Source organism: Dactylosporangium sp. McL0621, assembly GCF_049995355.1.
GTDB lineage: Bacteria > Actinomycetota > Actinomycetes > Mycobacteriales > Micromonosporaceae > Dactylosporangium.
Genome location: NZ_CP188259.1, coordinates 7,574,597 through 8,026,445, shown reverse-complemented (window position 1 = coordinate 8,026,445; position 451,849 = coordinate 7,574,597). Strand labels below are relative to the sequence as shown.

The following is a 451,849-nucleotide window of genomic DNA, read 5'->3' as shown; positions in this document are numbered from 1 at the left end:
ACCCCCTCAGTCGAGACAGAACTCGTTGCCCTCCACGTCCTGCATCGCGAGGCAGGACTCGTTGTACTCGTCGGCCGTCAGCAGGTACATGCGCACCGCGCCGAGCTGCACCAGCCGCGCGCATTCGGCCTCGAGCGCGGCCACCCGCTCCGCGCCGACGAGCCCGGTGCCGGCGCGCACGTCGAGGTGGACCCGGTTCTTGACGACCTTGCCCTCGGGAACCCGCTGGAAGAACAGCCGCGGGCCGGCTCCGGTGGGGTCCATGCACGCGAACGCCGCACCCTGGCGCTCGGGCGGCAGCGAGCGGTCGTAGTCGCCCCAGGAGCCGAACCCCTCCGGCGGCGGCGGTACGACGTAGCCGAGCACCTCGCACCAGAAACGGGCGACCCGCTCGGGATCCGCGCAGTCGAACGTGACCTGGACCTGCTTGACCGACGCCATCGGTCCACCATACGTGCAGCCGGCCCGGCGCAGGGGGCGGCCGCTATCCCGGCTCGCGTACCAGGTACACGTCGATCGGGTCCTCGGTCTCGAGCGTGAACCCGTGCCGCTCGTACAGCCGCCGGGCCGGGCTGCCCCGCAGCACGTTCAGGCGCACCCGGGTGCCGTCGCGGTCGCAGCGCCGCAGGAGGTCGCGCAGCACGGACGTGCCGATGCCGCGGCCCTGGACGTGCGGGGCCAGGTAGAAGTGCTCCAGCCAGACGGCGTCGCCGGACGGGCGCAGCGACACGCAGCCGGCGAACGCGCCCTCCACCTCGATGATCCAGGTGTGCGCCGGCGTGAAGGCGTCCCGCAGGCGCCGGCGGACGCGCTGCTCGTCGTACCGTCCCAGGCGTTCCAGGTCCGTGCGCAGCACCACGGCCCGCAGTTCGGCGACCGCCTCCACGTCCGGCGGGACGGCCGGTCGCAGCGCCACCCGCGGGCCGGCGGCCGCGGTGACGAGGTTGTGGTCGGAGAGGCCGCCGGCGTCCTCGACGGCCGCGGTGCTCACCTCGATGCCGAAGGCGATCACGTGGTCGATGTGCGGCGTGCGCGCGCCCGGCCGGGTCGGCCGCGCGTCGCCGGGCAGGGCTGCGATGACGAACTCGGGGCCGAGCGCGGCCGCGACGGTGGCGCGGCCGGCGTTGAAGTCGCCGAGGAGCAGTGCGGGGCCGCCCGTACCGCGGGCCACCTCCGCGAGCCGCGCCAGCTGGGCGGTGCTCGCCGCGCCGAAGCCGACGTGCGTGGAGACGACCAGGGCGGCGTCCGTCCGCACGGCGAGGTACCCCTTGCCGGGGTCGCCGTCGAACGCCTGCCCGGCCACCGTCCGGCCGCGTGCGAGCACCACGAGATGCTCGGTGACGTCGCGGAGTCCGGGCTCGCCGCGGCGGATGGCCGGGACGCGCGGGTACCGCAGGGCGTGGACCGTGCCGTCGGGCAGCGCCGCCCGCAGGCTCGCCAGCTGGTCGCCGCTCACCTCCTGCAGGGCGATCACGTCCTCGGCGCGCGCGGCCAGCTTCGCGGTGACGGCGGCGATGCGCCGCGACTCGTGGGGCCAGCGCGCGGCGACCTCCTCGGCGTAGTTCTCGGCGTGCACGCGGTGCAGCACGTTCCAGCTCGCCACGGTGATCATGAGGGCTCCAGCAGGCGGATCAGCGTGCGGCGCAGGTGTTCGAGGTCGTCGCGGCCGACGACGGCGGCCCACTCCTGCTCGACCGTGCGGCCCGCGGTGAGCGACGCCGGCCCCAGGGCGCGGCCCTTGTCGGTGAGGAAGACCAGGCTCGCGCGGCCGTCGGCCGGGTCGGGGCGGCGCGTCACGTAGCCGGACGCGGTCAGCAGGTCGACCGAGTGCGCCATGGTCTGCTTGCGCACCTTGGCGAGCCGCGCCAGCTCGCCGATCTGGATGCCCTCGGCCGGCACGAACGGGATGACGTTGGCGTGGGCCGGGGTGATCCCGCCGACGCCCCGGGCCTGAAGGGCGCCATCCATATCGGTACCCCACTGCTGCGCGGCGAGGCGCAGCAGCAGCCCGACGAGGGGCGGCTCGCCGTTCGACAGCATTGACAGTCTCCTGTCTTCTTTTTATGGTGGACAGGCGCCTGTCTAATATAGGAGGACGATCATGACGTCATCAACCCGGCTCCCGTTCGGTACCGCCCTCGCGCTCGCCCAGCGCACCCTCGCCGCCCCGCTCACGGCGGTGCTGCAGGCCGAGCGGGTCAGCCCACCGGAGTGGTTCGCGCTCAACGCGCTCGGCCTGCGCGGCCCGAGCCCCGTCGCGGCCCTGGCCGCCCTGCTCGCGACCAACGGCCTCGATGCCGCGGCCGTCGACGGGCTCCTCGCCGGCCTGGCCCGGTCCGGCACCGTCGAGCTCCACGACGGCGCGGCTGGCCTGACCCCGGCGGGCGCCGCCCGTTACGCCGAGCTGCGCGACCGCATCGGCGCGGTCACGACGCGCATCTTCGCGCAGTTCGACCCCGATCGCGTGGAGACGGCCCGGGGCCTGCTCGAGGAGATCGCCGCCCTGGACCCGGACGAGCTCACCCGGCGGACCGTGGCGCGGTGAGGCGCTTCTCGAACCAGTGGTGGGCGTACGGCTCGGCGTTGAAGGGGGCCACCTCCTCGAAGCCCGCGCTGCGGTACAACGCGATCGCCTCGGTCAAGGAGGCGTTCGTCTCCAGGCGCAGCGCCCGCGCGCCGGCCGCGGCCGCCGTCGTCTCCAGCTCGCTCAGCAGGCGGCGGCCCAGGCCCAGGCCGCGCGCGGCGGGTGAGACCCACATGCGTTTCACCTCCGCGGGCGCGTCGCCGTGGAACTTGAGGGCGCCGCAGCCGACCGGCTCGTGGTGCAGGGTCGCCACGAGCAGGACGCCCGCGGGCGGGGTCAGCTCCTCGTCGGCCGCGGAGATGCTCAGCGCCGGGTCGAAGCCGGCGTCGAAGCGGCGGCCGAGCTCCTCGTAGTACGCGGCGATGCAGTGCCGGGCGTGCGGGTGGCGCGGGTCGAGCGCGGCGACCTCGATCGCCGAGGCGGACAGGAGGCGCTCGACCTCGGCCATCGCCGCGACGAGGCGGTCGCGCTGGCCGTCGGCGAGCGGGCGCAGGATCGCGGTGGCCTGCTCGTCGGAGAGCCGGTCGAGCTCGGCGCGCTCCGCCCGCCCGGCCTCGGTCAGCCGTACCGTGCGTACGCGCCCGTCGGCCGGGTTCGCCTCCACGGTGACGAGCCCGTCGGCCTCCAGCGCCCGCAGCAGCCGGCTCAGGTAGCCCGAGTCGAGGTCGAGCCGGGCGCGCAGCGAGCGCAGGTCGCAGCCGTCGGGGCCGGCCTCCCACAGCAGCCGCGCCTGGCCGAGCGGGCGGGCGCGGGCCAGGAAGGCGTCGTCGAGCGCGCCGATGCGCTGGGTGACGGTGCGGTTGAAGCGGCGTACCCGCCTGACCAGGCTCGCGTCCATTCCCTGACTTTAGTCAGAGAACCCGCCAGGGGGAAAGGCCGTCGGGTAGGCGATCGAGGCGTACCGAAAACGAAGGGGGCCGTTGCCGCGCCGCGAGCCGCCGCCGGATAATTCGGCGCCATGCGTGTGCTGTTCACCGCAGTGCCGATCCACGGGCACCTCCTGCCGCTGATCCCGCTCGCCGAGGCCGTCACGGCCGCCGGGGACGAGGCCGCGTTCGCCGTGCCGGAGGCGCTGGGGGCGCTGGTCGGCCGGGTGCCGGTGCTGCCCGCCGGGCCCGGCATCGAGGACCTGCTCGCCGAGAACGACCGGCGCACCGGCGGCGCGGACATGGCCGACGGCGTCGAGCCGGTCGCCGAGCTGTTCGCGGGCACGCTTGTCGACCTGTCGTTCGACGCGGCCCTGCGGCGCGGGCGCGAGTTCGGCGCCGAGGTGGTGGTCGCCGACGAGTACGACCCGATCGGGCCGATGGTCGCGGCCACGCTCGGGCTTCCGCTGATCCGGCACACCGTCGGCCTGCCCGTGTCGCCGCCGCCGCTCGGCCCGGCGATGGAGGCGCGCCTGGCCCCGCGGTACGCCGCGCGCGGGCTCCCGCGGCCGGCCCGGCTGGCGCTCGTGGACCTCTGGCCGCCGGTACTGCAGGCCCCGCACTGGACGCCGCCGGCCGACCGGCTGCCGATCCGGCCGCGCCTCTACGCCGGCACCGGGCCGGTGCCACCGCTGCCGCCGCCGGGGCCCGGGCCCCGGGTCGTCGTCACGCTGGGCACGGTGCTGCTGGACGCCGAGCCGCTCGACGCCTTCGTCGACGCGGTGGCCGCACTGGACACAGTGGACGTTCTGGCGACGGTCCCCGACGGGCTCCCGCGCCCGCTCACCGATCCGCGGGTGAATGTGTGGTTCGTCGGCTTCGTACCGATGGCGCAGCTGCTCGGCGCGGGCGTCGCCGTGGTCCTCGCCGCCGGCGGGGCCGGGACGGTGCTCGCCGCGCTGACCCGGGGCATCCCGCTGGTGCTGTGGCCGAAGGGCGCGGAGAAGCCGCAGAACGCCGAGCGGGTGGCCGCGGCCGGGGCGGGCATCGTCATCGACGACCCGGCCCGGGCGGCCGAGGCGGTGGCCAAGGTGCTGAGCGATCCGTCGTACCGCGCCGGCGCCGAACGCGTCGCCGAGCAGATCCGCCGCGCCCCGGACGCGGACGCGGTCTGGGCCACGCTGAGCGCCCGAATCCGCGCGCGGTGAGCAGATCCGCCGCGCCCCGGACGCGGATGTGGTCTGGGCGACGCTGAGCGCCCGAATCCGCGCGCGGTGAGCAGATCCGCCGCGCCCCGGACGCGGATGTGGTCTGGGCGACGCTGAGCGCCCGAATCCGCGCGCGGTGAGCAGATCCGCCGCGCCCCGGACGCGGACGCGGTCTGGGCGACGCTGGGCGCCCGAATCCGCGCGCGGTGAGCAGATCCGCCGTGCCCCGGACGCGGATGCGGTCTGGGTCACGCTGGGCGCCCGAATCCGCGCGCGGTAAGGGGCCCATTGCGCGGCCGAACGGACGGGCCGCACAATCATCGCGTGCACGCCTACGCGGAACTGGTCGCCGCGTTCACCGACAGCCGTCTGCCCCTGCCCCCGGTACCCGAGCCGCTGCGCCCCCGGCTGCGCACCGTGCGCGACTGGTGCTGGTCGACCCGCGAGATCGACGGCTTCGCCATGTACATGTTCGAGCCCGGCTTCCCCGCCGACGTCCTCGCCGCCCGGGTGCCCGACTACGTGGCCGTGAGCCACGCCGGGCACGGCGTGAACTCGTACGCGATCAACTATCACCTGGTGTGCGGCCCGCTCGCGGTGCTGCTCCAGGTCGGCTGGGGCGGCATCTACACCGACAACGCCGCGGCCGCCCGGCGCCTGGACGGGCTGTTCCGCCGCTGCGAGGACCTGCACGCCGCGGGCGCCACCGCGACCGGCGGCCGCGTCCTGTGCGTGTTCAGCCAGCTTCGCGGCGTCTCGGCGTGCGGCCGGGTGCCGCAGCCGCCGGACGGCGACGTCCATGCGTTCGTGACGGCGAACCGCACCGCCGGCGAGGAGGCCTTCGACGTGGCCGAACGCCTCCTCGGCGCGGGTTAGCGAGCCACCGGCGGCGGACTGACGAGCCGCGGGCAGCGGACCGGCGAGCCGCGAGCCGCGCGGACTAGCGAGCCGCGGGCAGGACCGGCGAGCCGCGAGCAGCGGACCGGCGAGCCGCGGACCGGCAAGCCGCGAGCCGCGCGGACTAGCGAGCCGCGGGCAGCGCGGGTCAGCGAGTCGCGGGCAGCGCGGGTCAGCGAGTCGCGGGCAGCGCGGGTCAGCGAGTCGCGGGCAGCGCGGGTCAGCGAGCCGCCGGCGGTGGGCTCGTGAGGTTGCGGGCGGCCTCGCTGAGCTGGCTCAGGGTCGGGTTCTCGCGCACCTGGCGGGCGTTGTCCACGATCTGCTCGTACTTCGCGCGGCCGGCACGGGTGCCGAGCACGTAGCCGACGGCCAGGCCCGCGGCGATGGGCAGCAGCTTCATCAGGGTCTCCTCAAGGGTTCGGGACGAAGTCAGCGGCGGCGGCCGCGCAGGGCGAGGACGGCGACCGCGCCCACGACCATGGTGACGCCGGCGGCCAGGACGAGGCGGGTGCGACGCGCCGGGAGCAGAGCGTCGGCCATCGCGCCGAGCGCCGCGCGGGTGCGGGCGGTCATGGCGTCGGCCGTCACCCCGATCGCCGCGCGCGTGCGGGCCTTCACGTCGGCCTTCGCCGCGAGGGCCTCGACCGTTTCGCCGAGCGCCGCGCGCGTGCGCACGATCTCGGCCCGCAGCGCCTCCGGGTCGTTGACCCGCCCGTCCGCCGTCACCCGGCTCAGCCCCTTCCGATCGCCGCAGCCCGCGTTCCCCCGCCTGACAATCCCAAAACCTATCCGAGTTGTACCGCGAGTGCTGCCGCAAAACACGTGAAGGCCGCGATCGCGGCGGAGGAGCGCCACACGTCGATGCGCTGCCAGCGGGTGACTGTCGCGCGCCAGTCGGCGGGCGGGGCGTCGGCGCTCCAGGTGACGACCCGCATGTTGATCGGTACCGTGCCCAGGAACGAGAAGCCCAGGAACGCGGCGAGGGCCGCGACCCCCGCCCATCGCCACGCCGTCCCGGGCCCGTCGGTGAGCGCGAGTACCGCGACGCCCGCGGCGACGGCCGGCAGCATGACCGCCGGCACCACGATCCGCAGGCGGCGCACGAGCGCCACCCGGGCCTGGATGTGCGCGCGGTCGTCGAGGCGGCGCAGGGCGGGCTGCACCCCGTACCGCACGATGAACTCCTCGCCGGCGAGCAACCCCGCCAGGATCAGGCCGAGCGCCTGCAACATCGCCATGGGGCACACCTTCCTTCAGTCGCTGCAAGATTACGGTAACAGGATTTTTGCGGCAGCTGAAGTACCATGGCCGGATGAGCGAGACGGCGGTCACCTGGCGGCCCGACGGGGCCGCGGGGGATGAGCCCGGCGGCCTGCGGGAACGCAAGAAGCGGCAGATGCGGGCCCGGCTGTCGGCCACGGCCACCCGGATGTTCCTGGAGCGCGGCTTCGACGACGTGCGGGTCACCGAGATCGCGGAGGCGTGCGGGGTGTCGGAGCGCACGGTCTTCAACTACTTCCCGACCAAGGAGTCGCTGCTCCTGGACCGGTTCGACGACACGCTCAGCGCCCTGCGCACGGCCCTGGCCGACCCGGCGTCCGGCCCGCTGCCGGCCGCGCTCGGCGTCCTCGACACCGAGACCCGGGGCCTGCAGGCCTGGCTGGCGCAGCAGCCGGACCCGGCGGCCGCGAGCGCCACGCTGCGCCGCTTCCGGGAGCTCAGCATCAGCACCGCGGAGCTGCGCGCACACCAGCACGACATGACCGACCGGCTGACCACCACTGTCGCGCGGCTGCTGGCCGACCGCGCCGGGGTCACGGCGCCCGAGGCGCACATCGCGGCCGTGGCGCTGGTGGGGCTCTGGCGGGTGCAGGGTGCGAGCCTCCAGCGGCATCTCGGCGAGCACCATCCGCCGGAGCGGCTCGGCGTGCTGGTCTCCGCGGACGTGCGCCTCGCGGCCGCCCTCATCGAGCCGATGTTCCGCCGTTTCGGGTAGAAATGGACCATGACGACTGCCGCCGCGATGCGTGACGAGGCCACCCGGCTGCTGCGGGCCGCGCCCGGGGAGGTGCGCGTGCCGTTCGCCGATGCGGCGAAGCGGCGCTGGATCGAGTACCGCCCGCAGCCCCGCCCCGGCATCTCCCTCGGCGAGCTCGGCCCGGACGGGCGCAAGGCCGCGCACCGGCTGCTCGCCACCGCGCTGCGCCCGCACGCGTTCGCCCAGGCGATGGGGATCGTCGCGCTGGAGGAGGTGCTCGACCGCAAGGAGGGCTACGGCCGCGGCCGGCACAGCGACGACTACCGCGTCATCGTCTTCGGCGACCCGGCCCCGGCCGGCCGCTGGGGCTGGCGCTTCGAGGGCCATCACCTCTCGGTCACCATGACCCTCGACGGCGACACGATCTCGCCGACGCCGGTGTTCCTCGGGGCCAACCCGCACGCCACGTCGTACCGCGGCCGCCCGGTGCTGCGGCCCCTGGGCCCCGAGCAGGACCTCGCGTTCGAGCTGCTCGACGAGCTGCCGGAGGCGCTGCTGCCGCACGTGCTGCGCCGGGCCGAGGCGCCCGCCGACATCTACAGCGGCCCGCACGCCGACGTGGTGGCGCCCCCGCCGGGCGTGCCCGCGGCCGAGCTGCCCCCGGCCGCGCGGGCGCGGCTGGACGACCTCGTCACCCTGTACCTGGACCGCCTCGAGGTCCCCCTGCCCGTCGACCGCGACGCGCTCACCTTCACGTGGGAGGGGCCGCCCGAGCGCGGCGGGCGCCACTACTACCGGGTGCAGGGGCCCGACCTGCTGATCGAGTACGACAACACGACCGCCGACGGCAACCACGCCCACACGGTGCTGCGCCGCCCCGACTCCGACTTCGGCGGCGACATCCTGCGCGAGCACCGGGCCGCGCACCCGCACCCGTCCGGGCGATGACTTTGTTCGCTCGGCGCCAACCGGGGTAAGCGCCCGGCATGGACGAGGTCGAAAAGCTGCTCGACACCGTGTACACCGGCAACGAGCGGGTCACCCGCGAGGAGATCCGCCGCCACGCGGTCGCCGCCGAGGCCCCGGCGAACGTCGTCGACGCCGTCGATGCGCTGCCCGAGGGGGAGTACGCGTACGACGAGGCGGGCGAGGCCCTCGCCCAGCTGCGTTCGGGCGCCGGCGGGGGCACCTCCCTCACCGGCGGGGTGCCGCCCGAGGACCTCGACGACTCCGACCTGTCGCGGGAGCTGCGCCACCTGCACGAGACCCGCGACGAAACGTTCCGCCACGGCCCCCCGCAGGCCCTGGCCAACCACGACGCGCGCTCCGCGGAGCTGGAGGCCGAGTACCTGCGCCGCTTCCCCGACCGCGCCGTCGACCCGCACCGGTTGCGCCCCGGAGGATCGCCGGGCTGAGCGAAGCCGCCGCGGCGGATCGCCGGGTTGGCGCGCCCGGGGTGGGGTATCGGGTGATCGACCGGCCGTTCGGGCCGGAACCCCGCCGACACACGAGGAGCCTTGCGATGGCGCTCAGCGACGACGACATCACCACCACGCCCCCGGGCCCCGGGCCCGAAGGCCCGGCCGACGGTGGGGCCGTGCCGAGCGCCCACGACGGCGGGGCCGACGGCGGCGCCGTGATGGACGAGGGCGCCGCGGACGGCGGCGCGAACATCGAGGCCGAGGACGGCGGGGCCGACGGCGGCGCCGAGGGTCCGGCCGACGGCGGGGCCGACGCCGCCACGCACGACGGCGGGGCCGACGACGGCGCCGGCGCGCAGCGCTAGGAGGCGATGACGTTGCGAGTGGTCGTGGTCGGGGCATCGGGCAACGCCGGCACCGCACTGCTGCGCCGCCTGCGCGCCGACGGCGGCCACCGCATCGTCGGGGTGGCGCGGCGGATTCCGGGCGGCGCGGAGTACACCGGCATGGATTGGCGCTCCTGCGACATCGGCGCGCCGGACGCCGTCGGCACGCTGACGGACATCTTCCGCGGCGCGGACGCCGTCGTGCACCTGGGCTGGCAGATCCAGCCCAGCCACGACCGGGCGGTGCTGCGGCGCACCAATGTGGACGGCAGCCGGGCCGTGGTCGACGCCGCCGTCCGGGCCGGGGTGGGCGCGCTGGTCGCGGCCTCGTCGGTCGGCGTGTACGCGCCCGGCCCGAAGGACCGCCGCGTCGGCGAGGACTGGCCGCGGACCGGGGTGGCGGCCTCGTCGTACAGCCGCGACAAGGTGTCCCTGGAGAACCTTCTCGACACCGCCGAGGGGCACCTGCGCGTGGTCCGGCTGCGCCCCGGGCTGATCTTCCAGCGCGACGCCGGCGCCGAGATCACCCGCTACTTCCTCGGCCCGCTCGCCCCGGTGCGGCTGCTGCGCTTCGGGCGCGTCCCGGTCGTCCCGGACCACCCGCGGCTGCGGCTGCAGGCGGTGCACGCCGACGACGTCGCCGACGCCTACGTGCGCGCGATCACCTCCGACGCCCGCGGCGCCTTCAACATCGCCGCCGACCCGGTCCTCACCCCGCGGGTCGCGGCCGGGCTCTTCCACGGGCGCACGGTTCCGGTCCCCGCGGTGGTACTGCGCGCCGCGGCCGCCGCCACCTGGCGCGCCCGCCTGCAGCCGGTCGACGCCGGATGGGTACAGCTGGCCCTCTCGGCCCCGCTGCTGGACACCACCCGCGCCGCGACCGAGCTGGGCTGGTCTCCCGCGACCGACGCGACCGAGGCCCTGCGCGAGCTCGCCGGCGGCATGGCGGTCCACGCCCACGCCGGCAGCGCGCCGCTGTCCGGGGACCGGGCCGGCCCGGGCCGCTTCGGCGGGCTGCTGCGGGGCCGGCTCCCCGGAACGGGCAACCCTTACTGAGTTAAGCCCTTCGGGGGACCGCGCACATCGAGTGTCTGACATTTCGCGGCCTCGAAGCTGTACAGCCGTCCCGTCCTCGCGGCCTACCGTGACGGACGGTGATGTGTATGAACTCCGAGACCATGGAAGTCACGACCGTCGTGCGCCGCGAGTCGCCGCGCATCGTGCGCATGGCGGTGCGCGGTGACCTCGACGCCGGCAGCGCCGAGCTGTTGCGGCGCGTTCGCGGCCGCGATGACCGACGGGCGGACCCGCCTGGAGGCCGACCTGAGCGGCGTCACGTTCTGTTCGCTGGCCGGGCTGACCGTCCTGCTCGGCACGCGGCAGTCGCTGGGGGACCGGTTCGTGGTGCTGGCCGCCCCGCCGGGCGTGCGCCGGCTGCTCGCGGTACTGCGGATGCCCGATGATGCGCTCGGCCCGCCCGCCCGGAGCCGGCCCTGACGGCCTCAGGAGCCCAGCGTCAGTACCACCTTGATGTCGTCGGGCCGCGACTCGAGCGCCTCGGCGAAGCGCTCCAGCGGCACGCGCCGGGTGATCAGGCTCGCCAGCCACGCCGGGTCGGCGGCCGCCAGGGCCTGCGCGGCCGCGGCGTAGTGGCGCGGGTTGGCGTTGACCGAGCCGACCACGACGTCGTTCTCCAGCACCATGCTGCGGTTGGCCTGGCCGAGGTCGGCGGAGATCGTCCGCCCGGCCGAGGAGACGCCGGTCAGGCACGTCACGCCGTAGGCCCCGGTGCCGGCGATGGCGTCGAAGACGACCGACGGCGCGCCGGTGGCCTCGATGATCACGTCGGGCCGCAGCCGCTCGGCGGTCTCGGCGACGCCGGCGCTGTGGTACGTCGCGCCGAGCGCTTCGGCCGCCCGCGCCTTCGGACCCTTCCCGGTGTGGTCCAGCACGTGTACGTCGAGCCCGCGCTGCACCCCGAGCAGCGCCGCGAGCAGCCCGATCGGCCCGGCCCCGGTGACCAGCACCCGTTCCGGCGCGAAGTACGACCGCGCGCCGACCCGATCCACCTGGTCCCAGGCCTTGGCCACGACCGACGTGGGCTCGAGCAGCACCCCGGTCTCGGCCAGCCCCGCATCCAGCTTGATCGCAAAGTCCGGCTCGACGCCCCAGATTTCGCTGCCGTACCCGTCCAGCTGCTTGATGCCCCGCTCCGTGTACTCCCCGTTGCGGCACATGTCGAACTCCCCGTGCGCGCAGGCGGCGCACGGGCGCGGGTCGGGCCGGCGCACGATGCCGACGACGAGGTCCCCGGCCGCGAAGCCGGAGCCGGCCGGCGCCGAGCGGACCCGCCCGAGGGACTCGTGCCCGAGCACCAGGCGCTCGGCGCCGGGCGGGGCCCAGCCGTACTCGCCGGCGGCGATCTCCCGGTCGGTCCCGCACACGCCGAGCGCCAGGCCGTCGACGAGCAGCCGGCCGTCGCCGGCGTCCGGCTCGGGCACGTCGCGGACCTCGGCCGAGCCGGACTGCAGCGGAACGACGGTCAATGCACGCATGCGGCCCTCGTACCCATGCGGCCCGGCGGCCAAGCGCGGGTTCGCGGCCCCCGGGCGAGCGCACCGGTCGGGCGCGGCGTTCGCGGGCCCCGGGCGAGCGCACCGGTCGGGCGCGGCGTTCGCGGCCCCCGGGCGGGCGCACCGGTCAGGCGGCCGCGCGCAGGCGGGGCGGCAGGCACCACGCGAGGGCGCACCCGGCGGCGACGATGACCAGGCCGAGCGGTGCCCCGCACACCGGCCCCGGGAACATGCCGGCGCCGGGCATCCGCGCGGCGAGCGCGGCCCCGTAGCCGGCGGCGGCCGCGAGGATCAGGACGGTACCGACGCCGAAAACCGAACGCGGGCGCCGCAGGAGGCCGGTGACCAGCACGGCCACCCCGGCGAGCGCGGCCGCGGGCCAGACCGGGTCGAACGGCGCCGGCTCGGTGCTCAGGCGCGGCACCGGCTGGTAGAAGCAGCACCCCTCGCCCGAGTCCGGCGCGCCGAGCCGATGCCAGGCGTCGGCGGCGTCGCGGTACAGCAGACCGTCCCGCCCGTCGGCGACGAACACCACGTGCCCGCCCGCGACCGCGTGCACGACGATCGAGCGGCTCGCGAGGTGCTCGGCCGGGTCGCCGAGCCCGGGATAGGCGGCGGCGAGCGCGTCGTACGCGGCGCCACGGACCTCCCACACGGTCGCGTACTCCCCGCTGCCGCCGTCGTCGCTGCGCTGCACCCGCAGCTCGCCGCGCCAGACCCGGTAACAGGCCCGGGCCGCGCAGCCCTGCTCCACCGGTCCACTGTGGACCTGGCGGGCGTCGGCCGTGTCGGTGGCCACGCCGGTGTCGTCGACGACCCACCACGCGGCGTCGTACCCGGCCCGCTCGGTGCGCACGAGCACGGTGCCGGGCCGGGCACCCTCGACGACCTCGGTGACCTCACCGATCGCGCGCAGATTCTGCCGCCGCAGCTGGGCGACGAACCCGGTCAGCCCCGCACATGCCAGCACCACGGCGGCCAGGACGGCCGCGACGATCCCCCGAGCGCGCATGGCACCACGATCGCAGATGCGCGCCAGAAAAGGTTCGGGGCGGCGGACCGGGCAGGTCCGCCGCACCCGTCTTCGATCCCACCCGCGGTTCGCAGTCGATAAGGCAGTACGAATGCGGGGGTTTCACCCGGCGCTTCGTCGCGCCGGCCTGCAACGTGCATTCCCATCCGTCAGTGAAGCGAAACCCGCCCCGCGAAGAATAGGTTCGGACGCATGGATGTCACCGAGTTGCTGCCCGCGCGGCTGTACGTGCTGGGCTTCCCCGTCGGCCAGGTCTACCTCTGGCGCGGCGACGACGGGCTCACGCTCGTCGACACCGGACTGCCCGGCTCCGCGCCCGCCATCGCCGCGGCGCTGCGCGGTCTCGGGCACCGGCCCGGCGACGTGCGGCGGGTCCTGCTCACGCACCACCACGTCGACCACGCCGGGTCGGCGGCCGAGATCGCCGGCTGGGGCGAGGTCACCGTGCACGCGCACGCCGCCGATGCGCCCGTCGTGCGGGGCGCGGCGAGCGGGGCGCCGATCCGGTTCGCGGGCGACTGGGAGCGGGCGCTGTACGAGCAGGTGCACGCCGACCTGCCCGACGTGCCCGCGCCGCCCGTCGAGGTCGTGCGGGAGCTCGGCGACGGGGACGTGATCGACCTCGGCGGGGAGGAGGCCGTCGCGCTCGCGGCGCCCGGGCACACCGCCGGCAGTGTCGCGTTCCATCTGCCCGGCGCGCGCGTGCTGTTCACCGGGGACGCGATCGCGCGGGCGCCCGGCGGTGAGGTGATGCTCGGGGTGTTCAACGCCGACCCGGCGGCCGCCGCCGTTGCGATGCGTCGCCAGCTGGAGCTGGACGTGCGGGTCACCTGCTTCGGGCACGGGGCGCCGCTCGTCACCTGATGCCCGTCCGGGCCGTATCGGCGCGAGCGTCGGGCTGGCCACCGCGGCCGGGCCGGGCGACGGCGAGCGGCTGCTGCGCGAGGCCGACGAGGCGATGTACCGGGTGAAGCAGTCCACCAAGGGTGGCTTCGCGGTGTCCGGCGTCATGACCGCCCGGTAACGTTCGCGCACCCGGCGCACAGCGGGCTCTCAGCTTTCCGACGCACCCTTGCAGCACGCACCCGTTCGGCTACGGAGGTCAACAGTGGGTTTCGTCCTCGGCATCGTGAGCGTGGCGCTGCTGGTGTTCCAGCTGCTGCTCATCGCCCGCGCCGTGCTCGACTGGAGCGTCGTGCTGGCCGGCCCGGCGGCGCCCGGCGGCGTCCGGTCGAAGCTCATCGGCGGCGTGTGGCGCGTCACCGAGCCCGTCCTCGCCCCGGTCCGCCGGGCCCTGCCCCCGCTGCGCCTCGGCGGCGTGGGCATCGACCTGGCGTTCATCGTGGTCTTCCTGGGCATCATCCTGCTGCGCGCGATCCTCGGCTGGCTCTACTAGGCCCTGTCCTGCCGATCATGCCGGCCTGCGCCGGGTCCAGATTCCGCCTGCGCGCACCCCGCGGAGGCCGGGTTACAACACCGGTAGCCAGGCCTCCGCGGGGCACACGCAGGCGAAATCTGGACCTCGTCTCGGCTCGACATGATCGGCAGGACAGAGCCTAGGCCGGTTCGGGCACGCCGCTGTCCGGCGGGGGATCGTTGTCGCCCGGCATCGGTTCGGCCGGGGCCGGGGGCAGCGTTTCGGGGGTGTCCGGCAGCAGCTCGCCCGGGTCGTCGGGGACCGGCTCGCGCGGGTCGATCGGCGGGTACTGCTCGGGGTCGAGCTGCGGTTCGGTCATGATCCTGAGTATGCCGCCCCGGGCCCCAGCCCGCCCGTTGTGACACGACGGCCCGGGACCGTGCGGTCCCGGGCCGTCGGTTCAGGACGCCGGCATCAGCAGGCGCCGTTGTCCGTCCACACGTTCTGGCTGTTGTTGCCGGGGATGTCGCCCTGGGTCCACCACTTCGCGGTCCACTTGTGCCCGCCGTAGCTCACCGACTGCCCGCCCGTGTAGGCGGTGCCGGAGTTCCACGCCGAGAGGCCCGCGCAGGTGCCGGTGCCGCCCGTGGGCGTCGGGGTGGTACCGCCGCACGCGCCGTTGTCCGTCCACACGCCCTGGCCGTTGTTGCCGGGGATGTCGCCCTGGGTCCACCACTTCGCGGTCCAGGTGTGGCCGTTGTACGACACGACCGCGCCGCCGTTGTAGGCGGTCGCCGCATTCCAGGCGGCCGCGGAGCAGCCGGTGCCGCCGGTCGGGGTCGGCGACGGGCTCTTCGACGGCGAGACCGACGGGCTGGCCGACGGGCTCTTCGACACCGAGGCGGAGGCCGTCGGCGACGACGTCGAGCAGCCCGCGGTGGCGCCGTTCGTCGAGTTGACGACCGAGTTGAACAGGGTCGCCGCCGGGTCGAGGGCCTCCAGCGAGTACATCATCGCGCCGGCGAGGCCGTTGCAGTGCTGGTAGTCGGCGCGCAGCTGGATCGACGCCGGCGAGTCACCGCCCCAGAACGTGGTGCCGTCGTAGAAGTACGCCGCCTTCGTGGTGGGGTCGAGATAGGTGTACGACGGGTTGTCCACGAAGCCCGTGAGCTCCTTGTAGAACGACACGCCGGGCACGTTGCCCGACATCGCGTGCCCGGTGGCCGGGCCGGAGGCGGTCTGGTACAGCCCGTGGTTGGCGCCGGCCGGGACGCCGGTCCAGCCGCGGTAGTAGAACGGATAGCCCAGCGTCAGCTTGCTGGCCGGGAAACCGCCCGGGATGCCGTACGCCGAGTCGCCCGTCGTGTACGCCTTGACGGCGGCGTCGATCGAGTACTTTCCGTTGCCCGGCGGCACCGGGGCGCTCGGGTCGCTGGGCGAGGCGTAGAGCGGGTCCTGCAGGTTAGTCGGGCCGGTCGCCTCCCAGCCGCCGTGCATGTCGTACGTCATGGCGTTGGCGTAGTCGAGGTACTGCCCGACCTTGTTCGTCTCGAGCATCGCGATCTTGTCCTGGCCGGCCGGCACCGCGGCGGTCAGCCACTTCTTGCCGCCGCCGAGCGCGTCGAGCTGGGCCCGGAACTCGGCCATGAGCAGCGTGTAGTTCTGTTTGTCGGCGGCCTTGTAGTGGTTGCCGGTGTGGCCGGCCGCGCCCGGGTACTCCCAGTCGATGTCGATCCCGTCGAAGACGCCCGCGCCGGAGCCGGCGCCGCCGAAGCCGTTGCGGACCGGCAGGTTGCCCTTGATGAACATGTCGATGCACGAGCTCACGAGCTGCTTGCGCGAGGCATCGGTGGAGGCGGCGTCGGAGAAGTACTTCGAGTAGGTCCAGCCGCCGATCGAGACCAGGATCTTCAGGTTCGGGTACTTGGCCTTGAGCTTCTTGAGCTGGTTGAAGTTGCCGACGAGGGGCTGGTTCCAGGTGTCGGCGACCCCGTCGACGCTGATGTCGGCGCCGTAGGACTTGCCGTAGTCGGCGAACGAGTCGCCCGCGTTGTCGCCGGCGTTGGGGTTGTTCTCGTCCTGCGAGGCCGCGGAGTCGTTCTCGAAGCAGCTCAGCGTGGTGGGGTTGATGTTCTCGAACGCGTACACGAGGTAGTCGAGCTTGCCGGCCATGCCGCTGGTGTCGAGGTTCTTGGGGTAGAAGCCGTTGGCGTAGATCCCCCACTGCGTGAAGTAGGCGAACTTGACGCCCCCGCTGGTCGTCGCCGCCTGGGCCGAAACCGTGTTCAGCGTGGCGGTGCTCCACGCGGCGGCGGCCGCGAGCACGGTGGCTGCGATGCCGACGATGAGCCTTCTCGGTCTGCGCATCTCTCGCTCCTCCTGTACCTCCCGTGTAAACAGTTAAGGTTGTTAACTGTTTCACGGGAGTTTATAGCGGTCGATGCTCGCGGACAAGAGCCGGATTGAACGGGTCCGATCCGGGGCATGCCCATCAGGAACGGATCATGTGACTGAGGAGGAGCGATGGCCGAGAACACCAAGCAGACCAGCGAGCAGGCGGCCCACGCGGCGAGCGAGGTCCTGCGCGACCCGGACGCGACGAACGCGGACAAGAAGGCCGCGGGCAGCGCGCTGTCGCAGAAGCCGTCGAAGCCCAAGTCCGACCGCTGACCCGGTGGCCGCCGCGGCTCAGTGCTCCGCGCTGTCCCCGGCGGCCGCCACGAACGCCCGCACCCGGGCGCCGGCGTTGCCGGACCGCGACGGCATTCCCCAGCGCGGCGGCGGCGCGTCGCTGATCGTAGGCGACGCCGGGTCGCGGATAGAACCGCAGCACGTGGGCGCCGGCCGGGAACACGCCCCGGCCGGCGCCCACTCGCCGCGGCGCTGCCGGTCAGCGGGCGCAAGCCGCTCATCTTCCTCAGCCCGGGCGAGACCGCGGCGGACGCCTTCGGGCCCGGGGCGCTTGCCCGCCGCGCGGCATCAAGGCGCGCCGCGACCCGGGCGGCGTCTTCCGCGGCAACTTCCCGGTGGGTCAGGCGAGGTCCTGCACCGAGCGGGACAGGATGCAGAACTCGTTGCCCTCGGGGTCGGCGAGGACGACCCACGACACGTCCGGGCCCTGGCCGACGTCGGCGTGCCGCGCGCCGAGGGCGAGGACCCGCTCGACCTCCTCCTGCTGGGTGCCGCCGTCGGCGCGCAGGTCGAGGTGCAGGCGGTTCTTCAGGGTCTTGTGCTCGGGCACCCGGACCACGTCGATGCCGGGCAGGGCGCCGGCCGCGGGCGCCAGGCTGAGTACGTCCGGCTCCTCCTCGACGATCTGCCAGCCGAGCACCGCGGCCCAGAACTCGGCGACGGGGCGGGGCTCGATGGCGTCGATGGCGATGGCGGCGAGGCGACTGGTCATGCTCACACGATAGGCACGGCGCCGGCCCGGCCCGGGTCCGTCAGCCGGGTGACGGTCGCGCGCACCTGCAGCGGCAGGGCCGCCGGGTCGTCCAGGGCGCCGCCGACCACGATGCCGTCGCGGATCGCCATGAGGATCGTCGCGGTGCCGTCCGGGTCGGGGTGGGCGGACGCGGCCAGCAGGTCGCGGAACAGGCCGCGGTTCCAGCTGCGGTAGTCGGCGATGGTCCGGCGCACCGGGTGGTCCGGGTCCGGGTACTCGGCGGCGGCGTTGGTGAACGGGCAGCCCCGGAAGCGCGGGTGGGCGGCGTTGTCGACGAGCAGCTCGAAGATGCCCAGCAGGGCCTCGCGCGGGCCGGCCGCGGCGCGGTGCACGGCCTCCAGGGCATTGCGCTGGCGTTGGTACTCCTCCACGAGATACCCGCGGACGAGCTCGTCCTTGCTCGCGAAGTGGTGGTAGAAGGTCGCCTTGGCCACGCCCGCCCCGGCGATGATGCGGTCGATGCCCACGGCGTGGATGCCCTCGGCGTAGAACAGTGCCGTCGCCACCGCCATGAGGCGGTCGCGGGCTGGTGGCTGGGTCACCTCTTGACGGTACCAGACAGGTCTGTCTACTCTGCCCTCGTCACTAGACAGACCTGTCTACCCAGTAGAGCGGAGCGGATCATGGGATCGGTAGTGCGTGAGATCGCCGTCGGGGCCCCGGCGGATGCGGTGTGGGCGATCGTCGGCGACTTCGAGGGCGGGCCGGTGCGCATGACCGGCGGCGCCGTGCGCGACAGCAGCCTGGTGGAGCCCGACGTACGGGCGCTGACCTTCGCCGACGGCACGGTCGTGCGCGAGCGCCTGGTCGGCCGCGACGAGCCGGCCCGGCGCATCGCGTACGCGTGGGTCGGCGACGAGGTCGCCCACGACAACACCTCGATGCAGGTGTTCCCGGAGCCCGACGGCACCAGTCGCCTGGTCTGGGTGCACGACACCCTGCCCGACGACCTCACCGGCTGGCTGTCCACGACCATGGACCGCCTCGCGCCCGTGCTGGGCCGGGAGCTCGGTCGCTAGGTCCTGTCCTGTCGGTCATGTCGAGCCGAGACGGAGGCCTGGCTACCAGTGTTCTAACCCGGCCTTCGCGGGATGCGCGCAGGCCGAATCTGGGCCCGGCGCAGGCCGGCATGACCGGCAGGACAGGACCTAAGTCAGGATCACGGGGTGGATCTGCAGGCCGGCGCAGCTTTCGGTGGTCCACGGCAGCCGGGTGGAGGCGGTGTCGTCGGGCGGCGTGACGAGCAGGGCGGCGTACCCGGCCGTGCACTCGTCGCCGTTCGGGCCCATCACGTCCGCCTCCACCATGGCGGCCGCGGAGTGCCCGACCGGGATGACGATCGTGGTGACCGCGCCCGGGCCGCCGAGGTACCCGGACAGCGTGCGCTTCGCCTGGACGACCGGGGCGCCGGCCGCGTTGAGGGCGTCCACGCCGGGGTAGCCGCGCATCCGGCACGGTGACGTGCCGGCGTTGACGAACATCAGCATCAGGCTGTGGTGCCCCGACGTGGCGCCGTCGGTGCCGGCGGTGGTGCGCAGGCCTGTGGCGGTACGGCAGGCGACCACCCCGGGGCCGGTCCCGGTCCCGGAGTCGGCCGCGCCCGGCGTGGACGGCGGGCTGCTGACCGTGGACGGCGGGCCGGCCGCCGATGCCGACGGGGTCGCGTCCGGCGTCGGGCCGGCGCTGGCGGCGGGCGGCGGCGGGGCCGGGTGCGGCGACGGGCGCGTGGCGAGCGCGACGCCCGCCCCGGCGGCGGCGACGACCAGTGCCGTGGCGACCAGGCCGGTCGCGGCGCTGCGCCGGCGGGCCCGGCCGCGGATCGCGGCCACGGGCGGCGGGGCGCTCGCGCGCTCCGCGCGCCCGGCCAGGCCCGCGAGGCGTTCGTCCAGGGAATCGGGCATCACACAACACCGCCGGTCAACGCGTCTCCGAGGATCTCCGCCAGGCCCTGCCGGCCGCGCGACAGCCGGGACTTCACGGTGCCGACGGCCACCCCCGTCTCGCGGGCGATGTCGTCGATCGCCAGGCCCACGAGGTGGTGCAGCACGACCGCGCGGCGCTGGTCGGCGGGCAGCCGGCGCAGGGCGTCGACGAGCGCCACGTGGTCCGGGGTCAGCTCCGCCACGTCGTCGGGCGCGCCGTGGCGGCGATGGGCGGTGAGCCGGTTCACGGCCCGCCGCCAGCTGCTCACCGCGAGGCGGTAGGCGACGGTACGGACCCAGGCCTCCGGGTCGAGGTACCCGGACAGGGTCGTCCACCGCTGCCACGCCCGCACATAGGCGTCCTGCACGGCGTCCTCGGCCGCGCCGAGGTCGCCGGTCATCGCGTACAGCTGCCCCACGATCCGGCGGTAGCTGCCGGCGTAGAAGTCGTCGAACTCACGGGCCGCCGACACCGTCAGCCGGTGCCCGCCGTCACCGGGTGCACCTGGAAGTCGGCGCACGTGTCGGTGGCCAGGTCCAGCCGCGTCGAGGCGGTGTCGTCGGGCGCGGTGACCAGCAGCCCCGCGAACCCGGTGCACCCGGCACCGGTCTGCGGGTCGGCGCCGGTGCCCTCGACCACGGCCTCGGCGGTTCCGCCGGGCGCGAGCGCGACGGTGCCCACCTGGCCCGGCCCGCCCGCGTACCCGCTGAGCGTCCGCCGCGCCTGCGCGACCTGCTTGCCGCCGGCGTCCAGCCCCGCGACCCCCGGATAGCCGGTGAGCCGGCACGCCGCGGCCCCGCCGTTGGTGAACACCAGCACCATCCGCCGGTGGCCGCCGGCGGCGCCGCCCACGCCGAGCGTGGTGCGCAGGCCCAGCGCCTTCGTGCACCCGCCCACCGCCGGGCTGCCCACCATCGGGCTGCCCGTCGCCGGACTGTTCGGCGCCGGGCTGCTCGCCGCCCCGCTCGCCGGGCCGCTCGCCGGGCCCGGCGCCGGCCCGGCCCCGGTGCTGGTGCCGGTGCCGGCGCATCCCGCGGTCACGCCGGCCGCGAGCAGCACGGTGACCAGGGCCGGTCTCATGGTCCCCATTGTGTCGTCCCCCTGTCGATTCACAGGGATCACGCCCGGCGGGCCGGTCAGGTTCCCTCGGGGCCGGCTGTTTTTCCGCGGGGAGCGGGTCAGCCCTGCTTGAGGCGCCAGGTCTTGCTGTCGAAGACGACGCAGATGCCGGGTGACATGACGATCACGCGCAGGGTGCCGTCGGACTCCTGGTAGTCGACGCCCTCGACCTCGAACGCGCCCGAGCAGGCGCTGGCGAGGGGGGCCTGGCGCAGGGCGGTCACGCCGCCGGTCACGTCCGTGCCGTCCGGGGTGCGCGCGAGGTCGATCCGCAGCAGCGGCTTGGTGATGCCGAACAGCGTGCCGTCGGGGTCGTCGGACGAGCACAGCAGGGCCGTCGCGGAGAGGAAGTCGCAGCCCTGCACGTCGCGCACCGGGCGGTCGAGGCGCACGGTGAAGGCGAGCGGCAGGTTCGCGCCGGGCACCGCGGCGGGGTTGAGGCCGGGGGTGGCGAAGCCGAGGAGGCGGTCCATCGTGCCCCACTCGCCGGCCAGCATCCACGCGCCGCCCGGCGTGATCGCGTCCCACGAGTTGTTGTACTGCTCGCCGGCCGCGAGGGCGTGGCGGTACTCGGTCCAGGCCCCGCCCGGCGACTGGGCGCGGAACATCTTGCCGTTCTGGTCGCCGCGCTGGTACGGCTCCACGTACCAGCCGGCCACCGAGTCCGGGTCGCCGACGTGGTCGAACCCGCGCGCGGCCACGTCGGGCGGGATGGTGCCGACGCCGGTGTAGCGGTACTCGACGCCGGTACCGCGGCGGATGACGGTCAGGCCCTGGCTCTCGTCGAGCGCGCGGGCGCGGTCGGAGCCGACGGTGACCCAGCCCGTCGCGGCGTGCGCGGGCGCGGCGGAGGCCAGGACGGCGGCGAGGACGACGGCGGCGGCGACACCGCGGCGCAGAAGGGAGGATCGCATGCCGCGGAGCCTGCCAGGCATAGATGGCCGTCGCTAGTATACGGCGTTGAGGCACGATGGAGCGGTGACGGACAATGTGCTGGACGAGCAGGTGGGGTACTACCGCAGCCGGGCGGGCGAGTACGACGTGACCGCCTACGGCGACGTCGAGGCGGCCCGGCGGCGCATCGCGCGGCTCGTCGCGGCCATGGCGCCGCGCGGGCGGGTGCTCGAGCTCGCCTGCGGCACCGGGATGTGGACCGAGGCGCTCGCCCGCGAGGCCGGGTCGGTGCTCGCCGTCGACGCCGCGCCCGAGGCGATCGAGATCGCCCGGGCGCGGGTGCGGGACGGGGACATCGCGTTCGAGGTCGCCGACGTGTTCGCGTTCCGGCCGGAGGAGCGCTTCGACGTCGTGTTCTTCGCGGCCTGGCTCTCCCACGTGCCGGAGGACCGGTTCGACGAGTTCTGGGCGCTGGTCCGGTCGCTGCTCGCCGACGAAGGCCGGGTGCTCTTCGTCGACGAGCACGTGGACGAGCAGGGCAAGGAGGCGTTCGTCGGCGACGAGGTGGTCGAGCGGCGGCTCAACGACGGGCGCGCGTTCCGGATCGTGAAGCGCTTCGTCGACCCGCGGGCGCTGCGCGACCGGCTCGCCGGTCTGGGGTGGCAGTGCCGGGTCGAGCGGGACGGCGCCGACTGGATCCTGGCGACCGCGACCGTCAGCGGCAGCCGCGGATGAGCAAAGACCGGGCGACCGTCGGCGGGAGCCGCGGCTGAGCCACGCCCGGGCGACCGTCGGCGGGAGCCGCGGCTGAGCCACGCCCGGGCGACCGTCGGCGGGAGCCGCGGCTGAGCCACGCCCGGGCGACCGTCGGCGCGAGCCGCGGCTGAGCCACGCCCGGGCGACCGTCGGCGCGAACCGCGGCTGAGCAACGCCCGGGCGACCGTCAGCGGGAGCCGCGGCTGAGCCACGCCCGGGCGACCGTCAGCGGGAGCCGCGGCTGAGCCACGCCCGGGCGACCTTCAGCGGGAGCCGCGGATGAGGAACGACCGCGCCGCCCACAGCGCGCCCAGGACGACCGCGCCGATCACCGCGAAGGTGCCGAGCGCGTCGGAGTCGGTCACGGCCACGATCGCCACCGCGGCGCCGTAGCAGACCGGAGGTCGTCGCGCTGCGGGCCGGGCAGGAGGCGCTCGCGAACGTGGCACGCGGGGGCGTCGCGGGTGGAGGTCTGCAGCCGCGAGGAGCTGACCGCGGCCGTGCGCACCGCGGCCCGGGGCGGCATCGCGCTCGCCGCCCCGGCCGCCGACCGGCTCGTGCGGCACCGGCGCGGCGACCTGCCGCAGCTGACCAACCGCGAGCTCGACGTGCTGCGCTGCCTCGCCCGCGGCCTGTCCAACCCGGAGACCGGCCGCGAGCTGTTCGTCAGCGAGGCGACCGTGAAGAGCCACGTCATGCGGATCTTCGACAAGCTCGGCGTGAAGGACCGCACCGCCGCCGTGACCAGCGCCATCGCCCGGGGCCTGCTACCGCCGTTGTGATCAGCCGACGCCGATGCGGTCGCGCAGGTCGTCGGCCCAGAGATCGGCGGTGTACACGGTCGTGCCCGGCTGGTGCTTGCGCCCGCCGTCGGCCAGCCCGCCCGCGTCGACCGGCTCGAAGCCGAGCTGCTCCACCAGGTCGAAGACCCGCCACTTGGCGTCCTGGTCGTCGGACGACACCGGGATGCCGTAGCGCCGGTTCGCCCCCGCCGAGTGCCCGTAGGAGCGCAGGTGGTCCCAGCGCATCGCGTTGAAGGCCTTGACCACGTGGGCGCCCGGCAGCTCCCGCTGCACCAGCTCGCTGCTGGTCACCCGGCCGTCCTCGAGCTCGGCGAAGCGGCCGTCGCGCGGCCGGGAGTAGTTGCACGCGTCGACCACGGTCTTGCCGGCCAGCTCCGCGGCGGGCAGGTCCCGGTACTGCTCGAACGGCACCGCGAGCACCACGATGTCGCCGAAGCGGGCCGCCTCGTCGGGCGTCGCCGCGTGCACCTTCGGCCCCAGCTCCACCTCCAGGTCACGCAGAGTGTCCGGCCCGCGACGGTTGGCGATGAGGACCTCGTCGCCCGCCTCGGAGCATAAGTACGCCAGCGTCGAGCCGACGTGGCCCGCGCCGATGAGTCCGATTCGCATGCGCCCCGGCTACCCGGTCGCCGGGCGGTTCACGCAAAACTTGCCGGAGGCTACGCTTCTGGTGTGCGCACCGAGGCCGCGGACCAGCACATCTGCTGGACGTACGACGATCGGCGGGAGCTGAGCGCCTATGCCCGGTCGTACCTGGCGGCCGGCATCGCGGCGGGGGAGCGGGTCTGGTTCGCCGGCCCCGGCGACCCCGGATGGCTGCCCGCGGGCGCGGAGTTCGTCTCCCTCGAGTCCACGTACGCCGCCGGCGCCGCCGTGGACCCGAACGCCCAGGTCGCCGCGTACGCCGCCGCCACCGAGGCCGCGCTCGCCGCCGGGCACACCGGCCTGCGCGTCTTCGCCGACTGCACCGCGCTCGTGCGCACCGGGGCCGGGCTCGACGCCTTCGCGCGGTACGAGGCGCTGGTCGACCGCTACATAGCCGTCGCGCCGATGCGGGCCGTGTGCGCGCTGTACCGCCCGGAGGCCGGCGACCGGGCCGTCGGCGAGCTGGCCTGCCTGCACCCGGCGACCAACGCCGGCGACGTGCGCTTCGCCCTGCGCGGCGACCCCGGCTCGCCCGGGACCGCCCTGCTCAGCGGCGAGCTCGACGGCGACGCCGAACGGCTGTTTCCGGCGGCGCTGGGCCGGCTGCAGCGCCACGCCCCGGCCGCCGACGTGGCGGACGTGGCGCCCGGCGAGGCCCGCCGCATCGTCCGCGCGGTCGGCCAGGGCTGCGTCGGCCCGGCGAAGCTGGACGACCTCACGCTCGCGGTGAGCGAGATCGTGGCGAACGCGCACCGGTACGGCCGCCCGCCGGTGCGGGTCCGGGTCTGGGCCGCCGACGGGCGCGTCGTGGTGACCGTCGACGACGCCGGCCCCGGCCCGAAGGACCCGTTCGCGGGCCTCCTGGCGGCGCCCAGCGAGCGCTCGGCCGGCTTCGGGCTGTGGATCACCCACCAGGTCTGCGACCACGTGAGCCTGCAGCGCACGCCCGACGGCTTCGCGCTGCGGATGACCGTCGGCGGTCAGGCCGGCTGGGGCGCCGGCTGCAGCCGCGCCGCGAGGTCCTCCGCGGCCAGCGGGCGGGCGTAGAGGTAGCCCTGGCCCAGCTCGTACCCCTGCCGGCGCAGCACCTGCGCCTGCGCCTCGGTCTCGATGCCCTCCGCGACCGCCGCGAGGTCGAGCGTCTTGGCGATGTGGATGACCGCCTGTGCCACCGCCGCCGGCCGGCCCGCGGTCGTGATCTCCTCCACGAAGCTGCGGTCGCAGCAGGACCGCGAACTCGTCCCCGCCGAGGCGGGCCACCACGTCGCCGCCGCGCACCGCGGCGCGCAGCCGCTCGGCGACCGCCACGAGCACCGAGTCGCCGACGTCGTGCCCGAGCGTGTCGTTGACCTCCTTGAAGTCGTCGAGGTCGATGAGCAGCACGGCGGCGTGCCCGGGTGCCCGCAGCGCCTCGTCGACCAGCGCGCCGAAGCCGGCCCGGTTGGCCAGGCCGGTCAGCGTGTCGTGGGTCGCCTGGTGCTGCAGCTGCTGCTCGTGCCGGCTGACCGAGTCGAGCAGGTGCGCGTTGTCGCGCAGCGCGAACAGCTGCCGCGCCACGACGATCCCGGTGATGAGGATGGCCCCGAGCGCCACCGGGGCGATGCCGGCCACGCCCTGCTCCCTGCCGGCGCGGAAGCTCTGCACCGCGAGCAGCAGCGAGGTGGCCCCGACGGTGACGTACGGCAGGGTCGAGAACCGCCGCCGGCGCCGCGCATCGCCCCCGGCCGCCGCGGGCTCGTCGGCGGTGCGGCGCTGCACGTGCGCCGCCCAGCACACCACGAGCATGTTCACGATGACGCTGATCGGCTGCAGCCCGACCCAGCGGGGCTGGTTGGTGATCGGCGCCGCCGCGGAGGCGAACACCCCGATGATGATGGTGAGCGCGAGCAGCCGCAGCGACGCCGTGGTCACCGGCCCGCTGCCGACCATGACGACCTTCATCACCGCGACGAGCGCGAGCAGGCACATCAGCGAGATGAGCAGCATGCCGAGGAACTTGGGCACGTCGGTGTGGCTGCGCACGAGCGGGCGCAGCACGAGGTGCCACAGGAACAGCGCGGCGCCGGCCGTGACGGTCGCCCCGTCGAGCGTGAGCCGCACCCACTCGCCGCGGTCGCGCCGGCCCACGGGGAGCCACAGCAGCGCCCACATGACCAGGAGCAGCGCGACGGAGAGCAGCGGGACGGCGGTACCGACGAACAGCAGGGGCCGGTCGGACCACTGCCCGAACGTGGCCACGGTCATCAGGCTGGCCCCGGCGGGCACCAGGAACTCGACCACGGTGAGGTGCAGCCAGAACCGCCGCGCGGCCGGGTGCAGCCCGGGCGCCCGGGCCACGCGCAGCGTGGTGAGCATCGCGACGAGGCTGGTCCCGGGCACGGTGGCCCACATGAGCACGCGGGGCGCGGGCAGCCCGGCGGCGAAGAACACGGTCCACACACAGCCGAGCCCGAAGATGCCCAGACACAGCAGCAACAGCGGCCGCGTGTCGGCGCGCTCGGCCCGCAGGTCCGTCCCGCTCATTTCGAGCCGTGCCTCCTCCCCGGTCTGCCGGACCGGCTTACGGCAATATCGGTCGTGACAGCGCAAAGTGAAGGGATTCCATGTAATCCCGTCCGCCCAGTCGAGTACCACCCGTAACAATCCGGCCACCGGCGGATGTGCTTTCATGGACCGATCGCCATCGACCCTCGACGCCCGATCGACCGGATCTACGCCGACGCCGCGGTGGTCGGCGATCACAACACGCTGCATTACCATGTTTCGGCGGCCGACGAGCCCGCCGCCAGGTCGGCGTATCCGCACCAGGTGAGCCGGATCGCCCCGGTGCGGCTGCGGGACCGGGACGCCGAGCTCGAGGCGCTGGCTTCATTCTGTACGGCACCGGGAACGGATTCGTACATCTGGTGGAGAGCCGGCGCGTGGGCCGGGAAATCGGCGCTGCTTTCCTGGTTCGTCCTGCACCCACCGCCGGGGACCCGGGTGGTGTCATTCTTCATCACGGCGCGGTTCGCGGGTCAGAACGATCGCAGTGCATTCGCGACAGTCATTCTCGAACAGCTGGCCGAGCTGCTGCACCAGCCCGTTCCGACGCCGATCGGCGAGGCGAACCGGGACGCACTGGTCCTGGGCCTGCTCGCCGAGGCGGCGGCCGCGTGCGAGCGGGAGGGCGACCGGCTGGTCCTGGTCGTCGACGGGCTGGACGAGGATAACGGCACGATCATCGGCGCCGACGCCTACAGCATCGCCGCGATGCTGCCGGCGCGGCCGTCCAGCGGCCTGAAAATCATCGTGGCCGGGAGGCCGAACCCTCCGATCCCCGACGACGTGCCGCTGGACCACCCGCTGCGAGAACCGGCGATCGTGCGCGAGCTGGCGGCCTCGCCCCACGCTCGGGAGATCCGGACCGAGGCCGAGCGTGAGCTGGACCGCCTGCTCGCGGGGCCGGAGCTCGAACAGAACGTGCTCGGCCTCCTCGCCGCCGCCGGAGGCGGCCTGAGCGTGCCGGACCTGGCCGGGCTCGCCGGGGCCGAGGTCCGGGCGGTCGAACGGCTCCTGCGCCGGGTGGGCGGGCGGACGTTCCTGCCGCGCGTGAGCACATGGCGCCCGGACACGGCGGCCGACGTCTACGTCCTCGGCCACGAGGAGCTGCAGCGGACCGCGCTCGATGTCCTGGGCGACGAGCGCCTGGAGCGGTGCCGGCGGGCGATTCACGTCTGGGCCGAAGGATTCCGCGCGGCCGGTTGGCCGGAGAGCACACCGGAGTACCTGGTGCGCGGCTACACCAGTCTGCTGGAGTCGACCGGCGATCTGGACCGGTTGGTCGCGTGTGCCGCCGACCGGGTCCGCCACGACCGGATGCTGGAGATCACCGGCGGCGACACCGCCGCGTTGGCCGAGATCACCGCCGCGCAGGACCGGATCCTCGGCCGGCCCGCCGAACTGGACCTGGTGCTCATGGCCCGGCTTGCCCGGCGCCGCGACGAGCTCGCCGAACGCAACGCGAAAACCCCGATCGAGGCACCTGCGGTCTGGGCACTCATCGGCCACGTCGGGCGGGCCGAGGCCATGGCCCAGTCCATCCCGGACCCGTTCCGGCAGGCCGGTGCGCTGGCCGAGCTGATCGACGCCGTGAGCACGATCGGCGATGGCGAACGGGTCGTGATCCTGGCCGACTGGGCCGCCGACGCGGTGCGGTCCATCGCGGACCACCATCAGCAGACACTCGCCCTCGTGGCGCTGATCACGGCGGTCACCGCCCACGCTGTGCGGGGCGGCGCTCTGGTCGCGCACACCCCGCGGATTCGCTCGCTCGCCGACCAGGCCGCGGCCCTGGCCGCGACCATCCCGGACCGCGCCCACCAGGAGGAGGCTCGGACGAGCCTGGCCGAGAGCCTGGCCGAGGCGGGTGAGCCGGACCGGGTCAAGGAGATCAGCGCCGCGACATACGACCGGTACCTTCGCGCTCGCTCCCGGATTGCGCTGGCGAAGGCGTACGTGGTCATGGGCCTGTCCGACAAGGCCAGGGGCGAGCTGCGGATCGCCATCGAACTGGGCCGGAAGCTCCCGGCCCCGGCCGACCGGGCCCGCGCTCTGGCCTACGCGGCCGCCGTCACGGCGGCCGCGGGCCTGCCGATGCTCGCGGGCACGCTGCTCGACGAGGCGTTGTCGCAGGCGGAGCGGCTGCTGGAAACGCGCGAGAGGTCGCCGGCGTTGAACGCCCTCATACGGGGCGCGGTGGCCGTCGGCGACGACGCCCGGGCCGAGGAGCTGGTCTATGCGATCCCGCACCCGGAACGCGGTCCGGCGCTGCTGGCCCGCGTCCGGAGCCGGGTGCTCGCGGCCGGCCCGGACGAGCAGACCCGCGCGCTGGCGGGGGCGGCCGGGGGCGTCGAGGGCGCCCTGGCCCGGGCGCTCGTGGCGCGCGCCCTGCGGACGGCCGGGGACCTGGACGGGGCCAAGCCGTTGGCGTACGACGCGGAGGCGCTCATCCGGGCGGCGGAGCTCGCGGCGCGGGCGGTTCCGGACCCGTACCGTGACACCGATGTACTCATCCGGCTCGCGAAGGCGTTGCTGACGGCCGGTTCCCGGTCGGCGGCGGCGACCGTGTGCGCGCGGGCCGCGGGCCTGCTCGACGCCATCGGCGAGGCGGCCGAGTACCGCCTGGCGCTGGCCCGGACCGTCGTGGCCCTCGGCGATCATGCCGAGGCCGAGCGGCTGACCGGGCCACTCAGCAATGCGGTAGACCGCAACCGGGTCCGGCTGGACATCGTCGCGGCGAGCGCAGCGGCCGGCGATCTCGATCGGGCGGAGGCGATGGCACGCACGCTGACCGGCACGGACCGGGTCGCGGCCTGCGCCGAGGTGAGCCGGGCCGCGGCGGCGACCGGCGAGTTCGGCCGGGCGCGTGCGATCGCGGCGCTGTTCCCGGGCTCACTCGGGCGAGACCGGGTGCTGGCCGAGCTGGTCGGGCCGCTCGCGGCGGCGGGGCGCTACCGCGAGGCGGCCGACCTCGCCGACTCCATCCGGACGCCGGCGGAGCACGAGGCGGCGGTCGATGCTCTGCGCACGGCGACTCTGCAGAGCATCGCCGGGATCGCCGCGCAGGGCGACGTCGTCGCGGCCGATGAGCTGATCCGGGCCATCGAGCGGCCGGACCTGCGGGCCGAGGCCCGGGTCGCGGTCCTCGCGGCCCAGCCGGCCGGCGAGGACGCCGCAACGGTGGCCGCCCTCCTCGACTCCATCGACATCGGGGAGCCGCGCGCTCGCGCCGCCGTCCGCTTCGTCGAGGTCCTCGCCGGCTCCGGCGATACCGCCGGGGCCCGGGCGCTCGCCGCCCGGGCCGAGCGCGAGATCGCCGAGATGCCCAACCGTCCGCGCCGTGCGCCGGTGTACGCCGCGCTCGCCAAGGCGATCGACGCAACCGGTGATCACTCCACCGCCGTGGACGTCGCCTCGGCGATCGTCAACCTCCAGGAGCGGACGGATGCCCTCCTTGCCATTGCGCGCTCGGCCGTCGAGGCCGGCGACCTGCCCCGCGCCACCGAAACGTTGCAGCTGGCCGAGCGGACGACCCGGGGGATGCAGTCGCCCGGCCAGCGGGACGCGGCGTTGACGGGCATCGTGACCTTGCTGGCGGCCGCGGCGGCGATCGCCCTCACGCCCACCGAGGCCGAGCACCTGGCGGACCGGGCGGAGTCGCTGGCGCGGCGGGTCGCCGACGGCACGCTGCGGGCCGAGGCGCTGGCCCGGGCGGCCGCCGCGGTCGTCGAGGCCGCCGCCGCCGACTCGCAGCGTTCGATCGGCATGCAGGAGCGCGCGGCCGCCCTGTCCCGATCGAGCGCAGCTCCGGACTACGTCGCCGCCGTCCTGACGGAGGCCGCCCGTGAGGCGGCCGCCGCCGGGCGCCCCGAGCGGGCCCTGGCCCTGGCCCGGACCATTCCCGGGTCCGACCGTCAGGCGGCTGCCCTGTGCCGCCTCGCGATGCGCACCGGACCCGAGCTGGGGTCGCTGTTCGTCGCGTGGGCGTACCGCCTGGGGCATTGGACGATCCCGCTCGAAGCGCTCGCCCGGGTCCGTCCGTCCGGACTTGACGAGTTCGCGGACCTGATCGGCGCGTAGCCGGCCCCGGATCGGCCACTCCAGGGGTCGGCGCAACGGCCACATCGGGCGGCGGGGGACCCGTTCCGGTTCGGTGGCCGCGCGGGAGCGGACCGGTTGCCGGGATCATGGGCGGCGGCGGGGGTGCCGATGGGGGACATGAAGCTTCGCATGGCGGCAGGGTTCACGGCGGCGGCGATCGGGGTACCGGGTCTGGCGGTCACCGACATCGTGGTGTCGCAGGGGCGGCCCGTCGCCGCGTCGGCGGGGAGCGCGGCGCGGGCCGTCGACGGGAAGAGCTCGACGCAGTGGGTGACGAGCGGGCGCGGCCGGCAGTGGCTGCGCGTCGACCTCGGGGCCGTGGGCACGGTCAGCCGCGTCCGGCTCTCCTGGGGTTCCGCCTTCTCCGGGGTGTACCGGCTGGAGACCTCGGCCGACGGGAGCGCCTGGACGCCGTTGTACGCCACCGGCTCCGGCGACGGCCGCACCGACGACCTCGGCGGGCTCAAGGGCAGCGGGCGCTACGTGCGGCTGACGGCGACCCCGCGCGGCGCGAAGGGCCTGGCGCTCGCCGAGCTGGAGGTCTTTGGGCACCGGACCGAGGCGGCGCCGGTGACCGGCGCGGACCTGAGCACCGACGTCGCCATGCGCATCGTGTCGTCGGCCGAGAACTCGTCGCTGGACTGGCGCGCCCAGTACGCGTACATCGAGGATATCGGCGACGGCCGCGGGTACACCGGCGGCATCATCGGCTTCTGCTCCGGCACCGGCGACATGCTCGAGGTCGTCGAGGCCTACACGGCGGCCGTGCCCGGCAACGCCCTGGCGAAGTACGTGCCGGCGCTGCGCCGGGTCGACGGTACCGCCGCGCACAAGCCGCGTCGACACCGCCCAGCGGGCGTTCCTGACCGCGGGCAACCTGGACCTGCGGACGCCCCTGTCCTGGAAGGTGTACGGCGACCCGTACACGATCACCGCCTGAACGGCCGGCGGGGCTACAGGGCGTCGAGGTCGCGTACGGCGTACCGGTGGTGCTCCCACTCCTCGCCCAGGATCACGTGCAGGGCCGACAGGACGGTCACGGACTTCTGCGGCGCGTGCGGGTTGCGGCGCGGCTCGGCCAGGATCTCGGGCGTGGCCTCGGCCAGGAAGTCGCGCACCATGGCGACGCGGCCGGACCGGATCTCCAGGATCTCGGCATAGGACAGCGCGGTCGGCTGCACCGGGCTGTCGTACCGCAGGCCGGCGGGGTGGAACGGATCCTCGAGCTCCAGGATCGCCCGGCCGAGCCAGATGTCCGTGGCGTGCACCAGGTGCCGCAGCGTCTGCGCGAACGACCACTCGCCCTGCACCGACGCGTCGACGGTGCCGGCCGGCATGGCCGCCGCGCGGGCGAGCGTGGCCGTCCACGTTTGCTCCACCGCTGTCCAGGCCGCGCGCAGGCCGTCCGGGTCGGCGGCGCGGCGCTCGGCGCGGCCGGGGAAGCGGCGGTTCAGCTCGGCGTCGACGTACGGCAGCACGTCGACGCCGTTGACGATCAAGGTGTTGCCCGCCTCGAAGAGCCACGGCGACTCGATCTCCGCGCCCTGCAGGTCGACACCGCGCAGGACCGCGCCGGACAGGTCGGCGCCGATGAACCGGGCGCCGCGCAGGTCGTCGGACTCGCTGAAGGTAACCACGGGGTCTCCGTTTCAGTGCGGGAACTGCCGCGGCGTGCGCGGATCGACGGTGATGCGGAAGTTGTTGATCCGCGAGGCGACCTGGAGCATACCGACCGTGGGCTCGATCAGGTCCAGGTAGAGGCAGCGGGCGGCGAGTTTCGGCAGGTCGACGGTGAAGTACACCGCCATGAGCGGGTTGACGAAGAGCCGGCTGCCGCTGGTGCGGGTCGTGAACCGCACGTCGCCGAAGGCGCCCTCGAGCGCGGCGGCGATCTGCCCGTTCACGATGCTCGGGCGCAGCGGCGTGGCGGCCTGGGCGTCGGCGACGGCGGCGCGGTACAGCTCGGCCTCGCGGCTGCCGCCCGGGATCGACAGCGCGCCGAGGTAGCCGCCCTCGCGGTCCAGGGCGGCGAGGTTCTCCAGCACCTGGGTGTGCACCACGCCGTGGTACGCGTCGATGCCGAAGCCGAGGCAGGTGACCAGCCGCACCGGGATCCCGTCGAGGCCCGCGACCGCGGCCAGGCTCGTGATGTCCTCGACCGGCGTGCCGAGCCCGGCCTCGTCGCCGCGCATGAGGATGTCGGTGCCGCCGTCGACCAGGACGATCGCGTCGAGGCGGAGGCGTTCGGCGAGGTGCCGGTACGCCCGCCGCAGCCGCTGCACGCCGACCTTCGGGAACGCGAAGACCGTCGCGGGAAGCCCCTGCCCGGCGAGCCAGCGCGCGAGGGTGCGCTCCGGGAAGTACTCCGCCGGCCCGACCGTGTCCGCAACGACCTCGGCGACGTCCGGCGCGGCCCAGGCGTCGACCTCGAGCAGTTCGAGCGGCGTGAATGAGAGGTTCGCGAGGTGTACCTCAACCCCGGCATCCCACAACGAAACGGCGAGCGGCAGCCCGGCGTAGACGTCGAACCCCCCACCGGCCCCGGCGACGAGCACGCGCCGCGCCCCCTGGAGCGCGGCGAACAACGGCGGCACCGAAAGCGACGGGGTCACGGCCCAATGATGCGCGCTTTCCGGGGCGCGGTGTGACCCGCTACGGTACAGACGATGCCGCGGGGCGGAGGGAGACGGCGCTGTGCGTGTTCGTCCGCACGCCTGGCTCGTCGTGACGGCGCTCGTCGTGCTCGTCGCGGTGCTCGTTGTCGTGATCGTGCTCGGGCCGCTGTGGCTCTATCCGCCGCTGTCGTCCGCGAGCCTCGCGGGCGTCGCCGATCCCAAGGCGCGCATCGAGCTGCAGCAGGCGCAGTCGCAGCTGCAGAACAACACGCGCGGGCTGTTGCTGCAGACGATCGGCGGGATCGTCGTGCTCGCCGGGCTGGCCGCGACCTGGCGGCAGGTCATGATCGCCCGCGACGGGCAGATCACCGATCGGATCGGGCGGGCCGTCGAGCAGCTTGGCAGCGACAAGGTCGACGTGCGGGTCGGCGGGGTGTACGCGCTCGGGCGCGTCGCGAACAACTCCGGGCCCGACCGGCCGACTGTGCAGTACATGCTCGGCGCCTTCGTCCGGGGGCACGCCCCGTGGGACGGCCGGGCGCCCGGCGGGGACGTCGACCGCGACCTGCCCTGGATGTACGTGCGCGCCCCCGACGTGCAGGCGGCCATGAACGTGCTCGGCCGCCGCCCGCGGGCCCGTGGGGCCTGGCGGCTGTACCTGTCGCGGGTCGACCTGCGCAGCACCGCCCTCGACGGGGTACGGCTGACCGAGGTCATCATGCGGCGGGCGACCCTCGCGCGGGCCGAGCTGAGCGGGGCCCGGCTCGACGGCGGGGACCTCAAGGGGACCGACCTGCGGCAGGCGTCCCTGGTCGGGGCGTCGCTGGCCGGCGCGGTGCTGGTCGAGGCGTGCCTGCGCGACGCCGACCTGCACCGGGCCGACCTGCGCGGGGCCGATCTGCGCGGGGCGGACCTGCGGGCCCGGCGGCTCGAGTCGGCGCTGCTCACGGGCGCGCGCGCCGATGACTCCACAGTCTGGCCCGCGGGCTTCGACGCCGGGCGGTTGCGCGATCTCGGCGTCGATGTCAACAGTTCCGGCGGTACCGGTAGTCAGTAGGAAGTGACGTTGCTCTCGTCGCACGGCAGGCGCGGGAGTCATGACAAGCTGAGGTGGACCGGTCCGCCGCCCGGGTCGGCCCCGCGCACCAGCGAGTACGGCACCCGGAAGACGCGACCGGGCGCCGCCGGCCACGGCGGCCGCACCGATCCGATCCGCCGGCCGTCCTGCACCGCCGTCACCCGCGGGAGGCGGCGGTGCTCGGCCGTCCACAGCAGCAGCCGGCCCCGGGCGGGCGGCGGGCCCCCGGGCCGGATCAGCTGCGGCGCCGCCCACAACAGGGGCGGCTCGACGACCAGCGCAAGCCCCGCGGCAACGTCCGGGGAACCGTCCAGCCACGACAGCACGGCCGCGGCGACGTGGTGGCCGTCGAGGGCGGCGACGTCGGCGGTGTCGACCGGATGCAGCAGGTTGCCGGCGGCGAACACGCCGGGGCGGCTGGTGCGCAGCGCCGTGTCGACGCGGGGGCCGCGGGTCGCCGGGTCGAGCTCCAGCCCGGCCAGGCGGGCCAGCTCGTGGTCGGGGATCCAGTCGCCGGTGAGGACCACGGTGTCGCACTCGACGACCTCGCGGCGGCCCGTGCGCAGGTCCTGCAGCTCCACTGTGGACACCCGGCCGTGCCCGTGGATGGCGGCCACGCGCGTGCGGGTGCGCACCGGGCGCAGCGGCAGGCGCAGCTCGGGCCGGAGGTGCTCGGTGGTCAGCAGCACCGTACGGCAGCCGGCCTCCCGCAGGGTGTGCACCGCCGACCAGCTCACCAGCTCGGCGCCGACGACGACCGCGCGGTGGCCGACCGGCCGGTGGTGGAGGTGGACGAGCTGCTGGAGCTGGCCCGTGGTGTACACGCCGGCCGGGCGGTCGCCGGGCACCATCCGCGCGGGGCGGGGCCGTTCGCGGGCGCCGGTGGCGAGCACGACGGCGTCGGCGGTCACGGTGCGCCGGCCCCGCGGCGAGGTCACCTCGAGCGCCCGGTCGCCGGCCCAGCCGGTCACCATCGCCTCGGTCTCCACCACGGCCCCGGCGGCCACGGCGCGGGCGGCGAGACGCTCCGCATAGGACGGTCCACTGAGGATCCGGTGCAGATCCCGGATGCCGTACCCGCTGTGCGCACTGTGCCGCGGCACGCCCCCGGGCGCGGACTCCCGCTCCAGCACGAGCACCGGTCCGCCGACGCGCCCGGCGAGCGCCGCGGCCGCACCCAGCCCGGCCGGCCCGCCCCCGACAATGGCAACGCGAACATGCCCGCTCACCGCGCGCCCCCGGCCTCGTGCAGCGCGGCCACCTCGGCGCCGCAGTAGAAGCCCTGGCACCGGCCGTTCATCGCGCGCGTCCGGCGCCGCAGACCGTCCACAGTGGCCGGCGGGATCGTCGAGGCGTAGGCGTCGCGGATCTCGCCCCGGGTCACCCGCTCGCAGAAGCACACGATCCGGCCGTACTCCGGGTCGCCGGCGATCGCCGCGCCGTCCCGGTAGGGCCGGACACCGGCCTCGCCCAGGTTCGGCATCCGCGGCGGGGGAGGCAGCCCGGGGCGCTCGCGAACGTCCAGCGCGCCGTCCAGAAGGGACACCACGTGCTCGGCGATGGCCAGGCACGCGGTGAGGCCGGTCGAGCGGATGCCGCCGACGAGCGCGTACCGCCGCGGCTCGTCCACGTCGATGAGGTAGTCGTCGGCGTCGACCGCCGCGCGCAGGCCCGCGTAGGCGGCGGTGACCTCCTCGTCCAGCAGCGACGGCAGGATCGCCGCCCCCTTGGCGCGCAGGAACGCGAACCCGGCCTCGGAGGTGCCGGTGGCCGTGCGGTCATCGAGGTCCTCGGCGGTCGGGCCGAGCATCACGTTGCCGTAGATCGTGGGGCTGATGAGCACGCCCTTGCCCACCTTGGACGGCACCGGCAGGACGATCCTCGGGGCCTTGGGCCGGGCGAGCTTGTCGAACACGAGCAGCTCGCCGCGGCGGGGCGTGACGGTGAACCGTTCGTGGCCGAAGAGCCGGTCGAGGCCGTCGGCGCCGAGCCCGGCGGCGTTGACGACCCAGCGGGCGCCGATCTCCCCGGAGTCGGTGCCGAGCCAGGTGTGGGTGCCGTCGTCGCGGACCGCGGTGACACGGTGGCCGCGCCGCAGGGTGACGCCGCGGCGCACCGCGTCGGTCGCCAGGGCCAGGTTCGTCGTCCACGTGCAGGTGATCGACTCGCCCGGGACGGTGAGGCCGCCGAGGGCGCCGGGGGCCAGGGCGGGCACCTCCCGGTACACCCGACCGGAATCGACGATCGAACACCCGGTGTAGCCGTTGCGGGTGGCCTTGTCCCGCAGGCCGGGCAGGGCCGCCAGCTGCTCGTCGTCCCACGCGACGAGCAGCGCGCCGGTGCGCTCGACGGGGATGCCGGTCGCCGCGGCGTACTCGCCGAGCAGGTGGTAGCCGCGGGCGACGAGGCGCGACTCGAGGGTGCCCGGCTTGGCGTCGAAGCCGGTGTGCAGGATCGCCGTGTTGGCCTTGCTGGTGCCGTCGCCGACGTCGGCGCGGGCCTCGATGAGCACAGTGGACAGTGCGGTGCCGCCGAGGCGCCGGGCGATCGCGGCGCCGACGAGCCCGGCGCCGATCACGGCCACGTCGAACGCCGGGGTGCTCATGCGGAGGCCAGGGCGTGCCAGCGGGCCAGGTGCTCGGCGGCGCGCTCCGCCGGCCACGCGGGCTCGAACGTGGCCGCGGGCCGCCAGTCGCCGACGGCGTCCACGATGGACAGTGCCGGGTCGAGGGCGAGGCGGGCGCAGGCGGCGGCGCCGAGGGCGGTCGCGTGCGGGGACGGGTACACCTCGATCGGGCGCTGCGCGAGGTCGGCCTGGGCCTGCATCAGCACGCGGGAGCGGGTGAGGCCGCCGTCGGCGCGCAGCCGGGTCAGCGGGGTGCCGAGGTCGTCGCCGGTGAGCGCGGCGAGCGCGGCGACCTGCGCGGCGATGCCCTCGAGCACGGCCCGCACCACGTGGCCGCGGCCGGTGCTCAGGGTCAGGCCGGTGAGCGAGGCCGTCGCGGCCGGGTTCCACCACGGCGCGGCGAGCCCGGCGAGGGCGGGCACGCAGAGCACGCCGCCGCTGTCGGGCGCGGCGACCGCGTCGAGCTCGCCGGCGCCGCCGATGAGGCCGAGGTCGGCGAGCCAGCGCACGGCGGAGGCGGCGGTGTAGACCTGGCCGTCGGCGCAGTACGCGGTGGCGTCGCGCAGCCGCCAGGCGACCGACGTGGCCAGCCCCTGCCGCGACCGGGCCGCGCCCGCGCCCAGCTGGGCGAGCAGGAAGGCGCCGGTGCCGTACGTGCACTTGGCGGTGCCGGGCTCGAGGCACGCCTCGGCGAGCAGCGCGGCCTGCTGGTCGACGATGAGGCCGGTGACCGGGACGTCGCCGCCGAACGCCGCGGTGGTGCCGACGATCCGGTCGCTCGGCACGATCTCGGGCAGCTCCTCGCCGGCGAGGCCGAAGAGGTCGAGCAGCTCGCCGCTCCACTCGACCCGGTCGAGGTCGAGCAGCAGCGACCGGCTCGCCGTGGACGCGTCGGTGACGAAGGCGCCGCACAGCCGGTGCACGAGCCAGGTGTCGGTCGTGGTGACGACGCCGCCGGGGCCGCGCTGCTCGCGCAGCCAGCGCATCTTGGGGGCGGAGAAGTACGGGTCGAGCACGAGCCCGGTCAGCTCGGCGACCCGGGGGGCGGACGCGGCGCGGGCGGCGCAGACGGTCTCGGCCCGCCGGTCCTGCCAGACGATCGCCGGGCCGCGCGGCGCGCCGGTCGTGCGGTCCCAGGCGAGCACCGTCTCGCCCTGGTTGGCCAGCGCCACGGCCCCGACCGGCACCCCGGCCGCGGCGACGGCCCGCCGCCCGGCCCGCAGCACGGAGCCGAGCAGCGCGTGCGGATCGACCTCGACCCCGCCTCCGTCGAGGTACACCGGCCGCAGCTCCTCCTCGGCGGTCGCGAGCACCCGCCCGCCGGGGTCGGTGACCACCGCCTTGGTCCCGGAGGTGCCCTGGTCGATCGCGAGGACGTGGCTCAACGGGCGGCCGCCGCGAAGAGCTGGACCAGGTCGAGGGCGGCCTCGCCGGTCCAGAGCAGCGAGGAGAGGCCGACGAGGACCGGCACGACGGCCAGGACGCGCGGCAGCACCGCCGGGTGCGGGCGCAGCAGGAGGCTGACCCGGCGGGGCACGATGCCCCCGACGCTCGCCGCGTGCAGGCCCGCCGGGTGCGGGGCGGGGCCGGCGAGGGCGGCCGCGCCGATGGCGGTGGCGACGGTACGGCGGTCACCCAGCGCGGCCGCGGCCCGCTCGTCGGCGGCCCGCTCGACGAGGTAGTCGACGTGCCGGCCGACCCACCACAGCGCCGGGTGCGCGGCCACGGCCAGCTCGGTCATGCGCACCAGGCGGTGGTGGCGCTCGGCGAGGTGGGCGCGCTCGTGCGCGAGGAGGGCCTCGAACTGCCGGTCGCTGAGCAGGTCGCGCAGGCCGGTCGTGACCACGACGTGGCCCGGGCGGCCGGGGACGGCGAACGCGCCCGCGGCCGCGTCGGGCACGATGACCAGGGGCTCCGGGCCGCCGGACGGCAGCAGCCGGAGCAGCCGGTGCTGGCGGATCCAGCGGTACGACACCGAGATGACGGCGGCCGCCAGCAGCCCGATGCTGAGCCACGGCACCCAGGGCTCGGCCGCCGTGTCGCGCGCGACGATCCCGGTCGACCAGCCCAGCGCCCGGCCGGCCGGCGGCACCTCGGCGGCCGCGTGGGCCGCGAACAGCGCCAGGTTGACCGTGCTGCCGAACGCGGCCGCGGCGGCGGACCAGGCCACGGCCCGGGCCGCGGCGCCCGGCGCGAGCCGGTCGGCCAGCAGCCGCACGGCGATCACGAGCAGCGGCGGGACCGCGAGCACGGACCAGGCGAAATGATCGAACACGATGCGGCGAACCCTTCCCCGCTACTCCCGCTACAGTCTGCCCCGTGACCCCAGACGAGGCGCGGCCGAGGCGGCGGCCCGGCCAGCTCGAGGCCGAGATCCTGACGGTACTCGGCGCGGCGGGCGCCCCGCTCTCCCCGGGGGAGGTCCGGGAGCGCGTCGACCCCGCGGGCCGCCTGTCCTACAGCGCCGTCGTGACCACGCTGACCCGGCTGCACGAGCGCGGCGCGGTGACCCGGCGGCGGGACGGGCGGGCGTACCGGTACGGCGCCCTCAGCGACGCCGCCGGCCTGGTCGCGGACCGGATCAGCCGGCTGCTCACGGCCCAGTCCGACCGCGCCTCCGTGCTGCGCCGCTTCGTCAGCCGCCTGTCCGAGCAGGACGAGCGCCTGCTGCGCGACCTGCTGAACGAGGACCCGGACTGCTAACTTCTACACGGCTGTAGAAGTTGAAGTCGGAGGTCCTCGATGACGGTGGCGCTGGACGATGTCGTCCTGGTGCTGCTGGCCGAGGGTCCGAGCAGCGCGTACGAGCTGTGGCAGCGGCACACCGCCGTCTTCGGCGAGGCCCGCAAGGTCGACCTGAGCCGCGTCATGATCAGCGTCAACCGGCTGGAGCGCGCCGGCCTGATCCGCATCGAGGCGCCGGCGACGGTCCGGCACGGCAGCGCCAACCGCCTCGCGTGCCGGCCCACGGCCGAGGGCCGCCGGCGCCAGGCCTCCTGGCTGTGCGCGGTCGGCCCCGACACCGCGGTCGACGACCTGTACGTGCGGGGCATGCTGGCCGTGGACGCCGCCAACCCGGCGACCTTCGACACCTTCCTCGCCAGCGGCCTGGCCGCGACCCGCCTGCGCATCAGCCGCCTCGCCGCCGCCGACGACCGCGACCCGGCACTGCGGGCGCGGGCCGCCTTCGACCAGGAGGTGGCGCGGGCCCTGGCCCTGTGGCTCAACCAGCTCCCCGAGCACCGCCGCCCCGGCCAGGAGGCTGGTACGGTGCCCGGATGATCACGCTGGGCGCGTACGTTCCCGGGACCAGCCTCGCCGCCGGGTACACGGTCGACGCCCGGGCCGCGAGCCTGCTGACCCACGTGTTCTACGCCTTCGCGACGATCGAGCAGGGCCGCCTGACGCTGCCGCCCGACGCGCCGGCCCACCTCGAGGCGCTCGCCGCGCTCGGCCTCAAGACGGTGCTGTCGGTCGGCGGCTGGGGCGCGGGCGGCTTCTCCGACGCGGCGCTCACCGCGCGGTCCCGGGCCGCGTTCGCCGACGAGTGCCTCGCCCTCGCGGCCGGCTTCGACGGCGTGGACCTGGACTGGGAGTTCCCCGTCGCGGGCGGCCCGGCCGAGGTGACCCACCGCCCCGAGGACCGGCGCAACTGCACGCTGCTGGCGCGGGAGCTGCGCGACCGCCTCGGCCCCGACCGGCTGCTGACCGCGGCGCTGCCGGCGGGCCGGCTGCAGTCGGCGGGCCCGTACGACCCGGCGGAGAGCTACGAGCTCGCCGAGCTCGCCGGGCGGCTGGACTTCGTCAACCTCATGACGTACGACTTCGGCACCGGCTTTTCCTCGGTCGCCACGTTCAACGCCCCGCTGACCGAGGTGCCCGGCGACCCCCTCGACCCGCGGCTGCGCCGGTGGAACAACGTCACCGGCGCCGTCGAGTACTACGAGCGCCTCGGCGTGCCGCGGGACAAGCTCGTGCTGGGCGTGCCGTTCTACGGCCGCGGCTTCCGCGCCGCCCCGCCCGGGCTGTTCCAGCCCCAGACCGGCGCCGTCTACGCCGGCGACTACCGCGACATCGCGCGCGACCTGCTGAGCGACCCGGCCTGGGAGCGGCACCGCGACCCGGTGGCGCGCTCGCCCTGGCTGTACCACCCCGGGACGCAGACGTTCGTGAGCTACGAGGACGCGGAGTCGATCGCCGAGCGCGCGACCTTCGCGGCGCGCCACGGCCTGAGGGGCGCGTTCACGTGGCACCTCGCGGGCGACGACGACGAGCACACCCTGCTGAAGGCGATGGCCGGGCCGTTCCGGTAAACGGCGTTGCCCGGGCGGGCGGGCGGGCGGGGGCACGATACGGGGGCACCCCCGGTGCGCAGGTTACCGCTACTTCCCCAAAGGTGGTTACGCGGGTTCGAATCCCGCCGCCGTCCCCGGACGGTGTCGACCAGCGGCCCAGGTCACCAGGCGCGGTAACCGACTCCGATCTCGGGGGTGCTCGCTGCGAGTATCGCCGGTCGCCGCCGCGGTCGAGCCGGTGCCGGTCGGTGCGTCCGGAGCCTGCTGGGATAGGTACGACGCTGCGGGCGTCGTCGACGGTGAACGCTGCGCAGGCGGCGACCAGCCGGGCACGGACAGCCCGGCGAGTTCTGCGTGCAAACGGGTGGGGTGCGGCAGTGCGGGCCTTGACCGCGCCCCAGCGTGAGACCCGCAACAAAGCCGGCATGCATCCGCCATGACCGGCGGACAAAAGGCAGTGACGAGGCCTCTTGCGCAGGCTCCTATCGGGTCACAGCCCAACCGGTGACGCGGCAGCGGGGCGCCGGAACGTTCGTGGAACGGGATGGAACGCGTGCTGGGCGTGACCCAGGTACTGCTCGAGCTTCTCGCAAAACCGGGCAAAGCACGCACCGCCCGGCTCACCATCACCGACGAGGGTGTCGACGTCAACGGGGACGGGTTTCGCTGGGGTGAGATCACGCGCATCCAGTACCGCGCGATCGACCAGCACGTCAACGGCGCCTACATGCACACCAGCTTCACGCTCGGCGTCGGCGACGCCCGGCACGCGGCGACGTTCATGATGTTCTCCGGCACGACGGGTGCGCTCAAGACGAAGGTCGACCACGCCACCCGTACCGCGTTCCACGAGCGGTGGGCCCGGGCCGCCGACCTGCTCGAGCACCGCGCCGGGGTCCGGCTCGCGGCCGACGCCGTCGCCGCGGTGCACGGCGGCGACGCGGCGGAGATGGCGGGCCTGCGCCTCGACGGCGCGGGCGTCCACAAGGGCGGGCTGTTCCGCCGCAGCATCGCCTGGGCGGAGTACGCCGGCGTGCGGCGCGAGCCGATGTACCTGCACCTGCTGGCCCGGCGCGGCGACAAGGCGAAGTCGCGCATCCAGGTGCACAACGGCGCCTGGAACGTCACGGTGCTTCCCCGCGTCCTCGCCGCGCTCACCCCGGGAGGCGGCAAGTAGGGTGAGCGACCATGACCCGGCGGACTACGGCCACGGCGCTGCGCAAGGCCAAGGGCACACACGAGTTGCTGCGCGTCGGGCGGGTCTGGTCGGAGGAGACCTTCGAGGGCTACGCCGGTGCGGTCGCGGACACCTGGGCCGCGCTGCACGTGCTCAACCACAACATCTACCTCGACGGCTTCGCGGCCGTCCGGCTCGACGACGTCACGTCGATCGAGCCGCGCGGCGGGCCCGAGACGTTCGCGGCCCGGTCGCTGGCCCTGGACGACCAGTGGCCGCCGCCCCCGCTGCCCGAGGACGTGGACCTCACGTCGGTGCGGCGCATCCTGACCACGGCGGCCCAGCGGTACCGCGTGGTGAGCATTTACATCGAGCGCGACGACCCCGAGGTCGTGTTCATCGGCCGGGTGGTGGGATTCACCCCGAAGACGCTCAACCTGCTGGAGCTCGACACGAAGGCGGAGTGGCTCAAGGAGCCCAGCGCCTGGCGCCTGGACGAGATCACGCGGGTCGACTTCGGCGGGGAGTACCAGCGCAAGCTCCTGCGAGTCGCCGGCGGGTGAGAACGGCGACCGCTCGCAGAGCGGGTGAGGGCCGCTGTCCGGCGCCCGTCGTACTGTTGAGCGGGTGAGCGTGGTCCGGCGCGAGGCGCGACGACGGTGGCTGGTCGTCGCGTCGGTGATCGGTGCGCTCCTCGCCGTGCCGCTCGTGGTCGCCTTCGCGCCCGTCAGCGCTCAGAAGATCGCGCCCGCGACGCTGCGTGACCGGATCCTCGCCGCGGCCGACGGGCCCTACCAGGGGTACGCCGAGAGCCGCGGCTCCGTCGTCCTGCCCGACCTGCCGCAGCTCGGCGACGCGACCGGCCTGTTCGGTGGCACCACCAGCATGCGTGTCTGGCACGCCGGGCCCGACTCGTGGCGGGTCGCGGTGCTCGACCCGGTCGGCGAGAAGGATTACTTCCGCACCTCGTCTGCCGCGTTCACCTGGGACTACGGCCGCAACCTGTGGACCGCGACGGCCGGGGAGCCCGCGGCCCGCCCGCCGCAGGCCGCCGACCTGGTGCCGCCCGAGCTCGCGCACCGCCTGCTCCGCGACGCCGGGCCCGACGCGCGGCTGGAGACGTTGCCGGCCCGCCGCATCGCCGGGACCGCCGCGGCCGGGCTGCGGGTCGTGCCCGCGGACCCCGACACCACCATCGGCGCCATCGACATGTGGGCCGACCCGCAGACCGGGCTGACCCTGGAGGTCGACGTGGCCGGCGCGCTCACGACGCGGTTCCTCGACGCCGGTACCGCACCGCCCGCCGCCGACGTCGTCGAGCCCCGCGCCGCCGGGTCGTCCGGGTTCGCCTCCACCACCCAGTCGGAGATCACCTCGTCGCTGAACTCGGTCGCCCGGGCGAACCTGCCGGGCTCGCTCGCCGGCCGGGCGCGGGTGCCGGGGCCGTTGAGCGCGCTCGCGGTGTACGGCGGCGGGCTTTCGCGGTTCGTCGTTGTCGCGGTGCCGGGCCGGCTCGGCGAGCGGACGCTGAACGCCCTGCGCGACGCGGGCGGGCAGCCGCTGGCCAACGGGTACCTGCTGCGGTCCTCGGTGCTGAACCTGGCCGTCACCCGGTCGGGGCGGCGCACGTACCTGGTCGCCGGGTTCGTCACCCCCGAGCTGATCACCCGAGCGGCCGGAGAACTGCGGTGATCGAGACCGTCGCGCTGACCAAGACCTACGGCCGGGTCCGCGCCGTCGACGCCGTCGACCTCACGGTGCCGGAGGGGTCGCGGTTCGGGCTGCTCGGCCCGAACGGCTCGGGCAAGACCACACTGATCCGGATGCTGCTCGGCCTCGTCTTCGCCACGAGCGGGCAGATCTCGATCCTGGGCCGGCCGGTGCCGCGGCGCCTGGCCGAGGTGCTGCCCGACGTGGGCGCGCTCGTCGAGGGCCCGGCCGCGTACGGGCACCTGTCGGGCCGCGCCAACCTGCGCCTGATCGACGCGGCCGGCCGCTCGGTGCGCGCCACCCGCCGCCGGCGCATCGAGGAGGCGCTGGAGCGGGTCGGGCTCGGCGGCGTCGACGGGCGCCCGGTGCGCACATACTCCCTCGGCATGCGCCAGCGCCTCGGCCTCGCCGCGGCCCTGCTGCGCGCCCCGCGCCTGCTGATCCTCGACGAGCCGACAAACGGCCTCGACCCGCAGGGCATCCACGAGATCCGGGAGCTGCTGCTGCAGATCAGCGCCGCCGGTACCACCCTGCTGCTGTCCAGCCATCTGCTCACCGAGATCGAGCAGCTGTGCACGTGGGTCGGGATCATGGACCGGGGCCGCCTCGTCGGGCAGGACGAGCTGGCCGCGCTGCGGGTGCCGACCGGGCGCGTCATGCTGCGCAGCCCCGACGCCGACCGGGTCGTCGCGCTGCTCGACGGCCACGTCACCCACCGCGACGGCGACCGGCTCGCGGTCACCCACCCGGACGCGGCCGCGCTCAACGCGCAGCTCGTCGCGGCCGGGCTGCGGATCGCGGAGATCGGCGCCGAGCGGCGCACCCTGGAGCAGGTCGTCCTGGAGGCCACCGGGGCCGGCACGGATCGGATGGAGCGCCGATGATCCTCGTCGAGCTGCGCAAGCTGTACCGCCGGCCGCGGACCCTGGTCAGCCTCGGCCTGCTGTGCGGGCTGCCGCTGACGGTCGCCGTCCTCCTGGCCACCACCCGCATCGGCACCGCCGCCGCGCAGGGGCCGGCGTTTCTCTCGGCGGTACTGAACAACGGCTCGCTGTTCCCCGCGGCCGCCCTGGCGATCGTGCTGCCGCTGTTCCTGCCGGTCGCGGTGGCGATCGTGGGCGGCGACGCGGTCGCGGGCGAGGCGGCCGCCGGCATGCTGCGCTACCTCGTCGCCCGCCCGGTGGGCCGCACCCGCCTGCTGCTGGCCAAGCTCGTCTCGATCCTGGTGTACGTGCTGGGCGCGGTCGTGCTCGTCGTGCTCAGCGGGTACATCATCGGCATTTCGCTTTTCCCGGCCCAGCCCGGCGCGGAGGTCGTCACGTCGGTGTCCGGCCCGGCCCTGAGCCCCCAGCAGGTGACCCTGCGCATCGCGGCGGCGACGGTGTACGTGGCGCTGTCGATGCTCGGCGTCGGCGCGATCGCCCTGTTCCTGTCCACCGTGAGCGACTCGTCACTGGGCGCGACCCTGGGCGCCCTGGCCGCGCTGGTGGCGAGCCAGCTGTTCACGGCCCTGGACGCGGCCGTCGCCATCCGCCCCTATCTGCCCACGCGCTACTGGCTGGCCTGGATCGACTTCTTCCGCGAGCCGATACTCTGGCGCGACATCGAGCGGGGCCTGGGGATCCAGGCGGTGTACGTGGTCATCTTCCTCGGCCTGGCCTGGGCGAACTTCGCCACGAAGGACATCACCAGCTAACTACGGTTCTCAGCAGGGCGGTGCGGGTCCGATGGGCGCCGTCCCGATCGCGTCGAGCACGAGGCCGGTCACGTAGTCGTCGGTCGGCAGGTCCCCGTGCGCGACCTCGCGCCCCGGGCACGCCTGCTGGATGTCGACGTCGACGGCCCCGGCGAGCCGCGCCGAGTCGGGCGGCACCACGGTCTGGTCCTGCTCGGTCCAGACGCTGAGCCACTGCGGCGGGTTCGGCACGGGGCTCTTGAGCTGCGCCAGGAGCGTGCTGCCGGGCGCGAGCTGCTGACACGCGGCCGGGCAGGCCCCGGGCAGCCCGGCGGCCCCGGCCGCGGCGAGCCGCGCCCCTTGGTGGGGCGAGCCGAGCGTGACGATCCGCCGCGCCTTGTGCACCCCGTCGTGCCGCTGCGCCCAGAGCCGCGCGACGACACCCCCGGCCGAGTACCCGATCACGTCGACGGACGGCGCCCGCCGCAACGCCTGTCCGACGGCGTCGTCGAGCACGTCGGCCTGCACCGCGAGATCCCCGGTCCCGCCGTCGGGCATCTCGACGACGGTGGCCGCCCGCCCCCGGGCCCGAATGGCCGCGGCGAGCCGGTCAACGCCCTCGGTGCCGCCCCCGTACCCGGGCACGAGGAGCACCGCCCCGAGCACACCCTGGTCGGGGATGCGCACCGGCTCCCGCCGCAGCAGCCCGCGCAGCGCGAAACCCCCGACGGCGAGCACGACGATCGCCGCGAGCACCGCGAACATGGCCCGCCGCCGAGGACTCATTCGTCATGTGTACCTCGCGCGGCCCGCACAATCGGATACCGGGCCGCATCCGCCCCGACCCGATCGCGGTGTGATCGAGGCCGTCGACGCGCTCCAGATGTCGCCCGGCGCGGGTGAAGCCGAGCGGTCCGGGCATGCCCCGATGCAGGCGACCGGCGATACTCGCAGCAACGCACCCCCGAGACCGGAGTCGGTTACCGTCGGCTCACAGCATGCGGGTCGCGCGGAAGCCGAGCAGGTGTTCGATCGCGCGGGTGTCGATCGGGGTTGCGGTGCCGGGGATCGAGGCGCGGATCTCCGTCTGCGGGTGGTACTGCGCGATCAGGTCCATCGTCGGCCGCTCGGACAGCGTGCGCGGGGCGGCCAGGAGCACCGGGTGGAAGCCGGTCACCGGGCGGGTCAGGGCCAGCCACACCGCCTCGGCGGCGTCGTCCACGTGCAGGTACGACCACGAGTCCGCGGCCATGACCGACGGGTCGCCTGCGCAGCGCGCGGCCACGGTGCGCAGGCGGTCCCAGGCACCGGTGAACGGGAAGCGCAGGGCCACGATGTCCAGGCCGTAGCGGCGGTGCATCATGGCGGCCGTGGCCTCGTCGGTCTGTTTCGACAGGGAGTACGGGTCCTCGATCTGCAGCGGGGTGGCCTCGTCGAGGGGGTAGTACGCCGGGTGCAGCTCGCGCCCGGCGAAGCGCAGGCCCAGGATCGAGTAGCTGGACGCGATCACGGCTCGGCGCACGCCCGCCCTCGCGCACTCCTCCAGGACGTTGAACGTGGCGCGGGTGTTGCCGGCGAAGACGTCGATCGCGGGGTGGTCCAGCGGGCTCGGGATGGCGGCCAGGTGCACCACCGCGTCCACGCCGCCCGCCAGGGCCGCCCGGACGGTGGCGGGGTCGCCGGCGTCGCCTGTGACCGAGTGCTCGGCGGTGGCCGGGGGCGGCCCGTCGAGTACCAAGGCATGGGTTGTCGCGTTCCCGGCGGCGAGCCGGGCGCACACGGCGGCGCCGATGTTGCCGGCCGCGCCGGTCACGAGCACCCTCACGGCGCCTCCAGGGCCCCGTCCGGGCGGCGCACGACGGCGGCCCAGCGGTCGAAGAGGAACTTCGTCGGCGGGTACTGTGCCGCCTTCTCCTCGTCCAGGTCGACGCCCCAGCCGGGCTTGTCCGAGGGGTACATGTACCCGCCGGTGACGTCCGGGCAGCCGGGGAAGACCTCGTGGGTGGCCTCGTTGTACTCGTGCGACTCCTGGAACCCGAACGCGGGACTGGACACGTCGACGGCGAGGTTGGCCGCGACGCCGACCGGCGAGACGTCGGCGGGGGAGTGGAACGCGGTGCGTACCCCGCACAGCTCGGCGAGGGCCGCGAGCTTGCGCGTCGGGGTCAGGCCGCCGATCGCCGACGTGTGCAGGCGGATCAGGTCGACGCCGCCGTCGCGGATCAGGCGGGCCGCGTCCGGCACCGAGCCGACCTGCTCGCCGACGGCCAGGGGCACCGGCGAGGCGGCGCGCACCTCCGGCAGCCGGTCGTAGTGCTCGGGCGGGATGACGTCCTCGAGGAAGGACAGGCCGAAGGGCTCCAGCGCGCGGGCCAGCACGATCGCCTGCTTCGGGGTGAGCCGGCTGTGCACGTCGTGCATGAGGTTGATCTGGAAGCCGAGGCGCTCCCGGGCCGCGGCGAACAGCGACGGGGTGCCGCGCAGGTACCGCTCCGGGTCCCAGCCGTCGGGGTTCGGCGAGCCGGGGTAGTGCCCGCCGGTCCCGGGCGCGCCGTAGCTGCCCAGGCCGGGCTCGGCGCGCTGGATCCGGATGTTGCGGTAGCCCTGGGCGATGAGCGCCTCGGCCCGGTCCAGGACCTCCTGCGTGGTGTCGCCGGAGGCGTGGGTGTACACCTCCACGCCGCCCCGCACCCGCCCGCCGAGCAGCTCGTACACGGGCAGCCCGGCGCGCTTGCCGGCGATGTCCCACAGCGCCTGGTCCAGTCCGGAGAGGGCGTTGTTCAGGACCGGGCCGTTGCGCCAGTACGACGAGAAGTGCACCGTCCGCGTGATGTCCTCGATGTCGGCCGGGTGCCGCCCGACCGCGAGCGGCCCGACGTGCTCGGCGACGGCGGCGGCGACGGCGGCGTAACGCTGGGTGAAGGTGGCGCAGCCCAGGCCGTACAGCCCGGGCTCGCTCGTCTCGACCTTGACCACCACGAGCGGCAGCCCCTCGGGCGCCGTGACGATCGGCCGGACGGCGGTGATGCGCAGCGCGTCGCGGGCCGGCCACGGGGGGCGGGCCTCGGGCAGCCCACCGTGTTCGTCGAGCAGCGCGTTGGGATCATGGGTCACGGTCAGGAGTCTACGAGCAGGTACCGCTCGTCGGTGACGGGCTTGCCCCAGAGCGCCGCGTCGGTCAGCGGCCGCACCTGCGCCGAGCGGCCCAGGCGGCGCAGCAGCGCGGTGCACTCCGCGGCCGTCAGCCCCGCGCCGGTGGACCAGCGGCCCTCGATCAGCACCAGGCGGCGGCCCAGCTCGAACCAGCGGGCCAGGGTCGCGGCCGGGTCGGGGACCGCCCACAGCACGTGGCGTACGAGGACCACGTCGAAGGAGCCGGGCGCGAACGGGGGCCGGCTCACGTCGCCGCGGACCAGGGGCAGGTCCGGTTGCTTGCCGCGGGCCCGCCGCAGCATGGCCGCGGACCCGTCGAGGCCGACCACGCGGTGCCCCTGCCCGGCGGCCAGGACGGACAGGCTGCCGGTACCGCAGCCGAGGTCCACAATGGACGCGGGGGCCGGTGGGAGTACCGACGCGAGCAGCCGCGACCAGGCGCGCCGGACGGAGGGGTCGCGCAGGCCGTGGTCGGGCTCGTCGTCGAACGTCGCCGCGTGCTCGTCCCAGACGCTGTTCGCGACGGTCCGCCGGTAGCGGAGCTCCTCTATCGGTACCCCGGCGAAGTCCTCGATCCGCGAACCGCCGTCGGCGTGCCAGCCGGCCGCCTCGTAGAAGCGCCGCGCGCGCTCGTTCGAGGCCAGGACCCACAGCACCGCCTCGGCGTGACCGTCGGCACGCAGGCGGTCCAGGGCCGCGGCCATCAGGTCGCGGCCGGCGCCCCGCCCCCAGTGCTCGGGGCGCACGTAGATCGCCATGACCTCGCCGTCGGCCCCCGGGTCGCGGCCCGGGCCGGTGACGACGAAGCCGACCGGGGCGCCGGCGTCGTCCTCGGCCACGTAGACGGCCGGGGCCGGGCGCCGCCGGAGCGAGGCGAGCCACTGCTGCCGGCGCTCCTGCACGTCGAGGGCGTCGAGGTGGGCCTGCGGCAGCTGCCCGCGGTAGGCCGCCTGCCAGGTGCCGACGTGGATGGCGGCCAGGGCCGCGGCGTCGTGCTCGGTCGCCCGTCGAACGGTCACGACCGATAGCCTGGACGGTATGAGCATGATCGGCAACCATCTCCGCATCACGCCGCTCGAGCTGGACCGCGCGCGCAAGGACCCGGACTGGGTCCAGGAGTACGCCGACGATCTCGAGGACGCCGAGCTCGACGAGCCCGGCAGCCCCGACGGGCAGCTCGCCGCCGACCGCCTGCACCGCACCGAGAAGTCCTGGGACGCCCTGCGGCACCTGCTGCAGCGCGCCGGCTGCCCGGTGAACGTGATCCGGGGCGAGGAGGCGTTCACCGAGGCCGACTGGGGCTACGGCCCGGCGCTGCTGCTCCCGCCGGACCGGGTCGCGGCGGCCGCGGCGTTCCTGTCCGCGCTGCCGTACGACCGCCTGATCGAGGGCGTGACGGGCGCCGAGCTCGAGGCGGCCGGCCTGTACCCGCAGGGCTGGGACGAGCCGGACGCCCTCGACTTCCTGCGGGGGTACTACGAGGAGCTGGTCGGGTACTTCGCGGCCGCCGCGCGCGAGGGCGACGCCATGGTGGCGTGGCTGAGCTGAGCGGCAGTACGTTTCAGTTCGCCGAGGTGCTGCGCCGCGAACGGTGACGCCCGGGATACGCGGGCCCGGCTTGGATTCGGCACATGGGAATTCACAGAAGGCTCGTGCTCGGCGCGGCCGTCGCCGGCGGGGTGGCCTGGGCTGCGCCCGCGTATGCCGTCGGGGCCGGCCCCGAACTCGCCTATGCCGCCGGGGCCGGCCCCGATGAGCTGTTCCGCGCGGGCCGGTTCGACGACGCCGACCGCGGCTACGCGCGCGTGCTGCGCGCGAAACCGGGCGACCCGCACGCGCTCGGGCAGCGCCATCCACTTCGATACAGCCCCTAGGGCCGCGGCGGCCGGCGGGCGATCAGGCGGTGCCGCCGATCCAGGGGGCGCCCGGGCCCGTGCGGCGGGCGGAGTCGCCGGGCGGCAGGCCCAGCACGTCGAGCAGGGTCGGGTCCTCGTCCACCACGTGGTGCAGGTGGGCGACGCGCGCGGTCGCCGGGTCCACGCCGGTCGCGCCGATGAGCTGCCACAGGCCGTCGTCCGCGTCGTGGCTGACGTACAGCACCGGCTCGCGGCCCTCGAACACCTCGCCGGCCTGGATGGCGGACGTGCCCAGCAGCCAGTGCCACATCCAGCGGGCGCGGCGGTCGCGCTCCATCACCTGGTCGGCGACCCACCACACGAACTGGAGGTCCTCGTGGGCGCGGGCCTGGCCGGCGGTCAGGTCCGGGCCGCCCTGCGGTACCCGCTCGAACGGCTCGTCGCTGAGCGCGAACGCGCTGTCGCCCTCGTGCGCGAGCACTGTCGCGTGGAACGTGCCGCCGCCCGGGTTGCCCGCGCCGATGCCGATCGTCAGGCGGCCCACATGCGGGTCGGCGCCGGTGGTCCAGCCGAACGCGTACGAGGCGAGCTCGCCCCGCGGCCCGACGAACTCGCCGAACGCCCGCCGCTCCACGCCCGTCGCGTCGCGCGTCGGCGCCTCGGTGAGCCGGCCCTCCAGCACCTCGACGTCCGGGCGCCCGACCCGGTCGACGGCCGCGTCGACCACGGACGCGCGGCCGGGGTCGACCGGGTTGATGCCGGCGGACTCGAAGCGCCGCTCGAGCGCCTCCAGGCCGCGGGCGTGCCGGAACGTCTTCTCGGCCTCGGTGACGGGCAGCAGCCACAGCAGCCGGGCGCGGCCGCCGGGGACCGGGCACTCCTCCAGCGCCGGGCCCCACGGGTACGGCAGGCTGACCAGCAGGTGGTCGCACTCGGACGCGCCGGCCCAGGGGCGCCCGATCGGCACGGTGTGGCCGTGGTCGAGCGCGCCGCCCCCGCCGCCCGCGTGGTAGTACGCGACCATGCTCAGCGTCTCGGCGTGCTGCTCGTCGGCGGGCTCGGGGGCGTACAACAGGAACTCGAGGCCCTCACCGTCGTGCTGGGTGGCGTCCCAGACGCCGCTGGTGACGTAGAGCCGGCCGCCGTCCTCCGGGTCCAGGCGCAGGATGTGCAGGCCCGGCACCCGGTCGCGGATCGGGCCGGGCGCGGGCGGGAGCACGGCGACCTTCCGCCCCGGGAAGCGGGCGCGGAGGTGCTCCAGCAGGGCCCGGGCGGCCGGGGTCAGCTCGTGATCCACTGCGGCAGTGTCTCACGGAAGGCGCTCGACGAACGTCCAGTGCCGGCCCACCGGGCAGTACTGGAACCGGGTCGGGCCCAGGCGGACGGCCTTGAACGAGACGCCGGGCACCCAGTCGGTGGTGAAGACGTGGCCGTCGCGGCACCGCACCGGGACCTCGGCGCCGTAGGGCCCGGTCCGCACCGCGCCCGCGATCCGGTACACCACCACGCCCGCCACCGCGAGCAGCACGACGAGGGCGACCAGCGTGATCAACTGCTGTGTCACGGATCCATTGTCGCGCGGTTACAGCCGTTTCACCCATCGGCGCCAGGCCGGTTGCCGCTCGTAGCCCGCCGCCGCCCACGCCGGGTGGGCGAGCGCGTTGTCCTCCAGTACCATCGCGTCGGCCCGGCGGCCGCCGAGGGCCCGGAAGCGCCGCTCGGCCGCGTCGAGCAGCCGCCGGCCGATGCCCTCGCGGCGCCGCCCGGGGTGGACCGCGAAGCGGTACAGGTGGCAGCGCCAGCCGTCGAAGCCCGCCACGACCGAGCCGACGATCAGCTCCCCGTCGACCGCGAGGATCAGCGCCCCGGGGGTCCCGGCCGAGCAGCGCGGCCACCGCACCGGCGTCGTCGCCGGCCCGGTTGGTGTCCTCGGCCGCGAGCTTCCAGAACGCGAGCACGGCGGGAATGTCGGCCTCGGCGGCGGCCCGCAGCGCCGGCGCCGGGCTCATGACCGCGCCGCCGGTACCGGCCAGACGGCGACGGGGTCCAGCCCGCACGCGAGCCGCGTTGGCGTCGCGGTGCACGGCGGGGACGTCCAGTGCCCGGCCCGGGCGAACACCCGCACCGCGCCCGTCCCGGCGTCGAGCCGGCCGATGAGCGTGGTGCCGTCCGCGGCGGTGGTGGCGGCCAGGATGCCGTCGCCGCCGAGGGCGCCGATGACGTACCAGTCCGGGATGCGGCGCAGGACCCGGCCGGTCGCCGGGTCCAGCACGAGCAGGCCCGGCCCGGGGCCGGCGGCGTCCTGCGGGTACGGGGTGGCCAGCATGAACCGGGCGTCGGGGGAGCCGATGTTCGTGAGCCCGTCGAGGTGCCAGCGCTCGCGGCCCGTGCCGGGGTCGAGCACCGTGACCGCGCCCGCGTTGCCGGCGCACACCAGCGGGGCGCACCACCACAGCGGTTCGCCGTCCGGGCCGTTGTCGCGGCGCCACAGCCTCCGGCCCGTCGTCAGGTCGTAGACGGCGCCGTCGAGCGTGAGGCCGCGGTCGTTGGTGCGGATGGCGAGCAGCCGGTCGCCGCTGATGTCGAACCAGTTGAACGGGTCGGGGTGGTCCAGCGCGGCCGTCCGTACCACCGCGGCCGAATCGGCACGGCGCACCCGCAGCGCGCCGCCGGCGGTGAGCTCCGCGATCGCCACGCGTTCGCCCTCGCGCACGAGCGTCCGCGTGACGTCCCCCGGCGGGCCGAGCGACCAGCGCACGGCGCCGGTGCGGATGTCGATCCCGGCGTCGGTCACCGTCGCCGACTCGTCGGTCGTGGCGACCACGACGCCCGATGCGCCGGCGGTACCGTAGACGGACGGCACGAAACCGTTTGCCCGCCACCGCTCGTCGCCCGTGGCGGCGTCGAACCCGGTCAGGAAGTCCGGGTCGTCGTGGGCCAGCACCACCCGCCCGGCCTCGACGCTCACCAGCCGCGAGCCGGGCGTGACCGGGGCCGTCCAGCGCCGCCGGCCGTCCGACGCCCGGTACGCCGCCAGCGACTCGCGCGACACCAGGTAGACGGTGCCGCCGTCGACGCGGAGGTCGGTGACGCCGTCGCCGGGCAGCCGCACCGCCGGGTCGAGCGGCGCCGGCGGCCCCGTGCCGGAGAGCAGGGCGACGGCCGCCCCGGCGAGGAGGAGCAACGGCCGGCGGGAGCGCCGACGCCGGCCGGGCCCGGGCTGCGGCGGGCCGCCGTAAGTGTCGAGGTCGATCAATGCCGGGCCGCTCCTCCGCAGATGTTGGAGCGCCGAGGCGCCGATTGTACTGAGCGTGTTCGTCGATGTACAGATGGTGTGATGACCTTGGTGCGGGCGTAGCATCCGACCATGAACAACACCGCCGAGATTACGCAGATCGAGGACGCGGAGGGGTACATCGCGTCGATCTGCTTCAAGACGGGGCCGCCGCTGACCGTCGGCGTGGAAATTGAGCAACTCGTGCACGTCGCCGACCATCCGCATCGGCCGCTCGGGACCGCGCGCCTCACCGCCGTGCTCCGCGGGCACGAGCCGCAGGACGGCGGGCGGATCGCGCTCGGCCCCGGCGGGCAGGTCACCCTCGCGGCGTGGCCGCAGGCCGGGCTGGAGCGCCTGCACGAGACCGTCCACGCCGAGCTCGACCGGCTCGACCTGCTCGTCACGCGGGGCGGCCTGCGCCTCGCCGGGCTCGGCATCGATCCGCACCGGGCGCCCCGGCGGGTCGTCGACTCCCGGCGGCAGCGCGCGATGGCCGGCGCTCTCGCCCGGCGCGGCGGCGACGGGCGCGTCCTGATGTACAGCACCGCCGGGCTCCGCCCGCTGCTCCCGGCCGGCCCGCCCGAGGACCTCGAGGCGCGCTGGGCCGCCGTCCACGAGCTCGGCCCGCCGCTGCTGGCGCTGTTCGCGAACTCGCCGGTGCACGCCGGCCGCGACACCGGCTGGGCCTCGACGCGCATGCGCGCCTGGTACGCCCTCGACCCCTCCCGCGCCGGCGCGCCGCCCACGACGCCCGACCCGGCCGCGGCCTGGGCCCGCCACGCGCTGCACGCGCCCCTGCTCTACGCCCGCGGCCCCGCGGCGAACTGGAGCGTCCCCGACGGCGTCACGTTCGCCGACTGGATCGGCGGCGCGCTGCCCCGGCGGCCGACCTTCGCCGACCTCGACGAGCATCTGGGCACGCTGTACCCGCCGGTGCGCCCGGGCGGCCACCTGGAGGTGCGCTACCTCGACGCGCAGCCGGGCGGAGACTGGTTCGCGCCCGTCGCGGTGCTCGCCGCGCTGCTGGGCGACGGGGCCACGATCGCCGCGGCCCGCGAGCTGGCGGCGCCGGCCGCCGGGCGCTGGGTCGAGGCCGCCCGCTACGGGCTGACCGACGCCGTCATTGCCGCCGCCGCGCCGCCGCTGGTGGAGCTGGCGCTGCGGACGCTGGAGCGCGACGGCCTGCCCGGGCCGCTGCTCGAGGAGGTCTCGGGCGCGGTCGAGAGCCGCTTTCGCCGTGCCCATATGCTATAAAATCGATAGGAGACGGCGACTGAATGTGGGGTCGTGATGGCGGTCGCGGCCCTGCTCTTCACCGGCGCGCTGGTGGCGCTGGCCGTGCGCGCCGAGGGCGTCTTCTGGGTGCTCGCCGCCCTGGCCGTCGGGTGGCAGCTGGTGCTGGTGGAGCGCGACCTCAGCCGGTCACGGAGCCGTTGTAGCGGAGATCCGCCTCCGCCTGATGCGTGATCCGGTGCAGGGCGCGGTCCGGCGAGAGCTCGGCCCACACGGTCGCCTCGGGCGGGGTGTCCACGCCGAAGCCGACGAGCTGATGGGCGATCCGGACGATCCGGTTCACCACGAGCGTCATGGTCCGCTGCCTCATGCCCCAAAGCATATCGCTCCGATAGGATTAAGCAAAGGCTACGCTGGATCGGTGAGAGTCGGCTGGGTGGCGGTCCTGTGTGCGGTGCTGGTGACCGGGTGTAGCGGCGGGCCGGAGCAGGCCCCGGTGCCGGCGCCACCGGCGAGCTCCGGCACGGGTGCGAGCGCCGGCCCGAGCGCGGGTCCGGGCCGGGCCGCGCCCGACCTCGGCGCGCCGCAGGAGATCGCGACCGGGCTCGACGTGCCCTGGGGCGTGACGTTCCTGCCCGGCGGCGACGCGCTCGTCGCCGAGCGCGGCACCGGCCGCGTGCTGCAGGTGCCGGCCCGGGGCGGCGCGCCGACGCCGGTGTACCAGGTGCCGGGCGTGTCCGCCCAGGGCGAGGGCGGCCTGCTCGGGCTGGCCGTGTCGCCGGGGTACGCGCAGGACGGTTACGTGTACGCCTACTTCACCAGCGGCTCCGACAACCGCATCGTCCGCTTCAAGCTCGGCCCCGCCGCGCCCGAGGTCATCTTCAGCGGGCTCGCCAAGGCCGGCATCCACAACGGCGGGCGGATCGCGTTCGGCCCCGACGGGCTGCTCTACGTCGGCGCCGGCGACGCGGGCCAGCGCGGCCTCGCCCAGGACCCGAAGAGCCCCAATGGCAAGATCCTCCGGCTCGCCCCGGACGGCCGGCCGGCGCCCGGGAACCCGACGGCGGGCTCGCCGGTCTACAGTCTCGGGCACCGCAACGTCCAGGGCCTCGCGTGGGACTCGGCGGGGCGGCTGTGGGCGGTCGAGTTCGGCCAGGACACCTACGACGAGGTCAACCTGATCAAGCCGGGCGCCAACTACGGCTGGCCGGTCGTCGAGGGCCAGGGCGACACCCAGGGCGGCAGGTTCACCAACCCGCTGGTCGTGTGGCGCACCGGCGACGCGTCCCCGTCCGGCGCGGCGATCATCGGCGACACGCTGTACGTCGCGGCGCTGCGGGGCGAGCGGCTGTGGACGGTGCCGCTCGACGGCGAGAAGACCGGCACGCCGAAGGCGGAGCTGCGGGGGCGGTACGGCCGGCTGCGCACCGCCGCCGCCGCGCCCGACGGCTCGCTGTGGCTGACCACCTCGAACCGGGACGGGCGCGGCGACCCGAAGAGCGGCGACGACCGCATCCTGCGCTTCGCCGGGTAGGACCCGGACTCAGCCGCCCTTCTGCATACCGACGCCGGGCTTGATCCGGGCGGAGCCGATCGCCTTGCCCTTGGCGCTGTAGATGGTGACCAGGGGGTACTGCTCCGCGGGCCCCGGGCTCGTCATGCCACGGTCCGGGAAGAAGCTCGCGCCGGGCGCCGGCTTGCCCTGCCGCCGCAGCCAGAAGACGGTGATGACGTCCTTGTTCCAGCGGGCGAACTTGGCCTCGGTGGTCTTGCCGTCGGCCTGGCTGGTGACGCGCGAGGCCTCGCCCCGGAAGGCGCCGAACTCGATGATGCTGCCGTCCGTCGCGACGCACTGGGCCAGGTCGAGGAACGGCGGCTGCGACTCGGAGCCGGTGCCGCCCGTGCACATGCCGATGTCCTGGCTGACGGCGCCGGTGGCGGTGTCGCGGACGGCCTGGGCGAAGACCGGCCGCTCGGAGGCCATCCAGAAGAAGAGCACCAGCTCCTTGCCGTCCACGACGATGCCGGTCGGCATCGTGTTGCCGGCGACCTGGGCGCTGGGGCCGATGTCGATGGGGATGGACGAGGGGGTGACCGGTCCGCCGGGCCCGGAGCCGCCGGACGACTCGGCGCAGGCGGACACGGCGAACGGTACGGCGAGGGCGAGCAGGAGCGGGACGAGCAGCAACTGGCGGCGGCGCATCGAACCTCCCGGAGGCTTGTGCCTGTTACAACGCCACGGGACGGTCAGATGGTTGGCGGGGCGGTGCTGCCGCGCACGACGAGCTCGGTGGCCAGCTCGACCCGGGCCGGCTCGACGACCTCGCCCTGGGCGAGCTGCAGCACCATCCGGGCCGCGGTGGCGCCCATCTCGGCGAACGGCTGGCGCACCGTGGTCATCGGCGGCCCGCACCAGCGCGTGACCTCGATGTCGTCGAAGCCCACGACGCTGAGGTCGGCGGGGATGCGCAGCCCGAGGCGGCGGGCGGCCTCGTAGACGCCGAGGGCCTGCAGGTCGTCGCCGCACACGACCGCGGTCGGGCGGTCGGCCCGGGACAGCAGCTCGTGGCCCAGGTCGATGCCGTCCTCGAAGGTGAACCGGCCGTGGCGGACCAGGTCGGCCTCCAGCGGGTGCCCGGCGGTCTCCAGGGCGCCGCGGGACGCCTCGAGGCGGGCCCGCGCGCACAGGTACTCCATCGGCCCGGTGATCACCCCGATCCGGCGGTGGCCGAGGTCGAGCAGGTGCCGGGTCGCGGCGACCCCGCCGCTCCAGTTCGTCGCGCCCACGGACGGGATGGTGTGGGTGGGCTCGCCGGTCGGGTCGAGCACCACCATCGGCACGCCGCTGGCGATCAGCTGCTCGTACTGGCGGACCCGGAACGCGGAGTTCACGGCGATGACGCCGGTGGGGCGGCGGGCCAGGAGCCGGTCGGCGGGGCGGCGGCCGCCCGGGACCGGCCCCTGCAGGTCGGTGAAGCCGACGGCCAGGTCGCGCTCGCGGACGGTCTGCTCGACGCCGCGCAGGATCTCCATCGCGAGGTGGCTCTCCAGCCCGAAGAACGCCACCTCGATGTTCGGGGTCGTGGTGACGGCGTCGGCGCGGCGGTACCCGTGCTCGCGCAGCAGCGCCTCCACCCGGTCGCGGGTCTCGGCGGCGATCCCGGCCCGGCCGTTGAGCACCTTGGAGACCGTCGGCACCGACACCCCGGCGAGCTGCGCGATGGTGGCGACGGTGACCTCGCCCCGGCGGCGCCGGCCCCCGTTCCCCGGCGTCGTCATGCGATGGGGGCGGTGCTGTTGCGGACGACGAGCGGCGTGGCCAGCTCCAGCCGGGACGCGTCGAGCCGCTCCCCGGCCACGAGCGTGAGCAGCATCCGCGTGGCCAGGGCGGCCATCTCGGTGAGCGGCTGGTGGACGGTGGTCAGCGGCGGGATCGACCAGCGGGCCTGCTCGAGGTCGTCGAAGCCGACGACGGACAGGTCGTCGGGGACGCGCCGGCCGCGCTCGTAGAGGGCCTCGTACGCGCCCCGGGCCATCTCGTCCGAGCACGCGAAGATGGCCGTCGGCGGGTCCGGCAGGTCGAGCAGGGCGAGGGTCTCGCGGTGCCCGGTCGGGCTGGTGAAGTCGCCGACGCGGATGTACCCGGGCGGCACCTGCAGCCCCGCCGCGTGCATGGCGGCGCGGTAGCCGTCGACGCGGGCCTGGGAGCACAGCACGTCCTCGGGGCCGCCGATGACGGCGATGCGGCGGTGGCCGAGGCCGAGGAGGTGCTCGGTCGCGGTCAGCGCACCGGTCCAGTTCGTGGCGCCGACCGACGGTACCGCCGGATCCGGCTGGCCCACCGGGTCGATCACGACGACCGGGATGCCGAGCCCGGACAGCTGCCCGAGCTGCTCCGCGGACAGCTCCGACAGGACCAGCAACACCCCGTCGGAGCGGCGCGCGGCGAGGCCCTCCAGCCAGCGGCGGTCCGGCGCGGTGCGCACCCGCCCGTGCACGGCGGACACGACGACGCCGGTGCCGGCCCGGTGCGCGGTCTCCTCGACGCCGGCGAGGATCTGCATGGCCCACGAGTTGCCGAGGTCGACGAAGACCACGTCGATGAGCCCGGCCGCGGTGGGCGGCTGGGCGCGCCGCGGCTTGTAGCTGTGCCGCCGCAGCAGGTCCTCGACCCGGTTCCGGGTGGCCGGCGCGACGTCGCGCCGCCCGTTGAGAACCTTCGAGACCGTGGGCACGGAGACGCCCGCCTCGGCGGCGATCTCCGCCATGGTGGCCCGTTGGTGCTGCGTCATCCGGTTTCCCTTTCGCATGTTCGGCCCGGAGAGTCTATGTCGAAACTTTCGCGAGCCAAGCCACCTGTCGCAGAGTGTGCAGTGCCTCTCCGCCCTCGTGGCCGTTGAACTCGTAGACGTGCACGGTTTTGTCCGTTCCGCCGTACCGGTTGTAGGCGGCGAAGGCGGTGCTCGGCGGGCACACGGTGTCGCGCAGTCCCACGCCGAAGTGGGCCGGGGCGGTGGCCCGGCGGGCGAAGCTCACACCGTCCAGGTAGGACAGAGTGCGGCGCACCCGGGCGTGCGCGGTGCGGTGCACGGCCAGGAACTGGGCGATCTCGCCGTACGGGGACGCGTCGGTGAGCGCCAGCGCGCGCTCGACGTGGCACAGGAACGGCGCCGAGGCGAGCAGCGCGTGCAGGTCCGGCACGAGCCCGGCGACGGCCAGGGCGAGCCCGCCGCCCTGGCTGTTGCCGGCCGCGGCGACCCGGGCGGGGTCGACGCCGGGCAGGGCGCGCACGGCGTCCACCGCGCGCACGGCGTCGGTGACGAGCCGCCGGTAGTAGTACTCCCGCGGGTCGAGGATGCCCTGCGTGGTGGGCCGGTGCCCGCCGGCCGCGCCGCGGTGCGGGTCGGGGGTGTCGCCGCCGTTGCCGTACTGGTCGCCCTGCCCCCGCACGTCCATGAGCAGGTGCGCGTAGCCGGCCGCGGGCCAGACGAGCCGCTCGCCGGGCAGGCCCCGGCCGCGGCCGTAGCCGGCGAACTCGACGACCGCGGGCAGCTCGGCGGCGGTGCCGGCCGGGCGGGTGTACCAGGCCCGGATCGGCGCGCCGCCGAAGCCCGCGAACGTGACGTCCCAGGTGTCCACCAGCGCCAGCCCGGTCGGCTCCGGCCGGACCTGCAGCACCGGCGGGGCGGTGCGGGCCTCGGCGAGAGTCTCGGTCCAGAACCCGTCGAAGTCGTCCGGCTCGGCCACCTCGGGGGCGTACCGCTCCAGCTCCGGCAGCGGCAGGTCGAACGCGGGCATCCGGCATCCTCCGAAACTTTCCGATCGCCGGTCGGTCGGCGCCGGGCGCCATGGTAGCGCTACCAGGCCCTCTGCAACAGATCGGCCATTGCAAGTGTTTGCAGCTCACAGCGTCACCAGCGGATCCCTTGACACCTTTCAGTGAAAAACCTAAATTACGCCTTGCCCAACGACAGATTTCCGAAACTTTCGGGAAGGGATGCGGAGAATGGTGGTGCAAGCTCGGCGCCGGACCTGGCGCGCGGCCCTACGGCGGGACTGGCAGCTGTACTCCCTCGCCGCGGTCCCGCTCGCGTTCTTCGTGATCTTCCGGTACCTGCCCATGGCCGGGAACGTGATCGCCTTCCGCCGCTACCGGCCCGGCGGCGACCTCTTCGGCGAGCGGTGGGTCGGCCTGCACTACTTCGAGATGTTCTGGGACGACCCCACGTTCTGGCACGTCTTCACGAACACGCTCATCATCGGCGGGCTGACCCTCGCGTTCGCGTTCCCGCTGCCGATCGTGCTGGCCCTGCTGCTCAACGAGGTCCGCACCCGCTGGCTCAAGCGGCTCGTGCAGACCATCTCCTACCTGCCGCACTTCATGTCCATCGTGGTCGTGGCCGGCCTGGTCTTCCAACTGCTCGCGCTCAACGGCGCGGTAAACGCCGGCATCAAGGCGCTCGGCGGCGACCCGATCTCGTTCCTGCAGCAGCCGGAGTGGTTCCGCACCATCTACGTCTCCTCGGAGCTCTGGCAGACCGTCGGCTGGGGCACGATCCTGTACCTCGCCGCGCTCACCACCGTCGACCAGGAGCTGTACGAGGCCGCCCGCATCGACGGGGCCGGCCGGTGGCGCCAGACCTGGCACGTGACGCTGCCCGGCATCCGGCCGACGATGATGACGCTGCTCATCCTCAACGTCGGCACGTTCATGGCGGTCGGGTTCGAGAAGGTCCTGCTGCTGTACAACCCGCTGACGTACCCGACCGCCGACGTCATCTCCACGTACCTGTACCGGGTCGGCGTCGTGTCGGGCAGCTTCAGCTACGCCGCCGCGATCGGGCTCTTCGAGTCGGTCATCGGCCTGACGCTGGTGCTGACGACCAACTTCATCTCGCGCCGCACGGTTGGAGCGAGCCTGTGGTGAGCCGGGCCTTCCAGGTCGTCAACGGGATCGTGCTCACCGTGGTCGTGGTGCTGACCCTGTACCCGTTCGTCAACGTCATCGCCCGCTCCTTCAGCGACGAGCACTCCATCCAGGCCGGCCAGGTCAACCTGTGGCCGCGCGGGTTCAACACGACCACCTACCAGCGGGTCCTGGGCGACCCGGTGTTCTGGACCAACTACGGCAACACCGTGCTCTACACCGTCGTGGCCACCGCGATCTCGATGGTGCTGACCACCTGCTTCGCGTACGTGCTGTCCAAGAAGCACCTCAAGGGCCGCACCGCGCTCGTCGCCGTCGCGGTCTTCACGATGTTCTTCAACGGCGGGCTCATCCCGAACTACGTGCTCGTCAGCTCGCTCGGCCTGCGCAACTCCATCTGGGCGATCGTGCTGCCCAACGCGATCAGCGTGTTCAACCTGCTGGTGATGAAGGCGTTCTTCGAGAGCATGCCGGTCGAGCTGGAGGAGGCCGGCGCCGTCGACGGCCTCAGCACCTACGGCAACCTGCTGCGGATCGTGCTGCCGCTGTCGAAGGCGGTGGTCGCCACGATGACGCTGTTCTACGCGGTGTCGTTCTGGAACTCGTGGTTCTCGGCGTTCCTGTACCTCGACGACGCCGACATGTTCCCCGTCACGATCTACCTGCGCAACCTCATCGCCGGGGCGACCGGCGGCACGGACATCACCGCGCCCAGCGAGATGACGCTGCAGGTCGCGGCCAACATCCAGGCCGTGACGATCGTCCTCACCGCACTGCCGATCGTCATGGTCTACCCGTTCATCCAGCGCTACTTCGTTTCCGGGGTCACCCTCGGCGCGGTCAAGGGCTGACGCGCCGCCCCGCCTGAAGGACCGAGGAGTCCACCATGAAGTTCACCAGACGGGCCGTGCTCGGCGCCGCCGGTGCCGCCGCGTTCGCCACCCTCGCCGGCTGCTCGGGCGACGACGAGGACGACACCGGCGGCGGCAAGGCCGAGGACTACAGCGCCAACCGCGACGGGGCGATGGACGACTACGGCCTCGGCAAGCAGTTCACCGCGAAGGCGCCGCTGACGTTCCCCATCATGATGTACAGCAACGCCGCCTACCCGTACAAGGCGGACTGGCTCTTCTTCAAGGAGCTGACCAAGCGCACCGGGGTGACGCTGCAGTCGACGGTGGTGCCGGGCAGCGACTACAACCAGAAGCGCAGCGTCGTCGTCGCCTCCGGGGACGCGCCGACGATCATCCCGAAGACGTACCACCCCGACGAGGAGGCGTACATCGCCAGCGGGGCGATCCTGCCGATCAGCGACCACCTCGACCTGCTGCCGAACTTCAAGGAGCAGGTCGCCAAGTGGAAGCTGGAGCCGGACCTCGACGGCTTCCGGCAGCAGGACGGGAAGTTCTACCTGCTGCCCGGCCTGCACGAGGCCGCCTGGCAGGACTACTCGCTGGCCATCCGCACCGACATCCTGCAGCAGCTCAACCTGCAGATCCCCAAGACGTGGGACGACCTGCACAACGTGCTCAAGGCCATGAAGCAGGCCTACCCGGACTCGTACCCGCTGTCCGACCGGTGGAGCACCCCGCCCCAGCCCGGCGGCAACAACCTGCTCAACCTCGTCGGCTCGTCCTACGGCGCCCTGGCCGGCTGGGGCTTCCAGCACACGGTCTGGGACGACGGGGCGAAGAAGTTCTTGTACGCCGGCGCCACCGACCAGTACAAGCAGATGCTGCAGTTCCTCAACACGCTAGTGGCCGAGAAGCTCGTCGACCCGGAGAGCTTCACCCAGCCCGACGACCAGGCCAAGCAGAAGTTCGCCAACGGCAAGTCGTTCGTCATGAGCTGCAACGCGCAGACGCTCGTCAACGAGATCCGGCCCAGCATCAAGAACATCCCCGGTGCGACGGTGCTGAAGATCCCGCCGCCGACCGGCCCGATGGGCGAGACCATCTACGTCTCCCGCCTCGAGTCCGGCCTGATGATCTCGGCGAAGGCCCGTCAGAGCAAGAACTTCGTCGCCCTCATGCAGTTCATCGACTGGCTGTACTACTCGCCGCAGGGCAAGATGTTCGCCAAGTGGGGCATCGAGGGCACCACCTACACCGGCAGCGTCGAGGACGGCACATTCAAGCTCGCCAGCGACGTCAACTGGGGCGGGCTCAACCCGTCGGGCACGAAGAACCTCCAGGTCGAGTACGGCTTCGTGAACGGCGTCTTCGTCTACGGCGGCTCCACGAAGCTGCTCAACTCCCAGTTCCCCAAGGAGGAGCTGGCCTTCCAGGAGGTCATGAACAAGCGCACCAACCGGCCCCAGCCGCCGCCGCGGCCCCTCAACGCCGAGGAGCGCGAGCAGGCCACGCTGTGGGAGACCGCGCTGAAGGACCACGTCTTCCAGAACACGCTCAAGTTCATCCTCGGCCAGCGCCCACTGAGCGACTGGAACGCCTACGTGAGCGAGCTCAAGGGCAAGAACATGGACAAGTACGTCGAGACGGTCAACGGCGCCTACGACCGGTACAAGAAGGCGCACGGCTGAGTGAGCGCCCCGATGCTCGTCCCGGACCGGCCCTCGGGCCGCCTCACCGACGCCTGGCGCCGCTGTGTCGGCGCCGGGCGGTTCGAACTGGCGCTGCGCCGCGACTACCAGGACTCCCTCGCCCTCGTGCAGCGGGAGATCGGGTTCCGGCACATCCGCCAGCACGGTCTGCTCAGCGACGGCGTCGGGGTCCACCGGCCCTACGACTTCGCCGGCGAGCGCCGGGCCGCGCACGTGTTCACCTACGTCGACCAGATCGTCGACGCCTACCTGGCGCTGGGGGTGCGGCCGTTCGTCGAGCTCGGCTTCACCCCTGCCGCGCTGGCCTCCGGCGCGCAGACGGTCTTCTGGTGGCAGGGCAACGTGACACCGCCGGAGTCGCCGAAGGAGTGGACGGCGCTGGTGCGCTCCACGGTGGCGCACCTCGTCGACCGCTACGGCCTCGACGAGGTGCGTGGCTGGCCGATCGAGGTGTGGAACGAGCCGGACCTGACCGTGTTCTGGAAGGACGCCGACCAGGACGCGTACCACCGGCTCTACGAGATGACCGCGCACGCGGTCAAGGAGGTCGACGCGTCGCTGCAGGTCGGCGGGCCGGCCATCTCGCCCGGCGCCGACGACGACTGGCTGGCCCGCTTCGCCGGCTTCGTCACCGACCGTTCGGTGCCGATCGACTTCGTCAGCCGGCACGCGTACACCTCCGGCCCCGCGCAGACGGTGCCGTTCGGCTCCTACCAGACCCTCCGGCCGGCCGCGACGCTGCTGGAGCAGTTCGCGGCCCCGCGCCGCCGGCTGGCCGGCACGGCGCTGGCCGGGCTGCCCGTCCACATCACCGAGTTCAGCTCCTCCTACCGCCCGGACAACCCGATCCACGACACCGCGTTCCACGCCGCCTACCTCGCCCCCGTGGTGGCCGCGGCCGGCGATCTCGTCGACTCGTTCTCGTACTGGACGTTCTGCGACATGTTCGAGGAGGCCGGCGTGCCGGCGACCATGTTCCACGGCGGCTTCGGGCTGCTGACCCACCGCCAGATCAAGAAGCCGACCTTCCATCTGTACGCGTTCCTCGCCCGCATGGGCCCCGACGTGCTCGCCCGCGGCGAGGACCACCTCGTCACCCGCGACGCCGCCGGGCACGTCACCGTGCTCGCCTGGGCGCCCACCGACCACACCGGACAGTCCACCGTGGATAGTCACCGGATCCGGCTGTCCGTGCCCGTCGGACGGTCCGAGACGGCGTTCGTCGCCCGGTCCAGCGCCGGCGAGGACGCCGGCAACGCCCGGGCGGCGTGGGCGGCGATGGGCCGGCCCGCCTCACCCACGTCCCGCCAGCTCGACGCGCTGCGCGAGGCCGCGGAGCCGGTCCGCACCCACCGCAGCGTGCCGGTCGTCGCGGGCCGGGCCGAGCTCGACCTGACCCTCGGGCGCCACGAGGTGACCCTGGTCGAGGTGAGCCCCGTGACCGACGAGACGCCGCCGTGGTTCGACGACGCCCGGCTCTTCGGCGGTGGTACCGCATGAGCACGCTCTTCCGCGCCTCCGCCCTGATCTACACGCTCCTGGTCGTCGAGTTCCTGTTCCTGCTGGTGGCCGCGCCCGGCTTCGTCGTGCTGCTGCTCCTGGCCCGGGACAGCAGCAACGTGCCGCTGTTCGCGCTGTGCGCGATCCCGTTCGGGCCGGCCGCGTCCGCCGCCGTCTACGCCCTGCACCGCCGCCGCTCGGACCTCGCCGACCTCCATCCGGCCGCCGCGTTCTGGCGCGGGTACCGGCTCAACGCCCTGGGTGTCCTGCGGATCTGGCTCCCCGCCCTCGCGGTGCTCGCCGTGCTGGCCGTCTCCCTCGTGCACCGGGCGGCCGCGGGCGTCCCGGCCTGGTGGTCCGTGCTCCTGCTGGTCCTGGCCGCGGTCGTGGTCCTGTGGAGCGCCAACGCCCTGGTGATCTCCTCGCTGTTCGTGTTCCGCACCGCCGACATCGCCCGGCTCGCCGCCTACTTCCTGGCCCACCGGCCCGGGGTCGCCCTCGGCACGGCCGGGGTGCTGCTCACCGCGGGCGCGATCACCGTGTTCGCCTCCGAGGCCGTCGCCCTGCTGCCGGCCTCCCTGCTGATCGGCGGCCTGCTGCTCGTCGCGCGCCCCATGTGCGCCGAGATCGAGAAGCGGTTCGTGGCGTGAACGCGCGCATGGACGGGTTACGCCGCCGGCTCGGCGGCTTCGCGTTCGGCGGCGACTACAACCCGGAGCAGTGGGACCGTCCGGTGTGGAAGGAGGACGTCGAGCTCATGCGCCGGGCCGGCGTCAACCTGGTCACCGTCGGCGTCTTCGCCTGGGCGTCGCTGGAGCCGGAGCCTGGCCGGTACACCTTCGGCTGGCTCGACGAGGTGATGGACCTGCTGCACGGCGGCGGCATCAGCGTCGACCTCGCCACCCCGACGATGGCGCCGCCCGTCTGGCTCTCCCACGGCCACCCCGAGGTGCTGCCGGTCATGGCCGACGGCGAGACCTTCGGCTTCGGCAACCGGCTGCACTACGACCCGACCTCGCCGCGGTACCGCGAGCACGCCGTGGGCATCGCCGGCAAGCTCGCCGAGCGCTACTCGCACCACCCCGCGCTCGCCATGTGGCACATCAGCAACGAATACGGCCCCACGGCGTACGGGCCATGCGCCGCCGAGGCGTTCCGGACCTGGCTGCGGCGCCGCTACGGCGACCTCGAGGCGCTCAACGAGGCCTGGTACACCCGGTTCTGGGGGCAGCGCTACACCGACTGGGCCCAGGTCGCCCCGCCCGAGGTGCCCCGCACCTGGTCGAACCCGGCCCGCCGCCTCGACTTCAAGCGCTTCACCTCCGACGCGCTGCTGGAGTGCTTCGTGGCCGAGCGCGACGCCGTCCGCCGGTACCGCGACGACCTGCCGATCCTCACGAACTTCATGCGCTTCTACCGCCACGCCGACTACTGGCGCTGGGCGCGCGAGGAGGACGCGGCCGCCCTCGACATCTACCCCGACCCCGGCCGGGCCGACGCGCACGTCGCCGCCGCCCTCAACTTCGACCTCATGCGCTCCCTGCGCGGCGAGCCCTGGCTGCTCATGGAGCAGGCCGCGTCCGGGGTGTCGCAGTGGCGGGTCAACAACGTCAAGCGCCCCGGGCGGATGCGGCTGGGTTCGTACCAGGCCATCGCCCACGGCGCCGACAGCGTCCTGTACTTCCAGTGGCGCGCCTCGCGCGGCGGCCACGAGCGTTTCCACTCCGCGATGCTGCCGCACTCCGGAACCGGGGCCCGCAGCTGGCAGGAGGTCGAGGCGCTCGGCAACGAGCTGCCCCGCATCGCGGCGGCCGCCGGCGCCCCGTCCACGGCCGAGGTCGCGCTGCTGTTCGACTGGGACGCCTGGTGGGGCCTGGAGGACACGTACGGCCTGCCCCGCAACGACTTCGACTACGCCCGGATCGCCACCGACCACTACCGGCCGCTGCTGGAGGCGCACTACGCCGTCGACCTGGTCTCGTTCGCCGGCGACCTGAGCCGGTACCGCGTTCTTGTCATACCCAACGCGTACCTTGTCCATGACGGGTTCGCCACCGCCGTCGAGGCGTTCGCGGCGGCCGGCGGGACCGTCGTGATCTCTCTGTTCTCCGGTGTCGTCGATCGGGACAACCAGGTGCGGCAGCCCGCCTACCCGGGTGCGTTCCGGCGGCTCATCGGGGCCTACATAGACGAGTACTGGCCGGCCCGGGAGGAGGAGACGTTCGAGGTCGAGTTCGCCGACGGGACCACCGCGACCGCCGACTGGTGGCAGGAGAGCCTGCACCCGGAGACGGCCCGGGTGCTGGGGGAGTACACGGGGGGTGACCTGGCCGGGCGGCCGGCGCTGATCCGCAACGACTTCGGCTCCGGCTGTGTCGTGTACATCGGCACCCGGCTGTCGCCCGAGGCCCTGCGGGACACGGTGCTGAGCGCGGTCCGGGCGGCGGGGGTGGCGCCGGTCGTCGAGGGGGCGCCGCCCTACGTGGAGGCGACCCGGCGCGACCGCTATCTGTTCCTGCTCAACCACTCCGACACCCGCACGGCCTCCGTGGCGGTGCCGGGGCCGGGGGTCGAGCTGCTCGGCGGGTCCACTGTGGACGGCACCGTGACGCTGGCGCCGCTCGCGGTGGCCGTGGTGGAGCTGTCATGAACGCGGTGCACCCGGCCTGGTTGCGGCGGGTCAACGACGAGGGGGTCGTGCTCACCCGGGACCCGGGCTGCGGGCTGGGGCCGGAGGCGTACACGATCGCGCGGGCCGGCGGCGTGACCACGGTGGTCGCGGCGGACGAGGCCGGGCTGCTGTACGGCTCGTTCCACGCCCTGCGCCTGGACGCGGACCAGCCGGCGTCGACGCACCGGCCGGCCGCGGCCCGGCGGATGATGCAGCACTGGGACAACGTGTTCGTGCACCCGGTCATGGGCCAGGTCGAGCGCGGGTACTCCGGCGGGTCGCTGTTCTGGGAGGACGGGGCGCTCACCGGCGACCTGGACCGCGTCTCGGACTACGCGCGGCTGCTGGCCTCGACCGGGATCAACGCGGTGTCGGTCAACAACGTCAACGTCCACGCGGGCGAGGCGCGGCTGCTCACCGACCGGCTCGGGGAGGTGGCGCTGCTGGCGTCGCGCTTCCGGCAGTACCACATCCGGGTCTTTCTCTCCGTCTCCTTCGCCGCGCCGATGACCCTGGGCGGGCTGGACACCGCCGACCCGTGCGACGCGCGGGTGCGGGCCTGGTGGGCGACGGCGACGCGCCGGGTGTACGACGTGATCCCGGACTTCGGCGGCTACGTCGTCAAGGCCGACTCGGAGGGGCAGCCGGGGCCGTTCGCCTACGGGCGCACGCACGCCGACGGGGCCAACCTGCTCGCCGCCGTGCTGGCGCCGTTCGGGGGCGAGGTGTACTGGCGGGCCTTCGTCTACAACCACCGGCAGGACTGGCGGGACCGGACCACCGACCGGGCCCGGGCCGCCCACGACCACTTCGTGCCGCTCGACGGGCAGTTCGCGGCCAACGTGATCCTGCAGGTCAAGCACGGGCCGATCGACTTCCAGACCCGGGAGCCGGTGTCGCCGGTGCTGCTGGCGATGCCCGCGACCCGGCTCGCCGTCGAGCTGCAGGCGACGCAGGAGTACACGGGGCAGCAGCGGCACGTGTGCTACCTGCCGCCGATGTGGAGCTCGGTGCTGTCCACCGTGGCCGCCCGGGTCGAGGCGGTCGTCACCGTGTCGAACGCCGGCGAGGACCCGTACTGGACCGGGCACCCGCTGGCCCAGGCCAACCTGTACGCGGCCGGGCGCCTCGCCTGGGACCCCGCGCTGGACCCGCTCGAGCTGCTCGACGAGTGGATCCGGCTGACGTTCCCCGCGGCCGCGGCGCCGGTCCTGCACGCGCTGATGGACTCGTCGTGGTCGGTGTACGAGCAGTACACGGCGCCGCTGGGGATCGGGTTCATGGTCAAGCCCGGCGATCACTACGGGCCGGACGTCGACGGGTACGAGTACAGCCCCTGGGGCACCTACCACTTCGCCGACCGTGACGGCGTCGGCGTCGACCGCACCGTCGCGACCGGGACCGGGTTCACCGGGCAGTACCCGGAGCCGTGGCGCTCGCGGTACGAGTCGCTCGGCACGTGCCCGGACGAGCTGCTGCTGTTCTTCCACCACGTGCCCTACACGCACGTGCTGCACTCCGGCCGCACGGTCATCCAGCACATCTACGACACCCACTTCGCCGGCGCGGAGGCCGTGGCCGCGATGGTCCGGCGGTGGGCGGCGCTGTCGCCGGCGGTGGTGGGCGCGGACCTGCACGACCGGGTCGGCCGGCGGCTGGCCGAGCAGGAGCGGTCCAGCGTCGAGTGGCGGGATCAGATCAACACGTACTTCTTCCGGAAGTCGGGTATCGCCGACGCGCACGGCCGTCGCATCCACTGACGCCGCCGCCCCGGTTCTTTTGCGGAACCGGGGCGGCGCACCGGCTACACGTCGATGGTGAGCATCTCGGCCGGGATGCCCGGGGCGTGCATCTCCCGCCAGATGGTGCGCCACTGCGGAATCTCGTGGAAGCGCCGCAGCTCGGCGACGCCGCCGAGCCAGCCGGCCCAGCCCGGGTACGGCGGGTTGTCGACGTCGAACCCGCTCTGCACGAACGTGAGCCGGGTCTTGCCGTCCGAGCCGTCCAGCTCCCAGCTGGAGGTGAGGGCGTCGGCGAAGTTCAGCGTCGCCTTGCGGCCCGGCTCGAACTCGACGAACTTGACCCCGCCGGGGTCGACGTCGAAGCCGCCCATCGCGAACCGGCCGCCCACGAAGGGCTCGATGTCGACCTTGGCCCCGAACCACCGCTGGAAGGTGTCAGCCTGGGTGAGCGAGTCGAACACCGCTTCCGGGGTCGCGTCGATGACGACCGAGGCGCGCATCTCGGTGGAGGTGTAGTCGCACTTGGGCGTCAGGTCGCGGCCGGCGACGTAGTCGGCGAGGTTCGCGATCGCGAGGGACCAGAACGTCTGCAGCGCGCCGCGGGGTCCGGCCTGGTCGGACAGGACCTCGGCGAAGGTGGGCAGGTCGCTCTGGGTGAGGGTGAGCAGGGTCCCGTCGTCGCCGTCGGCCAGGGTGATCTCGACCGTGGTCTCGACGCCGTCGACGGTCCAGGCCAGGCGCAGGGTGTGGTCGTCGGCGTGCAGGACGCGCTGGTGCGGTTCGGCGCCGTCGGGGGTGTAGCGGCCCCAGAACTCGTACCGGCCGGGCAGGTCCACCTCGGCGTACTCGGCCAGCCACACCCGTAGTGCGGCCGGGTCGGTCAGTGCCGCGTGGACGTCCTTGGGGGTGGCGGGCAGGGCCGCGCGCAGCAGCAGGAGGTCATTGGGGTCGGTCATGAGCTTCTCCTTCGGTGTTCGGGTCTTCGGTCGGGCGGCTCGGGTCTTCGGTGGGGCGGCTCGGGTCTTCGGGAGGGCGGCTCGGGTAGCAGGCCAGGGCCAGGCGGAACGGGTCGCCGTCGGGGCCGCCGTAGCGGGTGAACAGGTCCTGCAGCAGCTGCTGCAGCTCGCCCAGGAACGCCGCCCGCTGGTCGGGCCGGACCCGGATGTCACCGGACACGCCGATCGAGGGCAGGTCGGGCCGGGCCAGGTCGAGGGCGGCGACGTCGGCCTGGACGTCTTCCATCAGGTCGAGCAGGTGGCCGAGGCTGAGCCGGTCCCGGGTCTGCCGCAGCCCGATGCGGCCCACAAGACGCGGCGACAGCCAGTACGAGCGGCCGGTCGCCTGGTAGATGCCCTCGTGGATGCCCCGCACCCGCCGCTCCGCGACCTGACTCACCAGCCCCGCGTCGACGAGGCGTTTGACGTGGTAGTAGACCCGCTGCGGGGTCTGATCCAGCTCCGCCGCCACCTCGGTACACGACCGGGGCTCGGCCAGGCGCCGCAGCACTTCGATCCGCTGCGGCTTGAGCAGGGCCTCGGCCTGCTCGATCTGCTCGAGGTACACGACATCTCTCATGGCAAAATCAGTCTTTACGTAAAAGAAGATTTTGTCAATCACCCGGGCCCTGGAGAAGGTCGGCGATCGCCGCGATGCCGGCCCCGATCGCGCGCTGCGAGGTGTTGCCGAAGCCCAGGACGAGGCGCGGGCGGGCCGGTCGGGGGCCGCGCCACAGGCCCGCGTGGCTGTACAGGCCGACGCCGCGCTCCCGGGCCCGCTCGATCAGCGCCGTCTCGTCGGCGCCGGCGGGCAGCGTGACGACCGCGTGGAAGCCGGCGGCCAGGCCGGTGACCGGCAGGTGCGGGGCGTGCTCCGCGAGGGCGCGGATGAGCACGGCGCGGCGGGCGGCGTACTCGGCGCGGACTCGGCGCAGGTGGCGGTCGTAGCGGCCCGACTCCATGAGCGCGGCCAGGGCCAGCTGGTCGATGGCCGGGCTGCCGCGGTCGGTGAGCCGCTTGGCGTGGGCCAGGCCGGGGCGCAGGCGCTCGGGGGCGACGATCCAGCCCAGGCGCAGGGCGGGCGCGAGGGACTTGCTGACGGTACCGAGGGAGATGACACGGTCCGGGGCCAGGCCCTGCAGGGAGCCGACCGGGTCGCGGTCGTAGCGGAACTCGGCGTCGTAGTCGTCCTCGAGGATGAACCCGTCGCGGTCGCGGGCCCACGCGATGAGCTCCTGCCGCCGCGGGCCGGACAGCACGACGCCGGTCGGCCACTGGTGGGCCGGGGTGACGAGGACCGCGCGGGCGTCGCGCAGGCCGCCGGGGTCGAGGCCGTCCGCGTCGACCGGGACGGGTACGACCCGCATCCCGGAGGCGTCCGCCTGCTCGGCCGTCGACGCGCCTGGGCCCGGGTTCTCCACGGCCAGGGCCTCGATGCCGGCCCGCCGCAGCACGGGCAGGATCAGCGACAGGGCCTGGGCCATGCCGGCGCAGACGACCAGGTCGTCCGGGGCCGCGGCGACCGCCCGGACGCGCGTCAGGTACGCGGCCAGGACCTCGCGCAGGCGCGGCTGGCCGGTCGCGTCGCCGTAGTCGAAGGCGGCGTTGGGCATGGTGCGGCAGGCCTCGCGGACCGCCCAGGCCCAGTCGTCGCGGGGGACGAGCCCGAGATCGGGCACGCCGGTGCGGAAGTCGGCGACCGCCGGCGGCGGGGCCGGCGGATCGGCCCGGTGCGCCGGCGGCGGCGTTCCGTGCGCGGTGGCGCCGGTCGCGACGCGGGTGGCCGAGCCGGGGCGGCTGGTGAGGTACCCCTCGGCCTGCAGCTGCGCGTAGCAGTCCTGGACCAGGCCGCGGGAGAGCCGCAGCGCCCGGGCCAGCTCGCGCGACGACGGCAGCTTCTCCTCGCCGGCGAGGCGTCCGGTGCGGATCGCCTCGCGCAGCGCGTCCTCCAGCTGCGTGCGCAGCCCGGCGGCGCCGCCCCGATCGATCGTCACCAACAGCTCCGGCCCGAAACCGGCCCACTCGACAGGCATGAAACTGGACCTTATCAGTGAGCCGGTTACTCCCTAACGTTCTGGTCATGGCCCTCGACACCGCTCCCCGCACCCGCCTCCTCACCCGTCCGCTGCTGCTGCGCCTGGCCTCGATCGCCGGCTCCGCGATCGGCTTCTACCTGCCCCTGTCCGTGGTGCCGATGCTGGCGCACTCCTCGCGCGGCGCGGGCCTGGCCACCGTCGCCCTGCTCGTGGCGACCGTGGCCGTCGAGCTGGTGACGCCGCAGCTGGTGGCCCGCCTCGGGTACCGCTGGTCGCTGGCCCTGGGCCTGTTCCTGCTCGGCGCCCCGACGGTGGTGCTCGCCTTCGACGCCTCGCCGTGGTCGATCATCGCCGTGAGCCTGGTCCGCGGAGCCGGGTTCGCCGTGTGTACCGTGGCCGGCGGCGCCCTGACCGCGACGCTGATCCCGGCCGGGCGGCGCGGCGAGGGCCTGGCCCTGATCGGCCTGGTGAGCGGCGTGACGAGCCTGCTCGCCCTCCCGCTGGGCGTCTGGGCGGCGGGCCGGTGGGGCTTCGGCCCGGTGTTCGTGGCGACCGCCGCGTGCACGCTGCTGGCGCTGCTGTCGGTGCCGGGCCTGCCGCGCGGCGGCTCGAGCCCGGGCGGCCACCACGGCATGCTGGCCGGCCTGCGCAGCCCCGCCCTGACCCGCCCGGCCCTGATCTTCGCGGCGTCGACGACGGCGGTGGGCGTGATCGTGACGTACCTCCCGCTGGCCGCGGCCGACCTGCCCGCGTGGGTGGCCCCGGCGGCCCTGCTCCTGCAGCCCGCCGCCGCGACGGCCGCCCGCTGGTTCGCGGGCCGGGTGGGCGACCGCCGCGGCCCGGGCGGCCTGCTGCTGCCGGGCCTGCTGCTGGCCGCGACCGGCACCGCGGCGCTCGCCCTGACCGCCAGCCCGGCCGCGCTGCTCACGGGCTCCCTGCTGCTGGGCGCCGGCTTCGGGGTGCTGCAGAACGCGACCCTGACCCTGATGTTCAACCGCGTCCCGGCCGGCGGCGAGAACACGGTGAGCGCCATCTGGAACACCGCGTACGACCTCGGCATGGCCGCGGGCGCGCTGGCCGCGGGCCTGATCGTGGGCACCGCCGGCTACCCGGCGACGTTCCTGCTGACCGCCGCCCTGATGCTGCCGGCCCTGCCGCTCATCCGCCGCGACCGTCGCGCCGCCTGACTACGCTGACGCCCATGGCCGAGACCATGATCGCGATGGATGACCGGGTGCGGCTGCGCACGTGGACCTCCGGTGCCGGGAAGCCCGCCGTGGTCATGCTCCACGGCGGGCCCGGGCTCCCCGACTACCTCGCCCCCGTCGCCGGCCTCATCGACGACCTGTGCGCGGTCCACCGGTACGACCAGCGCGGCACCGGCGGGTCGCCGTGGGCGGGCGAGCACACGATCGCCCGGCACATGCGCGACCTGGCCCGGCTGCTCGACGCCTGGGGGCACGAGCGCGTCGTGCTGGTGGGGCACTCGTTCGGCACCGACCTGGCCGGCCACTTCCTGCTCGCCCACCCCGGGCGCGTGGCCGGGCTGGTCCAGCTCGCCGGCCCCTTCACGGAGCCGTGGCGGGACGCCGACCGGGCGGCGCAGCGGGCGCGGCGCAGCGGGCGGCAGCAGGCCCGCCTCGAGGAGCTCGACGCGATCGAGGTGCGCGGCGAGGCCGAGGAGATCGAGTACCTGGCGCTGTCGTGGTGCACCGACCACGCCGACCGCGCCCGCGCCTGGGAGTGGGCGCTCGCCGCCGCCCGCGCCCTGCGGCCCGTCAACTACGCCATGAACCGCCAGCTCAACGCCGCGAAGCGGGCCGACCCGCTCGAGGGCCGCCTCGACGAGCTGCGCGAGCTGCTGCCGCCGGGCGCGACGATCATCGGCGGCGCCGGGGACAGCCGTCCGGCCGGGGCGCTGCGGCGCCTGGCGAACCGGCTCGGCTGTACCGTCGACATCATCCCGGACGCCGGGCACCACCCGTGGCTGGAGGCGCCCGGACGGTTCCGGGCGGCCCTGCGCGCCGCGGTGGCGCGCGGACCAGGGGCATCGCGACCACCGGTTCAGCCGGCCGCCGGCCGGTAGGACACGCCGTGCGAGTCGGCGCAGTGCGGGTCCGGCCCGTCCAGGCTGATCTCGTACCCGGTCGACGCCGTGGGGTCCGTGTCGGCGTGGTCGACCTGCAGCGTGCTGTGCGTGATGCGGTACTCCCGCCGCACCAGCTGCTCGATGGCGTGCCGCACCGCGTGGCAGTCGCGGCCCTCGGCGACGAGCACGTGCGCCGACAGCGCCGGCTGCCCGGACGTGATCTCCCAGACGTGCAGGTCGTGTACCTCGACCACGTCGGGCAGGCCGGCGAGCCGGGCGCCGAGCGCGGCCGGCTCGATCCCGGCCGGGGCCGCCTCCAGGAAGATCCGCCCGGACGCGTGGACCAGCGCCAGCCCCGCCTTGAGCATGAGCGCGACGACGATCAGCGTGGCGATCGGGTCGGCCCGGGTGAACCCCGTCGTCACGATCACGGCCCCGGCCACGGCGGTGGCGACGAAGCCGTACAGGTCGTTGAGCACGTGCTGGAAGGCGCCCTCGACGTTGAGGCTGGAGCGGTTCGCCCGCGACATCGCCCAGGCCGCGGCCAGGTTCACCGCGATCCCGGCCAGCGCGGTCACCAGGACCAGCCCGCCGGTCACCGCCGGCGGGTGGATCAGCCGCCGGACCGCCTCGACGCCCAGCACCACCCCCAGGATCAGCATGGTCAGCCCGTTGGCCTGCGCCGACAGGATCTCGGCGCGCTTGAGCCCGAAGGTGTAGCCGCCCTTCGGCGGGCGGGCCGCCAGCCGCATCGCGACCAGGGCCAGCACGATCGCGCCGGCGTCGGTGAGCATGTGCGCGGCGTCCGACAGCAGGGCCAGCGACCGCGCGACGAGCCCGATCACGACCTCGCCGGCCATGAACACCCCGATGAGCCCGAGCGCCAGGCTCAGCCAGCGGCGGTCGGCGTCGGCCGAGACCCCGTGGCTGTGTCCGGCCTGACCGTGCCCGGCGTGCTCGTGCCCGGCGTGGTCATGGCCGTGATCGTGGTCGTCCTCGTGGTCGTGGTCATGCTCGTGGTCGTGACTCATCGTCGGCTCCTCGTCGGCTCCTCGTCGGCCCGATTCATGCGCAACCCCGCATATGTTGGCAGCGTACCTCCTGGCACGGTAGGGCGGGCCGGCAAGGCGGCCGGCGTGGGCGAGGATGCCGATCGCGGCGAGTGCGCAGGCGCCGCCGACGGCCGCGAGCGCGGCCCCGTATCCGGCGCGGGCGGCGAGCGTGGCGGCGGCCGGCGGGGCGGCGGCCTGGCCAGGGTGACCGGGGTGTTGAGGAGGCCGGCGAGCGCGGCGACGATCCGCCACCCGGTGCCCATGTCGCGGCGGTCAGCCGCAGCAGGCGTCGCCGGCCCCGATGGTCAGGAGGACGTTGCTGCTGCACACGCCGGTCTGGGGCAGCTCGAGCCGCACGTCGCGGGCGGCGGCCCAGTCGCCGGCGAGCGCGGCGACCACGGAGCGGGCCTGCTCGTAGCCGGTGGCCAGCAGGAAGGTCGGCGCCCGGCCGTAGGACTTCGCGCCCACCGCGTAGTACCCGGGCTCGGGGTGGGTGAGCTCGTCGACGCCGTGCGGCGGGACCGTGCCGCAGGAGTGCACGTCCGGGTCGATGAGCGGGGCCAGGGCCCGGGTGGCGCCGAGGACCGGGTCCAGGTCGAGGCGCAGCTCGCTGGCGATGGTGTGGTCGGGCCGGAAGCCGGTCGCGGCCACGATCCGGTCGGCGACGATCTCCCGGCTCCCGTCCGTCGCCGCGACCCGGCCGCCGGCGGCCGGGGTCAGGGCCCGGACGGCGAAGCCGGTGACCAGTTCGACGGTGCCCGCCTCGACGTGCTCGCGCAGGCGGGTGCCGATCGCGCCGCGGGCCGGCAGGGCGTCGGAGCTCTCGCCGCCGTAGGTCCGTGCGGCGCTCGCCGAGCGGACCGCCCACACCACCGACGTGCCGGGCGCCCCGGCGGCGAGCTCGGCCAGGAAGAGGAGCGTGTTCGCGGCCGAGTGCCCGGCCCCGACGACGAGCGTGCGCCGGCCGGCGAACCGCTCCCGGTCGGCGCCGAGCACGTCCGGCAGCGCCGGCTCGACGAACGCGGCGGCGGCGTGCTCGCCGTCGGCCGGGAGGCCGGCCGCGCCCAGGTGTGCGGCGGCGGCCAGGCCGACGGGCCCGGCGCCGATGACGACGACCGGCAGGTGCATGGACATATGGGTGGCCAATCTCGGGAGATGTCAGGTGATGTGCGGACTGCGGCGCTCGATGAACACCACGTCGCGCCACCGGCCGCCCTGGGACATGTGGCGGCCGACGCGTTCGCGGACGCCGACGGTACGGAAGCCGGCGGCGTGGTGCAGGGCGAGGCTGGCGGCGTTCTCCGGGAACACCCGGACTGGATCGTCCAGACGCCGGCCGCCTCGGTGGAGGCGATGAGCGCGTCGAGCAGTGCCCGCCCCACGCCGTGGCCCTGCGCGGCCGGGGCGACGTAGACGGAGTGCTCGACCACGCCCGCGTACACCGCGCGGGCCGAGATGCGGGACACGGCGACCCAGCCGAGCACGGCCCCGGAGCCGCCGGTCGCGACGAGGCGGTGCGCGGGCAGCTTGGCGCGGTCGAAGGCGGCCCAGCCCGGGGCGGTGTCCTCGAAGCTGGCGTTGCCGCCGTCGATCCCGGCCTGGCAGATCGCCAGGACCGGACCGGCGTCGGCCGGCGCCATCGGGCGGATCGTCGCGGTGCTCATGCGCAGCCTCCGGTCGGGGTGGGTGCGGGCCGGCCCATCACGACGTCGGCGGCGGACGGGAAGCAGGCGATGCAGCGTTCGTTGATGCGGTAGTGCCGGGCGTTGCCGACCGCCTCGGCGAGGACGAACCGGACCTCGGCGAGGATCTTCAGGTGCTGCGACACCGTCGACTGGGCGAGCCCGGCCGCGGCCACGAGCTCGCCGACGCTCATCGGCCGCCCCTGCCGGGCCAGGTACTCCACGATCTGCACCCGCGACGGGTCCGCCAGCGCGCGGAACCACGACGCGTACTCCTCCGCCGTAGCCCGGGCGAGCATCTCGGTCACCGTTCACCACCGCCATCATCGTTCATCGCCGATCTACGATGAAGACTAACCGAGCAGCATCACCGTCGCCACCACCAGCCGGGCGATCGCGGCCAGGGTCGCCGGCTCGACGCGGTCCGGGGTGTCGGCCGGGCTGTGGTACCCGGCCATCCCGGCGCCGATGCCGACCGCGGCGAGCCCCGCGGCGGCGTACCGGCGGTTGTCCGAGGCGACCGGCCCGGCCACCAGGGGCAGCCCGGTGTGCCGCCCGGCCTGGTCGAGCGCGGCGAGCAGCGCGTGCGCCGGGCCGCCGGCCTCGACCGCGGCCGCCTCGTGCAGGTGACCGGCGCCGTCGACGTTGATGACGAGCGGGCGCTCCCCGGCGGCGCGCAGCGCGGCGGCGTGGTGGGCCGAGCCGAGCGCCCCGGCCTCCTCCCCGTCGAGCAGCGCCACCGCCAGCCCGGCCGTCTCCGGCAGCGCCTCGGCGAGGACGGCCGCGGCCTCGAGCACGACGGCGACGCCGCTGCCGTTGTCCGCCGCGCCCGGCTGGCGCATCCCGGGATGGTCGCCGACGCCGTCGAAGTGGGCCGTCAGCAGCACGTCGGGGCCGCCCGCCGCGGGGCGCCACCGGCCGTGGAGGTTCCCGGCGGGCACGTCGATCCGCCGGATCGGCGCGTTGCCGGCGAAGACGCCGGTGCCGGCGCTCGCGGCGCGCAGGACGGCGGCGTGCGTGGCGGGGTCGAGGGTGAGCACGGGCAGCGGACCGGGGCCCGGCCCGGCGAGCATCGTGTACTGCCAGCCGTCCGCGTCGACGCCCCGCCCCGGCAGCAGGCCGAGCGCGCCCCGGGCGTGGCCGTGGGCCTCGGCCAGGGTCATCCCGCCCGGCACGACGAGCCAGCGCCCGGACGGATCGCCCGCCCCGGCGACCGCGACCGGGCCGCGCCGGGTCGACGGTTCGTCGGCCGACGCCAGGTGTACCCCCACCTGCCGGCCGAACGCCAGAGCTCCCCGGACCACTGCGCGGCGGGCGTCGCGTAGACGTCGGGCAGGTGCGGTACCACGAACGGCTCCACCGTCACCTCGGCGCCCGCCTCGGCGAGCCGCTCGGCCAGCCAGGCGCGCGCCGCGGCGCCACCCGCGCTGCCGACGCGCCGGCCCGTGAACGCCGCACCGGCCAGGGCCGCGACCGTCGCGGCCATCCGCTCGCCCGACACCCGTTCCTGGGTCTTCATGCGCAGCAGCCCTGGCCGGCGGCGACCGTGTCGGCCTTCGCCGCGCTGCCGCAGCAGGAGTTCTCGGCGTCGGCTTCGGCGGCGGTACCGCAGCAGGGCGCACCGGCCGCGGCGGGTGCGATGGCCGTGGCGGGTGCGGTGGCCGTGGCGGGTGCGGTGGCCGCGGCGGGTGCGGTGGCCGCGGCGGGTGCGGTGGCCGCGGCGGGCGCGGCCACCGGCGCGGCGGCCGCCGGTGTGGGTGCGGCGGGTGCGGTGGCCACGGGCGGGTTGCCGCAGCAGCCGCCCGTCGCGGCGATGGCGGGCGCGAGGGGTGCGGTGGCGGCGGGCGGGTTGCCGCAGCAGCCGCCCGTCGCGGCGACGGCGAGCGCGGCGGCGGGGTCACCGGCGAAGCCGCCGGGGGCGTGGGTCTCACTCATGGTCTCGTCGCTTTCGTGAGGTTGTCTCGACATCGGTCTAATCAACAGTTGCACCCTGTTTCGACATCTGTCAACCTAGAGAAATGTCGAAACAGCTCGCGCCCTTGGCGGAGCGGCGGCTGCCGGCGGACACGGCGGCGGCGCTCGCACCGGCCTTCAAGGCGCTCGGCGACCCGGTCCGGCTGCGACTCCTGTCGATGATCGCGTCGGCCGGGAGCGGCGAGATCTGCGTGTGCGACTTGACGCCGGCGTTCGACGTGTCCGGCCCGACCGTCTCGCACCACTTACGTACCCTGCGCGAGGCGGGCCTGGTCACCGCCGCCCGGCGCGGAACCTGGGTGTACTACCGCGCCGACGCCGGCCTGCTGCACCGGCTCGGTGCGCTGTTGAGCGTGGAGACGCCCGGCGCGGGGCTTGCGCTGCTTGCGTGTCAGTCGCCAGTAGTGCTCAGTAGTCGACTATAGTTGTCGGTGTGAACTTGAAGGAATGGGCAGCGGCCACGGGTATCTCGTACGCGACAGCACGTCGGCGTTACGAGTCCGGAACGCTGCCCGTTCCCGCGTACCGTCTTGGCAGGCTGATCATGGTGGGCGAGCCGCTGACCGGCGCGACCACCGGTATCGGACAGACCGTGGTGTATGCCCGAGTGTCCTCGGCAGACCAGAAGCCGGACCTGGACCGGCAGGTCGCCCGGGTGACCGTCTGGGTCACCGGCCAGAAACTCGCCGTGGATCGGGTGGTGACCGAGGTCGGGTCAGCGCTCAACGGGCACCGCAAGAAGTTCCTCGCCCTGCTGCGCGACCCGGCGGTGTCGACCATCGTGGTCGAGCACCGTGACCGGTTCGCCCGCTTCGGCGCTGAGTACGTCGAAGCCGCCTTGGCGGCGCAGGGCCGTCGCCTGCTCGTGGTCGATCCGGCCGAGGTCGATGACGACCTGGTCCGCGACGTGACCGAGATCCTGACGTCGTTGTGCGCCCGGCTCTACGGCCGCCGGGCCGCAGCCAGCCGGGCACGCCGGGCCGTCGAAGCGTCAGCCGAGGACCCGACGTGAAGACGATCCAGGCGTACCGATTCGCGCTCGACCTCACCCCGAGCCAGGAACGCGACTTGCTGGCGCATACCGGAGCTGCCCGGGTTGCCCACAACTGGGCACTCGCGAAGGTCAAGGCGGTGATGGAGCAGCGCACGGCCGAACGCTCGTACGGTGTGCCGGACGAACTGTTGACACCGTCGCTGTCGTGGTCGCTTGCCGGGCTGCGTAAGGCGTGGAACGCCGCGAAGTCCGATGCTGCGCCGTGGTGGACCGAGGTGTCCAAAGAAGCGTTCAACACCGGCCTGGACGCCCTCGCGCGCGGCTTGAAGAACTGGGCCGACTCCCGCAGCGGCAAGCGCGCCGGACGGCCGGTCGGTTTTCCCCGGTTCAAGTCCCGTCGGCGCACCACACCCAGCGTGCGGTTCACGACCGGCGCGATCCGGGTCGAGCCGGACCGGACGCATGTGGTCCTGCCCCGGCTGGGTCGGCTGAAGCTGCACGAGTCCGCCCGCAAACTCGCCCGTCGCCTCGACAATGGCACCGCCCGGATCATGTCCGCCACGGCGCGGCGTGACGGCGGACGCTGGCACGTGTCGTTCACCGTCGAGGTCGAACACGCCGAACGCCGCCCGGCCCCGCAGGATTCCGTGGTCGGCGTGGACGTCGGAATCAAACACCTTGCGGTGTTGTCGACGGGCGAACTCGTCGACAATCCCCGACACCTCGTGACCGCGCAGCAGCAGATGCGGGCACTCGGCCGGGCGCTGTCCCGCAAGACCGGGCCGGACCGACGCATCGGGCGGCGGCCGTCGAAACGGTGGGAACGCGCAGCGGCCCGGCTCGGCCGCGCCCATGCCCGGGTGGCGAACCTGCGCCGCGACGGCCTGCACAAGCTCACCACCCGGCTGGCACGCGAGCACGGCACGGTCGTGGTCGAAGACCTCAACGTCACAGGCATGCTCGCCAACCGCAAGCTGGCTCGGCACATCACCGACGCCGGCTTCGCCGAGATCCGCCGCCAACTGGCGTACAAAACCGACTGGAACGGTGGGCGTCTTCTGATCGCCGACCGTTGGTACCCGTCGTCGAAAACCTGCTCTGGTTGCGGCACAGTGAAATCCAAGCTGTCCCTGGCGGAGCGTGAATTTTGCTGTGAGGCGTGCGGTCTGGTCATCGACCGGGACCGCAACGCCGCCCTGAACCTAGCCGCGCTCGCGGCTGAATTCGACACCGCCGGGAGTGGCCCGGCGGCTGGACGTGGAGCCGACCAGAAGACCCGCGTACGCGGGCAGGTGGCTGCGAAACGTCAACCCGGCACGGCATCAGCCGGTCAGACCGGGACCGTCCCGCCGCAAGGCAGGACTACTGATCGTGTGCTTGCTAAAGCACACTGAAAGGTAACGGTCGTAACATCGACAGACATGGGCCAGTCCGCGCCGGACCGCATCGCCGCCTACCTCGACGAGGTGACGGGCGCGCTGCCGGCCGGGCGACGGACGCGAGCGGCGATCCGGGCCGAGCTGGCCGACGGCCTGGCCTGCGCGGTCGAGGCGCGCCTCACCCGCAGCACCGCACCGGCCGCACCGACCGCGGTGGCCGAGGCGACCACGGCGGCGCTGGCTGAGTTCGGCCCACCGGCCGTCGTCGCCCGTGCCTTCGCCGGCGAGCTGCTCATCGAGTCGGCCCAGCGGACCGGGCTCGGCCTGCTCTGCGGCGGGCCGCTCGCCGGGCTGCTGTGGGTCCTCGCCGCGCCCGTCACCGGGTCGTCGTGGCCGGACCGCGTCTACGCCGCCCTCACCGCCGTCCCCGCCTACCCGGTGGTGCTGGCCCTGGTCGTACCGGCGGCGGCGGTGTCGGTGGCCGCCGGCCGGCGGTTCGGGCACCGCCTGCACCGCCTCGGCGCGGTCACCGCTCAGTTCGCCGTCGCCGGCTGCGTCGCCGGAGATGTGTTGCTGCTGGCCGCAGTGGCGGGCACCGGGCCGGCCGGCTGGGCAACCTCCGCGGCGGCCACCGCGAGCGGGCTGCGGCTCGTCGCGGCGGCACTGGCCTGGCGGCGGTTGGCCCGGCTGCGGGCGGCCGCGGCCTGAGCGGTGGCGGTCGGGAGCGGCCGTGGCTCATCGCGGCGGTGGGCAAGGTCGGGAGCGGCGGCGGTCGGGAGCGGCCGTGGGCAAGGTCGGGAGCGGCCGTGGGCAAGGTCGGGAGCGGCGGCGGTCGGGAGCGGCGGCGGTCGGGAGCGGCCGTGGGCAAGGTCGGGAGCGGTGGCGGTCGGGAGCGGCGGTGGGCAAGGTCGGGAGCGGTGGCGGTCGGGAGCGGCGGTGGGCAAGGTCGGGAGCGGCGGCACGGCCGGCAGTGGTTGGCGTGACCGGTGGGCAACGCCGCCGGCGGCCGTCCCGAGCGGCACGGCTCATTGCGGCGGTGCCGGCCTGGCGGCGGGTGGCGCGGCTGCGGGCGGGCGCGGGCCCGCACCGGCGGTGAAGCGGTGCAACGCCCGCCGGATCAGCACGGCGGCCACGACCGGCGGCAGCAGCCAGTACGTCGCGTGCGGCAGCCGGTCCCACACCGGCAGCCGCGGGCCGTTGTCGACGTAGAACCCGGTCAGGAGCGCGGCGAACGAACCGCCGAGCCCGATCGCGTGCCGCGCCGCCCAGCCCGGCCGGTGCCGGCGCCGCGCCCGCCAGCCGAAGCCGGCCAGCCCGGCCGCGACCACCGCGATCGCCGCCAGGTGGACGTCGGCCGGCCACCGCAGCGCCGTCATGGCGATCGCGCTGCCGGTGACGACCGCGAGCGCCCCCAGGTACACCCGGCCCCACCCCGGGTGCGCGCCAGCCCGTTTCCGGGCCAGGCTCGCCCCGGTGGCCGACACGACACAGGTGAGCCCCGCGAGCACGTGCACCGCCAGCACCCAGACGAACATCGCCGCCTCCGTAGACAAGTAGCGCAGCTACATATAGCCAGGCTACGGCATTTGACCCGGGCGGGATAGCTCAGCTAATTTTGAGTCAATGGATGACGACCTGATTCAGCGTGCCCGGGTGTACGCCGCGCTCGGGGAGCCGGCCCGCCTCGCCATCGTCGACTCGCTGGTGCTGGGTGATGCCTCGCCGGGCGAGGTCGGTCTGGCGCTGGGGCTGCCGACCAACCTCGTGGCGCACCACGTCAAGGTGCTCCAGGACGCCGGCCTGGTGACCCGGGCCCGGTCGGAGGGCGACCGGCGCCGCACCTACCTGCGGCTCGTCCCCGAGGTCCTCGCCGCCCTCGCCCCGCCGGGCCTCGACCGGGCGGATCGGGTGGTGTTCGTGTGCACGCACAACTCCGCCCGCTCGCAGCTGGCCGCGGCGCTGTGGCGGGACCGGGTCGGCGGGCCGGTCGCGTCGGCCGGCACCCATCCGGCGCCGCGGGTACATCCGCGGGCCGTGCAGGTCGCCCATCGGCACGGCCTCACGCTCGACCCGGCCGGGCCCGCGCACGTCGCCGACGTCGTGCACGACGGCGACCTGGTGGTCGCGGTCTGCGACAACGCCCACGAGGATCTCGCCGGGCCGGGTGCGCCCGTGCGCCCGCGGCTGCACTGGTCGGTGCCGGACCCGGCGCGGGCCGACACCGACGCCGCGTTCGAGGCCGCCTACGCCGATCTCGCCGGCCGTATCGCCCGCCTCGCGCCCGCGGTCACCGCGTGAACCCGGTCCTGTGGCGGCGCCTGCTCGCCGAGTTCGTCGGCACCGGGCTGCTCGTCACCGCCGTCGTCGGCTCCGGCATCATGGCCGCCACGCTCAGCCCCGGCGACGCCGGCCTGCGGCTGCTGGAGAACTCGGTCGCCACCGCATTGGCGCTCGGCGCGCTCATCCTCACCTTCGGCCCCGTCTCCGGCGCCCACTTCAACCCCGTTGTGTCGGCCGCGGACTGGTTCCTCGGGCGGCGCGCGGGCACCGGACTGGCCGCCCGGGACCTGGGCGGGTACGTCCTCGCGCAGACCCTCGGCGCCATCGGCGGCGCGATCCTGGCGGACCTGATGTTCGGGCGGCCCGCGGTCGCCTTCTCCGCCCGGGACCGCACCGGCGGCCCCCTGTGGCTCGGCGAGGTCGTCGCCACGGCCGGGCTGCTGCTGCTCGTCTTCGCCCTGGCCCGCTCGGGCCGGGCCGCGGTGGCCCCGGCCGCCGTGGGCGCGTACATCGGCGCCGCCTACTGGTTCACCAGCAGCACCAGCTTCGCCAACCCGGCCGTCACGATCGGCCGCGCCTTCACCGACACCTTCGCCGGCATCGCCCCCGGGTCGGTGCCCGGGTTCGTCGCCGCCCAGCTCGCCGGCCTCGCCGTCGGCGTCGGGCTGCTCCGGGCGCTGTACCCGTCCGCCGCCGTCGTCGTAGCCGCCCACGAGTTCGGAGGAATCCCTCGATGACCACCCGGCCCAGCGTCCTGTTCGTGTGCGTGCACAACGCCGGCCGCTCCCAGATGGCCGCCGGCTGGCTGCGTCACCTCGCGGGCGACGCCGTCGAGGTCCGCTCGGCCGGCAGTGAACCGGCGGACCGGATCAACCCGGTCGCGGTCGCGGCGATGCGCGAGACCGGCATCGACATCACCGCGAACACCCCCCGCAAACTGGACCGGGACACCGCCGAGTCCTCCGACGTGCTCATCACCATGGGGTGCGGCGACGTGTGTCCGGTCTTCCCCGGCAAGCGCTACGAGGACTGGCGGCTGGACGACCCCGCGGGGCAGGACATCGAGGCCGTCCGGGCGATCCGCGACGAGATCCGCGCCCGGGTCGAGAAGCTGCTGACAAGCCTGCTCTGAGGCGCTGCGAAGATCCGTACATGTGTGCGAAACTGCTGCTCATGCTCTCGGACGAACTGCGTGTCGAACGCCTGCACCGCGACGAGCGGCTCGCCGTCGCCCTGATCACCGGGGTCGCCGAGAACTGCACGCTGCGCGGCGGGCACAGCCTCGCCGAGGGCCGCGACGCCATCGCCGCCGAGCTGGAGCCGCACCACCCCGGGCGGCGGCGGCTCATCCTCGCGCACAGCGCGGCCGCGTTCGTCGGCGGGGAGTACCGCTACCAGCAGGCCTGCGCCGAGCTCCTCCTCGGGCTCGGCGCCGACCTCGACCTGGCCGTGCGCATCGCCATCCGGCGCACCGGGCTGCCGGTCACCAACCTCGGCAACGCGGAACGCCGCCGGCGCCTCATGGCGATCGAGCCGCTACCCGCCCCAGACCCGGGTGATGCCACCGGAGATGCGCGCGGGGCCGGCTGAAGGGCGGGCGGGGTCGACCACGACCGGGCGCGGCGGCCCGGCCACCACCCCGTTCACGGTGCCGTACCCGATCTCCGTGCTCACCAGCGACGGCAGCCCCCGCTCGGCGATGAGCCCGAGCGTCGTGCGCACCTGCGCGTCGGCGAACTCCGCGCCGAGACAGCGCCGCGGGCCCATGCCGAAGGGCAGGAAGGTGTACGGCCGCAGCGGTGCGTCCGTCCAGCGGCTCGGCCGGTAGCGGCGCGGCTCGGGGTACACCTCGGGATCGCGGTGCTCCAGCAGCGGTGAGGCGAACACGAGCGCACCGGCGGGGAGCTCCGTGCCGTCGACGGCCACCGGGCGCGTGGTGTGCCGGGGGAGGGTGACCGGTACCACCGGCATGACCCGCTGCGCCTCCCGCACCGCCGCGTCCAGCCCGTCCGGCCCGCTCGGGTCGGCGCGCTCCGCGCGGTCCGGATCGGGGCTCGCGATCAGGCCGAGCAGCACGACAGTCATCGTCATCGCGGTCGTCTCGAAGCCCGCGGCGAAGAACCCGTGCAGCTCGCCCACGATCTCCTCGGTGCTGAGCCGGTCGCCGGACTCGTCGCGGGTGTGGCACAGGATCGACAGGGCGTCGGCGCGGGGCTCCTCGCCGCGGCGCTGCTCGATCAGCGTGGCGAGCCGCTCGTACGCCCACGCGACCCGCCGCAGCCAGCGCGCGTACGGGGTGCCGGGCACCTCGCGGCGCAGGGCGAGCACGCCGAGGCTGAGCGCGTCGCCGCCCAGCCGCACGATGACGCCGGCCTGCGCGGCGAGCTCGGGGGTCGGCTCCAGGCCGAGCAGGCAGCGCAGCAGGTTCGCCTGCGAGATGCGCAGAAACTCGGCCTTCGCGTCGAATCTCCCGGTTTCCGCGGTCGCGAACCGGGACTGTGCGAACGTCCGGGTGAAGATTTCGGTGTACCGCTGCACGGCGGTGCGGTGCACGGCCGGCATCACGAGCCGGCGCCGGCGCGTGTGCTCGGCGCCGTTGGCGGTGATGACCGCGTCGAACATGCCCGACCAGGGCCGGCCCGGCGGCACCGCGAAGGCGCCCGGCGGCCGCTGGAACGTCTCGTTGTCGGTGAGCAGCTGGCGGGTCGCCTCCCGCCCGCGCAGCACGAGCACGGAGCCGTTGCGGTCGGTGACCGGCACCACGCTCCGGCCCGTGTGGCGCTCGATGCGGCTCAGCAGGTACCGCGGCGTCCGGGCGAGGAACTGCAGGTTGTTGGCGACCGCGACCCCGCGCGGCCCGGGCGCGTCCACGCGCAGCGACATGTCGAACAGCCCGCCCGTCACACGGACCACTGTGGCCCAGCGTGACACTCCGGCGCCATCGGGTAACCGGCCGGATCGCGCGCAACCGCCCTGCACTGTCGCGCGAACTGCGGTGCGCCGCGCCTGTCCGACGGTTGGTGGAGCCGATCACCAGCCGTCCGACAGGAGTCGCCCATGTTCCCCGGAATCCGGCGTACGCTCGCCACCGCCCTCGCGGCGACGCTCGTCTCGCTGGCCGTGGGGGCCGGTCTCGCCACGGCCGCGCAGGCCGACGTCCCGCTGTTCTCGTGCCGCTCGCACGGCCCCGACTGCCGTCAGGCGGGCGCGCCGCCCGTGATCCTGCCCGAGCCGAACGGCACCATGGGCCAGGACGAGTTCATCGCGGCCGCGGTGCCGGGCGCCCAGCAGAGCCGCCGCGAGCACGGCGTGCCGGTGTCGGTGACGCTGGCCCAGGCGATCCTCGAGTCCGGCTGGGGCAAGAGCGCCCTGTCCACTGTGGACAAGAACTTCTTCGGCATGAAGTGCAACGGGCAGGGTAAGTACGCGCTCGGCTGTCGCAGCCACGCCACGAGCGAGTGCACCGCGGCCGGGGCGTGCTTCTCCGCCACGGCGTCGTTCCGGATGTACGGCGGCGCCGCGGACTCGTTCCGCGACCACGGGTACACGCTGGCCTCGCTGGCCCGCTACAGCGTCGCCTTCCAGTACGGGAACGACCCGAACCGCTTCGTGGCCGAGATGCACAAGGCGGGCTACGCCACCGACCCGCAGTACACGGTCAAGCTGACCGGCGTGATGGTCAAGTACAACCTGTACCAGTACGACCTGCCGGCCTAGCTCCTACGGGTGACGTCCCGGGAGGTCGCCGTCGTCGGACCAGTCGGCGGTGTCCTCCACCGGCCGCGCGACCGAGTGCGGCTCGCCGCGCAGCTCGTGCTGCAGCGCCGCGAAGTCGGTCGGCGGGCTGAGGTATTTCAGATCCCGCGCGATCTTCGCCTGCTTGGCCTTGGCCCGTCCGCGTCCCATGAGTCGCCCCCCATGCGCACAAGTGTTGGAAGTCCATTCGTGCCCGATACGATAGCGCGCCGCCGCGACGCGGGCGAGCCGGTTCGTTGTGATCTCGGCACACGTATACCCCGCCCCGAAATGTACGGCCGGTCATGCACCGAACGTGGCCGGATGATCACCGCCGCCCGACCCGGATCACGGGCGCGGCGGCCGCACCGGTCGCGGCCAGGTGGACCGGTGACACCCTCGCCCACGGCCGTGCCGCGGCGTGCCGGCCGAGCGCCACAGCCGGGTCCGGGCGTGCCGGCCGAGCGCCACAGCCGGGTCCGGGCGTGCCGGCCGCGCACCACGGCCGGCGCTGGGTACGGTGCGCTGACCGGTGACCCGGCGCGGGTGGTGTCCGTCGCCGGCCTCACCCCGTCCGAGCCTGGGGCCCGGGCCACGTCCGGATCACCATGCCGTTGGCCGCGCGACCCACGACCCGCCGTTCGCGGCCCCGGCCGTGCCGTGCGCGCGGCGCCGGCAGAGCGCGCCGAACGCCTCGGCGTCGCCGGGCAGGTCGTCGTAGTCGATGTCGTAGTACCGCGCGTAGAGGCCGCCGACCATAAACCGGCCCGGCCCGCGGCCCGATCGAGTTTCCGGTGTGTGCGATTGACGGTATATACCGTGCGGAGTATGTTCGAGGGGTGCTGTCGGTCTTCGAGGTGCTCGCGCTGCCCGCGCGGCGGGACGTCATTCACGCGCTGCGCGGCGGGCCCAGGTCCGTCGGGGAGCTCGCCGAGGGGCTCGGGGTCAGTCAGCCGATCATGTCGAAGCACCTGCGCGTGCTGCGCGACGCCGGGTTCGTGAGCGTGCGTGCCGATGCGCAGCGCCGGTGGTACGAGCTGCGCGCGGAGCCGCTCGCCGAGGTGGCGCAGTGGCTGGAGCCGTACCGCTGGATGTGGGAGAGCCGCCTCGACCGGCTCGGGGCGCGGCTGGACTCGATGCGCGACGAGGAAGAGGGAGAACCGAGGCCATGACCGATCCGGAGCTCGTCGAAACCGGGCCGCGGCCCGCGGTACACCTGGAGCGCACCTATGACCATCCGATCGAGCGCGTCTGGCGGGCGGTGACCACGCCGGAGCACCTGGCGCAGTGGTTCCCCACCGGGGCGACAATGGACCTCCGGCCGGGCGGCCGGATCCGCTTCGGCGACCTCGGCGACGGCGGCTCCGAGGGTGAGGTCGTCGCCGTCGAGCCGCCGCACCGCCTCGACTTCCTCTGGGGCGACCAGCGCTTCGAGTTCCGCCTGGAGCCCGCGGGCGCCGGCACCCGCTTCACGCTCGTGCACCACTTCGACGACCGGGCCGGCGCCGCCAGCTTCGCGTCCGGGTGGGAGACCTGCATGCGGGCGCTTTCGGCGGTACTCGCGGGAGCCCAGCCGCCCCCGCCCGGCCGGGCGGTCGCCCGGCACGAGGAGCTCGTGAGCCGCTTCGGGCTCGACCGGCCCGAGGTGACCCGCGACGCGGCCGGCTGGCACGTGCGCTTCGAGCGGCAGCTCACCTGCCCGGCCGAGCGCGCCTGGAGCATCTTCTTCGGCGGCGGCGACGCGCCCGGCGCTGGCGAGGCGTTCCACCCGTTCGCCGCGCCCGGCGAGGTCCTCGGTACCGTCGTCGCCGCCGACACCGCGAAGACCTTCGTGTTCGACACCGCCGCGGGCGAGCCCGGCACGCAGGTGCGGCTGCACCTCGGCCCCGGCACCGGCCACGGCGCCCGGCTCGTGCTCGAGGTCGACGGCACCGACGAGTCCGAGATCGGCCCGGCGATCGACCAGTGGGGCGGCGGCGCGATCGCCCACGTCGCCCGCGAGGCGGCCGCGAGCAACGGTTAGCGGCCGCCCGTCACGTCGATCGTCGTGCCCGTGACGAAGGCGGCGTCGGGGGACAGCAGCCACGCCACGGCGCCGGCGACGTCCTCGACGGTGCCCGCCCGGCCCATCGGCTGCTGCGGCCCGACCCGGCGGGCCCGGTCCGGGTCGCCGCCGTCGGCATGGATCTCGGTGTCGATGATGCCGGGGCGCACGCTGGTGACGCGGATGCCGTACCGGGCCACCTCCAGCGCCAGCCCCCGGGTCAGCGTGTCGACGGCGGCCTTGCTCGCGGCGTAGTCGACGTACTCGCCCGCCGCGCCGAGCTCCGCCTGCTTCGACGAGAGGTTGACGATCGCCCGGTCCGGCCGGTCGCCGCCCCGCATCCGCAGCACCGCCTCGCGGCAGCACATGGCCAGCCCGACGACGTTCACCGCGAGGACGCGCGCCCAGCGCTCGGCCGTGATCTCCTCGAACGGGCCCTGCCGCTCCAGGATGCCGGCGCTGTTGACCAGGCCGTTGAGGGGGCCCATCGCGTCCGCGGCGGCGAACAGCGCACCGACCTGGGCCGGGTCGGCGACGTCGCAGGGCCGGGCCCGGACCGGGGCGTCGGGCCGGTCCAGCTCGGCCACCAGCTTTTCGGCACGTTCGTGGTTGCCGCGGTAGCCCAGCAGCAGTCCCCGGCCGGGCACCCCCGCAAGCCGGCGGGCCACCCCCGCGCCGATCCCGCGCGTGCCCCCGGTGATGACGTAGACGGCTTCGAGTCGCATGGGGCTGGACCGTACGGGCCGAGGTCCCGCCGGGGGAGAGGCAGAATCACTGAGTGAGTCAGACGATGATCGGCCGGGTCCTGGCGCTGCTCGACGCCGTCGCCGACGCGGGCGCCATCAGCCGCCGCGACCTGGCCCGCACGACCGGGCTGCCCCCGGCGACGGCCAACCGGATCGTCGCGAGCCTGCTCGGGCAGCGCCTGCTCGCCGAGTCGCCCGCCGGGTTGCGCCTGGGCCTGCGGCTGTTCGAGCTCGGTACCCTGGCCGGCGACTCCGGGGTCAGCCTGCTCGACGTGGCCCGCCCGTACCTCGTCGACCTGCACGGCGCCTTCGGCTGGACGTCCCAGCTCGCGGTCCTCGACGGCGACGCGGTGATCTACCTGCTCAAGGTCGACTCCCACCGCCGGCCCCGCCTCGACACCCGCGTCGCGGGCCGTTTCCCGCCGCACTGCACCGGCGCGGGCAAGGCCCTGCTCGCGTTCGGCCCGCCCGAGGCCGCCGACGACCTCCTCGGCCGCGCGCCGCTGACCGCCCGCACCCCCGCCACGATCACCGACCGCTCCCGGCTGGCGGCGGACCTGCGCGCGACCCGGCGCCGCGGGTACGCCGTCGACCGCGGCGAGTTCCAGCCCGGCATGATCGGCGTCGCCGCACCCGTCCGCGCGGCCGTCGGCCCTGTCGCAACGCCCGCTCGCGCGGCCGGCCACCCTGTTGCCGCGGTCACCCTGGCCGGCCCCGCGGAGTCGTTCGACGTCCCGCGCGCCGCGCACGCCCTGCGCATCGTCGCCCAGATCATCGAGTCCCGCCTGCGGTGACGTTCGACGGAAGCCGCTCAGGACCGGACGCACCGCCGCGGCCGCCGATCGGGCGCCGGCCGGTCATCCGCGCGGCCGTTCCCGCATTCCGCCGATTGGGTCTGGCCGAAGTGCCTCACGTCCGGCTAATGTGGCTAGTGAGACCGGCATCTTCCCCCGTGGATGCCGGTCTCCATTATTTCCGGTGTACCGGCTGAGGCTCGGCCCGCTCGATCAGCGCCGCGATGCGCGCTTCGAGCCGCGGCGGGCACGAATGCGCACCGGCCGGGTCGGCGGCGATGGCGTTGCCCGGTTCGAGCAGTTCGATGCGCTGGTGGGCCACGCGCAGGCGGCCGTAGTCCCGGTCCCGGAACGCCGCCTCGACCTGCTCGCTGAGGCCGTCGAGCAGCAGCCACCCGTCGGCCGGCAGCCGCCAGGTGAGCGCCGCGCGCAGCGCCTCGGCGATGTCGTGCGTCGGGGCCTCGGTGCTGCGCGGGTACGGCAGGTACTGATAACCGACCCCGCGCACGGTGACCAGATGGTGCGGTCGCGCCGGCTCGGGCTCGATCTTGGCGCGCAGCCGCTGGATGTGCACGGTCAGCGTGTTGCTGTCGCCCGGTACGCCGTCCCAGATGGCGCCGAGGAGATGCTCCCGCGCGAGCGTGCGGCCGGGGTTGCGCACGAACGCCTCCAGGAGCTGAAATTCCTTCAGGGGCAGCTCCAGCGGCCGGCCGGTGACGGTGGCGGTGCGCGCGGCCGGGTCGAGCTCGACCGGGCCGGCGGCGATGACGCGCGCCGGGGTCCGGCCCGCGACCTCGGGTCGCCGGCGCAGGACGGCCCGGATGCGCGCGACGAGCTCGCGGGTGCCGAAGGGCCGGCCGAGGTAGTCGTCGGCACCGTGGTCCAGGGCCCGGACGATGTCCTCCTCGCCGCCGCGGGCCCCGACGACGATGATCCCGACGTCGGGCCGGGCGCGCAGCTCCCGGCACAGCGCCAGGCCCGGCTCCTCCACGCGGGCGAGCTCGAGCAGGACGACGTCGGCGCCGTGCGCGTCGACCTCGAGCACGGCATCGGCGAGGCCGGCGACCCGCGTCTCGTAGCCCTCGCCGCGCAGCAGTGCGGTCAACGCGGCGGTCGGCGACGGGTCGTCCTGGACGAGCAGCAGGCGGGTCACAGCCACAAACATATGTCAAAGTGCCCGGGCGGCGAGGCCCGGAGCCACCTTGCAGAATGCTCACGTGACGCCGGACGCCGCCTCATCGTGGCGCAGAATGCTCGCGTGACGCCGGACCGCCGCATCATCGTTGCCCTGGACTGCGACCACCGCGAGGCGGCCGACGCGATCGTCGAGCGGCTGGGCGAGGACTGCGGGTCGTACAAGGTGGGCCTGGAACTGCTCACCGCGGCCGGCCCGGCCCTCGTCCGCGACCTTGTCGAACGTGGCAAGGCGGTCTTCCTCGACCTCAAGCTGTTCGAGATCCCGAACTCCGTGGCCGGCGCGGTACGCGCGGCCGCGGCCCTGGGCGTGTCGATGGTGACCGTGCACGGCCTGGGCGGTACGGGCATCATGCGAGCCGCGGTCGAGGCCGCCCGCGACTTCCCGCAGCTGCGCGTCCTGGCCCTGACCGTCGTCACCAGCCTGACCGACGCCGACCTGGCCGACGTGGGCGTGCACGCCACGACCGGCGAGCAGGTGCTGCGCCTAGCCCGCCTGGCGGACCGGGCCGGCTGCCACGGGGTGATCGCCGCCCCGGCCGAGGTCGCGGCGCTGCGCGGCGTGCTGGGCGCCGGCCCGCTCATCGTCACGCCGGGCGTCGCCTTGCCGGGCGACGGCCCGACCGGCCACGCCCGCCCCGGCACCCCGGGAGCGGCCGTCGCCGCCGGCGCCAGCCACGTGGTCGTGGGAAGGACCGTGACCCGCGCACCGGACCCGCTGGCCGCACTGCACCGGGTCCGCGCGAACATCACCCCGTAGCGGGCCGCTCACCAGCCGAACAGCGCCAGGGTCTCGCCCCGCGCGATGGCCGCCAGCGCCACGCCGACGTAGTCCACGATGTCGGGCGGCGGGTTCCGTACGTCGGCCCAGCACAGCTCGCCGCACTTGTCCGGCTCGGCGATGCGCGGCTCGCCCGTCCAGGCCTCCACCGCGAAGAACAGATGCAGGTACTCGTGGTCCTGCGCGTCCTCGGCCGCGGTGTGCAACACCAGCGCGAGGCGGCAGCGGGCCGGGCCCGCCTCGACGCCGACCTCCTCGCGCAGTTCGCGGACCAGCCCGCTGACCGCGTCCTCGCCGCCGTCGAGGTGCCCGGCCGGCAGCCCCAGGCACCCGTCGCGGTGCCCGGTCCCGGCGCGGCGCATCAGCAGCAACCGGTCACCGTCGCGGAGCATGCCGTGCACGGCGACGGCGGCGCGGAAGGGGTCGAACGCCACCGACCGACCCTACCGCGCCGAGCACGGCGGCCCCGAAGGCACTACTGTGTCGGGCAGCCCGAAGGCGCGTCGTTGTACTCGTTGGTGTAGATGCGCACGAGCATCCGGCGATTGCTCGTCACCGCCTGCGGCACCCAGGCGTCGGAGGTCTCGTCGGCGCCGGCGAAGCACCACGCGGCCGGGGTGTACTGGGCGTCGGCGGCCGAGATCGCCGCCTTCGCGGCCGAGCACCGGCTCGCCGACTTGTCGTGCATCTACTGGTTCGTGTGGCTGTAGACCTGGGCCAGGCCGGGGCCGCCGTCGGAGGACAGCGACCCGCCGGCGACGGCGGCGTCGACGGGCGCCAGGTCCGAGGCGCTCCACGCCAGCTGCTGCAGCCCCGACGTGCTCTTGCCGGAGTCCACCACGGGCTTGACGTTGTCCCAGGCGACCGCCCCAGGCCGTCGCCGAGCCGGCCAGCACCACGGCGACCGCCGCGGTCAGGACGAGGCCGGGTCGTCCGATACTTATGTGCATCGATGCAACCTGGTGCGGGCCGGCCATCGCCACCGCCCCGTCAGGTGCAGGACTCGAGGTCGACGAGGATCTCCGAGGCGGAGGCGGCGTCGAGGGCCGAGAACGGTACCGTCCGCTCCGGCGACCACTGCGAGGCCGCGTCCGGGGCGATCCAGACGTCGCTGAGCCGCTGCTCCGGTTGCTCGTTGGGCAGCCCGAGCATGATGCCGGGGTCGAGCCCGGCGATGAGCAGCCGCCCGCCGGGCAGGTCGCGCTCCATCCGGCCCTGGTACCCGCCGTCGACCCCCGCCCGCCGCCAGCCCCGCCGCTCCAGGCCGAGCAGCTTCACCGTCATCGCCCTGCGCTCGTCGAAGCGGGCCAGGCGCACCGCGGCGGCCTCGTCGGGCCGCAGGTGCCGGACCCTGCGGCCGAGCTGCTTGAACGGCTGCAGCAGGCCGTAGTCGCCGAACACCGCGGACCACGCCGCCACGTCGAGGTCGACCGGGTGGGCGACGCCGAGCAGGGTGTCGCCGGGCAGCTCGACCCGTTCGTCGGCGACGTCGGCGAAGGTGCGGTCCTCGGCGATCCGCAGCGCCGGGCCGGGCCGCCCGGGCGCGCCGGTGATCCAGACCAGCCGCCGGGCCAGCGGCCACAGCAGCGGATGGTCGAGGAGCACGGTCCGCAGCTCGTCGGCGCGCCACCGCCGCCCGAAGCCCATTGCGCGCTCCAGCCGCCGCACCTGCTCGGTGGCGACCTTCCGGGCGCCCTTCTTCGCCGCCGTCCACCGCTCCTGCGCCGCGCCCGCCCGGGCCGCGTCGTCGCGGGCCGCGGGCGCCGGCAGGTCGGCCCGCCGGGTGCCGTCCTCGTTGTCCACGAAGGGCTTGAGGTGCTCGTCGAAGCCGCCGACGAACCGCCGCGGGCCGTAGTCGAGCACCATCGTCGCGTCGGCGTCGAGGCCGAGGCGCGGCACCAGGCGGTCGGCGAGCTGTTCGGTGGTGAGCCCGAGCGCGAGCGCGACCTCGGCCAGGTTGGCGTCGGCGCGGGCCCGCACCGCCTTCGCCTTCGCCTTGGTCGAGATGTCGCGCAGCTCGCGCAGCGCCGCCTCGGTGCCGAGCCGCGCGAGGGTGTCGAGGCCGGCGGCGGCCCGCTTGTGGGCTCCCTCGTAGGGCCACCGCTGCACCGCCCCGGCGAGGGCCGCCGCGGTGTCGTCGTCGCCGAGCAGCGCCTGCGCCTCCAGCGCCCAGCCGTCGGCGGGCGGGGCGTCGACCGCCTCCCAGCGGCGCAGCAGGTCGAGCCCGAAGCGGGCCAGGTCGCCCTCGTCGCACGCCTCGCGCACGACCGCGATCCCGGCGTACGGCGAGCCCGGCTTGGAGATCATGAGCATGGTCAGCAGGTGCCCGACCGCGGCCGGCGGCAGCGTTGCGGCGCCGCCGCGCAGCCGGACCGGGGGCAGCGCGGCCACGTCGGTCCACTCCGGCGGCGCCGGGATCCGGGCCGGCAGCTCCAGCAGCGGGTCGGCGTCGACCAGGGCGGTGACCGCCGCCGTGGCCGGGGGGCCGTAGCCGGCCGCGGCCGCGAGGATCTCGTCGCGGTGCCCGGCCGCGGCCAGGGCGGTCAGTGCCCGGCCGGCCGCCCGCCGCGGCTGCGCCTCCCGGCCGAGCGCGGCGGGGATCAGGGCCCGGGCGGCCGCCGCGGGGTGCGCCCGCAGCCAGGCCAGCGCGCTCTTGCGGGCGGACTTGAGCCGGTCGAGCCAGTCGGCCACGAGCAGCGCGATCTCGGGGCTGCTGAAGGCCATCGGCACCCCGGCGTCGCCCGGGTTGAGCTCCGCGATCCGCAGCACCAGCGGGTAGGCGTCGACCCCGAACCGCGCCGCGGCCGCCGTCACCCACCAGATCTCGGACCGCTTGTGCGGCCGGTAGGTGCCCAGCAGCGGCCGCGCCAGCTCGTCGGGGCCCTCGAGGAAGAGCAGGGCGGCGTTGTACCCGTACACGTCCCCGACCTGGATGTCGTGCGCGATCCTGGCGTAGTTCAGGCCCGGGCGGCTCTTCGGCAGCCCGGCCACCAGCCGCTCCCGCTCGCCCGGCGGCCACGCCGCGGCCGGCCCGTCGGTGCAGGTCAGGTCGAGCACGACGCGCTTGGCCGCCGGGCGCTTCTTCGTCCACGGCGGCGCGACGAGCACGGCGGGCAGCGCGTCCGCGGGGGCCGCGCCGGGCGGTGGTCCGCCGGGCCGCAGGTCGCCGGGCGCGAGCCCGGGGTGGCGGGCGGCGTGCCGGCGCAGCAGCTCGGGGATGCGCGGCTTGTCGCGGGCGGCGTCAAGCAGCCGCATCGCGCGGTCCGGATACCGCTCGGCCGCCTGCTCGATCGAGGCCTGGACGCCCCGGCGGTCGGCCTTGTCGACGAGTGCCTGGAACGCCCGGTCGGTCGGGACGGCCGCCAGCGCGTCGGCCATGTCGCGCAGGAACTGAGTGACGCGGAAGGTGCTCGACCGCATCAGCGGCCCGTTCCAGTCGGCGGCGTACACGTCGAGGATCCCGTCGCCCAGCGCCACGGTGAGCGTGTGCAGCAGGGCCGGCGTGCGCAGCTGCTCGTCGGCCCGCCACTCCTGGCGGCGCTTGATCGACCGGGCCTGCGCGGCGTCGGCGACCGAGGCCATGAGCAGCGGCGCGAGCGAGTGCCGCTCGGTCAGGGCGGCGACGTCCTGCTCCACCCAGTCGCGCTCGGTCGGGACGAGGAAGCACGCGGCGATCCGGTGGAACGTCGAGGCGGGCCGGGCCGCCCGCAGGGCCTCGACCGCCGCGGCGTAGACGTCGTCGGGCGCGCCGGCGAGGGCGGCCCGCACGGGGCCGAGCGCGGCCAGGGTCAGCCGCGCGGTGCTGCCCGCGCCGGCGCCCCACAGCCGCATGAGGTACTGCGGCCCGTGCTCGGGCGAGTACGCCTGCTCGACGGTGACCCCGAGGGCGGCGAACTCGGCGCCGATGCGGGCGGCGAGGACCGGGCCGTGCCGGGCGACCCAGTGCTCGCCCACCGCCGGCGCCAGCTCCGGGCCGCGCACGGACGAGCCGAGGTGCGCCATCCACACGGCGGCCACACCGAGCGGCTCCGGGTCGGCGGCCCCGCCGGGCGACGCCGGCCCGGCGGCGGCCCCGTCGAGCGGCGCCGGATCAGCGGCCCCGTCGAGCGCCGCAAGCCCGGCCGCGCGCACGTCGTCGGGCGTGCCCGGGTGTTCGAGCACCCGGGCGGCGCCGGAGGGCTCGGGCGGCGGCTCACCGCTCGGCTCACCGGCGACGACCGGGCCGCCACGGTACGGATAAATGCTGCGCCGCCACGACGCCGGGATGACGAAGCTCACGGGGGCACACTAACGACGGCCTATGACATTTTTCGGAGGCCGCGGAGGAACACGTCGACGAGGCGGCGTCCGTAGTCCGCCGTCTCGCCCGGCACCGGCCGGCTCAGCAGCGCCACCGCGTGCAGGATGTCCACGGCGCCCACGTCGGAGCGCACCTCGCCGGCCGCGGCCTGCAGCAGCGCCTCGAGCACCGGGGTCATGCGCCGGTAGAAGTACGCGCTCAGCTCCTGGTGCGCGGCGTCGCCCGCGTGCAGCGCCGAGGCGAGCCCGACCTTGGTCGCGACGAGCTCCGTGTACCGCTGCACCCATTTCGCCAGCGCCACGCCGGGCGGATGGGCCGCCGCGAGCGTCGGGCCGGCCTCGGCGCAGGCGTCGATCTCGTGTTCCAGCACGGCGATGACCAGGTCCGAGCGCTGCGGGAAGTGCCGGTACAGCGTGCCCACGCCGACGCCGGCCCGGTCGGTGATCTCCTTGGCGGGGGCGTCGACGCCGGCGGTGGCGAGCACGTGCTTCGCCGCCTCGAGCAGGGCCTCGAGGTTGCGCCGCGCATCGGCTCGACGGGGTGGCGGGGCCGGGGTTGGCAAAACGGAAATCCTTTCCGTATCGTAGCGGAAGAGCTTTCCGTTTCCACGATACGGCAGGAGACCGGCATGCAGTACCGCACCCTCGGCCGGACGGGCATCAAGGTCAGCCCGTACGCGCTCGGCACGCTGATGTACGCGACCTCCGTCGGCAACGCCGACCCGGGCGACTCGATCCGCATCCTGCACAAGGCGCTCGACGCGGGGATCAACTTCGTCGACACCGCCGACGCCTACGGCGACTCGGAGGAGGTCGTCGGCAAGGCGCTGCAGGGCCGGCGCGACCGCGTCGTGCTCGCGACCAAGTTTGCCCGCCCGACGGGCGAGGACCCCAACCAGCAGGGCGCGTCGCGGCGCTGGATCATGCGCGCGGTCGAGGACTCGCTGCGCCGGCTGCAGACCGACTACATCGACCTGTACCAGGTGCACCGGCCCGACCCGGCGACCGACGTCGAGGAGACGCTCAGCGCCCTCTCCGACCTCATCCACAGCGGCAAGGTCCGGGCGATCGGCACGTCCGGGCTGCCGCCGTCGGACATCGTCGAGGCCCAGTGGGTCGCCGAGCGCCGGGGACTGGAGCGGTTCCGGACCGAGCAGCCGGTGTACTCCCTGCTCAACCGCGGCATCGAGCGCGAGGTGCTGCCGGTGGCGCAGCGGTACGGCCTCGGCACCCTCGTCTGGGGCCCGCTCGGCCAGGGCCTGCTCACCGGCCGCGTGCGCAAGGGCGGGGCGAACGACCTGAGCCGCGCCCGCTACTTCAAGCACCTCAACGACGAACGCCGCCTCGACGTCGTCGAGCGGCTCGTCCCGCTCGCCCGGGAGGCGGGCCTGCCGATGACCCACCTCGCGATGGCCTTCACCATCGCGCACCCCGGCGTGACCAGCGCGCTGCTCGGCGCCCGCACCGAGGAGCAGCTCGACGACCTGCTCGCCGGGCTCGACGTCGCCCTCAGCGACGACGTCCTCGACCGCATCGACGAGATCGTCCCGCCCGGCACCGACGTCGGGGCGGTCGACCAGGCCTACCTCCCGCCGGCCCTGCTGGTGCCGGCCCTGCGGCGGCGGCCGGCCGCGGAGCGCTCCGCGACCTGAGCCGCGATGCCGGCCGCCCGCCTCAGGACGCCAGCCGGGGGCGGGCGCCGCGCTCGGGCTCGAGCTCGTTGATCTCGGCCCACACCGTGTCGAGGGAGAGGCCGAGCACCTCGGCGATCGCCGCGATGGTCGAGAAGGCCGGGGTGGCGACGCGCCCGGACTCGATCTTCCGGAGGGTCTCCGGGGAGACGCCGGCGTCCAGCGCGGTGCCGAGCATCGAGCGCTGCCCCCGGGCGCGGCGCAGCAGGGCGCCGAGGCGCTGCCCGCGCTCGACCTCTTCGGGAGTGAGCGGCAACCTGACCATGGCCCAATTCTAATACCGGGATACTATGGCCGGGATAGTTATTGGTCGTGCGAGGAAGGCGCCACATGATCGAACTCCTGGACCCCGCCGACCTGCCGCGCGCGCGGGAGACGGGCGCGGTGGTCGCCGGCATCCTGCAGACGCTGAAGGGCCGCAGCGTGGCCGGCACCAACCTGCTGGACATCGACCGGTGGACCCAGGCCATGATCGCCGAGGCGGGCGCGCAGTCCTGCTACGTCGACTACGCGCCGTCCTTCGGGCGCGGGCCGTTCGGCCACTACATCTGCACGTCGGTCAACGACGCCGTGCTGCACGGCCTGCCGTACGACTACGAGCTGGCCGACGGCGACCTGCTGTCGCTCGACCTCGCCGTCTCCAAGGGCGGCGTCGTCGCCGACTCGGCCGTCAGCTTCGTCGTGGGCGGCGCGCCGGCCCCCGGGGACGTCGCGATGATCGGCGCGACCGAGCGGGCGCTGCGGGCGGGGATCGCCGCGGCCGGCCCGGGCGCCCGCATCGGCGACATCTCCCACGCCATCGGCTCGGTCCTGGGCGCGGCGGGGTACCGGATCAACACCGAGTTCGGCGGCCACGGCGTGGGTTCGACGATGCACCAGGACCCGCACGTGTCGAACACGGGCCGGCCCGGCCGCGGGTACAAGCTGCGCCCCGGGCTGCTGCTGGCCCTCGAGCCGTGGGTCATGGCCGACACCGCCGAGCTCGTCACCGACGCCGACGGCTGGACCCTGCGCAGCGCGACCGGCTGCCGGACGGCCCACAGCGAGCACACGATCGCCATCACCGACGGCGGGGCCGAGATCCTGACCCTGCCGAGGTAGCCGCGCTCACCGCGTTTCCAGGCGCTGCGCCGCGGCCTGCGTATCCCGCTGGTCCCACGTGATGGACCCGTCGCCGAGCCCGGCCAGGACGGCGTCGATCCAGCGGATCTCCGCCTCGGTGATCGCATGCAGGTACTCGGTCTCCAGCATGGTGACCCGGGGCATCTCGAAGCCACCCTCGCCGATCAGCGCGTCCCGGTCGGCGAGCCGCTGGACCAGCAGGTCCCGGCGCGTGGCCAGGAGCTCGCGAGTGGTCCGCGGGGAGATCATCGGCAGGAACGACAGGGCCGCGGGGAACTCGGGGAACTCGTTGCGCGGCGTGGACAGGATCTCGGCGATCCACTGCCGGGACGCGGCGCGCCCGGCGTCGGTCAGCTGATAGGTCGTGCGCTCCGGGTACAGGTGGTCACGGGTGGTCTCGTGGACCTCGATCAGCCCGGCCTCGGTGAGCCTGGCGATGGTCTTGTAGAGCGTGGCCCGCTGCCCCACGTTGACGACCTGGTCCTTGCCCCACTGCTTGATCAGCTGCTGCATGCGGTACGGGTGGAGCGGGCGATCCTCGAGCAGCCCGAGGATCGTCAACGCCAAGGGGGAACGCCGGAAGTCGGTAGCCACGATTGGAATCTACGCTAGTGCGCGGCTATCTAGTTGCAAAGAAACTAGTCTCCATGACACTATCGAGGCATGACGATCCACCGCACCCCGATCGACGTGCCGGCACCCGCCGTCGCGGCCCGCCCGGACGTGCCCCGGGTGCTTGCGCTCGGTACCGTCGCCGGCCCTGGTCTGTTCACCCTCGCCTGGCTGATCCTGGGCTTCATCAGCTCCGGCTACACGGTCGGCGGCACCCGCATCGAGCCCTACTCGCACATCAGCCAGCCCATCAGCGGCCTGGGCATGGGCGCCACGGCCCCCTTCATGAACACCGCCTTCATCCTCAGCGGGCTCCTGCTCCTGGCCGGGGTGATCGGCGTGTTCCTGAGCATCGGCGCGGCCGGCCGCCCCGTGGCTCGATGGACGAGCGCCGTCCTGCTCGCGCTGACGCCGGCCGGCCTCGTGGTGGTCGGGCTGTTCGATCTCGACGCCCCGGTGCTGCACCTGACCGGCGCCGCCCTCGTGTACATGCTCCCGGTGCTCAGCTTTCCCCTGACCGGACTGTTCCTGCGCCGCGTACCGGGCGGGCGGCGCTTCGGCCACCTGCTCCTGCTCGCCGGCGCGCTGACGTTCGTCCTCACGATCGTCTTCTCGATGACGTTCGACCAGGACACGACCGCCGCCGGGCAGGGCGTGGCCGGCCTCACCCAGCGGGTGCTGTTCACCGAGGTGCTCGCCTGGTTCGCCGCCCTGGGCTGGTGGGCCCGCCGCGCGCCGGCCCGCCGGCCGGCGGGGTGACGACCGTGGCGCAGGCTCGTACCGCACTGGTGATCGGCGGCGGCATCGGCGGCCCGATCGCGGCGATGGCGCTGCAGAAGGCCGGCATCGAGTCCACCGTGTACGAGGCGTACGACGGCGCCGCCGACGGTGTGGGCGGTGGCCTGACCGTCGCGTCGAACGGGCAGTTCGCCCTCGACGCGATCGACGCCGCGGACGTCGTCCGGGACATCGGTACCCCGCTCGCGGGGATCGAGCTGCGCACGTGGAACGGGCGGACGCTCGGCGAGTTCGGTACCCTGCCCGGCCTGCCGGCGAGCCGGTTCGTCTGGCGGTCCGACCTCTACCGCGCGCTGTACGACGAGGCCGCCCGCCGCGGCATCCGCATCCGGCACGGCAAGCGGCTGGTCGACGCCACGGAGACCGGCGACGCCGTGACCGTCGTCTTCGCCGACGGCACGAGCGCCGGCGCCGACGTGCTGATCGGCGCCGACGGCATCCGCTCGACGGTGCGCTCGCTCATCGACCCGCAGGCCCCGGGGCCGAGCTACACCGGCCTGATCAGTTTCGGCGCGCGGGTGACCGGCGCCGGGCTGCCGCCCACCGGCGGGCGGATGCTCATGACGTTCGGCAAGCGCGCCTTCTTCGGCCACGTGGTCTTCGACGACGGGACCACGGCGTGGTTCGCCAACCTGCCCCGGCGGGAGCCCATGACCCTGGCCGAGGCGCGAGCCGTACCGGCCGAGGCCTGGCGGACGACCCTGCGGGACGCGTTCGCCGGCGACCGGTGCCCCGCGGTGGAACTGCTCGACCGTACCGACCCGGCCGACCTGATCATCACCGGGCCGTCGGAGAACATGCCGGTCGTGCCGGTGTGGAGCCGCGGCCGCATGGTCCTGACCGGCGACAGCGCCCATGCCGCGTCGTCCAGTTCGGGCCAGGGCGCGTCGCTGGCCGCGGAGAGCGCCGTGCAGCTTGCCCGGTGCCTGCGGGACCGGCCGTACGCGGAGGCGTTCGCGGCGTACGAGCGGCTGCGCCGGGAGCGGGTCGAGAAGATCATCGCGGAGGCCGGCCGGACCAACGCCGGCAAGGCCCCCGGCCCCGTCGGCCGCGTCGTGCGCGACCTGCTGCTGCCGGTGGTGTTCAAGCTGTCCAAGCCGGAGAGGACGGCCTGGCAGTACGACCACCGCATCGACTGGGCGAGCCCGGTCTGACCCGGCCGCGGTGGCCGGAATCGTACCGCCGGCGCGGCATGATGCGGCGCCGGCGGGGCAGGGCCGCCCCATGTCGCAGCTCCTGGTCACGTCCTACGGCGATCCGCGCGAGTCCGTAACGCTGGAACCGGCGCCCCAACCGGTGCTGGGGACCGACGACATCCTGGTCGAGATGGAGGCCGCGCCGGTCAACCCGTCCGACCTCCTGCTCGTCCGGGGTGACTACGGCGTGCGGCCGCCGCTGCCGAGCCCGCTCGGCGGCGAGGGCGTCGGGCGGGTGGTCGACGCCGGCGCGGGCGCGGGGAGGCCGCTGGTCGGGCGGCGGGTGGTCATCCTGCCGAACTACGAGCAGGGCACCTGGGCGGATCGGGTGGCGACGTCGTACCGCAACGTCGTACCGGTCCGCGCGGACGGCGACCCGCTGCAGCTCGCCATGCTGCCGATCAATCCGGCGACCGCGTACCTGTTGCTGCACAGGTTCACGACCCTGGCCCCCGGCGACTGGGTCGGCCTGAACGCCGCCAACTCCGCCGTCGGCCTGGACGTCATCGCCCTCGCCCGGCGGGAGGGCCTCAAGACCCTCGGCGTCGTGCGGCGCGACGCCGCGGCCCAGGCGGTGCGTGACGCCGGCGCCGACCGCGTGATCGTCGCCGGGGACGACCTGCCCGCGCGGATCGCCGCGGCGCTGGACGGCGCCGAGCTCGGCCTGGTGCTGGATGCCACCGCCGGCCCGGTCGTCGCCGACCTCGCCGCGGCGCTGCGGTTCCGGGGCGCGGTGGTCAGCTACGGCTACGTGACCGACGAGCCGCCGGCCGTACGCGCCCACGACGTCATCTTCAAGGAGGTGACGCACACCGGGTTCTGGCTGCTGAACTGGGTGCGAAACGCGCCCCGCACCGAGATCGAGCAGACGTACCGCGCGCTCGGCGACCTCGTCGCCGGCGGTGAGCTGGCCGTGCCGGTCGACGCGACCTACCGCCTGGACGACTACCGCACGGCGATCGAACACGCGATGGCCCCGGGACGCAGCGGCAAGGTCCTGTTCACCTTCGGGTCTTCCGGGTAATGGCAGTACCTCTCAGCGGCCTCGCGGCGGACGTAGCGTCGAGGGCATGGACGGCCGAGCCGAGATCCGCGACTTCCTCACCACCCGCCGCGCGCGCATCACGCCGGAGGGGACCGGGCTGCCGACGTACGGCGGCCACCGGCGGGTCGCGGGGCTGCGCCGGGAGGAGGTGGCGCTGCTGGCCGGGGTGAGCGTCGACTACTACATCCGCCTCGAGCGCGGGAACCTCACCGGGGTGTCCGACAGCGTCCTGGAGGCCGTGGCCCGTGCCCTGCGGCTGGACGAGGCGGAGCGGGCGCACCTGTTCGACCTGGCACGGGCCGCGAACCTCGGCCCGGCGGCCCGGGCGCGCCGCCCGCGGGCCCCGCGGCTGCGGCCGCAGACCCAGCGGCTGCGGCCGCAGACCCAGCGGCTGCTGGACGTGATGGTCCTGGCCCCGGCGTACGTGCGCAACAGCCGGCTCGACATCCTCGGCGCCAACGCGCTGGGCCGGGCCGTGTTCGCGCCGCTGTTCGACACCACCGCGGCGACGCCGAACATCGCCCGCTTCATCTTCCTCGACGCGGCCGCGCAGGCCTTCTACCGCGACTGGGACGAGCTGGCCGGCGACGTGGTCGCGATGCTGCGCGCCGAGGCCGGCCGCGACCCGCACGCGCGAGCGGGGGGTCAGCCGGCCGACCGCAGCAGCCGGTCGATGACCGACGCGTCGCCCACCACGGCGACGCGGCCGTCGGTGCAGGCCTCGGTGAGCCCGTCCGGGTCGGCCAGCAGCGCGCCCAGCGTGCGGGCGTCCGCGCGGAGCGAGGCGTCGGCCGTCGCGGGCTCGCCGGGCTCCACCTCGATGCCGCCCGGCGCCAGGCGGACCGTCCACACGCGACCGTCGAGCTCGAGGCGGCAGCTCGCCGGCGGGGCCGCGGGGTCGGGGCGGGCGGCGCCCTGCAGGTAGATCAGGACCGAGGTGGCGCTGAGGGCGGCCGGCGGCGGGGGTTGGGGTGCGTCGATGCCCCAGTCGCCCAGGGCGCGCACGATCGGCTCCAGGCCCCGGCCCCACTCGGTCAGCTCGTAGACCGGGCCCTCGCCGCGGCGGAGCACGCCGTGGGCCTCGAGCTCCCGGAGCCGGTCGGCCAGCAGGTTCGAGCTGACGTGGGGCAGGGCCAGCCGCAGCTCCGAGAACCGCTGGGGCGTCAGGAGCAGCTCGCGCACGACCAGCAGCGCCCAGCGTTCCCCGACGACGTCGAGGGCCCGGGCGATCCCGCATGAGTCCCGGTAACTCCGGCTGGTCGGCACGCCTCATAAAGTACCACGGCAGCAGGTTGTTTTTAACAACTGACTATGGTTAGTGTTTGCGACCATGAGCGAATTGCTGCTGCAGGACAAGACCGCCGTGATCTATGGGGGTGGGGGCGCCATCGGTGGTGCCGTCGCTCGGGTGTTCGCCCGGGAGGGCGCTCGGGTGTTCATCGCGGGGCGGACGCGGGCGCGGCTCGACGCCGTCGCGCGGGACATCGACGCCGCGGGCGGGGTGGTCGAGGCGGCGACGGTCGACGTGCTCGACCAGGCGGCGGTCGAGGAGCACGCCGGGGCGGTCGCGGGCCGGGCCGGCGGTATCGACATCGCCCTCAACGCCGTGAGTGTCGGGCACGACCAGGGGACGCCGCTCGCGGAGCTCTCGCTGGAGGAGTTCATGCGGCCGATCGACGGCTTCCTGCGGGCGCTGTTCATCACCAGCAAGGCCGTGGCCCGCCACATGGGCCACCGGCGCCCCGGCGTGATCCTGACGCTGTCCGAGCCCGGGGCCAAGCTCGCCGTCGGCGGCATCCTGGGCCACGCCGCGAGCGCGGCCGGCAAGGAGGCCTTCGCGCGGGTGCTGGCGGCGGAGCTGGCCCCGCGCAACATCCGGGTCGTCGGCATCCGCCCGCACGCCGTCGCCGACGCGCCGGCCGCGGGCTCCTACACCGCGGAGCTCTTCCGGCCGGCCGCGGCCGCGGCGGGGCAGTCGGTGGCGGAGTTCCTGGAGGGCGGCCTGGCCCAGGGAACGCTGCTGAAGCGGCTGCCGACGCTCGCCGAGACGGCGGAGACGGCGGCGTTCCTGGCCTCGGACCGCGCCGGCGTCATGACCGGCGTGATCGTCAACCTGTCGGGCGGCGCCTTGGTCGACTGAGCTGCCGCGGGGAAGCCGGTCGAGCCGGCGTCACGCACTTCGACACCGCCGGGATGTACGGGTGGGGCGGTGGCCCATCCACCGCCACAACCGGTCGCGCGTATGACGTACTGTGCGCCCGTGTCCACGCCCCGGATCATCGCGACCACCATCGGCATCGGCGCATCAGCTGTGGCCGGCTACGGCATGTACCGCCTGATGCTCATCGGCTCGTGCACCGGCGACGGCTGCGACTCGGGTATCTGGGTCTTCGTCGTCGCGCTGCTCCTCGCGGTCCTCGCCGCGATGGTCGGCGACACCCTGCTCCTCGTCGCGACGCTGCTCGCCGGCCTCGGCATCGGCGCGGGGCTCGGCGCGGTCGCCGACCCGAACGGCCAATGGGCCGGCTACGTCATCGGCGCGGCGCTGGTGCTCAGCAGCGTCACCACGGTGCTGGTCGGCCGCGCGACCCGTAAGGCCATGGCCGGCATGCGGGCCGCGATCCGGGACAGCCTGCCGACCGTCACGCCCGACACCCTGCAGACGACCGGGCGGGCCGCCGTCGCCGAGGTGCTGGCGGTGCGGGAGACCGGCACGACCGTCAACGACAACCCGATCGTCGGCCTGCGGGTCCGGCTGACCCCGACCGACGGTGGCGACCCGGTGGAGGGCGAGAAGAACGCACTGGTGTCCCGGCTGAACATCCCGCGCGTCGGCGAGCGGTACGCGGCCGGTTTCGACCCCGGATCGCCGGACTCGTTCGTCCTGATCCTCACGGTCACCGACCACACCCCCGCACATCTGCGCGAGCTGTACGAGCGGATGCGCACCGAGGCCACGCCCGGGTTCGACCCCCTCGAACGGCTCGGCAAGCTCAACGAGCTGCGGCTGGCCGGCGCGCTGACCGAGGCGGAGTTCGAGCGGCAGAAGGCGAAGCTGCTCGGCCCCTCCGGCTGACGGCGGGCGAAGGCCTACCTCCCGCGGCCCGGCCGGGTGTCGCCTCCGCCGGGCCGACGCGGTGGTCAGTTGCAGGCGCCCGTGCACGGTACGAACGGGGCGGTCGTGCCCGTGACGGAGGCGGTGGCGCGGGGCAGGCCGGACGCCGTCGCGGTGACCGTGATCGGGCCGGCGCCGGTGGCCCGGACGAGCACGTAGGCGACGCCCTGGTAGGCCCGGCGGACGGGGCCGCGGAACGTCTCGTGCACGGGGCTGCCGCTGTCGACGGCCACGACGGTGCCCGGCCCGCTGACCGCGAACGTGATCGGCGCCGAGGAGCCGGTGACGACCCGGCCCGCGGAGTCGGCCACGGTCGCCTTCACGTAGACGACGTCGTCCTGGTCGGTCGACACCGTGGCGTGGTCGGGCGCGAGCAGCACCTGGCTCGCCGTGGTGCCGGTGGGCGGGGGCGTGGTGGCCGGCGCGCCCCAGGTGCGCTGCCAGGAGTAGCCGATCGGGCGTACCGTGCCGACGCCGTCGATGAGGCCGAAGGCGCTTTCGGCGTTGGGCCACAGGCCGTCGGCCTCGCCGAGGTACGCGGCGCCGGTCCAGACGAACAGCCCGGTGAGGCCGGGGTTGCCGCGCACCGTGGCCCAGGCCGAGGTGTCGGTGCCCATCTCGGTGAGCAGGCCGGGCCGGGCCGGCGCCAGGGCCATGGCCTGGATGACCTCGGCGGGCCGGTAGTTGCCGCCGAAGACGTCGACGGTGGTGCGGGTGGCCCCGGTCACGTCACCGCTGTCGGCCGGGCGGAACAGGGCCTGCGTGACCGGGCGGCCCGGGTCCAGGCTGTGGGCGATCGAGACCATCCGGGTCAGCAGCGGCGTCCGGGTCGCGAGCGGGTCGCGGATCTCGTTGCCGGTGCTCCACATCGCGACGCTGGGGTGGTTGCGGTCGCGCATGACGATGCCTGCCGCGTCGACCTGGTACCACGGCACCGTACCGGTCGCCCCGGGCACCGCCGGCGAGCCGGTGGGGGCGGGCGCGGCACGGTTGAAGTACGTGGCGTAGTCGCCGGCGTCGCTGTACTTGTGCTGGGTCCAGACGTCGAAGAACTCGTCGAGGACCAACAGGCCCATCCGGTCGGTCAGCTCGAGGAAGGCCGGACTCGGCGGGTCGTGGGCGGTGCGGACGGCGTTCACGCCGAGCGCCTTGAGCTCGGCCAGGCGGCGCTGCATCGCGCGCTGCGGGGCGGCCAGCCCGAGGCCGTGGTAGTCCTGGTGCAGCGCGACGCCCTGGAGCTTCAGTGCCTTGCCGTTGAGGCTCATACCGGTCGCGGCGTCGAACGTGAGCGTGCGGATGCCGACGGGGGTGACGTCGTCGTCGACCGCGTTGCCGCCGGCGACGACGGTGGTGCTCAGGGAGTACAGGTTCGGGCTCTCCAGGCTCCACAGCCTCGGGCCGCTCACCGCGATGTCGTAGGCGAACGTGGCCGAGGCGCCGGCCGCGACGGTCCGGGCCGCCGTGGTGACCGGGGCCAGCACGGCGCCGCCGGGGTCGGTCAGCGTGCCCCGCACGGCGATGCTCGCGGCCGCGGTGCCGCCGTTGACGACCGTGGTCTGGGCGTGGACGGTGGCGGCGGTACCGGTCGCGCCCGGTGTGGTCACGGCGGTGGCCCACTGGTCGACGTGCACGGGGTCGGTGGCGATGAGCCGTACGTCGCGGTAGATCCCGGCGCCGGTGTAGAAGCGCTCGGCCGGCTGCTGGGTGGTGTCGGTCCTCACGGCTATGACGTTGTCGGCGCCGCCGAAGCGGGCGACGGCGGTGATGTCGTACCGGAAGCCGGTGTAGCCGTACGGGTGGGTCCCGATCAGGGTGCCGTTGACGTAGACGCTCGCGTTGGCCATCACGCCGTCGAACTCGATGAACACCTTGCGGGTGCTCGGCACCGCGGCGAGGGAGAAGTGCTTGCGGTACCAGCCGATGCCCGAGGGCAGGTAGCCGCCGCGGCCGGTGCTCGGGGCGGCCTGGGCGAACGGGTCGGCCGGCGGGTTCGGGCCCTCGATGCTCCAGTCGTGGGGCACGCTGAGGCCGCGCCAGCCGCCGTCGGCGTAGGACGCCGCTCCGGCGCCGGCGGCGTCGCCGTAGTGGAACAGCCAGCCGGGGTCGAAGTCGACGACGGTGCGGAGCCGATCGGGCGCGGCGGCGGCCGCGGGGACGGTGACCAGCAGTGGCGCGACGAGCAGCAGCAGTGCGAGTGCGGTCCGCGATCGGAACATCGTCGCTCCTCAGGACTCGAAGGCGCCGAGGTCCGGGGCCGGGCCGGTGTAGGGCAGGCCGACGTTGACGCCCTTGTCGATCAGGGTGCTGTTCGCGGCGAGGTGCAGGCTCGACAGGACCGGCAGGCCGCCGCCGGACTGACGCGCCGCGTCCCAGCCGGTGGTGGCGACGCTGCGGAACTGGGCGTCGGACATCGACACCGACAGGTTCCACGAGTTGTTCGCAGCGCTCGTGCCCGTCATGTTCGAGGTCAGGCTGCCGGCGTAGGCGATGTTGTTGCGCAGGTTGCCCAGCCCGACGGCCGCGCCGCTGGAGTTGACGCCCAGCATGTTGTAGTCGGGGTGGTTGTTGTAGCTCGTGTTGTTGAAGTAGTCGTTCGCGAGGGTGTGGTGGTTGGCGTAGAAGCCCGCCGACCTGTTGCTGAACGCGACCGAGGTACGAACGGTGTGCTTGACGCCGTTGCTGACGTAGCCGCCGCCGTAGCCGCCGGCCTTGAAGCCGTTGCCGTTGCCGGCCGACGTGTTCGTGCCGGGCACGTAGCCGTTGTGCCACGCCCACGAGCTCTCGATGGTCACCGACGAGAAGGCGTTGATGAGGTCGAAGCCGTCGTCGGAGTTGTTCCAGGCGCGGCAGCCGCGGAACACGTTGCCCGGGTGGCCGGCCGAGATGTGCGCGCCGAAGCCGTCGGCGCTCTCGCCGGCGCCGTTGGAGGTCATCGAGTCGTAGTTGTCGTGCGCGTCGGAGTTGAGCACGAGGTTGCCCCCGCCGTCCTGGATGAACAGGCCGGGGCCCATGTTGTGGTGGGCGTTGATCAGCTCGAAGGTGTTGTTGCTGCCCGAGACCCACACGCCCCACGACTCGTGGTTGAGGTTGTTGTTCTGCCGCACGCCGGTGACCTCGAGGCCCTTGAGGTGGATCCAGGCGCCGGTGACGTCGAAGCCCTTGATCCGGCAGTTGTCGGTCATCCGGGAGAAGTCGAAGACCGGGCGCTCGCCGGCGTACGCCCAGTAGCGGATCGGGCTGCCGGAGGCGCCGCTCTTGTTCAGCGTGATGGCGTCGACGCGGGCGGTCTGGCTGGAGCACGCGCTGTTCGCCCGGGTGTAGGCGTAGGTGCCGCCGCGGAAGTACACCGTGTCACCGGCCGCGGCGACCGACTGGGCGTGCGCGATCGAGGCCCACGGGGCGGCCAGGGTCCCGGCGGCGCCGTCGTTGCCCGACGGCGCGACGTAGAAGGTCCGCGCGGCGGCCGCGTGGCTCGAGGGCGCCGCGGCGACCCAGGGGACCAGCACGGCCGCGGTGGCCAGCAGAACGACGGTCGAGCGTTGCATCGGGCGCCTCGCATGTTGAAGAACATCGATGTGAGCGCCCACACATCTATGCCCGACCACCTGGTCCTGTCAAGGTTTGCCCGCGTAACTTTCACGGCGGTGCCGCCGGGTCCGGCGCGCGACCTTGACGGTGACGAATTCGCGCCGCCTTCGCCCTGAACGGCGTCGCCTGCACGGGTGCCACCACCACCACCACGAGCCCGACGCCGTCGAGATCCGCAACCCCGGCACCGTCGGCCTCGACGTCCTACCCGCCGCCGCCGGCCGGCCGTACGTCTACTGAGCGAGGCGGACCGCGGTCCAGGAGACCGGGGGCAGCGTGACCGTCGCGGTGTTGCCGTCGGCGGTCACCTCCCCGGCCGGGCGCAGCGTGACGCGGTCCGGGCGGTCGCGGGTGTTCGTGGCGCGCACGTCGTCGTCGCACAGCGTCCACGAGCCGGCCGGCCGCCGCGGCGGGCCGAAGGCGCGCAGGTCGACGGTCAGCTCCACGGGCCGGGTCAGGTCGCGGTTGACCGCGAACAGCGCCACGTCCCCGGACGCGGCGTCGTGGGTGGCGACGGCGTCGACGAGCGCGGCCTCGCCGTAGCGCGCGGTCTCGTACACCGGCGCGTCGACCGCCGTCCGCAGCACGTCGCCGCGGGCCAGGGCGGCGGTGCGGGCGAAGGGGTGGAAGATGGTCTGCCGCCACGCCGGGCCGCCGGGCTCGGTGCGGATCGGGGCGATCACGTTGACGAGCTGGGCCTGGCAGGCGGCGGTGACGCGGTCGCTGTGGCGCAGCAGGGAGATGAGCAGGCTGCCCACGACGACGGCGTCGGCGACGTTGTACTCGTCCTCGATCACCGGCGGGGCGACGTCCCAGCGCGTCGCCGGTGGCTGGTTCTGGAAGCGGGACAGGTACCACACGTTCCACTCGTCGAAGGAGAGCTGGATCTTCTTGCGGCTGCGCAGGCGGGCGCCCACGCTGTCGGCCGTGGCCACGACGCTGTCGACGAAGTGGTCCATGTCGGTGGCGCTGGCCAGGAACGAGCCCAGGTCGCCGTCGTGCTCCTCGTAGTAGGCGTGGCAGGAGACCGAGTCGACCAGGTCGTAGGTGTGCTCGAGGACGGTCGCCTCCCAGGCGCCGAACGTCGGCATCGACGAGCCGGAGCTGCCGCAGGCCACCAGGTGCAGGCCCGGCTCGGCCGCGCGCAGGGCCCGGGCGGTGGCCGCGGCGAGGCGCCCGTACTCCTGCGCGGTCTTGTGCCCGAGCTGCCAGGGGCCGTCGAGCTCGTTGCCGAGGCACCACATCCGGATGCCGTACGGCTTCTCGGCGCCGTGCCGCGCGCGCAGGTCGGCCAGGTGCGTGCCGGTGGGCTGGTTGAGGTACTCGTGGACGTCGAGGGCCTCCTGGACGCCGCGGGTGCCGAGGTTCACCGCGTACATGATCTCGACGTCCGCCTTCGCCGCCCAGCGGGCGAACTCGTCGATGCCGACCTCGTTCGTCTCGATGCTGTGCCAGGCCAGGTCGCGCCGGCGGGGGCGGCGCTCGCGCGGGCCGACGCCGTCCTCCCAGCGGTACCCGGACACGAAGTTCCCGCCCGGGTAGCGGACCGTGGTGACGCCGAGCTCCCGGGTCAGGGCCAGCACGTCGGTGCGGAAGCCGTCCTCGTCCGCGAGCGGGTGGCCGGGCTCGTAGATGCCGGTGTGGACGCAGCGCCCCATGTGCTCGACGAAGGAGCCGAACGTGCGGCGGCTGACGGGGGCGACGACGGCGGCGGGGTCGAGGGTGACGCGCGCTTTCAGCATCGAGTTCCTTTCATTTGAGCGCGCCGATGGTAAGGCCGCCGCGCCAGTACCGCAGCAGCGTACCGACGATCGTGAAGACGGTGCACAGCGCAGCGCGATCTGTACCGCGCCGGCGCCGTCGATTCGCCCTGCAGCGCGGCGTACAGGACGATAATGTGGACTTGCCGGCGCCGTTGGGGCCGATGCGCGCGACCACCGCGCCGGGAGCCACGGTGCCGCCGACCCCGGCGAGCACCGGCTCGGCGCCGTAGGACTGCGTCGCGTCCTCGACGCGGACGGCCGGCTCAGGCACCGAGGGCCCGCACGATGACGTCGGTGTTGTGGGTCTCCATCTTGAGGTACGTGTCGCCGGCGGAGCCTTCCGGGCCGAGGGTGTCGCCGTAGAGGGAGTCCTCGCCGGCCACGACCTTCACGCGGCCGCCGCACGCGGCGAGCGCGGCGGCGAGGGCGAGAACCATGAGGAGGCGCATGGGCTGGACGCTAATAGTTTTCATTATCATTAACCAGCTGTCCCATGCGCACGTGCTAAATGGTTTGCGGGGCATTTCGGGGGCGTCTACATTGGGCGGTGCGCTTCCCGGTGCGAAGGTGACGGTTCCTTCTTCTTCGAAACCAAGTGCCCGTCGCCACACTGGTCTCGGGGAGCGCGTGCAACGGATCCGGCGGATCCACGGGTGGAGGTTCGACCCCTCCGACATGTTCGTAGCCGAGATGCGTTGTATCCCCCGGGGGAATCCTGTGGCCAAGTTCAACCTCAAGCTGCGCGAGCACCGGCACGAGCGGCCCGACTACGGGTCCGAGTTCGACATCCGGGTCGCTGCCTTCGCCGTCGAGCGCCCCGTCGTCACCGAAGAGGGCGCGCCCGGTTTCGTGCGGGAGCCCCGGCTCGAGCTCTTCCTGCTCGCAGTGTCCAACATGGTCGGTGAGGACACGTTCTACGAGGCCGCCGCCGACCGCGACGCCCGCTTCCGGGAGCTCGTCGCCGGCGTGGCGGTCGCCGACCCCGAGTGGTTCGCGCGGTTCGTGCCCTGGCTGCGCACCGGGGCCATGCTGCGCTCGGCCTCCGTCGTGGCCGCCCTCGAAGGCGCCCGCGCCCAGGTCGCCGCGGGCATCCCCGGCTCCCGGGCGGTGGTCGACTCGGCCCTGCAACGGGCCGACGAGCCGGGGGAGGCGCTCGCATACTGGCTCGGCCGCTACGGCCGCAGCCTGCCGAAGCCCGTCAAGCGCGGCATCGCCGACGCCGCGGTCCGGCTGTACCACGAGCGGAGCCTCCTCAAGTACGACACCGACGGCCGCGCGGTGCGCTTCGGCGACGTCATCGAGCTCACGCACCCGGTCGCCCGCGACGAGCGGCAGGGCCGGCTGTTCCGGCACGCCCTCGACCGGCGCCACCGCGCCGGCGCCGCCGCCCCGGCCGCGCTGCCGACCCTCGCCGCCCGCGCCGAGCTGATGGCGGTGCCCGTCCACCGGCGGGCCGCGATCGACGACCCGGCGGTGCTGCGCGCGGCCGGCATGACGTGGGAGGCCCTGGCCGGCTGGCGCCAGTCCACAATGGACGCCACGGCCTGGGAGTCGGCGATCCCGTCCATGGGCTACTTCGCGCTGCTGCGCAACCTGCGCAACTTCGACGAGGCCGGCGTGAGCGACACGGCCGCCGCGGCGGTGGCGGCCCGGCTGTCCGACCCGGCCGAGGTCGCCGCGTCGCGCGTGCTGCCGATGCGCTTCCTGTCCGCGTACAACGCGGTGCCGGACTCACGCTGGTCCGGCGTCCTCGAGCGCGCGCTGCAGCACGCCCTGCCCAACGTGCCCGCCCTCGCCGGCCGGCTCCTCGTGCTCATCGACACGTCGTCGTCGATGGACAGCCCGTTCAGCCGGGACGGCTCGCTGCGCTGCTGGGACGCGGCCGCGGTGTTCGGCATCGCCCTGGCCGCCCGCGCGCAGGAGGCGACAATCGTGTCGTTCTCCACGGAGTCCCGGTGGTTCCCGGAGGTCGCGGGGGAGCCGGTCCTGGCCGCCGTGCGCCGCTTCAAGCGGGACGGCTACTTCTTCGCCGGCGGCACCTGCACCGCCCAGGCGGTGCGCGAGCACTACCGCGGGCACGACCGGGTCGTCATCCTCACCGACGAGCAGGCCCACGTGCACGGGGCGTGGAGCGTGGTGGCCACGGTGCCGCAGCGGGTGCCGGTGTACACGTGGAACCTGGCCGGGTACCGCGTGGGGCACGCCCCCGCCGGCCCGTTCCGGCACACCTTCGGCGGCCTGTCGGACGGCGCCTTCGCGATGATCCCGCTCGTGGAGGCGGGCGAGGGCGGCGGCTGGCCCTTCTGAGCCGAGATCCCCATACTGGCCGGCGTGGACATCCAACGCCTGGCGGACATCGCCGCCGAGGGTCGCCGTCTGGAACTCGAGGCGCAGACGCGGGGCCGCCCGGCCGGGGTCGGCGTCGGATTCGGCCCGGGGCTGCTCGGGGGGCTTCGGCGGCTGAAGGTATCTCGCTGAGCACTGCCCGGGTCAGGCGGCCTTGGCCACGGCGCGCTCCAGCTCGGTGCGGGTCATCGTCGAGCGGCCCTTGATGCCGAGCTTGGCGGCGCGCTTGGCGAGCTCGGCCTTGCTCAGCTTCTTGGGCGGCGTCAGCTTCTTGGCCGCCGTTCCCTTCTTCGCCGCCGCCGCCGCCGCCGTCGTCGTCGGCTGCTTCTTCGCCGCCGCCGCCGGCTGTTTCTTCGCCGCCGTGGCCTTCTTCCGGGGTTTGGCCGGCGGCTTGGCGCCGCGGCGCTCGCGGGCGGCCTCCACACTGCGGCGCAGGACCTCCATGAGGTCGCCGACCGCGGTCGCGGCCGGGGGCTCCTCGGCCGGGGTGAGCTCGTTGCCCGCGATCTTGGCGTCGATAAGGTCGCGGACGCGCTCGGTGTAGGTGTCGCGGAAGTCCGCCGGCCGCCACGGGCCCGCCATCGACTCGAGCAGCCGCGCCGCCATGCGCAGCTCCTGGCGGCTCAAGGCCACCTTCCCCGGGTACCGGTCGAGCTCCTTCCGCGGATCGCGGATCTCGTCGGCGAAGTACATCGTCTCGAGCACGAGCAGGTCGCCCTCGGGGCGGATGGCGGCGAGGTACTCCTTGCCCCGCATCACCAGGGTCGCGATCGCGGCGCGGTTCGCCTCGGCCATGGCCGTGCGCAGCAGCACGTACGTCTTCTTCGTCTCGTCGCTCGCCGGCTCGAGGTAGTAGGTCTTCACGTAGTGGACGGGGTCGATCGCGCCGAGGTCCACGAACCGGTGGATCTCGAGGCTGCGGGAGCGGCCCGGCGCGATCTCGTCGAGCTCGTCCGGTTCGAGCATCACGTACTGCCCGCCGCCGACGTCGGCGCCCTTGACGATATCGTCGAGCTCGACCTCCTTGCCGGTGCGCTCGTTCACGCGGTGGTACCGGATGCGGTCGCTGGTGCCCTTCTCGAACTGATGGAATGACACCTCGTGCTCATGGGTCGCCGTGTACATCGACACCGGCACCGACACCAGCCCGAACGAGATCACTCCGGTCCAGATCGACCGCGCCATCGCGCCACCTCCGTCTCCAGCGGGGTGATACCCGCGGCCGGGGGCGCCAATCGCGCCGGGGGTGTAACGCCGGGGCGGGTCCGTCCGCCCCTTGCCCCGTGGAACCTGTGTTCATGGATCGCGGCGGGCGCCGCCGCCGGCTCTTCACCGCCCTCGGCGCCGCGCTCGGCCTGCTGCTCAGCGTCGGCGGGGCGCTGCTCATCGCCGGTCTGCTCGGCTCGTCGCCGATACCGCTGCCGGGGCTTCCGGGCGGCCGGCAGGGCCTGATCGAGCGGGGCGGCGCCGGAGAGGTCGGCGTCGCGCCGGTGGCCTCGAACGGTCACCGGTCCGCACCGCCGACCGTGGCGACCCGCACCACGCCGGGCCCGTCGGCGGCCACGACGACCGAACGACCCGGGAACCGGCCCACCACGAAGCCGGGCAATGCCAAGCCGAGCCGGACGAAGTAGCATGAGCCGGCACAAGGCCCGCCGCGAGCCGCGGGCGCACTGGCTGTTGTTCCTGCTCGGCGTGCTCCTGCTGCTGACCGAGCTGGGTTTGCAGGGGTACGCCGGCGGGGTCGGCGCCGAGGGGCCCCACGGGGAGGCCGTGCGGGCCGCGGCCACCGGCGACGGGCCGGTGCTGCGCTACACCGCCGGCGGGGTGGAGGCGGCCCGGCTGCCGGCCGGGGCCCTCGCGCTCACCTTCGACGACGGGCCCGACCCGCGCTGGACCCCGCAGGTGCTGGACCTGCTGCGGCAGTACCACGCCCACGCCACCTTCTTCGTCATCGGATCGCAGGTCAACCGCTATCCGGACCTGGTGCGCCGGATGGTCGACGAGGGCCACGAGGTCGGCGTGCACACGTTCACGCACCCGGACCTCGCCGCGCTCCCGCCGTGGCGGCAGCGGTTCGAGCTCGCCCTCACCGCCAACGCGATCGCGGCCGCGACCGGGCGGCGGCCGCTGCTCATGCGCCCCCCGTACCTGTCGATGCCGGACGCGGTCGACGGGTACCTGACGGTGCTGGCCGACCGTGACCCGCGGGACTGGGAGCGGCCCGGCGCCGACGCCATCGTGCGCGAGGCGCTGCACGGGCCGGCCGGGGCCGGCGCGGTGATCATGCTGCACGACGGCGGCGGGGACCGGTCGCAGACGGTCGAGGCGACCCGGCGGATCCTGGCCCAGGCCGGCGGCCGGTTCGTCACGGTGTCCGAGGGGCTCGGCCTGCCGCCGGCGCCGGCCGCCTCGACGGGCATGGTCGTGCGGGGTACCGCGCTGCGGTGGAGCCAGACCGCCGGACGCCTCCTGGCCGCCGCCATCGGGTGGATCGTGGTCGCCGGCACGGTGCTGGCCCTGATGCGGCTCGCGGTGCAGGTCGGGGCGGCCCGCCGGCACGCCCGCCGGTCGCGGGGCCGGTGGGGACCGCGCCGGTACCTGGGCGGCGTGTCGATCATCGTCCCGGCGTACAACGAGGCGGCCAACATCGCCGGCACCATCCGGTCCCTGAGCGGGAGCGACTACCCGGGCTGCGAGATCGTCGTGGTCGACGACGGCTCGACGGACGCCACCGCCGCCATCGTGCGCCGGATGGCCCGGGAACTGCCCGCGGTACACCTGCTGCGGCAGGCCAATGCGGGCAAGCCGGCCGCCCTCAACGCCGGGATCGCCGCCGCCCGGGGCGACCTGCTCGTGCTCGTCGACGGTGACACCGTCTTCGAGCCGGACGCCGTCGGGCGCCTCGTGCAGCCCTTCGCCGACCCGGCCGTCGGCGCGGTGAGCGGCAACACGAAGGTGGCCAACCGCGGCGGGCTGCTCGGGCGGTGGCAGCACCTGGAGTACGTGGTGGGGTTCAACCTCGACCGGCGCCTGTTCGACCTCGGCGAGTGCATGCCGACCATTCCCGGGGCGATCGGGGCGTTCCGGCGGGAGGCCCTGCGCGACGTCGGCGGGGTCCCCGGCGACACGCTGGCCGAGGACACCGACCTGACCATGGCGGTCCTGCGGGCCGGGTGGCGGGCCGTCTACGCCGACGACGCGGTGGCGTGGACGGAGGCGCCGGGCACGCTGCGGCAGTTGTGGCGGCAGCGGTACCGCTGGTGCTACGGCACGATGCAGGCGGCCTGGAAGCACCGGGGAGCGGTCCGGGAACGCGGCGGCGCCGGGCGCCTCGGCCGGCGGGGGCTGCTCTACCTGATGCTGTTCCAGGTGCTGCTGCCGCTGGCCGCCCCGCTGGTCGACGTCTACGCGATCTACGGCGCGCTGTTCCTGCCCTGGGCGCAGGTCGCCGCGGTGTGGTGCGGGTTCACCGCCCTGCAGCTGGCGACCACCGCCTACGCGCTGCGCCTGGACCGGGAGCCGCTCACCCCGCTGTGGACCGTACCGCTGCAGCACGTGGTCTACCGGCAGCTGCTCTACCTGGTGGTCCTGCAGGGCACGGTGGCGGCCCTGCTGGGCGGCCGGCAGCGGTGGCAGGCGATGGCGCGGACGGGCCTGGCCGCGGCGGCCGCGCCGGCCGGGCGCGGCCGGTCGGAGTAACGCACAGCACGGCCGCGCCGCCCTTTGCTGCATGCATCGACATGTTGCCTTCGTGGCGGTCGTGGTCGTGGCCGCACTCCTGCCGGCCCCAGCGGCCCGGGCCGCCGTGACCACGGCCCCGGGCACGGTGTTCTACCCCAACCCGGTCCAGGCGCTCGGCCGGCAGGATCTCACCGACGCCAAGGACGCCGATCTGCCCGCCTTCGCGCCGGCCTACCGCCGGGTCACGCTCAGCGAGCTCGACGGCTCCGGCCGGCTGGCGGGCCGCTACGTCCTGGTCAAGAGCTCCACCGGCAAGGCCGCCGTCCTGGTCGACGGGGCCTTCCCGGCCTGGCACCGCGACAGCGACCAGTTCGAGCAGGTGATGGGGTACTACTGGGTGACCACGGCTCAGCAGTACCTGCAGCACCTGGGCTTCGGCTCGGCGCTGCGCCCGGTCAACCAGCGCCAGATCGAGCTGCGCATCGACCAGTACGGCGGCGACAACTCCTTCTTCCGCGACGACAAGGCGAACATCAGCCTCGGCAAGGGCGGCGTCGACGACGCCGAGGACGCCGAGGTGATCGTCCACGAGTACGGCCACTCGGTCCAGGACGGTCAGGTTCCCGGCTTCGGTACGACCCTGGAGTCCGGCGCCATCGGGGAGGCGTTCGGCGACTATCTCGCCGTCGCCGTCACCAGCTGGGCCACCGGCGTGCCCACGCTCACCCCCGAGGCCTGCGTCGCGGACTGGGACTCCGTGTCCTACACCAGCACCGCCCCGCACTGCCTGCGCCGCCTCGACGGCGACAAGCACTACCCGGCCGACGTGGTCGGCGAGGTCCACGCCGACGGCGAGATCTGGTCCCGCGCGCTGTGGGACGTCCGCTCCGCGCTCGGCGACACCCGGGCCACGACGCTGATCGTGGAGGCGCAGTTCGCCTTCACCCCGGACATCACGTTCCGCGCCGCGGCTCAGGCCACGGTGGACGCCGCCCAGCGGCTCTACGGCTCCGCGGCCGCTCAGGCCACGCGCACCGCCTTCTCCGCGCGCGGCCTGCTGTAGGGCGCGGCAGATCTGTCCCCGGCCGGCCCTCTCTGCCCAGCGGGCCGCGCCGGGAACAGGTCGCTACCGTCCGGGCCCGGCCCCCCGCCCGCCGGGCCGGGCCCGGACGGGTCGCACCGATCGGGCCGAGGCCCGCCGTGTCACCGTTTCGTAACCGGGGCTTCCTACCCTGTTCCGATGGATCAACTGCCGGAGCCGGCCTTCGCACCGCAGGCCCGCCTGCGCCTGGCCGAGCTCGCCGAGCGGCTCCAGGCCGCCGTCGCGGCCCAGGTCGCCGCGCCCACGTGGCTCGCCGCCGCCGTCGACCAGCACGCCGCCGAGGTCCGCGACGCGCTCACCGACCGGCACGGCCGGGTGCGGGTCGTGGCGCTGGCCGCGTACGCCGACGGGGTGCTGGACACCGCCGGGCGGCGCGGCTGGACCATCGAGACCTCCACCAGGCCGTCGTGGCCCCTGCTGCGGCTGTTCGCCGTCTCCGCACTGACACCGTCGGCGGTCTGAACGGCACGGCACGATGCCGCCCCGGTCGCCCGGGACGGCATCGCGAGGGTGGTGCGGGGCGCGGTCAGGCCAGCGGGCGGCGGCCCTCGTCGCCCGGGACCTCGGGGTCCAGCTGCATCTCGTGCTCCGACTCGGTGACGTCCGCGCCGGACGTGGCCGAGCCGTACCGGCGCAGCCGCGCCGTGTCCGTGTGCTTCTCGGAGCGGGGCATCGCGTCGCCGTCGGTGTCCAGGTAGCCGTCGCGCGTGTGCTCGGCGCCGGCGGTGTAGCCGTCCGCGTAGTCCGCCGTGCTGTCGGTGTCCCACTGCAGCTGGTAGTGCCGGTACAGCTCCTGCACCTGGTCGCTGGTCAGCGGCTCGTCGACCTCGTGGTCCACGTTCGGCGCGTCCTTGACGGTCGCCTTCTCGAACGGCACCTGCAGGCCGTCGCCGTGGCTCGTGGCCCCGGACAGCGGCACCAGCGACTGGCGCAGGCCGAAGAAGCCGGTGTTCACGCTCGCCCAGGTCGGCTGCCCGGCGTGGTCGGCGTAGACCTGGCCGACGCTACCGATCTTGTCACCGTCGCGGTCGTAGACGTCCCGGCCCAGCATCGTGGTGACATCAGTGTGGTTGGAAGTCACGGGGGAATTCCTTCCTTCCTTGCTCGCTTCCTTGCTTCCTGCTCTGTCCGGGTACCCGTCGAACCGCGATCCATGCATGCCGATTGTGATCCACAGTGGACGGATTGCATCGCCGTCGATCGGGTATAGCTCTATGGACAGGAGGTGCATTCGCATGAAGTTCGTGGTGAAGAAGACCAGCAACGGCCAGTACCGCTTCAACATGGTGGCGAGCAACGGCCAGGTGGTGGCGACGAGCGAGACGTACACGCGCAAGTCCTCGGCGCTGAACACCATCGCGTCGATCCAGCAGCGGGCGAACGCCGCCGCGGTCGACGACCAGACCGCCGCCTGACCGACGCCGCGGGCAGCGGGCCGGTACCGTCCGGCCCGCTCGCCTATGCTTGGTGATCGTGAGCTCCTGGCCCGATCACGTGATGTGGTGGCAGCTGTACCCGCTCGGCTTCACCGGCGCCCCGGTGCGCCCCGGCGGTACCGGCGCCGCCGAAGGGGTCGTGCACCGGCTCGGGCGCATCGAGGGCTGGCTCGACCACGTGGTGAGCCTCGGGCTCAACGGCATCGCGCTCGGCCCGATCTTCGCGTCCCAGACCCACGGCTACGACACCGTCGACCACTTCCGGATCGACCCGCGCCTCGGCGACGACGCCGACTTCGACCGGCTCGTCGCCGCGGCCCACGCGCGCGGGGTCCGGGTGCTGCTCGACGGCGTGTTCAACCACGTCGGGCGCGCGCACCCGCCGCTCGGGCCGGACATGCTGCGCGACGCGGTGTTCGAGGGCCACGACTCCCTCGTCGTGCTCAACCACGACGAGCCCGCCGTCGCCGACCTCGTGGTCCGGGTCATGCGGCACTGGCTGGACCGGGGCGCGGACGGCTGGCGGCTCGACGCGGCGTACGCGGTGCCGCCGCGGTTCTGGGCCGCCGTCCTGCCCCGCGTGCGCGAGCGCCACCCGGAGGCCTGGTTCGCCGGCGAGGTCATCCACGGCGACTACGCCGGGATCGCGCGCGAGTCCACAATGGACTCGGTGACGCAGTACGAGCTCTGGCAGGGCATCTGGCACGGCATCGCCGACCGGAACCTCTTCGAGCTCGCGCACGCGCTCAAGCGCCACAACGACCTGCTCGCCGGGTTCGTGCCGGCCACGTTCGTCGGCAACCACGACGTGACCCGCATCGCCTCGGCGGTCGGCGCCGACTTCGTGCCGCACGCGCTCGCGGTCCTGTTCACCGTGGCGGGCGTGCCGAGCGTGTACGCGGGCGACGAGTACGGCTGGACGGGCGTGAAGGAGCAGCGGCTCGGCGGCGACGACGCGGTACGACCGGAGTTTCCGGAGCATCCGCCGGCGGAGAACGAAACGCTGCGCCGGCATCGGGAGCTGATCGCCGTGCGCCGCCGGCACCCGTGGGTCGTTCGGGCCCACACCGACGTCGTGCACCTCGACAACCGCCAGGCCGTCCTGCGCACGGCGACGGGAGCGGGCGCTCTGATCGCCGCGCTCAACCTGGCCGATGACCCGGCGGCGGTCCCGGCGGCCGGCGCCGACGCCCTCGCCGCGGGCACGGGCACCCTGGACGGCGCGCAGGTCCGGCTGCCGGCGCGGGGCTGGGCCGTGCTGAGCTCCCGGCCGAGCGGTGGTCCCGATGCCGGCTGAGGGCGGGGCGACCAGGCTTGTCGCCTGGAGCAACGAGCTGCGCCGCGTGCACGCGCGGCTGCGCGAGGCGCTGGCCGTGACCCGCGAGACGCTGGCCGCCGGCGCGCCCGGGCCGGCCGCGCTGCGCGACCAGCTGCTGTACTGCCACGGCTTCTGCACCGCGCTGGCGGCGCACCACGAGGGCGAGGACCGCGACCTGTTCCCGGCGATCGCGGAGCAGTACCCGCACCTGGCCCCGACGCTGCACGCGCTGCGGCAGGACCACTCGATGATCTCGCACCTGCTGGCCGGGCTGCAGGCCGCCGCCGACGCGACCGCCCCGCCCGCGCAGCTGCTGCGGCACCTGGAGGGCGTGGCGGCCATCATGGAGTCGCACTTCCGCTACGAGGAGCGGCAGCTGCTCACCGTGCTCGAGACGCTCGCCCTGGACGCCGACCCCGACGCGGTGCTGGGGCCGCTGTAAGGCCGGTCAGAGCGAGGAGATCTCGTCGTCGGGCTCGCCGTCGGACAGGGCCAGCCCGAAGCCGGCCAGCGCCTCGACCGCGAGCAGCGCCCCGATGTCCCAGCCGAACCAGTAGGAGACGGCGACGCCGGCCCCGCCCACGGTCAGCGTCAGGAACGCGGGCCCGGGCGACTCCGGCGCGCGTGGTGCACGGTCATCGGCCGTCCGCATCGGTCAATCGTTGCATCAAAGCAAGTACACCGCCAGCTCTCAGGCCTCGGGCTCGTCCTCGGCGGACGGGAAGCCGAGCCACCACTCGCTCTCCGGCACCTCGCCGGAGGCGGCCGCGAAGGCGCGCAGGGCCGGCGCCACCGCCGGGTGCCAGACGTCCGCGGTCGCGGCCACGACGGCGGTCAGCAGCGCGCGGCGGCTCTCCATGACCTCGTGCACGAGCCGCCGGCCGGCCGTGGTCAGGGTGAGCCGCACGACCCGCCGGTCGAAGGCGGTCCGGGACCGGCGGAGCAGGCCCTTGCGCACCAGCCGGTCGCACATGCGGGTGCCGGTCGACGGGGCCACCGCGAGCTCGGCCGAGATGTCGGCGACCCGCTGGGGCCCGCGGGCGGCGAGGACGACCAGGGCGCGGTACTGCGGCAGCGTCACGTCCGGGTCGACGTCGGCCAGGGACCGCGCGGCGATGCCCACCAGCGCCCGGCTGGCGGCCAGCAACGCGTCGACCGCCTCGGAGGCCGCGATGCCGGTGGCCGGCGGCCGTGCGTCCTTGGGCATGCGCACACCTTAAGACGTACCCCGGACAAAACGTGCGCGGGTCGCCGTGTCCGCGGGTATGACGGTGGGCGTGCAGACGTTCCTGCCCTACGCCGACTTCGCGGCCAGCGCCCGGGTGCTGGACCGGCGCCGGCTCGGCAAGCAGCGGGTCGAGGCGCTGCAGGTGCTGCGCGGGCTCGTCGTGCCCGGGTACGGCTGGCGGCACCACCCGGCGGTCAAGATGTGGGCCGGGTGCGAGGAGGCGCTGGTCCGCTACGGCCTGGAGATGTGCGCCGCGTGGACCGCGCTCGGCCACGCCGACACCGTCGCGGCGACGCTGCTCGACACGTGCGGGCCGGCCCGCACCCAGGAGGAGCTGGCCGCGGCCGGGGCGCTGCCGGCCTGGCTCGGGCGGGAGGACGTGCACCGCAGCCACCGCGCCGCCCTGGTGCGCAAGGACCCGGACTTCTACGGCCCGCTCTTCCCGGGCGAGGACCCGGAGGAGCCCTACGTCTGGCCGGGGCCGGGCGCCTGACGGTGTACCCGCCGCAGCGCCACGAGCCCGCCGACGACCGGGATCGCGGCCGGCAGCGTCGCCCGCGCCGACCGGGTCAGGTGCCCGGTGACGCCGATGACGAGCAGGTAGGCGCAGCCGTGGATCGGCCCCACGAGTGAGGCGACGGCGGGGACGTGCACCGTGGCCAGGTTGGCCAGGAGCACGGCGAGGCTGGCGAGCTCGACCACCGCGGCCGCGCGCAGCAGGGTGAACGGCGACATCTCACGCGCCCGTCGTGGAGCCGGGCCGCACGATCATCAGCACCACGACGACCGCCCACAGCAGGTTGAACACGCCCGTCAGCATCCCGAGGCGCGCCGTTGTTCCGGCGGCTTCGGCGGTACCGTTGACCAGCCGCCGCTGCCGGGGAAGCACGACGAGCCCGAGCAGCGCGGCCGCGGCGACCGTGAGGGCGATCGAGGCCAGCAGCCACGCGTCGCCGAGCACGCCGAGGCTGCTGGCGGTGGCCAGCCCGAACACGGGCACGGCCACGCCGATGACGGCGTACACCGTGCAGATCCGGTGCAGCAGGCGCAGCGCGCCGGCGTCACCCCGGCGCGCGGCGGCGGGAAACATGCTGGCCGCGACGGTGACGGGCCCGACGGCGACGATGGCGGCGAGCACGTGGATGCTGAGCAGCACTTTGGTCACGGCCACCGACCGTAGATCCACTCGCGCCGGCGCGGCAGTGGCAGGACTGCCACAGGCCGACGGAATCCGGCCACGGCCCGGGTGTCGCGTGATTCGCCGGTCCGTCGCCGCCCGCGGGGGCGGTCCCGGGCCGCGGCCGGATCGGCGCGGGCCGCCGGTCCGTCAGCCGGGCAGGTCCCCGCCGGCCAGGACGATGAGCAGCCCGGCGGCGGCCGCGCTCAGCAGGGTCAGGACCGGGCCGCGGCGCAGGGCGAGCAGGAGCACGGCCGCGCCGGCCAGCACGCAGAACTGCCACGGCTCGGCCAGGGCGCGCGCCAGCGGGACGGCGGAGCCCAGGATCGCGCCGATCGCGGCCGGCCCCGCGCCGTCGAGGAACGCGCGCACCCCCCGGTTGCCCCGCAGCCGGTCGAAGCGGTCCGCGCCGAGCAGGATGAACGCGAAGGACGGGCTGAAGGCGACGGCGGAGGCGAGCACGCCGCCGCCGAGACCGGCCGCGGCGTAGCCGACCACGGCGACCGTCTGCACGACCGGGCCCGGCGTGATCTGGCCCAGCGCGACGGCGTTGAGGAACTGGGCGCCGGTCATCCAGTGGTAGTGGTCGACGGCGTCGGCGCGCATGAGCGGGATGATGACGAACCCGCCGCCGTACGACAGGGCGCCGACCTTGATGGCCACCCAGGCGACGGAGAGCAGCACGCCGCCGCCCAGGCCCGCCGCGGCCAGCGCGGGCAGGCCGGGCACCGGGCGGCGGCGGGGCCGGACCGGAACCCGCTGGGCCAGGATCTCCACGAAGCCGCCGGCGATGAGCAGCAGCACCAGCCACGGGCCGATGGTGGCCGCGGCGACCGCGCCCACCAGGAGGTACGCCACCCACCGCGCCCGGCTGCTGTGCTGGGGCGCGCGCCGCCAGCCGGCCGGGACGAGGCTGACCCCGGCCTGCACCGCGACCGCGGCCACCGCCGCCCCGGCCCCGGCCCCGGCGGCCTTGACCCACGTCGGCGGGTCGCCGCGCAGGAACAGCACGGCAAGGGCGAGGATGACGACGAGCCCGGGGACGATGAACGCGGCGCCGCCGACGAGCGCGCCCGCGCGGCCGCGGACCCGCCAGGCGCAGAAGATCGCGAGCTGGGTGGAGGCGGGGCCGGGCAGCAGGTTGCAGGCCGCGATCGCGTCCTCGAACTCCTGCGCGTCGAGCCAGCCGCGGTCCTCGACGCACAGCTTGCGCAGCAGCGCGATGTGCGCCGGCGGGCCGCCGAAGCCCAGGCAGCCGATCCGCCCCCACTCCTTGAGCACCGTGCCGAGGCCCACCCCCGTCGCGGTCACGCCGCGGCCAGGGTGTGCAGCAGGAACGCGATCCGCTCGGCGAGCTCGTCGGCGGCCCGGTCGAACGCCGGGCGTCCGTCCGGCTCGGCCGACGGGTCGGGCATGCTCCAGTGGGCCGCCGCGGGGTGCCCGGGAAACTCGGGGCAGACCTCCCGGACCCGGTCGCACAGCGTGATCACGTGCGTGAAGCGCCGCCCGGCGAGCTCATCGAAGTGCTTGGGCCGGGCGGCGCTCAGGTCGAGGCCGCGGGCGGCCATCGCGGCGACCGCGTCCGGGTGGATCGGCTTGGGCCGGCTGCCCGCGCTGAACGCCGCCACCGCGCCGCCGGACCGGTCGCGCAGCAGCGCCTCGGCCATCTGGGAGCGGGCGCTGTTGCCGGTGCACAGGAACAGCACCCGCGCCGGGCCGGGCGCCGGGGCCGGGGCCGGCCGGGGGCGCAGTCCCGGGTGCAGGGCGCCGCCGGCCGCCTCCAGCAGGGTGGCGCACCGGGCGAGGTCGAGGCGGTAGTAGACGTCGCGGGCGTCGGCGGCGCTGCGGCGCGACCGCACGAGCTCGGCCTCACGGAGCAGGCCCAGATGGTACGAGACGAGGCTCTGCCGCTCGCCCAGCAGCTCGGTCAGCTCGCCCACCTGGCGGTCGCCCCGGGCGAGCTCGCCGAGCAGCCGCCACCGCAGCGGATGGGCCGAGGCCCGCAGGAACGTCGGTACTGCCACGGCTCAGACAGTACAACAAATTAGTTTGATGCAATTGCCCGGCGCCGGGCCAGGGCGCCCAGGACGACCGCGGCCAGCCCGAACACGATCGCCGCGCCGCCGCCGATGACGCCGTTGCCCGTGCCCGGGCCGCCGTCGGCGGTGGCCAGCACCAGCACGCCGACGACCACGCCGGCCGCGCCCGCCGCCAGCGCGAGGACCGGGCCCCGCTGACGCAGGCGGCCCGCCAGTGCGAGGCCGCCGGTGATCGCGCCGCCCAGCGCGACGAACGTGCCCGCGGTGGCCACGACACGGTCGAGGGTCAGGAGTGGAACGGACATGGCGCTCTCCTCGTCATTGCCGGAAACCGGATGCATCGATCCTGTCCGCCGGCCCGGCCGCGCGCATCGCGCCGGGGATGGCTTCGCGCGCTGCCGCGGGCGTGGCAGCCGGGCGGTGTCTACTGCGGACGCAGCAGGCGCACACGGTCCGCGCGCAGGAGTCGCGGGCGCCGATCTGCGGTTAGGGTGCCCGCATGGGCGGTGCACGCATCGGTACCGGGGACTGGCTGGCCGGCGCCGGCGGGGCGGCGATCCTCGTGGTCGCGGGGCTGGCCGAGCACCGGGCGGCCGACGGCGCCGGCGCGGCCGGCTACGCGCTGCTGGCCGCCGGTGGCCTGGCCCTGGCCGCCCGGCGCCGCGCCCCGGTCGCCGTGCTGGTCGTGACCGGGCTGTGCGCGGTCGGCTACCGGGCCGCCGGGTTCAACGTGTTCGCGGTCGGCTACCTGGTCGCCGTGTACGCCGCGATGCGGGCCGGCCACCGGCGCGCCACCGGCGCCGCGAGCATCGCCGTGCTCGCCGCGCTGCCGCTCGCCGCGATGGCCTCGGGCCTGCCCGCGGGCGCGGCCTTCACGCAGGCCCGGGGTGTGCTGGAGCTGGCCTGGCTGATCGCCGCCGGGGCCGCCGGCGAGGCCCTGCGCCAGGCCGAGCGCCGCGCCGACGAGGCCGAGCGCACGCGCGAGGAGGTCGCCCGCCGCCGCGCCGACGAGGAGCGGCTGCACATCGCCCGGGAGCTGCACGACTCGCTCACCCATCAGATCTCGGTGATCAAGGTGCAGGCCGAGGCGGCGGTGCACCTGGCGCACAAGCGCGGCGAGCCGGTACCGCCGGCCCTGCTCGCGATCCGGGACGCCGGCCGCGAGGCGTCGCGCGAGCTGCGGGCGACCCTGGAGGCGCTGCGCGACGACGGGCAGGCCCCGCCGCACGGCCTCGACGGCGTCCCGGACCTGGTCGAGCGGGCCCGGGCGACGGGCCTGGACGCGTCGCTGACGATCGAGGGGGAGCCCGCCGGGGTGCCGGTCACGGTGGGCCGGACCGCGTACCGGATCGTGCAGGAGGCGCTGACCAACGTGGCCCGCCACGCCGGCGCCGGCACCGCGACGGTGTGCATCGAGTACCGCCGCGACGCGGTCGTCGTGCGCGTCGAGGACGACGGCCGGGCCACGCCGCAGGCCCCGCCGGTGCCCGGCGTCGGGCTGCTCGGGATGCGCGAGCGGGTGAGCGCCCTCGGCGGCCGGCTGCTCGCCGAGCCCCGCCCGGGCCACGGCTTCACCGTGCGCGCCGAGCTGCCGGTGGCGGCCTCCTCGTGATCCGGGTCCTGCTCGTGGACGACCAGCCGCTCATCCGCAGCGGGTTCCGCGCGCTGCTCGACGCCGAGGACGACATCGAGGTCGTGGCCGAGGCCGGCGACGGCGGCGACGGCGTGCGGCTGGCCCGGGAGCACCGGCCCGACGTGGTCCTGCTCGACGTGCGGATGCCCACCGTCGACGGCATCGAGGCGACCCGGCGCATCGCCGCCGACCCCGAGCTCGCCGCGGTGCACGTCGTCGTGCTGACGAACTACGGGATGGACGAGTACGTGCTCGAGGCGCTGCGCGCGGGGGCGGCCGGGTTCCTCGTCAAGGACATCCTGCCGGAGGACTTCCTGCACGCCGTGCGGGTCGCGGCGCGCGGCGACGCGCTACTGGCGCCGTCGATCACCCGGCGGCTCATCGAACGGTACGTCGCCCAGCCGCCGCCGGCCCGCTCCGCCGCCGCGCTGCGGGCGCTCACGGGCCGCGAGCGCGAGGCGGTCGCCCTGGTCGCGCAGGGCCTGTCCAACGCCGAGATCGCGGCCCGCATGGCGATCAGCCCGATCACCGCGAAGACCCACATCAACCGGGCGATGACCAAGCTGCACGCGCGTGACCGCGCGCAGCTGGTCGTCATCGCCTACGAGGCCGGCGCCGCTACTTGAGGTGCGGCTTGACCTGCGAGGTATAGATGCCCTCGAGGGTCGACTTGAGCTTGGTCATCTGGGCCTGTACGTCGCCGTTCTTGGTCAGGATCTCGGCGCAGGCGTTGGCCATCTCCTGGTCGGCGCCGGGCAGGAAGACCCGGGCCCAGTCCTGGTTGCGGGTCACCGCGAGCTGGTCGATGGCGACCTGCGCCTGCGGCGTCCTGGAGGTCAGCGCCGACGTGTCGGCCGACTTGCGCACCGGCATGTACCCGGTCGCCTGGGAGAACTTGAGCGTGTTCTCGGGCGAGGTCAGGTACTTGATGAAGGTCGCCGCCGCGAGCTGGTTCTCGGGCTTGAGCTTCTTCGGGATGCCGACGCCCGCGCCGCCCGTGGGGCACACCGGCGAGGTCGACTTCGGCCCGCCCGGCAGGAAGCCGGCGCCGACGTCGAACTTGGCGGTCTTGAGGATGCCGACCAGGCTGCCGGTCGAGCCGACGGTCGCGCTGACCGCGCCGGCCGACAGGTCCTGGGTCGAGTCCTTGCCGGCCACACCCGACCACTTGCCCTTGTACACCGCGTCGGCGATGAACTGCAGCCCCGCGACGGACTCGGGCTTGTCGCAGGTGACGTCGAACGTCTCCTTGGCCGACCAGCCGCCGCCGGTACCCCAGAGGTTGTTCTGGAAGCTCCAGCCGGCGTACCCGGCCAGCGCCGGCAGCTGGAACGCGTGCTGCAGGCCCGCGTTGGACGTCTGCAGCTTCGGCGCCCACTCGGCGAACTCGTCCCAGGTCTTCGGCGCGCGGTCGGGCAGCCCGGCGGCCGCCCAGTGCGCCTTGTTCCAGTAGAACAGCGGCGTGGAGCGCGCCCACGGCACGGCCCAGATCGAGTCCTTGTACTTGTAGTCGGTCAGCAGCTGCTCGCGGTAGTCGCCGGTGTCCCAGTTCAGCGCCTTGAACAGCGAGTCGAGCGGGATGATGGAGTCCTGCAGGTAGTAGCGGAACCACCAGACGTCGGAGAGCACGACGAGGTCGGGCAGCGTGCCGCCGGCCTGCGCGGCCTGGAACTTCTGCGCGATGTCCTCGTACGTCGAGCCCGCGGTCACGAGCTGGACCTTGATGTCCGACTGGCTCTTGTGGAACCCGTCGATGATCTCCTGGGTGACCGCCTGCGACGAGCCCGGGTTGGACGACCAGAAGGTGATGGAGCCGGCCGGCTTGACGCCGGTGAAGTCGAGCTGCTCGGGCTTGCTCGACGAGTCCGCCGACGTCGTCGACGGGCCCCCGGTGCACGCGGCCAGAGCCGCCGCGGACAGTCCACCGGCGGCGAGGCCGAGGAACCGCCGCCGGCTGAACTCGGCAGGCTGGGACAAGGACACTTGGAACCTCCTGGTTGTTCGGGTGTTCACCCCTTGACGGCACCCTGCGTCAAGCCGGTGACGATGTACCGCTGGAGCGCGGCGAAGACGAGCAGCACTGGGAGGAGCACCATGACGGTGCCGGCCATGACGATGCCGTACGAGGCGGCCGAGCTCTCGCTGTTCTGCAGCAGCGTCAGACCCACCGGCAGCGTCATCATGCTCGGGTTCGAGACGATCACCAGCGGCCAGAGGTAGTCGTTCCACTCGAAGACGATGTTCACCAGGGCGACGGTGGCGATGCTGGGCGCGGCCATCGGCACCACCATGCGCCACAGCCGCCGCCAGTGCCCGGCGCCGTCGGTCTCCGCGGCCTCCAGCACGTCGGCGGGCAGCTGCAGGAACGACTGGCGCAGCAGGAACGTCCCGAAGCCGCTGCCGAGCCCGGGCAGGATGATGCCCCAGTACGTGTCCTGGCCGCCGAGGCCGCTGATGAAGGTGAAGTTCGGCACGACGCTGACCTGCGGCGGCACCATGAGCGTGGCGAGCACGGCCCAGAACACGTACCGCTTGCCCGGGAAGCGCACGAACACCAGCGCGTACGCCGTGAGGATGGCCAGCAGCACCTTGATCCCGGCCCCGACGACCGTGACGATCGCCGAGTTGAGGAACAGCCGCGCGAACGGCACGACCTGCGCCGCGTCGCGGTAGTTCTGCGGGTGCCACGGGTCGGGCAGCACGACGAGCTTCTGGGTGATGACGTCGGACGGCGTCTTGAACGACGACAGGATCATGTACCCCAGCGGCAGGATCACCACGAGGATGGCTAGCACGATCGGCACGTAGCCGGTGACCAGGGTGGCGACGAGGTTGCGGCGGGACAGCGGCCGCGCCTCGGCGGTGCTCACGGCGCTCACCGGTAGTGCACCCGCCGCTCGAGGACCACCAGCTGCACGAGGGTCAGCACGACCAGCAGCGCGAACAGGACCGTGGAGAGCATCGCCGAGTAGCCCGCCTGGTTGTACCCGCCGAACGCGCGCAGGTAGGCGTCGTAGATGAGGGTCGTGGTCCCGCGGCCGAGCGGCGTCATCGCGCGGATCAGGTCGAAGGCCTGCAGCGAGTTGAGGATGCTCGTCACCAGCAGGAAGAACGTCGTGGGCGACAGCAGCGGGAACGTGACCGAGAAGAACTTGCGCACGGGCCCGGCCCCGTCGATCGCGGCGGCCTCCAGGATGTCGGAGGAGATCGCCTGCAGCCCGGCCAGGTAGATGACCGCCGCGTAGCCGAGGTTCTTCCAGACGTACACGATGACGACCATGACCAGGCTCAGCGTCTCGTTGTTGAACCACTGCGGGCTGGCCACGCCGAAGCCGCGCAGCACCGCCCCGAGCGCGCCGACGGTGGGGTCGAAGATGTACTGCCACGCCAGCCCGACGCCGACGCCGGAGAGCACGAACGGCGAGAACACCGTGGCCTGGGCGAGTCCGGCGCCGCGCACCCGCCGGTTGAGCCCGAGCGCGACCAGCAGCCCGAGGCCCATCGACAGCGCGACCGTGGCCACCGTGAACAGGGCCGTGGTGAGGAAGACCCGCCCGGACTCGTCGGAGGTGAAGAACCGGACGTAGTTGTCCAGGCCGACCGCCCGGGCCGTCGGCGCGCCCAGCGTCCAGTCCAGCGTCGAGTAGTAGACGTTCTGCACCAGCGGCCGGTACGTGAACATCACGATGAGCGCGATGTTCGGCGCGGCCAGGGCGATGAACACCGCCGCCTCGCGGGAGGAACGCCGCCGGCGTGCTCGCCTTGCCGCGCCGGGATCGTCCGGGGCGACGGGGTCGAGCGGGACCGGCCCGGCGGTGGTCCGCCTGAGCCCTTCGATCATGATCGGCAGCTAACCGAGGTCAGCTGTACGAGCGGATACTGAGCGGTGAACAGCGTCCATCGGCACCTCGAAGTTCCTGGCCGCGCGGCGGTGAGCGGCGATGACCATCGTATTCAATTGATGGCAATATGGAAATACGGCGATGTCTTGCTCGCCGCTGCGCCGGCCCCTTCCGGCGCGGCCCGGTCGCCTTGCGGGTGCGGGCCGGTTGCACGGTGGCGATCCGGCGTCGGGCGGTCGGACAGAACCGCCGTCCGGACGGGCAGACGGCCCCGGCCGCACCCGGACGGCAACCCGGGCCGGGCATCGTGAGATCCGGCGCCGCACGGAAGCGGCGGGAACGGAGCACCTCATGCCCTCAACTGCTTCGCGACGCCGCATCGTGGCGGCCGTCGCGGCCGCGGCCACGGCCGTCGCCGGGCTCGGCGCGTCCGCCGCACCCCCGCGCCCCCTCGGCGGCGCGGCCGGGTGGGCGTCCAGCGCCTGGCTCGGCGGCAGCGCGACCGGCGGCGGTACCACGCTCGCGGCGGTGCGCGGCGCCATCAACGCCTCCACCGGCGCCGCGGCCGCGCTGACCGGGTCCGGCGTCGGCGTCGAAGACGTGGGCGGCCGCGACGTGGTCCGGCCGCCCGTGGAACGGCGCGTCGAGCTGGACGGACCCGGACTGGTCGGGCCACTACTGGTCCGGGCACTACTGGTCCGGGCACTACTGGTCGGGCCACTACCGGTCCAGCGACGACTGGTCCACCGCTTCCTGGAGCTGACGCTTGCCGGGCCGGGCCGGGCGGCCGGAGTTCCGGCGGCCCGGCTCAGGTCAGTTCGCGGACCGCGGCGGCGACGGCGGGGGAGTCGTTGCGCAGGATCTTCGAGTGGTTGCTGGCGACCCTGGCGCTGATCCTGACGTTCGGGTTGGCCGCGACGACCGGGTCGAGCACCTTGCGCCCCTCGTCCATCTCCCCGCCGCTGCTGCCGAGGCTGTCGCCCGTGGCCAGGACGAACCGCACGGGCCGGGTCGCCCGCTCGAGGACCGGCACGCTGGCGGCGGCGATCTCGTTGAGCTCGATGTTGACGTCGGCGTGCTGGTCGGCGCTCATCCGCGCGGCCAGGCCCAGCCGGCTGGCGATGGGGAAGAACAGCCGCATCCGGCGGAACAGCTTGCGGATGCGGGCCGCGCCCTCCGCGCCGGTCAGGCCGACCGGGAACGCGTCCACGACCACCACGCCGGCGACGCGGTCCGGGTTCCGGTCGCTCCAGTGCCACGCCAGCACCCCGCCGTAGGACCAGCCCACGAGGATGGGCGCCTCCTGGACCCCGCGCGCCGCCAGCACGGCGTCGAGGTCGCGCAGGCACGCCTCGAACGAGTAGTCCTGCGAGCGCCTGGACTTGCCGCGGGCGCGCTCGTCGTAGGCGATGTGCCGGTAGGAGTCGCCGAGCCCGTCGATGACGCGGCGCCAGTGCGACTGGTCGGCGTAGGCGCCGTTGAGGTAGATCACGGGGCGGCCGGGGCCGCCGGTGTCGGTAACGTACAGCGCGGTGTCGTCGACGGGTACCAGGCCGGCCCAGGATGTCTGCTTCGTCATGCCGACCACATTCACGGGCCGCCCTGACACGGGACCGTCACCATGCTGACACCGGTCCGGCGGCCGGTGCTGTGGCGAACTTGGCGGTTCGTGCCCCTTGCCCTACACCGGGGCACTTCGGTTAGGGTGCGTTCCACCTCTGTGGGACCGCCGTCTCACATTTCGGGCCAGCGTTGTCCCGTCGCGATCCGGATGCACCGCCCAGGCAACGGAGGCCAGTCATGCCTGATCCGATGGGATTCATGAAGTACCGCCGGCAGCTGCCGCTGTTGCGCCCGGTGCCCGAGCGCATCGGCGACTGGCGCGACGTGTACCGGCGCGTCGACGAGCAGATGATCCACGAGCAGTCGAGCCGGTGCATGAACTGCGGCGTGCCGTACTGCCACAACGGCTGCCCGCTGGGCAACCTGATCCCGGACTGGAACGACCTGGTGCGCGTCGGCGACTGGGAGCGGGCCGCCGAGACGCTGCACGCCACCAACAACTTCCCCGAGTTCACCGGGCGGCTCTGCCCGGCACCGTGCGAGGCGGCCTGCGTCCTCGGCATCGGTGACGACCCGGTCACGATCAAGCAGGTCGAGGTCGAGATCATCAACCGCGTCACCGAGGGCGAGCCGCTGCGGCCCTTCGCGGTCGCGCCGCCGTCCGGGCACAGCGTGGCCGTGGTCGGCTCCGGGCCCGCCGGCCTGGCCGCCGCCCAGCAGCTGGCGCGGGCCGGGCACGCCACGACCGTGTACGAGCGCAGCGACGCCGTCGGCGGCCTGCTCCGCTACGGCATCCCCGACTTCAAGCTGGAGAAGCGCCACATCGACCGGCGCGCCGCCCAGCTCGCCGAGGAGGGCGTGCAGTTCGTCACCGGCTGCGAGGTCGGCGTCGACGTCTCGCTGGCCGAGCTGCGCGAGCGCCACGACGCCGTCGTCCTGGCCTGCGGGGCCCTCGACCCCCGCGACGTGCCGGGCACTCCCGGCCGGGAGCTCGGCGGCATCCACCAGGCCATGGAGTACCTCGAGGGCGCGAACCGGGTCGTCGCCGGCTCGCTGCCGGCACCGCCGATCGACGCGGCCGGCCTGCACGTCATCGTCGTCGGCGGTGGCGACACCGCCGCGGACTGCCTCGGCACCGCGCACCGGCAGGGCGCGGCCAGCGTGCAGCTGGTGGAGGTGGCCCCGCTGCCCCCGCCGATGCGCGACGGCGGCCGCGACCCGTGGCCGACCTGGCCGACCACGCTGCGCAGCGGCTCGGCGCACGAGGAGGGCGGCGAGCGCAACTTCGGCTGCTCGGTGCGCCGCTTCCTCGGCGACGACGAGGGCCGCCTGCGCGCGGTCGAGCTGGTGGACGTCCTCATCGGCCCCGGCTTCACGCTGAGTGAGGTCGAGGGCACGATCCGGGAGGTCCCGGCCGACCTGGCCCTGCTGGCGATCGGCTTCGCCGGCACCCAGCCCGGACCGCACCTGGCCCAGGCCGAGCTGACCCGCAACGGCCGGGGCACGCTGGACGCCGGCACCGACTGGCAGACCGGGGCGCCGGGCGTCTTCGCGGCCGGCGACGCCCGCCGCGGGCCGTCGCTCATCGTGTGGGCGATCGCGGAGGGCCGCTCGGCCGCCGCGGCGGTCCACCGGTACCTGGGCGGCGCCGGCAGCCTGCCCGCCCCGATCACGCCGGCCTCGAGGCCCCTCAGCGCGAGGTAGGCGTCGGATCGCCACCCGATGTCCGGGCCTCCATCCGGTGCCCGGGTCTCCACCCGTGGGTGGACACCACGGATCAGGTCCGGCGCCGACGCGGGCCGGGGCCGGTGCGCCCTAGCGTATGGCGCATCGACGTTCCCCGGTTCGGAAGGAAGTCCGATGCTCCATATGGCCCCGGTCGTCAGCCTGATCCTCGTCGCGCCGTTCACCGCGGAGTACCTCCTCCGCGACATGCCGTTGTCCGGGCACCGTACGGGCTCGGCGCCGGCCCGCCGGTCGCGCCGGCTGCGAGCGCGACCGGGCCGGGCTGGACTTCTCCGGCGACATGAGCAGGATTCCCGTTCATGAACGACGTGCCGATTCTCGTCCGGGAGTCCCGCTGATGTCGTGGCTGCGACGGCTCCGCCCGAACACCTCCGGTCTGATGATCGGGCGGGCCGTCGGCACCGTCGCGTACGCGGTCGCCGCCGTCGTCGTGGTGCCGGCCCACCTGCGGTGGGTGGCGCTGCTGTGCACGGCGGTCGCGTTCGCCGGCGCCGTGTACAGCTGGCGGGCCCGGATGGACCAGCCCGTGCACCGGGTGGTCGGGCTGGTGGTGATGGCGGCCGGCGGCCACGCCCTGTACGTGGTCGACCCGTCCTCGCCCGGCTGGCTCCCGGCCGGCATCGCCATCTCGGTCGCGCTCGCGGTGCTGCCGCTGACGATCGCGGTGCCGTTCGCGTTCCTCACCGCGGGCACTGGCGCACTGATCGCCGAGCTGCGCAACCCGACGGCGATCGTGCCGCTCCTCGCCGGGTGCACCGGGTTCGCGGTGCTGGGGGCCGTCGTCGGCAGCTCCCGCCAGCGGGCCGACCAGGCGGAGCGGCTGCTCGCCAGCGAGAAGGCGGCCCGGGAGGCCGAGGCCCGGGCGCAGGTGTACGCCGAACGCGCCCGCCTGGCCCGGGAGATCCACGACATCCTGGCCCACACCCTCTCGGCGCAGATTGTCGGCCTGGAGAGCGCGCGCCTGCTGATGCGCCGGGGCGCGCCGGGCGAGGCCGTGCTCCAGCAGATCGAGCAGGCGCAGAAGCTCGCCCGCGAGGGCCTCGACGAGACCCGCCAGGCCGTACTCTCGCTGCGGGGCGACACCCGGCCGACCGCGGACGCGGTCCGCGGGCTGGCCCAGGGCGCGAGCGCGAAGCTGGCGATCGAGGGCACGCCGGAGCCGCTCACCCCGGAGGCGGGGCTCGCGGTCGAGCGTACGGTCCGCGAGGCCCTCACGAACGTCCGCAAGCATGCCCCCGGGGCGGCGGTGCGTATCCGTCTCGCGTACGCCACGGACGAGGTTGAGGTCGAGGTGTGCGACGGCGGCCCGGCGACGCATGCGGGTCCGAGACCGGTGCTGCGCGACACCGGCACCGGCTACGGCCTGGCCGGGCTGCGCGAGCGCGCCGAACTGCTGGGCGGCAAGCTGGACGCGGGTCCGGCGGAGAACGGTGAAGGGTTCCGGGTGTGGCTGACGATTCCGAGGTGACGAACCTTCGCGTGGTGATCGCCGACGACCAGCGGGTGATCCGCGACGGCATGAAGCTGATGCTGTCGCTGATGGACGGCGTCGAGGTGGTCGCCGTGGCGAGCGACGGCGACGAGGCGATCGCGGCCGTGGCCGAGCACGATCCCGATGTCGTCCTCATGGACCTGCGCATGCCGCGCTGCGACGGGGTGACCGCGACGAGGCGGATCCGCGGCGAGTACCCGCGCACCCAGATCGTGGTGCTGACCACGTTCGCCGAGAACGCCGAGATGCTGGGCGCCCTGCGGGCCGGCGCGCGCGGGTATCTGACCAAGGACGCCGACGCCGACCAGGTGGTGCAGGCGCTGCGCCGGGTGGCCTCGGGCCAGGCCGATCTGGCTCCGGAGGTACAACATCGGCTGCTCGAAATGCTGCCGCCGGACCGCCCCGTGCGGGAGGGCCCGCCGCCCGACGGCCTCACCGACCGCGAACTGGAAGTGCTCCAGCTCGTCGCGACAGGCATGTCGAACGCCGACATCGCCACGCATCTCGTGGTGAGCGAGGCGACCGTCAAGACGCACATCAACCATCTGTTCGCGAAGACCGGCGCGCGGGACCGCGCCCAGGCGGTCGCCTACGCCTACCGCAACGGACTGGCCTCCTGACCCGGTGGGGGCCGGCCCGCTGACCGGGCCGGCCCCCACCCGTCAGTTGACCGCGACGGCGAACACGGACATCGCCGGGTTGTTCGGCAGCGTGATCGAGGCGATCGCGCTGTTGGCCGCGGAGAGCGGCTGGCCGTTGTCGAGCAGCTGCACGTCCGCGGTGGTGTACAGGAACACCGGCATCATGTCCTTGGCGCCCGTCGCGCTGTTGATGCGGTAGGGCATCGAGGCCGCGACGGCGTTGCCGGCCTGCGGGGCGCTGCCCTGCGCCCAGTCGGTGAAGGCGATCTGGATCTGCTGGGTGTGGCCGTCGGTGAAGGTCACCGTGGCCGTGCCGGTGGTGTGGGTCGAGCCGGGCGTCGACGCGGCGCCGAGGAACGAGATGTGGCCGGCGAACGTGGTGCTGGTGGACGGCGGGGCGGGAATGGTCTGCCCGATCGCCTGCCAGGCGTCGTAGTGGTTCGACCGGCCGCCGACGATGGTGTACACGTTGCCGCTCGCGGTGTCGGTCAGGGAGTACCCGGGCATCAGGCCGGACTGGCAGCTGCCCCACGGGCAGGACGACTCGAAGCCGCTGCCGATCGTCGCGGTGGTCAGCGCGGTCCCGGAGTACGCGAAGCCGGGGAAGACCGGGTCGACCGTGGTCTGCCCGTCGGTCATGATGCCGATCTTGTTCGGCGGCGTGTAGGACGGCCCGATCGCGACCTGGTGCGAGCTCCAGGCGCTGCCGGTGACCGCCCGGCCGGGGAAGAACGTGGTCCCGGCCGCTGTGGTCGTCGCGTCGAACAGGGCGAGGGTGCCGTCGACGCCGATCGACGTGATGGCCCAGTGGCCCTGCTGGTCGACTGGGCCGGCGGTCGTCATCGCGGCGGACGACTGGTAGAAGCCGCCGCCGATGATCTGCCGGTTGGTGGTGGCCGGCGAGCCGGTCAGCGGCACGCCGGCGTTGTCGAGGGCGGTCAGGTTGCCGGTGCCGATCCCCCGGATCAGCAGCGCGGTGCCGGTGAAGCCGGGGAGCGGGCCGGCCGCGAGCAGCTGCGCCTGCTCCCAGGCCCAGTCGCTGTAGTTGCCGGCGATGCGGACCGGCATCTTGAAGCCGATGCCGGTGTCGGTGGGGGCGTACAGCCAGAGCTGGATGTTGTCCTGCCAGAACTCGAGCGTCATCAGGCTGGGCCGGCCGCCCGGGGTGGCCGGCGGGACCGTGATCATCTGACGGACCGCGGACCAGTCGTCGCCGTTGTACCCGGTGCAGGTCGTGCAGTCCGGCTTGTCGATGTTGTCGCTCATCGTCCAGGTGGTGGCGTTGCCGTTGGCGTTCTGGGCGACGGCGAGGTTGCCGTTCTGCACGATGACGAGGTCGTCGGCGTTCTTGCCGCTGAACGAGCCGGCGTGGGCGACGACCGCGCCGGCGAAGGTGCCGCTCGGGAACAGGGTGTCCTGGTTGTACGGCAGCAGCACGCGCCCGCCGAACTGCAGCGGGTCGACGGTGGTGTTGCCGGTGGGCAGGACGGACACGGCGTCCGGGTTGCTGTACAGGCGCACGTTGCCGGCCGTGTCCACAGTGGTCAGATCCGGCTTGTTATCGCCGTCGATGTCACCGGCGGTGCCCGGCGTGTAGGCGCCGAACGCCGACTGCTCCATGTAGAAGTCGTAGTGCACCGGCTGGGAGAGGTTGCCGGCGGCGTCGGCCGTCTGGACCCAGATGGTGTTGGTGCCCCAGTGCAGCGACGCGACCGGCACGTCCAGCCGGGCCCGGTTGCCGGCCCCGGCGATGGTCTGCGTGCCGCCGCCGCCCGACGCGATGCCGGTACCGTTGACGTTGTACCGGAAGGAGGCCGTCCCGCTGGCGCCGGTGCCCGGATCCATGGCGAAGAGGTTCAGCCCGACCGACCCGCTGCCGCCGACCGGCGGCGGCTCGCCCTCCAGGGGCGGCAGGCGCACGACCGACGGCTGGTTCGGTGGCGTCGCGTCGTAGCGGAAGTAGCAGACCGCGGTGACGGGACCCCACCGGTGGGTGTTGTCGGCCTGAGCGTCCCAGGCGTACTGCGCGCCGTCCGCGACGGTGATGGTGTCGTGGACGGTGTAGTTGCCGCCGGAGTACGGGATCGCGGTGGTGATGGGGTTGTAGGCGCCGCCGTTGGCGGAGACCCAGGCGTTGCCGTAGAGCTGGTCACCGCCGGTGTCCGGGCTGGACATGGTGTAGTTGAGCACGATCTGGTGGTTCGCCGCGGCCGGAATCCAGGTGCCGGGGGCGGTGGTGTTGCAGGGGAAGCTCTGGCCGCCGTTGGTCTCGCTGAGCCCGGTGGGCTGGTCGGGCGTGGACCAGTAGGTGATGACGAGCGAGGGGTTCAGGGCGAACTTGCGGTACGCGCAGTGGTCGCTCTCGTTGGTCATCCACAGGACCACGCTCACGGTGGGCCAGCCGGCGTCCCGGGCGTTGGTCGCGATGTTCGTGGCCGGGATCTGGTAGCCGCCGTTGGTGCCGCTCACGGTGATCGAGTCGGTCGGGCTGCCGCCGGTGCCGGGCTGGTTGCTCCAGTTCAGGTTCGACCCGAAGTCGGAGGATGTGGCGGCCTTCAGCGTGTAGCTGCCACTGCAGGAGGCGCCGGTCTGGGTGAGCTGGATGTGGGCCTCGGTGATCTGCTTGCCGGCCATCGCGGAGATCTGACCGAAGTGCAGGTAGCTGCGGGTGATGCCGGGGAGCCAGCCGGTGCCGTCGCTCCAGTCGGAGAAGCCGGTGCGGAGGTTGTCGCCGGGGTTATAGGCCGGGGTCGAGGTGTGGTACGACTGCACGTAGGCCTCGGGGCTGGCGACCGGGGCGATCGCCGGGTCGATGTAGAGCGGGTAGGTCACGTCCTTGCCGCGCAGGGCCTGCGCCGGCGGGGCCAGGGTGATGGCGTCGCCGTCGGTGCGCAGCGGGATGTCGGTGATGTGGGCGGTTCCGCCGGGACCGTGTCCGGTGGAGGTGGCCGGCCGTTCGCCGCCGGCGTCCTGTTCGGCGTGGCCGCGGAGGGTCACCGGTTTGGCGGAGTCCCACATGACGGGTGGCGGTGCGGCGAAGACGGGCTTGCCGGTGGTGGTGTCGACGGCGTTGACGCTCTGGCTGCCGGTGGCCATTTTCAGGCCGGTGAGTTTCGTGGTCAGGCGCAGGTCGGCGAGGGCCGGGTTGGCGGCGGCGGCCGCGTCGTGGACGACGAGGATTTCGGTGATGCCGCCGGCGGTGGTGGCGGTCACGCGTAGGTCGACACCGGTGAGGACGTTGGCGTAGGCGGCGGTGGCGCTGTCGAGGGCCGGTTTGGGCAGGGTCATGGGCATGGCGACCGACATGAGGTGCCCGGCGCGGTCGTCGAAGACGGCGAGGGGTCCCGTGCCGCCGCCGGACAGGGTCAGGCTGGAGGCCGCGGCGGCGGGGGACAGGCTGCCGTCGCCGTTGGCGTGCAGGGTGGCGTCCGGGTCGGTCCAGGCGCTGCCGTTCCAGCCGTGCAGGGGCTGTTCGCCGGAGGTGAAGGTGTAGGAGCCGTCGGTGTTGGCGAGCGTGTCGGTGTAGGCGGTGCGGGCCGATTCGACAGGCACGGCCTTGCCGGTCTTCCTGGCCTGTGCGGTGGCAGCGGCCTCGGAGCCGGGCGGTGGTGCGGCCTGCGCCGGCGCGGCGAGGGCGAGCGCCCCGGTGGGTAATGCCAGCGCGGCAGCCAACGCCGCCGCGAGCCGTTTCCTGATGTGCATGCTGCCGCCTCCTGGTGCGGTCGGAGTGGCGGGACCCGGCCGCGCCCGAGAGCGCGCGGCGACCCAGCCCCGTTCCGGGTCGCGGAAATGGCCCAAATGATAGAGGCCACGATGATCAATCCCGATACCCGAAATCGTCCAGTGTGAATGATCGCTTTGGCGTCTAAAGTGGACATTTATCGGCACCTCAGGGAGGGATCAGCAGCTCACCAGGCATTCGCCTACAGTGTGTGACTTGGCCCACACCTAACGGGGCTGCCGGGGATTGGGGCTCCGGTCTACCGTTCGCTCAGGCATTGATGGGCGCCACGATGTTCTCACTCCACTGTGGACACCGGCGGCTCGTCGAGGGCGACGGGGGTTGCTGTGGGCAGTACCGCACGCAAGTTGATCTTGAACCCTTCGCCCGCCCGACGCCGGCGTGCCCTGCGCCGCGGCGTCGCGCTCGTGACGGGGGCGGTGGTGGCCCTGCAGATGGCGCTCGTCGCGAACGCGGTGGCGGCGCCCCCGGGCAAGGGCGGAGTCTGGACCCCGCCGAACACGCCGCGGCAGACCACTTCGGCGGTGCCGCGTGACTCCCACGCCCCCGGCGCCGGGAGCGCCGCCGCGCCGGCCCAGATGGCGCAGTACAAGGCGCCCCGGTTCGGCGAGCCGGTCGCGGGGGCACAGACCCTGTCGCTGGCCGCCGCGACCGGGGTTCCGACGCGTGGGCTCGACCAGCTGGAGCGCCAGCACCGCGACAGCGTGGCCGCTGTGGACGGCGCGCCGCTGTGGGTCGGCGGCAACACGGACGCGCCGGCCTCGGTCAGGGTCGAGGTGGCCCGGCAGGACCTCGCGGCCCGCGCCCGCGCCGACTCCGGCCTGCTGTTCTCGGTGGCCCGCGCGGACGGCTCGACGGGCGCCGCGCCGGTTCGGGTGCAGGTGGCACCGGGCGCGTTCGCGGGCCGGTTCGGCGGCAACTATGCGCAGCGGCTGCGGCTGGTCCAGCTGCCGGCGTGCGCGCTGAGCACGCCGGAGCGGGCCGAGTGCCAGACCCGCACGCCGGTGGCGACTTCGGTGGAGGCGGGCTCGGGCCGGCTCACGGCCACGGTGACGATGCCGGCGGCGGTGACGCGGTCGGGGACCGGCCTGGCGGTGCTGACCGTTGGCAGCGCGCCGGACGGCTCGGCCGGGACCTATACGGCGACCAGCCTGAAGCCGTCGGACGCCTGGTCGGCCGAGGGAACCGGCAGCTTCTCCTACTCCTACCCGGTCACCGCGCCGCAGGCCCTCGGCGGCAACGAGCCGGACGTGACGCTGGCCTACTCGTCGGCCGCGGTGGACGGCATGACCGCCTCGACGAACGCGCAGTCGGACTGGGTCGGCTCGGGCTGGTCCTACAACCCGGGCTACATCGAGCGGTCGTACCTTCCCTGCGCCGACGACGGCATCACGGGCTCCGGCGACACCTGCTGGGGCTGGGGCGGTCAGGAAGTCTCGGTCGACGCCGCCGGCATGTCCGGCGGCCTGGTCTACGACGACGCATCCCACAAATGGCATTCGGCGAACGACAACGGCGCGACGGTCGAGCTCAAGACGGGCGGGAGCAACGGCGCCTACAACGGCGAGTACTGGGTCGTGACGCTGCAGGACGGCACCCGGCTGTACTTCGGCGCGGGCCACCTGCCCACCGCCGAGGGTGGCACGGGTGTCGACCCGGCCTCCAGCGGCGCGTGGACGCAGCCGGTGTACTGCCCGAAGTCCGGTGACCCGTGCTACAACTCCGGCACCGGGACGAACAGCTTCACGCCGAACATGGCGTACCGCTGGAACCTCGACTACGTCGTGGACCCGCATGGCAACACCATCACCTATTCATACGGCACCGAGACGAATTACTACGCCCGTGGCAGCGCGCACACGAACACCCAGTACGTGCGGGGCGGGTACCTGAAGCAGATCAACTACGGCTGGCGCGCCTCCGACGTGGCGGCCCAGGCCACCCCGGCCCCCGCGGCGGAGGTCGTGTTCACCACGGCTCAGCGGTGCAAGGGTTCGGCGACTGAGTGCTCCGACTTCAACAACCTGACGAAGACGACGGCGCCGGACTGGCCCGACACCCCGTTCGACCAGATCTGCGGGGCGACCGGCACGTGCCTCACCACCAGCATCTCGTACTTCTCCACGGTCGAGCTGGCCCAGATCCAGACGCTGGTGAACAAGGGCGGCACCTACAAGCCGGTCGACACCTACGCCCTGGTGCATTCGTTCCCGGACCCCAACGACGGCTCGAGCCCGTCGTTGTGGCTGGACTCGGTCACGCACACGGGTAACAACGCCACGACCGCGGCGTTGGTGCCTCCGGTGATCTTTACGGGCACGCAGACGATGGCCAACCGGGTGCCGGGCTCGGGGACCTGGCCGGCGTACAACCACCAGCGGATCGACAAGATCACCACAGAGGCCGGTGAGCAGATCACCGTCACCTACGCCAACAGCACCCCGACCATCCAGGCGTGTGACCAGACGCCGGGCGCGTCGCACCTGCCGTCGCCGACGAACAACACGATGCTGTGCTACCAGCAGTACTGGCAGGGCCAGGGCCAGAGCTCACCGGTGTCGGACTGGTTCCAGAAGTGGGTGGTCAGCAAGGTCGTGCAGCACGACCCGGTCATCGCCGGAGCCAGGGACGTGGAAGCGGACTTCACCTACGTCGGGGACCCCGCCTGGCACCGCGACGACTCGGTCACCACCAAGAACGCGCAGCGTGCCTGGAACGTGTTCCGTGGCTTCGGGCAGGTCATCAAGACGACCGGCGCCGCGCCGGACCCGGTCACGCAGGTGTCCACGACGTACCTGCGCGGCATGAACGGCGACTACAACGGCCAGACGGGCGGCACGCAGAAGTTTGTGACCGTCACGACGAGCACCGGTGATGCGGTCGTCGACGCGAACCAGTACGCCGACACGGTGCTGGAGACCGACACATACACGCAGGCCGGCGGCACGGTCGCGGCGAAGGAGATCAGCCTGCCGTGGTCGGTGCAGACCGCGTCGCACGGCGAGAGTTCGCAGCCGGGCCTGCCGGCCAGGCTCGCGCAGTTCGTCAACGTCGGCACCAGCAAGGACCTGACGCTGCTGAGCGACGGTGCCTGGCGCACCGCGCAGCGGACCGACACGTTCTCCGCCGCCACCGGCCTGCTGCAGCAGAGCGACGACCAGGGCGACGTGTCCCTGCTCGGCACCGCCGACTCGCAGCAGACCTGCTCCACCACCACCTACGCGACGCGTCCAGCCGGCCGCAACGCCGGCATGGTCGGCTACGTCAAACGGACCCTCACCGTCGCCGGAAGCTGTGCCACCACCCCGGGCGCCGCGACGACGCTCGCGGACACCCTGACCTACTACGACGGCAATGCCTCGCCCGGCGTCATCACGGACGTCGGCAACGTGTCACGCACCGAGACCGCCGACTCGTACACCGGCTCGACGCCGACCTACACGGCGGCCACCGCGAACGCGACGTACGACGTGTACGGCCGCTCGACGGGTAGTACGAACGCGCGCGGCCTGGTCACCACCACGACCTACGCTCCGGCCGCCGGACAGCTGGCGACGACCATCACCAGCACCAACGCCACATTCCACTTCGACACCATCACGACGCTCGACCAGGCACGGCAGCTGCCGACCAAGACCGTCGACCCTAACAACAACGCCACCTCCCAGGCCTACGACGGTCTGGGCCGGCTCACCAGCGTCTGGCTGCCGGGACGCGCCACCACCCAGTCGGCCAGCATTGCGATCGCGTACAGCGTCAACGGCACCACGGCGCCGTCGTACTTCTCGACGAAGACACTGCGCGACGACTCCACCTACGCCTGGGCGTACACCATCTACGACGGCCTCGGCCGGGAACGGCAGACCCAGAGCGTCTCCCTGGACGGCACGAACGGCTCCCTCGTCGCCGACACCTACTACGACAGTCACGGCTGGGTCAGCAAGAAGACCCGACCGTTCTACGTCACCGCGTTCCCGAGCGCGACGATCTACCCGGCCGCCGACGCCTCGGTGCCGGGTGAGGACGTCACTACCTACGACGGCCAGGGCCGAGCCACCCGCGTCACCGTGTACTCCCTCGGCCAGCCCCAGTGGGCCACCGTAACGGCCTACCCGGGCGGCGAGCGTACGGACGTCACCCCGCCCGCCGGCGGCACGGCGACGAGCGCGTTCACCGACGCCCGCGGGCGGACCTCGGCGCTGTGGAGCTACACGACGGCGACCCCGGACGGCAACGCCGCACACGCGTCGGTCCTTTCCTACGGCTACTTCCCCGACGGCAACCGGTCGAAGGTGACCGCGCCCGGCGGGCGGGTCTGGACGTACACCTACGACCTGCACGGCAACCTGGCCACCGCGACCGACCCGGACACCGGCAGCATCGCGACCCACTACAGCCCGGCCGGCGACCTGCTGAGCCGGTCCGATGCCCGGCCGAAGACCGTCACCTGGACGTATGACGAGCTCGGACGCAGGAAGACCGAGAGCGACGGCGGCACGCTGCTGGCGAAGTGGGACTTCGACACCGCGCCCGGCGGCAAGGGCAGCCTGGCCTCGTCCACCACGTACGTCGGCGGCGCGAACGGCGCCGCATACGTCAGGACCGTCGCCGGCTACAACGCCCGCGGCTCCATCACCGGCACATCGATGACGATTCCGGCGAACGGACCGGCCGACGAGGCCAAATTGGCCGGAACCTACAGCAGCGCCACGTCGTTCAAGACGATCAGCGGACTGCCGACGGCCACCACCTACAACGCCGACGGCGGTCTGCCCGCTGAGACCGTCACCACGCAGTACAACCAGAACGGCATCGCGACCGTGGTGGCCGGCGCCACCGACTTCCTCACCTCGGACGTGATCGACCCGTTCGGCAACCGGACCACGACCACGCTCGGCGACATGCCGAACCAGGTGGTGCAGACCACGCACTACGACGCGGCCACCGGCCGGATCACCGAGCAGTTCATCGACAAGGAGTCGTCGGGCACTCACGTCGACGACATCGTCAACCTGATCAACCCGGCCGGCAACGTCACCGCCGTGAAGGACGTGCAGGGCGGCGGCGCCGCCACCGACCTGCAGTGCTACTCCTACGACCAGCTCGGGCGGCTGGCCGAGGCCTGGAGCGACTCCGGGGGCACCCACACCGCGGCGGCGCCGTCGGTGCCGAACGTCGGCGGCTGCGACCACACCACAGGCAGTGCGGCGAACCTGGGCGGCCCGGCGAAGTACTGGCAGTCCTTCACCTACAACGCGACGAGCAACCGCGCCACCGCGACGGACCACGCCGTGGACGGCGTTGCCGCCCACGACGTGCTGCACACCGGCACCTACACCGGCGACAAGGTCCAGTCGATTCTGAACGACGGCCCGACCGACACCACGGACAGCTACACCTACGACCCGGCCGGCAACACCACCGGCCGCGCGATCGGCGGCGGCGCCAACCAGACGATCACCTACAGCCCGCAGAGCCGGACCGATTCGGTCACCGACGCCGTCTCCGGCAACCAGGCCACCTATCGCTACGATGCCGACGGCGACCTCCTGCTGCAGCGGGACAAGGCCGGCTCGTCGACCAAGGTCACCCTGTACCTCGGCGACGAGCAGCTCACACTCGACGTCGGCGCCAACACGCTGAGCGGCGTGCGGTACTACCACCTGGCGAGCGGAACGAGCATGGTGCGCTCGTCGACCGGCGCGCTGACCTACGAGTTCGGCAACGCGCAGGGGACCAGTGGTCTGTCGATCGACGTGGGAGCCGCTCAGACCGAGCGCCGGCGGTACTACACCCCGTTCGGCGCCGCCCGCGGCGCCACGCCCGGGGCCTGGGCCGACGCCCGTGCCTTCGTCAACCAGCCCGTCGACCCGGCCACCGGCCTCAACCTGCTCGGCGCCCGCAACTACGACCCGCTCGTCGGCCGGTTCCTGCAGCGGGACGCCGTCTTCGAGGGCAACGACGTGAACCAGATCGGCGGCTACGCGTACTCCGGCAACTCACCGGTGAACCAGTCCGACCCGTCCGGGCTGAGGCCGGACTGCACCGGCTCGTGCCTGAAGAACTGGTCGGACGTGCAGACCGAGGGACGGGCCCTGGCGGCGCAGCGGAAGGCGGCGGAGGACGAGATCGACAACAACTACAAGGCGCACTGCGACACCGCCTGCGCCCGGCGCCGCCTCGCCAAGGCCCGTATCGCGGACATGTACCACCTGGCCCCGCCGATGCTGAAGGAGGAGGTGCTGGCCACCAGCGACGGGCAGCAGATGACTCTCGAGGACGTGCCGCTGTCGGTGCCGTTCGGCAACGACGTGGCCCCGGAGGACTACGCCGTCTCCGTGGCGATGGCCGAGACCGCGAGCTGGTCGGAGTCGCTGGCGAGCAAGAAGTCGCTGACCGCGAACCTGGGCGCCTCCGCCGGTGTCACCGGCGGGATAACGGCCGGCGGCGAGGAGACCTACACCTACACCTGGAGCGACTCCACCACCAGCACAAAGACTCTCACCAGCACCTATCACGCACAGCCGGGCCAGCAGCTGATCATCGTGCCGCAGGTCGAGGTGAAGTGGGAGCTCGTCAAGTACTCCGGGAAGGACTTCAACGGCAACGACGTGTCCTATACAAAGATGCGTATGAACGTGCATTTCCTCGGCCCCAGGGCCGTGCCCGTCACGCCGGGCCACATCCCGTCCGGTGGAAAGGGCCCGAGCGACGTCGGGGCCTCCGTCCTCAGGCACCTGGGGTAGGGCGTCGTGCCGCGGTCCTTCGTGACAACGGTGCTGGCGGGTCTTGGTGCGCTCGCCGGGCTGGCCGCCTGTGCCGGCCCGGCGGCGCCGTCGGCGCCCGCCACCGGATCGGCGCCACACTCGGCGCCGGCCACCGCATCATCGCCGGGCCTGGGCCCTTTCCCCTATGACGGCCGGCTGCTGGGTTCGTGGGGTTCGGCCACCTACGGTGCCGCGCATACCGAGGTCGCCATCCCCGGCGCGCGGGCGATCAAGGTTCGCGGGCGCTGCTCGGGCGCCGGGCAGCTCGCGGTACAGCTGCACGGCAAGGCGTTCGACGACGACGAACGCATCGAGTGCGACGGCGGGTGGCGGTATGTGCCCATGGTGTTCCCGGCGGCCGAGGAGCCCCCGGACCCCGGCCCCTTCCCGATGGTCGTCGACAGGGTGGACACCATCAAGTCCTGGGAAATCGAGGCGTACTCGTTGGTCACCTTCTCGGCGCCGGCCGCGTGATCCTCGGCGGCGGGCCCCGGACCAGGTCCGCGCCGTCGCCGTTCGTACGGGCATGCTGTGCCGGGCATGCTGGCGGGCATGCATGAGCTCGTCCGGCTCGCCGACGGCTACGTCGACCTCGACGCTGGGAAGTTCGATGCGCTCGTCATCGAGGGCGTCGAGTACGGGGACGAGGACGTGGCGCTGACGGTTGCCGTGCCGTACCGGCCGGTGGCCGGCCCCGGCGGATCGACGGCATCGAGCGGGCCGGGCTCGGGGCGGCGTTCCGGGCCGGGGTCGACTCCCACCCCGAGGCGGCCGCGGTCTGGGACGCGCATCTGGATGAGTCGATCTAGCGACCCCCGAGTTGCACCCGGTGCATCGTTGCACTTAGTGTAAGTCACCGTGATTGATCACGGGGGGCGGCGCGAGGCGCTCAAGGCGCGCCACCGCGCGGCGATCCTCGCCGCGGCGCGCGGGCTGATCGACGAGCGCGGCGGGGCGCACTTCTCCGTGGACGAGCTCGCCGTGCGGGCCGACGTCGCGCGGCGGACCGTCTTCAACCATTTTGCCTCCCTCGACGACGTGCTGCTCACGCTCGGTACCGAGGTGCTCTCGGTCGTCATCGCCGACTTCCTCGCCCAGGTCGCGGCCGCCCCCGTCGGGGACGGCAGCCGGGCCTCGATGTTCGACGAGCTGGCCCGGACCCTGCGCGCGGCCGACCTCGCCGCGGCCATCGTCGCCGTCACCGCGATCCTCGGCGTGCCCGGCGAGGACGACCCGCGCTCGCCGATGATCACGCACACCGCGTTCCGGCGCACCGGCGGGGCGCTCGCGGCCGAGGTCACGCGGCGGTACACCGGCGCGCACCCGCTCGACGTCGAGCTGCTCGTGCACTCGCTGATGAGCGGCATCTCCGTGATCGCCGGCCGCTGGATCGCGCTGACCGGCCCCTCGCTCGACGACGCGGCCCGTGCCGTGTGGGACAACCTGCTCACCCGGCTGCTCGACAACATTCGCAACGGGTACCTGCCCGACTGAAAGGAAGTACCGCGGCAATGGCCGAACTGCTGTACCGGCTCGGGCGTTTCAGCGCCCGCCGCCACTGGCTCGTGATCGCCACCTGGATCGTGGTGATCGGCATCGCCGGCGGCTCCTACGCCATGTTCCACGGCTCGCTGTCCGGCGCGATCACCATCCCCGGCACGCCCACGAGCAAGGTGGCCGACGAGCTCGCGGCGAAGTTCCCGAAGGCGAGCGGTGGCAGCGGTACCGTCGTGTTCTCCACCACCTCCGGCTCGGCCTTCACCGACCAGCAGAAGGCCGCGATCGCCGCGCTGCTCAAGGATCTCGGCACCGAGCCGGGCGTGAAGGGGACCACGGACCCGTTCCAGACGGCCGCCGAGCGCGACGCCCAGCAGCAGAAGATCACCGACGGGCGCACCCAGCTGACGCAGGGCAGGCAGCAGCTCGACGGGGCCCAGGCGCAGCTCGATGCCGGCAAGCAGCAGGTCGACGGCGCGCAGCAGCAGCTCGACGCGGCCAAGGCCCGGGCCGCGGGCTCGGCGGCCACCCTGGCCCAGCTCAACGGCCAGCAACAGCAGCTCGACGCCAAGAAGCAGGAGCTGCAGGCCGGCCAGAAGACGATCGACGACAACCGCGCCAAGCTCACCGAGCAGGCCAAGCAGCTCGAGGTCGGCGCCCAGCTGCTCGACCTGGCCAAGGAGCTGCGCACGGTGTCCAAGGACGGCGCCGCGGCCGTGGGCGTCGTGCAGTTCACCACCCCGACGTACGCCGTACCGCCGCAGGTCAAGGACGACATCGTCCAGAAGGCCGCCGCGGCGCGGATCGACGGCGTCGAGGTCAACGTCTCCAACGACATCGCGCAGACCGTGCCCAAGGTGCTCGGCCCCGGCGAGGTCATCGGCGTCGTCATCGCCGCGATCGCGCTGTTCGTGATGCTGGGCACGCTGCTCGGCGCCACGCTGCCGCTGCTCGGGGCGCTGCTCGGCGTCGGCGTCGGCGTGCTCGCCGCGCTGTCGTTCTCCGACGTCGTCACCATGATCTCGGTGACGCCCGTGCTCGGCGTGATGCTCGGCCTGGCCGTGGGCATCGACTACGCGCTGTTCATCCTCAACCGCCACCGCCGGCAGCTCAAGCAGGGCGTGCCGATGGGGGAGTCGATCGGGCTGGCCAACGGGACCTCGGGCAACGCCGTCGTCTTCGCCGGCTCGACCGTGCTCGTGGCGCTGCTCGCACTCAACGTCACCGGCATTCCGTTCCTGGGCCTGATGGGTACCGTCGGCGCCGTCTGCGTCGCCGTCGCCGTGCTCGTCGCGATCACGCTCACGCCGGCGCTGCTGTCCCTCGTGGGCATGCGGATCCTGAGCCGTAGGGAGCGGGGCCGCGCCGGTACCGCCGAGGCGCTGCCCGCGGTGCCGCAGACGCCGATGTCCACGGGCCGGTCCGTGCTCACGCTCGTCGCGGGCGTGCTCGTGCTCGGCGTCATCGCGATCCCGGCGATGTCGATGCGGCTGGGGCTTCCGGTGGGCTCGTCGGAGGCGCAGGACTCCCAGCAGTACAAGGCCTACAAGACGGTCGAGCGGAAGTTCGGCGCGGGTGTCAACGGCCCGCTGCTCGTGGTCGCGCACCTGCCGGGCAAGCTCGCCGGCACCGACCTCACCGCCGCCGAGGCCGCGATCGGCGCCAAGCTCGCCGCGGTGCCGGGCGTGGTCGCGGTCGCGCCGATCGGCGCCTCCGACGACGCGACAGTCGCGGCGTTCCAGGTGATCCCCACGGACGGCCCGTCCGCCGAGTCGACCGCGCAGCTCGTGCGCGACCTGCGCAACATCTCGCCGCTGACCGTCGACGCGGGCCGGGTGGAGCTGGGCGTGGCCGGCAACGCCAGCGGCAACATCGACGTGTCCCAGAAACTGGCCGACGTCCTGCCGATCTACCTGGCGCTCGTCGTGGGCCTGTCGCTCATCATCCTGATCTTCGTGTTCCGCTCGATCCTCGTGCCGCTGACCGCGACCGCGGGCTTCGTGCTCTCCCTGCTGGCCGCGTTCGGCGGGCTCACCGCGATCTACCAGTGGGGCTGGCTCAGCTCGGTCTTCGGCGTGCACGACCCCGCGCCGGTGCTGAGCTTCCTGCCGACCATCGAGATCGGCATCCTGTTCGGCCTGGCCATGGACTACCAGCTGTTCCTGGTGTCGGGCATGCGCGAGGCGTTCGTGCACGGAGCCCCGGCGCGGCTCGCGGTGCGCCGGGGCCTGCACGCCGGCCGGGCCGTGGTCACGGCGGCGGCGATCATCATGATCTCGGTGTTCGCAGGCTTCATCTTCTCGGAGTCGGCGACCATCCGGCCGATCGGCTTCGGGCTTTCCTTCGGTGTACTCGCTGATGCCTTCATCGTGCGCATGCTGCTCATCCCGGCCGCGATGCACCTGCTCGGGAAGTCGGCGTGGTGGCTGCCGAAGTGGCTCGACCGGATCCTGCCCGACGTCGACGTCGAGGGGGCGAAGCTCGAGCGCACGCATCCCGTCCACGGTCACGAGGAGGCGGCGCCCGCCGGGGTCGCGACCGGCTCGGCCTGACGGTCTGCTTCCGCCCGGCCGGCATCGGCCCGGCCGGGCAGGAGCAGCGAGAGCACCAGCGCGACGGCGGTGAAGCCGACGGTCCACCAGAAGGCGACGTCGAACGCGGACGCGAGCGAGCCCGTCCGGGTCGCCGAGGTGGCCAGGATGACGGCGAGCAGGGCCACCCCGACCGAGCCGCCCACCTGCTGGGCGATGCGCGTGACGGTGCTGGCGTGCGGCACCTGCTCGCGCTCCAGGCCCACGAACGCCGCGGTCATCAGCGGGATCATCACCATGCCCATGCCGAGGCCCCGCACGAACAGCGTCACCAGCAGCGGCCAGGTCGCCGTGTGGGCGCCCGCGAACGCGAACGGCACGGTGCCCGCCCCGACCAGCACGAACCCGACGATCGCGACCGCGCGGGCGCTGACCCGGTCGAGCAGCCGCGCCGCCGCGGGCCGGCTCAGCAGCGACCCGACGCCCTGCGGGATCAGCAGCAGGCCGGCGCCGAGGGCCTCGTAGCCGCGCAGCTCCTGCCAGTACAGCGGCAACAGCAGCATCGCGCCGTAGAGCGACGCGCCGGAGAGGAACATCAGCGCGGACGCGGCCCAGGTCGGGCGGGAGCGCAGCACCTCGAGGTCGACGAGCGCGGCGCCCCGGCGGCGAAGGGCCCAGAGGACGAAGGCCAGCAGCAGTACCGAACCCACGGCGATCGGCGCGAAGACGTCGGCGCGGCCGAAGCCGCCCGGGCGGGTCACGTTGGAAAGGCCCCACAGCAGCGCGACCAGTGAGGGTGACAGCAGGACCAGGCCCACGACGTCGAGGCGGACGCGCCGCCCCGGCCCGTCGGCCGGGATCATCCGCCAGGCCAGCAGCAGCCCGGCCAGGCAGAGCGGCACGTTCACCAGGAACAGCCAGCGCCAGTCGCCGGCGCCGAGGATCAGCCCGCCGATCACCGGCCCGAGGATCGGGCCGACCGCGGCCGGCAGCGCCACGGTCGACATCAGCCGGGCGCGGTCCGGGCCCTGGGCGGCCTGCATGACCATCGTGGTCAGCAGCGGCATCATCACGCCGCCGCCGATGCCCTGCACCACGCGGAACGCGATGAGGCTGTAGACATCCCCGGCGAACGAGCACAGCACCGAGCCGAGCAGGAACACGGTCAGCGCGGCCATCCACAGCCGCTTGGCGCCGATGAGGCTCTGCAGCCAGCCGACGACCGGGATGACGACGCCGAGCGCGAGCAGGTACGCGGTGCTGACCCACTGCACCGTGCCCACGCCGGCGTCGAGGTCGGTGCCGAGCTGGTGCAGGGCGACGCTGACGATCGTGGAGTCGAGGATGACCGCGACGGCGCCAACGAGGACGGCGACGGCGGTGCGCATAGCGGTTCGGTCGGTCATGGAGTTCCCCACCTAAGATACGCGTGTGTACCTAATCGACGGTACGACGCCGTGGTAAGATACGCAAGTGCATCTAACGAGCCGCCGCCGCGGGGCCGAGCTCGAGGACGCGATCCTCGCCGCCGGCTGGGAGGTGCTGACCGAGCACGGCTACGGCGGCTTCACCTACGAGGCGGTCGCCGCGCGCGCGGGCACGAGCCGCCCGGTGCTGTACCGCCGCTGGTCCCAGCGCCACGACCTGCTGCAGGCGACGCTGCGCCGGAACTGGATGGCGCAGCCGATCGCGGTGCCGGACACCGGCGACCTGCGCGAGGACGCGATCGGCGTGCTGCGCAACGCCGACACCGCCCGCTCGCACATGATCACGACGATGAGCGTGCTGCTGCTGGAGTACTTCCGCGAGACGGGCACCAGCTTCAGCGAGCTGCGCGACGTGCTGCGCCCGCCCGGCCTGGCCACGCCGTTCGAGCGGCTCGTCGCCCGCGCGGTCGAGCGGGGCGAGCTGACGGCGGCGCCGCGCTCGTCCCGCGTGGTGAACCTTCCCTTCGACCTCTTCCGCCACGAGATGTTCATGACCCTGCGCCCGGTCCCCGAGGAGACGATCGTCGAGATCATCGACGACGTGTGGCTCCCCCTCCTGGATCGGCGCGGCTCGTAGACGGACCGCCCGCCGTACGGCCGGACGCCCTTCGCATTCCAAGGAATATTTGACGCCGGACCGCTCCGGCCCTAACGTATTCCACAGAATCTTTCTCACCGCGGAGTGGAGCGGACCCCTCATGTCGCTGTTCAGGTCCAAGACGTTGTGGATCACCGTTGGCGCCGTCGTCGTGGCCAATGTCGTCGTGTTTGCGCTGGCCGGGCCGGCCGGGACCGCCGGCGCGGCGAAGATGGCGGCCTCGGCCGACGCCAACCTGGCCGTCGTCGCGCTGCTCATCGGCGTGATCTGGTGGCTGACCCGGAAGCGGGCCGCGGTCGACCTCACCGCGCGGGCGCCCGGGCGGCGCCGGGCCGGGCGGGAGGTGGCCGGGGTGCTCGCGTGCCGGTGGCGTTCGGGCTGTACTTCCTCGGCTCCGTGCTGCCCACGATGGTGCTGGTGTACTCGATCCTGCTGCCCCGGTACCGCGCGCTGACCCGCTCCGTTCCGGCCACCGTCGTGCTGGGCGGGCTGACCTACGCGCTGCTGCACCTCTTCGAGGCGTGGACGGTGCTCACGTCCCCGGCCGGCGCGGCGGTGTCGATCGGGCTGCTGCTGTTGCGGTACACCGGGCCTGGCATGGTGAAGAGTGTGCTGACGCTGCGCACCGGCAACGCCTGGGTCCACGTGTGGGCCTACCACGCCGTCGCGCCGCACACGATCGTCGACACGCCGCACGTCGTGGGCATCTTCAACATCAGGCAACCGTCACGCAGGAGGGGGCCGCATGGCCGCGCCGCAACGAGGGCAGCAGCAGGGGGCGATGGTGCGCGAGCTCGCGATCGTCCATCAGCTCATGACGACGCGCCTCAACCGGGCCCTGCGCCCCCTCGGCCTGACCATGACCCACACCAGCCTGCTGCTGCACCTCACCGGCCACCCGGACGGCTGCACGATCGGCGAGATCGCCGACGCCATGGAGGTGAACCAGCCGGCGGTGTCCAAGACGGTCAAGACGCTCGCCGACCGGGGGGCGGTGAGCGTGCACCTCGACCCGGCCGACGCCCGCCGCCGCACCGTCCGGCTCACCGCGGACGGCGGCGCGCTCATCGGCCAGGCCATGCAGGCCATGCACCCCGAGGCCACGCTGGGCCTGACTGACCTGGACGACGAGCGCCTCGACACCCTCATCGGGCTGCTGCGCACGGTACGGGTCCGCCTCGACGAGGCCCGAACCCTCTGAGCCAACCAGCGTTCATCTTTCGTTCACCTTGTGGGCACGTTACGTTAACCGCATGTCCACTTCTGCACCGAACCGGCCGTCCCGGCGATGGATGGTCGTCACGCTCGTTGCCGTGCTCGTGGCCGCGCTGACCGGCGGCGGCATCGCCTACGCGGCCGTCGCCGCCCAGCCGGCGATCAAGACGTTCACGCCCCGCTCCGAGCGGGACATCACCAACATCGACGTGCTCCGGCAGCAGATCCGCAACTACTACGGCGACCCGCTCGGCACCGGCGTCTCGCCCGCGGACAGTAACTACGCCAAGGAGGCCCGGGGCGTCGCCGCGGACGGGCAGCGCTGGCTCGCCGCGCACCATCGCGTCCGCGGTACCAGGGCGATCGTCCTCGACGTCGACGACACCTCGCTGCTGACGTGGAACTACGAGGTGTTCAGCAACTGGGCCTTCAACCCGGCCACGAACGGGCAGTTCGTCACCGAGCAGCGCTTCCCGGCCGTGCCCGGCATGGTGGACCTGGCGCGGGCGGCGGAGCGTGAGGGGTACGCCATCATCTTCCTGACCGGACGCGGCGCCGCACAGGAGGCGGCGACACTGGGCAACCTGACCGCCGACGGCGTGGGCGTCGACGCCGGCTTCCCGAAGCCCGCCACCCTCAGCGACGGCGAGGACGGCCTGTTCACCAAGCCCGCCGTGGCCGACTACCCGGACTACCTCAAGACCGCGTGCGCCGCCGACCCGAACGGCTCCTGCACGACGATCCACTACAAGTCCGCGACGCGGGCGCACATCGAGTCGCTGGGCTACGACATCGTCGCGAACTTCGGCGACCAGTACAGCGACCTCGAAGGCGGCCACGCCGACCGCACGTTCAAGCTGCCGAACCCGAACTACTTCCTGCCCTGACCGGCCGGCCGCCGGGGCCGAGCGCGATCCGCAGCGTCGTCCGGACGCTCATCCCGCGGCCCCGGCGGCGCGTCGGCCCGCCCCGCCCGGCGGAAGACCCGGGGCGCCCACCAGTTCCACCGGCCGAGCAGCCGCATCGTGGCCGGCACGAGCAGAGTGCGCACCAGCGCGGCGTCGAGGACCACGGCGGTGATCATGCCGACGCCGATGAGCTTGGCGAACATGACCTGACCGGCGGTGAAGCCGGCGACGACGAGGACGAGCAGCAGCGCGGCCGCGGTGATGATCCGGCCGGTGTGCTGCATGCCGGTCGCGACGGCCGCCCGGTTGTCGCCGGTGTCGTCCCAGGCCTCGCGGACGCGGGCGAGCAGGAACACCTCGTAGTCGGTGGCCAGCCCGAACAGCACCGCGAAGATGAGCACCGGCAGGGTCGGCTCGAGGAAGCCGGTCGGGGTGAAGCCGAGCCATCCGGCCAGGTGCCCGTCCTGGAACACCCACACGACCGCGCCGAACGAGGCCCCGATCGACACCAGGTTCATGAGTACCGCCTTGACGGGCAGCACCACCGACCTGAAGGCGAGGAACAGCAGCACCGCCGTGACCCCGATCATGATGAGGGCGAGCCACGGCAGCCGGGCGCCGAGGTCGTGGACGAGGTCCAGATCCACGGCCGGGCTGCCGCCGACGAGCAGGCGGGTGCCCGGGGGAGCGGGCAGCGCCCGGATTGCGCGGACGGTGTCGTAGGCGACGGTTCCGCTCGGCTCGCCCGAGTAGCCGACGGTGACCAGCGCGGCGCCGTCGCGATCCGCGGTGACCTCGGCCGACGTGACCCCGGCCAGGCCACGGACGCGCTCGGCGAGACCCGGCGGCCTGCCCCGCTTGGGCCCCGTCGACAAACACGAGCACCGGCCCGGTCGGAGCGCCCGCCGGGAACTGCGCGCGGATGCGCTCGGCGACCGTCCGCACCGGCGTGCCGGCGGGCAGCACCCGTTCGTCGGCGCCCCCGAACCGCACATGGGCGAACGGCAGCGTCAGTACCGCCAGCAGGGCCACCACCGGGATGAGGGTGAGCACGGGCCGGCGCATGACGGCGGCGGCCAGCCGCGCCCAGCCCTGTCCGGTCCCGCCCCGGCGGCGGGGCAGCGGGATACGCAGCGCGTTGACGCGCGGGCCGAGCAGCGCGAGCAGGGCCGGGAGGACGGTCACCGCGCCCAGCGCGGCCCCGAGCACGGCCGCGGAGCCGCCGAGGCCCATGGAGCGCAGGAACACCTGCGGGAAGATCAGCAGGCTGGACAGGGCGAGCACGATGATCGCGCCGGAGACGAGCACGGCCCGGCCGGCGGTGGCGATGGTACGGGCGACGGCGTCGGCGGTGTCGTGGCCGGCGGCGAGCTCCTCGCGGAACCGGCTGACGATCAGCAGCGCGTAGTCGATCGCCATGCCGAGGCCGAGCAGGGTGATGGTGTTGACGGCGAACGTGGAGACGTCGGTGACGGCGGCGAGGAGCCGGGTCGTGCTCAGCGCGGTGAGGATCGCCAGCCCCCCGATGAGCAGCGGCATGGCCGCCGCGACCAGCCCGCGGAACACGAGGATGAGCACCAGCAGCACCAGCGGCATCGCGAGGGCCTCGCCGCGGGCGATGTCGTGCTCGGTCAGGGCGCCGGCGGTGTCCATCAACGCGACGGCGCCGCCGACCTGGGTGTCGAGGCCGGCCACGGCGAGCGCGGGCCGCAGCGCCCGGAAGTCCCGGAGCCGGGTGTCGTCGGCGCCGGCCGCCAGGGTGATCGCCGCGTAGGTGGCGTGCCGGTCGGCCGAGACCAGCGCCGGCGCGCCGGTGCTGTAGTAGTCGACGACCCGGGCCACCTCCGGGCGGGCCCGCAGCGCCGCGAGCCGGGCGGCGATCGGGTCCCGGACCGCCCTCTCGTCCACAGTGGACCTTGCGGTGTAGAGCACGACGACGTCGGCGTCGGTGCGGCCGAACGCGGCGGTGATGTGCTGCGCCGCGCGGGCCGACTCGCTGCCCGGCGCGTCGAACCCTCCGCCGCTCAGATCGCTGAACACCCCCGTTCCCCAGCCCGCGCCGGCGATTGCGAGCGCCGCCGCGGCGGCCGGCAGCCACCATCGCAACCGCACCACGGCTCGTCCCCACCATGCCAGCACCGTCGGACTCCTCTCCGGATCGTCGACCGGCCTCGATCGTGCCGCGATTTCCGCGCCCGGTCGTCGGCCGCCGATCGATCGCGCCTACGGCACTGGACGGTGCACCGGAGGCGCCCGCGTACGTCACGCGACGTAGCCCGCCATGTCCCCATGGACGAATCCGGGCAGGCGACGGCGAGTTCGTATGTGATCTGCCTCGATCGGGGTGTGGGCGAATTGCTCGACGTGGTGCCACGCCTGCGGGTTCGGCTTGTTTGGCGGAACTGGGTAGCCGTTCGGCCGAAATCAGTCGTGCCTCCGAGGCAGAGTGTTGGCTCGATGACGGATTGTCGATAGGTTCCGCGTGAGTAACCGCAGACACCGAGGAGTTCATGGTCGTCGACGGAGGTTTCCGTGGGGCGGGTCCTAGTGGTGGAGGACGACGAGCGGATCGCACGTCTCGTCTCGCGTGCCCTTGAGGTTGAGGGTTATGCGGTCGATCGGGCGTATAATGGCCTGGACGCGCTGGCCATAGCGCTCGACCGACATTTCGACCTGCTCCTGCTGGACCTGATGCTTCCAGGTCTCGACGGCGCGGAGGTGTTGAGTCGCGTCGTCGAGGAACGCCCCGGCCAGCGCGTGATCGTGGTCTCAGCGATTATGGAGATCGGCTTGCGAGTGGCATGCCTCGATGCTGGTGCGGTCGACTTCGTGTCGAAGCCGTTCGCGCTCGCCGAGCTGATGGCGAGGGTACGGGCCCACATGCGTGAGCCGATCCGGGCTGACCGGCCGTGGCTCGTCGTGGGACAGGTCAAGCTGGATATTCGACAACGCTTGGCGCTGGTCGCAGACCGCCGGGTCGACCTGTCGTTGCGCGAGTCCCTGCTGTTGCGTCACCTGATGCAACGAGCCGGGCAGGCGTGCAGCCGATCGGAGCTCCTGGCCGATGTATGGGGACTGTCCTTCGACCCGGGCAGCAACGTGGTCGATGTCTGCGTCCGGCGGCTGCGCGGCAAACTGGGCACCGCGGCACGAGTGGAGACGGTTCGCAATGTCGGATACCGACTTCTATCCGACTGACGGCTCGAGGCGCCGCGGGCTGTTGCTCGCCACCTGGGCCGTGGCCTCCGCGGTCAACATCGTGCTGATGTACCTGTTCCCGGGCAAGGAGACGGTTCCGTTCCACCTGGTCTGGATCGGACTGTCCATTGTCTACGGCTTCACCGCTTGGCGTCCCCTCGGCATGGCGGCGGTCCTGACCACCGTCGCGGTGACCACCGGAGGGATCCTGATCCATCATGCCGGCACCGGCGACATCGGCTGGGAGGAGACGACCGAGGTCCCGCTGATGACGATGGTGTTCGGCGTCATGGTGTGGCACGTTCACCTGCGTCAGCGGGCCCTCGCGCGGGTTGCACAACTGGCCGAGCACGAGCGCCGGCAGGCCGAGGCGCAGCAGCTGTTCGTCCGGCTCGTGTCACATGAACTGCGCACACCGATCACGGTTGCCCGGGGCTACACCGAACTGATTCGCGACGGTGCGAGCGGGCCGCGCGTCGTCGAGGACGCGGCGATCGTGCTCGACGAACTTGGCAAGCTGTCGCGGATCACGCACCGACTGGTGACGCTCATGCAGATGACCGCCGCGGCGGCACGGCATCCGGCCGACATCGACGCCGAGATCAAGCGCGCCCTGCATCGTTGGGCGCCGACGGCGGACCGGATCTGGAGCGCCCGCTCGGCCGTCGGCGTGGCGGGAGTGGTCCCTGAGCGGCTGGAGGCAGCGCTGGACTGCCTACTGGAGAACGCGGTGAAGTTCACCGCCGACGGTGACCGGATCGAGATCATCGGGGCGCGTCGGCCGAACGCTTGGACGATCGAGGTGGCCGACGCCGGGACCGGGATGAGCCCGGAGCAGGCCGCGACGCTGAGCGCCGCGACCGGCCCGCTGCCCAGCAGTTCGGGCACGGGGCTGGGTCTGGCGATAGTCAGGGCGGTGGTGGAGTCTTGGGGCGGAAGGGTGGCGCTGTGGGGTGAGCCCGGCGTCGGTACTCACGTCACCCTGTGGTTCCCACGGGACCCGTCGGGTGACGAGCCAGCCGTACCTGATGACCTACCGCCTGACCAACAACGTGACCGTACGTCCTGAGGTTCGCGGTAGCGATCGAGTTGGCCCGGCGTGCGCCGGATGCGCAACAACCTCGACCCACTCGACCGCGCGCGGATCGTGGGCAGCGTCGGCTACCGGTTCGTCGTCGACATGACCGCGGCGGCTGGGCCGGGCCGCCGCGGCCGGTGCGGCTACCGGACCGTCAAGGTCACCGGGACCTGATGTACCAACGCTCCAGCGGTCCCGGTCACGACGATGGTGAAGGCGGCGCGCGGGGTCGACGACGTGGTGCGCACCCGCAGCGTCGAGCTTCCTGGTGTACCGACCGGGTTCGTGCTGAAGGTCGCGGACGCGCCGGCCGGCAGACCCGTCACCGAAAGCGACACGCTGCCGGCAAAGCCACCCACGGACCCGAGCGAAACTGTGTACGAGGCGGTCTGGCCGCGCGAGACCGTGACCGAGGACGGACTCGCGCTCAGCGTGAAGTCGCGCGCGGTGACGGTGACCGTGACGGTGACGGTGTGGCTGAGAGAACCGCTCGTGCCGGTGACCGCGAGCGGATAGGTGCCGGGCGGCGCCGTCGCCAGCGTCGTGATGGTCAACTGGGAAGTGCCCGCGCCGGCGACGGACGTCGGGTCGAACGCTGACGAGCCCACGCCGCCCGGCAGGCCGGTGACGGACAGCGCGACGTTGCCGGCGAAGCCGTTCAGGGTGCCGACCGTCACGGCGTATGTGGCGGTGTCGCCGGCCGGCACCGTCCTCGAAGCGGGGGCGGCGGCCACAGTGAAGTTCGGTGGCGAGGGGATCACGAGGGTGGCATACGCACTGCGGCTGGTTGAGCCGTTCGTGCCGGTCAGCGTGAGCAGGTATGAACCCGGTGCGAGGCCGGCCGTCGTGGTCACGTCGAGCCGGACGCTGCCGCTGCCGCCGGTGACGACCGCCGGGGTGAAGCTCCACGTGGCCTGCGCGGCGGAGAGCCCGGCGAGGCTGAGTGTGACGGCGTCGGTAAAGCCGTTCACGCCCGCGACGGAAACGGTGTACGTGGCGCTTCCGCCGGGTGTCGTGGTCGCCGTCGAGGGGGATGCCGACATCGTGAAATCGGGCGTCGTCGTCAGCCACCGGTACGCGGCCAATGCGTCCAGCCGGCCGTAGCCGTAGGCGTTGTCCGGGCCGCTCGGGCCGAGGTCCATGGCGCCGCCCTCCAGCGCGGCGGCCTGCCGGTCGGTGGACAGGTCCGGCAACGCGCTCAGCAACAGGGCCAGCGACCCGGCGGCGTGCGGCGCAGCCAGCGATGTACCGGACACAGTGGTGTACAGGCCGTAGAGGTCGGTGGTCCGCACGTTGACGCCCGGCGCGACCGCGCGCGGCACGACCGGCTGGCCACACGCCGACGGCCCGCGGCTGCTCGACGGGTCGATGACGTCCGTATTATCGGTGGCGCCGACCGCGAACGCCTCCGGGTTGTTGGCCGGGCTGAGAACCGTGCCTGTGGTGGGGCCGTAGTTGCCGGCGGCGAACACCGGCAGGATCCCGGCCGCCCGCAGCATGGCAAGGTCGGGCCGGAAGTCGAGGTTGCAGCCGCCCGTGGACAGCGTCCACGAGTCGTTGACCACGTCGGGTGCATCGGCGGTGTCCGCGTTGCCGTCGGGGTCCAGCAGCCACTGGAAGCCGCGGTGAATGGCGGTCGATGTGGCGGTACTGCGGTCGTTGAATATCTTCACGGCGATCCACCGGGCGTCTGGCGCCATGCCGATCGAGGTGCCTCCGGCGTCGCCGCCGACCATCACGCCCATCGTCGCGGTGCCGTGGCCGTTGACGTCGGTGGGCACCGTCGGGTGCTGACCGTACGGGTCGTACCAGCTGTTGCTGCCGCCCCGCCAGCGACCGGCAAGGTCGGGATGGCTGCCGTCGACCCCGGTGTCCATGTTCGCCACCACGACCCCCTGGCCGCGGAACCCGAGGTTCCACAGCGCTGGAGCGTTGACGAGCGCCACGTTCGGCTCGGGGGGCGCCGGGCCGGGTTCGGCCGCGACCGGCGACCTGGTCGTCACGGGTGCCTGGATGGTGATATCAGGATCGATCCTGCGGACGTCCGGACGGCTGGCCAGTTCCCGGATGACTGACGGGGCGGCCGTCACGCTGATGCCATTGAAGATCCACAATGGATCGATCGTGGTTACGAGCCCCTGCGCCTGCCGCTTGCGTAGCAGCGCAAGGACACCGTTCTGCGCGGTGTCCGCCGTGGCGCGCAGTGCCCGTTCCAGGGCGGCGCTGCGCTGTCGGCGGTTCGGGGCCTTGATGGTGCTCGGGTCGACCTGCGCCGTGAGTACCACGATGGCCTGCACGAGTTGCTGCGGCCGCGTGGCCGGCCGGCCGGCCGAGGCGGGCCCCGAACTGTTCACCAGAATCATCGCAAGCGCGACGGTGACGACCAGGATCGCACGCTTCATCGGACTCCCTCCGGGTCTCTCTCGGCAGGCGTGGCCGGGGTGCCGGTGCGGCGGCGGCGCCGTCGGGCCGGCAGCAGCCACCGGAGGCCGACTGCGAGCACTGCCGCCGCCAGCGTCGACGCCAGCGGGTTCACGGTCGCGGCCAGCCGGCCGTCCGTCGTGGGTTGCGTCTCGGGCGGCGGGAACGACCATCCGCCGACCGCGACCGGGAGCTGTTGTCCCGAACGGTGGATCACGACGTTGAGCCGTTCCGGGCCGGCCGCGTCAACCGTGCCGGTGCCGAAGTAGCGTCCCGGCTCGAGTTGCCGCAGCGGTATCGCGGTGGTCGTACCGCCCGCCGTGAGCTCGAGCGTGACGTCGTCGATCGGTGCCGGCGGTGGCCGGCGCCGGCTCTCCGCCAGCACGGTGAACCCGTTGACGCCGGCCCGGTTCGGCGTCACCAGGATCGACACCTCCACGTCGTCCACGGCGTCGGTCAGGGTCAGCGACGCCTCCGACGAGGCGGTCGTGTCGTCGACTGGGCGCGGCGGAGGAGTCTCGGCGAGTATGCCGACGACGAACAGCAGCACGATGCCGGCCACCGCCTCGACCGCGACGAGCCGACGTGGCGGCGATGTCGCTGCGCGGGCCCGCCCGACCCACCGCCAGGGGACCCGTCCGTGTAGGCGGGCCGAGTTGACCAACCCTATCCCGCCGACCACCAGCAGCAGGGCGCTCTTGATGAGCAGCACTCGGCCGTAGGCCGTCGCGACCAGGGTGTCGACGGAGTCGACCTGCCGGCCGGCGTTGTACAGCCCGGTCGCCGCGACAAGTCCGACGCTCAGCACCGCCAGCCGGGTGAACGGCGCACGGCACGCCCGGATCGTCGCTCGGCGTCCGCTGCCGTCCCCGCCGCGCGGCCACATCACCAGCGCGAGCGACGCCACCGCGCCCAGCCACATGCAGGCCGTCAGGATATGCAGGGCCGCGACGGCGACGGCCGCGGCCCGCCCCGAACTGAGCGCGCCGGTGTGGCTGCCCAGCGCCTCGAGCGTTACCACCACCAGCACGAGCACCGCAGTCGCGGGCCACAGCGTCCGGCCGCGGATGGTCGCGGATGGTCGCGCCCGGAGCGCGGACACCAGCATGGCCAGGGCGGGCAGGACGGCCATGCGCGCGAGCCAGAGGCGGCCCCATCGGGTACCGGTCACGAGGTGGACCGCCGCTGCCGGTGCACCGCCCGGCCCCGCCAACCGGTGGATCTCCGCGAACAGGTCGGCGATGCCGACGACCGTCCCGAGCACAGCACCACCCGCCGCGACGGTGAGGACCCGGTGCCGGGCGGCGCGCAGCGTCACTGGGAGCGGTCCGTCCGGATCGGCCGCCACCGCCCGGCGCAGCGCCGGGGTGAGGACCATGCCGGCGACGGCGAGCCCGCCGATCAGCGCGGCCAGCAGGCACAGGCCGACCCAGCGACGCGCGACGTCGAGTGGCTGGGCGGAGGTGCCGGGGCCGCCGGCCGCGACGATGGTGCCGGATACGGGACGGTTGACCGCGAAGACGATGACGCCGCGGGTGGTGTGCCCGTCGTCCTCGGCCAGGACCTGCCACACGACACCGTACGTGCCCGGCGGGACGTTCGGCAGGTGCATGACGAGCTGGCGCGTGCCGGGCTGCTCCGGCGCCACCCGGGTGCCGGCAACAGGCTGGCCGGCGCTGTCGACGAGCCGCGCGGAGCTGAACCGCGGCGCGATGCCCTCGCTGAACCGCAGCACGACCGTACCGGGTGCCTGCGCGAGGGTCGCGCCGTTGGCGGGCTCCGAGGAGACGAGGTCGGCATGCGCGGCCGCCGGTCGTGCGGGCAGGGCCAGGGCGAGGACGACGCCGGCAAGCACCGCGCCGGCACTGAGGACAAAGCGGCGTGCCGTCGCCGCCGTGCGGTCCCGCTCACCCGACGACGACATGTTCCACCTGCGCCCCGGTCAGCTCAGGTGCCGACTCGACCGGAAACCACGCATGGGACCGCCTCCTGGCCTGTTAGCGGGGCGCACGAGGTGGCGCCGAGCGGATTTCTGGGGTGCCGAGCCGGACGGTAGGACGCAACAGATCGCCGGGTCCAGGAACATGACGAGACCGTCATGCGACTGTCACGTGGTGGTCATGTGCCGCCGGCAACCAGCCCGGAGCGCTACCCGCCCGAGATCTCGCCGACGTGTTGCACCGGTCTTCCGAAGAGGAGGGACCCCTGCAACGACGGCGCTGAGGATGCGGTCGATCGGGCCGGCGCCCGCGCGAATGACCGCACCATGACACGCACATGACAGACCCGTCATGAACGGTCTGCGCGGACCGCGCCTGGCGACATACTCGCCGTGATGCAGGGCGCACCTGCCGAGGCATCGCGCGTGGAGAGGTGAAGCCGATGCACAGGGAGCGGTCGACCCACACGATCGTGGACGCGCTGCGCAGGGCATGGGCAGCGTGGACCCCAGGCCAGTCCATCACGGGGTCGGCGAAACCCGTCGCTCGCCGGCTGAGCCGTTTGCATCCGCTGTCCGGATCGGTCCTGCTTCCGCCGAGGATGCGACTCGGCAGAATCCGCCGCCACCTCACCGCCCGCGCGGCGGTCCTTGCCCTCGTCTGCGGTCTGCTCCCACCCGTCGTGGTACTCACCGTGCTCGGATCTCCGGCGCAAGCGGCCACGTCATGTCCGGCCGCCGGCTGCGCGGTCACGGTGGACGCGCGCGACTTCGCGTCGCACACCGCACTGTCACAGTTCAACTACATCATCAATGTCGATAACACGCGCTTCGTCAACCCTGGGACGCGCCAGCCGAGGGACCCGTTCCCGAAGTACGTGACGACCGAGAGCAACAGCCCGATCGTGCGCGAAGGCAACGAGGGACGCAGGACCGTCAATCTGCCGCCCGGACGGTACCTGATCTCGGTCCGTGCGCGGGACCACAAGATGTGGGGCAAGCACATCACCCTGCCCGACGACGCCGCGGCTGACGGCACCCTCAACGCACAGATCGAGCTCACCGAGCAGAGCGATGCCCACCCGCTGCCGCTCGGCAAGATCCGAGTCTTCGTGTTCCAGGACAACGCCTGGACGAACGGCGCCCCGGACACCGAAGAGGCCGCGCTGCAGGGCTTCACGGTCGGGCTGGAGGAGCAGACCCACAGCGCGGTCACGGTCGACTACAACAACAACCCGTTGTGCGGCGGTCACTGCCTGACCGCCGCCGACGGGCTGGTCACCATCAACGACCTCGGACCGGCCACCTACTTCATCGACGTGCATCCACCGGAGGGGAGTTGCAACAGCGACCCCAACAGTCGGTGGTATCAGACCACGACCATCGACGGTGGTCTGCAACTGCAGGCAGGTGTCGAGGAAGGTAGCGACGGTACGGGCGCGCCCGGCGAGCAGTTGTGGGAGCCGCCGACCAACCGCACCGCGTACTGGTTCGGCTTCGTCTGCGCCCCGACGCCTTTCGCTACCACGGGGACGGGCGAGATCACCGGCACGGCCCGCAACTGGCAGGGTTGGCCGCCGTTCGACGTGCTGACGCTGGGCGAGCCTGTGCCCAATCCGTTCGTCGCGCTGAGCGACAGCACGACCGACCGCACCGTCTTCATCGGCCGGGGTGACGAGCAGGGCAACTTTGACATCCAGCACGTCCCGGCCGGCACGTACAACATGGCCATCTGGGATGAGCAGCTCAGCTACATCATCCGAACCCTGCCGGTCACCGTGGCCGCCGGCCGGAGCGTCGAGGTCCGCGACGCGGATCCCAACGGCGAGGTCGGCGTCGGCGTCTCGCGCTGGTTCGGCTGGCTGGACGGCACCGTCTACAAGGACACGAACAACAACGGGAAGAAGGATCCCGGCGAGCCGATCATCGGCAACACCGATATGGATCAGCGGTGGCGGGACGGCTCGATCAAGGAGTCCACCTTCACCGACCCTGCCGGGCACTACGAGTACCCGACCGCCGAGGGCGGCCCGCTGGGCAAGTGGATCATCAACGAGCAGGGCTTCGCCCGCTTCTCCGCCTACCCGGGCCCGTCTACGCATGACGAGCACACGGGCGCGGTGACGCCGTCCTGCGCGGTCGATCCTCCTGCCGTTCCGGCCAATCCGTGCGTTCCCACCGACCAGGGCGGCGGGCTGCTGAGCAACCAGCTCCTGACCGAGGGCCACCGCGCCACGGTCGACTTCGGCAAGCGTGACTATCCGGCGGGCACGCCGGGCCAGATCGTCGGCATCACCTATTTCGCGACGACGCGCAACGAGTTCGACGCGCGGTTCCAGGCGCACGAGGACTACGAGCCGGCCATTCCGGACGTCACGGTGTATCTCGAGGGCCTCGGCCCGGACGGGCAGCCGAACACGGCCGACGACGTCATCCTGAACCAGTACGTGACCGACCACTGGCAGCACCCGAACGCCGCCCAGCACCCACCCCAGGGCTGCGCCGTGACCGACTCCAACGGTGCGCCCATCACCACGCTCAACCCGGAGGTCGGGCCGAACTGCCTGGAGACGCCGATCACCGGCGAGCAGACAAAGGACGGCGCCTTCGACGGCGGCTACGCCTTCGCCGACTACTGCCCCCAGGCGAACGGGTACTTCAGCACGGCGACCGGGCTGTGCGGGGACGGCTCCGATCCGGGCGACCACCGGCTCGTCGCCGGCACGTACATCACGCACGTGGTTATGCCGAAGGATGCGACCGACAGCCGTGCCTGCAACCCGGCGAACAACTCCGGCTACAAGAGTGTCAGCTCCGTCAAAGGCGTCATCCCCGGTGACGGTGCCGGATGCCTGTACCGCCCGGTCAAGGAAGAGGACGTCAACGTCGACCTCGGCAACCAGTTCACGCCGGCCATCCCGCCGCCGCCCTGCACCGGAGACGATCACGTCATCGACCAGTCGACCCTGGTTCAGCGCAGCGTCTACTTCGGCGTCGCCGGCGCCCACGCGCCCCTGTGCGACAAGCGACTGGTGGTCGTGACCAACGGCCAGAACGCCAACGCCGACTTCAACATGATGACGAACTTCAACACCGACCCCAACGGCACCAACGCCGGCGACATCAGGGTCGGGGACGTCGCGGAGCCCGGCCGGATCATCGGCCTGGTCTCCAACGACATCTACTTCGAGCGCAACCAGAAGTCGATGTGGTACGGCGAGCCGCGGCCGATCGGGGGGATCCCGGTCGGGATCTACGCTCGCGTGGACACGGTGCCGAACGTCAACGCCCCGTACACCCCCGACAACTGGCGCCTGCTCACAACGGTGTACACCAGCCCGGAAGGCACCTACGAGGTGCTGCTTCCGTCGACCGAGACGTTCAACTGCCCGATCCCGCAGGGCCCCTGCCCCGGCATGTACCTGGTCAAGGTGGACGATCCCGGGACCAAGGCGGCCCCTAACCCCGGCTACAACCCCAACCTGCTGACCGCGACGTCCGCCTGGGACGTCTGGCCGGGCCTGACCGACCAGCTCGACACGCCGCTCGACCCGATCTCCGGCACCGGCTGCGAGGACCCGGCAGTCCCCGCGCGCCCCGAGGTGCTGCAGGTCTCGACCCCTGTGGTGCCCGCGACCGGCAGCCGGCAGGTCACCGTCCGGGCCGACTTCATCGGCACCACCGGCACCGCCACCGATGCCACCGGCGTGCGGGCAACCCTGACCGACGACCGGAGCGGCGCCGTCACGACGCTGACGCGCGGCAACGGTGGCATCGCCAGCTGGACGCCCGGAAACGCCACCACGCCGGACACCATCGTCCTCAATGTGCCCGCACTCTCCACCAACCCGGACTTCCGGCCGGGTCCGAAACAGCTCACGATCACCACGGCGAACGCGAACGGCGGCGTGTCCAGCGTCAACGGGATCACCCTGCACGTGATGGGCACCAACGGCACCGGCACGAACACGGTCACCTACAACCCGCCGGTGGTGAACGTGCCGCCGCCGGCGATCACCGGGCCCAACGCGCACGCCCTGCAGAATGCGATCGACAGTGCCGCGGCCGGCAGCCTGCTCGTGCTGTCACCCGGTGTCTACAACGAGAACGTTGTCGTCTGGAAGCCGTTGAAGATTCAGGGTCTGGGCGCGGGCGGGATCATCGGCGCCCACGAGCTCCAGGCCCGCGACCCCGAGGACCCGCGGTTCCACGTCGTCGGTTCGGTCATCGACGGTCGCTACTTCGTGGAGAACGCCGCGACCTTCGACGCGACCGTGGCCGCACACGGGCCGTACGCAGGCGTGGACGCGAATCACCCGGTGCTCCGGGGGGCCGACATGACCGTGCTCGCACAGTCCACCAGCGCCTACAACCTGGGCACCGGCATCACCGCCACCTTCGCCCAGGCACGCATCGACGGCCTCGCGCTGATGACCGGGCAGGGCGAGGGAGCCGGCGGCATCCAACTGCAGGCCTACGCCAACAACACCCAGCTCACCAACAACGTGCTGGAGAACAACGCCGGCATCTTCGCCGGCGGCATCGGGATCGGCGCGCCCTACAGCGACACCAACCCGGCCACCGGCGCCAGCAACCACGTGGGCGCACACAACTACAACGTCAAGGTCGCCAACGACCGCATGATCGGCAACGGCGGCCTGACCCGCTCAGGCGGCCTCGGCATCTTCTACGGCTCCAACGCCTACGAGGTCGCGAACAGCATCCTGTGCTCGAACTTCGGAGTGGAGTACGGCGCCGGCATCTCCCACTGGGGCCTGAGCCCCGGCGGCCGCATCCACGACAACCAGATCTACTACAACGATGCGGTCGACTCGGGCGCCGGGATCTCGATCCAGACGCAGCTGCCCGTCGGTGGCGCCAGCCTGGGCGACGGCACCGGGAACGTCGACATCGACCGCAACGTGCTGGCCGGAAACTACACCGGCGACGACGGCGGCGGGATCTTCGTCCTCGACGCGCTCGACCAGCCCATCAACATCCGGAACAACATCGTCGCCGACAACGGCGCGGCCGACCTCGGCGGGGCCATCACGCTCGACGACTCGTCCAAGGTGGCCATCGTCAACAACACCATCGCCAACAACGTCTCCACCAGTTCGTCGGAGAACTCCGACGCCAACCCGCACTCGGCCGCCCTGGCATCGGAGGCCAACGACCAGGCGCTGTGGCAGAACGACCCGCGCTACACGGCGCAGTACCCGAACGCGGCCACCCGCCCGGACTTCTCCAACCCGTTGGCGCTGTTCAACAACATCTTCTGGACCAACACCGCATACACCCTGAGCCAACCCGGCCCGGGCGCGGCGCTGGTCTCGCACGGCACCATCGATTTCGAGGTCCATGGGACCACGAACAACGCGGACACCTTCACCCCGCGCTACTCGGACCTGACGGCCGGCAACACCATGCTGGGTCCGGACGGCGTGTTGCATGCCCCCCCGGCGAACCAGGGCAACATCAGCGCGGACCCGCTGTTCCTGAACCCGATCGGGGTGAGCGCGGAGCTCACGGTGTCCGGGTCGCGGCTCGACCCGCAGACGGCCGCGGTCACCATCACCGGTGGGGACCCGCCGGTCGGGCTCACCAGCAACTACCACATCCTGCCCACCTCGCCGGCGGTTGACGGCGGCGTGCGCTGCTCGAACACTCCGGTCCCGGCGAACCTCACCGCGTGCGGCGCGGCGGCGGTCGCGGCGCCGGCCGGGATGCCGGGGGACATCGACGGGGACTCCCGTCCAACGCAGCGGACGACCCGTTCCAACACGCCGTGGGATCTCGGCGCGGACGAACTACTCGGGATATCGGTAATCCTGCCGTGAGAGGCGCGAGTTCGGTGAGGAGGCCAATGTGAACACCACGGCGCGAACCGCGACGCGCAGAGATTTCCTCAGAGCGGTCGGCTGGGGCGCGGCAGGTACCGTCGCAGCCGGTGGACTGCTCGGCTTGGACCTGGGTGGGCGCGGCTTCCTCGGCGCGGGACGCGTCGAGGCGGCCACCCCTCCTACGCTTTCGCTCGTCGCCACCGACGGGTACATCACGATGCCGAACCGGGCCACACCGGTGTATATCTTCGGCTTCGTTCAGGTCGATCCCACCAAGACGATCAGCGAACTGTCATCGGCCTACAAGGGTCACGCCCAGCACACGGCGCCGACGCTCGACTTCAAGCAGGAAGACGACATCAAGATCACGCTGACCAACCTCGGTCTGGTACAGCGGCCCGACCTGACCGACTCGCACACGATCCACTGGCACGGCTTCGACATACCGTCGCCGCTCAACGACGGCGTCCCCGAGGTGTCGCTAGCCGTGCCGATCGGGAAGCAGGTCACGTACTTCTACCGGCCGCACCGCGCAGGTACCTACATGTACCACTGCCACTTCGAGGACGTTGAGCACGTCCAGATGGGCATGACCGGCGTCGTGTTCGTGCGGCCGACTCAGGACGGCACCGCCAAGACCTTCGGCGGGAAGACCTTCACCACCTTCGCCTACAACGACGGTGACGGCTCGACAGGCTACGACCGGCACTTCGCGATCCTGCTCAACGAGATCGAGGAGCGGCAGCACGACGCGGACCGGGACATCCAAGAGTTCATCATGACGGACTATGACCCGCAGTTCTTCACCCTCAACGGCCGGTGCTACCCGCAGACCGTGCTGCCGAACGACGGCAACGGCACCACATCGGGCATCGCCACCGCCAACCCGAACTACGGCGGCAACCCCGACGTGTCGCAGCCGAATTCGGCGCTCATCCAGGTGAACCCGGGTGACCGGGCCCTGCTCCGGCTGGCCAACCTCGGCTACCAGCAGCACGCCATGCAGCTGCCGGGGATCCCGATGCACGTCATCGGCCAGGATGCCTCGCTGCTTCGCAACGGCGGCGTCGACACCTCGTACTGGACCAACACCCTGTACCTCGGGCCCGGCGAGGCGCGCGACGTGCTCTTCGACGCGCCCGGATACAGCGCGGCCCAGCCGTCCGGCTCGGACGCCAGAGGCAACTACAACGTCTACTACTTCAAGAACAGCGACTACCGAAAGCTGTCGAACCACGGCGCCGCAGGTCCCGGCGGGATGATGACCGAGGTTCGGGTATACCAGAACGCACTTCCGGCCCAGACCGTGGTGGGGCAGAGCTATGCCTGACCGTGCAGAGCGAGCAGCGACCCCGCGCCGCGGCAGGGAGGCCACGATGCAGCAGAGATCTCGGCGGCTGGCGGTCGTCGTCCTACTGGCCGCCGGTTCGGCTGTGCTGGTTCCGGGACGCGCCGACGCACTTCCGACGGGTGCACCCAGGATCGGCATGGTCTGCAACCCGGGCACCGTCTCCGGCACCACCCACACGTTCAACCTGGTGGCGAAGACCGGCTACATCGATACGCCGGACGGCAACAGCGTCTTCATGTGGAGCTACGCGAACGCCGACGCGCCGGACAACGGTCACTTCCAGAGCCCAGGTCCGGTGCTCTGTGCAACCCAGGGCCAGACCGTCGTCGTCAACCTCACCAACAACCTCGCCGAGCCGACGTCAATCGTCTTCCCGGGCCAGGACGCCCAGGTGACCGCCACGGGCGGCGCACCCGGGCTGCTGACGACCGAGGCAGCGGCGACGACCGGGACCGTGACGTACACCTTCACGGCCGGCAGCCCGGGCACCTACCTCTACGAGAGCGGCTCCGACATCGGCAAGCAACTCGAGATGGGGCTCTACGGCGCACTCATCGTCCGCCCGGCCGCCGGCGCCAACTACGCCTACGGCACGACGACGCAGTTCGACGCGTCGCGGGAGTACCTGCTGCTGCTCAGCGAGATCGACCCGGACCTGCACCACGCGGTCGAGACGGGTGGCACCTACGACGTCAACAGCCGGCGCGATCGGTACTTCGCGGTCAACGGCCGGGAGTTCCCCGACACCATCCAGGACAACGGCACAGCGTTGCTGCCGAATCAGCCGTACGGGTCGCTCGTGCGCATCCAACCGAACTCGGCGGCGAACATGCAGCCGGCGCTCATCCGGATGATCAATGCCGGCGCGCTCAACCACCCCTTCCACCCGCACGGCAACCACACGACCCAGATCGCCCAGGACGGCCGGCCACTGCTCAGCCCCGGCGGCGGTGCCGCCTCGACGGAGCATTTCGGGGAGACGGTCGCTTCCGGTCAGACCCAGGACTTCCTGCTGCGGTGGGATGACACGGACAACTGGAATCCAACCACCAAACCGCTACCGGTGGCCCCGCCGAACTACCGCAACGTGTTCTTCAAGGACAGCAACACCTGGTACGGCGGTAGCCCCTACCTGGGTTACAAGGGCACCCTGCCCACCGGTGTCGTCTCACAGAACATCTGCGGCGAGTGGTACTTCCCGTGGCACAGCCACGCCCTCAACGAGTTCGCCAACTTCGACGCCGGCTTCGGTGGCATGGCCACCCTGCTGCGGGTCGACCCGCCCGGGGGCTGCTTCGCCTCGTCGACGTCGACGAACATCATCGGCGGCGTGCTGAAGGGCGGAGCCGCTGGGGACCTCGGGGGCGACGACACCAACTACTACATGGTGAACCCGAGGACGACGACCGCGACGTCGGCAACGACCACCGGGCAGACGACCATCGCCGTCGCCTCGGCCGCGGGCTTTCCGACCTCCGGCTCCTACTACGTCCGGATCGACAACGAGGTACTCCAGGTCACGGGTGGGCAAGGCACGACCACCTGGACGGTGACGCGCGGGACACTCGGTACCACGGCGGCGACCCACGCGAGCGGCGCGATCATCACAGCTCTGGCGACCGACTGGTACGCGGGCTTCACGGGCCTCCCGGTCGGCGCACAGAACCTCAAGGTGACATACAAGGGCGCGAACTGCGGCACCACCACGGCCAGCACGTGTACGGCCATTCCCGGTAACCTGCCGCAGCAGACGGTCAAGATCTGTGACTGGACGATCGCGGGCGCGGCGGGCTGCTCGACCGCGACCTCAAGTGGGTGGGTGCTGCTGCCGCCGCCGCCGCTCCAGCCGCAGGGCGTCGGCTCGACCGATACGAGCTCGACGTGGACGTTGCCGGGCTCGGCCAACGCCTACGTCGGTACCGGAGCGAACAGTGGTCAGGTCCGCGTCCTCGTCCATACGCAGCGCTGGACGGGCCCGAACCCAGGCACGTTCTCGACGTGGGGCAACCTCATGGCGCTCGTCTACGACGCGCCATGACCAGCGGCGAGGCTAAGGAGAGACTGGCGATGCGTGCACCCGCGTTCAAGAAGGCGACCAGGGCGCTGATCGTGCTGGCCCTGGCCGCGGCCGGGCTCGGATTTACGAGCTCCAGCGCTTCGGCCGCACCGGTGTCCATCAACCTGTGCGCCAAGGGCGGCACGGCGACGGTGCCCGGCCCGGTCAGCGTCCCGATCTGGGGATTCGGCGTGCCCACGACGCCGGGTGACTGTTCGACCGCGACCGCGGGCGCGCCAGGACCGGTCCTGACCGTGAACGAGGGGGACACCGTGACGATCAGCGTCATCAACGCCCTGCCGGCCGGGCACACGCTCTCGTTCGAGATCCCGGGCGTCGACTTCACCCCCGGTCCCACCGATGCCGCCGTCGGGGCGACGGTGACCCGTTCCTTCACGGCGAACAGGCCCGGGACGTATGTCTACCGGAGCGGCGGTGGCGCCGGACGTCAGGAGGCCATGGGGCTCTACGGCGCGCTGATCGTCCGGCCACCGACGGCCAACCAGGCCTACGACACCGCGACCACCGCGTACGACGTCGAGGCCGTGCTCGTCCTCAGCACGATCGACCCAAGCTTCAACGCCGCACCCGACACCTTCGACATGCACAGCTATCGGGCGATGTACTGGCTCATCAACGGCAAGGCCTACCCGGACACGGCGCCGATCACGGCGTCGGCGGGACAGCGGGTGCTGCTGCGCTATCTCAATGCCGGCTATGACAACACCACGATGCTGCTGCTCGGCATGCACGAGCGGGTCGTCTCCCGGGACGCGCGGCTGCTGAACAACCCTGTGGATGCCAACGCCGAAACGATCCCGGCCGGCGCGACGGAGGACGCGATCGCGACCGTTCCGTCCAATGCGGCGCCGAGCACGCACGGCTTCCCGCTGTACAACCGGCAGCAGCATCTCACCAACGGACCGCAGACCGGCCAGAGCCCGACCCCGGCGACGGGCGGCGGCATGCTGACGTTCATCCACCCGTGATGCGAGGCGACCGATGACGGTTCCTGCCGCCCTCAGCCCCACCTCGGCCCCCCCGGCGCGCAAGCGGCGCTGGGGGAGCCGCCGGGCACGCCTCGTCGGCGGCCTGGCGGGCATTCTCGCGACGGTCCTGATCGCTGGGCTGGTGCTGTGGGTGTCGCACGTGCTCGGCGGTGGCCCGGAGCGGACCGCGAGCAACGTCCCCGTTTCGTGGCAACGACCCATCGTCAACGCCGACGGTCTCGTACAGCGGAGCGGCGTGAAGATCACGCAGGTGGCGGTGACCGGCGACGGCGGTCTGGTGGATCTGCGCTTCAAGGTCGTCGACCCGGAGCGGGCGAACACCATGCACGACCCGACCACACCACCGGCCGTCGTGGATGAGGAGTCCGGTCTGGTAGTCCACCAGCTCTTCATGGACCACTCGCACACCGGCCCGTACAAGACCGGCGTCACGTACTACCTGGTTTTCAACAACCCCGGCAACTGGGTACACCACGGCAGCAGGGTGAGCGTCATGCTCGGCAACGCCCAGGTCGAGCATGTTCTGGTGCCGTGAGCTGACGCGCCACCCCATGATCTCCGCACTGTGTACCCCGGCCCGCCGCGCAGCCGGCCGCCGGCACGTCGCACCCGCCTGCCGCACAGCGCCTGAATCCGGACCTGCTCGGCTCAGCGGCCGGGCTGGTCTGCGTCAAGCCCGGGCAACGCACATCCTGACCATTCAACCTCTGTGTCAGTGGTCGTGGCCGTGGTCGTCGTCGTGGTCGTGGTCGTGCTCGTGTCCGCCTTTAGGTGGCGTCGTCTGCTTGAGCCGCACCGTCTGGGTGAACGAGGGGGTACTGCTGCAACCGGGCCCGGTTTGACAGTTGTTGCCGTAGTAGCCGGTGGCGACAACCGTCGTGTCGCCCGCCTTGAAGCGGCCGGCGGTCAGGTAGAGCCCGCTGCTCCACGGATGTACCCGACCGTCGCATTTTGCCTTACGGTCGTTGGGATTCGGTACCAGCATAGAATTGAACAACCCGGAACTTGCGTGCTGTGTGATCAGGCCGTCCAAGACAAGAGTGGCGGTGCCGGTAGGGCACTTGAACGTTCCTGAGATTGTTACGTCGCCCGTCTTGGAAACGCTGCCCGTCGGGTTGATGGTGACCTCGGGCAGCGTCTGAGCGTGGGCAGCGGGTGCCGACACTCCAATAGTCAACGCGGTCGCGGGCAACCCGGCAAGCGCAAGCACGCTGAGACGTTTGGCGAATCTCATCTGGACCTCTATCCTTGATCGGCGACCGATTCGACGGTATCTGCGCAACCAACGTCGCACGCCAGACATCCCAGAATGGCGACGACGCGTGAAGATAGCCCGTGTGAACGGGTGAAATCAGACTCTGCGCGGGTGCCACTCGAACGGACCCATCGTGCTTCGCACCGCCGCAGTCCAAGGCGGACACGGTGGCATTGTACCGGTCCCGGCCGGGTGGCGGCGATACTCGCGGTCGCCGCCACCAGCGCACCGTTCTACCCGGCCGCCGGTCGGGTCGAGGTGGTCGACGGCCGGGCGCTTGTCGGTGGCATCCGGTCGGTGTGCTGTGCGCGGCGGTGGCGACCGGGTTCGGCATCGGCTGGCGGTTCTACGGCTGGTCGGCCGGAAACCCGGACGGCTACGGCACCGCGGCCCGTCCCCACCATGCCAGCACCGTCGGACTCCTCTCCGGATCGTCGACCGGCCTCGATCGTGCCGCGGTTCCCGGGCCCGGTCGTCGGCCGCCGATCGATCGCGCCTACGGCAATGGACGGTGCACCGGAGGCGCCCGCGTACGTCACGCGACGTAGCCGTCTCATGCCCGCGATCGATTCGCGGGCGGCGGCAGGTCGCTACGATCGGCGCATGGCCGGCATCCCCCCGCGGCTGCGCCCGCCCGCATGGCTGCAGGACCTGCTACTCGCGTTGTTCGTGGCATACTTCCAGGTCCGCGGCACACTGCTGGTCGGCGTCGAGCCCGCAGACATCCCGTGCCTGCTGCTGCTCGCCGGCACGGGCCTCGCCCTCGCCGTGCGCCGCCGCAACCCGCGGGCGGTCTTCGCCGCCCTGGCCCTGGCCAGCGCCGGCTACTACCTCGCCGGGTACCCCGACGGGCCGGGCTGGGTGAGCCTGTTCATCGCCGCCTACACGGTCACCAACCTCGGCGACGGCCGCCGCTCGGTCGCGGTCGTCGGCGGCGCGTCGTGCGTGCTGACCATCCTGTGGCTGGCCACCGCCGACCTGTCGCCGCTCAACGCGGCCGGCTGGGTGTTCTTCCGCATCGGCGGCATCGTCATGGCCGCCGCGCTCGGCGAGTCGGTCCGCTCCCGCCGGCTGATCGCGGAGGAGGCGGTCGCGCGCGCCGAACGGGCCGAGCAGACCCGGGAGGCCGAGGCCCGCCAGCGGGTCGACGCCGAACGGCTGCGCATCGCCCGCGAGGTGCACGACACCGTCGCGCACGCCCTGGCCGTCATCAACGTCCACGCCGGGGTCACCGCCCATCTGCTCGCCACGCACCCCGAGCAGGTCCGGGGCACGCTGGCCACGATCGAGCAGACCAGCGCCCAGGCCCTGCGCGAGCTGCGCAGCACCCTCGGCGTGCTGCGCGCCGACGAGCCGCGCACGCCGCCGCCCGGCCTCGGCGAGCTCGAGCGGCTCGCCGCCCTCGGCCGCGACGCCGGGCTGGGGGTCGTGGTCGACGTCGGCGGCGGGGTACGGTCGCTGCCGAGCCCGGTCGACCACGCCGCCTACCGGATCGTGCAGGAGTCGCTGACCAACGCGATCCGCCACGCCCCGGCCGCCCGCGTCACGATCCGCGTCCGCTACGACGACGAGCGCCTGCGTCTCACGGTCACCGACGACGGCCGCGGCCGGACCGGCGCCGCGTCCGGCGGGCGCGGCGTGCGGGGCATGCACGAACGGGCCGCACTGCTCGGCGGCCGCGTCGAGGCCGGCCCCGCCCCGCACGGCGGCTTCGAGGTGTACGCGGAGCTGCCGGTGCGGTCGGCGGTCGAGCCCGGAATCGCTCCGCACGGCGACTTCGAGATCCCGGCCGAGCTCCCCGTCCCGCACAGCGACTTCGAGGTGCACGCCGAGCTTCCCGTGCCGCCGGCCGTCGAGACGGTGGCGGTGGAGGTCGACCCCGATCCGCACGGCGGCATTGAGACCCGCGCCGAGCTGCCCGGGTCGCCGGGGGCGTGTGGCGGGTTCGAGGTGCGGGGCGGACGGCCTGGGGCGCCGGCTCCTGTTGTTGCGGTGGTTGAGGCGTGAGCGAGCCCGTGACCGTACTGATCGTCGATGACCAGGCGCTGGTCCGGGCCGGATTTCGGATGTTGCTCGACGCTCAGCCCGACCTGCGTGTCATTGGTGAGGCCGGGGACGGGGCCGCCGCGGTCGAGCTCGCCCGGGCGCACCGGCCGCGCGTGGTGCTCATGGACATCCGCATGCCCGGCGTCGACGGCATCGAGGCCACGCGGCAGATTGCGGCCACGCGCGGGCTCGAGGCGGTGCGGGTGCTGATCCTGACCACGTACGACACCGATGCCAACGTGTACGACGCGCTCACCGCCGGGGCCGCCGGGTTCCTGCTCAAGGATGCCGGCGCGGTCGAGCTGCTGCACGCCGTCCGCGTGATCGCCGACGGCGACGCGCTGCTCGCGCCGGGCATCACGCGCCGGCTCATCGGGCAGTTCACCGCGGTCCGCAGCGCCCATCGGCGGGCCGAGGAGCGTCTCGCCGTGCTGACCCAGCGCGAGCGCGAGATCGTCGCGCTGGTCGGTCAGGGCCTGAGCAACCACGAGATCGCCCACGCCCTGAGCCTGAGCCCGGCGACCGCGCGCACGCACGTGAGCCGGGCCATGATCAAGCTCGGGGCGCGGGACCGGGCCCAGCTCGTCGTCGTTGTCTATCAGACCGGCCTGGTCACGGTCGAGGCGTAGGATCGGCGGGCGTGGCCGTCGACGTGCTCACCGAGACCGTGATCGACCGGCCGTGCGCCGTGGTCGCCGCGTTCGCCGCGGACCCGGCCAACGCCACCGCGTGGTACGCCAACATCGAGTCCGTCGAGTGGCGGACGGCGCCGCCGGTGCGGGCCGGCTCGGCGATGGACTTCGTGGCGCGGTTCCTCGGGCGGCGGCTCGCCTACACGTACGAGGTCGTCGAGCTGGTGCCCGGCGAGCGGCTCGTCATGCGGACCGCGCAGGGCCCGTTCCCGATGGAGACGACGTACACGTGGGAGCCGGTCGACCCCGCCCGGACGCGCATGACGCTGCGCAACCGGGGCGAGCCCGCCGGGTTCGGCCGGATGGCCGCGCCGGTGATGGCGGCGGCGATGCGACGGGCCAACACCAAGGACCTGGCCCGGCTCAAGCGGCTCCTGGAGGCCTAGGGGCAGGGCGGTCAACCTTTCCGGCGGCGGCGTCGTCCTTGCCTGCGACGGAAGGAGAACCCGCGTGGGCCGGAAGAACAGCTACGAGGGCCTCGAAGCCCTGGTCGCCGAGCGGGGCGGCGCCCTGCTCGGCACCGCCGTGCTCCTGGCCGGCAGCCGGGCGGCGGGCGAGGACCTGCTGCAGGCGGCCCTGGAGCGGCTGGTGCGGCACTGGGGGCGGGTGCACGGGGACCGGGAGGGGTACCTGCGCCGCACGCTCTACCACCTCGCGGTGGACCAGTGGCGTTCACGGCGGCGGCGGCCCGAGGTACTGACGGCCGTCGAGCCGCCCGGGCAGCCGGACGGCACCGACGCGGTACACCTGCGCCAGGCCCTCGTGCAGGCGCTCTCCGCCCTGCCACCCCGCCAGCGCGCCGTGCTGGTGCTGCGGTACTGGGAGCAGCTCACCGAGGCCGAGGCCGCCGAGGTGCTCGGGTGCTCGGTCGGCACCGTCAAGTCCACCGCCTCGCGCGGGCTCGCCCGCCTGCGTGAGCTCACCGCCGCCTGGGCCGACGAGGACGCCCGGGCCTGGAACGGAGCCGGATCATGACGAACTTCATCGAGGACCAGCTGGCCGCCGGCATGCGCGAACAGGCCGCCGGCGTCACCGTCGACACCGATCTCGTCGGCCGGGCGCTGCGCGGACACCGGCGCCGGACGATGGTCACCAGGACCGCGTACGCCGCCGGCGTCGTCGGCCTCGCCGGGGCCCTGGCCGCCGGCGTGCTCGCAGCCGGGGCGAACGGGCCGACCAGTCCCGGCCGGCCGGCGGTGAGCGGCGCCGCGAACGGGGCGGCCGGTCGCGGCGGACCGGCGGTGAGCGGCGCCGGGAACGGACAGGCGGTGAGCGGCGCCGAGGCACCGCGGCTGCGCCTGGCCGCCGTCGTCGCCGCCAGCCGGGGCACCAGCTACGAGGTGCGGAACACGATAAGCAACCGGAGCCAACCGGGCCAGCCGGCGATGACCATCTCGGGGGCGTTCGACCCGGCGACGACCACGGGCTACCTGTACATCCCCTTCGGCGGCGGATCGGCGTGGCACGAGGAGCGGCTCATCGGCGGCGACCTGTACATCACGGAGGCGGTCGCGGGTCAGCCGGTCTCGTGGCAGCACGACCCGGGCACCAAGCACAGCGCCCTGTCCTACGACGTCAAGACCGGCGTGCTGGGCGTGTCCGCCGACCCTCAGCAGCTGCTCGACACCCTGACCCAGTCCGGCGCGCGGATCAGCCAGACCGGGCCCGACAGGTACCACTTCGAAGTCGCACTCGCGGCGCGCAAGGGCCTCACCGGCGGCGACATCGCCGGTGACGTGACGGTCGGGCCCGACCAGCGGATCGCGACCGTCGTCTACGCGGCCACCCTGCGCTCCGGGGCGGACACCACCGTGCTCGACGCGAGGCTGGAGCTGTCCGGCTACGGCCGGCCGGTGACCGTGGAACGCCCCGGCGGCACCTTCGAGACGCTTCCCGGCAAGTGAGGTACAGCTAGCTGTACCACGAGTGCGGTGGTCCGGGGTATCGGGCCGGCCGCCCGCCGTGCCTAGCATCAATCGACGTGAGATCACCCAGCGCAGTGCGCCTCGAAGCGGTGTCGAAGGAGTACCGGTCGGCGAAGCACGCGGTGCGCGCGCTCGACGCCGTCACCGCCGACTTTCCGCGCGGCACCTTCACCGCCGTCATGGGCCCGTCCGGGTCCGGCAAGAGCACGTTCCTGAACTGCGCGGCCGGCCTCGACCGGCCGACGTCGGGGCGGGTCGTGCTCGGGGACACGGACCTGTCGGGCCGGTCGGAGCACGAGCTGACCGAGCTGCGGCGGGACCGGATCGGGTTCGTGTTCCAGGCGTACAACCTGCTGGACGCGCTGAACGTCGAGGACAACGTCACGCTGCCGCTGCGGCTGGCCGACCGCCGCGCCGACCGGGCGTACCTGGGCGAGGTGCTCGCCGCGGTCGGGCTCGGGGAGTACGTGAAGCGGCGGCCCAGCGAGCTCTCCGGCGGCCAGCAGCAGCGGGTCGCGGTCGCCCGGGCGCTGATCACCCGTCCGGAGCTCGTGGTCGCGGACGAGCCGACCGGGGCGCTGGACCTGCGGTCCGGCCGGCAGGTGCTGGGGCTGCTGCGCCGGATCGTGGACGCCATGGGGCAGACGGTGCTGATGGTCACCCACGACCCGGTCGCCGCCTCGTACGCCGACTCGGTGGTGTTCCTCGCCGACGGCCGGGTCGCGGGCGAGCTGGACCGGCCCACCCCGGAGCAGGTCGCGGCGCGCATGACGCACCTGGGCGAATGGTGATCCGCCGCCTCCGGCGCCTGTCGCTGGCCTGGAGCACCGTCAAGGGGCGCAGGGGCGGGTTCGCCGGCTCCTTCATCGCCATCGTCGCGGGCTCGGCGGTCATCACCGCCTGCGGGGTACTGCTGGAGTCCGGGCTCGGCACCGGCGTGACCCCCGAGCGGTACGCGGGGGCGGCGGTGGTTCTCGCCGCGGAGCAGTCGTTCCGGCTGGACGAGTCCTCCGAGGTGCGCTACAGCGAGCGCGTCACGCTCGCCGCCGACCGGGTCGCCGCCGTCGCCGCGGTGCCCGGCGTCCGGTCCGCCGTGGGCGACGTCAGCGTCGAGGTCGGCGTGCTCGGCCCGGACGGCGCGGCGGTGGGAGGCCCGGGCGGCGCGGCGGGGGGAGGCCCGGGCGGCGCGGCGGTGGGAGGCCCGCGCGGCGCGGCGGTCGGCGGGCCGGGCGGCTACCCGGTGCTCGGGCACGGCTGGTCGGCGGCGGCGCTCGCGCCGTTGCGGATCCGTGAGGGCCGCGCGCCCGCCGGGCCCGGCGAGGTCGTCCTCGACGCCGGTCTCGCCGCGCGCGGCCGCGTGGCGCCCGGGGCCACGGTGCGGCTCGTGACCGGCTCGATCCCGGCGTCGTACCTCGTGGTGGGCATCGCCACCGCGCCCGGCGACGGGCTGCGGCGGCAGTCCGCCGTCTTCTTCACCGACGGGCAGGCGGCCGCGCTGACCGGCCGCCCGGACCGCGTCGACGCCATCGGGGTGCTCGCCGAGCCCGGCGCCGACCCGCGGGAGCTGGCCGGGCGCATCGCCGCCGCGGTGCCGGGCGTGGTGGCGCACACCGGCGCGGGGCGCGGCGACGCGGAGTTCCTGGACGTGGGCGACGCGCGGAGCCTGGTGGTCGAGACGGCGGCGTCGTTCGGCGGCACCATGGTGCTGATCGTGGTGTTTGTCGTGGCGAGCACCCTGGCGCTGTCGGTCCAGCAGCGCCGGCGCGAACTGGCCCTGCTGCGCGCCATCGGGGCGACGCCGCGGCAGATCCGGGGCATGATCGGCGCCGAGATGACCCTGGTCTCGGTGGCGGGCGCGGTGGCCGGGGCGATCCCCGGCGTGCTGCTGGCGTTCGCGATGCGCGGCGTGTTCGTCCTCGCGGGCGCGATGCCCCCGGACTTCCGGCTGCGCGTCGGGCCGCTGCCCGTCCTCGCCGCGCTGGTGCTGTGCCTGGTCAGCGGCCGCAGCGCCGGGTGGCTGGTCGCGCGCCGGGTGGCCCGGGTCAGCCCGGTCGAGGCGCTCGGGGACGCCGCCGTCGAGCCCAGGCGGCTCGGCCGGGTCCGGCTGGTCATCGGCGTCCTGCTCCTCCCGCTCGGGCTGCTGCTGGCCCTCGGCGACGTGGCCGCGCCGGGCGACTCGGCGGCCGACACCGCGGGCAGCGCGGTGCTGTTGTTCGTCGTGGCGCTCGGGTGCCTCGGACCCGTGCTGCTGCAGGGCGCCGTCGCGCTGTTCGGCGGGCTGCTGAACCGGCGCTCCACGGCCGGCGGATTCCTGGCCCAGGCGAGCGCGCGGGCCGGCGCCCGCCGGCTCAGCGCGGCCGCCACCCCGCTGGCCATGGGCGTGACCCTGGCGGCCGTGCAGGTGTTCGCCGCCTCGACGACGATCGCGGGGGCGCGGCAGCAGCTCGAGGACGGGCTGCGGGCCGACCAGGTGCTGACCGCGGCGGCCGGTGGCGGGGTGTCCCCGGCCGTCGCCGACGCCGTGCGCGGGGTGCCCGGGGTGGCCGTGGTGACGCCGGTGGCCCGGACGCAGGTGCTGCTGACGTTCCCCTCCGAGGACAGCACCGCGACCAAGGCCTTCGCCGCGCAGGGGGTGGCGCCCGAACGGCTCGCCGAGACCATGGACCTCGGCGTGACCCGGGGCGACCTCGCGCAGCTGCGGGGGGAAGCCGTGGCGCTGAGCCGGACCGCCGCCCGGACCGTCGGCGCGCGGCTCGGCGGGGCGGTCGAGCTGCGGCTCGGCGACGGCACCGCGATCCGGCCGCGGGTGGTGGCGATCTACGAGCACGGCCTCGGCTTCGGGGACGTCATCCTGCCCAACGACCTCGTCGTGGCCCACACCACCGCCCGGGCCGACGCCGCGGTGCTGATCCGGTTCGCGGCCGGGGCCGACCCGCAGGCGCTGCGCGCCGCCGTCGAGCGGTACCCGACGGTCCGGGTGGGCGGCCCGGAGGCGTTCCTCGCCGCGCCCGGGGCCGGCGGGTCCGGCGACTGGGCCCTCAGCCTGCTGTTCCAGACGGTACTGCTGGGCTACATCGCCATCGCCGTGGTGAACACCCTGGTCATGGCGACGACGGCGCGGGTCCGCGAGTTCGCGGCGCTGCGGCTCATCGGCGCCGGCCCGGGCCAGGTGCGCGCGATGATGGACGGCGAGGCCCGGATCGTGGTCTTCACCGCGCTGCTGTTCGGCCTGCTGGCGACGGCGGCGCCGCTGGCCGGCGTCAGCCGCGGGCTGACGGGGTCGCCGGTGCCGAGCATCTCCCTCGCCGGGCTCACCGCGATCGTGGCGGTCACCGTCGCGCTGGCGTGGGGCGCGACCCGGATGGCCACCCGGCACGCCCTGCGCTCATCGGCCCGCGGCGCTTAGGTAGGCCAGGACGGCGAGGACGCGGCGGTGGCCGCTGTCGGTCACGGCCAGGCCGAGCTTGGCGAAGATGTTGCCGATGTGCTTGTGCACGGCGTTGTCGCTGATGACCAGCCGCTCGGCGATGGCGTTGTTGTCGTGGCCCTGCGCCATCAGGCCGAGGACCTCGCGCTCGCGGGGCGTGAGGGCGGCGATCGGGTCGCCGGCGCGCAGCACGAGCTGGGCGATGACCTCCGGGTCCATCGCGGTGCCGCCGCCGGCGACGCGGCGCAGCGCGTCGAGGAACCCGTCGACCCGGCTGACCCGGTCCTTGAGGAGGTAGCCGACGCCGCCGCCGGCGGTGGCGAGCAGCTCGGCGGCGTACTGCTGCTCGACGTACTGGGACAGCACCAGCACGGGCAGGCCGGGGTGCTCCCGGCGGGCCTGCAGGGCGGCGCGGATGCCCTCGTCGCGGAACGACGGCGGCAGCCGGACGTCGACGATCGTGACGTCGGGCCGGTGCTCCCGCACGGCGGCGAGGAACCCGTCGGCGTCGTCGGCGACGGCCGCGATCTGGAAGCCGGCCCGGTTCAGCAGCAGCTCCAGCCCGGTGGACAGCAGCACGTTGTCCTCGGCGATCACTACCCGCACGGCAGCTCCAGCGTGATCGTCGTCGGCCCGCCGGCCGGGCTGTCGACGTCGACGGTGCCGTCGATGGCGAGCACGCGGCGGCGGATCCCGGCCAGGCCGGTGCCCCGCCGGTCGTCGGCGCCGCCGCTGCCGTCGTCGGTGACCACGACCGACAGCCGGTCCGCCGTGCGGCCGACCCGCACCCCGGCCGCGGTCGCCTCGCTGTGCTTGGCGACGTTGGTGAGCGCCTCGGCGACCGCGAAGTACACGACGGCCTCCACGGCCGCCGGCACCCGCTCGAGGTCGCCGAGGTCGAGCCGGACCGGCACGCCGCAGCGGGTGGTCACGGCGGTCAGCGCCCCGGCGAGCCCCCGGTCGGCGAGGATCGGCGGGTAGACGGTCCGGATCACCTCCCGCAGTTCGGTCATGGCTTCTTCGGTACCTTCATGAGCGTCCCGGAGCAGCTCTTCCACGAGCTTGTCGTCCCGCGGGTGCCCGGCGAACGCCTGCCGGGCCACGGCCAGCCGCATCGCGATGGCGACCAGCCGGGCCTGGGTGCCGTCGTGCAGGTCCCGTTCGATCCGGCGCAGCTCCGCGCCGTGCGCGTCGAGCACGTCGGCGCGGGTCCGGGTCAGCTCGGCGACGCGCTCGGCGAGCCGCTCGTCCGCCGGGTACGCCAGCACGGCCAGGCCGATCCGGGCGTGCGCGCGGGCCAGCGGCGGGAACGCAAGGTACGCGACCGCGGCGAGCAGGACGATCTGCAGCGGGCCGAGGGTCAGCGCGGTCGCCCAGCCGGGCACCGCGACGTCGATGAACAGCCGCGGCCGCTCCGGCGGCGTGAACGCCCACCACAGCGGGGTCGCGATCAGGGCGACCACGATGTTGCCCGCGCACAGCAGCGCGGGCAGGCCGAACGCCAGCCCGCACACCACGTGCACCGGGAGCCAGAGCAGGGCGCGGGACGTGGCCGGGAGCAGGCCCGGCGGGCCCGGGGGCATACCGAGCAGCCGGCCCGCACGGTCGCGGTGCCGCCGCGCCCACAGCCGGGCGAGCCGCGGGTGCCACAGCAGCGGCAGCCCGAGCACCGTGGCGACGCCGGAGAGCAGCGAGCCCAGCAGATAGACCCCGCCGCGCCATGCCTGCTGCGTACCCGCCACGGCTCCGAGTCTGCCCGATGGCGGCGGCGGCCGGTCACCGGGGACGGATGAGCAAGATCACGGCGTAACTTGCGTGCCGGTGGGGCACCATGATCACAAACGGCGCCTCAGGAAGTACACGATGAAATTCCGGCAGATGGTCGACGGTATCGCGACCGCGCTCACCGCCGCGGGCTTCGCGGAGGTCCGGCCGCATCCCTCGTATGCGGCCGCGACCCACGTGGTGTTCGTGCGCGCCGAGGCGGGCGACGTGCTCGCCGTGGCGTTCGAGCCGATGCGCAACCCGCCGGGCCGGCTCGACTTCACGGTGCGGCTGCGGGCCGCCACCGCGGCCTGGGTCCGGTTCGCGGACGCCGGCCGGCCGGGGCAGCCGGCCGAGGCCCACGCCCGGCTGTGGGAGCACGCGGTGCCCGTCCTGCCCGGCTTCGAGGGCATCGGCCATGAGATCTGGGCCGTGGTGCAGGGCGATGACGTGGTACCGCTGCAGGCGGCACTGCACCGCGAGCTGGCCACCCGGGCAATTCCCGGCCTGCTGGCCGAGCTGCGTCACCTGCACGCCATCGAGGACGCCGTCCGGCGCGGCGACGACGCGAGCGCGCAGCGGCTCGTCGACGCGCCGCGCAGCCGCTCCCTGTGGCACGGCGGCGGCCCGGAGATGCGCGCCTACATCGAGTGGCTGCGCCGCCCGGCTCCCCCGAAGTAGGTGGGCCGGCCGCTACCGTGGAGGGTGGCGGTACCGCCGCCCGGGCGATCGGATGGCGGTGTGTTGTCGCATCTCGGCCTGCGCGCGCGGATGGCCGTCTCCTACGTGCTCGTGTCGGCCGCGGCGGTCGTCCTCGTGGAGGTCGTGCTGCTCGCGGTGATGCTGCCGCGGGTGTGGGGCGCCGACCGGGCCGCGCGCGACGCCCAGGACCGGGCCGCGCAGGCCGAGCAGGCCCAGGCGCGGCTCACGGCCCGGACGCTCGCGCACGACCTCGCCGCCGCGGTCGCCAAGACGGTGACCGTGAGCGGGCCGGCCGGCGGCGACGGGGCGGCGGTCGCGGGTTTCGCGCGGTACACCGCCGGTGGTGAGGTGCCCGCCGGCGAGCGGCTCGTGCAGGTGCTCGCCGACGCCGGCGGCCGGGTGCTCGCGGCCGCTCCGGCCGACGCGTTCCGGCCGGGCGCGGACCTGCCCGGGGCCGCCCGCACCGGCGCGCCCGGCGACGGCCGCGCCGGCGACCGGGACCGGGCCGTCTACTGGGCCGCGGTCCCGATCGAGCTCGCCGAGGCCGACGGCGGGGCGCCGCACGTGATCGGCATCGCGTACGTCGAGGTGGAGCTGCGGGCCGCACCCACCGGCGGCACGGCGCCGGGCCACACGATCGCCTCGCTCGTCCTGCCCGGCGTCGCCGTCCTCGTGCTGCTGGTGCCGGTCGGGGCGCTGTTCGGGCTGCTGAGCACCGGCCGGCTCATCCGGCGCATCCAGCGGCTGTCGGACGGTACGGCGGCGATGGCCGGCGGCGACCTGCGGGCGCGGATCCCGGTCTCCGGCGGCGACGAGGTCGGCCGGCTGGAGGAGGCGTTCAACACCATGGCCGAGCGCCTCGACGCCGCCCTCGCCGAGCAGCGCGCCGCGGCGGGGGCGCAGGCCCGGCGGGCCGAGCGCGGCCGGATCGCGCGGGAGCTGCACGACTCGATCTCGCAGGACCTGTTCTCGGTGAGCCTGGTCGCCGGCGGGCTGCGCAAGGCCCTCTCCCCGGGCTCGGTGCCGCAGGAGCAGGCCGAGTCGATGGAGCGGTCGCTGGCCCGCACGATGCGCGAGATGCGGGCGCTGCTGCTGGAGCTGCGCCCCGTCCAGCTGGAGGACGCCGGGCTCGGGGCCGCGCTGGAGGAGCTGTGCCGGGCCTACGAGCTGCGGCTCGCGATCCCGGTCACCGCCGTCCTCGAGCCGGTCGCACTCGACGCGGCGGCCGAGCACGCGGTGCTGCGGGTCGTGCAGGAGGCGCTCGGCAACGCCGTGCGCCACGGCGAGCCGGCCGCGATCGAGGTGCGGCTCGCGGCGGGCGACGGCGGCGTGGAGGTGACGGTGCGCGACGACGGCCGCGGCTTCGACCCGGGCGGCGCCGGCGACCGGCACGGGATGGGCCTGGAGCTGATGCGCGAGCGCCTGGACGAGGTGGGCGGCGCGGTCGAGATCGACAGCGGGCCGGGGCGCGGCACGACGGTGCGGGTGACGCTGCCTTCGCCGTGACGGCGGTCAGGGGGTCCAGGCGGAGCGCACGGCGTCCTCGAGGGTGTGGCCGGCCCGCCAGCCGAGCTCGGCGCCGATTCGGGTCACGTCGGCGACGACCGCCGCCGGGTCGCCGGGGCGGGGCGGGCCGGCGGTCCACGGCACCGGGGCGCCGGTCACCCGCTCGACGGCGCCGATGACGTCGAGCACCGAGTGGCCCGCGCCGGTGCCGGCGTTGTAGATGCGGGCGCGCCGGTCGCACGTGACGGCGGCCGCCGCGGCCAGGTGCGCGGCGGCGATGTCGGCGACGTGGACGTAGTCGCGGATCGCGGTGCCGTCCGCGGTGGGCAGGCCGGTGCCGGTGACCGTGAAGGGCTCGCCGGTGCGGGCGGCGTGCAGGACGCGGGGGAGCAGGTTCGCGGTGCCGTGGTCGGCGAGGTGGGCCGCGGCCGCGCCGACGGCGTTGAAGTAGCGCAGGGCGATCCAGGACACGCCGGGGGAGCTCGCGACCGCGTGCTCGGCGGCGAGCTTGCTGCGGCCGTACGGGTTGAGCGGCCGGGCCGGGGCGTCCTCGCCGACGCCGGCCGGGCCGGGGAGGCCGTAGACGGCGGCCGACGAGGACAACACGAGCCGGGTGACGGCGGCCTCGGCCATGGCGTCGAGGAGCGTCTCGACGACCGTGACGTTCTGCCGGTGGTACCACCGCGGCCGTTCGAAGGATTCCGGGACGGACTTGCTGCCGGCCAGGTGCATGACGCCGGTGACCCGGTGCCGGCGCAGCGCGTCGCGGATCGTGGCCGGGTCGCCGGCGTCGCCGACCAGGATCGGCACGCCGCCGGGGATGCGGCGGGCGTCGCCGGTGGACAGGTCGTCGAGGACGGCGACCGGCTCGCCCGCGGCCACCAGGGCGGCGGTCACGTGGGCGCCGATGTAGCCGGCGCCGCCGGTCACGAGCCAGGTCATCGCTGGTGCTCGCGGAGGGGGCCGACGGTCAGGCCGTGTTCGCGGGTCCAGCGCAGCAGGGCCGGGAGGGCGGCGGCGGTGCGCTGCCACGAGCCGGGGGCGGAGGTGATGTCGGTGTCGTGCAGCAGGACCGTGCCGCCGCCGCAGAGGCGCCGGGTCACCGTCCGCAGGATCGAGTCCGGGGTGGCGCGGGCCTCCCAGTCGCGGCCCCACGCCGTCCACAGCACCGGGGTCAGGCCGAGGCGGCGGCTGGCCCGCAGGCCGGCGAGGGTGAAGACACCGTACGGCGGGCGGTACCACCGCGGCGTCTGCCCGGTGACGGTGGCGACCAGCATCGTGGCGCGCGTGATGTCGAGGTCGGTGGCGGCCGGGCGGCGGCGCACCAGGCAGCGGTGGTGCCAGCCGTGCACGGCGACCTCGTGGCCGGCGTCGACGAGCTCGCGGCCGAGCTGCGGGTCCTCGGCGAGCATCGAGCCGAGGAGGAAGAACGTGGCCCGGACGTCGTACTCGCGCAGGATGCGCAGGATGTGCGGGGTGGAGCGGCGGTCCGGCCCGTCGTCGAAGGTGAGCGCGACGTGGCCGGGCCGGCCGATGCCCGCCAGCCCCGGCATGTACGCGCGCCGCAGCGGGGTGATCGCGGTCAGCGGCGGCGCGAACGTGGCCGCGAAGTCCATCGCGGCGCTCATCCGGCCAGCTCCAGGATGACGTCCTCGGCCCGCGCCGGGGCGGGGTCGAAGCGCGGGGGTCCGGTCATGGCCCGGCGCAGGCCGCCGGCGAGGCCGGCGCGGTCGCGGATCCACGGCACCCAGCCGATGCGGTCGAGGACCTCGGCGTTGGTGCGGCCGTGGCCGGGGATGCACCGGTACGTGAGCACCGGCAGCCCGGCGGTCAGCGCCTCGAGGGAGGACAGGCCGCCGGCGTTCTGGACCACGACGTCGCAGCCGCGCATCAGGGCCGGCATGTCGTCGACCCAGCCGAGCGTGACCGCGTCGCCCCGACGCTCGACGCGCCGGCGCAGCCGCTCGTTGCGGCCGCACACGACGACCGGGACGGCCGCGCCGGTGGCGGCGACGTCCGTGGCCGCCCGTTCGATCGCGCCGACCCCCCAGGCGCCGGCGACGATGAGGGCGCGCGGGTCCCCGGTTCGGTCCGGTCGCGGCGCGGCGCGGAAGCCGGGCCCGACCGCGGGGGCGGTGACCCGGACGTCGGCCGCGCCGAGCTCCTTCGCCTGGCGGGCCGCGTCGTCGTGGAGTCCGATGTGGACGTCGACGCCGGGATGTATCCACAGTGGATGGACAGACAGGTCGGTGAGGTACGTGCAGACCGGCGCGGCGATGCGGCCCTGCGCGCGGAGCCGGCCGAGCGCCTGGCTCGCGAGCGGGTAGGTGGAGACCACCGCCGCCGTGCCGGGGCCGATCGCGTCGAGGAGCGCCTGGTCGGCCAGCGCGGTCAGGCGGGCCGCCGCACCCGCCCCGGCCCCGGCCGCGGCGAGCAGCCAGCCCCAGGTGCGCGGGGCGGCGGTGAGCTGCCGGTGGTACCCCGCGCGCAGCACCCGGCCGAGCCGGCCCGGCACCAGGTCGACGAAGTCGTGGCGCTCGACCCGGCGGCCGCGGGCGGCCAGGCGCCGGGTCAGCTCCGCGGCCACGCCGTCGTGCCCGGCCCCGAAGCTGGCGGAGACCACCACGATGCGCTGATTCATGCGGCGAATGGTTGGACGACATACCTGAAAGAAGCCTGAACCCGCCCCGCACCTGTCCGATTCATGTAGATAAGCAATTCAAGATTCGTTCAGGTACCGCTGGGTAATGTCCGACGAAACGATACCTACAACCTGTCGGAGGTCGGTGCATTCGTGTCCGTGCTCGATCCGCAGCACCTCATCTCGGCCTTCGGCCTGTTCGGGATTCTCGCGATCGTGTTCGCCGAGTCCGGCCTGCTGATCGGGTTCTTCCTGCCCGGTGACTCGCTGCTGTTCACCACCGGGCTGCTGGTCGCCTCCGGCACGTACCTGCACCAGCCGCTGTGGCTCGTGTGCCTGCTCGTGTCCGTCGCCGCGATCGCCGGCGACCAGGTCGGCTACCTCTTCGGCCGCCGGGTCGGCCCGGCGCTGTTCCGGCGCCCGGACGCGCGGCTGTTCAAGCAGTCCCACCTGACCCGGGCGCAGGAGTTCTTCGAGCGCTACGGCGCCCGCTCGATCGTGCTCGCGCGCTTCGTGCCGATCGTGCGCACGTTCACCCCGATCGTCGCGGGCGTGAGCCGCATGCACTACCGGACCTTCGTGCTCTACAACGTGATCGGCGGCGCGCTGTGGTCGTGCGGGGTCACGGTCCTGGGCTACTTCCTCGGGCAGATCGCCTTCGTGCGCGACAACATCGAGCTGATCCTCGTCGGGATCGTCGTGGTTTCCGTGGTACCGATCGCGATCGAGCTGCTGCGCGCCCGCGCGCGCAACCGCTGACCCCGGGCCGGACGAAGGTCAGCAGCACCACCACCGGAGCCACGAACGCGCAGGCCCGGGCCGCCTGCGCCGGCAGCCCGAGCCGGCCGGGCCCGTACGGGCCCGGCGGCTGCGGATTGAAGCGCAGCGACGGGGTCAGGTGATGCCAGCGGAACACCTCGAACACCATGAGGACCCAGCTCCCGGCCCACAGGCCGAGGCCGATCCAGCGGATCAGGCGCATGTCTCCTCCGTTGACGCGCGGACTTCGGTCACTTTACCCTTTAACTATGGAACTAGATAAAGTCGACGTTCCGCAAGTCCGCTTCGTCCTGGATCCCAGCTCCGGCGTGCCGACCTATCTGCAGCTCGTGCACCAGGTCGAGCAGGCGCTCCGGCTCGGCGTGCTGCGCGACGGCGACCAGCTGCCGCGCATCCGCGACGTCGTCGAGACCCTTGCGATCAACCCGAACACGGTGCAGAAGGCGTACCGCGAGCTGACCACCCGCGGCATCGTCACCGCGCAGCAGGGCGTCGGCACCTTCGTGCGGGGCACACTGCCCGTGGTCGACCTCGCCGGGCACGCGTCCCTGCGGCGCCGCCTCGTCGCCTGGATGCGCGACGCCCGCGCGGCCGGGCTCGACCACGGCGGCATCGGCGCCCTCGTCGCGAGCGTCCTGCACGAGGAGGCCGGCGCGGCCCCGGCGGACGCGGACCCGGCACCGGCCCGGCGCCGGCATGGGGGTGCGGCATGAACGCGGTCGAGGCCTTCCGGCTGACCCAGCGGTACGGGCGGACTGTCGCCCTGCACGACTGCACCCTCGCCGTCCCGGCCGGCCGCGTCGTCGCCCTCGTCGGGCCCAACGGCGCCGGCAAGACCACGCTGCTGGAGCTCGCGATCGGGCTGCGCCGCCCGAGCGCGGGCCGGATCGAGGTCCTCGGGGCCGAACCGGGCGCCCGCCGCGACCGGATCGGCTTCGTCGACCAGCACGCGGCGCTGTACCCGAGCCTCACCATCCGGGAGCTGCTCCGCCTCGGCGAGCACCTCAACACGCGCTGGGACGCCGCGGCCGCCTGGCGGCGCGTCGAGGCGCTCGGCCTGTCGCCCCGCCGCCGCTTCGGCACCCTCTCCGGCGGCCAGCAGGCCCAGGTCGCGCTGGCGCTCGCCCTGGGCAAGCGGCCGGAGCTGCTGCTGCTGGACGAGCCGCTGGCGCGCCTGGACCCGCTCGCCCGGCACGACTTCCTCGCCACGCTGCTCTCGGCCGTCGTCGAGCACGAGATCTCCGTGGTGTTCTCCTCGCACAACCTGGCCGAGCTGGAACGGGCCTGCGACTACCTCGTCGTGCTGCGCGACGGCGGGGTCCGGCTGGCCGGCGACGTCGACGACCTCCTGGCCCGGCACCAGCTGCTGACCGGGCCGCCGGACCGCGCCGGCGAGATCCTGGCGGCCCATGCGCTCGTGTCCCGGGTCGAGGGGGCCGCGCAGACCCACCTGCTGGTGCGCACGGGCACGCCGCACCCGGAGCCCCCGCCGGGCTGGCAGCGCCGGGCGGTCGGCCTCGACGAGCTCATCCTCGCGTACCTGCGCTCCGACGCGTCCGCGCTGCCCGGCCCGCGCGAGCTGGTGACCCGGTGAGCCGCCCGCGCGCGTTGTGGCCGACGTGGCGGCTGCACCGCACCGCCCTGCTCACGAGCGCGGCCGTGCTGCTGGCTCTCGTGCTCCTGCTGGTGCTCACGGGGGCGCCGATCCGCCAGTCGTACCACCGGCTGGGCATCGACGCCTGCCGGTCCGGCTGCACCGCGCTGCAGCTGAACGTCTTCGCCGAGCAGGCGCAGCGCTGGGGCCTGTGGACCCAGTTCCTGGCGCTGCTACCCGGGTTGCTCGGCATGTTCGTCGGGGCGCCGCTGCTCGCCCGCGAGTACGAGGCCGGCACGTTCCGCTTCGCCTGGACTCAGGGCATCACGCCGCGCCGGCTGCTGCTGACGAAGGTGGCGCTGCTCGGTGGCGCGCTGGTGGCCGTGACGCTCGCCTTCAGCGCGTTCTTCCACTGGTGGTACACGCCCATCACGGTGGTGAAGGATCGGCTCGCGCCGTGGCCGTACCAGGCCGACGGCGTCTACCTCGCCGCCGCGACCCTGTTCTGCTTCGCGTTCGGCCTGCTCGCCGGGGCCGTGCTGCGCCGCACCGTGGTGGCGATGTTCGTGACCGGGGCGGCATGGGTGGCGGTGTTCCTCGGCGACTGGTACCTCCTGCGCCCGCACTTCGCCGCGCCGCTGCTCGCCGAGGGCACCGGCACCGGCCTCGGCCACGGCGGCCGCTCGTGGGTCGTGGACAGCTGGGTCGTCGACGCCTCCGGCCACCGCCTGTCCGACGCCGAGTGGAACGCGGTCGTCGCGCTGCACGCCGGGGACCTCACGTGGACGCAGGCGGACTACACGACCTGGATGCGGTACGAGCCGGGTTCGCGCTTCTGGGCCTTCCAGGCGATCGACGCGAGCTGGCTCGTCGCGGCGGCGGTTCTGTTCCTGCTCGCCACGCTGTGGTGGCTGCGCCGCCGGCCGATCTGAGCCGGGGCCCGTTCAGAGGTCGCGGAGCACGGAGAGCGGCGGCCGCCGGGCGGACACCACGGTCGCCGCCCCGGCCGCGGCGAGGCTCAGCATCAGCCCCGCAAGCAGGTACGGCCAGGGGACGGTCAGCCGGTCCGGCGGCGGGTCGAACACGCCGGTCAGCAGGGCGGCGAGCGTGCGCGACAGCGCCGCGGCCGGCAACGCGCCGAGCCGCGGGCCGCAGACGCCCACGACGGCGGTCCCGGCCCGGACCAGGCTCGAAAGCCGCCGGGGCCGGGTCGCCCACCCGCCGATCGTAGCGCTACTCGAACCGGGCGTTGTCCGGCTCGGTCAGGAGGCGCAGCAGCGGCAGCGCCGACAGCACGACCGCCAGCGCGGCGAGCAGGCCCGCGGCGAGCGTGGCGAAGTACCCGGCGCCGGGCCACGCGAGCCCGTGCGCGCCCGGCAGCAGCGTGTGCGTGACCGACGCGGCCGTGCCCGCGCCCGCCGCGAGCGCGACCGCCGCGGCGAGCGTCAGCGGCACCACCGACTCGAGCAGGACCACCCGCAGCAGGACGGGCGCGGGGGTGCCGGCCACGCGCAGCAGCGTGAAGGGGCGGCGGCGCTCGACGAGGCCGCCGCCGACCGCCACGGCCAGGCTGCACCCGGCGACGAGCAGCGTCACCGCGACCACGGCCAGGGCGGCCCGCTGGACCTGCCGGTACAGCGCCTCGCGCAGCCGGATGCTCTCGCCGATCGTCTTCGGCGCGCTGGTGGCGCCGGCCTGGGCGGTGTACCCGCCGAGCAGCGTCCGGACCCGTTCGAGGGTCGCCGGGCTCGCCGTGCGCACCAGCAGCGCCTCCAGCGGCTGGGCGGCCGGGTCCGTGGCGTACGCCGGGGTGTCCTCGCCGGCGAACGGCAGCGGCAGCGCGGCCACGTTGTCGTGGCTGAGGAGCAGCCCGAACTCCGGGCGGATGGCCGGCACGCCGGCCGGGCAGCGGCCCAGCGCCGGGAACGGGGCCAGGTCGGCGCAGGCGATCGCCGCCTCGGTCGGGCCGCAGGCGTGTTCGCTCACGCAGGCGTACCCGGTCAGCTGCCGCTCGGGGGCGTACAGCGGCAGCACCGCGACGCCCGGCAGGCTCCGCAGCCGGGTCACCAGCGCCTGCCCGTCGTCGGGCGCGAGGCCCGGCACCGCGCTGTGGCCGTCGGGGTCCGGTTCGGCTACGAACGACACCCGCAGTACCTCGTCGAGCGTGCCGCCGCCGGCCGAGTGCAGGCCGGCGCCGACCGCGGGGACGACGCAGGCGATGACCGTGCCGACGTACACGGCCAGGACGAGGCCGCCCACCGAGCGGAACGCGGCCTTCGGGTTGTCGGCGAGGCGCCGGGCCGACAGCAGCGCCGGGGCGCGCCGGGCCAGCCGGGCCACGATGCGCGCGCCCCGGCCGGTCAGCCACGGTCCGGCGAGGACGAGGCCGAGCATGGTGAGCACGAGGCCGAGCAGGGCCAGGGGCAGCGCGGCGCCGCTCGGGCCGGCGGTGAAGCCCGCGGCCGGCGGGCGCGCCGGCTGCCGGTCGAGCACCACGGGTACCGCCGCAAAAAGCACCAGACCCACGAGCAGCGGGGCCAGGCGCCACGCCGACGGCGCCGGGGGTGTGACCCGGCGGCTGACCCCGAGGGGCGACATCCGCACCCGGCGCAGCGACAGGACGGCGGCGAGCGCGGCCGCCAGCGGAATGCCGGCCGCGACGGCGGCGTACTGGGCCGGGCTCGGCGCGACCAGCCGGCCGAAGTACGGGGGCCCGTCCAGCGCCAGCCGCGCGATCACCGGCCGCAGCGGCTGGAACAGGATCAGGCCGCCGAGCGTTCCCGCGGCCGCGCCCAGGAGCGCCTCCACCGAGGCGATGACGCCGACCTGCCGCGTGGTCGCGCCGACGAGCCGGAACGCGGCGAAGCGCTCCTCCCGGCGGGCCGCGGCCAGGCGCGTCGCGGTGCCGATGAGCGTGAGCAGGGGGAAGAGCAGCCCGACGGCGACCATGCCGAGGCCGTACCGGTAGAGGCCGGTGGTGCCGTCGACGTGCGAGCGGGTCGAGAGGGCGTCCACCACCTGCGTGCCCGGCCGCGCGGCGAGGTCGCCGGGCGCGTGGCCGACGACGACGACCAGGTCGCCGGGGCGGGTCAGGCCGGGGTCGCCGATCGTGCCGGCGAGCGCGCCCGGGAAGCGGTCGGCCAGCTCGTCGGGCGGCGTCGCGGCCAGGAGACGGGCCAGCGCGGGGGAGGCGTAGTACTCGCCGGGGGCGGGCATCCGGGCCAGGCCCGGCACCACCGGCGCGTCCGGCGCCGACACGGCGACGTCGAGGCGCTGCACGACCCGGCCGGCGTAGTAGTCCTCGCTGTAGTGCCACAGCTCGGGGCCGGACGCCGTCGCCGGGCGGCCGGTCGTGCACTGCCAGCACTGCGTGCCGGCGGTGGCCTGGAAGGCGTTGAGCTCGGCGAGGACGCCGAGCAGGACGGTGACGCCGGCGGCCACGGCGGCCGCGACCAGTGCCAGGCGGATGAGGGCCTCCCGGCCGCTGCGCAGCGCGAGCCGCGCGCCGAGGCGGAGCATCATCATCGGCCGGCCTGCGCCTCGGTCGCCGCGTGCACCAGGCCGTCGCGCACGACGACGCGCCGGTCGGCGTAGCCGGCGACGTGGCCGTCGTGGGTCACCAGCAGGACCGTGACGCCCTCCTCGCGGGCGAGGCCGACGAGCACGTCCATCACCGCGTCGCCGGTGGCCGAGTCCAGCGAGCCGGTCGGCTCGTCGGCGAAGAGCACGCGCGGGCGGATCGCCAGCGCGCGGGCGATGGCGACCCGCTGCGCCTGGCCGCCGGACAGCTCGCCGGTGCGGCGGCCGCCGAGCCCGCCGAGCCCGAGCCGCTCGAGCCAGCCCGCCGCCGTCGCGTACGCGGCGCCGCGGCGGACCTTGTTCAGCAGCAGCGGCAGGGCGATGTTGTCCGCGACGGTCAGCTCCGGCACCAGCTGGCCGAACTGGAACACGAACCCGAACGCGGTGCGCCGCAGCATCGTGCGGGCCGGCTCGGGCAGCGTGTCGAGCCGCCGCCCGTCGTAGTACACCTCGCCCCGGTCGGGCCGGAAGATGCCCGACAGGCAGTGCAGCAGGGTCGACTTGCCGGAGCCGCTGGGCCCCGTCACGGCGAGGATCTCGCCCGGCGCCGCGGCGACGTTCGCGCCGCGCAGGGCCGGGGTCGTGCCGAACGCCCGGGCGACGTCGCGGGCCTCGATCATGCTCATGCCCCGGACGCTATGGGCCACGCCCGGTGCCGCGCGTCGATCTGCGCTACGAGATCGGGCGGTCCGCCGGTACGACGATGCAGCGGCGTCATACCGGGGATGTACGACTCGCGGTCCGCCCGCGCTGCCGGACGGACGATGCCCCGGCCGGGCCGGTTTGCAAGACTGGTCCGGTGGGCCTGGCGACGATCCGCGAACGACTGCAGACCGGCGCGGTGACCCCGCCGGCGCTGTCGCGCTGGGCGGTCGTCGCCGACGTCGTGATCGCGGTCGGGCTGGCGGGCGGGGCGTTCATCGGCTTCGGCGCGCAGGTCGACGGCGTCGGGCGGGTGACGGTGACCGGGGACCCGATCCCGCCCCCGCCGCTCCCGCCCGGGGCGACCGGCGCGCCCGACCGGCTCGTGCCGTACTTCCCGTCGATGGCGTGGCCCCAGGTGCTGCTGTGGGGGCTGCTGGTCGCGCTGGCCACACTGCCCCTGGCGGCCCGCCGGCGGTACCCGCTCGCGGTCTTCTGGGTGGTGCTGCTGGCGGTGCTGATGTACCACCGCTCGCCCGGCTTCGGCGATCCGCTGTTCACGTTCGCGGCCTGCGTCGTCGCCGCCTACAGCGCGGTGATGCACAGCCCGTACCGCGTCCCCGCCGCGGTCAGCGTCCTGCTCGGCGGCTTGGTGCTGGTGCTGCACCGCGGCAGCCTGCCGATCAACCAGCCCGCCCTGCTGCTCGTCCTGATCCTGGTGCCGGTCGGGCTGGCCGCCAACGCGGTGCACGCCCTGCAGCAGCGGGTGCGGCTGGCCGAGGGGCAGCGGGAGGCCGAGGCCGCGCTGGCCGTGCAGCGCGAGCGGGCCCGCATCGCCCAGGAGCTGCACGACGTCGTCACCCACAACGTGAGCGTCATGGTGGTGCAGGCGGTCGCGGCCCGGCGGGTGCTGAAGCTGGCGCCGGACCGGGCCGAGGAGGCGCTGGCGGCGATCGAGTCCGGCGGTCGCGCCGCGATGAACGAGCTGCGCCACGTCATGGGGCTGCTGACGATGGAGGACGAGCCCGGGGCCGACGAGCCGGAGGTCGAGCCGCCCTCGCCGGGCCTGGACCGGGTGCCGGCGCTGGTCGCCCGGGTCCGCGCCGCCGGCACGCCCGTCGAGGTCACCGTCCGCGGCGATCCGCGGCCGCTGCCGGCGGGGATCGACCTCGCCGCGTACCGCGTCGTCCAGGAGGCGCTCACGAACGCCGTGAAGCACGCGGCCGGCGCCGCGGTGCGCATCGTCATCGAGCACGCGCCGGCGGCGGTGCGGGTCGAGGCCACCGACGGCGGCGGCACGCCCGGCCCGTCGGCGCCGGCCGGCACCGGCCGCGGGCTGATCGGCCTGCGGGAACGGCTGGCCGTGTACGGCGGCAGCCTGGAGCACGGGCCGCTGGACGGCGGCGGCTACCGGGTGCGGGCGACGATCCCGGTGGAGCGCCCATGACCGGTCCGGAGCGAAGCGGAGGGGCCGGGCATCAGCTGGCTCAGTTTGACGGTCAGGCCGCCGACGAGCGAAGCGAGGAGGGGGCGTGACCGCGCCCGGCCCGCTGCGCGTGGTGATCGCCGACGACCAGGCGCTGGTCCGCACCGGGTTCGCGCTGATCCTCGGCGCGGACGGGATCGAGGTCGTCGCGGAGGCGGCCGACGGCGCGGAAGCCGTCGACGCGGTGCGCCGGACCCGCCCCGATGTCGTACTGATGGACGTCCGGATGCCCGGCATGGACGGTCTCGAGGCCACGCGCCGCATCCTCACCGGCCACCCGGACCCGCCGCGGATCATCATCCTGACGACGTTCGACCTGGACCGGTACGTGTATGCGGCGCTCAGCGCGGGCGCGAGCGGGTTCCTGCTCAAGGATGCCAGCGCGGGCCGGCTCGTCGCGGCGGTGCGCACCGTCCAGGCCGGCGACGCGCTGCTGGCCCCGAGCGTCACCCGCCGCCTGGTGGAGCGCTTCGCCCGGCACCAGGACGGTGCCGTGCCGCACCGCGACCTGTCCGCGCTGACCCCGCGGGAGCTGGACATTCTCCGGCTCATCGCCCGCGGCCTGAGCAACACCGAGCTGGCGGCGCGCCTGCGGATCGGCGAGACGACGGTGAAGACGCACGTCACCCGGGTCCTGGGCAAGCTCGGCGTCCGGGACCGCGCGCAGGCCATCATCGCCGCCTACGAGACCGGGCTGGTCGTTCCCGGCTCCGATAATCTGTCCGGGTGAGCGCGGAGCGGCGGGCCTGGGGCTCGCTCGAGTCGGACGTCATGGCGGTGCTGTGGGCCGCCGCCGGTCCGCTGCCGCCGGTGCAGGTGCAGCGGGAGCTCGGCCGCGGCCTGGCGTACAACACCGTCCAGACCATCCTCACCCGGCTGCTGGAGAAGGGATTGGCGCGGCGGCGGGCCAACCTCAACGGCGGCCGCGGCTACGAGTACTTCCCGGCCGAGGACCGCGAGGCCGCGGCGGCCCGGCGGATGCGGGCGGCGCTCGACGGCCCGGGCGACCGGCAGGCGGTGCTGCGCCAGTTCACCGCCGGCCTGGAGCCCGCCGACGCCGACCTGCTGCGGGCGCTCCTGCAGGACGGCCCGGCGTGACCTGGCTCGTCCAGGTTCCGCTGCTCCTGCCGATGCTGCTGCTGCCGGGGGTACTGCGGCCGCTGGCCCGCCGCGCCGCCCGGTCCGGCCGTCCGGAGCGGGCCGCCCGCGCGCTCGCGATCGGCGCGCTGGTCACCGCGGCCTGCAGCGCGGTGTGCCTCGTCCTCGTCGCCGCGACGCTGGCTGACGACCTGCCGGCGCTGGAGCGGTACGCGCACCTGTCCGGCGCCGGCGGCCGCCCGCTGCCCGAACCCGTCCCGGACCCGGTCGCCGTCGCCGCGGCGCTGCTGCTGGGCTGGGCCGGGGGCCGGCTCACCGTGCGGCTGCGCCATCGCCTCGCCGTGGCCCGCGACCTGCACGCCGCCGGCCGCGCCGACGGCGGGCTGCTCGTCGCCGACTGGGACAGCCCGCGCGCGGTCGCCGTGCCGCCCGGCCGGGGCCGCCGCGGTCACGTGCTGGTGACCAGCGGCATGCTGCGGCTGCTCGACGCGCGCGAGCGGGCCGTGCTGTTCGCGCACGAGCGGGCGCACCTGCGCCACGGCCATCACCGCACGGCGGCGCTCGCAGCGGTGGCGACGGCCGTCAACCCGCTGCTGGGGCCGGTCGAGTCCGCCGTCGGGCTGCTGGTGGAGCGCAGCGCCGACGAGGAGGCGGCCCGGGCGGTCGGGGATCGGCGGCTCGTCGCCCGGACGATCGCGAAGGTGGCGCTGGCCGCGCACGGGCCGGGGGCCGGGCTCGGCTTCGACGGCTCCAGCACGGTGCGGCGGGTGGAGGCCCTGGTGCGGCCCGGGTCCGCGGGGCGGCGGGGCGGGGGTCCGGCGGTCACCGGGTCGTCGGTGGTGGCCGGGCTGGCGCTCGCGGTGACGGTTGCGGCGGTGGTGGAGTTCGCCGAGCTCCTCCGCGCGTGGCTGCCGGTGGGCTGAGTCAGCGGGCCGGGCCGCGCAGGTCCTGGCCGGCGTGCAGGGCCACCGCGGCGAGGGCGGCCAGGACCACCGTCACCAGGAGCCCGCCCGCGAGCAGGCACTGCGCGGCGGCGAGGGCGGTCCCCGCGCCGACGAGCAGGAGCGCCGCCCGCAGCCGGCGGCGGGTCGGCACGATCCCGAGCCGCAGCACCCGGGCGACGAGGGTGCACAGCCGCACCGCGATGAACGCCAGGGTGGCCCAGTAGTACGCAAGGAGCAGCACCGCGGCGAACCCGGCCGGCCGGTCCACGAGGCCGCTGTTGGCCAGCGCGATCATGGCGAGGCCGCCCGCCGTGGGGGCCGCCATGGTCCGCACCGACGCGGCGGCGATCCCCGGCAGCGCCCGAAGGCGGGGCAGCGGCGCGGCGAGCAGGGCCCCGGCGAGGATCGGGGCCAGCCACCAGGCGCCCGCCGGCGCGGAGGCCCGCAGCAGCAGGGCGACCGCGGCGACCACGGCGAACAGCGCCGCCGTGAGCACCCGGCGGGTCTGCCCGGCCGTGGTCTCCGGCCAGTCGCTCGGGTGCAGCCAGAGCCGCAGGGCCCCGCCGATCGCGTCGGCCCAGGAGCGGGCGCCGCGCTCGTCGATCTCGCGGCCGATCTCGTCGCCCCAGCGCTCCCGGACCGGGGGCGGGTACAGCGCCACGATGAGATCGGGGGCGGTCATGCCGGATCCACTCCCAGGGCGCGCAGCCCGGCCCGGGCGACCCGCGCGAGCTGCTCCAGCTCCGCGCGCAGCGTGTCCCGGCCGACGTCGGTGATGCGCATGGTCCGCTGCCGGTCCGGCGCGGCGTCGTCGGCGACCGGCTCGATCAGCCCGCGGGCCTCCAGCCGGGCCAGCGCCCCGTACAGGCTGCCGGGCCCGAGCCGCCGGCCGGTGAGCTCCTCGATTGCGGTGTTGATGGCGTAGCCGTGCCGCGGGCCGTCCGCGAGCACGGTGAGCACGACCATCTGCGCGTCGGTGCTGTGCACGACCCCACCTTACTACACGCCGAGTACTACTTGTCATGTACTACGAGGCGCGTACTATGACCGACCATGAAGCTGATATGGGCGGTGCTGGCACTCGGGGCGGCGTTCGAGGCGATGACGCTCCTCGCCACCCAGGACAAGGCCGTGCGGGCCGCCAGCCCGTGGCAGGACGATCCCCCCGACGTCTTCGTGTCGTTCGCGCTCTTCGCCGTGCCGATGCTCGCGCTGGCGATCCTTGTGCGGCTCGCGGCCCGGCGGGCTCCGAGCGGCCCGGGCCGCGCGCGGCAGACCGCCCGCGCGGCCGGGGCCCTGACCGCGGTCGTCGGCGGCACCCTCGCCGCCGAGTGGGCCGCCGTCGCCACCCGCGCGTACGCCCCGGCCTGGAACGGATCGACCACGGTCCTGATCGTCGGCCTGGCCGTGCTGTCGCTCGCGACCGTCGCGGCCGCGACCGCGCTGTGGCGGCGCCGGGCCCCGCGCGGCGCCGCGCGGCCCGACTGGCTCGGCGACGTCCCGCTCCTCGGCCCCGAACGCGCCGAGTGGGTCCGCGCGCACGCCACCGCCGTGTTCGTGACCCTGAGCGTGCTCGCCGCGGCCGCCGTCATCGGCGCCCAGGCGATCGGCGAGGGCTGGACGAACCCGCTGCTCATCGCGTGGGCGCTGCTCGTCGAGACGGCCACGAACTTCGCCTTCTGCGTCGTGGCCAACGCCGTCGCCGGGTTCATCGCCCGGCCCGCCCGCTCCCGCCGTGCCCGCGTCGCCGAGGCCGCGGTCCTGGCCGGCACCGCCGGTCTCGTGCTGACGACCGCGTTCCGGGACCCGCTGTGGACGGCGGTCGCCGCCGGCCCGGTCGGCTCGGTGCCGCTGCTCGTCGCGCTGACCGTCGGGGCCGGGCTGGCCGCGGCGGCGGTCACCGCGGCCGTCATGGTGCGCCGGACCGCCGCATGATCCGGGTCGAGTCGCTGTCGAAACGCTATGGCCGCCGTACCGCCGTCGACCGGCTCAGCTTCACGGTCGAGCCCGGGCAGGTCTGCGCGCTGCTCGGGCCGAACGGGGCCGGGAAGACGTCCACGATGCGCGTCCTGGCCGGCCTGTCCACGCCGAGCGAGGGCCGCGCCGAGATCCTCGGGGAGCCGGTCGGGCTCGGCGCCGGGGTGCTGCGCCGCGTCGGGGTGCTCATCGACGGCCCGGCGTTCGTCCCGCACCTGACCGGCCGGGCCAACCTGCGGCTGCTGTGGTCGGCGACCCGCCGCGCGTGGCCGCCGCCCGCCCTGGACGAGGCCCTCGCGCTGGCCGGGCTCGGCGGGCATTTGGAGCGGAAGGTGAAGCGGTACTCGATGGGCATGCGGCAGCGGCTGATCCTCGCCCAGGCGCTGATGCGCGACCCCGAGGTGCTCATCCTCGACGAGCCCGCGAACGGCCTCGACCCGGCCGAGGTCCGCGCCCTGCGCGAGCGCCTCGCCACCCTCGCGGGCCGGGGCGCCGCGGTACTCGTGTCGAGCCATCAGCTGGCCGAGGTGCAGCAGGTCGCCACCCACGTCGTCGTCATGGACCACGGCCGGCTCGTCACCGCCGGCCCCCTGGCGGCCCTGCTCGGCGACGGCGGCGCCTACCGCATCCGGGTCGACGCCGCCGACCGCGCGGCCGGCCTCCTGCGCGCGGTGCCCGGGGTGACCGGCGTCGCGCTCGACGGCGGCGAGCTCGTCGTCACCGCCCCCGGCGTGCCCGCCGGCGACCTGGTCCACGCGCTCGTCACCGGCGGCGTCCGGGTCGCCGAGGCCCGCCGGGCCGGCCGGTCGCTCGAGGACGTCTTCCTGGCCATCACCGAAGGGACCGCCGATGCTGCGGGTTGAGCTCACCACCCAGCTCCTGCGACTGCGTACCCTCATCGCGTTCGCCGCCCTCGCGGCCCTGCCCGTCGTCGCCGGGCTGGCCACCGCCTCGTCGGCCGGGAAACGGCTCAACGGCCAGGACGGGCTGTTCGGCGCCGCACCGTACTCGGCCCTGAACCACGCCATGGCGAGCCTCGAGTTCACCGGCCCGCTGCTGCTGCCGATCGTGGTGGCGATGCTGGCCGCCGCCATCGGGTCGGCCGATCGGGACTGGGGAATCCTGCGGTACCTCTACGTCGCCCCCGTCACCCGCGGCCGCCTGCTGGCCGGCCAGCTCGCCGCGGTCGTGATCGCCACCGCCGCCGCGGTCGCCTCGGTCTTCGCCGCGGGCGTCGTCACCGGGCTGGCCGTCTTCGGCTGGCACCCGTTCCACGTCGTCGGCGCCGCGAACCTGTCCACCGGCGCCGCGCTCGGGCGCGTCCTGGCCGCGTGCGGCTACCTCACGCTGTGCCTGCTCGGCATCGCCGCGATCGCGTTCGCCCTCGGCCTGCTCCTGCCCCGCGGCGCGGAGGCGGTCGCGGTGGCGATCGCCTTCGTGGTGGTGGCGAGCATCCTCAACGGCCAGGCGACCTCGCGCGGCGGGCTCCTGCACGCCGTCGCGGTGGCGCTGCCCGTGCACTACTGGCAGGACTGGCCGGCGCTGTTCGACCCGGCCGCCGCGGCGCACCTGGGCCCGGGCGCGGCGGTCCAGCTCGGCACCGTCGCCGTCGCGGCCGGGGTCGCCGCCCTCGTCCTGCGGCGGCGGGACCCGGCCGCGTGAGGCTCTTACGAAACTCTTAACCGGCGCTCGTCGAACCTCTTAACGCCGCGGCCGAGAGTGATCGCCGTGAGACGGTACTGGCGAACCGCACTGCTCGTCGTGGGCGTCGTGGTGGCCGCGCTGGAGCTGCGCGGCCACCTGCCCTCGCTGACGGAGACGGGGCGGGCTCTGCGCACCGCCGGCCTCGGCCGGCTCGCGGCCGCCGCCGGGCTGGCGCTGCTGGCGATGGTGGCGTTCTCCGAGCAGCAGCGGCACCTGCTGGCCGCGTTCGCGGTGCGGATGGGGCCCGCGTCCTCGCTCGGGCTCACCTACACCCGCTCGGCGATGGCGGCCGCCCTGCCGGCCGGCTCGGCGGTCTCGGCCGGGTACGCCTTCGGCCGTTTCCGCGCCCGCGGCGCCCCCCGCGCGGTCGCGGCGGCCGTGATGCTGCTGTCCGGCGCGGCCTCGCTCGCGGGCCTGGCGCTGCTGTACGCCGGCAACCTGCTCGTCCTCGCCCGCCCGTCCGTCGCCACGCTCGGCATCGTCACGGCCGCGGCCGCCCTCGCGGTCCTCGTCGTCCTCCACGCCCGGGCCGTGCGCCGCGCCGGCGGCCCCGCCGCGGTCCTCGAGCCCGACGTCGCCGCGGACGCCGGCCGGCTCGCCCGGGCCCGGGCCACGCTGCGGCACACGCTCGTCCTCGCCGGCACCGTGCCCACCGGCCGCTGGCTGGCGGTGCTCGCGCTGGCCGTCCTGAACTGGCTCGCCGACGTCGCCACCCTCGTGTGCACCGTGCGCGCCGCCGGGCTGACCGTGCCCGCGACGACGATCGCGACCGGGTACCTGGTGGCCCAGCTGATCCGCCAGATCCCCGCGACCCCGGGCGGCATCGGCGTCATCGAGGCGAGCCTGCTGGTCGCCCTCACCGCGGCGGGCGCGCCGGCCGCGCCGGCCGCGGCGGCGGTGCTGCTGTACCGCATCCTGTCGTGCTGGATCGACCTGCCGATCGGCCTGGCGTGCTGGCGCTCGGCCAAGGCCCCCGCCGCCGGGCCCCGCCTCGTCGCGGCCGCCGGCTGAGGCGCATGCAACCCGCTCTCAGCACCGCGGCACCGGAATGCTCGCATCATCGTGTCGCGGCTGCGCAGCAGTACCGCGACGTCTCCTGACCGGTTCAGCGCAGGGTGAGCCACGCCAGGCTGAGCAGGCCCGCGCCGATGCAGTACCACGCGAACGGCGTCAGCGTGCGGCGCTCGAAGTACCGCGTCAGGAACCGCACCGCCACATAGGCGGCGGCGAAGGAGGCCAGGCTCCCGGCCAGCACCTGGCCGTGGATGCCGGCGCCGAGCGGGCCGAACAGGTCCGGCAGCTTCAGCACGCCCGCGGCGAGGATGACCGGGGTGGCGAGCAGGAAGGAGAACCGGGCCGCGTCCTCGTGCGACAGGCCCTTGAGCAGGCCCGCGCCCATGGTCGCGCCGGACCGGCTGATGCCGGGCAGCAGGGCCAGGATCTGGGCGCAGCCGATCTGCAGCGCGCGGGCGAAGGACCCGGACGCGAGCCGCTCGTCCGGGTCGCCGATGGTGCGGTCCGCGGCCGGCGCGGCGCGGCGGAGCCGTTCGGCGCCGAGCAGGACGACGCCGTTGACGGCGAGGAAGGCGGCCGCGGGCGCGGGGCGGCCCAGCACCGTGCGGAACGTGTGCTCCAGGAGCAGTCCGGTGACGCCCACCGGGATGGTGGCCACGATGATCATCCACGCGAGGCGCTCCTCCGGGGTGACGATCCGGCGGTACCGCAGCGACGTCGCGAACCCGGCGAGGATGCGCAGCCAGTCCCGCCAGAAGAACACCAGCAGCGCGAGCGCCGTGGCCACGTGCAGGCCCACCACGAACGCCAGATACGGCGACTCGGGCGCGGACACGCTCAGGTCGCGGGCCCAGCGGCCGCCGATCAGCGCGGGCAGCAGGACGCTGTGGCCCAGGCTCGACACCGGGAACAGCTCGGTCACGCCCTGCAGGATGCCGACGACTATCGCTTCCGGGTACGTCAACAGGTGCATGATCCGCGATGCTGACCGCGCGATGCTGAGAGCACCTTGAATTCAGGCCCCGTTCAGGAGCGCGGCCGTAGCGTCGGGCCGGTGAGGAGGCTTGCGGAGCGGATTCGGCAGCGGCTCGGGGTGCGTATGCGCTCGGCGCTCGCCGCGTCCGCCGTCGTCGCCGTCGCGTCCGTGCTGACCGGGGTCGCGTTCGTGGCCGCCGCGCGGGTCATCCTCACCGGCAACGTCGACCAGAGCGCCGGCGACCGCGCCGCGCAGGTCGCCGGGGCGGTCGACGACGAGGCCGCGCTCGCGGCGGTGATCCAGCCTTCCCTGCGCGACCGTACCGTCGTGCAGGTCCTCGGCCCCGACGGCCGGGTGCTGCGCGCCTCGACGCTGCTCGCGGGCGCGCCGCCGATCTCGTCCCTGCGCCCGCCGGCCGGGCAGACGCGCCGGGAACAGCGGCGGCTGCCGGTGGGGCACGACGAGTACTTCCGCATCACCGCGCTGGGCCTGGCCACCGGCACGGTGCTCGTCGGGCAGTCCATCGACGAGATCGACGACGGTACCGAGGCCGCGGTCGGCGCCCTCGCGGTCGGCCTGCCGCTGCTCACCGTGATCGTGGGTGTCGCGACGTTTCTGTTCGTGGGGCGGTCGTTGCGGCCGGTGGATGCGATGCGGCGGCAGGCGGAGACGATCACGGGGCGGAACTTGCACACGCGGTTGCCGGTGGCGCCGGCGGGGGATGAGATTGCGGCGTTGGCGGTGACGATGAACGGGATGCTGGATCGGATCGAGGCGGGGGCGGCGGCGCAGCGGCGGTTTGTGGCGGATGCGTCGCATGAGTTGCGGAGTCCGTTGTCGACGGTGTTGGCGGGGTTGGATCTGCCGGGGGGAAGGTCCGCATGTGGTGCGGATGCGGCGGGAGAGTGATCGGATGGCGCGGTTGATCTCGGATCTGCTGTTGCTGGCGCGGGTGGATGAGAAGGGGTTGCAGCTGCGGCGGGAGGACGTGGATCTCGACGACCTGGTGTACCTGGAGCGGGAGCGGCTTACCGCGGAGCGGCCGGGGTTGAAGGTGACGGCGCGGTCGGCGCCGGTGCGGGTGAGCGGGGACCCGCACCATCTGCAGCGGGTACTGCGGAATCTGCTGGACAACGCGGCCCGGCATGCGGCGTCCATCGTGGAGGTGACGGTGGAGGCTCACGACGGTACCGCCGAAATCACGGTGTCCGATGACGGGCCGGGAATCGCCCCGGTCGATCGGGATCGGGTCTTCGACCGGTTCGTCCGGCTGGACGAGGATCGGTCGCGCGCCGGCGGGGGGAGTGGGCTCGGGCTGCCCATCGCGCGGGACATCGTCGCCGCGCACGGGGGAACGCTGACCATCGAGGAGTCCCCGGCCGGCGGCGCGCTGCTGCGGCTGCGGCTCAGGTGACGACGACGTTGCCCATCATCGCCATGTCCTCGTGCTCGAGGTTGTGGCAGTGCATGACGTACCGCCCCGGCTCCTCGCCGAACCGCGCCACGATCGTCGCCTGCTCGGCCGGGCGCAGGTCCAGCGTGTCGCGCCACCCCGCGTCGTAGGCCCCCGGCCCCGAGTTGCTGCGGGCCAGCACCCGGAACGTGGCGCCGTGCAGATGCACCGGGTGGTGGAAGTCGCTCGTGAGCCGCCACACCTCGACCGCGCCCCGGCCGACCCGGGCGTGCACCGCGTCCGGCGCGAACGGCACGCCGTTGACGGTCCAGCCCGGCCGGCCCCCGACGACGTCGTGCCGGAACCGCATCGTGCGCGCCGGCACGCCCCGCCCCGGCGTCAACCCCGGCTCCCCGGGCAGCGTCGCCGGGATTGCGGTGTCGTCGGCGGCGGCGCGGACCACCCGGAAACGCATGACCCGGGCGGTACCGCCGGCGCCGAACGCGTTCACCACGGTGACCTCCTGCCCGGTGCGGTACCGGCCGAAGTCCACCACCACGTCGAACCGCTGCGCCGGAGCCAGCTCGACCGCGTCGTGGCGCACCGGCCGCTCCAGCAGCCCGCCGTCCGCGCCGACCTGCACGAACCCGCCCCCGCCGGGCGGCGGCGGGTCGAGGACGAGACGGTACCGGCGGGCGTTGGAGGCGTTGAGCAGCCGCAGCCGGTAACGGGCGCCGTCCACCTCGGCGACCGGCCACGGCGCGCCGTTGACCAGGATCACGTCGCCGAGCACGCCCGCGCCGAAACCGTCGCGGACGCCGGGCCGGACCAGCGCCGGGTCGAGGCTCGGGTACTGCAGCTCGCCGTCGGGCCCGAACGAGCGGTCCACGAGCATCAGCGGCAGGTCCCGCCCGCCCCGCGGCAACGGGACCTCGTCCTCGGCGGCGTCGGCGACGAGGTGGAAGCCGGCCAGGCCCCGCCACACGCTCGGGCCCGTGAAGTCCATGCGGTGGTCGTGGTACCAGAGGGTCCCGGCGGGCTGGCGCATCGGGTAGCGGTACTCGCGCTCGCCCGTCCGGATGACGGCGTGCTCGTCGAACATTCCCGGCATGTGCGCCGCATGGTTGCCGCCGCCGCCCGCGGGCAGCAGCAGGTCGGTGGGGTAGCCGTCGGACGCGGCCGGGGTGCGCCCGCCGTGCAGGTGCGCGACCGTCGGCACCGGCAGCTCGTTGCGGTGGCGCACCACGATCGGGCGCCCCGAGCGCGAGACGATTGTCGGGCCGGGGAAGCTTCCGTTGTACCCCCAGATCTCCGTCGCGACGCCGGGGAGGATCCCGGCCCGGGCGACCCGCTGCACCACCTCGTAGTGCTCGCCATCGGCGTCGGTCCGCACCGGCCGCAGGACCGGCGGGATGGGCAGCGGCACGGCGAACGGCGGCGGCAGCGGTCGCCGGCTCGGCAGCAGCAACCCGGTCGACGTCGAGCCGCGCCAGCCGCCGGCGAACGGCACCGCCACCCCGGCCGCGGCGGCGAGCGCGCCGAGCAGCGTGCGGCGCCTCACGCGGCCCGCCCGGCGCTTTCCGCGGGCTGCCCGGCGTTTTCCGCGGCCCGCCCGGCGTTTTCCGCGGCCCGCCCGGCGTTTTCCGCGGCCCGCCCGGGGCTTTCCGAGGGCCGTTCTGCGTTTTCCGCGGGCCGCCACGACCAGATTGCCAGCGCGGCGGCGAGGCCGATGATGCCCACGCCCAGCGGCACGTGCACCGTGAGCATCCGCGCGAACCCGACGGCGATCTGCAGCGCGATGAGCCCGAACAGCCCCAGGCACGCCAACGCCGGCCACAGCGGACCCCGCCCCGGCCACCGGATCAGCACCCCGGCCGCCGCGGCGATGAGGACCGCGATCCCGCTGTACGTCGCGTTCGCCCGATGCGTGTGCAGCGCCCCGAACGTGCCCGCGAGGAACTGCCCGGCGAACACCGCCTGGTCGAACAGCATCACCGCCGCGGTGCTCATGGCGACCCGGAACGGCCAGCGCATGCCGTCTCCTCTCAGTTAAGATGTTCTCATGTGAGACTGTATCAGGTGCGACTATACTGCCCGCATGGAGTACAGCCTCGGCCCCCTGCTCCGCCTCGCCGCCAAGCGGGCCGCGGATGCGTTCGCCGCCGCGCTGGTCCCCCTCGACATCGAGGGCCGCCACTTCGGCGTGCTGCTCAACCTGCACCGGGGCGGCCCCGCGAACCAGCGCCGCCTCGCGGGGGCGACGGGCAGCGACAAGTCCACGATGACCCGCACCATCGACGAGCTGGCCGCCCGCGGCCTGGTGGTGCGCCGCGCGACCGAGACCGACCGGCGCGTGAACGTGGTCGAGCTGACCGACGCCGGCCGCGCCCGCTTCGCCGAGGCCGAACGCGTGGCGGCCCGGGTCAACGACGAGCTCCTGGCGCACCTGACGCCCGAGGAACGCGACGGCCTGCGCGACCACCTGCGCCGCTTCATCGAGGCATAGTGGCTGATATGGGTCGTAGAGCCGCGGCGATGGCCGCACTCCTGTGCCTCGTCGCCGGCTGCGGCAACGCGCCGACGCCCGCGCCGCCGGCACCGACGACGCCCGCGCCTCCGGCGGCAACGACCCCGCCCGCATCCGGGTCCGCGCCACCGGTCGCATCGCCGGCGGCCCCGGGCCACGTCGTCGTGGTCGTGTTCGAGAACAAGGCCGACCGGCAGATCGCCGGCAGCGCCGACGCCCCGTACCTGAACACCCTCATGGCCCGCGCCGCGGTGTTCACCGACGCGCACGGCATCACCCACCCGAGCCAGCCGAACTACCTCGCGCTGTTCTCGGGCTCGACGCAGGGCGTCACCGACGACCACTGCCCGGTACGCGCGGGCGCCGCCCCGAACCTCGCCCAGCAGCTGCAGGCGACCGGCCGCACCTTCACCGGATACTCCGAGGACCTGCCCGCACCCGGGTTCCGGGGCTGCTCCAGCGGGCGGTACGCGGCCAAGCACAACCCCTGGGCCGACTTCGACACCGTGCCCGCAGAGGCGAACCAGCCCTTCAGTGCGTGGCCGGCCGACCCGGCGAGCCTGCCGACCGTCGCGTTCCTGATCCCGAACCTGTGCAACGACATGCACGACTGCGGCATCGCCACCGGCGACGCCTGGGCCCGCGCGCACCTCGACGCGTACGTGCGCTGGGCCGGCACGCACGACAGCTGGCTCATCGTGACGTTCGACGAGGACGACGGCCGCGCCGGCAACCGGATCCTGACCCTCGTCGCGGGCGCCGGCGTCACCCCGGGCCCCCGGACCGGCCGGGTCGACCACTACTCGGTGCTACGGACGATCGAGGACCGCTACGGCCTGACCCCCCTGGGCGCAGCGGCGACCGCGGCGCCGCTCGGCGTGAGCGGCTGAAACGGATCGACGCCCGGGCCGCGGGCGCCGGGCGTCGACGCCGTCGTGGTCAGGCCGCTACAAACGCTCCGGGGCGGGTGAGCCCTCCCGGCCGTGGACAACCGGCAATATACTCAGTATGCTACGGCGCATGATATCGAGTGCGGGGGCGGCATGAGCATTAGGTACGCGCTGCTGGCGCTGTTGAAGGAAGGGCCCAAGTACGGGCTGCAGCTGCGCGAGGAGTTCGAGGCGCGCACCGGCGAGGTGTGGCCCCTCAACGTCGGGCAGGTGTACACGACCCTGCAGCGGCTGGAGCGCGACGGCCTCGTCGAGTCCGACGACGACGCCGAGCCGGGCCCGCAGAAGGGCTTCCAGATCACCGCCGACGGGGCCGAGGAGCTGGCCACCTGGCTGCGCACGCCGCCCGACCTGGCCTCGCCGCCGCGCGACGAGCTCGTCATCAAGGTCCTGATCGCGGTACGGCTGCCCGGCGTCGACGTCCACGAGGTCATCCAGGAGCACCGGCGGTACCTTGTCGAGCTCATGCAGCAGTGGACCCGCCTCAAGGAGGAGGAGGGCGACCTCGACCTGAGCCTGGCGCTCGTGGTCGACGCCGAGCTCTACCGCCTCGACTCGGTCGTGCGCTGGCTCGACACCGCCGACGGCCGGCTCAAGCGGGCCTCGCTCGAACCGCCCGCCCCGGCGCGGGCCGCCGCGGGGCCGCAGATCCGGCGGCGGGCGGGGGTGCGGCGATGAGCGGGGTGCTGGAGCTGCGGCAGGTGTCGAAGACCTACCTGGACGGCACCGACGAGGTCCACGCGCTGCGCGAGGTGGACCTGACCGTCGAGCCCGGCAAGCTGGTCGCGGTCATGGGCCCGAGCGGCTCGGGCAAGAGCACGCTGCTGACCATCGCCGGGGCTCTCGAGTCGCCGACGGCCGGCGAGGTGCTGATCGCGGGGCAGCCGCTGTCGGAGATGTCCCGCGACGACCGGGCCCGGCTGCGGCGGCGCGCCATCGGGTACGTCTTCCAGGATTTCAACCTCCTGCCCGGCCTCACCGCCGCCGAGAACGTGGCCCTGCCGCTGGAGCTCGACGGGATCAAGGCCGGCAAGGCGCGGGCGGCCGGGCTGCGCGCGCTGGAGGAGCTCGGCCTGGCCGAGCGCGCGTCGCGGTTCCCGGACCAGCTCTCCGGCGGCGAGCGGCAGCGGGTGGCGATCGCCCGGGCGGTGGTGGGGGACCGGCGGCTGATGCTGGCCGACGAGCCCACCGGCGCGCTGGACTCGGCCAACGGCGAGGCCGTGATGCGGATGATGCTGGCCGCCTGCAAGCGGGGGCTGGCCGCGGTGATGGTGACCCACGACGCGCAGCTGGCCTCGTGGGCCGACCGGGTCCTGTTCATCCGCGACGGGAGCGTGGTCGACCGTACCGCCCCGCGCCCCGGGCCCGACTCGCTGCTGACCGGCGAGGCCGCCCGATGAGCGGTACGCAGCGAGGCGGAGGTCCCGCCATGAGCGTCGCGGTGCGGGACCGGCCGCTGGTGCTCGGCACCGGCCACGGCGGCATGCCCGCGCGGCGGGCGGTGGCGCGGTGGGCCTGGCGGCTGTTCCGGCGCGAATGGCGCCAGCAGCTGATCGTCCTGGCGCTGCTGGCCCTGGCCGTGGCGGCCACCACCGCCGGCCTCGGCATCGCCACGAGCGCCCCGTCGGAGGCGGCGATCTTCGGCACCGCCGATCACCTGGTGACGCTCGAGGGCACCGGCGACCGGATCGCGTCCGGCGTCGCCACGCTGCGCGGCTCGTTCGGCACCGTCGACGTCATCGAGCACACCAAGCACATCGCGGTGCCCGGCTCGGCCAACGGCATCGACCTGCGCGCCCAGGACCCGCGCGGGGTGTACGGCGGGACGATGCTGCGCCTCGACGAGGGCCACTGGCCGCAGGGGCCCGGCGAGGTCGCCGTCACCGGCCGCGCGGCGAGCCTGCTCGGCCTGCACCTCGGCGGCCCCTGGAACCAGGACGGCCGGGCGCGGACCGTCGTGGGCGTGGTCGAGAACCCGTGGAACCTGCGGGACACGTTCGCCCTCGTGGCGCCGGGGCAGACGGCCGCCGTCGACCACGTCGACGTGCTGCTGCGGGTGTCCTCGGACGAGTACCGGGCCGGGGCGCGGCCGCCCGGCGCGTCGACCCAGCTCCGCTCGGACGGCAACGGCACCGCCCAGGTGATGGTGCTCATGCTCGCCACGATCGGGCTGGTGTTCGTCAGCCTGCTGGCGGGCGCCGGGTTCACCGTGATGGCCCAGCGGCGGCTGCGGGCCCTCGGCATGCTCGGCGCGATCGGCGCGAGCCACCGGCACGTCCGGCTGGCGCTGCTGGCCAACGGCGCGGTCGTCGGCGCCGCCGGCTCGCTCGCCGGCGCCGTCCTGGGCAGCGCCGGCTGGATCGCGCTGAGCCCGCTGCTGGAGACGCCGCTCGGGCACCGCATCGACCGGTTCGCGCTGCCCTGGACGACGGTCCTGCTGGCCGTGCTGCTGGCGATCGTCGCGGCCGTCGCCGCCGCGTGGTGGCCGGCCCGGGCGGCCGCCCGCGTGCCGGTCGTGGCCGCGCTCTCCGCCCGTCCGGCCTCGCCCCGCCCGGCCCACCGGTTCGCGGCCCTCGGCGTCGTCCTGCTGGCGGCCGGCCTGACCGCGCTGTACCTGGCCCAGCAGACGAAGCCGCCGTTCATCATCGGCGGCGTGCTCGCCACGGCGGTGGCCCTGCTGCTGCTCGCCCCGGTCGGTATCGCCGCCGTCGGGCGCCTGGCCCGGCGGGCACCCCTGGCGCCCCGGCTGGCGATGCGGGACCTGACCCGGTACCGCTCCCGGTCCAGCGCCGCGCTGGCCGCGATCGCGCTCGCCGTCGGCATCGCCGCGGTCGTGACCCTCGGCGCCGCCGTCACCGTGGCCAAGGCCGCCGCGCCCACGGGCGGCAACCTGCCCCGCGACCAGATCGTCGTGTGGGTGTCGCAGGAGAGGATCTTCGGCCCGGTGCCGGTCGTCGCGCCGGCGGAGGCCGACGCGCTGCGCAAGCAGGCCGATGCGATCGCCGCGGACCTGCACGCCACCGCGACGGTCCCGCTGATGGGCGTCTCCGACCCGAACGTGCCGCTCGAGCGGGGCGGCCGTCCGCCGGTCACGCTGGCCAAGCCCCACGACCCGGGCCCCGGCTCGCCCGGCGGCGTGATGTACAGCAGCGACGACATGATCGGGATCTTCGTCGCCACGCCCGAGCTGCTGGCGTACTACGGCATCGACCCGGCGAGCGTCGACGCCGACGCCGACCTGCTCACGCCGCGGGCGAGCATCGCCGGCTACGACCTGGCCGGCGGCGGCCGCGGCGGTCCCCGCGTCCAGCCGGTCCTGCAGCACGTGACGCTGCCCGACTACGCGTCCCTGCCCAACGTGCTCATCACGGCGCACGGCATGGAGCGGCTGCACTACGCCGCGGTCCCCCTCGGCTGGCTCGTCGACGCGCCCGGCGCGCTGACCACGGCCCAGCTCGACAAGGCCACCCAGACCGCCGCCGCGGGCGGGCTCAGCGTCGAGTCGCGCCCGACCGGGGGCGACGAGGCCCGGCTGGCCGACCAGGTCACCGCGGCCGGCATCGCGCTCGCGCTGGGCGTGCTCGCCATGACGGTCGGCCTGATCCGCAGCGAGACGGCCCGGGACCTGCGCACCCTGACGGCGGCCGGGGCCCGGCGCGGCACCCGGCGCGCCCTCACCGCGGCGACGGCCGGGGCCCTGGCCCTGTGCGGGGCGGTCATCGGCACCGGGTGCGCGTACCTGGCGATGCTGGCCTGGTACCACCGGGAGGCGCACTGGCTGGGCCATCCGCCGCTGCTCAACCTGGCGGCGATCCTGGTCGGGCTACCGGTGGTCGCGTACCTCGGCGGCTGGCTCCTGGTCGGCCGGGAGGCGCGCGGCATCGCCCGCCAGGCGCTGGAGTGATCCGAGCCGCCGGCGGCCCGGCGACGGCGTGAACACGGGGCGCAGCGCGGCGCCGACGCCGGCGAGGACCGATCCGGCGAGCAGCCAGCCACCCAGCACGTCGGTCGGCCAGTGGGCGGTCAGCGCCACGCGGCTGATGCCGACCAGCCCGGCCCACCCCGCGGCGGCGCCGACCAGCGCCGCCCGGGCCCGGGGGCCCGGCATCAGCCGCCAGAGCAGCACGACGACGATCCCGGCGGCCACGGTCGCCGAGGTCGTGTGCCCCGACGGGTAGGCCCAGCCGGCCGTGGCGGTGAGCCGCTCGGCCGGCCGGGGCCGGTGCACCAGCGCCAGTACCGTGAGCCGGGCCGCGGTCGCGACCGCCGAGGCGCCGAGCAGGAAGGCGAGCCCGGCCCGGTCGCGGCGGGCGAGCGCGAACAGCACCCCGACCGGCAGGGCGATCAGCAGCACGGCGGTGTCGGCGCTGTGGGTGACGGCGGACATGACGGTACGCCAGGCGTGATGCCCGGTCGCGAACCGCAGGGCGGCCCCGCTGACCGCGGCGTCCCCGCGCACCAGCGGGCCGAAGCGCACGGCGACGAGCCCGGTCAGCGTGGCGAAGGCCAGCGCGAGGACAACGGCGACGGCCCGCCGATCGACCGCCTTCTCAACAATGGCGTGAATACGGCAAGCGTAACTCCGACATGCTGTAGTTGGTACCTATCGAGGATGTGTCCGGCGCGCCGCGTAGACCACGTTCACCGCCCACGGCGCGCTGCCCGGCACGCGGCCGGCGAGGGTGTCCAGCGCCGGGGCGGCCCGGCGCAGCCCCGGCCGCTCGTACCAGCCGGGGGTCAGCATCGAGAACCCGCGCCCCTTCTGAAACGCATCTGCGTAGCTGTCGTCCACCGTTTCACCAACGGCCGGAACGGTATCGCGGTGCGGGTCACCGCGCCTCTGACACAATTCTTATCTTCATATTTCCCTCAGGTGCCCGGGTCGGCCGGGAGCGTCACCGTGACCCGCAGGCCGCCGCCCGGGTTGGGCCGGGCCTGGACCGTCCCGCCGTGGATCTCGGCGATCGCGGCGACGATCGTCAGGCCCAGGCCGAAGCCGTCCGCGCTGGTCCGCTCGTGCAGGCGGCGGAACGGCTGGAACAGCGCCCCGACCGACTCCGGGGTCACCATCGGACCCCGGTTGGCGATCTCCAGCCGGACGTGTCCGTCCACCGTGGAGGTCGTGAGCCACACGTCGCCGCCGGGCTCGTTGTACCGCACCGCGTTGTCCACGAGGTTCGCGGCGAGCCGTTCCAGGAGGATCGGGTCGCCGAGCGTGGTGGCCGGCTCCAGCGCCAGGTGGGTCCGGCGGTCGCGCAGGTCGATGCCGTCGAGGGCGTCCTCGGCCACCGTGGCGAGGTCGGTCGGTTCGCTGACGGCCGGCCCGCCGTTGCTGCGGGCCAGGGTCAGCAGCGCCTCGATCAGCATCTCGGCGTGCTCGACGGCGGCCCGCACGTCGCGGGCCATGCCGATCAGCTCGGCCTCGGTCGCGTGCGGCTTGGCCAGCACCACGTCGACGCTGGTGCGCATGACGGTGAGGGGCGTGCGCAGCTCGTGGCTGGCGTTGGCGATGAACTGCCGCTGCCCCTCGAACGAGCGCTGGAGCCGGTCGAGCATCCCGTCGAACGTGTCGGCGAGCTCGCGCAGCTCGTCGCGCGGGCCGCCGAGGGCCACCCGGGCCGACAGGTTGTGCTCGGTGGCGGCCCGTGCGGCCGCGGTGAGCCGGTGCACCGGGCGCAGCACCCGCCCGGCGACGAACCAGCCGGCCACGGCGGCCAGCAGCGTCGCGGCGCCGAGGCTCAGCCCCGACTGCCACAGCAGCGAGTCGAGGGTGGCGTCGCGCTGCGACTCGACGCCGGCGATGACGCCCTCCTCGTAGGCCCGCTGGCACTTGTTGCGCAGGTTCTGGTCCTCGGTCGGCTGCCCGTTGAGGATGCGCTTGCAGGCGTCGATGAACTCCTGCGGCGGCACGTCGGTCTGGCCGGCCGGAGTGCTCTTGCCCGGCTTGTCGGCGGTCCCGATGGCGGCCGGCTGCTGCAGGCTCGCGGCGAGCAGCCCGTAGGTGATGGCGACGAGGGCGACGCCGCACAGCGCGAACAGCAGCGTGTACAGCAGCGTCAGGCGGACGCGGACGGTGAGTCGGGGGCGTCTCACATCCGGTAGCCCTTGCCGACGACGGTCTCGATGAGCGGCGGGGCGCCGAGCTTGCGCCGCAGGCGGGTCAGCGTGACCGAGACGATGTTGCTGAACGGGTCGACGTGGGCGTCCCAGACGTGCTCGAGGAGTTCCTCGGCGCTGACCACCGCGCCGTCGGCGGCGACGAGCATCTCCAGCACGCCGAACTCCTTGCGCGTCAGCGACAGCGGCCGCCCGGCGCGGCTGGCCCGGTGCCGGGCCCGGTCGACGGTGAGGTCGCCGCGGCGCACGACCGGCGGTGCCGACGGGGCCCGCCGGGCCAGGGCCCGCACCCGGGCGACGAGCTCGTGGAAGGCGAACGGCTTGCCGAGGTAGTCGTCGGCGCCGAGCTCCAGCCCGTCGACGCGGTCGTCGACCCCGGACGCGGCGGTCAGCATGAGGATGCGTGCGCCGTCGACGGCGGCCAGGGCGCGGCACACCTGGTCGCCGTGCACGACCGGCAGGTCGCGGTCGAGCACGACGACGTCGTAGCCGGTCTCCGCCGCGCGGGCGAGGGCGGCGCCGCCGTCGTGCACGACGTCGACCGCCATGCCCGCGTCGCGCAGCCCCTCGCCGATCCGCGCGGCAAGCGTGGCGTGATCCTCGACCACCAGCACCCGCATGCCGCCCATTGTGCGCCGCCGCGCATGACATCCGTCCGACATGGCGGGTAGCGCCCGTGTCACGGGCCCGCGCGTAGATGTGGTGGGCATGAGAATCGGACTGCTCACCGTCGCGGCGCTGAGCCTCGCGGCGCTTACCGCATGCAGCTCCAGTTCGTCGCCCGGCGTACCGAGTCTGGGCGGGACCGGGCAGGCGACGGGCACGGCCGCCGGCGGGTGCCTCAGCGCCTCCGCCGGCCTCGACCAGCTCACCCAGGGGGAAGGCCTCCAGCCCGGCGACGACGGCGGCAAGGGCGGCGCGAAGCCCTCGGGCGCCCCGGCGCAATCCGGCGTCCCCCAAACTTCCGGCGGCGACGACCTGGGCTACCAGCCGACGTGTCCCGGGGCGACCGGCGACGCGCGCAAGAACGCCCTGCACGCCGCGGCCGAGTGCATCCGCCAGCACGGCATCCCGACGTACAAGGACCCGGTCCTCACCGCCGACGGCCACGTGTTCACCGATGCGCGCAGCCTGCACGACGCCGAGGAGACCGCCGTCCTGGCGGCCGCGGACGCGTGCAAGGACCTGATCGTCACCGCGCAGCTCGTGCCCGACGGGCAGGCGCCCGCGCCGCCGAAGCTGGTCCAGGCCGGCGTGAAGTCGGCGCAGTGCATGCGCGCCAACGGCCTGCCGAACTTCCGGGACCCGAACGCCAACGACCTCTTCACGCCCGGCCACGGGTTCGGCATGCACCCCGAGGACCTGCCCGGGGACAAGAGCGACCCGACGGTACAGCACGCGCTCGAGACGTGCCGCCCGATCCTCGAGGCCGAGGCCCGCGCCTCCAGCCTGGGGAGCCTGGCGGAATGAACCGGCGCACGCTCATGACGACGACGGCCGCCGCGGTCGTCGTGACCGCGACCGGCGGCTGGTTCACCTGGCGCTACCCGGGCGGGTCGAGCCCGGCCGCGGCCGAGGTGCCCACCACGACGGCGAAGGTGCGGCGGACCGACCTGTCGACCAGCACGCAGGTGTCGGGCGCGCTGGGGTACCGCGGCGACTACAGCGTGGTCGCCCAGGGCGCCGGCGGCACCGTCACCGCCCTGCCCGACCCGGGCACGGTGGTCAACCGCAACGACGCGGTCTACGAGGTGGACAACCGCCCGGTGCGGCTGTTCTTCGCCGACCGCCCCGCCTTCCGCCCGTTCGAGTCCGGCATGACGGCCGGCCCGGACGTGCGGGCGCTAAAGGAGAACCTCAAGGCCCTCGGTTACCTCGCCTCCGCCGACGGTACCTTCACCGCCGCCACGGCCACCGCGATCCGCCGCTGGCAGCGGGCGACCGGCCAGACCGTCACCGGCCGCGTCGAACTGGGCGAGGTCGTGTTCCAGCCCGGCGCGATCCGGGTCAACGTGGTCACCGCCAAGCTCGCCGTGGAGGTCCACGGCGGCGAGCCGGTGCTGACCGCGACGTCGACCACGGCCGTGGTGACGATCAACGTGCCCGCGGGCCAGACCTACCTCGTGCACCCGGGCGACACGGTGAGCATCACGCTGCCGGACCGCCGGAAGGTCGACGGCAAGGTGGCGTTCCTGTCGCCGGTGGCCGACCAGCCGCAGCAGCAACAGCAGGACCCGGGCCGCGGGGGGCCCGTGCTCGTGCCCGGCATCGTCACCCTGGACAACCCGCAGCTGGGCACCAACCTCGACCGGGCGCCGGTCCAGGTCGCCATCACCGACGCGTCGGTCACCGGCGTCCTGGCGGTGCCGATCACCGCCCTGGTCGCGCTGGCCGGCGGGGGGTTCGGCGTCTACCGGCGCAACGGCGCCGAGCGCACCCTGGTCGGCGTCACCCCCGGGCTGTTCTCCGACACCCTCGTCGAGGTGAAGGGCGACGGCCTGCACGAGGGCGACGACGTGGAGGTGCCGTCATCGTGACCGCCGCCCTCGAACTGCACGGCGTCGCCAAGACCTACCCGCCGCCGACGACCGTGACCGCACTGTCCGATGTGGACCTCGTGGTCGAGCACGGCGAGACGGTCGCCATCACCGGTGCGTCCGGGGCCGGAAAGTCGACGCTGCTGAGCATCCTGGGCACGCTGGAGCGGCCCACCGCGGGCACGGTCCGCGTCGCCGGTGCCGACACGTCGAGCATGTCCGACTCGGAGCTGTCCGGCGTGCGGGCGTGGCACATCGGCTTCGTGTTCCAGCAGTTCTACCTGCTCGACCACCTCACGGTGCTGGACAACGTGGCGACCGGCCTCATGTATCGGGGGATGCCGGCCGGCACGAGGCGGGAGCGTGCCGCCGCGGCGCTGGAGCGCGTCGGGCTGGAGGGCCGGATGCGCCACCGGCCGGCCCAGCTCTCCGGCGGCGAGCGGCAGCGGGTCGCGATCGCCCGGGCGGTCGTCGGCGGGCCGGCGGTCCTGCTCGCCGACGAGCCGACCGGCAACCTCGACCGCGCCAACGGCCACGAGGTCATCGCGCTGCTCGCGGGGCTGCGCGACACCACGGTCGTGCTCATCACCCACAACGGCGAGGTCGCGGCGGCGATGCGGCGGCAGGTCCAGCTGCAGGACGGGCGGGTCGTGCACGACTCGGGGGCCGCCGCGTGAGCGGTCCGGAGCGGAGCGGAGGGGCCGTGAACCAGGGGCACAGTGTTGTCGCGCCGTTGCCGGAGCTTGCGGAGGCGGCGGCGAGCGGTCCGGAGCGGAGCGGAGGGGCCGTGAACCAGGGGCACAGTGTTGTCGCGCCGTTGCCGGAGCTTGCGGAGGCGGCGGCGAGCGGTCCGGAGCGGAGCGGAGGGGCCGTGAACCAGGGGCACAGTGTTGTCGCGCCGTTCCCGGAGCTTGCGGAGGCGGCGGCGAGCGGTCCGGAGCGGAGCGGAGGGGCCGTGAACCAGGGGCACAGTGTTGTCGCGCCGTTGCCGGAGCTTGCGGAGGCGGCGGCGAGCGGTCCGGAGCGGAGCGGAGGGGCCGTGAACCAGGGGCACAGTGTGGAGCTCATGCCGGTGCCGGAGCTTGCGGAGGCGGCGGCATGAGGGCGCGCAGCCGTCTGCGGGCCGGCGATGCCCTGGCCGTCGGTACCGTCGGCCTGCGCGCCCGCCGCGTCCGCTCGACGCTGTCGGCGCTGGGCATCGCGATCGCCATCGCCGCGCTGGTCGCGGTGCTGGGCGTCGCCGAGTCCTCGAAGCAGCAGCTGCTGGACGAGCTCGGCCGGCAGGGCAACCTGCTCACCGTCGCCACCGGGCAGACGTTCGACGGCCGCCCGACCCCGCTGCCGATCACCGCGCAGACGATGATCGCCCGCATCCCGCCGGTGCTGGCCACGACCGCGGTCGGCAACGTCGACGGCGCCACGGTACGGCGCACCGACCGGATCCCGCCGCAGAACACCAACGGCATCAACGTGCTGGCCGCGCAGGCGTCGCTGCCGGACACGCTGTCGGCGCGGGTCCTGCGCGGCAGCTACTTCGGGCCGCTCGCCGAGCGGTACCCGGAGACCGTGCTCGGGTACTCCGCCGCGCAGAGCCTCGGCATCGACCGGCTCACCGAGCAGACCCAGGTCTTCATCGCCGGGCGGTACTTCACCGTGGTCGGGGTCCTCGACCAGGTGGGCATCGCCCCCGAGATCGACACCGCGGCGCTGATCAGTTTCGGCGTCGCCGACCAGCTGTTCGGCCTGGGCGGCGTGCCGACCCGCATCTACGTGCGGGTCGACCCCGACCACGTGCCGGCGGTGGCGGCGGTCCTGGGCCCGACGGCGTCGCCGGAGAACGCCCGGGACGTGCAGGTGCAGCGCCCGTCCGACGTGCTGCTGGCCCGGATCAAGGCCAAGGACGCGTTCGTCGGGCTGTTCCTCGGCCTCGGCGCCATCGCGCTGCTCGTGGCCGGGGTCGGCATCGCGAACATCATGGTGATCTCGGTGCTGGAGCGGCGGGCCGAGATCGGGCTGCGGCGGGCCCTCGGCGCGCGCCGGCGCGACGTGGCCGCGCAGTTCCTGCTCGAGTCGGCGCTGCTGGCGGTCATCGGCGGGGTGGCCGGCATCGGGCTGGGGGTGCTGGCGACGGCGGTCGCCGCCCACACGGCCGGCAACCCGGTGGCGATCCCGCCCCAGGCCCCCCTCGCGGGGCTCGTCGCGGCGCTGCTCGTGGGCGCGCTGGCCGGCCTGTACCCGGCCGCGCGGGCGTCGCGGCTGCCCCCCGCCGACGCTTTGCGCACGCTATGACCTATCACCCGAGGGTATATACGCGGTGTATATCCGTGGTGTATGTTCGGCGGCATGAGCGTTCCTCTCACGCTGCTGGGCCTGCTCGAGCGCGAGCCGAGCCACGGCTACGACCTCAAGCGGGACTACGACATGTTCTTCGGCCGCGGCCGTCCGCTGCCGTTCGGTCAGGTGTACTCGACCCTGGGCCGGCTGGCCCGCGACGGCAAGGTCGTGATCAGCGAGGTCGAGGCGGGGGAGGGGCCGGAGCGGAAGCGGTACGTCATCACCGACCTCGGCGCCACCGAGGTCGACGCGTGGCTGGCCCAGCCGGTGGAGCCCGAGCCGCACCTGCAGACGGTGCTGTTCGCCAAGGTGATGCTGTCGCTGATGCTGGACCGCCCGGCCGGGGAGTACCTCGACACCCAGCGCGCCGCCCACCTGGCGCGGATGCGCCAGCTGCACGACATCAAGAAGGGTGACGACCTGATCGAGGCGTTGCTCGCCGACCACGGCCTGTTCCACCTCGAGGCCGACCTGCGCTGGATCGAGCTCACCGTGGCCCGCCTGGACCACCTCGCCCGGCTGGTGCGCAAATGAGCGCGCTGATCGAGGCCCGCGACATCGTGCTGTCGTTCGGGGAGACCCAGGCGCTGCGCGGGGCGACGTTCGACGCGGAGCCGGGCGAGATCGTGGCCGTCATGGGCCCGTCCGGCTCCGGCAAGACGACCCTGCTGCACTGCCTGGCCGGCATCCTGGTGCCGGAGGCCGGCGAGGTCCGCTTCGACGGCCGGCGCATCGACCGGCTCGGCGAGCATGCGCGCAGCGGCCTGCGCCGGGAGCGCTTCGGGTTCGTGTTCCAGTTCGGCCAGCTCGTGCCCGAGCTGACCGTCGAGGAGAACGTCGCGCTGCCCCTGCTGCTCGGCGGGGCACGGCGCGGCGCGGCCCTGCGCGAGGCCAGCGCCTGGCTCGAGCGGCTCGGCCTGGCCGGGATGGAGGGCCGCCGCTCGGGCGAGCTCTCCGGCGGCCAGGCCCAGCGCGTCGCGCTCGCCCGCGGGATGATCAACCGGCCCCGGGTCCTGTTCGCCGACGAGCCGACGGGCTCGCTCGACTCGCTCACCGGCGAGCAGGTCATGGACCTCATGGTGGCCGCGGCGCGGGAGCACGGTACAACCGTCGTGCTCGTCACCCACGAACCGCGGGTCGCCGTCTATGCCGACCGCGAGGTCATCGTCCGCGACGGCCTCGTGCACGCCCTGGCCGCGGGGCGGGGCCGGTCGTGATCCGTTTCGGTCTGCGCCTCGCCCTGGCCGGCGGGCGGGAGGCGCTGCTGCGGTTCGCGGTCATCGCCGCCGCCGTCGCGCTCGGCACCGGGCTGCTGGTGTCCACGATCGCCGGGCTCCGGGCGGTCGACGCCCAGGCCGGCCGGGCCTCCTGGCTGCGCGGCGAACAGGCCCCCGGCGCCCAGACGGCCGACCCGGTCGTGTGGGCCGGGCGCGAGGACATGTTCGCCGGCACCGGGATGTGGCGCATCGACGTCGGGCTGAAGGGCCCCAACCCGCCGGCCGTGCCGGGCATACCGCGGCTGCCGGACCCGGGGCAGTACTACGTCTCCCGTCCCCTGCACGACCTGATCGCGACCGTCCCGGTCGACCAGCTCGCCGCCCGCTTCCCCGGCCACGAGGCGGGGATCATCGACGCCGACGCGCTGACGTCGCCGGACTCGCTCGTCGCCGTCGTCGGCCGCACCCCCGGCGAGGTCGGCGGGATCCCCCGCGCCCATGAGCTCACCTCCGTCTCCACGGCGCCGCTGAAGATCCCGACCGCCGCCCTCGACCTGGTGCTGTCCGTCGTCGCCGGAGGACTGCTCTTTCCCCTGCTCGTCTTCGTCGGTACCGCCACCCGCCTGTCGGCCGCGCGCCGCGAGCAGCGGTTCGCGGCGATGCGGCTGATCGGCGCCACGCCCCGGCAGGTGACACAGCTGGCCGCCGTGGAAGCGGGCGCCGCCGCGGTCGCCGGCACGATCGTGGGTTTCGCGCTGTTCCCGTTGCTGCGGGCGGCGATGGCGGCGGTACCGATCACCACCGAACGGTTCTTCCCCGACGACCTCTCGCCCGGCCTGGGCATGGGCGTCCTCATCGCGCTCGGCGTCCCGCTCGGCGCCGTCGCCGCCGCCGCGCTCGCCATGCGCCGGGTCCGGATCTCCCCGCTCGGCGTCGCGCGCCAGGTCACCCCGAAGCCCCCGCGCGCGTGGCGGCTGATCCCGGTCGTCGCCGGGCTGGCGGAGCTGGCGTACTTCATCGGCCGTACCCCCGACACCTCCAACGGCCAGACCGCCGCCTTCCTGCCGGGCTTCCTGGTCACCATGGTCGGCCTCGTGATCGCCGGCCCGTGGCTCACCATGACCGGCGCCCGGCTGCTGGCCCGCCGCGCCCGCCGCCTGCCGGCCCTGGTCGCCGCCCGCCGCCTCGCCGACAACCCGCAGGCCGCGTTCCGCGCGATCAGCGGCGTCATGCTGGCCCTGTTCGTCGTGAGCGTCGCGACGGGCGTCATCACCACGATGAACGACGAGCGTGGCGTGCGCTACAGCGACCTGGCCGCGGTGACGCTGGTGCAGTACAGCGGCGACAACAACCTTCCGCAGGACGCACCGGCACGCCTGCGCGGCGTGGAGGGCGTGACCTTCGCGCTCGTCCTGCACGACAACCCCGACAACGGCCCGGGCATGCTGTCGAACATCATCGCGTGCACCGAGCTCGCCCGGATCCCGCAGTACGGCCGCTGCGCCCCCGGCGCCGAGTACGCCACGATCTGGGGCAACCTCGTCGGCTGGGACCGCATCCGCAGCGGCGCGGGCGCCAGGACCGTCTGGCCCACGGTGCCGATCACCGCCGAGCAGGTCGCCGCCCTCCCGTACGACACCATCGTCGTGGGCCTCGACGGCACCGCCGCGGCGGCCGAACGGGCCCGCACCGCACTGGAGCTGGCCTACCCGGTCTTCGAGGTCCCCCCGGCGACCGACCTCGAACGCGGCACCAACTCGCGCTCCCAGATGCAGCTGTTCCAGCGCCTCGCCGACGTCATCATGCTGTTCAGCCTGCCGATCGCGGGCTGCAGCCTGGCCGTGAGCGTGGCCGGCGGCATCGCGGACCGCAAGCGGCCGTTCAGCCTGCTGCGCCTCACGGGGGTACCGCTGCGGGCCCTGCGGCGCGTCGTCGCCCTGGAGTCGGTGGTACCGCTGCTGGCGGCGGCCGTCCTGGCCGGCGCGACGGGCTTCGGCGCGGCCCAGCTGTTCCTGCGCGCGCAGATGGGCTACAACCTGACCGCGCCGAGCCTGTCGTTCTACGCCCTGGTGGCCCTGGGCCTGGCCGTGTCGCTGGCCATCATCGCCGCGACCCTGCCACTGCTGGAGCGCGTGACCGGCCCGGAGACGGCCCGCAACGAGTGAGCGCGTGTGGGCGCCGGGGCAACGGTTTCGCACGTTGCCCCGGCGGCCTACCGACCTGATGCGCGACACCGTGCTGAGGATCTCGTACGGCCTGGGATCAGCTGCCGTATCCGCTTTCGGGGCCTGGGATCTTGTGCGGGTGGACTCAGCGAAGGAGCAGGCGGAGCGCGGCAGCATCGGCGGCGAGCTCGTCCGGTGGCACCTCGTGGTTCGGCCCGTCGGGCAGCGGGCCACCCGGTGCCGGATCGTCCCAGTAGCGGGCCGTCACGTGCGTGTGCAGATGCGGCACGCGGTTGCCCAGCGTCATGTAGTTGATCTTGAGCGGTTCGAAGTGACGCTCGAGCGCCGCGCCCACCCGCAACACCTCGGCCTGAAACCGCGCGGCCTCGTGCACGGGCAGGTGATGCGGATCGATCACATGAGAACCCCGCCAGATGACCACCGCGTATCCCCGCACCATCGCCCGCCGGGCCAGATACGCATCGCTGACGTCGCCCGCATGGATGCGCAACCCCACGTCCGACTCCTGCGGACGTCCCTCCGCGCAGAACCTGCACGCTGTTCCGGCGACTCGCGCCGCCCAGTCTTCGGGCCAACCCATGATCACGAGTATGCCGGACATCGGCGCCGTGCGATGCCCCGACGTGATGCGAAGCAACGCGCGCCGCTGCCGATGTCGCTCCTGTCTGCACGCCGCCGAACGAGTGAGTCGCGGCCCCGCTTTTCAACCCCGACGGCGCGCAACTACGGCAACAAGTCGCGTCCGCAAGACGCCTTGGACCCGGCTCAAATTATTGCTCTTCCTTCCTTGGAAATTTGAAGCTCTTCGCTCTTCGCTTTTTCGGTTGGCATCCGTACGAGCGTCCGACTGCCATGCGCACCGGCGCGGCCCCGTCTCCGCCCGGATTGCCGGGGATACTCGACCAGGCGGCGGCAGCGCTTGCGGCGATGTGCAGCACACCGCCGGCCCGCTCGTGGGCGGCCGTCAGGCGACGGCGGTGTAGGCGGCCGCGAACCACACGGTCGTGAGCGCGGTCGCTCGGACGTTGCCGCCCACCTTGTGCAGCGTCCGGACGACCCGGCGGACGAGGACGCGTGGGACGTGCCGGCCCGGGCCGGCGACCGGTTCCGCCGCGGCGACGACTGCGTGGCGCTGGCCTTCCTGGCCCTGCTGGGTGTCACCATCGCCGTCACCGAGCAGGCCCTGGGCCCGCCCCGCTGTGGCGCCGATTCCGGGCCGAGCCGCCCCCGTCGACGTGACGTGAGGGCGCGGCCGCGGTCGGCGCGACGAATACGTCTGGCGTCAATGTGTCAGGTATTGACAACCTCTTGCGTCCGGGGCAGGAGCACGGCGAGGACCAGCCCGGCCACCGCGAGGACCGCCAGGACCGTGAGCGAGGCCGCGTACGGGTGGCGGCCCGGGTTGGCGTGGGACACGATCACCGAGCCCGCGAGGGCCGTGCCCAGCGACGAGCCCAGGTTCGACGCCGCCCGCGACAGGCCGGAGATGTCGCTCTGGTCGCGGTCCGGGAACGCGGACTGCACCAGGTTCACCGACGGGGTGAGCATCGTGCCGACGCCCAGGCCCGCGAGCAGCAGCCCGGGCAGGGCGCGCCAGACGCCGGGGCCGAGGTTGACCAGGACGAGCAGCAGCGCCATCCCGGCGACGGTGAGGACGAAGCCGGCGACGATCAGGGTGCGCTGGGCGCGACGGCGGGCGAAGCGCTCGGCGGCGGCCGAGGAGATCAGGACGCCGGCCGTCGCCGGGGTGAGCACCAGGCCGGTCATGATGGCGCCGTACCCCTGGCTGTCCTGCAGGTACACCGCGGTCACGAAGAACAGGCCCTGCATCGTCAGCCACTGCACCAGCTGCGTGCCCAGGCCGAGGTTGGCGGCGCGGTTGCCGAACAGCCGCAGGTGCAGCAGGGGCTCGCGGCCGCGGCGTTCGGTGTGGCGCAGGTGCAGCACGAACGCGGCCAGGGTGAGCGCGCCCAGGGCGATCGACGGCCACACCGGGGAGACGCCGCCCTGCGGGATGAGGACGTGCCCGGCGACGACGAAGTCCGTGCGGGCGGCGCCCCAGCCGTACGTGGTGGACTGCAGCACGCCGAGCACCACGAACAGCAGGCCGGCCGCGGACAGCATCGCGCCGGTCACGTCGAACCGCGGCGCCGGGCCGGTGCGGGCGGGGCTCGGCAGGCGCCGGATCAGGACGATGATCCAGGCGATGACGAGGACCTGCAGCAGGAACGACGCCCGCCAGCTGATGAGGCTGGTGATGACGCCGCCGATCAGCGGGCCGGTCGCCGCGCCGAGGGCACCGGCGCCGCTGACGATGCCGAAGTACTTCGCCCGCGTGGCCAGGTCCGGGGACATGACGGTGACCAGGATGTAGATCGGCGGGATCATGAGCGCCGAGCCGACACCCTCCAGCAGCGCGTTGCCGAGGATCATGACGCCGAGGCCGGGGGCGATCGCGGCCAGGAGGGCGCCGGTGCCGTACAGCAGCAGCCCGGCCACGAGGCAGCGCTTCCGGCCCCACACGTCGGTGAGCTTGCTGCCCGGGATCATCAGGGCGGCCATGGTGAGCGTGAAGAGCGTGATGGTCGCCTGCACGCCGAAGACGGTCGTGTCCAGGTCGTGCGCAATGGGGGCGATGGCCACGTTCATTGCCGTGCCGGCGTAGCTGCAGATGTACTGCGCGAGGGCGAGCGGCAGGATCATCGCCCGCACGACGTCCGCGGGCTGGGGGGTCGGCACCCGCCGATTCTCGGCCGGGCCGTCCGCCGCCGGGATCATGCCCGCCGGGTGAGTCGGGCGGCCGGGCCCCGCCGGAGTGTGGGACGTGGGGGTGGGCGTATGGCGACCACGCACTGGCCGCGGCGGCGCTGGACCTCGGCGTTCGCCGAGGACCATCTGCAGGTGCTGATGCTCGGCGTCGTCACGGCGCTGTTCGGGCTGGCGGTGCTGGTGTGGCCGGACGAGACGCTGCGCGTGCTGGGCATCGTGGCCGGCGTCTGGCTGATCGCGCTCGGGGTGATGCGGGCGGTGACGGCGTTCCGCGCGGACAACAGCTCCGGGCGCCGCATGCTCGCCGCGGTGATGGCGGTGGTGCTGCTCGCGGCGGGCATCACGTGCGTGCGCAACGCGGACGGTGGCGTGGTGGTGCTGGCGACGCTGCTCGGCCTGGCCTGGCTGCTGAGCGGCTTCGCCCTGCTGCTGATCGCCATGCCGGCCCGCGACCCGACCCGGGCCTGGCTCAGTGTGCTCGGCTTCCTGTCGGTGCTGATCGGCGTCGCGTTCATGCTCTGGCCGGGCCCGTCGCTGACGACCCTGGTGCTGATCAGCGGCATCGGCGCCGTGGCCGTGGGCGCCGGCGAGGTCGCCTTCGCCCTGCGGCTGCGCGCCGCCCGCGCCCGGCCGGACGTGCCCCTGCGGACGTGACGCCGGCATCTTTTACTTGCGGGTCTGGAAAGTAATCGCATAACTTGTCGGCATGGAAAGTATTGAGGCCGCGGGGCAGCTCAGGGCGGCCGAGCTCGGTGCCGCCGCGCCCTACGTCAGCTACCCGCCCACCCCGTGGTGGTACGCGCCGTCGGCCGGCGCCTGGGTGGCCGCGATCATCGGCACCTTCCACTGGTGGCGCGAGAACGCGGGCCTGTTCCTGGGCTCGCTCGCCGCGCTGATCGCCGTCGAGCTCGTGTTCGTGACCTGGATGCGGCGCCGGCACGGTGCGCTGCCCCGGCCGGGCAAGGGAACGCCGCCCGCCGAGATCGCCGGGGTCTGGCGCGAGTTCCTCGTGGCCCTGCCCGTCATCGCCCTCGTCGTCGGGCTCGTCTGGTGGCCGGCCGGGGTGCCGGCGGCCGCCGGGACGGCGTTCGTGCTCGTGACGGCCGGCCTCGCCGTCTACGAGCGGCGCTATGCCGCGGCGGCCGCCCGGACCCGGGCCCGCCTTCGATGATCGACGGGCTGGATCCGCTCATCCACATACCGAAGCGCCTGGCCGCCATGGCCGTCCTGGCCAACGCGCCCTCGGTGTCGTTCCGCTTCCTCAAGGACCAGCTGCAGATCAGCGAGTCGGACCTGTCGAAGCAGATGTCGGCCCTGGAGTCGGCCGGGTACGTCAGCTCGACGAAGGTCGGTCACGGCCGCGGGGGCAGCACGACCTACCGGATGACGCGCGCCGGCCAGGTGGCCTACGAGACGCACTGCGCGGCCCTGCGGGCGCTGATCGGCGGCGCCGGAACCGGGGACTAGCCCGGCCGCACGGACCGGCCGTCGGCCGCGCGGCGCAGGGCCAGCGGGGAGCCGTCGCAGCTGCGTGCCAGGCGCTGCAGCACGGGGCCGCCGGTCTTCGGGCCGCCGAGGCCGCCTCGATCTCCCGCATTGTTGCGACGCAACTTCGCAAGAACTGATCGGAAGATCATCAAGTGCCGGCAGGGCAGGGGCAACGATCAATGCGCCGGCCGCGTACGCTGACCGGCATGGCGCGTGTGCTCCGGTGGGCCCTGATCGGCTTCGCCGCCGTGGCCCTGGCCTCGCTGCTCTACGTGCGGGGCGGTCTGGGGGAGTACGTGCGGGGCGGCTCCGTCACCACGGCCCACCTCGGCGCGTGCACCAACGACATCTGGCACGAGGAGGACCACATCACCTGCCCGGCCACCTGGGACGCCGGCGGCGGCGAGGTCCGGGGCACGGTGCGGATCGGCGACGCGAACGTCCGGCTGCCGGCGGCGCAACTGCGGGTGTTCGCCGACGGCACCACCGCCGTCCCGGCCGACCCCCGCACCATGGCGATCGGGGCCGGCGTGCTGGCAGTGCTGCTCACCCTGCTCGGGTGGGAGGCGTTCCCGCTGCTGCGCCGCACCTACGGCGCGGCCGGCGCCAGGCGCGGCGCGTTCGCGAGCAGCCGGGCGTAGATCGAGGTCGTCCACGCGGCTGCGGCGCAGCTACGGCGCGGCCGGCGCCAGGCGCGGCGCGTTCGCGAGCAGCCGGGCGTAGATCGAGGTCGTCCACGCGGCTGCGGCGCAGCTACGGCGCGGCCGGCGCCAGGCGCGGCGCGTTCGCGAGCAGCCGGGCGTAGATCGAGGTCGTCCACGCGGCGCCGGCCGCCTGGCCGAGCAGCGCGGCGCGGAAGTCCCCCGCGGCGGCCGTGACCACCGTGGCGCCGATGACCACGACGAAGGCCGAGATCGTCCACGCCATCCAGCCCGGCTCCCGCTCGATGAAGAAGCGACGGGCGAAGATGGTGTACCCGATGATGCCCGCGATCCCGGCGAGCGCCGGCGCGGCCGAGTGCACGACGCCGTGCCAGGTCGCGGAGTCCGGGGCGCCGGCCGGGAACCCGTTGACCGGGTCCGGGAGGAAGACGCCCGCGACGATCCACGCGGCGCCGCCGGCCCCGACGAACCAGGGCGCCGGGGCGTGGGCGCGCCGCAGCCCGGCCGCGCCGAGCACGGCGAGGACGCCGCAGGCCACGAAGTTGGCGATCTGCACCCAGCCCAGGTCGCCCAGGGCGAGCGAGCTCAACGGGTGCCGGGCGGGGTCGAAGCCCGTGCGGGTGTACGCCTGCGCGAGCACGCCGGCGACGAACAGCGGACCGGCTACGGCCCCGGCGAGCAGCAGCGGTCGATCGGCATCAGCCATGCCACGAAAATAGGTGACCGATTAGTCACATGTCAACGATGCAGTGGTACTGGTGCTCGGGCCGGCCGGTGACGCCGTAGCGCAGGCGGACCTCGGCGACGCCGTCGCGGGCCAGGGCGGCCAGGTACCGCTGGGCGGTGGCGCGGGAGATGCCGAGCTCGTCGGCGACGTCGGCGGCGGTGCGGGGCTGCCCGGCCCGCCGCAGCGCCTCGCTCACGAGCCGGACGGTCACCGCCGACTGGCCCTTCGGGGCGGCCGGGCGGTCCCCGTCGTGCAGCACCCGCCAGCAGCGGTCGACCTCGGCCTGGGTCAGGGTCCGCGGGCCGGTGCCGACCAGCGCGCGGTAGTGCCGGTACGCGCTCAGCCGGTCGGCCAGCTGCTCGGCCGTGAACGGCTTGACGAGGTAGTTCAGCGCCCCGCGGGCGTAGGCGGCGCGGACGGTGGCCGCGTCGGACGCGGCGGTGAGCAGGATGGCGTCGACGGTGAGCTCGGCCAGCAGGTCGAGCCCCGACTCGTCGGGCAGGTACACGTCGAGCAGCACCAGGTCGATCGGGCGCGCCGCGAGCTCGCGCCGGGCCTCGGCCGCGCTGCGGGCCGTCGCGGCCACCGCGAAGCCGTCGACCCGGTGCGTGAAGCCGACGTGGACCCGGGCGACGCGGAAGTCGTCCTCCACGACCAGGACGCTGATCGTCACGCCGGCTCCCGCGCCGGTTGCAGGGCCCCGGGCAGGCGCGCCTCGAACACGGCGCCGTGGCCGTCGCGGCCGGGATCGGTGAGGCGCACGCCGAACGCGGCGTCGTGGCCGTCGCGGCCGGGATCGGTGAGGCGCACGCCGAACGCGGCGTCGTGGCCGTGGTGGCCGGGATCGGCCAGGCGCACGTCGCCGTGCAGGCGCCGGGCGGCCTGCCGGGCCAGGGCCAGCCCGAGGCCGCGGCCGTCCTCGCCGTGCATCGACACGCCGGAGTCGAAGATCCGCCCGGCCAGGCCGGCCGGCACGCCGTCGCCGGAGTCGACGACGGAGATGTGCAGGGTGGCGCCGTCCTCGAGCAGGGCCAGGTCGACCCAGGCGGGGCGGCGGGCGCCGCGCCGGGCGGCCTCGAGGGCGTTGTCGACGAGGATGCCCAGGACGGTCGTGACCTCGACGGGGGCGGTGACGCGGGTACCGACCCAGGTCGTGTCGGCGAGCGTGAGCCGCACGTCCTTCTCCGCCGCCTCGGCGGTCTTGGCGTCCACGAACGCCTGCAGGTACGGGTCGTCGACGGTCCGGCCGGCGGCGGGGGCGGCGGTGTCGGAGACCGCGTGCAGGAACTCGAGGGCCTCGCCGCCGTGGCCGTTCTGCAGCAGCCCGGACAGCACGTGCAGCCGGTTGGCGAACTCGTGGCGCTGCGCGCGCAGGGCGGTGCTCAGCGTCCGCACGGACTCGAGCTCCCGGGTGATCGTCTCCAGGGCGGTCCGGTCGCGCAGGGTCAGCACGCCGCCGAGGTCGCGCTCGTCGCGGCGCACGGCGCGGTAGTTGGCCACGAGCACCCGCTCGCCGGCGACCGTGATGACGTTGTCGACCGGTGCGCGGTCGGCGAACACCTGGCGCAGCGCCGGGGGAAGGCTCAGCGCCGCGACCGTGCCCCCGGTGTGCACGCCGAGCAGCCGCGCCGCCTCGCCGTTGCAGACCGACACCCGGCCGTCGGCGTCGACCGCGAGCACCCCCTCGCTGATGCCGTGCAGCACCGCCTCGCGCTCCTGCACCAGCTCGGCGAGCTCGCCGGGCTCCAGGCCCAGCGTGAGCCGCTTGAGCCGCCGCGCCAGCAGCACCGAGCCGACGAAGCCGAGCAGCAGCGCCCCGCCGGCGAAGACCGCGGCGATGCCGAGCTCGCTCGTCACGTGCCCGCGGATGTCCTCGATGCGGAAGCCGACGTCACCTCGCCGACGATCGCCCCGCCGGCGTCGCGCAGCGGCGTCTTGCCCCGGGCCGAGAGCCCGAGCGTGCCCCGCTCGACGCTCACCGTGTCGCGGCCGCCGAGCACCGCCGACGGGTCGGTGCTGACCGGCTCGTGGATGCGGTCGGGGTTCGGGTGCGCCAGCCGGATGCCGAGCCGGTTGGTGATGACCACGAACAGCGCGCCGCTGGCCGCCTTCGCCGCCTCGGCCCGGGCCGGCAGCACGTGCTCCGGGTCGTCGGCGGCGGCCGCCGCGGCGATCGCCGGGTCGGCCGCGAGGGTGTGCGCGACCGCGAGGGCGCGGGTGCCGTACTGCTGGGCCAGCTCGTCGTCGAACAGCCAGCTGACGAGCGCGAAGCCGACGCCCACCACGACGACCAGCACGGCCGCCTGCAGGGCCAGCGCCTGCCGGGCGAACGGGGCGTGACGCAGGCGAAACATGACGTGAGCGTACCGCCGGGACCGCCCCGCGCACCCCGTGAGCAAAACGCGCAATACGCGGCTGACGCGGCTTGGCTCCACAACGCCGGGAAGGGTTCGCAGCGCCCGCCGGGCAACGCGGTGCCGCGGATCGTGCTCGCCTCGCTGTTCGTCATCTGGTTCGGGCTCGGCCTGTCCTCGAAGGTCGCCACCGCGGTCGTGCTCGTCGTCTTCGCCGTGTTCTTCAACGCCTTCCAGGGCGCCCGGGAGGTCGACCGCAACCTGGTCAACAACGCCCGCATCCTGGGCGCCTCCCGCACCCAGGTGCTCACGTCGATCGTCGTGCCCAGCGCCATGTCGTGGATCTTCGCCTCGCTGCACGCCGCGTTCGGCTTCGCCCTGATCGGCGCGGTCGTCGGCGAGTACGCCGGGGCCGACAAGGGCCTCGGGCTGCTCATCGCCAACGCCCAGGGCACGTTCGACGCGGCCGGCATCTACGCCGGAATGATCATCATCACCGTCATCGCCCTGCTCGCCGAGTGGCTGCTGACGCTGCTGTAGCGCCGGCTGCTGCGCTGGCGCCCACCGGTACAGACCGAAACCCAGATCTGAAGGGAACACGCGCATGCGCAAACTCGTGGCCCTCGCCGGCGAACGTCAAGGGCAAGAAGGACCAGGTCGACCTGGCCAAGACGTACACCACCGAGTACGTCACGAAGGTCGGCCCCTAGCGGAGGCGGGCCGCGCGCAGGGTGAGGTACCGCTGCTCGGGAAGGCTGGCGGTCATCCGCGCGGCCCGCAGGTAGCAGTCGCGGGCCGCGGCGGGCTCGCCGGTCAGCTCGAGCAGGTGGGCGCGCACGGCCTCGAGCCGGTGGGTGTGCGCGAGCCGGGCGTCGTCGTCGAGCGTGCCCAGCTCGGCGAGGCCGGCGACGGGGCCGTGCACCATCGCCACCGCGACGGCCCGGCTGAGCGTCACGACGGGGCCGGGCGCCACCCGGTGCAGGACGTCGTACAGGGCGAGGATCTGCGGCCAGTCGGTCGCCGCGGCCGTCGCGGCCTCGTCGTGCAGGGCGGCGATCGCGGCCTGGACCTGGTACTGCCCGACCGGGCCCGAGCCGAGGGTGCGGGCGAGCAGCGCCTGCCCCTCGGCGATCGCGGCCGCGTCCCAGCGCCCGCGGTCCTGCTCGGCCAGCGGCACGAGCTGCCCGGCGGCGTCGGTGCGCGCGGCCCGGCGGGCGTCGGTGAGCAGCATGAGCGCGAGCAGGCCGGCGACCTCGGCGTCGGCGGGGACCAGGCGGTACAGGAGGCGGGCCAGCCGGACCGCCTCCGCGGTCAGGTCCGGGCGGTGCAGGTCGGTGTAGCCCTCGTTGAACATGAGGTACAGCACGTGCAGCACCACACCGAGGGCCGGGCCCGGCTCGAACCGGCCGCCGGCCTCGCGGATGCGCTGCTTGGCCCGGCTGATCCGCTGGGCCATCGTCGCCTCCGGCACCAGGAACGCCGCCGCGACCTGCGCGGTCGACAGCCCGCCGACGGCCCGCAGCGTCAGCGCGAGCTGCGACGGCGGCGACAGAGCCGGATGGCAGCACAGGAACAGCACGAGCAGCGTGTCGCCGGGATCGTCGGGGGGCTCGTTCGTCGGGTCCAGCGCGGCCGCGACCTCCCGGCGCCGCCGGGCGCTGTCGGTGCGCCAGTGGTCGACGAGCGCCCGGCTCGCGACGGTCAGCAGCCACGCCCGCGGCCGCTGCGGCACACCCTCCGCGGGCCACCGCACGGCCGCGGCGAGCAGCGCCTCCTGCACGGCGTCCTCGCACGCGTCGAACTGCCCGTGCCGGGCCACGAGCGTGCCGAGGACCCGCGGCGCCAGCTCGCGCAGCAGGTCCTCGACCGCCCCGGTCATCGCCTCAGTCCCGCGGCGGCTCGTCCATGACCCGGCGGACCTCCATCGGGTACTCGGTCACCGCCACCACCCGCGCCGCGATCTCGACGGCACGCTCGTGCGTCGCCTCGACGATCCAGTACCCGGCGAGGGACTCCTTGATCTCGGCGAACGGCCCGTCGGTCGGGACGGGCGCCCCGCCGGCGAAGCGCACCGACGTGGCCCGGGCCGGGTCGGTCAGGTGCCGGCTCTCCACGACCTCGCCCGACTCGCGCAGCTCGCGATCCATGTCCATCATGGCCGCCTGCATGCCGCCGATCCACTCCGGGCTGCGCTCCTCGAGCGAGGCCCCGAGACCGCCGAACATCATGATCATGTACCGCATCGCCGCACCTCCGGTCCGCGCCCCGCCGTCGGGGCGTCGGCGCCGGGTCGGAGCCGCCCCGGCCGTTCTCGACATCCGCCCGGAAGATTCTGGTCGTCGCCGGCATCGACACGGCGCGGGAGTGCGGCCACCGCGCCTCCCGTTCCACCGTACAACGCGGGGCGGGGCTTGCGGCAAGGCCCCCGCACGGGCGCAGAATCGCCTGTCGAATGGGGGTTCAACATGCGTGTGATCCTGTCGACGTACGACTCGCGCGGGGGCGTCGAGCCGCTCGCGGCGCTCGCGGTACAGCTCAAGGAGCTCGGGGCCGAGGCGCTCGTGTGCGCGCCGCCGGACTGTGCCGAGCGGCTCGCCGAGCTCGAGGTACCGCTGGCGCCGATCGGCAAGCCGACCCGGGAACTCGTGCACGGGTCCGGGACGCCCGACGTGAACCGGCTCGCGGCCGACTTCATCGGGCTGCAGCTCGACCGGCTCGCGAAGGCCGCTCAGGGGTGCGACGCCATCGTGACGAGCGGCCTGCTGCCGGTCGTGGCCGGGGCGCAGTCGGTCGCCGAGCTGCTCGGGGTGCCGTCGGTGAACGTGAGCTACTGCCCGGTGTTCCTGTCCTCGCCGCACCACCGGCCGCCGCCGCTGCCCGGCCGGCCGGTGCCGGCCGACGTCACCGACCCGGCGGCGCTCGACGAGCTGGATGTGGCGAACTACAACGGGTTCCTGCGCGAGCCGCTCAACGAGCACCGCGCCGCGGCCGGGCTGCCGCCGGTGGACGACGTGCGTGCGTTCGTGCGTACCGCGCGGCCGTGGCTCGCCGCCGACCCGGTCCTCGCGCCGTGGCCGGGCGGGCGGGCCGACGTGGTGCAGACGGGGGCCTGGTTCGTGACCGACGAGCGGCCGCTGCCGGCGGACCTGGAGGCATTCGTGGACGCGGGACCGCTGCCGGTGTACCTCAGCTTCGGCAGCATGCCCGCGCCGGAAGGGTTCGCCCGGGCGGCCGTCGACGCGATCCGCGCGCGCGGCCGGCGGGTGGTCCTCGGGCGGGGCTGGGCCGGGCTCGACGGCGACGAGGACTGCTTCGTCATCGGCGAGGTGAACCAGCAGGCGCTGTTCAAGCGGGTGGTGGCCGCGATCCACCACGGCGGCGCGGGCACCACGACGACGGCGACACGGGCCGGGGTACCGCAGATCGTGGTGCCGCAGTGGGCGGACCAGCCGTACTTCGCCGGGCGGGTCGCGGCGCTGGGCATCGGGGCGGCGGCCGGCGCCGGGTCCCTCGACCAGGCGCTGGACGCGGCACTGCGGCCCGCGACCAGGCAGCGGGCGGCCGCCGTGGCCGCCACGGTCCGCACCGATGGCGCGGCCGTGGCGGCCCGGCGTCTGCTCGATCTGGCGGATCAGCAGGAGTAGGCGCAGCGCGCCACCCGGATCGCCGGGGTCGACGTGCCGGGGCCGGGCGCGGCCGCCTGCTGATCCCGCACCGGCTGCCGGCCCGGGGCTACCAGCTCGCGGCGGGGAGGTCACGCGGAGCGGGCGAACCTCGTGAACGACAGCAGGTACAGGCTGCTGAGGACCCAGCCGGCGAGCGTGGCCAGGTTGAGCCACCACTCGGTCAGGGTGCCGTGGCGGGCGTGCGGGCTGGGGTACCACGTGGTCCGCTGCCCGAGAGAGATCAGGGGCACGACGGTGTCGATGGCGTACAGCACCGGGTTGAAGCAGCGGATCTGGCCGTCGCCGCACGGGTCCGGCCGCGGCGAGCCCGCCGACGGCGCCGCGTCCGCCGCGGGGCCCGGCGGGTCCGCCGGGTCGACGGTGACCAGGCGGCCGTCGACGGCGTAGGCGTTCCCGCGCGGGTCGGTGGCGCGCAGCGTCGCGCTGACGCCCGGGACGTAGAGCGACGCGGCGACGGCGACGAGCAGCGCCAGCAGGAACCAGACCGTGCGCCCGGGACGGTAGCCGTAGCCGACCAGCAGCCCGTAGAGCAGGTCCAGGATGCTGCGCGGCGCGAGCCGGTGGCGGCGGCCGGCCCTTCGGGCCTGGTGGCGCCGCTCGATCAGGATGGCCTCGGCGTCGCCGCGGTACCCGTGCCGCCGGAAGACCTCGGCGAGCTGCTCGTAGGGCTCGGCGTCGTAGACCGACTGCCGGCGCAGCCACCGCAGCCGGGCGGCCCGGTCGAACGAGAGGTCGCCGAACCGGTCGTACGTCATGCCGGACACGATGATCCGCTCCGGCCACCGGTCCGGGTCGTCGTCGAGCACCGAGGTGGCGAGCCCGCGGAAGTCGACGCTCGGGCTGACGTGGTCCCACAGCAGGTAGACCCCGGAGCGCACGGTCGTCGAGATCGTCTGTATGGCGTGCCCGGCGGGGTTGTCGTCGGACGGTCCCGGGCACTCGAAGGACCCGCCTCGGAGGTTCAGGCGCCCCTCGATGACGCTGCGGTTGAGCGCGACGAAGCCGTTTGATCGAAATCCGTCCATGAGTCGGACCGATCCTTTGACTGTCGCCTGGCGCAGGCCCAGGGTCCGTTCACCGGGATTGACCAGGACGGCACCGCCGGCGTTGATGCTGCCGCCGATGCTCGCCCCGCGGAAACCGAGGAATCCGCCGGTCGCCTGCAGGCCCTGCAGCTGGACGCCGCCGTCGATCGTCGCGCCGGCGCCCGACACGAGCGCGCCGTCGGACCGCGGCGAGCGGAGCGTGACACCGCGCAGTACCAGGTCGCCCCGCAGGTGTGCGCCGGCGACGCTGATCGCCCCGTCGACGGTCACGCCCGGCTCGAGCACGACGTGGGAGCGGCCCTCGGCGCTGGTCAGGTTGAGGGCGTCGCGGCCGGGCGCGGCGAGCTCGGCGGCCGGATCGACGGTCACCGTGGTGAAGCGGGCGTAGGACAGGTCGATACCGCCGGTCACGCGGCACTCGCCCGCGAGCTTGAGCGGGCCGCCGATGGACAGCCGCCGCCCCACGACGGCGTAGTCGTCGTCGGCCGCCCGCAGGTGCGCGTCGCGGATCGACAGGCGGCCGGCGATTGTCGCGTTGCTCAGGGTGATCCGTCCCGCGATCCGCGGCGGCCGCCGTGTCGCGGCGTGCGGGATGATGAAGATGCTCCCGCCGATGTGCGCCTCCCCGAGGTCGACGGCCGACGCGGGGTGCGCGATGTGCGCGCCGGCCAGGTCGAAGGAGCCGTCGATCCGGGCGCCGCGCAGGCGGATCTCGCCCGTGGCGGTGAAGCCGTGCACCAGCCGGACGTTGCCGCCGACGCGCAGCCGGTTGGCGGAGACGGCGCCGTGGCGGCCGGCGTCGATGACGGTGTCGAGCGCGTGCAGGCGGCCGCCCACCTCGGCGTCGCACAGCCAGACGGCGGCGCCGCTCGAGCTCTCGCCGGTGCGGTGCACGCCCGCGATGCGCGAGCGGGACAGGTCCAGGTCGCCCCGCACGCGCACGCCGTTGGCCAGCAGGCCCGGCAGCCGCGGGGCGCCGGTGAGCGCCAGCGCGCGGACGCCGGCGTCGGTCAGGTCCGGCGCCTCGTCGAAGGTGCAGTCCGCGAAGGCCAGCGGGAACGGGACGTCGACGCCGGCCAGGTCGAGCCGGCCGCGCACGTGGACGGCGCGCAGCCGCAGGCCGTGGGGATCGACCCGGGCGGCCCCGGCCGCGGCGGCGACGCAGAGCCCGCGCAGCAGCCGGGCGTCGATCGTGCCGCCGCGCAGCTCGGTGCCGCGACGGCCGGCGGCGTGCAGCTCGCGCCGCCGGGATTCGAGGATCAAAGCCGGTCCAATCCGCTAGGGGCTGTATCGAAGTGGGGGTCGGAGCGAGCCGACGCCTGAGTCCGCCGCAGCCCGGCCATCCACTTCGATACAGCCCCTAGATCTGCTCGATGCTGGTGGCCCGCAGCTACAGCCGGCCGTCGCAACGACCGCCGGTGGGGTCGGCGAAGCCCGTCAGCCGCACCCGCAGGACGCCCCAGCCCGGGGGGCGCGTGGCGGCCGGTGAGAGCAGAGTGCCGTCCGGGCCGCTGAGGACGGCGACGGTCGACGAGGGGCCGGAGTCGGTCCCCAGCCGGTACGCATCGGCGGACATGCCTGCCAACCCTAGCGGGCCAGGCCGTCGAAGACGATGGCGAGCATGCGGGCGCGCACCTCCTCGTCGATCGCGGCCGCGCGGGACGTGGCGACCAGCAGGGCGTAGACCTCCGGCAGCTCGGCGTCGGCGCGGACGGCTCCGGCGCGCTGGGCACGCTCCAGCAGTACACCCACGGCCCGGCGCAGGCCGTTGGCGGCTTCGTGGGCCTCGCCGTCGCGGTCGCCGCCGGCGTCGAGCAGCGCCTCGCCGATCGCGATCTTCGTGGCCGCGTCGGCGACGAGGTGGCGGAAGAAGGCGTAGAAGGCGGCGCCGGGGTCCTCGTGGCCGAGCAGCGTCTCGGCCTCGGTGCGCAGCCGCTCGTACCGCCGGATGAGCACGGCCTGCAGCAGCGCCGCCTTGGTGGGGAAGTGGCGGAAGACCGTCGCGATGCCGACCCCGGCCAGGCGGGCCACCTCCTCGGTCGACGCGGCCTCGCCGCCGCGGCCGAAGACGTCCTCGGCGGCGTCGAGGATGCGGTCGCGGTTCGCCTTGCCGTCGCTGCGCATGCCCGTCCTTGCCACCGTCGCCACCCTTGCTAACCGAAGTCCAGACTCCGTACCATCGGAGTCATGACTTCGGATCGTACCCCCCGTGAGGTCTTCCTGGCGCTCGTGGACGGCATCGCCGGGGAGCGCTGGGACGAGCTGCCGGGCCTCTACGCGGAGCGCACCGACGTGACGCATCCGCTCCACCCGCTGCGCGTCCCGGCCCTGCGCACCCGCGACGAGCTGCGCGAGCACTTCCGGCCGCCCGGTGCCGGCCCGCGGCTGCGGCGCCGGGTGAGCGACGTCGTCGTGCACGAGACCGCGGACCCGGAGGTGATCGTGGCCGAGTTCGCGTACCGCGGCGTCGTCGAGGACACCGGCGAGCAGTTCACGCAGCCGGCCATCCTGGTGCTGCGCGTGCGGGACGGGGAGATCGTCGAGTCCCGCGACTACCTCGACCACCTGACGTCCGCCCGCGTCCGCGGTCAGCTCGACGAGGTCATCGCGGCCGTCAAGATCGCCCCGCGTTGACGAAGGCGACGATCTCGTCGAGCGCGGGGCGGTAGTCGTCGCCGGTGTCGACGTCGATCTCGGGGACGTCGAGCCGGACGCGGTCGAAGCCGTCGTGCCCGGCCGCGTGCTCCTGCCGGGTGGCGAGGTGCGTGTCGGCGTGGGCGCGCCGGGTGGGGCTCTCGCCCTGCCGGCGCTGGATGCGGGCCCGGGCGGTCTCGGCCGGGACCTGGCAGTGGACGATCCGGATGTCGGCGAGTTCGCGCAGGGGTTGCAGGTGCGGGCGCCAGAGCCGGTCCTGGAACGCGGCTTCGGCCACCGTGGTGACGCCGGCGCCCAGGAGCAGCTCCAGCGACCGGAAGAACACCGGCAACGTGCGCAGGTTGAGCTCGTCGCCGGGCGCGGCGACGTAGCTGCCGGTCGCGTGGACCATGCCCTCCTTGATCTCGTCCCGGCAGATGGCCGGGCAGCCGATCGCGCGGGCGAGCCGATGGGCCAGGGTGGTCTTGCCGGCGCCGGGCGGGCCGCTGACGACGACGAGGATCGGTCGTGTGCTCACTGCCTGGTTATAGCGGTGCTCGCGCCGTCCCGCTCGACACTTTCGTGGCAAAATCAACGTTCGTCAATGGTATTCCATGGATGGAGGCCGCCAGTGTCCATCAACCGTCGTACCGTTCTTGCCGCCGGCGCGGGAGTCGCCGCCGGGCTGACCCTGCCGGGCGTCGCCCTGGCCGGAGACCGTGCCGTGGGCTTCACGCTCGACGCCGTGACGCTCGACGGTGGCGAGCAGGTCGTCTCGCTCACCCTCGACACCGCCCGGCTCGGCCCGATCGCCCCGGGCTCGCTGACCGCCGGGACGTTCACCGTGCACGCCAAGGCGACCAGCCCGATCCCGATCGCGCCCGGGGATCAGATCTTCAGCGAGTACGACCTCGATCGTGTCGTCACCGCCGCGCGCCTCGACCACCGCGGCAACATCGTGCTGGAGCTGAGCACGGCGGAGGGGCAGCTCGGCGGCGGCACGCTCGGCTACATCGCGAGCAGGGGCCGCAACGTGCGGCTGAACCTGGTGTACACGGTCACGCAGCGGGCGCCGCTGCGGCTGCGCAACGGCCGCGCGGTCACCATCGCGCGGTTCGGGCAGGGCCGGCTCGTCAACCCGGAGGTGGACGCGTTCGGCTACCACACCTCGGGCTCGGGGATGCAGTACCGGCTCTTCAGCGCCCCCGGGGCCGCCCGCCCGCTGATCGTGTGGCTGCACGGCGGCGGCGAGGGCGCGTCGCTGCCCGACAACTACTACGACAACGAGACCACGCTGCGGGCCAACCGCGGGGCGCTCGGGTTCGCCACGCCCGAGGCGCAGCGGATCTTCAACGGCGCGCACGTCGTCGTGCCGCAGAGCACCTCGTACTGGCTCGAGGACGGCGACCGCTTCGCGCCGCTCATCCGCGAGATCGTCGACGACGTCGCCCGCCGGTACGCGGTCGACCGGCGGCGCATCTACGTGGCGGGCTGCAGCAACGGCGGGTACATGAGCCTGAAGATGACGACGGTGTACCCGGACACGTTCGCCGCGTCGGTGCCGATCTGCGGCGTCGTGACGGACGTGCTCACCGACGACGAGCTGCGCCACATCGACACCCCGACGTGGCTGGTCGCCTCGCGCGACGACGACACGGTGCCGCCGGAGGCCAACACGGTCCACGCGCACGATCTCATCCCGCGGTCGCTGCTGTCGCTGTACGACCACGTGATCTGGAACGGGTACCAGTTCCCTGGGCACTGGTCGTGGATCTACGTGGCGCGCAACGATCCGAGCATCGGCGGTACCCATGTCTGGCAGTGGATGTCACGGCAGCGCGGCTGACGGCAGGCGCACGACGCAGGCGCCTGGCGCGCCGAAGGGCTCCAGCACCGCCTCCTCGCCGAGCACGCCCCGGACCACGCCGGCGTGCAGCCCGCACATGGCGTCGGGCTGCGGCCCGACAAGTTCCAGGAACGGGCAGGTGTACAGGTGGATCTCTCCGGCGTGCCGCCGCGGCCCTCGAGGCGCCGCCCGCTCAGGTACGCCCCGGGGATGACGCCGAACTGCCTCCCGAACTCGCGCACCAGGTGCGACTTCGACATGAGCGCGGCGGCGGCGACAACGTCGAGGTTCAGCGCCGGGTCGGCGAACTCGCGGTCGATGAGGTCGCGCGCCCGGCGCAGGTGAACGGCCGGCGTTGTCGCTGTTCCTAGTGTCCTATGGCTTACGCGCTGTGATGAGGTACGGCAATCCGCCGCCGAGGGTGAAGTCGGGGCGGGGTTCGGCCGTCGCGTCGGTGAAGCCCGCCGCCGTCAGCGCCTCGAGGATCGGCGCCGGGTCGTCCAGGTGCATGAACGGCAGCGCGTCCCGGGTGTCGTCGGTGTAGTGCTCGGCGAACAGCGGCGGCAGGTCCCCGCCGCCGGTGAACCAGAAGCCGTCCACGGCCACGAGCCGGCCACCGGGGCGCAGCAGGCCGGACCAGTTCGCCATCGCCCGGGCCGGTTCGCGCAGGGTCCACAGCAGGTGCCGGCTCGTCACGGCGTCGAAGGAGGCCGGGGCGAAGCCGGGCGCGACCGCGTCGCCGAGCCGGGCGTCCACGGCCAGGCCGCGCGCGGCCGCGTTGGCGGTGAGCTCCGCGAGCATGGCCGGGGCGAGGTCGACCGCGGTGACCCGGTGGCCGAGCGACGCCGCGGCGAGGGCCAGGTAGCCGGTGCCGGCCGCCACGTCCAGGACGTCGGCCGGGGGATCGGGCAGCACCGCGGCGAGGGCGTCGACCCACTGCTCGTACTGCGCCGAGCCGTGCTCGGCGACGTTGCCGGCGTGCGCCTCGTAGCCGGGCGCCGCGGTGTTCCAGAAGGTGGTGATGTGGTCCTGAACGGGTTCGCTCATCGCTGTTGCTCCGTTCGTGGGAGTCACGGGTTCCGGACGCCGATCGTCCGGAATCGTCGGTACGGTCCTCGCCATGGCTATCGCACGTTATCCGGGTCTCGTGATCGACTGCCCCGATCCGGGGGCGCTCGCCCGCTTCTACGGGACGATGCTCGACTGGAAGGTCGACGTCACCGAGGACTGGGCCCACATCCAGGCGGAGTACGGCCACACCATCTCGTTCCAGCGGGTCGAGGGGTTCTCGGCGCCGGACTGGCCGGGGCAGGAGCACCCGCAGCAGATGCATGTCGACGTGACCGTCGACGATCTCGACGAGGGTGAGGCGGCGGTGCTCGCGCTCGGGGCGACGAAGGACAGGAATCAGCCCGGTACGACCTTCCGGGTCTTTCTGGATCCGGCGGGTCATCCGTTCTGCATTTGTCTGCCGTAAATGGGTACTGGGCCTTGTGGCTCGCCGCCGGCACCTTGAGATCATTATCGTCATCGCTGCGCAGTGCGGGCTGGCGGCGGCGCTCTCGTGGATGGTGGCGCACCGGCTGTTCGGTGTGGCGATGCCGGTGTTCGCGCCCACCGCGGCGGTCGGCACCATCGTGGCCGCGCTCGGGCAGCGGGCGCGGCGCACGGCGGAGCTGCTCGCGGGGGTCGCCGGCGGCATTCTGGTCAGCGATGCGCTGTTGTGGCTCATCGGGTTCGGGCCGTGGCAGACCGGGCTGGTGGTGATGCTCGCGGTCGGGCTCGGGCTGCTCGTGATGGGCGACAGCGGCGCGCTGGTCGCGCAGGCGGCCAGCTCGGCGGTGCTGATCGCCACGCTGTGGCCGGCCCTGCCCGCGGCGCAGTGGCGACGGCTCGAGGAGGCGGTGGTCGGGGGAGTGGTGGGGCTGGTCGTGGTCGGGCTGCTGCTGCCGGTGAACCCGATGCGGGTGCTCGACCGGGCCGCCGCGCCGATCGTGGATACCGTCTCGGTGGAGCTGGAGAACGTTGCCCGGGCGCTCGCCGCGCGCGATGCCGACCTGGCGATCGTGGCGCTGGAGCGGTTGCGGGGCATCGGGCCTCATCTGGTGCGGATGCACGAGGCGATGAACGGGGCCGAGGAGGTGGTGACGCTCGCGCCGGCGCGGTGGAAGCGGCGGCGGGATGTGGAGCGGTACCGCCGGGCGCTCGACCATGCGGACAGTGTCGTGCTGGAGTGTCGCGAGCTGGCCCGGTGGGCGGCCAACGGGCTGCAGCGGGGCGAGCCGGTGCCGGAGCCGCTGCAGCATGCGGTGGCCGGGCTCGCGGCGGCGGTCCGCACGGCGCGGCGGGCCGGACGGCACGGCGAGCAGTACGACCGCATCCGGGAGGCGGCCTGCGAGGTGGCGCGGCTGGCGGGGCGGGCCGACCGCACCGGCGGCCTGGGGCAGTTCGGCGAGGGCATGGTGACGCAGCTGGTGACGATCGCGAGCGACCTGATCCGCGGTACGGGCTGCGATCCGGCGACGGCCAACCGCATGGTCCGCGAGGCCGCCGCGACGTGAGTCAGGCCAGGGCGGCGCTCTTGCGGTCGGCGTACTCACGCTCGGTCAGCAGGCCGGAGGCGTTGTCGTCGGTGAGGCGCTGCAGGACGGCGAGCCGGTCGGCGGTGCCGGGCTCGGCGATCGCGGCCCGGAGGCGGTCGTACTCGGCCGGGGTGAGCACGCCGGTGTCACGCAGCCGGCGCAGGTGGGCCCGGGGGGTGCCGGTTCCCGGAGTGCGGCGCCGCCGGAGGAGCGCGCCGACGCCGAACGCGAGGCCCATCGGGATGAAGACGCCGCTCATGATGTACGCGCCGGACCGTATGTCGGCCGCCATCGAGTCCTGCACGGCTGCCTTGATGAGCACGAGCAGGCCGAGGCCGGCGAACCCGAGGGACCACAGCAGCTGCCCGATGCCGGGTTGGGCGAGGCCGTGGCGGCTCACGACGATCCCGGCGACCCACAGCAGGATGCCGCCGAGGAGCAGCAGGGTCCACCAGATGGTGCCCGAGGGGCAGGTGCGGGTGGAGACGTAGGGGCCGCCGGAGCTGCAGCTGCCGATGTTGAGCATATGATTCAGCCCGGCCGCGAGCATGACGAGACCGGCCAGCCCGGCGACCATACTCAGGGCGTCCCGCACCCTCGGTGTCATGCGGCGAGGGTCGCACACCGGGGTGCGGGAGCGCGCTGTCCGATTGGCGACCGCTATTCGAAGAACTTGAGTCCGAAGCCGGTGTCGCTGGTGGCGCCGGGGACGTTGGCGCGGCGGTACGTCACGCCGCCCCACCAGACGGCCGAGCCGATGTACCAGTAGCGGGCCGACCAGGAGTACGGGGTGCCCTTGGCGACGGCGTGGAACATGGTCGGGAAGCGGTTGCCGGCGGGCGGGCTGGTGGCGATGTCGCCGCGTTCGAGGACGAAGGTGTGGTGGCCGGGGCCGTCGACGTAGAGGGTCGGGTCCCAGCCGGCCATCATGTTCGGGGCGTAGGAGCCGAAGAGGCAGCCGTTGCTCTTGTACCAGTCCCACACGTAGGTCGGGTCGCCGCCGGCGCGCAGGCGGAGTTCGGCGAGGCAGTACTTGCTGCTCCAGCTGCCGTTGGCGGAGTACACGATGTGCAGCCGGCCGTCGGGGTCGAGGATCGGCTCGGGGGCCTCGTTGATGTAGGGGTTGCCGACGGTGCGTTCCCAGGCCTCGCGGGGCTGGGAGATGACGTACCGGCCGCCGGTGGCGGCGGTGGGGCTGCCCATCCGGGCGATGTAGAGGTTCTGTTCGACGTTGGTGTCGCCGGCCCAGCCGGACCACACGAACCAGCGCTGGCCCTGGAAGGTGAACGGCGCGCCGTCGATGGCCCACTTGTCGTTGGGCAGGGCGACCTTGGCGGCGGCGGTGTAGCCGGCGTCGGCGGTGGCGGAGTCGATGTGGTACATCCGGTGGGCCGCGCCGGTGCCGGCGGAGAAGTAGATGTGGTAGCGGCCGTCCTGGTAGACGATTTCGGGCGCCCACACCTCGCCGAGGCCGCCGGTGTCCTTCCAGACCTGTTTCTTCGGTGCGGAGGCGATCCCGGCGAGGGTGGTGGCGGTGCGGATCGCGACGCCGCCGTCGACGGACTTGGCCGCGACGTAGCGGCCGTTGACCTTGATGACGCTGGGGTCGGCGCCGCCGAGGCTCGTGGCGGCGGCGTCGGCGGGGCCGGCGGTGGTGAGCGCGGGGACGAGGGCGAGCGCGGCGGCGATGACGAGGGCGGCGGCACCGGAGCGGCGGATGCGGGGCATGGCCGCAACATCTCCCAGCCCATGCATGCCTGTCAATAGAAGTCCATCGAATGGTAAGGTTCCCTTAACGAAGCATCGATGGGCTCGGGCCATGAAGCGTTTCGTCGCGCTGGCCCTCGCGCTGGCGGTGGTCGCCGTCCCCGGCACCGCGCAGGCGCACGGCCCGGCCCAGCCCGCCCCCAACTACACCACCAAGACGCCCTACGAGCCGCAGCAGCGGCCCCGCGAATACCAGCCGGCCCCGCGCGGTTTCGTGCCGGTCTTCACCGAGAACGTCGCCCGGCACGGATCGCGGGCCATGTCCGACAGCGACGACGGCGACGCGGTCCTGGCCGTGCTGCAGCGGGCCCAGGCCGGGCAGGGCCTGACCGGGCTCGGCGCCGGGCTCGTCCCGCAGGTGCAGGCGCTGCTCGCGGCCGGGGCCACGGTCGGCTTCGGCAGCCTCGCGGGCCTCGGCCGGCAGGAGCAGCGCGGGACCGCCCTGCGGATGCAGGCGCGGCTGCCGGGGCTCTTCGCCGACATCGCCGCCCGGCACCGGCCGATCGAGGTGCAGACCTCCGGCGTGACCCGCGCGGTGGACAGCGCGAACGCGTTCACCGGCGGGCTCACCGCGGGCAACCCGGCCCTGACCGGGCTCGTCCAGCCTCCCGTCACGAACAAGGATCTGCTGTACTTCCACAAGCAGCCGCAGAACGCCGACTATCAGGCCTATGTGGACGGTGACCCCGACCTGGCCGCCGTGCTCGCCGGCATCGAGGGCCGCCCGCGCACCGCCGAGGTCGCCCGGCACGTCGTGTCGCGGCTGTTCACCCCGGCCTTCGCCGCGAGCCTGTCCACCGGCGAGCAGACGTCCTTCGCCCGGTCGCTGTTCGAGTTGTACTGCGCGCGCCCGGACCTGCGCGTCGAGGCGCCCGGCGTGGATCTGGCCCCGTTCCTGTCCCCGGCCGACGCGGCGTGGCTGGCGTACCTCGACGACGCCTCCGAGTTCTACGAGAGCGGCCCCGGGTTCGCGGGGCGCACCATCACCTACGCGATGGCCCGGCCGCTGCTCGACGACCTCTTCGCGCAGGTCGAGGCCGAGGCGGCCGGCACCAGCGCCAAGGGTGCGGTGCTGCGGTTCACGCACGCCGAGGAGATCGAGCCGCTGGCCGTGCTGCTGCAGCTGCCGGGCAGCACGAAACAGGCCCCGCGGGAGCGGCCGTACACGTACGACACCAACCCGTGGCGCGGCGCGAGCGTCGCCCCGATGGCCGCGAACATCCAGTGGGACCTGTTCGCGAAGGACGGGGTGTACCTCGTGCGGATGCTCTACAACGAGCGTGAGACCGCGTTCCCGCCGTCGTGCCGCCCGATCGCGAAGGGCAGCGGGTTCTACCGGCTGACCGAGCTGCGCCGCTGCTTCAACCGCTGAGCTGCCTGCTCAGTCGCGGCCTCGCCGCAGCTGGGTGAACACGGCCGCGCCGACGGGTTCGGCGAGGGTGAAGCGGAAGTCCGCGGGCGCGCCGCCCGCGAAGAGCCGCTCGCCCTCGCCGGCCACGGCCGGGAAGGTGATCAGCCGGTACTCGTCGACGAGGTCGGCGGCCGCGAGGGCGTGCACCAGGCTCAGGCTGCCGATCACGACGACGTCGCGGCGGGTGCGCTCGTCCTTGGCCCAGGCGACCGGGTCGCCGTCGATCGCGGCCGAGTTCGGCCACGCGGCGGCGTCGATGCCGGTGCGGGTGGCGACACGCTTCTGCGTGGCGTTCATGACTTTGGCGTACTCGCTGTCCCGGCCCGGCCACAGCCGCGCGAACTGCTCCCAGGTGCGCCGGCCGTAGAGCTGCACGCCGTGCTCCATGCGCTCGGCGAGCCGGAACTTGTCGTCGGTGACCGGCCCCGAGCCGAACCGGAACGCCCAGCCGCCGTAGCTGGTACCGCCGCGCCCGTCCGGATCGGAGACCACGCCGTCGAGCGTGATGAACTGGATGACGATGATGTCGCCCACCGTGGGGCTCCCCTCCGCTGTGCGGGCGGCACCGATGCGGCCGCCCTCACCCACCACGTACCGGCGGTGGCCGGCGAACTCATCGCTCCCGCCGGGAAAATGTTTGTAGGCTGCCCGGCGTGACGGAGTTCGAGGCGTTCCGCGGTGACCTGCTGGCGCACTGCTACCGGATGCTCGGGTCGTTCCACGAGGCCGAGGACCTGGTGCAGGAGACGCTGCTGCGGGCCTGGCGGGCCGCCGACCGGTTCGACCCGCAGCGGGCGTCGCTGCGCACGTGGCTGCACCGCATCGCCACGAACGCGTGCCTCAACGCCCTGGAGGGGCGGGCCCGGCGGCCGCTGCCGAGCGGGCTGGGCCCGGCCGGCGACGATCCGCACGCGCCGCTCACGCCGAGCCTCGACGTGCCGTGGCTGCAGCCGTTCCCGGACGACCCGGCGGCCACCCTGGAGCAGCGCGCCGGGCTGCGGCTGGCGTTCGTCGCGGCGCTGCAGCTGCTGCCGGCCCGGCAGCGGGCGGTGCTGCTGCTGCGGGAGGTACTGCAGCTGCCGGCGGCCGAGGTCGCCGAAGCCCTCGACACCAGCGTCGCGTCGGTGAACAGCAGCCTGCAGCGGGCCCGGGCCACGCTGCACGCGGCCGCCCCGGCCTGGGAGGACCTGCGCGACCCGGCCGACCCGGGTGAGCGGGCCGTGGTCGAGCGCTACCTGGCCGCGTTCGAGGCGGCCGACGTGCCGGGCCTGACGAAGCTCCTCGCCGACGACGTGATCATGGAGATGCCGCCGGTGGACCTGTGGCTGCGCGGGCGGGAGCACTACGGCACGTTCATGGAGCGGGTCTTCGCCATGCGCGGGCCGGGCTGGCGGCTGCGGCCGGTCGCGGCCAACGGGGGCCCGGCCCTGGCCGCCTACGCGCCGGACCCGGCCGGCGGCGGGGTGCGGGCCCACTCGCTGCAGGTGCTGACCGTGCGCGGCGGCGTGGTCCGGCACAACGTCACCTTCGCCGACCCGTCGGTCTTCACCGCGTTCGGGCTTCCGGCGGCGTACGAGCCGCGTTGACCGGGCCCACCAGGCCGGGCTGGACGCCGACGGCGTACGAGCCGCGTTGACCGGGCCCACCAGGCCGGGCTGGACGCCGACGGCGTACGAGCCGCGTTGACCGGGCCCACCGGGCCGGGCTGGACGCCGGCGGCGTACGAGCCGCGTTGACCGGGCCCACCGGGCCGGGCTGGACGCCGGCGGCGTACGAGCCGCGTTGACCGGGCCCACCGGGCCGGGCTGGACGCCGGCGGCGCGTTGCCCGGTCGCCGGCCGGTTGCCGGGTCGTACTCCTCGGCGAGCGGCCCGACGCGCCGTGCCGGGGGAGCGGCCCCCGAACCGGAATCCGTGGTACGCCCGGTCGATTCCGGGGGCCGGGCCGGCAGCGTTTCCGCATGATCGGACATGAGCGGACATCGATCAGGCGGGGACGATTCTGCCTCCTCTTACATGTCGTAGGTGAAGGCCGTGAATGTCTTCAGTCGTATAGCCGACAGTCGGTCGCGGCGATTGGAAACAACGGAGGCCGACGGAACGCCCGAATTGTGCGCTCTCGCCAGTTCTCGTAATCGGCCATTCACGTGTTGGAATTGCTGGTTTGTATTCACCTTTTGTTCACCGTCTATTTGCACGATGGACAGTGCGATTTTTTGGCTAATAGGGTTGTTGTTCATCTGCGGTGTCAAAGGCTGCGGATCTTATCGGCTTTCTGGATCTTCATCGCAACGGAGGTGACGCCGACTCTCGTGAGCGCTAACACACGCTATTGACCAGCGTGTTTCATATGGCCTGGAACCGCCGCCCGGCCGGGGCGATCGGTCCGGCGCAACGCGCCCTCCGGCGTCCGCGCAAGCGGGACGCGGCGGGAATGCAACGCAGCACAGGGCGGCCGAAGCCGTCCAAATCAAGCGTGCCGAAAAACGATCACAATGGAGGTCGTGAATGACCGACATCGCCCACTCGGAGAGCTCCGGTACGAGCCCCGTATTCGATTTTGATCCCGCCGGAGCCAGTGAAACGGTACAACTGACGATTGTCATTCCCACCCGCAACGAGGTGGACAACGTCGCGACTCTGTTTGCCGGGGTCAACGCGGCGTTCGCCGACGTCAGCGCCGAAATTCTCGTGGTGGACGACAGTGACGACAGCACGCCCTTCCTGATCGCCGAGCAGGCGGAGACGAGCCGGCTGCCGGTGCGGCTGCTGCACCGCGAGTCCGACGATCGGCGCGGCGGCCTCGGCTCGGCGGTCGTCGCCGGGGCCCGGCACGCGCGCGGCGAATGGGTGGTCGTCATGGACGCCGATCTGCAGCATCCGCCGGAGGTGGTGGCCCGGCTGACCCTGGTCGCGGCGCGGCACAGCGCGGACATCGTGGTCGGCACCCGCTACGCCGGGACGGGCTCGGCCAGCGAGGGTCTGCACGGTGCACGCCGGGTCGCCGGCTCGTCCACCGCGACGCGGCTGGCCAAGGCGATCTTCCCCCGGCGGCTGGCCACCATCACCGATCCGATGAGCGGCCTGTTCGCGTTCCGCCGGGCCGCGGTGGACCTGAACCGGCTCGATCCGATCGGCTTCAAGCTGCTGCTGGAGATCCTGGTCCGGCACCCGGGCAGCACGGTGGCCGAGGTCAGCTACGAGATGGCGGCCCGGCACGCCGGGCGGTCCAAGGCGTCGCTGCGCGAGGCGCTGACGTACGTGCGCCACCTGGCCCGCCTGCGCCGGCACCGTCTCGCCGGCCAGCTCAACCAGCGGCCGAAGACGCGCCGGGAACGCCTGCAGCAGCTCGGCCGGATGATCGCCTTCGGGCTGGTCGGCGCCTCCGGCATCGCCGTCAACACGTTCGCGCTGTGGGCCGCCTACGAGATGGCCAGCCTCAACCACCTGCTCGGCGCCGCGATCGCCACCCAGGCGTCCACGCTGTGGAACTTCGCGCTGGTCGAGCTGCTGGTGTACCGGCGCAAGGGCAACGGCACCTGGCGCGGGCGGGCGGTGCGCTTCTGGGCGATGAACAACCTGCTGCTGCTCGCGCGCCTGCCCGTCCTGCAGGCCCTGGTATGGGCCGGACTCGGCGTGCTGCAGTCCAACGCCGTGACCCTCGTCGGGCTGTTCCTGGTCCGGTTCCTGCTCAACGATCGGGTCATCTACGGCGGGCGCGGTGCGGAGCCTGCCCGGGACCCGGTGCACCTGCTGGTGGACAGCGGCCCGGCCGCGGAGCCCGCGGTCTCCAGCCGGCGGCGGTCCACCTACCTGAAGTACCGCTACGACATCGCGGGCACCGTCACGATCGGCTCGCAGATCCTGCTGCCGGAGCTGGAGTTCTTCCGGGCCCAGTGGGTCGCCGACGACAGCGTCGACATCGCGGTCCGGGTCGGCGACGTCGGCAACCGCCGCCCGCGCCGCCGCGCGGCGATGACCGAGTTCGTCGAGCCCGCCGCGTTGCGCTACGAGGAGCACCTGGGCCGATTCGGCGCGAACTTCCGGGTCGAGCTCGGCGAGCAGATCAACATCGTCGTCGGGCCGCTGCTGGCCCGCTCGCCGCACGTGGTGTACACCAACATCGTCGAGGCGCTGCTGCGCTTCGTGCTCATCTCCCGGGGCCGGATGCTGCTGCACTCGGCGTGCGTGACGCTCGGCGGCGTCGGGGTCATGCTCTCGGCGCTCACCGACACCGGCAAGACCGCGACGATCCTGCGGCTGCTGCGCGACCATGGCGGGCGATTCCTGTCCGACGACATGACCGTCGTCGACGCGCACGGCAACGCGGTCTGCTTCCCCAAGCCGCTCACCATCAGCGCGCACACCCTGCGCGCCGTCAACGCCACCGACCTCACCGGGAAGGAGTGGCGCCGGCTGCAGCTACAGAGCCGGCTGCATTCCAAGGGCGGCCGGTCGATCGCCCTGACCCTCGCGAAGTTCAACCTGCCGATCATGGGCATCAACGCGATCACGCAGATGGTGGTGCCGCCGCCGAAGTACAGCGTCGACCGGCTGGTGCCGTGCCGGCTCGGCAGCTCCGCGGTGGTCGAGGAGCTGTTCATCATCGAGCGCGGCAAGCCCCACATCGCCGATCTTTCCTTCGACGACACCGTCGAGCGGATGATCGCCAACACCGACGACGCGTACGGCTTCCCGCCGTTCCGGTACCTGGCGCCCGCGGTCACCGTCGGCGGCCTGGGCTACACCGAGCTGCGGGCCCGGGAGCGGGAGATCCTGAAGGGCTTCCTGGCGAACGTACGTACCCGCACGGTCGCCTCCGACTGCTTCGGCTGGGCCGACGAGATTCCGAAGCTGATCCGGGCCGCCGATGCGTCCGCGGAGCCGGACCTTCCCGCGCCGGCGCGGCGCCAGCACGCCGAGGAGATGTTCCCCAACTGGAGGGCCGCTGGTCGGCTGGCCGCCTCCGGAGGCATCGCATGACCGTGGCGTTCGTGGTCGTGTACGCGCTGGTCACGACCGTCCTGTTCGCCGTCGCGGCGACCACGTTGAGCTGGATGATCGACTCCTGGCGCACGCCGCAGGCGCTCGGCCAGATGCCGTTTCCGCGGCCCGACGAACCGCGGCTGTCGTTCTCGTTGATCGTCCCGGCGCGCCACGAAGAGGCGGTCCTGGCCGACACGGTGCAGCGGCTGCTGCAGCAGCGCCACCCGGCGCTGGAGGTGCTGGTGGTCGTCGGTGACGACGACCCCGGTACCGCCGCGGTGGCGCACCGGCTCGCCGAGCAGGACCCGCGGGTGAAGGTCGTGGTCGACGACAGCCCGGCCAAGAACAAGCCCAAGGCGCTCAACCGGGCGCTGCAGTACTGCACGGGCAAGGTGGTCGGGGTCTTCGACGCCGAGGACGAGGTCGCCCTCGAGCTCCTCGAGCACGTCGACGCCTGCTTCCGGGCGACCCACGCCCACGTCGTGCAGGGCGGGGTACAGCTCATGAACTACCGCTCCAGCTGGTGGGCCCTGCGCAACACCCTGGAGTACTTCTTCTGGTTCTCCAGCCGGCTGCACTTCCACGCCCGCAGCGGCTTCATTCCGCTCGGCGGCAACACCGTGTTCGTCCGCACCGACCTGCTGCGGCTGGTCGGCGGCTGGGACACGGAGTGCCTGGCCGAGGACTGCGAGCTGGGCATTCGGCTGTCCGTCGCCGGCGCCCGGGTGGCGGTCGCCTACAGCCCGGCGCTCGCCACCCGCGAGGAGACCCCGACGTCGCTGCGCGGCCTCATCAAGCAGCGCACCCGGTGGAACCAGGGATACCTGCAGGTGCTGCGCAAGGGCGAGTGGCGGCGGTTGCCCACCGCCGGCAAGCGGTGGATGGCGCGCTACCTGCTCGCCTCGCCGTTCCTGCAGGCGGTCGCGGGCGTGCTGGTGCCGGTGTCGCTGCTGTCGATGGTCCTGTTCAAGGCCCCGGCCACGTTCGTGCTGTTCACGTTCCTGCCGCTGGTGCCCACGGTACTCAGCGTGGCCATGGAGATCGTCGGGCTGGCCGAGTTCAACCGGATGTTCGCGCTCGGCGCCCGGTACCGCGACTACCTCAAGCTCATCGCGGGCGCGTTGCCCTACCAGCTGCTGCTGTCCGTGGCCGCGATCCGCGCGTCGGTCCGCGAGCTGCGGGGCCAGCGCGGCTGGGAGAAGACGGAGCACGTCGGGGCGCACCGCGAGCTGGAGGTGGCGGTGTCATGAGCTCGGCCGCGCTGTACGACCTCGAGCTGCCACCGCTGGACATCGACCTCGGCGGCGCACCCGCCAGGCCGGCCCGGCGGCACCGGGCGCGGCTGGCCGCGCTCGTGGCCTGGCTGCGGGCGCACCGGTGGGACCTGCTGATCGTCGCGGCGCTCACCGTGCTCGGCGGCATCGTGCACGCGGCCGGCATGTACCGCTCGCCGGCGCGCTTCGACGACGAAGGCACCTACACCGCCTACGCGTGGGCGGTGCAGAACATCGGCCACCTCGGCCACTACACCTACTGGTACGCCCATCCGCCGCTCGGCTGGATCCAGATCGCGGCGTGGAACTGGATCACGGACGCGGACGGGCGGGCGGCGTACGCCGTCGGGGCGACCCGCGAGCTCATGCTCGTCGGCAAGCTGGTGTCGATTCCGCTGCTGTACGCGCTGGGCCGCCGGCTGGGCTTCACCCGCGCCGGCGGCACCGTCGCGGTGCTGGTGTTCGCGCTCAGCCCGTTGTCGGTGTACTTCACCCGGGCCGCGCTGCTGGACAACATCGTCACGCCCTGGCTGCTCGCGGCGTTCCTGTTCGCGGCCTCGCCCCGGCGCAGCGTCACCGCCGCGGTGGCCGGCGGCGCGTGTTTCGCGATCGCGGTCCTGACCAAGGAGACCGCGCTGCTGTACCTGCCGGCCGTCGCCCTGCTGCTGTGGATGCAGGCCGACAGACGCAACCGGCGGTTCACCATCACGATGTTCGCGACGTGCTTCGGCCTGCTGTGCTCGGCCTACCCGCTGTACGCCCTCATCAACAACGAGCTGCTGGCCGGCCCCAACCACGTCAGCATCGAGTACGCGGTGCGCTGGCAGCTGTTCGAACGGGTCGGCAGCGGCAGCATCTTCGACCCCAAGAGCACCGCCCACGCGGTCATCGCGAGCTGGGTCGACCAGGATCGGTGGCTGCCGCGGCTGGCCCTGGCCTGCGCGCTGCCGGGCCTGTTCATCCGGCGCACCCGCGCCGTCGCCGTCGCCTTCGGCATTCAGGTGACCCAGATGCTGCGCAGCGGCTACCTGCCGTACCCGTACGTGATCGCGATGATTCCCTTCGCCGCGTTGACCGTCGCCGGCACCATCGACTGGCTGGTCAGCGGCCACCTGTTCGTCGTGGCCCGGATTCGCGACCGGATCGACTCCCGGCTGCGCGCCCGGTTCGGCTCGGCGCTGTGGCGGCGGGGCCGGATGGTCGCCGTCGGCGGCGCCGCGCTCGTGCTGACGCTGCTGGTCGCGCACTCGTGGCAGTACGGCCTGAAGGATCTGCGGGTCAACAACCGCGACGCCGGCAAGGCCGCGGCGCTGCGATGGGTGCTCGACAACGTCGGCAAGGACGAGTACCTCGTCGTCGACGACGCATTCTGGGTCGACCTCGTCAACGCCGGGTATCCGCGCAGCCACGTCATCTGGTTCACCAAGCTCGACGTGGACAAGGACGTGCGCCTGCCCGGCACGCCGCAGTGGGCCACGATCGACTATCTCCTGCTGGACCACCAGGACGACCTGTCGGTACACGTCCAGGCCGACGGGCAGCCGTCGAAGGACACGCTCGACCTGTTCCCGACGCTCGGCAAGGCGCTGCAACACGGCCGGGCCGTGGCGAGCTTCGGCACCGGGCTCGACAGCGTCACCGTCCGCGCGGTGGACCCGGGCGCCACGACGGCGAAGAAGCCCGAGGGCTGACGATGACCGTGACGCGGGCCCACGTCGCCCGGCCGGGTCGCCCCCAGCACCCGGCCGGGCCGCCCGCGCGCGCGTCCGCTCCGGCCCGGCATCGCGCCCCGACGCGGTGGCGGGCCATCGTCGGCGCTGCCGCCGCGTCGGCGCTGCTGTGCACGCTGATCCTGTCCGCCACGATCGTCGCCTGGCGGCTGAGCCGGCCCGCCCCCGTGATCGTCTGCGGCACCGATCCCCTGCAGGCGGCCGCGGTCGCCGGGCTCGCCGACTTCGCGCAGTGGCTGCACCGCGAGGACGCCACCGGCTTTGTCGGCGAGGTCGGCTGGCCCTCGGGGCCGGACGCGGACTCGTGGAACGCCCTGGCCGACACCTGGTACCGGGCCGCGGACGCGATCGGGCTGCCGGTCACCGCATGGGCGGCCGGGCAGTGGCCGGCGAACTACCGCATGGCGGTGTACCGCACGGGCGGCGCCGGCTCCACATTGGACAGCGCGGGGGGCCAGGCCGCGGTGGTCGAGGCGCACCCGAGCACCGCCCGGTATCCGCGCGGCGTCGCCCTGGCCGGCGGATCCTTCGGTAGCGCCGACCCCGGTTTCAGCAACCTTTCGCCGGGCCGGTACGGGCCTGACTACAGCTACGAGAACGACGCCGCCTACGCCTACCTCGCCGGGCGGGGCGTCCGGCTGGTCCGCCTCGCGGTGAGTTGGGAGCGGCTGCAGACCCGGCCGTTCGGGCCGCTGGCCGACGCCGAGGTGGACCGGGTCCGCACGGCCGTCACCCGGGCGGCCGCGGCCGGCCTGACCGTCGTGCTCGACCTGCACGGGTACGGCGACTACGCGCTCGGCGGCCCGGACGGCGTGCGCCGGGTCGTGCTCGGCGGCCCGGAGCTGCCGGCCGACGCGCTCGCCGACCTGTGGAGCCGCCTGGCCGCGGCGACCGCCGGGCTGCCCGGGCTCATCGGCTTCGGTCTGCTCAACGAGCCGTCGCGGCTCGCGGCCAAGGGGCGCGACGCGGCGCTCGTCTGGGAACGCGCGGCCCAGCAGTCGGTCGACGCCATCCGGCGGGCCGGCGCCCGGCAGACGCTGTTGGTGTCCGGGTACGCGCAGATGGCGCCCGGCGACTGGGGCCGGATGCACCCGCACGCCTGGGTCCGCGACCCGCTGCGCCGCGTCGCCTACGAGGCCCACGACTACTTCGATCAGGACAACAGCGGGCGGTACCGGACGGCGTACGCCGACGAGATGGCACGATTCGCCGCCACGGCCCCGCTGTGCCGGCGGCTCGTCCCGCTGCTCCGCCCGCCCTTCACCGCCAGGAGATCCGCATGAGCATTCCGCGCCGCCTGTTCGTCTCCACCGCCGTCGTACTCGCCCTCACCACGGCCGGCGTGCTGGTCGTCGAGCTGACCCGGCCGGCGCCGACTCCCGCGTCGGCGCCCGCCCGCCCGTCGGCGCTGCCGGCCGGTCCGGGCGAGCCACCGCAGACCGCCACCGCTCCGGACGGTACGCAGATCTTCTGCCCGAGCGGCGCCGTACCGGCCATCACCGTCAACGAAGCCACATTCGCCCCGACGCTGCAGGGCGGGCAGTCCTTCGCGGCCGGGCGCTATCAGATCAAGCTGCGGGGGCTGGTCCTCAACGAGACGACCGCGTCGATCGCGGTCGAGACCTACACCGTGACCATCGCCGGTGCGGCGTGGCCGGCGACCGTCCACGCGCCGGACACCGTCGCGGCCGGCACCGCCGGCGAGATCACCGTCGACGGCACCTATGACAGCACCGGCCCCGCCCCCGCCGATCTGCACGTGGCCATGCACTGGGTCTGGTCCGTGACCTCCCTGCGGCCGTGCGGCCCGCGCGGCCTGATCGAAGACGACTGAATCCCGCCGAAGGAGCACACCGTGTTACGTGACATCCGTTCCGATGAACCTCCGTCAGTCACCGTCGCGCCGTACCGCCGGGCCCTGCGCGCGCTGATCCTCGCCACCGTCGCCGCCGTGCTCGTCGGCGCGTGGGTGGCGGTCTCGGACGCGGCCGGCCCGGTCACCGTCAAGGCCGCCGCCGACGCCACCGTCGTGTCCGACCAGCCGGACCTCAACCAGGGCGGCGCCACGGACCTGACCGTCCGGTCCGCGTCCACCGACAAGCCCACCGCCACCGCGTACGTGAAGTTCACGGTCTCCGGCCTCACCGGCGCGCCCGCCGGCGTCCAGTTGCAGCTGTACAGCTACGCCCAGTCGTCCACCGGTGTGCAGGTCTGGACCGCGGCCAGCGACTGGACCGAGAGCGCCATCACCTGGAACACCGCGCCCCCGGCCGGGACCACCATGGTCGCGAACATGTCGAACCTGGCCCTCGACACCTACGCGACCGCGGACGTCAGCAGCGTCGTGACCGGCAACGGCACCTACACGTTCGCGATCACCACGACTTCGACGGTGAGCAAGAAGTTCGCCAGCCGTGAGGTCGCCGCGAACCCACCGCAGCTCGTCATCAACACCGGCAACCCGCCCACCGTGGCGGCGGTGTCCGGCTCGGGGCAGACCGCCGCCCCCGGTGCCGCCTTCGCCGCCCCGCTGGTCGCCAGCGTCACCGACGGCAGCGGCGCCCCGGTGCCGAACATCCCGGTCACGTTCACCGCGCCGTCCACCGGCGCCTCGGCCACGTTCACCGGCGGCGCCTCGGCGGTGTCGATCACCACCGACGCGACCGGGCGCGTGACCTCGCCCGCGTTGACCGCCAACGCCGTCGCCGGCGCGTACACGGTGACCGCGGCGGCCATGGGCGCGGCCGCGCCGGCCTCGTTCACGCTCGCCAACGGCAGCACCACCACGCCGTCGCCGTCGGCATCATCACCCTCCCCGGCATCATCGTCGTCCCCGGCATCGCCGTCGCCGTCCCCGTCGCCCACGCCGACGGGGACCGTCACGACGTACACCTTCAAGGCCGTCGCCGACGCGTCGGTCCGCGCCGACCAGCCGGACACGAACTTCGGCGCGGACTACGTGCTGAACACCTCGGCGACGTCGGCGACGACCCCGCAGATCAACTCGTACCTGCGGTTCAGCGTGTCGGGCCTGTCCGGCACGATCACCTCGGCGACCCTGCAGCTGTACAGCTTCTCGACCTCGACGCTCGGGCTCAAGGTGCTGACCGTGCCGGCGCCGTGGGCCGAATCGACGCTGACGTACACCAACGCGCCCGCCATGGGCGCCGAGGTGGGTGCCGGCCCGAACATCGCGGTGAACACGTGGGCGTCCATCGACATCACCGCGGCGGTCGCCGGCAACGGGACCGTCGGGCTCGGCCTGACCACGGCGCGGACCGGCACGAACAAGGTCGCCAGCCGGGAGTCGGCCGCGACGCCGCCGACCCTCGTGGTCAAGACGGTGACCGGCGGCCCCACACCCACCCCCAGCCCGTCGGCCAGCGCCTCGGCCGGCCCTACGCCCAGCGCCCCGGCTTCGCCGAGCGCGAGCGCCGGCGCTAGCCCGAGCCCGCTGCCCACGCCGAGCGGCGCCGGTACGACGGTGACCGCGATGGGCGGCGCGGTACAGAGTGTCGTGGTGGGCGGAACCTTCTCGTCCCCGCTCATCGCCCGGGTCACCCGGCCGGGCGGCGCGACCGTCGCCGGCCTGCCCGTGACGTTCACCGCGCCGGCGACCGGCCCGTCCGCAACCTTCCCCGGCGGCGCGAGCCAGGTCACCGTCACCACGGACGGCTCCGGCGTGGCGACCAGCCCACCGCTGCAGGCCGGCGCCAAGAGCGGCACCTACGCCGTCACCGCGACCACCGACGGCGCGGCCCAGGCGGCGGCGTTCAACCTGACGAACACCGACCCGACGATCGTGACCGCCGGCGACATCGCCTGCCCGATCGGCAAGAGCCCGAGCGCTACCACCTGCCAGCAGATGGCCACCTCCGATCTCGCGCTGAGCCTGCACCCCGACGCGGTCCTGCCACTCGGCGACGACCAGTACGAACTCGGCTCGCTGGACGAGTTCCAGCAGCAGTACGCGCCGTCGTGGGGCCGGATGGACCCGATCAGCCATCCGGTCCCCGGCAACCACGAGTACGGCTACATCGGCAGCTCGATCGAGCCGACCGGCGGCACCGGGTACTTCACCTACTTCGGCGATCGGGCGCACCCGCTCGACCCCGGCTGCGTGACGCTGTGCAAGTCCTGGTACAGCTGGGACATCGGCAACTGGCACATGATCGCCCTCGACAGCCAGTGCGGGGTCATCGGGGGCTGCAACCCGGGCAACCCGCAGTACCAGTGGCTGCTCGCCGACCTCAACGCCAACACCAGGCCGTGCACGCTCGCCTACTGGCACATTCCGCTGTTCTCCAGCAGCCAGGACCACCAGCCGGACATGACCGCGATCTATACGCTGCTCTACAACAAGAACGCGGATGTGGTACTGAACGGGCACGCCCACTTCTACGAGCGGTTCGCGCCGCAGACCGTCAACGCCACCGCCGACCCGGCGCGCGGGCTCGCCGAGTTCATCGTCGGCAGCGGCGGCCGGAACTTCTTCACGATCCGCGCGACGCCCTCGGCCAACAGCGAGGCCCGGATCGCGAACACGTTCGGCGTCCTGCAGATGACCCTGTCGGAGAACTCGTACAGCTGGCAGTTCGTCGCCGCGAACGCCGGCGGCGGTACCGACTCGGGCTCGGCGTCCTGCCACTGACGGCACCCGGGGGCCGGCTCAGGGCGCTGAGCCGGCCTTCCCCGGCCCTCCGTCAGGCGAGACCGACGGGCCCGGCGCTGCTCAGCCGCCCTCGGCCGCCGGACCGATTCCTTCCGGGGCCGCCGCCGGTCTACACCGGCATGGCTGACATCTACACGCTGGACAGCTTCTACCGCCGCAGCAACGGCCTCTCCCAGGCCGACCCGCCGCTCACCCTCGAGCAGCGCCGGGTCGTCGACTCCCACTGGGGCGACGTGACCGCCGAGCCCGGCGGCGTCGACTACACCGAACGCGAGCTCGGCGGGGTGCCCGTGCTCTGGGCGGTGCCGCGGGACGCCGCGCCCGACCGCGTGCTGCTGTGCCTGCACGGCGGCGGGTACGTCGGCGGCTCCATCTACACCCACCGCAAGCTCTACGCGCACCTGGCCAAGGCCACCGGCGTCTCCGCCGTGCTGCCGTCCTACTCGCTGACCCCCGAGCGGCAGTACCCGGCCCAGCTCGACGAGGTGACCGCCGTCTACCGGGCGCTGCTGGAGCGGTACGAGCCCGGGCACCTCGCGGTCACCGGCGACTCGGCCGGCGGCGGGCTGACGCTCTCGGTGCAGCTGCGGGCCCGGGCCGAGGGGCTGCCGCTCGCCGCCGCGCTCGTGCCGATCTCGCCGTGGACCGACATGACCCAGAGCGCCGCGTCGATCGTCACGAACCGGCCCACCGACCTGCTCTTCGGCGACCCGTACCCGATGTCCATCGACGGCCTCGTCGCCATGCTCCTGCCCGAAGGGGTGAAGCCCGACGACCCGCTGGTCAGCCCGCTCTTCGCGGACCTGACCGGCCTGCCGCCGATGTACGTGCAGGCGGGCGGGGCGGAGATGCTGCTCGACGACGCGGTACGGCTGCAGCGGGCCGCCCACGAGCACGGCGTCGAGGCCGAGCTGGACGTGACCGCGGGGGAGCAGCACACGTTCCAGATGTCGGCCGGGCGTACCGCGGCGGCGGACGCGGCGATCGCTCGCGCGGCGGCCTGGCTCCGGGTCAAGCTGGGACTGTGACCGACGACCGGGAGGCGTTCACGGCGCGCGCCGAGCCGCTGCGCCGTGAGCTCCTCGCCCACTGTTACCGCATGCTCGGCTCGCCGGACGAGGCCGAGGACGCGGTCCAGGAGACATACCTGCGCGCCTGGCGGGCCTACCCGCGGTTCGAGGAGCGGGCGTCGATGCGCGTGTGGCTGTACCGCATCGCCACCAACGCCAGCCTCGACGCGCTCGAGAACCGGGCCCGGCGGCCGCTGCCGTCCGGGCTCGGCGCACCCGCCGACGACCCGCACGCCCCGCCCGGCCCGGCGGACCTGGACGTGCCGTGGCTGCGGCCCATCCCCGACGCGCTCGTCACGCCGGAGTCCGCGGACCCGGCGGTCGTCGCGGCGGCCCGGGCCAGCCTGCGGCTCGCGCTCGTGGCCGGGCTGCAGTACCTGCCGCCGCGGCAGCGGGCCGTGCTCATCCTGCGCGAGGTCCTCGGGTTCCCGGCGGCCGAGGTCGCCGAGATGCTGGGCCTGTCGGTCGCGGGGGTCAAGAGCCTGCTGCAGCGCGCCCGGGCCCGCCTCGACGAGGTGGCCCCGTCGGAGGACGACGCCGACCTGGCCGAGCCCGCCTCGGCCGCGGAGCGTCTGCTGCTGGAGCAGTACATCGCCGCCTTCGAACGCAGCGACATCGAGATCCTGGAGCGGGCCCTGCGGGCCGACGCGTCGCTGGAGCTGCTCCCGTCGCGGACCTGGTTCGCGGGCAAGGCCACGTGCGTGCCCTACCTGCGCACGGTGCTCGGCGCGCCCGGGGACTGGCGCCTGACGCCGACGCGCAGAAACGGACAGCCGGCGGCGAGCGTCTGGTACCGCGGCGTGCCGTTCGGGGTGGCCGTACTGACCGTCACGACGACGGGCATCCGGCAGATCGTCGCGTTCGGCTTCCCGGAGCTGGCGACGCCGCCGTGAGCGCTATCGTGCCGTGAACACGGGCGGGGCCTGCCCGTAGGCGGGGGGCAGCCTCGGCCACGCCAGCGGCGCGCCGTCGAGCCGCCCAGGCGGGGCGATGCTGGTCCACCCGTTGCCGAGACCGACACGGTAGGCGTCGGGTTCGACGGGCTGCTCGGCTCGGCCCGCGGCTCGGCCCTCGGGTTGGCCCTCGGGTTGATCGAGGAGCCATCGAGCGGTCCGGGCCAGGGACACCGACACGTGGGCCCCCTCGCCGGTGGCGAGCGCCCGGAGCACCCCCGCCGCCAGCAGGTACCCGGTAGCGTGATCGAGCAACTGACACGGCAGCGCACCGGGCCGCTCCCCGTCGGGACTGCACCTCCAGCCGATGCCGGTCGCGACCTGCACGAGACTGTCGAACCCCCGCCGATTCCCCCATTCCGCTTCGGTACCCCAAGCAGACAGCGTCGCCACCACCGTCCCCGGATACCGCTCGGCGATCTGATCCGGGTCGAGCCCGAGCCGGCGCATGGCCCCGGGCCGGTACCCGGTAACGATCACATCGGCCTGCTCCGCCAGCCGGTGGAGCGCCTCGCGCCCGCCCGGCGTGGCGGCGTCGAGGAGCGTACTGGCCTTGCCGATGACCCCGTCGACGGCGTGCAGCGGCAGCTCGGGCCGGTTGGGATCATCGACGCGCAGCACGTCGGCGCCGAGCGCGCCAAGCATCCGAGTCCCGACCGGCCCGGCGATGACCCGGGTGAGATCGAGCACGCGAGGCGCCGCCCGCGGCTCCCGGCGCCCGCCGGTCGGCCAGATCCCGATGAGCGGCCCGTCATCGCCGCCGCCGCGCCCACCGCGCACCTGTTCGTTCACGTACGCGGCGGCGCCAACGCCAGTTACCGACAACGCTCGTCGGGCGCTCGCCTGCTCGGTTGTACGCCCAGCGTCGGCGAGTCGGCCGGATTCGGCCACTGCTCGCTCGGCGCGCCACTGTTCGGTTGTGCGCGCGGCGACGGCGAGTCCGCCGGACTCGTACACCAATCGCTCGACCTCCAGCGCCGGCCGCTCGGCGATCGCGCGCTCGATGTCGTCGCCGAGTGCGCGTATGAGCGCGGCCCGGTGCCACGGATAGTTCGCGTGGGTGCGCACCCAGCCGTCGGCGGCCCGCCACAGCCGCGACAGCGGAGCGAATCCCTCGATGCCCCGCCCGGCCGGATCGCGCAACAGTGCCTCACTGCGCACCGCCGCCGCCACGTGCGCGGGGTCCAGCGTGACCTCCGGCCGGCGCCCGCCGCGCGCCTCGGCCAGGTCCGCGGCCGCCTCCAGACAAGCGGACACGGCCGCCAGTGCGCATTCGTCCACCGCGAGCGGTGCTGTGTCCATTCGCTCATTGTGCGTTCACGACGTCCGGTCCGAACATGAGCGACCTTCGCGGGCCCGGTGTTCCTGATCACCGAAACGCCGTTCCTGTGGGTCGATGGCAGAGCCGAACGGTGCCATCCCGGGACCGGCGGCAGCCGTGAACCCGCCTAGGAACCCTGTTCCGGATCACAGACTCGCCGTTGCGCCGGTCGGCGCCGGAGCCGACCACCGTGGCCGAATACGCATGCATTGACGCTGCACCGAAACCCCTGCGCCGGCCGGCAAGTAGTGGCGTGCGCGCCGGGAACGAGACCTCAGATGTGGGTGAGTCTTGTGCGGCCCGGGAGGGTGGCCTTCATTGGCCGTGGGCCGTGTTCGGATGTGCACCTGCCGCCGCTGCCGGATCGCTGCCCGCCACCGCGCCGGGCTCGTCGTCGGCCGGCGTCGGCGGCATCGGGAAGGCGTAGCAGCGGATCCCGACCTCGCGGGTGTCCGCCTCCGGGTCGGGGTGCAGCAGCCGGTACCGCGAAACGAGCTCTCGGTATTCGACCGCAAAGCGCGCCACCTCGTCGGCGCTCAGGTGCGCGACGACACGCTGGCCGTAGCCCCAGGCACCGAACTCGGCGCGATGCGTGTCCGCCCAGGCCAGCAGCTCCTGCTCGCTCCGCAGCCGCGCTTCGAGGCGGCCCGGCAGCGCCCACCGGCCGTCGCGCCGCCGCTGCACCAGGCCGAGCCGGGCGCCCTTGCGCAGCCGCGCTGCGACGAGGGCTTCGTCGGCGCCGATCTCCTCGGCGGCCGTGCGCACGTCCGTCGGTCCGAGCCGGTCCAGCGCCTGCACCGCCCGCTGGAACCATGGGTCGCCGCGCAGCCGCAAGTGGCGTCGCATGAGCCGTTCGGTGCGCACGTCCCCGCTGATCAGCCGGCGGCTCCACATGAGCAGCAGGATGCCGAACGGCACCTCGACCAGCATCGCCAGCAGTACGCTCGCGGCCTCGTCGGCCGAGCCCCAATCGAGCGACACGTCGAACCAGGCGTCGCAGAACAGCAGCGCCGCACTCGCCGCGAGCAGCGGGACCGCCGCTCTACGCCGGCGCCGGCCGAGCCACACCCCGCCGGCGAAGGACGCCACGAGCGCGGCGTCGAACCCGACCCAGGCCACCCGCCACTGCCCGGTCACGAACCGGTCCGGCAACGTCTGGGCCAGGTACAGGCACCACGGCACCAGCAACACCGCGGCGACCGCAATGCTCAGCAACAGAATCCGGCGTCTCACCCGGCCGACGGTACGGGCCGGTGCCAAGGCCCGGATCGGGAATGCCCCGTGTTGGTCGAGCGGTGCGCGAACGCGCAGCGGCTCTCAGCCGGTTGCGTGTTGTTCGAGCGGTCCGCGAACGCGCAGCGGGCCCTCAGCCGGTTGCGTGCTGTTCGAGCAGTGCGCGAATGCGCAGCGGCATCTCCTCGTTGAGCGAGATGACGGTACTCGTGCGCACGACGTCGGGCACCGCGAACAAGGCGTCCACGATGCGGTGCAGGTCCTGCGTGTCGCGCGCCACCACCTTCAGCAGCAGGTCGGCGTCGCCCGTGGTCGAGTGGATCTCGATCACCTCCGGGATGTCGTGCAGCGCCGCGATGGACCGCCGGCCCTGCGGCTGCGACAGCGACACCGACACGAACGCCGTCAGCGCGCGGCCGAGCGACGCCGGGTCGACGCGACGGCTGAAATCGCGCAGTGCGCCCGCCGCGCGCATGCGTTGCAACCGGGCGTGCAGGGTGTTGCGCGCCACGCCGAGGCGCTGCGCCAGGGCCAGGCTGGTGGCGTCGGGGTCGTCGTCGAGCGCGAGCAGAATCCGGGCGTCCAGGCTGTCCACTTGAGCATTCTGACATGCACGGCGAACACAAAGTTACAGTGTGCGCAGTCAGAACAGCGTCTGTTGCGCAAGCGCCAAGTGCGCGGCACCCTCGCCGCATGAGCGCGATGACGAGTACACCCGCAGTCCTCCGGCACACACTCGTGGACGACGTGCTCGGCGTCGTCACCGGCGCGTTCCTGGCGTCCGTGGGGCTCTTCCTGCTCGACGCCGGCGGGGCGGTCACCGGCGGCACCGCCGGGCTGGCGCTCCTGGCCGGGCGGCTGACCGGGTGGCCGTTCGCGATCGTGTACGTCGGGGTGACGCTGCCGTTCGTCGCGCTCGCAATCGCGCGCAAGGGTTGGCGGTTTGCTGTTCGTTCGGGCATCGCGGTCGGCCTGCTGGCCCTGTTCTCCCTCGGGCACCCGCACGTGCTGACGCTGCAGCACATCAACCCGGTGTACGCCGTGCTCGCCGGCAACCTCGCGGTCGGCGTCGGGCTGCTGGTGCTGTTCCGGCACCACTCGAGCCTCGGCGGGTTCAACGTCGTCGCGCTGGTGTGCCAGGAGCGGCTGGGCTGGCGGGCCGGGTGGGTGCAGCTCGCCCTCGACGGCTCGGTGATCGCGCTCGGGGCCCTGGTCGTGCCGGTGCACACGGCGCTGCTGTCCGCGCTCGGCGCGGTCGTGCTCAACGTCATCATCGCCCAGAACCATCGCCCGGGGCGCTACATCGCCGGCTGACCGTGTTGGTCCCAGGACGGTGCTGGACCGCCACGGCGCCCCGGCCGGCGCTTGCCCTGGCCCTGGACACCCCTCACCGCAGCGCCGCGCACCTTCCAGGCCGTGTACACCATCCTCTGGTAGATGCTGATCAACGACGTCGCAGCGGTCGACTTCATGGGTGCACTGCGCTCCGGCGGCCCATCGCCGCTGTTGGTCGCGATCGCGGCGGCGACGCTGGCGGGGCTCGCGTTCGTCGCGGCCCGGCTCCGCGCTTTGGTGGTTCTTTTCCGGTCGATAGAACATCTGGAGGCCGTGGGTGCGCCTGTTGGGGTGCCGTTCGAGGATTCGTACCGCCCTGGCGCTCGCCTGTCCGGAGGGGCGCTACGTCAGCCACTCGCCGCCGACTATCAGATCCCGTGCTGCATGCGCTGCGCGAGCGGTCGGGGCGGGGCAGTCATGGCGTCGAGCTCCTGTTTCGGATACGGGTGGCAAGGTCGGCCCCGTGGCCCGGCGGTGCGCCCGCCGGGCCACGACTCAGCCCGTTGGACATGTTGTTCCTTCGGGAAAAGTTGGGCAGGGTGATGCGTCCGCATGGTGATTGCATTGCCGTGCGGAGTTTTGTTTTCGGGGTCAGCCCCGCAGGATGGCGAGGGCCTTCTCGATGCGCCGCCGGCGCGTCTCGGGCTTCTTCGCGGTCTCGATGGCGTGCACATGCTCGCGCTTGTGGCCGTACGCAAGGTTGTCGTATGCGGCGCGGGCGACCGGGTCGTCGTCCAGAGCCTGGGCGAAGTCCGCAGGCTCGACGACGACGCGCGGCTCGCTGTCGAGCTCCAGCTCGACCTCGACCTCCTCGCCGATCGCGACACCGGAGGCCTGCCGGTTGGCGTTGCTGAGGCCGACCAGGTGGCGGCCTCGCATGACGGCGACCCGGCTCTTCCAGGAATGCCCGTTGACTTTGATCCTCACGTACGGCCGCGCACCCCCGCCGAGCGCCTCCACCACCGTAGGCGGAACTTCCAGCCCCCGCATGGGCTCGGGTGGCTCGACGAGGGTCCGAAACTTCACGGCCCCGTCTATTCCGCGTAGGCCTGGTCCGAGGCCTGGGCGCTGTAGCCGATGCTCCAGATGTAACCGTCCGGGTCCGCGAACGTACCGCCGTATCCGCCCCACGGCGTTGCCGCCGCGGGCGTGAGGATCGTGGCTCCGGCCTTCTCGGCCTCGGCGAGGATCTCGTCGACCCGTGCCTCGGTGCGGACGACGTAGGTGAGGGCCATGCCGTTGAAGCCGCTGCCCTCCGAAGTCGTGCCCAACTGGGCGGCCAGACCTTCGCGGGCGTAGAAGCCGACCAGCGGACCGCCGTCCATGGCAAAGAACACCGACACGCCGTAGTCCCGATCGATCGTCCAGCCGAGACCCTCGGTGTAGAACCGCTTGGTCCGGTCCATGTCCCCAACGCCGAACAGGATCGAGCTCATGTTCGCTTTCATGTTTGACTCCTTGGTGGAAGGCGGCTGAAGAAAATGACATTCAAGCTGAACCAGAATGGTTGCCCGTAAGGCACCGCTCGCGGTCGCGCCTGAATGGTGTCAGCCTGTTGATGACAGTCTTCAAGGAGTCTTGCCGCCGATCAAGGAAGCATTCGGAATGATGCGAGTAGTTCGGCTAATCCCGGGCCCTGGTCCGGGCCCTCACCGAGCCCGACGGGCCGGCATCGCCTCGCGCTGCTCAAGGATGGCTTTGACAAACGAGGTGAGCATGACCGTCTCGGCGTCGCTCCGCCACAGCAGGCCCCACTCCATCGGCGGAGCGTCGTGGATCGCCACAAATGCCAAATCCGACCGGGCGTAGTGGTAGCGGTCGTCGGCCGCCCAGTCACCCGCAATGAAGGCGCCCCTGCCTGACGCCACGTGCGACCACGCTGTCTCCCACTCGGTCACCGCAGGGCCGCGCAGGATCGGCCGGCCCTCGGGCGTACGCGGCGGACTGTGATGGTTGATCCAGTAGTTCGGGGGTCCAGCGACGGTCAGCATGCACACGTCAGCCAGGTCTTCCATGCCGATGGCCGGTCGTTGAGCCAAAGGATGCCCGGAGGCGATGACGAGCACGCGCGGCAGCGAGAAGACGACCGGCCCGGCAGTCAGGTCTGGCTCCTCCACCGGACGAATGGTGAGTTGGAGGTCGAGCTGACCAGCTTTGAGCCCTCCGAACGGATCGCTGAGTGGCACCTCGCGGATCTGGATGTCGCAGTCCCGATTCGCAACGCAGAATGCCGCCGCGGCCGCAACGACAAGATCCCCGGACCAGGCCGCCTGCACCCCGACGCGCAGCACACCGGCAAAGCCCCGGCCCGCCGCCGAAGCTCGCGCGACCGCGTCCTGGATCTGCCGAAACCCGGGCACCAGGTCGGCGCGAAGCTGAATGCCGAGGTCGGTCAGCCGCACCACCCGGTTGTTGCGGTCGAACAATGGAGCTCCGAGCCGACGCTCCTGCTTCTTGATCGACTGGCTGACCCGAGACTGAGTAAGGTGCAGCCGCTCCGCAGCCCGCCCGAAGTGCAGCTCCTCGGCCAGGGTCAAGAATATCTCAATCTCCCGCAATTCCATCTACAGCCACAACCTCGTCATTAGCAAAACTCATCGCGATCATGAGCGAAACTCATGGTAACCCTACAGAGCGGTCGAAGATCACTCGAGCGCTGGCGCAGGACGGGGCGAATGCCGTCCCGCGTCGTTGGCGGCGACCTGACCGTCGCCCTCGGCCCCGTTCAGGGGAAGGCCGTGCTCCGCCTAGCGGCCGGCAAAAGCCACGGACCCGGCCGGCGCAGCGCCTGATCTCAGCGAAGCGTGCAGTTCCTCATCGCGGACACTAATGTGCCTCCGCTCCTCGTCAACGCCGCCGGGCGGGTGCACGCCGAGAAGGCAGCCGCAGAGCGGGCTGGGCGATTGCGGCAGCCCTCCATCGCGGATTTGCCCGGCAGGAGAATCGCGCGACGACAGCATCCGACGGGTCCGTCGGAGAGCGTTCACCGTCTGGTGGCAGGTGAGGGTGCCTTTGCTGCCTTCGCGCCAGGCGACGGTGACTGCTGTGTCACGGCCGGCGTCCTGGACGGGCTGGGCCACGCTGGCTGCGTCGTTCGGGTAGCCCGGGCGGGTGCGGGTCACCGCCCCAGGCCGCGTCGGCGGCGACCGTCCCAAGCACGCCGTCGGTCAGCGGAGAAGGTTGAGCAGGCCCGGGAAGCGGCGCTCCAGCTCCTCGTACCGCAACATCATCAGCCGCCGCGTCCCCTGCACCCGCGTGCGGATCAGCCCCGCATCACGCAGCACCTTCACATGATGCGACAGCGTCGACTTGCCGATCGTGACGCCGCTGTCACGCAGCACGTCGCTCCCGCACGTCCAATCGCCCGACGTGTCCAGCGCGCGCACGAACGTCAGCCGGATCGGGTCGGCGAGCGCGCTCAGCACGCTGTCGATCGTCACCGACTCGAGGGCGGGCTCCATGACCTCACTCACGGAACCCACCCTAGCGCATGTTCGATCTGCGTCGTACTGTTCGATGCAAATCGAACGAAGCGAGGAGACGGACCCATGCGGGCGATCATCTACACCGAACACGGCGGTCCCGACGTGCTGCGCACCGTGGCGCGCGACCGGCCCGAGCCCGGCCCGGGCGAGGTGCGCGTGCGCGTCGCCGTGTCCGGGGTCAACCCGACCGACGTGCAGGCCCGCGCCGGCATCGGGCACCCCATGCAGTTCCCCGAGATCACCCCGCACCACGACGGCGCCGGCGTGATCGACGCCGTCGGCGCGGACGTCGACCCGGCCCGCGCCGGCGAGCGGGTGTGGCTGTTCATGGCCGCGGCCGGGCGTGCGGGCGGCACCGGCGCCGAATACTGCGTGGTCCCCGCCGACCGGGCCGTCCCCCTGCCCGCCGGGGTCGCCTTCGAGGCGGGGGCCGCTTTGGGTGTACCGGCACTGACGGCGCACCGCACGCTCACCGTCGCCGAGGACGGCCCCCGCCGCCTGACCCCCGGGGCGCTGGACGGCCGCGTCGTGCTGGCCGCGGGCGGCGCCGGAGCCGTCGGGCACGCGGTGATCCAGCTCGCCCGCTGGGCCGGCGCCACCGTGATCGCCACCGTCAGCGGCCCGCAGAAGGCGCGCCTGGCCACCGCCGCCGGCGCGCACCACACGGTGCTGTACCGGGAGGGCGACCCGGCCGCCGCCATCCGCGCGGCCGCCCCGGACGGCGTCGACATCGTCGCCGAGGTGGCACTCGGCGCGAACCTGGCCCTGGACCTGGCCGTCCTGCGCACGGGCGGCACCATCGCGACGTACGCCAACGAAGGCGGCCACCCCGTCGACCTCGACGTCCGCCGCCACCTGGTCCTCAACACCCGGCTGCAGTTCCTGGTCCTCTACACCGCCGGTCCGCAAGTGCGGGCCGCGGCCGTCGAGGACGTCGCCGCCGCGGTGGCCGGCGGGGCCCTGCCGGTCGGTGAAGCGCACGGCCTGCCGCTGCTGCGCTTCCCGTTCGCCCGCGCCGCCGACGCCCACCGGGCGGTCGGGCGTGGGGCCGCCGGCAAGGTCCTGCTGGACATCGACGCACCCGTATAACTGCCTCTTGCCGCCGGTGTCACGCTCCTCTATGTTAATAGAAAATCACATGTCCGGACCGTTCGGAACCTGTGTGTCCGGCCAACCGGGAAGCAGGCGAGCGAATGCAAAATCTCAGCCGAAGAGGCGTACTGACGCTCGGGGCCGCGCTCGGCCTGGCGGGTGCCGCGGCCCCCGCCAACGCGTGGGCGTGGTCCTCCGCCGGCTCGATCGCGGGGACCGACACGGTCACCGACCCGTGGGCGGTCTGGGACGACGCCACCGACCCGCTCGTGGCCTCGCTGCTGGACAACGGCCAGATCCCGGCGGTCAACACCGCGTTTCAGTCGTGGGTCAACAACGGCGACCCGCTGCCCGCGGGCCTGCCCGGCGCCCTCACCACCTACCTGCAGGACGTCAACCGGCTGCCGTCGTGGGCCGACCCCGTCAAGCTGGCCGCGGCGGCCAAGTTCAACAAGCGGATGAGTCTGTACCTGTTCCTGCTGTACGGCCTGGGCAGCGGGATCATGAGCACCGTCATCCCGCGCGAGGCCCGCAACGTGTACTACTCCGCCGGCGGCGCCGACATGAAGTCACGCGCGGCCAAGACCTTCACCTACGGCTACGACCTGAGCGCGGAGAACGCCTTCCTGCCGTCGGGTCACTTCGTCACCACCTCGAACAAGACGCGCCTGACCCACGCGGCGGTCCGCCACCTGCTGCCGAAGTCGGCGAAGTGGCGGTCGGTCACGGACAACCCGATCCCGATCAGCAACGGCGACATCCTGATCACCTTCCACAGCCTCGGCACGTTCGTGCACCGCAAGCTCAAGTCCTGGGGGATCCGGATGTCGGCCGCGGAGGAGGCCGCCTACCTGCACCAGTGGCAGGTCGGGCTGCACCTGCTCGGCGTGCGCGACGAGTTCATCCCGGCGACCTGGGCCGCCGCCGACGACCAGTCGAACTACGTGCTGACGCCGCTGCTCGGCCCGACGCCCGAGGGCATCGACCTGGCCAACATCCTGCTCGGCCTGGTCGCGCAGGTCGACGGCGGGCTCACCCGGGGCATCCAGCGCGAGTTCGCGCGGTACGTGCTCAGCGACAAGATCGGCGACTGGCTGCGGCTGCCGCGGGACTTCGTCGCGCGGGGTCTGATCGAGGTCGGCTGGCCGGCGTACGTCGCCTTCCAGGAGGGGCTGTCCCCGATCGTCCCGGCCGGGTTCGACGTCATCGACAAGCTCGTGCGTGGCATCGCGATGCTGTTCCTGAACAACGGCACCTCAGCGACGTACACCCCAATCACCATTCCGACCGGGAACCGGCCCGGCGCCTGAGCCCGGCGCCTGAGCCGGCCGCCCCGGCCTCAGAGCGTCAGCGCGGCGGTGACCAGAGCCGTCACCGTGTCGCGGCGGCCGGGCGCGTCCTGCCAGCGCAGGGCGCGCCCGGCCTCGACGACGACGCCGAACGCGGCGTGCACGAGCAGCCGGGCCTGGCGCGGGTCGAGCTCCGGCCGGACCGCGCGTAACTGCTGCTCCCACACGGCGATGTGCTCGCGCTGCGCGAGGATCAGCGGCCGCCGCAGGTCGTCGGGCAGGCCGGCGACCTCGGCCTCGGCGACGCTGGTGAGCGCGTTGTGCTCGAAGCAGTAGGCCACGTACGCCGCCGCCAGCGCGTCCACGGCCTCCCGCGGGTCGGTCACCCGGTGCAGGGTCCGGTCCACGGCCTGGGCCAGCAGCGCCGCCGCCTGCAGGCACGCGGCCACCAGAATGTCGACCTTGCCGGGGTAGTGGCGGTAGATCGCGGACGGGGCCAGGCCGACCGCCTGCGCGATCTGCCCGTTCGTCACGTTGGCGAACCCGTCCCGCGCGAACAGCGGGATGGCCGCGGCCAGGATCTCGCCGCGGCGGGTGCGCGGCACCGGCGGGGCGGGCAGCTCCACCGGCGGCGTGCCGCGCGCGGCCGCCGCCGGATCGGTGGCGGCCACGCGCAACGCCGACGTCAGCAGCAGCTCCTCGACCCGCCGCTGGGCGATCGACGTGTGGTGCATCGTGATCGACCCGATCGCGCCGAGCGCGGCCACGGCGCGCAGGCGCTCGTCCGGGCCCGGGTACTCGCGCCGCACCAGCTCCGTCACCCGCTCCACCACGTGCCCGAACTTCGCCCGGAGCACCTGGCGGTCGGCGCGCTCGAGGTAGCGCGCCTCCCACCGGTAGAGGCCGCCCGACGTGCGGTGCGAGACCGTGACCCGGACGAGGGCGAGCAGCACGTCGCGCAGCGCGGCCTCGGCCGGCCACTCGTCGAGCACCTCGACGAGCTCGTCCACCATGCCGTTGGCGCACTCGGCGAACAGCGCGTACTTGTTCGGGAAGTGCCGGTACAACGCCGCCGCGCTGATGCCCACCCCGGCCGCGATCTCCTCCATCGACGCCGCGTGGTACCCGCGCGCGCTGAACACCTGGCCCGCCGCCTCGACGATGATCTGCCTGCGGTTGTGCGGACGGGTCGCGGCGGCCGACCCCGCGGTCACCGGATCACTCGGGCAGACGTGGGCGGACACAAGGCCATACGTGCTAGTCAAGCACAGCACCGCGGCCGCCCACCGGACCGGATGGGAACGTGAGCGACGAGCGTCGATGTGGTGTCAGCGCTCGTGCGACGAGGCAACCGGCGTCGACCGCCCCCACGGGCCGGGCGGTTTCTGCCAGGATCGGCACCGTGAAAAGACTGGTGTCAATGATCGCGGCCGTCGCGTTCGCGGGCGCGGCCGGATGCGGCGGCGACACGAGCGCCCCGGCCGCCGCGACCGAGCAGTTCACGCAGGGCGGCGGCAGCATGGAGCCCGGGATCAAGCCCGGTCAGGTCATCACGGCGCGCCGGGTCACCGGCTACACCCCGAAGCGGGGCGACGTCGTGCTGTTCCACCCGCCCGCGGACTGGTCGGCGAAGGACACGCCGATGCTCAAACGCGTCCTGGCCGTCGGCGGCGAGGTCGTCGCCTGCTGCACCCCGGCCGGCAAGGTTACCGTGAACGGGGCCGCGCTGGACGAGACGTACCTGGGTGAGGACGGCCCGCTCGACGCCCAGCCGAACCCCCGCTCCTGCCTGGCGCGCCGCTTCGGGCCGGTGGCCGTGCCGCAGGGCAGCGTCTTCCTCGCCGGCGACCACCGGGTGGCGTCGAACGACTCCCGCTGCCTCGGCCCGATCCCGGCTTCGGCGGTGTTCGCGGTCGTCACCGGCTGACCGGCAACCGGGTCACGGTCCGGAGTTGCTGTCGGGGACGTACAGGTTCAGGATCGTGTCGCGGTGCGTGAACCCGGCCCCGACGAGGGTGAGCCGGTAGTCGCCCTTGGCCTTCGGCGTGTCGATCGCGAGGCGGTGGTTGGGCGCAATGGTCAGGCCGGGGGAGCGCAGCCGGTCCGGCCCCTTCGCGCCCGCGTCGCAGTCGCCGCTGATGCCCAGGCAGATCGTGATCGGCGCGGCGGTGGTGTTGTAGAACGAGAAACGGCCGTCGACCGAGGTGCTGTACCACTCGTAGCCGAACCCGTCCGCGACGATGTCCGCCTCGTCGTGCGGGGCGTAGAGCCCGAGCGCGAACACCCCGCCCAGAGCGAGCAGAGCGGCGGCACTGTACATCGGGACGCCCGACTCGGCGAGGTAGCCGCGCACGACACAGACCAGCGCCGCGACGCCGAGCACGATCAGCAGCACGACGAGGCCGTGCACCCGCGCCGCGGTCCGGTACGGGCCCGCGCCCTCGTCGGCGGGCATGACCCAGCTCCAGCGGCAGAAGCACCCGGCGGTGGTGACGAGGATGGCCGCCGTGGTGAGCACGGCCAGACTGTCGTCGAGGAGCTCCAGGCCCTCCGTCAGCCTGCTGCTGCGCTTACCGGTCCCCATGGACCCACGATATCGACCAAGGTCAAATGCGCCGCCGCCTCAGTAGGGACATCCGTACCGGCGGCACGGGCGGGATGGCCTCCGCCCCTGGACGCCTGATCGTCCGCTCGCTTGCCGCCGCGAGCAGGGCGATGCCGGCAGGTTCCCACGGCGTCCGGCCGAGCGCCGCATCGGCGGTCGGGCGTGATTCACATGGAAGCGCTAGACGGCGACCATTGACGGGTCTGTGCTGCCCGGCAGGTGATAGACCACCAGCGTCTGCTCGGGGCGTTCGGCGACGTGGAACGCGGCGTGCGACACGGTGATCGCGCCCAGCCGGGGATGCCGGAGCCGTTTGCGGCCGGCATGGCTGAATTGGATGTCGTACCGCGGCCACCACTCGCGGACCTCGGGGCTCGCCTCGGTCAGCTCAGCCAGGAGCCGGGTCACGCGCGGATGGCCGGGATGCCGTCCGGCGATCGCCCGCAGCCGGGCCAGGATATGGCGCGCCTCCTGCTCCCAGTCGACCAGGACCTCGCGAGCAGCGGGCTCGGTCATCATCCAACGCACGACGTTGCCGCCCGGTGCGATGCCGCGGAACAGCTCCGCCGCGGCGTCGTTCGTCGCCAGGACGTCGTAGCAGATGCCGGTGACGTACGCGGGATTGTCGCCCAGCAACGCCGGAACACCCGCAACCTCGGGAGCCACCTCCTCGGAGGCGTCCTGCTCCGGCGACGCCGTCCCGCCGGCGAGGCGGCGCAGGTGCTCATGCTCGGCACGGGTCAGCCGCAGTGCCCGGGCCAGGGCGTCGAGCACCTGGCTGGAAGGGCGTACGTCGCGGCCCTGCTCGAGGTAGGTGAGCCAGGTAGCGCTGATGCCGGTCAGCAGGGCCAGCTCTTCGCGGCGCAGGCCCGGTGTGCGGCGGCGCCCGGTGACGGGCAGGCCGGCATCGGCCGGGGTGATCCGTTCCCGCCGGCTGCGAAGGAACGCGCCCAGCTCCGTGCTCACCTAGCACCTCCAGTACCAGAATAAACCGGCTCTGGATACCAGGCTAACGCCGCGCAAGGCTTGCCTCATGCGTGCTTGGACTGTTACCTCACAACACGATGACGTACGGCTCCGCGATGTTCCCGCGCCGAAGCTGCAGGGCGGTGGCGTGATCGTGGAGGTGCTCGCCGCGCATCTGCCGGCGTACACCAGAATGGTCGTGACGGGCAACCGCGGCGGCCTGCCCGTCCCCCTGACCCTGGGCCCTTCCTGCGTCGGGCGCGTGACCGAGGTCGCGGCCGACGTATTCCACGTCGCCCCGGGCGACATCGTGGTGGACACCGCGCTGCTCGACGCGGGCGACGGCGACGAGATCCTGGTGGGCTGGGTCGGCCTGGGCGGCTCCGGCACCGGCAGCGAGCGTACCGATCGGATGCGTGCGGTCTGGCACGACGGCGTCTTCGCCGAGAAGGCGCTCTGCGCCAAGGAGACCATCGTCAAGCTGCCCGGCGCGGACACCTACTCGGACCCGGCCCGGCTGGCGTTCCTGCCGTGGCTCTGCATCGGCGCCGCGGGCCTGCACGCGGCGGGCCCGCTCGCCGGCCGCGACGTCGCCGTGATCGGGGCGACGGGCCAGCTGGGCGGCGCGGCGGTCCTGGTGGCGCTGGCCGAAGGCGCGGCGACGGTAACGGCGGTGGGCCGCAACCAGGAGGCCCTCGACGGGCTGGCGGCGCTCGGGCCCCGCGTGCGCACACACCAGCTGACCGGCGACCGGGCGACGGACGCGGCGGGCATCGGCCCAGTGGACGTGGCCCTGGACGCCCTCGGGGCCACGCCGACGGCGGACGCGACCATGGCCGCCTACGACAGCTTGCGCGGGCGCGGCACCCTCGTGCTCATCGGTGGCGTACGGCAGGAACTCACCGTCCCGTACGGCGACCTGATGCGCCGCCGGCTCACCGTGCGCGGCTCCTGGATGAGCGACCAGGCGACGGTGAGCACGGTCTGGAACCTGGTCCGCTCCGGGCTGCTGGACCTCTCCTCGGTCGAGCTGCTGACGGCCGGCCTCGACGACCCGGCCGCCGCCCTCGACCTGGCGGAGCGGACGACGGGCCTCGGCTTCGTAGCCCTCGTGCCCTGATCGTCGGACCGGCCGGGACGTCGATGCCCGCGGCGGGTCAGGCCGTCCCGGCGTCTCGGCGTCGTCGGACGGCCAGGCGAGCCGGGCCTACACCTACGACGGCGGCACCGAGCGCCGGAGCCTTGCGACCCAGGTCAGTGATGGCCAGGCGGGCATCATCTCCGGCACCTACGACGCCGACGGCAACCTGGTCTCGGAGTCGTGGGCGAACGGCGTCGTCGTCACCACGGGGTACCGCGAGGACAGCGCGGCCAACACGATCACCTACGACCAGCCGGGTTGCGGTCAGAGCAGCTGCATCCTGTTCACCGAGAGCTTCCAGAGCTCGGTGCACGACGAGATCCGCGACCGCACCTCATCGCAGTCCAGCCAGTCGTTCGTCTACGACAACGCCGGGCGGGTCACCACGGTCCGCGACACGGTCGCCGGGGTGTGCACCAGCCGGGTGCAGACCTACAACACCGCATCCAACCGCACCGCCGCGACGACCTATGCCGCCACGGCCGGTGGCGCCTGCCAGACGTCGACACCGGCGTCGGCGACGAACTGGACCTACGACACGGCCAGCCGGGTCAACGCCACCGGATACGCCTATGACTCGCTGGGCCGGACCTCGACGGTCCCCGGCGCCGACACTACCGTCGCCGGCGGTGGCGCGACGACACTGACGTACCACGCCAACGACATGCTGCGCACCATCGCGCAGGACACCCGGACGTCGACATACACCCTCGACGTCCTGCCCAACCGGTTCGCCACCCTCGCGGACAGCGACGGCACCAGCACGCTGACGCAGGTTCAGCACTACGGCGACGACTCGGACAGTCCGGCCTGGACGGTCGGCGACGGTGCCGTCCTGCGAACGGTGAAGGGGCTCGGCCGCGTGGTCGGCATCTACACCACCGCGACCGGGATGACCTGGCAGATCGCGAACCTGCAGGGTGACCTCGTCGGCGGCGTTGCATCGACCGGGTTCGGCCTGACCTTCGCCGGCGACTTCACCGAGCAGGGCCAGCCGCACTCGCCGTCCGACACCGGCCGGCCTTACGGCTGGCTGGGCGCGGACCAGCGCTGGTCCAACAATCCGGGCGGCATGGTGCTCATGGGGGCGCGCGTCTACTCCCCAGGCGCCGGCCGGTTCCTGTCCACCGATCCGGTCTACGGCGGGAACGCCAACCCGTACGACTACTGCCGGGGCGACGCCGTCAACTGCGAGGACACGAACGGTCAGTCGCCATGTCGCCGCATGTGGTCGAGCAACCCCTGGTGGGGGCGCTACGCCCAGATCGGCATCCGCTGCAGCTTCAGCGACTGGGCCGTCTGGGCGGTGATTTCGGCTTCGCCGCACTCAGCGGCATCGCCTGGGCGATCTCGGCGATCCTCTCTACGAGTGTCGTGGGGCTACCGGGTGCGTGGGCTTCGGCGTCGCCGCCGCGATCTTCGCCGCGATCGCCGGCGTGGGCACATTCATCTACTGGTTCTTCTGCAGGAGGAACGACGGGCTCGTTGTCGATGTCGGGGTGTCGATCGACAAGCGCAGACACCGGGGGCGCGTCCTGTATTGGTCCATACGTTGCCGGTGATGGACCGACGACGATGACGGCTTGACGACCGTCCATATGCCAGGGTGGTGTCCGCAGGCGACTGCAGGCACCACCCCGGCGCCAGGTGCGACAACTTCGCCTCCGCCCTGGACGCGATGGACGCCGCCCGCGCTCGAGGCCTCCCTGGACGGTGCCGCGGCCCACCACGGCGAGGCGCCGACCGCCGGTGCCGGCGACCCGGGCCAGGTCGACACGGTGCTGCACATCGCCCGCGCGAACGGCATGACCGGCCCGATCGAGATCTCGACGCCGGCGGAGGCGGGCCAGGCCTGGTCGGTCGTGCCCGAACGACAACGTCTGGCCGGTCCACTTCGACAAGGTCGCGATCGACCCGGTCGCCGGTACGGTCGTGCACCGCACCGACTACGCCGGCTGGCCGTTCCTGGCCAAGCTCAGCACCCTGGGCGTGCAGGCCCACATGGGCGGCCCGGTCGTCCTTCATCGTCCGCCAAAGCACGTCGAGGTGGCTGTCGGTCCAGACCTTGAGGGCGTCGATGAGCATGGCAACCGGTCCGAGCCACACCGCCCAGGCGGGGACGTGGAGCCAGGCGCTGCCCGGTGACCGACAACAGGAAGACCACGGCCGACACCGTCGCCTACAACGACCTGATGGCGCTGGGCCTGCTCGACGCCTTGTCCCGCGGCCCGATCGTGCTGATCACCAACAGCCGGTCCACGGCCCGGAACGCCGCTTCGAGGCTCTCCGGCCGCTCGAAGTCCACATAGCGCGTGCGCTCGCCGGTACCGGTCCTCGACATCGGCACGATTGATGCCACAGGCACGCCCCGGTCGAGCAGCGCACCGACCACGAGCCCTCCGAGCCGTCCGGACGCCCCCCGTCACGGCAACGATCACGATGGTCAATTTAGCGCGTCGGCGTCGAATCCCGGACCTTCCTCGACGCTGGCGCGGTGCTGCCGCACATCGTCGCCGAGGCGACCGCCGCTGTTTCACGGGGAGATGAACTGGGCGGACGTATCGGGCTTTCGCCCCTCCCGCCGCTGGGCGACTGGATCACCAAGGAGATCTGCCACGGGTGCCCACGGTTATCGATCCGGCACTGCGGACCGAGATGACGGCTCTGCTGGACCGGGTGCGCAACAGGTTGTCAGCCCGCACGGCGCCGTGGGCGCCGGTCAGCTGAACGCGGCGAACAGCACGGCCTTCGCCTGGGTGGTGCTGGCCGACGGCGCGGGCGTCGGGCGGTCAAGGAAGCCGCCGAGGCGGTCAGCAGCGCAGGAGTGCGGGTGCACACCCGGCGGGCATGCGTTCGCGGAGCAGCCGGCGCCGTTGCATGGCACCGTGGTGGTGGGCATCCTCGCCGCGGAGAGCGAGGGCCGCCGTATTCCTCGGCCGCCGAACATGCCCGGTCCATGCAGCGATTGATGGCGCGCCGGTGCTGGCGCCGACGTTGTCCTTGCCTGCGGCCGGTAGCGCGAAGACGGCGTTGTTCGTAAGCGGCACAAGGTTTGCGTCCGCGTCATCGGCGCGGACTCCAACGCCCGTCCGGTGAGTGGATGAGGGTTACCGGTCGGTGGGCTGATCCGCCCAGCGGATGGGGAAAGCGCCGAGGCGTCCCTGATGCACGGCGTCGCCTTGGGTAACATGTTTTGCGATCTTGGCACACTGGATCTCGACATCGCCGGTCGCGGTCGTGGTGATCTTCGTTGCCGGGCAGCCGGCTGTCGCCGTGATGGGCTCGTCCATACTCGCGACGCTAGTCGAACACGCGTGCTAATGCAGCAGGTTCGACATTTCTCGCCTGCGAAAACGTCCGACTCATGCACGCGACGACCCGATCATCCGAAACGTCATACGCAGCGGAGGCGGATCGGCGTGGGTCCGGGTGCGTCCACGCTCGGATCCCGTCGTCGAGCAGGGTGCGGGCGTGACGCACCGGCTCCGTCGCGTACGCCGTGGGACCACACAGGAACGCTTCTGGTGCCGGCGGCAGTCAGTTGATGCGGCGTTGTCTGCGGATCTCGGCGCACTGCGAAAAGTCGCGAAATGCTGATATGGGGGTAAGTACGGACATTTTGTGTTGTAGGGGGCCACGCCAGCGATCGAATGTCATCAGAATGGCTGTCGTGTCGAGAGACGGCGCGGTACGACTGGGCATCGAGTTCGCTGCTGATCACGCGCGGGCAGCGCTGGCCTGGGCCGACGGCACAGCAATGGTCCTGCCGCTGGACGGCGGGGGCCAGCTGGCCGCTCCGCTGCCCGACGATTCGTCGGCCCTGGCCGATCAGGGCGGTCCGGCGCTGGCGGGCGGCAGGTCGGCGGTCCCTCCGCGTCCGAGCCTTGACTGGGCTGCGACAGCGTTCACGCGCATTGTGCAGGACGCTCGCGACGTCGCGAGCGCGAGCGTGGAGGCTGTGGTGGTTGCCGTGCCGGCGACGTGGTCGCATCGGCAGCGGGGGCAGGTGCGCGCTGCTGCGGCCCGAGCCGGCTTGCACGATGTGGAGTGCATCCCGTCGCCGGTCGCGGTGTGCTGGCATGTCGTCGCGGGTGGGTACGAGCTGCCGACCGGTGCGCTGGTTGTGGTCTGCGAAGCCGGCGACGGCTGTTCGGCGGCGGTGGTTGGCCGGGACGGCGGTGGTGACTTCGTCGTGCTGTCCGATGTGGACGAGACGACCGTCCGTTCCGGCATGGCCGGCACGGCGTCGCCAGGCCCTGTCGTCGAGGAAGTGGTTCGCCGGGCGATGGCGGGGGCGGAGCTGCCGCCCGGTGCAGCCGACCTGGTGTGTGCGGTCGGGCCGGGGGCGCGGCAGCTGGAGGTGGGCCGGTCCCTGCAGACGGTGACCGGGGTGGAACCGATGCGGGCGGTCGAGGCTGAGCTGGCCGTGGTGCTCGGCACGGTGCAGGGGCCCGGTCCTGACGGCACGGCGGCGGTGGGGCAGGCGGCGGGCACCTGGGGGGACGTGTGGGCGATGGTGTTGCCCGGCGTGTGGTCGGTGGTGTTGTTCGCGCAGTTCCTCACCGGATCCCGCCGGTACGGGCCGCAGGAGAAGGTTGGCCAGCCGGGCATGCTCCTCGCGTCGTGGGGTGGTCTTGCCCTTGCCGGCATGTTCGCGATGCTGGCCGTGGTCGGTGGCGCGCTGGTGGCGGCCGCGGTCCGGCACAGCCCGGACGGCGGGGATACGCACGACGTGCCGCTGGGGGAGTGGGTGCGTCACCGGCTTACCGCCGTGGCGATGGCGGGCGGTGTCGGTGCCGGGCTGCTCGCCGCGGGCCTGTACGTGCTTGTCGGTGCGGGGTTCTTCGACCTCGAGGCGGGGCCGCTGGTGCGCTGGGCGGTCCTGCCGGTGCTGCCGGTCGGGGCTGCGGTGCTGGTAGTGGCGGTTGCGGTGTGGCGGCGGCCGGAGCCGCCAGAGGGGGAGTGGCCGCAGTGGCTGCGGTTCCCGCCTGTGTCGGTACTGCTCGCCGGTGCCGGCGTCTTGCTCATAGCGTTCGACGAGACCGGCAGCCCATGGCTGCTGCAGCCGTTGAGCTGGCAACTCGAGCAGTGGCTGCCGCCCGGGCAGTTGACGATTATCGGCCCGGTTGGCCGGCTCGGCGGCCTGTGCGTCGGGGTGGCGGCCGCGTGGCTGCTCACGACGCGGCCGGTGCGGCGGCTGCTGCTCGGGACGTTCCTCGCGCTGCTCGTCGCGGCGGTCCTGTCGTGGCGGGTGACCGGTGCGGTGGCGATTGGATTCTGCTGTATTGCGGCCGCCTGGTGGTTCCTGCGGGCCGTGCGGCTCGTGCTGGGACCGCGGCTGCTCACCCCACCATCGGATTGGCACGCACCCGCGGCCGCGGCGAGCACCCCGAGTGATGCGCCATGACGGTGTCCCGTCAAATGTGCAGCCCGTCCGGACCACGAGCCGCGATGCGGGCTGTTGACGGCGGCCCATCCTCAGTCGTCGCACCGGGTGCCGCCCGGTCGCCGGCGGGCACCGCCACCGCTGCGCAGGCGGGCGGGCGGGGTGCCCTTCCGTGCGGCGTTTCACCGGCGGGCGAGATCGAAGGGGCCAAACCATGACCGACGGTCCTGGTACCAGCGGCGGCCGTCCGGTGCTGCCCGAGGCGGCCGGGCACCGGTCCGGGACCTTCACGCAGCCGCATGTCGTGGTGCCGTTCAGCTCCGCTGCAGCGCCGCGCGTCCCGATCGGGCGCCGGATCAGCGTCCCGCAGCTGCCGGGCCGCAGCTCTACGACACAGGGCCGGCGCGGCAGGCTGTCGCCGGCCGGGCGGCGCCGTGCCCTGCAGGCGGTCGCGGCGGTCATGGTGCTCGCGCTGACCGCCGTCGGCTGGCAGGCCATCCGTGGTCCGTCCGGCGCCGACCCGCGGGAGCTGGTGCAGCGGCTCTTCGATCGTCTCGCCGCCCGCGACATCAGCGACTGGGCGACCGGGACGCTGTGCGCCAAGAACCCGATCTGCGGGCCTGGCGCCCTGAGCAGCGGCTATGAGCCGCCGCAGCAGGTCACCATCGACGCCGTGACCGACCAGGCCGACGGCAAGGACCGGTCGGCGACGGTCGACGTCTCCTACAATGTTGCCGGGCAACGGGTCCACGACCAGGTCACCGCCGAGTACAGCCCGGGACGACTGTTCGGCGGCTACTGGCTGTTGAGGAAACGGCCGTTCACCACGCTGACCATCCCGGGCCCGTCACCGACCCGGGTGACCGTCGCTGCCGTGAAGCTGCTGCCCGCGGAGCTGACCGGGCCGCTCACCATCAAGGTCCCTCCCGGCCGCTACACGATCAGCCGAGCCGAAACCCCGCTGATCGCCGCGACCGAAACCGCGACCGTCGCCGCGCCCGGTCAGTCCGCCACGGTTGCCCTGCCGACGGACGTCCTGGCCGCTGTCCACGACGACGTCGTCACGCTGATTGACTCCCGGATCGACGACTGCGCCGCCCAGCACGACTTCCGGCCGGAGGCCGGCACCGCCCGCCCGCGCGTCCACACCTGCCCGTTCGCACACGACACCAGATACACCATCACCGACAATCCGACCTGGACCGTGCAGCAGTACCCGCAGCTGCAGGTCATAGCCGGAACCGACGGCAGTATCAGCGTCACCACCACAGCCCCCGGACGTGTTGTCATCCGCTACCGCTGGACCGAGCATCTGGTCGAGCCGCGCACCTGGACCGACGTCGAGGCCACCGAACCGATAGTGGTGACCGGCCGCATCACCGGCACCGCTGGCGCATTGGCCTGGCAGCCGGGCTGACGACGCCGACCGTATCGCAGCGTTGACGTGTGTTGTTTCCGGGCGTTGCTGCGCTGGACCGTCCAGCAACGGCCGACCTGGTGCCAGATGCGGTGCCTGCGGGCCAGCGATCGGAGGGCGGGCCGGGAGCAGACGTGACGGCGTATTCAACCCTCGCGCTGCTCCGGGATGACCGGCCTGCGTAGGGTGGCCGGCTGCCTGGCGGATTCCCGTGCCGGGCGGGCCAGCACGGTGGTGAGCAGCGCAACGGTCTCCGCCTCGGGCTGCAGGTTGTGCGCGGTCAGGTGCTCGGTGAGGGTGGCCGCGGCGCGGCGCAGCCCGTCGTCGTCCCCAGCGGCCGCGTGGCGCTGCAGCACCTGCCGGTGCACGTGCTCGTTGGTCGGCGCCAGCCGCAGCGCCTGGCGGAGCAGCCGCAGCGCCGCCCGGTCGTCGGGTTCGTCGTCGGCGAGGGACGTGTGCACGTCCAGCAGGTGCCGGACCACCCGTTCCCGGTCGGCGAGCAGCCACTCGTACCACCAACCGGCGGCGAGCTCACCGCCGGCCACATCAGTGGCGGAGGTGAGCAGCAGGCGCCGATAGTCCCGGTCCGCGGCTGACGCGGCAGCGTCGATGAGGCCCTGCAACCGCCACAGGTCCACCTGGACGGCGGCCGGGTCCAGCCGCTGCCGCCGCGACGCAGCGTCAGCATGCGTGCCGGGCAGGTCGTCATGCCGGAGCACCGGTCGGCCGGCGGCGTTGTGCAGCGCGCGGCGCAGCTCCGACAAGGTGGTCAGGTAACGGCGTTGCGCGGCGCTGCTGAGCACGTCAGGCCAGAGTGCCTCTTTAAGCTCGTCGTCGGTGAGCCCGTCGCGGTGCAGGGCCAGCAGGACAAGGATCTGCTGGCCGGCGGAGCGCCGGACCGGGACCGGGCTGTAGGACCCGTCCGGGTGCGACTGCAGGACCGTCACCCCGCCGAAGACACGGACGAGGAGCCGCCGGGCTGCGCCCGCGTGATCGGGCGGTCCGTCGGGCCATCCGGTCGGGCGATCCGGATCAGTGGTCGCGGGCGCGGGCGGCGTGTCAGCTTCGGGCTGGTCCAGGTGCCCGGGGGAGGGCTGCACGCTGATGGCGCGCAGGATGTCCAGGGCGGTGCGTTGATCCAGGATTGGCAACCGGTCGTCCGCCGGGCCAGCACCGGCGACGGGACGCACCGTTCCGTCGGCACCGACATGCCAGCACACCCCCACACCCTGTGCGGCCGCGACGCGAATCGTGCAGTCCACCGTCTCGCCTGCACCGACGGCTGATCCGTCGGCCGTGCCGCCGAGCGCAGCGGCCTGCTCGCCGGGCTCGACGTCGGCGGCGAACACCACGGTGCCGAATCCGCCCTGGGCGTCCGAGCGGCGGGCAGCCCCTGGCGTGCCGAGCACACCGGCCGCGGGCTCCGCCATACCGAGGACGGTACTGACGAACGCGGCGGTCAGCACGATCCGGGGCGCTCGCTCCGGCATGGCGCTGAACGCGACCAGCATGCCCCGGGCCGCATCGTGCCGGCCCGGGCCGATCAGGCGGAGCTCCCCGTGCGGCAGCGTTTCCAGCAGGTCCAATGGCCGTGGCGACCCAGCGTCATCGCCCGTCTCGGCAGCGGCATCCGGTGCGGCGACGGTGCCGAGCGGCGCTGACCCGACGCGCTCCGGTGTATCGCGGTGTCCATACGGTGCCTCGTCCGGCAGCATCTGAGCCGCGCGCAACACCTGCCGGACCGGCGCCGACAGCGGCGGAAGATCCGGGTCGTTGCGGTCCCAACCGGCAGGCGGCCGCGGCGGGTACCGGCGACGTGCCTGCGCCCAAGCCAACGCCACCGCAGCGGCAACGGCCGCAACAACCGGCAGCGGCAGCCAACCACCTGGCAGGTGCACGCCGGCGTCTGCCCGGACCGTCCGGGCGGGCACGGCGGCGCCCGGCGACGGAGCCCGGCCCGTGTCCACGTTGACCGGACCCGGCAGCGGTCCGGCGAGCGCTGGACCGGCGCTGCCGGCGCGGGCCGTATCCAGGGCCAGCAGGATACCGCTGGCCATGGCGGTGATCGCCGTGTGCAGGGGGACCGGCAGCCACGCCGAGGGGCGGCGTCGGCCGCGCACCGCCGCGACCGTGTCCCGCACCACCTGCCAGACCAGGGCCAGCCACACGACCCAGCCGAGAGCCACCACGGCGGCGACCGCGCCCAGCTCCGACATCGGCTGTGACACGACCGCCCGCCAGTCCCAGACCACCGCCGACTGCACGACGACCAACACCGTCGGGAGCGCCGCGAGGGTCACCAACAATATGGTCGCGGCCCCGGCGACGCGGAGCACTCTTCCAGCCGCTGACCTCATCCTGCCCCGCTGCCCCCGAAACCAGACCGGCAGACCTGCTCGGCAGCGCGGTCCACCGCGCCGTATCGGAGGGCAGCGACGACATCCGAGGTCTGGACGCAGTCGAGGTGTGTGGCAACTTGTGCACAGTTCTGCACCATGGGCCCGCACGACGGCGAGCCCAGTCCCGAGTGGACTGGCTGGGAAGTTGATGCCCGCGGCAGGTCAGGCCGTCCCGGCGCACCGCCAAGACGCCCGATACTGATCGACACATGTACATCTTGCACGGTAGAACGCGATACCCCAAGGTTCGGAGCCGAGTCATGGCGTCAGCGCCTACATGTACGAGGAGCCGCGCACGCAGCATCTCGCGGTAAGATCTGGATGCGCCGTGGCTGAGCAGTCGGCCAGTGTTCCTGACCTGCCGTGTGGGACACGTCAGCCGCAATGCGCTGCGCGCTGCAAATGCGTCAACTCGCGACGACCGGCGCGGTTTGTCGGCCGACTACTCGGCGAACGGCCGGCGAATCGCATCGGTGTTGAAGGGGGGACATTAACCCCCACCCATAGCATCCCTGCCCGAAGCGGGGATTCATGTGTTGAGCCTATCGACGAAAGACTGCTTCTTCAAGTGGCTAACCCGTCACGCCGGTCGCGCTCCGAATAGCTCAAACGGCACCCTCCGCAACCGCCCTCCGCGCCGTGAGTGGGCTGCTTGGAGGTGGCCGCACCGACGGGACCAGGGACGATCCCGTTGGCGTGGCTCCGGATGGCTGTGCGATGCCACGGATGCAGTCAGCGTCCGGGCGGCGGTTTACAGGCTTGGCTGCCTCTCTTCCGCTTAGCCTAGTGCCCACTCGTTTGGCGATTCGTTCGGTGCGGTGTGAAATCGCAGCGCGGTGCGCTGGTGCTATTCGCCTCGGCGGGGTGTCGGCAGTTCTGGTCGCATGCCGCCGTATTTGTGGAAGCGTCGCATGAATGCTTCTTCGCCGCCTTCGAGGACCTGACGGATGTGAGTACGAATAGTCAGATCGTCGATGGAACCGTGGCTGGTGACGACCATGCCGGCGTTGGTTGCGTCGAGGACGGCGACGAGTTCGGCGTCGCCCAGCATCGGGATGTTCGGGTTGTGCGTGGCGGCGATGATCTGGCGGTCGTGCCCGTCCGGCGTGAGGGCCTTCTGCTTGCGGATGACGGCGACGACGTCCTCGTAGATGAAGCTGTTGTCGAGGTCGTCCTCCGGCTGGTCGAGCAGCATCGGCTTGCCGTCGACGGCGAAGATCAGCAGCAGGATGGCGGTGGCGCGTTGTCCCGTGGACAGTTGGTCCAGGTCGCGGCTGCCCTGCTTGGTGTGCAGGCGCACGACGACGCGGTCGCGAGGTGCCATCGCTTCGAGTTCCGCGAGTCGGTCGGCTTCGGGGTCGGTAAGCCAGCTGTGGATCTTGCCGGCTTGTGCCGTCGTCAGGCCGAACCGAGCCGCGATGGCGTCGGCTCCCCGTTCGACCGTTGCGACGATCGCCGGCCCGTCGACACCTTCGAGGGAAGCGACGCCGGCGATCGCCGGCCCTTGGGCCCCTGAGCCGGCGAGCAGCGCTCGAAGGTCTGCAGCGAACTGCTCGCGGTCGCCGAGCGGCTCCACGACCACCTCTAGCCGCTGAGACAGCCGGGTGCTGATGAGGTCGGCCGCGTCCTGGCGAACCCGGCTCTGACTCTCGCGGGCCTTGGCGAGGTCGTCGAGGATCCCTTTGCGGGCCAGCGTCAGCTCCTCGATCTTGGGCAGCTTGCGCGTCAGCTTCTCGAGCTCGTCCTTGCACTGGTCGAGCTCGGCGGTGATGCGCAGGGTCGCGTCCGCATCGAAGTTGTCGGCGTGCAGCAGCTGCTTGACCTCGTTGAGCTCGGCCGTCAACGCCTCGACCTGCGCTGCATGGGTGTCGCGCAGAGCCCTGATCTCGTCATGAGCGGCTTGGGCGACGTCGGCGACCTGTGCAGTGATTCCGCGGATCGCCTCGGCGGCGGTGGTCAGCACTGTCGCCGCCCGCTGCGTCAGATTGTCGTCGGTCTCCACAAGCTGATCGGCGAGCTCGACGAGATCTGCCTCGGCCTGAGTGAGGGAGCCGGACCACCAGTCGACGGAGCCCGTCTTCTCGCCGGCGGAGCCGAGGTGGCGGCCGATCGAGCCGTGGCGCCGATGGGTGGCGAGCTTCTGCAGCACGCCGTTGTCTTCGTAGACCTGCAGTTCGTGCGCCAGTGCGTCGACGCGCTGCTCGATGTCCGGACGGCGGCCCTGTTCGATGCGGTGCTTGCGCAGCTCAGCGCTGTTCAGGGAGAGGTTGCGGCGGACCTCGGTGACCTTTGCTTCGGCGCGGTCCAGGTCGTCGCCGATGAGCTGGTCGAGCAGTTTCCGACGGAACTCCGGGCTCTTGCTGATCGTGTCGATCTCGCCCTGCAGTAGGACGATCGGCGTCTGGTTGGGACCGAAGGTGTCCTCCGGTGCGATGTTGATCTCGGCGCCGGTGTCGAGGTCGATCACGTGCGGTGGCTCGCCGAGCGCCCGCCGCACCTCGTACTGCTTCGGCTTGCCGGACTCGGTGTGCCGTTCGATACGCAGCCGGACGGAGCCGCCGCCGCCGAGGGCGTGGTCGACCAGCCGCTGCCGGTCCTTTGCGTCGCAGAACGGGGCGATGTCGAGGGCGTAGCGGATGGTTTCGAGGACCGCGGACTTTCCGGTGCCGCGGCCGCCGATGAGCGTGTTGAGGTGGGGGTCCAGGGTCAGCTCGAGGGTGCCGAGGAAGCCGCGTCCCTCGATGTGGGCCGAGACGATCCGCCCGTTCCGGGGAGGGGACGGCATGGTGGTTCGGACCCGTGTCTGCGGATCATGGAGGGCCAGGCGCATCGCGTCGAGGTCTGTGGCGGAAAGCTTGAGCCAGGTTCCGCGTGGGCCTCCGTCGCCCAGCGTCTTGCCGCCGACGTCGGCCAGTCGGCGGGGGTCGCTGAACTCGACCATCGCGAGCTGATCCCACCTGAATGCGACGCCGGTGCTGCGCAGCTTGCCCAGCACGCCCGAGGCGTGATCCACGCCGTCGAACTGGACCTCGGCGATCAGCTCGGCCGCCGGCTTCGGTCCCATCGCCTCGACGATGCCCTTGCGGTCTTCGGCATGTGCTGCGAACAGCAGGCACCCGAACCGCTCCCGCAGGCGCCGCATCGCGTCACCGACCGGGATGCCGAGGTCAATCTCCGAATGGTCACGGCCGTTCCACAGTGGCTTGCCGTGCTCGCGGCTCAGGCCCCGCAGGCACTCGTTGATTTCCTGCGGATCCGTGCCGGCCGGAAACACCGCGAGGATGTGGACGCCGTTGCGGCCAACGTTCAAGTTGAGTTCGGCTCCGGGTAGCACCACGATGCCGTGCTGCGCTGCCGACTCCTTGATCAGGTCGAACCAGGGCTGGCGGATCCCGTTGTAGTCGGTGATCGCCGCCAGCTCGATGCAGGCGTCGTGCAGCCGCTGCGCGTACTGCTCGGCGAAGCGTCGTTGATCGGCAGGGTTGTCGTAGTCCACCCCCGCCAGTCCGGCGAAGCTTGATACACCCGGCGTGTGCAGGTGGAAGTCCACGCGGTACCAGCGTGACCCGCCAACGGTCATCGATCACTTCCTCGTTCCGCGGGCAGGCTGGCGCCAACCCGCAAGGGGAAACGGCCGTGGCGGATCGAAGGGGTTGCTCCTATCCGAGGAGCTCGCCGTCCCGGCGTCGTCCGGCCGAAGATCCCGCCGAACTGATCGGAAAGCCTAGACGACCAAGCCCGGATACGGAAAGTGATAATGGCGGTACTTGTAGATGATCTCCGTATGGGTCGGTCGACCAGGCATTTCTTGTCACATTGAAGTGCGTTGTCCAGTTGTGATCTTCATGGCCTGTTGTACATGGAGTGACTTGAGTGCAACCCGGCGGGTCGGTTGGTTGGCGCGGCTCCGCTGGACTGCTGGCTGGAGGCGCGGCCCTACGCCACTCACGGAGGGCGACGGCGGGGGAAGCCGAGGCTTGTTCGGATTAGGAGCCGTCGTCGAATGCCAGGGTGCCAGTGACGTCAGCCTGGTATGCCGACATCCGGTGTTCGAAGACGTCGACAGCTCCTGGACGTCCTGCAGCTCCATCGCCGCTGGCGTCGGTAAGTGGTCCGCGCCGAAGCCGGCTGCCTCGACTTCATCCTCCTGCACGACAACGTTGCCCTCGCCGGTATCCGACTGCACGACGGCATCGGCTGCACCCTCGAGTGCCGTACTGGCGTGGGTATCGCGGTTTGCGGCGACAGCGGCCTGAGACGCAATCACGTGTCGATCACTCGATCGTGAAATCTGGTCGTGCCGGGTGCGTGGCGTCGCTGACACTGGGCGCATGCAAGCGGACTTCGATCGGGATACGTACGCGGCGTTGCTGGAGGCGAAGCTGCAGCCTTGGCGCATCCGCGCGACGCTCGCGTTCGCCGGCGTCTACCAGATCACCCACGAGCTGATCAAAGAGGCAGTGATCGATGAGGTCCGGTCGTTCTACTGCAACGGTTTCAACGAGGCCGGCATGACCTACGACGACGCCGGCTACGAGGCCGCCGTGCTGGCCCTGGACCCGAAGAAGCGCAAGATGCGCGCCTCGCTGCTGTGGCTGGTGCACGGCGGAGCCATCACCGCACAGCAGGCCGACCGGCTCGACGCGATCTACGCCCACCGGCACGACCTGACCCATGAGTTGGGCAAGTACATCGTCGACCCGGCGTTCGAGCCGGACATGCAGCTGTTCACCGACGCCGTGGAGATTCTGCGGGAGATCCTGCGGTTCTGGACCCGGATGGAGATCGACCTCGGCTCGTTCGAGCAGTTCGGCGACGTCGACCCGGACGAGGTGACACCGGGCCGTCTCCTGCTGCTGCAACTGTGCATCGACGCATACGTGGAAGGCCTCAAACAGGAGGCGTCGGCGGATGGTGAGGCCGGACGGTGAAGCTGCAGGTGTTCGACGAACCGAAGGTCCGTCGGAGCGCGGCTTGTCGGCGGCGGAGCCCACTGTCGACTGGTTCACCGACGTCAGCCGCCCGGCAGCAGCGACAGGCCGGCGGGTGATCAACGAGCTGTACTCCCGCTATCCGGACCAATCGGCGCACACGTGGGCTCGGCTGCATTCCTCGGAGGACCAGCAGTTCGACGCTGACAGAGCCCCGGTGCACGTCCATGACGCGTGGACCCTGCTCATCGCCGGCGCCGACGCCATCTGCTTCGACCTCGCGCACGACCTGCGCGACCTCCTCGACGCCGACATCACCGCCGCCGTGACCGTCCAGTCTGCAGGCGCCCGCCTGGGCAGCCAACCGGGCCACATAGTCCGCGCCTTCACCGCTACCTGCTGAGCCGCCGCACCGAACTGGCCGGCCACCTGCTGTTGTCCGGCCACCGCCGCGCCACCGGGGCCGCCGAGGCCGGGTTCCGCGACCAGGCTCACGTGCACCGCCACCTCGAACCCCACGTCGGCGTCACCCCCCACGCGCCTTCTGCGCCGCCGCCCGCCGGCCGTAACCACTCACCGCCCGAGCCGGTCACTCACTCCACCTCGACGGACAGCATGCACCCATCGAGCGACGTCAGCACCTGCACCGGCCGCCCGCTCGCCTCACCCTGCACGAGCCGGTTGCCGCTCGCGCCCCGCCGCTCCTGGTAGCTCGCCCGACGCCGGACGAAGCCCTGCGCCGGAGCGCTCGCGGGCGGTACGAGGAGCTCTTCCGCGACACCCGTCCGCACGTGCACGGTCTGCCCGCCGAACGCGATGCGGGTACTTTCACATCGGAAGGTCGTATCGTCGGCATAGACCAGCTCAAGGTCGTCAACCTGTCCCTGGATCAGCTGGGGCGACGTCCGGAGCATGTCGCGCACCGCCGGCCGCCCAGCGAAGGCGTAAAGACGAGCCTGGTCCTCGATGTCGAGCTCCGCAGCGGCGACCGCCGAGTCCACAGGCGCGACGAATGTCAACAGATCCTCATTTTCCTGCCGATACGCGGCCGGCACTGGCTGGCGCTCTTGCCTGCGGATGACGTCAACCGCTTCGCGGCGCGCGTCCGCGTCGGACTCGCCGACCTCGATGGCATGGGCGTGGATCTTGCCGCCGATGAACCGCGCCCCGACCACGATTCTGCGCATCGAAACGCCCGCGATGTTGGTCGGAACCAGCACCTGCGCCACGCCGCGGGCGAGCTGTTTGATCGCGTGGGACCGGCCGGAGCTCGTGCCCTTCGCCTCGACCACCATGACCTCAGACAGCTGCCCGTGCTCGTGGCGGTACCAGAAGTAGTCGGGCTTATGCGCCTGAAGGTCCCGCATCGCCCTGGCCAGGAACCGGTCGTACGAGACAGCGTCGGCATCGACGACCGACGCCGGTCGCCGGAGGATTGACTGCTCGACGACGTCGGTCGCAAGCGCGATACCGAAGTGCTCCGACAGCAACGATCGCTGGTGCTGTCGCACCTGATCGGTCAGTGCCGAAAGGCAAAGCTCGGGCCGCTGGTCGGAGAATGCCCAGAGGTAGCGCACGATCGCCCAACGGCTCGCGGTCCGCAGGGCCGTCAGTCCGGCCAAGCCGGCCGCTCCGGCGTTCCCGAGACCGGGCAGCGCGCTCGTGGTCTTTCCGAGCGACAGGAGTAGGTCTTGCGGCCGCACAGGCTGCCGGTGGTACACACCCAACAGTTCTGCAACGGGCCGGACCTCGACGCTGGGCCCGCCATCATGCAGCAGCCGTTTGCGCACCTCGTCGGCGAGGGGCCAAGTCGACTCGATGCGGTACCGGCCCGGCTCGGCGAGCGTCTTCGGCAGCATGCACGCATCGTCTCAGATCGCCGCCCGGCCCCAGCGCCTGGCGATCGCCGTCGGTACGGCCGACGATCGAGGCGCCGAGTGGCTCCGGTTCGGCCGGGCGCGCCGGGGCGGTGTTGAGAGGGTTCGGTTCGAGCGGAGCTTCCCCGGCTGGCCTGGGCGGCCGTTGCCCGTCTATGCGGGGATCAGCTCCGTGAGCCGGTCCAGGGGGTAGCTGTCTGAGCCCTCCGGCAGGCCGTCGGGTCTCGAGGCCGACAAACGTGACGGGCTCGCCGGGGATCGAACCGTCCCACGAACGTACCGCGGTGGGGACGGAACCGCCCCACGAACGTACCGCGGTGCGGTCGCGCAGGCGCCCGATGAGGTAGGAGACGGGGAAGTACTGCCGCTGCAGGAAGGCCTGCATGCGGTGGGACGTTCCCCCGTACGCGGTTGAAGGCTGGGCGGCCGGTGAGGTGCAGGTGCAGCCATAAGGCCTGCCAGCCATGCTCGCCGCGGGCAAGGACCTTCGGCAGCGCGATTCGGCCTGGCCGCGCATCGCGGAGCGGGCGCGGGCCCGGGCGCGACTCGAACGGTGCGCCGCGACGGGCTAGCCCCGCGGTCGCTCGGTTAGCGCAGACAATCGTTCAGCGGCATACGGCGTGCCGGCTGCGACCTCGTCTTGGAGCTCGGCAATGCGAGCCTGGCTGGCTAGGAGGTTTGTCAGACGATCCGCGGCGTAGCGATGGCCGCCGTCGGCAAGCGACCGAACCTGATCAAGGTGGTCGCGTTCGATGAGAACACCGACGAGATGTTCGCTCACTAGTTCGTCGCCGCCGTGCCTTGCTCGTTCTCGGACTAACCGTACGGCAGCTGCCAAATCGCCTGTGCCAATCATGCGGTCGACAGTCAGCATCGCGGCTCCGGTCGCGGCGACTTCATTACCTGCGGCGGCGCGGCGTTCGAGTTCCTCCATGTTTCCCTCGGCCGCGAGCTTCATCGCCTCAACATTTTCGCTGATGACCGTCGCTCCTGGGCCTCCGTGCCTCCGAAGCGCCGCTAGTGCTTCATCGAAACTGCCGTTCCCTGCCAGATGCTCGACCAGCTGTCCAAGGGCAAACTGGTCGCCTGCGTTGGCTCGAGCGCGTAGCTCGTCGATGTGGCCGTAGCGCAGCAGCAGGCTGTTAAGCCAGATCGCGGCCTCGTTGTCATCGCTCGCCCGTTGTCGAAGTTCCTCGAAGTTACCGCGGGCGGCGAGTAGGTCGTAGAGGCTTGTGGCGGCGAACGTGTAGCCGACGGATGCCTGGGCGCGTAGTTCGTCGACGCGGCCCAGGTCGGCGAGGAGCCTGCCGAGCCGACTTTCCACGACGAGATCAGCAGGGCCGTAGACGCCGTAGCAGCTGTCAAGATGCTCGCTCAAGATCGCGATAGCGTCCTCCGCGCGGCCCTGCTGCACGAAAAGATCGGCGAGTTGGTCTATGGCGAGTGGGCTGCCACCGTCAGCCAACTCGCGGAGTTCCTCGATGCGACCTTGGCGTCCGAGAACACGGACAAGCTGGTACATGGCGTTATCCTGCTCGTCTTCATCGCCATGCTCGATCACTTGCCGGTAGAGGGCGATCGCGGCGGCGTCGGCTCCGCGCCGCTCGGCGTTCAGCGCGAGGCGCATCCGATCATGTGGGTGGTGGTGGGCGACGAGTGCGTCCCACGTGTGCGGTGGTAGATGCACGCATCGCCGTGACCGTAGCGCATGTTGATGGAGGTAGTCAGCGGTCGCGTAGCCGGCGACTTCGCCCATGGCTGCGGGGATCGGATTCAAGCAGGCCGTGGCGCCATGGACTGTGGTGGTGGCGTACGCAAGGGCGCGGCGGAGCCAGTCCGGGGGCGCCGTCGCCCGCTGCTTGGGCGTGAGGTAGGCAGGGGCGGCCGCGCGCAGAAAGTCGGCTGTGATGATGTGGTGGGCGCCGACACGGCCGGCGTCGAGTGCTGCGGTAATGACCGCCCTGCCGTAACAGTGCTGCCCGGGAGCCAGTTCCCAGCGCTGCACAAGCTCTGGGCCGCCGGCGAGAACCTGAGTTACTCCTGCATCCCGGGCAAACAACGCGATGCGCAGGCGCTCGTCGTTGACAGCTAGGGTCTCGCCGCGTTGCCGCTCAGCGCTGCTAAAGGTTTCGGGTACCAGCACAACCTGGGCCAGCCGAAGCAGGTGGCGGTCGTCAGCGTATGGGTCGGGTGCCCCAGCCTCAGATCGGATGGTGCGAACCGCGTACTCATCTGGCCAGAGGGTCGCGACCACCACCGTCCCTACGGCTATGAGCCGTTGCACGGATGCCGCTAGTGGACCTTGGGCGTGATTGAGGTAACGCTGCAGCTCATCGAGCCAGACCACCGTGCGTGGTGTGGGCGTCTCGGCGTGCACTGTGATCGCCGGACTATCGGCGGGGTGGAGCAGCCACCACTCCGGCAACTCGGCGTGGATCGCCTCGTACAGCGCTCTCGTCTTGCCAACTGATGAACCGCCCAAGAGGAGTACGAACCCACCATCCGCTGCGGCGGCCTGGATGGCTGCATGCAACTCGGCGTCAAGGTCGCGTGGGACGTATGGCGGCATCTCGCCGGTACTGCCGGGTGCCTTGATCGTGGCGTGTACGCCAAGCAATCGAGGTCGAGCTTGCCGGACCCGAACCGCGCCGGTCGGGTGTGGCTGGTGGGCGGTGCTGACCCGTTCCCACGCAGTTATCCAAGGCCGCTGTGCTGCTTCGGTGCTGAGCCCACATGCGGTCAGGAAGGTGATGAGCGTGTCGCGGGTCGGGGTCGTCTTGGCGTTGATCAGGTCGCTGAGGGTGGCTTGCGGTAGCGGCCGCGGCCTGACCGCTTTGGCGAGTTCAGCGTAGGAGCGGCGAGCGCGTAGCCGGTCGCAAGCTTGGGCGAAGTCGGCGAGGGACTGTGCCGAGTCCAGGTCGAATTGGCGGACGGCCTCGGCGTTGGGAACGTGCTCATCGACCATGCAGGCGTCCTCCCGGTTGTTCGGCAGTCCCACCGAACACTGCCGAACCACCGTAGAGCCCACCCGATTTCAGCGCGACCGCCCGGGTCGTAGGGCCGGTAGCCTGCAGCGCTCTTCGGCTTCGTTCGTACCCCGTGCCGAACCTCCTGACCAGGCGCTTTCCTCAAGAACGTCAACACGGGAGACCGGCCGGCTCCCCAACCCGACGAATCACCGGGAGCCACGATGTCTAACAAGCCCACTAACCCCACTTGGCGAGAGAGGTTCGCTCTCGCCGCCATCGGCGGCGCCATCTCCGGCGCCGTCCGCGCGATCATCACCTGGACGCTCGAGCATTGATCGCGGCCCAGGCCTGGCTGGTCGCAATGGCCAGGCCAGAGCAGGGCTCGCCGTGTGGTCGTCGCGGGGATGCGGTGCGGTATGGGAACCGCCGTCATCCCTCGTCGGCGATGCGGACGTATGGCGGGCGAAGCCCTCGACCGGCCCGATCGCGGCGCTCTTGCCGACAAGTTAATCGTCTCCCAGCTCTGGGTCGACGTAGCGTCGTTCCCTCCATGGTCGCGACTCGGTTGGTGCATGGTTTCGGTGACCGCCCCGGCGCCGTTGACCAGGCAATCGCGCAGGGGCGTCAGATCGATCCCGAGGCTCTGATCAGGGCGATCAAATCCGATCCCGGGAGATGGATCCTCGGCGGAGCCCGGTTCGGGACCTGCGGCGTTGACGGAGCGGGCAGAGTAGCCGTCCAATGGTCTCGGTTGGGCAGCGTTGGCACTGGTGGTACAGGCTGCAGTCGATGTGCCCTGTCTCTGATGATCATGAGCAAGAACCGGAGCGGGTGGAGCGTTGGCCTGACCGAGGTCGCGGCCGTGGGGCCGTTTTGGAAGGAGATTCCATGGCTAGGCCCCCGTACCACATCGCTCGGCAGGAGCACCTAGGAGACATCCTTGACCAGCTGCAGGGACTCGGCCTGCTCACCTGGGAGTGGGACTACGAGAACCGCAGTGCCATTTACTGGATCATTGAGCCGGGGCAACAGAGGCGGAAGCTCGGCACGAGGCAAGCTGAGGTGCTTGCTGAGGCACTTTGCCGGCAGCAGGGCATCGCGTGGCTACCCGTCCCGCCTCCCGGTGGGGAGACCCAACGCGCCGAGACGTTGCTGAAGATTGAGGAGCTCCGACGGGGGCGGCCAGCCGGTTGAGACCAGTTCAGCGATGCGCATTCAGCCGATCAAGTCGGTACCGTTCGACCTGGCCGCGCACCCGGAACTTCGGCAGCGCCTGCCCTGAGTAGCGACCGGCGACCGGTCCGCCCAGACGTTCAGCGCGGTCGGCCGCTGTCTCCAGTTCGGCTTGCACAACGGGCACGTCAATATGGCTCTTGGCTCAGTACCCACCCTTCGTCGACCAGTACAGGAGGCGTCCCGAGGTGGATCGAGAACTTGACCCTGTAAGTGCCCAGGCGTGTGAGGGCACTGCAGGATGACCGGGAGCGGTGCTGCTGCGCTAGCCGTTCTGAGGCACGTTGTCCGCGCCGAGGACCGGCCGGCGCCTGACCGATCACGACTCGTGGGACCGGTACGTGGCCGCGCAGCCGCCGACCCGGGCCTTGAGCCGGTGCTGCACGCGTACGAACGCACCGACCCGGACGGCGGCCAGCGCGTCGGCCGCGCCCGCGAGCGCGTTTCGAGTGAAGGCGGAGCGGATTGTCAAATGGCGGCGGCGAGGGAATCTATGCGCAACTCGACCAGCCCACATAGCGCCGATCGAGCCCTTCCCGGGTCAGTTGATGCCTCCGTTGGCCAGCAGTGCCTCGCGGGTGCCCGCCGCCATCAACTCGCTACTGTCTATGACGGGCAGCCCGCTGCAGACTCAATCATGGGGCCGTGGCATGGGTAGCTTGCGACGAAAGGCGCACGTTCCGACGACGCAGACCGCTAGCGTGCGCTACGACGGGGTCGACGATGCTGTGCTGCGCGACGTGTTGCATCAGGCGTGGCGGGGCCGCTGCCACGTATGCAAACGCCCTAAGCTGTTCGAGGACATCGAGATTGACCATCTCATCCCGCGGTCCCTGCCCCGGACCAAGTTGGCGGAGCTTCTCCACCGGCTCGGCCGACCGGTCGGTTTCGATGTCGACCAGCCAGCCAATCTCGCCCCGATCTGCGGCTCGTGCAACGGCGACAAGGGCGACCAGATCCTGCCGGACCTGATGCTGGTCATCCGGCTCACCCGGGCCGAGCGGCTTGAGCCCCGGGTGATTGCCGCGGTCGAGCGCTACGCGACGATCAGCAAGATCGGCCGGAATCTGCGCGTCGCCGCGGCGGCCGATCTGACCGACCCGGCCGCCGCAGCGGCGTTCGAGCATCACGCGCCCGCCATTGTGCAGAAGCTCGCGCTGCACGACGAGACCAAGGCCGACTTCGAGGTGGCTCGTGTTGTAGAACTCGACTTGGGCTTCGACGGCGTCACCGTCGACCTCGTGCTCAACGCCCGTGGCCGCGCCGCCGTCGCCGTGCTCGAAGACCTCATCGGAACCACCCTGCCCGAGACCCTCGAGGACGCCACCGCCGACCTCACCAGACAGATCAGCCACCGGGCCGCCGACATGCTCGCAGGCGATGTCGAGGACGAAATCGAGGAGCCGATCGCCGTCGAGGTCGGCGAGTGCCAATGGCTGCGGGTGGTCGCCGACGACGTCGACTTCGGCCGCGACGACGACGGCGCATACGTCAGCTTCGAGGGCACCTTCGAGGGCGTCTACAGTGTCCCCGCCGTCCGCTCCACCCGAGACGGCGACGGCCTCGACGACTCCACCGGTGACGTCGAGGTCACCGGCCAATTCCGCATCACCCCGAGCTGGGACCTCACTGCCATCCCCGGCCGCCCGCACACCGCCACCGTCGAGATCACCGACTGGCGCGGCGGCACCGTGCTGGTGCGGCCCTGGTGACCGCACGACCGGAATCCCAGGTGCGCCGTGACAGCTGTCGGCCGGCGAGGTCGACGACGTGCTGCTCGTCGCCGGCGAGGAGGTGCGCACCAAACGGACCAGCTTCGGCCTGAACATCCGCGTCTGCCGGGCCGAATCAGATAGCCATGTCGACAAAGCGGCCGAGGTGGAGCTGCGCGGCAACGGTGATAATGTCCCTGGGTCCTTCGCGTTGCTTGGTGACGATGATGTCGGCCTCTCCCGCCCGTGGTGACTCGCGGTCGTAGAAGTCGTCACGATGCAGGAAGATCACGACATCCGCGTCGTGCTCCAACGACGCGTACGGTCCGCGCAGCTCGTGCTGAACCGGTCCCCGTCCGGCAGTTGGCGCGTCGACCTGGCACAGGGCCACGATCACGATACCCAGTTCCATGGCGAGCAACTTCAGATGGCGCGAGATCTCCGCCAACTCGTGGAATCGCTGAGCCGCGGGTTGTCCTGCCGTCAGCACCTGCACCGGATCAATGACGACCAGCTCTACAGCAAGCTCAACAGCGGCACGGCGGATCTCGCGGCTGACGTTCGTGAGGGTAGGGGTACAGGCATCGTTGATGATCAGCGGAGCTTCACTGACTTCCCCCATGCGGCGGGCAAGCTTTGTCCAGTCAGCGTCGCTCAGATTGGCTGTTCGCAGCACAGTTGTGGGGACCCGGGCCTCGGCTGCCATGACGCGGTTGAGCAGATCCGTCTTGCTCGTTGCGAAACTCATGATCAGTGTCGGAATGTTGTGTTTGACGGCCGCTGCGCGGCTGAAGTCGAGTCCCAGGATGGACTTACCGATGCTGGCTCGACCGGCGACGACAACGAGGTTGCCGACACGCCAGCCACCGTCGAGAAGCCGGTCCAGATCGGAGAAGCCGCTGGGGATGCAAGGGTGCTTCGGAACCGGGGCGGGAACCTCAGCGTCATCATCGACGGCAGGTAGGGCGCCTGCCATTGCCTCCAACTGGTTCAGCCATGGCGTGAACGCCGCCGCCAGGACCTCGGAGTTGCCCGGCTGGTTTCCACCCTCAAGGCGCATCAGGTGAGCGGTGCCCAGATCCACCAGTGCCGCGGCAGGATGCTTCAGCCACGCGTCGGTGGCGGCCTCCACGGCGTCCAGCAACGCGGCGTCGTCAGGATCAAGCGCGAGGCACGACTCGAAGTTGCGGGTGAGGCCTGCAGCGGTGAAGTTCGCAGAGCCGACCAACGCGTGCCGTACACCGTCCGCATCGCGAGCGAGATAGACCTTGGAGTTCAGCTCCGCACCGTCGACGACCAGACGCATGCTCGCGCGATCACCGTGCGGGGCGAGCAGGTTCAGCAGCCAGACAGCATCGGGATAGCGTGGAAGGCCATCCTGGTTGCGGTTGACGACCACATCGACACGTCCGCCACGATTGAGCACGGCAGCCAGCTCCTGTTCGACCAGTCCGCCGCCGGCCCGATCGAAGAACCCGACGAATGCTCGCAGCTCGACGGCGTCAGCCAGGTGCGTCTGCAGCCACCGGATGGGCGTGTCGTCCGGCGTCGTGTTGCGGTCAAGGAAGCGCATCGTGCCCTTTCCGGTTCGGGTGCGGCGCCCGTTGAGCGTTACGTGACCGATCTTGTCTACCGTAGCGAGAACCAGCCTCGTTGAAACCACGCTCTTGGGGCGTTGTGCCTGTCGCTTATCAAACGGCCATGACGGGTTCGGCCGCAGTGACCCTCTTGGGGTGGGCGAGCCGGACGGCAGCGGGCTTGACGAGGCCGTGATCAGGAACAGCGTTCCGACGACGTACCAGCCGGGCTGGCCCCACGTGATGCACAGCCAGATCAGCAGCCCCGGCCCGCCCGCCTCGGCGATCCCGGCGCCGAGGCCGAAGACGCCCAGGTACAGGCCAGTGGCCCAGTCCAGTGCGAGCGCGGACGACAAGCTCGAACCCGTCGGCGGCGTGCCACAGCTCGCCGGCGGTGTGCACCACCGCGGCAGCGACGAGCAGCACCACAGCGGCCTACGACAGGAGCCGGTCACCATAGAATTGCCGTCAACCAGCTCCGCAACGGCGCAGCGCGGACGTGTTGAAGTGAACGCTAGAGCACCTGACGGCCATCGATAGGCTGAGCGAGCGGATGTGGCTGCCCGGTCATCGCGGTGAGGGCGGCGGCGACGGCCTGCAGGTCGGCGCGGATGTAGGTGGTGGTGGCCGGTCCGGTGGTGTCGGTGTGGCCGGCGTAGGCGCGGGCGGTGCCGTAGCCGAAGTGCCGTTCGACCCAGGTCAGGGTGGTGTGCCGAAGCCAGTGGGCCGTGATGCCCTGGGCGGCGACCCAGGGCAGGTGCCGGCCGATGCGGCGCCAGAGCTCGTCGTAGCGGCGGCCGGTCAGGGCACGGCCGTTGCGGTATCGCAGCAGGGCATCGGCGGGCAGGACCGCGCCGCGGGCGGCGGCATGCTGGGTGAGGCTCGTGGCGAGATCGAGGCTGATCGGTTGCCAGCGGACCGTGCCGCCTTTCTCCCGCAGCTGCAGCAGCCCGCGGTCGGCATCCAGGTCCTGCAGCCGTAAGCCGAGGGCACCGGCGCGGCGGCAGGCAGTTTCGGTGTGCAGGCGTAGCAGGAGCGCGTCGAGGACGGTGTCGTTGCCGGTAGTGTGGGCGACGAGGTTGATGTCGGTCAGTTCGGCGGGTGTCAGTGCCCGTCGGGTGCTGGGCAGCCGCCGGGGCTTACGGACGCGGTGGGCTGGGCTGTCTGCGGCGTCCATGAGGCCGTCGGCGATGGCGACGTTGTAGAAGGCGCGGGCGGCGGCGATGAGTAGTTCGCCGGCGTGGCGGCCGCCGCGGCTGTTGCGCCGGGCTCGGGCGCTGTCGACGACGCGTCGCTGGAGCGCCTGGATGTCGCTCGCGGTGATGGTGTCGATGGCGAGGTCGCCCCAGGCTGTGGTCATGCGTTGCCAGTAGCTGCGGTAGGCGCGCAGCGCGCCGGGGCCGGTTGCGGCGAGGACCTGCGGGAGGTAGTCGGTGAACGTCGGCAGTGCCGGTCGGGCGTCGTGCTGCAGGTCGGCGAGGGTGACGCCGAGCTCGGCCAGGGCTGTCCAGGCGGCGTCGAGCCGCTCCCGGTCAGCCGCCATCGCCTGCGACGCGCCGGTCGGCCAGCAGCCGTACGACGGTCCGGGCCGGGTGCACCAGCAGCAGGTCATGAGCGGGGTCGGCGAGCAGGACGACCAGGTCGCCGACGGCGAGGTTGCACAGCTGCCGAATCGGCGCCGACGTGGCGAGGAGACCGGTGGCGCCGATGGTGTGCCGTCCGGCCGGGTCGGAGGTCGCCGTGATGACGCTAGCCGTGATGTCGAACGTGACCCGGTGCCCGGGTGGCCAGCCCAGTAGGTGCAGCAGCGCGCGGGCCGAGATCCGGCCGGACGGGTCGAGCCGGCCCACGTCCAGGTGCGCCTCGGCCAGGTCAGGCCCGGTGCGAGGTGTTGGCAGCTGGGGCAGCGGTGGCCGTGGCGGGCGGGCGCGGCGGAGCGATGCGGGGATGAGCGCGGCGATCATCTGCTCGGCCGGGACCGGAACGTTGCGCGGCACGCGGGTCATCGTCGCCGCCTGAGTGCGGTCCGCACATGCCGAAACCCGACCGGGTCATCACCCGCTCGGGTCGCCTTGGATGCTACAAAGTTCGTCGATCTTGGTAAACATTCACCAAGACCAGTGTCGAAGGTCCGAGATGCACCAAATACCCACGCCACTGATCTTGGCTGATGTCCTGCCACTAGATATTGATCGTTATGAACTCTGAACGGCCATCGGCGGCATACTCCTCACCTGTGCGGTCACTGCTGCCCCGCTTGCTGCGCCATGTGCAGCTCACAACCTGGTTGCAGCGGTCGGCCAGTGGAGCCAGGCGGTCACGCGGCCAGCCCGGGGCGCCGGTTCGAATCCCCGGGGTCGGTCTTCAGGTTCAGCCGTCGCCGACAATCGGGCCGAACGTTTCCATGAGGTGGGCGTAGATCGAGTAGGTGTAGCCCTCACGGGTGGACGCTTCCATCACGTGGTGGGGCAGCCACTCGTGCTCGACGTCGTGCGGGAAGGCCTGTCGTCGGCGGGCGGGGTCTCCGGCGCGGCCCTCGGCGACCTTGGTCTCGGCCTTCTGCCAGGCCTTATCGGCGACCTTGCGGGTGGCGAACGTGCCCGCGGAACGGCGCTGGCCGCGGATGTCGTCGTAGTAACTCCAGGGTCAGACAAGCCGGAATGACCGCGGCCACCGCGAAGGCACTGTCCAAGACCTGGGTGTGCCCTCGGCACACACGCATCCTCTGATCCTGAGTCAGCGGCGATAGGATCATCGGCAGCCCGATGCCACGGGAGGTGCAGAATGCAGACATTCGCGCAAGATCAAAGGCCAACAGACAACGCGCCGCGTTCGATGCAACATGCCGTTCCCGCCTCGGTGCGCAGTGAGGAGATGGAAGCCCCATCCTTTGTGCATCGCGTGCTCAGGTCGCCGGGCGAGCCACTGCCCAACGCGACACGCGCACGTTTCGAATCGAGCCTGGGGCCTTGGCTTGGCCCAGTTCGCCTGCACCGTGATCGTGAGGCGGCCGCATCGGCCGCTGCCCTCGGCGCCAACGCCTACACCGTCGGGCACCACATCGTGCTCGGTCGCGGCAGCAGCGACCGGGTACTTGTGCACGAACTAGCCCACGTCGCCCAGCAACACGGAAGGCCGATTCCGAGCACGGTTCCGCTGGAGCGAACGGACGCACCGACAGAGGACACCGCGAAATGCGGGGCCGAGCGTGCCCTGGCCGGCGCTCAAATTAGCTTGACGCCTGCTCCCCATGTTCATGTGGCGCGAAGCCCCGGCTCCTGGTTCAGGTTTCCCTTCTCCGGACCAAGCGGCATGGAGATGATCCTGGAATCTCCAGCCACCACCGCCAACGCCAGGGAGCGGGTCGCCGCGTTGGTCTCGGCCGCGGAAACCCTGGATTCCACCCAGGCTGCTGCCATGCACGACCGACTGGTGGACCCCAGGACCAAGATCGGTACCCGGTTCGCGCGGCTCTCAACAGCGAGCCGAACCAAAATCGTAGCGATCCTCCATGCACGAGCCTCTGCGAAGGAGCCCCCCGCAACATCACCCCCGGCACCGGCCCCCGGTTCAAGCCCACAGGCGCCAACGTTGACAGCTCACCAAAAGTACGAAGCAGAGCTGGCGTTCTACACGTCGACACGGCAGGCGAGACTTGAGGAGGTCAAGGCCGAACTTCCCCGGCTCTCAGGTCAGGAGATCGACGTCCGGTGGGAGCGCGACCACACGGTCTTCACCGGCGCCGCGAGCAAGCCGGGTCACGGCCTCAGCCCAGACCAAATGATCGAAATCTACCGCCGCAACTGGAATGATCGGCACAACGAAGGAAAAGCGCGGCGAATTGCCATCGCGCGCAACGCCTTAGAGGCAGACGCGGGCCGATACGCCGAGAACATATTGCGGTTCCACGACGGTGACCCCGCCGCCATGGGGCCCGATTTCGCGCAGGCATTCTATGACGACAAGATGGGCGACCTCGCGCTCCAATTGGTCCCGGATGCGTATGAAGTGCTTCTGACCGCGGAGCGTTCAGGAAAGAGCTTGAGTCTCGAGGAGCTTACTCATGCTACGGTCCGGGCCACCGCTGACCTGCGCCAGGCCGCCGTTGAAATAAAGGCGTGGCTCGAGGCGGAATACGGGTTGAGTGCGATGGCCCTTGGCGAGGAGGAGGCGCTGCTTCTCGAGGACGAGGCCTTGCTTCTCCAGCGCGGCAGCCGCAATGGTCGGCCAGCGACAGCCGTGGCAGGCGAGATCGAGGCCGCTGAGAGCGGCAGTGTCAATGGTCGGCCAGCGACCGCCGCGAAAGGCATGATCAAACTGCCGAACGTCCGACTGCCCGCCCGACCGCGCGTGGCGACAAAGACCCAATACTGGTGGGGCATGAAGCGCGGCAACTTCATCAAGGCGCAACTCGAGAATGGCCGCCTGACGGTCACAGTCAAGGCAAGTGGTCCGTATCGCCGTGGTGGCAGCAAAATGTTGGACGACGTCTTTGATCACTTCGGCCCGGACAACATCAGGGAATTCGAGGGAGTCTGGGATCCCGTCGACATCAAGTTCGGGGACAACTACAATGAGTTCGTGGAGAACGTGAACAGGTACAGTGGCATAAGCGAGGCCGACGCCGCCAGGAACACCTGGATAGGGCGCCAATTGGAGGACCGCGGCTTCAAGAGCGTGGAAGTACCTCCGCACGAATCCGGCATTGTGCGACCGGTGTTCAGGAAGTAGGTCATGCGCTGCCCGCTTTGAATCACTTCGTCGATGTCGCTGTCGATGGCAGATGGGGCCATCTGACTGCTGGGGGATTCACTCTCGACGATCGGCCACGGGCACCCGGTGATGAGTTCTCGGTATGCACCGTCGAGCAGCGGCCGATCGCCGTATTCCTTGGCACCCAGTTGACCGCGGGAGCACGCCCAGAGATCGCTGCCCGTCGCCCGGACTGGCTTACGCGATCGTTTTCGCCCACGTCACAAGTTTCGACGTAGCACCTTCATTGGTCGAGGCCGAGATCGGATCCTCATCCGACGGCTACACCGACGTGGCCCGCCGCGCGTTCGCGGCAGGCTGCGTCGCTCGGGACGCCGGCGAACTCCTCGAGTCCCGATCCGAACACCGTCTGCGGTTCATGAAACCCCAGGCCATCCTCGACGTGGCTATGGCTTCGACGACACGTCCCAGACCTGGTACGGCGAAGTGAGGTCGCAGCCGTGATTGCCCTTCACATTGAGCAAGACCCCGATGAGATGCTCTCCCCGTCGACTCATTCAATGAGATCGCGCCTGCAAGGCCCAGGGGCTGTCTCACCAAATGGTGTTTCCGGCGCTTCTTCGTGAGGCATCGCCGGGTCGCGCAGTCGTGGCTGTGAATCGCCTATACGTGTTTGGGGCTGGCTGGCTTCGGGCCGGGCGGGCGCGTTTGGTGTCGTCGGTGTCTGGTCCGTTCGCTCCTGGGACTCGTCAATCGCTTGGCCCCTGATGGATGCTCGACCACTGATCCATTGCGAGTGTCGATCTCATGGCGGCGCGACAGGTCGGCGCGAGAAGTCGGCGCTTGTTCTAGGGGACGCAGCGGTCGTGGGGGATGGATTGCGGGGTGAGGGCCGGGCCGGTGCCGGAGGCGTTGAGGACGTCGCTGACGTACTGGAGTTTGGCCGCGCTGGTCTGCGGGCTCAGGTCGGTGATCACGACGCCGGCGGCGAAGGGCCCGGTCAGGTCCATCCCGCGCACGCTCAGCCAGGGTCCGGTCCGGCCGTGGATCCGCACCGCCTCGACCGGCGTCGGCCGGATGGCTGCCAGTAGGGCCAGCGCAGCGCCGATCCGGGTCAGCGAGGCGCTGTTGTCGTGCAGCGAAACTCGTTGCGCGCTGCCGATGTAGTACGCGTGCCGGGCGCGGCCCCAGAAGAACGGGACGGCGCTGGCCACCACATTGTCGCGGATCACGATCTCGCCCGCGTTCACCGTCTTGCCGCCGGCGCCGCTGAGCCCGATATGAATCCCCTGGATTGCACCCGCGACCAGGTTGCCGGCCACGCGCACCAGGTCCGCCCGTTCGCCGCCGATCACGATGCCCTGAGCCATGGTTCGCGAACTGGTGGTCACGCCGAGCAGGAACTTGGTGTTGGACGGCGACAACTGAAGCGTCTCCGGCGATAGCAGGGCCCGGCGGGTGAAGCGCTGCAGCTGCTGCCGGGGCGTGCTCTTGGTCAACGAGCCTACGGTGGTGACGCGGCCGAAATGGTCTGCCAGTTGCTGTAACTGGCTGGCACCACGAATCTTCATGGTCGCGCCACCGGGCAGCTTGACCGTGTGCCCGGTCGGGGCGGTGTCTGTCTCCGCCACCACGTGCGATCCCACGAAGGTGGCCAGTTCGGTTGCCACGTGGAGCGGCGGCTTGTTCACCACCGGGGTGGGCCCGGTCGGCAGGGGGACACTCGGCTTGGACGGCGCGGCGGCCAGCCGGATCTCGTTGCCTTCGATGGTGGTCTCGTCGCTGGAGATCACCACGACGCCGCTCTGCTGGTCACCGATCTCCAGTTTTGAGTTGAGTACCCGTGTGCGGCTCGGCAGTTGACCGGTGACGCCCTGCGCGGCGGTGGACGGCGCGACGTACACCCCGGACTGCTCGCTGACCGTCCGGTCCGGGCATGACACCTCGCACTCGATCACACTGACGCCGGTACAGCCGAAGAAGCTCAGCGCTCCCAGGATGTGGGCCTGCTTCGCTGCGTCCGGGGCGGTCCCGGATTCGGCCCGCAGGTCGCGCACGGTGACGTCGGAGCAGTTGATGAACTGGAACACGCTTTCGCGCGCGGCTGCTCTGACCACGGTGGCCGGGCCGATTCCGGTGACCACGATGCGCTGCTTGCTATTGATCGTCACCGGCTCATCGACCACGTAAACGCCTGCACCCAGGCACAGTTCGCCGCCGGAGGCCGGAAGGCGGTCGGCTGCGGCCTGCAGGTCGTCTCCCGGCAGCGCGGTGACCGTGCAGGTGCCCGGCTTGATCTGGGTCAGCGCAACGAACGGTGTCCGGCAATCGGTGAGCACCGTGGCGGCGTCGAGATCAACCACCGCCAGTGCGGTGGTGTAGTGCGGGGTTCCGTCTGGCGCAGCGCCGGTCAGCGGTTGCAGGGCCTCGGTGCTGCTCCCGCGCACGCGGGCCGCCCACCAGTCACCGGCCAGAAACTGGCCGGCGGAGCACGAAAAGGCAACGCCGACATCGTTCCCGCCCAAGGTGGCCGCTACCTGCCCTGCCGCACCAACGGTTTGGCCGTCCCAGCGGCGCAGGCAGAGCCCATCCGGCGTCCCCGACACCGGCGCCGGGCCACTCAACGTGATGACCTGACCGGCCGCACCGGAGGCGACCAGATCGACCGTGAGGAGCGGGCCGTGGTCGACCCGATCCGCACGGCGATTGAGCGTGCTCACCTCGACCCGTTCACTGGTCGCGAAACTCGTTGCGGAAGATGGACTCAAGGTGGCCACCGAACCGGCGATGGTAGCCGTCACCGCCGCGGAGCCGTTCTCATAGGACCAGGCGAACCGAGCCGTGCTCTCGTTGCCCGAGTCGAGCACCTCGACCCGCAGCAGCCCGTCGGGCAGCGCACCACGAGGATCGTCCGGTGGAGCGCACGGGTCCGGGGAGACCGGGATCGTGGTGGCAACCACGTTCAGCGTGCCGGTGCTCAGCCCCAGGGAGGGCAGATCGGTCACGGCGCCACCGCAACTCGACGCATCAGTCGGCACCGCGCGCACCCGCCAGGCCACCCGGGTGCGGGCCGAGGTGTCGACGCCGTCCATCGCCGGATCCACCAGGTCGGCCGGGTCCTCAGCCGGTTGCACCTCCTGCACGAACGCGTCGAGGTAGAGCAGAGCGTGCCCGGTCGCCGGGAGAGCCGCGATGTCCGCCTGCGCCAGGTACGTCTGAGCCTGCGCATTGACCGCCCAGAGCCCGCCGACCCACATCCCGCCGGCGCCGATCATCAGGGTGCCGGACGAATCGAAGCTGATCTGGAACCCGCTCGTTCCCGCCAGCACGCCAGCCGGACCGATCGTCTCCTGCGCCAGTCGCTGCCACTCGCGCTGCGCGGCGTTCACATTCAGGTTCCAGTCGCCGTCGAGCAGGACGCGCCCCTGCTGGAGCCGTGCACCGGTCCATCGGTCGGTCGAGCGCAGCGGCACGCTGGTGAAATCGCCGGTCACGTCATTCCTCCGAGCGGGATACGACTAGATGCGGATGGATCGTCAGCGGGACCATCTCGGCCAGCCGCTGGGCCAGCCGGAGCGCGAGCGGCCCCCGGCGTGCGTGGTGGTAGGCGCCGATCTCGCCGCCGTCCGATGCGCCGGTGAGCAGCGGACTGGCGCCGCGTGATCCCGGCGTTCGCAGGATCGGCGCGTAGTACCCGGCCGATTCGGCACCGTCGGACATCACAGCTGGTCGCGGCCCGGTCAGGCACTGGTGGGCCGGGGGATGCGCTTGCGGGTCGTCGTCCGGCCCGAGCTCGCTGTACCGGACGTAGCCGCCGGAGGTGACCACGCAGGTGAGTCCGTCCAGGAACAGGCAGTCACTGGCTTCGATCGTGTCGGCGGCCACCGGCCCGGCAAAGGTGCAGGCGGTGGTCACCAGGTGCGGGGGGAACCGGTCGGCGGCGGCCACCGCCGGCACCGGCACCACCGGAGGTGCAGGCGGCCCGCACGGCTGCAGGACGGCGCCGGCTCCGTCCACCACGCAATCGTGCAGTTCGATCGGGTACGCGCTGAGATCGGCCCGGACCGGGCCCAGTTGGCTGCGGCCGGCGGCCAGCCGCAGGGTCCAGGCGCCCGGTGCGACCGTGAGTTGCCGCCCGGCCGCTGGATTCATGGTGACCCCGTTCAGCGCGAGGCCAGTGAGGCTGGCTCCGGCCTCCACATCACCTTCGAGGTAGCAGCCGGTCACGTCGACGGTCAGGTCGGCCGCGTCGAACGACAGCGCGCCGACGATCACCGGGGTCAGTCCGGCTGGTGCGATGATCCGCCAGTGCTGCGCGGCGGGCGTTCCGGTGATCGGCGCGGGAGCGGCGAGCCGGTCACTGGTGACCAAGCGGATCTCGACGTCCAGGCCCGACGTCGCTGCGGGTGCGGCCAGCGCGGCGGTGACCGCCGCATCCAGGTCGGTGACCACGATCTGCCCGGGCGGATGAGTGCCGCCGGCCGGATCGACCACGATCACCGTCCTGGCGCTGTCGTCGGGCTGGGCGGTGCTGGCCAGAGCGCCAAGCTGGCCCGACACCGGCCGGTAGAAGGTGGCGCGCACCGTCCCGGTGATACTCGACCCGATCGCGATCACGCCCCGGGCCGGGTCGAGCAGGATCTGGCCCGCGGCTGGTGCCGGGCCGCCGCCTTCGGGCAGCCCGGTGAGACCGATCGCCGTCCAGGGCAACGGGTTTCCATCGACCGTCAGGGTGACCAGGGCGGGATCCCCGGGCTCGCCCTGAGCCAGCGGGTGGTCCGCGCCCAGCTGCCAGACCGGCCCGTAGGTGATCTCGCCCGGAGCCAGCGCCTCGATCAAGCGCCAGGTCGCAGGCAACGGCAGGGTGGCTGGGCTGCGCGGCGGGCGTGCCGCCGGTGGGGCGCCGGGCGGGCGTTCGTCATCGGCGTCGCTGGCGATCTCGAACGATCCCGGCCGCAGGTAGAGCGGGACCGGCAGGCCGAGTGGGTGCAGTGTGAACCGGCCCGGATCGGCCAGCGGGCAGACCTCGGTCTGGTCGTAGCGATAGGACTGCCACGGGTAGACCGTCGCGGTGGCCGCGGCCGGATGGTGCGGGCCGCCCGGGGTGACGCTGCGGCGGACCGGGTCGAGCTCGCTGCCTGCCAGCAGGTGCTCGCCCGCGCGCATCGACAGGCTTGCGGTTCGCCGGACCGGGTGCCGAAGCTGCTGGCTCCACAGCGTGGTCTTCCAGCCCTCCGTGACCCGCGCGGGCCAGCCGGTCACGACGGTGGCGAAATCCTCCAATGCGGCCGGGGTTCCGCGACGGCGGCGCAGTGCAGTGGCTGAACCGATCTCGGCGCGCCCGGCGTCCGGCGGCAGGCCGAGCACCTGCGCCAGATAGGGCAGGGCCCACTCCGCGGCGCTGTCGGCGAAGGCGTCGTCCAGCACCCGATCGACATCGGCGGCCAGCAGCAGCCACTGCTCCTCGACTGCACCGAGCAGAGCTAGCGCCACTGGGACGTCGTCCGGTGACTGGGTGGCCAGCAGGGCCGGCGGGAGCATCGCCAGGAAGCGCCTCGAGGGCAGGACGGGCTCAGCCATTGCTACGCACCCCCAGCTGAGCTGCTGTGACCCACAGCAACTCGTAGCGTGCAGCCGCGCGCCGTCCGAGCAACAGGTCTTCGGGACTGACGATGGCGCCAACCGGCGTGCCTCCGGTCAGGGTCAGGTCGGTGATGCCGAGCACGCCGGGAACGGGCTGCACCACCTCGATCACATCGCTTCCGTCGAGCGGTAGCCCCAGGCCCCGGGGGGCGGGGGCCAGTGGTCCCCCAGGATCGAGCACCGCACCGGTGGCGGCAGCCAGCACGGCGGCGGGTGTGCGTCGCGGATCGATAGCCAGCTGGGCGCCGATGGTGATCGGGATGGAGACCGCGGCGGCCACACACAGCGGGATGGTGGTGTCCCGCCGGTCGTCGAGGTAGCGGCTCAGGGCGAGCAGTTCGCTCGGGTTCGCGGTACGGACGCCGCCGGCGGCCAGCCGGAGCACGGCCACATGCAGCCCGGACCGGCCGCAGCTGCATCCCGGCGGGCCGAATCCTCGCCAGGAGACGCTGTGGCTGGTGCCGGGCACGGTCAGAGCCAGGTCGGCGAGATCGCCGAGGGCCACGGCTCGGTCGAGAGCCCGGATCCGAGCGGGGGCAGCGCGTTTGAGCTGCGCCTCGTCGTCCTGGTCGGCGGCGCCGGACATCGGCCCGACGCCCTGGATGGCACGGACGCCGGTGATGGACCCGGACAACACGGTTATCTGAGCGCCGTCCACCTCGCCGGCCAGGCCACCGCCGGTTCGCCAGGTCGCGGTCACCGCGCCGCGGGGGAGCGCTCCGGTGATGCCGTCCCCGAACTGCAGGACGAGCTGACCATCGGCGGCCAGCCGGGTCGAGTAGACGAGTTCGCTCGGGCCACGCCCATACAGGCTGGGGACCTCGTCCCAGCGGACGCCGTCCACCACCACCACCATGCTGTCGGTGACCGTGCCGTCCGCTGCCGCGTCGGCGGTGACTGGACCGGCGATCACCGTTACCCCGTCGTTGATGGTCAGCGGCCCCGATCCGGTGGTGCCGTGCCGGATCGGAGCAAGGTTGCCGGTGGCCGCGCCCCGGCTGATCCGCCCGGCGCGCGGGTCGGCCAGGGTGACCTGGAGACCGCCGGTGTCGTCGGTGGTGTCAAGCGCGTTCGCCGTGCAGCGGGTCAGTTCCCACCCGGTCCTGCCATCCGGGGCGATGGTCTGCACCGCCAGCTGATCAGGCAGAACGGCAGGTCGCGGGTGGACCCGAGCGGCGGCCACATCGCCGGGCAGGTCGTTCAAGTCATAGTGCTGTGCCACTTTTCGCTCGTCGACCAGCAGGACCGCGACCCCCGGCGCCAGGATCCCGGCTGGATCTGAGACCAGCGCGCGGAGTTTGAGCTGCGCGACGCGGCGAGTCATGCCCGGTGCCACGCGCCAGTCGAGGGGGGTCACCGATTCCACCGTGGTGACCAAGCAGGCATCGCCCTGGTGCAGGAGCACGTACTGCTCGCGGCTCACCGCGGACGCGTCCTCCACCAGCACGTACCAGCTGGCGGCGCTGATCGGAACCTGGTCGACACCGTAGGAGGCTGGCCCCAGCGTGATCGCACTGTCCTTCATGACGTAGGTCAGGCCTTCGAACCGGCTGGCCACCCTGAGTTCGGCACGGATGCGATAGGCCGCGTAGGTGATGCCGGGTTTCTCCGGCAGTAGCCGGCGCAGATCCCGGTCGAACTCCAGCAAGGTCGCACCCAGATCATCGGATCGCTGGGTCACCTTGACCACGCCCCGAATGTGCATGGACGCCCCGGCCTGCGGGACCGGCCCGATCGTCTGGCGGAGCCAGCCCAGGTACCTCCACCAGAGGATCGGCGGCGGCGTCAGGCCTCCTTCCTGGACTAGGACGATGCGATCAGCCGGGGTGAAGCCGGGGTCGGACAGGAAGCGCAGCTGGTTCCCGGTGGGCGCGGCCGGGACCGGAACCGCGGTCACGGTGAGGCCGGCCCAGTCGGCATGCACCTGGGTGTCGCTGGTCACCTCATAGGTCTGGCTGGGGGAGCCGCCGGCGCTGGGCGCCTGGACCCGTGTGCCTGCTGGGACCATGGGCTCTGCACCGGCGGCGGTTTCGAGCCGGATCCAGCCGCGGGCCGCCGTCCGCTGGCTCGGGCGATGACCGGTGAGGGCGGCGACGCGGCGGACGTCGGTCCAGTCCTGGGCGGTACCCAGGTAGGTCTCGCCGGCCGTCAGTTCGGTGTAGGCGCTGACCCCGTCCGCGACCCGGGCCCACAGCTCGGCCAACTGCACGACGGTGGGGTCGCCGGCGACATCGAGCCGGTCACCGAGAAGGCCCGCCGGGGTCGGCATCTCCGCCAGCCGGGCCAGCAGATCATCGCGCAGCGCGCCGCGATCGGCCAGCCGGCGGCGCAGCCGGGCCAGCCCGGGCAGCGGCTCCGGTAGTGGGATCAGGTCACGCGGCTCGGCTCGGTCGCTCATCGCCCGCCCTCCACGGTGAGCAGGATCCGGCCCCGGTCGGGTGCGCCGGGATCGTCGTCACAGACCGCCATCTCGGCTGGCCCCATGGCCAGGAACGGCCGGAGCGTGCCGTCCGGCTCCGACAGCCGCCGCGCCTGCGTCACGGCCACTGCGTCGACCTGGGGCAGTGCTGCGACCGCGGCCACCACGTTGCTTACGAACACGCCGGTACCCATCGGGAACGAGCCCGGTGCGAAAAGGCCTCTCGCAGCTGGGGTACCGGGTCGCAATGCGCTGAGGATGGCGGCCCTTGAGCTCTCTGGCTCCGACCCCGGGAACAGGCAGACAGTCAACGCGAGCAGCAGGCCCACCGGGACGGCAGTCGCGGTCACCACCTCGGTCCCGATCATCCGGGCGCCGTCCAGCGTGGCCTGGACCGCTGCCCGCAGGAGGTCGGGCGAAGCGTCGTCGTCGGCCTCGTAGGCGACCACGCCCACCGGCCACGACCCTGACCACGATCGCTGGGCCGAGGCCCGGCTCACCGGTGGCACCTGGAGCGCGAACCCGGGCAGATCGCCTATCAATACCGCTCGGCGTGATACGGCCGAATATGCCTGTGGTGCATCGCGTTTGACGTCGTCCAAGCTGGTCGCGAGGGCGCCGCCACGGCCCGGGGTCAGGTTGCGGGCGCCCGCTGGGGCGCCGGTACTGTCGGTGACGTCGGCCCAGGCGCAAGGGTCGCCCACCGGCGACGTCGCCTGCAGGAGCCGGTGGGTGATGTTCGCGGCCACGTTCCCGGCCGGCCCGGCGCCGATCTGATACCGGGCTCGGACCTCGCTCCCGGCCGGCGGCGTGACTCCTAGCGTGCCGGTGCGAAATCGCAGCCGGGCCGGGAGTTCGTCGTCCGCGTCGACGACGACGCTGAAGCCAGATGGTGTCGCCCGGAGCATGCTGGTGACCCGGGTGGCCGGAACCCGGGTCCCGTTCGGCAACCCCACGGTGACGTCGAGTTCCCACGGACGGCCGTCCACGTCATGCGAGAGCCCGGGCGCGGCTTCGGGCCCGGCGGCCACCAGGTCGTAGTCCGAGACCACGCTCAGCAGCGGGTCGGCGGGCAACCCGGTCAGCCGGTCCACCGGGGCGAGCGTGGCTGGGCCGTCGACGGTCAGGCCGTGGTGGGCTGGGAGCAGGCCGAGCCGGGCCACCCCCGCCCGCTGGCCGAACCGGTTGTCGACGCTGCACGGCACGGCGATGGCCAGGGCCTCGGGCTCACCCCAGAAGACGCGGATCAGATCGGCGGCTGGGTGCAGTGGGTCGGTGAACTCCACCGCGGAGGTCATGGTCACCACCTGCGCGGGCACGCTGGCCAGCGGCGGCCGCGGCCAGGGAGCCGCCGGATCCGTGGACGGTCGATCCGCAGCGCCCGCCGTCCAGGCCCGATGCTCCGAACGATCCTCGACACCAACGACTTCGAACCCGATCAAGCATCCGGGGGGCAGCCAGGTGGCCAGCGGCAGTGCGGCGGCCAGCGCGGGCCGGACCAGGACAGCGCTGGTCGCGCCCACGCTGAGCTCGGCGTCGTCCTCGGTCCAGTCGTGCAATGCGACCTCGGCGTGCGAACTGAAGAACGTCACGGGCTGATCGTTCTCGAGGGTGAAGCATGCATCGGAGGACATGATCGGCACTTGGCCCGATGCGGCGGCGGCCATCGAATCAGTGGCCAGGGCGCCCGGCTGGACGGTCACCGACGGATCGCTGGCCGTCTGGGCGCCCACCACGACCTGGACCGTTGTTCGCGCGCTGACCGCCGGGCGCACAGGGAAGTCGACCGCCCGGGCGTGCCGGACGACGCTGGATCGGCGCCGGGCGGTGCTCAGCCAGGCCTCGGTCGCGGCGCGGTCGAGGCGGTAGTGGAGCAGGTCGCCGAGGTGGGCGAACAGCTCGATCATGGTCACGGTGAGATCGGCAATGGACTGGTCGGCCGCCGGATCGGCGAACGAGAGGCGCTCCAGCAGCATGACCCGCAGGGCGGTGTAGTCGCGGGCGAGGGTGTCGTAGTCCGGTGGGGTGAGCGGAGCGGGCCGGGGGCTGGTCGCGGTGATGTCGCCCGCGTCGCCGCATTCGGGCCGCAGCCGGACCGGCAGGAAGACCCGCAGCGGGTCGATGGTCAGGCCGGCCGGGTCGAGCCGGAGCTGGTAGACGCCCCGGCCGGGCAGCACCGAGTCGAGGGTCAAGGTCAGGTGGGCCGGGATCGGCGTCCCGAACGAGGTGCTCGACGCCGGCTCGCTGGTCACCGCGGTCACCGACGGCCGGGGGGCGCCCGGTGCGGGGCGGAGCGTCCATAGCGCGGGATCGGTCAGTCCCGCCGGCGGGTCGTCGTACAGCCAGACGTCGACCAGCCGGCTCCCGCCCGCTAGCCGGGTACTCGCCGCGCGGAGCCCGATCAGCGCACCAGCCGCGCCGAACAGGGCCTTGGGCCGCTCGACTGGCGTGGCCATCGGCTGTTCGGGAAGGGTGTACTGGTCCGGCTGGGTCATGATCCGGCTCCCGGCAGGGTGAAAGCGACCGTTCGCGATGCGCCGGCCGGAAGGGGCCGATACGTCACTTCGGCCGCGATCGTGCTCTCGCTGACCGACACGTCGACGCCGACAAGCTGGATCCGGTCGCCGAGCGCATCGGCCAGGCTGCCCTGGATCCGGGCGGCGACCGTGCTGCCGAGCTCACCCGAGAGTGGCTCGAACAGCACCGATGCCCCCAGCCCGGCCCCGAATCCGGGCTGATGTAGCCGCTCCTGGGGGCCGGTGAGCAGCACGGCCTTGACCAGGTCGTCCAGGTGCTCGAGCGGGCCCGCCAGGGTCAGCCGCCGTCCCGGCCCCAGGCGCCAGGGCTGCCGGGAGGTCATGACGCGCTGGCCTTGGTCTGAGCCGGGGTGATCTTGACCGGCCCCTGCGGGGCTCCGGCGGCGTTGGTGCAGATACCGGCGCTGCCGGTGGTCAGCACCGCTGCGCCGCTCGCCACGCAGGTGCGCGAGGTGGTCTTCCACTGGACCGTGAGACATGGGCTTGGCGGGCCGCCCGGCGGGTTGATGCAGCCCGAGAACACGATCCGGTCGGCTTCAGTGCACACCACGGCTCCCGCCGATGCGGCGGTCTGCGCGGGCACGATAGTGCCCACGCTGCCGTGCGGGCAGGTCAGGGTGGCGCTGGTGGTCAGTAGCGGGTCAGCCATCGCCGTTCACCTGGAACGCGTTGTCGTTGAGGGCGATCGTCGACCCGTTCAACTCGATCGTGGCTCCCTGCCCGTTCTTCAGCACGATGCTGTCCTTGCCGATCGAGATCGACGCTCCGCCGTGGGTCGACAGGGTGATCGAGCCGGTGTCGTCCGAGACTTCGATCCGGTGGCCGCCGGGAGTGACCAGCACCAGCGTATTTGGGCCGGCCTTGTCCAGCCCCTTCTGACCGGGCGGCCACCACGCTCCGGTCCAGATCGCGTCCTTACCGAGGTCCCCGCCGGGCCATTCGACCCAGACCGAGGCTCCGATCGGCGGGACGACGGCCAGTCCGGCTCCGGGACCGGCGTAGGGCAGCGCCGGCCGGCAGTTGCGAAAGGGCTGTTTCATCAGGGCGGGGACGCTGACCTCGAGTCGGCACAGGCCATCCGGATCCTTGTTGTCCACCACGACCCCTTCGAACTTGCCCAGGTAGCGGTCGCTCACAACACGCTCGCCCTGGCTCCGGCAGCTTCCGCGACCGCAGCGGTGATGGTGGCGGCGATGGCGGCGCCGATGTCGGTCCCATCGTCGGCCGCATCGGCTGCGGCCCGGGCGTCATCCGGGCTGCCGTCGCCGAGCGCATTGCGGACCAGGGTGAGCGCCTGGGTGTGGCCGCCTTGCGAGATGCTGTGCCGCACCGACTTCACCAGCCACAGGCCGGACAGCACTGAACCCAGGCCCCGGACCAGGACCGTCCGGCGCGCCCGGACCAGCGGCATCGACGGGACGGACAGGGTCACGGTCAGCGTGGCCGCGAAAGCGCTCTGGTCCTCCCGCACGTGGGCCAGATGCTCGGGGGTCTGGGTGCCCTCGGCGTCGTTCGCGCTCAGCTGGACCGTGACGGCGTCGCCGAGGAACCGCGTTCCCATCGGTTTGACGGCGACCCGATTCTCGGCCAGGAGCTGTTCCCCATTGGTGGAGTCCTTCGCGTGGGCGACCCGCACGTGCTGCCCGGCCATCAGCTGGACCTGCGCGGTCGCCGTACCACCAAGAGCGCCGTAGCCGAGGTCGAGCGTCCACGACTTCTCGGCCGTGTACTCGATCGGCCCGAAGTAGGCGTGGTTCACCGGTGGATCGCCGCTGTACTCCAGATAGACGTCGTAGTTGTTGCGCCGAGCCAGCTTTCGCAGGAAGGCCCAGTCGGTGTCCAGCTGGCGTACCGGGGTGCGGTCACCGCCGTCCGGAGGGCCGGTGTCAATGACCTTCGCGTTCGGGCCGAGCAACGTCCGGGCGATGGCCGAATCGCTGGTGCCGTCCCAGGACTTGTCGACCTGCACCTGGTCCAGGTCGGTGCTGGTGTCCAGACCCGCCACTGTGAGGGTGGACGACGCCCCGGCCGTCAATGACCAGAGCGCGCTGATCGGGCGGGCGAGCACGGTGAGGGTGTCCCGATCGCGCTCCAGGCGCACGGTGAAGACCGGGTACTGATGCTGCTTCCTGGCCAGCAGCGGGTCCAGTGGGGTTGTCCAGTTGCTCAGCGGCCCGACCTCGGCCTCGGCCACGATGCTGACCTGGGTCTGCGCGTCCTGTGCTTCCAGAATGTCGACGCTGTGGATCCGGTCGCGCTGGTACTTGGTCAGCGCCGTGTTCCCGATCGTGATGGTCATGGTGGTGTCACTCATCGGGAATCCCGATCACGGTGCCGGAGTCGGTATCGAGCAGGGCGTCGCCGAACGGATTGGCGTCCGCGATCCGCCACCAGCCGGTGCTGTCGCCTACTGCGGCGCGCGCCAGAATGTCGAGCCGGTCGCCATCCCGGACCTGGTAGGTCATGGCCGGCGGCACCGGGGGAGCGACCCGGGGCCCGCTCATCGGGCGCGTGGTCCCGTCGTCCTGGGGGACCACGATCACGGACTGGCCGGTGTAACGCGAGGCGGTCACAGCATCAGCTCCACACCTTGGGCCACCCCGGTGAGCGCCATGGCCGTTCGGGTGGCCTGGTAGGCGCTGGCCAGGAAGGTGGCCACCCGCTGGTCGTGACTGAGGTCTGTCTCCCGAAGCACCGTGAGCGACAGGTCGACGGTCGCCTGGACCGGGAGTAGGTCACCACTGAAACCGGTTTCGTGCGCCGAGTAGCTGTCGATCCGCACCGGGACCACGCGGACCGCGTTCCAGGCGAGGACGACCAGAGGCAGCGATGGCGAGGGAATCGGTGCGGGCGACGACTTCTGAAAGATCGAGACCGCGCCCTGCAGTGCGTGCAACCCGGTCTGCAGGAGCCCCAGCCGTCCGGACGGCTCGAGCATGGCCTCGATGGCCGCCAGCAACGGCTGCACGCCCATTCGGCTAGTGATGGGCTTGTCGAGCGCATCGAGGGCGTCCAGTTCGAGCTTCAGCGCGTAGGACTCGGTGGGCACTGCGGAGACCCGTAGGCCCGGGCCACCGGCCGTGCCGCCGTTCGCCTTGATCGTCCGGGTGACCTCGGACGGGTTGTACTGGAACGGCACGGCCGTGGGGATGATGCCATAGTTCGGGTCGGAGAACGAGAGCAGCAGTCCGCGTACCACTGTGATCAGCCCCCGGTTCCCGGCTGGCCGTGCTGGGCGCGTTGGTGGTGCTGGGCAACGGCCTTGCCCACCGCTTGCCCGATCTCAGCCTCAGGCCCGGCCGGGAAGAGCCGCCCGGAGATGGCCGCGTCGATCCCGGCGCGCAGCAGGCCCGCGGTGGGCTCGGCGTCCACCTCGATCTCCAGCCTGGCGATGTCACTCATCGGCGTCCCTCCTGAGAAGTCTGATGCGGCTGACTGTTTCGGGTGCGTGCCGGTGGCGCCCACACGCGCCCGCTCTTCTCCAACTCCCGCGCGACCGCGCGGTGCACGTGGTCCTCGCTGATCAGCCCGGCGCACGGTGCGCCGGTCATGCCGTCGGCGGCCGCGAACACCCGCGCCGAGACCGCAGCCGCACGGATCGACGCGGCCGACAGGTCAGCCGCAGCAGCCACGTCGGCAGACGCACCCGGTGCCATCAGATCGTTGGTCAGGAACCGGTTCCACAGTTGCTGGCGCGCCTCGAAGCCGGGCGGGTCGAAGCGGACGGTAATCCGCAGCCGCCGCTGAAAACCCTCGTCCAGCGCCGAAGGCCGGTTGCTGGTGAGGATTACCAGACCCTCGTGCAGCTCGATGCGCTGCAGAAGATGGTCGATCTCGAGGTTGGCGTAGCGGTCCCGCGCGTCACTGACCTCGGCACGACGGCCGAACAGGCCCTCAGCCTCGTCGAAAAGCAGGACGGCACCGCAGCGTGCCGCCTCAGTGAGCAACCGATCCAGGTTGTGTGAGGTCTCACCGAGCCACTTGCTCACCACCTGGGCGAGGTCGGCGATCCACAGGTCGCGATCCAGTTCGGCAGCGATCGCCTCAGCGGCCGCGGTCTTCCCGGTTCCGCTAGGGCCGTAGAAGAGCGCGGCGACGGCCCGACCGCGGGTGCCCGCACCGGGTGGGCTGAACTCGCTGAAGTGCCGCGCGTGGGCGAGCAGATCCTGCAGGCCGGAACGGGTGGCGCCGGTGAGGACCAGGTCATCGAAAGTGACTGATGGCGTGAGCAGATTCGCCATGCCGTCGAGCTGGTGCTGGGGGTGGCGGCGCACAGCCTGGTGCAGGTCGGCCACGGTGAGGTCGCGCTGCTGAGCCGCGGCCGATTCCGTGGCGGACTGGCTCAGTGCGCTGATCATGCGTTCGGAGATCCGGATCCGGGCGGCGAGCGGGCCTGCCTCCCGGGGGTCGAACCCGGCCGCGCGCAAGGTCCGGCGCCAGGCTCGGAGCAGCCCGGCCGGATCGATCCCGGGGACGTTCAGTACCTGCCAGCCGGGGGCGGCCGGTGCCCCCGGGCCGGTCAGCCGCAGCGCCACCGGCTCGGCTTCGCTATCGCCCACCGGCAGGACAAGGCCGAGCCGGGCCAGCAAGGCTGTCTCGGCGATCGGCCGGTCCGGACCGTGGGTGATCAGGCTGGCCGGCGTTACCGGACTTGGTGGCGCCGCTCCGGTGGCAGGCCGAGCCGGGCTGGCGCCGATCTCGGCCGCCCGCTCCAGCTCCGCCGCGGCCGCCCGGGCGATGACCGGTCCGTCGTCAGCATCGTTGCAGCGCAATGTAACTCGATGCCCCGAACGCAGGTGCGCAACCACTTGAGCGGTCACCCCGCGCAGGCGTTCCGGCACCGGAGCACGGACTTCGGGGGCGGGCCGCCAGCCGTCCAGCAGCAGTGTCGCGGTGGCGGTGAGGCGTATCGGCGTATCGGCGTCGGGGGCCCGGCAGAGCAGTCCATCAGCGACCAGGCCAGTGTCAGCCGGTAGTGCCAGGGGAATGTCGAGACCGTAGGGCTCCATCATCAGCCGCAGCGCGCCGAGCGTGGGATAGCGCCGGGCGGCATCGTCGTGGATGCAGCCGAATGCCACGGCCAGTGGTGGATCGGCCGCCGACCACCACGCCGCAGCGAGCATCAGTTCGGCTTCCACGGGCAGGTCGACGCCGTCGAAGAGCCCAGCAGGCAACGGCTTGAGCAGACCAGGGGCCGGGCGAGCCAGCCGCAGTCCGATCGCGACAACAGCCTGCAGTTCGGTCGATGTCTGCGCGCCCACCGCGTCCCACGCTTCCCGGTAGACCCGCAGCACCACTTGGATGGCCTCGCGCAGCCACGCCAGGTAGCTCTCCAGTGCGGTGGCCCGGTCAATGGACGGCGCGGCCGCCTCGTCGTCGGTGTCTTCGGTGCCGGGGAAGAGGGCGGGGTATGCAGTCACGGCGACACCACCAGCGGGGTGGGCGGGCCCGCGATGGTGCCTGACTCCACGCTGACCGGAATCTCCGTCCCGGCGTAGTCAGCCACGCCAGCCGGAACATTCACCGTGATGGACGTCGGCGAGGCCGGGGTGTACGGCGCCATCATTCCCGCGAAGGCCACCCGCCCCTCTTGCAGAACATGCGCAACGTCAAGGGTGATCGGACTTCCGGGCTGCAGGGCCCCGCTGGCCCCCAGCACCGCTGGAGCCACGGTCAGCCGGGCGCCGCTGGATCCGGCGGCCCGTCCGTCCACCTGGTTGGTCAGGGTGAGCATGCGTCGTCCGGGCTTCATGGTCTGGTCCGGCAGGGTGATCTCCCAGCCGCCATCGACTGGCGCGGGAATCAGCCGCCAGGGGCCCGTGCTGTGCGTGGTACCGGGGTTCGGCCGCCCGTCAGTGGGGTCATCCGGGTCACCCGGCGAGCGCGACAGGGTAATGGTGAACTCGTCCAGGGTTCCGGTCGCGCTGATCGTCACCGCCCGGCCGAAACTCGCCAGAGCTGGTTGCACCCTGGTCAGCTGCGGCCCGGCCGATTCGCCCACCGTGTTCACCACCTGCTGCACCGGTGGGCCGGGAGCGAAAGCGATCGGCGATGCGATGGTCACCAGGCTGACCTGATAGGCGATGGACACCCGCAGCGACTTGGTGCCACTGCCCCATAGGCCCGTGATCGTTTCCAGCGGAACGGGATCCATGGTGATCCGCAGCGGTTCGACCAGGCCGTCGAGCGCATCGGTGACCTGGCTGGCGGTCTGCGGCGGAGCGGCCGTGATGATCGTGTCCGGGCCGATCACCGGACGCTCGTGCAGCACCATCATGACCGCGGTCAGAGCGCTGTGCGCCGGTTCGATCTCATTGCCGGTGGTGGTCAGTTCACCCGGATCGGCTGACAGCAGGTAGTGCAGGGTCAATGCGAGGGGCGGCCGTCCACGGCGGGTCGTCCAGCCAGTCTGCGGAGACTCCATGTTCATCAGAGCCGGAGCGGTCGACACCCGATACAGGAACCAGTTCAGCCGTGTCGTTCCGATGGGCCGGTCAAGTGGCCCCGCCGTGACCCCGACCGACGGGTCGATGGCGTCCCGGGTCAGGGCGATCAGGACGGCGTCGACGCCGGCCAGGACCGGCGGAGTAGCCGGAAGGACGCTCATCGCCGGTCGTCCCGCCGGGCGGTCAGCCCGTTGGCGTACGGCGCGAGCAAAGCCAGGGGATCCGGAGCCGGCCTCGATTCACGCGTATGCACGTGGATCTCGCCGATGGTGACCGACGGCCGGGCCGGTGCCGTCGCCGGCGTGGCGGTCACCGATGCACGTTCCTGGCCCGAGTCGCCGCGGAAGTCAGGGCGGGTCACCGATTCCCGAGCCTTAGGAAGCCTGGCCGGCGGCAGAACCGGTGGTGCCACCGCCGGGCTCACAGGTGCCAGCTCAGGCTGCCAGGTCGTCGGGATACCCGCGAACGCCGGATTCATCGGGACGGCGGGCAGGGCCGGGCCGGGGTCGGCCGATGCCCAGGGAGCCGTGCTGGTGGGAGTGGATGGAGGGCGGCCGCGCCCGGTATCGGGCAGAGCCGTTGCTACCGGCCTGGTTTCGCGTGCGGCAGAATGGGGCCGCTCAGTGGAGGCTGACGGCGGTGGTGCGGCCAGCCGCAGCGGGGTCGCGCCCGTAGCTCGCCCGGTATCATCAGCGACCGTCGGCAGCCCGATTTCGGTCACTGCAGAACGGTTTCGAGAGGCCGGACGAACCGGCACGCGGGCCTCGCCGTTGCCGTCCTGAACCTCGATCGGCGGAGCAGCAAGGGCGTCGCCGAGGATCGCATAGGCGGAGGGCACAGCAGCGGTCGAAGGCGCTGGACGATGCGCGCGCGCGGCCAGTGCCCGAGCCACTTTCGAAGTGGTCATTCCCGGCCGCCGCTCGCGAGGGCGGCCAGCCGGACCCGGCGCCGTTCCGGCAGGGCCTCGATGGTGGCCAGATCCCAGCCGTACCGGGAGGCGATCAGATGGATCTCGACGTCCACGTCAGCGACCGCGGTCGCCACCGCGGAGGTGACCAGTTGCTGGACGTCGAGGTATCCGTCCACCGGCTGGCCGCAGTCCACGCAGGTGAGATGCACTGCACCGCAGAGGGATTGGTCAGCCCGATCGAGTGCATCGTCATCTCGATCGCCGGTGGCCGGTCCGGTGGAGCAGCGCCGGGCTATCTCGGCGGCGGCGTCGTCGGGGTCGCTGGGCAGACCCATCAGGTCCGCGCCGATCGGCTCGCGGACGCCGGCGCCGGGCCCGCACCACGCCCATCGGGGCTCGTACTCGGCGACATCGCCGGGCGCGAGCGCGAGCGCGTTGAGCGTGCCGCAGGCCGGGCAGGCGAACACCGCTTCGAGGTCTCGGCCGAGCACCAGCCGATATGCCTGCAGCAGCAGCCGATCCAGGATGCCGACCGGGAGTTGCACGCAGTCATCGACCCCGCAGGCCTCCAGGAGCGCGACGGCTTCATCGAACTCGTTCTGTGCGGCCTCCACGGCATGCAGCAGCCGGATGCGGGACGGTGCTGCGAGCGATCGAGGCCACTGAACCCCGCTCACACCGCTGTTTCCGTGGGCTCGGGCACAGCAATGTCGCGCGTGATGTATTCGACCTCGATCTTGAGCGACTGGATCGCCGTACCGGCCGTGGCGGCGTCCAGCGCCGGGAGTGCGGTGTACTCGGAGACCCAGCAGCGGTGCAGGAGGTAGCTCAGGGCCACCTGGCCGGCTTCGTTCAACAGGTTGACGGTGACATCCTTGCGGAAGTCGGGCAGTGAGATACCCGGAGAGATCGGGCTGGACACCTTGGTGGCCCAGTCCTCGAAGGCCGGGTCGTGCGTGACGCCCCGTTCCATCGTGACCGAGGTGTAGGTGGTGAGGCCGGGGCTCCGGCGGTCGTGGGAGGGGTCGCCGCCGACCCGATGCGAGACCGGCGCGGTCGTCCGGGTCAGCGCCCCCATCTTCGACATCCCGGCCACCAGTTCACTGCCGAAGTAGATCTGGAACATGAAGGCCTTGTAGGGGTCGTACCGCGTCGGGTTGTTCGGAAAGTCGACCATCGCAGTTGCTCACGCCCCTGGGTCGGTGATGTGGGTGATGGTGATGACGACGAATTCGGCCGGCTTCAGCGGCGCGAACCCCACGACGACGTTCACGCGCCCGGCATCGATCTCGGTTTGCGGGTTCACGGTCTCGTCACAGGTGACGAAGAAGCTCTTGGACTCGGCGCCGTCCGGCGATCGCTGGAAGGCGCCCTGGCGGAATAGTCCGCGCATGAAACCGGTCACGGCGAGCCGCAACTGGCCCCACAGCACTGGGTCATTGGGCTCGAAGACCGCGAACTGGGTGCCCAGGAACAGCGACGACTCGATGTAGTCGGTGATGCGCCGGATCGGCACGTACTTGAAGGGGCTGCCGGCGATGTCCGACCCGCCCATGGTCCGGGCGCCCCAGACCACGATTCCTGCACCGGTGAAACTGCGGATGACGTTGATGCCAAGCCCGTTCAGGGCTCCCGATACGTCATCGTTGGTCGGATAGGCCGTGCTGATCACCGAAGCCAGGCCGGCGTTGAGCCCAGCGGGCGCCTTCCACACTCCACGCGCGGTGTCGGTACGGGCCATCATCCCGGCGACCGCTCCGCACGGGGGCAGACCGGACAGCGGTGCGCCAGTGGTGATCAGGCGAGGCCAGTAGATGGCGCCGTGGGTGCCCTGACCGCCGAACGGAGCCACCTTCGTGCCCGCGTTGCCCAGGTCGACGCTCGGATCGGGATCGACCAGCAAGAACGCATGCTGGGTGGCGCAGTAGGCCAGGGCGTTGGTCACGGCGTCCACGTCGGCGCTGGTCACACCGGGCAGGCAGAGCAAGTTGAAACCGGGGAACGCGAGCTGTTTCAGCGCGTTCATGCCCTGGCCGTCGCCCGGGGGCACGATGCCGGCGGCGTCCACGTCGGAGCCGTCGCTGCCGCCGGTGAGGGCCATCGCCGGGGCCGCTGGCGGCCGGTAGGGGGCGCTCCCGGAGACCTCGATGCCGTCGTGCGCCACCCCGAGCCCCAGCGGCCCGGAGGCGTCCTGAGCGCCGCTCAGGCCCACCGTTACGGCGCTGTCCCGGCCGGCGGCCCGGCTCTTCAGCACGACCTTGCCGCCGTCGTCGGCCGCTTCGACCGGGAAATGGTTGGCGGGGTCGTTGATGAACGTGACGACGTCACCGGTGGTGTGGGAGGTCGCTGGATTGGGCGCCGTCGGCCAGAGTACGTAGTCCGCCGGAGCGTGCTGGTCGACCGCGATCCGCAACGTGCGGCCCTCGAGGCCGATGACACCGCCGGAGATGTCGCTCGCGCCGGTCGAGGTTCCGGTCCCCGGCGCCGGCGCCTCCGTGCCGCTCACCGTGGCCGACACGAGCGGGCTGGCCGCGAGGACGGTCGCGACGAACCTCGGGCTGGACGGCGACATCGACAGCTCGTCCCAGTGCTCGGTCTGGCCGGCTGCTCCTGACTCCCACTGAACGATCTTCAGGCCGAACCGGTCCTGGGGGTTGCCGGTGGCGGCGACGACCTCCGCGAACAGGCCGTTCGCGGTTGGGCCGGTGCCGGTGCCGGTGGCCCACGCGCCGCGGCTGCGTGCGGCCAGGGTGACGGCGATGCCGTTGACTGGGGTGGCGCTCAGCGCGAGATGGGCGAACTCGGCGTCGGCGGCGAGGGCGCGGACGATCACCGCCTGGCTGCCACCATTCATGAAGAAGTGCGCGACGGCGAAGCCCATCGGGTGGGCGGTCGCGTCGATCGGGGCTCCGAACTCGCGGACGAAGTCGGCGTTGCTGGTGACCCGGGTCGGCTGGTCGGGTGTGCCCTTCTGGGCGGCGCCGACGAAGGCGGTGACCGATGTGGAGACACCCGAGATCACATGCGAACTGGTTGCCTGTTCATCGATATATACGCCCGGATACGTGGTGGTGACCGGCATCAGAAAACCTCCGCCATGCCGCTCGCAGAATGAGGCGATCCCCGATTTTGAACGGGTTTTCACGGCCGGCCCAGATTTGGACCAGCCTACTGAGCGAAACCGCGGAGTAGTCGTGCTCGCCATAGCGAATGCACTCTGAGTGCGGCTTCAGACGGTCTTCAGTGGGTCAGTTTACGTACCTCGTGGGGCACCAAAGATCAATGAACTCGCCGGGATTCGAACCCTTAACAAGAACGCACTGATGTACGTAACTGCCACCGCGACCATGCAGATGACGAGTCCACAAGAACTCTATTCCCCCAGATCTGCGTCCGCAATGACTCCGTCGATGGAGATGTGCGGATCATTGGGTAGGCAGAATTTGCCGCTCGATCCACGACGTCGTCACGAGCCGTCCGCCGGTGGGTGCGGCAGCGTACCGTTGTCCAGTTCTTCATAGAGTTTGCGCAACTCCAGCTCGACCCGGACGGCGGGATCCACGATCGGCGATCCCTGGTAGTCGCCGGTCCGGTTATAGGCCTCGCGGAGGCGCGCATTGACGTACTCGTAGTAGCTGCCGGTGTGCACCGTCTGGTGCCGCGTCCGGGCTCCGAGCCGGACGCGCGGGTTCATCGAGCTCTTGGGCAGGTGGATCCCGTTGCGATAGTCGTTCCGCGGCTCGATCCCCACCTTCTCCAGGATCGCGCGGGCTTCGGCAGCCCGGGGATCGGCGTCCGCCACGATGTGATGGGTGTCGTGACCCGGAGGCCGCGGGTCGCCATGCGCCTCCATGGCCGCAGCCAGCTCCTCCGATGCGCGGGAGTATCCGATCTCCTGATGCCGGGTCTCGCTCTCCACCGCTGAATGGTTCGCCTCACCGTGCGGATCCATGACCCGGTCACGGTGCGAGGCCAGGCGCTGCGCTGCCGCCTGCTGCTCCAGCACTTCCCGCGCGATCGATCGCGGCGACGAGGGTCCGGACGGCGGGACCGCGCCCGAGCCGGGCTTCTTCGCCGCAGAGATCGGCGTGTGCCCCGGCGCCGCAGTGGCGGCCGGCGGTTCGATCTGCTGGGCGGCCGGCAGCTCGGCCGGGCGTGCGTCGCCGGCGACGGCACGCCGGCGCTGAGCCGTTCGACCGCGCGGCACGTTCTCGTTGACGGGTGCCGTGGCCCTGATCCGGCCGTGTGACCGGACATCCACCTGGACCGATGGTGAGTCGCCCTTCAGTACGCCGGCCGGTCCGCGGACGGCCTGCCCGCCGCCCTGGTGGATGGCCAGCTCCGCAGGAGGGAGCCGCGGTGGCGTACCGAGCACTACCGGATGGACCGGGACCGGAGGCGGGGGGACGAAGCGACTCTCCTGCGCCAGGCCGAGAGCCACGTTGCGCGCCCGGAGCACTCGCAGGCTCGCCCGCGTCTTCGCCAGCAGGCCGGGGAGTTTCCTTGCTATCTCAGGCACTTTCGCGAGCTCACCCGGAGCCCGGCGCAGACCGTCGGCCAGCATGTAGAGGTTCACCGCCTCCCGGCCGATGGCCTTCCAGTCGTCCCGCCGGCATGCGTCGAGGAAGCGCTCGGGAGTCTCGATGATGCCGAGGACCATGCCCTTCAGAAGGTCGGTGGTGCTCGCGCCGTGCGCGGCCGCGTCGGCCATGTCGCTGATGAACCGCGGCTCGTATTGTCCGAATGAGGCGAAGTGGATGCCGATCTGCACCAGGTCGGCCGCCTCCTTGGCCGCCTCGGCGAAGACGCCGACGACGGCTTCGCCCGCGCCGACGACGAGGTCAACCGCCTTGCCGAGGACCGATCGACTCTCCTTGTGGGCGTTGACCGCATCCTGCTGATCGCTGAGCAGGCGGGCCCGCAGATCCGGCAGATCGCCGGCCCCCTGGCCGGCCGTGGCGGCGATCAGCTGGTCCAGGTATGCCAGCTCGTCCTGCACGCGCTCGTTCCACCCGGGCACGAACCGGTTCTCGTCCTCACCGGCGCGGCGCAGCTCGGCGACCGTGCCGAGCATCTTCGCCAGATCGGATCCGCGCCGGCGGGCGCCGCGGGTCGCCCCGATCAGGACGTACCTCCGGGTGTCCAGCACGGCCTTGAGGCTCAGGTAGTCCTCGCTGGTCAGGTAGGGATTCTCCGGCTCGATGCCCGCATGCTGGTACTCGTCCTGGAGGTACCGCGCCGCTTCGTCGCCATCGATCGAATGGAGCGATCTCAGCCACCGGCGCGTACTTTCGTACGTGGTGCTGACGTCGCGCCATTGCTTGCGCGCCTCCTCGCTGGTGCTGCGGATCTCAGCAGAGAGCCGCCCCAGGTCAGCATCCGCCGCGCTGAGCTCCTGGCTGCTGTGGACGGCCGAGATCCGGGCCTGCACCGCACCGAGCCGGTTGATCCAGTCGCGGCGGATCGAGCTGTACCCATGCTCCTCAACGGTGGCGATGCCGTGGAACAGGTCGGTGCTCTCGTCGTGCAACGCCTGCGCCTGCTCCCGATCGGCTGCGCTCAGGGCGTCCCACGGATCGGCCTCGGGGTCGGTGTCGCGCTGCAGCACGCCGGGCGGCGCCGCTGTCGGGCCGGCAGCGGCGGCCGGGTCCCCAGGTCGATCGGCGGCACCTTCCCAGGGCGACCGGGCATCGCCCACCACCAGATCGGCTGGGACGTCGTCCCGGTGCCGCTGCTGGGCGACGTGCATGAGTTCGTGCATCAGCAGCCGCCTCCCGGCGGCCGACTGCGATCCGGGGTGCGAGTCGCCGAGGACGACATGCCGGCCCACGGTGTAGGCCCGTGCTCCCACCGAGCGCGCCGACTGCAAGGCCTGCGCGCCCCGGTGGAGGCGGACCTCGGCCAGGTCGAAGCCGAACTGCGGTTGCAGCTGCGAGCGCGTGGCGTCGTCCAGCGCCTGGCCGGGGGTCGCGAGGACCTGGTGGACGATCTGAGGCGCACGTTCACCACTGAGCGCAGTCTCGGATCCCATGGAACGCCTCCCTCCGGAGGGGTCGCTTCACGACGATCGTCGCCCTGACGCCCGGGGTGCGGCAAGCCCTCCTGTGGTCTCTGTGCGCAGCTCGGCCAGCTTCTCGGCGCTGTCCTGGAGCGCGGCCGCCCGGTTGCCCTTGTCCACAGCCCACAGCCCACAGCCCGGCCAGCTTCTCCATGCCCGCGTCGCGGATGCGTTGGATCGCCTGTGCATTGGTCAGGCGCGACTGGAGCTCATAGATCTGCGTCTCGTGCCGGTCGTACTAGACGATCTATTCCAAGGGTTTAGTGGTCGTAGGCGGTCAGGGATCGCATGATCGGCTGGCCGGTGTGCCAGTTGTGCCAGATTGCGGCGGTCATGGCCGGGATGCGTTGCAGGACTCGGACGGTGACGCCGGCTGGGGTTCGTCCGCCGTGGCGTTCGAGGTCGAGTTGGCCTTTGAGGGTTTGGTTGACGGACTCGATGTTCTGCCGGACTGCGTGGAGTAGTGCGCGTGCGGGGCGTGGCGGTTCGGTGCGGTATGCGGGCCGGACGACGTCGATGTTGTTGTCGTTGAGCCAGGTTTCGGTGGTCCGGTCTCGGTAGCCCTTGTCTACGACCAGGATGAGCCCGTCAGGGTGGTGGAACATGTTCGGCTGCAACGAGATCAGGTCGATCAGGACGTCGCGTTCGTCGGTTTTGGGGTTGGTGAGCGCGAACGCGACGGGCAGGCCGTGGACGGTGGTGACCAGGTGCAGGCGCAGTCCCCAGAACAGTCGGGAGTGGGAGGCGCAGTAGCCGTAGCCGGCCCATCCGGCGAGGTCGGAGCGTTTGACGGTCTCGCGGGAGGTGCCGCACTGCACCGGGGTGGAGTCGGCGATGCGGATCGGGTGCCGCCACAGGTCGGTGTCCGCGGCGAGGACGGCGATGAGCTGGGTGAGGAGGTGGCCCAGGGCGCGGAGGCGTTTGTTGTAGCCGGGCTGTTTGGGCAGGTATGGGAAGAGATGCCCGATGGCTTTACGGGCGGCGCGGATCCACCGGTTCTCGCGGTGGTGGCCGAGCAGGACCTGCAGGACCGCGACGGTGATCAGTTCGGCATCGGTGATCCGCGGGGCGATGCCGACCTTCGGTCGGTATGGGTTGAGCTGGGGTGACGCCTTCAGTTCGTCGTCGATCTTCACGTAGAGTGCGGTGGCGAGGGTGTCCAGATCGACGTGCACGTGGCCTCCACGGTCTCGTTGCTCAGCAACGTCGATCCTGGAGGCCCTCGCGCCTTCTTGCTGTCCCGTAACCCTTGGAATAGATCGTCTAGTACCAATACCGCTGACTTAGGTATTCGTTGCTCGTGGTTTTCGCTTGGTGGGGTTGGGTTTGGTGGCTTCCACGATGGTGATGATGTGGTCGGGGCGGGCTGGGTCGCGGTGTTGTGCTCGTTTGAGTTTCCAGTTGGACATCTTGCGTTTGATCACTCGCGGGTTGCTGCGGGCGCGGCGGGTGGTCAGGTGTCGCAGGATTTCACGGATGCCTCGGCGCAGGGCTCTGGTCAGTCGTGAGGGAGGAAAACGCCCCCTGGGCGGTGACCTGGCGGCGTACGAGGCGCAGGGTGCGGGTGAACGACACCCGGTCGGGGTCGATGTCGGCGCTGGCTGCGGCGTGATGCATCAGGGTGCGCACGGCGTAGTGCACGAGGAGGAAGCCGTAGATCTCCTGCTCGACCCCGGTCGGGGTCTGCGAGCGCAGGACCATGTCTGGCTGGCCTTGATGGGTTTTCAGTTCATCGAGGGACGTTTCGATCTCCCAGCGTTGGGCGTACAACGCGGCCAGGTCGAGCGCCGGGGCGGCGGCCGGGTCCAGGATCGTGGTGATCAGCCGGTAGACGGTGGCCTGACCGGGCATGGTGTATTCCACCACCCGCACGGTGATCGGGTCGGCGTGGCGGTGCTTGTCGCGGGCGGCGAAGATGTGCGACAGGTACGAACCGTCGTGCAGTTGCTCGATCACGGGCAGCACGGCAACGGATTTGACCCGCCAGAGCAGGTCCGCGCCGGTTGCGGAGGCTTCCCGCCACAGATCGAAGCCGACGAATCAACGGTCGGCCAGCAGGAGCATGCCTGGGCCCAGCACACCGAACAGCTGCTGCGCCAGGACGGTCTCATGAGTGGACAGCGGCCCGGTCGTGGCGGCGAAGATGGCGTGGGTGCCACATTCGGCGATCGCCGCGACCCGGGCCTGCGGGTAGGCGCTCCTGCCGTTGCCGCGGCCCGAACCCGGCCGGCCGAAGAAGTCCACATTGGACACCGTGTCGGGCAGATCGAAGGTGGTGCCGTCCACCGCGACCAGGCGCCACCCCCGGTAGAACGCGCCGACCGTCGCCGGGGTGGCCACCGGCCGGCACACCGCGGCGAACAACGCCTTGATCGGCTCCGGGCCCAACCGGACCCGGGCCCGGGTGATCGCCGCCGTGGTCGGCACCTGCCACGAACCCCGCCAGCCACGCGCCCAACCGAGGCCCTCGGTCAGCAGCCGGGCCACCTCCTCGTAGCCCTGACCGAAGAACAGGCACATCGCCAGCACGTAGTAGACCACCGCCCGCGCCGGCAGCAACCGGCTGCGCTGCTGCGTCCGACCCGCCTCAGCGACCACCCGATCCACCAACTCCGGCGGAAACGTCGAGGTCAACAACCCGATCGCAATCCGATCCGACAACCGCTCACCCAGCGGCGGTTTCACCTGTCCAGCACGCGGCACACCGCACTTTAGCAGGCGACACGCTTAAGTCAGCGGTATTGCGTCTAGTACTGCAACGGCGGGTCGTGTCCTACGGCGGTTCGAGTCGTTTGCGGTTGTGAGCGGCTCGGGCTTGTGCTTGCCTGCGTCTACGCCATCGTGACCAGTGCAGGATGTGGCTGGCGTGGTGCCTAACGGTGGTGACGAGCCGGGTGAACAGGCGGCGGATTTCGTTGCTGCTCAACGGGATCAGCATGTCCTGTCCCGGCTTGGTCCCCCTGTGACTGGTCGGCCTCGGCGGCCTCGGCGGCCTCGTCGTGTTCGGCGTCGCGGTCGGCTTCGGCGGCCCGGGTGATGACCAGGAACGCCGCTGCGGCCATGGCCAGGGTGATGTGCGCATACCAGGCGTCGTAGCGGCGGACCTGGTACTGGTCGAGGCGACCTCGTTCTTCGCGGTCTGGAACGACTCCTCAACCGCCCACCTCGCGCCCGCGGTCCTGACCAGGGTCCGCAGCCGGGTGCCCCGCGGCCCGAAACACACGTAGTACGCCTGTACCGTTCGGAAACTCGATTTGGCTACGCTGCCTGCGAATATTCGTTGATGAGTCCATTGAGGACTTTCCGGCGGCGGACCCGGGCCGGAGCGAGATCGGTGACCGGTGTCGGCAAGGTTTCGATGGCTGGAGGGCGTTGGTCGCGTCCCTGATGCGGTCGATGGTCGTTGTAATGCACGACATACTCCCCGAGGACGGTGAGCAGGTGCCTCGGGTTGCAGATGAGGATTCGGTCCAGGCACTCGCGGCGTACGGTGCGCACCCACCGTTCGGCGTAGGCGTTCGCCCTCGGCGCCCGCGGCGGCGTCTGTACGATCTTGATGGCCTCGGCGGTGAACACCGCGTCGAACATGGCGGTGTACTTGGCGTCCCGGTCGCGGATCAGGCATGCGGTGGTGTCTGCGAGACCATCCCGGCAACCTCAGCCGGGTAGCGGGCGGCATGTGAGCACCTCCTGTCCCGTCGAGGGAGTGGCCTGCCAGCACGTCGAGTCGGGGACGTTTCCGTCGCTCACCTGGGTGCGTTCGCCACCGATCGGGGTGGATTGGCGGGAGCCGGGTTGCGCCGGTCCGCGTCCCACACCAATTGCTTGCTCATTCGGACGCCGAGGCCGTGGGGCTGAACATGGAACCACTCCACCGCGTCGCTCAGGGCATGAATCAGGAGCATCCCGCGGCCACTCGTGCCGAGACGCTCGAGCGGCTCGCAGTCTTCTGCGGTCCAGTTCAGGTGCGTGTCGTGTAGCGCCGTTCCGTGGTCGAAGACCTCGATGACGCACCGGCGGCGGTCGACGGTCAGGTTGACCCGATAGGTTTCGCCGGCGGCATGTACGACGGCGTTCGTGCACGCTTCGGTCAGGATCAGTGCGATGTCGTCGCGACAGTCTGCGCCGACGTTGAGCGCGATCAGGGTCGTGTCGAAGAGGCGCCGGCACTGGCCGACCGAGGCGGGTTCGCGCCGCAGCGTCAAGGTTAGGTGCAACCGCACCGCAGGCAAGGCGGTATGAGAGGCGGCGGCCGGGTCTGTCGGATGCCACGACGTCAGTACTGGTAGGTCCGTCCAGGCGTCGGGTTTCTCAGCGCTCATGACCGGTGCTCGCGGAGTATGACAGCAATGCATCCAGCTCCATCTGGGTCTGCCGGTCGAACGCCGCTAGCAGGTCTGTCGATTGGTCGTCCTCCGACGCCCTGGCCATACGGGCGTGTCGACGGTCCACGGCTCGCCGGGCGGCAATGGTGTGGACCCAGTAGAGGACGTCGGTCTGATACTCGGGGCAGCGCCCGGCCAGCCGCCAGACCTCGATGAATGTGGCATTGGTGACGGCAGCGACGTCGGCCGGCCCGAGCGGCACTGTGGCTACTCGTACGGCCAGGGTCGGGCGCAGTTGGGAGTGCAGCCTGGCGAACGCGGCTCGATCTTCGCGCGCGATGCGGATCATGAGGGCGGCCAGCCCGTTGGTGCTGACATGGTTGACATGTCGGGACCGCGGGCGGGATATCCGGAATGCCACTACGACTCCCTCGGTTCGAGACGCGAGCGCCTCGCCACCGGGGTCTGGGGTGGCTGCCGTGTGCAGTCGTCACGCTACCCGGTCGGTTCGATCCGCGCATCACTTCGCAGTCGGGCATCGCGAATCATGCGACCAGTGGCCGTGCGGTCCGGACCGATGAGACGACGTCGAGGATCGCCTGGGTGGTGGCGGCGGAGTGTGTCTGGTCGGCGACCAGCGCTTCGTGGGTGGCGCCGGCGATGACGCGGTGCACACAGTTGGTCGACAGGGTGGCCAGGCGGTTCTGTGCCGCCGACCAGGCTGTGTCATGTCCGCTGCCGGCGGTCAGGACGACCAGGGGCTTGCCGGCGAAGTCCTGCAGGGACGCGGCTTGCTCTATCGAGGCGCTGGCTTGGACGTACTCGTCGATGGTGCTGCGCAGGTTGCTTGCGGTCGCGGCGCGGGCGCGTACCTCGTCGCGGGAACGCGGCGGGAGGCTGCCGAAGTCGAACCGGCCGTACAGCCGGACCAGACCGAGCCGGGTGGAGGCCGAAACCAGCGCGGAGACTCGACCCGTCGCGTCGTAGGAGCCGCCGTCGCCGGGCGGCCTCGCCGCTGGTTTCGCCGCGGATGCCGGTGCGGTGGAGTCCACCAGCACCATGCCGGCGACGTCGTCGGGGTAGCGGGCGGCGAACGTGAGCACGTAGAGGCCGCCGAAGGAATGTCCGGCCAGCACATAGGGTCCCGGGATGTGGCCGCGCTGCAGCAGGGTGTGCAGGTCGGTGGCTATCTGGGTGGCGTCCTGTGGGGTGTCGGCGGGTTCGCTCCATCCGCGGCCGGCGCGGTCGTAGGCGCAGACCCGGGTGTCCCGGGCGACGGCCGGCGTGATCCACCCGAGGTTCGACGACATCTCGCCGCCACCCGGTTCGAGCACGACGGTGGGACTGCCGGAGCCGGTGCAGCTCAGGTGCAGGCGGTGTCCGCCCACGTCGATCAACTGACCGGGCATCGGGTAGGCGTTGGCGTCCGCCGCCTCGCGCAGGGTCTCGTAGCCGCCGCCCGCCGAGGCAAGAGCCAACATGGCGATCACGGGGTAGACCAGCCATCGCCTGCTCCGGCTGCGAAGCCGGCGGCGGACGCGGACGATCATCCAGATCGCCAGCGCGAGCATGGTGGGGGGCCATACCCAGTTGAGCGGCGTGCGCGCCGAGGCGCCGAGGCCCACCAGGAGAACGGCGCCGAGTCCCATCAGCAGGGCGGGAGCCATGGCCCAGCGCTGTGGCCGGTCGGTCAGCCGGATCGAGAGTGCGGCCAACATCGCCCAGCCGATCGCGAACCCGGCCAGGACCGCGCCGGTGAGGGCGCTTTCCCCTGCCGGGATGAACGGGGCGGCGACGAGGAGAGCGGCCGCGACGACGCCGGTGGCCAGCGAGCCGGCCACGATCCAGCCGATGTGTCCCCTCGGTTCGGTACCGGGCGGGGACGCACTGCGCGGGCCGATGCCCTTCGGGGGTGAGCTCGTGGCGGTCATGGCCGTCGCCCCGGCCGCCGGCGTGATCGGATGGTCGGCCGGAAGGCCGGGACGAGCTCGCCGAAGGGGGCGCGGGCCGGCGGTTGCGGCGTGGGCGGGGGTACGGCGATCAGGGCGGGTCCGACCGGCGGTGGTGCGGTGCGGTTCGACATCTCGACCTCTCCGGTCAGCGATCGTCGGCTGTCCTGGACCGGCTGCGGCGCCGGGGGCGCTCAGACGGTGATGACGACCTTGCCGCGGGCGTGACCGTCCTGCAGGTGCCGGATGGCCTTGGGGACCTCGCTGAGTGGGTAGGTCCGGTCGATGATCGGGGTCAGTGTGCCGGCGTCGATGAGTTCGGCGATGGTGAGCAGGTCGGCGGTGTTCTGGGTGGCGATGAACGTGTCGAGTTTCTGGCTGGTGAACGGGGACAGGATCATCGCGCGCAGTTGCCGGTCGGTGCCGCCGAGCCAGCGGCCGTCGGTCTCGCCGCCGGTGATGACGAGCGTGCCGTGGGGGGTGAGGGCGTGCCGCAGCGTGGTGAGCGAGCGGTTCCCGCCGATGTCGATGATCACGTCGTAGCGTTGCCGTCCCTCGGTGATGTCGTCGGTGCGGGTGTAGTCGATGACGTGGTCGGCGCCGATGGAGCGGACCAGGTCCAGCTTGGTGGTGCTGCAGATGCCGGTGACGTGGGCGCCGTAGGCCTTGGCGATCTGTACGGCGAACGTGCCGACCCCTCCGGATGCGCCGATGATGAGCACCCGCTGGCCGGGCTGGACGCGGCCGTGGTCCCGAACCGCCTGCAGGGCGGTGCAGGCGGAGACGGGCACGGCTGCTGCCTGCTCGAAGCTGAGCAGTTTCGGCTTCGGCGCGAGTTTGTCCTGCGCGGCGCGGGCGTACTGGGCGAATGAGCCGCCGGCAACGCCGAACACGTGATCGCCGACCCGCAGTGTGGTCACGTCCTTGCCGACCGCCTCGACCCGTCCCGCGACGTCGGTGCCGGGGATCCGGGCCTTGGGGTTGCGGAGGCCGGAGACGAGGCGCACCGGGTACGGCAGGCCGGCCACGACGTGCCACACGCCCCGGTCGACCCCGGCCGCGAGCACGCGCACCAGCACGTCGCCGTCGCCGAGCGCGGGCCTGGCGATCGTTGCGAGCCGCAGTACCTCCTCGGCCTCGCCGTAGCGCTCCTGGACCATCGCCGCCATCGTGCCGGTCGTGGGTGTGGCGGCTGGTACGTGCGTCGGCGGGTGCTGCTGGGCGGTCATGGTCGCCTCCATCGGTGGGGCTCCACGCGAACGAACGTTGCACATGTGAGCCGGGGGTCGCGCCTGCATTGCGGTGTTGTGCCGGCCCGGGATGGCCGGCCTCGGTGACGGGCGGTCAGACGGTGACGGCCGGACGGTCCGCGGGCGGGGTGCTGGCAAGGACCATCGCCGCCGTGAGCGGTGTGGGTTTGAACCCCTTGACGATCAGGTAGACGCCCAGCGAGAACTCCCAGACGCCGATCGGGAGGGTCAGCAGGCCCGACGCGGTGGACACCTGCGCCCACAGGCCGAACAGCGTCGCGACGGCGGAGACGACCAGCAGGGTCGCTCCGACGAACCCCAGCAGAGGAAGGATCCGCGGTACCAGCCGGGACCGGAACAGCAGGGTCCCCAGCAGCACGCCGTTCACGGCCGGAATGAGGCCCTGTCCGATCAGGAACGTCCAGTTGTGCATGGCGACCAGGGCGTTGCCGGTGGCCAGCGCGTCCGCGGCGGCGCCGTCCTTGCGTAGGGTCACCATGGTCATGAGGATCACGGTGCCGGCGAAGATGGTGGCGGCTTCCAGGACCCGGGAGCCGACGAAGCCCAAGGCGATACCGTGGTTCTGCCGCTTGAGCACCGGGTACAGCGCGACCGCCGTGCCGATACCGGCCAGGGCCACGATGATCTCCAGGACGACACCGACGATCACACCGTTGCTGGAGCCGATGCCGGAGATGTAGGTCGCGTCCCGCACCGGCGCGTACAGGGCGAGGGTCGGGACCGAGACGAAGCTGAGCAGGTAGAACACGCCCGCGGCGAGCGCGGTCCGGCGCAGGGAGCTCATTGGCGCCCGGGGTGCAGCTGGTGATCGGATGGTGGTGGTCATATCGATTGCCTCTCCGTGCATCGTGCGATGTCGTTGAGATTCCGGCGCGCGGGGCGGCAGCGAACGATGGCGGCGAACAAACGGCGCCTCGAACCGGCCGCTGATCGCGCTCGCCGTCCGGTATGCCGGAGGCGAGTCGCCGAGACGGTCGGGAGTTGCAGCCGAGGCCTGGCGCCGTCGCTGCTAGGACACTGCGCGAGCCCCGGCCCTGCCGGTGCAGGGCCGCTGGACGTCGTGGATGGTCGGCCCGACGGCGGCGATGGGAGTCCAGGTTCGCCCGGTCACGAAGACCACAACCTCGATAGGACGCGTCCGTCGACGGCGGACTGTCAAGCCACCGGGGACTCGGGCGACAGCGATGACCCTACGCCCCTTCAGCCGGGTGAGCACCTGCCCGAAGCGGGCCAATCGGAACCGCCGGCCGTGGTCGGGGTCGCGGTGTGCTCAGGGAAGGCGACACGCAGCGCAACGCTCCACGCCGATAGCGCGTACAGTCAGTGATGGATCGGTTCGTCGGTAGCTTGACCGGCCGGCGCCCCATGGGCGCGCTGCCCCAGACCTCGGTGGCCAGATGTGGCGCCGCCGCGTTTGCGGGCCGAGCGATGCCAGTGGAATTCCGACCCGCACTTCATCGGCGACGACGGGCGTGCGGCGGGTCGCGGGCAGGATGCTTCGCCATTCGGACTCCGGACGGGCCAGCAGTTTGATCCGGTCGGGCGCTTCCGCGCCCGGCGGACCACGGCGACAACCGATCCGTTGGAGGCCCGACGATCATGACCGTAACGACCGCTTATCCGGTGCGCGTGGACGCGCGCCTGGATTCGCACCTGTCCCGCTGGCTGTGGCTGGTGAAGTGGGTGCTTGCCGTTCCGCACTTCATCGTGCTCATCCCTCTGTGGATCGGATTCTGCGTGGTGTCCGTGGTCGCGTTCTTCGCGATCCTGTTCACCGGCCGGTACCCGCGGCCGCTGTTCGACTTCAACGTCGGTGTGATGCGCTGGACCTGGCGGGTCAACTACTACGCCTACAGCGCGCTGGGCACCGACCGGTACCCGCCGTTCACGCTGGCCGAGGTCCCCGACTACCCGGCGCACCTGGAGGTGTCCTACCCGGAGCACCTCTCGCGTGGACTGGTGCTGGTCAAGTGGTGGCTGCTGGCCCTGCCGCACCTGCTGATCGTCGGCGTCCTGGCCGGCGGCGGCACCTGGTTCGCCGTCAACTCCGACACCGACAACTACAGCTGGACCGGCGGCGGCCTGATCGGGCTGCTGGTGCTGGTCGCCGCGGTCGTCCTGGCCGTCACCGGCCGGTACCCCCAGGGCCTGTACGACTTCATCCTGGGCCTGAACCGGTGGGTGCTGCGGGTCGCCGCGTACACCTCGTTGATGACCGACGCCTACCCGCCGTTCCGGTTGGACACCGGCGGCCAAGACCCGGCAACCACCGTCATCCCGCCAACCGGCCAGGCACCGGGGGCGTGACGCGGAACGGCTGGCCGGGCCGGTCGCACAACGGACCAGGCCCAGCCAGCCGCACCACGTCGTCGCCGGAACGCCCACCGAGTCGGGCATACCATCGAACATCGACGCCCGCCCCTCGCACCCTTGCTTTGCGCGACGACAGTCGACGCATCGACGATCGGCAGAGTCCTGAAGCAGGCCGGGATCCCGCTGGCACCGACCCGCAGCCGCGAGGCGAGGTCGATCACGGTGGCGAGGTAGAGCCAGCCTTCCCACATGTCGACGTAGGTGATGTCCCGCACCAGCGGGTGTCGACCGCGGCCGCATCGACGGTGCAGTCACGCCGCACCAGATCCGGGCGGGCCAGCGCCCGGATCCGGGACCGTGGTGATGCGCCACCGCCGTGGGCTGCGGCCGATCGCCATCCTCGCGACGGTTTGGCGCAGGTGCGATCCATGTTCCGTGGCCCGAAACGCGGCCCCAAACGCAGGTTCTGGCGGAGCTATCCCTGCAGGTCGGAGGCGTTGTCGAGGGATGAAGTGCGCAGGTCTCGATCCGCGGCGGGTCTCCCGGAGCATGGGCCACGGCCGTGACCGGCCGCGATGCCGACGTTGTGATCATCGACGGTTGCTGGCCGGTGCCGCCGTCCGAACAGTAGCAGGCGGTTTGAGTCCGTTCGCGTCGGAGATGCCGGGCGGGCTCGAACCCAGTGGGGCGGGGCTGCGTCGTTCGGACCGAGGCGTCATGGTGCGTAGCTGTGGCGTCGGCCTTCTCCGCGACCGGGCCGAGCTCGTCCGCTGCGTCGCGTCGCTGCCGCCAGGCGCGCGTATCGTCGTGTGGCAGGCTGACCGCGACGTCATGCTCGTCGCGGCCAAACTCTCTTGATACGCGCTTCTCACGGTGCGTCCCACTCGAAGGTCGACGCAGCGTGTGGCTGGCGATGCCAGCATTTTGTAACGACCCTCCGCCGGACCTCGGCGGATCACGATTCGCCCTGCGACTGCGGCACTATGGTGTTCATAGTCGCCTCTGACCCACACATGACCATCAAGACGCCCACATCCGACGGAATACCATGCCTCGACCTTGCACGAACGCCGGGGCCGGTCGCGTGGGGGTTGGCGTCGGAGACAGATGCAGAGTGGTTCTCATTCAGGCGCTTGCTCGGCGGCCTGCTCGGCAATCCTCGACAGATCAACGCGACTCGACACGGAGAGCTTGCGGAAGATCTGCCGAAGATGGAAATTGACCGTATGCATACTGATGCCGAGCCTGCGGGCGATCTGCTGGTTCGTGAGCGCTCGTCCGGCTAGCATCGCGACGGCTCGTTCGCGCTCGGTGAGATTCTTCCACCCCAAGGTCAGCGATTCAACAACTCCGCCCACCGCCGAGCCTCCGGACACCAGATTGCCAGTAACAGCCACTTGCACGAGCTGCGCACGGCTGGTGACTCCAAGCTGAGCGTAGACGTCACGTAGGTGACCCTCGACGGTTCGCGGTGAGAGTGTCAAACGCTCACCGATCTGCCGTGCAGTCAGCCCCTCTACCGTCATGTTGAGGATGTCCTGCGCCCGCGGGCTCAGCGCAGACCCCGGCAGCGGCCTAGCCGGCGCTTTTGGTGCAGGAATCAACACAGACTGTCCATCGACCGTGCGGGCTATCGCGTCGAGGAGCGTCGGCAATGGCGTCTCTTTAGTGACATAGCTTGTTGCTCCTGCCGCTACGGCGGCGGACACTACGTCGTCGGTCTGGTGAACCGAGAACATCACCACGCGGGCCGATGGATCCCACTCGACGATGTGACGGGTGGCCTCGATGCCGGAGATGCCGGGCGGCATCATCACATCCATGATGATGACGCCTGGCCGAAGCGATTTGACTAGTTCGACTGCTGCCTGGCCGTTTCCCGCCTCTGCTACGTCGTAGCCGGCCTGCTTCAGGTACAGCGTGAGCGCCCTGCGAACGAACGGATCGTCATCGACCACCAAGGCCAGCACAAGACGGTCGTCAGTCACCATCAACCTCCGCACGCCGCTGCGCAGACATCCACAACCGGCGGAACTCCTCGACATCACCGCCGAGGGCCTCGACGACAAGTTCCAATGGCCCCCACGTTGGCACCTTGGCGCCGACGAGCACTCGATGCACTGTGTCATGGCTCAGCGCACCGGTTACACGAGCTAGTCGCCTAACGCTCGGCAGTCCAGCACGCAGGTGGAGTTCGCGCAGGCCTCGGACGAGATCGCGATGTGGGCCATACGGAACATGGATGAGTCGGATCTGGCCCATGGGTCAACTCCGGCGTCCGAAGATGTCTGAACCTGTCAGCAGTAGCGTAGCACCACCTACTCTAGGTAGGTATATCTACCTACTCGATGGTGTGGAGTTGTCATGGTTCCCGAACCCCATCGCGCGCGCGGTAGTGGTCGCGCAGCGAGCGAAGCCGTTCTCGCAGCCGTCGTGGCTGGTGGAGCTATCGGCGCCGTGCTGGCCATCGTCGTCGGCGCTGCGATATTTCCTGCAGCAGTCGGTCCCCTGGCATACGTAGCGATCATCGTTATCGGCTCGACCGCTGGCTCCGCCATCGGCGTATCGGCGGTGGCCGCCCGCCGCCGCACCTGAAAATAGCGCGTCCGAGTGCGTGGGATCTGCGGGCGCCGTGTCAGTTCGGCACCGCCGTGCTGTGTCGGTTGTCCCGACCGGGAGGAGAGGCTCCGGGAAGAGTCCTGGCGTATGTGGTGCTGGTCTTGGGTCAGGGGCTGTGCGGGGACCCGGGCGAAGGGGTACAGGCGATCGTCGTGGCTTGAAGGGCCTGGATGAGAGGCCGACGATCGTGGGGGAGGGCGACAGTTTGGCGCAGGTGCGATCCATCTTGTGCGGCCCGAAACACGGTCCCAGGCGCACGTTCTGGCCGAGCTCTACCTGCAGGTCGGAGGCGTTGCCAGGGGATGCAGTGCGCCGGTCTCGATCCGCAGCGGGACTCCCAGAGCATGGACAACGACCGCGACTGGCCGCGATATCGATGTCGTGATCATCGACGGTAGGTGGCCGGTGCCTCTGCCTGAGCAGTAGCAAGCGCATGTAGATGATTGAGGATGCCCTGGCCGCTCGGCCGGGGGATCGTTGCATTGGCTCGACAGCCGCGGCGTTCCCGCGAAAGAGTTTCAGCTTCGGAGTTCCGCCACGAACGTTCTAGGCTCGACCAGGTGATCCGGATCCCGACACCCATTTCCCGGTTCTGGATGAACCGGAGCAGCAGCGACCGGAACACGGTCTATCCGTCTGACGGAAATCAGCTGAGTCTTGCCGACGGCATCACTGGCCGTTGCACGGTCCTGCTCGCGCCGCCGGGGGCGGGCAAGACGGTCGAGCTCCGAGGTCTCGTTGAGTCACTCGGCGAGCGAGCGCGCTTCATCGCCTTGGGCACCTACGGTGATCTGCATGCGAAGATCACGCGAGCGTTGGCCGAACTCGGCCCCCACGGCGCCGCTGGGCTGCTGGCGTTGGACAGCATGGATGAGTCGACGTTGGCGACGACCCAGCTGGCAGACCTGATCGAAGACGTTGTGAAGGACCTGCCTACGGGCGTCCGGCTGGTCCTTGCGTGTCGCACAGCCGCCTGGCTCCCTGGTGTCAGCCACGTGCTTCAACAGGCCCTCGGCGACGACGTCACCGTACTGGATTTGATCGCTCTGACCGATCGTGACGTCGTGACATTCGCCGACGCCTTCGGCGTGTCCGGGCAGGAGTTTCTCGAAGCTGTCGTCACTGCGAAGGCGGCACCGCTCACGCGTCATCCGAAGGATCTGGAGTTCCTCCTCGACGAGTACAAAGCCGCAGGTGAATCGCTGCCGAGTACCCAGCGCGACCTCTACGACCGCGCGATCGACCGCTTGTGCAAAGAGCAGAACCCGCGTCGGCAGATGGCCGGCGACACCGGCGACCACCGCGCCCTCCGAGACGGCGCAGGGCGTCTCGCCGTGCTGAGCCTGTTCACCACCCGCAAGACGTTCAGACTGCATGATCCGGATGACGGGCGCTCCTTGTCGGAAGACGACTACACGAGCCCTTTCCCGGAGACACCGATACCGGCGCCATACCCAGATGTCCTCAGCACCGCCTTGTTCGAGGGTGCGTCGGACGACACCATGAAATTCACTCACCAGACGGTCGCCGAGTATCTGGCTGCACGCCATCTATCGGATCTTGAGCTGACGAAGGAACAGCTGGACGCACTGCTGCGGGTGCCCGGTGGGCGGCTCGCACCTCAGGTTCAGGCGGTTGCGGCGTGGCTCATCGCCCTGGACCCCGGCCGGTTCGCGGATCTGCTCGATGACGATCCGGCAGCATTCATCGGCAGTCAGGTCGAACTCACCGACCCGGACTTCAGACAGTCGCTACTGCGTCGGCTCCTCGCGCTCGCCGACGACTACTCGCTGGACGAGGCGGAGCACCTTGACCTGTCCGGGCTGACCTACCCGGCCATTGAGGAATTGGTAAGCCCTTACCTCACTGGTCGGGACTGTTCCCTCGACGCCAGATATCTGGCCTTACGGATCGTATCGGACAACCACCTCGTCAGCCTGAACGATGTCCTCGTCGACCTCGCAATGTCCGAGGACGAGCCGATCGTGCTCCGAAACGCCGCCGGTCGACGAAGCCTCGACCTCGTTCCCCCAAAGGCCGACACTCCACTGGCGGCGTTGGCCGACCGTGCGGATGACCTCCCCGACGAGGACGACGAACTCCTCGGTGTCGGGCTCCATGCGCGCTTGAGGGCGGGGGCTTCTCCGTCGGAGTTGTTGCGCTATCTCAAGAATCCGGCCAATCCCGACTTGTTCGGGAGCTACTGGTCATTCACCACGATCGAGCTACCCGCCGCAATGTCCGCCTTTGCTCTGACGGACGAACAGGTGCGGGCAGCGGTGCAATGGGTGGCGGGGCTTGATCAAGAGGATCGGCCGGGGATGCACCGTGTCAGCGGACGTCCTGTCTGCCCGGCGGCTCTGCAGGACGCCATTGTCGAAGCCGGACTGCTTCGCTGCGAGGATCCGGAGGTACGCGATGACGTTGCACATCTGGTCCGGCTCTGTCTAAGCTTGTTCTTTAACCTGTGGGCTCGGGCGAGTGGCCCCGGTGAGACATGGCGACAGCCCTTGATTGATCATGTTCTTGTCGAAGGAAGATGATCTCTACCAAGGGCTGTCGTGAAGATTGTGCATGACGCGGACGTGGCTGCCACGTCCGGGGAGCTGGCGACGCTGTCACGGTTCCGGTCGGAGCTCTACGGATGCCTGACCGCGCGGGCGGACGCGTTGTTCGAGTTGAGCGACGCGCTGCTGTGTACCGAAGCGCCGGTGAAAGCGTTGGTAGACCTGACGTTGGCGCCGGAACACCGGCGCGGTCACGGCGCCATGTACGACGGGCTCAATGAGGGCCGCATCGATATCGAACGCTTGCGGACGACGGTGGCCGGGCTCGTGTTGCCGAGGGCGGCCGACGGCAGGCTGATGCTCGCGGTCGATGTCAGCCCGTGGCTGCGACCGGACGCAGCGACCAGTCCAGACCGGTTGTTCTGTCACGTCTACGGCCGTGGCCGCAACGCCGACCAGTACATTCCTGGCTGGCCGTACTCGTTCATCGCCGCCCTCGAACCCGGGCGGACCTCGTGGACGGCGATCCTGGACGCGGTCCGGCTCGGCCCAGACGACGACGTCGCCGAGATCACCGCCGTCCAGGTCCGTGCAGTGGTCCAACGCCTCGTCGAGGCCGGGCAGTGGCGAACCGGTGATCCGGACATCCTGATCGTGTTCGACGCCGGCTACGACCTGGCCCGCCTGGCGTTCCTGCTCACCGATCTCCCGGTCGAGATCGTCGGCAGGATCCGCGCCGACCGGGTCATGCGACTACCGGCACCACCCCGCGAACCCGGCTTGAACGGGCGCCCGCCCAAGCACGGCAAGGAATTCCGGCTCGCCGAGCAAAGCACATGGCCTGACCCTGCGGTGATCACGACAACCGACACGACCCGCTACGGCACCGCCGTCGCCATCAGCTGGGACCGGCTGCACCCGCGGCTCACCCACCGGGCCGCATGGCTCGACCACCAAGGCGACCTGCCCGTCCTGGAAGGCACGCTGATCTGCCTCACCGTCGACCGACTGCCCGGTGACCACGACCCGAAACCGGTATGGCTATGGTCCTCCCGCACCGCAGCGACACCGTCGCATGTGGACAGACTCTGGCAGGCATACCTCCGCCGCTTCGACCTCGAACACACCTTCCGCCTGTTCAAACAGACCCTCGGCTGGACCGCGCCGAAACTCCGCGACCCACGGGCGGCCGACCGCTGGACCTGGCTGATCATCACCTGCTACACCCAACTCCGGCTGGCCCGCACCCTCGCCGCCGATCTCCGCCGACCCTGGGAACGCCCCGCCCTCCCGGGCCGACTCACCCCGGCACGGGTCCGTCGCGGGTTCCGAAACATCCGGCCGAAGACCGTCCGTCCCGCCAACGCGCCAAAACCCTCGACGCCAGGCCCCGGGCGCCCAACAGGATCCAAAAACACCAACACCACCATCCGTCATGACGTCGGCAAAACCACCATGCGGGACAAGACACTCAAGGAACGGCAGCAACGCACAGGTTAAAGAACAAGCTCAGAGCGTGTTTGAGAAGTTCTCGGATCTTGTTCGGCGCGCCTGCGTGACCATCGGTGTCGATGCCGCGAAGGTGGCCGGATGTCTCGGCAGCGGCGGTACCCCTCGGATCTGACTGACGGGCAGTGGGCGCTGATCGAACCGCTGCTGCCGGCTCCGAAGACCGGTGGCCGGCCTGAGTCGCATCCGCGACGGTCCGTTGTGGACGGCATCCTGTACGTGGTCCGCAGCGGCTGCGCCTGGCGGTACCTGCCAGCGGACTTCCCGCCGTGGCAGACGGTCTACTGGTACTTCAAGCAGTGGGAGGACGCGAAGATCACCGAGGCGATGCTGGCCGCACTGCGGGAACAGGCGCGGGTCCAGCAGGGCCGCGACCCGCAGCCGACCGCGGGGATCATCGACTCCCAGAGTGTCAAAGGCGCTGACACCGTCGGCCGGGACAGCCGCGGCTACGACGCCGGCAAGAAGATCAACGGCCGCAAGCGGTTCATCGTCACCGACACGCTCGGGCTGCTCATCGTCGTGGTCGTTCTGGCCGCGAGTGTCCAGGACCGTGACGGCGCCAAGACCACCCTGCTCTCGGCCTACTTGATCACGCCGATCCGGTTCGTCTTCGCCGACGGCGGCTTCGCCGGCAAGCTCGTCGACTGGGCCACCGCGATCCTGCGCACCACCCTGCACGTCGTCCGCAAACCCTTAGGCCAGCACGGCTTTGCCGTCATCCCGCGCCGCTGGTGCGTCGAGCGAACCCTGGCCTGGCTCACCGCCCACCGCCGCCTCGCCCGCGACTACGAACGCCACCCTGCCACGTCCGAGGCCATGATCCGCTGGGCCGCGATCAACACCATGACCAGCCGGATCGCCAGAGGCGAACCCGCCACCCGCCAACAACGCTGGCGCTGGCCCGACGAATCATGAACCACATCTCAAACACGCTCTGAGCTTGTTCTTTAACCTGTGCGTTGCTGCCGTTCCTTGAGTGTCTTGTCCCGCATGGTGGTTTTGCCGACGTCATGACGGATGGTGGTGTTGGTGTTTTTGGATCCTGTTGGGCGCCCGGGGCCTGGCGTCGAGGGTTTTGGCGCGTTGGCGGGACGGACGGTCTTCGGCCGGATGTTTCGGAACCCGCGACGGACCCGTGCCGGGGTGAGTCGGCCCGGGAGGGCGGGGCGTTCCCAGGGTCGGCGGAGATCGGCGGCGAGGGTGCGGGCCAGCCGGAGTTGGGTGTAGCAGGTGATGATCAGCCAGGTCCAGCGGTCGGCCGCCCGTGGGTCGCGGAGTTTCGGCGCGGTCCAGCCGAGGGTCTGTTTGAACAGGCGGAAGGTGTGTTCGAGGTCGAAGCGGCGGAGGTATGCCTGCCAGAGTCTGTCCACATGCGACGGTGTCGCTGCGGTGCGGGAGGACCATAGCCATACCGGTTTCGGGTCGTGGTCACCGGGCAGTCGGTCGACGGTGAGGCAGATCAGCGTGCCTTCCAGGACGGGCAGGTCGCCTTGGTGGTCGAGCCATGCGGCCCGGTGGGTGAGCCGCGGGTGCAGCCGGTCCCAGCTGATGGCGACGGCGGTGCCGTAGCGGGTCGTGTCGGTTGTCGTGATCACCGCAGGGTCAGGCCATGTGCTTTGCTCGGCGAGCCGGAATTCCTTGCCGTGCTTGGGCGGGCGCCCGTTCAAGCCGGGTTCGCGGGGTGGTGCCGGTAGTCGCATGACCCGGTCGGCGCGGATCCTGCCGACGATCTCGACCGGGAGATCGGTGAGCAGGAACGCCAGGCGGGCCAGGTCGTAGCCGGCGTCGAACACGATCAGGATGTCCGGATCACCGGTTCGCCACTGCCCGGCCTCGACGAGGCGTTGGACCACTGCACGGACCTGGACGGCGGTGATCTCGGCGACGTCGTCGTCTGGGCCGAGCCGGACCGCGTCCAGGATCGCCGTCCACGAGGTCCGCCCGGGTTCGAGGGCGGCGATGAACGAGTACGGCCAGCCAGGAATGTACTGGTCGGCGTTGCGGCCACGGCCGTAGACGTGACAGAACAACCGGTCTGGACTGGTCGCTGCGTCCGGTCGCAGCCACGGGCTGACATCGACCGCGAGCATCAGCCTGCCGTCGGCCGCCCTCGGCAACACGAGCCCGGCCACCGTCGTCCGCAAGCGTTCGATATCGATGCGGCCCTCATTGAGCCCGTCGTACATGGCGCCGTGACCGCGCCGGTGTTCCGGCGCCAACGTCAGGTCTACCAACGCTTTCACCGGCGCTTCGGTACACAGCAGCGCGTCGCTCAACTCGAACAACGCGTCCGCCCGCGCGGTCAGGCATCCGTAGAGCTCCGACCGGAACCGTGACAGCGTCGCCAGCTCCCCGGACGTGGCAGCCACGTCCGCGTCATGCACAATCTTCACGACAGCCCTTGGTAGAGATCATCTTCCTTCGACAAGAACATGATCAATCAAGGGCTGTCGCCATGTCTCACCGGGGCCACTCGCCCGAGCCCACAGGTTAAAGAACAAGCTGAGCGAGGTTACTGGCTGAGGCTGCCGGTCGCTGGCGCAAGGAGCCGACGCAGCGGCGCATCGGGTGTGGCAGTGGGAGGATCCTGGATGGGCGGGCGAGCGGACGCCGAGCTGGCCAAGCTCGACCCCGACGAGTTGCGAGCCCAGCTCAGTGCTCGCCTGAAGACGTTGCCATCCGATGCGTATCTGCGGTGCGTTGCCGCCTTCGTGGCGGAGTACCAGCGCCTCTACCACGTCAGCGGGCTGCCCGAGGCGTTGTACCGCATCGTCGATGCCATCGTTGCGCTGGCGGCCCGAGCGGCTGCGGGAATGCCGGTGCACGATGCGGCGAACGCCCTTGACCGCGAGTTCACGGAGCTGACGTACCCGGGCCTCGAGGACGACGACGCCACGCAACCCTACGACGGGCCGCTGCCCATGGACGTGTACAAGGCGTGCGGTGCCGTCCTGTGGGAGCTCACGAACGAGGCCCACCGCTACGACTCCGCCGGGAACATCACGGACGGCGCCGCCGGCTACGACGACCCGCACGATTGGCTGGCGGCCACCCGGCTGCTGCTGAAGTTCCTCGACCGGGCGGACCGCGAAGCCGGCGGCGAGACGTCCACCGGTCCGGGCGACGTCGAGGAGGAGCGGACCACCGCGAACGGATCCATTGACGAGCATCGCGGCGCGGCCGGACCGCTCAGGAGCATGGTCACGGGTCCGTTGACCGCGCGCCGGGCCAGACCCGACGACCTTCACGTTGTGCTCGAGCTGCTGGACAGGACCGCCGCGTGGCTGCACAGCCAGGGCATCCCCGCGTGGCTGACGTGGCCGGACCGGCAGGACGCCGTCGCTGCGTCGATCGGCCGCGGTGAGGTGTGGCTGCTCGGTACCGCGACTGGAGACGTCGCCGCCACCGCCACGCTCAGCACCGCTGATCCGGGTCCCGGGCTGTGGGCCGAAGGGGACCGCCGGGTCGCGGCAACCCACCTGTCTCGGCTCGCGGTCAGGCCCGACTTCCTCGGCCAGGGCGTCGGCGCCCAACTGCTGGACTGGGCCAGCGTCCGGGCGTACCGCGACGGCAGCTTCTTCCTGCGCATCGCTGCCTGGCCGCGCCTCCCGGGCCTGCATGCCTACCTGCGACGGCAGGGCTTCCGCGAGCTGTGGACGGTGGCCGGTCCGCCCGCCACCTCACGCACCCTGTTCGTCCGCCACGCAGCGCCGAACGACACCGTCGTCCGCATCACTGAGGAACCCGGCCCGACCCTGCTGACCACGCAACGGGTCGAGCTCGAGCCAGACGACGCACGGCCAGCCCAGGGCCCGGAGCCCGACCACGCTCATGTTGCCCGGCAACTGCGGAGTGAACACGGGATACCGATCCGGATTGTCCCGGGTTACCGGTACCGGCTGCGAGACACCGACGACGGTTGGCGGGTCGAGGCAGCGAAGTACGTCCGCTGGCAGCCCGGCAACCGCATCGCCACGGTGGACGGGCTCGCGCTCGATCACGACCGCGACTACGTCCTCACCCACCACGAGAGCAGTCCATGTGGCGTCGAGATCGTCACCGTCCAGCGGAACAGCACGTAGAGATCCATAACACCTCAGACGGCGAGATCCCGTGCGCTGTCATCGGCAGGACAGGAAGCCGCGGCCCCCGCCGGGCCTGTCACTCGCTGTTACCAGCGGTGTCCTGCCGCCCCGCAACACCAGCGGCAGATCCGGATGGTGTCCAGCGAAGTCGGTTGCCGCTCTGTCGATGCCTGTGACACGGTGCAGATCCCGACCCCCGCTCCGAGGCTCAGATGACGATCTACTTCTACGGTGCCGACGAGGTTCCGTACGGCTGCTTCTCCAACTTCTCCGGCCACGGCTTCGACCTCGACGGCCACTGGTGGACGACCTCCGAGCACTATTTCCAGGCCCAGAAGTTTCCCGGTACCCGCCACGCCGAACTCATCCGGCGGACGGCGACCCCGTTGCGGGCCTCCGACCTGGGCCGCGACCGGTCCTGGCCGCTGCGCCGCGACTGGGAACGGGTCAAAGACGACGTGATGCGCCGGGCCGTAACGGCCAAGTTCACCGCCCACGCCGACATCCGCGCCATCCTGTTGGACACCGGGGACGAGGAGATAGTCGAGGACACCAGCACTGACCACTACTGGGGACGCGGTCGGAGTGGCACCGGCAAGAACATGCTCGGACGGATCTTGATGCGCACCCGCACCCACCTACGCGCCGACCTCACCCAGAACGCCAACACCCACGGCCGCCGACAGCGGCTACAGCACTGAGCGCAACCATCGCGAACGCGCTGGCCGCGGCATGAGCGTGCGCGGCGATGACACGGCCGGTCGGGGGAAGGCATCGCGAGACGACCTAGCTGGACGTAGGTTGGCGCGGCCAGGCCCGAAGCGGTATGAGCGCGGTCATGCGAGATCTTCGAAGGACTCTTCGCCGGGACGCCAGCACATCCAACGCCCGTCCTCGAAGCCGCTCAGGAGCGCGATTTCTGGTCCGGGCACCTCGTCGGCCTCGGGATGTAGGCAGATCGCGCCTTCGTCGAACTCGATCCGAAGGCCGCGGCCGGTCTCCGCTACCGTTGCGACGACACGGCCCGGTATGAACCTACGCAACGCATCGGCGTAGCCTTCCTGGTCCGGACGGATCAGACCGGCCGGCGTCTCCACGACGGGTAACACATCGCAGTTGAGGACCGGCATGTCTTCCGTCGGTCCGTCGAAGCGCAGCTGCAGGTAGTCCATGACGAACTGGACCGAGTAGAGACGGAAGCCGACAAGACGACTCAGCAACGTGTTGTGAACGTACGCACTGGGTTCCGACGGCATGGCGTCATATTGCCCGAACATCCGGCAGTGGACGTCCTCGATTCGGCACGATCGGGAGCTCCGGCCTCGTCAGGCTGCGCACCGTCGGTGACGAGCGCTGTTCGGTCACCGCGCTCCCGCAGCGGCAGAAGAGGGCGCCCACTTCACGCTACAGGAGTGACCTATTGCGAACGGCGCGGAGCTTGTCGTCGACGGTGATCAACGCGGCGCTGCGGTCCGCAGCCGTCAGCAGGGTCACTTCGTGCTGCGCAGCAGCTGCTGCTGTCCGGATTCCCCGATGGCAGCTGAGTCGTCTTTCCGACGGCGGTCGAGTTGCCGAGCTGTGGTAGTACCTGGGGCCATGGTGATGCTCAGCATCGACTTCGGTACCTCGTCCACGGTGGCGGTCGTCGGGCTCGACGGAGGCCGGAACGTGCCGCTGCTGTTCGGTGAGACCCCCGTGCTGCCCTCGGCCGTGTATGTGTCGCCTACAGGTGAGGTGCTCGTCGGACGCGACGCCGTACAGGCCTCCCGCAGCCGGCCCGACGCCTTCGAACCGCACCCGAAGTCGCGCATCGACGACGGGGACGTCCTGCTCGGCGACCGTGCGGTCCCGGTCGCCGAGCTCATCGGAGCGGTGCTGCGGCGCGTGCACGACGAGGCGGTGCGGGTGGCCGCCGCTCCGGTCGACCGACTCGTGCTGAGCCACCCCGCCGGATGGGGCCCCCGGCGCCGGCAGACGCTGTCGGAGGCGGCGGCCATCGCGGGCCTGCCGCTGGCCGGGTTCGTCGCCGAGCCCGTCGCCGCCGCGGCCTACTACGTGCTCACGCTCAACCACACGGTCGCGCCGGACGCCGCCCTGCTCGTGTACGACTTCGGCGGCGGCACGTTCGACGCGTCGGTGGTGCGGCGAACCCCCGACGGATTCGCGGTCCTGGCCGAGGAGGGCATACTCGACGCCGGCGGCCTTGACATCGACGCGGCGATCGTGGCCCATCTCGGCGCCACCTACGCCACCACCGATCCGGAGGCCTGGCGGCGGCTCACCGCCCCGGTCAGCCCCGCGGACCGGCGCGCGTCGCGCAGCTTCTGGGACGACGTGCGCCTGGCCAAGGAGGCGCTGTCGCGCACCGCTGCAACAACAATCTTCGTGCCGTTCCTCGAACTGGAGGTGGTCCTCGGCCGCGAGCAGCTGGAGCACCTGGCCCGGCCGCTGCTGGACCGCACGATCGCGGCGACCCGCTTCGCGGTACGCAACGCCGGGCTGCGGGCCGCGGACGTTGCGGCGGTCTTTTTCGTCGGCGGCTCCAGCCGGATACCCCTGTCGGCCACCCTGCTGCACCGGTCGCTGGGCATCGCCCCGACGGTGATCGAGCAGCCCGAGCTGATCGTGGCCGGCGGCGCCCTCATGCTGGGCGGCGCCGGGCCCGCCGACGTGGCGGCGCCGCCGGTCCCGGACGTGGCGGAGCCCGTCTCTCCCACGGCCGACATGCCTGAACCTGCCATTCCCAGTCTGCCGTTCCCGGTCTCGGCATCGCCAGCCCTGCTCGCACCGGTGACCGAGTCCGTCGAAACGCCCGCGCCGACGCCGGAGCCAGTGGCGCCGGTGGCCGATCGGCCGCGGCGGAGGCCGGTCCGCGCCTTGGTCACCGGCGCCGCCGTGCTGGTGCTAGCCGCCGCCATGATCGTCTGGCTGACGAACCGGGACACCGCGACCCGGGACACCCCGACCGGTAATGACGGCGCCGCGCCCGGCCTCCAGCCCACCGCCGTGCTCACCGGCACCGGCACGATCAGCGGCATCGCGTTCAGCCCGGACGGTGCGACGCTCGCCGCCGCCGAGAACGGCGACCCCTTTGCCGTGAAGCTGTGGAGTCTGGCCACGCGGCAGGTCACCGCGACGCTGAGCCCGACCGGCCGCGGCCTTTACGGCGTGGCCTTCAGCCCCGACGGCAAAACCCTCGCCACCAGCGGCCACTCCGACAACACGGTGCGGCTGTGGAGCGTGACCTCCGGCCAGACGACGGCCACTCTCACCGGCCACAGCGGCTGGGTCATGGGCATGGCATTCAGCCCCGACGGTAAGACCCTTGCCACCGGAGCCTGGGACAACCAGGCTCGCCTATGGAGTACGGACACCGGCCGGTCGGTGGCCGCCCTCACCGGCCACGTCGGAGACTTCCCAGCGGCGTCCACAGCGTGGCGTTCAGCCCCGACGGCAAGATGCTCGCCACCGGCAGTACCGACAAGACCGTGCGGCTGTGGAGCACAGCCACCGGCCAGACCACCGCCACCCTCACCGGCCACACGTCCGGCGTGCAGAGCCTGGCGTTCAGCCCCGACGGCAAAACGCTCGCCACTGCCGGCGGCGAGGCGATCCGGCTGTGGAACGCGGCCACCGGCCAGCAGACGGCCACCCTGACCGGCCATACCGCCAGCGTGCAGAGCCTGGCGTTCAGCCCCGACGGCAAGACCATCGCTTCGGTCGCTAACAACGGCGACTACTCGGTACGGCTGTGGGACGTGGCCACCGCCACGAACGTCCGCACCCTCAACCCCGGCGGCAAGGGCTTCGGCGGTGGCGCCGTGGCCTTCAGCCCCGACGGCACCACCCTGGCCACCGTCGCCTGCGAGGACAATGTGGTGCGGCTGTGGAACGTCCACGAGCTCCTACCCCAGCCCACGCACTCCTGACACCCGGTGTCCAGCGCGCCGCTGGACGGTGCGTCCGTCTGGGCATAATCACGTTCACGCACATCGGCATGAGTGCGCGCCGGTTACCTAGGTCCATCGGCTACGCAACGTAGCCGCTGCAGAGGATCCGATCGATCATCCTGGGGCCAGATACGACTGTCCTGGTGGGGCCGGCCTCGTCCGCCGTGGCCACCTCGCGGCGGTTCAACAGGTAGCGGTCGGCGGTCGGGGCGGCGGGAAGCTCGCGCACCTGTACCGCCGCCAGGGGTTCCAGTGCGGCGGCGGGCGGTTGTGGCGGCGCCGTGGTGTGCCGTGGTATCTCGTCGCCGAGTGGCGGGGTGCTCGGGCCTGGTGTGGTGGTGGCCCGGCCGGTTCGGGCCGGCAGCAGCAGGCGCACGGTGACGCTGGCCGTCCGGCGGCCGCTGTCGCGCATTTGCGGCCAGCGCGGAAATCAGGGCGTTTCGGAGTGGCTCGGCGGACGTGCCGGCGAAGTCGATGGTCGTGTGCCCGCGACCGACTGCGGCGGCGACCGCCGGTGTCAGGATGTCCGGAAGCCGGCGGTGAGTGCGGACGAAAGCGCCGCTGCCTTGGCGGGTGACGATGAGCCGCTCGCCACGCAGGGTCTTGAGGGCGTGTTTGACGGTCTCCCGGGCCACGCCGAAGTGGGCCGCCAGCCACGGCTGGGACGGCAGCTTGCCGCCGGGCGGCAGCTGTCCGGTCAGGATCGCCGCGCGCAAGATACCGGCGATCTGGTACGAGACGTGCTGGCTGCTGTCCGGGTCCAGTTCCGGAAGCGCCAGGCCGGACAAGGCCGCGGGTCGCGCGGTCAACGGTGTGGCTGGCCTTGTGGTGTCCTCGACCGTGGTGCGAGTTCGAACGAGTGCAGTCCGGGATGGTCGAGGTAGAGCAGGCACAGCCGCGGGTCGCCAGAGCTGTCCGTTGCCGTCGCCGCGACCGCCGGGCGGCCCGCCATGTGGTGCGTGGTGCGTGACGGCGGACCGGGGCGGTGGGGAGCTTGGGGGGCGAGCACAGTCAGGGGTTCCTGTGCGAGGGGGCGATGTCGGCTGCCGCGGACGTGGTGGTTGCGGAGCTGGTCGGGTTGAGCCGGGCGAGGCCGGTCAGCAGGTGCGGTGCGGGCGTGGCTGGCTCGTCGTCGGGGTCGGGGTGCCAGCGGTCGGCGGGGACGAGGCCGGGTGCGATGAGCTGCAGGCCCGGTAGCGGCGGGTCGAGCAGCAGGTCGGTGACGGCCTGGGCCGGGCGCAGGTGCAGCGGTGTCGGGTGCGGGCCAACAGGTCAGCGGCGTGCTGCTGGGCGGCGGCGCCGTGCGGGTCGGGGTCGGTGGTGAGGTGCGTGACGGCGAGATAGCTGCCCGGGCTGAGTGCGTCGGCGATGGCGTGCAGGGCGTGGCCTGGGCGGGGCTCGGGCGGGAGGTGGTGCAGCACGCCGAGCAGCAGCACCGCGACTGGCCGGCCGAGGTCGAGCACGTCGTTGACCGCGGGGTCGTTGAGGAAGCTGTGCGGCTGGCGGAGGTCACCGACGACGGCGGTCGCCCACCGTACGTCGTGGAGGTGGTGTTGGTTGACGTCGGTGATGATCGGGTCGAGGTCGATGTAGACGAGCCGGGCCCGCCGGGCCGGCCCGGCGGGAGATGCCGGGTCGGGGTCGGGTGGGGCGCCGGGGTCGGTGATCGTGTCGGTGATGATCTCGTGTGTGGCGCCGTGCTGGGCGGCGCCGCCGCCGATGTCGAGGAACTGCGCGATACCGGCGGCGATGAGGTACCGCACCATCCGCCGGAGCAGCGTGCGTCCGGCGCAGGCGTGGTCCAGGATCGGCGGCCAGGCTCTGGCCAGATCGGTGGCGAGCTGCCGTGATGCGGAGTTGGTGTGGAACCCGCCGTACATGGCGTTGAAGGCGCCCGCGGCGGTCGGCACGGTCACGCCCGGGTCGTCGTCGATCCACGCGCTCGGCGCCGCCGGGGCGGTGGCGTGGTCGGCGGGTGCTGGTCGGTGGGCCGCGGGCAGGCTGGCACCGCTCGGCGGTGCGCACCGGAGCGGGCTGCGGTGGAGGGGTGGTGGGTTCATCGGTGCAGGGCCGCCTGCCAGTCGATCTCCGTCTGCGGTACGCCGGTCGTCGCGGTGCAGTCCGGGCGGTGCTGTGTGCGCGCGGTGGCGATGTGGATGCCGTAGCGCAGCTGGACCTGCGCGAGGTCGCGGAGGGGGTCGTTGGGCCGGTGGGGTGCGGCTTCGGTGAGATGGTGCAGGGCGGCGTCGGTGCGTCCGCAGACGGCGAGCATGACCACGAGCGGCATGACGATGTGCAGGCTGTCCGGGTCGTCAGCGGGCTGCCGGTGGTGCCAGCCGCGCCACAGCTTGGCCAAGGTGGCGGCGGCGTCAGCGCAGCGTCCGGCGCGCTGGAGCGCCTGGGTGTAGGTCACCAGGCTGCGGGCGGCAGCCCGGTAGCCCCGGGTGACGCCGGCCGCCGCGACCCGCAGCCGGATGGTGAGGGCTTCGTCGAACTGCCGCCGCTGCTCGAGGAGCTCGGCGAGGGTGACGGCGGCGTTGACCGCTTCGCTGCTGCTCGCCCCGTACAGATTGCGGGTGACGGCGTCGGCGTAGCGGACCCAGGCCATGACCGCGTCGAGATCCACCGTGCCGCCCGCGGACGGCTGTTCACCCCCGAGGACGGCGCGGCCGAGGTGCACGGCCTGGGCGGCCAGGTTCGGGTCGTCCGCCGCGCCGCCCGGATCGCGTTGCAGCAGGCCGAACGCGTGCCAGGTGACGTCGGTGAGTCCGTCGATCAGGTCCCGGATGGTAGCGGGTTCGTCGGCTGGTGCGGCGTCCAGGAAGCGAAACAGCGCGGGCAGCAGGTCGATGACCTCGGTGGCATCGCCCGGCTGTGCCGGTTCAGCGAAGCGTCGGCTCACGACAGTGATCCGGGGCCGGTCGTCGTGTCGCGGCGTGCGCTGGTGAGGGACCGCACGCAGTGCTCGCGGGGGAGGTGCCCGGAGTGGTGCCGCAGCTGCAGCTCGTAGGGGAGTTGCGCGGAGGACCTCGGCGTGCAGCACGGCGAGGTGGGCGCTGGCCGGGTCCTCGGCTGTCGCGCTGCGTGGTGTGCAGGTTGTGGTGTCGGCGGTGTGCGGCACCTGCCTCGCGCGGCCTGGGACCGCCATTCGGCCAGGTACGCGCGGGCGGCGCCGAGCCGGTCGCTTCTGGTGTTCAGCATGGTCGATCCGTTGGCGCCGGTTTGGTTGGGCCTGCGGTCGGTGACCGGCCGCTGGGCAGCGATCGGGTCGGTGATGGGCATGCGTCGTCGCCAGTTGGGGAGGCGTGCGCGATGCATACGAACATGCATGGCAGGAGCAACACTGTGAGCGTGCCCGCGACGGTGAGCAGGACGGCGAGCTGCCGGTGGGTGGGCGGCCGGTTTCCGCGAGCCAGCCAGGCTGGTACCCGTCGGTGTCCGGCTGCTTCGTGTCCGCCGGTGGGCTGCGCCGTTCCGTCTGTGCGGTTCACGGGCGGGGCTCCGCTGCGGCGGTTGGACGGTTCGGGGTTGGTCCACGGTGGTTCGCTGGGCAGGGCGACAGGTCGGCGAAGTGCCGCCAGACGCCGGTGCTGTGGTCATGGAAGGCCGGCCGATGGCAGGGTGCGTTCGCGCAGCTGGCGGTGTCGAGTCCGAACAGGAGGTCGGGCCGGGCGGCGAGCTTGCCGGCCAGCGCGGCGAGGTCGGCGTCACCGGTTGCGGGCGGCGTGCAGGTCGGGGTCATGCAGCGCCTCCCGGCGTGTGTCGGGTCGGTGCGCTGGCGATCAGGATGTGCTGGGCGGGGACTGGTGTGCCCTGGGCTGTGCAAAAGGCCGCGGCGGCGGCTGGGGTCAGCCGTTGCTCGGCGCCGGGCTGGGGCCAGAGCCGCAGCTGGGCTCGGGCTCGGCCGTGCTCGTCGGGCACGATGTGGACAGCGGCGGCGGCGACGTCCGGGTGGGCGGCGGCGATGCGGTACAGCGTGCTGCCGCGCAGGCGTTGCCCGGTCGGGCTGAGGTAGTGCTCGGCGGGTTCGATGCGGTGCAGGGTGAGGCTGCCGCTGCCGGCCAGGGTGCCGATGTCGCCGCTGGTCCGCCATACCTGCGGCGATGGGCACGGTTGGTCGGCGCGGTGCGCGACCGCGCCGCTGTAGCTGGCGGCTTCGATCAGCCCGGCGACGCCCGGCTGGGTCGCCCGTCCGGCGGGGTCGACGGTGCGGAACCGCACGCCGGGCACCGCGGTCAGCGCGGACGGGGTGGCGCCGATCGTGGCGGTGGCACCGTCGTAGGCGGGCGCGTGGTACCAGCGGGTGAGCGTGACGCCGGCCGCGGTCACGAACTTGGCCAGATGGGTGGTGTCGGTCCCGTCGACGGTGGCGGGCACGACTACGCGGCGCAGTGTGCGGGTGGCCACGCCGAGCCAGCCGGGCAGCTGGTCCCGGTCGTGGAGCAGGGCTTTGATCTGGCCGGGGGCGAGGACCGCCCAGTCAGCGCGAGACTGTACCGCGGCGCGCAGCCAGTCGTCGGGGTGGAAGTCGGGCTCGAGGACGACGGTGCCGCCGGCGAGCAGTTGCCGGACGACGATCTCGAAGATCGCGGCGGCGTGCAGCGGCGCGGCGATCAGCGCGGTGCCGCCAGGAGTGAGGCCGATCGCGTCGCCGACGCGGGTGACGGTGGGCGGTTCGCCGCCGGCCACCCACAGGTGCCGGCCGCCGTATGCCGTGTACAGGTGGGCCCGCCACGGCCGGCACCAGTGCGCGGTGCGGGCGCTGTCGCGCAGCACCGCGTCGAGGGGTTTGGCCCGGGTGCCGGGCGGGACGGGCAGCGGGACGGCGCCGCACAGCCATACGGCAAGGGCTTCGGCGATGGTGCCCGCGCTCGGCTGGGCCACGACGGGCACGATCCCGCCCGTTGGCTGCACGGAGGCCACCGTTGGTTGCGCCCGGTCCCACAGCTGCGCGAACGTGACGGCCCGGTCACGGTCGTGGACCGCGATCCGGCTGCCGTCGGAGCCGGCCAGCTGCTGAAACCGGTCGGCGATCATCTGCGTGGCGGCCGAATCGGTGGACCGGCGCGCGGCGGCCCGGCTCATCGGTCGCTCCAGCGTTGCAGCGACAGGCGGATCGGCGACGCCGCAGCGCCCGTCCCGGGATCCTGCTGTGAGCTGTCCGCTGGTGCGGCGCTGAGCCGGCCAGTCAGCGGGCTGGCGAGTAGCGCGGCGATGATCAGCACAGCGCCGTTGGTGATCCAGCGGGGCCGGCTGCGGTGCTGGTCGGCGACTGCCACCGTACCCGCGGCGCGGCCGGCGTAGCGCGGTCGGGAGTCGGTGGCGGGTTGATCAGGTTACGGCACCGCGCCGCCACGCGGGTCGGGCTGCGGGCGGGAGCAGGTCGAGAAAGACCGGCGCCCGCCGTGGGGGATGCAACCGCAGCTGCTCGTCGCGGCCCGCTGGGCGCGCTGTCCGGTCGGTGTGGGTGTGGAACATGCCATGGTCCTCGATATCAGCGGATGGAGCCCCGGCCCGAGTCCGACGTGGAGGCTGCGGGTTTCGGCGTGGGTGAGGTGCGCCAGGTGGGCCGCCCGCGCCGCGTGGAGCTGCGAGGTGGACGCGGCGCGGGCGGCCCGGGGGTGGGCCTGCGGCGGCCTTCCCATCCGGACCCACGGATCGGATGGAGCGGCGCGGCCGTCGCGGGCCCACCGGGTGAGGCGCCGTCGCCCAACGGGCGCCTCGGGTTGGGTGTGGTCCGGGCTGGCACGTAGGCCCGGCCGCACCGTTTCGTGTCGGCCTGCCGCAGGCCGAGACCGTGGCTACCGGTCCTGGATCGGGTTGTTGGGTGGGCGGTGCATCGGGTACAACGCCACGTCGTCGCCCAACGGGACCGGGTCAAGCAGTTGGAAGCCGTGCTGGCGGTACAGCGCCACGGTGCGGGGCCCGGTCGCTTCCAGGTAGGCCACCCGGCCGGCCGGGTCGAGCCGGGCGAGGCGGTGCTGCAGCAGCCGGGAGCCGATGCCCCGTCCCTGGCGTTTCGGTGCGACGGCGAGGTGCACGAGGTACTCGTGCTGCCCGAGGGGGTGATGGGCGTCCATCGCCGCGTCCATGGCCGCGAACCGTGGTGTGTGCGGGTCGCAGCAGGCGGCCAGCCGCCGCTCGTAGCCGGGGATGGGCAGGCTGAACCGGGTCTGGACCGCGGCCCAGATCGCCACGCCGTGGAAGGCGTCATACACCTCGATCCGCACGTTCGGCTGGGCCAGGAACCCGTCCAGCAGCAACCCGAAGTACGTGGGGTAGATCGCGGCGCGTTCGTCCGGGTCCGGGACCAGCCACCCGGCCAGTTCCCCACCGTGGAACGCCTTGGCCAGGGTGGCCGCGAGCAGCGCCTGATCCGCGACACCCCCGGTCCACACCTCCGGCTGCCCGCTCACCGGCCGCGCCCCTGCCGCTCGGCCCGGCCAGCAGCGCCGACCGGACGGTCCGGCCAGTCCGGCGACGCTGCGGCGACGGGGTCACCGAGGTCTGGGGCGCCCTGACCGATCCCCGCGTACGCCGACGGCCGCCTGGTACGCAGGTAGACCGCGCGGGCGACGCCGAGCACTGCGGCGACGCCGAAACTGCCCGGCAGGGTGTACCGCCACGCCGACGTGGCCGACACCCCGACCAGCAGGTCGAAATGCCACACGCTCAGCACCGTCACGGCCGCGAGGAGGGCAGCGGACAGGATCGGCGCGATCACAGTCGGCCAGGCCCCGAAGTTGTCGCGGCGGGGCCGCAGGCGGGCGAAGTAGCGCCATACCGCGACCGACGTCACGGTCATGAGCAGCAGCACCCCGAACCCGCCGAGCACGGTGCCGGCGAAGAACAGCACCAGGAACGGGTCCCAGCCACGCACCGCGAACAGCACAACCGAGCCTGTGGCCAGCACGGTCTGGGTCAGCGAACCCCACACCGGGGCACCGGCGCCGTTGAACCGTTCGAACCAGGACGGCAGCACCCGTTCGCGGCCGAGGGCGAAGGTGTACCGGGCGGCGGTGTTGTGGAAGCTCAGCATCGCCGCGAACAGGCTGGTGCAGAACAGCACATGCCCGGCGTCCAGCCACACCTCGCCCAGGTACGGCTGGGCCAGGACGAACGGCAGCTCCGAGAAGTGCGTCGCAGCCAGGCCGACCACCTGGTCCGGTCCGGCGGCGACGGCCATCGCCCAGGAACCGATCGCGTACACCACCAGCGCGACCATCAGCGTGATGATGGTGGCCCGAGGCACGGTGCGGCGGGCGTCGCGGGCCTCCTCGGAGTACGCCGGAGCGGACTCGAACCCGACGTAGCCGGCGATGGTGACACACGCGGCGACCGCAAGCCCCGCCAGGGACAAGTGCAGCGGAGACAGCGCGTCGACGGTGACCGTCCCGCCGGCCGGGTGGGCGAGGTGCACGGCGGCGAACACCAGCACAATCACCAGCTCCGCGGCGAGCAGGACGGCCAGGATCGTCCCGGACAGACCCACCCGCAGCAGCCCGAGGACCGCCACGACCAGACACGCGACGCCGGACAGCAGCCACCACGGCACGTCGTGACCGAACGCCAGCAGCGTCTGATGCATCCCGTAGCCGAACCCGCCGGCCAGGCCGATCTGCATCACGGTGTACGCCTGCAGCGCGCTCATCGCCGCGGCCACGCCAGGGATGCGGCCGAGCCCGGCGGTGATGTAGCTGTAGAACGCGCCGGCGTTGACGATCTGCCGGGACATCGCCACGTACCCGACCGAGAACACCGCCAGCACTGCGGCGACGGCGATGTAGGCCAAGGGCATCTGGACGACACCGGTGACGGCCCAGCCGCCGGTAGCACCGCCGAACACCACGGTGGCCGGGGCGACCGCAGCGAACGCCGCCGCGACCAGCCGGCCCAAACCGAGCCGGGTGCGTTCCAGCGACGCCAAGACGTTGCTGGGCCGACCCCGTGGGACCGGCGCCGGAAACGATGCAGACACGATGGACTCCCTCTATGACGGAAAGTGGTACAGAACAGCGGCGTGCGGTTGTGGTCAGCGGCCGCTCATGACCGTGGAACCGACGACCGCCGCGGTATGCGTGAACAGCTGCCGGTACAGCGGCCGGGCGCCGGCGATCTGCGCGTCCAGGTAACGCTCGGCGGCGTGCCCGCCGCCCTCCACCGCCCGCACATGCAGGCCCGTGACCTTCGCCAGCCCGGCCAGCACCATGTCGGCGTCGGTGAACACCCGCTGCTCGAGCACGAAAATGTGCAGCCGCGCCGCCGGCCACCCGAACACGTTCGGCTCGACCGGCTGGTAGACGACCCGCGAGCGGCCCAGCAGCCGACGGTCCTCGACCCGCACCACCAGCCGCTGCCGCAGCATCCGCCCGGCCACCGCCGCATACGCGCTCTGCGCCAGATGCCGCAGCCACACCTGCACCGGCAACCGATCCTCTCCATGGAGTTGATCAAGGACCTGATGCGCCACCGCATCCCGGGGTGGGAACTCGGTGACTGGCACCACCATGTGCTGCCGGTCGAACCCGATCCGATCCTCGGCCACCAACTCGGCCAGCAACGCCGCCGCCAGCCCGATCGCCACCACCCGCCCAGGGACCAGCAGCTGGCCGGACCGTTCGTGATGGCTCAGCATCCAGAAGTCGGTCGCCGCGAGGGCCGCTGGCGGCCGGTACGCGTGCGTCATCGCAGCTCCATGCTCCTGCCACAGGGAAGCGCCGGTTCTCCGTGGCGGCGAGTTGGGAATGTGGTGCGGTGGCACCGAGGTGGGCGGGTTCTTCGTCGAACCGGATCTCACAGGGGGTGAGAGGCGTCCGACGCCGTACCCACCCCGGGCCGGCTCCGTTGAACTGCCGGTCTCCGGTCCGTTCAGGACGTGACGACGGCGTTTGCAGTGACTAGTACTCCAGCCCGGGTTCGTTATTTAGGCAAGGACATCGATGGTTTGGCGGCGTCGGTAGTGGCTGAGTTTGGCGCGGGCTTGGTGGCGGCGGCGCCAGTCTGACCAGGTCAGCCAGTAGGCGGCGGTCCGGGCGGGCGTGAGGAAAAGTTTGGCGAAAAGGTGCCGGATCTCGTTGACGGTCAACGGGATCAGGTCGTCGGCTGAGTCGTGGACGGCGTGCGCGGTGACGGCGATCGCGGTCAGGATCGCGTGGGCGAGCATGACCAGGGTCGTGTAGCGGTGCCAGGACTTCCAGCGTCGGACCTGGTGCTGGTCCAGGCCGGTCTCGCCTTTCCCCGCCTGGAAGCATTCCTCGACCATCCACCGGATCCCGGCGACCCGGACCAGGGCAGCGAGGGCGACCGGCTCCGGGGAGAAGCAACGGTAGTAGGCCAGCTCCCCGTCGCTGATTCGGCGGCGGACCAGCAGGGCGTGCTGCCCGGGCTGTTCCGCGGCCGGGGCGATGATGGAGATCCAGGCCCAGTCGTAGTCCCGTTCGCCTTTCGCGCCGGCGCCTGCTGAGAGCCGCTGCCAGGCCCTGGACGGGAGAAGATCCGCGATCACGGTGTCGGCGCGGACGTCCCCGGCGGTGGCGATCACGATGTGGTGGCTCTTGGCCACTGCCAGGACGTACCCGATCCCGCGGTGCTGCAGATCTTTGCGGAGTGCCTGGTCACCGCCGTATGCCTCGTCCGCGGTGACCCACGCGGCCGGGATCCCGGCGTCGAATGCGCGGGCGAGCATCCGCCGGCCGAGGACCGTCTTGGTGGCGAATCCGACGTCGTCCGGGACACCGGCTGCGGCGCACCGGGCGGGGTCGTCGGTCCAGCTGCGCGGGAGGTAGAGCTCCCGGTCGATCAGCGCCCGCCCCGCCAGGGTGGCGTAGGCCAGGAATACCGCGACCTGCGCATTCTCGATCCGCCCGGCGGTTCCGGTGTACTGCCGCTGGACCCCGACCGTGTGAACGCCCTTCTTCAGGTCACCGGTGTCGTCCAGGACCAGGACGCCGCGCGGGTCGCCCAACGTCGCCGCCACATACCCGCGCACGTCGTCGCGGACCTTCCCCGCATCCCACACTGCCTCACCCAGCAGCCGCTGCATCCGTTGCGGTGAAACGTCTCCGGCCTGCTCAGCCAGAGACCAGCAGTCCCGGGAGTCCACATCGGACAGCAACCCGAGCAGAAACGTCCGGGCCTGTCTGCGTGGTTCGACCCGGCCGAACCGGCCCGCGATACACGCGAACCCCGAGTCGAACTCCTCGATCCACCCAGCGACGTCTACGCTGTGCCCAGCGGCCGTCGCGCGTTCTTCATTTGTCTTCACAAACCAGTGATCATCACGCGGCGGCCGTCACCATGCCCGCTGACGCGCCGATCAGCACTGCACCCGTCCAGCTCATCGCCAGCCATCTACGTCTCGAACCGGGGCTGGAGTACTAGTCCATCAAGCACGAATGCGAGTGGGAATGATCGATGGCCGTGAACAGCGGGAACGCTGCAGACCGTCTCGTGAATTTCGTGAGTAAGCCGTCGGATCATCCCTGGTGAGGGACCTGCGCCAGCACAATGAATCAATGCGCGTACTGGTGCTGGGCGGCTCGTGGTTTGTCGGTCGGGCCGTCGTCGAAGACGCGACCCGGCGTGGTCACGACATAACGGTGTTCAACCGAGGTGTCACCCGCGCGCCGCTCCCATCCGATGTGCGTCGAATCGTCGGCGACCGCGAGTCGGAGGCTGATGTCCGGTCGCTTGCTCGGTTCGGTCCATGGGACGCGGTCGTCGACGTGAGTGGGAGCGTCCCGGCCGTGGTCCGACGGTCGGCCAGCATCCTTGCCGATGTCGCTGAGCGTTGTGCGTTTGTGTCGACGATTTCGGCGTACCGGGAATGGCCACACGCTCCCGTTGACGAGGAGTCGCCGGTTTGGGACGCCGATCCCAATGCTGATCCTGACACGCGGCGCTGGGACCCGGACGCGTACGGTCCGCTGAAGGTCGGCTGCGAGATCGCGTGCCGGGAGGCGTTCGGACCACAGCGGCTGCTCGTGCTTCGGCCCCACGTGGTGTTGGGCCGCTACGAATACGTCGGACGGTTGCCGTGGTGGCTTAATCGAATGCACCGGGGCGGCCAGGTCCTGGCGCCGGCCCCGGATCGAGCGATACAACCTGTTGATGTCCGAGATCTTGCGGAGTTCGTACTCGACCGTCTCGAACACAGCGACGGCGGCGTGTACAACGTGGCCCCACCGGCGGACGCGGCTAGGTACGGCACCATGTTGCGCGCCTGCATGGAGGCCACAGCATCGTCCGCCGAACGCCCGGTCGAACTGGTCTGGATTGATGAGAACTGGCTCGTGGACCAAGGGATTGGGCAATGGACGGAGCTGCCGCTGTGGCGTAACGCGGCGGCACCGTGGGAAATGAAGGTCGATCGCGCACACGCCGTCGGTCTACGATGCCGCCCGCTTGCGGAAACGGTCGACGACACGTGGGCATGGCTGCGGAACGGGGGTCGCGCCGTTGATCATGAGCGGTTCGCGGAGCACGGGATCGCCGCGGAGAAGGAGTCGGCGCTTATCGCGCGATGGCATTCCCGGCCCGATCACGGAGGAGCGATGAGCCGGCCAGCGTCTTCTGGAACGCTCGATTGATCGATGGATCCCTTCCGGGCACGTAGCGTGCTGCCGGCTCGTATCCGGCGCCGGTGAACAGGGCGAGGGCCGCGGTGTTGCGGACGCCGGTTTCTAGGATGGCCCGCTGTGCGCCCCACGTGATCGCCACATGTTCCAAGGAGGCAAGCAGGGCGCGCCCGATGCCTCGCCCGCGTGCCGCGGGAACGAGGTACGTCTTCTTGATCTCGACGGTCGCGGTCGTACGGTCGTACCAGCGGCAGCCACCGCATCCCACGGGCAGGCCGCGTTCGTACGCCACGATGAACGTGCCGTTCGGTGCCGCGTAGTCGCGCTGGTCAAGATCGACAGATTCCGCGAAGCCGTACCGTCCGACCTGTTCCTGGTAGAAGGCGGCGAGCAGGCGCACGGCGTCGCGATGATCGACCGCGCGGCGGACGAAGGAGATCTCGCCAGTCGCCTCGGCACGGGCGCCCGGTACGGAGAGATCGCTCGTCATGCAGTCGATAATGCCTCATCGAACTGCGGAAGAAACTCGGCGATGATCGGCGAGCGGGATCTGCGTGCCAGCGCAGGCCGCAGTTGGCGCAGATAGTTGCGGCCACGCGGCGACTGCACCATCGGAAGTAGCCCGATGCCGGTTTGCAATGCGCGGACCGCCTCCGCCAAGTCGCCACACCGCAGTTGAGCCTGGGCCAGGAAGGTCGAGTGGAGCAGTCCCGAGCGAGCGTACGCAGGACCGCCAGCCTCCGACCTCGCGGCCATGTCAGCAACCGAGCCTGCGAGGAGCACGATTCCTTCGGCCAGCAACCGCTTGCGGCTCGCGGTGGTCTGTTCGGCGAGGACGACCAGCCCCTGGCCGGCCTCGGCGGCCAGCTGCATCGGGTTGAGGTAGTACAGGAATGACGATCCGTCGGGCGACGGGCCACGGTCCAGCAGCTCGGCGGCCTGCGCGGCGCAGCGACGGAACCGGGCGAGGTCGCCGTCGGCCGCCGCCGCGGTCGCTTCCCGCCCGAGTAGACGCGCCCGCAAGATCGGGTCCTTGGTGGGGCACTCCGCTGCGGCGGCTTCAGCGAGCCGTACCGCCTGACGACCGTGACCGGCGAATGACGACACGTAGCTGAGCATGCCGATCGCGTTCGCAGCCCGGTCTCGTGCGCCGAGGGCGCGGCCTACGCCGATGCTGAGCAGCAGGTACCGTTCGGCGGAGCCGTACCGGCTGGAGTCGAAGTGCAGCCAGCCGAGCAGTTGCGCAAGATCGGCGACGATCGCCAGTAGCCGGCGACCGGTTACCAGGTCGTAGTTGGCGTACTCGACGAGGTCCACAACGTTGCGTAGTTCGGCGGTGACATACCGGAGGCTCAGTGTGCCGCCGCCGTGTCGATCGTCCAGTCGACGCAACGCGGCGACGTGGGCCTCGATCAGGTCAACCTGTTCGGGAAGCACATGCTCATGGCCTGCACGGTTCCGAGCGACAAGGACCGCGCCCCGCAACTGGTCCAGTACGGCGGCGGTGAGGTCCGCACCCGAGGCGTCTTCGATGGGGCTGCCCGGCGTCGGTGATGTCGTGGCCAGCTGGCTGAGCTCTCGAACGAGATCGTCAAGATGGGTGATCGCGTCCAGTCCGGTCGCCGCCGATCGTCCACGATGCGCCGGTCCGTGGTTGGGCCACAGTTGTTCGACGGTGACCGAGAAGCCGAGCCGGTCGGTCAATACCGCGGCGGCAACGTCCGGGATCGGAGGGCGTGGACGGAATCCCCGCTGAATCCAGGGATAGCCGGCCGTCGGGTCCAACCGGAGGCGTTCGCGGCCCTGGCTGGACAGACGCATATTGATCGCATTCACGAGCTGGCGCGGTCCCCACTCGGCCAACTGCAGCAGACCGGCCAGTCCAGCGGGAGTGTCACGCATCGGCACCTCCCTATTAATCGACTCCATCGGACAGTAGCGGAACGGTGACTCGCATGCCGCACCCAATTCGTTCACAGTCCGAAGTTCACGACATTCACGGCCTGGTACTCACAGTTCCCGATATTCACCAGCCCCGACTCTGCCCTGGCATGCGGGCCGCTGCTGGACTCGATTCGGATGAAGGGTGGCATCGACATGGCCGGGACCACGACCGTCGAATCACGTCTGCTGGAGGACGGATACGGCCGGATGATCCGAGCGTTGAATGAAGTCCACTATGCCGGGGAGACCAGCTTCTACAGCACCGCCCCGCTGCGTCCCTGCGAGGAGCGTCTGTTCGACCGACATGGCCACGGAGTTCGAATCTTGGATGTTGGGTGCGGCGCCGGCCGGGTCACGACGGCCGTCACCGAACTCGGCGGCCGGATCGTGGGCGTGGACATCAACCCGGCGGCCATCGGCATAGCCCGACAGACCCGCCCAAACGCGACGTTCGTCTGCGCCAGCATGACCGATCTTCCGCTGCCCGACGAGAGCTTCGAACAGGTGTGGTGCCTGCGCTTCTCCTTCAACGCCCTACCGACCGTCGCAGAACGGATCGAGACGTTGGCCGAACTATGGCGCGTCTGCGCACCGGGCGGCTCTGTCCTGGTCGAGGTCTTCAACTGGTACTACCGGGGCCGGTTCGGACTGGTGCGAATCGGGAATCTGCTCGACCAATGGGGACGGCACCTGCGATGGCACGGCCAGGGCAAGCACGGCTCAGCGCCGATCCGCGCGCGGGACATCCTCTACCTGGCGAACAAGACCAAGCATGCCGCGCCCGGCTACGCGCACCTCACCACAGTCCGCGAGATGCGCCAGCTCGCTGCCGCAGCAGCGCTCGCCCCACACTCGGAAATCGTCAACGAGGCAGCCGTGCTGGCGGGCGCTCCGCGACCGATTCGCCCACGTCACGGCGGCTACTCGATGTGGCTCGTGGCGACCAAACCCGGCTGGCCGTCATGAGGCTCGTGCGGATTGGCGATCTCGGCGTCGAACTGGATCTAGACGCTCCTGCCGAACACCGGGTCGGCAACTTCGTCAACTGCATCACAGACGAAGCCGTTGATGGTGCAGGCCGGTACCGATTGCGCCTAGCGGCCGGCGATCACGCCCGGTTCGTCATGGACCCGGGCAACAGGACGATGTCGCTGACCATCCCGCCGGTTCGGGCGGAACGCGATCAGGCCATCGTTGAGATCGGTCTGCTGCAAGCACTCACCCGAGGCATCGCCTTCATCGAAGCGGCCAACCTGCGCACCGCGGGGTCGACCGCGCTGCTACACGGAAGTTCCTTGGCAGTCGCCGACGACTGCGCCGTCGCCGTGCTCGACGGTGGCCTGGGCCAAGGCAAGACCTCGCTCACGATGGGGCTCGCCGCCCGATACGGGCAGCTGATGGTCGACGAATTCACGTTTGTGACGATCGCTCGACCGAAGGTGACCGTTCTGCCCGCGCCGCACTGGCCGTGGCACGTTCGCCGGGACATGGCACCTCACCTCCTGCCCGCCGACGCTCGCGGACGCCTCCTGTTTGCGTCGGATCTTCACCGCATCGCCACTACGGCAGATCAAGCGGCAACTCTGCGAATGGTCATCATCCCGGACCGAGGGCTACCAGCCGGACAGACCGTGGACGTTCCATCCGCCGAGGCACGGCACCTGCTCCGTTGCGCCGTCACGGACCATCTGAGCAAGCTCGTCGACCCTGGCCTCGATCATGTCTCGATCTTCGAATCGTCGGAGCAGGTCGCCACCGCGGACGGCACACCACTGCAAATCCGAGCGGCTATGCCCACGCATGAGACGGAGCGCGTGCTCGACGCGCTCGTTGTGGTCGCCGCGATTCGCGTCGGTATCGGCGCCCCGGCAGATCTACCGGCCAGCGTTACTGCCGCCGGTGATCGCCTCACGGAACTGCTCCCATGGTACGGGCGTTGATCCTGCTCGCCGGAACCAGCGAGTCCGGCAAGAGCAGCGCCGGCGCTCATCTCGCGCGGGATCACCGCGCGCGTCGCGTCAAAATCCGATCAATCCTCGCCGAGCTCACCAGCGGCCGACCCGTCACCCACGAGGGTGTGCCGATGCGCGAGGGCTTCGATCACCAGGAGTTCCTGATCCTGGTACGGCAATTACCCGAGCCGGGGGATCCTCGTGTTCTGGTGATCGAAAGCTTCATCGACGCCGACCTCGCCGAGGCGACCAAGCGGGCCTGGAGCGGGCCGGCCCACATAGTCTTTATCACGGCGACCCGCGCCAACCGCATCACCCGGCTGACCACAGCAGCAGACCTCAGCCGAGCAGAAGCCGCGGCCGTCATCGACGGCAAGGACGCTCGGAAACGGGTCATGCAGCAATGGCACCAATGGCGCTCCATCACAGACGACTGGATCGACAACGATGGTGACTATCCGACCTTCTTGACCAGACTCGACGCCGTCCTGATCAGGTTGACCCCGGACACGATGCGTGAGGAGATGATGTGATGCGCCAGTACGCCTCCGCCGGAGCGATCGTGGTCACTACGGACCTACGGCAACCCCGCACCCTGCTGCTGGATCAGGTTCGGGCCGCGGGCGAGCGGCAGACGGTCGCGGCGAAGGGCCGGCTCGAGCCTGGTGAGGCGCCACTGGCCGCCGCACTGCGCGAGGTCGCCGAGGAGACCGGCCTCCACGACGTCCTGTACGCGGGCTACCTCGGCCGGCAGGCTTACGGATTCACCGACAGCGACGGCACACCCGCCACGAAGACCGTCGACTGGTTCCTCGTCGCCGCCGACGACACCACCACGCTCGTACATCAGGAAGAAGGGTTCACCGCGGCCCGCTGGATCGACCTCGACAGCGCGGCCGACGAGGCCAGTCATGCCGGATTCAGCGAATACCTTCACCGTGCGGCAAACATCGTCGCCTGGCGCCAACAACGGCCGCTGCCGTTCAGCACCGGGCTGGACACGATCGTCCGCACGGTCGCCGACCAGGCCGCCGCGATCCTCGCCCAGTCCCCGGAGGCAGGGCTAGGCGTATGCGGCTCAGCCGCGCGCGGCGACTACGTCGAAGGCTGGAGCGACATCGATCTGATCGGCTGGGGCCTGCCAGCGGCCTCACCGCTCACCGCCACAGTGCTGGACATCGCGCGGAACGTCGGCGCCACCCACGGCGTTCGCGTTTCTCTGCATTTCGCCGACGAGCACGGACGCGATATCCGCTCAGCCGGGCCGGCGTACGACATGAAACTCCAGACCGCGCTTCGGCGCGTGGGCACCGATGTCCCCGTAATCGCTGGCGTCGCGCCGACGACCGGGCCCGGGGAGGTCGACCTGCTGCGCGGCCTGCAGGTGCTGCACGAACGCGCTCAGCATGGCAGCAGTGAGTGGAGCAGCGAGCTCGACCGGGGCCGGCGGCTGCTCTCCCTCGCGTGCAGCACGGCTCGCACCGTCGTGATCAGCCATGATCCGGACAGTTCGCTGTGCCTGCCCGACGTCGTGCACGCGCTGGAACACCGCTGGCCCGGCAGTAAGCTCAGCGTGCTGCTTGCCGAATACGACGCGTTCCGGCGGGCGGGCGCTACACCCGCCGAAGTGGCCGGCGACCTCGCCGAGCGGGCAATCGACGCCGTTGCCGAAATCGTCGAACTCGTCGAGGCTCGTACGTTCTCGTCCACATGAGACACCGGGTACTGGTGGCCTTCGTCGATGGCGTGGACGGCGCCGGGAAGACGACCATGATCCAAGAGGTCGCGCAGTCGCTGCCGGCGGGAACTGCGCACATCGCCGACCCGCTCTGGCACTACCTGGCTGCAGTCAAGACCTCGACTGACTTCGCCGCCTGGGTCGTCAGCACCGCGGCGATCGAGATCGCTACCGCGCTGATCGACGCCTGCGCCTACCGCCTCGCCGACATTCGGCAACACCTCACGTCGATTGGGCCGCACGGTGTAGTCCTCGTCGACCGCGGACCCCGGACGGTCGTCGCATCCGCCCGCGCCCACGCAGCCACCGGCACCTCCGGGAAAACTGACGCAGATCCCGATGAAGCGATCAGCCGGCTGCGATCGGCCGTCGCGCAGATCCTCCTCGTCGCGGACTGCGTGAGCGTCGAACTGCGCATCACCAGCTACGACAGCATTCTGCCCCGCCTCAGCGACAACGAACGAACCAACGCGCCCTATGTCCGCTATCTCATGGCCTTTCTGCAGTACTTCAACGCCGACACGCCGTGGCCCGGCATCGAGCCGATCGTGGTCGACGCCAGTAATGGTGTCGCAGTCAGTTTGAGGTCCGTTCAAGCGGCATTCCGCCTTGAGCTTCCCCCGCTTTGATGGAGGAAACATGGGCCCGCGCCGGCCACCCCCTGCTGCGCGTCAACGCCGCCGACATCCTCGCCAACATCGGATCGCCGGTACTCGATGCACACGTCGCCCGCCACCTCGCCGTCGACGCGGACGTCATGGATCTCTACCTGACGGGGTGGCCGCCCCGGCCTGCCCTGGAGCGAAGCATGAAGGATCGCGAGCGGCAGTCAGCTCGTCGGCGATCAGCTCACAGCGCTCGGCAGCGAGGTGGGCAACGCCGCGGACGCCGGCGCTCGCTGGTGCTCCATCGTCCTGCTCGCTCGTGTGCGACCACACGTCGGCAAACTTGTCGACGATGCGCTGAGGTCTGCCCTGCGGACCGAGACCAGCAGCGCGCATCTGCGAACCGTCGGCTTCGTGCTCGCAGGCCTGCACCCGACCATCACCTGAGGAGAACCTGCTGATGTTCATCGCCGAGGTCGGTCCGGGCGAGGAAGTCGTCGAGTCCATCACCCGTCAGATCGCCGATGGAAGATGGCGGCCGCCTCGCTGATCATCGTCGGTGCGGTCAAGGGCTGCACCATCTCGGTCATGCCGAAGGACGACGAGACCAACGACATCCTGACTGACTACGACCAGCCGTTCGAGATCACCGGCACCGGCGAGGTCATCAACGGCACGTCCACGTTCACGTGTCGGCCGGCGGCGAAGGACGAACCGTGGTCGGACACCTGCACCGCGCGATTGTGTCGCACTGGTTCGTCCGGGCCTACGTGACCCCGATCGGCTGATCGCACGCTCGTAGTGTGGGGTCTGTGCGGTAGCAACGTGCTGGCTACGCCCGCACTCATCGACACCCCGGCCAGCACCGTGTCGGCCGGCAGGTCGTGTACGGCCTGATGCGCACGCTGCTCGATGGTGGCCCAGCCGATCTGATGGTCCTTCAACCGGAAGCTCTCATCGAGAGTCGAAGCCGTCAGGCTGGCGTCGAGGTCGGGCGTGACGACTCCGTGCGCGGCGGCGCGCAGCCGATTTGCGGCGTGCGGTTGGGGCGCGGCGGCGGGGCGGAGGTGCTTACGCGTTGGGGGTGTTACGGCTTTCTGGCCAGGCCGGCGAGGATGGTGCTGGATTCGGGGTTGACCGCGGTCGGGTCGGTTTGGCTGGGTTGCCATTGGGAGGCCCAGACGAGGCCGGGGGGATGAGGTCGAAGCCTTCGAAGAATCGCAGGATCTCGTTGTGGGTGCGCAGGGTGCCGCCTGCTGAGGTGCTGCGCCGGTAGATCGCGGCGACGGCGTCGGTGTCGTGGGGTCCGACGGCTTCTTGGGCGGCGTGGGAGAGCGCGAGGTAGCTGCCCGGCGGGAGGGCGTCGCGGAGGTGGGCGACGGCGGTGAAGACGTGGTCGTCGGCGATGAAGTGCAGCGTTGAGACGATGAGGAGGCCGACGGGTTGGCTGAGGTCGAGGGTGCTGCAGACGGCGTGGTGGGTCAGGATCGCGTCGGGGTGGCGCAGGTCGGCGCGGATGGCGGTGGCGTTGTCGTTGCCGCGCAGCAGTTCGATGCGACGGCGACGGCGACGGGGTCGACGTCGACGTAGACGACGCGGCTGGGCGGGTCGGTGTCCGCGACGAGTTCGTGGACGTTGCCGACGGTGGGGATGCCGGAGCCGATGTCGAGGAACTGGCGGATGCCGAGGTCGGCGAGGTGGCGTACGGCGTTGCGGAGGAACAGGCGGTTGGCCTGGGCGATTTCGCGGGCGTTGGGGATGATGGCGAGGATCTGTTCGGCGGCTTCGCGGTCGGCGGCGAAGTTGTGGTGGCCGCCGAGCCAGTAGTCGTACATGCGGGCCGGGCTCGGCATCTGGACGTCGATGTCGGTGTTCCAGTCTTCAGCCGCCATACGGACCGTTGTATCACCCGGATTCGGTTGTCGTCATGGGTCGGTCGGCTGCGGATCGGATAGTCGAAATTTTCGATCGTCGATGTCCCCGTGGAGTGGGCGGGTCATGGTCTGGGAGTTGCGGCGAGGAAGTCGCGGACGTCGGCGGGGCGCAGCGGGTCGGTGAAGTAGGTGCCTTGGGCGGTGTCGAATCGCAGGCGGGCCGCGCGGTCGGCTTGGCCGTGGCTGGTGACGCCGGTGGCGGTGGCGGTGGCGCCGAGGCTGTGTGCGAGCTCGACGAGGGCTTTGAGGATGTTGGCGTCGGATCGGTGAAGCGTGGGCGCGTCGAGGCGGTGCACGACCCGCCGGGCGAATTTGACTTCGGTGATCGACATGGCGGGCAGGGCCGGCGGAGGTGGCGCGCATGCTGCTTCTGGCAACGCTGACTGCAATACTTCCTGTCCCCGCGGACCAGCCGGCGCACGCCGTCACGACGCACGATCACCCGCATGCTCCGGCCGCAGCGGTCGCATGGCTGTGTGGCGCGATCGCCGACCTCTTCCTTGAGTACCTTGACCCGCCAGGCTCGTTGCCGGCACGCAGGGGAGCAGAAGCGCGTACTCGTCATAGGCAAGCACCTCGGCAGTGCGGTGGGCCTCGGCGAGCGGACCCACGAAACGAGTCACCACGGCTTGTCGACCATCGGGCCACTGAGCGTAGATCGCGCCGCCGAGCCTCCCATGCGCAGCGCGACCGACGACCCTCAAACCCGCGCCTGTACGTCTATTGATCGCCGAGACGACTTCGTGATCTCGTACCGCTGAAGACGCACTGTCCATAACCGAAGCCCCACGCCAGACCGCATTCGAGGCGATCAACCTTCGGCACCCTGCACCGGGGTACGGCACCAACGTACAGCAAATGTGCCATCCACCCTCACGGCCGGGACTTCCGGCCGAGGGCGGGTGCTTGCCGCGAAAACGGCCGGTTGTTCGTAGCACGGCGGTATTTCGCCGGTTTCCGCCGAAAATTTGATCACACTCGCAGCCGCCCCTAAAATCGCGCCCGGCTTGGCTCACAAGCCCTCGCGGGGGAGGAAACGGCATGCGGTTGCGGCTCGGACTGTTCGTGTCCACGGCATTGGTCCTGGTCGCGGCGGCAACGCCCGGAGGGGTCGCGCAGGCGGATCCGTCGGCAGGAACGCCGCTGGGCGGCCCGGTGAAAATCCTGTCGGCCAGCGTCCCGGTCCAGAACCGCGCAGATCTGGCGATCGACGTCAAGGTCCGCAACGACGGCACCTTGCCGACTGTCGGAGTCAAGTTCCGCCTGACCTTCCTCCGGCAGCACCCGGCCGACGACGATTCGCTGGTCTGGCACGACGACCAGCGGGAGAACGAGGTCTGCCGGCATGTGGACTACATGTCGGCCGCAGTCGACTGCACGTACCACATGACCATCGCCCCGGGCGCGACCGCCGGCATCGCGATCCACGCCCTGGTGGACCCGACCTCGTCCAGCCTGCACTCGCCCCCGCCGCCGCTCGTGAAGATTGTCGCGGGCGACGACCCCGACACGGGCGACTCGCTGACGACCGCCCCGGTCGACCGGATCAAGCAGCTCAGCGACTTCGCCGCGACGATCGTGGCCCAGCCCCGGGGCCGCGTCGGCGACATCGTCGACGTGGCTTGGGCCGTCACGAACAATGGACCGCGGGCGGCGCCGGGCTACGGCCTTGACCTGGTGGCCCCGTCGGGGACCGAGTGGGTCGGCGACGCCGCGGCCAACTGTGGTCCGCCCCCGAGGACGGTGTACAGGTGCAAAGCCCCGGCCCTGGGGGCCGGCCAGACGTACTCCGAGACCTGGCAGCTGCGGATCGTCTCGGCCAACGTCGCCACGGCCGGCAAGATCCAGGTGTTCACGGACTGGTACGGGCTCGGCAACGACATGATCGACCCGTACTTCAGCACGCTGGACGAGGACCATTCGAACAACACGGCCGCCGTCAACGTCACCCTTGACACGAGTCCCCGCCCGTCGGCGAGCGTCAAGCCGTCAGCCAGCCACAGCAGCGGTCCCGGCGGCGGACTCACTCCGGCCGATCCCTCGGCCGGCGCGTCGACGACCCCGGGCGCGGCGGGCCCGCTGCCGAAGACCGGCTCGGACATCACCGTCTACGCGATCGTCGGGTTCGCCGCCGTGGCCGCGGGCGCGTTCCTGCTGGTCGCCGTCCGCAGCCGGCGCCGCGCGCGGTTCAGTGCCGAGTGACCGCCGCCGTGTAGGACGCGGATCCGGCGACCGCCGCCGGTCCGCCGGGCATCCGTCCGGACCGGACCAGCCGAACCATGGACGAACTGAGCCACGCGTTCGTGCCATCCAAGCCTGCGCAAACGCGGTGCCCGCCCTGAAACGGGCCGCTGGAGCCACCACCGCGGAGGCGCCGAGCACGGTCACCCAGCCGATGCGCGCGGATACGGACGATGATCATGGCACCAGCTCGTGCCGCTGGCCGAGAAATGCACCCGGCAACCGCCTGGGACGGCTGGTCCGTCAATAACTCCCCAGCCCTCGTCCGCGTGGAACTCGCGCACAACACCACTGTCGGCCACGTCGCCGGCATGACCTTGTCTTCCCGCCGACATATGCGCCGACGCGGGGTGGTGCTCAGGCGGTCAGGGTGAACGAGAACGTCGCGCCGCGGCCGGGTTCGCTCTCGGCCCACACGCGGCCGCCGTGGCGGTCGATGATGCGCTGTACCGCCGTCAGGCCGATGCCCGTCCCCGGGAACTCCGAGGCGTCGTGCAGCCGGCCGAACGGGTGGAACAGCTCCTCCGCCCGTTCCGAGGGAAAGCCGGCGCCGTTGTCGCGGACGAAGTACACCGGGCCGTCGCAGCCGATGTCGATCGCCGGTTCCAGGATGCGCGACGTGAACTTCCAGGCGTCGCCCACCAGGTTGGCGTAGACCGCGCGCACGAGGTCCGCGTCGCAGGCGGCCGTCATCTGCGGGGCGATCGAGACGCGGACCGTGCGGGCCGGGTCGCGCTGGCGGAGCTCGTCCACCACGTCCAGGGCCAGGGCCGACAGGTCGACGGGGTGGTGCTGGATCTGGCCCCGGTTCGCGTGCGCCAGCTGCAGCAGCGACTCGATAAGCCCGTTTATGCGGGTCGCCGCGCCGTGGATGCGGCTCAGGTGCGCGGCGGCCTCCTCCGAGGCGTCCTCGGCCAGCAGCTCGCTGTAGCTCAGGATCGTCTGCAGGGGCGAGCGCAGGTCGTGCGACACCGAGCCGCTGAACGCCTCCAGCTCGCGGTTGCGCCACTCCAGCTCCTCGACCAGCTGGGTGCGCGCCTCGGCGAAGCGGCGCGCCGCGCGCTCCTCGGCCGCCTCCATCTCGCGGCGCACGAGCTCGTCGCGGATGCGCCGGTTCTGCTCGTGCAGGTGCTGGCGGCGCAGGTGGGCGCGGACGTGGGCGCGCAGGGTGCCGGTGCCGTCGGCGCGGCGCACGTAGTCGTCGGCGCCGGCGGCCAGGCACTCCAGCAGGACGTCGTCGTGGCCGACGATGATGATCGGCATGTCGCGCAGGAGCGGCACGGCGCGGATGCGGTCACAGAGCTTCGGCCTTACCATCCGCGGCGATCGACTGGCTGAGTTCGTCGAGCTGCAGGCCACGCTGCGGGTTGTCGGCGCGCAGCGCGGCGATCTTCTCGGCGGCCTCGATCTCGCCGAGGCGGTCCTCGATCCGGTCGCGTTCGTCCCGCAGCGCGGCGCGCTGCGCGTTGATGGCCGTGCTCGGGTCCGGGGCCGCGGTCCACGGGCTGACGGTGCCGGACGTCGAGCACCGTGAGGGTGGCTCGGCAGCGGCCGGCGGCGCGGCGGGCGTCGTCTTGCACGGTTTGGAAGTTGTCGAGGGTCTGCTCGTCCAGGCCGAGCTCGGCGAGGTTCGCCAGGGCCAGCTCGACCTGCGCGACGTCGTCGTCGAGCGCTGTGGCGAGCGCGGTGAAGAACGCACGCGTTGCACTCCAAGACGCGGTTGCTACAGGCGGCGACACAAGGTCGGACACTGTCAATCGAGCCCTCCTGTTCTACGCCGAGGTTCAACGAATGGCCACGAAAGGTCGTGGCCGCTTCACGTTCCGGACCAAGCAGGGACTGATGAAACAGGTTCGCGTGTCGAACGGCTAAATCGGTACCGTCCCACTTCAGCGGCCTCCAGATAGACAGTCGGCGCGCGCGTGGGTCAAAACGAGCCATGCAGTTCTCGCGGGCAGGGTTCCAAGCATCGAGACGGGCTGGCTCAGCCTGACCAGGTGATAGACCTGCCATACAAGCCGAAATCCAAGCCGGTCGCGACATCGCCGGCTCCGGTAAGCCCGAATCGTTGTATCCGACGGGCATCCGCGGCAGCGCCAGCCCGAGCTTGCTGCGTGACAAATGCTGCCAACGCGCCGTTGTGGCCCCGGTCAATAGCCTGTCGGTACAAGGTCTCTGCTCCGGCAGCATCGGCCTGCTCTCGTAGCCTGGCCAGAAGTGTCAACACCCGATTGTTGCCGCGGTCAGCGGCCTGGACCGCTAGAGCCTCTGCTCCGGCGGCATCCCCAGCCCGCTCCCGCAGTCTGGCCAGAATCATGACCGCGGTGGTATTGCCGCGGTCAGCGGCCTCCTAGTACAGGGCATCTGCACCCGCGGTGTCCCCGACACGCTTCCGCTGGCGGGCCAGGATCAGCAACATATCGGTGTTGCCGCGGTCAGCGGCCTGCCGGTACAGGGCTTCCGCACCCTTAACGTCCCCGGCGCTCATTCGCACTTCGGCCAGGCCGACGAACCCGCCGGTGTTGCCGCGGTCGACTGCCTGCCGGTACAAGGCGTTGGCGCCCTCGGTATCCCCGGCACGCTTCCGTTGTCTGGCCATGGCGATTAACCCGCCGGTGTTGCCGCGGTCGACTGCCTGCCGGTACAGGGCGTCGGCGCCCTCGGCATCCCCGGCACGCTTCCGCCGTCTGGCCAGGATCAGCGGCGCGTGCGTGTCGCCGCGGTCGACTTCCTGCCGATACAGGGCGTCGGCGCCCTCGGCATCTCCAGCGCGCTCCCGCTGGCGGGCCAGGGCTAACAGTCCCTGTGTACTGCCCCGGTCGGCGGCCTGGTGTGCTAACGCCTCGGCGCCGACGGCATCCTCAGCCTGCTCCAGCAGCATGGACAAAGCCTGCAAAGCGTGAACGCTGCCCAGGTCGACGGCGCGGGCGTACAGCCAGATCGCATGCTGGTACCGGCCCCGCGCCTCAGCTCGCCGACCGAGAATCGCCAACAGATCAGGGTCGGTAACCACGGCGGCAAACGCGCTCCACAAGCTGTCGGGCGGATAGACGCCGGCACGTTGGCTGCGGCCGGTCTGTTCGAGGTAATCGGCTAGCCGGTAGCACGGCTGCCCGCTGGCGGGGTTCGGATCGCTGGGGCGGATGCGGATGCGGGTGAGCGGTCCGCGGGCGCCTTTGCACGGCCGGGCCGTGTAGGCGAGGGCTTGTTCCAGCCAATCCTCGCCAAGGCTGTCCCAGTCGTGGTCGTCGAGGTAGGCCGGTGCAGCCTGCTCCAGCAGGGCATGTGGCAGCGCAAGCGGGTGGCCGAGCCGGCGGGCGTCCATCGCCACCCGGATAATCGCTCTGGCGGCGGGTGGCGCGGTGCGGTACCGGTTCTCCAGTTCGGGGGCGCCGGCCAGGTACTGGGTGATCCGGCCGCCCTCTGCGTCGTCGGCGGCCAGCCGCAGCCGTGGATCGACCCCCGCCGCGTCCAGCCCGGCCATCTCGGCGGGAGTGAACGCGTCCGGCACGGTGATCGCGGTACCCGCCAGCAGGTCGCGGGCCTGCGCACACGGATCCGGCTCGCCCGCCTCCGGGCGGGTCGTCAACGCCGACCAGTACTGCGGCCACAGGGTGGCCAGCACCAGCACCGGCCCCCGTGCACGGTCGTGCAGCAGGCTGCGCAGCCCGGCGGCGATCCGCTCGCCAGTCGCGCGTCGGGCGGGGACAGATAGTGCTGGGCCTCGTTGAGCCACACCACCGTGTGCGGCACCACTCCGGCCAGCGCCTGTGCAGCGGCCTCGGGACGGGTCGGATCATACGGATGCCACACTCGCCACCGACCCGGCTCCCGCCCGTCGAGGTACTGCACGAGTTCCCAGCAGGCCCGGGTCTTACCCGTCGACGACCCGCCCACCACCGTTACTAACGTCGACGACCCGGCCATCACCCGATCCGCCGCCTGCCGCAGCAACGCGTCGTGTTCCCGTGGTAGGTAGGCCGGCAGCGGGTCCAATCCAATACCGGGAATCGAGATCGCCGGGTGCACCTCCAACATCAGCGGGTCACATCCACTGACCGGCCAACCTAGCCGAGCCGGTGGCTCCACCGGCTCTGGTGGGAGCGCGGTCTTCGCGGTGAGCCACAGGTACCGAATCCGGTCCGCCACGATCGCAGTGTCGGCGCAACCCGCCTCGCGGACCAACGCGACTGCGACGGTGACCGTGTCCTGCTGCGACCCCATCCCGTCACCGGAGATGATCTTTCTGATCAAATCCTTGCCCGGCGACCCAGGCAGATCATCATCCTTAGCGATCGTCGTAGCCAGATCGCCCAGTCGGGGACTGTCGGCCTCCACATACAACCGGTAGACCGCGTCGCGTAGATCACGTTCCGGCCCGGCGGGCAGGGCCGCACGTTCCACCGACCTACCACGCCGGATCTCTGATCGGGACTCGTCGGCATCCATCGCCGAACCAGCATGCCTCATCCGCCTCCGCCGGGGCTCGGTCGGCACTCATCGGCACCGGAAGCGGGCCGTACGGGGGACCTCAGTCTGAACGCACAGCCGGCGCCGGCTCCCGCGTTCCGACTCACACCGATGGAGCACTTGATGACCCGATCGCAGCACAACGGACGCAGGCGTCGGCCGGAGGACCAGTCCACCCGACTTCTCTCGGCCGCCGTTACCGGCCTGCTCGCCGGGCTCACCCGCGCAGCCGCTGACTGGCTGCTGCATTTGTTCACCAACCGTTAGCTATCCCGAGGGGGGTGGGATCCCGACACCAGGGATCCCGCCCATCCCACTTTGTGCAGACGATGCACACGACTTCGGACATCGACCGAAGCGACTGATGTGGTGTTGGGGTGTGTACCCCAACACCACGCTTTGCGGCCGGTCGGTCCATTGGCGTCTTCGGGTCCGTCACAGCGCCGGCAGCAAACACCCGGTGCGGGTGAGGGGCGGGTTGAGCGGATGTGCGGACACTCATGATGCCGTGCAGTGGCACCTGTCCGACATGGAGGAACCGCTATGACCACAACGGTAGGAGATGCCGCGGCGAAGGGTTCGGCGGAGCGGGCCTCGCACGGCCGCGCCATGCTCGCGCCGACGGGGGAACGCGCCGGCCGCGCCAATCGCACCGCGCTGGGTGAGGATGCCCGTGCCACGGCGCCGCTGGAGTCTCACGCCGACGTCGGGCCCGACGATGCGCGAGATCCGGTCGCGCTCCTACTGACCCAGGCCCCCTCCAGGGTGCCCGAGCTGGTGCCGATCCGGCACGGCCGGATGCTGGTGTCGCCGTTCACGTACTTCCGTGGCGCCGCGCTGCCGATGGCGGCGGACCTAGCCGCAACGCCGGTGTCCGGCCTGCGGGTGCAGTTGTCCGGAGACGCGCACCTGTTGAACTTCGGAGCGTTCGCCTCGCCGGAGCGAAGCCTGGTCTTCGACCTCAACGACTTCGACGAGACCCTGCCCGGCCCGTTCGAGTGGGACGTCAAGCGCCTGGCCGCAAGCTTTGTCATCGCGGGACGCGACATCGGGTTCTCGGCCAAGGCGCAGCGCACGGCAGCCGCGGCGGCCGCCGAACGGTACCGCACGGCGATGCAGGACTTCGCCGGCCAGCCGGTCATGGGCGTCTGGAACGCCCGGCTGAACGTCAAGCAAGACATCGAACAGTTCAAGTCAATGATCAAGGCCAGGCAGCTCAAGGCGGCCGAGGCGCGCCTGGCCAAGGCCCGCACCCGTGACAGCATGCAAGCGCTCGGCAAACTCACCACGCTGGTCGACGGCCAGCGGAGGATCATCAGCGCACCGCCCACGACCGTACCGATTGAAGAGCTCTTCAGCGACGTGCAGGCAGACGCGATATACGGGCTCGTCAACACGATGCTGGCCAGGTATAGACACAGCATGCAGTCCGACCGCCGGCATCTGCTCGATCAGTTCTCGGTCGAGCGGGTGGCCCGGAAGGTCGTCGGCGTCGGCAGTGTCGGTACCCGCGCCTGGATCGTGCTGCTGACCGCGGGCGATGGCGAAGAGCCGTTGTTCCTTCAGGTCAAGGAGGCCCAGCCGTCGGTTCTGGCCAGCTACTGCGGACGCAGCGAGTACAGCAATCAGGGCGAGCGTGTCGTCGCGGGGCAGCGGCTGATGCAGGCCGCCAGTGATATCTTCCTCGGCTGGACACGCAGCCGCGGACCGGCTGACGCTGCGGAACGCGACTACTACGTCCGGCAGTTGCGGGACTGGAAGTTCTCCGTGCCAATCGAGCGGATGCGCCCGCTGAGCATGACGCTCTACGCCCGGATGTGCGGATGGACCTTGGCCAGGGCCCACGCCCGCTCCGGCGACCGAGTCGCGATCGCTGCCTACCTCGGCGGCTCCGACGCATTCGACCAGGCGATCGTCGACTTCGCCGAAGCGTACGCCGACCGGAACGAGCGCGACTTCGCCGCGTTCCGGGAAGCCGCCGAACACAGCCGCATCGACGCCGTACGCGGCGTCTAGAGCGCCGCGCCCTCACGAACATCCACGAGCCACCACCGGTCTGCGCCCGGAACGGCGAAGGGACGGCGTTGGCCTCGCGCCACCGACATACCATGAGCGGAACTCGGGCAATGCCGAGATCGCTCTATATGTTCAGCGGGCTGGTCAGCCCCGGCCGGTACGTAAGAGGCGTCGAGCGATATCCCGCCGAGAGGACAAGGCCGGAAATACTCGGCTACACCAGGACAGGCACGGATAAACAGCCACTTGAACAGCCGAGCAACCTTGGAGCAATCCAAATCCACAATGGACGGTCGGAAAGCGCGTTTACGCAGGTAAATCGCGCTGCGATGCGACTCGCAATAATGATTCCCGATGATTAAAAGTCCGTAGGGTGAGCCGGGCTGGTAGGCGTGTCTGGTCCACCCGCACGACAGTGCAGCTGGATCACGTATCGCACGTCCGCGGCGGAGGCCGCGTCGCCCGGCCGAGCGGCGTTCACGGCAGTGCGCGTCTCTTCGAGGGGCACGGCATTTGAGCGCACACGGCACTCCGCCGTATCGATGTCGATCCGTAGCGCGGCGAGGACCGGTCCTTGCGGGAATGCACATGTTCGGGTGAATACCGGGTGGTAGCTTCACTCTGGTTGCTTGGCCCGGAGATAGGTCCGCGCACGTCGCCCCGGCATCCGCCAAGGTTTGCCTATCGTTCTGTGCTACTACCGTCAGTGCGGGCAGTGGACCGCGTTGTCGACGGAGGCGCCGTGCCGACCCCGGGATCGCAGCCCTTGTGGATGACCAGCGTGGCGGGGTTGGTCCTTGCCGCGCAGGCGGTCCAGCTTGCCATGGGCGAGCGTTGGGCCACGATCACCGACGACGGTCTGCAGTTCGCCGCCGGCGCGGGCGTCCACCGCGATCGCAATGTGTTCCTGCGGTGATCGGATGTCGCGCACGCCGCGAGCACCAACCGAACAGAACCGGCGCGTCCGCCTTGGCCATCACCGTCAGGAATGATGCTTCGCCGCCGCGCCTCGCGTAGACCAGCGACTACGGATGTGCGCTTCCGGAGCACAAAACCGTCCGTAACGACACGCTGGGACCCGTGTTTACCAGGGATTATAACTCTTCGAAAGCATCTGACCACGGATCAGATGTTCGGATTAGCGGACTGGCTGCCAGCCGGGCCCGGCGTCTAGGTCAACTCTGTACAACCTTGAGCCGGTAGTGCTCTGTCGCGCCAGGCGTTCAAGTGAGCTGACCGCCTGGGCTTCGGGGGAGCCGCTTGGCTTGGAGGCGCACCCAGGGCCCCGGCAAAGTCGTCAGGTGATGCCGAGCGACCCGGCCGGGGCCGGTGACCGTGCGTGGACAAGTCGGCTCAAAGGCACGAAGCCAGTCAGACCAAGGGTCACACGCACGGCCACCAGACCACAGCCCAGCACAATCAGGCTGCGACAGCGATCCTCACAGTCAGCCCAGGATCGCTCGGATGACCGCGGTGTCCCCGTCCAGTTCCAGCAGGTGTACGACGTACCCTCCCGGTTCGGGCTCGGCTCCGGGTTGGTCGCATCCGACTCGCCCGCCGCCGTCGGCGTGTACCGCCACAGTGCACCCGGGCCCTGCCATGAACCCGCCACCGCCGCCCCTGCCATTGGCGTCGGTCAGTCGCACACTGACACCGCCATGCTCCATGTAGGCCGACACCGTCCACCTGGCGAGTGGGAATTTGACCGAACCGGAGAAGGACACTTTGCAGTCGCCGTCGGCACACTCCGTGTACTTGGTGCCGCCCCCGCTCGGCACCTCCGTCTTCTGTGCCGCTTTGGGCTGCTGTGTCGCTTTGGGCTCCCGTGACTCGTCCGCGGTGGGGGAGGGAGATGCGGAAGGTTCGGCGTCACGGGGACTTGGGGGGGAAGCAGCGCGGGAGGCGGTCGCGGTATCGGAGGACGATTCCGCCTTGGAGTCGCAGCCGGCTACGGCCAAGACCAGCAGTAGCGCCCCGATCGCTGTGCGTTTTGTGGAGGAAAGTCGGCAATGCGGCATGCGCGGAGTCTAGCGGCCCGACTTTGCCGGAGCCCTGGAGGCGCACCTCCGGTCCCTCCTTTGAGAAAGGGTTGGCTGTTTCTTCCCTCCCCTGATGGGGCGGCGAGCAGCGCCGCTGTGTGAAGCATGTCAACCGGCCGAACCGGGTCGCGTTCGCCTGCTCCATGACGTGTTGTTGCAGAGTCGTTTTTCCGCTGCTTGCTGCATGGGGTTTGTCGGGTTCTGGCGATGATCTTGTGGTCCGGAGGAGTTAGTCGCTGAGCAGGATTCGGCGACGCAGGAGATCGAAGCCAGCCCGGCCATACATAGATCGTTTTATTGTTTTGATTCTGTTCACGGCGCCCTCGACCGGGCCGGAGCTCCAGATCATGGTTAGGCCAGCGATGACCGCGTCCAGGTCGCGGCGTAGGCCGGTGACCAGGGAGTGCAGGGCGGGCAGGTTGTCGGCCTGCACCCGCAGCATCCAGGCGGGTAGGCGGTCGCCGCGGTGCTTGTTCATGAGGTCGGCGAAGTCGCGGACGTGGCCGGCAAGGGCCCGGAGCTCGGGGCAGCTCGTGACTACGTCGGTAAGTTGGGCGTGCTGGTCCGGGGTCAAGTGCTGCGGGTCGGTCATGATCCAGCGGGTGATGTGACGCGGTTTCGGGACCGCCGGCCGGGTCGGTCGCGGCGCGGTGGGGACGGCTGCCCGCAAGGGGTGGAGCCAGCGGCGGATCGTCTGGACGCTGCCGGTGAACCCGAGGGCGGCCAGCTCGGCGTGCAGGACGGCGGCGTTGGTGACGCCGGCAGCGAACCGAGAGTCCAGGTGCTGGGTGTAGCCATCGAGCAGGCTGGCCCGGTTGACGGCCTTGACGAGCAGTTCGTCGACAGTGGCGGCGCGGGCGAAGCGACGCACTGTGTCGCGCTCCAGCTCGAGCCGCCGACCGATCTCGGCCAGTGAAGCGCCGTCGGCCAGCAGTTGCTGCACCGCGGTGTAGCGCTCGCGGGTGCGCACGACCAGCGACCGCTCGCGACCGCACACGTCGAGCGACCCGTCCGGCACGGCTGCTGCTGGTTCGGCGGCGCGGGTGGGCTCCGGGCCGGCCTCGCGGGCCGGGCTGGTGGCCGGCCCGACTTCGGCGGTCATCGCGGCCCGGACGCAGGCGTGGTGCGCGGTGACGGTCTTGTCCACGGCTTCGCCCACGTTGTGCCAAATATGCCATCTGTCCGCGACTTGGATTGCATCTGGTGCACCCGCACGGGCGCCTTCGGAGTACGCGCCGGCCCGGTCCCGGCAGATGATCTTCGCTCCGGGATGCTCCTGAAGCCAGGCGGTGAGAGGTTCGGCGTTGCGGCCCGGCAGCACGTCGACCGGGCGGTGGGTGCCCATGTCCAGCATAAGAAATAACCCGAGAGTTCCCGGTGTGGTCTGTCCATCGTGGAATCTGTTGCGTGGCGCTGACCTGGACATCTGCTGGTTCGACTGACGATGGACGTTGGGCTGACGTTACTTCAGGGTTCCTGAGTCGTTCTCGTCTGAGGTGACGGTCTCGCGTCGCCGGTGAAGACGAGGGGGCGCGGGTTGGGGTTGGCGGTTGTTCGGGATCTGCGCGAGGTGCGGCGGCCGGCGACGGCGGAGCAGATCGAGGACTTCGAGACCGATGTGCTGGCCGAAGGTCCCGGACGTCAGCCGGGAGGAGCTGGTCGAGATCGTCCGCCGCATCCAGGCGATGGACGACGACAGGCACTACTACCTGCTCGTGCTCAAGACCAACACCGTCCGGCCTGGAGTCAGCGACCTCATCTACTGGCCGCCTCCCCACCTCGTGGACGCCTCGGCTGAGGACATCGTCGACGAAGCACTTCGCTACCGGCCTACGGCACTATGAGACTCGAGGGGACGCACGCTTCTGCCGCGACCGGCGCGGAGGTACCGGCTGTGCCGATGATCATCGGTGGGACGAGGTACCGCGCAGGTCGGCCGTCTTACCGCCGGGCGACCAACAGCTCATCCAGCGTCATCCCGAGCGGGCCGTAGGTGACCACGCTCGTCACCACGAGGTACGGTCGCAGCGATCGGATCTTCGGGAAGCGCGCACGCCGCTCAGCCCCAGGCTACGGAGGACGAGGCAATGACCACTCTTTACGAATTCGCCGGCGGCGACGAGGCGCTGCATCGCCTGGAAGAACTGTTCTACACCAAAGTGCTGGACGACCCCGTGCTGCGCAGCGTGTTCCCCACTCGCCAGCCGAGCCACGTCGAACATCTCACGTGGTTCACCGCCGAGTCCTTCGGCGGCCCGAACAGATTCACCACCGGCCCCGGATTTCAGTACCTCATTGACGTCCACCGCCATCTGAAGATCACCGACGAGCAGCGGGAACGGTTCGTCGCCCTCTACCTCGAAGCGATCGATGAAGCCGGCCTACCGGACGACGACGCCTTCCGCGCGGCCGTAGGCGAGCACCTTGACTTCGGCGCCCGCGTGGCCCAGCAGAACTCGCATGCCGAGACCGATGACCAGCTGCATCCGATCCGTGAGGTCCCCGCCTGGACATGGCCGCGTCAGTCTGAGAACTGACGGGCATCTCGCCATCGGCAGCACTTGATCGGCTGCGCGCTCATGGCCGCGATTCTCGCGCGGTGGCCAACCCGGAGGTCGTCACGCTCCGTGGCCGCGGCTCGGCGCCGCCGGCGCACACTCGTAGCCGATGAGCGAGCATCTGATCTTGAATGGCGGACCTGGTGTCACACCGCAGAGCGTCTAGGTCCCGGCGTGGTCGTTCCAGAGGTCGTCATCGTCGATGAAGCGCAGGCGCGCTTGGCTGGGAATCCAAGGGAAGCGGATCTGTGGGCAGTGCGTCGGCCAGGGGCTGTGGGGGTCGAAAGCGAGTACGGCGTCGATGAACGGTTGCGGTGGCAGGTAGCCGTGGTCGGTGACGTAGTGACCGACCAGGTGCGGGGCCGCGTAGGCGATGTTGTCGTTGGCGGGGACTCTGATCTCGGAGGTGTTCGCGCTGGCGCGCTGGTGGCCAGGCCGGGGTTCGTACCAGGGGTGGGATAGCGGCAGCGGGGTGGAGCACAGGTCGCAGTCATGGTGGCCGAGCATGCTGTTGACGTCCTGAGCGTCAATGATGGCCAGGAGCCTGCTGACGAATCCTTCCGGGGCTGGAGCCGCGGTCCAGGGCTGGTCGGCTTGGAGCCAGCCGATGTTGAGGCGTTGGTAGGTCGGCTCGTAGCGCAGGAAGTGCATGCCGGTCGAACGGTCATACCACACTTCGTCGTGCGTGTACTCGTAGGGGGTGAGATCGTCGTAATACACGCGGTGATCATCGCACCGGATGCGCCCGGCCCGCGAGCGTGCTGAGGAAGGACACCGGAGCCCGCTGGTTAAACGAGTGTGCACGTGGCGTCCCTGCAGGGCCGGTGCCTTCTCGGGATGTGTTCTTCCATCGATCCTCTGCTGAACCGAGCGAATAGCTCCCCCAGAAAGCCGCACACCCGAAACCAGGGACGCCAGGCGACGACCATGACATCCGCTCACGCCGCGTTCCGGGGTTCGTCGGGTTGTCAGCGTTCGGGATACGGGGCGATCTCGGGCTTCCCAATCGGCTGCTGCTTGCGTGAGCTGCTCGTGGGGGTCATCTCGCACCTGACGACGTACGGTACGTCGGCACCGTGTCTAGGCCGCCAGGGCGGCGCGAATTCCAAGGACAGGCTGATGTCGAGCATCGCGGTGGCCCGACAGGTCGGGGCCGCCACCAGGGACAGATTGGGCTCGGTAAAACGTCAGCTCAGCCGATGACGCGACGTCTCCTGCGGCGGCAGGCATCGTGCAGCCCGCTGCGACATCGCGCAGCCACCTACCGACGCGTGGTGACTCGTCACACGTCAACGCCGGGTAGCGAAACCGCAGGAGCCCTCGACGCACGTCGCGCTTCCCTCAAGCATGTGCCAGCTAAAGCGGTGCGCCGGATCGGCCGCATCCGGGAACTGGTATCCGACCACTCGCAGTGCTCCGACGTGACCTTCGATGCCCACCAACCGCACGATCAACAGTGTCGCTGCTTGGCAACCGCTCTATGCCGCATCGTGCGCGTCTGCGCCGAGGCAACAGCACGGCGCGTGAGCGACTAGGCTGGCGATCATGGCGAGGCGGGCGGTTCAGGTTCGGGCGTGTGATCGCTGCGGCACGGAGCCGGCGAACACGTGGGTCATCACCGGCCCGGACGGCGCGCCGCGTGAGATCGAGTTGTGCGATCAGCACGGCGCTCCGATTGCGAACGCCTACGCCCTTGGCCGACCGGTACCGAAGGCGTCGTCGCGAGCTGGTCGGCCGCGGCTCGAAAGCCGGCCCGGAAAGGACACGGTCGGCGTCGTCGTGGAGCCCGAACCGATCTGGCGGTGAGGATCTGGCAGCACCACACCGCCGCGCTCTGCAACCGCTGCAACGGTTCCCGCAGTACTGCCGCGAGCGGTGCGTTTTGCCAGCCACACGATCAACATCGTTACATGATCTGGTGAACGTCGGGAGACCTGCGACGACGAGGCCGATTGGATCCCGGACCTGATTCGCGGTGTTCGACCGGTGACCCACCTGCGTGACCGGCTGGCGAGGGTCTGGCGCGTTGCTCAGCCGTGCCGCGATGCCGGCCAGCAGCGTCTGCCCGGTCGCCGGACTGACGGTATTGACCACCTGCCACGGCAGCAACTCGTCCGGAGTGAAGGGGTGCTGGTCGAGGTCCAGGTTCTGTGCGGCCATCGCGATTGCGAGAACGGGTGTGGCCAGGTTGTCCATGTCTTCGCCAGCGTCGTGCAGCGCTTCGATCACGGCGCCGACCCGGAGATCACCGCCCCTCTTCCCTTGGCGCGCTTTCCGGCGCGCTTGCTGCTCCCGAGGTTGGTGAGGTTCATCTGGTCCGATCACTGTGCGACGATGGGCCGGTGGAGCATCGGGATGCTGGCCTTGTGGTTTGGGACGTGGACGGCACGCTGATTCCGGCAGATCTTCGCTGGTTGCGCCGTTCTATCGCCCGAACGTACGAAATTGATGAGGCGGCCGTGACCTTCCCGGAGAAGAAGGTCCACGGTTACACCGACGAGTCCATCGTGATCGATACTGCGATCGCCTCCGGCATCGCGTCAGCCGAAGCCGAAGCCGGCGTCCCACGCTTTCACCAGGTTCTAGGGGAAGTCATGGAGGCGGGCCGCAACGAGCTTGCTCACGTTCAGCCGCCGTATCCCGGCGTCGCAGACAGTATCGGCGAGCTGCATCGGCGAGGCTTCGTGCAGACAGTTCTCACCGGGAACTTGCGAGTGGCGGCCGAGATCAAGATCCAATCGCTCGACCTTGAGGGTGAACTGGATCTGGAAATCGGGGGATACGGCTCCGACGAACGAGATCGGTTCCGTCTTCCTGCCGTCGTCACACGCCGCTACCAAAGCAAGTATGGAGCGGTGGTCTTGCCGCACCGGACCGTGGTGGTCGGAGACGCTCCGAACGACATCGCGTGCGCGAGAAGCGCAGGTTTCCGGGCTGTGGTGGTCGCGCATCGGGCAAGCCGGGAAGAACTATCGAGCTATGGCCCAGATGCCGTGTTGGACTCACTCGAGCCCAACTTGGTGGTCGCGACCATCGCTTCCCTCGTCCAGCAGGTTTGACCTACCCGCCTCCCCCTAGACCGTGGCCATTCTCTCGTCCAGTTCCTGCACGGCGCGTTCAGCGTTCCATCGGCTCCATCCCTCACGGGTGCGCCGGGCACGAGAGATGCCCCGGAGGTTACCGATCCGCTCAAGCTGTTCGTACGTGTCACCGAGCGTAGTGCAGGCCATGTCCAGGTGACCGGTTAGTGCGTAGGCGTTGGCGAGGTCGACGTGAGCGGCAAGCGCCACATTCGTGTTTTCTGAGTCCTGGTCGAGGACTATCGATGCTCGCTCAAGGTGCACGATGGCGGCTTCCGGTTCTTCGAGCAGGATGCGGCACGTGCCTTCGTATACATCCAGGCGTGACGCGTTCCAGTCGCTGAAGAGGCCGATCCGGTCGGACGGCGTGATCCCGGCAGCTGCCTGCCGCGCTCGGTCCAACGCCGCTTCGGTTTCCGGCCGCATGTTCAATGCCGCATAGGTCTGGGCCTGCTCCGCGGCGATCCTGGCTTGTGCGGCGCAGCTGAGGTGCTTGGCCGCCGCGGCGGCCTCGTCCAGCAGCCGCAGCCCGGTCATGATGTTGCCGTCGGCATCAATCAGTGTGGAGGCTCCGGAGTGCAGGTTGCTCTCGAAGATCCGGGCGGTCGCACCAAGCCGGATGTTGCCAAGCTGCTCGGCAAGAGTCCGTGCGTAGGCGCAACGGGCGAGGGCCACGGATCGGTTTCCCTGTGCGCTCCACAGCCGGCTAGCGACGATGGATGCTTCACCGAGCATCACGCCGATGGCCGCGCCCGCCGGATCCCCTACCGCTTTCCGAAACAAGGTCAGTAGGCAATCACGGTGCGCCTCCACGAGGCTCAGCAGGGCGGCAGGGGCAACCGCTTGCCGCTGCTGCGCAAGCATGCTCGTGACTACGGAGAAGCTGTTCCAGTCGTCGTACTCGCCGCTCTCAAGTCGAGTTATCTCACCGGTGAGCACCTCCGAGATTTGCGGATCTCCGCTTCCTCTCCCGCCAGCTCGACTTAGGCCCATGCTGCTAGAGACCCAGCTCCCCGGCGTCAGTGGGACCGTACTGACACTGATGAGACCTTCGGTGTGGCGTGGGATGTAGAGGCCGAGTTCGGTGTCGGTGGCGGCGCCGAGGGCGTGGCGGAGGGCGGCTCGGCGTTCGTCGCTGGGCCAGCGGTGTTCGCCGCGTTCGAGTTTGCCGATCCAGCGGCTGTCGACGTAGTGGGCTGTCAGGTCACGACCGGGGTAGAGCTGGTCGAGGGCGGCGTTGACAGTGTCGGCGAGCTCGGTGCGGGACATGCTCTGCCCGGCTCGCCAGGGTGACGGCGTCCGCTCGCGGGCCTCGCGCAGCGTGGGGTTCGGTGTGATCACTGCATCGGGATGACGAGGCACCGGCCTGCTCCCTCCAACACTCACCGAGGCTGCCACTCGTTTCGGCCCGGCTGCTCACGACGGGCTCAACGACGTCAGCCTATCGTCGCCGCCGCGCTTCTATGTACGCCTGCGACTGTCTGCATCCGATCAATTATTGGCTGGTCAGAAGGGCAAAGTGTTGCTGGAACGTAGCGGCAAGGCTGTCTAGCAACTGTTGACCCTTCCCGGCGCTTGCGGCGGAGGGTTTGCCGATGACCCCGGTCTCGGTGTAGCCGCGCATTCCATCAACGAGCAGCATCGGCCGCTCGTCGGCGGCATGATCCCCGTCGGGGTAACCGGGTCGCACCAGCTGTGGTTGCACGTGCAGCAAGATGGAGACCTCCAGTTCGCCGGCGTGCATGTCGTGATGCGCGTTGGTGTCGAGGTCCGCGGCAACGCGCGCGGTGTCCCAGTCGGTTCTGGTCGGGAACAGGCTCATGGATCGTGGTATGGACGCGTTCGCGGTCTGGACGATGTTGCTCAGCACGTAGTTGCCACCGTGGCCGTTGACGAGGACGAGGGCGGTGATGCCGCTGCTGGCCAGCGAGGTGTGGATATCTTCGATGATGGCGGACAGAGTGTGGTGGCTGATGCTGACGGTGCCGGCCCAGCCGGCGTGTTCGTGGGAGCAGGAGACGGTGACCGGCGGCAGCAGGAGCACGTTGTAGCGTGCAGCGACCGCGTCGGCGATCGCTGTGGCGACGATCGAATCGGTCGCCAGCGGCAGGTGGGGGCCGTGCTGTTCGAAGCTGCCGATAGGCAGGACGGCTACCCGTGGGGCGCGATCCGTGACGTCAACGGTTGTGGCCGCAGGGAACATATCCACCGGGCTATCTTGGCACCGGGCCGGTCACGGCCTGCTGATGTGCCTGGAGGAACTTCTGGACGTCGAGCAGGGCGCGGTGTGGGCGCAACGTCACGGCGAGCGCTTGGACAGCTCGGATGGGGCGGTAGGAGCCGGCTTGGGCGGCGAGTTGCAGCGCCCGGCTGCCGTGGCGGGCGGCGCGTTGTGGGTCGGCGGCATGGTGACATTCGCCGAGATGGGCATGCCAGACACCGGCGTCGAGCGGCGTGAGTCCGGGCTCGCTAAGCAGGTCGTCGAGGATCGTGGCGGCCGAGGCGGTGTCGCCGAGGAGTTGCCTGCAGCGGGCGTCGACGGCGGTGACGTACCGCAGGTCGCAGTGATTGGCGAAGTCGTCGGCCGGGTCGACACCGGCGCCGCGGATCCGGCGCCGGGCTTGAGCGACGACGGTGACGGTGGTGTCGTCGCCGCAGGCGGCTAGGGCTTCGGCCATTCTGGCCAGGCACAGTACGTGGGTTCGGGCGGGCACGGGACCGTAGGTGAGGGATCGGCGGGCCAGGATAATCGCGGCCCGGGTGTCGCCGCCGTCGAGCGCGTGCTGGCTGTGCCGCATAAGGGTGTAGGCGTTGAGCGCCTGGTCGCCCGTGACGCGCGCGCGGTGCTGCGCACGTTGCAGCCAGACGGCGACATCGGGCTCGCCGGCGTTGTCAGTGAGCCAGCTCGCCAGCTCGGACCATCGCGCATCGGCTGGCGCCAGGTCGGCACGGGCGCCGTTGTGCTGCAGCCGATCCAGAACCCGCAGGTGCCGCCGGGCTCGCTCGAGCAGGTCGGTGGAGATGCCGTCGCGGAGTGTCGCAGCCAGGTCACCGAGCCGGTGGAGCCATGCCTCGGCGGAGTCCAGCGCCTCGACGCCCGCCTCGCATCGCTGGTCCGGCACCGCCGGTGTTGCTGCGGGGTGTAGGCCGGTTCGCGTCGCATCGTGCGGGCGCCGATTCGGGAACAGCCCGAGGTCGGCGTCGGTGGCGGCGTGCAGGACGTGGCGGAGGGCGGCCCGTCGTTCCGCGGCTGGCCAGCGGTGCTCACCACGTTCAATCTTGCCGATCCAGCGGAAGTCGACGTAGTGCGCACGCATGTCCTGGCCCGGGAACAGCCGGTCGAGGGTGGCGTTGACGGTGTCAGCGAGTTCCGGCCGGGATATCGGCCGGTCCGGCCACCGCGCGGACCGCAGCCGGTTGCGGGCCTCGACGAACAGCGGGTTCGGCACCACCTCGGTATCGGGATGACGCGGCATAGCAGGAGCGCCCTCCAAGGATCAGGCCGATCTTCGCTGACGGCCGGGCGGCGGCGACGCTGGGGTCAGCGGTCGAAGCGGCCGGTGTGGATGTCGTCGGTGAACGAGGTCCAGCTGCCCCGGTCAAAGTCGAGGACGGGTCCGGTGGGGTCTTGTGAGTCGCGGACGCCGATCGAGCCGTTGACGGCCTTGGCGACTTCGACGCAGTTGCCGTCCTCGCTGCGGGTGGACTTGCGCCAGCCGGTGTAGGTGTTCGTGGTCATGCTGCGGCTCCTTGGGCGGTGGTCGGGGCCTGCGCGGCGGCGGACAGGGTATGCAGGCTTGGGGTGGGGTCCAGCGCGCCGGCTTAAGCCGGGTGTGCAGTGCAGGTAGGGGTCGATCTGTGCCGGGTCGGTGTGGGTGAGTTCTTCGGTGAGGGTGTCGACCGCGACGGCGACCGAGTGCTTGGGGCGCGGTAGCGGTAGATCGGGAAGACCGACCGGGGCGCGCTGTGGCCCTGCATCGGCGCGCCGATCGGCAGCACCCGGATGATGATGTTCGGTTGCCCAAAGCAGACGGTGACTATGTGCCGCAGCTGCTCGGCGACGATATACGGCTCGGCGGCGCACCGGCGCACCGGCGGATCGCAGCCTCGTCGAGGACGACGTCGTAGTGGGGACCGTCCGGCGCGAGGAACAGCTGCTGACGTGTGGTGCGGGCGGCGACCGCTGCGGCTGGGTCGAAGTGTTCGCTGTGCCGGGTCGGTTGGCACCGGAGTCGTGCGTTGGCGAACGCGGTGGTCTGCAGCAGGCCGGGGATGACGGCGATGGCGTATTCGGAGATGGCCGCTGTGCCGCTTTCCAGGTCGGCGAAGATCGCCTGCCGCCGCCCCATCCGTTCGGCGTGGGCGGTCCACCAGCCGCGGGTCCAGCCGTCCGTGGCGGCGTCCATGTTCGCTGCGCGACGGTTGGCGCCCACGCTGAGATAGTCACAGATGCCACTGACGAGGTCGATGTCCGGGCCCAACCGGCCGTTCTCCAGTGCGTTGAGGTGCTGTCGGGAGAAGCCGAGTGCCCGGGCCAACGGCTCGGCAGCGATGTCGTACTCCTCGCCCAGCCGCCGGATCTCACGTCCAGGCCATTGCCGGCGGATGTATGGACTGGGGGGGGTCACCGGCTCAGCCTCCAACGGGTCGCTGGGAGCCGGGTAGCTGCGGTGCAGCTCTCCGGACGAGCGCAATGTAACCCCAGCCGCGGCTACGACGAGCGCGGAACCGGCGGCGCGGCATTACAAAACCCCAGCTCAACGGCCGGTCGGACAACAAGTCGGTACGGCAAGTCGGACCCTAGGTCGGTATTCCCAGCACTCCGTCAGTGCGTGATCGTTGACTCGCCCCCAGTTACTGATCGATGGACTGCCGACGGAGCTGTTCGACCCATGTCAACCTCACGCTTGCACCAGCGTCCGGCACCTGCCGATGCATTGCTTCCTGCGGCGAACGTCGGCCTGCAGCAGGCGTCAGGCGTCCAGGCTCCTCGGTGCCAATCGGATGGCGTTCGTCAGCCCGGGAGGGTTTGCCGGAATGCGCGAGGTCTCCAGTGCGGTTCGGCAACCGGAAACCTCGCGGCCTGCGGCCTTGGCCGTCAGTTGAGCCGGCCGGGAGCGGGTGCTTGCCGTCACGCCGCCAGCTTCCGGCCACGCACCGCGGCATCGGGTCCGTTCCTCGCGGCTTGGAGCATTCCGGGGAACGCCGACAGCACGACCTTCCGTCGGGCGCACGACCAGGTACGCCAGTCGTTGCAGGGTGAGCGCCAGCCGTAGATGACCGTGGCCACCGGCGCTGTCTGGCGCGTGGCGGGATGTGGCTGAGTGCCGGACTGACCTGGGGAGGCAGTGATGCGGATCGGTGTACGGCGTGGTCGCGGTGCTGCGGCTGGCGGGGATCGGCTGCACGGCGGGGACGAGCGCTGCGGCGGGGACACGGCCACGCCCGAGCCTGGTTCCACGGTCGACGCTGGATGCGGTGCCGGGGCGTCGGGCTGGAACGCGCCGACGTCGTTGGTCACCTATGCGTTGCCGGCCGGTCAGGTGTGGCGGGCGGATGGTGGTGGGCGGTGACACATGTGTTGCAGCGTCCGTCGTGGCGGTGTTCGTGCGGCGCGCCGTGGCCGTGCCGGTTGCGCCGGGAGCAGTTGCTGGACGAGTACAGCGGCGATCTGCATGGGCTGCGGCTGCTGATGTCGACCTATCTGCACGACGCGTTCAGCGACGCGACGGACGATGTCGAGGCGCGACGGGCGCAGTTGGTTGCCTGGCTTCCTCCACGGCGAGGGGGTGTGTCCGGTGGTTGAGCGGACGGGCGGGGCGCGGCCGGTCAGGGTCGGTGACGTGCTGCGCCTGCGGGAGGCGGATTACCGGTTCGGGGTGGGGAACCTGCGGTTGCGGGTCACGGCGGCGCCTGCCGAGTCACCGGAGCCGGGATGGATGACGGTCACGGGGATGGAGATCCTGTGGAACGGCAAGCCCGGCACCGAACGTCAGGTGCACATCCCGGTCGAGGTCCTGCACGACCCGCGGATCCGGAGCGTGCGGTGAACGCGGGGGCGGCGGTGTGGCGCGAGCCGCTGCGGCCGGCTGATGACCTGTGGCTGATCGCCCATGAGGAGCGGGATTGGCGGTGCCGGCTGCATCCCCGGGCGCTGGGTCTCGGGCTGGCCGGCGGGCTGCTGGGGGAGCTGGTGCTGGGCGGCCGTGTCGCGATCGGTGCGGACGACGTGGTGCGGGTGGCCGATGTCGGGCCGCCGCACGATGCGTTCGCGCATGTGGTGCTGGCCTACCTGCGGTCGGAGCGCGCCCTGGATGTGCGGACCTGGCTCAAGTTCTTCGCCGAGGACAAGGCCACCAGCCTGGTTGTCGAACGGCTGCAACTGGCCGGTCTGGTCGAAGCAGTCGAGGTGTCGCGGTTGCGGCGCCATGCGTCTCGGGTGTTGTGGCCGACCGATCGGACTGCGGCGGGCTGGCGACCGACGCGGCTGCAGCATGTGATCCTCGGGGACCTGCCGCACCTGTCCCGGACGTGGGCGGACATCACCGTGGCTGGGCTGGTGCAAGCGGTCGGGCTGCTGCCGGTGGTGCTGTGGGAGCAGCACACGACCGGCGATCTGTGGCTGCGCCGGTACATCGCCGAGGAGGCACCCCCGGACCTGCAACGGCTGTGCACAGCTGTGCAAACCCTGGTCGGCGATGCCGTGCTGTCCAGCCACCCCTGAACCCCCTCACACGTTCGTGTGTCTCAACCCCTCGTTTGGAGTAGCACCATGGCTGTTGCAGCATCGCCGGGGCGGGTCGAGTCGGCCCTCGCCGCGAACAAACTCGGCGCCCTGTCGTTGATCTTCTTCGCCGTTGCGGCGGCGGCACCGCTGACGATCCTGGTGGGTCTGGTCCCGGTCGCGTGGCAGGTGACCGGCGTAACCGGTCTGCCCCTCGCGTTCGTCATCCTCGGGGCGGTCCTGGCGGTGTTCTCGGTCGGCTACATCGCGGTGGCCAAACGCATCCGCAACGCCGGGGCGTTCTACAGCTACATCGCGCAGGGCGCGGGCAAGCCGTTCGGTGTCGCCGCCGCGTTCGTGGCCGTACCGGCGTACGGGATGCTGGCCATCGCGTTGTTCGGGGCGATCGGCCCGACCGCCGTGGCGCTGCTGCCCGCGTCGGTCGCCGGGTCGGTGCCGTGGTGGGCGATGGCGCTGCTCGTGTGGGCGTTCGTGGCGGTGATGGGTGTGCTGCGGGTGGACGTCAACGGCAAGGTCCTGGCGGTGGCGTTGGTCGCTGAGGTGGTCCTGGTCGTGGTCTGTGACGTGATCGACCTGGTCCACCCGGCCGGCGGCGCGGTGAGCGTGGAGCCGCTGCGCCCGTCGAGCCTGGGCGGTTTGGCGGCGTTGGGGGTCGCGTTCGCGATCGTGATGGCGGCGTTCGTCGGGTTCGAGGCCCCGCCGATCTTCAGCGAGGAGTCGAAGGACGCGCAGAAGACGGTCGGCCGGGCCATTCTTCGTGGGCTGGCGATCATGACGGTGTTGTATGGCGGGTCGACGTGGGCGTTGCAGGTGGTTATCGGCTCGCAGCAGCTGCAGCAGGCTGCCGCCGCGCACCCCAGCGATCTGCCGTTCGCTGTCGCCGCGGGACATGTCGGCGGGCATCTGCTGATCGACGTGGGCCGTGTCCTGTTTCTGTCGTCGTTGGTCGCGGCGGCGTTGTCGTATCACAACAACGTCACCCGGTACTTGTTCGCGTTGGGTCGGGAGCGTGTCGTGTTCGGGTTCCTGGGCCGCACCACACCGCGGACGTTCGCCCCGCGCAACGCCTCGCTCGTGCAGAGCGGGATCGGCCTCGCGGTGATCCTGGCCTATGCGGCGGTCGGGGCGGATCCGATGGTGCAGCTGTTCTACTGGCTGGGCACCGGCGGCGGGTTCGGCATCCTGCTGCTGATCGTGGCCACGTCGATCTCGGTGCCGTGTTACTTCCTGCGGCATCGCCGCACGCCGGGTTTCGGTCGGGTGTCGGTGTGGCAGGGCTACGTCGCGCCGGTCGCGGCGGCGGTCGCGTTGGGCTGGATCGCGTGGCTGATCGTCGAGAACTTCGCCGGACTGCTCAACGTCGGACCGGACTCCCTGATGCGATCGGCGTTCCCAGCCGGGTACGTGGCGCTCGCGCTCGCGGGTGCCTGCTGGGCGCTGATCCTGCGCCGCGGTTCTCCGGAGATCTTCCAGGCGATCGGGTTGGGTGCCACACCGGCAACCGCACATGGCGGCACGGTGACCCGGCCGGTCCACCGTCCCGCGCACAGCAGCGCGCCGGGCGGTTCGCGGTGACGACCCCGGACACACAGCACCAGGTCCGCGTCGCCACCGGGCACGACACCCCGGCCGTGGCGCGGCTCATCGCGGAATCCTTTGCACCGCTGGACGTGAGTCGCTGGCTGGTCCCGCCGGCCGAGGCACGCGTCGCGGTGCTGACCGGCTACTTCACGGTCCATGTCGAGCACGCGATGCGGCACGGCCAGGTCGACGTCATCGAGATGGTTGACGGGGCTTCCCGGGCGCTCGTCGCGGCCGGTGTCTGGTTCGCGGTACCGCACCCGGATGTCGCAGGCTACGAGGCCCGGATGGCCACCGTGTGCGGACCGTGGCGACCACGGTTCCGACGCCTGGAAGACGAGATGGACCGTGCCCATCCCCGGCACGGCGGCCCGCACGCCTATCTGGCGTTCCTGGCGACCGACGAACGCTGGCAGAACCAGGGCCTCGGCAGCACACTGCTCGATCAGCGCCACCGCACCCTGGACCAGTACCGGCTGCCGTCCTATCTGGAAGCCAGCAACGGCCGCAGCCGCGAACTGTACCTGCGCAAGGGCTACGCCGACTGCGCGCCGCTGTTCGACCTGCCCTACGACGGCGAACCGCTCTTTCCCATGTGGCGCCCCGGCGCGGTGCGGTGACGAGGCGGGATCGTGTTGCGGCTGACGGTTGAGCAGGTGACGTTGCTACTGGCGATCGCGGGCCGCGGGAGGAAGGCACACATCACCCGTGGCGTCGTCTGGGTCGACCGTCACACCTACGCCGCCAGAGACCTGTATGCGCTGCGGTCCTGTTCAGGAGTAGCACGATGACCGTAGCCGCACCGTCCGGCGGCGCGTCGGACCTGCCCGTGCCCGACGCCGACGTGCTGGCCCGGATCGACACGACGGTGGCGCACCCGGCGCGCCGCTACAACTATTGGCTCGGCGGGAAGGACAACTTCGCGGCCGACCGCGCTTCCGGCGACCGGATCGCCCAACGGTTCCCGGCGGTCCCCGCCGCGGCCCGAGCCAACCGGGCCTTCGCCGGACGCGCGGTGCGCTATCTGGCCCGCCGGGGTGTGCGGCAGTTCCTGGACATCGGCACCGGACTGCCCGCGCCGTGCAACACCCATGAGGTCGCCCAGCGCGTCGCCCGCGTCTGCCGGGTGGTGTATGTCGACAACGACCCGATCGTGCTCGCCCACGCCCGGGCGCTGCTCACCGGCGCCACCCCGGACACCGTCGCCTACCTCGACGCGGACCTACGCGACCCGGACAGCATCCTGCGCGACCCAGTCCTGCACCAGACGCTTGATCTGACCCGACCAATCGCGGTGCTGCTGATCGCGGTGCTGCACTTCATCGCCCACCCGGACCCGCGCGGCATCGTCGCCCGGCTGCGCCGAGCGCTCGTCCCGGGCAGCTTTGTCGTGATCAGTCACGGCACCGCCGACTTCCTCGACGAGCAGGATCGGGCCGCCCTGCCCGGCCTGACCGCCCGGGACGCTGCCGGGTTCTACCCGCGCAGCCGCGACGAACTCCGCACGCTGCTGGACGGCCTCGACCTCGTCAAGCCTGGCCTGGTGTCGGTCCGCGACTGGCGTAACCCCGACGATCCCGGCCCGTGCAGCGCGGAGGAGATCGGCGTCTACGGCGCCGTCGGCCGTATCCCGTAACACGGCCCCCGGGTGACGGCAGGCCGCCGTCCCCATCAACCGATTCCGCTGCGAACGGTCGCAGCGCCCGTGCAGGGAGTGTCAGGAGTGCGGATCCGAGTGGCGCACGATGCGTGGTTGCGGCTGCGGCTGCGGGCCGGTGCCGTCGTGGCGGCCTGGCGGGCGATGGCCGCGGTGCAGCGGCTGCCGGAGCACCAGCAGCCGCGGCTCCCGCCGCGGGCGACCTGGACACCACCAGCACCGAACCCCCTGCAGGCGTTGACCGTCACCGACCTGCTGACCCACCTCCTGCTGCTGCACTGGCGGGGCTGGGGCAGCAGCCCGGTCGACGGCTACGGCTGGATCGCCGAGGACCATCCCGCCCCCGCCGATGAGCGCCAAGCCGCCGCGGCACTGTTCTCCCGATACGACGCGGCCGTGACCGGCGCGGTGATCCCGGACACCCGCGAGCCGTGGGTCGCTGTGCACGTCGCGTACCTCGCCCAACAGCCCGACCCGCCGGCGCCACCCAGCACCGACCAACCCACCCCGTTCACCGCGGCGACCCCCGCACCGGCCGCCGCCCGCCAGCCGAGACCTCGTCGAGCCTCGGACGCCGCCTTGGTGATCGCCGCCGTGGTGGTCGCCGGCATGGCCGGGACCGTATGGTCGCCGATCGCCGAACCGCGTGCACCGGCTGTCCCGGTGCCGCTGGTGCAGACGCGTCCGGTGCCGGCGATGTGCACCTGGGCCGCAGCGGTCCAGCACACGGCAGCCGTCCCGCCGCTGCTGCGCCCACCCACGGCAGGAGTCGCCGACCGGTTGGCGCCGGTGACGGTCCAGCTGCCGGCCACCGGCCGCACCACACTCGGCACCCTCGTGCGGCTCCAACCCGGCCGGTACAGCGTGTTCACCACCCGGTCGACGTACTACGACATCGGCCTGGACTACGACCCGGCCACCATGACCTGGTATCACCGCCACTACCAGCACGACCTCACCACCTGGCACGCCGCCGACCAGACCACGATCACCCAGCAGCAGCTCAGCTGGGACTCAGGCCGCTGGCCGGCCAGCGGCACCACCTGGTCGGCCCGGCCAGCCCCACCGGCACACACCCCGGACGGGGCCGACCCCGCCGACCCGGATCACGGGTGGTGGCTGGCGACCACGGCCTGGTCGAGCAACCCCGCCGTCCTCGCTGGGCAAGTCAGCATGTGGGACCCGCACGATCCACGACCGACCTACGTCCTCGCCGCGATCGCCATGCGGTACCGGCAGACCCTGCCCACCATGACCCAGCACGCCGCCGCCCTGACCGTGCTGTGCACCACCCCCGGCCTGCACGTCGCCGGCCGCACCGTGGACCTGGCCGGACGGCCGGGCATCGCCATCGTCGGCAAACACGACTACGGCAGCGGCGTCATCGACCACGACACCCTCATCCTCGACCCGACCACCTGGCGGCCGCAGTCCCACGCCCACACCACAACCGGCTACAGCACCGCATTCACCAACGACCGCGTCGACCTGCTCCTCGACGCCGGCACCCGCACCGTCCTGGGCTGAACCCGCCCCCACAAATCAGCCCACCCCTAGCCCCTCAGCAACGCCAGCGCATAGACGAACAGCAGTACCCCGGCGGCCCGTTTCTGGTGTTGCCGCCGGCTCCGATGGTGGCGTTGACCTACAGCCGGCGGCAGCTGTACGAGCTGCTGCAGCAGCACGGGCTGCCGGTCCTGCCGGCCCGGCGCGTCACGGGCGGCGGGCAGTTGCTGACCGCGGCGACCGAGCTCGGCTACCCGGACATCGCCGTCACTGTCGTCCTCGACGACGTGTTCGAGGATCCCGGAGCCTGGACGCTCACCCCGCACGCAGACATCATCACGCCGGGCCGGCGGATACCCCTGGCCGTGCTGGCCGCCCTCCTGGACGACGAGCGGCCGATGCGGGACCTCGGCGGCGGCGTGGCCGCCACGGGGGTCGTGGTCCGTCCCGCGCTCGAGACGGTCAACCAGTACCACCCAATGTCGTATCCGGGGCAGTGCGCCGTCGATCTTTGTCGCCGACGCCGGGCGGCTGCTGGCCGTCCTGGCCCGCCACACCCCGACCGTGGACGGGGCTGAGGCAGCCGTATCCACAATGGACCACACCGGGGTCGTGGCGGCCGCGTTAGCCTCCGTTGGTGACCACGTTCGACGGCAACTACACGGCCACGCTCCCACGCAAGCGCATGGGGTCTGGAGTCCTGTTCCGCGACGCATCCGACCGGGTTCTGCTGGTGGAACCGGTCTACAAGGACTACTGGGAGCTGCTGCCCGGCGGCGCCGTCGACGGCGACGAGTCACCACACGACGCGGCCCGGCGCGAGGTCGAAGAGGAACTCGGCTTCACCTCAATCCGCGGCAGACGCTCTCCTATCGGCTACGAACGATCAACGGTCCGAGCGCTGGAGGCTCACACCGCATAACGGAGTCCTCCACGATTACAGGGGATTGACAGTTCGGTCAGCCCAGGTTGTCGAAGAGCTTCCTGCCGTGCCGGTCGAGCCACGCGTCGAAGTCCAGCAGCCCGGGGTGCACAGAGCGCACGGCGGCGATGTCGACCTGGTAGCCGCCCTCGTCGTTAAGGAAGTCGAATGCGCGGGCGGCGGCCGGGTTCTGCCGCCGGATCGCTTCGATCGGGATCTGCCGGTAGGGAATCGTCCGGACGGTCACGCGGCTGATCGCGGCCGCGATCTCGACCGGCGTGAGCGCATCACCGGCGATGTCGATGGTCCGTCCGATCGTGCCGTGCGGGTCGGCGAAGGCGAGCGCCGCGAACGCGCCGATGTCGTCGACCGCGACGAGTTGCTCGACGGTGTCGGGCCGCAGCGCGCTGATGAGGGCGCCGGCGGGAACACCCCACGCCGGATGCGCGTAGTTCTCCATGAACGAGACCGGCCGCAAGATCGTCGCCGGCTGGCCGATCGCCCGGATGTGCCGCTCGACCTGCCATTTCGCCTCGAACACGCCGATGCCGGCGCTGTCCTCGGCGCGCGCGACCGAGCTGTGGACCAGGTGCCGGACGCCCGCATCCAGTGCCGCCTCTGCGAGATGCCGGCCCCATCGAGCCTCCACCTCGGAGTCAAACCCTTCCGGGGTACCGCCGGAGAGTACTCCCGGCTGCACGCTGAACACCCCGTAGGCGCCGCGCACGGCCTCGTCCAGCGACGTGCGGTCGGCCAGGTCGCCGGCGACCAGTTCGGCGCCCTGCTCCGCCAGGGCGACGGCCGGCGGTGCGGTGACGTCGCGCGTGAGCGCCCGGACCCGCCATCCGTCCCCGAGCAGCCGGGCCGCCGTCGCGCCGCCCTGCTGGCCGGTCGCCCCCGTGACCAGGATGACCCTGTCCATCGTCGCCTCCATATGTCGTGGTCGAGCTCGTGTCGTGCCCCGTAAGAACGTATGGCGGGCGGCTGCGCGTACCAATGTGTGGTCGTCTCGGCCGATTAACATCGCAGGGTGGACGTCCTCGCCGACGTGCTCACCGCGATGCGGGTGGGCCGTCCCCGCTCGGTCTACACGGAACTGCGCGCGCCATGGGGACTGCGCTTCACCGGGGTCGCCGGCGCCGGGTTCCACATCGTGCTCCAGGGCCGTGGCTGGCTCCTCTTCCCGGACCACGCCCCGTTGGCCCTTGCCGCTGGCGACGTGGTGTTCACGCGGCACCGTGACGGTGTCGCGCTGGCCGACGACCTCGACACCCCGCTGGTGGACACCCGGCCGGTCGAGCTGGCCGCGGGGGAGGCGACCGGCCGGTTCCGGCTCGACGGAGACGGTGCCCGCACGGTGCTGCTCTGCGGTGCCTACGTGCCGGACCGGCACCGGCCACATCCGTTGCTGGACGCCCTGCCGGAGGTGCTGCACCTGCCCGCGCGGCTCGGCGGACACCCCGCGGTGACGCTGCTCCACGACGAGACGACCGGCGCCGGGCCCGGTGCAGTGGCCGTCGTGCCGGCCCTCATCGACGCCCTGCTCGTCTACATCCTGCGGACCTGGTTCGCCCAGCAGCCCGAGACCGGGTGGGGCGCGGCGCTCGGCGATCCGTCGATCGCCGCCGCGCTGCGCGGCATTCACGCCGAGCCGGCCCGGGCCTGGACCGTGGCGGCGCTCGCCGCGGCGGCGGGCATGTCCCGTGCGGCCTTCGCGCGGCGGTTCACCGCGCTGATCGGCCAGGCCCCGCTGACGTATGTCACGCAGTGGCGCATGATCCTCGGGGCGCGGCTACTGCGCGAGACCGACGCCCCGCTGCGAACGGTCGCGGGCCGGGTCGGCTACGACTCGCCGTACGCGTTCGCCGTCGCCTTCAAGCGCTGGCACGGTCAGCCACCTGGGCGGTACCGGCTCGCCACTCGCTGAATGGGTCGTCCGGCGCCGGTGCGTCCGCCGCACCTCCAGACCGTCATCACTCTGCTCGCGCTGGCCCGCGACCCGGTCACCACCCTTGCGGCCCGGCTGGCCTGGACCGGGCCCGCCACCCTCGCCCGGATCGACAGTCGACCCGTCATCGTCGATCTCATGCCCTGCCTGAGCCCCGACGCGGGCCTGGGCGCCGCAGCCGGCGCGGAGATGGTCACCGCCGCGGTCCGCCAGGCCCGCGGCGAACCCGTCACCCCATCCGGCCCAACCTGGCAGCCCACGCCCATCACCGCGAGCCGTTACCACGCTTACCAACACCGACCACACGTCGAACGCCCAGTGTCCGTTGCCATCGAGGTGTGTCCCTCGTGCCAGCGGACTTTGTCCCTGTGTGGGTTTCTGCCATCGAATTCTGTCCGCCGGACTGAGACGATCGGCTTGTGGGCGAGCGGGTCGAGGCTGGCGGAGATGACTTCGGCGGGTCGGGCTTTGGCGAACGAGTTCATCGACGCGACGGGATCTCTTTGCCGCGACTCGTCGGCGCAATGCTGACGGTGGCGTTCGAGGAGGTGCTACCGGTACGCGGTTTCGGCTGGGCACGGGGCAGAAGCCCGAGCAGTGGTCAACCTCGCGGTCACGCTGGTGCAGTGGGGACGTGATGGCTTAGTACTGCAACGACAGGTTGTGATGATGTCTGCGTCTCTTGTAGTGGCTGATGCGGGCGCGGGTCTGGCTTGTTCGTCGCCACGTCGACCAGTGCACGACGTGTTCGATGACGTGCGTCAACGGGGCAGTGATCCGATTGAACAACCGTCGGATCTCGTTGACGGACAAGGGAATCAGGGGTTCGCTGCCGCTGGCAGCGGATCCCCTTTTTTGACGGCGTCTCGGGTGATCACGAGGAACGCCGCCGCGAGCATGGACAACGTGACATGTCGATACCACGCTGCATACCCGCGAACCTGGTAGTGATCGAGGCCGGTCTCGTTCTTGGCAGTCTGGAAGCACTCCTCGATCGCCCACCTCGAGCCCGCCACCCGGATCAGCTCGTCGAGGTCGGTGCCGGCCGGCCCGAAACACACGTAGTAGGCGACCTTGCTCGGGTCGCTGATGCTGCGCCGGGCCAGCAGCCAATGTCCCCAACCCGGGCGCCGCAGCGGCCGGATCTGCACCGCCGTCCAGTCATAGACCCGCTCACCGTGCGCGCCCGCACCACAGCTCAACCGCAGCCACCCGGCAGGATCAACCGCGGCAACGAGGCGGTCGACCCGCTCCTTCAACAACCGCTGCGACACCACCATCGTGTTGCACGGCACCGCCAGGACGTGCGCGATGTCGTTGAGTTCCAACCACATCACCGGACGACGCTCGCACGAAACCTCGACGTCGTGGAGGGCGAACTTGCCAACGAGCAGCCCGATGCGGACATCGTGAAGAAGTTTATGCAGCGGGCGCTGGGCACGGTCGGGACGGCTGCCGGGAGTACGCTCTCGTTGGTGCTGACGGCGTACGCCAAGCGTCTGATGCAGCAGGCCGGCATCCCGATCGACTGACCGGTCAACGGCTGGCGACAGTACAACGTCGGGCCAACAACGATCATCATAGCAAGTGGGGTTGTGTGCACACGCGAGCAGCGTCGGTTGCTATATATCGCTAGTAGGGCTTACCGGTGCTCGCGGTCCATCGCTGGCCCATAGACCGCCGGGATGGGCAAGCCGGATCCCGGATAGTGACACACACCGGGCATCGGAGACGTTGATCACCGGTGGGGTCGATAAATGCAACGTCGTTACTCGAACCGCCTGCGATGATTATGTGCCATGACAGGTATCGTCTTGACGCTCGGCGGATTTGTCGTTCGTGGCGTACTGCCGTATCCCGACCTGGCGCGCCGCATCCGTGTTCGACGTAGCGCCTACGCCCTTGCCACGCACGACCCTTGGCCAAATTCTGAGTCGGAATTTACCGACCTCGGCTACGCACGGCTGGCGCTGCTACGGCTGCTGCGTCTGCAGCACGACACCCGTAGGGTGGTCCAGATGCGTCAGCACGAGGCGGCTGCGCAGCTGGCACGTACCGCAGTGGAAACCTGCATCCTCGGACTGTGGTGTCTGTACACCCCCAATGCCAGGGACAAGATCCGCGGAGATGAACTCAAAGCAGCACCGTCTCTGCTGGCCTTCCTGTCGCACGTCGAGATGATTCCTGACGCGGTGATCCGGCAGGCGGTAAGCGCGCTCGGTCAGCCGGAGAAGCTGCCGGACGTAAGGTCCATGACCGCGCAGATTGACTCCAAGACGGGCGCCAAGCTCGCGATCGTCTTGTACGACATGGTGTATCGGCCAGCGTCACACTTCTTCACGCACGCGACGAATTCGGCGCTCCAGCGGCACGTCCGGGCTGACCTTCGCTACGCGAGACGGCCCGCGAAGGTATGGGTTCGCCGCACACCAGTCCGGCTGGCAGATGCCTGCGTTGGCCTACTTGCCGGGGCGATCGCGAACAGCGTCGCAGCGCCCGCGGAGCTGTTCCGTCAGTACGCAATGGACCACGCGGCGCGCGTGCTGCCGCCCGTGCTCGCGGCCGCAGGCAAGGGTGTGGTTCGGACTCTCGGCCTCGGTGATCTCCTTGTCACGCTGCGCGAGGCGCGAGAAGTGAAGGCATACCTATCTCAAGACGGCCCGAGCATTGCACGAGACGAACGTGAGACGCGTTTGCGGTCGATGTACGACGGGATGATTGCCCGGCTCGACATTGGCGACGTGTCGCCGGCGGCATTACAGCCGATTATCGATCACCTCGTCTTGACGACGCTTGACTCTTGGGACGCTGAGTACGCAGACCGGCTAGGTCAGCAGTCCGCCGGCGGTGAACCGCAGGAGGCGTAGTTTGCCTCCGAGTTTGTGACATGGATAGCGGGCGAACGCGAGTGGAGTCCACTCGGGGCGCCGGCATCGCCGTGACCAGCTGAGCGGACTCTCCCCGTATGCCGTCGGCCACCTCTGCCCTAGCAGGGCGGTGCCAGGTGCGCCAGGCTCGCCGCAAGGCGACCGCGAAGCGGCTTGGCCTGGCGCACCTGGTGCCGGTCTGCTCAGCTCGGGCCGGTCGACGGCATACGTGAGCGCAGCAACCCCGGAGCCAGAGGTCCCGCCGGAGGCAAGACCGTGCCTATCCACGGACGGCGTGGCCGCGGGAGCAACGGTCCGAGCCACGACGGACATCGCGGTAGCTCAAGAAACAACATAGCGACGATCGATATACTCCAGAGTGGGCCAAACTTGATTGACTAGCTCCGAACGGCGAGCGCATCATCCGCCAACGGGGCTGGCGTCGGGAGATGCCAAGCTTGGAGGCGTCCCGTACCGGTCCGTCCTCACGAGAGGCGGCCGGGCGCCTTCCCCCTCCGCAAGGGGGCCGGCGGGGAGTGCCGCGGCGTGAAGCGCGGCAACCGGCCGAACAGAGTCGGGCTGTGCCCGAGCCACAGGACGTTGTTGCGAAAGCGTTTTCCGCTTACTGCGCTGCGTTGTCGTGACTCTCGAGTTGCGGATTGGGACTGACATGCAGAGCGCTGGCTGATTGTGGATTGAGCGATCCGGTCCGGGCGAGCACCCACCGAGCACCCAATTAAGACCGCTAGGTAAAGCGTTAGGGCCCTGTCCCCGAGTTACCCCAGGTCAGGACGCCAATGAATGGTACGCCGCGTAGGACTTGAACCTACAACCCGCAGATTAAGAGCCGTGCCGGATCGTGCTCATCCGTCCAAGCAGGTCCGTTTTACGGCGTTTCTGACAGCAGCGTGGGGCGCGTATCCACCGAACGGGTGGAGCGGCCCGTCCCCGTGGCGGTGTGTCCAGCGGCGGTGGAGCACCCAACGAGCACCCACGCTGGCGGGCGATTGAACGCAGCTTCGTGCCGGTGCCGGTGCTTCGGCCCGGCAACCTGGAGTCTCGTCGGCCGAGTGAGATCAACCATCTCATCAGCTGCACGCGCGGATCGCGGCAAATCCGTAAACGTGATCATGGTGGCGTGGACCTGATGACGCCGTCAATCGGCGACCGCAATCCAACTCCGCGACGTCGTCGGTCGGGCGCGCCGAGACAGCAGCGAACCGGCGCCAGATTCGCCCAGGCGGGACGTCCGACGGGCGGGGTTCGGTGCGCCTGCCAGCGAACTACGCCGACAGGCTGCGCTACGACAGGGGTCATCACCATGCTGTCGGCGCTGAACGATCATCACTGCCCTGCGCTCACCCGCTGCCGAGACCGAGGTCGCCACGACTGACATCTGAATCACAGCCCACCCGCAAGCGCCGACGGCGGTAGGCGAGGCGCCTCACACCTTGCGCTCGCGGCGATACGGCCGCGCAGTTGATCATCGTGGACTATGCCGCACGCTTGCAGCCCAGTGCAGACCTCGACAAGTCCACGCCTCGCCGTCGCGGCGTAGCCAGATGTCTCGACAGGCGAGCCTGGTATTAGGTGCCATCCACCAGTGCTCAACCAGCACTGAAGCAGGTTACCGCACATGCGTTCGATAACCTGCCGCCCTCGTTCGACCGTCATGGTGTCGTCCTCGTTGCTGACTCCTAAGGCTGGGCGTCGGCGCGTTCGGCGAGCGCCCTCAATTCCGGCGACGTTGCGCGGCCAGCGATCAGCATCAGCTCTCTGATGGCACTCCGTGCCGCCACGTGCGTGTGGATCAGTTCGGGGGCGAGCCCTTCAGCCCGCAGAAGGCAAGCGAGTGCCTCGCCGCTCTGTCGGCGCTGGGCGTAGGCGCGCCCCATGTCCAAGGCCAACCGGGCACGCCGTTCGATCGACAGCCCTTCAGCGTCGATCTGTTGCCCGATGTCGATGGCCTCCCCAGCGTCCCCCAGCTCGACGGCGATGGAGACAGCTTGGATCTCCACGTTTATGGGTCCGAACTCAAGGTTGAAGTCGTTCCTGTCACTTCCCAGACGTCGTGCCACCTGCCGGGCGCGGTCGATCTCGCGTCGCGCCTCAGCGCGGTTGCCGGCGCGCGCGTGGACGAGCGCCAAGACGAGATGTAGTGAACCCATCACCGAAAGCGCTTCCGATGTGGCGGCTACGTCCGGCGTGTGCTGGTGGAGTGCGTTCACTGCGGTTGTCGCGGCATGTTCAGCCTGATCGGTGCGCTTGAGGCGGACGAACGCCTGCGCGAGCCGGAAGACGCCCGCGAAAACGTGCAATGCCTCGCCGGATCGCTCGGCAGCGCTGATCGCCCGGTCGGCCGCAAGCCATGCCGCGTCAGGCTCGTCTTGCCGCACGAAGGCGGCAGACAGCGCCTGATAGGTGCGGCTGAGCAGCGACCATAACGCTGGCCGCTCGTTATCCGGGGCAGTGCGCGCGGCCCGCTCCAAACGCGGGACGAGCGGACCAATGGAAGCGCTCAGCTCCGCGAATTGGTTCGCGTGCGTCAGCGCCCAGATCTCGTCAACGGCTGCGCGCAACTCGGACACGCTCACCGGCGCGGCAGTAACTTCCCCGGCGAGCAGGACCTCCGGCACTGGGTGCCCGGAGATGACGAGTCGAGCTTGATCTAGATCGTTGGCTGGCTGCACAGACTCTTCGTGAACCGGGACTTCCGGCGCGATGGGAGAGTCCGGTTGCAGCGCCTGGAGAGACACGCCCAGACCGTCGGCGAGAAGGCGGAGGACGTCCAGCCTGACAACCGGCTGAACTCCCCGCTCTACCTGCGAGAGCCAACTCGACGTGCGTCCCAGTGCGGCAGCCAACTCGCCCTGGGTCATGCCGCGCTGCTTTCGCAGTTCGGCAACCCGGGCACCGAACCCGCGCTGCTCCTCGGTGATCACAGATGCATCGGCCCCTTCCCGGACTCAGCCTGCATGAACGTCACGTCAACACCGCTGGTGTACCGCTTCCGCTCGTCCAAGAAGTGCTTGGTGTGCGACTGCTCCTCGTGGAAGTCGAACGCTGCACGGTCCATGTACAGCTCGTAAAACACGCGGGCCAGTGGCTCATCCGGTACGGAGTGGACCACGTACGCCAGCGTGCCCGGTTCGAGCCGTTCGATCTCTGGAGTCGTTCGCGACACCAGGTCATCGAAGCCCTTCGCCGCCGTTTCGTCACGTAGCTGGCCGCCTTCGCCGCCGCGTACGTGCAGTTCGCCGCCGACAGCAAGGCGCTGTTCGAGATCACCTTCGGCACGGGGCTGCAGAAGCAGGCCTATCCGGCCCTCGCGGAGGCCGGCGACAGCCTGCTCCTGCTGTTGCGCGACCCGGCGGCCCGGATCACGCCGGAGGTCGCCGATCAGGACGACCTGATCACGACGATCGGCGCGACAGCACACGGATTCGCCGCATTCCTCAACGAGGGCGTCTTCGGCGACCCTCACGAGCAGCTGAAGGTGGCCAAGCGCCGCGCCCGCCACGCGGCCCGCCACCTGGCCACCAGCGCGATGAGATGAAGCCGGCCGGACGGCGCTGCGCGCGACCCGGGCACATCCTGCGCGCGGGCGTCAACGAGCGACGTCGGCTCCGATCGTCAAGATCAGCTTTCCGGTGGTCGACCGCGACTGGATGTCTCGATGCGCCCGCCCGGCCTCGGCCAGCGGGTACCGGCCGCCGATGGTGACCTCGAGACGGCCGTCGGCGACCAGCAAGAACAACTCGCCCGTGACGCTCAGCAGCGCCTCGCGGGTCGAGATGTGGTCGCGGAACACCGGGTAGCAGATCTTGATGCTATGCGGCAGCTCCCGCATGCTGATCGTCGGCACCTGACCGATGAACGCGCCGTAGTACAGCATCGTGCCGTTGGGCCGCAGCGCACGCATCGACGCCCGGAAGGTGCTCTCGCCGTTCCCGTCGTAGACGACGTGCGCCCCGAGGCCTCCGGTCAGCTCGCGCACCTCGTCCACGAAGTCCGGGCCGGTGGAGATCACGACGTGGTCGGCGCCCGCGGCGCGGGCCGCCGCCACCTTCTCGCTCCGGGAGACGATCCCGATGACCGTGCCGCCGCGCTGCTTGACCAACTGCGTGACGAATTTGCCTAGACCGCCCGCGGCGGCGTGCACGACAGCGACGTCGCCCGGCTTCACCGGGTACGCCTCGGTGGTGAAGTGGTGGGCCGTGACGCCCTGCATCATGATCGCCGCGGCGGTCTCATCGTCGATGGTGTCCGGCACTGGGACGGCGACCGCCGCCGGGACGACGACCTGCTCGGCGTACGCGCCGTAGGAGTAGACCCACGCCACGCGGTCGCCGGGTTTGAACTGGCCGACACCCGGGCCGGTCTCCCGGACGACGCCCGCTGCCTCGACTCCGGGCACGAACGGCAAGGCGCCGTCGGCGCGTCCGTTCTGGCGCGCGCCGGTGTCCATGAAGTTGACACCGGCGACCCGGACGTCGACGAGGATCTCACCCTCGCCCGGCTCGGGAGTGGGGGCGTCCTGAAGTTTCAGGACCTCGGGGCCGCCCAGTTCGGTGATGGTGATCGCTCGCATCGTTCTTCCTTTCGCGTGGACGTTTCCCATGGTCGTAATGCAAAATTGGACCCGCAAGTACAGAAGGAGGGCCGGTGCTGACCGTACGAGGGGCCGCCACCCGGCAGCGGATCGTTGAGGCAGCGGCCGCCGAGATCCGCGAGCACGGTGCGGTGGCGACGCGCCTGGAGGACGTCGGCAAGCGCAGCGCCACCGGCAAGGGCCAGATGTTCCACTACTTCCCGGATGGCAAGGAGCAGCTGCTGCTCGCCGTGGCAGAGTTCGAGGCCGGGCGGGTTCTGGAGGACCAGGAGCCGCATCTGAGCGCCCTCGACTCGTGGGACGCCTGGTCGGCTTGGCAGGCGGCGGTTGTCGACCGCTACCGGCGTCTCGGCCCGAACTGCCCGCTCGGCATGCTGCTCACCGAGGTGGGTAAGCACACGCCTGCGGCTCGCGCCATCACCGTGCGCCTGCTGGAGGCCTGGGAAGCCGCGCTGTGCCGCGGCATCACCACGATGCAGGCTGCCGGCGAGATCCGGCCCGGCGTCGATCCGCGAGAGACCGCCGCGGCGCTGGTGGCCGCCATCCAGGGTGGCGTGGTCGTCCTCATGGCCACCGGCCGCAGCCGCCACCTGGAAGCGGCTCTGGACGTGATCCTCACATCGCTCGGCGCGCCCACCCGCGCCCTGACCGCCTGACAGGCGTCCCGCTCATGCGGCGTCCGGCCGCGGCGTGGCAGCGTTGCCGGCATCGTCACATCTCGGCTTGCCTCAGCTTCGTTGCGCCGCAGCCCGATAGGCGCGCGGCGCCACACCGGTGCGCCGCTTGAACGCGCTCTCGGACGCGTAGCCCAGCGATGCGGCGAGCGCGCCCACGGTCGTGTCGCCGTCGCGCAAAGCCCGCTCCGCCAGGCACATCCGCCACTGCTGCACACAATTCAGCGGCGGCATGCCGGCCACGGCCGAGAAGCGCGACGATGCCCTCGGCGTAGGCGCCGAGGGCATCGTTCGTGGCTTCACATGAGCGGACTCCACGATCGGTGATCGGCCAGTCACGCTGCGCTTTGCAGCCCTGTGACGTGCCTTCGGCGTGAATACGACACCTGTTTGCGTGCGATCAACGCCGGGTTCGTGGCGGCTGCAACGGGTACGTGGCCCTCAACCACCAACGCGCCCGCGGGTAGTGCACAGTTCTGTGACGTGCCCCCGGCGGGTCCCCCAGAACATGGGAACCGGCCGTGACTGGCGGCGACGCCGACATCGTGGTCATCGACGGTTGCTGGCCGCTGCCGCCACGCGGACAGTAGTGAGCGATTCGAGCCCGTCCGCGTCGAAGATGCCGGACGGGGCTCGAACCGGTGGAGCCGAGGTTACGGCATAAGAACCAAAAGATCATGGCGTCAGGGCCCGACCTGGAGCTTCCGGTAGCTCGGGAACGTCATCTACGCGAGGACTGATCAGGGACCATGTTCATCAGCGGTGGTCGACACCCTTCGGCTGAGTGTCGCGGTTAGGCCGTGCCCGCCTGCGATTTGCGGGCCTCGTCATTCCGGGTTCCGCTCTGCTCTGTCGTCGGTATCTGCCCGGGGCGGTGTCGTACTCCCGCTTGAAGGCGTTGGCGAAGGCGAACTCGGAGGTGTAGCCGATCCGGGCGGCTACCTCGCTGAGTGCGGCGTCGGACTCGCGGAGCAGTCGTGCTGCGGTCGTCATACGCCACCAGGTCAGGTAGGTCAGGGGCGGCTGACCGAGCAGGGTGGTGAAGCGCCGGGAGAAGGCTGCCCGGGACAGTCCAGCCTGACTGGCAAGCGTCTGGACCGTCCATGGTTGTGCGCAGTCGCGGTGGATGGCGTGTAATGCGGTGCTGATCTCCGGGTCGGCCAGCGCCGCCGCCCAGCCGGTGGTCGTGCCGCGTTCGGACCGCTCGTCGAACCAGGCGCGCAGTATGTAGAGCAGCAGTACGTCGAGCATGGCTGGTACGACGGTGTCCACGCCGAGGCGGGGGTGGTTGATCTCGCCGCCGAGGAGGTCGACTGCGGCGCGAAGTTCGGGGCGATGTCCTACCCGGCCGGGTAGGTGGACGATTTCGGGCAGGTCGCGCAGGAGCGGGTGGGCTCGGTTGGGGTCGAGCCGGTATCCACCGCAGAGGGTGATGGTGACCGCTTGCGAGCCGTACTGTCCGGTCTTTCCGACGGTCGCGGAGGCGTAGCGGTCTTGGAATCGTGGGTCGTTCAGCGGATCGCAGACGGGTTCGGTCAGCGGGGTGGCGGGACTGTCGGCCAGCGCGTAGCCGCTTCCGTGGGGCAGGAACACCACGTCGCCGACGTGCAGCGCGATGGGGGCGTCGCCGTCCGGGGAGATCAGCCAGCACGATCCCTGCAGGACCACCTGAAAACCCGCGGACCCACGCACCGTCGGGAAGCGCTGTCCCCATGGGGCATGCCAGGCGACACGCGCCGACCGGGGCTCACCCGTGCGCACCACAGCAATCACATCACTGAGGACATCCATGGTGTGAGTCTACGTAGCTCTCAGAGGCAAGACGTTTACGTATGAAAATGAGCTAGCGAGGCATTGGTTGTCTCCGCAGATCTCCATACGGTTAAGGGCGAAGCGATCAATTGGCCGCCCTGCTGTCGGGGCGAGGGACGTATGCAGAAGGAGCATCTGATGGCAGGGCGACACAGGATTTTGGTTACTGGTGCGACCGGAACGGTCGGCCGGCAGGTCGTGGCCCAGCTGCTGGACGCGGGCGTCGAAGTACGCGCACTGGCCCGCGCACCCGAAGCAGCCCGACTGCCCGACGGCGTGGAGATCATCGGGGGCGACCTGACAGAGCCGGCCACCCTGCGCGCCGCCATGGACGGGGTTGAGGCCGTGTTCCTGATCTGGCCATTTTCCACCGCCGAGGGCATGCCCGCGGTCCTGGATGCGGTCGCCCAGCATGCTCGCCACATCGTCTACCTGTCTTCCGCAGCGGTACGGGAGCACGAGCAGCAGGTCGAGCAGTTGATCGAGCAGTCCGGGCTGGAATGGACGTTCCTGCGACCGCACGTGTTCGCCGCCAACGCCCTGAGGTGGGCCGGCGAGATCCGCACCGAGTCAGTTGTCCGCGCGCCATACGGGACGGCCGCCATGCCGCCGCTGCACGAGCGAGATCTCGCGGCAGTCGCGGTGCGCGCACTCATCGGCGACGGATCCGCCGGCGCAATCCATGAGCTGACCGGACCCGAGGTACTGACCCAGGCCGAGCAGGTACGCATCATCGGTGAGGTGATCGGCCGCCCGGTGCGGTGGGAGGAGACCTCTCCAGACACGGCGCGACAGCAGATGCTCACGTTGGGCTGGCCACCTGAGGTCGCGGATGGCATCCTTCGCGCCCAGGCAGAGATGGTGACCGGGCCGAGACCGATCACATCCACGGTGGAAAATGTCACCGGAGCAGCGGCGCGCACGTTCCGCGCATGGGTGACCGACCACGCGGGCAGCTTCCGCGGCAGTATGAAGGCCGCACGTATCCATGAGCACGGCGATGCCTCCGTCATCCGGTACGAAGAAGTACCGCGGCCCGTGCCTGGGCCAGGCGACGTCCTGATCCGGGTCGCAGCCACCTCTTTCAACCCATCGGAGACTGCGCAGCGCTCCGGGATGCTGCGGGCCGTACTGCCGGTGGACCTGCCCTACATCCTCGGCTGGGACGTCTCCGGCACGATCGCCGAAATCGGCGATGACGTGGAGGAGTTCACCGTGGGCGACCGAGTCATCGGCCGTCTCGATGCGGGTGGCGCCGCAGCCGAGTACGTCGCCGCCCGGGTCAGCGTGCTAGCCAAGGCGCCGGACACCATCCCACTGGCCAACGCTGCGGCCATCCCCGTCGCCGCGCTTACCGCCTGGCAGGCACTGTTCGAGCATGCACACATCACCGCGGGCCAGCGCGTCCTCATTAACGGCGCCGGCGGTGGCTTGGGAGTGTTCACAGTCCAGCTCGCCAAGTACGCCGGAGCGATAGTGATCGCCACGGCAAGCTCCCGCAGCGCTGCGGCGGTCCGCAGCTACGGGGCCGACCAGATCATCGACTACACGCGCACGCCTCTCGCCGACGGGCTCGGCGCTCCGGTCGATGTCGTCGTCAACCTCGCCGCGATCACGCCCGAGGCGGCCACCGACCTGGTGACCCTTCTCCGGCCGGGCGGCATCATCGTCTCCGCCGCCACGCCGGTCCAGCCGCCCGCCGAAGCGGACGTCACCGCCTTGCACATGGTCACCCGCAACGACGCCAAACAGCTGGGCGAGATCGTCGAACTCATCGACGCTGGCACCCTCGTCGTCGATGTCACCGAGTCCCACCCGCTTGCAGACATCGCCCTCGTCCATCGCATGAGCGAGACGGGCCACACTCACGGCAAGATCATCATGCTTCCCTGAGTCGAAAGGCGACCACCGTCTCCGAAGGAGAACCTCAATGACCGCGCCAAGCCGCAACTGCCGAACTACGACAGTCCCCGAAGAAGATCCCTTGGTTCGCGACGAAAGAAATTGTGGGCCGGACGGGGCTCGAACCGGTGGGCCGTTGGTTACAGCATACGAACCGCTATGCCACGGCCGTGACCTGCGGTTTCTTGCTTCCGTTTGCCCGTGAGCGCCGGATACGGGTGTCATCGGCGGCGGAAGGCCCGCTGCAGTAATTCACGAACATGGATGGGCTACTGCCGGGATCGGTCGACGTGTCCACCGTCGTGATGCTGCCGTGGCGGGTAGAGCCCGGGGCCTTCGGCTGTGTCGGTCGCCGCGTGTGTGCAGCCAATCGCAGATCATGGTCGCCAGTACGGCGACGGCTCGGTCGTGCTGCTCGATGGTCATGGGCACGACGTCGGGCTCGGTCACCGTCGGGTTCACCATGCGACTGCCTGGCCGGCGGCGATCACGTTCTGACGTCCGCGAGCCGGTGTCCTGCTCGCAGGCGACGGTAGCCGGTGGTGGGCGGCTGACGCTTGTCATGTCTCCAGCCGTACAGCGCGTGTTCAGGACTGTCTCGCACTCGGTGTGCGGGTTCGCTCGGCGGTGACCGCCGCCGGCCCGCTGTCGAGGGGGCGCGGTAGGCGAGCCGAGGGATAGCCGTCCCGCAATCATGTGGTCTTGCTGCTGGTGACGGTTGTCAGCGGCTCGCCGTCGCCCCGATCCGGTAGCCGCGGGGTCGTCGAGCCGCGTCGGCGGCCCGGTCAGCCGAAGGGTGATCGACCATGCCACGCCAACCACGCCTCACCGAGGTTCGTCTCGACCGAGCACAGGTGCGGGTTGCGATCTACACCCGCCGGTAAACGGGCGAGGTGTCCGGCCTACCGGGGGGAAGCCCAATGATGTGGTGGGCCGGGAACGAGGCAGACGAGGCTCCCGGTAAGACAGCTGTCGACCAAGACTCGATGCCCCGACCAGGAGCCTCGTTGCTGTCCTACCCTGCCACGATCACGCTGTCCACCCGCACCCTCAACCAGCTCGCGAACCTGATCCGCCGGCAGCGTCGCGAGTGCCGCAGCCGATGGCGGCGGCTGCAGCCCGGTGACCAGGCGCTGCTGGTCCTGGCCCACCTGCGCAACGGCGACACCTACGCCCGACTCGCCGCCGGCACGCAGTCCTACGACGCCAACTTCGCCGACACCCGCAAGTGGGTGAAGGAGGGCTGGATCGACTACATCGTGCCGCAGGTGTACTGGAGCATCGGCTTCGCCGTCGCGGACTACGCCAAGCTCGTGTCGTGGTGGGCCGACGTCGTCGCCGGCACGGACGTGCAGCTGTACATCGGGCAGGCCGACTACAAGGTCGGGGCGGCCGGGCAGCCGCCCGCCTGGTTCGACCCGAACGAGCTGTCCGCGCACCTGACGCTCAACCGGCAGTACCCGCAGGTCCTCGGCGACGTGCACTTCAGCGCCGTACAGGTGCGCGCCGACCGGCTCGGCGCCGAGACGCTGCTGACCGCACCGCACCCGGCCCGCGTTCCCGCCCGCGTGGGGCCCGGACCGCCCGCCGCTGTTCCTGGTCGTCACCACAGCCCGGCGCGGCTCGGGCGGCGTCGACCTGCGCTGGCGGCCCACCGCGAGCGGCGCCGGCCCGTTCGACGAGGCCGTCTCCTACGGCGTGTACCGCTTCGACGGCGTCACCGTGCCACACGGCTGCGACCTCGCCGACGCCGCCCACCTCGTGGCGACCGTGCGCGGCACCGCCTACACGGACCCCACCGCCGAGCCGGGCCGGCACTACACCTACGTGGTGAGCGCCCTCGACCGGCGCTGGCACGAGAGCGCGGGCGGCCCGCCCCGCTGGGTCTGACCCCGTGCCGGCCCGGGGTGGCGCGCGGCTGCCACACTGGGCCGGTGAACGGGGGAGGACGGCTGGTCGCCCTGCGGGCGCTGCTGGCCGTGACGTTACTCGCCGGCTTCTACGTGCTCGGCGCCGCCGCGGTCGCCGGCCTCGGCTGGCTCGCCGTGTGGCTCTGGCTGACGTTCCCGGGCCAGGAGGACGCGATCGTGGGCGGCCTCGCCGCGGCCGGCGCGGCCCTGGCGCTGCTGGCGTCGGTGGGGCATCTGCTGTACTCCCGGCCCGACCCGCCCGCCGCCGGCCACCCGGTCGACGAGCGGACCGCGCCCGGGCTGTGGCGGCACACCCGCGAGCTGGCCGAGATCGTCGGCACGCGCCCGCCCGACGAGATCCGCCTCGTCGGCGAGGTCAACGCGTTCGTCTGGGAGGACACCGGGCCGCTGGGCCTGCGCCGCGGCCGCCGCTGCCTGTACGTCGGCGCGCCCCTGCTCGCCGCCTGGCCGGTCGAGAACGTCCGCGCGGTCCTCGCCCACGAGCTCGGCCACTACTCGGGCCGCCACGCCGGCTTCCTCGCCATCGCCTACCGCGGCTCGGTCGCCATGCGGCGCACCATCGAGCGCGTCGGCCCCGAGAGCCCGGCGGGCCTGCTGCTGTCCGGCTACGCCGTGCTGTACTCGCTGGTCGCCCTGGCCGCGCTGCGCCACGCCGAGCTGGAGGCCGACGCCGCGGCCGCCCGTGCCGCCGGCCCTGCCGCCCTCGCCGGCGCCCTGCGCGACCTCGCCCCGTTCGACGCCACGTGGGACCTGCTCGTGGCCAGCTACGCGCGGTGGGCCCGCACGAGCGGCCACGAGCCCGGCGAGCTGCTGGAGCGGTTCGCCCGCAGCCCGCGGTACGCCCGCCCGGTCAGGTCCGGCCCCCCGGACCCCTTCGGCACCCACCCGCCGATCGCCACCCGCCTCGCCGCCCTGGACGGCCTGGACGACGCCTCGCCCGGCGGCGCGCGCGACGGGCCCGCGACGGAGCTCGTGGCCGGGCCGGAGGTCCTCGCCGAGGCGCTGCGCGGCCACGACTTCCACCAGGTCGTCGAGGCGGCCGCGCGCCGCGAGGCGAAGCTCGACGCGTCCCGGCTGCGCCGCGCCGGCGAGCTCGACGACGTCCTGCAGCTGCTGGCCGACGGGGAGGGCGCCGAGCTGGTCCGCCGCCTGGGCCCGGCCAGCCGCTGGGACGACGGCAGGGCCGCGGCCGGCGACCCCGGCGAGTACATCGTCGCGGCCGTCGTCGCCGACGGCGGGGCCCGCTGGCGGCACGCCTGGTCCGAGCCGCTGCGCCTCGAGCCGGCCTCGCTCGGCCGGCTGGTCGCCGAGGCGTGCGCCGACCCCGCCGCGGTCGCGCCGCTGCGCGACATGCTGGCCCGCCTCGGCGTCGTGTCGCGGCACACGCGGCTACACCTCGGCGCGCTGTCCGGCCCCGGCCGCCTCGCCGACGAGCTCTTCGAACTGTGCTACGACCCGGACGGCCGGCGCGCGCTCGACCTGACCACGTTCCCGGCGGCGCTGGCCGCGGCGGCGCTGACCGACCTGCGGCTGCTCGGCGCGGTCACCGTCGACGAGCACGGGTACGTCCAGGCGACCGGGGACCCGACCGGCGAGCCGTTCCTCGACTCACTGCTGGCCCGGATGGGCGCGAGCGGCCGCCGGAGGGTGCACGCGTGGCTGCAGGAGCTCGGCGCCGACGTCACCGACGCCGTCGTCACCCGGGCCCGCCTGCGCGGCCGGTACCGGCAGGCCACGAGCACCCATGCGCGCAACCCACTCGCCTCCCCGGCGGCGGCCGCGGCCGCCCGCGAGCGGGTCCTGGCCGCCGTCGACGGCGGCGACCTCGAAGGCCCCGACGCGGCGCTGGGGATGCTGCTCTGGGCGACCGAGCGGCTGACCGCGGTCCTCGGCTGGCACGCCGTCGCGGCGCGGGTCGTGCTGGGCGGGCTGGGCGCGCGGGACCCGATCGCGCTGGGCGTGCGCACCGTGGCCGGCCTCGGCATCAGCCCTCGGGCGCCGATCCAGCAGCCGTAGCCCGGTCACCCTCGCCGGCCGCCGGACAGGACGCGGCGCAGCCGCGATGGCCGGGCTGCTCGACGCCGGCTTCGCCATCAGCACCAGCACCGCCTGGCGCTACGTCCAAGAAGGCATCCACCTGCTCACCGCCCAAGCCGACGACGTCACCGCGGCAGGACGCCGCGCGGACCGGCTGGCCTACGCCATCCTCGACGGCACCCTCATCCCGATCGACCGCGTGGCCAACCAGCGCCCGTACTACTCGGGCAAACAGAAGCGCCACGGCGTCAACGTGCAACTGCTCGCCGACCCCGCCGGCCGGCTCGTCTGGGCCTCACCCGCGTTGCCCGGCGCGGTCCACGACCTCACCGCGGCCCGCGTCCACGGCCTGGTCGACGCGCTCACCGCCCACGGCGTGATGGTGCTGGCCGACAAGGGCTACCAGGGCGCCGGCGGCACGATCCGCACACCGTTCAAACGTCACCGCCACCGGCCCCGGCTCTCCCGCCGACAACGCGCCGTCAACCGCACCCACGCCCGCGTCCGCGGCATCGGCGAACGCGCCGTCGCCACGCTCAAAAGCTGGAAGATCCTAACCAAGCTGCGCTGCTGCCCACGCCGCGCCACCGCCATCGTGCAGGCCATCACCGTCCTGCAACACATCGAGACCAACCGCTACCCACGATGAAGATGGCTCAGTGCATCGAGTGCAGCAGGGCGGAATGTCGGGAGTATGGATCCGTGAACAAACCTCGTTGGAATGCCCGCCTTCGCAGCTGGCGCAGCAAGAATCCTGAAGCTGCTCGGGCCAAAGACCGCCGGGCACGGCTGATGAGCCTGTATGGCCTGCGTGAAGCCGAAGTCGAGCGGCTACTGGCAACACACGACGGAAAGTGCTGGCTTTGCTTAGCCTCGATCCGTGGATCGGCGCTCGCATGGGTGTTTGGATGAAATCGAATTGATCTTGTTGGGTTGAGAGCGTGGCTGTACTGCTGGCCCTCGGTCCAGCCTGCTCGGTTCCTGTTTGCCGGGTCGGTAGCGGGATGGGGGTGTTGCGTGGTGGTGCGCGCGGCAGGGGTTGTCCGCCTCAGGCCCCGAAGACGGCGTTCCAGAAGGTGAGCCAGGCTCGGGCGCGGGGCCAGTGCGTGGGTAGGTGCAGGATGGGGCGGCGTTGGGGGCGGGCGAGCCGGGCCGGGATGTTGATCAGATGGGTGCGCAGGGTGGCGCCGCGGGCTTTGGCGTAGCGGGTAGTACCGGTCAGTGTGCCGGCGGCGCGCAGCAGGTTGTGGCAGATCGCGGCGAGGATGGTCCAGGCGGCATTGGCACCGAAGGAGCCGGAGGGTTGGTGGGCCCACGGGCCGTCGATGAGGTCGGACCAGACGGTCTCGCAGATGGCGTGCTGGCGGTGGGTGAGATCGGCGTCGGTGACCGGCTCGGTGGTGTTGGTGAAGAACGGGTGGTAGCGCCAGACCGGGAACAGCGGGTCCTGGGTGTTGGCGTCGAGGACGCGGCGCACGACGAGCCGGCCGGTGGTCTCGTGGCGGGTGCCGGCGAACGCGGTGTACGGCGTTTCGGCCACCTGAGCGTCGGAGATCAGCTCACCGGTGTCCGGGTCGATGACCGCGCCGGGGTAGCGCACCGGCGTGTACTGCTCATCGTTGATGGCGGCGATCGCGGCGTTGACGGCGGAGTTGCGGGCGATGGCGAGGGAGAACTGCGCTCCCGCCTTGACGACAGAGGTGACGACCTTGCCGGAGCAGTACGCGGAGTCGCCGCGCACCAGGATGTTTGCCGGGTCCGCGCTGGCCGCCACCGCGGTGGTGAGCGCTTCGCTGACCATGCTCGCTGCGCCCTTGCCGGAGCCGGCACGTCCGGCCCGCAGCCGGGCCCCGGCCAGCACCGGCGCCGCTTGCGGGGTGCTGATGGTGACTGCGAGCGGGGACAGGCCCCGCCGCAGCACGGTCTTGCCCGCGATCTTCGTGTGGCCGAACGAGGCGCCCTGCTTGGCGTGGCCGTACACCGGGCGCAGCAGCGAGTCGATGTCGACGAAGACGCGCAAGTCGATGCCGGCCAGCAGCGGCGTGCGCGCAGCGAGGGCAAGCAGGTGCCGGTGCAGCACAGCCGACAGTTGCCGGGTGTGGCCGTGGGTGAACTCCCGCAGCAGGATCCCCAACGTCGTGGCGGCGTAGACGCCGCTGAACAGCTTGCCCGTCCCACCGGCACGGACGACGTCGAGGTCGTCGATGCTGTCCGCGCCGCGGGCCATCCCGGCAATGATCGAGGTCAGTTTCGGTGTCGCATTGGCGGCCCCGGACCTGATCCGCTCATCGACGAACCGCACGTGCTCGTCCAGCAGCTGTGACAGTCTCGTCTGCTCGGCCAGCTCCAGCAGTGGGACGAGGCCTGCGTGCGACACGAGATTGCCCTCGTCGAATACCGCGCTGTCCCCGCGCCAGGCGTGCGATCCTTGCACCGAGAGTGTCCTTCCGAGCCGGTCTGATCAAGGTTCTAGGCAAACCCGATCATCCCAGCCGGCAGGGCACTCTCGTCGCATCCCCACGCCGTTCCCGACCACAGTGGACCGATCTCCGTCCACGGATTGCTAAGGCTCAGCGGGTGTCGGGTGTGTTTGGGTACGTGTGCGGGCACGGAGGAACCAATGCGCGGCGACCAATGGGATGACACCGACGGGGTACCAGGAAACATCAATCAGGTCGAACTGGGCGCCTAGCAGTTGGCGCGCGAGCCAGCTGCGTTGGGAGAGTGCCGCGGGTATGGGGGTGAGCTGTGCGAACTCGATGAATCAGCAGTATGCGATCGCGGCGCTGCCGGCGGCCGGCGGGGAGATCAGCGGCCATATGAAGATCACTATCGTGTAGACGATGGCCGCGGACAAAGCGGCGCCTGAGTACTGTTCGATGGGCCCGTCCATCGCGGCGCGGATTGCGAAGGCCGCACCTGCAAAGCCGGCTGCCGATACCACCATCAGCAGCCGAGTCCAGCGCATTGCGAGCGACATCGCGCCATCATAAGTGGCGTGCAGCTGCAGTAAGGTGGCAGCTGGTCTGCTGAGCTTGGACGGGCCGCAGCTGCACCGCTGCCAAGGGCCCGAGACAGCGACCCGATGGGTTTCTCACTCGGCGCGAACGTCGCCAAGCAGCGCGTCAAGGCCGGCTGCTCGAGAGATCCTGACGTTCTTCGCCCTGGTCCTCGTCGAACACGCGCTGTCGTCGCGCCAGGCTTGAGGTGCTTGCACCGAGAGTGTCCGTCCGAGTCGTGTCTGGTCATCCCTTCGACAACCCGATCATCGCAGCTCAGAGGACACTCTCGTCAAAGCTCCACGCCGCTACCGAGCATCACGGACCGAGCCAGTCCACGGATTGAGGCTAATACTGCAACGACAGGTTGTGATGATGTCTGCGTCTCTTGTAATGGCTGATGCGGGCGCGCGTCTGGCTTGTTCGTCGCCACGTCGACCAGTGCACGACGTGTTCGATGACGTGCGTCAACGGGGCAGTGATCCGATTGAACAACCGTCGGATCTCGTTGACGGACAAGGGAATCAGGGGTTCGCTGCCGCCGGCAGCGGATCCCCTTTTATGACGGCGTCTCGGGTGATCACGAGGAACGCCGCCGCGAGCATGGACAACGTGACATGTCGATACCACGCTTCATACCCGCGAACCTGGTAGTGGTCGGTGCGACACGAGGTCGCACAGTTCCGAGTGAACGCGCAGGTAGGAGTCCGTCTATGGCGGTTGCGTGATTCTGGGCGAGTGTTCGACGCCGGGTCTGCTGCAGCGATAGGTGACATCTGAGATGGCTTGCCGTGATGGCGGGCTGGAAGGATGTTGCTGTGCCCAAGCCCTACCCCCGGGAGTTCCGCGATGATGTCGTGCGGGTCGCCCGTGACCGTGATCCGGGTGTGACGGTCGAGCAGATCGCCAAGGACTTCGGGGTCCACCCGATGACGTTGTTCAAGTGGCTGCGTCAGGCCGACATCGATGAAGGCGCCGCGCCCGGGGTGAGCAGGACTGAGTCTGTCGAGCTGCGTGAGGCCCGTAAGCGGATCAAGTTGCTGGAGCAGGAGAACGAAGTCCTGCGCCGGGCCGCGGCGTATCTGTCGCAGGCGAACCTACCGGGAAAAGGCTCTACCCGCTCGTGAACGAGCTCGCCGCCGACGGGATTCCCGTCGCGGTGACGTGCCGGGTTCTGCACATCGCTCGACAGCCCTACTACCGGTGGCTTGCCCACCCGGTCACTGATGCTGAACTGGCCGAGGCGTACCGGGCCGACGCGTTGTTCGACGCCCACCGCGATGACCCGGAGTTCGGCTACCGGTTCCTGGCCGACGAGGCCCGCGCGGCCGGACGACCGATGACCGAGCGCACCGCATGGAAGATCTGCTCCGGCATGGGCTGGTGGAGCGCGTTCAGCAAGAACAAGTGGCGGGGCAAGGGCGGCAAGGCCGGCCCGCCGGTGCACGACGATCTCGTGCGCCGCGTTTTCAGTGCCGACGGGCCGAATCGGTTGTGGCTGGCCGACATCACCGAGCACCGCACCGGCGAGGGCAAGCTCTACCTGTGCGCGATCAAGGACATGTGGTCCAACCGGATCGTCGGCTACTCCATCGACTCACGCATGCAATCGAGGCTGGCCGTCAACGCGGTGCACAACGCCGTCGCCCGGCGCGGTGACGTTGTCGGCTGCGTGCTGCACACCGACCGCGGGTCGCAATTTCGCAGCCGAAAGTTCATCCGCGGCCTGCACCAGCATCACATGATCGGATCGATGGGCCGGGTCGGCGCCGCTGGCGACAACGCCGCCATGGAATCGTTCTTCGGCCTGCTGCAGAACAACGTCCTCGACCGCCGAGCTTGGTCGACGCGGCAGCAGCTGAGGACGGCGATCGTGACCTGGATCGAACGGACCTACCACCGCCGCCGACGCCAACGATCCTTGGCCCGGTTGACCCCTATCGAGTACGAGACCATCATGACCCCACCGGCCAGTCAGGCCGCGTGACTGAAACTGTCACCTAACGGTGCACCAGGCCCTCTGGCCGGTCACCGAACCGAGCGCCCTCACCGTACTCAGACAGGGACCATCTCCCTGGGCAGGCTGATCCCGCATCACGGAGACGCGCACCTGCCCAATCAAAGTGTCACTGCCGTACTAGCCCGGGTCATTCGTTTAGGGCTGCCCACATGCTGGGTCGATAGAGAACAGGTGCCATCTGAGCTGGGAAGATAGGACTTGTCGAGGGTCCTTATCCATCCGCCCGGAGGGCACCTGCATGGTGAAGCGTACCGGAACGCGTCCGAGAATTGTGGTGAGTGCCGACGGTCGTGGCGTCGTCGGTCATGCCGGTGCGCGCCTGCTCACCGACATCGCCGATGTGACCGGTCTGACCGGCGCGTGCAGTGATGCGCTCGCCGGGTTGCGGCAGCGTCGTGGCGGCCACGACCCGGGCCGGATCGCGGTCGATCTGGCGGTGACGCTCGCCGACGGCGGGGAAGCGATCTCGGACCTGGCCGTGCTGCGGGATCAGGCGGCGTTGTTCGGGCCGGTCGCGTCCGATCCGACCGCGTGGCGACTACTGTCCAGCATGGACAGTGACGTACTGCTCCGGTTCGCCACCGCACGAGCACAGGCCCGCGAAATCGCGTGGGCGCAACGGATCGACACACACGGCGGCCTTCCGCAGACCACCGCCGCCGGCCTACCCGTCCCGGGTCTGATCCTCGACCTGGACGCCTCCATCGTGATCTGCCATTCGGAGAAGGAAGCAGCGACCCCGACCTGGAAGAAGAATTTCGGCTACCACCCGCTGTTCTGCTTCCTTGACAACACCCGCGAAGCGCTGTCCGGACTGTTGCGCGAGGGTCGGGCCGGGTCGAACACGACCGCCGATCACATCACCGTCCTCGACGACGCCCTCACCCAGATCCCCGACCACCACCGGCACGGCACCCCGATCCTGATCCGATCGGACTCCGCCGGCTGCACTCAAGGGCTCCTCGCCCACATCCGCGGTCTGCGCGCCACCGGCGTCGACGCCCGCTTCTCCGTCGGCGTCGCGATCACCGAACCGATCCGCCAGGCGATCCTCACCGCCAAACAGCACCTGCAATGGGTGCCGGCCCTCGACGGCGACGGTGAACCCCGCGACGGCGCCGACATCTGCGAACTGACCGGCCTCGTCCCCGACGACGGCTACCCGCCGGGCACCCGGTTCATCGTCCGCCGCGAGGAACCGCACCCCGGCGCGCAACTCTCCCTGTTCGATACCGTCGAAGGCCTCCGCCATCAGGTGTTCGCCACCGACACACCACCCGGCAACGGGTCAGTGCAGTACCTCGAGGCGCGCCACCGCGGCCACGCCCGCGTCGAAGACCGCATCCGCACCGGCAAGGACACTGGCTTCGGCCGGTTCCCGTCCCGCGTCTTCGCGATCAACCAAGCCTGGCTGCAACTCGCCCTGACCGGCATCGACCTACTCGCCTGGACCCAGATGCTCCTCCTCAACGGGGCCCTCGCGACCGCCGAACCGAAGAACCTGCGCTACCGACTCCTGCACGTCGCCGCCAGAATCACCCACACCGCCCGCCAAACCCGGCTCCGAATCGCCGAAACCTGGCCCTGGGCAACAGATCTCACCACCGCGTTCACCCGACTCAACGAGCTACCACGCCCGACCGGCTGACACCCGCACCCGATCACGTCGACATCGCACGGAGGAAACCGGCCAACGCGCCGGAACCTCGGCACGCCCGCGCGGCCCACCAACCCGAGCAAAGATCAAAAAGCCGCTCCCAGTCGCCATGATCGACTGATAACGAAAGAGCGAGGCTAGCTGCAGCAAGTCGGTGACCCGGAATGGGCTGCGGCCCGCGGCGATCAGCACGAACGGGTCGACCTCAGCCACATCGGTCCAGGCCGTGGGCAGCGAACCCAGCTCGCCACCCTCGTCGTGGTAGTAGACCCGGTCCTCGCCCCAGTTGCGGCGACGGGCCACGAACTCGAACCGCCGGCCGAACAGCGGATGGAACGGATGGGTCACTTGAACGACCCGCCCACCCGACTCATCGGGTGCAGTTGACGACTCGGTCCAAAGGGTAAAGCGGAGCCGGAACGGGACGCACGATCGGGCGGGCAAGGGCGACTACCGTTGCGCGGCGAGGAACGCGTGGGCTCGCATGCCCGCCGAAAAGCCGTTCCGGTTGACCGGGCCATCGCCAAGGCTGGGGGTATGGCGGCCGGCGAGGAGACGCAGTACCGGATCGACCAGGTCTCCGGCGGAGACGTGCACGTCGGTGACCGGCACCATTACGGGCCCCGGCTGGTGTGGACCGCCGGGATCATCGCGTCCGTTGTGGTGGGTGGGCTGCTGACCGCCATGACCATGTACCTGGTCGGGCCAGCGTCGGGCGGACAACAGCCGCAAGCCATCGCGGCGACCTCGTCCGCACCGTCGGCCGGGGTTGGTGCGGCCGGGAATGGGGCACCGGCTGGGGGTGGGACGTCGCCAGCGGACGTGGTTGTGCCGTTTACGGTGACCGTTTCGGACCGTACATCGCCGTGTGGAGGGGGCTGGGTCGTCGCCGAGGGGTCGACGGATGTACCGGACCCAGCGATCGGATCGGACCAGGAATACGCGGAGTGGGCCGGGAGGCACGGCGCCGTTCCGGCCAGCACGGGCCGGGTCGAGATGGTGCTGCAGGGGCGGTCGGCCGCCCAGGTCACGCTGCTGCGGATGCGGGTCCGGGTGACAAAGCGGAGCGCGCCCACCGCAGGCACGCTGTATGGGCTCCGCTGCGGCGGCGAAGGGGTCTACCGCTGGGTCACCGCCGACCTGGACGCGCCCAGCCCTACGCTCAAGTCGAAGGTCGACGACGCGCTCGATCCCGACGGGACCACCGAGCAGCGCCAGGGTCCGATCAAGTTCCCCTATGAGATCGCGGTCAACGACACCGAGCTGTTTCTGGTCAACGGCACCACCCTGAAGTGCACGTGCGAATGGGTCATCGAGGTCGACTGGTCGTCCGAGGGCGCCCAGGGCACAAAGGTCATCGACGACGGCGGTCGGCCGTTCCGGACCACGGCGAATACCGCGGTCAGCCGGACGTGCATGAAGGAGCAGTTCAAGGCAGTCGATCCGGCCGACTGTCGGGCGGGGGCGCCGGCATGACCGCGCCCGTGCGGCGTATCCGGATTCCGCTCCTGGTCGCGATGATGGTCGCCATCGTGCTGGTGGGGCCGATCGCCGTCGTCCTATGGCGAACGTACGGGGCGAGCGCGGAGACGTCAGCGAGCGCCCTCCCGGTCGCCACCACGCCAGCGTCACCGAGCAGTCCGGCGCCGGAAACGACAACGCAGAGCAGCGCGGCACCGGCCAAAACCAACAGCGCGACGGGCAAGACGCCGGGTACGTTTGTCGGTGAGTGGCGCGTGCACGGGTCGAGCCTCACGATCAAGGCGGACCTCACCGGCACCGCGGTCTGGAACGCGGGGCTATGCTCGATGACGTCCAACCTGATGTGCTCCGGCCACGCCGACCTGCGGTTCACGGCCGACGGCGAGCAGCTGCGCGGCAAGTACACCGCGGTGCGCTACCTTGACCAGAACGACCGCAAGGTTCCGAGCTTCGACCCAGGGGCCGACGCGGTCCAGGTGGGCGACACGATGACGCTGGTCGCGGTCAACACCGACGTGCTCAAGCAGACGGACGTGTCGGGAGGCGCCAACCCGTACCTGTGCGGGCCACGCGCCAGCCAGCAGTGGCGCACCGAGTGCAACGTATGACGCAGCTCAGACGGCCGCGGCCATGATCGTGTCGCGCTCGGCCTTCGGGACCTCGACGCCCAGCCGACGCAGGCCGCTTCGCGTCGGAGCCGGACAGGGCGGCGATGAGCTTCGACGGCAGGTTCGAGAAGCCGTACCGCGCGGCCGAGCCCAGCGTCGCCATACCTTAGCCAGTCTCATATTCGAGATCAACGCTGCCGCGTCGTTGTGACCGTGAGTTACTAGATCGGCCTCACCGGAGGCCAATCGCCGGGACCCGGTGCACCGGATCGCGGCAGATGAGAGCGCTGACCTTGGGCGAGGTTATCCGAATCTCAGGCACCCGGACGCCTGGCAGCGTAATAGACATACAGCGCGTTGAGCTGTCCGATCCAGAACGCTTGCTTCGCCATTGCAGACGACTGACGTGGCAACATCCCTAACTCGCCCGCCAAGGCGTGAGGTTCCCCCGGTTTCTCGGAGGGTGAATTACCTGTCGCCGGTCGGCTCGGGTTGAACGATAGCTGTGCTGTGTTGGGCGTGCCAGGCGGCTTCGTACTCGTCTGGGGAGCGCCAGCCGAGGTCTTTCTGGATGCGGCGGGTGTTGTACCACCCGTCGATGTAGGCGAAGATCGCGTTCTCGGCCTCGTCCCGGGTTCGCCAGTTCGTGCGGTAGACCAGTTCGATCTTCAGGGTGGACCAGAAGTTCTCCATCAGTGCGTTGTCATACGAGTCGCCGACGGAACCCATCGAGGGCAGGATCCCGTTGTCGGCCAGGCGTTGGGCGAACCGCAGCGACGTTGCGCTTGCCGATAACCCCGTCCGTGCAGCTCAGGCGGCGTGTTCGTACTCGTGCAAGATGCCGCCGAGGCGGTCGCGTCGACGGACCCGTAGGCGGCTGATCTCGTCGGGATCGGCAAGCGGGGTGGGCAATGCGCGTAGGGGTCGGGCGTTGGCGATGCCTTGGTGCGGACGATGCGCGTTGTAGAAGTCCTCGAACTCGCGGAGGACGTGCAGGAGGTGACGCTGATTCCAGATCAGCGTGCGGTCCAGCAGCTCGCGGCGGCAGGTCTGCACCCACCGCTCCATGATCGCGTTCATCCGGGGCACTCGGATACCGCTGCGCACCACCGTGATCCCCGCGTCGGCGAGGATCACGTCGAACAGGCCGGGGAACTTCCCGTCGCGATCACGGATCAGGTATTTGGCGCGGCAACCGGCATCCTCGAGGTCCATCACGAGGTTCCGGCCGGCCTGTGCCACCCATGCGGCGGTCGGGTGGGCAGTAGCACCCAGAATCCGGATCCGGCGGTCGGCGTGCTCGATCACCGCCAACACGTACACCCGTGCCCCGGTCAGCGTGACCGTCTCGAAGAAGTCACACGCCAGCAGCGCCTGCGCCTGCGATCGCAGGAAGTCCGCCCAGGTACTGGCCGTCCGATCGGGTGCCGGATCGATACCCGCCTCGCAGGATCTCCCAGACCGTAGACGCGGCGACCTTCACACCGAGGACCAGGAGCTCGCCGTGCACGCGCCGGTAGCCCCACTGCGGGTTCTCCCGTACCGAGCGAAGTACCAGCACCCGGATCGACCGGACCGTTCGCGGGCGACCCGGACGTTTGGGCCGGGACACCGCCGCATGGCGGCGCGCGACGAGATCGCGATGCCACCGAAGCACCGTGTCGGGACGGACCAGCAGTCGCAGCCCGCGCAGCACCTGCCTCGGCAGCGGACGCAGCAACGCGGCCAGTAACGCGCGGTCGCTCGGGTCGAACCGCGGACGCTGCTCGCCGAGCTGGCGCTGCAGCACCATGATCTGGTGTCGCAAGGTGAGGATCTCGATGTCTTTGGCCCGGTCGCTTGTCGGCAGCAGCCGGAGCATCGCGAAGATGTTCGTCACCCCGAGATATGCCAATCGCAGCAGCACGACCGACCATCATCGCTGAGCGACCGCTGGCTGTCCCAACCGCCATGGCCGTCCGAATCAAGATCGCAGGATTGTCGGCGAGAAGGCTCCTCACCAGGCCGGATGGCATTCTCGGCAAGCGCAGGGTTACGGACCGACCGGACAGCACAGACGATCATCGCCGGGCACGCCTTCATGCAGAACCTCCGCCGCGGACACTACGAACTCGGACTCGACGCCCCGGGTGGACTCCGCGTCGCCGCGGCATTCACCGAACTCGCCACCGCCATCTGAAGGCCGGGCCGGCACTCGCTCGAACGCCCCCTCCGATCCGGGTTTCCGGACCAAGCCGCGCATCGCCGGGGAGCTGGTGGCCGAGGCGCGCACTGCCGGTGTCGCCTGTCGGGCGGTGGTGGCCGACTGTGGTTACGGTGATCACGACGAGCTGCGCGGCGAACTGCAGCAGGCCGGCTGGGGGTTCGTGCTGGCGCTCAAACCGGCACGGGGCGCGTGGCAGTACGGCGCCGAGGCGTACACGCCGCGGGATGCGGCCCGAGCGGTGGCCTGGGGCGGGCCGCAGCAGCCCGGCGACTGGAGTCCGGTGGTCCGCCGGTTCCGTGACGGGCACACCGAAACCTGGTGGGCGGCTGACGCGTCGCTGGGTTGGTGGGGGCCGGACAGGCAGACCCGGCTGGTGGTGGCCACCACCGACCCGGCCACGTTGCCGGACAAGACGACCTGGTACCTGGCGACCAACCTGCCCCGCCCCGGCGGTCGCCACGACACCCCGGACGCTGCGCACACGGCGGCGGGCTTGGCCGAGGTGGTGCGGTTATACGGGATGCGGAACTGGATCGAGCAGAGCTACAAGCAGGTCAAGGACGAGCTGGGCTGGGCCGACTTCCAGGTCCGCTCCGCAGTCGCGATCGAGCGCCACCAGAACCTGGTCCATTGCGCGTTCTCGTTCTGCTGGAAGGCCTGGTTCGACCACCACTCCGATCAACCGTCCACACTCGACACTCCCAGTGCATCAAGCACGGATCCGTCACCGGACGGGTCCGGAGAGAGGGGGCCCTCCACCACCGCAGCCAGCAATACACCCGTGCTGGCCCAAGACCCTCCGCGCGGTACGCGCCTGGCTGACCCCCTGGCAGCGCCTGCAACGCTGGTGGAAAGCCTGGTCCGACAAGCCCCCACCCACTGAACTACAACAACTCCTGGACGCCCTCGCCCGCGGCCACGGCATCGACCTCTACCTACCACCATGAAGTCAACAAACTACCGCTAGTTTGCGCGGTCGCCGGCCGGAACGTGCGCTACCTGCGGCAGATGTGCGCACCCGATCAGGTGGCTTGGCAAGAATTGTATAGGGATGGGCTGTTCGGAAGTCAGCGCCGGCGAAAGTGGTGCACTGGATCAGTCGCGGACGGGTTCGGATAACCTCTGGGGATCTGGTGTAACAACGACCGGACCGCAGCCTTGTACAGTCGGTCGCGCTCTACATAGACGCCGATTGTCAGGAGGGGCTGCATGACGAGCAGGCTGCTGCAAGTGGCGGTTGACTGCCAGGACCCGCATCGGCTGGCAGAGTTCTGGGCGGCCGTCCTCGACTACCGGGTCATCGAGGACAAGGGCGACCAGGTCGAGATCGCCTCATGGGAGCCGACCGTGGAAGCGGTACGTCGGGAGCCGATGCCCTCGACTGTCATGTTCATCAAGGTCCCTGAGGGCAAGGTGACGAAGAAGAACCGGCTCCATCTTGATGTGATTCCGATCGACGTGAGCCAGGACGACGAGGTTGAGCGGGTGATCCGTCTCGGCGCCAGGCGAGTCGACCTCGGTCAAGGTGAGCAGAGCTGGGTGGTGCTGGCCGACCCGGAAGGCAACGAGTTCTGCGTTCTGCGCAGCATCGCACCATAGCGACGATCGGCCGACCGATGGTCGACGACTGAACGTGAGTGGGGCGTGCCGCCTGTCTGCCTCGGACCGGCGGCCGAACGCGACCAGATCACGTGCACTGAGCCATTTTCATCGTGTGTAGCGGCTGGTCTCGACGCGGTGTAGGGCGAGGATGGCTTGCACGATCGTGGTGGCTCGGCGTGGGCGGCAGCGGAGCTTCGCCAGGATCTTCCAGGTTTTGAGGGTGGCGATTGCGCGCTCTCCGCGGGCCGGGATGTTTGCGTGCGTCTTGTGCACCGCTTTCTGCCGACGCGACAGCTTCGGCCGGTGACGGTGGCGCTTGAACGGTGTACGCACAGTCCCGCCAGGGCCCTGGTGGCCCTTGTCGGCGAACGTCATCACGCCTGCGCTGCTCAGCGCGTCGATGATGTCGTGGGTGTGAGCGGCGGTCAGGTCGTGTACTGCGCCCGGCAGCGCCGGTGACGCCCACACGAGGCGGCCGACGGCATCTGCGACGATCTGCACGTTCACCCCGTGCCGTTGGTGTTTGCCGGAGTAGTACGGCCGCTGATCGGCGACTCGGTCGATCGGGATGAGGGTCCCGTCCAGGATCGCGTAGGCCGGTGTGCGGATGCGCGCCATCGCGGCGGCCAGATCATCGGCGGCCGCGGCCAGCAGGGCGATCGCTTCCTGCACGTATCTCCAGGCGGTCGCGACGCCGACCTCGAACGCCGACGCGCCGCTGCGCGCCGGCGACTCGCCGGCGGCGAGGCGGGTGTAGGTGTCGCCGTTGCGCAGGTGGGCCAGGGCGAGCAGCGCCTGCCGGCCTGGGTTGAGGCGCCGCCACCGGGATCGATGCTGGTTGCGGTGCTGGCGGATGCGGTCGGCGAGGTGGTGCAGGGTTCGGCTGGACAGCGGGATCGTGGCGGGGTAAGACAGCACAGCGAGGCTCCCGGTCGGGGCATCGGATCTTGGTCGACTGCTGTCTTACCTGGAGCCTCGCCCTCATCGATGCCCGGGTCCGTCGCACCCACTCTGAGCTGCAAGGTCAACTTGGAAATGGCTCTAGGTACATGTTAATCCGTATATCGCTGTATCAGTTATCCCAATGTCATGGTGAAGCCCACGACACGCTGCTCGCGCGTCATGTGCGGTAATCTGAACAGAGATGTGCGAACTATGGCAGAGGGAGGGAACGTGGCGACGCCATCGGTCAGTGCGCGCACCGCGGCTCCGCGAGCGCAGCGTGCGGACGCTCGCCGCAACGTCGAGGCGATCCTCGACGCAGCCGTAGCCTGCCTCGCCCGCGATCCGGAGGCGAGCGTCGTGGACATCGCCGCGGCCGCGGGCGTCGGGCGCGTCACGCTCTATGGTCACTTCAAGACCCGCGCCGAGCTGATCGACGCAGCCCTCGTGCGCACGATCCAGCGGGCCGACCAGATCCTCGATGCCACCGACACGACCGGCGATCCCGTGGAAGCGCTCACCAACCTGGTGGCCTCCTCGTGGCAGATCGTGGACCAGTTCCGCAACATCCTGCTGGCCGCGCGCCGCGAGCTTCCCGCGGAACGCATCCGCGGCGTGCACGACCGCATCCTGCGCCGCACCCAGTCGATTGTCGAACGGGGGCAGCGCACGGGAGCGTTCCGCACCGACCTGCCGAAGCGTTGGCTCATCACTACCGCATTCAGTCTCATGCACGCCGCCGCCGAGGACGCCGCCACCGGCCGCGTCAAGGCAGACCAGGCCCCGGGGCTTATCGCGGCCACGCTGCTCGCAGCCTTCACCCCGCCCGGAGCGAAGGTCCCCGCGCTTCCCGGCTGATACGGCCGCCGGCGCGGCCGAGCATGACGTATCCGAGCGCGTACGGCGCGGCGCCAGCGATCTCGACGACGGACGTGATCATGGAGTGGGGTCCGAAGCCGAACAGCGCCGCGGTGCCCCCGATCGCGTACAGCACGCCGCCGAGTCCCAGCAGCAGGCCGGTACCCCGCTGTCCGTGACGGTTGAACAGGAGGGCGAGCAGCACGTATCCCAGCGGGAAGAGGATGTTGGCGGCCAGCACGATGATGCCGCCCTCGATGTCGACGTCTGCGGAGGTGTGCACAAGGTCGGGCGCGTACTTGGCCGTCGCCGGGTTGTGGCCGCCGTCGTAGACGATGAGGCCGAACCAGAGGATGGTGCCGACCAGGGCGGTGTACACCGCGGCAAGTCCGCGCGAACCGTGCCGGCGTGTGCTCAGCGCCAGGACGCCGGCGAGGCAGGTTGCCTGGATGAGCAGGCTGATGGCCTCCATGGAATGGGTGAAGGCGTACCACCCGGCGTGTGCCGCGATATCGTGCCCGTCGCGGGCCGGATGCAGGATGACGGTGAGCAGGAACAGCGGCCCGCCGATCATCGCGGTCAGCTTCACCATGGTCCGTACGTACCGGGTGTCGATATCGGTGTCTTGTCGTGCTGAGCGGTCGACGCTCATGGTTGTGCTCCTCGTTGTTCGTTCGGTCGATGAGACGCGGGGTCGCGACGGCGGTCAGGGCCGCACGGCGTTGACGAGCCAGTACGCGCCGCGCAGCCGGACGCCGTCAGGGTGCTCGAACGGCTGGAGCGCGGCCGTGACCGCTCGCAGCGCCCGGGTTTCGGTCGCCCAGTCGGCGTCTTTGAGGTGGAACCGGACCGGGCCGGTGCCGAGGTGGATTTCCGCGGCCCTGCTCGCATCCGGCCCGTACACCATCGGTACCTCGAGGGGGGCCACAGCGATGTGCGCGAAGCCCGCCCGGGTGAGCACGTCGCGTATCCGGTCGGGGTCGGTCAGCGAGAACATGCCGGGCGCGTACGGGTCAGCGGTGTCGGGTTGGGGTGCCCGGCCGAGCAACGCCGACCTGAGGACGGTGAACCATTCCTGGCGGGTCATCTCCTGCAGGCAGACGAAGGTCAGCCCGCCGCCGGGCCGCAGGGCACCGGCGATGTTGGCGAAGGCGGCGACCGGATCGGTGAAGTAGGTCAGCCCGCCGCGACTGATGGCCGCGTCGAACTCGCCTCCAGGGAACGGGTACACCTGAGCATCGCCCTGCTCGAACCGCACGTTGCCGATGCCTTCCGTGTCCGCGATGACCCGGGCGCGGTGCACCATCGGCCCGGACAAGTCAACCCCCAGCGCGTGCCCCTGAGAGGCCAGACCGGCGGCCAGCCAGGTGGTTTGCCCGTTGCCGCAGCCGACATCGAGGACGAGATCCCGCGAGCCGATGATCGCGGCGGCGAACAAGGGGGCGTTGAGACCACCGGCCACCTTGTCCCAGCGTTCGGAATAGTCGGCCCAGTACTGGCCCTCATATCCGTTCCATGCCTCGGCCTGCTGGGTGTTGACGACGCGGTCCACCAAGACCTCCTGTGGTGTCTGCTTCATGATCATCCGGCCTGTGTCAGTGGATGGGGCGTGGCGCGTCGGCGGGCGCAACCCCCGCCGGGACCACGAACGTGCTGAGCACCGCGGCGGCCGCGGCGGTAACGGCGGCGACCACGAAGGCGAGGGTGACGCCGGCGGTGCCGATCTCGCCGGTCACGTCCGTGGCGGCGACGGTGGACAGCACCGCGACCCCGAGCGCGCCGCCGAGTTCGTGGAAGGTGTTCACCACTCCCGAGCGCGTGCCCGCCTCGCTCGGGGTGACCGCGGTCAGCGCCGCGGTGACCGCCGTGACCATGGCCGCGCCGACACCGATCGCCGCCACGCTCAGCCCCACCACCAGGCTCACCGGACCCCCTGCGGCGGCCGCCACCCCGCAGCCGGCCGCGACGAGCGCCAGCGAACCGGCGGCGAGTGCGCGCCGGTCGACCTTCGTGACGGCCCGGCTGCCACCGTGGGCCCCGATGATCGTGCCGAGCGCGATCGGCAGGAAGGCCAGACCCGTCCCCGCGGCGCTGTAACCGTGTAGGCGCTGCAGATAGAAAGAGCCGAGGAAGAACGCGCCCACCAGCAGGCCGGTGGCGACCAGCATCAGCAGCACGCCGGCCACGACGGGGCGGCGGGTCAGCACCCGCAGCGGCATCAGCGGTGTCGCGGCCGCCCGTTCGACGGCGACGAAGACTCCGTACAGCAGCACCGCCACGGCCAGCGGTACGAGCGTCGACACCGCGAACCAGCCGTGTCCACCGGCGTTGATCAGCCCGTATATCGCCGCACCGGTGGCGAGGGTGACCGAGAGCGCACCGGCCACGTCGACCGTACCCGCGCGTCGTGGCCGGTTGGCGGGAAGCACGAGGGGTAGCAGCACCAGGAGGGCCAGCCCGGTCGGTACGTTGATGAAGAACACCCACCGCCAGCCAGGGCCGGACGTCAGCAGGCCGCCGAGGATCACGCCCAGGGCTGAACCGGCACCGCCGACAGCCGCCCAGACGCCCAGCGCCCTTGCCCGGTCCTTGCCGGCGAAGATCGTACTGACCACCGACAGGGCCGCCGGTGACATCAGGGCCGCACCCACGCCCTGCGCCGCGCGACCGGCCAGCAGCATGGCCGCGTCGGCCGCGAGCCCGCCGACCAGGGACGCGACGACAAATATCACCAGTCCGCTCAGCAGCACCCGGCGCGCACCGAGCATGTCGGCGGCACGGCCGCCCAGCAGCATGAGACCACCGAACGCCAGCGTGTACGCCGTCAGCACCCACGGCACGACTCCCCGGTGCAGCGTCAGGTCAGCACTGATGTCGGGCAGCGCCACGGTCACGACGGTCACGTCGAGAACCAGCATGAACTGCGCGACACTGAGCAGTCCCAGCAGCCACCACGGCCGTGACCTTGGCGATCCGGCGTGCCCCCGATCCGTTGGGACCAGCAACGGCGACGTGTCCGCCATGGCCCGCTCCCTTCCGTGTCACCACTATCTCGTGCAGTGGTGTTCGAGATAGACGCTAGCATCAACTCGAACATCTACGTCCTAGTCGTGAGCTGCGCCATAACGTTGAGTAGCCAGAACGCCGGTGTTCGAATTAGTGGTAGCTTCCAACTCGAACATGCGTGATCGGATTAAGCGAGAGAGATCGTCGTGGCAGAGGATGGCGCGCGAGAATCTGCACTGGTTCGGCGGTGGCCGTACCTGTTGTGCCGTGGCACGACGGCGGGCTTGGGCCTGTTGGGCGTGGCGCAAGGCCGTCCTTGCCGGCAGCTTCCTCAGCGGGCATTACGACGCGCTGAGGGTGCATTTGACGACGGCGATGGTGATGGAGGCCGTCGCGGTCGTGCAGGCGTTCGGCGTGGTCGTACTGCGCCGGGCCGGCGGGCCCCGGTCGGTGATGCTGTTGGGCTTAACCTTCCCCGTGATCCTGGCGGGGTTGACCGGCCTTGGCATGACCCGGGTGGTGGCCCTTCACGTCCCGCTGGCCGTGCTCGCAGTGGTCGGCCTGTTGCGGCTGGCGGCCTGGGTCTGGCGCACGCCGCTGCCCGGTCGGGCTCCGGCGGCTGCCGCGGTCCCCTCCGACCGCCCGGTCGGAGCGCTGTCGTGAACCGGCGCAGCCTGCTGCGTGTGGGTGCGGCCGCGGTTGGTGTGGGTGCCGTGGGCGCGGGGTGGCCGCTGGCGGGAAGGCTCGTCGACGTACGCCCGTCCGAAGCGGTGGAGATCATCACCCGGTTCACCGACTACCGCGGCGCGTTCCTGCTGCACTGCCACAACCTCGAACACGAGGACATGGCCATGATGGCCGACTTCATCACCACGTGAACCCCACACCCTAGCCGGCTCCGGCCTGAAACGAGGACGACCATGATTTCAAGGCAATCAGCACTGACCCGGCGGCGCATGCTCGGCGCCGGGACCGCCGCGGCCGCCGCCGGCCTGCTCCGAATCCCGCCCACACCGGACCACGGGCCTGCGCGGCCCGCAACGGTTCTGCGAACCCCGGACCACCGATTCGCCGACCTGACCGACTACCCCTTCATGCCGCACTACGTCCATGTCGACGGCACCGGCATCCCGCTGCGGATGCACTACGTCGACGAGCGGCCGACCGCCACGCAACCATCCGGGGAGACGATCGTGCTGCTGCACGGCGAGCCGTCCTGGAGCTACCTGTACCGGCACGTGATCCCGCTGCTGGCGGCTGCCGGGCACCGCTGCATCGCCCCTGACCTGATCGGCTTCGGTCGCTCCGACAAACCCGCGTCGGGGTTCGCGTACACGTACCAGCGCCACGTGGACTGGCTCCGCGAGGCGCTCTTCGACCAGCTCGAGCTGCACGACATGACCATGGTCTGCCACGACTGGGGCGGCCTGATCGGCCTACGGCTGCTGGCCGAACACCCCGACCGGTTCCGCCGCGTCGTGGCGAGCAACACCTACCTGCCCACCGGAGACCAGGACGTCGGCCGGGCCTTCCACGCCTGGCTGCAGTACAGCCAGCGCGTCAACCCATTCGACGCGGGAACCGTCGTCGAGGCGGGCACCACCGGCGACCTCAGCGCGGCCGTGAAGGCCGGGTACAACGCGCCATTCCCTGACGAGGCATACCAACAAGGCGCCCGCCAGTTCCCGCTCCTGGTCCCCATCACCGCCTACGACGACGCCACCGCCGCAAACCGCGCCGCATGGGCCGTGCTGCAAACACTGTCCACCCCGTTCCTGTGCGCGTTCAGCGACCACGTGATCCTGTTGCCACAGGCACCCAACACCGACGACCCGAGCTACGCCGTCAGCGAACCCGACAAGTGGTTCCGCGAACGCATCCCCGGCGCCCACGGTCAGCCGCACACCACCATCGCCAACGCCGGACACTTCGTCCAAGAAGACCAAGGCCCCGCCTTCGCCGCCATCATCAACAGCTTCATCGAGTCGACGCAGTAGGGCCGAGGCGGCGCCGGGATCGCCGCGCTGTCCCTCGAGCTCGACCGGGGTGCGTCACACAGCTCACCGCTGACGGCGGGGTGGCCGTGTTTGGAAAAAGTGCCACCGGCGCCGCCTCCCCAGGCGGGACGGGCGATTGTCGCCGTTCGAGCCGGGGCGGTCGGCGCCCCGCGGCGGGCAGTACAGATGTGTCCAACCCTGGCGATGCGGACATCGCAGGTGTGAACCGCGCCTGCCGCAGACCGAGGCCGGTCTTACGGGTTTACGACAAGGTCCGGTCGGTGGCGCTTCATCGCGGCAAGTACATCGGTGAGCGGAACCGGCAGAACCACCGCCGATAGGTTGATCGGGCTGAACCCGAAGCGCCGATTTGCGCGCATCAGCGTCCGGGCTGCCGGCGACGCGCGCTTCACGTATCCATCAGGATCATGGAGTACCACCTCGATCATCTGCTGACGTGTGTTGCGGACCATGACCTGGCTGATCGCGACGGCCCGGACCTCGGACCAGGACACTCTGCCCCACGTGCGGTGCGACAAGCCCTCGTCGGTGATGACCAGTTCCGGCTTGCGCCGGATCAGGCGAGCGCTCGAGACCGCGCCGGCCCAACCGAAGAACAAGACGCCCACCGCGCCGGTGATGTCGGCCCTGACGCTCTGGTGGGTTACCAGCAACCAGATGCTGGCCGCGACGAAGCCTATTGCGCCCAGGGTCAGTAGCGCAGTGCGTCGAAGGGGCGCCTGGTACACCGTCGCTGGCATATGTGCTCCCGTGGGTTGGCGCGAGCAGGGCCGGTACGAATCGTGTCAGTACACCAAGGACCGGCATCGGCCGACAGCCCCTGGGACGGCGCCACCTGTGCCGCGCCAAGCGTGCGCGCTGTAACCTTCGCCACAACGCGGGACAACTGGGACGCCAATGTACGAGTTAGTGCTAACGTTCAACTCGAACAGAGATGTTCAAGTTATTCCCCCCTATTGGACACATGAGATTTCCTGCATGAAGGGAGGTGAAGCGACATGACCTCGTTCTCCAAGGGCTGGTTCCCCAAAGGCTGGTTCCCCAAGGGCTGATCAGGTGTGACCCAAGAAGTTGATCTCAGTCCGAATCGGTCGCGAGATCGCCGAGTCGGGTCCGGGAGCGAATGCCTCGGCAGTCGTGCTGCCTCGGACCCGACTCCGGCGCCCGCGGGTGCATGCTGTGACGTTGCGACAGGGGAAAGCGAATCTCCGCATGGCAGAAGTCTCCTCCTCTACGACCGGATCGCATGACACCTCAGTAGCCTCGCAAAGCAGAGAGAGCGTCAAAGCCGGATACGGCACCGTGTTCGCGGTCAACGAATTCCGGGCGATTTTTGCGGCCCATGTCTTTTCCGTGCTGGGAAGCGTATTCGCCGACGTCTCGCTGGCGGTGCTGGTCTTCCGGCGGACCGGTTCGGCACCGCTGACGGCGCTCGTCTTCGCCCTCGGCTTCCTGCCCTACGCTCTCAGCGGGATTCTGCTCTCCGGCGTCGCCGACCGATACCCCGCCCGCCGGGTGCTGGTGGCCTGCGACCTGCTCTCAGCCGGCTGCGTGACGTTGATGGCCGTTCCGGTGACTCCGCTCGCGGCGTTGTTCGCCCTCCGCTTCGCCGTCTCGATGATGTCGCCGTTGTTCACCGGCACCAGGGCGGCGAGCCTCGCGGACATCTTGCCGGACGACTTGTACGTCTTGGGCCGCTCCGCGGTGCGCATGGTCTCGCAAGGCTCCCAGATCATCGGCTACGGGCTCGGCGGATTGGCCCTGGTCTGGCTGTCACCCCGCTCCGCGCTTTACGTAACCGTTGGTACCTTTCTCAGTTCCGCGCTGCTCCTGCGCCTCGGCACCCGCGACCGCCCGGCCCGGGTATCGGGGGACGACGCGACGATGCGCGGCTCGATCGCCTCCACTCGGCGGTTGTTCGGCGCCCGCCGGGTCCGCGCGCTGCTGCTGATGTGGTGGATCCCGCCGATGTTCTTCATCGTCGCGGAAGGAACCGCCGCGCCTTTCGCGGACGCTGCGGGTGCGGGGTCGGCGGGATTCGGGCTGTTCATGGCCGCGATGCCCGCAGGGACCGCAGTGGGCGAGGTGCTGGCCGGCACCCTGCTCGGTCCGGCCGCCCGCGAGCGGATCGCACTGCCGCTGGCGGCGGTATCGACGCTGCCGATGGCCGCGTTCGCCATCCATCCGCCGCTGCCGCTCGCGATCGTGCTCATGTTGCTCACGGGGCTGTGCGCCGCTTACACGCTCGGCATGGACCAGTGGTTCGTGCAGGCGGTGCCTGTGACGATGCGGGGCAGCGCCATGTCCCTGCTGGGCGCCGGGCTCATGACCCTCCAGGGGCTCGGCGTGACCGCCGGCGGCGCTGTCGCCGCGTTCATTCCCCCATACGCGGTGATCGGCGGAGCTGGTGCGGTCGGGACGGCCTGCGCGTTCGTCATCCTGCGATCGGTGCGCGCGACAGGGACGCGGCAGGGTCGTCACGAGTGAGGTGAGCGCTGCTGTGTTCGGGACGCCTCGGCTCCCGGCCCTGTCGCCGGGTCCGGGAGCCGAGGCGCGTTACTGCGCGGCCGGGGCCTGTTCGGTGCTCGGCGAGCCCGCTTCCGCAGCCGCGCCACGCGCAGCCGCGCCACGCGCAGCCGCGCCACGCGCAGCCGCGCCACGCGCAGCCGCGCCACGCGCAGCCGCGCTCGTTCGGCAGAGCGCAACAGACCTGCATCGACTTGCTCATCCGGCCGGGCGGCCGCCTACGCGAGATGCCAGGCCCGTCTGTCAGGCTCGGCGGCGGAGTCGGTTGCCTCAGCCAGCGCACCGTGCGCGCGGCGCCTTTCCGGCGGGGTCGCCGAGCGGTACACCGCCGAGCGCACCAGCGGATGCCGGAATCTGACGTGTGCACCGAGCTCGATCAGGCCGTCCGCCTCCGCCTGCTCGGCCGCATCTGTCGGAACCCCGAGTTGATCGGCCGCACGCCACAACAGGTTGACGTCGCCGAGCGGCTCAGCGGCAGCCAGCAACAGCAGCGTCCGAGCCGAGGCGGAGAGCCGGCCGAGCCGTTCGCGATAGAGGTGCTCGATCCGGTTCGCCGGTGACGTGGGCAGGCCGAAGCCGCCGGCGAGCCCGCTGGGCCCGAGCCTACCGGCGGCAGGTACCAGGTCGCCGCAGTGGAACTCATGAGCCGATTATCGTGGGCTCGGCCGTTGGTGCAGGTCAGCGTGGTGTACGTGCGAGACGACGCCCACAGCCGGCGAACGGCCCGCGTGTCGGCTGCGCGGCCCGGCGCCCGTTGAGCAGCAATCCCCGCAGCCGCCGTCACGCTGCCACGGGCATGCCGCGGACCGGTCGGCGGTGAAGCCGACGGCCTGGCTGCCACCGGTCAGATGTACCGAGATACGTCCTTCCACGGACCGCGTGGTGGCCGCGACGAAACAGTCGGAGCGCCCGCGCAGAAAACTGTGCGGGCGCTCCGTCATGCTTTGTGGTTCTTGCCGGGGACCGGTCAGACGCCGCGGACGTTCTCCGCCTGCGGACCCCGGCGAAGACGCTGTCCCGCCGTGGCGTGCTCTGCTCGGTGAGGGAAGGAATGACAGCAGCGCGTGCAGCTGGTCAGACCTCCAGGAACTGGTCGAGCAGCCCCGGGACCGCGGCGCGGGCCAGCCGCAGCGCCTCCTGGGTGGGCACGTCGGGTACCGGGTAGTGCTTGGTTGCCGCCGGCGGTGGTCGCGACCAGCGTGGCGAGGCCGGCCCGGCGCTGGAAGAACGTCTCGCGGATGTTCCAGCCGATGATGGCGTCGGTGCGCAGGGCTATCCGCCGACTACTGCGTCGTGAGCGACGCTCACGACGAGGAGTTCGACGTCAGCGATGTACACACTGGCGGCGGCAACGATCTCGGCTTGGATGGAATTGCGATCCTGGTCAACGGCGTCCTCGTGAACTCGACGGAGGAGGTGGAGGACCTTCTCCAAGTCAACGGGTACCTGGAGGTGTCTTTCGTCTTCGTCCAAGCAAAGAGTGGTGGCAACTTCTCGGGAGAGCATATCGCAGCACTCCTTGACGGAGTCGATGAATTCTTTGAAGAGTCACCGACACTCCCGATGAATGAGAAGGTGACGAACTCGCGGCAGATCATGTCCAGGGCCATTGCGTGTTCGACAGGCAGCGGCTTGAGCTTGGGTTATTCGGGGTGATTGACCTCTGCGGAGGTACGTAGGGCGGGTGAGATCACATAGGTGAGTCGAGTCGGCATGGGGCGCGGTGCCGGGCTTGCGCCTGGTCCGTTTCCCCATGCCGCTCGCCGAACCCGCCGTACCGGTCTCCGGGTTAGGGAGTGTCAAGATCACGAAAGCGCCGTTGAACGCGTTCCAGATCGCCTTCGAGGGCCGGCTCACCCCGGCCAACCACTGACCAACTCAACAACCAAGATCAGCCGTTAAGTTGACACTCCCTGGACCGAACTTGGCAGAATAAGAACCGCGTTTTCCGAGCTCAGTGAGGTTTGAGGTTCCAACCCATGACCGGACACCGGGGTTTCATGCCGCGCGGGCGATGACTGCGATAGTCGCTAGGAACGGCGCCGCCCGGGCGGGGGAGTGAGAGCGACCAGTGCGACCAGTCCGGCCATGGCGGTGGCGCCCGCTCCTATTGCGTAACCGATGTGGCTGGTGTGGATGAGGAGTGCGCTTGCGGCATTGGTCATGTGCGCGGTGCGGTCGGGACCGCTGACGGCGACGGAGCCGACGAGGGCTACGCCCAGGACGCTGCCTACCTGGCGGGCGGTGCCGGTGACTCCGGCGGCGACACCCGATTGATCGGCCGGAAGCGCCGTCATCGCGGTGGTGGTCACCGGTGGGTTCATCAGGCCCGCGCCGGCCCCGACGCCGAGGTAGGCGACGGCGAGCAGGGCGACGCCCTGATGGTCCCGCGCCAGTGTGAGCAGCAGCAGGCCCGCGGTCGCCATTGCCGCGGCGGCCAGGACCGGCGGGCGGGGGCCGTAGCGTGCGGTCAGCCGCGCGGACACGGGCGCGGCGAGCGTGATGACTGCGGTGGATGGCAGGAGGGACAGCCCGGCGACGAATGGGCTTTCGCCGCGGACATTCTGCAGGTACAGCGTGGTGAGGAAGGTGAATCCGTTGAGGGCGAGGTACATCAGCGTGGCGATGGCCGCCGCCGCGCTGAATGCCCGGTTGGTAAAGAATCGCAATGCCAGCATCGGATCAGCGCGGCGGTGCTCGAGCGCGAGGAACCCGATCAGGGCCGCGGCGGCCAGGCCGAGCAGGCCGAGGATGGCGGGCGATGTCCAGCCGCGTTGAGGGGCCTGAATCAGCCCGGCGGCCAGTGCGGCCAGACTCGTGGCGGACAGGATCTGCCCGGCCAGGTCGAACCGCGGCCGGCGCGCGGCGGCTGACTCGTCGATGTGGCGTCGGGCCAGCAGGATGGCGAGTGCGATCACCGGAACGTTCACCCAGAAGATCGACCGCCAGCCCAGTGTGGTGACCAGGATGCCGCCGAGCAGCGGGCCGCTGGCCACCGCCAGCCCCGAGATCGCCCCCCAGGTGCCCATGGCGGCCGCGCGTTCCTTCCGTTCGGGAAAGGTGTTCGCGATGATCGACAGACCCGACGGGGGCAGCATTGCTGCGCCGCGTGTAGCGGCCGCCTTGCCGGCGCGGTGGTTTTCGTGTGATTGACCTGACCTGGCATCTATTCCTCCCAGTCGGTATCTCAATGCTGTGTCACAGCCAAGCCTGGGACTGCCCGCGTGATTCGTCCAATACATAGTTGAACCACAAACTATGATTGGGGCTTATGGATCTGCGTCAGTTGGAGTACTTCGTCCGCGTCGCCGAAGAAGCCAACTTCACGCGGGCGGCTGCGAAGGCGCACGCCACCCAGCCCGCGGTCAGCGCTCAGATCCGCAGCCTGGAACGGGAACTCGGCGAGGTTCTGTTCAACCGGACCAAACGCAACGTCCGGCTGACCGACGCCGGTGTGGCCCTGCTGCCCTATGCCCGGGCAGCCCTCGGCGCGGTGGCCGACGCCCGGCTGGCCATCGACGAAATTCGGGGACTCCTTCGCGGCCGGATCAGCGTGGGGATCATGGCGCCGTTGCCATCGATTGACATCGCCGGCCTGCTGTCCACCTTCCATGAGAACCATCCGGCCGTGCAGATCACGCTGACCGAGGCCACCTCCACGCAACTGTTGGACTTCCTGCACACCGGGTACGTCGACGCCGCGATCGTCGGACTTCCGGACACCACGCTTCGTGGCATCGATGCCAGGGTGATCCACACCGAGTCGTTGGTCGTCGTCACCAGCCGCACCGATCCCCTTGCCGGCCGCACAAACATCCATCTCGACGCGCTGCGGGACCGGCCACTCATCAGCCTGCCCAAAGGCTCCGGGCTGCGGGCGTTTCTGCAGGCCGCGTGTGACCAGGCCGGCTTCGAGCCTGTCTTCGCGTTCGAGGCCACCGATCCTTACCTGCTCGTCCAACTCGCGGCCCGTGGCCTCGGCGTCTGCGTTCTGCCCGAGTCCATCGCCAAGACCTACGCAGATCAGCTGCACGTCATGACGATCACGCGTCCTCGCCTGCGCGGGCAGATCGCGTTCGCGTGGAAGTCGGCCGGACCGCACAACGCGGCCGCACGCCAGTTCATCCGCCACGCCCACCGCACATTCACGACGACAAAGCCGCAAGCCGGCACGGATGATGCTGGCCAGGCGTAAAGCTGGTCCCAGGACGTCGCGAGCAAATCCCGTCGACCCCACGTACGGCCGCCAGCCAGACGTGCTCGGGACCTGCCAGTATTGCCACCGCCGGCTCCGGCTGGGCCAACTGTGGGCTGGGGTCGCCAGGTGGATCTGCGTGGGACGGCCACGCTCGCGCGGCTCGGCGTGGGCCCCGGCGACAACACATGCCTACGACAGGGGCGGTAAGTCATACCAGGCCGGGCGACCGAGGAGTGCCCGGCTGGGGACGATCAAAAGGTAACGGGCGGCACGCACCGCGGGCGGTCCGTGATCGCGCGATCGCGGACCGCCCGGCAGACGCCTCGACGCGTGCTCATCGGCCCCGCCCAAGTCGCCATGGAGCGCGTCGCCGGCCCGTGCCCTGGACCCGTCAGGTGGCGGTGTCGCCGACGAGCACGAGTTCGGGAGCGGCCTTTTCGTCGGTGTCGGTGCCTTCGACGTTGAGCCGGGGGAGAATGCGGCCGAGCGCAGCCGGCATGGCCCAGGTGACCCGGCCGAGCAGCAGCATGACGGCCGGCATGATGAGCGTGCGCACGATCAGGGCATCGATGAGCACGGCGCTGGCCAGGCCGAGTCCGAAGAGCTTGACGACTTGGTTGTCACCCAGCATGAAGGCCGCGAAGACGCAGATCATGATCGTGGCCGCGGCGGTGATGATGCGACCGGTCTGGGCCAGGCCTCCAGTGACTGCGGCGGCGTTGTCGCGGGTGCGTTGCCAGATCTCGTGCATGCGGGCGACGAGGAAGACCTCGTAGTCCATGGAGAGGCCGAAGAGGATGGCGAAGATGATCACTGGTATGAACGGCTCCACGGGTCCGGTTGAATCCAGTCCGATCAGATTCTTGCCCCAGCCCTTCTCGAAGACGGCGGTGACTACGCCGAAGGCGGCGACGACGGAGAGGAGGTTCATGACGGCCGCCAGCAGGGGCACGAGCAGGCTCCGGAAGACAGCGGCGAGGAGGATGAACGACAGCGCGATGACCAGGCCGATGAACAGCGCCAGGTGACGGGAGATCGTGTGGGAAAAGTCCTCCTGGACTGCGGTCACGCCGCCGATGCGCACAGTCAGGGCGGTGCCGGTGACGGCGTCGGGGACGACCTGGTCGCGCAGCCGTTTGACCAGGTCGGAGGTCGCTTTGTCCTGGGGTGCGCTGGTCGGGACGACCAGGGCGAGTTGGATGGCGTCCGCTGCGTCGCCGATGGTGGTCGGGGGGCTGACCCGGGCCACTCCTGGCGTGTGGGCGAGGTCGGCCAGCACAGTCTGGAACTCGGCCTGTGCCGCTGTGTCGGCGTGGTCGGCCACGACGACGAGCGGCCCGTTGAAGCCGGGGCCGAAGCCCTCGGCGAGCAGGTCATAGGCGCGACGGCTGGTGTTGGCGGTCGGCTCGTTGCCGGCGTCCGAGAAGCCCAGGCGCAGAGAGAGGAACGGCAGGGCGAGGGCGACGATGACCACCAGCCCGACGATCGCATGCAAGGCAGGATGGCGTCGCAGTCTCGCAGCCCATCCGACCCACATGCCCGAGCCGGTGGCGTCGAGGTCGTCCCCGGCCGGCCGCCGACGTGTACGGCGCCCGAGGACGCGGGACCCGAAGAGACTCAGCAGTGCCGGCTGCAGTGTGAGTGCGGCGGCGACGGTGGTGACCACGGCGATGCTGGCTCCGACCGCAACTCCGTTGAACACCGCCAGCCCGATGGCGAACATCCCGAGCAGGGCGATGCACACGGTGATGCCGGCGAAGAGAACGGCGCGGCCGGAGGTGTTGACCGCCGTGACGGTGGCTGTCTCGGGGCTGTCACCCTTCAGCAGGCCGGATCGGTAGCGGCTGACGATGAACATGGCATAGTCGACTCCGACGCCCAGGCCGATGAGGCTGGCGAGTTGGGTGGTGAAGGTCGGCATCGCCATCGAGTTGGAAAGGATGTCGATGATCCCGAGGCTGGTGCCGACGGACACGATTGCGGTGGCCAGCGGCAGTCCCATGGCAACCAGCGACCCGAAGGCCAGGAACAGCACGATCGCCGCCGCGATCAGGCCGAAGCCGACGCCGCCGAGGCTGGGTGGTGTCTGCGCGGAGATCGCTTGCCCACCGAGTTCGATCTGCAGGCCGTCGCCCTCATGGGCGCGGGCCGTGTCGACCACACGGTCGACGGCGTCGCTCGGCAGGTCGTCGGCCAGCTGGTCGAACTGGATGGTCGCGTAGCCGATCTTGCCGCTCGTCGCGATCTGGCCGCGGGCCTCGGGGGCGAACGGCGAGGTTACGGCCGCGACGTGCGGTAGATGCTCCACGGATTGGACCGTCTGGTCGATCCGTGCCCGGCTGGCGGGCTCGGACAGTGAGCCGGACGTGACGGCGAAGACGATGCGGGAGGTGTCGCCCGCGGCCGTGGGAGAGGCGGCCTCGAGCATCTGCTGGACCCGGGTGCTGTCAGTGCCGGGCGGCTGGAAGTTGTCGTTGTAGTCGGTGCCAGTGGCCATGTCGACGACGCGGACGCCGATGAGGGCGACCAGCCACAGCGCCAGCACGACCCAGCGATGCCGGAACGACCATCGGGCGAGAGCTTGCATGGGGCAGAAGATCCTTTCAGGTTGGCGCACGGCGGTCACGGTTGCCCGACCCGTCCACGGGACGACTCAGGCCAGCAATGCACGCCCTCGGGCGATGAGAGTGGTGAGGATCCGCTCGGTGACGGCGACTACATGCCCTACCGCCTCCGATTAACCTGAACATTGGCGTTCTGGTTCGAACCGTAGCGCTAACCCGAACATCGTTGTTCTACTTATCTAGGTGATATGGCGAGGCTCACAGCGGACATGCTCGACGAGATGATCGGGCAGTAGGGGCTGCCGGCGCTGCCGGTGACCTCCGACTCCGGCTACGGCAACGCCACCCTGTTCCGGCACGGACTCACCGAGCGTGGGCTGCGCTACGTAGTCCAGGTCGACACGACCTGTGGGGCCCGCAAATCCCGTTCGGGCTATGCGGCCCGTGAGGGGACTGAGTCGAAAATGAACCTCAATGGATGGGGTCGAGGGTGACTTGGTAGCCGAGTTGGTTGAGCTGGCCGATGAGTCGCTTGGGCGTGTCGGACGGGGTCGGTGCGGGTGAGGTAGTAGGCGGCGCCGAGGTCGTGGTAGTCGGTGTTGTTGGTGATCATGTGCCAGGTTGCGATGAGGATGCTGTGGCCGACGGCGACGACGGCGCGTTTGGTGCCGCGTCGGCTGGCGATGCGGCGGTAGCGGGCTTGGAGGTAGGTGTCTTTGCTGCGGCCGGCTGAGGCGGCGGCTTCACCGAGGGCGCCGCGGAGCCAGGAGTTGCCTTTGCGGGTGGCGCCGCTGTGGTGTTTCCCAGCTGATTCGTGGTTGCCTGGACACATCCCGGCCCAGGACGCGAGGTGTCCTGCGGTCGGGAATCGGGTCATGTCGGCGCCGGTCTCCGCGATGATG

At 71.9% G+C, this 451,849-nt stretch carries 427 protein-coding genes and 19 pseudogenes (1 of these 446 only partly in view); 225 read left to right on the top strand and 221 right to left on the bottom strand.

Features of this window, described 5'->3' with window-relative positions; all coding sequences use genetic code 11:
* Positions 1–6 precede the first annotated feature (6 nt).
* Genes ACPPVO_RS37950 through ACPPVO_RS37940 form a run of 3 tightly spaced genes read right to left on the bottom strand, consistent with a single transcriptional unit; the run spans position 7 to position 2,040 of the window.
* Positions 7–441, bottom strand: a complete 435-nt coding sequence (locus ACPPVO_RS37950; RefSeq protein ID WP_426503391.1) for a VOC family protein — start codon at positions 439–441, stop codon at positions 7–9.
* A gap of 43 nt (positions 442–484) precedes the next feature.
* Positions 485–1,612, bottom strand: a complete 1,128-nt coding sequence (locus ACPPVO_RS37945) for a GNAT family N-acetyltransferase (protein ID WP_426503390.1) — start codon at positions 1,610–1,612, stop codon at positions 485–487.
* Positions 1,609–2,040 carry a MarR family winged helix-turn-helix transcriptional regulator gene (locus ACPPVO_RS37940; protein ID WP_426503389.1) on the bottom strand — a complete coding sequence of 144 codons (432 nt, stop codon included), beginning with the start codon at positions 2,038–2,040 and terminating at the stop codon, positions 1,609–1,611. Before ACPPVO_RS37940 ends, ACPPVO_RS37945 begins: the two co-directional genes overlap by 4 nt.
* A gap of 61 nt (positions 2,041–2,101) precedes the next feature.
* On the opposite strand from ACPPVO_RS37940, the gene ACPPVO_RS37935 reads away from it, so the two are divergent.
* The gene (locus ACPPVO_RS37935) at positions 2,102–2,545 is read left to right on the top strand and encodes a MarR family winged helix-turn-helix transcriptional regulator (protein ID WP_426503388.1); all 444 of its coding nucleotides are present in this window, start codon (positions 2,102–2,104) and stop codon (positions 2,543–2,545) included.
* Here ACPPVO_RS37935 and ACPPVO_RS37930 read toward each other — a convergent pair.
* The gene (locus tag ACPPVO_RS37930) at positions 2,520–3,422 is read right to left on the bottom strand and encodes a GNAT family N-acetyltransferase (RefSeq protein ID WP_426503387.1); all 903 of its coding nucleotides are present in this window, start codon (positions 3,420–3,422) and stop codon (positions 2,520–2,522) included. The genes ACPPVO_RS37935 and ACPPVO_RS37930 overlap by 26 nt on opposite strands.
* A 120-nt stretch (positions 3,423–3,542) precedes the next feature.
* On the opposite strand from ACPPVO_RS37930, the gene ACPPVO_RS37925 reads away from it, so the two are divergent.
* Positions 3,543–4,658, top strand: coding sequence for a glycosyltransferase (locus tag ACPPVO_RS37925; RefSeq protein WP_426503386.1), 1,116 nt, complete (start codon positions 3,543–3,545; stop codon positions 4,656–4,658).
* A 324-nt stretch (positions 4,659–4,982) separates the two neighbouring features.
* Positions 4,983–5,534, top strand: coding sequence for a hypothetical protein (locus ACPPVO_RS37920; RefSeq protein WP_426503385.1), 552 nt, complete (start codon positions 4,983–4,985; stop codon positions 5,532–5,534).
* Between the two features lie 241 nt (positions 5,535–5,775).
* On the opposite strand, the gene ACPPVO_RS37915 is transcribed toward ACPPVO_RS37920, so the two are convergent.
* Genes ACPPVO_RS37915 through ACPPVO_RS37905 form a run of 3 tightly spaced genes read right to left on the bottom strand, consistent with a single transcriptional unit; the run spans position 5,776 to position 6,793 of the window.
* Entirely contained in the window at positions 5,776–5,955 is a 180-nt protein-coding gene (locus tag ACPPVO_RS37915) for a hypothetical protein (protein WP_360390178.1), read from the bottom strand.
* 29 nt (positions 5,956–5,984) lie between these two features.
* Positions 5,985–6,281 carry a DUF3618 domain-containing protein gene (locus tag ACPPVO_RS37910; RefSeq protein ID WP_426503384.1) on the bottom strand — a complete coding sequence of 99 codons (297 nt, stop codon included), beginning with the start codon at positions 6,279–6,281 and terminating at the stop codon, positions 5,985–5,987.
* A gap of 59 nt (positions 6,282–6,340) precedes the next feature.
* On the bottom strand, positions 6,341–6,793 hold the full coding sequence (locus ACPPVO_RS37905; protein ID WP_360390184.1) for a DUF1772 domain-containing protein: 453 nt from the start codon (positions 6,791–6,793) through the stop codon (positions 6,341–6,343).
* Positions 6,794–6,867: 74 nt separating this feature from the next.
* Between ACPPVO_RS37905 and ACPPVO_RS37900 the strand changes: the two genes are divergently transcribed.
* The 6 genes from ACPPVO_RS37900 (at position 6,868) to ACPPVO_RS37875 (ending at position 10,837) form a co-directional block, all read left to right on the top strand.
* Positions 6,868–7,551 (top strand): TetR family transcriptional regulator, encoded by a 684-nt coding sequence (locus ACPPVO_RS37900; RefSeq protein WP_426503383.1) that lies wholly within the window; start codon positions 6,868–6,870, stop codon positions 7,549–7,551.
* Between the two features lie 27 nt (positions 7,552–7,578).
* Positions 7,579–8,481, top strand: coding sequence for a DUF3500 domain-containing protein (locus ACPPVO_RS37895; RefSeq protein WP_426514772.1), 903 nt, complete (start codon positions 7,579–7,581; stop codon positions 8,479–8,481).
* Positions 8,482–8,519: 38 nt separating this feature from the next.
* Complete coding sequence (locus ACPPVO_RS37890) at positions 8,520–8,948, top strand: DUF6158 family protein (protein WP_426503382.1); 429 nt, start codon at positions 8,520–8,522, stop codon at positions 8,946–8,948.
* A gap of 107 nt (positions 8,949–9,055) precedes the next feature.
* Complete coding sequence (locus tag ACPPVO_RS37885) at positions 9,056–9,319, top strand: hypothetical protein (protein WP_426503381.1); 264 nt, start codon at positions 9,056–9,058, stop codon at positions 9,317–9,319.
* A gap of 12 nt (positions 9,320–9,331) precedes the next feature.
* The gene (locus ACPPVO_RS37880; protein ID WP_426514771.1) at positions 9,332–10,396 is read left to right on the top strand and encodes an NAD-dependent epimerase/dehydratase family protein; all 1,065 of its coding nucleotides are present in this window, start codon (positions 9,332–9,334) and stop codon (positions 10,394–10,396) included.
* 183 nt (positions 10,397–10,579) lie between these two features.
* On the top strand, positions 10,580–10,837 hold the full coding sequence (locus tag ACPPVO_RS37875) for an STAS domain-containing protein (protein ID WP_426503380.1): 258 nt from the start codon (positions 10,580–10,582) through the stop codon (positions 10,835–10,837).
* Between the two features lie 5 nt (positions 10,838–10,842).
* Here the strand turns inward: ACPPVO_RS37875 and ACPPVO_RS37870 are convergent, their stop codons facing one another.
* Together ACPPVO_RS37870 and ACPPVO_RS37865 are read right to left on the bottom strand one after the other, a co-directional pair.
* Positions 10,843–11,895: a glucose 1-dehydrogenase gene (locus tag ACPPVO_RS37870; RefSeq protein ID WP_426503379.1), complete on the bottom strand. Its 1,053-nt coding sequence runs from the start codon at positions 11,893–11,895 to the stop codon at positions 10,843–10,845.
* A 145-nt stretch (positions 11,896–12,040) separates the two neighbouring features.
* Entirely contained in the window at positions 12,041–12,925 is an 885-nt protein-coding gene (locus tag ACPPVO_RS37865; protein ID WP_426503378.1) for a hypothetical protein, read from the bottom strand.
* Positions 12,926–13,138: 213 nt separating this feature from the next.
* Here ACPPVO_RS37865 and ACPPVO_RS37860 point away from each other — a divergent pair, with 213 nt between their 5' ends.
* Entirely contained in the window at positions 13,139–13,810 is a 672-nt protein-coding gene (locus ACPPVO_RS37860) for an MBL fold metallo-hydrolase (RefSeq protein ID WP_426503377.1), read from the top strand.
* Positions 13,811–14,054: 244 nt separating this feature from the next.
* A complete protein-coding gene (locus tag ACPPVO_RS37855) occupies positions 14,055–14,342 on the top strand; it encodes a YggT family protein (RefSeq protein ID WP_426503375.1) in 288 nt (95 codons plus the stop codon).
* A gap of 160 nt (positions 14,343–14,502) precedes the next feature.
* Here the strand turns inward: ACPPVO_RS37855 and ACPPVO_RS37850 are convergent, their stop codons facing one another.
* Together ACPPVO_RS37850 and ACPPVO_RS37845 are read right to left on the bottom strand one after the other, a co-directional pair.
* Positions 14,503–14,682, bottom strand: coding sequence for a hypothetical protein (locus ACPPVO_RS37850; protein ID WP_426503374.1), 180 nt, complete (start codon positions 14,680–14,682; stop codon positions 14,503–14,505).
* A gap of 95 nt (positions 14,683–14,777) precedes the next feature.
* Positions 14,778–16,670: a glycosyl hydrolase family 18 protein gene (locus ACPPVO_RS37845; RefSeq protein ID WP_426503373.1), complete on the bottom strand. Its 1,893-nt coding sequence runs from the start codon at positions 16,668–16,670 to the stop codon at positions 14,778–14,780.
* 156 nt (positions 16,671–16,826) lie between these two features.
* Here ACPPVO_RS37845 and ACPPVO_RS37840 point away from each other — a divergent pair, with 156 nt between their 5' ends.
* Positions 16,827–16,973 carry a hypothetical protein gene (locus ACPPVO_RS37840; protein ID WP_426503372.1) on the top strand — a complete coding sequence of 49 codons (147 nt, stop codon included), beginning with the start codon at positions 16,827–16,829 and terminating at the stop codon, positions 16,971–16,973.
* Positions 16,974–17,334: 361 nt separating this feature from the next.
* Here the strand turns inward: ACPPVO_RS37840 and ACPPVO_RS37835 are convergent, their stop codons facing one another.
* A complete protein-coding gene (locus ACPPVO_RS37835) occupies positions 17,335–17,706 on the bottom strand; it encodes a VOC family protein (protein ID WP_426503371.1) in 372 nt (123 codons plus the stop codon).
* A gap of 2 nt (positions 17,707–17,708) precedes the next feature.
* Positions 17,709–18,290 (bottom strand): TetR/AcrR family transcriptional regulator, encoded by a 582-nt coding sequence (locus ACPPVO_RS37830; protein WP_426503370.1) that lies wholly within the window; start codon positions 18,288–18,290, stop codon positions 17,709–17,711.
* An 81-nt stretch (positions 18,291–18,371) separates the two neighbouring features.
* Between ACPPVO_RS37830 and ACPPVO_RS37825 the strand changes: the two genes are divergently transcribed.
* Entirely contained in the window at positions 18,372–18,767 is a 396-nt protein-coding gene (locus ACPPVO_RS37825) for an SRPBCC family protein (protein ID WP_426503368.1), read from the top strand.
* A 129-nt stretch (positions 18,768–18,896) separates the two neighbouring features.
* Here ACPPVO_RS37825 and ACPPVO_RS37820 read toward each other — a convergent pair whose 3' ends face one another.
* The 4 genes from ACPPVO_RS37820 to ACPPVO_RS37805 all read right to left on the bottom strand — a co-directional run bounded on the left by ACPPVO_RS37820 (position 18,897) and on the right by ACPPVO_RS37805 (position 21,704).
* Positions 18,897–19,649 carry a DUF4232 domain-containing protein gene (locus ACPPVO_RS37820; protein WP_426503367.1) on the bottom strand — a complete coding sequence of 251 codons (753 nt, stop codon included), beginning with the start codon at positions 19,647–19,649 and terminating at the stop codon, positions 18,897–18,899.
* Positions 19,649–20,143, bottom strand: coding sequence for a SigE family RNA polymerase sigma factor (locus ACPPVO_RS37815; protein ID WP_426503366.1), 495 nt, complete (start codon positions 20,141–20,143; stop codon positions 19,649–19,651). Before ACPPVO_RS37815 ends, ACPPVO_RS37820 begins: the two co-directional genes overlap by 1 nt.
* 2 nt (positions 20,144–20,145) lie before the next feature.
* Complete coding sequence (locus ACPPVO_RS37810; RefSeq protein ID WP_426503365.1) at positions 20,146–20,751, bottom strand: DUF4232 domain-containing protein; 606 nt, start codon at positions 20,749–20,751, stop codon at positions 20,146–20,148.
* A gap of 98 nt (positions 20,752–20,849) precedes the next feature.
* Positions 20,850–21,704: a hypothetical protein gene (locus tag ACPPVO_RS37805; protein WP_426503364.1), complete on the bottom strand. Its 855-nt coding sequence runs from the start codon at positions 21,702–21,704 to the stop codon at positions 20,850–20,852.
* Between the two features lie 64 nt (positions 21,705–21,768).
* On the opposite strand from ACPPVO_RS37805, the gene ACPPVO_RS37800 reads away from it, so the two are divergent.
* The gene (locus ACPPVO_RS37800) at positions 21,769–22,419 is read left to right on the top strand and encodes a class I SAM-dependent methyltransferase (RefSeq protein ID WP_426503363.1); all 651 of its coding nucleotides are present in this window, start codon (positions 21,769–21,771) and stop codon (positions 22,417–22,419) included.
* Positions 22,420–22,904: 485 nt separating this feature from the next.
* Complete coding sequence (locus ACPPVO_RS37795; protein ID WP_426503362.1) at positions 22,905–23,222, top strand: response regulator transcription factor; 318 nt, start codon at positions 22,905–22,907, stop codon at positions 23,220–23,222.
* On the opposite strand, the gene ACPPVO_RS37790 is transcribed toward ACPPVO_RS37795, so the two are convergent.
* Positions 23,223–23,852, bottom strand: a complete 630-nt coding sequence (locus tag ACPPVO_RS37790; RefSeq protein WP_426503360.1) for an NADPH-dependent F420 reductase — start codon at positions 23,850–23,852, stop codon at positions 23,223–23,225.
* Between the two features lie 63 nt (positions 23,853–23,915).
* On the opposite strand from ACPPVO_RS37790, the gene ACPPVO_RS37785 reads away from it, so the two are divergent.
* The gene (locus tag ACPPVO_RS37785) at positions 23,916–24,935 is read left to right on the top strand and encodes an MEDS domain-containing protein (RefSeq protein ID WP_426503358.1); all 1,020 of its coding nucleotides are present in this window, start codon (positions 23,916–23,918) and stop codon (positions 24,933–24,935) included.
* Here the strand turns inward: ACPPVO_RS37785 and ACPPVO_RS37780 are convergent.
* Positions 24,869–25,096, bottom strand: a complete 228-nt coding sequence (locus ACPPVO_RS37780) for an EAL domain-containing protein (RefSeq protein ID WP_426503356.1) — start codon at positions 25,094–25,096, stop codon at positions 24,869–24,871. The genes ACPPVO_RS37785 and ACPPVO_RS37780 overlap by 67 nt on opposite strands.
* 70 nt (positions 25,097–25,166) lie before the next feature.
* Positions 25,167–25,673, bottom strand: a pseudogene (locus ACPPVO_RS37775) (diguanylate cyclase); the annotation flags it as partial.
* Between the two features lie 873 nt (positions 25,674–26,546).
* On the opposite strand from ACPPVO_RS37775, the gene ACPPVO_RS37770 reads away from it, so the two are divergent.
* Both ACPPVO_RS37770 and ACPPVO_RS37765 read left to right on the top strand, forming a co-directional pair.
* Positions 26,547–30,509: a hypothetical protein gene (locus ACPPVO_RS37770; protein ID WP_426503355.1), complete on the top strand. Its 3,963-nt coding sequence runs from the start codon at positions 26,547–26,549 to the stop codon at positions 30,507–30,509.
* 129 nt (positions 30,510–30,638) lie between these two features.
* Positions 30,639–31,304 (top strand): annotated as a pseudogene (locus ACPPVO_RS37765) (chitosanase); the annotation flags it as partial.
* Positions 31,305–31,483: 179 nt separating this feature from the next.
* Here ACPPVO_RS37765 and ACPPVO_RS37760 read toward each other — a convergent pair.
* Together ACPPVO_RS37760 and ACPPVO_RS37755 are read right to left on the bottom strand one after the other, a co-directional pair.
* Complete coding sequence (locus ACPPVO_RS37760) at positions 31,484–32,167, bottom strand: DinB family protein (protein WP_426503354.1); 684 nt, start codon at positions 32,165–32,167, stop codon at positions 31,484–31,486.
* Between the two features lie 12 nt (positions 32,168–32,179).
* The gene (locus ACPPVO_RS37755) at positions 32,180–33,142 is read right to left on the bottom strand and encodes a DUF1152 domain-containing protein (protein WP_426503353.1); all 963 of its coding nucleotides are present in this window, start codon (positions 33,140–33,142) and stop codon (positions 32,180–32,182) included.
* An 82-nt stretch (positions 33,143–33,224) separates the two neighbouring features.
* On the opposite strand from ACPPVO_RS37755, the gene ACPPVO_RS37750 reads away from it, so the two are divergent.
* Entirely contained in the window at positions 33,225–34,202 is a 978-nt protein-coding gene (locus ACPPVO_RS37750) for a pentapeptide repeat-containing protein (protein WP_426503352.1), read from the top strand.
* Positions 34,203–34,240: 38 nt separating this feature from the next.
* Here the strand turns inward: ACPPVO_RS37750 and ACPPVO_RS37745 are convergent, their stop codons facing one another.
* The 4 genes from ACPPVO_RS37745 to ACPPVO_RS37730 are packed head-to-tail and all read right to left on the bottom strand — an operon-like array spanning position 34,241 to position 39,124.
* On the bottom strand, positions 34,241–35,452 hold the full coding sequence (locus ACPPVO_RS37745) for an NAD(P)/FAD-dependent oxidoreductase (protein ID WP_426503351.1): 1,212 nt from the start codon (positions 35,450–35,452) through the stop codon (positions 34,241–34,243).
* Positions 35,449–36,828, bottom strand: coding sequence for an NAD(P)/FAD-dependent oxidoreductase (locus ACPPVO_RS37740; RefSeq protein ID WP_426503350.1), 1,380 nt, complete (start codon positions 36,826–36,828; stop codon positions 35,449–35,451). The genes ACPPVO_RS37745 and ACPPVO_RS37740 overlap by 4 nt, the downstream gene beginning before the upstream one ends.
* Entirely contained in the window at positions 36,825–38,234 is a 1,410-nt protein-coding gene (locus ACPPVO_RS37735) for an FGGY family carbohydrate kinase (RefSeq protein ID WP_426503348.1), read from the bottom strand. The genes ACPPVO_RS37740 and ACPPVO_RS37735 overlap by 4 nt, the downstream gene beginning before the upstream one ends.
* A complete protein-coding gene (locus ACPPVO_RS37730; protein ID WP_426503347.1) occupies positions 38,231–39,124 on the bottom strand; it encodes a M48 family metalloprotease in 894 nt (297 codons plus the stop codon). Before ACPPVO_RS37730 ends, ACPPVO_RS37735 begins: the two co-directional genes overlap by 4 nt.
* Before the next feature lie 44 nt (positions 39,125–39,168).
* Between ACPPVO_RS37730 and ACPPVO_RS37725 the strand changes: the two genes are divergently transcribed.
* The 8 genes from ACPPVO_RS37725 (at position 39,169) to ACPPVO_RS37690 (ending at position 45,727) form a co-directional block, all read left to right on the top strand.
* Positions 39,169–39,552: a BlaI/MecI/CopY family transcriptional regulator gene (locus tag ACPPVO_RS37725; RefSeq protein WP_426503346.1), complete on the top strand. Its 384-nt coding sequence runs from the start codon at positions 39,169–39,171 to the stop codon at positions 39,550–39,552.
* Between the two features lie 39 nt (positions 39,553–39,591).
* The gene (locus ACPPVO_RS37720; protein WP_426503345.1) at positions 39,592–40,131 is read left to right on the top strand and encodes a hypothetical protein; all 540 of its coding nucleotides are present in this window, start codon (positions 39,592–39,594) and stop codon (positions 40,129–40,131) included.
* On the top strand, positions 40,128–41,162 hold the full coding sequence (locus tag ACPPVO_RS37715) for a glycoside hydrolase family 18 protein (RefSeq protein ID WP_426503344.1): 1,035 nt from the start codon (positions 40,128–40,130) through the stop codon (positions 41,160–41,162). The genes ACPPVO_RS37720 and ACPPVO_RS37715 overlap by 4 nt, the downstream gene beginning before the upstream one ends.
* Before the next feature lie 526 nt (positions 41,163–41,688).
* Positions 41,689–42,321, top strand: coding sequence for a hypothetical protein (locus ACPPVO_RS37710; RefSeq protein WP_426503343.1), 633 nt, complete (start codon positions 41,689–41,691; stop codon positions 42,319–42,321).
* Between the two features lie 11 nt (positions 42,322–42,332).
* Positions 42,333–42,884 carry a hypothetical protein gene (locus tag ACPPVO_RS37705; RefSeq protein WP_360379389.1) on the top strand — a complete coding sequence of 184 codons (552 nt, stop codon included), beginning with the start codon at positions 42,333–42,335 and terminating at the stop codon, positions 42,882–42,884.
* A 64-nt stretch (positions 42,885–42,948) separates the two neighbouring features.
* The gene (locus ACPPVO_RS37700) at positions 42,949–44,013 is read left to right on the top strand and encodes a hypothetical protein (RefSeq protein ID WP_426503342.1); all 1,065 of its coding nucleotides are present in this window, start codon (positions 42,949–42,951) and stop codon (positions 44,011–44,013) included.
* Positions 44,010–44,915 carry an ABC transporter ATP-binding protein gene (locus ACPPVO_RS37695; protein WP_426503341.1) on the top strand — a complete coding sequence of 302 codons (906 nt, stop codon included), beginning with the start codon at positions 44,010–44,012 and terminating at the stop codon, positions 44,913–44,915. Before ACPPVO_RS37700 ends, ACPPVO_RS37695 begins: the two co-directional genes overlap by 4 nt.
* On the top strand, positions 44,912–45,727 hold the full coding sequence (locus ACPPVO_RS37690) for an ABC transporter permease (protein WP_426503340.1): 816 nt from the start codon (positions 44,912–44,914) through the stop codon (positions 45,725–45,727). Before ACPPVO_RS37695 ends, ACPPVO_RS37690 begins: the two co-directional genes overlap by 4 nt.
* A gap of 9 nt (positions 45,728–45,736) precedes the next feature.
* Here the strand turns inward: ACPPVO_RS37690 and ACPPVO_RS37685 are convergent, their stop codons facing one another.
* The 4 genes from ACPPVO_RS37685 to ACPPVO_RS37670 form a co-directional block, all read right to left on the bottom strand.
* On the bottom strand, positions 45,737–46,492 hold the full coding sequence (locus tag ACPPVO_RS37685) for an esterase/lipase family protein (RefSeq protein ID WP_426503339.1): 756 nt from the start codon (positions 46,490–46,492) through the stop codon (positions 45,737–45,739).
* Between the two features lie 205 nt (positions 46,493–46,697).
* Positions 46,698–47,531, bottom strand: coding sequence for an NAD-dependent epimerase/dehydratase family protein (locus ACPPVO_RS37680; RefSeq protein WP_426503338.1), 834 nt, complete (start codon positions 47,529–47,531; stop codon positions 46,698–46,700).
* Positions 47,528–48,820: an enolase C-terminal domain-like protein gene (locus tag ACPPVO_RS37675; RefSeq protein WP_426503337.1), complete on the bottom strand. Its 1,293-nt coding sequence runs from the start codon at positions 48,818–48,820 to the stop codon at positions 47,528–47,530. Before ACPPVO_RS37675 ends, ACPPVO_RS37680 begins: the two co-directional genes overlap by 4 nt.
* 2 nt (positions 48,821–48,822) lie before the next feature.
* On the bottom strand, positions 48,823–49,878 hold the full coding sequence (locus ACPPVO_RS37670) for a GNAT family N-acetyltransferase (protein ID WP_426503336.1): 1,056 nt from the start codon (positions 49,876–49,878) through the stop codon (positions 48,823–48,825).
* Between the two features lie 19 nt (positions 49,879–49,897).
* Between ACPPVO_RS37670 and ACPPVO_RS37665 the strand changes: the two genes are divergently transcribed.
* Positions 49,898–50,407: a YfbM family protein gene (locus tag ACPPVO_RS37665; RefSeq protein WP_426503335.1), complete on the top strand. Its 510-nt coding sequence runs from the start codon at positions 49,898–49,900 to the stop codon at positions 50,405–50,407.
* A gap of 83 nt (positions 50,408–50,490) precedes the next feature.
* Complete coding sequence (locus ACPPVO_RS37660) at positions 50,491–50,733, top strand: hypothetical protein (RefSeq protein ID WP_426503334.1); 243 nt, start codon at positions 50,491–50,493, stop codon at positions 50,731–50,733.
* A gap of 22 nt (positions 50,734–50,755) precedes the next feature.
* Here ACPPVO_RS37660 and ACPPVO_RS37655 read toward each other — a convergent pair whose 3' ends face one another.
* From ACPPVO_RS37655 to ACPPVO_RS37640, 4 genes are all read right to left on the bottom strand, one after another.
* Positions 50,756–52,012, bottom strand: coding sequence for a suppressor of fused domain protein (locus ACPPVO_RS37655; protein ID WP_426503333.1), 1,257 nt, complete (start codon positions 52,010–52,012; stop codon positions 50,756–50,758).
* A gap of 12 nt (positions 52,013–52,024) precedes the next feature.
* Complete coding sequence (locus tag ACPPVO_RS37650) at positions 52,025–52,279, bottom strand: hypothetical protein (protein ID WP_426503332.1); 255 nt, start codon at positions 52,277–52,279, stop codon at positions 52,025–52,027.
* Positions 52,280–52,297: 18 nt separating this feature from the next.
* Positions 52,298–52,615 carry a GNAT family N-acetyltransferase gene (locus ACPPVO_RS37645; protein WP_426503331.1) on the bottom strand — a complete coding sequence of 106 codons (318 nt, stop codon included), beginning with the start codon at positions 52,613–52,615 and terminating at the stop codon, positions 52,298–52,300.
* A 105-nt stretch (positions 52,616–52,720) separates the two neighbouring features.
* The gene (locus ACPPVO_RS37640) at positions 52,721–53,971 is read right to left on the bottom strand and encodes a PQQ-binding-like beta-propeller repeat protein (protein ID WP_426503330.1); all 1,251 of its coding nucleotides are present in this window, start codon (positions 53,969–53,971) and stop codon (positions 52,721–52,723) included.
* 111 nt (positions 53,972–54,082) lie between these two features.
* Between ACPPVO_RS37640 and ACPPVO_RS37635 the strand changes: the two genes are divergently transcribed.
* Complete coding sequence (locus tag ACPPVO_RS37635) at positions 54,083–55,246, top strand: glutamate-cysteine ligase family protein (RefSeq protein ID WP_426503329.1); 1,164 nt, start codon at positions 54,083–54,085, stop codon at positions 55,244–55,246.
* A 160-nt stretch (positions 55,247–55,406) separates the two neighbouring features.
* Here ACPPVO_RS37635 and ACPPVO_RS37630 read toward each other — a convergent pair whose 3' ends face one another.
* Positions 55,407–55,595, bottom strand: a complete 189-nt coding sequence (locus ACPPVO_RS37630; protein ID WP_426503328.1) for a hypothetical protein — start codon at positions 55,593–55,595, stop codon at positions 55,407–55,409.
* 51 nt (positions 55,596–55,646) lie between these two features.
* Between ACPPVO_RS37630 and ACPPVO_RS37625 the strand changes: the two genes are divergently transcribed.
* Entirely contained in the window at positions 55,647–56,759 is a 1,113-nt protein-coding gene (locus ACPPVO_RS37625; RefSeq protein ID WP_426503327.1) for a PQQ-dependent sugar dehydrogenase, read from the top strand.
* Positions 56,760–56,768: 9 nt separating this feature from the next.
* Here ACPPVO_RS37625 and ACPPVO_RS37620 read toward each other — a convergent pair whose 3' ends face one another.
* From ACPPVO_RS37620 to ACPPVO_RS37605, 4 genes are read right to left on the bottom strand one after another with little or no spacing between them, the layout of a single operon-like run.
* Entirely contained in the window at positions 56,769–57,428 is a 660-nt protein-coding gene (locus tag ACPPVO_RS37620) for a hypothetical protein (RefSeq protein ID WP_426503326.1), read from the bottom strand.
* Between the two features lie 44 nt (positions 57,429–57,472).
* Entirely contained in the window at positions 57,473–58,504 is a 1,032-nt protein-coding gene (locus ACPPVO_RS37615; protein ID WP_426503325.1) for a LacI family DNA-binding transcriptional regulator, read from the bottom strand.
* Positions 58,501–59,517 (bottom strand): LacI family DNA-binding transcriptional regulator, encoded by a 1,017-nt coding sequence (locus ACPPVO_RS37610; RefSeq protein WP_426503324.1) that lies wholly within the window; start codon positions 59,515–59,517, stop codon positions 58,501–58,503. The genes ACPPVO_RS37615 and ACPPVO_RS37610 overlap by 4 nt, the downstream gene beginning before the upstream one ends.
* A 34-nt stretch (positions 59,518–59,551) precedes the next feature.
* Entirely contained in the window at positions 59,552–60,523 is a 972-nt protein-coding gene (locus ACPPVO_RS37605) for an acetylxylan esterase (protein WP_426503323.1), read from the bottom strand.
* A gap of 208 nt (positions 60,524–60,731) precedes the next feature.
* Here ACPPVO_RS37605 and ACPPVO_RS37600 point away from each other — a divergent pair, with 208 nt between their 5' ends.
* Genes ACPPVO_RS37600 through ACPPVO_RS37570 form a run of 7 tightly spaced genes read left to right on the top strand, consistent with a single transcriptional unit; the run spans position 60,732 to position 70,146 of the window.
* Positions 60,732–61,652, top strand: coding sequence for an ABC transporter permease (locus ACPPVO_RS37600; protein WP_426503321.1), 921 nt, complete (start codon positions 60,732–60,734; stop codon positions 61,650–61,652).
* The gene (locus ACPPVO_RS37595) at positions 61,649–62,503 is read left to right on the top strand and encodes a carbohydrate ABC transporter permease (protein ID WP_426503319.1); all 855 of its coding nucleotides are present in this window, start codon (positions 61,649–61,651) and stop codon (positions 62,501–62,503) included. Before ACPPVO_RS37600 ends, ACPPVO_RS37595 begins: the two co-directional genes overlap by 4 nt.
* A gap of 35 nt (positions 62,504–62,538) precedes the next feature.
* Entirely contained in the window at positions 62,539–64,194 is a 1,656-nt protein-coding gene (locus tag ACPPVO_RS37590) for an extracellular solute-binding protein (protein WP_426503318.1), read from the top strand.
* A complete protein-coding gene (locus tag ACPPVO_RS37585) occupies positions 64,195–65,715 on the top strand; it encodes a GH39 family glycosyl hydrolase (RefSeq protein ID WP_426503317.1) in 1,521 nt (506 codons plus the stop codon). It abuts the gene before it with no gap.
* Positions 65,712–66,365, top strand: coding sequence for a hypothetical protein (locus ACPPVO_RS37580; RefSeq protein WP_426503316.1), 654 nt, complete (start codon positions 65,712–65,714; stop codon positions 66,363–66,365). The genes ACPPVO_RS37585 and ACPPVO_RS37580 overlap by 4 nt, the downstream gene beginning before the upstream one ends.
* Entirely contained in the window at positions 66,362–68,365 is a 2,004-nt protein-coding gene (locus ACPPVO_RS37575; RefSeq protein WP_426503315.1) for a beta-galactosidase, read from the top strand. Before ACPPVO_RS37580 ends, ACPPVO_RS37575 begins: the two co-directional genes overlap by 4 nt.
* Positions 68,362–70,146 (top strand): alpha-glucuronidase, encoded by a 1,785-nt coding sequence (locus tag ACPPVO_RS37570; RefSeq protein ID WP_426503314.1) that lies wholly within the window; start codon positions 68,362–68,364, stop codon positions 70,144–70,146. Before ACPPVO_RS37575 ends, ACPPVO_RS37570 begins: the two co-directional genes overlap by 4 nt.
* A gap of 44 nt (positions 70,147–70,190) precedes the next feature.
* Here ACPPVO_RS37570 and ACPPVO_RS37565 read toward each other — a convergent pair whose 3' ends face one another.
* From ACPPVO_RS37565 to ACPPVO_RS37555, 3 genes are read right to left on the bottom strand one after another with little or no spacing between them, the layout of a single operon-like run.
* Complete coding sequence (locus tag ACPPVO_RS37565; protein WP_426503313.1) at positions 70,191–71,084, bottom strand: SRPBCC family protein; 894 nt, start codon at positions 71,082–71,084, stop codon at positions 70,191–70,193.
* Positions 71,068–71,703, bottom strand: a complete 636-nt coding sequence (locus tag ACPPVO_RS37560; protein ID WP_426503312.1) for an ArsR/SmtB family transcription factor — start codon at positions 71,701–71,703, stop codon at positions 71,068–71,070. The genes ACPPVO_RS37565 and ACPPVO_RS37560 overlap by 17 nt, the downstream gene beginning before the upstream one ends.
* 34 nt (positions 71,704–71,737) lie before the next feature.
* On the bottom strand, positions 71,738–73,156 hold the full coding sequence (locus ACPPVO_RS37555; RefSeq protein WP_426503311.1) for a PLP-dependent aminotransferase family protein: 1,419 nt from the start codon (positions 73,154–73,156) through the stop codon (positions 71,738–71,740).
* A 47-nt stretch (positions 73,157–73,203) separates the two neighbouring features.
* Between ACPPVO_RS37555 and ACPPVO_RS37550 the strand changes: the two genes are divergently transcribed.
* Together ACPPVO_RS37550 and ACPPVO_RS37545 are read left to right on the top strand one after the other, a co-directional pair.
* A complete protein-coding gene (locus ACPPVO_RS37550; RefSeq protein ID WP_426503310.1) occupies positions 73,204–74,346 on the top strand; it encodes an MFS transporter in 1,143 nt (380 codons plus the stop codon).
* Positions 74,347–74,360: 14 nt separating this feature from the next.
* Complete coding sequence (locus tag ACPPVO_RS37545) at positions 74,361–75,245, top strand: alpha/beta fold hydrolase (RefSeq protein ID WP_426503309.1); 885 nt, start codon at positions 74,361–74,363, stop codon at positions 75,243–75,245.
* On the opposite strand, the gene ACPPVO_RS37540 is transcribed toward ACPPVO_RS37545, so the two are convergent.
* The 7 genes and pseudogenes from ACPPVO_RS37540 to ACPPVO_RS37510 form a co-directional block, all read right to left on the bottom strand.
* Complete coding sequence (locus ACPPVO_RS37540; RefSeq protein ID WP_426503308.1) at positions 75,224–76,279, bottom strand: cation diffusion facilitator family transporter; 1,056 nt, start codon at positions 76,277–76,279, stop codon at positions 75,224–75,226. The two genes, ACPPVO_RS37545 and ACPPVO_RS37540, sit on opposite strands and share 22 nt — an antisense overlap.
* A 294-nt stretch (positions 76,280–76,573) precedes the next feature.
* Positions 76,574–77,368 (bottom strand): annotated as a pseudogene (locus tag ACPPVO_RS37535) (flavoprotein); the annotation flags it as partial.
* Positions 77,369–77,458: 90 nt separating this feature from the next.
* Positions 77,459–77,964: pseudogene (locus ACPPVO_RS37530) on the bottom strand (N-acetyltransferase family protein).
* Positions 77,961–78,281 carry an ArsR/SmtB family transcription factor gene (locus ACPPVO_RS37525; RefSeq protein WP_426514770.1) on the bottom strand — a complete coding sequence of 107 codons (321 nt, stop codon included), beginning with the start codon at positions 78,279–78,281 and terminating at the stop codon, positions 77,961–77,963. Before ACPPVO_RS37525 ends, ACPPVO_RS37530 begins: the two are co-directional and overlap by 4 nt.
* Positions 78,282–78,335: 54 nt before the next feature.
* Positions 78,336–79,253 carry a M28 family peptidase gene (locus ACPPVO_RS37520; RefSeq protein ID WP_426503307.1) on the bottom strand — a complete coding sequence of 306 codons (918 nt, stop codon included), beginning with the start codon at positions 79,251–79,253 and terminating at the stop codon, positions 78,336–78,338.
* Positions 79,142–79,501, bottom strand: a complete 360-nt coding sequence (locus tag ACPPVO_RS37515; RefSeq protein WP_426503306.1) for a hypothetical protein — start codon at positions 79,499–79,501, stop codon at positions 79,142–79,144. Before ACPPVO_RS37515 ends, ACPPVO_RS37520 begins: the two co-directional genes overlap by 112 nt.
* The gene (locus ACPPVO_RS37510; RefSeq protein WP_426503305.1) at positions 79,498–79,917 is read right to left on the bottom strand and encodes a hypothetical protein; all 420 of its coding nucleotides are present in this window, start codon (positions 79,915–79,917) and stop codon (positions 79,498–79,500) included. Before ACPPVO_RS37510 ends, ACPPVO_RS37515 begins: the two co-directional genes overlap by 4 nt.
* A gap of 83 nt (positions 79,918–80,000) precedes the next feature.
* Here ACPPVO_RS37510 and ACPPVO_RS37505 point away from each other — a divergent pair, with 83 nt between their 5' ends.
* Genes ACPPVO_RS37505 through ACPPVO_RS37490 form a run of 4 tightly spaced genes read left to right on the top strand, consistent with a single transcriptional unit; the run spans position 80,001 to position 83,037 of the window.
* Positions 80,001–80,381: an ArsR/SmtB family transcription factor gene (locus ACPPVO_RS37505; RefSeq protein ID WP_426503304.1), complete on the top strand. Its 381-nt coding sequence runs from the start codon at positions 80,001–80,003 to the stop codon at positions 80,379–80,381.
* 8 nt (positions 80,382–80,389) lie between these two features.
* Positions 80,390–80,968, top strand: coding sequence for an IS607 family transposase (locus tag ACPPVO_RS37500; RefSeq protein ID WP_426502595.1), 579 nt, complete (start codon positions 80,390–80,392; stop codon positions 80,966–80,968).
* Complete coding sequence (tnpB, locus tag ACPPVO_RS37495) at positions 80,965–82,344, top strand: IS607 family element RNA-guided endonuclease TnpB (RefSeq protein ID WP_426502596.1); 1,380 nt, start codon at positions 80,965–80,967, stop codon at positions 82,342–82,344. The genes ACPPVO_RS37500 and tnpB overlap by 4 nt, the downstream gene beginning before the upstream one ends.
* A gap of 27 nt (positions 82,345–82,371) precedes the next feature.
* Positions 82,372–83,037: a hypothetical protein gene (locus ACPPVO_RS37490; protein WP_426503303.1), complete on the top strand. Its 666-nt coding sequence runs from the start codon at positions 82,372–82,374 to the stop codon at positions 83,035–83,037.
* A 317-nt stretch (positions 83,038–83,354) separates the two neighbouring features.
* Here ACPPVO_RS37490 and ACPPVO_RS37485 read toward each other — a convergent pair whose 3' ends face one another.
* On the bottom strand, positions 83,355–83,864 hold the full coding sequence (locus tag ACPPVO_RS37485) for a hypothetical protein (protein WP_426503302.1): 510 nt from the start codon (positions 83,862–83,864) through the stop codon (positions 83,355–83,357).
* An 88-nt stretch (positions 83,865–83,952) separates the two neighbouring features.
* Between ACPPVO_RS37485 and ACPPVO_RS37480 the strand changes: the two genes are divergently transcribed.
* The 4 genes from ACPPVO_RS37480 to ACPPVO_RS37465 are packed head-to-tail and all read left to right on the top strand — an operon-like array spanning position 83,953 to position 86,199.
* A complete protein-coding gene (locus ACPPVO_RS37480) occupies positions 83,953–84,627 on the top strand; it encodes a MarR family transcriptional regulator (protein WP_426503301.1) in 675 nt (224 codons plus the stop codon).
* Positions 84,624–85,346 (top strand): aquaporin, encoded by a 723-nt coding sequence (locus tag ACPPVO_RS37475; protein ID WP_426503300.1) that lies wholly within the window; start codon positions 84,624–84,626, stop codon positions 85,344–85,346. Before ACPPVO_RS37480 ends, ACPPVO_RS37475 begins: the two co-directional genes overlap by 4 nt.
* On the top strand, positions 85,343–85,741 hold the full coding sequence (locus tag ACPPVO_RS37470; RefSeq protein WP_426503299.1) for an arsenate reductase ArsC: 399 nt from the start codon (positions 85,343–85,345) through the stop codon (positions 85,739–85,741). Before ACPPVO_RS37475 ends, ACPPVO_RS37470 begins: the two co-directional genes overlap by 4 nt.
* 20 nt (positions 85,742–85,761) lie before the next feature.
* The gene (locus ACPPVO_RS37465; RefSeq protein WP_426503298.1) at positions 85,762–86,199 is read left to right on the top strand and encodes a hypothetical protein; all 438 of its coding nucleotides are present in this window, start codon (positions 85,762–85,764) and stop codon (positions 86,197–86,199) included.
* Here the strand turns inward: ACPPVO_RS37465 and ACPPVO_RS37460 are convergent.
* Positions 86,146–87,513, bottom strand: coding sequence for a cytochrome P450 (locus tag ACPPVO_RS37460; protein WP_426503297.1), 1,368 nt, complete (start codon positions 87,511–87,513; stop codon positions 86,146–86,148). The two genes, ACPPVO_RS37465 and ACPPVO_RS37460, sit on opposite strands and share 54 nt — an antisense overlap.
* Positions 87,514–87,666: 153 nt before the next feature.
* Here ACPPVO_RS37460 and gsmA point away from each other — a divergent pair, with 153 nt between their 5' ends.
* Positions 87,667–88,326, top strand: a complete 660-nt coding sequence (gsmA, locus tag ACPPVO_RS37455) for a sporangiospore maturation cell wall hydrolase GsmA (RefSeq protein WP_426503296.1) — start codon at positions 87,667–87,669, stop codon at positions 88,324–88,326.
* Between the two features lie 3 nt (positions 88,327–88,329).
* On the opposite strand, the gene ACPPVO_RS37450 is transcribed toward gsmA, so the two are convergent.
* Together ACPPVO_RS37450 and ACPPVO_RS37445 are read right to left on the bottom strand one after the other, a co-directional pair.
* Entirely contained in the window at positions 88,330–88,515 is a 186-nt protein-coding gene (locus ACPPVO_RS37450; protein WP_426503295.1) for a DUF3073 domain-containing protein, read from the bottom strand.
* Positions 88,516–88,947: 432 nt separating this feature from the next.
* Positions 88,948–89,103 (bottom strand): hypothetical protein, encoded by a 156-nt coding sequence (locus ACPPVO_RS37445; RefSeq protein ID WP_426503294.1) that lies wholly within the window; start codon positions 89,101–89,103, stop codon positions 88,948–88,950.
* Between the two features lie 80 nt (positions 89,104–89,183).
* Between ACPPVO_RS37445 and ACPPVO_RS37440 the strand changes: the two genes are divergently transcribed.
* Positions 89,184–89,516 (top strand): ArsR/SmtB family transcription factor, encoded by a 333-nt coding sequence (locus tag ACPPVO_RS37440; RefSeq protein WP_426503292.1) that lies wholly within the window; start codon positions 89,184–89,186, stop codon positions 89,514–89,516.
* The gene (locus tag ACPPVO_RS37435; protein WP_426503291.1) at positions 89,513–90,367 is read left to right on the top strand and encodes an SRPBCC family protein; all 855 of its coding nucleotides are present in this window, start codon (positions 89,513–89,515) and stop codon (positions 90,365–90,367) included. The genes ACPPVO_RS37440 and ACPPVO_RS37435 overlap by 4 nt, the downstream gene beginning before the upstream one ends.
* Here ACPPVO_RS37435 and ACPPVO_RS37430 read toward each other — a convergent pair.
* On the bottom strand, positions 90,364–91,113 hold the full coding sequence (locus ACPPVO_RS37430; protein ID WP_426503290.1) for an SDR family oxidoreductase: 750 nt from the start codon (positions 91,111–91,113) through the stop codon (positions 90,364–90,366). The genes ACPPVO_RS37435 and ACPPVO_RS37430 overlap by 4 nt on opposite strands.
* A gap of 53 nt (positions 91,114–91,166) precedes the next feature.
* Here ACPPVO_RS37430 and ACPPVO_RS37425 point away from each other — a divergent pair, with 53 nt between their 5' ends.
* Positions 91,167–91,928: an IclR family transcriptional regulator gene (locus ACPPVO_RS37425; RefSeq protein ID WP_426503289.1), complete on the top strand. Its 762-nt coding sequence runs from the start codon at positions 91,167–91,169 to the stop codon at positions 91,926–91,928.
* A gap of 175 nt (positions 91,929–92,103) precedes the next feature.
* Here ACPPVO_RS37425 and ACPPVO_RS37420 read toward each other — a convergent pair whose 3' ends face one another.
* On the bottom strand, positions 92,104–93,081 hold the full coding sequence (locus tag ACPPVO_RS37420; protein ID WP_426503288.1) for a CATRA system-associated protein: 978 nt from the start codon (positions 93,079–93,081) through the stop codon (positions 92,104–92,106).
* 105 nt (positions 93,082–93,186) lie between these two features.
* Between ACPPVO_RS37420 and pyrF the strand changes: the two genes are divergently transcribed.
* Positions 93,187–93,882: an orotidine-5'-phosphate decarboxylase gene (gene pyrF / locus ACPPVO_RS37415; RefSeq protein ID WP_426503287.1), complete on the top strand. Its 696-nt coding sequence runs from the start codon at positions 93,187–93,189 to the stop codon at positions 93,880–93,882.
* A gap of 8 nt (positions 93,883–93,890) precedes the next feature.
* Here the strand turns inward: pyrF and ACPPVO_RS37410 are convergent, their stop codons facing one another.
* The 5 genes from ACPPVO_RS37410 to ACPPVO_RS37390 all read right to left on the bottom strand — a co-directional run bounded on the left by ACPPVO_RS37410 (position 93,891) and on the right by ACPPVO_RS37390 (position 98,765).
* Entirely contained in the window at positions 93,891–94,337 is a 447-nt protein-coding gene (locus ACPPVO_RS37410) for an NUDIX hydrolase (protein ID WP_426503286.1), read from the bottom strand.
* Between the two features lie 41 nt (positions 94,338–94,378).
* Positions 94,379–94,591, bottom strand: coding sequence for a hypothetical protein (locus ACPPVO_RS37405; RefSeq protein WP_426503285.1), 213 nt, complete (start codon positions 94,589–94,591; stop codon positions 94,379–94,381).
* A complete protein-coding gene (locus tag ACPPVO_RS37400; RefSeq protein ID WP_426503284.1) occupies positions 94,592–94,744 on the bottom strand; it encodes a hypothetical protein in 153 nt (50 codons plus the stop codon).
* Positions 94,745–94,893: 149 nt separating this feature from the next.
* The gene (locus ACPPVO_RS37395) at positions 94,894–98,181 is read right to left on the bottom strand and encodes a DUF4132 domain-containing protein (protein WP_426503283.1); all 3,288 of its coding nucleotides are present in this window, start codon (positions 98,179–98,181) and stop codon (positions 94,894–94,896) included.
* 20 nt (positions 98,182–98,201) lie between these two features.
* A complete protein-coding gene (locus ACPPVO_RS37390) occupies positions 98,202–98,765 on the bottom strand; it encodes a TetR/AcrR family transcriptional regulator (RefSeq protein ID WP_426503282.1) in 564 nt (187 codons plus the stop codon).
* A gap of 66 nt (positions 98,766–98,831) precedes the next feature.
* Here ACPPVO_RS37390 and ACPPVO_RS37385 point away from each other — a divergent pair, with 66 nt between their 5' ends.
* Complete coding sequence (locus ACPPVO_RS37385; RefSeq protein WP_426503280.1) at positions 98,832–99,854, top strand: aldo/keto reductase; 1,023 nt, start codon at positions 98,832–98,834, stop codon at positions 99,852–99,854.
* Between the two features lie 22 nt (positions 99,855–99,876).
* Here ACPPVO_RS37385 and ACPPVO_RS37380 read toward each other — a convergent pair whose 3' ends face one another.
* Positions 99,877–100,158: a helix-turn-helix domain-containing protein gene (locus tag ACPPVO_RS37380; protein ID WP_360379255.1), complete on the bottom strand. Its 282-nt coding sequence runs from the start codon at positions 100,156–100,158 to the stop codon at positions 99,877–99,879.
* Between the two features lie 65 nt (positions 100,159–100,223).
* Between ACPPVO_RS37380 and map the strand changes: the two genes are divergently transcribed.
* The gene (map, locus tag ACPPVO_RS37375; RefSeq protein ID WP_426503279.1) at positions 100,224–100,994 is read left to right on the top strand and encodes a type I methionyl aminopeptidase; all 771 of its coding nucleotides are present in this window, start codon (positions 100,224–100,226) and stop codon (positions 100,992–100,994) included.
* Between the two features lie 6 nt (positions 100,995–101,000).
* On the opposite strand, the gene ACPPVO_RS37370 is transcribed toward map, so the two are convergent.
* Positions 101,001–101,609 carry a PadR family transcriptional regulator gene (locus ACPPVO_RS37370; RefSeq protein WP_426503278.1) on the bottom strand — a complete coding sequence of 203 codons (609 nt, stop codon included), beginning with the start codon at positions 101,607–101,609 and terminating at the stop codon, positions 101,001–101,003.
* Positions 101,610–101,678: 69 nt separating this feature from the next.
* Between ACPPVO_RS37370 and ACPPVO_RS37365 the strand changes: the two genes are divergently transcribed.
* The 4 genes and pseudogenes from ACPPVO_RS37365 to ACPPVO_RS37350 all read left to right on the top strand — a co-directional run.
* The gene (locus ACPPVO_RS37365) at positions 101,679–102,386 is read left to right on the top strand and encodes a DUF998 domain-containing protein (protein ID WP_426503277.1); all 708 of its coding nucleotides are present in this window, start codon (positions 101,679–101,681) and stop codon (positions 102,384–102,386) included.
* 5 nt (positions 102,387–102,391) lie between these two features.
* Positions 102,392–103,579 carry an FAD-dependent oxidoreductase gene (locus ACPPVO_RS37360; protein WP_426503276.1) on the top strand — a complete coding sequence of 396 codons (1,188 nt, stop codon included), beginning with the start codon at positions 102,392–102,394 and terminating at the stop codon, positions 103,577–103,579.
* Between the two features lie 70 nt (positions 103,580–103,649).
* Positions 103,650–104,645, top strand: a complete 996-nt coding sequence (locus ACPPVO_RS37355) for a zinc-dependent alcohol dehydrogenase family protein (RefSeq protein WP_426503275.1) — start codon at positions 103,650–103,652, stop codon at positions 104,643–104,645.
* A 46-nt stretch (positions 104,646–104,691) separates the two neighbouring features.
* Positions 104,692–105,249: pseudogene (locus ACPPVO_RS37350) on the top strand (helix-turn-helix transcriptional regulator); the annotation flags it as partial.
* Positions 105,250–105,311: 62 nt separating this feature from the next.
* On the opposite strand, the gene ACPPVO_RS37345 reads toward ACPPVO_RS37350, so the two are convergent.
* On the bottom strand, positions 105,312–105,848 hold the full coding sequence (locus ACPPVO_RS37345) for a winged helix-turn-helix transcriptional regulator (RefSeq protein WP_426514769.1): 537 nt from the start codon (positions 105,846–105,848) through the stop codon (positions 105,312–105,314).
* A gap of 148 nt (positions 105,849–105,996) precedes the next feature.
* On the opposite strand from ACPPVO_RS37345, the gene ACPPVO_RS37340 reads away from it, so the two are divergent.
* Both ACPPVO_RS37340 and ACPPVO_RS37335 read left to right on the top strand, forming a co-directional pair.
* Entirely contained in the window at positions 105,997–106,806 is an 810-nt protein-coding gene (locus tag ACPPVO_RS37340) for an SDR family NAD(P)-dependent oxidoreductase (RefSeq protein WP_426503274.1), read from the top strand.
* Positions 106,807–106,926: 120 nt separating this feature from the next.
* Positions 106,927–107,742, top strand: coding sequence for an SHOCT domain-containing protein (locus ACPPVO_RS37335; protein WP_426503273.1), 816 nt, complete (start codon positions 106,927–106,929; stop codon positions 107,740–107,742).
* Positions 107,743–107,807: 65 nt separating this feature from the next.
* Here the strand turns inward: ACPPVO_RS37335 and ACPPVO_RS37330 are convergent, their stop codons facing one another.
* Together ACPPVO_RS37330 and ACPPVO_RS37325 are read right to left on the bottom strand one after the other, a co-directional pair.
* Entirely contained in the window at positions 107,808–109,997 is a 2,190-nt protein-coding gene (locus ACPPVO_RS37330; protein WP_426503272.1) for a glycoside hydrolase family 2 TIM barrel-domain containing protein, read from the bottom strand.
* A gap of 9 nt (positions 109,998–110,006) precedes the next feature.
* Positions 110,007–111,326, bottom strand: coding sequence for a right-handed parallel beta-helix repeat-containing protein (locus ACPPVO_RS37325; RefSeq protein ID WP_426503271.1), 1,320 nt, complete (start codon positions 111,324–111,326; stop codon positions 110,007–110,009).
* Positions 111,327–111,456: 130 nt separating this feature from the next.
* On the opposite strand from ACPPVO_RS37325, the gene ACPPVO_RS37320 reads away from it, so the two are divergent.
* Positions 111,457–111,609, top strand: coding sequence for a hypothetical protein (locus ACPPVO_RS37320; protein WP_426503270.1), 153 nt, complete (start codon positions 111,457–111,459; stop codon positions 111,607–111,609).
* On the opposite strand, the gene ACPPVO_RS37315 is transcribed toward ACPPVO_RS37320, so the two are convergent.
* Genes ACPPVO_RS37315 through ACPPVO_RS37305 form a run of 3 tightly spaced genes read right to left on the bottom strand, consistent with a single transcriptional unit; the run spans position 111,603 to position 113,581 of the window.
* Complete coding sequence (locus ACPPVO_RS37315; protein ID WP_426503269.1) at positions 111,603–113,111, bottom strand: alpha-N-arabinofuranosidase; 1,509 nt, start codon at positions 113,109–113,111, stop codon at positions 111,603–111,605. The two genes, ACPPVO_RS37320 and ACPPVO_RS37315, sit on opposite strands and share 7 nt — an antisense overlap.
* Before the next feature lie 10 nt (positions 113,112–113,121).
* The gene (locus ACPPVO_RS37310) at positions 113,122–113,403 is read right to left on the bottom strand and encodes a hypothetical protein (RefSeq protein WP_426503268.1); all 282 of its coding nucleotides are present in this window, start codon (positions 113,401–113,403) and stop codon (positions 113,122–113,124) included.
* Entirely contained in the window at positions 113,396–113,581 is a 186-nt protein-coding gene (locus ACPPVO_RS37305) for a hypothetical protein (RefSeq protein WP_426503267.1), read from the bottom strand. The genes ACPPVO_RS37310 and ACPPVO_RS37305 overlap by 8 nt, the downstream gene beginning before the upstream one ends.
* A 268-nt stretch (positions 113,582–113,849) precedes the next feature.
* Here ACPPVO_RS37305 and ACPPVO_RS37300 point away from each other — a divergent pair, with 268 nt between their 5' ends.
* Positions 113,850–115,439, top strand: coding sequence for a TROVE domain-containing protein (locus ACPPVO_RS37300; protein WP_426503266.1), 1,590 nt, complete (start codon positions 113,850–113,852; stop codon positions 115,437–115,439).
* A gap of 24 nt (positions 115,440–115,463) precedes the next feature.
* Positions 115,464–115,610: a hypothetical protein gene (locus ACPPVO_RS37295; RefSeq protein ID WP_426503265.1), complete on the top strand. Its 147-nt coding sequence runs from the start codon at positions 115,464–115,466 to the stop codon at positions 115,608–115,610.
* A gap of 12 nt (positions 115,611–115,622) precedes the next feature.
* Here ACPPVO_RS37295 and ACPPVO_RS37290 read toward each other — a convergent pair whose 3' ends face one another.
* Complete coding sequence (locus ACPPVO_RS37290; protein WP_426503264.1) at positions 115,623–116,663, bottom strand: Ku protein; 1,041 nt, start codon at positions 116,661–116,663, stop codon at positions 115,623–115,625.
* 113 nt (positions 116,664–116,776) lie between these two features.
* Here ACPPVO_RS37290 and ACPPVO_RS37285 point away from each other — a divergent pair, with 113 nt between their 5' ends.
* The 4 genes from ACPPVO_RS37285 to ACPPVO_RS37270 all read left to right on the top strand — a co-directional run bounded on the left by ACPPVO_RS37285 (position 116,777) and on the right by ACPPVO_RS37270 (position 120,726).
* Positions 116,777–117,112, top strand: coding sequence for a hypothetical protein (locus tag ACPPVO_RS37285; RefSeq protein WP_426503263.1), 336 nt, complete (start codon positions 116,777–116,779; stop codon positions 117,110–117,112).
* Position 117,113: 1 nt separating this feature from the next.
* Positions 117,114–119,180 (top strand): bifunctional polysaccharide deacetylase/glycosyltransferase family 2 protein, encoded by a 2,067-nt coding sequence (locus ACPPVO_RS37280; RefSeq protein WP_426503262.1) that lies wholly within the window; start codon positions 117,114–117,116, stop codon positions 119,178–119,180.
* A gap of 31 nt (positions 119,181–119,211) precedes the next feature.
* Positions 119,212–120,225 carry a M4 family metallopeptidase gene (locus ACPPVO_RS37275; RefSeq protein ID WP_426503261.1) on the top strand — a complete coding sequence of 338 codons (1,014 nt, stop codon included), beginning with the start codon at positions 119,212–119,214 and terminating at the stop codon, positions 120,223–120,225.
* Between the two features lie 177 nt (positions 120,226–120,402).
* On the top strand, positions 120,403–120,726 hold the full coding sequence (locus tag ACPPVO_RS37270; RefSeq protein WP_426503260.1) for a DUF6401 family natural product biosynthesis protein: 324 nt from the start codon (positions 120,403–120,405) through the stop codon (positions 120,724–120,726).
* Between the two features lie 64 nt (positions 120,727–120,790).
* On the opposite strand, the gene ACPPVO_RS37265 is transcribed toward ACPPVO_RS37270, so the two are convergent.
* Positions 120,791–121,345: a PRC-barrel domain-containing protein gene (locus ACPPVO_RS37265; RefSeq protein ID WP_426503259.1), complete on the bottom strand. Its 555-nt coding sequence runs from the start codon at positions 121,343–121,345 to the stop codon at positions 120,791–120,793.
* Positions 121,346–121,499: 154 nt separating this feature from the next.
* Between ACPPVO_RS37265 and ACPPVO_RS37260 the strand changes: the two genes are divergently transcribed.
* The 3 genes from ACPPVO_RS37260 to ACPPVO_RS37250 are packed head-to-tail and all read left to right on the top strand — an operon-like array spanning position 121,500 to position 123,460.
* A complete protein-coding gene (locus tag ACPPVO_RS37260; RefSeq protein ID WP_426503257.1) occupies positions 121,500–121,679 on the top strand; it encodes a YegP family protein in 180 nt (59 codons plus the stop codon).
* A 58-nt stretch (positions 121,680–121,737) separates the two neighbouring features.
* Entirely contained in the window at positions 121,738–122,997 is a 1,260-nt protein-coding gene (locus ACPPVO_RS37255; protein ID WP_426503256.1) for an alpha-amylase family protein, read from the top strand.
* A complete protein-coding gene (locus ACPPVO_RS37250) occupies positions 122,987–123,460 on the top strand; it encodes a hemerythrin domain-containing protein (protein ID WP_426503254.1) in 474 nt (157 codons plus the stop codon). Before ACPPVO_RS37255 ends, ACPPVO_RS37250 begins: the two co-directional genes overlap by 11 nt.
* Before the next feature lie 6 nt (positions 123,461–123,466).
* Here the strand turns inward: ACPPVO_RS37250 and ACPPVO_RS37245 are convergent, their stop codons facing one another.
* Positions 123,467–123,670: a hypothetical protein gene (locus ACPPVO_RS37245; protein ID WP_360379174.1), complete on the bottom strand. Its 204-nt coding sequence runs from the start codon at positions 123,668–123,670 to the stop codon at positions 123,467–123,469.
* A 39-nt stretch (positions 123,671–123,709) separates the two neighbouring features.
* Positions 123,710–124,225 carry a MarR family winged helix-turn-helix transcriptional regulator gene (locus ACPPVO_RS37240; protein WP_426503253.1) on the bottom strand — a complete coding sequence of 172 codons (516 nt, stop codon included), beginning with the start codon at positions 124,223–124,225 and terminating at the stop codon, positions 123,710–123,712.
* 70 nt (positions 124,226–124,295) lie between these two features.
* On the opposite strand from ACPPVO_RS37240, the gene ACPPVO_RS37235 reads away from it, so the two are divergent.
* Entirely contained in the window at positions 124,296–124,739 is a 444-nt protein-coding gene (locus ACPPVO_RS37235) for an MSMEG_6728 family protein (protein ID WP_426514768.1), read from the top strand.
* On the opposite strand, the gene ACPPVO_RS37230 is transcribed toward ACPPVO_RS37235, so the two are convergent.
* The 5 genes from ACPPVO_RS37230 to ACPPVO_RS37210 form a co-directional block, all read right to left on the bottom strand.
* Positions 124,712–124,981 (bottom strand): DUF3817 domain-containing protein, encoded by a 270-nt coding sequence (locus ACPPVO_RS37230; RefSeq protein ID WP_426503252.1) that lies wholly within the window; start codon positions 124,979–124,981, stop codon positions 124,712–124,714. The genes ACPPVO_RS37235 and ACPPVO_RS37230 overlap by 28 nt on opposite strands.
* 1 nt (position 124,982) lies before the next feature.
* On the bottom strand, positions 124,983–125,411 hold the full coding sequence (locus tag ACPPVO_RS37225; protein WP_426503251.1) for a DUF2269 family protein: 429 nt from the start codon (positions 125,409–125,411) through the stop codon (positions 124,983–124,985).
* A gap of 162 nt (positions 125,412–125,573) precedes the next feature.
* Positions 125,574–126,734, bottom strand: a complete 1,161-nt coding sequence (gene chrA / locus ACPPVO_RS37220; protein ID WP_426503250.1) for a chromate efflux transporter — start codon at positions 126,732–126,734, stop codon at positions 125,574–125,576.
* The gene (locus ACPPVO_RS37215) at positions 126,731–127,447 is read right to left on the bottom strand and encodes a metalloregulator ArsR/SmtB family transcription factor (RefSeq protein WP_426503249.1); all 717 of its coding nucleotides are present in this window, start codon (positions 127,445–127,447) and stop codon (positions 126,731–126,733) included. The genes chrA and ACPPVO_RS37215 overlap by 4 nt, the downstream gene beginning before the upstream one ends.
* A 20-nt stretch (positions 127,448–127,467) precedes the next feature.
* Positions 127,468–127,767, bottom strand: coding sequence for a DUF6223 family protein (locus tag ACPPVO_RS37210; protein WP_426503248.1), 300 nt, complete (start codon positions 127,765–127,767; stop codon positions 127,468–127,470).
* Between the two features lie 194 nt (positions 127,768–127,961).
* Here ACPPVO_RS37210 and ACPPVO_RS37205 point away from each other — a divergent pair, with 194 nt between their 5' ends.
* A complete protein-coding gene (locus tag ACPPVO_RS37205) occupies positions 127,962–129,074 on the top strand; it encodes a sensor histidine kinase (protein ID WP_426503247.1) in 1,113 nt (370 codons plus the stop codon).
* Entirely contained in the window at positions 129,071–129,721 is a 651-nt protein-coding gene (locus tag ACPPVO_RS37200; RefSeq protein ID WP_360379155.1) for a response regulator transcription factor, read from the top strand. The genes ACPPVO_RS37205 and ACPPVO_RS37200 overlap by 4 nt, the downstream gene beginning before the upstream one ends.
* On the opposite strand, the gene ACPPVO_RS37195 is transcribed toward ACPPVO_RS37200, so the two are convergent.
* The 3 genes from ACPPVO_RS37195 to ACPPVO_RS37185 are packed head-to-tail and all read right to left on the bottom strand — an operon-like array spanning position 129,714 to position 132,936.
* Complete coding sequence (locus ACPPVO_RS37195) at positions 129,714–131,078, bottom strand: ABC transporter substrate-binding protein (protein ID WP_426503246.1); 1,365 nt, start codon at positions 131,076–131,078, stop codon at positions 129,714–129,716. The genes ACPPVO_RS37200 and ACPPVO_RS37195 overlap by 8 nt on opposite strands.
* A 26-nt stretch (positions 131,079–131,104) precedes the next feature.
* Positions 131,105–131,974: a carbohydrate ABC transporter permease gene (locus tag ACPPVO_RS37190; RefSeq protein ID WP_426503245.1), complete on the bottom strand. Its 870-nt coding sequence runs from the start codon at positions 131,972–131,974 to the stop codon at positions 131,105–131,107.
* Positions 131,971–132,936 carry a carbohydrate ABC transporter permease gene (locus ACPPVO_RS37185; protein WP_426503244.1) on the bottom strand — a complete coding sequence of 322 codons (966 nt, stop codon included), beginning with the start codon at positions 132,934–132,936 and terminating at the stop codon, positions 131,971–131,973. The genes ACPPVO_RS37190 and ACPPVO_RS37185 overlap by 4 nt, the downstream gene beginning before the upstream one ends.
* A gap of 352 nt (positions 132,937–133,288) precedes the next feature.
* On the opposite strand from ACPPVO_RS37185, the gene ACPPVO_RS37180 reads away from it, so the two are divergent.
* Complete coding sequence (locus tag ACPPVO_RS37180; RefSeq protein WP_426503243.1) at positions 133,289–133,831, top strand: hypothetical protein; 543 nt, start codon at positions 133,289–133,291, stop codon at positions 133,829–133,831.
* Here ACPPVO_RS37180 and ACPPVO_RS37175 read toward each other — a convergent pair.
* Positions 133,746–134,516 (bottom strand): alpha/beta fold hydrolase, encoded by a 771-nt coding sequence (locus ACPPVO_RS37175; protein WP_426503242.1) that lies wholly within the window; start codon positions 134,514–134,516, stop codon positions 133,746–133,748. The two genes, ACPPVO_RS37180 and ACPPVO_RS37175, sit on opposite strands and share 86 nt — an antisense overlap.
* A 221-nt stretch (positions 134,517–134,737) precedes the next feature.
* On the opposite strand from ACPPVO_RS37175, the gene ACPPVO_RS37170 reads away from it, so the two are divergent.
* The 3 genes from ACPPVO_RS37170 (at position 134,738) to ACPPVO_RS37160 (ending at position 138,358) form a co-directional block, all read left to right on the top strand.
* On the top strand, positions 134,738–136,204 hold the full coding sequence (locus ACPPVO_RS37170) for a glutamate synthase subunit beta (RefSeq protein ID WP_426503241.1): 1,467 nt from the start codon (positions 134,738–134,740) through the stop codon (positions 136,202–136,204).
* 379 nt (positions 136,205–136,583) lie between these two features.
* The gene (locus tag ACPPVO_RS37165; RefSeq protein WP_426503240.1) at positions 136,584–137,714 is read left to right on the top strand and encodes a sensor histidine kinase; all 1,131 of its coding nucleotides are present in this window, start codon (positions 136,584–136,586) and stop codon (positions 137,712–137,714) included.
* Positions 137,711–138,358 carry a response regulator gene (locus tag ACPPVO_RS37160; protein WP_426503239.1) on the top strand — a complete coding sequence of 216 codons (648 nt, stop codon included), beginning with the start codon at positions 137,711–137,713 and terminating at the stop codon, positions 138,356–138,358. The genes ACPPVO_RS37165 and ACPPVO_RS37160 overlap by 4 nt, the downstream gene beginning before the upstream one ends.
* A 42-nt stretch (positions 138,359–138,400) precedes the next feature.
* Here the strand turns inward: ACPPVO_RS37160 and ACPPVO_RS37155 are convergent, their stop codons facing one another.
* Complete coding sequence (locus ACPPVO_RS37155) at positions 138,401–142,081, bottom strand: DUF7594 domain-containing protein (protein ID WP_426503238.1); 3,681 nt, start codon at positions 142,079–142,081, stop codon at positions 138,401–138,403.
* 366 nt (positions 142,082–142,447) lie between these two features.
* On the opposite strand from ACPPVO_RS37155, the gene ACPPVO_RS37150 reads away from it, so the two are divergent.
* From ACPPVO_RS37150 to ACPPVO_RS37135, 4 genes are all read left to right on the top strand, one after another.
* Positions 142,448–148,867, top strand: a complete 6,420-nt coding sequence (locus ACPPVO_RS37150; protein WP_426503237.1) for an RHS repeat domain-containing protein — start codon at positions 142,448–142,450, stop codon at positions 148,865–148,867.
* 21 nt (positions 148,868–148,888) lie between these two features.
* The gene (locus ACPPVO_RS37145) at positions 148,889–149,362 is read left to right on the top strand and encodes a hypothetical protein (RefSeq protein WP_426503235.1); all 474 of its coding nucleotides are present in this window, start codon (positions 148,889–148,891) and stop codon (positions 149,360–149,362) included.
* 384 nt (positions 149,363–149,746) lie between these two features.
* Complete coding sequence (locus ACPPVO_RS37140) at positions 149,747–150,382, top strand: TetR/AcrR family transcriptional regulator (protein WP_426503234.1); 636 nt, start codon at positions 149,747–149,749, stop codon at positions 150,380–150,382.
* 17 nt (positions 150,383–150,399) lie between these two features.
* Positions 150,400–152,937, top strand: coding sequence for an MMPL family transporter (locus ACPPVO_RS37135; RefSeq protein WP_426503232.1), 2,538 nt, complete (start codon positions 150,400–150,402; stop codon positions 152,935–152,937).
* Here ACPPVO_RS37135 and ACPPVO_RS37130 read toward each other — a convergent pair.
* Positions 152,892–154,322 carry a DHA2 family efflux MFS transporter permease subunit gene (locus tag ACPPVO_RS37130; RefSeq protein WP_426503231.1) on the bottom strand — a complete coding sequence of 477 codons (1,431 nt, stop codon included), beginning with the start codon at positions 154,320–154,322 and terminating at the stop codon, positions 152,892–152,894. The two genes, ACPPVO_RS37135 and ACPPVO_RS37130, sit on opposite strands and share 46 nt — an antisense overlap.
* A gap of 67 nt (positions 154,323–154,389) precedes the next feature.
* Here ACPPVO_RS37130 and ACPPVO_RS37125 point away from each other — a divergent pair, with 67 nt between their 5' ends.
* The 4 genes from ACPPVO_RS37125 to ACPPVO_RS37110 all read left to right on the top strand — a co-directional run bounded on the left by ACPPVO_RS37125 (position 154,390) and on the right by ACPPVO_RS37110 (position 157,103).
* Positions 154,390–154,980, top strand: a complete 591-nt coding sequence (locus ACPPVO_RS37125; protein ID WP_426503230.1) for a TetR/AcrR family transcriptional regulator — start codon at positions 154,390–154,392, stop codon at positions 154,978–154,980.
* Between the two features lie 121 nt (positions 154,981–155,101).
* Positions 155,102–155,455 (top strand): hypothetical protein, encoded by a 354-nt coding sequence (locus ACPPVO_RS37120; RefSeq protein ID WP_426503229.1) that lies wholly within the window; start codon positions 155,102–155,104, stop codon positions 155,453–155,455.
* A 291-nt stretch (positions 155,456–155,746) separates the two neighbouring features.
* Entirely contained in the window at positions 155,747–156,202 is a 456-nt protein-coding gene (locus ACPPVO_RS37115; RefSeq protein WP_426503227.1) for a MarR family winged helix-turn-helix transcriptional regulator, read from the top strand.
* A 52-nt stretch (positions 156,203–156,254) separates the two neighbouring features.
* Positions 156,255–157,103, top strand: a complete 849-nt coding sequence (locus tag ACPPVO_RS37110; protein ID WP_426503226.1) for an HAD family acid phosphatase — start codon at positions 156,255–156,257, stop codon at positions 157,101–157,103.
* Here ACPPVO_RS37110 and ACPPVO_RS37105 read toward each other — a convergent pair.
* Together ACPPVO_RS37105 and ACPPVO_RS37100 are read right to left on the bottom strand one after the other, a co-directional pair.
* Positions 157,088–157,999 carry an MMPL family transporter gene (locus ACPPVO_RS37105; RefSeq protein WP_426503225.1) on the bottom strand — a complete coding sequence of 304 codons (912 nt, stop codon included), beginning with the start codon at positions 157,997–157,999 and terminating at the stop codon, positions 157,088–157,090. The genes ACPPVO_RS37110 and ACPPVO_RS37105 overlap by 16 nt on opposite strands.
* Positions 158,000–158,234: 235 nt before the next feature.
* Positions 158,235–159,164: pseudogene (locus ACPPVO_RS37100) on the bottom strand (MMPL family transporter); the annotation flags it as partial.
* A gap of 510 nt (positions 159,165–159,674) precedes the next feature.
* Between ACPPVO_RS37100 and ACPPVO_RS37095 the strand changes: the two are divergent.
* The 3 genes from ACPPVO_RS37095 to ACPPVO_RS37085 are packed head-to-tail and all read left to right on the top strand — an operon-like array spanning position 159,675 to position 161,574.
* Complete coding sequence (locus ACPPVO_RS37095) at positions 159,675–160,322, top strand: response regulator transcription factor (RefSeq protein ID WP_426503223.1); 648 nt, start codon at positions 159,675–159,677, stop codon at positions 160,320–160,322.
* Positions 160,294–161,391 (top strand): sensor histidine kinase, encoded by a 1,098-nt coding sequence (locus ACPPVO_RS37090; RefSeq protein ID WP_426503222.1) that lies wholly within the window; start codon positions 160,294–160,296, stop codon positions 161,389–161,391. The genes ACPPVO_RS37095 and ACPPVO_RS37090 overlap by 29 nt, the downstream gene beginning before the upstream one ends.
* A gap of 39 nt (positions 161,392–161,430) precedes the next feature.
* Entirely contained in the window at positions 161,431–161,574 is a 144-nt protein-coding gene (locus ACPPVO_RS37085) for a hypothetical protein (RefSeq protein WP_426503221.1), read from the top strand.
* On the opposite strand, the gene ACPPVO_RS37080 is transcribed toward ACPPVO_RS37085, so the two are convergent.
* Together ACPPVO_RS37080 and ACPPVO_RS37075 are read right to left on the bottom strand one after the other, a co-directional pair.
* On the bottom strand, positions 161,544–163,802 hold the full coding sequence (locus ACPPVO_RS37080) for a S8 family serine peptidase (protein ID WP_426503220.1): 2,259 nt from the start codon (positions 163,800–163,802) through the stop codon (positions 161,544–161,546). The two genes, ACPPVO_RS37085 and ACPPVO_RS37080, sit on opposite strands and share 31 nt — an antisense overlap.
* Positions 163,799–165,745, bottom strand: a complete 1,947-nt coding sequence (locus ACPPVO_RS37075) for a copper resistance protein CopC (protein WP_426503219.1) — start codon at positions 165,743–165,745, stop codon at positions 163,799–163,801. The genes ACPPVO_RS37080 and ACPPVO_RS37075 overlap by 4 nt, the downstream gene beginning before the upstream one ends.
* 617 nt (positions 165,746–166,362) lie before the next feature.
* Between ACPPVO_RS37075 and ACPPVO_RS37070 the strand changes: the two genes are divergently transcribed.
* The 5 genes from ACPPVO_RS37070 to ACPPVO_RS37050 all read left to right on the top strand — a co-directional run bounded on the left by ACPPVO_RS37070 (position 166,363) and on the right by ACPPVO_RS37050 (position 176,555).
* Positions 166,363–171,600: a hypothetical protein gene (locus tag ACPPVO_RS37070; protein WP_426503218.1), complete on the top strand. Its 5,238-nt coding sequence runs from the start codon at positions 166,363–166,365 to the stop codon at positions 171,598–171,600.
* A gap of 124 nt (positions 171,601–171,724) precedes the next feature.
* A complete protein-coding gene (locus ACPPVO_RS37065; RefSeq protein WP_426503217.1) occupies positions 171,725–172,933 on the top strand; it encodes a multicopper oxidase domain-containing protein in 1,209 nt (402 codons plus the stop codon).
* A 46-nt stretch (positions 172,934–172,979) separates the two neighbouring features.
* Positions 172,980–174,992, top strand: coding sequence for a multicopper oxidase domain-containing protein (locus ACPPVO_RS37060; protein ID WP_426503216.1), 2,013 nt, complete (start codon positions 172,980–172,982; stop codon positions 174,990–174,992).
* Positions 174,993–175,021: 29 nt separating this feature from the next.
* Complete coding sequence (locus tag ACPPVO_RS37055) at positions 175,022–175,999, top strand: multicopper oxidase domain-containing protein (RefSeq protein ID WP_426503215.1); 978 nt, start codon at positions 175,022–175,024, stop codon at positions 175,997–175,999.
* A gap of 13 nt (positions 176,000–176,012) precedes the next feature.
* The gene (locus ACPPVO_RS37050; protein WP_426503214.1) at positions 176,013–176,555 is read left to right on the top strand and encodes a hypothetical protein; all 543 of its coding nucleotides are present in this window, start codon (positions 176,013–176,015) and stop codon (positions 176,553–176,555) included.
* A 177-nt stretch (positions 176,556–176,732) separates the two neighbouring features.
* Here ACPPVO_RS37050 and ACPPVO_RS37045 read toward each other — a convergent pair whose 3' ends face one another.
* Entirely contained in the window at positions 176,733–177,254 is a 522-nt protein-coding gene (locus ACPPVO_RS37045) for a DUF6299 family protein (protein WP_426503213.1), read from the bottom strand.
* Between the two features lie 624 nt (positions 177,255–177,878).
* Between ACPPVO_RS37045 and ACPPVO_RS37040 the strand changes: the two genes are divergently transcribed.
* The 7 genes from ACPPVO_RS37040 to ACPPVO_RS37010 all read left to right on the top strand — a co-directional run bounded on the left by ACPPVO_RS37040 (position 177,879) and on the right by ACPPVO_RS37010 (position 185,344).
* A complete protein-coding gene (locus ACPPVO_RS37040; protein WP_426503212.1) occupies positions 177,879–179,282 on the top strand; it encodes a sensor histidine kinase in 1,404 nt (467 codons plus the stop codon).
* Positions 179,283–179,341: 59 nt separating this feature from the next.
* Positions 179,342–179,950: a response regulator gene (locus tag ACPPVO_RS37035; RefSeq protein ID WP_426514767.1), complete on the top strand. Its 609-nt coding sequence runs from the start codon at positions 179,342–179,344 to the stop codon at positions 179,948–179,950.
* An 11-nt stretch (positions 179,951–179,961) separates the two neighbouring features.
* Positions 179,962–180,399: an SRPBCC family protein gene (locus ACPPVO_RS37030; protein ID WP_426503211.1), complete on the top strand. Its 438-nt coding sequence runs from the start codon at positions 179,962–179,964 to the stop codon at positions 180,397–180,399.
* Positions 180,400–180,463: 64 nt separating this feature from the next.
* Positions 180,464–180,988, top strand: coding sequence for a SigE family RNA polymerase sigma factor (locus tag ACPPVO_RS37025; protein WP_426503210.1), 525 nt, complete (start codon positions 180,464–180,466; stop codon positions 180,986–180,988).
* A complete protein-coding gene (locus tag ACPPVO_RS37020; RefSeq protein ID WP_426503209.1) occupies positions 180,985–181,917 on the top strand; it encodes a hypothetical protein in 933 nt (310 codons plus the stop codon). The genes ACPPVO_RS37025 and ACPPVO_RS37020 overlap by 4 nt, the downstream gene beginning before the upstream one ends.
* 77 nt (positions 181,918–181,994) lie before the next feature.
* Positions 181,995–182,729, top strand: a complete 735-nt coding sequence (locus ACPPVO_RS37015) for an ABC transporter ATP-binding protein (protein ID WP_426503208.1) — start codon at positions 181,995–181,997, stop codon at positions 182,727–182,729.
* Entirely contained in the window at positions 182,723–185,344 is a 2,622-nt protein-coding gene (locus ACPPVO_RS37010; protein ID WP_426503207.1) for an ABC transporter permease, read from the top strand. Before ACPPVO_RS37015 ends, ACPPVO_RS37010 begins: the two co-directional genes overlap by 7 nt.
* Here ACPPVO_RS37010 and ACPPVO_RS37005 read toward each other — a convergent pair.
* The gene (locus ACPPVO_RS37005) at positions 185,324–185,971 is read right to left on the bottom strand and encodes a response regulator (protein WP_426503206.1); all 648 of its coding nucleotides are present in this window, start codon (positions 185,969–185,971) and stop codon (positions 185,324–185,326) included. The two genes, ACPPVO_RS37010 and ACPPVO_RS37005, sit on opposite strands and share 21 nt — an antisense overlap.
* The gene (locus ACPPVO_RS37000; protein ID WP_426503205.1) at positions 185,962–187,107 is read right to left on the bottom strand and encodes a histidine kinase; all 1,146 of its coding nucleotides are present in this window, start codon (positions 187,105–187,107) and stop codon (positions 185,962–185,964) included. Before ACPPVO_RS37000 ends, ACPPVO_RS37005 begins: the two co-directional genes overlap by 10 nt.
* 121 nt (positions 187,108–187,228) lie before the next feature.
* On the opposite strand from ACPPVO_RS37000, the gene ACPPVO_RS36995 reads away from it, so the two are divergent.
* Together ACPPVO_RS36995 and ACPPVO_RS36990 are read left to right on the top strand one after the other, a co-directional pair.
* Positions 187,229–187,810: a hypothetical protein gene (locus ACPPVO_RS36995; protein WP_426503204.1), complete on the top strand. Its 582-nt coding sequence runs from the start codon at positions 187,229–187,231 to the stop codon at positions 187,808–187,810.
* A gap of 60 nt (positions 187,811–187,870) precedes the next feature.
* The gene (locus ACPPVO_RS36990; RefSeq protein ID WP_426503203.1) at positions 187,871–189,337 is read left to right on the top strand and encodes an ATP-binding protein; all 1,467 of its coding nucleotides are present in this window, start codon (positions 187,871–187,873) and stop codon (positions 189,335–189,337) included.
* A 6-nt stretch (positions 189,338–189,343) separates the two neighbouring features.
* On the opposite strand, the gene galE is transcribed toward ACPPVO_RS36990, so the two are convergent.
* The 3 genes from galE to ACPPVO_RS36975 are packed head-to-tail and all read right to left on the bottom strand — an operon-like array spanning position 189,344 to position 191,978.
* On the bottom strand, positions 189,344–190,279 hold the full coding sequence (gene galE / locus ACPPVO_RS36985; protein WP_426503202.1) for a UDP-glucose 4-epimerase GalE: 936 nt from the start codon (positions 190,277–190,279) through the stop codon (positions 189,344–189,346).
* On the bottom strand, positions 190,276–190,965 hold the full coding sequence (locus tag ACPPVO_RS36980) for a polysaccharide deacetylase family protein (protein ID WP_426503201.1): 690 nt from the start codon (positions 190,963–190,965) through the stop codon (positions 190,276–190,278). Before ACPPVO_RS36980 ends, galE begins: the two co-directional genes overlap by 4 nt.
* Positions 190,962–191,978: an MGDG synthase family glycosyltransferase gene (locus ACPPVO_RS36975; protein ID WP_426503200.1), complete on the bottom strand. Its 1,017-nt coding sequence runs from the start codon at positions 191,976–191,978 to the stop codon at positions 190,962–190,964. The genes ACPPVO_RS36980 and ACPPVO_RS36975 overlap by 4 nt, the downstream gene beginning before the upstream one ends.
* A gap of 153 nt (positions 191,979–192,131) precedes the next feature.
* Between ACPPVO_RS36975 and ACPPVO_RS36970 the strand changes: the two genes are divergently transcribed.
* The 4 genes from ACPPVO_RS36970 to ACPPVO_RS36955 all read left to right on the top strand — a co-directional run bounded on the left by ACPPVO_RS36970 (position 192,132) and on the right by ACPPVO_RS36955 (position 195,284).
* Entirely contained in the window at positions 192,132–192,737 is a 606-nt protein-coding gene (locus ACPPVO_RS36970; protein ID WP_426503199.1) for a DedA family protein, read from the top strand.
* Between the two features lie 269 nt (positions 192,738–193,006).
* Positions 193,007–193,471, top strand: a complete 465-nt coding sequence (locus ACPPVO_RS36965; protein ID WP_426503198.1) for a GntR family transcriptional regulator — start codon at positions 193,007–193,009, stop codon at positions 193,469–193,471.
* On the top strand, positions 193,468–194,352 hold the full coding sequence (locus tag ACPPVO_RS36960) for an ABC transporter ATP-binding protein (protein WP_426503197.1): 885 nt from the start codon (positions 193,468–193,470) through the stop codon (positions 194,350–194,352). Before ACPPVO_RS36965 ends, ACPPVO_RS36960 begins: the two co-directional genes overlap by 4 nt.
* A complete protein-coding gene (locus ACPPVO_RS36955) occupies positions 194,349–195,284 on the top strand; it encodes an ABC transporter permease subunit (RefSeq protein ID WP_426503196.1) in 936 nt (311 codons plus the stop codon). The genes ACPPVO_RS36960 and ACPPVO_RS36955 overlap by 4 nt, the downstream gene beginning before the upstream one ends.
* Positions 195,285–195,296: 12 nt before the next feature.
* On the opposite strand, the gene ACPPVO_RS36950 is transcribed toward ACPPVO_RS36955, so the two are convergent.
* The 3 genes from ACPPVO_RS36950 to ACPPVO_RS36940 all read right to left on the bottom strand — a co-directional run bounded on the left by ACPPVO_RS36950 (position 195,297) and on the right by ACPPVO_RS36940 (position 198,557).
* Positions 195,297–195,515, bottom strand: coding sequence for a hypothetical protein (locus ACPPVO_RS36950; protein ID WP_426503195.1), 219 nt, complete (start codon positions 195,513–195,515; stop codon positions 195,297–195,299).
* Positions 195,516–195,585: 70 nt separating this feature from the next.
* Complete coding sequence (locus ACPPVO_RS36945) at positions 195,586–197,877, bottom strand: FtsX-like permease family protein (protein ID WP_426503194.1); 2,292 nt, start codon at positions 197,875–197,877, stop codon at positions 195,586–195,588.
* A complete protein-coding gene (locus ACPPVO_RS36940; protein ID WP_426503192.1) occupies positions 197,874–198,557 on the bottom strand; it encodes an ABC transporter ATP-binding protein in 684 nt (227 codons plus the stop codon). Before ACPPVO_RS36940 ends, ACPPVO_RS36945 begins: the two co-directional genes overlap by 4 nt.
* 173 nt (positions 198,558–198,730) lie before the next feature.
* Here ACPPVO_RS36940 and ACPPVO_RS36935 point away from each other — a divergent pair, with 173 nt between their 5' ends.
* From ACPPVO_RS36935 to ACPPVO_RS36920, 4 genes are all read left to right on the top strand, one after another.
* Positions 198,731–200,020, top strand: a complete 1,290-nt coding sequence (locus tag ACPPVO_RS36935) for a sensor histidine kinase (protein WP_426503191.1) — start codon at positions 198,731–198,733, stop codon at positions 200,018–200,020.
* An 85-nt stretch (positions 200,021–200,105) separates the two neighbouring features.
* Positions 200,106–200,789 carry a response regulator gene (locus ACPPVO_RS36930; RefSeq protein WP_426503190.1) on the top strand — a complete coding sequence of 228 codons (684 nt, stop codon included), beginning with the start codon at positions 200,106–200,108 and terminating at the stop codon, positions 200,787–200,789.
* Complete coding sequence (locus ACPPVO_RS36925) at positions 200,786–201,157, top strand: BlaI/MecI/CopY family transcriptional regulator (protein WP_360392358.1); 372 nt, start codon at positions 200,786–200,788, stop codon at positions 201,155–201,157. The genes ACPPVO_RS36930 and ACPPVO_RS36925 overlap by 4 nt, the downstream gene beginning before the upstream one ends.
* Positions 201,154–202,080, top strand: a complete 927-nt coding sequence (locus ACPPVO_RS36920) for a M56 family metallopeptidase (protein ID WP_426503189.1) — start codon at positions 201,154–201,156, stop codon at positions 202,078–202,080. Before ACPPVO_RS36925 ends, ACPPVO_RS36920 begins: the two co-directional genes overlap by 4 nt.
* 1 nt (position 202,081) lies before the next feature.
* Here the strand turns inward: ACPPVO_RS36920 and ACPPVO_RS36915 are convergent, their stop codons facing one another.
* Both ACPPVO_RS36915 and ACPPVO_RS36910 read right to left on the bottom strand, forming a co-directional pair.
* Positions 202,082–202,783, bottom strand: coding sequence for a hypothetical protein (locus ACPPVO_RS36915; protein WP_426503188.1), 702 nt, complete (start codon positions 202,781–202,783; stop codon positions 202,082–202,084).
* Positions 202,780–203,088, bottom strand: a complete 309-nt coding sequence (locus ACPPVO_RS36910) for a PadR family transcriptional regulator (protein WP_360392349.1) — start codon at positions 203,086–203,088, stop codon at positions 202,780–202,782. The genes ACPPVO_RS36915 and ACPPVO_RS36910 overlap by 4 nt, the downstream gene beginning before the upstream one ends.
* 66 nt (positions 203,089–203,154) lie before the next feature.
* On the opposite strand from ACPPVO_RS36910, the gene ACPPVO_RS36905 reads away from it, so the two are divergent.
* The 4 genes from ACPPVO_RS36905 (at position 203,155) to ACPPVO_RS36890 (ending at position 206,793) form a co-directional block, all read left to right on the top strand.
* On the top strand, positions 203,155–204,036 hold the full coding sequence (locus ACPPVO_RS36905) for a hypothetical protein (RefSeq protein ID WP_426503187.1): 882 nt from the start codon (positions 203,155–203,157) through the stop codon (positions 204,034–204,036).
* A complete protein-coding gene (locus ACPPVO_RS36900; protein ID WP_426503186.1) occupies positions 204,033–204,941 on the top strand; it encodes an ATP-binding cassette domain-containing protein in 909 nt (302 codons plus the stop codon). Before ACPPVO_RS36905 ends, ACPPVO_RS36900 begins: the two co-directional genes overlap by 4 nt.
* Positions 204,928–205,740, top strand: coding sequence for an ABC transporter permease subunit (locus tag ACPPVO_RS36895; protein WP_426503185.1), 813 nt, complete (start codon positions 204,928–204,930; stop codon positions 205,738–205,740). Before ACPPVO_RS36900 ends, ACPPVO_RS36895 begins: the two co-directional genes overlap by 14 nt.
* 66 nt (positions 205,741–205,806) lie before the next feature.
* Positions 205,807–206,793 carry a lysylphosphatidylglycerol synthase transmembrane domain-containing protein gene (locus tag ACPPVO_RS36890; RefSeq protein ID WP_426503184.1) on the top strand — a complete coding sequence of 329 codons (987 nt, stop codon included), beginning with the start codon at positions 205,807–205,809 and terminating at the stop codon, positions 206,791–206,793.
* A gap of 94 nt (positions 206,794–206,887) precedes the next feature.
* On the opposite strand, the gene ACPPVO_RS36885 is transcribed toward ACPPVO_RS36890, so the two are convergent.
* Positions 206,888–207,769 (bottom strand): undecaprenyl-diphosphate phosphatase, encoded by an 882-nt coding sequence (locus tag ACPPVO_RS36885; protein ID WP_426503183.1) that lies wholly within the window; start codon positions 207,767–207,769, stop codon positions 206,888–206,890.
* Positions 207,770–207,850: 81 nt separating this feature from the next.
* On the opposite strand from ACPPVO_RS36885, the gene ACPPVO_RS36880 reads away from it, so the two are divergent.
* Complete coding sequence (locus tag ACPPVO_RS36880) at positions 207,851–208,681, top strand: HAMP domain-containing protein (protein ID WP_426503182.1); 831 nt, start codon at positions 207,851–207,853, stop codon at positions 208,679–208,681.
* 4 nt (positions 208,682–208,685) lie between these two features.
* Positions 208,686–209,186, top strand: a complete 501-nt coding sequence (locus ACPPVO_RS36875) for a sensor histidine kinase (protein WP_426503181.1) — start codon at positions 208,686–208,688, stop codon at positions 209,184–209,186.
* Here ACPPVO_RS36875 and ACPPVO_RS36870 read toward each other — a convergent pair.
* Both ACPPVO_RS36870 and ACPPVO_RS36865 read right to left on the bottom strand, forming a co-directional pair.
* Positions 209,179–210,726 (bottom strand): multicopper oxidase family protein, encoded by a 1,548-nt coding sequence (locus tag ACPPVO_RS36870; protein ID WP_426503180.1) that lies wholly within the window; start codon positions 210,724–210,726, stop codon positions 209,179–209,181. The genes ACPPVO_RS36875 and ACPPVO_RS36870 overlap by 8 nt on opposite strands.
* A complete protein-coding gene (locus tag ACPPVO_RS36865) occupies positions 210,723–211,199 on the bottom strand; it encodes a hypothetical protein (RefSeq protein WP_426503178.1) in 477 nt (158 codons plus the stop codon). Before ACPPVO_RS36865 ends, ACPPVO_RS36870 begins: the two co-directional genes overlap by 4 nt.
* Positions 211,200–211,263: 64 nt before the next feature.
* Between ACPPVO_RS36865 and ACPPVO_RS36860 the strand changes: the two genes are divergently transcribed.
* The 5 genes from ACPPVO_RS36860 (at position 211,264) to ACPPVO_RS36840 (ending at position 216,546) form a co-directional block, all read left to right on the top strand.
* Positions 211,264–211,671 (top strand): MarR family winged helix-turn-helix transcriptional regulator, encoded by a 408-nt coding sequence (locus tag ACPPVO_RS36860; protein ID WP_426503177.1) that lies wholly within the window; start codon positions 211,264–211,266, stop codon positions 211,669–211,671.
* A gap of 29 nt (positions 211,672–211,700) precedes the next feature.
* On the top strand, positions 211,701–212,582 hold the full coding sequence (locus tag ACPPVO_RS36855) for an alkaline phosphatase family protein (protein WP_426503176.1): 882 nt from the start codon (positions 211,701–211,703) through the stop codon (positions 212,580–212,582).
* A gap of 153 nt (positions 212,583–212,735) precedes the next feature.
* A complete protein-coding gene (locus ACPPVO_RS36850; RefSeq protein WP_426503175.1) occupies positions 212,736–213,320 on the top strand; it encodes a PadR family transcriptional regulator in 585 nt (194 codons plus the stop codon).
* Positions 213,317–214,042, top strand: a complete 726-nt coding sequence (locus tag ACPPVO_RS36845) for an ABC transporter ATP-binding protein (protein WP_426503174.1) — start codon at positions 213,317–213,319, stop codon at positions 214,040–214,042. The genes ACPPVO_RS36850 and ACPPVO_RS36845 overlap by 4 nt, the downstream gene beginning before the upstream one ends.
* Positions 214,043–214,071: 29 nt before the next feature.
* The gene (locus ACPPVO_RS36840; RefSeq protein WP_426503173.1) at positions 214,072–216,546 is read left to right on the top strand and encodes an FtsX-like permease family protein; all 2,475 of its coding nucleotides are present in this window, start codon (positions 214,072–214,074) and stop codon (positions 216,544–216,546) included.
* Here the strand turns inward: ACPPVO_RS36840 and ACPPVO_RS36835 are convergent.
* The 4 genes from ACPPVO_RS36835 to ACPPVO_RS36820 form a co-directional block, all read right to left on the bottom strand.
* On the bottom strand, positions 216,466–217,119 hold the full coding sequence (locus ACPPVO_RS36835; protein WP_426503172.1) for a phosphatase PAP2 family protein: 654 nt from the start codon (positions 217,117–217,119) through the stop codon (positions 216,466–216,468). The two genes, ACPPVO_RS36840 and ACPPVO_RS36835, sit on opposite strands and share 81 nt — an antisense overlap.
* Positions 217,120–217,245: 126 nt before the next feature.
* Positions 217,246–217,434, bottom strand: coding sequence for a hypothetical protein (locus tag ACPPVO_RS36830; protein ID WP_426503171.1), 189 nt, complete (start codon positions 217,432–217,434; stop codon positions 217,246–217,248).
* Positions 217,435–217,511: 77 nt separating this feature from the next.
* On the bottom strand, positions 217,512–218,735 hold the full coding sequence (locus tag ACPPVO_RS36825) for a HAMP domain-containing sensor histidine kinase (RefSeq protein ID WP_426503169.1): 1,224 nt from the start codon (positions 218,733–218,735) through the stop codon (positions 217,512–217,514).
* Positions 218,732–219,379 carry a response regulator transcription factor gene (locus ACPPVO_RS36820; protein WP_426503168.1) on the bottom strand — a complete coding sequence of 216 codons (648 nt, stop codon included), beginning with the start codon at positions 219,377–219,379 and terminating at the stop codon, positions 218,732–218,734. The genes ACPPVO_RS36825 and ACPPVO_RS36820 overlap by 4 nt, the downstream gene beginning before the upstream one ends.
* Positions 219,380–219,467: 88 nt before the next feature.
* On the opposite strand from ACPPVO_RS36820, the gene ACPPVO_RS36815 reads away from it, so the two are divergent.
* The 7 genes from ACPPVO_RS36815 to ACPPVO_RS36785 all read left to right on the top strand — a co-directional run bounded on the left by ACPPVO_RS36815 (position 219,468) and on the right by ACPPVO_RS36785 (position 227,012).
* Positions 219,468–220,229: a hypothetical protein gene (locus ACPPVO_RS36815; RefSeq protein WP_426503166.1), complete on the top strand. Its 762-nt coding sequence runs from the start codon at positions 219,468–219,470 to the stop codon at positions 220,227–220,229.
* On the top strand, positions 220,226–221,296 hold the full coding sequence (locus ACPPVO_RS36810; protein WP_426503165.1) for a peptidoglycan-binding protein: 1,071 nt from the start codon (positions 220,226–220,228) through the stop codon (positions 221,294–221,296). The genes ACPPVO_RS36815 and ACPPVO_RS36810 overlap by 4 nt, the downstream gene beginning before the upstream one ends.
* Entirely contained in the window at positions 221,293–221,973 is a 681-nt protein-coding gene (locus tag ACPPVO_RS36805; protein ID WP_426503164.1) for an ABC transporter ATP-binding protein, read from the top strand. Before ACPPVO_RS36810 ends, ACPPVO_RS36805 begins: the two co-directional genes overlap by 4 nt.
* A gap of 421 nt (positions 221,974–222,394) precedes the next feature.
* Entirely contained in the window at positions 222,395–223,585 is a 1,191-nt protein-coding gene (locus ACPPVO_RS36800; RefSeq protein WP_426503163.1) for an ABC transporter permease, read from the top strand.
* Between the two features lie 54 nt (positions 223,586–223,639).
* On the top strand, positions 223,640–224,164 hold the full coding sequence (locus tag ACPPVO_RS36795; RefSeq protein WP_360392685.1) for a PadR family transcriptional regulator: 525 nt from the start codon (positions 223,640–223,642) through the stop codon (positions 224,162–224,164).
* Positions 224,161–224,847, top strand: coding sequence for an ABC transporter ATP-binding protein (locus tag ACPPVO_RS36790; protein WP_426503161.1), 687 nt, complete (start codon positions 224,161–224,163; stop codon positions 224,845–224,847). The genes ACPPVO_RS36795 and ACPPVO_RS36790 overlap by 4 nt, the downstream gene beginning before the upstream one ends.
* Positions 224,844–227,012: an FtsX-like permease family protein gene (locus ACPPVO_RS36785; RefSeq protein ID WP_426503160.1), complete on the top strand. Its 2,169-nt coding sequence runs from the start codon at positions 224,844–224,846 to the stop codon at positions 227,010–227,012. The genes ACPPVO_RS36790 and ACPPVO_RS36785 overlap by 4 nt, the downstream gene beginning before the upstream one ends.
* 145 nt (positions 227,013–227,157) lie before the next feature.
* Here ACPPVO_RS36785 and ACPPVO_RS36780 read toward each other — a convergent pair whose 3' ends face one another.
* Together ACPPVO_RS36780 and ACPPVO_RS36775 are read right to left on the bottom strand one after the other, a co-directional pair.
* A complete protein-coding gene (locus tag ACPPVO_RS36780; protein ID WP_426503159.1) occupies positions 227,158–227,529 on the bottom strand; it encodes an HIT family protein in 372 nt (123 codons plus the stop codon).
* A gap of 794 nt (positions 227,530–228,323) precedes the next feature.
* On the bottom strand, positions 228,324–229,772 hold the full coding sequence (locus tag ACPPVO_RS36775; protein ID WP_426503157.1) for an MFS transporter: 1,449 nt from the start codon (positions 229,770–229,772) through the stop codon (positions 228,324–228,326).
* A 99-nt stretch (positions 229,773–229,871) separates the two neighbouring features.
* Between ACPPVO_RS36775 and ACPPVO_RS36770 the strand changes: the two genes are divergently transcribed.
* From ACPPVO_RS36770 to ACPPVO_RS36755, 4 genes are all read left to right on the top strand, one after another.
* Positions 229,872–230,456 carry an HdeD family acid-resistance protein gene (locus ACPPVO_RS36770; RefSeq protein ID WP_426503156.1) on the top strand — a complete coding sequence of 195 codons (585 nt, stop codon included), beginning with the start codon at positions 229,872–229,874 and terminating at the stop codon, positions 230,454–230,456.
* Between the two features lie 52 nt (positions 230,457–230,508).
* Entirely contained in the window at positions 230,509–230,973 is a 465-nt protein-coding gene (locus ACPPVO_RS36765; RefSeq protein ID WP_426503155.1) for a hypothetical protein, read from the top strand.
* On the top strand, positions 230,970–231,269 hold the full coding sequence (locus ACPPVO_RS36760) for a winged helix-turn-helix domain-containing protein (protein WP_426503153.1): 300 nt from the start codon (positions 230,970–230,972) through the stop codon (positions 231,267–231,269). Before ACPPVO_RS36765 ends, ACPPVO_RS36760 begins: the two co-directional genes overlap by 4 nt.
* 227 nt (positions 231,270–231,496) lie before the next feature.
* Positions 231,497–231,931 (top strand): hypothetical protein, encoded by a 435-nt coding sequence (locus ACPPVO_RS36755; RefSeq protein ID WP_426503152.1) that lies wholly within the window; start codon positions 231,497–231,499, stop codon positions 231,929–231,931.
* A 112-nt stretch (positions 231,932–232,043) separates the two neighbouring features.
* On the opposite strand, the gene ACPPVO_RS36750 is transcribed toward ACPPVO_RS36755, so the two are convergent.
* From ACPPVO_RS36750 to ACPPVO_RS36735, 4 genes are read right to left on the bottom strand one after another with little or no spacing between them, the layout of a single operon-like run.
* Complete coding sequence (locus ACPPVO_RS36750) at positions 232,044–232,658, bottom strand: DUF998 domain-containing protein (protein WP_426503151.1); 615 nt, start codon at positions 232,656–232,658, stop codon at positions 232,044–232,046.
* A gap of 25 nt (positions 232,659–232,683) precedes the next feature.
* Positions 232,684–233,352 carry a response regulator gene (locus tag ACPPVO_RS36745; RefSeq protein ID WP_426503150.1) on the bottom strand — a complete coding sequence of 223 codons (669 nt, stop codon included), beginning with the start codon at positions 233,350–233,352 and terminating at the stop codon, positions 232,684–232,686.
* Entirely contained in the window at positions 233,349–234,536 is a 1,188-nt protein-coding gene (locus tag ACPPVO_RS36740) for a sensor histidine kinase (protein WP_426503149.1), read from the bottom strand. The genes ACPPVO_RS36745 and ACPPVO_RS36740 overlap by 4 nt, the downstream gene beginning before the upstream one ends.
* Entirely contained in the window at positions 234,533–235,033 is a 501-nt protein-coding gene (locus ACPPVO_RS36735) for a hypothetical protein (protein ID WP_426503148.1), read from the bottom strand. Before ACPPVO_RS36735 ends, ACPPVO_RS36740 begins: the two co-directional genes overlap by 4 nt.
* Positions 235,034–235,165: 132 nt before the next feature.
* Here ACPPVO_RS36735 and ACPPVO_RS36730 point away from each other — a divergent pair, with 132 nt between their 5' ends.
* A complete protein-coding gene (locus ACPPVO_RS36730; protein ID WP_426503147.1) occupies positions 235,166–235,573 on the top strand; it encodes an ABC transporter permease in 408 nt (135 codons plus the stop codon).
* A gap of 166 nt (positions 235,574–235,739) precedes the next feature.
* Here ACPPVO_RS36730 and ACPPVO_RS36725 read toward each other — a convergent pair whose 3' ends face one another.
* Both ACPPVO_RS36725 and ACPPVO_RS36720 read right to left on the bottom strand, forming a co-directional pair.
* Entirely contained in the window at positions 235,740–236,912 is a 1,173-nt protein-coding gene (locus ACPPVO_RS36725) for an RNA polymerase sigma factor (protein WP_426503146.1), read from the bottom strand.
* 4 nt (positions 236,913–236,916) lie between these two features.
* Positions 236,917–237,276 (bottom strand): YciI family protein, encoded by a 360-nt coding sequence (locus tag ACPPVO_RS36720; RefSeq protein ID WP_426503145.1) that lies wholly within the window; start codon positions 237,274–237,276, stop codon positions 236,917–236,919.
* Between the two features lie 222 nt (positions 237,277–237,498).
* Between ACPPVO_RS36720 and ACPPVO_RS36715 the strand changes: the two genes are divergently transcribed.
* Positions 237,499–238,677 (top strand): glycosyltransferase, encoded by a 1,179-nt coding sequence (locus tag ACPPVO_RS36715; RefSeq protein ID WP_426503144.1) that lies wholly within the window; start codon positions 237,499–237,501, stop codon positions 238,675–238,677.
* 110 nt (positions 238,678–238,787) lie between these two features.
* On the opposite strand, the gene ACPPVO_RS36710 is transcribed toward ACPPVO_RS36715, so the two are convergent.
* From ACPPVO_RS36710 to ACPPVO_RS36700, 3 genes are all read right to left on the bottom strand, one after another.
* Positions 238,788–241,028, bottom strand: a complete 2,241-nt coding sequence (locus tag ACPPVO_RS36710; RefSeq protein ID WP_426503142.1) for a hypothetical protein — start codon at positions 241,026–241,028, stop codon at positions 238,788–238,790.
* A 127-nt stretch (positions 241,029–241,155) separates the two neighbouring features.
* Entirely contained in the window at positions 241,156–241,341 is a 186-nt protein-coding gene (locus ACPPVO_RS36705; protein ID WP_426503141.1) for a hypothetical protein, read from the bottom strand.
* A gap of 11 nt (positions 241,342–241,352) precedes the next feature.
* Positions 241,353–241,904, bottom strand: coding sequence for a TetR/AcrR family transcriptional regulator (locus tag ACPPVO_RS36700; protein WP_426503140.1), 552 nt, complete (start codon positions 241,902–241,904; stop codon positions 241,353–241,355).
* Positions 241,905–241,952: 48 nt separating this feature from the next.
* On the opposite strand from ACPPVO_RS36700, the gene ACPPVO_RS36695 reads away from it, so the two are divergent.
* Positions 241,953–242,399 carry a nuclear transport factor 2 family protein gene (locus ACPPVO_RS36695; protein WP_426503138.1) on the top strand — a complete coding sequence of 149 codons (447 nt, stop codon included), beginning with the start codon at positions 241,953–241,955 and terminating at the stop codon, positions 242,397–242,399.
* Here the strand turns inward: ACPPVO_RS36695 and ACPPVO_RS36690 are convergent.
* On the bottom strand, positions 242,380–242,937 hold the full coding sequence (locus ACPPVO_RS36690) for an AAA family ATPase (RefSeq protein ID WP_426503135.1): 558 nt from the start codon (positions 242,935–242,937) through the stop codon (positions 242,380–242,382). The genes ACPPVO_RS36695 and ACPPVO_RS36690 overlap by 20 nt on opposite strands.
* A 93-nt stretch (positions 242,938–243,030) precedes the next feature.
* Here ACPPVO_RS36690 and ACPPVO_RS36685 point away from each other — a divergent pair, with 93 nt between their 5' ends.
* Positions 243,031–244,245 carry a prolyl oligopeptidase family serine peptidase gene (locus tag ACPPVO_RS36685; protein WP_426503134.1) on the top strand — a complete coding sequence of 405 codons (1,215 nt, stop codon included), beginning with the start codon at positions 243,031–243,033 and terminating at the stop codon, positions 244,243–244,245.
* Here ACPPVO_RS36685 and ACPPVO_RS36680 read toward each other — a convergent pair.
* Both ACPPVO_RS36680 and ACPPVO_RS36675 read right to left on the bottom strand, forming a co-directional pair.
* A pseudogene (locus ACPPVO_RS36680) lies at positions 244,228–244,401 on the bottom strand (transcriptional regulator); the annotation flags it as partial. The gene ACPPVO_RS36685 and the pseudogene ACPPVO_RS36680 overlap by 18 nt on opposite strands.
* A 219-nt stretch (positions 244,402–244,620) precedes the next feature.
* Positions 244,621–245,292 carry a class I SAM-dependent methyltransferase gene (locus ACPPVO_RS36675; RefSeq protein ID WP_426503133.1) on the bottom strand — a complete coding sequence of 224 codons (672 nt, stop codon included), beginning with the start codon at positions 245,290–245,292 and terminating at the stop codon, positions 244,621–244,623.
* Between the two features lie 73 nt (positions 245,293–245,365).
* Here ACPPVO_RS36675 and ACPPVO_RS36670 point away from each other — a divergent pair, with 73 nt between their 5' ends.
* Both ACPPVO_RS36670 and ACPPVO_RS36665 read left to right on the top strand, forming a co-directional pair.
* Positions 245,366–245,722 carry a VOC family protein gene (locus ACPPVO_RS36670; RefSeq protein ID WP_426503132.1) on the top strand — a complete coding sequence of 119 codons (357 nt, stop codon included), beginning with the start codon at positions 245,366–245,368 and terminating at the stop codon, positions 245,720–245,722.
* A gap of 91 nt (positions 245,723–245,813) precedes the next feature.
* Positions 245,814–246,806, top strand: a complete 993-nt coding sequence (locus ACPPVO_RS36665; protein WP_426503130.1) for an FUSC family protein — start codon at positions 245,814–245,816, stop codon at positions 246,804–246,806.
* A gap of 1 nt (position 246,807) precedes the next feature.
* Here the strand turns inward: ACPPVO_RS36665 and ACPPVO_RS36660 are convergent, their stop codons facing one another.
* Together ACPPVO_RS36660 and ACPPVO_RS36655 are read right to left on the bottom strand one after the other, a co-directional pair.
* Entirely contained in the window at positions 246,808–247,353 is a 546-nt protein-coding gene (locus tag ACPPVO_RS36660; RefSeq protein ID WP_426503129.1) for an SHOCT domain-containing protein, read from the bottom strand.
* 134 nt (positions 247,354–247,487) lie between these two features.
* On the bottom strand, positions 247,488–248,555 hold the full coding sequence (locus ACPPVO_RS36655; protein WP_426503128.1) for a glycoside hydrolase family 43 protein: 1,068 nt from the start codon (positions 248,553–248,555) through the stop codon (positions 247,488–247,490).
* A gap of 91 nt (positions 248,556–248,646) precedes the next feature.
* Between ACPPVO_RS36655 and ACPPVO_RS36650 the strand changes: the two genes are divergently transcribed.
* Positions 248,647–249,966 (top strand): histidine-type phosphatase, encoded by a 1,320-nt coding sequence (locus ACPPVO_RS36650; protein ID WP_426503127.1) that lies wholly within the window; start codon positions 248,647–248,649, stop codon positions 249,964–249,966.
* 9 nt (positions 249,967–249,975) lie between these two features.
* Here the strand turns inward: ACPPVO_RS36650 and ACPPVO_RS36645 are convergent, their stop codons facing one another.
* Positions 249,976–250,539: a dihydrofolate reductase family protein gene (locus tag ACPPVO_RS36645; protein WP_426503126.1), complete on the bottom strand. Its 564-nt coding sequence runs from the start codon at positions 250,537–250,539 to the stop codon at positions 249,976–249,978.
* Between the two features lie 119 nt (positions 250,540–250,658).
* Here ACPPVO_RS36645 and ACPPVO_RS36640 point away from each other — a divergent pair, with 119 nt between their 5' ends.
* The 9 genes from ACPPVO_RS36640 to ACPPVO_RS36600 all read left to right on the top strand — a co-directional run bounded on the left by ACPPVO_RS36640 (position 250,659) and on the right by ACPPVO_RS36600 (position 264,629).
* Positions 250,659–251,591 carry a sigma-70 family RNA polymerase sigma factor gene (locus ACPPVO_RS36640; protein ID WP_426503125.1) on the top strand — a complete coding sequence of 311 codons (933 nt, stop codon included), beginning with the start codon at positions 250,659–250,661 and terminating at the stop codon, positions 251,589–251,591.
* Between the two features lie 921 nt (positions 251,592–252,512).
* A complete protein-coding gene (locus tag ACPPVO_RS36635; protein WP_426503124.1) occupies positions 252,513–254,987 on the top strand; it encodes a glycosyltransferase in 2,475 nt (824 codons plus the stop codon).
* Complete coding sequence (locus tag ACPPVO_RS36630) at positions 254,984–256,240, top strand: glycosyltransferase (protein ID WP_426503123.1); 1,257 nt, start codon at positions 254,984–254,986, stop codon at positions 256,238–256,240. Before ACPPVO_RS36635 ends, ACPPVO_RS36630 begins: the two co-directional genes overlap by 4 nt.
* Positions 256,237–257,955: an ArnT family glycosyltransferase gene (locus ACPPVO_RS36625; protein WP_426503122.1), complete on the top strand. Its 1,719-nt coding sequence runs from the start codon at positions 256,237–256,239 to the stop codon at positions 257,953–257,955. The genes ACPPVO_RS36630 and ACPPVO_RS36625 overlap by 4 nt, the downstream gene beginning before the upstream one ends.
* A gap of 2 nt (positions 257,956–257,957) precedes the next feature.
* On the top strand, positions 257,958–259,277 hold the full coding sequence (locus ACPPVO_RS36620) for a glycoside hydrolase family 5 protein (RefSeq protein ID WP_426503121.1): 1,320 nt from the start codon (positions 257,958–257,960) through the stop codon (positions 259,275–259,277).
* On the top strand, positions 259,274–259,828 hold the full coding sequence (locus ACPPVO_RS36615; RefSeq protein WP_426503120.1) for a hypothetical protein: 555 nt from the start codon (positions 259,274–259,276) through the stop codon (positions 259,826–259,828). The genes ACPPVO_RS36620 and ACPPVO_RS36615 overlap by 4 nt, the downstream gene beginning before the upstream one ends.
* A gap of 21 nt (positions 259,829–259,849) precedes the next feature.
* Positions 259,850–262,645, top strand: a complete 2,796-nt coding sequence (locus ACPPVO_RS36610) for a DUF7594 domain-containing protein (RefSeq protein ID WP_426503119.1) — start codon at positions 259,850–259,852, stop codon at positions 262,643–262,645.
* A gap of 140 nt (positions 262,646–262,785) precedes the next feature.
* Positions 262,786–263,694, top strand: coding sequence for an alpha/beta hydrolase (locus tag ACPPVO_RS36605; RefSeq protein ID WP_426503118.1), 909 nt, complete (start codon positions 262,786–262,788; stop codon positions 263,692–263,694).
* A complete protein-coding gene (locus ACPPVO_RS36600) occupies positions 263,691–264,629 on the top strand; it encodes an RNA polymerase subunit sigma-70 (RefSeq protein WP_426503117.1) in 939 nt (312 codons plus the stop codon). Before ACPPVO_RS36605 ends, ACPPVO_RS36600 begins: the two co-directional genes overlap by 4 nt.
* A gap of 3 nt (positions 264,630–264,632) precedes the next feature.
* Here the strand turns inward: ACPPVO_RS36600 and ACPPVO_RS36595 are convergent, their stop codons facing one another.
* From ACPPVO_RS36595 to ACPPVO_RS36585, 3 genes are all read right to left on the bottom strand, one after another.
* Positions 264,633–265,991: a CoA transferase gene (locus tag ACPPVO_RS36595; protein WP_426503116.1), complete on the bottom strand. Its 1,359-nt coding sequence runs from the start codon at positions 265,989–265,991 to the stop codon at positions 264,633–264,635.
* Between the two features lie 334 nt (positions 265,992–266,325).
* Positions 266,326–267,243: a hypothetical protein gene (locus ACPPVO_RS36590; RefSeq protein ID WP_426503115.1), complete on the bottom strand. Its 918-nt coding sequence runs from the start codon at positions 267,241–267,243 to the stop codon at positions 266,326–266,328.
* A 133-nt stretch (positions 267,244–267,376) separates the two neighbouring features.
* Positions 267,377–267,838, bottom strand: coding sequence for an Lrp/AsnC family transcriptional regulator (locus ACPPVO_RS36585; RefSeq protein ID WP_426503114.1), 462 nt, complete (start codon positions 267,836–267,838; stop codon positions 267,377–267,379).
* A 98-nt stretch (positions 267,839–267,936) separates the two neighbouring features.
* Here ACPPVO_RS36585 and ACPPVO_RS36580 point away from each other — a divergent pair, with 98 nt between their 5' ends.
* Together ACPPVO_RS36580 and ACPPVO_RS36575 are read left to right on the top strand one after the other, a co-directional pair.
* Positions 267,937–268,557 carry a YitT family protein gene (locus ACPPVO_RS36580; protein ID WP_426503113.1) on the top strand — a complete coding sequence of 207 codons (621 nt, stop codon included), beginning with the start codon at positions 267,937–267,939 and terminating at the stop codon, positions 268,555–268,557.
* 123 nt (positions 268,558–268,680) lie between these two features.
* The gene (locus tag ACPPVO_RS36575; protein WP_426503112.1) at positions 268,681–269,121 is read left to right on the top strand and encodes a hypothetical protein; all 441 of its coding nucleotides are present in this window, start codon (positions 268,681–268,683) and stop codon (positions 269,119–269,121) included.
* A gap of 48 nt (positions 269,122–269,169) precedes the next feature.
* Here ACPPVO_RS36575 and ACPPVO_RS36570 read toward each other — a convergent pair whose 3' ends face one another.
* The 4 genes from ACPPVO_RS36570 to ACPPVO_RS36555 all read right to left on the bottom strand — a co-directional run bounded on the left by ACPPVO_RS36570 (position 269,170) and on the right by ACPPVO_RS36555 (position 272,051).
* A complete protein-coding gene (locus ACPPVO_RS36570; protein WP_426514766.1) occupies positions 269,170–269,568 on the bottom strand; it encodes a YdeI/OmpD-associated family protein in 399 nt (132 codons plus the stop codon).
* Between the two features lie 44 nt (positions 269,569–269,612).
* Entirely contained in the window at positions 269,613–270,026 is a 414-nt protein-coding gene (locus ACPPVO_RS36565) for a VOC family protein (RefSeq protein WP_426503111.1), read from the bottom strand.
* Positions 270,027–270,227: 201 nt separating this feature from the next.
* A complete protein-coding gene (locus ACPPVO_RS36560; RefSeq protein WP_426503109.1) occupies positions 270,228–271,142 on the bottom strand; it encodes a LysR family transcriptional regulator in 915 nt (304 codons plus the stop codon).
* 603 nt (positions 271,143–271,745) lie between these two features.
* A complete protein-coding gene (locus ACPPVO_RS36555; RefSeq protein WP_426503108.1) occupies positions 271,746–272,051 on the bottom strand; it encodes an ArsR/SmtB family transcription factor in 306 nt (101 codons plus the stop codon).
* Between the two features lie 75 nt (positions 272,052–272,126).
* Between ACPPVO_RS36555 and ACPPVO_RS36550 the strand changes: the two genes are divergently transcribed.
* The gene (locus tag ACPPVO_RS36550) at positions 272,127–273,152 is read left to right on the top strand and encodes an NADPH:quinone reductase (protein WP_426503107.1); all 1,026 of its coding nucleotides are present in this window, start codon (positions 272,127–272,129) and stop codon (positions 273,150–273,152) included.
* A 104-nt stretch (positions 273,153–273,256) separates the two neighbouring features.
* Positions 273,257–274,465: an oxygenase MpaB family protein gene (locus tag ACPPVO_RS36545; RefSeq protein WP_426503106.1), complete on the top strand. Its 1,209-nt coding sequence runs from the start codon at positions 273,257–273,259 to the stop codon at positions 274,463–274,465.
* Positions 274,466–274,494: 29 nt separating this feature from the next.
* Here ACPPVO_RS36545 and ACPPVO_RS36540 read toward each other — a convergent pair whose 3' ends face one another.
* Entirely contained in the window at positions 274,495–275,658 is a 1,164-nt protein-coding gene (locus tag ACPPVO_RS36540) for a TetR/AcrR family transcriptional regulator (RefSeq protein WP_426503105.1), read from the bottom strand.
* Between the two features lie 188 nt (positions 275,659–275,846).
* On the opposite strand from ACPPVO_RS36540, the gene lepB reads away from it, so the two are divergent.
* Positions 275,847–276,371 carry a signal peptidase I gene (lepB, locus tag ACPPVO_RS36535; protein ID WP_426503104.1) on the top strand — a complete coding sequence of 175 codons (525 nt, stop codon included), beginning with the start codon at positions 275,847–275,849 and terminating at the stop codon, positions 276,369–276,371.
* A 12-nt stretch (positions 276,372–276,383) separates the two neighbouring features.
* On the opposite strand, the gene ACPPVO_RS36530 is transcribed toward lepB, so the two are convergent.
* Entirely contained in the window at positions 276,384–277,028 is a 645-nt protein-coding gene (locus tag ACPPVO_RS36530; RefSeq protein WP_426503103.1) for a hypothetical protein, read from the bottom strand.
* Between the two features lie 201 nt (positions 277,029–277,229).
* Positions 277,230–278,015 carry a helix-turn-helix transcriptional regulator gene (locus ACPPVO_RS36525; protein WP_426503102.1) on the bottom strand — a complete coding sequence of 262 codons (786 nt, stop codon included), beginning with the start codon at positions 278,013–278,015 and terminating at the stop codon, positions 277,230–277,232.
* Between the two features lie 148 nt (positions 278,016–278,163).
* On the opposite strand from ACPPVO_RS36525, the gene ACPPVO_RS36520 reads away from it, so the two are divergent.
* The 3 genes from ACPPVO_RS36520 to ACPPVO_RS36510 all read left to right on the top strand — a co-directional run bounded on the left by ACPPVO_RS36520 (position 278,164) and on the right by ACPPVO_RS36510 (position 281,465).
* Entirely contained in the window at positions 278,164–279,135 is a 972-nt protein-coding gene (locus tag ACPPVO_RS36520) for a zinc-binding dehydrogenase (RefSeq protein ID WP_426503101.1), read from the top strand.
* Between the two features lie 445 nt (positions 279,136–279,580).
* The gene (locus tag ACPPVO_RS36515; RefSeq protein WP_426503100.1) at positions 279,581–280,735 is read left to right on the top strand and encodes an RHS repeat-associated core domain-containing protein; all 1,155 of its coding nucleotides are present in this window, start codon (positions 279,581–279,583) and stop codon (positions 280,733–280,735) included.
* A gap of 562 nt (positions 280,736–281,297) precedes the next feature.
* Positions 281,298–281,465 (top strand): hypothetical protein, encoded by a 168-nt coding sequence (locus ACPPVO_RS36510; protein ID WP_426503099.1) that lies wholly within the window; start codon positions 281,298–281,300, stop codon positions 281,463–281,465.
* A gap of 798 nt (positions 281,466–282,263) precedes the next feature.
* On the opposite strand, the gene ACPPVO_RS36505 is transcribed toward ACPPVO_RS36510, so the two are convergent.
* Positions 282,264–282,446 carry a hypothetical protein gene (locus ACPPVO_RS36505; protein WP_426503098.1) on the bottom strand — a complete coding sequence of 61 codons (183 nt, stop codon included), beginning with the start codon at positions 282,444–282,446 and terminating at the stop codon, positions 282,264–282,266.
* 380 nt (positions 282,447–282,826) lie between these two features.
* Between ACPPVO_RS36505 and ACPPVO_RS36500 the strand changes: the two genes are divergently transcribed.
* Positions 282,827–284,563, top strand: coding sequence for an Hsp70 family protein (locus ACPPVO_RS36500; RefSeq protein ID WP_426503097.1), 1,737 nt, complete (start codon positions 282,827–282,829; stop codon positions 284,561–284,563).
* Between the two features lie 193 nt (positions 284,564–284,756).
* Positions 284,757–285,959 (top strand): hypothetical protein, encoded by a 1,203-nt coding sequence (locus ACPPVO_RS36495; protein WP_426503096.1) that lies wholly within the window; start codon positions 284,757–284,759, stop codon positions 285,957–285,959.
* Between the two features lie 146 nt (positions 285,960–286,105).
* On the opposite strand, the gene ACPPVO_RS36490 is transcribed toward ACPPVO_RS36495, so the two are convergent.
* Both ACPPVO_RS36490 and ACPPVO_RS36485 read right to left on the bottom strand, forming a co-directional pair.
* Positions 286,106–288,259: an AfsR/SARP family transcriptional regulator gene (locus ACPPVO_RS36490; protein WP_426503095.1), complete on the bottom strand. Its 2,154-nt coding sequence runs from the start codon at positions 288,257–288,259 to the stop codon at positions 286,106–286,108.
* Positions 288,260–289,205: 946 nt separating this feature from the next.
* Complete coding sequence (locus tag ACPPVO_RS36485; RefSeq protein ID WP_426503094.1) at positions 289,206–291,938, bottom strand: TrlF family AAA-like ATPase; 2,733 nt, start codon at positions 291,936–291,938, stop codon at positions 289,206–289,208.
* A 528-nt stretch (positions 291,939–292,466) separates the two neighbouring features.
* Between ACPPVO_RS36485 and ACPPVO_RS36480 the strand changes: the two genes are divergently transcribed.
* Genes ACPPVO_RS36480 through ACPPVO_RS36470 form a run of 3 tightly spaced genes read left to right on the top strand, consistent with a single transcriptional unit; the run spans position 292,467 to position 293,692 of the window.
* Positions 292,467–292,646: a hypothetical protein gene (locus ACPPVO_RS36480; RefSeq protein ID WP_426503093.1), complete on the top strand. Its 180-nt coding sequence runs from the start codon at positions 292,467–292,469 to the stop codon at positions 292,644–292,646.
* Positions 292,647–292,689: 43 nt separating this feature from the next.
* Positions 292,690–293,289, top strand: coding sequence for a hypothetical protein (locus ACPPVO_RS36475; RefSeq protein WP_426503092.1), 600 nt, complete (start codon positions 292,690–292,692; stop codon positions 293,287–293,289).
* 43 nt (positions 293,290–293,332) lie between these two features.
* Entirely contained in the window at positions 293,333–293,692 is a 360-nt protein-coding gene (locus tag ACPPVO_RS36470; RefSeq protein WP_426503091.1) for a hypothetical protein, read from the top strand.
* 190 nt (positions 293,693–293,882) lie between these two features.
* Here ACPPVO_RS36470 and ACPPVO_RS36465 read toward each other — a convergent pair whose 3' ends face one another.
* The 4 genes from ACPPVO_RS36465 to ACPPVO_RS36450 form a co-directional block, all read right to left on the bottom strand.
* Positions 293,883–295,148 carry a hypothetical protein gene (locus ACPPVO_RS36465; protein ID WP_426503090.1) on the bottom strand — a complete coding sequence of 422 codons (1,266 nt, stop codon included), beginning with the start codon at positions 295,146–295,148 and terminating at the stop codon, positions 293,883–293,885.
* A gap of 586 nt (positions 295,149–295,734) precedes the next feature.
* Complete coding sequence (locus ACPPVO_RS36460; protein WP_426503089.1) at positions 295,735–298,131, bottom strand: tetratricopeptide repeat protein; 2,397 nt, start codon at positions 298,129–298,131, stop codon at positions 295,735–295,737.
* Positions 298,132–299,336: 1,205 nt separating this feature from the next.
* Complete coding sequence (locus tag ACPPVO_RS36455; RefSeq protein WP_426503088.1) at positions 299,337–299,486, bottom strand: hypothetical protein; 150 nt, start codon at positions 299,484–299,486, stop codon at positions 299,337–299,339.
* A 201-nt stretch (positions 299,487–299,687) separates the two neighbouring features.
* On the bottom strand, positions 299,688–299,840 hold the full coding sequence (locus ACPPVO_RS36450; RefSeq protein ID WP_426503087.1) for a hypothetical protein: 153 nt from the start codon (positions 299,838–299,840) through the stop codon (positions 299,688–299,690).
* A 229-nt stretch (positions 299,841–300,069) separates the two neighbouring features.
* Between ACPPVO_RS36450 and ACPPVO_RS36445 the strand changes: the two genes are divergently transcribed.
* Positions 300,070–301,080 (top strand): HNH endonuclease, encoded by a 1,011-nt coding sequence (locus tag ACPPVO_RS36445; RefSeq protein WP_426503086.1) that lies wholly within the window; start codon positions 300,070–300,072, stop codon positions 301,078–301,080.
* A 136-nt stretch (positions 301,081–301,216) separates the two neighbouring features.
* Here ACPPVO_RS36445 and ACPPVO_RS36440 read toward each other — a convergent pair whose 3' ends face one another.
* The 3 genes from ACPPVO_RS36440 to ACPPVO_RS36430 all read right to left on the bottom strand — a co-directional run bounded on the left by ACPPVO_RS36440 (position 301,217) and on the right by ACPPVO_RS36430 (position 304,654).
* On the bottom strand, positions 301,217–303,013 hold the full coding sequence (locus tag ACPPVO_RS36440) for a DnaB-like helicase C-terminal domain-containing protein (protein ID WP_426503085.1): 1,797 nt from the start codon (positions 303,011–303,013) through the stop codon (positions 301,217–301,219).
* Positions 303,014–303,171: 158 nt separating this feature from the next.
* A complete protein-coding gene (locus ACPPVO_RS36435; protein WP_426503084.1) occupies positions 303,172–304,200 on the bottom strand; it encodes a tyrosine-type recombinase/integrase in 1,029 nt (342 codons plus the stop codon).
* Positions 304,190–304,654 carry a hypothetical protein gene (locus tag ACPPVO_RS36430; protein WP_426503083.1) on the bottom strand — a complete coding sequence of 155 codons (465 nt, stop codon included), beginning with the start codon at positions 304,652–304,654 and terminating at the stop codon, positions 304,190–304,192. Before ACPPVO_RS36430 ends, ACPPVO_RS36435 begins: the two co-directional genes overlap by 11 nt.
* 481 nt (positions 304,655–305,135) lie before the next feature.
* On the opposite strand from ACPPVO_RS36430, the gene ACPPVO_RS36425 reads away from it, so the two are divergent.
* The gene (locus tag ACPPVO_RS36425) at positions 305,136–305,321 is read left to right on the top strand and encodes a hypothetical protein (protein ID WP_426503082.1); all 186 of its coding nucleotides are present in this window, start codon (positions 305,136–305,138) and stop codon (positions 305,319–305,321) included.
* Positions 305,322–305,441: 120 nt separating this feature from the next.
* Positions 305,442–307,388 (top strand): DUF4157 domain-containing protein, encoded by a 1,947-nt coding sequence (locus ACPPVO_RS36420; RefSeq protein WP_426503081.1) that lies wholly within the window; start codon positions 305,442–305,444, stop codon positions 307,386–307,388.
* An 830-nt stretch (positions 307,389–308,218) separates the two neighbouring features.
* Here ACPPVO_RS36420 and ACPPVO_RS36415 read toward each other — a convergent pair.
* The 26 genes and pseudogenes from ACPPVO_RS36415 to ACPPVO_RS36290 all read right to left on the bottom strand — a co-directional run bounded on the left by ACPPVO_RS36415 (position 308,219) and on the right by ACPPVO_RS36290 (position 339,712).
* Entirely contained in the window at positions 308,219–310,864 is a 2,646-nt protein-coding gene (locus ACPPVO_RS36415) for a DUF6519 domain-containing protein (RefSeq protein ID WP_426503080.1), read from the bottom strand.
* Between the two features lies 1 nt (position 310,865).
* On the bottom strand, positions 310,866–312,950 hold the full coding sequence (locus ACPPVO_RS36410; RefSeq protein ID WP_426503079.1) for a hypothetical protein: 2,085 nt from the start codon (positions 312,948–312,950) through the stop codon (positions 310,866–310,868).
* On the bottom strand, positions 312,943–315,411 hold the full coding sequence (locus tag ACPPVO_RS36405; RefSeq protein WP_426503078.1) for a hypothetical protein: 2,469 nt from the start codon (positions 315,409–315,411) through the stop codon (positions 312,943–312,945). The genes ACPPVO_RS36410 and ACPPVO_RS36405 overlap by 8 nt, the downstream gene beginning before the upstream one ends.
* The gene (locus ACPPVO_RS36400) at positions 315,408–317,927 is read right to left on the bottom strand and encodes a hypothetical protein (RefSeq protein WP_426503077.1); all 2,520 of its coding nucleotides are present in this window, start codon (positions 317,925–317,927) and stop codon (positions 315,408–315,410) included. Before ACPPVO_RS36400 ends, ACPPVO_RS36405 begins: the two co-directional genes overlap by 4 nt.
* The gene (locus ACPPVO_RS36395) at positions 317,924–318,292 is read right to left on the bottom strand and encodes a hypothetical protein (RefSeq protein ID WP_426503075.1); all 369 of its coding nucleotides are present in this window, start codon (positions 318,290–318,292) and stop codon (positions 317,924–317,926) included. The genes ACPPVO_RS36400 and ACPPVO_RS36395 overlap by 4 nt, the downstream gene beginning before the upstream one ends.
* The gene (locus ACPPVO_RS36390) at positions 318,289–318,618 is read right to left on the bottom strand and encodes a hypothetical protein (RefSeq protein WP_426503073.1); all 330 of its coding nucleotides are present in this window, start codon (positions 318,616–318,618) and stop codon (positions 318,289–318,291) included. The genes ACPPVO_RS36395 and ACPPVO_RS36390 overlap by 4 nt, the downstream gene beginning before the upstream one ends.
* The gene (locus ACPPVO_RS36385) at positions 318,611–319,105 is read right to left on the bottom strand and encodes a phage baseplate assembly protein V (RefSeq protein WP_426503072.1); all 495 of its coding nucleotides are present in this window, start codon (positions 319,103–319,105) and stop codon (positions 318,611–318,613) included. The genes ACPPVO_RS36390 and ACPPVO_RS36385 overlap by 8 nt, the downstream gene beginning before the upstream one ends.
* Positions 319,102–320,283 carry a hypothetical protein gene (locus ACPPVO_RS36380; protein WP_426503071.1) on the bottom strand — a complete coding sequence of 394 codons (1,182 nt, stop codon included), beginning with the start codon at positions 320,281–320,283 and terminating at the stop codon, positions 319,102–319,104. The genes ACPPVO_RS36385 and ACPPVO_RS36380 overlap by 4 nt, the downstream gene beginning before the upstream one ends.
* Positions 320,276–320,542 (bottom strand): hypothetical protein, encoded by a 267-nt coding sequence (locus tag ACPPVO_RS36375; protein WP_426503070.1) that lies wholly within the window; start codon positions 320,540–320,542, stop codon positions 320,276–320,278. Before ACPPVO_RS36375 ends, ACPPVO_RS36380 begins: the two co-directional genes overlap by 8 nt.
* Positions 320,539–321,168: a hypothetical protein gene (locus ACPPVO_RS36370; protein WP_426503069.1), complete on the bottom strand. Its 630-nt coding sequence runs from the start codon at positions 321,166–321,168 to the stop codon at positions 320,539–320,541. Before ACPPVO_RS36370 ends, ACPPVO_RS36375 begins: the two co-directional genes overlap by 4 nt.
* A gap of 5 nt (positions 321,169–321,173) precedes the next feature.
* Positions 321,174–321,371 (bottom strand): hypothetical protein, encoded by a 198-nt coding sequence (locus tag ACPPVO_RS36365; protein WP_426503068.1) that lies wholly within the window; start codon positions 321,369–321,371, stop codon positions 321,174–321,176.
* Positions 321,368–323,389: an AAA family ATPase gene (locus tag ACPPVO_RS36360; protein WP_426503067.1), complete on the bottom strand. Its 2,022-nt coding sequence runs from the start codon at positions 323,387–323,389 to the stop codon at positions 321,368–321,370. Before ACPPVO_RS36360 ends, ACPPVO_RS36365 begins: the two co-directional genes overlap by 4 nt.
* Positions 323,386–324,576 carry a DUF4255 domain-containing protein gene (locus ACPPVO_RS36355; protein WP_426503066.1) on the bottom strand — a complete coding sequence of 397 codons (1,191 nt, stop codon included), beginning with the start codon at positions 324,574–324,576 and terminating at the stop codon, positions 323,386–323,388. The genes ACPPVO_RS36360 and ACPPVO_RS36355 overlap by 4 nt, the downstream gene beginning before the upstream one ends.
* Before the next feature lie 742 nt (positions 324,577–325,318).
* On the bottom strand, positions 325,319–326,002 hold the full coding sequence (locus ACPPVO_RS36350; protein WP_426503064.1) for a hypothetical protein: 684 nt from the start codon (positions 326,000–326,002) through the stop codon (positions 325,319–325,321).
* On the bottom strand, positions 325,999–326,502 hold the full coding sequence (locus ACPPVO_RS36345) for a phage tail protein (RefSeq protein ID WP_426503063.1): 504 nt from the start codon (positions 326,500–326,502) through the stop codon (positions 325,999–326,001). The genes ACPPVO_RS36350 and ACPPVO_RS36345 overlap by 4 nt, the downstream gene beginning before the upstream one ends.
* Before the next feature lie 9 nt (positions 326,503–326,511).
* Positions 326,512–328,407, bottom strand: coding sequence for a phage tail sheath family protein (locus ACPPVO_RS36340; RefSeq protein WP_426503062.1), 1,896 nt, complete (start codon positions 328,405–328,407; stop codon positions 326,512–326,514).
* A gap of 384 nt (positions 328,408–328,791) precedes the next feature.
* Positions 328,792–331,356 (bottom strand): eCIS core domain-containing protein, encoded by a 2,565-nt coding sequence (locus tag ACPPVO_RS36335; protein ID WP_426503061.1) that lies wholly within the window; start codon positions 331,354–331,356, stop codon positions 328,792–328,794.
* Between the two features lie 287 nt (positions 331,357–331,643).
* Positions 331,644–332,558 carry an IS982 family transposase gene (locus ACPPVO_RS36330; RefSeq protein WP_426503060.1) on the bottom strand — a complete coding sequence of 305 codons (915 nt, stop codon included), beginning with the start codon at positions 332,556–332,558 and terminating at the stop codon, positions 331,644–331,646.
* 295 nt (positions 332,559–332,853) lie between these two features.
* Positions 332,854–334,086 (bottom strand): annotated as a pseudogene (locus ACPPVO_RS36325) (IS4 family transposase).
* Between the two features lie 326 nt (positions 334,087–334,412).
* Positions 334,413–334,615 (bottom strand): annotated as a pseudogene (locus tag ACPPVO_RS36320) (IS701 family transposase); the annotation flags it as partial.
* Between the two features lie 26 nt (positions 334,616–334,641).
* Entirely contained in the window at positions 334,642–334,971 is a 330-nt protein-coding gene (locus ACPPVO_RS36315) for an integrase core domain-containing protein (RefSeq protein WP_426503059.1), read from the bottom strand.
* Positions 334,972–335,129: 158 nt separating this feature from the next.
* Complete coding sequence (locus ACPPVO_RS36310; protein ID WP_426503058.1) at positions 335,130–335,705, bottom strand: ATP-binding protein; 576 nt, start codon at positions 335,703–335,705, stop codon at positions 335,130–335,132.
* Complete coding sequence (locus ACPPVO_RS36305) at positions 335,695–336,057, bottom strand: hypothetical protein (RefSeq protein ID WP_426503057.1); 363 nt, start codon at positions 336,055–336,057, stop codon at positions 335,695–335,697. Before ACPPVO_RS36305 ends, ACPPVO_RS36310 begins: the two co-directional genes overlap by 11 nt.
* 196 nt (positions 336,058–336,253) lie before the next feature.
* A complete protein-coding gene (locus ACPPVO_RS36300; protein WP_426503056.1) occupies positions 336,254–337,639 on the bottom strand; it encodes an alpha/beta hydrolase in 1,386 nt (461 codons plus the stop codon).
* Positions 337,640–337,851: 212 nt separating this feature from the next.
* Positions 337,852–338,826, bottom strand: a complete 975-nt coding sequence (locus ACPPVO_RS36295) for an NAD(P)-dependent alcohol dehydrogenase (RefSeq protein ID WP_426514765.1) — start codon at positions 338,824–338,826, stop codon at positions 337,852–337,854.
* A gap of 175 nt (positions 338,827–339,001) precedes the next feature.
* Positions 339,002–339,712, bottom strand: a complete 711-nt coding sequence (locus ACPPVO_RS36290) for a DUF4386 domain-containing protein (RefSeq protein ID WP_426503055.1) — start codon at positions 339,710–339,712, stop codon at positions 339,002–339,004.
* A gap of 815 nt (positions 339,713–340,527) precedes the next feature.
* Between ACPPVO_RS36290 and ACPPVO_RS36285 the strand changes: the two genes are divergently transcribed.
* Complete coding sequence (locus tag ACPPVO_RS36285; RefSeq protein WP_426503054.1) at positions 340,528–341,235, top strand: DUF4389 domain-containing protein; 708 nt, start codon at positions 340,528–340,530, stop codon at positions 341,233–341,235.
* A gap of 1,127 nt (positions 341,236–342,362) precedes the next feature.
* On the opposite strand, the gene ACPPVO_RS36280 is transcribed toward ACPPVO_RS36285, so the two are convergent.
* The gene (locus tag ACPPVO_RS36280) at positions 342,363–343,232 is read right to left on the bottom strand and encodes a DNA-binding response regulator (protein WP_426503053.1); all 870 of its coding nucleotides are present in this window, start codon (positions 343,230–343,232) and stop codon (positions 342,363–342,365) included.
* Between the two features lie 466 nt (positions 343,233–343,698).
* Here ACPPVO_RS36280 and ACPPVO_RS36275 point away from each other — a divergent pair, with 466 nt between their 5' ends.
* The 4 genes from ACPPVO_RS36275 (at position 343,699) to ACPPVO_RS36260 (ending at position 348,794) form a co-directional block, all read left to right on the top strand.
* Entirely contained in the window at positions 343,699–343,836 is a 138-nt protein-coding gene (locus ACPPVO_RS36275; protein ID WP_426503052.1) for a hypothetical protein, read from the top strand.
* 584 nt (positions 343,837–344,420) lie between these two features.
* Positions 344,421–346,403 carry an NACHT domain-containing protein gene (locus tag ACPPVO_RS36270; protein WP_426503051.1) on the top strand — a complete coding sequence of 661 codons (1,983 nt, stop codon included), beginning with the start codon at positions 344,421–344,423 and terminating at the stop codon, positions 346,401–346,403.
* An 18-nt stretch (positions 346,404–346,421) separates the two neighbouring features.
* Positions 346,422–347,867, top strand: a complete 1,446-nt coding sequence (locus ACPPVO_RS36265; protein WP_426503049.1) for an NF041680 family putative transposase — start codon at positions 346,422–346,424, stop codon at positions 347,865–347,867.
* A gap of 90 nt (positions 347,868–347,957) precedes the next feature.
* Positions 347,958–348,794, top strand: coding sequence for an IS5 family transposase (locus ACPPVO_RS36260; protein WP_426503050.1), 837 nt, complete (start codon positions 347,958–347,960; stop codon positions 348,792–348,794).
* A 32-nt stretch (positions 348,795–348,826) separates the two neighbouring features.
* Here ACPPVO_RS36260 and ACPPVO_RS36255 read toward each other — a convergent pair whose 3' ends face one another.
* Positions 348,827–350,272: an NF041680 family putative transposase gene (locus tag ACPPVO_RS36255; RefSeq protein WP_426503049.1), complete on the bottom strand. Its 1,446-nt coding sequence runs from the start codon at positions 350,270–350,272 to the stop codon at positions 348,827–348,829.
* 198 nt (positions 350,273–350,470) lie between these two features.
* On the opposite strand from ACPPVO_RS36255, the gene ACPPVO_RS36250 reads away from it, so the two are divergent.
* Complete coding sequence (locus ACPPVO_RS36250) at positions 350,471–351,961, top strand: GNAT family N-acetyltransferase (RefSeq protein ID WP_426503048.1); 1,491 nt, start codon at positions 350,471–350,473, stop codon at positions 351,959–351,961.
* Positions 351,962–352,176: 215 nt separating this feature from the next.
* The gene (locus tag ACPPVO_RS36245; RefSeq protein WP_426503047.1) at positions 352,177–352,665 is read left to right on the top strand and encodes an NADAR family protein; all 489 of its coding nucleotides are present in this window, start codon (positions 352,177–352,179) and stop codon (positions 352,663–352,665) included.
* Positions 352,666–352,800: 135 nt separating this feature from the next.
* On the opposite strand, the gene ACPPVO_RS36240 is transcribed toward ACPPVO_RS36245, so the two are convergent.
* The gene (locus ACPPVO_RS36240) at positions 352,801–353,220 is read right to left on the bottom strand and encodes a hypothetical protein (protein ID WP_426503045.1); all 420 of its coding nucleotides are present in this window, start codon (positions 353,218–353,220) and stop codon (positions 352,801–352,803) included.
* A gap of 277 nt (positions 353,221–353,497) precedes the next feature.
* Between ACPPVO_RS36240 and ACPPVO_RS36235 the strand changes: the two are divergent.
* From ACPPVO_RS36235 to ACPPVO_RS36225, 3 genes and pseudogenes are all read left to right on the top strand, one after another.
* A pseudogene (locus tag ACPPVO_RS36235) lies at positions 353,498–355,276 on the top strand (Hsp70 family protein); the annotation flags it as partial.
* Positions 355,277–355,323: 47 nt separating this feature from the next.
* A pseudogene (locus ACPPVO_RS36230) lies at positions 355,324–355,539 on the top strand (WD40 repeat domain-containing protein); the annotation flags it as partial.
* A gap of 99 nt (positions 355,540–355,638) precedes the next feature.
* Entirely contained in the window at positions 355,639–355,893 is a 255-nt protein-coding gene (locus ACPPVO_RS36225) for a WD40 repeat domain-containing protein (RefSeq protein WP_426514764.1), read from the top strand.
* A 100-nt stretch (positions 355,894–355,993) separates the two neighbouring features.
* Here ACPPVO_RS36225 and ACPPVO_RS36220 read toward each other — a convergent pair whose 3' ends face one another.
* From ACPPVO_RS36220 to ACPPVO_RS36175, 10 genes and pseudogenes are all read right to left on the bottom strand, one after another.
* Entirely contained in the window at positions 355,994–356,326 is a 333-nt protein-coding gene (locus ACPPVO_RS36220; RefSeq protein ID WP_426514937.1) for a hypothetical protein, read from the bottom strand.
* Positions 356,327–356,474: 148 nt separating this feature from the next.
* A pseudogene (locus ACPPVO_RS36215) lies at positions 356,475–356,807 on the bottom strand (winged helix-turn-helix domain-containing protein); the annotation flags it as partial.
* A 204-nt stretch (positions 356,808–357,011) separates the two neighbouring features.
* A complete protein-coding gene (locus ACPPVO_RS36210) occupies positions 357,012–357,974 on the bottom strand; it encodes an SAM-dependent methyltransferase (protein WP_426503044.1) in 963 nt (320 codons plus the stop codon).
* Positions 357,971–358,816, bottom strand: a complete 846-nt coding sequence (locus ACPPVO_RS36205) for a hypothetical protein (RefSeq protein WP_426503043.1) — start codon at positions 358,814–358,816, stop codon at positions 357,971–357,973. The genes ACPPVO_RS36210 and ACPPVO_RS36205 overlap by 4 nt, the downstream gene beginning before the upstream one ends.
* 836 nt (positions 358,817–359,652) lie before the next feature.
* On the bottom strand, positions 359,653–360,999 hold the full coding sequence (locus ACPPVO_RS36200) for a hypothetical protein (RefSeq protein WP_426503042.1): 1,347 nt from the start codon (positions 360,997–360,999) through the stop codon (positions 359,653–359,655).
* A complete protein-coding gene (locus ACPPVO_RS36195) occupies positions 360,996–361,139 on the bottom strand; it encodes a hypothetical protein (protein ID WP_426503041.1) in 144 nt (47 codons plus the stop codon). Before ACPPVO_RS36195 ends, ACPPVO_RS36200 begins: the two co-directional genes overlap by 4 nt.
* A gap of 576 nt (positions 361,140–361,715) precedes the next feature.
* Positions 361,716–362,330 (bottom strand): GNAT family N-acetyltransferase, encoded by a 615-nt coding sequence (locus ACPPVO_RS36190; RefSeq protein WP_426503040.1) that lies wholly within the window; start codon positions 362,328–362,330, stop codon positions 361,716–361,718.
* Complete coding sequence (locus ACPPVO_RS36185) at positions 362,327–363,892, bottom strand: APC family permease (RefSeq protein WP_426503039.1); 1,566 nt, start codon at positions 363,890–363,892, stop codon at positions 362,327–362,329. The genes ACPPVO_RS36190 and ACPPVO_RS36185 overlap by 4 nt, the downstream gene beginning before the upstream one ends.
* A 54-nt stretch (positions 363,893–363,946) precedes the next feature.
* Positions 363,947–364,600, bottom strand: a complete 654-nt coding sequence (locus ACPPVO_RS36180) for a GPP34 family phosphoprotein (RefSeq protein WP_426503038.1) — start codon at positions 364,598–364,600, stop codon at positions 363,947–363,949.
* A 237-nt stretch (positions 364,601–364,837) separates the two neighbouring features.
* The gene (locus ACPPVO_RS36175) at positions 364,838–366,118 is read right to left on the bottom strand and encodes an IS701 family transposase (RefSeq protein ID WP_426514763.1); all 1,281 of its coding nucleotides are present in this window, start codon (positions 366,116–366,118) and stop codon (positions 364,838–364,840) included.
* A 310-nt stretch (positions 366,119–366,428) separates the two neighbouring features.
* On the opposite strand from ACPPVO_RS36175, the gene ACPPVO_RS36170 reads away from it, so the two are divergent.
* Complete coding sequence (locus ACPPVO_RS36170; RefSeq protein WP_426503037.1) at positions 366,429–367,502, top strand: NAD-dependent epimerase/dehydratase family protein; 1,074 nt, start codon at positions 366,429–366,431, stop codon at positions 367,500–367,502.
* On the opposite strand, the gene ACPPVO_RS36165 is transcribed toward ACPPVO_RS36170, so the two are convergent.
* Complete coding sequence (locus ACPPVO_RS36165; RefSeq protein WP_426503036.1) at positions 367,426–367,980, bottom strand: GNAT family N-acetyltransferase; 555 nt, start codon at positions 367,978–367,980, stop codon at positions 367,426–367,428. The two genes, ACPPVO_RS36170 and ACPPVO_RS36165, sit on opposite strands and share 77 nt — an antisense overlap.
* Positions 367,977–369,392: a hypothetical protein gene (locus ACPPVO_RS36160; RefSeq protein ID WP_426503034.1), complete on the bottom strand. Its 1,416-nt coding sequence runs from the start codon at positions 369,390–369,392 to the stop codon at positions 367,977–367,979. The genes ACPPVO_RS36165 and ACPPVO_RS36160 overlap by 4 nt, the downstream gene beginning before the upstream one ends.
* Before the next feature lie 177 nt (positions 369,393–369,569).
* Here ACPPVO_RS36160 and ACPPVO_RS36155 point away from each other — a divergent pair, with 177 nt between their 5' ends.
* From ACPPVO_RS36155 to ACPPVO_RS36135, 5 genes are read left to right on the top strand one after another with little or no spacing between them, the layout of a single operon-like run.
* On the top strand, positions 369,570–370,400 hold the full coding sequence (locus ACPPVO_RS36155; RefSeq protein WP_426503033.1) for a class I SAM-dependent methyltransferase: 831 nt from the start codon (positions 369,570–369,572) through the stop codon (positions 370,398–370,400).
* On the top strand, positions 370,397–371,374 hold the full coding sequence (locus ACPPVO_RS36150; RefSeq protein WP_426503032.1) for a hypothetical protein: 978 nt from the start codon (positions 370,397–370,399) through the stop codon (positions 371,372–371,374). The genes ACPPVO_RS36155 and ACPPVO_RS36150 overlap by 4 nt, the downstream gene beginning before the upstream one ends.
* Positions 371,371–371,919, top strand: coding sequence for a hypothetical protein (locus tag ACPPVO_RS36145; RefSeq protein ID WP_426503031.1), 549 nt, complete (start codon positions 371,371–371,373; stop codon positions 371,917–371,919). Before ACPPVO_RS36150 ends, ACPPVO_RS36145 begins: the two co-directional genes overlap by 4 nt.
* Positions 371,919–373,100 (top strand): NUDIX domain-containing protein, encoded by a 1,182-nt coding sequence (locus ACPPVO_RS36140; protein ID WP_426503030.1) that lies wholly within the window; start codon positions 371,919–371,921, stop codon positions 373,098–373,100. Before ACPPVO_RS36145 ends, ACPPVO_RS36140 begins: the two co-directional genes overlap by 1 nt.
* A gap of 14 nt (positions 373,101–373,114) precedes the next feature.
* The gene (locus ACPPVO_RS36135) at positions 373,115–373,753 is read left to right on the top strand and encodes a hypothetical protein (RefSeq protein ID WP_426503029.1); all 639 of its coding nucleotides are present in this window, start codon (positions 373,115–373,117) and stop codon (positions 373,751–373,753) included.
* A gap of 126 nt (positions 373,754–373,879) precedes the next feature.
* Here the strand turns inward: ACPPVO_RS36135 and ACPPVO_RS36130 are convergent, their stop codons facing one another.
* The gene (locus ACPPVO_RS36130; RefSeq protein ID WP_426503028.1) at positions 373,880–374,239 is read right to left on the bottom strand and encodes a hypothetical protein; all 360 of its coding nucleotides are present in this window, start codon (positions 374,237–374,239) and stop codon (positions 373,880–373,882) included.
* A 21-nt stretch (positions 374,240–374,260) separates the two neighbouring features.
* Here ACPPVO_RS36130 and ACPPVO_RS36125 point away from each other — a divergent pair, with 21 nt between their 5' ends.
* Positions 374,261–374,503, top strand: coding sequence for a hypothetical protein (locus ACPPVO_RS36125; RefSeq protein WP_426503027.1), 243 nt, complete (start codon positions 374,261–374,263; stop codon positions 374,501–374,503).
* 313 nt (positions 374,504–374,816) lie between these two features.
* Here the strand turns inward: ACPPVO_RS36125 and ACPPVO_RS36120 are convergent.
* Positions 374,817–375,621, bottom strand: a pseudogene (locus ACPPVO_RS36120) (SAM-dependent methyltransferase).
* Between the two features lie 104 nt (positions 375,622–375,725).
* On the bottom strand, positions 375,726–375,995 hold the full coding sequence (locus tag ACPPVO_RS36115) for an EAL domain-containing protein (RefSeq protein WP_426503026.1): 270 nt from the start codon (positions 375,993–375,995) through the stop codon (positions 375,726–375,728).
* 709 nt (positions 375,996–376,704) lie between these two features.
* On the opposite strand from ACPPVO_RS36115, the gene ACPPVO_RS36110 reads away from it, so the two are divergent.
* Complete coding sequence (locus tag ACPPVO_RS36110; RefSeq protein WP_426503024.1) at positions 376,705–377,865, top strand: LPXTG cell wall anchor domain-containing protein; 1,161 nt, start codon at positions 376,705–376,707, stop codon at positions 377,863–377,865.
* Positions 377,866–378,261: 396 nt separating this feature from the next.
* Here the strand turns inward: ACPPVO_RS36110 and ACPPVO_RS36105 are convergent, their stop codons facing one another.
* The 4 genes from ACPPVO_RS36105 to ACPPVO_RS36090 all read right to left on the bottom strand — a co-directional run bounded on the left by ACPPVO_RS36105 (position 378,262) and on the right by ACPPVO_RS36090 (position 382,353).
* Complete coding sequence (locus ACPPVO_RS36105) at positions 378,262–379,185, bottom strand: sensor histidine kinase (RefSeq protein WP_426503023.1); 924 nt, start codon at positions 379,183–379,185, stop codon at positions 378,262–378,264.
* A gap of 13 nt (positions 379,186–379,198) precedes the next feature.
* On the bottom strand, positions 379,199–379,603 hold the full coding sequence (locus ACPPVO_RS36100) for a hypothetical protein (RefSeq protein WP_426503022.1): 405 nt from the start codon (positions 379,601–379,603) through the stop codon (positions 379,199–379,201).
* A 651-nt stretch (positions 379,604–380,254) separates the two neighbouring features.
* The gene (locus tag ACPPVO_RS36095; RefSeq protein ID WP_426503021.1) at positions 380,255–381,535 is read right to left on the bottom strand and encodes a tetratricopeptide repeat protein; all 1,281 of its coding nucleotides are present in this window, start codon (positions 381,533–381,535) and stop codon (positions 380,255–380,257) included.
* The gene (locus ACPPVO_RS36090) at positions 381,490–382,353 is read right to left on the bottom strand and encodes a hypothetical protein (RefSeq protein WP_426503020.1); all 864 of its coding nucleotides are present in this window, start codon (positions 382,351–382,353) and stop codon (positions 381,490–381,492) included. The genes ACPPVO_RS36095 and ACPPVO_RS36090 overlap by 46 nt, the downstream gene beginning before the upstream one ends.
* A gap of 144 nt (positions 382,354–382,497) precedes the next feature.
* Here ACPPVO_RS36090 and ACPPVO_RS36085 point away from each other — a divergent pair, with 144 nt between their 5' ends.
* The 3 genes from ACPPVO_RS36085 (at position 382,498) to ACPPVO_RS36075 (ending at position 385,306) form a co-directional block, all read left to right on the top strand.
* Positions 382,498–382,641: a hypothetical protein gene (locus tag ACPPVO_RS36085; protein ID WP_426503019.1), complete on the top strand. Its 144-nt coding sequence runs from the start codon at positions 382,498–382,500 to the stop codon at positions 382,639–382,641.
* Between the two features lie 276 nt (positions 382,642–382,917).
* Positions 382,918–384,390 carry a DUF2252 domain-containing protein gene (locus ACPPVO_RS36080; RefSeq protein WP_426503018.1) on the top strand — a complete coding sequence of 491 codons (1,473 nt, stop codon included), beginning with the start codon at positions 382,918–382,920 and terminating at the stop codon, positions 384,388–384,390.
* A 772-nt stretch (positions 384,391–385,162) separates the two neighbouring features.
* Positions 385,163–385,306, top strand: coding sequence for a hypothetical protein (locus ACPPVO_RS36075; RefSeq protein WP_426503017.1), 144 nt, complete (start codon positions 385,163–385,165; stop codon positions 385,304–385,306).
* Between the two features lie 1,352 nt (positions 385,307–386,658).
* Here ACPPVO_RS36075 and ACPPVO_RS36070 read toward each other — a convergent pair.
* Positions 386,659–387,783 (bottom strand): ISL3 family transposase, encoded by a 1,125-nt coding sequence (locus ACPPVO_RS36070; protein WP_426503016.1) that lies wholly within the window; start codon positions 387,781–387,783, stop codon positions 386,659–386,661.
* Positions 387,784–388,045: 262 nt separating this feature from the next.
* Between ACPPVO_RS36070 and ACPPVO_RS36065 the strand changes: the two genes are divergently transcribed.
* Both ACPPVO_RS36065 and ACPPVO_RS36060 read left to right on the top strand, forming a co-directional pair.
* Positions 388,046–388,273, top strand: a complete 228-nt coding sequence (locus ACPPVO_RS36065; RefSeq protein WP_426503015.1) for a hypothetical protein — start codon at positions 388,046–388,048, stop codon at positions 388,271–388,273.
* Between the two features lie 243 nt (positions 388,274–388,516).
* Positions 388,517–388,966, top strand: a complete 450-nt coding sequence (locus tag ACPPVO_RS36060; RefSeq protein WP_426503014.1) for a group II truncated hemoglobin — start codon at positions 388,517–388,519, stop codon at positions 388,964–388,966.
* Between the two features lie 183 nt (positions 388,967–389,149).
* Here the strand turns inward: ACPPVO_RS36060 and ACPPVO_RS36055 are convergent, their stop codons facing one another.
* Entirely contained in the window at positions 389,150–389,707 is a 558-nt protein-coding gene (locus ACPPVO_RS36055) for a hypothetical protein (RefSeq protein ID WP_426503013.1), read from the bottom strand.
* An 825-nt stretch (positions 389,708–390,532) separates the two neighbouring features.
* Here ACPPVO_RS36055 and ACPPVO_RS36050 point away from each other — a divergent pair.
* The 3 genes from ACPPVO_RS36050 (at position 390,533) to ACPPVO_RS36040 (ending at position 392,046) form a co-directional block, all read left to right on the top strand.
* Positions 390,533–390,793 (top strand): hypothetical protein, encoded by a 261-nt coding sequence (locus ACPPVO_RS36050; protein WP_426503012.1) that lies wholly within the window; start codon positions 390,533–390,535, stop codon positions 390,791–390,793.
* A 180-nt stretch (positions 390,794–390,973) separates the two neighbouring features.
* Complete coding sequence (locus ACPPVO_RS36045) at positions 390,974–391,381, top strand: hypothetical protein (protein ID WP_426503011.1); 408 nt, start codon at positions 390,974–390,976, stop codon at positions 391,379–391,381.
* Complete coding sequence (locus tag ACPPVO_RS36040) at positions 391,366–392,046, top strand: HAD family hydrolase (RefSeq protein ID WP_426503010.1); 681 nt, start codon at positions 391,366–391,368, stop codon at positions 392,044–392,046. The genes ACPPVO_RS36045 and ACPPVO_RS36040 overlap by 16 nt, the downstream gene beginning before the upstream one ends.
* Positions 392,047–392,061: 15 nt before the next feature.
* Here the strand turns inward: ACPPVO_RS36040 and ACPPVO_RS36035 are convergent, their stop codons facing one another.
* The 5 genes from ACPPVO_RS36035 to ACPPVO_RS36015 all read right to left on the bottom strand — a co-directional run bounded on the left by ACPPVO_RS36035 (position 392,062) and on the right by ACPPVO_RS36015 (position 396,710).
* The gene (locus tag ACPPVO_RS36035; protein ID WP_426503009.1) at positions 392,062–393,408 is read right to left on the bottom strand and encodes an XRE family transcriptional regulator; all 1,347 of its coding nucleotides are present in this window, start codon (positions 393,406–393,408) and stop codon (positions 392,062–392,064) included.
* Positions 393,409–393,562: 154 nt separating this feature from the next.
* Positions 393,563–394,276 carry a creatininase family protein gene (locus ACPPVO_RS36030; protein ID WP_426503008.1) on the bottom strand — a complete coding sequence of 238 codons (714 nt, stop codon included), beginning with the start codon at positions 394,274–394,276 and terminating at the stop codon, positions 393,563–393,565.
* 4 nt (positions 394,277–394,280) lie between these two features.
* Positions 394,281–395,543 carry a hypothetical protein gene (locus ACPPVO_RS36025; RefSeq protein ID WP_426503007.1) on the bottom strand — a complete coding sequence of 421 codons (1,263 nt, stop codon included), beginning with the start codon at positions 395,541–395,543 and terminating at the stop codon, positions 394,281–394,283.
* A 65-nt stretch (positions 395,544–395,608) separates the two neighbouring features.
* Positions 395,609–395,806, bottom strand: a complete 198-nt coding sequence (locus ACPPVO_RS36020) for a DUF397 domain-containing protein (protein WP_426503006.1) — start codon at positions 395,804–395,806, stop codon at positions 395,609–395,611.
* Between the two features lie 298 nt (positions 395,807–396,104).
* Positions 396,105–396,710, bottom strand: coding sequence for a Scr1 family TA system antitoxin-like transcriptional regulator (locus tag ACPPVO_RS36015; protein ID WP_426503005.1), 606 nt, complete (start codon positions 396,708–396,710; stop codon positions 396,105–396,107).
* 926 nt (positions 396,711–397,636) lie between these two features.
* Between ACPPVO_RS36015 and ACPPVO_RS36010 the strand changes: the two genes are divergently transcribed.
* The 9 genes from ACPPVO_RS36010 to ACPPVO_RS35970 all read left to right on the top strand — a co-directional run bounded on the left by ACPPVO_RS36010 (position 397,637) and on the right by ACPPVO_RS35970 (position 404,478).
* Positions 397,637–397,873: a hypothetical protein gene (locus ACPPVO_RS36010; RefSeq protein ID WP_426503004.1), complete on the top strand. Its 237-nt coding sequence runs from the start codon at positions 397,637–397,639 to the stop codon at positions 397,871–397,873.
* Entirely contained in the window at positions 397,866–398,117 is a 252-nt protein-coding gene (locus ACPPVO_RS36005) for a hypothetical protein (protein ID WP_426503002.1), read from the top strand. Before ACPPVO_RS36010 ends, ACPPVO_RS36005 begins: the two co-directional genes overlap by 8 nt.
* Positions 398,114–398,791 carry a GPP34 family phosphoprotein gene (locus ACPPVO_RS36000; protein ID WP_426503001.1) on the top strand — a complete coding sequence of 226 codons (678 nt, stop codon included), beginning with the start codon at positions 398,114–398,116 and terminating at the stop codon, positions 398,789–398,791. The genes ACPPVO_RS36005 and ACPPVO_RS36000 overlap by 4 nt, the downstream gene beginning before the upstream one ends.
* Positions 398,792–398,839: 48 nt before the next feature.
* On the top strand, positions 398,840–400,387 hold the full coding sequence (locus tag ACPPVO_RS35995; RefSeq protein WP_426503000.1) for an APC family permease: 1,548 nt from the start codon (positions 398,840–398,842) through the stop codon (positions 400,385–400,387).
* Positions 400,388–400,443: 56 nt separating this feature from the next.
* Positions 400,444–401,013: a GNAT family N-acetyltransferase gene (locus ACPPVO_RS35990; RefSeq protein WP_426502999.1), complete on the top strand. Its 570-nt coding sequence runs from the start codon at positions 400,444–400,446 to the stop codon at positions 401,011–401,013.
* A 167-nt stretch (positions 401,014–401,180) separates the two neighbouring features.
* Positions 401,181–402,029 (top strand): SAM-dependent methyltransferase, encoded by an 849-nt coding sequence (locus ACPPVO_RS35985; protein WP_426502998.1) that lies wholly within the window; start codon positions 401,181–401,183, stop codon positions 402,027–402,029.
* 117 nt (positions 402,030–402,146) lie between these two features.
* Positions 402,147–403,577 (top strand): hypothetical protein, encoded by a 1,431-nt coding sequence (locus tag ACPPVO_RS35980; protein ID WP_426502997.1) that lies wholly within the window; start codon positions 402,147–402,149, stop codon positions 403,575–403,577.
* Between the two features lie 113 nt (positions 403,578–403,690).
* A complete protein-coding gene (locus ACPPVO_RS35975; RefSeq protein ID WP_426502996.1) occupies positions 403,691–404,134 on the top strand; it encodes a hypothetical protein in 444 nt (147 codons plus the stop codon).
* A gap of 59 nt (positions 404,135–404,193) precedes the next feature.
* Complete coding sequence (locus tag ACPPVO_RS35970) at positions 404,194–404,478, top strand: NUDIX domain-containing protein (RefSeq protein WP_426502995.1); 285 nt, start codon at positions 404,194–404,196, stop codon at positions 404,476–404,478.
* A gap of 37 nt (positions 404,479–404,515) precedes the next feature.
* Here ACPPVO_RS35970 and ACPPVO_RS35965 read toward each other — a convergent pair whose 3' ends face one another.
* The gene (locus ACPPVO_RS35965; protein ID WP_426502994.1) at positions 404,516–405,400 is read right to left on the bottom strand and encodes an NmrA/HSCARG family protein; all 885 of its coding nucleotides are present in this window, start codon (positions 405,398–405,400) and stop codon (positions 404,516–404,518) included.
* A gap of 108 nt (positions 405,401–405,508) precedes the next feature.
* Between ACPPVO_RS35965 and ACPPVO_RS35960 the strand changes: the two genes are divergently transcribed.
* Positions 405,509–406,405, top strand: coding sequence for an AraC family transcriptional regulator (locus tag ACPPVO_RS35960; protein WP_426502993.1), 897 nt, complete (start codon positions 405,509–405,511; stop codon positions 406,403–406,405).
* An 839-nt stretch (positions 406,406–407,244) separates the two neighbouring features.
* On the opposite strand, the pseudogene ACPPVO_RS35955 reads toward ACPPVO_RS35960, so the two are convergent.
* Positions 407,245–407,760 (bottom strand): annotated as a pseudogene (locus tag ACPPVO_RS35955) (IS701 family transposase); the annotation flags it as partial.
* 33 nt (positions 407,761–407,793) lie between these two features.
* On the opposite strand from ACPPVO_RS35955, the gene ACPPVO_RS35950 reads away from it, so the two are divergent.
* The gene (locus tag ACPPVO_RS35950) at positions 407,794–407,958 is read left to right on the top strand and encodes a hypothetical protein (RefSeq protein WP_426502992.1); all 165 of its coding nucleotides are present in this window, start codon (positions 407,794–407,796) and stop codon (positions 407,956–407,958) included.
* A 267-nt stretch (positions 407,959–408,225) separates the two neighbouring features.
* Positions 408,226–409,293, top strand: coding sequence for a hypothetical protein (locus tag ACPPVO_RS35945; RefSeq protein ID WP_426502991.1), 1,068 nt, complete (start codon positions 408,226–408,228; stop codon positions 409,291–409,293).
* Positions 409,294–410,990: 1,697 nt separating this feature from the next.
* Here ACPPVO_RS35945 and ACPPVO_RS35940 read toward each other — a convergent pair.
* From ACPPVO_RS35940 to ACPPVO_RS35930, 3 genes and pseudogenes are all read right to left on the bottom strand, one after another.
* Positions 410,991–412,235 carry a helix-turn-helix domain-containing protein gene (locus tag ACPPVO_RS35940; protein ID WP_426502990.1) on the bottom strand — a complete coding sequence of 415 codons (1,245 nt, stop codon included), beginning with the start codon at positions 412,233–412,235 and terminating at the stop codon, positions 410,991–410,993.
* Positions 412,232–412,369, bottom strand: a complete 138-nt coding sequence (locus ACPPVO_RS35935) for a hypothetical protein (RefSeq protein ID WP_426514936.1) — start codon at positions 412,367–412,369, stop codon at positions 412,232–412,234. Before ACPPVO_RS35935 ends, ACPPVO_RS35940 begins: the two co-directional genes overlap by 4 nt.
* Before the next feature lie 3 nt (positions 412,370–412,372).
* Positions 412,373–412,477 (bottom strand): annotated as a pseudogene (locus tag ACPPVO_RS35930) (antibiotic biosynthesis monooxygenase); the annotation flags it as partial.
* 63 nt (positions 412,478–412,540) lie between these two features.
* On the opposite strand from ACPPVO_RS35930, the gene ACPPVO_RS35925 reads away from it, so the two are divergent.
* Entirely contained in the window at positions 412,541–412,849 is a 309-nt protein-coding gene (locus tag ACPPVO_RS35925) for a WHG domain-containing protein (RefSeq protein ID WP_426502989.1), read from the top strand.
* Positions 412,850–412,900: 51 nt separating this feature from the next.
* Here the strand turns inward: ACPPVO_RS35925 and ACPPVO_RS35920 are convergent, their stop codons facing one another.
* Entirely contained in the window at positions 412,901–413,884 is a 984-nt protein-coding gene (locus tag ACPPVO_RS35920) for a quinone oxidoreductase family protein (protein ID WP_426502988.1), read from the bottom strand.
* A 74-nt stretch (positions 413,885–413,958) separates the two neighbouring features.
* Here ACPPVO_RS35920 and ACPPVO_RS35915 point away from each other — a divergent pair, with 74 nt between their 5' ends.
* A complete protein-coding gene (locus ACPPVO_RS35915) occupies positions 413,959–414,561 on the top strand; it encodes a TetR/AcrR family transcriptional regulator (protein ID WP_426502987.1) in 603 nt (200 codons plus the stop codon).
* Between the two features lie 72 nt (positions 414,562–414,633).
* On the opposite strand, the gene ACPPVO_RS35910 is transcribed toward ACPPVO_RS35915, so the two are convergent.
* Both ACPPVO_RS35910 and ACPPVO_RS35905 read right to left on the bottom strand, forming a co-directional pair.
* Entirely contained in the window at positions 414,634–414,813 is a 180-nt protein-coding gene (locus tag ACPPVO_RS35910) for a helix-turn-helix domain-containing protein (protein ID WP_426514762.1), read from the bottom strand.
* A gap of 612 nt (positions 414,814–415,425) precedes the next feature.
* A pseudogene (locus ACPPVO_RS35905) lies at positions 415,426–416,370 on the bottom strand (AraC family transcriptional regulator); the annotation flags it as partial.
* A gap of 141 nt (positions 416,371–416,511) precedes the next feature.
* Between ACPPVO_RS35905 and ACPPVO_RS35900 the strand changes: the two are divergent.
* From ACPPVO_RS35900 to ACPPVO_RS35885, 4 genes and pseudogenes are all read left to right on the top strand, one after another.
* Positions 416,512–418,284: an NAD(P)H-binding protein gene (locus tag ACPPVO_RS35900; RefSeq protein ID WP_426502986.1), complete on the top strand. Its 1,773-nt coding sequence runs from the start codon at positions 416,512–416,514 to the stop codon at positions 418,282–418,284.
* A gap of 1,016 nt (positions 418,285–419,300) precedes the next feature.
* Positions 419,301–419,534, top strand: a pseudogene (locus ACPPVO_RS35895) (transposase family protein); the annotation flags it as partial.
* On the top strand, positions 419,526–422,240 hold the full coding sequence (locus ACPPVO_RS35890; protein WP_426514761.1) for a GPP34 family phosphoprotein: 2,715 nt from the start codon (positions 419,526–419,528) through the stop codon (positions 422,238–422,240). The pseudogene ACPPVO_RS35895 and the gene ACPPVO_RS35890, both read left to right, overlap by 9 nt.
* Positions 422,227–422,910 (top strand): annotated as a pseudogene (locus ACPPVO_RS35885) (transposase family protein); the annotation flags it as partial. The gene ACPPVO_RS35890 and the pseudogene ACPPVO_RS35885, both read left to right, overlap by 14 nt.
* A 399-nt stretch (positions 422,911–423,309) precedes the next feature.
* Here ACPPVO_RS35885 and ACPPVO_RS35880 read toward each other — a convergent pair.
* From ACPPVO_RS35880 to ACPPVO_RS35870, 3 genes and pseudogenes are all read right to left on the bottom strand, one after another.
* Positions 423,310–424,695, bottom strand: coding sequence for an IS1380 family transposase (locus tag ACPPVO_RS35880; RefSeq protein WP_426502985.1), 1,386 nt, complete (start codon positions 424,693–424,695; stop codon positions 423,310–423,312).
* Between the two features lie 330 nt (positions 424,696–425,025).
* Positions 425,026–425,241: a hypothetical protein gene (locus ACPPVO_RS35875; protein WP_426502984.1), complete on the bottom strand. Its 216-nt coding sequence runs from the start codon at positions 425,239–425,241 to the stop codon at positions 425,026–425,028.
* Between the two features lie 543 nt (positions 425,242–425,784).
* Positions 425,785–425,919 (bottom strand): annotated as a pseudogene (locus tag ACPPVO_RS35870) (IS701 family transposase); the annotation flags it as partial.
* 159 nt (positions 425,920–426,078) lie between these two features.
* On the opposite strand from ACPPVO_RS35870, the gene ACPPVO_RS35865 reads away from it, so the two are divergent.
* Both ACPPVO_RS35865 and ACPPVO_RS35860 read left to right on the top strand, forming a co-directional pair.
* Positions 426,079–427,247, top strand: a protein-coding gene (locus tag ACPPVO_RS35865; RefSeq protein ID WP_426502982.1) for an IS3 family transposase whose coding sequence is annotated in 2 segments (ribosomal slippage) — positions 426,079–426,363 and positions 426,366–427,247 — 1,167 coding nt in all. Because the reading frame shifts where the segments join, the coding sequence is not laid out codon by codon here.
* Between the two features lie 271 nt (positions 427,248–427,518).
* Positions 427,519–428,928, top strand: coding sequence for an IS1380 family transposase (locus tag ACPPVO_RS35860; protein WP_426502814.1), 1,410 nt, complete (start codon positions 427,519–427,521; stop codon positions 428,926–428,928).
* Here ACPPVO_RS35860 and ACPPVO_RS35855 read toward each other — a convergent pair.
* On the bottom strand, positions 428,908–429,285 hold the full coding sequence (locus tag ACPPVO_RS35855) for a DUF5372 family protein (protein ID WP_426502981.1): 378 nt from the start codon (positions 429,283–429,285) through the stop codon (positions 428,908–428,910). The two genes, ACPPVO_RS35860 and ACPPVO_RS35855, sit on opposite strands and share 21 nt — an antisense overlap.
* Before the next feature lie 189 nt (positions 429,286–429,474).
* Here ACPPVO_RS35855 and ACPPVO_RS35850 point away from each other — a divergent pair, with 189 nt between their 5' ends.
* Positions 429,475–430,413, top strand: a complete 939-nt coding sequence (locus tag ACPPVO_RS35850) for a hypothetical protein (RefSeq protein WP_426502980.1) — start codon at positions 429,475–429,477, stop codon at positions 430,411–430,413.
* Positions 430,410–431,027 carry a hypothetical protein gene (locus ACPPVO_RS35845; RefSeq protein WP_426502979.1) on the top strand — a complete coding sequence of 206 codons (618 nt, stop codon included), beginning with the start codon at positions 430,410–430,412 and terminating at the stop codon, positions 431,025–431,027. Before ACPPVO_RS35850 ends, ACPPVO_RS35845 begins: the two co-directional genes overlap by 4 nt.
* A gap of 468 nt (positions 431,028–431,495) precedes the next feature.
* Here ACPPVO_RS35845 and ACPPVO_RS35840 read toward each other — a convergent pair whose 3' ends face one another.
* The 3 genes from ACPPVO_RS35840 to ACPPVO_RS35830 all read right to left on the bottom strand — a co-directional run bounded on the left by ACPPVO_RS35840 (position 431,496) and on the right by ACPPVO_RS35830 (position 432,933).
* The gene (locus ACPPVO_RS35840; protein ID WP_426514760.1) at positions 431,496–431,765 is read right to left on the bottom strand and encodes a transposase; all 270 of its coding nucleotides are present in this window, start codon (positions 431,763–431,765) and stop codon (positions 431,496–431,498) included.
* A 72-nt stretch (positions 431,766–431,837) separates the two neighbouring features.
* Positions 431,838–432,335 (bottom strand): integrase core domain-containing protein, encoded by a 498-nt coding sequence (locus ACPPVO_RS35835; protein ID WP_426502978.1) that lies wholly within the window; start codon positions 432,333–432,335, stop codon positions 431,838–431,840.
* Positions 432,336–432,384: 49 nt separating this feature from the next.
* Entirely contained in the window at positions 432,385–432,933 is a 549-nt protein-coding gene (locus tag ACPPVO_RS35830) for a helix-turn-helix domain-containing protein (RefSeq protein WP_426502977.1), read from the bottom strand.
* Positions 432,934–433,156: 223 nt separating this feature from the next.
* On the opposite strand from ACPPVO_RS35830, the gene ACPPVO_RS35825 reads away from it, so the two are divergent.
* Together ACPPVO_RS35825 and ACPPVO_RS35820 are read left to right on the top strand one after the other, a co-directional pair.
* Positions 433,157–434,116 (top strand): IS701 family transposase, encoded by a 960-nt coding sequence (locus ACPPVO_RS35825; protein WP_426502976.1) that lies wholly within the window; start codon positions 433,157–433,159, stop codon positions 434,114–434,116.
* Between the two features lie 326 nt (positions 434,117–434,442).
* Complete coding sequence (locus tag ACPPVO_RS35820) at positions 434,443–434,832, top strand: VOC family protein (protein WP_426502975.1); 390 nt, start codon at positions 434,443–434,445, stop codon at positions 434,830–434,832.
* Between the two features lie 108 nt (positions 434,833–434,940).
* On the opposite strand, the gene ACPPVO_RS35815 is transcribed toward ACPPVO_RS35820, so the two are convergent.
* Positions 434,941–435,753: a transposase family protein gene (locus tag ACPPVO_RS35815; protein WP_426502974.1), complete on the bottom strand. Its 813-nt coding sequence runs from the start codon at positions 435,751–435,753 to the stop codon at positions 434,941–434,943.
* Between the two features lie 255 nt (positions 435,754–436,008).
* Between ACPPVO_RS35815 and ACPPVO_RS35810 the strand changes: the two genes are divergently transcribed.
* Complete coding sequence (locus ACPPVO_RS35810; protein WP_426502973.1) at positions 436,009–436,635, top strand: TetR/AcrR family transcriptional regulator; 627 nt, start codon at positions 436,009–436,011, stop codon at positions 436,633–436,635.
* Here the strand turns inward: ACPPVO_RS35810 and ACPPVO_RS35805 are convergent.
* The 3 genes from ACPPVO_RS35805 to ACPPVO_RS35795 form a co-directional block, all read right to left on the bottom strand.
* On the bottom strand, positions 436,595–437,227 hold the full coding sequence (locus ACPPVO_RS35805) for a hypothetical protein (RefSeq protein WP_426502972.1): 633 nt from the start codon (positions 437,225–437,227) through the stop codon (positions 436,595–436,597). The two genes, ACPPVO_RS35810 and ACPPVO_RS35805, sit on opposite strands and share 41 nt — an antisense overlap.
* Positions 437,228–437,341: 114 nt before the next feature.
* Complete coding sequence (locus tag ACPPVO_RS35800; RefSeq protein WP_426502971.1) at positions 437,342–438,265, bottom strand: class I SAM-dependent methyltransferase; 924 nt, start codon at positions 438,263–438,265, stop codon at positions 437,342–437,344.
* Positions 438,231–439,658 (bottom strand): MFS transporter, encoded by a 1,428-nt coding sequence (locus ACPPVO_RS35795; RefSeq protein WP_426502970.1) that lies wholly within the window; start codon positions 439,656–439,658, stop codon positions 438,231–438,233. The genes ACPPVO_RS35800 and ACPPVO_RS35795 overlap by 35 nt, the downstream gene beginning before the upstream one ends.
* A 199-nt stretch (positions 439,659–439,857) precedes the next feature.
* Between ACPPVO_RS35795 and ACPPVO_RS35790 the strand changes: the two genes are divergently transcribed.
* The 3 genes from ACPPVO_RS35790 to ACPPVO_RS35780 all read left to right on the top strand — a co-directional run bounded on the left by ACPPVO_RS35790 (position 439,858) and on the right by ACPPVO_RS35780 (position 441,638).
* Positions 439,858–440,304 (top strand): hypothetical protein, encoded by a 447-nt coding sequence (locus tag ACPPVO_RS35790; RefSeq protein ID WP_426502969.1) that lies wholly within the window; start codon positions 439,858–439,860, stop codon positions 440,302–440,304.
* On the top strand, positions 440,301–440,519 hold the full coding sequence (locus tag ACPPVO_RS35785) for a multicopper oxidase domain-containing protein (RefSeq protein ID WP_426502968.1): 219 nt from the start codon (positions 440,301–440,303) through the stop codon (positions 440,517–440,519). Before ACPPVO_RS35790 ends, ACPPVO_RS35785 begins: the two co-directional genes overlap by 4 nt.
* Positions 440,520–440,735: 216 nt before the next feature.
* The gene (locus ACPPVO_RS35780) at positions 440,736–441,638 is read left to right on the top strand and encodes a haloalkane dehalogenase (RefSeq protein ID WP_426514759.1); all 903 of its coding nucleotides are present in this window, start codon (positions 440,736–440,738) and stop codon (positions 441,636–441,638) included.
* 254 nt (positions 441,639–441,892) lie between these two features.
* On the opposite strand, the gene ACPPVO_RS35775 is transcribed toward ACPPVO_RS35780, so the two are convergent.
* Positions 441,893–442,399 carry an STM3941 family protein gene (locus ACPPVO_RS35775; RefSeq protein WP_426502967.1) on the bottom strand — a complete coding sequence of 169 codons (507 nt, stop codon included), beginning with the start codon at positions 442,397–442,399 and terminating at the stop codon, positions 441,893–441,895.
* Positions 442,400–442,871: 472 nt separating this feature from the next.
* On the opposite strand from ACPPVO_RS35775, the gene ACPPVO_RS35770 reads away from it, so the two are divergent.
* Both ACPPVO_RS35770 and ACPPVO_RS35765 read left to right on the top strand, forming a co-directional pair.
* On the top strand, positions 442,872–444,146 hold the full coding sequence (locus tag ACPPVO_RS35770; RefSeq protein ID WP_426502966.1) for an MFS transporter: 1,275 nt from the start codon (positions 442,872–442,874) through the stop codon (positions 444,144–444,146).
* A 398-nt stretch (positions 444,147–444,544) separates the two neighbouring features.
* The gene (locus tag ACPPVO_RS35765) at positions 444,545–444,745 is read left to right on the top strand and encodes a hypothetical protein (RefSeq protein WP_426502965.1); all 201 of its coding nucleotides are present in this window, start codon (positions 444,545–444,547) and stop codon (positions 444,743–444,745) included.
* A 407-nt stretch (positions 444,746–445,152) separates the two neighbouring features.
* On the opposite strand, the gene ACPPVO_RS35760 is transcribed toward ACPPVO_RS35765, so the two are convergent.
* Positions 445,153–445,425 (bottom strand): hypothetical protein, encoded by a 273-nt coding sequence (locus ACPPVO_RS35760; RefSeq protein WP_426514758.1) that lies wholly within the window; start codon positions 445,423–445,425, stop codon positions 445,153–445,155.
* Between the two features lie 53 nt (positions 445,426–445,478).
* Here ACPPVO_RS35760 and ACPPVO_RS35755 point away from each other — a divergent pair, with 53 nt between their 5' ends.
* The gene (locus ACPPVO_RS35755; RefSeq protein WP_426502964.1) at positions 445,479–445,841 is read left to right on the top strand and encodes a hypothetical protein; all 363 of its coding nucleotides are present in this window, start codon (positions 445,479–445,481) and stop codon (positions 445,839–445,841) included.
* 76 nt (positions 445,842–445,917) lie between these two features.
* Positions 445,918–446,058 carry a hypothetical protein gene (locus ACPPVO_RS35750; RefSeq protein WP_426502963.1) on the top strand — a complete coding sequence of 47 codons (141 nt, stop codon included), beginning with the start codon at positions 445,918–445,920 and terminating at the stop codon, positions 446,056–446,058.
* A 157-nt stretch (positions 446,059–446,215) separates the two neighbouring features.
* Here ACPPVO_RS35750 and ACPPVO_RS35745 read toward each other — a convergent pair whose 3' ends face one another.
* Positions 446,216–447,283, bottom strand: coding sequence for an MFS transporter (locus ACPPVO_RS35745; RefSeq protein ID WP_426502962.1), 1,068 nt, complete (start codon positions 447,281–447,283; stop codon positions 446,216–446,218).
* 173 nt (positions 447,284–447,456) lie between these two features.
* Here ACPPVO_RS35745 and ACPPVO_RS35740 point away from each other — a divergent pair, with 173 nt between their 5' ends.
* A complete protein-coding gene (locus tag ACPPVO_RS35740; protein ID WP_426502961.1) occupies positions 447,457–448,380 on the top strand; it encodes a LysR family transcriptional regulator in 924 nt (307 codons plus the stop codon).
* A gap of 394 nt (positions 448,381–448,774) precedes the next feature.
* Here the strand turns inward: ACPPVO_RS35740 and ACPPVO_RS35735 are convergent, their stop codons facing one another.
* Positions 448,775–450,811, bottom strand: a complete 2,037-nt coding sequence (locus tag ACPPVO_RS35735) for an MMPL family transporter (protein WP_426514757.1) — start codon at positions 450,809–450,811, stop codon at positions 448,775–448,777.
* Between the two features lie 450 nt (positions 450,812–451,261).
* Here ACPPVO_RS35735 and ACPPVO_RS35730 point away from each other — a divergent pair, with 450 nt between their 5' ends.
* Entirely contained in the window at positions 451,262–451,441 is a 180-nt protein-coding gene (locus ACPPVO_RS35730) for a transposase (protein WP_426502960.1), read from the top strand.
* Here ACPPVO_RS35730 and ACPPVO_RS35725 read toward each other — a convergent pair.
* Positions 451,381–451,849, bottom strand: partial view of a transposase gene (locus ACPPVO_RS35725; RefSeq protein ID WP_426502958.1) — the 3' portion only. It continues 92 nt past the right edge of the window; the window shows 469 of its 561 coding nt (coding positions 93–561); its start codon lies beyond the right edge, outside the window; it ends in the stop codon at positions 451,381–451,383. The genes ACPPVO_RS35730 and ACPPVO_RS35725 overlap by 61 nt on opposite strands.

Bases quoted from the DNA above. Each gene is read 5' to 3' on its own strand.
- ACPPVO_RS37890 (WP_426503382.1), top strand. From the start codon at position 8,520: ATGGACGAGGTCGAAAAGCTGCTCGACACCGTGTACACCGGCAACGAG.
- ACPPVO_RS37850 (WP_426503374.1), bottom strand. From the start codon at position 14,682: ATGACCGAACCGCAGCTCGACCCCGAGCAGTACCCGCCGATCGACCCG.
- ACPPVO_RS35945 (WP_426502991.1), top strand. From the start codon at position 408,226: ATGACAGGTATCGTCTTGACGCTCGGCGGATTTGTCGTTCGTGGCGTA.
- ACPPVO_RS37705 (WP_360379389.1), top strand. From the start codon at position 42,333: ATGACCCGGCGGACTACGGCCACGGCGCTGCGCAAGGCCAAGGGCACA.
- ACPPVO_RS36300 (WP_426503056.1), bottom strand. From the start codon at position 337,639: ATGACCGCCACGAGCTCACCCCCGAAGGGCATCGGCCCGCGCAGTGCG.
- ACPPVO_RS37250 (WP_426503254.1), top strand. From the start codon at position 122,987: ATGCCGGCTGAGGGCGGGGCGACCAGGCTTGTCGCCTGGAGCAACGAG.
- ACPPVO_RS36850 (WP_426503175.1), top strand. From the start codon at position 212,736: ATGAGCATTAGGTACGCGCTGCTGGCGCTGTTGAAGGAAGGGCCCAAG.
- ACPPVO_RS37935 (WP_426503388.1), top strand. From the start codon at position 2,102: ATGACGTCATCAACCCGGCTCCCGTTCGGTACCGCCCTCGCGCTCGCC.
- ACPPVO_RS36650 (WP_426503127.1), top strand. From the start codon at position 248,647: ATGAAGCGTTTCGTCGCGCTGGCCCTCGCGCTGGCGGTGGTCGCCGTC.
- ACPPVO_RS37485 (WP_426503302.1), bottom strand. From the start codon at position 83,864: ATGTTCGTCTGGGTGCTGGCGGTGCACGTGCTCGCGGGGCTCACCTGT.
- ACPPVO_RS37380 (WP_360379255.1), bottom strand. From the start codon at position 100,158: ATGGTCAGGTTGCCGCTCACTCCCGAAGAGGTCGAGCGCGGGCAGCGC.
- ACPPVO_RS36625 (WP_426503122.1), top strand. From the start codon at position 256,237: ATGAGCTCGGCCGCGCTGTACGACCTCGAGCTGCCACCGCTGGACATC.
- ACPPVO_RS36965 (WP_426503198.1), top strand. From the start codon at position 193,007: ATGGAACTAGATAAAGTCGACGTTCCGCAAGTCCGCTTCGTCCTGGAT.
- ACPPVO_RS37355 (WP_426503275.1), top strand. From the start codon at position 103,650: ATGTCGCAGCTCCTGGTCACGTCCTACGGCGATCCGCGCGAGTCCGTA.
- ACPPVO_RS36075 (WP_426503017.1), top strand. From the start codon at position 385,163: ATGACCAGCGTGGCGGGGTTGGTCCTTGCCGCGCAGGCGGTCCAGCTT.
- ACPPVO_RS36530 (WP_426503103.1), bottom strand. From the start codon at position 277,028: ATGGGGACCGGTAAGCGCAGCAGCAGGCTGACGGAGGGCCTGGAGCTC.
- ACPPVO_RS37555 (WP_426503311.1), bottom strand. From the start codon at position 73,156: ATGCCTGTCGAGTGGGCCGGTTTCGGGCCGGAGCTGTTGGTGACGATC.
- ACPPVO_RS35965 (WP_426502994.1), bottom strand. From the start codon at position 405,400: ATGGACAGGGTCATCCTGGTCACGGGGGCGACCGGCCAGCAGGGCGGC.
- ACPPVO_RS36505 (WP_426503098.1), bottom strand. From the start codon at position 282,446: ATGGACGAGCCCATCACGGCGACAGCCGGCTGCCCGGCAACGAAGATC.
- ACPPVO_RS36090 (WP_426503020.1), bottom strand. From the start codon at position 382,353: ATGGATGCCGACGAGTCCCGATCAGAGATCCGGCGTGGTAGGTCGGTG.
- ACPPVO_RS36295 (WP_426514765.1), bottom strand. From the start codon at position 338,826: ATGGCGGCGATGGTCCAGGAGCGCTACGGCGAGGCCGAGGAGGTACTG.
- ACPPVO_RS36155 (WP_426503033.1), top strand. From the start codon at position 369,570: ATGAAGGGTGGCATCGACATGGCCGGGACCACGACCGTCGAATCACGT.
- ACPPVO_RS36800 (WP_426503163.1), top strand. From the start codon at position 222,395: ATGAGGGCGCGCAGCCGTCTGCGGGCCGGCGATGCCCTGGCCGTCGGT.
- ACPPVO_RS37690 (WP_426503340.1), top strand. From the start codon at position 44,912: ATGATCCTCGTCGAGCTGCGCAAGCTGTACCGCCGGCCGCGGACCCTG.
- ACPPVO_RS36025 (WP_426503007.1), bottom strand. From the start codon at position 395,543: ATGCCGCGTCATCCCGATACCGAGGTGGTGCCGAACCCGCTGTTCGTC.
- ACPPVO_RS36200 (WP_426503042.1), bottom strand. From the start codon at position 360,999: ATGAGCCGGGCCGCCGCGCGCCGGTCCACCGATTCGGCCGCCACGCAG.
- ACPPVO_RS37020 (WP_426503209.1), top strand. From the start codon at position 180,985: ATGACGAACTTCATCGAGGACCAGCTGGCCGCCGGCATGCGCGAACAG.
- ACPPVO_RS36060 (WP_426503014.1), top strand. From the start codon at position 388,517: ATGACCACTCTTTACGAATTCGCCGGCGGCGACGAGGCGCTGCATCGC.
- ACPPVO_RS35900 (WP_426502986.1), top strand. From the start codon at position 416,512: ATGCAGAAGGAGCATCTGATGGCAGGGCGACACAGGATTTTGGTTACT.
- ACPPVO_RS36340 (WP_426503062.1), bottom strand. From the start codon at position 328,407: ATGCCGGTCACCACCACGTATCCGGGCGTATATATCGATGAACAGGCA.
- ACPPVO_RS37430 (WP_426503290.1), bottom strand. From the start codon at position 91,113: ATGCGACTCGAAGCCGTCTACGTCATCACCGGGGGCACGCGCGGGATC.
- ACPPVO_RS36305 (WP_426503057.1), bottom strand. From the start codon at position 336,057: ATGATCCGCATCGCGCGCGAAGATCGAGCCGCGTTCGCCAGGCTGCAC.
- ACPPVO_RS37090 (WP_426503222.1), top strand. From the start codon at position 160,294: ATGTCGGATACCGACTTCTATCCGACTGACGGCTCGAGGCGCCGCGGG.
- ACPPVO_RS37615 (WP_426503325.1), bottom strand. From the start codon at position 58,504: ATGACGACGCCGGGGAACGGGGGCCGGCGCCGCCGGGGCGAGGTCACC.
- ACPPVO_RS36345 (WP_426503063.1), bottom strand. From the start codon at position 326,502: ATGGTCGACTTTCCGAACAACCCGACGCGGTACGACCCCTACAAGGCC.
- ACPPVO_RS36335 (WP_426503061.1), bottom strand. From the start codon at position 331,356: ATGGGATCCGAGACTGCGCTCAGTGGTGAACGTGCGCCTCAGATCGTC.
- ACPPVO_RS36895 (WP_426503185.1), top strand. From the start codon at position 204,928: ATGCTGCGGGTTGAGCTCACCACCCAGCTCCTGCGACTGCGTACCCTC.
- ACPPVO_RS36245 (WP_426503047.1), top strand. From the start codon at position 352,177: ATGACGATCTACTTCTACGGTGCCGACGAGGTTCCGTACGGCTGCTTC.
- ACPPVO_RS36570 (WP_426514766.1), bottom strand. From the start codon at position 269,568: ATGCGGGGGCTGGAAGTTCCGCCTACGGTGGTGGAGGCGCTCGGCGGG.
- ACPPVO_RS35935 (WP_426514936.1), bottom strand. From the start codon at position 412,369: ATGGACCGTGCAGCGTTCGACTTCCACGAGGAGCAGTCGCACACCAAG.
- ACPPVO_RS37945 (WP_426503390.1), bottom strand. From the start codon at position 1,612: ATGATCACCGTGGCGAGCTGGAACGTGCTGCACCGCGTGCACGCCGAG.
- ACPPVO_RS37790 (WP_426503360.1), bottom strand. From the start codon at position 23,852: ATGCGAATCGGACTCATCGGCGCGGGCCACGTCGGCTCGACGCTGGCG.
- ACPPVO_RS35820 (WP_426502975.1), top strand. From the start codon at position 434,443: ATGACGAGCAGGCTGCTGCAAGTGGCGGTTGACTGCCAGGACCCGCAT.
- ACPPVO_RS37590 (WP_426503318.1), top strand. From the start codon at position 62,539: ATGAAGTTCACCAGACGGGCCGTGCTCGGCGCCGCCGGTGCCGCCGCG.
- ACPPVO_RS37465 (WP_426503298.1), top strand. From the start codon at position 85,762: ATGTGTGCGAAACTGCTGCTCATGCTCTCGGACGAACTGCGTGTCGAA.
- ACPPVO_RS36110 (WP_426503024.1), top strand. From the start codon at position 376,705: ATGCGGTTGCGGCTCGGACTGTTCGTGTCCACGGCATTGGTCCTGGTC.
- ACPPVO_RS36995 (WP_426503204.1), top strand. From the start codon at position 187,229: ATGAAATTCCGGCAGATGGTCGACGGTATCGCGACCGCGCTCACCGCC.
- ACPPVO_RS37470 (WP_426503299.1), top strand. From the start codon at position 85,343: ATGACCACCCGGCCCAGCGTCCTGTTCGTGTGCGTGCACAACGCCGGC.
- ACPPVO_RS37110 (WP_426503226.1), top strand. From the start codon at position 156,255: ATGTCCACTTCTGCACCGAACCGGCCGTCCCGGCGATGGATGGTCGTC.
- ACPPVO_RS36770 (WP_426503156.1), top strand. From the start codon at position 229,872: ATGGCGACCACGCACTGGCCGCGGCGGCGCTGGACCTCGGCGTTCGCC.
- ACPPVO_RS36595 (WP_426503116.1), bottom strand. From the start codon at position 265,991: ATGGACACAGCACCGCTCGCGGTGGACGAATGCGCACTGGCGGCCGTG.
- ACPPVO_RS37450 (WP_426503295.1), bottom strand. From the start codon at position 88,515: ATGGGACGCGGACGGGCCAAGGCCAAGCAGGCGAAGATCGCGCGGGAT.
- ACPPVO_RS37870 (WP_426503379.1), bottom strand. From the start codon at position 11,895: ATGCGTGCATTGACCGTCGTTCCGCTGCAGTCCGGCTCGGCCGAGGTC.
- ACPPVO_RS36660 (WP_426503129.1), bottom strand. From the start codon at position 247,353: ATGCTCAACATCGGCAGCTGCAGCTCCGGCGGCCCCTACGTCTCCACC.
- ACPPVO_RS37865 (WP_426503378.1), bottom strand. From the start codon at position 12,925: ATGCGCGCTCGGGGGATCGTCGCGGCCGTCCTGGCCGCCGTGGTGCTG.
- ACPPVO_RS37175 (WP_426503242.1), bottom strand. From the start codon at position 134,516: ATGACGAAGCAGACATCCTGGGCCGGCCTGGTACCCGTCGACGACACC.
- ACPPVO_RS37285 (WP_426503263.1), top strand. From the start codon at position 116,777: ATGGATCGCGGCGGGCGCCGCCGCCGGCTCTTCACCGCCCTCGGCGCC.
- ACPPVO_RS36790 (WP_426503161.1), top strand. From the start codon at position 224,161: ATGAGCGCGCTGATCGAGGCCCGCGACATCGTGCTGTCGTTCGGGGAG.
- ACPPVO_RS35735 (WP_426514757.1), bottom strand. From the start codon at position 450,811: ATGCTCGAGGCCGCCTCTCCCACGGCCGCGGGCGACACCTCCCGCATC.
- ACPPVO_RS37845 (WP_426503373.1), bottom strand. From the start codon at position 16,670: ATGCGCAGACCGAGAAGGCTCATCGTCGGCATCGCAGCCACCGTGCTC.
- ACPPVO_RS36675 (WP_426503133.1), bottom strand. From the start codon at position 245,292: ATGAGCGAACCCGTTCAGGACCACATCACCACCTTCTGGAACACCGCG.
- ACPPVO_RS36250 (WP_426503048.1), top strand. From the start codon at position 350,471: ATGGGCGGGCGAGCGGACGCCGAGCTGGCCAAGCTCGACCCCGACGAG.
- ACPPVO_RS36395 (WP_426503075.1), bottom strand. From the start codon at position 318,292: ATGACCTCCCGGCAGCCCTGGCGCCTGGGGCCGGGACGGCGGCTGACC.
- ACPPVO_RS35875 (WP_426502984.1), bottom strand. From the start codon at position 425,241: ATGTCGCTCGCAATGCGCTGGACTCGGCTGCTGATGGTGGTATCGGCA.
- ACPPVO_RS36720 (WP_426503145.1), bottom strand. From the start codon at position 237,276: ATGCGGTACATGATCATGATGTTCGGCGGTCTCGGGGCCTCGCTCGAG.
- ACPPVO_RS36575 (WP_426503112.1), top strand. From the start codon at position 268,681: ATGCTGATCAACGACGTCGCAGCGGTCGACTTCATGGGTGCACTGCGC.
- ACPPVO_RS35860 (WP_426502814.1), top strand. From the start codon at position 427,519: ATGGTGAAGCGTACCGGAACGCGTCCGAGAATTGTGGTGAGTGCCGAC.
- ACPPVO_RS37185 (WP_426503244.1), bottom strand. From the start codon at position 132,936: ATGATCGAAGGGCTCAGGCGGACCACCGCCGGGCCGGTCCCGCTCGAC.
- ACPPVO_RS36140 (WP_426503030.1), top strand. From the start codon at position 371,919: ATGCGCCAGTACGCCTCCGCCGGAGCGATCGTGGTCACTACGGACCTA.
- ACPPVO_RS35770 (WP_426502966.1), top strand. From the start codon at position 442,872: ATGGCAGAAGTCTCCTCCTCTACGACCGGATCGCATGACACCTCAGTA.
- ACPPVO_RS37915 (WP_360390178.1), bottom strand. From the start codon at position 5,955: ATGAAGCTGCTGCCCATCGCCGCGGGCCTGGCCGTCGGCTACGTGCTC.
- ACPPVO_RS36260 (WP_426503050.1), top strand. From the start codon at position 347,958: ATGTCTCGGCAGCGGCGGTACCCCTCGGATCTGACTGACGGGCAGTGG.
- ACPPVO_RS36165 (WP_426503036.1), bottom strand. From the start codon at position 367,980: ATGACGAGCGATCTCTCCGTACCGGGCGCCCGTGCCGAGGCGACTGGC.
- ACPPVO_RS37720 (WP_426503345.1), top strand. From the start codon at position 39,592: ATGACGGTGGCGCTGGACGATGTCGTCCTGGTGCTGCTGGCCGAGGGT.
- ACPPVO_RS37070 (WP_426503218.1), top strand. From the start codon at position 166,363: ATGCGACTCGGCAGAATCCGCCGCCACCTCACCGCCCGCGCGGCGGTC.
- ACPPVO_RS37925 (WP_426503386.1), top strand. From the start codon at position 3,543: ATGCGTGTGCTGTTCACCGCAGTGCCGATCCACGGGCACCTCCTGCCG.
- ACPPVO_RS36840 (WP_426503173.1), top strand. From the start codon at position 214,072: ATGAGCGTCGCGGTGCGGGACCGGCCGCTGGTGCTCGGCACCGGCCAC.
- ACPPVO_RS36125 (WP_426503027.1), top strand. From the start codon at position 374,261: ATGGCGGCCGCCTCGCTGATCATCGTCGGTGCGGTCAAGGGCTGCACC.
- ACPPVO_RS36390 (WP_426503073.1), bottom strand. From the start codon at position 318,618: ATGGCTGACCCGCTACTGACCACCAGCGCCACCCTGACCTGCCCGCAC.
- ACPPVO_RS35775 (WP_426502967.1), bottom strand. From the start codon at position 442,399: ATGCCAGCGACGGTGTACCAGGCGCCCCTTCGACGCACTGCGCTACTG.
- ACPPVO_RS36630 (WP_426503123.1), top strand. From the start codon at position 254,984: ATGACCGTGGCGTTCGTGGTCGTGTACGCGCTGGTCACGACCGTCCTG.
- ACPPVO_RS36885 (WP_426503183.1), bottom strand. From the start codon at position 207,769: ATGCACCTGTTGACGTACCCGGAAGCGATAGTCGTCGGCATCCTGCAG.
- ACPPVO_RS36400 (WP_426503077.1), bottom strand. From the start codon at position 317,927: ATGACCCAGCCGGACCAGTACACCCTTCCCGAACAGCCGATGGCCACG.
- ACPPVO_RS37570 (WP_426503314.1), top strand. From the start codon at position 68,362: ATGAACGCGGTGCACCCGGCCTGGTTGCGGCGGGTCAACGACGAGGGG.
- ACPPVO_RS36435 (WP_426503084.1), bottom strand. From the start codon at position 304,200: ATGGCGGCTGACCGGGAGCGGCTCGACGCCGCCTGGACAGCCCTGGCC.
- ACPPVO_RS37205 (WP_426503247.1), top strand. From the start codon at position 127,962: ATGGGCGGTGCACGCATCGGTACCGGGGACTGGCTGGCCGGCGCCGGC.
- ACPPVO_RS37305 (WP_426503267.1), bottom strand. From the start codon at position 113,581: ATGCGCCTCCTCATGGTTCTCGCCCTCGCCGCCGCGCTCGCCGCGTGC.
- map (WP_426503279.1), top strand. From the start codon at position 100,224: ATGATCGAACTCCTGGACCCCGCCGACCTGCCGCGCGCGCGGGAGACG.
- ACPPVO_RS37820 (WP_426503367.1), bottom strand. From the start codon at position 19,649: ATGCCCGATTCCCTGGACGAACGCCTCGCGGGCCTGGCCGGGCGCGCG.
- ACPPVO_RS36795 (WP_360392685.1), top strand. From the start codon at position 223,640: ATGAGCGTTCCTCTCACGCTGCTGGGCCTGCTCGAGCGCGAGCCGAGC.
- ACPPVO_RS37895 (WP_426514772.1), top strand. From the start codon at position 7,579: ATGCGTGACGAGGCCACCCGGCTGCTGCGGGCCGCGCCCGGGGAGGTG.
- ACPPVO_RS36900 (WP_426503186.1), top strand. From the start codon at position 204,033: ATGATCCGGGTCGAGTCGCTGTCGAAACGCTATGGCCGCCGTACCGCC.
- ACPPVO_RS36715 (WP_426503144.1), top strand. From the start codon at position 237,499: ATGCGTGTGATCCTGTCGACGTACGACTCGCGCGGGGGCGTCGAGCCG.
- ACPPVO_RS37740 (WP_426503350.1), bottom strand. From the start codon at position 36,828: ATGAGCACCCCGGCGTTCGACGTGGCCGTGATCGGCGCCGGGCTCGTC.
- ACPPVO_RS37180 (WP_426503243.1), top strand. From the start codon at position 133,289: ATGCCCTCAACTGCTTCGCGACGCCGCATCGTGGCGGCCGTCGCGGCC.
- ACPPVO_RS36845 (WP_426503174.1), top strand. From the start codon at position 213,317: ATGAGCGGGGTGCTGGAGCTGCGGCAGGTGTCGAAGACCTACCTGGAC.
- ACPPVO_RS37810 (WP_426503365.1), bottom strand. From the start codon at position 20,751: ATGAGACCGGCCCTGGTCACCGTGCTGCTCGCGGCCGGCGTGACCGCG.
- ACPPVO_RS37035 (WP_426514767.1), top strand. From the start codon at position 179,342: ATGTTGCTCGACGCTCAGCCCGACCTGCGTGTCATTGGTGAGGCCGGG.
- ACPPVO_RS36150 (WP_426503032.1), top strand. From the start codon at position 370,397: ATGAGGCTCGTGCGGATTGGCGATCTCGGCGTCGAACTGGATCTAGAC.
- ACPPVO_RS36945 (WP_426503194.1), bottom strand. From the start codon at position 197,877: ATGATGATGCTCCGCCTCGGCGCGCGGCTCGCGCTGCGCAGCGGCCGG.
- ACPPVO_RS37365 (WP_426503277.1), top strand. From the start codon at position 101,679: ATGACGATCCACCGCACCCCGATCGACGTGCCGGCACCCGCCGTCGCG.
- ACPPVO_RS37245 (WP_360379174.1), bottom strand. From the start codon at position 123,670: ATGCGGACGGCCGATGACCGTGCACCACGCGCGCCGGAGTCGCCCGGG.
- ACPPVO_RS37515 (WP_426503306.1), bottom strand. From the start codon at position 79,501: ATGAAGACCCAGGAACGGGTGTCGGGCGAGCGGATGGCCGCGACGGTC.
- ACPPVO_RS37330 (WP_426503272.1), bottom strand. From the start codon at position 109,997: ATGTTCCGATCGCGGACCGCACTCGCACTGCTGCTGCTCGTCGCGCCA.
- ACPPVO_RS37340 (WP_426503274.1), top strand. From the start codon at position 105,997: ATGAGCGAATTGCTGCTGCAGGACAAGACCGCCGTGATCTATGGGGGT.
- ACPPVO_RS35745 (WP_426502962.1), bottom strand. From the start codon at position 447,283: ATGCTGCCCCCGTCGGGTCTGTCGATCATCGCGAACACCTTTCCCGAA.
- ACPPVO_RS37445 (WP_426503294.1), bottom strand. From the start codon at position 89,103: ATGGTCGGCGGCCTCTACGCGCGGTACTACGACATCGACTACGACGAC.
- ACPPVO_RS37635 (WP_426503329.1), top strand. From the start codon at position 54,083: ATGAACAACACCGCCGAGATTACGCAGATCGAGGACGCGGAGGGGTAC.
- ACPPVO_RS35920 (WP_426502988.1), bottom strand. From the start codon at position 413,884: ATGCGAGCGATCACCATCACCGAACTGGGCGGCCCCGAGGTCCTGAAA.
- ACPPVO_RS36940 (WP_426503192.1), bottom strand. From the start codon at position 198,557: ATGAGCATGATCGAGGCCCGCGACGTCGCCCGGGCGTTCGGCACGACC.
- ACPPVO_RS37715 (WP_426503344.1), top strand. From the start codon at position 40,128: ATGATCACGCTGGGCGCGTACGTTCCCGGGACCAGCCTCGCCGCCGGG.
- ACPPVO_RS37605 (WP_426503323.1), bottom strand. From the start codon at position 60,523: ATGCCCGCGTTCGACCTGCCGCTGCCGGAGCTGGAGCGGTACGCCCCC.
- ACPPVO_RS37620 (WP_426503326.1), bottom strand. From the start codon at position 57,428: ATGCGCCGCCGCCAGTTGCTGCTCGTCCCGCTCCTGCTCGCCCTCGCC.
- ACPPVO_RS37240 (WP_426503253.1), bottom strand. From the start codon at position 124,225: ATGCCCAAGGACGCACGGCCGCCGGCCACCGGCATCGCGGCCTCCGAG.
- ACPPVO_RS36810 (WP_426503165.1), top strand. From the start codon at position 220,226: ATGAACCGGCGCACGCTCATGACGACGACGGCCGCCGCGGTCGTCGTG.
- ACPPVO_RS36725 (WP_426503146.1), bottom strand. From the start codon at position 236,912: ATGACCGGGGCGGTCGAGGACCTGCTGCGCGAGCTGGCGCCGCGGGTC.
- ACPPVO_RS37075 (WP_426503219.1), bottom strand. From the start codon at position 165,745: ATGTCGTCGTCGGGTGAGCGGGACCGCACGGCGGCGACGGCACGCCGC.
- ACPPVO_RS36855 (WP_426503176.1), top strand. From the start codon at position 211,701: ATGGCCGCACTCCTGTGCCTCGTCGCCGGCTGCGGCAACGCGCCGACG.
- ACPPVO_RS36975 (WP_426503200.1), bottom strand. From the start codon at position 191,978: ATGAATCAGCGCATCGTGGTGGTCTCCGCCAGCTTCGGGGCCGGGCAC.
- ACPPVO_RS37930 (WP_426503387.1), bottom strand. From the start codon at position 3,422: ATGGACGCGAGCCTGGTCAGGCGGGTACGCCGCTTCAACCGCACCGTC.
- ACPPVO_RS37860 (WP_426503377.1), top strand. From the start codon at position 13,139: ATGGATGTCACCGAGTTGCTGCCCGCGCGGCTGTACGTGCTGGGCTTC.
- ACPPVO_RS37940 (WP_426503389.1), bottom strand. From the start codon at position 2,040: ATGCTGTCGAACGGCGAGCCGCCCCTCGTCGGGCTGCTGCTGCGCCTC.
- ACPPVO_RS36080 (WP_426503018.1), top strand. From the start codon at position 382,918: ATGACCACAACGGTAGGAGATGCCGCGGCGAAGGGTTCGGCGGAGCGG.
- ACPPVO_RS37130 (WP_426503231.1), bottom strand. From the start codon at position 154,322: ATGACCGACCGAACCGCTATGCGCACCGCCGTCGCCGTCCTCGTTGGC.
- ACPPVO_RS36420 (WP_426503081.1), top strand. From the start codon at position 305,442: ATGCAGACATTCGCGCAAGATCAAAGGCCAACAGACAACGCGCCGCGT.
- ACPPVO_RS37165 (WP_426503240.1), top strand. From the start codon at position 136,584: ATGTCGTGGCTGCGACGGCTCCGCCCGAACACCTCCGGTCTGATGATC.
- ACPPVO_RS37480 (WP_426503301.1), top strand. From the start codon at position 83,953: ATGGATGACGACCTGATTCAGCGTGCCCGGGTGTACGCCGCGCTCGGG.
- ACPPVO_RS37045 (WP_426503213.1), bottom strand. From the start codon at position 177,254: ATGAGATTCGCCAAACGTCTCAGCGTGCTTGCGCTTGCCGGGTTGCCC.
- ACPPVO_RS37560 (WP_426503312.1), bottom strand. From the start codon at position 71,703: ATGAGAGATGTCGTGTACCTCGAGCAGATCGAGCAGGCCGAGGCCCTG.
- ACPPVO_RS35805 (WP_426502972.1), bottom strand. From the start codon at position 437,227: ATGGTGAAGCTGACCGCGATGATCGGCGGGCCGCTGTTCCTGCTCACC.
- ACPPVO_RS36065 (WP_426503015.1), top strand. From the start codon at position 388,046: ATGTGCTGGCCGAAGGTCCCGGACGTCAGCCGGGAGGAGCTGGTCGAG.
- ACPPVO_RS35845 (WP_426502979.1), top strand. From the start codon at position 430,410: ATGACCGCGCCCGTGCGGCGTATCCGGATTCCGCTCCTGGTCGCGATG.
- ACPPVO_RS36755 (WP_426503152.1), top strand. From the start codon at position 231,497: ATGGCGCGTGTGCTCCGGTGGGCCCTGATCGGCTTCGCCGCCGTGGCC.
- ACPPVO_RS36695 (WP_426503138.1), top strand. From the start codon at position 241,953: ATGACTTCGGATCGTACCCCCCGTGAGGTCTTCCTGGCGCTCGTGGAC.
- ACPPVO_RS36405 (WP_426503078.1), bottom strand. From the start codon at position 315,411: ATGAGCGACCGAGCCGAGCCGCGTGACCTGATCCCACTACCGGAGCCG.
- ACPPVO_RS37905 (WP_360390184.1), bottom strand. From the start codon at position 6,793: ATGGCGATGTTGCAGGCGCTCGGCCTGATCCTGGCGGGGTTGCTCGCC.
- ACPPVO_RS36220 (WP_426514937.1), bottom strand. From the start codon at position 356,326: ATGCGCGACAGCGGCCGCCGGACGGCCAGCGTCACCGTGCGCCTGCTG.
- ACPPVO_RS36210 (WP_426503044.1), bottom strand. From the start codon at position 357,974: ATGAACCCACCACCCCTCCACCGCAGCCCGCTCCGGTGCGCACCGCCG.
- ACPPVO_RS36285 (WP_426503054.1), top strand. From the start codon at position 340,528: ATGACCGTAACGACCGCTTATCCGGTGCGCGTGGACGCGCGCCTGGAT.
- ACPPVO_RS36070 (WP_426503016.1), bottom strand. From the start codon at position 387,783: ATGCTGGACATGGGCACCCACCGCCCGGTCGACGTGCTGCCGGGCCGC.
- ACPPVO_RS37315 (WP_426503269.1), bottom strand. From the start codon at position 113,111: ATGCTGAAAGCGCGCGTCACCCTCGACCCCGCCGCCGTCGTCGCCCCC.
- ACPPVO_RS37580 (WP_426503316.1), top strand. From the start codon at position 65,712: ATGAGCACGCTCTTCCGCGCCTCCGCCCTGATCTACACGCTCCTGGTC.
- ACPPVO_RS36280 (WP_426503053.1), bottom strand. From the start codon at position 343,232: ATGGTGACTGACGACCGTCTTGTGCTGGCCTTGGTGGTCGATGACGAT.
- ACPPVO_RS36240 (WP_426503045.1), bottom strand. From the start codon at position 353,220: ATGCCGTCGGAACCCAGTGCGTACGTTCACAACACGTTGCTGAGTCGT.
- ACPPVO_RS35780 (WP_426514759.1), top strand. From the start codon at position 440,736: ATGCCGCACTACGTCCATGTCGACGGCACCGGCATCCCGCTGCGGATG.
- ACPPVO_RS36180 (WP_426503038.1), bottom strand. From the start codon at position 364,600: ATGACGCACGCGTACCGGCCGCCAGCGGCCCTCGCGGCGACCGACTTC.
- ACPPVO_RS36290 (WP_426503055.1), bottom strand. From the start codon at position 339,712: ATGAGCTCCCTGCGCCGGACCGCGCTCGCCGCGGGCGTGTTCTACCTG.
- ACPPVO_RS36705 (WP_426503141.1), bottom strand. From the start codon at position 241,341: ATGTCCGCCGATGCGTACCGGCTGGGGACCGACTCCGGCCCCTCGTCG.
- ACPPVO_RS36980 (WP_426503201.1), bottom strand. From the start codon at position 190,965: ATGAGCGCCGCGATGGACTTCGCGGCCACGTTCGCGCCGCCGCTGACC.
- galE (WP_426503202.1), bottom strand. From the start codon at position 190,279: ATGACCTGGCTCGTGACCGGCGGCGCCGGCTACATCGGCGCCCACGTG.
- ACPPVO_RS36670 (WP_426503132.1), top strand. From the start codon at position 245,366: ATGGCTATCGCACGTTATCCGGGTCTCGTGATCGACTGCCCCGATCCG.
- ACPPVO_RS37550 (WP_426503310.1), top strand. From the start codon at position 73,204: ATGGCCCTCGACACCGCTCCCCGCACCCGCCTCCTCACCCGTCCGCTG.
- ACPPVO_RS36475 (WP_426503092.1), top strand. From the start codon at position 292,690: ATGCAAGCGGACTTCGATCGGGATACGTACGCGGCGTTGCTGGAGGCG.
- ACPPVO_RS37260 (WP_426503257.1), top strand. From the start codon at position 121,500: ATGAAGTTCGTGGTGAAGAAGACCAGCAACGGCCAGTACCGCTTCAAC.
- ACPPVO_RS37170 (WP_426503241.1), top strand. From the start codon at position 134,738: ATGCCTGATCCGATGGGATTCATGAAGTACCGCCGGCAGCTGCCGCTG.
- ACPPVO_RS36765 (WP_426503155.1), top strand. From the start codon at position 230,509: ATGGAAAGTATTGAGGCCGCGGGGCAGCTCAGGGCGGCCGAGCTCGGT.
- ACPPVO_RS37540 (WP_426503308.1), bottom strand. From the start codon at position 76,279: ATGAGTCACGACCACGAGCATGACCACGACCACGAGGACGACCACGAT.
- ACPPVO_RS36550 (WP_426503107.1), top strand. From the start codon at position 272,127: ATGCGGGCGATCATCTACACCGAACACGGCGGTCCCGACGTGCTGCGC.
- ACPPVO_RS36050 (WP_426503012.1), top strand. From the start codon at position 390,533: ATGGCGAGGCGGGCGGTTCAGGTTCGGGCGTGTGATCGCTGCGGCACG.
- ACPPVO_RS36565 (WP_426503111.1), bottom strand. From the start codon at position 270,026: ATGAAAGCGAACATGAGCTCGATCCTGTTCGGCGTTGGGGACATGGAC.
- ACPPVO_RS37120 (WP_426503229.1), top strand. From the start codon at position 155,102: ATGTCGCTGTTCAGGTCCAAGACGTTGTGGATCACCGTTGGCGCCGTC.
- ACPPVO_RS36410 (WP_426503079.1), bottom strand. From the start codon at position 312,950: ATGGCTGAGCCCGTCCTGCCCTCGAGGCGCTTCCTGGCGATGCTCCCG.
- ACPPVO_RS37210 (WP_426503248.1), bottom strand. From the start codon at position 127,767: ATGTCCGTTCCACTCCTGACCCTCGACCGTGTCGTGGCCACCGCGGGC.
- ACPPVO_RS36355 (WP_426503066.1), bottom strand. From the start codon at position 324,576: ATGAGCGTCCTTCCGGCTACTCCGCCGGTCCTGGCCGGCGTCGACGCC.
- ACPPVO_RS37710 (WP_426503343.1), top strand. From the start codon at position 41,689: ATGGAACGCGTGCTGGGCGTGACCCAGGTACTGCTCGAGCTTCTCGCA.
- ACPPVO_RS36560 (WP_426503109.1), bottom strand. From the start codon at position 271,142: ATGGAATTGCGGGAGATTGAGATATTCTTGACCCTGGCCGAGGAGCTG.
- ACPPVO_RS35995 (WP_426503000.1), top strand. From the start codon at position 398,840: ATGGCTGTTGCAGCATCGCCGGGGCGGGTCGAGTCGGCCCTCGCCGCG.
- ACPPVO_RS37385 (WP_426503280.1), top strand. From the start codon at position 98,832: ATGCAGTACCGCACCCTCGGCCGGACGGGCATCAAGGTCAGCCCGTAC.
- ACPPVO_RS36115 (WP_426503026.1), bottom strand. From the start codon at position 375,995: ATGTCGATCACCGAAGTCAAATTCGCCCGGCGGGTCGTGCACCGCCTC.
- ACPPVO_RS37660 (WP_426503334.1), top strand. From the start codon at position 50,491: ATGGGAATTCACAGAAGGCTCGTGCTCGGCGCGGCCGTCGCCGGCGGG.
- ACPPVO_RS37055 (WP_426503215.1), top strand. From the start codon at position 175,022: ATGCGTGCACCCGCGTTCAAGAAGGCGACCAGGGCGCTGATCGTGCTG.
- ACPPVO_RS37040 (WP_426503212.1), top strand. From the start codon at position 177,879: ATGGCCGGCATCCCCCCGCGGCTGCGCCCGCCCGCATGGCTGCAGGAC.
- ACPPVO_RS36545 (WP_426503106.1), top strand. From the start codon at position 273,257: ATGCAAAATCTCAGCCGAAGAGGCGTACTGACGCTCGGGGCCGCGCTC.
- ACPPVO_RS36905 (WP_426503187.1), top strand. From the start codon at position 203,155: ATGAAGCTGATATGGGCGGTGCTGGCACTCGGGGCGGCGTTCGAGGCG.
- ACPPVO_RS37565 (WP_426503313.1), bottom strand. From the start codon at position 71,084: ATGACCGACCCCAATGACCTCCTGCTGCTGCGCGCGGCCCTGCCCGCC.
- ACPPVO_RS37600 (WP_426503321.1), top strand. From the start codon at position 60,732: ATGGTGGTGCAAGCTCGGCGCCGGACCTGGCGCGCGGCCCTACGGCGG.
- ACPPVO_RS37835 (WP_426503371.1), bottom strand. From the start codon at position 17,706: ATGACCAGTCGCCTCGCCGCCATCGCCATCGACGCCATCGAGCCCCGC.
- ACPPVO_RS35790 (WP_426502969.1), top strand. From the start codon at position 439,858: ATGGCGCGCGAGAATCTGCACTGGTTCGGCGGTGGCCGTACCTGTTGT.
- ACPPVO_RS37060 (WP_426503216.1), top strand. From the start codon at position 172,980: ATGCAGCAGAGATCTCGGCGGCTGGCGGTCGTCGTCCTACTGGCCGCC.
- ACPPVO_RS37770 (WP_426503355.1), top strand. From the start codon at position 26,547: ATGTGCTTTCATGGACCGATCGCCATCGACCCTCGACGCCCGATCGAC.
- ACPPVO_RS36875 (WP_426503181.1), top strand. From the start codon at position 208,686: ATGGCGCGGTTGATCTCGGATCTGCTGTTGCTGGCGCGGGTGGATGAG.
- ACPPVO_RS36815 (WP_426503166.1), top strand. From the start codon at position 219,468: ATGAGAATCGGACTGCTCACCGTCGCGGCGCTGAGCCTCGCGGCGCTT.
- ACPPVO_RS37545 (WP_426503309.1), top strand. From the start codon at position 74,361: ATGGCCGAGACCATGATCGCGATGGATGACCGGGTGCGGCTGCGCACG.
- ACPPVO_RS35985 (WP_426502998.1), top strand. From the start codon at position 401,181: ATGACCGTAGCCGCACCGTCCGGCGGCGCGTCGGACCTGCCCGTGCCC.
- ACPPVO_RS36655 (WP_426503128.1), bottom strand. From the start codon at position 248,555: ATGCCCCGCATCCGCCGCTCCGGTGCCGCCGCCCTCGTCATCGCCGCC.
- ACPPVO_RS37135 (WP_426503232.1), top strand. From the start codon at position 150,400: ATGGCCGAACTGCTGTACCGGCTCGGGCGTTTCAGCGCCCGCCGCCAC.
- ACPPVO_RS36735 (WP_426503148.1), bottom strand. From the start codon at position 235,033: ATGTTTCGCCTGCGTCACGCCCCGTTCGCCCGGCAGGCGCTGGCCCTG.
- ACPPVO_RS36860 (WP_426503177.1), top strand. From the start codon at position 211,264: ATGGAGTACAGCCTCGGCCCCCTGCTCCGCCTCGCCGCCAAGCGGGCC.
- ACPPVO_RS37155 (WP_426503238.1), bottom strand. From the start codon at position 142,081: ATGCACATCAGGAAACGGCTCGCGGCGGCGTTGGCTGCCGCGCTGGCA.
- ACPPVO_RS35740 (WP_426502961.1), top strand. From the start codon at position 447,457: ATGGATCTGCGTCAGTTGGAGTACTTCGTCCGCGTCGCCGAAGAAGCC.
- ACPPVO_RS37405 (WP_426503285.1), bottom strand. From the start codon at position 94,591: ATGCACGACAAGTCGGCGAGCCGGTGCTCGGCCGCGAAGGCGGCGATC.
- ACPPVO_RS37490 (WP_426503303.1), top strand. From the start codon at position 82,372: ATGGGCCAGTCCGCGCCGGACCGCATCGCCGCCTACCTCGACGAGGTG.
- ACPPVO_RS35795 (WP_426502970.1), bottom strand. From the start codon at position 439,658: ATGGCGGACACGTCGCCGTTGCTGGTCCCAACGGATCGGGGGCACGCC.
- ACPPVO_RS35910 (WP_426514762.1), bottom strand. From the start codon at position 414,813: ATGCCGCCGCTGAATTGTGTGCAGCAGTGGCGGATGTGCCTGGCGGAG.
- ACPPVO_RS37290 (WP_426503264.1), bottom strand. From the start codon at position 116,663: ATGGCGCGGTCGATCTGGACCGGAGTGATCTCGTTCGGGCTGGTGTCG.
- ACPPVO_RS36760 (WP_426503153.1), top strand. From the start codon at position 230,970: ATGATCGACGGGCTGGATCCGCTCATCCACATACCGAAGCGCCTGGCC.
- ACPPVO_RS36820 (WP_426503168.1), bottom strand. From the start codon at position 219,379: ATGCGGGTGCTGGTGGTCGAGGATCACGCCACGCTTGCCGCGCGGATC.
- ACPPVO_RS37230 (WP_426503252.1), bottom strand. From the start codon at position 124,981: ATGTCGCCGTTCACCCTGCTGCGCGCGGCCGCGGTGGTCGAGCTCGCC.
- ACPPVO_RS37325 (WP_426503271.1), bottom strand. From the start codon at position 111,326: ATGCAACGCTCGACCGTCGTTCTGCTGGCCACCGCGGCCGTGCTGGTC.
- ACPPVO_RS37805 (WP_426503364.1), bottom strand. From the start codon at position 21,704: ATGCGATCCTCCCTTCTGCGCCGCGGTGTCGCCGCCGCCGTCGTCCTC.
- ACPPVO_RS36485 (WP_426503094.1), bottom strand. From the start codon at position 291,938: ATGACCGTTGGCGGGTCACGCTGGTACCGCGTGGACTTCCACCTGCAC.
- ACPPVO_RS36465 (WP_426503090.1), bottom strand. From the start codon at position 295,148: ATGCTGCCGAAGACGCTCGCCGAGCCGGGCCGGTACCGCATCGAGTCG.
- ACPPVO_RS36315 (WP_426503059.1), bottom strand. From the start codon at position 334,971: ATGTTCGACGCGGTGTTCACCGCCGAGGCCATCAAGATCGTACAGACG.
- ACPPVO_RS37825 (WP_426503368.1), top strand. From the start codon at position 18,372: ATGGGATCGGTAGTGCGTGAGATCGCCGTCGGGGCCCCGGCGGATGCG.
- ACPPVO_RS37505 (WP_426503304.1), top strand. From the start codon at position 80,001: ATGTCGAAACAGCTCGCGCCCTTGGCGGAGCGGCGGCTGCCGGCGGAC.
- ACPPVO_RS37435 (WP_426503291.1), top strand. From the start codon at position 89,513: ATGACCGATCCGGAGCTCGTCGAAACCGGGCCGCGGCCCGCGGTACAC.
- ACPPVO_RS36580 (WP_426503113.1), top strand. From the start codon at position 267,937: ATGAGCGCGATGACGAGTACACCCGCAGTCCTCCGGCACACACTCGTG.
- ACPPVO_RS36310 (WP_426503058.1), bottom strand. From the start codon at position 335,705: ATGAGCGCTGAGAAACCCGACGCCTGGACGGACCTACCAGTACTGACG.
- ACPPVO_RS36665 (WP_426503130.1), top strand. From the start codon at position 245,814: ATGGTGGCGCACCGGCTGTTCGGTGTGGCGATGCCGGTGTTCGCGCCC.
- ACPPVO_RS37085 (WP_426503221.1), top strand. From the start codon at position 161,431: ATGCGCAACAACCTCGACCCACTCGACCGCGCGCGGATCGTGGGCAGC.
- ACPPVO_RS36635 (WP_426503124.1), top strand. From the start codon at position 252,513: ATGACCGACATCGCCCACTCGGAGAGCTCCGGTACGAGCCCCGTATTC.
- ACPPVO_RS37685 (WP_426503339.1), bottom strand. From the start codon at position 46,492: ATGAGTCCTCGGCGGCGGGCCATGTTCGCGGTGCTCGCGGCGATCGTC.
- ACPPVO_RS37280 (WP_426503262.1), top strand. From the start codon at position 117,114: ATGAGCCGGCACAAGGCCCGCCGCGAGCCGCGGGCGCACTGGCTGTTG.
- ACPPVO_RS36460 (WP_426503089.1), bottom strand. From the start codon at position 298,131: ATGGTCGATGAGCACGTTCCCAACGCCGAGGCCGTCCGCCAATTCGAC.
- ACPPVO_RS37525 (WP_426514770.1), bottom strand. From the start codon at position 78,281: ATGCTCGCCCGGGCTACGGCGGAGGAGTACGCGTCGTGGTTCCGCGCG.
- ACPPVO_RS37950 (WP_426503391.1), bottom strand. From the start codon at position 441: ATGGCGTCGGTCAAGCAGGTCCAGGTCACGTTCGACTGCGCGGATCCC.
- ACPPVO_RS37115 (WP_426503227.1), top strand. From the start codon at position 155,747: ATGGCCGCGCCGCAACGAGGGCAGCAGCAGGGGGCGATGGTGCGCGAG.
- ACPPVO_RS36960 (WP_426503197.1), top strand. From the start codon at position 193,468: ATGAACGCGGTCGAGGCCTTCCGGCTGACCCAGCGGTACGGGCGGACT.
- ACPPVO_RS36085 (WP_426503019.1), top strand. From the start codon at position 382,498: ATGACCCGATCGCAGCACAACGGACGCAGGCGTCGGCCGGAGGACCAG.
- gsmA (WP_426503296.1), top strand. From the start codon at position 87,667: ATGTTCCCCGGAATCCGGCGTACGCTCGCCACCGCCCTCGCGGCGACG.
- ACPPVO_RS36170 (WP_426503037.1), top strand. From the start codon at position 366,429: ATGCGCGTACTGGTGCTGGGCGGCTCGTGGTTTGTCGGTCGGGCCGTC.
- ACPPVO_RS36020 (WP_426503006.1), bottom strand. From the start codon at position 395,806: ATGACCACGAACACCTACACCGGCTGGCGCAAGTCCACCCGCAGCGAG.
- ACPPVO_RS36865 (WP_426503178.1), bottom strand. From the start codon at position 211,199: ATGCGCTGGCCGTTCCGGGTCGCCATGAGCACCGCGGCGGTGATGCTG.
- ACPPVO_RS36605 (WP_426503118.1), top strand. From the start codon at position 262,786: ATGGCTGACATCTACACGCTGGACAGCTTCTACCGCCGCAGCAACGGC.
- ACPPVO_RS37010 (WP_426503207.1), top strand. From the start codon at position 182,723: ATGGTGATCCGCCGCCTCCGGCGCCTGTCGCTGGCCTGGAGCACCGTC.
- ACPPVO_RS37665 (WP_426503335.1), top strand. From the start codon at position 49,898: ATGAGCATGATCGGCAACCATCTCCGCATCACGCCGCTCGAGCTGGAC.
- ACPPVO_RS36380 (WP_426503071.1), bottom strand. From the start codon at position 320,283: ATGAGTGACACCACCATGACCATCACGATCGGGAACACGGCGCTGACC.
- ACPPVO_RS36365 (WP_426503068.1), bottom strand. From the start codon at position 321,371: ATGAGTGACATCGCCAGGCTGGAGATCGAGGTGGACGCCGAGCCCACC.
- ACPPVO_RS37050 (WP_426503214.1), top strand. From the start codon at position 176,013: ATGACGGTTCCTGCCGCCCTCAGCCCCACCTCGGCCCCCCCGGCGCGC.
- ACPPVO_RS36495 (WP_426503096.1), top strand. From the start codon at position 284,757: ATGACCGACGGTCCTGGTACCAGCGGCGGCCGTCCGGTGCTGCCCGAG.
- ACPPVO_RS37610 (WP_426503324.1), bottom strand. From the start codon at position 59,517: ATGACGCAGCACCAACGGGCCACCATGGCGGAGATCGCCGCCGAGGCG.
- ACPPVO_RS36160 (WP_426503034.1), bottom strand. From the start codon at position 369,392: ATGCGTGACACTCCCGCTGGACTGGCCGGTCTGCTGCAGTTGGCCGAG.
- ACPPVO_RS37630 (WP_426503328.1), bottom strand. From the start codon at position 55,595: ATGAGGCAGCGGACCATGACGCTCGTGGTGAACCGGATCGTCCGGATC.
- ACPPVO_RS37510 (WP_426503305.1), bottom strand. From the start codon at position 79,917: ATGAGTGAGACCCACGCCCCCGGCGGCTTCGCCGGTGACCCCGCCGCC.
- ACPPVO_RS35850 (WP_426502980.1), top strand. From the start codon at position 429,475: ATGGCGGCCGGCGAGGAGACGCAGTACCGGATCGACCAGGTCTCCGGC.
- ACPPVO_RS37885 (WP_426503381.1), top strand. From the start codon at position 9,056: ATGGCGCTCAGCGACGACGACATCACCACCACGCCCCCGGGCCCCGGG.
- ACPPVO_RS37900 (WP_426503383.1), top strand. From the start codon at position 6,868: ATGAGCGAGACGGCGGTCACCTGGCGGCCCGACGGGGCCGCGGGGGAT.
- ACPPVO_RS37840 (WP_426503372.1), top strand. From the start codon at position 16,827: ATGGCCGAGAACACCAAGCAGACCAGCGAGCAGGCGGCCCACGCGGCG.
- ACPPVO_RS36750 (WP_426503151.1), bottom strand. From the start codon at position 232,658: ATGGCTGATGCCGATCGACCGCTGCTGCTCGCCGGGGCCGTAGCCGGT.
- ACPPVO_RS37080 (WP_426503220.1), bottom strand. From the start codon at position 163,802: ATGAAGCGTGCGATCCTGGTCGTCACCGTCGCGCTTGCGATGATTCTG.
- ACPPVO_RS36615 (WP_426503120.1), top strand. From the start codon at position 259,274: ATGAGCATTCCGCGCCGCCTGTTCGTCTCCACCGCCGTCGTACTCGCC.
- ACPPVO_RS36620 (WP_426503121.1), top strand. From the start codon at position 257,958: ATGACCGTGACGCGGGCCCACGTCGCCCGGCCGGGTCGCCCCCAGCAC.
- ACPPVO_RS37270 (WP_426503260.1), top strand. From the start codon at position 120,403: ATGGATCAACTGCCGGAGCCGGCCTTCGCACCGCAGGCCCGCCTGCGC.
- ACPPVO_RS37275 (WP_426503261.1), top strand. From the start codon at position 119,212: ATGCATCGACATGTTGCCTTCGTGGCGGTCGTGGTCGTGGCCGCACTC.
- ACPPVO_RS36915 (WP_426503188.1), bottom strand. From the start codon at position 202,783: ATGACCGCCCCCGATCTCATCGTGGCGCTGTACCCGCCCCCGGTCCGG.